At 60.9% G+C, this 451032-nt stretch carries 429 protein-coding genes, 9 tRNA genes, 1 other RNA gene, 5 pseudogenes and 1 riboswitch (1 of these 445 only partly in view); of the genes and pseudogenes, 269 read left to right on the forward strand and 175 right to left on the reverse strand.

The features are described 5' to 3' along the window. The first annotated feature begins 246 nt into the window (after positions 1-246). The 49 genes from birA (at position 247) to bfr (ending at position 35655) form a co-directional block, all read left to right on the forward strand. Positions 247-1206, forward strand: coding sequence for a bifunctional biotin--[acetyl-CoA-carboxylase] ligase/biotin operon repressor BirA (birA, locus tag HBO12_RS04660; protein ID WP_170041631.1), 960 nt, complete (start codon positions 247-249; stop codon positions 1204-1206). Continuing rightward, on the forward strand, positions 1196-1945 hold the full coding sequence (locus HBO12_RS04665; protein WP_170041632.1) for a pantothenate kinase: 750 nt from the start codon (positions 1196-1198) through the stop codon (positions 1943-1945). Before birA ends, HBO12_RS04665 begins: the two co-directional genes overlap by 11 nt. Positions 1946-1952: 7 nt before the next feature. Then, positions 1953-2399 carry a hypothetical protein gene (locus HBO12_RS04670; RefSeq protein ID WP_170041633.1) on the forward strand — a complete coding sequence of 149 codons (447 nt, stop codon included), beginning with the start codon at positions 1953-1955 and terminating at the stop codon, positions 2397-2399. 142 nt (positions 2400-2541) lie between these two features. After that, positions 2542-2626 (forward strand) — tRNA-Tyr (locus HBO12_RS04675). Between the two features lie 24 nt (positions 2627-2650). Then, positions 2651-2724 (forward strand) — tRNA-Gly (locus tag HBO12_RS04680). A gap of 26 nt (positions 2725-2750) precedes the next feature. Next, positions 2751-2826 (forward strand) — tRNA-Thr (locus tag HBO12_RS04685). 158 nt (positions 2827-2984) lie between these two features. Then, positions 2985-3060: transfer RNA gene (locus tag HBO12_RS04690), tRNA-Trp, on the forward strand. A 45-nt stretch (positions 3061-3105) separates the two neighbouring features. Then, entirely contained in the window at positions 3106-3474 is a 369-nt protein-coding gene (gene secE, locus HBO12_RS04695; RefSeq protein ID WP_076964128.1) for a preprotein translocase subunit SecE, read from the forward strand. Between the two features lie 9 nt (positions 3475-3483). After that, positions 3484-4017 (forward strand): transcription termination/antitermination protein NusG, encoded by a 534-nt coding sequence (gene nusG / locus HBO12_RS04700; protein WP_003176436.1) that lies wholly within the window; start codon positions 3484-3486, stop codon positions 4015-4017. Positions 4018-4134: 117 nt separating this feature from the next. After that, on the forward strand, positions 4135-4566 hold the full coding sequence (gene rplK, locus HBO12_RS04705) for a 50S ribosomal protein L11 (protein ID WP_003210097.1): 432 nt from the start codon (positions 4135-4137) through the stop codon (positions 4564-4566). Beyond that, positions 4566-5261 carry a 50S ribosomal protein L1 gene (gene rplA, locus HBO12_RS04710; RefSeq protein WP_003176434.1) on the forward strand — a complete coding sequence of 232 codons (696 nt, stop codon included), beginning with the start codon at positions 4566-4568 and terminating at the stop codon, positions 5259-5261. Before rplK ends, rplA begins: the two co-directional genes overlap by 1 nt. 200 nt (positions 5262-5461) lie before the next feature. Further along, positions 5462-5962 carry a 50S ribosomal protein L10 gene (gene rplJ / locus HBO12_RS04715; protein ID WP_003176433.1) on the forward strand — a complete coding sequence of 167 codons (501 nt, stop codon included), beginning with the start codon at positions 5462-5464 and terminating at the stop codon, positions 5960-5962. Between the two features lie 78 nt (positions 5963-6040). Next, entirely contained in the window at positions 6041-6406 is a 366-nt protein-coding gene (rplL, locus tag HBO12_RS04720; RefSeq protein WP_003210093.1) for a 50S ribosomal protein L7/L12, read from the forward strand. 219 nt (positions 6407-6625) lie between these two features. Further along, positions 6626-10699, forward strand: coding sequence for a DNA-directed RNA polymerase subunit beta (rpoB, locus tag HBO12_RS04725; RefSeq protein WP_029299252.1), 4074 nt, complete (start codon positions 6626-6628; stop codon positions 10697-10699). A gap of 64 nt (positions 10700-10763) precedes the next feature. Next, entirely contained in the window at positions 10764-14963 is a 4200-nt protein-coding gene (gene rpoC, locus HBO12_RS04730; protein WP_169951377.1) for a DNA-directed RNA polymerase subunit beta', read from the forward strand. 216 nt (positions 14964-15179) lie between these two features. Further along, on the forward strand, positions 15180-15551 hold the full coding sequence (gene rpsL / locus HBO12_RS04735) for a 30S ribosomal protein S12 (RefSeq protein WP_002555494.1): 372 nt from the start codon (positions 15180-15182) through the stop codon (positions 15549-15551). 117 nt (positions 15552-15668) lie between these two features. Next, positions 15669-16139: a 30S ribosomal protein S7 gene (rpsG, locus tag HBO12_RS04740; RefSeq protein WP_002555493.1), complete on the forward strand. Its 471-nt coding sequence runs from the start codon at positions 15669-15671 to the stop codon at positions 16137-16139. A 30-nt stretch (positions 16140-16169) separates the two neighbouring features. Beyond that, on the forward strand, positions 16170-18275 hold the full coding sequence (gene fusA, locus HBO12_RS04745; RefSeq protein ID WP_029299268.1) for an elongation factor G: 2106 nt from the start codon (positions 16170-16172) through the stop codon (positions 18273-18275). A 30-nt stretch (positions 18276-18305) separates the two neighbouring features. Continuing rightward, entirely contained in the window at positions 18306-19499 is a 1194-nt protein-coding gene (tuf, locus tag HBO12_RS04750; protein ID WP_003176426.1) for an elongation factor Tu, read from the forward strand. A gap of 157 nt (positions 19500-19656) precedes the next feature. Continuing rightward, the gene (rpsJ, locus tag HBO12_RS04755; protein ID WP_003186070.1) at positions 19657-19968 is read left to right on the forward strand and encodes a 30S ribosomal protein S10; all 312 of its coding nucleotides are present in this window, start codon (positions 19657-19659) and stop codon (positions 19966-19968) included. A gap of 81 nt (positions 19969-20049) precedes the next feature. Continuing rightward, complete coding sequence (rplC, locus tag HBO12_RS04760; protein ID WP_003194649.1) at positions 20050-20685, forward strand: 50S ribosomal protein L3; 636 nt, start codon at positions 20050-20052, stop codon at positions 20683-20685. 12 nt (positions 20686-20697) lie between these two features. Beyond that, on the forward strand, positions 20698-21300 hold the full coding sequence (gene rplD, locus HBO12_RS04765; protein WP_057438746.1) for a 50S ribosomal protein L4: 603 nt from the start codon (positions 20698-20700) through the stop codon (positions 21298-21300). Beyond that, entirely contained in the window at positions 21297-21596 is a 300-nt protein-coding gene (gene rplW / locus HBO12_RS04770) for a 50S ribosomal protein L23 (protein WP_002555488.1), read from the forward strand. The genes rplD and rplW overlap by 4 nt, the downstream gene beginning before the upstream one ends. Before the next feature lie 14 nt (positions 21597-21610). Then, positions 21611-22435 carry a 50S ribosomal protein L2 gene (rplB, locus tag HBO12_RS04775; RefSeq protein ID WP_003176423.1) on the forward strand — a complete coding sequence of 275 codons (825 nt, stop codon included), beginning with the start codon at positions 21611-21613 and terminating at the stop codon, positions 22433-22435. Between the two features lie 16 nt (positions 22436-22451). Further along, positions 22452-22727 (forward strand): 30S ribosomal protein S19, encoded by a 276-nt coding sequence (gene rpsS / locus HBO12_RS04780; protein ID WP_002555486.1) that lies wholly within the window; start codon positions 22452-22454, stop codon positions 22725-22727. An 11-nt stretch (positions 22728-22738) separates the two neighbouring features. Next, positions 22739-23071 carry a 50S ribosomal protein L22 gene (gene rplV / locus HBO12_RS04785; protein ID WP_003103908.1) on the forward strand — a complete coding sequence of 111 codons (333 nt, stop codon included), beginning with the start codon at positions 22739-22741 and terminating at the stop codon, positions 23069-23071. A 13-nt stretch (positions 23072-23084) separates the two neighbouring features. Continuing rightward, positions 23085-23771 carry a 30S ribosomal protein S3 gene (rpsC, locus tag HBO12_RS04790; protein ID WP_003176422.1) on the forward strand — a complete coding sequence of 229 codons (687 nt, stop codon included), beginning with the start codon at positions 23085-23087 and terminating at the stop codon, positions 23769-23771. Between the two features lie 12 nt (positions 23772-23783). After that, positions 23784-24197: a 50S ribosomal protein L16 gene (gene rplP / locus HBO12_RS04795; protein ID WP_003232424.1), complete on the forward strand. Its 414-nt coding sequence runs from the start codon at positions 23784-23786 to the stop codon at positions 24195-24197. Then, positions 24197-24388 carry a 50S ribosomal protein L29 gene (gene rpmC / locus HBO12_RS04800; RefSeq protein WP_002555481.1) on the forward strand — a complete coding sequence of 64 codons (192 nt, stop codon included), beginning with the start codon at positions 24197-24199 and terminating at the stop codon, positions 24386-24388. The genes rplP and rpmC overlap by 1 nt, the downstream gene beginning before the upstream one ends. Before the next feature lie 2 nt (positions 24389-24390). Beyond that, a complete protein-coding gene (gene rpsQ, locus HBO12_RS04805) occupies positions 24391-24657 on the forward strand; it encodes a 30S ribosomal protein S17 (RefSeq protein WP_003176419.1) in 267 nt (88 codons plus the stop codon). Positions 24658-24680: 23 nt separating this feature from the next. Continuing rightward, on the forward strand, positions 24681-25049 hold the full coding sequence (rplN, locus tag HBO12_RS04810; protein ID WP_002555479.1) for a 50S ribosomal protein L14: 369 nt from the start codon (positions 24681-24683) through the stop codon (positions 25047-25049). A gap of 11 nt (positions 25050-25060) precedes the next feature. Further along, entirely contained in the window at positions 25061-25375 is a 315-nt protein-coding gene (rplX, locus tag HBO12_RS04815; protein WP_029299388.1) for a 50S ribosomal protein L24, read from the forward strand. 22 nt (positions 25376-25397) lie between these two features. Next, positions 25398-25937 (forward strand): 50S ribosomal protein L5, encoded by a 540-nt coding sequence (gene rplE / locus HBO12_RS04820; RefSeq protein ID WP_003210069.1) that lies wholly within the window; start codon positions 25398-25400, stop codon positions 25935-25937. Positions 25938-25950: 13 nt separating this feature from the next. Next, a complete protein-coding gene (gene rpsN, locus HBO12_RS04825; RefSeq protein ID WP_003176414.1) occupies positions 25951-26256 on the forward strand; it encodes a 30S ribosomal protein S14 in 306 nt (101 codons plus the stop codon). A 208-nt stretch (positions 26257-26464) separates the two neighbouring features. Beyond that, the gene (rpsH, locus tag HBO12_RS04830; protein WP_017848802.1) at positions 26465-26857 is read left to right on the forward strand and encodes a 30S ribosomal protein S8; all 393 of its coding nucleotides are present in this window, start codon (positions 26465-26467) and stop codon (positions 26855-26857) included. Positions 26858-26869: 12 nt separating this feature from the next. Next, entirely contained in the window at positions 26870-27403 is a 534-nt protein-coding gene (gene rplF, locus HBO12_RS04835; protein WP_003176412.1) for a 50S ribosomal protein L6, read from the forward strand. Positions 27404-27413: 10 nt separating this feature from the next. Beyond that, positions 27414-27764, forward strand: coding sequence for a 50S ribosomal protein L18 (gene rplR / locus HBO12_RS04840; protein ID WP_003186037.1), 351 nt, complete (start codon positions 27414-27416; stop codon positions 27762-27764). Between the two features lie 3 nt (positions 27765-27767). Continuing rightward, the gene (gene rpsE, locus HBO12_RS04845) at positions 27768-28268 is read left to right on the forward strand and encodes a 30S ribosomal protein S5 (RefSeq protein WP_003186035.1); all 501 of its coding nucleotides are present in this window, start codon (positions 27768-27770) and stop codon (positions 28266-28268) included. 2 nt (positions 28269-28270) lie between these two features. After that, positions 28271-28447 (forward strand): 50S ribosomal protein L30, encoded by a 177-nt coding sequence (gene rpmD / locus HBO12_RS04850; RefSeq protein ID WP_003176408.1) that lies wholly within the window; start codon positions 28271-28273, stop codon positions 28445-28447. Positions 28448-28450: 3 nt separating this feature from the next. Continuing rightward, on the forward strand, positions 28451-28888 hold the full coding sequence (gene rplO, locus HBO12_RS04855) for a 50S ribosomal protein L15 (protein ID WP_003176407.1): 438 nt from the start codon (positions 28451-28453) through the stop codon (positions 28886-28888). After that, positions 28889-30217 carry a preprotein translocase subunit SecY gene (secY, locus tag HBO12_RS04860; protein WP_053125863.1) on the forward strand — a complete coding sequence of 443 codons (1329 nt, stop codon included), beginning with the start codon at positions 28889-28891 and terminating at the stop codon, positions 30215-30217. A gap of 28 nt (positions 30218-30245) precedes the next feature. After that, a complete protein-coding gene (gene rpmJ, locus HBO12_RS04865) occupies positions 30246-30362 on the forward strand; it encodes a 50S ribosomal protein L36 (protein WP_002555468.1) in 117 nt (38 codons plus the stop codon). A 129-nt stretch (positions 30363-30491) separates the two neighbouring features. Then, positions 30492-30848, forward strand: coding sequence for a 30S ribosomal protein S13 (gene rpsM, locus HBO12_RS04870; protein ID WP_024077676.1), 357 nt, complete (start codon positions 30492-30494; stop codon positions 30846-30848). A 30-nt stretch (positions 30849-30878) separates the two neighbouring features. Beyond that, complete coding sequence (rpsK, locus tag HBO12_RS04875; RefSeq protein ID WP_002555466.1) at positions 30879-31268, forward strand: 30S ribosomal protein S11; 390 nt, start codon at positions 30879-30881, stop codon at positions 31266-31268. Between the two features lie 18 nt (positions 31269-31286). After that, positions 31287-31907 carry a 30S ribosomal protein S4 gene (gene rpsD / locus HBO12_RS04880; RefSeq protein WP_003210056.1) on the forward strand — a complete coding sequence of 207 codons (621 nt, stop codon included), beginning with the start codon at positions 31287-31289 and terminating at the stop codon, positions 31905-31907. 22 nt (positions 31908-31929) lie between these two features. Further along, complete coding sequence (locus HBO12_RS04885) at positions 31930-32931, forward strand: DNA-directed RNA polymerase subunit alpha (protein ID WP_003176403.1); 1002 nt, start codon at positions 31930-31932, stop codon at positions 32929-32931. 41 nt (positions 32932-32972) lie between these two features. Beyond that, complete coding sequence (gene rplQ / locus HBO12_RS04890) at positions 32973-33359, forward strand: 50S ribosomal protein L17 (RefSeq protein ID WP_007918448.1); 387 nt, start codon at positions 32973-32975, stop codon at positions 33357-33359. A 227-nt stretch (positions 33360-33586) separates the two neighbouring features. Further along, positions 33587-35035, forward strand: a complete 1449-nt coding sequence (locus HBO12_RS04895; RefSeq protein WP_169951374.1) for a catalase — start codon at positions 33587-33589, stop codon at positions 35033-35035. A 155-nt stretch (positions 35036-35190) separates the two neighbouring features. Next, complete coding sequence (gene bfr, locus HBO12_RS04900) at positions 35191-35655, forward strand: bacterioferritin (protein ID WP_029299402.1); 465 nt, start codon at positions 35191-35193, stop codon at positions 35653-35655. Between the two features lie 68 nt (positions 35656-35723). Here the strand turns inward: bfr and uvrA are convergent, their stop codons facing one another. Next, complete coding sequence (gene uvrA, locus HBO12_RS04905) at positions 35724-38558, reverse strand: excinuclease ABC subunit UvrA (protein ID WP_169951372.1); 2835 nt, start codon at positions 38556-38558, stop codon at positions 35724-35726. Positions 38559-38738: 180 nt separating this feature from the next. On the opposite strand from uvrA, the gene HBO12_RS04910 reads away from it, so the two are divergent. The 3 genes from HBO12_RS04910 to tam all read left to right on the forward strand — a co-directional run bounded on the left by HBO12_RS04910 (position 38739) and on the right by tam (position 41585). Beyond that, on the forward strand, positions 38739-40133 hold the full coding sequence (locus HBO12_RS04910) for an MFS transporter (RefSeq protein ID WP_169951370.1): 1395 nt from the start codon (positions 38739-38741) through the stop codon (positions 40131-40133). 9 nt (positions 40134-40142) lie between these two features. After that, positions 40143-40658 (forward strand): single-stranded DNA-binding protein, encoded by a 516-nt coding sequence (locus tag HBO12_RS04915; RefSeq protein ID WP_017849542.1) that lies wholly within the window; start codon positions 40143-40145, stop codon positions 40656-40658. A 165-nt stretch (positions 40659-40823) separates the two neighbouring features. After that, the gene (gene tam, locus HBO12_RS04920) at positions 40824-41585 is read left to right on the forward strand and encodes a trans-aconitate 2-methyltransferase (protein WP_170041634.1); all 762 of its coding nucleotides are present in this window, start codon (positions 40824-40826) and stop codon (positions 41583-41585) included. Here tam and HBO12_RS04925 read toward each other — a convergent pair. Further along, the gene (locus HBO12_RS04925; RefSeq protein WP_170041635.1) at positions 41575-42132 is read right to left on the reverse strand and encodes a cysteine hydrolase family protein; all 558 of its coding nucleotides are present in this window, start codon (positions 42130-42132) and stop codon (positions 41575-41577) included. The genes tam and HBO12_RS04925 overlap by 11 nt on opposite strands. 96 nt (positions 42133-42228) lie before the next feature. Here HBO12_RS04925 and HBO12_RS04930 point away from each other — a divergent pair, with 96 nt between their 5' ends. The 3 genes from HBO12_RS04930 (at position 42229) to HBO12_RS04940 (ending at position 45315) form a co-directional block, all read left to right on the forward strand. Next, on the forward strand, positions 42229-43212 hold the full coding sequence (locus HBO12_RS04930; RefSeq protein WP_170041636.1) for a GlxA family transcriptional regulator: 984 nt from the start codon (positions 42229-42231) through the stop codon (positions 43210-43212). Positions 43213-43460: 248 nt separating this feature from the next. Continuing rightward, the gene (locus HBO12_RS04935) at positions 43461-44570 is read left to right on the forward strand and encodes a DUF3182 family protein (protein WP_170041637.1); all 1110 of its coding nucleotides are present in this window, start codon (positions 43461-43463) and stop codon (positions 44568-44570) included. Further along, positions 44560-45315, forward strand: a complete 756-nt coding sequence (locus HBO12_RS04940; protein ID WP_169951359.1) for an alpha/beta hydrolase family protein — start codon at positions 44560-44562, stop codon at positions 45313-45315. The genes HBO12_RS04935 and HBO12_RS04940 overlap by 11 nt, the downstream gene beginning before the upstream one ends. Positions 45316-45321: 6 nt before the next feature. On the opposite strand, the gene HBO12_RS04945 is transcribed toward HBO12_RS04940, so the two are convergent. Genes HBO12_RS04945 through HBO12_RS04955 form a run of 3 tightly spaced genes read right to left on the reverse strand, consistent with a single transcriptional unit; the run spans position 45322 to position 48307 of the window. Further along, the gene (locus tag HBO12_RS04945; protein ID WP_170041638.1) at positions 45322-46290 is read right to left on the reverse strand and encodes a lysylphosphatidylglycerol synthase domain-containing protein; all 969 of its coding nucleotides are present in this window, start codon (positions 46288-46290) and stop codon (positions 45322-45324) included. Continuing rightward, positions 46287-47531, reverse strand: a complete 1245-nt coding sequence (gene clsB, locus HBO12_RS04950; protein ID WP_170041639.1) for a cardiolipin synthase ClsB — start codon at positions 47529-47531, stop codon at positions 46287-46289. The genes HBO12_RS04945 and clsB overlap by 4 nt, the downstream gene beginning before the upstream one ends. Beyond that, a complete protein-coding gene (locus tag HBO12_RS04955; protein ID WP_170041640.1) occupies positions 47528-48307 on the reverse strand; it encodes an endonuclease/exonuclease/phosphatase family protein in 780 nt (259 codons plus the stop codon). The genes clsB and HBO12_RS04955 overlap by 4 nt, the downstream gene beginning before the upstream one ends. A 304-nt stretch (positions 48308-48611) precedes the next feature. Between HBO12_RS04955 and HBO12_RS04960 the strand changes: the two genes are divergently transcribed. Next, the gene (locus tag HBO12_RS04960) at positions 48612-49496 is read left to right on the forward strand and encodes a sugar nucleotide-binding protein (RefSeq protein WP_169951349.1); all 885 of its coding nucleotides are present in this window, start codon (positions 48612-48614) and stop codon (positions 49494-49496) included. Positions 49497-49579: 83 nt separating this feature from the next. On the opposite strand, the gene HBO12_RS04965 is transcribed toward HBO12_RS04960, so the two are convergent. The 5 genes from HBO12_RS04965 to HBO12_RS04985 all read right to left on the reverse strand — a co-directional run bounded on the left by HBO12_RS04965 (position 49580) and on the right by HBO12_RS04985 (position 53761). Further along, positions 49580-50278: an OmpW/AlkL family protein gene (locus tag HBO12_RS04965; RefSeq protein WP_029299417.1), complete on the reverse strand. Its 699-nt coding sequence runs from the start codon at positions 50276-50278 to the stop codon at positions 49580-49582. Between the two features lie 246 nt (positions 50279-50524). After that, positions 50525-51043 carry a DUF3299 domain-containing protein gene (locus tag HBO12_RS04970; RefSeq protein ID WP_169951347.1) on the reverse strand — a complete coding sequence of 173 codons (519 nt, stop codon included), beginning with the start codon at positions 51041-51043 and terminating at the stop codon, positions 50525-50527. A gap of 11 nt (positions 51044-51054) precedes the next feature. Then, entirely contained in the window at positions 51055-52320 is a 1266-nt protein-coding gene (locus HBO12_RS04975) for an ABC transporter permease (protein WP_170041641.1), read from the reverse strand. Between the two features lies 1 nt (position 52321). Continuing rightward, complete coding sequence (locus HBO12_RS04980) at positions 52322-53032, reverse strand: ABC transporter ATP-binding protein (protein WP_169951343.1); 711 nt, start codon at positions 53030-53032, stop codon at positions 52322-52324. A 135-nt stretch (positions 53033-53167) separates the two neighbouring features. Then, positions 53168-53761: a DUF2796 domain-containing protein gene (locus tag HBO12_RS04985; RefSeq protein ID WP_170041642.1), complete on the reverse strand. Its 594-nt coding sequence runs from the start codon at positions 53759-53761 to the stop codon at positions 53168-53170. Between the two features lie 135 nt (positions 53762-53896). Here HBO12_RS04985 and HBO12_RS04990 point away from each other — a divergent pair, with 135 nt between their 5' ends. After that, positions 53897-54244 carry a hypothetical protein gene (locus tag HBO12_RS04990; protein ID WP_170041643.1) on the forward strand — a complete coding sequence of 116 codons (348 nt, stop codon included), beginning with the start codon at positions 53897-53899 and terminating at the stop codon, positions 54242-54244. Here HBO12_RS04990 and trxA read toward each other — a convergent pair. The 3 genes from trxA to HBO12_RS05005 form a co-directional block, all read right to left on the reverse strand. Next, on the reverse strand, positions 54241-55113 hold the full coding sequence (trxA, locus tag HBO12_RS04995; RefSeq protein WP_170041644.1) for a thioredoxin: 873 nt from the start codon (positions 55111-55113) through the stop codon (positions 54241-54243). The two genes, HBO12_RS04990 and trxA, sit on opposite strands and share 4 nt — an antisense overlap. A 111-nt stretch (positions 55114-55224) precedes the next feature. After that, entirely contained in the window at positions 55225-55881 is a 657-nt protein-coding gene (locus tag HBO12_RS05000; RefSeq protein ID WP_170041645.1) for a class I SAM-dependent methyltransferase, read from the reverse strand. Then, positions 55878-56333 carry a YbaY family lipoprotein gene (locus HBO12_RS05005; protein WP_169951333.1) on the reverse strand — a complete coding sequence of 152 codons (456 nt, stop codon included), beginning with the start codon at positions 56331-56333 and terminating at the stop codon, positions 55878-55880. The genes HBO12_RS05000 and HBO12_RS05005 overlap by 4 nt, the downstream gene beginning before the upstream one ends. A gap of 139 nt (positions 56334-56472) precedes the next feature. On the opposite strand from HBO12_RS05005, the gene nrdR reads away from it, so the two are divergent. From nrdR to HBO12_RS05060, 11 genes are all read left to right on the forward strand, one after another. Continuing rightward, on the forward strand, positions 56473-56937 hold the full coding sequence (nrdR, locus tag HBO12_RS05010; RefSeq protein WP_057439031.1) for a transcriptional regulator NrdR: 465 nt from the start codon (positions 56473-56475) through the stop codon (positions 56935-56937). Continuing rightward, on the forward strand, positions 56934-58070 hold the full coding sequence (gene ribD / locus HBO12_RS05015) for a bifunctional diaminohydroxyphosphoribosylaminopyrimidine deaminase/5-amino-6-(5-phosphoribosylamino)uracil reductase RibD (protein WP_170041646.1): 1137 nt from the start codon (positions 56934-56936) through the stop codon (positions 58068-58070). Before nrdR ends, ribD begins: the two co-directional genes overlap by 4 nt. Before the next feature lie 47 nt (positions 58071-58117). Then, positions 58118-58792, forward strand: a complete 675-nt coding sequence (locus tag HBO12_RS05020; RefSeq protein ID WP_170041647.1) for a riboflavin synthase — start codon at positions 58118-58120, stop codon at positions 58790-58792. Between the two features lie 15 nt (positions 58793-58807). Then, entirely contained in the window at positions 58808-59899 is a 1092-nt protein-coding gene (ribBA, locus tag HBO12_RS05025; protein WP_169951326.1) for a bifunctional 3,4-dihydroxy-2-butanone-4-phosphate synthase/GTP cyclohydrolase II, read from the forward strand. A gap of 90 nt (positions 59900-59989) precedes the next feature. Further along, complete coding sequence (ribH, locus tag HBO12_RS05030; RefSeq protein WP_094470424.1) at positions 59990-60466, forward strand: 6,7-dimethyl-8-ribityllumazine synthase; 477 nt, start codon at positions 59990-59992, stop codon at positions 60464-60466. After that, the gene (gene nusB, locus HBO12_RS05035) at positions 60463-60963 is read left to right on the forward strand and encodes a transcription antitermination factor NusB (protein ID WP_029299437.1); all 501 of its coding nucleotides are present in this window, start codon (positions 60463-60465) and stop codon (positions 60961-60963) included. The genes ribH and nusB overlap by 4 nt, the downstream gene beginning before the upstream one ends. An 18-nt stretch (positions 60964-60981) precedes the next feature. Further along, on the forward strand, positions 60982-61947 hold the full coding sequence (gene thiL / locus HBO12_RS05040) for a thiamine-phosphate kinase (protein WP_169951324.1): 966 nt from the start codon (positions 60982-60984) through the stop codon (positions 61945-61947). Positions 61948-62013: 66 nt separating this feature from the next. Continuing rightward, positions 62014-62742, forward strand: a complete 729-nt coding sequence (locus HBO12_RS05045) for a substrate-binding periplasmic protein (protein ID WP_170041648.1) — start codon at positions 62014-62016, stop codon at positions 62740-62742. Positions 62743-62871: 129 nt separating this feature from the next. Next, positions 62872-63489 (forward strand): GTP cyclohydrolase II, encoded by a 618-nt coding sequence (gene ribA, locus HBO12_RS05050; RefSeq protein WP_170041649.1) that lies wholly within the window; start codon positions 62872-62874, stop codon positions 63487-63489. Next, complete coding sequence (locus HBO12_RS05055) at positions 63486-63905, forward strand: nuclear FMR1 interacting 1 family protein (protein ID WP_169951318.1); 420 nt, start codon at positions 63486-63488, stop codon at positions 63903-63905. The genes ribA and HBO12_RS05055 overlap by 4 nt, the downstream gene beginning before the upstream one ends. After that, the gene (locus HBO12_RS05060; protein ID WP_170041650.1) at positions 63905-64702 is read left to right on the forward strand and encodes a cobalamin-binding protein; all 798 of its coding nucleotides are present in this window, start codon (positions 63905-63907) and stop codon (positions 64700-64702) included. Before HBO12_RS05055 ends, HBO12_RS05060 begins: the two co-directional genes overlap by 1 nt. A 146-nt stretch (positions 64703-64848) precedes the next feature. Here HBO12_RS05060 and HBO12_RS05065 read toward each other — a convergent pair whose 3' ends face one another. The 4 genes from HBO12_RS05065 to HBO12_RS05080 all read right to left on the reverse strand — a co-directional run bounded on the left by HBO12_RS05065 (position 64849) and on the right by HBO12_RS05080 (position 70015). Next, the gene (locus HBO12_RS05065) at positions 64849-66744 is read right to left on the reverse strand and encodes a TonB-dependent receptor domain-containing protein (protein ID WP_170041651.1); all 1896 of its coding nucleotides are present in this window, start codon (positions 66742-66744) and stop codon (positions 64849-64851) included. Positions 66745-66879: 135 nt separating this feature from the next. Further along, on the reverse strand, positions 66880-68778 hold the full coding sequence (dxs, locus tag HBO12_RS05070; protein ID WP_170041652.1) for a 1-deoxy-D-xylulose-5-phosphate synthase: 1899 nt from the start codon (positions 68776-68778) through the stop codon (positions 66880-66882). Positions 68779-68888: 110 nt separating this feature from the next. Then, a complete protein-coding gene (ispA, locus tag HBO12_RS05075; RefSeq protein ID WP_169951308.1) occupies positions 68889-69776 on the reverse strand; it encodes a (2E,6E)-farnesyl diphosphate synthase in 888 nt (295 codons plus the stop codon). Next, positions 69773-70015 carry an exodeoxyribonuclease VII small subunit gene (locus HBO12_RS05080; RefSeq protein WP_029299452.1) on the reverse strand — a complete coding sequence of 81 codons (243 nt, stop codon included), beginning with the start codon at positions 70013-70015 and terminating at the stop codon, positions 69773-69775. The genes ispA and HBO12_RS05080 overlap by 4 nt, the downstream gene beginning before the upstream one ends. A gap of 151 nt (positions 70016-70166) precedes the next feature. Here HBO12_RS05080 and HBO12_RS05085 point away from each other — a divergent pair, with 151 nt between their 5' ends. Further along, positions 70167-70337 carry a hypothetical protein gene (locus HBO12_RS05085; protein ID WP_170041653.1) on the forward strand — a complete coding sequence of 57 codons (171 nt, stop codon included), beginning with the start codon at positions 70167-70169 and terminating at the stop codon, positions 70335-70337. Here HBO12_RS05085 and HBO12_RS05090 read toward each other — a convergent pair. The 6 genes and pseudogenes from HBO12_RS05090 to HBO12_RS05115 form a co-directional block, all read right to left on the reverse strand. After that, complete coding sequence (locus HBO12_RS05090) at positions 70334-70732, reverse strand: MerR family transcriptional regulator (protein WP_170041654.1); 399 nt, start codon at positions 70730-70732, stop codon at positions 70334-70336. The genes HBO12_RS05085 and HBO12_RS05090 overlap by 4 nt on opposite strands. Further along, a pseudogene (locus HBO12_RS05095) lies at positions 70719-71314 on the reverse strand (NAD(P)H-dependent oxidoreductase). Before HBO12_RS05095 ends, HBO12_RS05090 begins: the two are co-directional and overlap by 14 nt. Before the next feature lie 112 nt (positions 71315-71426). Then, complete coding sequence (locus tag HBO12_RS05100) at positions 71427-73067, reverse strand: CapA family protein (RefSeq protein ID WP_170041656.1); 1641 nt, start codon at positions 73065-73067, stop codon at positions 71427-71429. 54 nt (positions 73068-73121) lie between these two features. Beyond that, the gene (locus tag HBO12_RS05105; RefSeq protein WP_170041657.1) at positions 73122-74210 is read right to left on the reverse strand and encodes a M14 family metallopeptidase; all 1089 of its coding nucleotides are present in this window, start codon (positions 74208-74210) and stop codon (positions 73122-73124) included. 73 nt (positions 74211-74283) lie between these two features. Continuing rightward, positions 74284-75576 carry an MFS transporter gene (locus tag HBO12_RS05110; protein ID WP_169951294.1) on the reverse strand — a complete coding sequence of 431 codons (1293 nt, stop codon included), beginning with the start codon at positions 75574-75576 and terminating at the stop codon, positions 74284-74286. Positions 75577-75604: 28 nt separating this feature from the next. Continuing rightward, on the reverse strand, positions 75605-77452 hold the full coding sequence (locus tag HBO12_RS05115) for a DUF1302 domain-containing protein (protein ID WP_346343181.1): 1848 nt from the start codon (positions 77450-77452) through the stop codon (positions 75605-75607). A 271-nt stretch (positions 77453-77723) separates the two neighbouring features. Here HBO12_RS05115 and HBO12_RS05120 point away from each other — a divergent pair, with 271 nt between their 5' ends. Next, entirely contained in the window at positions 77724-78797 is a 1074-nt protein-coding gene (locus tag HBO12_RS05120; protein WP_170041658.1) for a GlxA family transcriptional regulator, read from the forward strand. Positions 78798-78806: 9 nt separating this feature from the next. Here the strand turns inward: HBO12_RS05120 and gliR are convergent, their stop codons facing one another. Then, the gene (gene gliR / locus HBO12_RS05125; protein ID WP_170041659.1) at positions 78807-79826 is read right to left on the reverse strand and encodes an AraC family transcriptional regulator GliR; all 1020 of its coding nucleotides are present in this window, start codon (positions 79824-79826) and stop codon (positions 78807-78809) included. A gap of 228 nt (positions 79827-80054) precedes the next feature. On the opposite strand from gliR, the gene HBO12_RS05130 reads away from it, so the two are divergent. The 6 genes from HBO12_RS05130 to HBO12_RS05155 all read left to right on the forward strand — a co-directional run bounded on the left by HBO12_RS05130 (position 80055) and on the right by HBO12_RS05155 (position 89729). Further along, positions 80055-81650: an FAD-binding oxidoreductase gene (locus HBO12_RS05130; RefSeq protein ID WP_170041660.1), complete on the forward strand. Its 1596-nt coding sequence runs from the start codon at positions 80055-80057 to the stop codon at positions 81648-81650. Between the two features lie 4 nt (positions 81651-81654). Next, complete coding sequence (locus HBO12_RS05135; RefSeq protein WP_170041661.1) at positions 81655-83244, forward strand: glycerol-3-phosphate dehydrogenase/oxidase; 1590 nt, start codon at positions 81655-81657, stop codon at positions 83242-83244. Positions 83245-83254: 10 nt separating this feature from the next. Beyond that, positions 83255-84844, forward strand: a complete 1590-nt coding sequence (locus HBO12_RS05140) for an FGGY-family carbohydrate kinase (protein ID WP_170041662.1) — start codon at positions 83255-83257, stop codon at positions 84842-84844. 107 nt (positions 84845-84951) lie between these two features. Continuing rightward, on the forward strand, positions 84952-86256 hold the full coding sequence (locus HBO12_RS05145; RefSeq protein ID WP_170041663.1) for a phospholipase: 1305 nt from the start codon (positions 84952-84954) through the stop codon (positions 86254-86256). Between the two features lie 53 nt (positions 86257-86309). Continuing rightward, on the forward strand, positions 86310-88295 hold the full coding sequence (locus tag HBO12_RS05150; protein ID WP_170041664.1) for a DUF1302 domain-containing protein: 1986 nt from the start codon (positions 86310-86312) through the stop codon (positions 88293-88295). 60 nt (positions 88296-88355) lie between these two features. Then, positions 88356-89729 (forward strand): DUF1329 domain-containing protein, encoded by a 1374-nt coding sequence (locus HBO12_RS05155; RefSeq protein WP_169951279.1) that lies wholly within the window; start codon positions 88356-88358, stop codon positions 89727-89729. Positions 89730-90059: 330 nt separating this feature from the next. On the opposite strand, the gene HBO12_RS05160 is transcribed toward HBO12_RS05155, so the two are convergent. The 9 genes from HBO12_RS05160 to exaC form a co-directional block, all read right to left on the reverse strand. Next, on the reverse strand, positions 90060-90833 hold the full coding sequence (locus HBO12_RS05160) for a LexA family transcriptional regulator (protein WP_169951277.1): 774 nt from the start codon (positions 90831-90833) through the stop codon (positions 90060-90062). A gap of 224 nt (positions 90834-91057) precedes the next feature. After that, positions 91058-91585: an inorganic diphosphatase gene (ppa, locus tag HBO12_RS05165; RefSeq protein WP_003176323.1), complete on the reverse strand. Its 528-nt coding sequence runs from the start codon at positions 91583-91585 to the stop codon at positions 91058-91060. Positions 91586-91696: 111 nt separating this feature from the next. Continuing rightward, entirely contained in the window at positions 91697-92509 is an 813-nt protein-coding gene (locus HBO12_RS05170) for a M90 family metallopeptidase (protein WP_170041665.1), read from the reverse strand. Positions 92510-92515: 6 nt separating this feature from the next. Next, on the reverse strand, positions 92516-93172 hold the full coding sequence (locus HBO12_RS05175) for a DedA family protein (RefSeq protein ID WP_169865984.1): 657 nt from the start codon (positions 93170-93172) through the stop codon (positions 92516-92518). 242 nt (positions 93173-93414) lie between these two features. After that, positions 93415-93873 carry a GNAT family N-acetyltransferase gene (locus HBO12_RS05180; protein WP_169951273.1) on the reverse strand — a complete coding sequence of 153 codons (459 nt, stop codon included), beginning with the start codon at positions 93871-93873 and terminating at the stop codon, positions 93415-93417. A gap of 105 nt (positions 93874-93978) precedes the next feature. Further along, positions 93979-94818, reverse strand: a complete 840-nt coding sequence (gene eutC / locus HBO12_RS05185) for an ethanolamine ammonia-lyase subunit EutC (protein WP_169951271.1) — start codon at positions 94816-94818, stop codon at positions 93979-93981. After that, complete coding sequence (locus HBO12_RS05190) at positions 94815-96209, reverse strand: ethanolamine ammonia-lyase subunit EutB (protein ID WP_169951269.1); 1395 nt, start codon at positions 96207-96209, stop codon at positions 94815-94817. The genes eutC and HBO12_RS05190 overlap by 4 nt, the downstream gene beginning before the upstream one ends. Positions 96210-96261: 52 nt before the next feature. Beyond that, positions 96262-97695 carry an ethanolamine permease gene (gene eat, locus HBO12_RS05195; protein WP_169951267.1) on the reverse strand — a complete coding sequence of 478 codons (1434 nt, stop codon included), beginning with the start codon at positions 97693-97695 and terminating at the stop codon, positions 96262-96264. Positions 97696-97909: 214 nt separating this feature from the next. Then, a complete protein-coding gene (gene exaC / locus HBO12_RS05200; protein ID WP_169951264.1) occupies positions 97910-99430 on the reverse strand; it encodes an acetaldehyde dehydrogenase ExaC in 1521 nt (506 codons plus the stop codon). A gap of 291 nt (positions 99431-99721) precedes the next feature. Here exaC and HBO12_RS05205 point away from each other — a divergent pair, with 291 nt between their 5' ends. From HBO12_RS05205 to HBO12_RS05225, 5 genes are all read left to right on the forward strand, one after another. Then, on the forward strand, positions 99722-101644 hold the full coding sequence (locus HBO12_RS05205; protein ID WP_170041666.1) for a sigma-54-dependent Fis family transcriptional regulator: 1923 nt from the start codon (positions 99722-99724) through the stop codon (positions 101642-101644). Positions 101645-102029: 385 nt separating this feature from the next. Beyond that, complete coding sequence (locus HBO12_RS28310; protein ID WP_262376925.1) at positions 102030-103127, forward strand: hypothetical protein; 1098 nt, start codon at positions 102030-102032, stop codon at positions 103125-103127. A 256-nt stretch (positions 103128-103383) separates the two neighbouring features. After that, entirely contained in the window at positions 103384-104733 is a 1350-nt protein-coding gene (mpl, locus tag HBO12_RS05215) for a UDP-N-acetylmuramate:L-alanyl-gamma-D-glutamyl-meso-diaminopimelate ligase (protein ID WP_170041667.1), read from the forward strand. Further along, the gene (ubiX, locus tag HBO12_RS05220; RefSeq protein ID WP_169951254.1) at positions 104730-105359 is read left to right on the forward strand and encodes a flavin prenyltransferase UbiX; all 630 of its coding nucleotides are present in this window, start codon (positions 104730-104732) and stop codon (positions 105357-105359) included. The genes mpl and ubiX overlap by 4 nt, the downstream gene beginning before the upstream one ends. Next, complete coding sequence (locus HBO12_RS05225) at positions 105352-105636, forward strand: YceK/YidQ family lipoprotein (protein ID WP_169951252.1); 285 nt, start codon at positions 105352-105354, stop codon at positions 105634-105636. The genes ubiX and HBO12_RS05225 overlap by 8 nt, the downstream gene beginning before the upstream one ends. 127 nt (positions 105637-105763) lie before the next feature. Here HBO12_RS05225 and HBO12_RS05230 read toward each other — a convergent pair whose 3' ends face one another. From HBO12_RS05230 to HBO12_RS05240, 3 genes are all read right to left on the reverse strand, one after another. Continuing rightward, positions 105764-106405, reverse strand: a complete 642-nt coding sequence (locus tag HBO12_RS05230; RefSeq protein WP_170041668.1) for an oxidoreductase — start codon at positions 106403-106405, stop codon at positions 105764-105766. 29 nt (positions 106406-106434) lie between these two features. Further along, on the reverse strand, positions 106435-108153 hold the full coding sequence (locus tag HBO12_RS05235; RefSeq protein WP_169951246.1) for a C13 family peptidase: 1719 nt from the start codon (positions 108151-108153) through the stop codon (positions 106435-106437). 138 nt (positions 108154-108291) lie between these two features. Continuing rightward, positions 108292-108747 carry a MaoC family dehydratase gene (locus HBO12_RS05240; RefSeq protein WP_169951243.1) on the reverse strand — a complete coding sequence of 152 codons (456 nt, stop codon included), beginning with the start codon at positions 108745-108747 and terminating at the stop codon, positions 108292-108294. A gap of 206 nt (positions 108748-108953) precedes the next feature. Here HBO12_RS05240 and HBO12_RS05245 point away from each other — a divergent pair, with 206 nt between their 5' ends. The 4 genes from HBO12_RS05245 (at position 108954) to HBO12_RS05260 (ending at position 110955) form a co-directional block, all read left to right on the forward strand. After that, on the forward strand, positions 108954-109316 hold the full coding sequence (locus HBO12_RS05245; protein ID WP_057438999.1) for a CidA/LrgA family protein: 363 nt from the start codon (positions 108954-108956) through the stop codon (positions 109314-109316). Beyond that, positions 109313-110029, forward strand: a complete 717-nt coding sequence (locus tag HBO12_RS05250; protein ID WP_076964939.1) for an LrgB family protein — start codon at positions 109313-109315, stop codon at positions 110027-110029. The genes HBO12_RS05245 and HBO12_RS05250 overlap by 4 nt, the downstream gene beginning before the upstream one ends. Before the next feature lie 21 nt (positions 110030-110050). Beyond that, positions 110051-110641: an LON peptidase substrate-binding domain-containing protein gene (locus HBO12_RS05255; protein ID WP_170041669.1), complete on the forward strand. Its 591-nt coding sequence runs from the start codon at positions 110051-110053 to the stop codon at positions 110639-110641. 107 nt (positions 110642-110748) lie between these two features. Further along, entirely contained in the window at positions 110749-110955 is a 207-nt protein-coding gene (locus tag HBO12_RS05260) for a hypothetical protein (protein WP_170041670.1), read from the forward strand. A gap of 1 nt (position 110956) precedes the next feature. On the opposite strand, the gene HBO12_RS05265 is transcribed toward HBO12_RS05260, so the two are convergent. Both HBO12_RS05265 and HBO12_RS05270 read right to left on the reverse strand, forming a co-directional pair. Next, positions 110957-112273 (reverse strand): bifunctional DedA family/phosphatase PAP2 family protein, encoded by a 1317-nt coding sequence (locus HBO12_RS05265; RefSeq protein WP_169951229.1) that lies wholly within the window; start codon positions 112271-112273, stop codon positions 110957-110959. A gap of 210 nt (positions 112274-112483) precedes the next feature. Then, positions 112484-113167: a DNA-3-methyladenine glycosylase gene (locus tag HBO12_RS05270; protein ID WP_170041671.1), complete on the reverse strand. Its 684-nt coding sequence runs from the start codon at positions 113165-113167 to the stop codon at positions 112484-112486. A 177-nt stretch (positions 113168-113344) separates the two neighbouring features. On the opposite strand from HBO12_RS05270, the gene HBO12_RS05275 reads away from it, so the two are divergent. The 13 genes from HBO12_RS05275 (at position 113345) to HBO12_RS05335 (ending at position 125842) form a co-directional block, all read left to right on the forward strand. Further along, positions 113345-114610, forward strand: a complete 1266-nt coding sequence (locus HBO12_RS05275) for a glutamate-5-semialdehyde dehydrogenase (RefSeq protein WP_170041672.1) — start codon at positions 113345-113347, stop codon at positions 114608-114610. Further along, entirely contained in the window at positions 114610-115254 is a 645-nt protein-coding gene (gene nadD / locus HBO12_RS05280) for a nicotinate-nucleotide adenylyltransferase (protein ID WP_169866005.1), read from the forward strand. The genes HBO12_RS05275 and nadD overlap by 1 nt, the downstream gene beginning before the upstream one ends. 70 nt (positions 115255-115324) lie before the next feature. Beyond that, positions 115325-115819, forward strand: a complete 495-nt coding sequence (rsfS, locus tag HBO12_RS05285) for a ribosome silencing factor (RefSeq protein WP_032861691.1) — start codon at positions 115325-115327, stop codon at positions 115817-115819. Between the two features lie 9 nt (positions 115820-115828). After that, a complete protein-coding gene (gene rlmH, locus HBO12_RS05290; RefSeq protein WP_029292262.1) occupies positions 115829-116296 on the forward strand; it encodes a 23S rRNA (pseudouridine(1915)-N(3))-methyltransferase RlmH in 468 nt (155 codons plus the stop codon). Positions 116297-116311: 15 nt separating this feature from the next. Further along, on the forward strand, positions 116312-118207 hold the full coding sequence (mrdA, locus tag HBO12_RS05295; protein WP_169951222.1) for a penicillin-binding protein 2: 1896 nt from the start codon (positions 116312-116314) through the stop codon (positions 118205-118207). 31 nt (positions 118208-118238) lie between these two features. Then, positions 118239-119342 (forward strand): rod shape-determining protein RodA, encoded by a 1104-nt coding sequence (gene rodA / locus HBO12_RS05300; RefSeq protein WP_169951409.1) that lies wholly within the window; start codon positions 118239-118241, stop codon positions 119340-119342. Positions 119343-119359: 17 nt separating this feature from the next. Continuing rightward, positions 119360-120370: a lytic murein transglycosylase B gene (mltB, locus tag HBO12_RS05305; protein WP_169951220.1), complete on the forward strand. Its 1011-nt coding sequence runs from the start codon at positions 119360-119362 to the stop codon at positions 120368-120370. Then, positions 120370-121365 (forward strand): septal ring lytic transglycosylase RlpA family protein, encoded by a 996-nt coding sequence (locus tag HBO12_RS05310; RefSeq protein WP_169951218.1) that lies wholly within the window; start codon positions 120370-120372, stop codon positions 121363-121365. The genes mltB and HBO12_RS05310 overlap by 1 nt, the downstream gene beginning before the upstream one ends. Before the next feature lie 183 nt (positions 121366-121548). Beyond that, positions 121549-122706 carry a D-alanyl-D-alanine carboxypeptidase family protein gene (locus tag HBO12_RS05315; RefSeq protein WP_029292257.1) on the forward strand — a complete coding sequence of 386 codons (1158 nt, stop codon included), beginning with the start codon at positions 121549-121551 and terminating at the stop codon, positions 122704-122706. A gap of 85 nt (positions 122707-122791) precedes the next feature. Beyond that, positions 122792-123067, forward strand: a complete 276-nt coding sequence (locus HBO12_RS05320) for a DUF493 domain-containing protein (protein WP_029292256.1) — start codon at positions 122792-122794, stop codon at positions 123065-123067. Then, complete coding sequence (gene lipB / locus HBO12_RS05325) at positions 123067-123714, forward strand: lipoyl(octanoyl) transferase LipB (protein ID WP_169951215.1); 648 nt, start codon at positions 123067-123069, stop codon at positions 123712-123714. The genes HBO12_RS05320 and lipB overlap by 1 nt, the downstream gene beginning before the upstream one ends. 25 nt (positions 123715-123739) lie before the next feature. Further along, positions 123740-124741, forward strand: coding sequence for a lipoyl synthase (gene lipA, locus HBO12_RS05330; RefSeq protein ID WP_162237654.1), 1002 nt, complete (start codon positions 123740-123742; stop codon positions 124739-124741). 168 nt (positions 124742-124909) lie between these two features. Continuing rightward, a complete protein-coding gene (locus HBO12_RS05335) occupies positions 124910-125842 on the forward strand; it encodes a S66 peptidase family protein (RefSeq protein WP_170041673.1) in 933 nt (310 codons plus the stop codon). Between the two features lie 95 nt (positions 125843-125937). Here HBO12_RS05335 and HBO12_RS05340 read toward each other — a convergent pair whose 3' ends face one another. The 5 genes from HBO12_RS05340 to leuS form a co-directional block, all read right to left on the reverse strand. Then, a complete protein-coding gene (locus HBO12_RS05340; RefSeq protein ID WP_169951202.1) occupies positions 125938-127263 on the reverse strand; it encodes a lytic murein transglycosylase in 1326 nt (441 codons plus the stop codon). Between the two features lie 61 nt (positions 127264-127324). Further along, the gene (gene arfA / locus HBO12_RS05345) at positions 127325-127489 is read right to left on the reverse strand and encodes an alternative ribosome rescue factor ArfA (protein WP_056744572.1); all 165 of its coding nucleotides are present in this window, start codon (positions 127487-127489) and stop codon (positions 127325-127327) included. A gap of 235 nt (positions 127490-127724) precedes the next feature. After that, positions 127725-128762: a DNA polymerase III subunit delta gene (gene holA / locus HBO12_RS05350; RefSeq protein WP_169951200.1), complete on the reverse strand. Its 1038-nt coding sequence runs from the start codon at positions 128760-128762 to the stop codon at positions 127725-127727. A 39-nt stretch (positions 128763-128801) separates the two neighbouring features. Further along, positions 128802-129407, reverse strand: coding sequence for an LPS-assembly lipoprotein LptE (locus HBO12_RS05355; protein ID WP_057960695.1), 606 nt, complete (start codon positions 129405-129407; stop codon positions 128802-128804). Positions 129408-129497: 90 nt separating this feature from the next. Next, positions 129498-132104: a leucine--tRNA ligase gene (leuS, locus tag HBO12_RS05360; protein WP_169951198.1), complete on the reverse strand. Its 2607-nt coding sequence runs from the start codon at positions 132102-132104 to the stop codon at positions 129498-129500. Between the two features lie 262 nt (positions 132105-132366). Here leuS and HBO12_RS05365 point away from each other — a divergent pair, with 262 nt between their 5' ends. Further along, the gene (locus tag HBO12_RS05365; protein ID WP_169951196.1) at positions 132367-132684 is read left to right on the forward strand and encodes a hypothetical protein; all 318 of its coding nucleotides are present in this window, start codon (positions 132367-132369) and stop codon (positions 132682-132684) included. Positions 132685-132768: 84 nt separating this feature from the next. Beyond that, the gene (locus tag HBO12_RS05370; protein WP_170041674.1) at positions 132769-133530 is read left to right on the forward strand and encodes a YdcF family protein; all 762 of its coding nucleotides are present in this window, start codon (positions 132769-132771) and stop codon (positions 133528-133530) included. Positions 133531-133564: 34 nt separating this feature from the next. Here HBO12_RS05370 and lnt read toward each other — a convergent pair whose 3' ends face one another. The 5 genes from lnt to miaB form a co-directional block, all read right to left on the reverse strand. Beyond that, complete coding sequence (gene lnt, locus HBO12_RS05375) at positions 133565-135088, reverse strand: apolipoprotein N-acyltransferase (RefSeq protein WP_169951191.1); 1524 nt, start codon at positions 135086-135088, stop codon at positions 133565-133567. 8 nt (positions 135089-135096) lie between these two features. Continuing rightward, the gene (locus HBO12_RS05380) at positions 135097-135936 is read right to left on the reverse strand and encodes an HlyC/CorC family transporter (RefSeq protein ID WP_169951188.1); all 840 of its coding nucleotides are present in this window, start codon (positions 135934-135936) and stop codon (positions 135097-135099) included. Positions 135937-135978: 42 nt separating this feature from the next. Beyond that, positions 135979-136437, reverse strand: coding sequence for an rRNA maturation RNase YbeY (ybeY, locus tag HBO12_RS05385; RefSeq protein ID WP_169951186.1), 459 nt, complete (start codon positions 136435-136437; stop codon positions 135979-135981). Continuing rightward, on the reverse strand, positions 136430-137434 hold the full coding sequence (locus HBO12_RS05390; protein WP_169951184.1) for a PhoH family protein: 1005 nt from the start codon (positions 137432-137434) through the stop codon (positions 136430-136432). Before HBO12_RS05390 ends, ybeY begins: the two co-directional genes overlap by 8 nt. 237 nt (positions 137435-137671) lie before the next feature. Beyond that, positions 137672-139000, reverse strand: a complete 1329-nt coding sequence (miaB, locus tag HBO12_RS05395; RefSeq protein ID WP_170041675.1) for a tRNA (N6-isopentenyl adenosine(37)-C2)-methylthiotransferase MiaB — start codon at positions 138998-139000, stop codon at positions 137672-137674. A 132-nt stretch (positions 139001-139132) separates the two neighbouring features. On the opposite strand from miaB, the gene HBO12_RS05400 reads away from it, so the two are divergent. Further along, positions 139133-139459, forward strand: coding sequence for a DUF1820 family protein (locus tag HBO12_RS05400; protein WP_003215457.1), 327 nt, complete (start codon positions 139133-139135; stop codon positions 139457-139459). Positions 139460-139577: 118 nt separating this feature from the next. Here HBO12_RS05400 and HBO12_RS05405 read toward each other — a convergent pair whose 3' ends face one another. The 4 genes from HBO12_RS05405 to HBO12_RS05420 form a co-directional block, all read right to left on the reverse strand. Continuing rightward, a complete protein-coding gene (locus HBO12_RS05405; RefSeq protein WP_169951182.1) occupies positions 139578-140132 on the reverse strand; it encodes a tetratricopeptide repeat protein in 555 nt (184 codons plus the stop codon). Between the two features lie 225 nt (positions 140133-140357). Then, positions 140358-141641 carry a glutamate-1-semialdehyde 2,1-aminomutase gene (hemL, locus tag HBO12_RS05410; RefSeq protein ID WP_170041676.1) on the reverse strand — a complete coding sequence of 428 codons (1284 nt, stop codon included), beginning with the start codon at positions 141639-141641 and terminating at the stop codon, positions 140358-140360. A gap of 17 nt (positions 141642-141658) precedes the next feature. Next, positions 141659-142282: a thiamine phosphate synthase gene (thiE, locus tag HBO12_RS05415; protein WP_170041677.1), complete on the reverse strand. Its 624-nt coding sequence runs from the start codon at positions 142280-142282 to the stop codon at positions 141659-141661. 18 nt (positions 142283-142300) lie between these two features. Continuing rightward, on the reverse strand, positions 142301-143098 hold the full coding sequence (locus HBO12_RS05420; RefSeq protein WP_169951175.1) for a hydroxymethylpyrimidine/phosphomethylpyrimidine kinase: 798 nt from the start codon (positions 143096-143098) through the stop codon (positions 142301-142303). A gap of 287 nt (positions 143099-143385) precedes the next feature. Between HBO12_RS05420 and HBO12_RS05425 the strand changes: the two genes are divergently transcribed. From HBO12_RS05425 to HBO12_RS05440, 4 genes are all read left to right on the forward strand, one after another. Beyond that, the gene (locus HBO12_RS05425; protein WP_170041678.1) at positions 143386-145755 is read left to right on the forward strand and encodes a hybrid sensor histidine kinase/response regulator; all 2370 of its coding nucleotides are present in this window, start codon (positions 143386-143388) and stop codon (positions 145753-145755) included. 88 nt (positions 145756-145843) lie between these two features. After that, complete coding sequence (locus tag HBO12_RS05430; RefSeq protein ID WP_169951171.1) at positions 145844-147493, forward strand: acyl-CoA dehydrogenase family protein; 1650 nt, start codon at positions 145844-145846, stop codon at positions 147491-147493. Positions 147494-147703: 210 nt separating this feature from the next. Further along, positions 147704-149167: an AMP nucleosidase gene (gene amn, locus HBO12_RS05435; protein ID WP_170041679.1), complete on the forward strand. Its 1464-nt coding sequence runs from the start codon at positions 147704-147706 to the stop codon at positions 149165-149167. Positions 149168-149237: 70 nt separating this feature from the next. Further along, the gene (locus HBO12_RS05440; protein WP_262376926.1) at positions 149238-149873 is read left to right on the forward strand and encodes a pseudouridine synthase; all 636 of its coding nucleotides are present in this window, start codon (positions 149238-149240) and stop codon (positions 149871-149873) included. Here HBO12_RS05440 and HBO12_RS05445 read toward each other — a convergent pair. After that, the gene (locus tag HBO12_RS05445; RefSeq protein WP_038448064.1) at positions 149868-150077 is read right to left on the reverse strand and encodes a DUF2788 domain-containing protein; all 210 of its coding nucleotides are present in this window, start codon (positions 150075-150077) and stop codon (positions 149868-149870) included. The two genes, HBO12_RS05440 and HBO12_RS05445, sit on opposite strands and share 6 nt — an antisense overlap. 227 nt (positions 150078-150304) lie before the next feature. Further along, complete coding sequence (locus tag HBO12_RS05450) at positions 150305-150784, reverse strand: Lrp/AsnC family transcriptional regulator (RefSeq protein ID WP_003176264.1); 480 nt, start codon at positions 150782-150784, stop codon at positions 150305-150307. Between the two features lie 417 nt (positions 150785-151201). Between HBO12_RS05450 and HBO12_RS05455 the strand changes: the two genes are divergently transcribed. After that, entirely contained in the window at positions 151202-152209 is a 1008-nt protein-coding gene (locus tag HBO12_RS05455) for a DUF6515 family protein (protein ID WP_170041680.1), read from the forward strand. Here the strand turns inward: HBO12_RS05455 and HBO12_RS05460 are convergent. Together HBO12_RS05460 and HBO12_RS05465 are read right to left on the reverse strand one after the other, a co-directional pair. Further along, entirely contained in the window at positions 152206-153099 is an 894-nt protein-coding gene (locus HBO12_RS05460; protein ID WP_169951167.1) for a cation diffusion facilitator family transporter, read from the reverse strand. The two genes, HBO12_RS05455 and HBO12_RS05460, sit on opposite strands and share 4 nt — an antisense overlap. Before the next feature lie 15 nt (positions 153100-153114). Then, positions 153115-153534, reverse strand: a complete 420-nt coding sequence (locus HBO12_RS05465; protein WP_169951165.1) for a polyribonucleotide nucleotidyltransferase — start codon at positions 153532-153534, stop codon at positions 153115-153117. Positions 153535-153769: 235 nt separating this feature from the next. Here HBO12_RS05465 and hrpB point away from each other — a divergent pair, with 235 nt between their 5' ends. Continuing rightward, complete coding sequence (gene hrpB, locus HBO12_RS05470; RefSeq protein WP_169951163.1) at positions 153770-156277, forward strand: ATP-dependent helicase HrpB; 2508 nt, start codon at positions 153770-153772, stop codon at positions 156275-156277. Between the two features lie 142 nt (positions 156278-156419). Here the strand turns inward: hrpB and HBO12_RS05475 are convergent, their stop codons facing one another. Further along, a complete protein-coding gene (locus HBO12_RS05475) occupies positions 156420-157508 on the reverse strand; it encodes an endonuclease/exonuclease/phosphatase family protein (RefSeq protein WP_169951161.1) in 1089 nt (362 codons plus the stop codon). Positions 157509-157580: 72 nt separating this feature from the next. Beyond that, a complete protein-coding gene (locus HBO12_RS05480) occupies positions 157581-158243 on the reverse strand; it encodes a YciC family protein (protein ID WP_170041681.1) in 663 nt (220 codons plus the stop codon). Positions 158244-158412: 169 nt separating this feature from the next. On the opposite strand from HBO12_RS05480, the gene HBO12_RS05485 reads away from it, so the two are divergent. The 3 genes from HBO12_RS05485 (at position 158413) to HBO12_RS05495 (ending at position 160337) form a co-directional block, all read left to right on the forward strand. Further along, positions 158413-159105, forward strand: coding sequence for a DUF2076 domain-containing protein (locus HBO12_RS05485; protein ID WP_170041682.1), 693 nt, complete (start codon positions 158413-158415; stop codon positions 159103-159105). A 118-nt stretch (positions 159106-159223) separates the two neighbouring features. After that, positions 159224-159700 (forward strand): NYN domain-containing protein, encoded by a 477-nt coding sequence (locus HBO12_RS05490; protein WP_032861784.1) that lies wholly within the window; start codon positions 159224-159226, stop codon positions 159698-159700. Positions 159701-159725: 25 nt separating this feature from the next. Then, positions 159726-160337, forward strand: coding sequence for a 3'-5' exonuclease (locus HBO12_RS05495; protein WP_169951154.1), 612 nt, complete (start codon positions 159726-159728; stop codon positions 160335-160337). A gap of 64 nt (positions 160338-160401) precedes the next feature. On the opposite strand, the gene HBO12_RS05500 is transcribed toward HBO12_RS05495, so the two are convergent. After that, entirely contained in the window at positions 160402-160860 is a 459-nt protein-coding gene (locus tag HBO12_RS05500; RefSeq protein WP_169951152.1) for an Lrp/AsnC family transcriptional regulator, read from the reverse strand. A gap of 159 nt (positions 160861-161019) precedes the next feature. Here HBO12_RS05500 and yedA point away from each other — a divergent pair, with 159 nt between their 5' ends. Then, entirely contained in the window at positions 161020-161916 is an 897-nt protein-coding gene (gene yedA / locus HBO12_RS05505; RefSeq protein ID WP_170041683.1) for a drug/metabolite exporter YedA, read from the forward strand. 48 nt (positions 161917-161964) lie between these two features. Continuing rightward, complete coding sequence (locus HBO12_RS05510; protein WP_169951146.1) at positions 161965-163296, forward strand: DEAD/DEAH box helicase; 1332 nt, start codon at positions 161965-161967, stop codon at positions 163294-163296. Between the two features lie 119 nt (positions 163297-163415). Here HBO12_RS05510 and HBO12_RS05515 read toward each other — a convergent pair whose 3' ends face one another. Both HBO12_RS05515 and HBO12_RS05520 read right to left on the reverse strand, forming a co-directional pair. Then, a complete protein-coding gene (locus HBO12_RS05515; protein ID WP_170041684.1) occupies positions 163416-164651 on the reverse strand; it encodes a TIGR03862 family flavoprotein in 1236 nt (411 codons plus the stop codon). A 172-nt stretch (positions 164652-164823) separates the two neighbouring features. Continuing rightward, positions 164824-165744 carry a histone deacetylase family protein gene (locus HBO12_RS05520; RefSeq protein WP_169951142.1) on the reverse strand — a complete coding sequence of 307 codons (921 nt, stop codon included), beginning with the start codon at positions 165742-165744 and terminating at the stop codon, positions 164824-164826. 75 nt (positions 165745-165819) lie between these two features. On the opposite strand from HBO12_RS05520, the gene HBO12_RS05525 reads away from it, so the two are divergent. The 3 genes from HBO12_RS05525 to HBO12_RS05535 all read left to right on the forward strand — a co-directional run bounded on the left by HBO12_RS05525 (position 165820) and on the right by HBO12_RS05535 (position 167914). After that, positions 165820-166389, forward strand: coding sequence for a GNAT family N-acetyltransferase (locus HBO12_RS05525; protein ID WP_170041685.1), 570 nt, complete (start codon positions 165820-165822; stop codon positions 166387-166389). Positions 166390-166460: 71 nt separating this feature from the next. Beyond that, the gene (gene tesB, locus HBO12_RS05530; protein ID WP_169951138.1) at positions 166461-167330 is read left to right on the forward strand and encodes an acyl-CoA thioesterase II; all 870 of its coding nucleotides are present in this window, start codon (positions 166461-166463) and stop codon (positions 167328-167330) included. Further along, positions 167327-167914 (forward strand): HAD family hydrolase, encoded by a 588-nt coding sequence (locus HBO12_RS05535; protein ID WP_170041686.1) that lies wholly within the window; start codon positions 167327-167329, stop codon positions 167912-167914. The genes tesB and HBO12_RS05535 overlap by 4 nt, the downstream gene beginning before the upstream one ends. A 126-nt stretch (positions 167915-168040) precedes the next feature. On the opposite strand, the gene HBO12_RS05540 is transcribed toward HBO12_RS05535, so the two are convergent. From HBO12_RS05540 to HBO12_RS05550, 3 genes are all read right to left on the reverse strand, one after another. Continuing rightward, positions 168041-169018: an alpha/beta hydrolase gene (locus tag HBO12_RS05540; RefSeq protein WP_170041687.1), complete on the reverse strand. Its 978-nt coding sequence runs from the start codon at positions 169016-169018 to the stop codon at positions 168041-168043. Then, complete coding sequence (ypfJ, locus tag HBO12_RS05545) at positions 169019-169906, reverse strand: KPN_02809 family neutral zinc metallopeptidase (RefSeq protein ID WP_170041688.1); 888 nt, start codon at positions 169904-169906, stop codon at positions 169019-169021. Between the two features lie 167 nt (positions 169907-170073). After that, positions 170074-170487 carry a hypothetical protein gene (locus tag HBO12_RS05550; RefSeq protein WP_169951132.1) on the reverse strand — a complete coding sequence of 138 codons (414 nt, stop codon included), beginning with the start codon at positions 170485-170487 and terminating at the stop codon, positions 170074-170076. Between the two features lie 195 nt (positions 170488-170682). On the opposite strand from HBO12_RS05550, the gene HBO12_RS05555 reads away from it, so the two are divergent. Continuing rightward, positions 170683-171561, forward strand: coding sequence for a DMT family transporter (locus HBO12_RS05555; RefSeq protein ID WP_170041689.1), 879 nt, complete (start codon positions 170683-170685; stop codon positions 171559-171561). Position 171562: 1 nt separating this feature from the next. Here the strand turns inward: HBO12_RS05555 and HBO12_RS05560 are convergent, their stop codons facing one another. After that, positions 171563-172897: an MFS transporter gene (locus HBO12_RS05560; protein WP_170041690.1), complete on the reverse strand. Its 1335-nt coding sequence runs from the start codon at positions 172895-172897 to the stop codon at positions 171563-171565. A gap of 254 nt (positions 172898-173151) precedes the next feature. Between HBO12_RS05560 and quiC the strand changes: the two genes are divergently transcribed. Continuing rightward, entirely contained in the window at positions 173152-175047 is a 1896-nt protein-coding gene (gene quiC, locus HBO12_RS05565; RefSeq protein WP_170041691.1) for a 3-dehydroshikimate dehydratase QuiC, read from the forward strand. Between the two features lie 71 nt (positions 175048-175118). Continuing rightward, entirely contained in the window at positions 175119-175784 is a 666-nt protein-coding gene (locus tag HBO12_RS05570; protein WP_057958369.1) for a TetR/AcrR family transcriptional regulator, read from the forward strand. Positions 175785-175858: 74 nt separating this feature from the next. On the opposite strand, the gene HBO12_RS05575 is transcribed toward HBO12_RS05570, so the two are convergent. Both HBO12_RS05575 and aroQ read right to left on the reverse strand, forming a co-directional pair. Further along, positions 175859-176713 (reverse strand): shikimate dehydrogenase, encoded by an 855-nt coding sequence (locus tag HBO12_RS05575; RefSeq protein WP_170041692.1) that lies wholly within the window; start codon positions 176711-176713, stop codon positions 175859-175861. Continuing rightward, the gene (aroQ, locus tag HBO12_RS05580; protein WP_032861827.1) at positions 176710-177147 is read right to left on the reverse strand and encodes a type II 3-dehydroquinate dehydratase; all 438 of its coding nucleotides are present in this window, start codon (positions 177145-177147) and stop codon (positions 176710-176712) included. Before aroQ ends, HBO12_RS05575 begins: the two co-directional genes overlap by 4 nt. Before the next feature lie 216 nt (positions 177148-177363). On the opposite strand from aroQ, the gene HBO12_RS05585 reads away from it, so the two are divergent. From HBO12_RS05585 to HBO12_RS05595, 3 genes are all read left to right on the forward strand, one after another. Continuing rightward, positions 177364-177885 (forward strand): RNA polymerase sigma factor, encoded by a 522-nt coding sequence (locus HBO12_RS05585; protein ID WP_032861829.1) that lies wholly within the window; start codon positions 177364-177366, stop codon positions 177883-177885. Between the two features lie 62 nt (positions 177886-177947). Further along, the gene (locus tag HBO12_RS05590) at positions 177948-178934 is read left to right on the forward strand and encodes a FecR domain-containing protein (RefSeq protein WP_170041693.1); all 987 of its coding nucleotides are present in this window, start codon (positions 177948-177950) and stop codon (positions 178932-178934) included. A gap of 251 nt (positions 178935-179185) precedes the next feature. Then, positions 179186-181936: a TonB-dependent receptor gene (locus tag HBO12_RS05595; protein WP_170041694.1), complete on the forward strand. Its 2751-nt coding sequence runs from the start codon at positions 179186-179188 to the stop codon at positions 181934-181936. A gap of 247 nt (positions 181937-182183) precedes the next feature. Here the strand turns inward: HBO12_RS05595 and trmA are convergent, their stop codons facing one another. Together trmA and HBO12_RS05605 are read right to left on the reverse strand one after the other, a co-directional pair. Continuing rightward, on the reverse strand, positions 182184-183263 hold the full coding sequence (trmA, locus tag HBO12_RS05600) for a tRNA (uridine(54)-C5)-methyltransferase TrmA (protein ID WP_169951114.1): 1080 nt from the start codon (positions 183261-183263) through the stop codon (positions 182184-182186). Beyond that, positions 183260-184555 carry an NCS2 family permease gene (locus HBO12_RS05605; RefSeq protein WP_169951112.1) on the reverse strand — a complete coding sequence of 432 codons (1296 nt, stop codon included), beginning with the start codon at positions 184553-184555 and terminating at the stop codon, positions 183260-183262. The genes trmA and HBO12_RS05605 overlap by 4 nt, the downstream gene beginning before the upstream one ends. 211 nt (positions 184556-184766) lie before the next feature. Between HBO12_RS05605 and HBO12_RS05610 the strand changes: the two genes are divergently transcribed. Continuing rightward, positions 184767-185213, forward strand: a complete 447-nt coding sequence (locus HBO12_RS05610) for a DUF4879 domain-containing protein (RefSeq protein ID WP_170041695.1) — start codon at positions 184767-184769, stop codon at positions 185211-185213. A gap of 111 nt (positions 185214-185324) precedes the next feature. On the opposite strand, the gene HBO12_RS05615 is transcribed toward HBO12_RS05610, so the two are convergent. Beyond that, the gene (locus HBO12_RS05615; RefSeq protein ID WP_169951108.1) at positions 185325-186557 is read right to left on the reverse strand and encodes an MFS transporter; all 1233 of its coding nucleotides are present in this window, start codon (positions 186555-186557) and stop codon (positions 185325-185327) included. 344 nt (positions 186558-186901) lie between these two features. Here HBO12_RS05615 and HBO12_RS05620 point away from each other — a divergent pair, with 344 nt between their 5' ends. From HBO12_RS05620 to HBO12_RS05630, 3 genes are read left to right on the forward strand one after another with little or no spacing between them, the layout of a single operon-like run. Next, positions 186902-188341, forward strand: coding sequence for a cytochrome ubiquinol oxidase subunit I (locus tag HBO12_RS05620; RefSeq protein ID WP_170041696.1), 1440 nt, complete (start codon positions 186902-186904; stop codon positions 188339-188341). A 3-nt stretch (positions 188342-188344) separates the two neighbouring features. After that, complete coding sequence (gene cydB / locus HBO12_RS05625) at positions 188345-189352, forward strand: cytochrome d ubiquinol oxidase subunit II (protein WP_029292140.1); 1008 nt, start codon at positions 188345-188347, stop codon at positions 189350-189352. 12 nt (positions 189353-189364) lie between these two features. Then, positions 189365-189532, forward strand: coding sequence for a DUF2474 domain-containing protein (locus HBO12_RS05630; protein ID WP_169951104.1), 168 nt, complete (start codon positions 189365-189367; stop codon positions 189530-189532). Between the two features lie 51 nt (positions 189533-189583). Here HBO12_RS05630 and HBO12_RS05635 read toward each other — a convergent pair whose 3' ends face one another. Both HBO12_RS05635 and HBO12_RS05640 read right to left on the reverse strand, forming a co-directional pair. Beyond that, positions 189584-190708 (reverse strand): methyltransferase, encoded by a 1125-nt coding sequence (locus HBO12_RS05635; RefSeq protein WP_170041697.1) that lies wholly within the window; start codon positions 190706-190708, stop codon positions 189584-189586. Positions 190709-190886: 178 nt separating this feature from the next. Beyond that, complete coding sequence (locus HBO12_RS05640) at positions 190887-191597, reverse strand: helix-turn-helix transcriptional regulator (RefSeq protein ID WP_169951099.1); 711 nt, start codon at positions 191595-191597, stop codon at positions 190887-190889. Between the two features lie 413 nt (positions 191598-192010). On the opposite strand from HBO12_RS05640, the gene HBO12_RS05645 reads away from it, so the two are divergent. Then, complete coding sequence (locus tag HBO12_RS05645) at positions 192011-192787, forward strand: ferredoxin--NADP reductase (protein ID WP_169951097.1); 777 nt, start codon at positions 192011-192013, stop codon at positions 192785-192787. A gap of 58 nt (positions 192788-192845) precedes the next feature. Here HBO12_RS05645 and mscL read toward each other — a convergent pair whose 3' ends face one another. Then, positions 192846-193262, reverse strand: coding sequence for a large-conductance mechanosensitive channel protein MscL (gene mscL, locus HBO12_RS05650; RefSeq protein WP_169951095.1), 417 nt, complete (start codon positions 193260-193262; stop codon positions 192846-192848). A gap of 263 nt (positions 193263-193525) precedes the next feature. Here mscL and HBO12_RS05655 point away from each other — a divergent pair. Next, positions 193526-193738: pseudogene (locus HBO12_RS05655) on the forward strand (IS3 family transposase); the annotation flags it as partial. 196 nt (positions 193739-193934) lie between these two features. Here HBO12_RS05655 and HBO12_RS05660 read toward each other — a convergent pair. Then, positions 193935-194339, reverse strand: a complete 405-nt coding sequence (locus HBO12_RS05660) for a lysozyme inhibitor LprI family protein (protein WP_169951093.1) — start codon at positions 194337-194339, stop codon at positions 193935-193937. Positions 194340-194352: 13 nt separating this feature from the next. Further along, a complete protein-coding gene (locus HBO12_RS28320) occupies positions 194353-196953 on the reverse strand; it encodes a hypothetical protein (protein ID WP_262376927.1) in 2601 nt (866 codons plus the stop codon). A gap of 660 nt (positions 196954-197613) precedes the next feature. Between HBO12_RS28320 and katB the strand changes: the two genes are divergently transcribed. The 3 genes from katB (at position 197614) to radA (ending at position 201210) form a co-directional block, all read left to right on the forward strand. Next, complete coding sequence (gene katB, locus HBO12_RS05670) at positions 197614-199155, forward strand: catalase KatB (RefSeq protein ID WP_170041698.1); 1542 nt, start codon at positions 197614-197616, stop codon at positions 199153-199155. A 121-nt stretch (positions 199156-199276) separates the two neighbouring features. Further along, the gene (locus HBO12_RS05675) at positions 199277-199807 is read left to right on the forward strand and encodes an ankyrin repeat domain-containing protein (protein ID WP_170041699.1); all 531 of its coding nucleotides are present in this window, start codon (positions 199277-199279) and stop codon (positions 199805-199807) included. A 35-nt stretch (positions 199808-199842) separates the two neighbouring features. Then, positions 199843-201210, forward strand: coding sequence for a DNA repair protein RadA (gene radA / locus HBO12_RS05680; RefSeq protein WP_169951087.1), 1368 nt, complete (start codon positions 199843-199845; stop codon positions 201208-201210). 65 nt (positions 201211-201275) lie between these two features. On the opposite strand, the gene HBO12_RS05685 is transcribed toward radA, so the two are convergent. Continuing rightward, positions 201276-201644: a PilZ domain-containing protein gene (locus HBO12_RS05685; protein WP_169951085.1), complete on the reverse strand. Its 369-nt coding sequence runs from the start codon at positions 201642-201644 to the stop codon at positions 201276-201278. 174 nt (positions 201645-201818) lie between these two features. Between HBO12_RS05685 and HBO12_RS05690 the strand changes: the two genes are divergently transcribed. The 3 genes from HBO12_RS05690 (at position 201819) to yjiA (ending at position 205236) form a co-directional block, all read left to right on the forward strand. Further along, on the forward strand, positions 201819-203885 hold the full coding sequence (locus tag HBO12_RS05690; protein WP_169951082.1) for a carbon starvation CstA family protein: 2067 nt from the start codon (positions 201819-201821) through the stop codon (positions 203883-203885). A 15-nt stretch (positions 203886-203900) separates the two neighbouring features. Continuing rightward, a complete protein-coding gene (locus tag HBO12_RS05695) occupies positions 203901-204098 on the forward strand; it encodes a YbdD/YjiX family protein (RefSeq protein WP_029292120.1) in 198 nt (65 codons plus the stop codon). A 178-nt stretch (positions 204099-204276) separates the two neighbouring features. Next, positions 204277-205236 carry a GTPase gene (gene yjiA / locus HBO12_RS05700; protein WP_170041700.1) on the forward strand — a complete coding sequence of 320 codons (960 nt, stop codon included), beginning with the start codon at positions 204277-204279 and terminating at the stop codon, positions 205234-205236. A 176-nt stretch (positions 205237-205412) separates the two neighbouring features. Here yjiA and glyA read toward each other — a convergent pair whose 3' ends face one another. The 3 genes from glyA to HBO12_RS05715 form a co-directional block, all read right to left on the reverse strand. Next, a complete protein-coding gene (gene glyA, locus HBO12_RS05705; RefSeq protein WP_038443507.1) occupies positions 205413-206666 on the reverse strand; it encodes a serine hydroxymethyltransferase in 1254 nt (417 codons plus the stop codon). 242 nt (positions 206667-206908) lie between these two features. Next, positions 206909-210760 (reverse strand): bifunctional diguanylate cyclase/phosphodiesterase, encoded by a 3852-nt coding sequence (locus HBO12_RS05710; protein WP_170041701.1) that lies wholly within the window; start codon positions 210758-210760, stop codon positions 206909-206911. Between the two features lie 118 nt (positions 210761-210878). Further along, complete coding sequence (locus HBO12_RS05715) at positions 210879-211487, reverse strand: LysE family translocator (protein WP_170041702.1); 609 nt, start codon at positions 211485-211487, stop codon at positions 210879-210881. A gap of 251 nt (positions 211488-211738) precedes the next feature. On the opposite strand from HBO12_RS05715, the gene ettA reads away from it, so the two are divergent. After that, positions 211739-213403, forward strand: coding sequence for an energy-dependent translational throttle protein EttA (ettA, locus tag HBO12_RS05720; RefSeq protein ID WP_029292090.1), 1665 nt, complete (start codon positions 211739-211741; stop codon positions 213401-213403). A gap of 347 nt (positions 213404-213750) precedes the next feature. Beyond that, complete coding sequence (gene gdhA, locus HBO12_RS05725) at positions 213751-215088, forward strand: NADP-specific glutamate dehydrogenase (RefSeq protein WP_170041703.1); 1338 nt, start codon at positions 213751-213753, stop codon at positions 215086-215088. A gap of 150 nt (positions 215089-215238) precedes the next feature. Here the strand turns inward: gdhA and HBO12_RS05730 are convergent, their stop codons facing one another. The 4 genes from HBO12_RS05730 to HBO12_RS05745 all read right to left on the reverse strand — a co-directional run bounded on the left by HBO12_RS05730 (position 215239) and on the right by HBO12_RS05745 (position 218608). Beyond that, on the reverse strand, positions 215239-215595 hold the full coding sequence (locus HBO12_RS05730) for a hypothetical protein (RefSeq protein WP_170041704.1): 357 nt from the start codon (positions 215593-215595) through the stop codon (positions 215239-215241). Between the two features lie 114 nt (positions 215596-215709). Continuing rightward, positions 215710-216012: a chorismate mutase gene (locus HBO12_RS05735; RefSeq protein WP_169951070.1), complete on the reverse strand. Its 303-nt coding sequence runs from the start codon at positions 216010-216012 to the stop codon at positions 215710-215712. A 159-nt stretch (positions 216013-216171) separates the two neighbouring features. Further along, positions 216172-218025, reverse strand: a complete 1854-nt coding sequence (locus tag HBO12_RS05740) for an Lnb N-terminal periplasmic domain-containing protein (RefSeq protein ID WP_170041705.1) — start codon at positions 218023-218025, stop codon at positions 216172-216174. Between the two features lie 94 nt (positions 218026-218119). After that, positions 218120-218608, reverse strand: a complete 489-nt coding sequence (locus HBO12_RS05745; protein ID WP_029292080.1) for a DUF3015 domain-containing protein — start codon at positions 218606-218608, stop codon at positions 218120-218122. A 265-nt stretch (positions 218609-218873) separates the two neighbouring features. Here HBO12_RS05745 and HBO12_RS05750 point away from each other — a divergent pair, with 265 nt between their 5' ends. Continuing rightward, positions 218874-221312, forward strand: a complete 2439-nt coding sequence (locus HBO12_RS05750; RefSeq protein WP_169951066.1) for a Lon protease family protein — start codon at positions 218874-218876, stop codon at positions 221310-221312. Between the two features lie 258 nt (positions 221313-221570). Further along, positions 221571-221891: a PA4575 family protein gene (locus HBO12_RS05755; RefSeq protein WP_169951064.1), complete on the forward strand. Its 321-nt coding sequence runs from the start codon at positions 221571-221573 to the stop codon at positions 221889-221891. A 26-nt stretch (positions 221892-221917) separates the two neighbouring features. Here the strand turns inward: HBO12_RS05755 and HBO12_RS05760 are convergent, their stop codons facing one another. Further along, the gene (locus HBO12_RS05760; protein WP_170041706.1) at positions 221918-223741 is read right to left on the reverse strand and encodes a hypothetical protein; all 1824 of its coding nucleotides are present in this window, start codon (positions 223739-223741) and stop codon (positions 221918-221920) included. A gap of 164 nt (positions 223742-223905) precedes the next feature. On the opposite strand from HBO12_RS05760, the gene HBO12_RS05765 reads away from it, so the two are divergent. Continuing rightward, entirely contained in the window at positions 223906-224394 is a 489-nt protein-coding gene (locus HBO12_RS05765; protein ID WP_057441112.1) for a TIGR00645 family protein, read from the forward strand. A 147-nt stretch (positions 224395-224541) separates the two neighbouring features. Beyond that, complete coding sequence (locus HBO12_RS05770) at positions 224542-225159, forward strand: FKBP-type peptidyl-prolyl cis-trans isomerase (protein ID WP_038443496.1); 618 nt, start codon at positions 224542-224544, stop codon at positions 225157-225159. 142 nt (positions 225160-225301) lie between these two features. Here the strand turns inward: HBO12_RS05770 and HBO12_RS05775 are convergent, their stop codons facing one another. The 3 genes from HBO12_RS05775 to HBO12_RS05785 all read right to left on the reverse strand — a co-directional run bounded on the left by HBO12_RS05775 (position 225302) and on the right by HBO12_RS05785 (position 227235). Beyond that, positions 225302-225559 (reverse strand): PA4570 family protein, encoded by a 258-nt coding sequence (locus HBO12_RS05775; RefSeq protein WP_029292069.1) that lies wholly within the window; start codon positions 225557-225559, stop codon positions 225302-225304. Positions 225560-225752: 193 nt separating this feature from the next. Then, positions 225753-226094: a zinc ribbon domain-containing protein YjdM gene (locus tag HBO12_RS05780; protein WP_032861873.1), complete on the reverse strand. Its 342-nt coding sequence runs from the start codon at positions 226092-226094 to the stop codon at positions 225753-225755. Positions 226095-226266: 172 nt separating this feature from the next. Further along, the gene (locus HBO12_RS05785; RefSeq protein WP_038443490.1) at positions 226267-227235 is read right to left on the reverse strand and encodes a polyprenyl synthetase family protein; all 969 of its coding nucleotides are present in this window, start codon (positions 227233-227235) and stop codon (positions 226267-226269) included. A 239-nt stretch (positions 227236-227474) separates the two neighbouring features. Between HBO12_RS05785 and rplU the strand changes: the two genes are divergently transcribed. The 5 genes from rplU (at position 227475) to HBO12_RS05810 (ending at position 231217) form a co-directional block, all read left to right on the forward strand. Further along, positions 227475-227789 carry a 50S ribosomal protein L21 gene (gene rplU, locus HBO12_RS05790; RefSeq protein ID WP_003176051.1) on the forward strand — a complete coding sequence of 105 codons (315 nt, stop codon included), beginning with the start codon at positions 227475-227477 and terminating at the stop codon, positions 227787-227789. Between the two features lie 34 nt (positions 227790-227823). Beyond that, entirely contained in the window at positions 227824-228081 is a 258-nt protein-coding gene (rpmA, locus tag HBO12_RS05795) for a 50S ribosomal protein L27 (RefSeq protein ID WP_029292052.1), read from the forward strand. A gap of 193 nt (positions 228082-228274) precedes the next feature. Then, positions 228275-229498: an Obg family GTPase CgtA gene (gene cgtA, locus HBO12_RS05800; protein WP_154906582.1), complete on the forward strand. Its 1224-nt coding sequence runs from the start codon at positions 228275-228277 to the stop codon at positions 229496-229498. Positions 229499-229621: 123 nt separating this feature from the next. Continuing rightward, a complete protein-coding gene (gene proB / locus HBO12_RS05805; protein WP_169951401.1) occupies positions 229622-230740 on the forward strand; it encodes a glutamate 5-kinase in 1119 nt (372 codons plus the stop codon). Positions 230741-230752: 12 nt separating this feature from the next. Beyond that, positions 230753-231217: a CreA family protein gene (locus tag HBO12_RS05810; protein ID WP_169951059.1), complete on the forward strand. Its 465-nt coding sequence runs from the start codon at positions 230753-230755 to the stop codon at positions 231215-231217. Between the two features lie 189 nt (positions 231218-231406). Here the strand turns inward: HBO12_RS05810 and rpsT are convergent, their stop codons facing one another. Next, complete coding sequence (gene rpsT, locus HBO12_RS05815; protein ID WP_029292043.1) at positions 231407-231685, reverse strand: 30S ribosomal protein S20; 279 nt, start codon at positions 231683-231685, stop codon at positions 231407-231409. 253 nt (positions 231686-231938) lie between these two features. On the opposite strand from rpsT, the gene murJ reads away from it, so the two are divergent. From murJ to ispH, 6 genes are all read left to right on the forward strand, one after another. Then, positions 231939-233477 (forward strand): murein biosynthesis integral membrane protein MurJ, encoded by a 1539-nt coding sequence (murJ, locus tag HBO12_RS05820; protein WP_170041707.1) that lies wholly within the window; start codon positions 231939-231941, stop codon positions 233475-233477. A 118-nt stretch (positions 233478-233595) separates the two neighbouring features. After that, positions 233596-234534: a bifunctional riboflavin kinase/FAD synthetase gene (gene ribF / locus HBO12_RS05825; RefSeq protein WP_057441100.1), complete on the forward strand. Its 939-nt coding sequence runs from the start codon at positions 233596-233598 to the stop codon at positions 234532-234534. A gap of 13 nt (positions 234535-234547) precedes the next feature. Continuing rightward, positions 234548-237379 carry an isoleucine--tRNA ligase gene (ileS, locus tag HBO12_RS05830; protein WP_170041708.1) on the forward strand — a complete coding sequence of 944 codons (2832 nt, stop codon included), beginning with the start codon at positions 234548-234550 and terminating at the stop codon, positions 237377-237379. After that, the gene (gene lspA / locus HBO12_RS05835; protein WP_057958393.1) at positions 237372-237881 is read left to right on the forward strand and encodes a signal peptidase II; all 510 of its coding nucleotides are present in this window, start codon (positions 237372-237374) and stop codon (positions 237879-237881) included. The genes ileS and lspA overlap by 8 nt, the downstream gene beginning before the upstream one ends. Before the next feature lie 7 nt (positions 237882-237888). Next, positions 237889-238326 (forward strand): FKBP-type peptidyl-prolyl cis-trans isomerase, encoded by a 438-nt coding sequence (gene fkpB, locus HBO12_RS05840; RefSeq protein WP_169951398.1) that lies wholly within the window; start codon positions 237889-237891, stop codon positions 238324-238326. A 121-nt stretch (positions 238327-238447) separates the two neighbouring features. After that, on the forward strand, positions 238448-239395 hold the full coding sequence (gene ispH, locus HBO12_RS05845) for a 4-hydroxy-3-methylbut-2-enyl diphosphate reductase (protein ID WP_032861885.1): 948 nt from the start codon (positions 238448-238450) through the stop codon (positions 239393-239395). Here ispH and HBO12_RS05850 read toward each other — a convergent pair. Beyond that, positions 239349-239927, reverse strand: coding sequence for a GspH/FimT family pseudopilin (locus HBO12_RS05850; protein ID WP_170041709.1), 579 nt, complete (start codon positions 239925-239927; stop codon positions 239349-239351). The genes ispH and HBO12_RS05850 overlap by 47 nt on opposite strands. 192 nt (positions 239928-240119) lie before the next feature. Between HBO12_RS05850 and pilV the strand changes: the two genes are divergently transcribed. Genes pilV through thiO form a run of 5 tightly spaced genes read left to right on the forward strand, consistent with a single transcriptional unit; the run spans position 240120 to position 243403 of the window. Next, entirely contained in the window at positions 240120-240605 is a 486-nt protein-coding gene (gene pilV / locus HBO12_RS05855) for a type IV pilus modification protein PilV (protein ID WP_170041949.1), read from the forward strand. After that, complete coding sequence (locus HBO12_RS05860; RefSeq protein ID WP_170041710.1) at positions 240602-241309, forward strand: pilus assembly protein PilW; 708 nt, start codon at positions 240602-240604, stop codon at positions 241307-241309. Before pilV ends, HBO12_RS05860 begins: the two co-directional genes overlap by 4 nt. Positions 241310-241343: 34 nt before the next feature. Further along, the gene (locus HBO12_RS05865; protein ID WP_169951047.1) at positions 241344-241835 is read left to right on the forward strand and encodes a PilX N-terminal domain-containing pilus assembly protein; all 492 of its coding nucleotides are present in this window, start codon (positions 241344-241346) and stop codon (positions 241833-241835) included. A 12-nt stretch (positions 241836-241847) separates the two neighbouring features. Beyond that, complete coding sequence (locus tag HBO12_RS05870) at positions 241848-242246, forward strand: type IV pilin protein (RefSeq protein ID WP_169951045.1); 399 nt, start codon at positions 241848-241850, stop codon at positions 242244-242246. Positions 242247-242305: 59 nt separating this feature from the next. Continuing rightward, complete coding sequence (gene thiO / locus HBO12_RS05875) at positions 242306-243403, forward strand: glycine oxidase ThiO (RefSeq protein WP_170041711.1); 1098 nt, start codon at positions 242306-242308, stop codon at positions 243401-243403. A gap of 27 nt (positions 243404-243430) precedes the next feature. Here the strand turns inward: thiO and HBO12_RS05880 are convergent, their stop codons facing one another. Then, a complete protein-coding gene (locus HBO12_RS05880) occupies positions 243431-243664 on the reverse strand; it encodes a PP0621 family protein (protein ID WP_169951040.1) in 234 nt (77 codons plus the stop codon). 127 nt (positions 243665-243791) lie between these two features. Next, positions 243792-244817: an outer membrane protein assembly factor BamD gene (locus HBO12_RS05885; protein ID WP_169951038.1), complete on the reverse strand. Its 1026-nt coding sequence runs from the start codon at positions 244815-244817 to the stop codon at positions 243792-243794. A gap of 149 nt (positions 244818-244966) precedes the next feature. Here HBO12_RS05885 and rluD point away from each other — a divergent pair, with 149 nt between their 5' ends. The 7 genes from rluD (at position 244967) to HBO12_RS05920 (ending at position 250086) form a co-directional block, all read left to right on the forward strand. Continuing rightward, positions 244967-245929, forward strand: coding sequence for a 23S rRNA pseudouridine(1911/1915/1917) synthase RluD (gene rluD, locus HBO12_RS05890; RefSeq protein ID WP_029292014.1), 963 nt, complete (start codon positions 244967-244969; stop codon positions 245927-245929). Then, positions 245926-246651 carry a peptidoglycan editing factor PgeF gene (gene pgeF / locus HBO12_RS05895; RefSeq protein ID WP_170041712.1) on the forward strand — a complete coding sequence of 242 codons (726 nt, stop codon included), beginning with the start codon at positions 245926-245928 and terminating at the stop codon, positions 246649-246651. Before rluD ends, pgeF begins: the two co-directional genes overlap by 4 nt. A 154-nt stretch (positions 246652-246805) precedes the next feature. After that, a complete protein-coding gene (gene clpB, locus HBO12_RS05900; RefSeq protein ID WP_092230488.1) occupies positions 246806-249370 on the forward strand; it encodes an ATP-dependent chaperone ClpB in 2565 nt (854 codons plus the stop codon). A 300-nt stretch (positions 249371-249670) separates the two neighbouring features. After that, positions 249671-249746 (forward strand) — tRNA-Asn (locus tag HBO12_RS05905). Between the two features lie 9 nt (positions 249747-249755). Then, positions 249756-249832, forward strand: a tRNA-Pro gene (locus tag HBO12_RS05910). 5 nt (positions 249833-249837) lie between these two features. After that, positions 249838-249913 (forward strand) — tRNA-Lys (locus tag HBO12_RS05915). A gap of 96 nt (positions 249914-250009) precedes the next feature. Beyond that, a tRNA-Pro gene (locus HBO12_RS05920) sits at positions 250010-250086 on the forward strand. 129 nt (positions 250087-250215) lie between these two features. On the opposite strand, the gene HBO12_RS05925 is transcribed toward HBO12_RS05920, so the two are convergent. The 3 genes from HBO12_RS05925 to HBO12_RS05935 are packed head-to-tail and all read right to left on the reverse strand — an operon-like array spanning position 250216 to position 252417. Next, positions 250216-251514, reverse strand: a complete 1299-nt coding sequence (locus HBO12_RS05925; protein WP_170041713.1) for an NAD(P)/FAD-dependent oxidoreductase — start codon at positions 251512-251514, stop codon at positions 250216-250218. A 60-nt stretch (positions 251515-251574) separates the two neighbouring features. Then, entirely contained in the window at positions 251575-251748 is a 174-nt protein-coding gene (locus tag HBO12_RS05930; protein WP_169951032.1) for a DUF3094 family protein, read from the reverse strand. A gap of 39 nt (positions 251749-251787) precedes the next feature. Next, positions 251788-252417 carry a DUF1780 domain-containing protein gene (locus HBO12_RS05935; RefSeq protein WP_029292005.1) on the reverse strand — a complete coding sequence of 210 codons (630 nt, stop codon included), beginning with the start codon at positions 252415-252417 and terminating at the stop codon, positions 251788-251790. A 102-nt stretch (positions 252418-252519) separates the two neighbouring features. On the opposite strand from HBO12_RS05935, the gene HBO12_RS05940 reads away from it, so the two are divergent. The 3 genes from HBO12_RS05940 to HBO12_RS05950 all read left to right on the forward strand — a co-directional run bounded on the left by HBO12_RS05940 (position 252520) and on the right by HBO12_RS05950 (position 253952). Next, positions 252520-252987: an FAD/FMN-containing dehydrogenase gene (locus HBO12_RS05940; protein WP_170041714.1), complete on the forward strand. Its 468-nt coding sequence runs from the start codon at positions 252520-252522 to the stop codon at positions 252985-252987. Further along, on the forward strand, positions 252984-253673 hold the full coding sequence (locus HBO12_RS05945; protein WP_170041715.1) for an energy-coupling factor ABC transporter permease: 690 nt from the start codon (positions 252984-252986) through the stop codon (positions 253671-253673). The genes HBO12_RS05940 and HBO12_RS05945 overlap by 4 nt, the downstream gene beginning before the upstream one ends. Before the next feature lie 63 nt (positions 253674-253736). Then, entirely contained in the window at positions 253737-253952 is a 216-nt protein-coding gene (locus tag HBO12_RS05950; RefSeq protein WP_057441062.1) for a hypothetical protein, read from the forward strand. Here the strand turns inward: HBO12_RS05950 and yacG are convergent. Genes yacG through HBO12_RS05970 form a run of 4 tightly spaced genes read right to left on the reverse strand, consistent with a single transcriptional unit; the run spans position 253949 to position 256864 of the window. Next, positions 253949-254152, reverse strand: a complete 204-nt coding sequence (yacG, locus tag HBO12_RS05955; RefSeq protein WP_092238375.1) for a DNA gyrase inhibitor YacG — start codon at positions 254150-254152, stop codon at positions 253949-253951. The two genes, HBO12_RS05950 and yacG, sit on opposite strands and share 4 nt — an antisense overlap. Then, positions 254149-254772, reverse strand: a complete 624-nt coding sequence (coaE, locus tag HBO12_RS05960) for a dephospho-CoA kinase (RefSeq protein WP_170041716.1) — start codon at positions 254770-254772, stop codon at positions 254149-254151. Before coaE ends, yacG begins: the two co-directional genes overlap by 4 nt. Then, complete coding sequence (locus tag HBO12_RS05965; protein ID WP_170041717.1) at positions 254769-255641, reverse strand: prepilin peptidase; 873 nt, start codon at positions 255639-255641, stop codon at positions 254769-254771. Before HBO12_RS05965 ends, coaE begins: the two co-directional genes overlap by 4 nt. Before the next feature lie 2 nt (positions 255642-255643). Further along, a complete protein-coding gene (locus tag HBO12_RS05970; protein ID WP_170041718.1) occupies positions 255644-256864 on the reverse strand; it encodes a type II secretion system F family protein in 1221 nt (406 codons plus the stop codon). A 203-nt stretch (positions 256865-257067) separates the two neighbouring features. Between HBO12_RS05970 and HBO12_RS05975 the strand changes: the two genes are divergently transcribed. The 4 genes from HBO12_RS05975 (at position 257068) to HBO12_RS05990 (ending at position 259502) form a co-directional block, all read left to right on the forward strand. Continuing rightward, positions 257068-257478: a pilin gene (locus tag HBO12_RS05975; protein WP_170041950.1), complete on the forward strand. Its 411-nt coding sequence runs from the start codon at positions 257068-257070 to the stop codon at positions 257476-257478. A gap of 63 nt (positions 257479-257541) precedes the next feature. Next, complete coding sequence (locus tag HBO12_RS05980; protein ID WP_170041719.1) at positions 257542-258948, forward strand: O-antigen ligase family protein; 1407 nt, start codon at positions 257542-257544, stop codon at positions 258946-258948. 39 nt (positions 258949-258987) lie between these two features. Further along, a tRNA-Thr gene (locus HBO12_RS05985) sits at positions 258988-259060 on the forward strand. Between the two features lie 136 nt (positions 259061-259196). Beyond that, entirely contained in the window at positions 259197-259502 is a 306-nt protein-coding gene (locus tag HBO12_RS05990) for a DUF6388 family protein (protein WP_169951014.1), read from the forward strand. 78 nt (positions 259503-259580) lie between these two features. Here the strand turns inward: HBO12_RS05990 and nadC are convergent, their stop codons facing one another. Then, positions 259581-260429, reverse strand: coding sequence for a carboxylating nicotinate-nucleotide diphosphorylase (gene nadC / locus HBO12_RS05995; RefSeq protein WP_170041720.1), 849 nt, complete (start codon positions 260427-260429; stop codon positions 259581-259583). 269 nt (positions 260430-260698) lie between these two features. Here nadC and HBO12_RS06000 point away from each other — a divergent pair, with 269 nt between their 5' ends. From HBO12_RS06000 to HBO12_RS06020, 5 genes are all read left to right on the forward strand, one after another. Then, a complete protein-coding gene (locus HBO12_RS06000; protein ID WP_169951008.1) occupies positions 260699-262858 on the forward strand; it encodes a DUF1631 domain-containing protein in 2160 nt (719 codons plus the stop codon). Positions 262859-262920: 62 nt separating this feature from the next. Continuing rightward, positions 262921-263484, forward strand: coding sequence for a 1,6-anhydro-N-acetylmuramyl-L-alanine amidase AmpD (ampD, locus tag HBO12_RS06005; protein ID WP_169951005.1), 564 nt, complete (start codon positions 262921-262923; stop codon positions 263482-263484). Continuing rightward, positions 263481-264317, forward strand: a complete 837-nt coding sequence (gene ampE, locus HBO12_RS06010; RefSeq protein ID WP_169951001.1) for a regulatory signaling modulator protein AmpE — start codon at positions 263481-263483, stop codon at positions 264315-264317. Before ampD ends, ampE begins: the two co-directional genes overlap by 4 nt. Positions 264318-265942: 1625 nt before the next feature. Beyond that, a complete protein-coding gene (locus HBO12_RS28675; RefSeq protein WP_463671605.1) occupies positions 265943-266647 on the forward strand; it encodes a methyl-accepting chemotaxis protein in 705 nt (234 codons plus the stop codon). Between the two features lie 128 nt (positions 266648-266775). Next, complete coding sequence (locus tag HBO12_RS06020) at positions 266776-267216, forward strand: hypothetical protein (RefSeq protein WP_169950995.1); 441 nt, start codon at positions 266776-266778, stop codon at positions 267214-267216. Here HBO12_RS06020 and HBO12_RS06025 read toward each other — a convergent pair. After that, the gene (locus HBO12_RS06025; protein ID WP_169950994.1) at positions 267136-267939 is read right to left on the reverse strand and encodes a TatD family hydrolase; all 804 of its coding nucleotides are present in this window, start codon (positions 267937-267939) and stop codon (positions 267136-267138) included. The genes HBO12_RS06020 and HBO12_RS06025 overlap by 81 nt on opposite strands. 2 nt (positions 267940-267941) lie before the next feature. Beyond that, the gene (cra, locus tag HBO12_RS06030; protein WP_169950992.1) at positions 267942-268937 is read right to left on the reverse strand and encodes a catabolite repressor/activator; all 996 of its coding nucleotides are present in this window, start codon (positions 268935-268937) and stop codon (positions 267942-267944) included. Between the two features lie 283 nt (positions 268938-269220). Here cra and ptsP point away from each other — a divergent pair, with 283 nt between their 5' ends. The 4 genes from ptsP (at position 269221) to HBO12_RS06050 (ending at position 276359) form a co-directional block, all read left to right on the forward strand. After that, on the forward strand, positions 269221-272079 hold the full coding sequence (gene ptsP / locus HBO12_RS06035) for a phosphoenolpyruvate--protein phosphotransferase (RefSeq protein ID WP_170041721.1): 2859 nt from the start codon (positions 269221-269223) through the stop codon (positions 272077-272079). Further along, a complete protein-coding gene (gene pfkB, locus HBO12_RS06040) occupies positions 272080-273021 on the forward strand; it encodes a 1-phosphofructokinase (protein WP_170041722.1) in 942 nt (313 codons plus the stop codon). An 11-nt stretch (positions 273022-273032) separates the two neighbouring features. Then, positions 273033-274739: a PTS fructose-like transporter subunit IIB gene (locus tag HBO12_RS06045; protein WP_170041723.1), complete on the forward strand. Its 1707-nt coding sequence runs from the start codon at positions 273033-273035 to the stop codon at positions 274737-274739. A 78-nt stretch (positions 274740-274817) separates the two neighbouring features. Beyond that, positions 274818-276359: an alkaline phosphatase D family protein gene (locus HBO12_RS06050; RefSeq protein WP_170041724.1), complete on the forward strand. Its 1542-nt coding sequence runs from the start codon at positions 274818-274820 to the stop codon at positions 276357-276359. A gap of 164 nt (positions 276360-276523) precedes the next feature. Here HBO12_RS06050 and HBO12_RS06055 read toward each other — a convergent pair whose 3' ends face one another. Then, complete coding sequence (locus HBO12_RS06055; protein WP_170041725.1) at positions 276524-279046, reverse strand: PepSY domain-containing protein; 2523 nt, start codon at positions 279044-279046, stop codon at positions 276524-276526. 136 nt (positions 279047-279182) lie between these two features. Then, entirely contained in the window at positions 279183-281486 is a 2304-nt protein-coding gene (locus HBO12_RS06060) for a TonB-dependent receptor (RefSeq protein WP_170041726.1), read from the reverse strand. 216 nt (positions 281487-281702) lie between these two features. Here HBO12_RS06060 and HBO12_RS06065 point away from each other — a divergent pair, with 216 nt between their 5' ends. Both HBO12_RS06065 and HBO12_RS06070 read left to right on the forward strand, forming a co-directional pair. Then, positions 281703-282383, forward strand: a complete 681-nt coding sequence (locus tag HBO12_RS06065) for a Fe2+-dependent dioxygenase (protein ID WP_169950977.1) — start codon at positions 281703-281705, stop codon at positions 282381-282383. 2 nt (positions 282384-282385) lie between these two features. Continuing rightward, positions 282386-283132 carry a tetratricopeptide repeat protein gene (locus HBO12_RS06070; RefSeq protein WP_170041727.1) on the forward strand — a complete coding sequence of 249 codons (747 nt, stop codon included), beginning with the start codon at positions 282386-282388 and terminating at the stop codon, positions 283130-283132. 26 nt (positions 283133-283158) lie between these two features. Here the strand turns inward: HBO12_RS06070 and HBO12_RS06075 are convergent, their stop codons facing one another. The 5 genes from HBO12_RS06075 to HBO12_RS06095 all read right to left on the reverse strand — a co-directional run bounded on the left by HBO12_RS06075 (position 283159) and on the right by HBO12_RS06095 (position 288199). Further along, complete coding sequence (locus HBO12_RS06075; RefSeq protein WP_032861941.1) at positions 283159-284322, reverse strand: type III PLP-dependent enzyme; 1164 nt, start codon at positions 284320-284322, stop codon at positions 283159-283161. Between the two features lie 425 nt (positions 284323-284747). After that, positions 284748-285905, reverse strand: a complete 1158-nt coding sequence (locus tag HBO12_RS06080) for an osmoprotectant ABC transporter ATP-binding protein OsmV (RefSeq protein ID WP_029291958.1) — start codon at positions 285903-285905, stop codon at positions 284748-284750. After that, positions 285902-286555 (reverse strand): ABC transporter permease, encoded by a 654-nt coding sequence (locus tag HBO12_RS06085; RefSeq protein ID WP_027604864.1) that lies wholly within the window; start codon positions 286553-286555, stop codon positions 285902-285904. Before HBO12_RS06085 ends, HBO12_RS06080 begins: the two co-directional genes overlap by 4 nt. Before the next feature lie 13 nt (positions 286556-286568). Beyond that, entirely contained in the window at positions 286569-287462 is an 894-nt protein-coding gene (locus HBO12_RS06090; protein WP_170041728.1) for a glycine betaine ABC transporter substrate-binding protein, read from the reverse strand. 20 nt (positions 287463-287482) lie between these two features. Continuing rightward, positions 287483-288199, reverse strand: coding sequence for an ABC transporter permease subunit (locus tag HBO12_RS06095; protein ID WP_169950971.1), 717 nt, complete (start codon positions 288197-288199; stop codon positions 287483-287485). Between the two features lie 331 nt (positions 288200-288530). Between HBO12_RS06095 and HBO12_RS06100 the strand changes: the two genes are divergently transcribed. Next, on the forward strand, positions 288531-290114 hold the full coding sequence (locus HBO12_RS06100; RefSeq protein WP_169950969.1) for a peptide chain release factor 3: 1584 nt from the start codon (positions 288531-288533) through the stop codon (positions 290112-290114). Between the two features lie 64 nt (positions 290115-290178). Here the strand turns inward: HBO12_RS06100 and HBO12_RS06105 are convergent, their stop codons facing one another. From HBO12_RS06105 to HBO12_RS06160, 12 genes are all read right to left on the reverse strand, one after another. Next, positions 290179-290517 carry a hypothetical protein gene (locus HBO12_RS06105; RefSeq protein ID WP_169950967.1) on the reverse strand — a complete coding sequence of 113 codons (339 nt, stop codon included), beginning with the start codon at positions 290515-290517 and terminating at the stop codon, positions 290179-290181. A 260-nt stretch (positions 290518-290777) separates the two neighbouring features. Next, entirely contained in the window at positions 290778-293036 is a 2259-nt protein-coding gene (locus tag HBO12_RS06110) for a TonB-dependent siderophore receptor (RefSeq protein WP_169950965.1), read from the reverse strand. 341 nt (positions 293037-293377) lie between these two features. Beyond that, complete coding sequence (locus HBO12_RS06115; RefSeq protein ID WP_057958423.1) at positions 293378-294349, reverse strand: peptide ABC transporter ATP-binding protein; 972 nt, start codon at positions 294347-294349, stop codon at positions 293378-293380. Further along, positions 294349-295317 carry an ABC transporter ATP-binding protein gene (locus HBO12_RS06120; RefSeq protein WP_169950963.1) on the reverse strand — a complete coding sequence of 323 codons (969 nt, stop codon included), beginning with the start codon at positions 295315-295317 and terminating at the stop codon, positions 294349-294351. Before HBO12_RS06120 ends, HBO12_RS06115 begins: the two co-directional genes overlap by 1 nt. 10 nt (positions 295318-295327) lie before the next feature. After that, positions 295328-296239 carry an ABC transporter permease subunit gene (locus tag HBO12_RS06125; RefSeq protein WP_169950961.1) on the reverse strand — a complete coding sequence of 304 codons (912 nt, stop codon included), beginning with the start codon at positions 296237-296239 and terminating at the stop codon, positions 295328-295330. 10 nt (positions 296240-296249) lie between these two features. Continuing rightward, positions 296250-297260 carry an ABC transporter permease subunit gene (locus HBO12_RS06130; RefSeq protein ID WP_032860135.1) on the reverse strand — a complete coding sequence of 337 codons (1011 nt, stop codon included), beginning with the start codon at positions 297258-297260 and terminating at the stop codon, positions 296250-296252. 73 nt (positions 297261-297333) lie between these two features. Next, complete coding sequence (locus tag HBO12_RS06135; protein WP_169950960.1) at positions 297334-298929, reverse strand: ABC transporter substrate-binding protein; 1596 nt, start codon at positions 298927-298929, stop codon at positions 297334-297336. Positions 298930-299009: 80 nt separating this feature from the next. Next, complete coding sequence (locus tag HBO12_RS06140) at positions 299010-300413, reverse strand: OprD family outer membrane porin (protein WP_169950959.1); 1404 nt, start codon at positions 300411-300413, stop codon at positions 299010-299012. Positions 300414-300583: 170 nt separating this feature from the next. Then, complete coding sequence (locus tag HBO12_RS06145; protein ID WP_169950958.1) at positions 300584-302188, reverse strand: ABC transporter substrate-binding protein; 1605 nt, start codon at positions 302186-302188, stop codon at positions 300584-300586. Positions 302189-302494: 306 nt separating this feature from the next. Further along, positions 302495-304120 (reverse strand): ABC transporter substrate-binding protein, encoded by a 1626-nt coding sequence (locus HBO12_RS06150; RefSeq protein ID WP_169950957.1) that lies wholly within the window; start codon positions 304118-304120, stop codon positions 302495-302497. Between the two features lie 258 nt (positions 304121-304378). Beyond that, positions 304379-305980, reverse strand: a complete 1602-nt coding sequence (locus tag HBO12_RS06155; RefSeq protein WP_170041729.1) for an ABC transporter substrate-binding protein — start codon at positions 305978-305980, stop codon at positions 304379-304381. 86 nt (positions 305981-306066) lie between these two features. Then, positions 306067-306783, reverse strand: coding sequence for an SIMPL domain-containing protein (locus HBO12_RS06160; protein ID WP_099167563.1), 717 nt, complete (start codon positions 306781-306783; stop codon positions 306067-306069). 227 nt (positions 306784-307010) lie between these two features. On the opposite strand from HBO12_RS06160, the gene HBO12_RS06165 reads away from it, so the two are divergent. After that, the gene (locus HBO12_RS06165) at positions 307011-308273 is read left to right on the forward strand and encodes an ATP-binding protein (RefSeq protein WP_169950955.1); all 1263 of its coding nucleotides are present in this window, start codon (positions 307011-307013) and stop codon (positions 308271-308273) included. Further along, positions 308266-308826, forward strand: coding sequence for a response regulator transcription factor (locus tag HBO12_RS06170; RefSeq protein WP_029291924.1), 561 nt, complete (start codon positions 308266-308268; stop codon positions 308824-308826). The genes HBO12_RS06165 and HBO12_RS06170 overlap by 8 nt, the downstream gene beginning before the upstream one ends. 198 nt (positions 308827-309024) lie before the next feature. Here HBO12_RS06170 and HBO12_RS06175 read toward each other — a convergent pair whose 3' ends face one another. Next, complete coding sequence (locus tag HBO12_RS06175) at positions 309025-309462, reverse strand: Z-ring associated ZapG family protein (protein ID WP_029291922.1); 438 nt, start codon at positions 309460-309462, stop codon at positions 309025-309027. Positions 309463-309609: 147 nt separating this feature from the next. Here HBO12_RS06175 and HBO12_RS06180 point away from each other — a divergent pair, with 147 nt between their 5' ends. The 3 genes from HBO12_RS06180 to zapE all read left to right on the forward strand — a co-directional run bounded on the left by HBO12_RS06180 (position 309610) and on the right by zapE (position 312793). Further along, entirely contained in the window at positions 309610-310239 is a 630-nt protein-coding gene (locus HBO12_RS06180) for an alpha/beta hydrolase (RefSeq protein ID WP_169950952.1), read from the forward strand. A 24-nt stretch (positions 310240-310263) separates the two neighbouring features. Next, a complete protein-coding gene (locus HBO12_RS06185) occupies positions 310264-311619 on the forward strand; it encodes a tryptophan--tRNA ligase (protein WP_170041730.1) in 1356 nt (451 codons plus the stop codon). Between the two features lie 79 nt (positions 311620-311698). Then, on the forward strand, positions 311699-312793 hold the full coding sequence (zapE, locus tag HBO12_RS06190; protein WP_115129004.1) for a cell division protein ZapE: 1095 nt from the start codon (positions 311699-311701) through the stop codon (positions 312791-312793). A gap of 129 nt (positions 312794-312922) precedes the next feature. Here the strand turns inward: zapE and HBO12_RS06195 are convergent, their stop codons facing one another. After that, entirely contained in the window at positions 312923-313843 is a 921-nt protein-coding gene (locus HBO12_RS06195) for a GlxA family transcriptional regulator (protein WP_169951391.1), read from the reverse strand. Positions 313844-314063: 220 nt separating this feature from the next. Here HBO12_RS06195 and HBO12_RS06200 point away from each other — a divergent pair, with 220 nt between their 5' ends. Next, positions 314064-315200: an acyl-CoA dehydrogenase family protein gene (locus HBO12_RS06200; RefSeq protein WP_170041731.1), complete on the forward strand. Its 1137-nt coding sequence runs from the start codon at positions 314064-314066 to the stop codon at positions 315198-315200. A 97-nt stretch (positions 315201-315297) separates the two neighbouring features. On the opposite strand, the gene HBO12_RS06205 is transcribed toward HBO12_RS06200, so the two are convergent. Further along, positions 315298-316338: an NADP(H)-dependent aldo-keto reductase gene (locus HBO12_RS06205; RefSeq protein ID WP_170041732.1), complete on the reverse strand. Its 1041-nt coding sequence runs from the start codon at positions 316336-316338 to the stop codon at positions 315298-315300. Between the two features lie 248 nt (positions 316339-316586). On the opposite strand from HBO12_RS06205, the gene rplM reads away from it, so the two are divergent. The 8 genes from rplM (at position 316587) to HBO12_RS06245 (ending at position 322380) form a co-directional block, all read left to right on the forward strand. Further along, positions 316587-317015, forward strand: coding sequence for a 50S ribosomal protein L13 (rplM, locus tag HBO12_RS06210; RefSeq protein ID WP_029291908.1), 429 nt, complete (start codon positions 316587-316589; stop codon positions 317013-317015). 14 nt (positions 317016-317029) lie between these two features. Continuing rightward, a complete protein-coding gene (gene rpsI / locus HBO12_RS06215) occupies positions 317030-317422 on the forward strand; it encodes a 30S ribosomal protein S9 (RefSeq protein WP_003171743.1) in 393 nt (130 codons plus the stop codon). A gap of 267 nt (positions 317423-317689) precedes the next feature. Next, entirely contained in the window at positions 317690-318283 is a 594-nt protein-coding gene (petA, locus tag HBO12_RS06220) for a ubiquinol-cytochrome c reductase iron-sulfur subunit (RefSeq protein ID WP_038443372.1), read from the forward strand. Continuing rightward, entirely contained in the window at positions 318283-319494 is a 1212-nt protein-coding gene (locus tag HBO12_RS06225; protein ID WP_003188526.1) for a cytochrome b, read from the forward strand. Before petA ends, HBO12_RS06225 begins: the two co-directional genes overlap by 1 nt. Continuing rightward, on the forward strand, positions 319494-320273 hold the full coding sequence (locus HBO12_RS06230; RefSeq protein ID WP_169950943.1) for a cytochrome c1: 780 nt from the start codon (positions 319494-319496) through the stop codon (positions 320271-320273). The genes HBO12_RS06225 and HBO12_RS06230 overlap by 1 nt, the downstream gene beginning before the upstream one ends. 150 nt (positions 320274-320423) lie before the next feature. Continuing rightward, positions 320424-321041 carry a glutathione S-transferase N-terminal domain-containing protein gene (locus HBO12_RS06235; RefSeq protein ID WP_027604841.1) on the forward strand — a complete coding sequence of 206 codons (618 nt, stop codon included), beginning with the start codon at positions 320424-320426 and terminating at the stop codon, positions 321039-321041. Between the two features lie 17 nt (positions 321042-321058). Then, positions 321059-321472, forward strand: coding sequence for a ClpXP protease specificity-enhancing factor (locus tag HBO12_RS06240; RefSeq protein ID WP_057438071.1), 414 nt, complete (start codon positions 321059-321061; stop codon positions 321470-321472). Between the two features lie 158 nt (positions 321473-321630). After that, complete coding sequence (locus HBO12_RS06245) at positions 321631-322380, forward strand: FadR/GntR family transcriptional regulator (RefSeq protein WP_169950939.1); 750 nt, start codon at positions 321631-321633, stop codon at positions 322378-322380. Between the two features lie 24 nt (positions 322381-322404). Here HBO12_RS06245 and HBO12_RS06250 read toward each other — a convergent pair whose 3' ends face one another. Together HBO12_RS06250 and HBO12_RS06255 are read right to left on the reverse strand one after the other, a co-directional pair. Further along, positions 322405-322602 (reverse strand): hypothetical protein, encoded by a 198-nt coding sequence (locus HBO12_RS06250; RefSeq protein WP_169950937.1) that lies wholly within the window; start codon positions 322600-322602, stop codon positions 322405-322407. A 192-nt stretch (positions 322603-322794) separates the two neighbouring features. Next, positions 322795-323952: a phospholipase gene (locus HBO12_RS06255; RefSeq protein ID WP_170041733.1), complete on the reverse strand. Its 1158-nt coding sequence runs from the start codon at positions 323950-323952 to the stop codon at positions 322795-322797. 227 nt (positions 323953-324179) lie between these two features. Here HBO12_RS06255 and kdgD point away from each other — a divergent pair, with 227 nt between their 5' ends. The 4 genes from kdgD to garD all read left to right on the forward strand — a co-directional run bounded on the left by kdgD (position 324180) and on the right by garD (position 329628). Beyond that, positions 324180-325091, forward strand: coding sequence for a 5-dehydro-4-deoxyglucarate dehydratase (kdgD, locus tag HBO12_RS06260; RefSeq protein WP_029291893.1), 912 nt, complete (start codon positions 324180-324182; stop codon positions 325089-325091). A 54-nt stretch (positions 325092-325145) separates the two neighbouring features. Further along, entirely contained in the window at positions 325146-326591 is a 1446-nt protein-coding gene (locus HBO12_RS06265; protein ID WP_170041734.1) for an aldehyde dehydrogenase family protein, read from the forward strand. A 106-nt stretch (positions 326592-326697) separates the two neighbouring features. Further along, positions 326698-328062 (forward strand): MFS transporter, encoded by a 1365-nt coding sequence (locus HBO12_RS06270; protein ID WP_169950930.1) that lies wholly within the window; start codon positions 326698-326700, stop codon positions 328060-328062. 12 nt (positions 328063-328074) lie between these two features. Further along, on the forward strand, positions 328075-329628 hold the full coding sequence (garD, locus tag HBO12_RS06275) for a galactarate dehydratase (protein ID WP_170041735.1): 1554 nt from the start codon (positions 328075-328077) through the stop codon (positions 329626-329628). Positions 329629-329634: 6 nt separating this feature from the next. Here garD and HBO12_RS06280 read toward each other — a convergent pair whose 3' ends face one another. From HBO12_RS06280 to HBO12_RS06290, 3 genes are read right to left on the reverse strand one after another with little or no spacing between them, the layout of a single operon-like run. Continuing rightward, positions 329635-330339: an HAD-IB family phosphatase gene (locus HBO12_RS06280; protein WP_170041736.1), complete on the reverse strand. Its 705-nt coding sequence runs from the start codon at positions 330337-330339 to the stop codon at positions 329635-329637. Then, entirely contained in the window at positions 330336-331199 is an 864-nt protein-coding gene (locus HBO12_RS06285) for a 1-acyl-sn-glycerol-3-phosphate acyltransferase (RefSeq protein WP_169950924.1), read from the reverse strand. The genes HBO12_RS06280 and HBO12_RS06285 overlap by 4 nt, the downstream gene beginning before the upstream one ends. Before the next feature lie 27 nt (positions 331200-331226). Then, positions 331227-331826, reverse strand: coding sequence for a GNAT family N-acetyltransferase (locus tag HBO12_RS06290; RefSeq protein WP_170041737.1), 600 nt, complete (start codon positions 331824-331826; stop codon positions 331227-331229). 274 nt (positions 331827-332100) lie between these two features. Between HBO12_RS06290 and HBO12_RS06295 the strand changes: the two genes are divergently transcribed. Beyond that, the gene (locus tag HBO12_RS06295; protein WP_169950919.1) at positions 332101-333042 is read left to right on the forward strand and encodes an AEC family transporter; all 942 of its coding nucleotides are present in this window, start codon (positions 332101-332103) and stop codon (positions 333040-333042) included. Positions 333043-333085: 43 nt separating this feature from the next. Here HBO12_RS06295 and HBO12_RS06300 read toward each other — a convergent pair whose 3' ends face one another. The 6 genes from HBO12_RS06300 to gatC form a co-directional block, all read right to left on the reverse strand. After that, positions 333086-333493, reverse strand: coding sequence for a carboxymuconolactone decarboxylase family protein (locus HBO12_RS06300; protein WP_170041738.1), 408 nt, complete (start codon positions 333491-333493; stop codon positions 333086-333088). Continuing rightward, entirely contained in the window at positions 333490-334500 is a 1011-nt protein-coding gene (locus HBO12_RS06305; RefSeq protein WP_463671606.1) for a calcium/sodium antiporter, read from the reverse strand. Before HBO12_RS06305 ends, HBO12_RS06300 begins: the two co-directional genes overlap by 4 nt. Positions 334501-334598: 98 nt before the next feature. After that, positions 334599-334970, reverse strand: coding sequence for a septal ring lytic transglycosylase RlpA family protein (locus tag HBO12_RS06310; protein WP_169950915.1), 372 nt, complete (start codon positions 334968-334970; stop codon positions 334599-334601). 157 nt (positions 334971-335127) lie between these two features. Beyond that, a complete protein-coding gene (gatB, locus tag HBO12_RS06315; RefSeq protein ID WP_169950913.1) occupies positions 335128-336573 on the reverse strand; it encodes an Asp-tRNA(Asn)/Glu-tRNA(Gln) amidotransferase subunit GatB in 1446 nt (481 codons plus the stop codon). A 10-nt stretch (positions 336574-336583) separates the two neighbouring features. Next, a complete protein-coding gene (gatA, locus tag HBO12_RS06320) occupies positions 336584-338035 on the reverse strand; it encodes an Asp-tRNA(Asn)/Glu-tRNA(Gln) amidotransferase subunit GatA (RefSeq protein ID WP_169950911.1) in 1452 nt (483 codons plus the stop codon). 16 nt (positions 338036-338051) lie between these two features. Next, on the reverse strand, positions 338052-338339 hold the full coding sequence (gatC, locus tag HBO12_RS06325; protein ID WP_003216077.1) for an Asp-tRNA(Asn)/Glu-tRNA(Gln) amidotransferase subunit GatC: 288 nt from the start codon (positions 338337-338339) through the stop codon (positions 338052-338054). 210 nt (positions 338340-338549) lie between these two features. Here gatC and mreB point away from each other — a divergent pair, with 210 nt between their 5' ends. The 8 genes from mreB to tldD all read left to right on the forward strand — a co-directional run bounded on the left by mreB (position 338550) and on the right by tldD (position 349711). Then, the gene (gene mreB / locus HBO12_RS06330; RefSeq protein ID WP_002555108.1) at positions 338550-339587 is read left to right on the forward strand and encodes a rod shape-determining protein MreB; all 1038 of its coding nucleotides are present in this window, start codon (positions 338550-338552) and stop codon (positions 339585-339587) included. 138 nt (positions 339588-339725) lie between these two features. Further along, on the forward strand, positions 339726-340802 hold the full coding sequence (gene mreC / locus HBO12_RS06335; RefSeq protein WP_170041951.1) for a rod shape-determining protein MreC: 1077 nt from the start codon (positions 339726-339728) through the stop codon (positions 340800-340802). Next, positions 340802-341290: a rod shape-determining protein MreD gene (gene mreD, locus HBO12_RS06340; RefSeq protein WP_169950909.1), complete on the forward strand. Its 489-nt coding sequence runs from the start codon at positions 340802-340804 to the stop codon at positions 341288-341290. The genes mreC and mreD overlap by 1 nt, the downstream gene beginning before the upstream one ends. 50 nt (positions 341291-341340) lie before the next feature. Further along, complete coding sequence (locus HBO12_RS06345) at positions 341341-341937, forward strand: Maf family protein (RefSeq protein WP_169950906.1); 597 nt, start codon at positions 341341-341343, stop codon at positions 341935-341937. A gap of 69 nt (positions 341938-342006) precedes the next feature. Further along, positions 342007-343464, forward strand: coding sequence for a ribonuclease G (rng, locus tag HBO12_RS06350; RefSeq protein ID WP_169950904.1), 1458 nt, complete (start codon positions 342007-342009; stop codon positions 343462-343464). A 75-nt stretch (positions 343465-343539) separates the two neighbouring features. Continuing rightward, the gene (locus tag HBO12_RS06355) at positions 343540-347355 is read left to right on the forward strand and encodes a YhdP family protein (RefSeq protein ID WP_170041739.1); all 3816 of its coding nucleotides are present in this window, start codon (positions 343540-343542) and stop codon (positions 347353-347355) included. Between the two features lie 48 nt (positions 347356-347403). Continuing rightward, complete coding sequence (locus tag HBO12_RS06360) at positions 347404-348252, forward strand: carbon-nitrogen hydrolase family protein (RefSeq protein WP_170041740.1); 849 nt, start codon at positions 347404-347406, stop codon at positions 348250-348252. Between the two features lie 16 nt (positions 348253-348268). After that, positions 348269-349711, forward strand: a complete 1443-nt coding sequence (gene tldD, locus HBO12_RS06365; RefSeq protein ID WP_169950898.1) for a metalloprotease TldD — start codon at positions 348269-348271, stop codon at positions 349709-349711. Between the two features lie 45 nt (positions 349712-349756). On the opposite strand, the gene yjgA is transcribed toward tldD, so the two are convergent. Beyond that, entirely contained in the window at positions 349757-350278 is a 522-nt protein-coding gene (gene yjgA, locus HBO12_RS06370) for a ribosome biogenesis factor YjgA (RefSeq protein ID WP_029291815.1), read from the reverse strand. A gap of 108 nt (positions 350279-350386) precedes the next feature. Between yjgA and pmbA the strand changes: the two genes are divergently transcribed. The 6 genes from pmbA (at position 350387) to HBO12_RS06400 (ending at position 355670) form a co-directional block, all read left to right on the forward strand. Next, complete coding sequence (gene pmbA / locus HBO12_RS06375; RefSeq protein WP_170041741.1) at positions 350387-351745, forward strand: metalloprotease PmbA; 1359 nt, start codon at positions 350387-350389, stop codon at positions 351743-351745. Between the two features lie 151 nt (positions 351746-351896). After that, positions 351897-352292, forward strand: coding sequence for a FagA protein (locus HBO12_RS06380; RefSeq protein ID WP_169950894.1), 396 nt, complete (start codon positions 351897-351899; stop codon positions 352290-352292). Beyond that, positions 352285-353661 (forward strand): class II fumarate hydratase, encoded by a 1377-nt coding sequence (locus tag HBO12_RS06385; protein ID WP_169950891.1) that lies wholly within the window; start codon positions 352285-352287, stop codon positions 353659-353661. Before HBO12_RS06380 ends, HBO12_RS06385 begins: the two co-directional genes overlap by 8 nt. 27 nt (positions 353662-353688) lie before the next feature. Continuing rightward, a complete protein-coding gene (locus tag HBO12_RS06390; RefSeq protein WP_169950889.1) occupies positions 353689-354132 on the forward strand; it encodes a hypothetical protein in 444 nt (147 codons plus the stop codon). 1 nt (position 354133) lies between these two features. Continuing rightward, on the forward strand, positions 354134-354745 hold the full coding sequence (locus HBO12_RS06395) for a superoxide dismutase (RefSeq protein ID WP_169950887.1): 612 nt from the start codon (positions 354134-354136) through the stop codon (positions 354743-354745). 31 nt (positions 354746-354776) lie between these two features. Beyond that, positions 354777-355670 carry a ZIP family metal transporter gene (locus HBO12_RS06400; protein WP_169950885.1) on the forward strand — a complete coding sequence of 298 codons (894 nt, stop codon included), beginning with the start codon at positions 354777-354779 and terminating at the stop codon, positions 355668-355670. Between the two features lie 121 nt (positions 355671-355791). Here HBO12_RS06400 and HBO12_RS06405 read toward each other — a convergent pair whose 3' ends face one another. The 10 genes from HBO12_RS06405 to HBO12_RS06450 all read right to left on the reverse strand — a co-directional run bounded on the left by HBO12_RS06405 (position 355792) and on the right by HBO12_RS06450 (position 362802). Beyond that, positions 355792-356064 carry an HPr family phosphocarrier protein gene (locus tag HBO12_RS06405; protein WP_170041742.1) on the reverse strand — a complete coding sequence of 91 codons (273 nt, stop codon included), beginning with the start codon at positions 356062-356064 and terminating at the stop codon, positions 355792-355794. Positions 356065-356080: 16 nt separating this feature from the next. After that, positions 356081-356938, reverse strand: a complete 858-nt coding sequence (rapZ, locus tag HBO12_RS06410) for an RNase adapter RapZ (protein ID WP_169950881.1) — start codon at positions 356936-356938, stop codon at positions 356081-356083. A gap of 2 nt (positions 356939-356940) precedes the next feature. Next, positions 356941-357405: a PTS IIA-like nitrogen regulatory protein PtsN gene (gene ptsN, locus HBO12_RS06415; protein ID WP_170041743.1), complete on the reverse strand. Its 465-nt coding sequence runs from the start codon at positions 357403-357405 to the stop codon at positions 356941-356943. A gap of 12 nt (positions 357406-357417) precedes the next feature. Further along, positions 357418-357723, reverse strand: coding sequence for a ribosome hibernation-promoting factor, HPF/YfiA family (gene hpf, locus HBO12_RS06420; protein WP_032860085.1), 306 nt, complete (start codon positions 357721-357723; stop codon positions 357418-357420). Between the two features lie 75 nt (positions 357724-357798). Continuing rightward, positions 357799-359292 carry an RNA polymerase factor sigma-54 gene (locus HBO12_RS06425; protein WP_169950879.1) on the reverse strand — a complete coding sequence of 498 codons (1494 nt, stop codon included), beginning with the start codon at positions 359290-359292 and terminating at the stop codon, positions 357799-357801. 184 nt (positions 359293-359476) lie between these two features. After that, positions 359477-360202 (reverse strand): LPS export ABC transporter ATP-binding protein, encoded by a 726-nt coding sequence (gene lptB, locus HBO12_RS06430; protein ID WP_029291791.1) that lies wholly within the window; start codon positions 360200-360202, stop codon positions 359477-359479. Next, entirely contained in the window at positions 360202-360735 is a 534-nt protein-coding gene (gene lptA / locus HBO12_RS06435) for a lipopolysaccharide transport periplasmic protein LptA (protein ID WP_169950877.1), read from the reverse strand. The genes lptB and lptA overlap by 1 nt, the downstream gene beginning before the upstream one ends. After that, positions 360722-361294: an LPS export ABC transporter periplasmic protein LptC gene (gene lptC / locus HBO12_RS06440; RefSeq protein WP_169950875.1), complete on the reverse strand. Its 573-nt coding sequence runs from the start codon at positions 361292-361294 to the stop codon at positions 360722-360724. Before lptC ends, lptA begins: the two co-directional genes overlap by 14 nt. An 8-nt stretch (positions 361295-361302) precedes the next feature. Then, positions 361303-361827 carry a KdsC family phosphatase gene (locus HBO12_RS06445; protein WP_032860082.1) on the reverse strand — a complete coding sequence of 175 codons (525 nt, stop codon included), beginning with the start codon at positions 361825-361827 and terminating at the stop codon, positions 361303-361305. After that, a complete protein-coding gene (locus HBO12_RS06450) occupies positions 361828-362802 on the reverse strand; it encodes a KpsF/GutQ family sugar-phosphate isomerase (RefSeq protein ID WP_169950873.1) in 975 nt (324 codons plus the stop codon). It lies immediately after the preceding gene. Positions 362803-363090: 288 nt separating this feature from the next. Between HBO12_RS06450 and HBO12_RS06455 the strand changes: the two genes are divergently transcribed. The 10 genes from HBO12_RS06455 to hisC all read left to right on the forward strand — a co-directional run bounded on the left by HBO12_RS06455 (position 363091) and on the right by hisC (position 371066). Beyond that, on the forward strand, positions 363091-363900 hold the full coding sequence (locus HBO12_RS06455) for an ATP-binding cassette domain-containing protein (RefSeq protein WP_038443322.1): 810 nt from the start codon (positions 363091-363093) through the stop codon (positions 363898-363900). Further along, positions 363900-364697: a lipid asymmetry maintenance ABC transporter permease subunit MlaE gene (mlaE, locus tag HBO12_RS06460; protein WP_170041744.1), complete on the forward strand. Its 798-nt coding sequence runs from the start codon at positions 363900-363902 to the stop codon at positions 364695-364697. The genes HBO12_RS06455 and mlaE overlap by 1 nt, the downstream gene beginning before the upstream one ends. Next, positions 364697-365164, forward strand: a complete 468-nt coding sequence (gene mlaD, locus HBO12_RS06465) for an outer membrane lipid asymmetry maintenance protein MlaD (RefSeq protein ID WP_076963541.1) — start codon at positions 364697-364699, stop codon at positions 365162-365164. Before mlaE ends, mlaD begins: the two co-directional genes overlap by 1 nt. Before the next feature lie 11 nt (positions 365165-365175). Next, positions 365176-365829: an MlaC/ttg2D family ABC transporter substrate-binding protein gene (locus HBO12_RS06470; protein ID WP_169950869.1), complete on the forward strand. Its 654-nt coding sequence runs from the start codon at positions 365176-365178 to the stop codon at positions 365827-365829. Continuing rightward, complete coding sequence (locus HBO12_RS06475) at positions 365826-366131, forward strand: STAS domain-containing protein (RefSeq protein WP_169950867.1); 306 nt, start codon at positions 365826-365828, stop codon at positions 366129-366131. Before HBO12_RS06470 ends, HBO12_RS06475 begins: the two co-directional genes overlap by 4 nt. Positions 366132-366245: 114 nt before the next feature. After that, positions 366246-366485, forward strand: coding sequence for a BolA family protein (locus tag HBO12_RS06480; RefSeq protein ID WP_010567702.1), 240 nt, complete (start codon positions 366246-366248; stop codon positions 366483-366485). 23 nt (positions 366486-366508) lie between these two features. Further along, positions 366509-367774, forward strand: coding sequence for a UDP-N-acetylglucosamine 1-carboxyvinyltransferase (gene murA / locus HBO12_RS06485; protein ID WP_029291769.1), 1266 nt, complete (start codon positions 366509-366511; stop codon positions 367772-367774). A 156-nt stretch (positions 367775-367930) separates the two neighbouring features. Continuing rightward, the gene (hisG, locus tag HBO12_RS06490) at positions 367931-368566 is read left to right on the forward strand and encodes an ATP phosphoribosyltransferase (RefSeq protein WP_003188599.1); all 636 of its coding nucleotides are present in this window, start codon (positions 367931-367933) and stop codon (positions 368564-368566) included. Between the two features lie 127 nt (positions 368567-368693). Further along, complete coding sequence (hisD, locus tag HBO12_RS06495; protein ID WP_169950862.1) at positions 368694-370010, forward strand: histidinol dehydrogenase; 1317 nt, start codon at positions 368694-368696, stop codon at positions 370008-370010. Positions 370011-370013: 3 nt separating this feature from the next. Continuing rightward, entirely contained in the window at positions 370014-371066 is a 1053-nt protein-coding gene (gene hisC / locus HBO12_RS06500; RefSeq protein ID WP_170041745.1) for a histidinol-phosphate transaminase, read from the forward strand. A 130-nt stretch (positions 371067-371196) separates the two neighbouring features. Here the strand turns inward: hisC and HBO12_RS06505 are convergent, their stop codons facing one another. Both HBO12_RS06505 and upp read right to left on the reverse strand, forming a co-directional pair. Further along, on the reverse strand, positions 371197-372471 hold the full coding sequence (locus HBO12_RS06505; protein ID WP_169950858.1) for a uracil-xanthine permease family protein: 1275 nt from the start codon (positions 372469-372471) through the stop codon (positions 371197-371199). A gap of 2 nt (positions 372472-372473) precedes the next feature. Next, positions 372474-373112, reverse strand: a complete 639-nt coding sequence (gene upp, locus HBO12_RS06510) for a uracil phosphoribosyltransferase (RefSeq protein ID WP_029291751.1) — start codon at positions 373110-373112, stop codon at positions 372474-372476. A 163-nt stretch (positions 373113-373275) separates the two neighbouring features. Here upp and HBO12_RS06515 point away from each other — a divergent pair, with 163 nt between their 5' ends. The 3 genes from HBO12_RS06515 (at position 373276) to HBO12_RS06525 (ending at position 374821) form a co-directional block, all read left to right on the forward strand. After that, positions 373276-373833 (forward strand): hypoxanthine-guanine phosphoribosyltransferase, encoded by a 558-nt coding sequence (locus tag HBO12_RS06515; RefSeq protein ID WP_078046900.1) that lies wholly within the window; start codon positions 373276-373278, stop codon positions 373831-373833. Between the two features lie 3 nt (positions 373834-373836). Further along, positions 373837-374304, forward strand: a complete 468-nt coding sequence (locus HBO12_RS06520; RefSeq protein WP_169950856.1) for a WbuC family cupin fold metalloprotein — start codon at positions 373837-373839, stop codon at positions 374302-374304. A 229-nt stretch (positions 374305-374533) separates the two neighbouring features. Beyond that, positions 374534-374821, forward strand: coding sequence for a PA4642 family protein (locus HBO12_RS06525; RefSeq protein WP_169956401.1), 288 nt, complete (start codon positions 374534-374536; stop codon positions 374819-374821). Positions 374822-374890: 69 nt separating this feature from the next. Here HBO12_RS06525 and mqo read toward each other — a convergent pair whose 3' ends face one another. Together mqo and HBO12_RS06535 are read right to left on the reverse strand one after the other, a co-directional pair. Then, positions 374891-376399, reverse strand: coding sequence for a malate dehydrogenase (quinone) (gene mqo / locus HBO12_RS06530; protein ID WP_169956399.1), 1509 nt, complete (start codon positions 376397-376399; stop codon positions 374891-374893). Positions 376400-377132: 733 nt separating this feature from the next. Beyond that, on the reverse strand, positions 377133-377369 hold the full coding sequence (locus HBO12_RS06535) for a hypothetical protein (RefSeq protein WP_169956397.1): 237 nt from the start codon (positions 377367-377369) through the stop codon (positions 377133-377135). 170 nt (positions 377370-377539) lie between these two features. Here HBO12_RS06535 and HBO12_RS06540 point away from each other — a divergent pair, with 170 nt between their 5' ends. Beyond that, positions 377540-378127 carry a YajG family lipoprotein gene (locus tag HBO12_RS06540; protein WP_032860068.1) on the forward strand — a complete coding sequence of 196 codons (588 nt, stop codon included), beginning with the start codon at positions 377540-377542 and terminating at the stop codon, positions 378125-378127. Between the two features lie 57 nt (positions 378128-378184). Here HBO12_RS06540 and HBO12_RS06545 read toward each other — a convergent pair whose 3' ends face one another. Then, positions 378185-378394 (reverse strand): hypothetical protein, encoded by a 210-nt coding sequence (locus tag HBO12_RS06545; protein ID WP_032860067.1) that lies wholly within the window; start codon positions 378392-378394, stop codon positions 378185-378187. 183 nt (positions 378395-378577) lie between these two features. Here HBO12_RS06545 and HBO12_RS06550 point away from each other — a divergent pair, with 183 nt between their 5' ends. After that, positions 378578-378835: a hypothetical protein gene (locus HBO12_RS06550; RefSeq protein ID WP_169956395.1), complete on the forward strand. Its 258-nt coding sequence runs from the start codon at positions 378578-378580 to the stop codon at positions 378833-378835. Between the two features lie 134 nt (positions 378836-378969). Here HBO12_RS06550 and HBO12_RS06555 read toward each other — a convergent pair whose 3' ends face one another. Next, complete coding sequence (locus HBO12_RS06555) at positions 378970-380133, reverse strand: 1-acyl-sn-glycerol-3-phosphate acyltransferase (protein ID WP_170041746.1); 1164 nt, start codon at positions 380131-380133, stop codon at positions 378970-378972. Positions 380134-380276: 143 nt separating this feature from the next. Here HBO12_RS06555 and HBO12_RS06560 point away from each other — a divergent pair, with 143 nt between their 5' ends. Genes HBO12_RS06560 through HBO12_RS06570 form a run of 3 tightly spaced genes read left to right on the forward strand, consistent with a single transcriptional unit; the run spans position 380277 to position 381389 of the window. Further along, positions 380277-380459, forward strand: a complete 183-nt coding sequence (locus tag HBO12_RS06560) for a CPXCG motif-containing cysteine-rich protein (protein ID WP_170041952.1) — start codon at positions 380277-380279, stop codon at positions 380457-380459. A 12-nt stretch (positions 380460-380471) separates the two neighbouring features. Beyond that, positions 380472-380732, forward strand: coding sequence for a putative signal transducing protein (locus HBO12_RS06565; protein ID WP_029297781.1), 261 nt, complete (start codon positions 380472-380474; stop codon positions 380730-380732). A 36-nt stretch (positions 380733-380768) separates the two neighbouring features. After that, positions 380769-381389: an SOS response-associated peptidase gene (locus HBO12_RS06570; RefSeq protein ID WP_169956388.1), complete on the forward strand. Its 621-nt coding sequence runs from the start codon at positions 380769-380771 to the stop codon at positions 381387-381389. Positions 381390-381519: 130 nt separating this feature from the next. On the opposite strand, the gene HBO12_RS28680 is transcribed toward HBO12_RS06570, so the two are convergent. Further along, the gene (locus HBO12_RS28680; RefSeq protein WP_463671607.1) at positions 381520-382362 is read right to left on the reverse strand and encodes a methyl-accepting chemotaxis protein; all 843 of its coding nucleotides are present in this window, start codon (positions 382360-382362) and stop codon (positions 381520-381522) included. 15 nt (positions 382363-382377) lie between these two features. Next, positions 382378-383757: pseudogene (locus HBO12_RS28685) on the reverse strand (methyl-accepting chemotaxis protein); the annotation flags it as partial. A gap of 123 nt (positions 383758-383880) precedes the next feature. Here HBO12_RS28685 and HBO12_RS06580 point away from each other — a divergent pair. Next, positions 383881-384699 (forward strand): M48 family metallopeptidase, encoded by an 819-nt coding sequence (locus tag HBO12_RS06580; RefSeq protein ID WP_169956384.1) that lies wholly within the window; start codon positions 383881-383883, stop codon positions 384697-384699. A gap of 126 nt (positions 384700-384825) precedes the next feature. Here the strand turns inward: HBO12_RS06580 and HBO12_RS06585 are convergent, their stop codons facing one another. The 3 genes from HBO12_RS06585 to HBO12_RS06595 all read right to left on the reverse strand — a co-directional run bounded on the left by HBO12_RS06585 (position 384826) and on the right by HBO12_RS06595 (position 387666). After that, a complete protein-coding gene (locus HBO12_RS06585; protein WP_057438151.1) occupies positions 384826-385410 on the reverse strand; it encodes a TMEM165/GDT1 family protein in 585 nt (194 codons plus the stop codon). 88 nt (positions 385411-385498) lie between these two features. Next, positions 385499-385620: riboswitch (yybP-ykoY riboswitch) on the reverse strand. A gap of 50 nt (positions 385621-385670) precedes the next feature. Further along, entirely contained in the window at positions 385671-386669 is a 999-nt protein-coding gene (locus tag HBO12_RS06590; protein WP_169956382.1) for a class I SAM-dependent methyltransferase, read from the reverse strand. Between the two features lie 31 nt (positions 386670-386700). Further along, on the reverse strand, positions 386701-387666 hold the full coding sequence (locus tag HBO12_RS06595) for a 2-hydroxyacid dehydrogenase (protein WP_170041748.1): 966 nt from the start codon (positions 387664-387666) through the stop codon (positions 386701-386703). 84 nt (positions 387667-387750) lie between these two features. Here HBO12_RS06595 and HBO12_RS06600 point away from each other — a divergent pair, with 84 nt between their 5' ends. The 8 genes from HBO12_RS06600 to HBO12_RS06635 all read left to right on the forward strand — a co-directional run bounded on the left by HBO12_RS06600 (position 387751) and on the right by HBO12_RS06635 (position 400667). Beyond that, complete coding sequence (locus HBO12_RS06600) at positions 387751-388380, forward strand: LysE family translocator (RefSeq protein WP_169956378.1); 630 nt, start codon at positions 387751-387753, stop codon at positions 388378-388380. 146 nt (positions 388381-388526) lie between these two features. Next, on the forward strand, positions 388527-390209 hold the full coding sequence (locus tag HBO12_RS06605; RefSeq protein WP_170041749.1) for a fatty acid--CoA ligase: 1683 nt from the start codon (positions 388527-388529) through the stop codon (positions 390207-390209). A gap of 334 nt (positions 390210-390543) precedes the next feature. Then, positions 390544-392415, forward strand: coding sequence for a DUF1302 domain-containing protein (locus HBO12_RS06610; protein ID WP_170041750.1), 1872 nt, complete (start codon positions 390544-390546; stop codon positions 392413-392415). Positions 392416-392457: 42 nt separating this feature from the next. Next, positions 392458-393822: a DUF1329 domain-containing protein gene (locus HBO12_RS06615; protein ID WP_169956372.1), complete on the forward strand. Its 1365-nt coding sequence runs from the start codon at positions 392458-392460 to the stop codon at positions 393820-393822. A 259-nt stretch (positions 393823-394081) separates the two neighbouring features. After that, positions 394082-396820, forward strand: a complete 2739-nt coding sequence (locus HBO12_RS06620; RefSeq protein WP_170041751.1) for a LuxR C-terminal-related transcriptional regulator — start codon at positions 394082-394084, stop codon at positions 396818-396820. Between the two features lie 72 nt (positions 396821-396892). Then, positions 396893-399082: an OsmC domain/YcaO domain-containing protein gene (locus tag HBO12_RS06625; protein ID WP_169956368.1), complete on the forward strand. Its 2190-nt coding sequence runs from the start codon at positions 396893-396895 to the stop codon at positions 399080-399082. Positions 399083-399094: 12 nt separating this feature from the next. Beyond that, positions 399095-399739: an MBL fold metallo-hydrolase gene (locus tag HBO12_RS06630; RefSeq protein WP_169956366.1), complete on the forward strand. Its 645-nt coding sequence runs from the start codon at positions 399095-399097 to the stop codon at positions 399737-399739. Positions 399740-399905: 166 nt separating this feature from the next. Further along, complete coding sequence (locus HBO12_RS06635; RefSeq protein WP_029297808.1) at positions 399906-400667, forward strand: YiaD family glycine zipper/OmpA-like lipoprotein; 762 nt, start codon at positions 399906-399908, stop codon at positions 400665-400667. A 68-nt stretch (positions 400668-400735) separates the two neighbouring features. On the opposite strand, the gene HBO12_RS06640 is transcribed toward HBO12_RS06635, so the two are convergent. From HBO12_RS06640 to HBO12_RS06655, 4 genes are all read right to left on the reverse strand, one after another. After that, complete coding sequence (locus HBO12_RS06640) at positions 400736-401317, reverse strand: BON domain-containing protein (protein ID WP_169956365.1); 582 nt, start codon at positions 401315-401317, stop codon at positions 400736-400738. After that, on the reverse strand, positions 401314-401907 hold the full coding sequence (locus tag HBO12_RS06645) for a phosphoheptose isomerase (protein WP_003171862.1): 594 nt from the start codon (positions 401905-401907) through the stop codon (positions 401314-401316). The genes HBO12_RS06640 and HBO12_RS06645 overlap by 4 nt, the downstream gene beginning before the upstream one ends. 104 nt (positions 401908-402011) lie before the next feature. Continuing rightward, complete coding sequence (locus HBO12_RS06650) at positions 402012-402383, reverse strand: YraN family protein (protein ID WP_170041752.1); 372 nt, start codon at positions 402381-402383, stop codon at positions 402012-402014. Then, positions 402383-404194 carry a penicillin-binding protein activator gene (locus tag HBO12_RS06655; RefSeq protein ID WP_170041753.1) on the reverse strand — a complete coding sequence of 604 codons (1812 nt, stop codon included), beginning with the start codon at positions 404192-404194 and terminating at the stop codon, positions 402383-402385. The genes HBO12_RS06650 and HBO12_RS06655 overlap by 1 nt, the downstream gene beginning before the upstream one ends. A 219-nt stretch (positions 404195-404413) precedes the next feature. On the opposite strand from HBO12_RS06655, the gene rsmI reads away from it, so the two are divergent. The 18 genes from rsmI to lpxC all read left to right on the forward strand — a co-directional run bounded on the left by rsmI (position 404414) and on the right by lpxC (position 423900). After that, positions 404414-405286, forward strand: coding sequence for a 16S rRNA (cytidine(1402)-2'-O)-methyltransferase (rsmI, locus tag HBO12_RS06660; RefSeq protein WP_169956359.1), 873 nt, complete (start codon positions 404414-404416; stop codon positions 405284-405286). 95 nt (positions 405287-405381) lie between these two features. Beyond that, positions 405382-405735: RNase P RNA component class A (gene rnpB / locus HBO12_RS06665), an RNA gene on the forward strand. Between the two features lie 355 nt (positions 405736-406090). Continuing rightward, positions 406091-406546, forward strand: a complete 456-nt coding sequence (gene mraZ / locus HBO12_RS06670; RefSeq protein ID WP_003171868.1) for a division/cell wall cluster transcriptional repressor MraZ — start codon at positions 406091-406093, stop codon at positions 406544-406546. After that, the gene (gene rsmH / locus HBO12_RS06675; RefSeq protein WP_463671602.1) at positions 406543-407490 is read left to right on the forward strand and encodes a 16S rRNA (cytosine(1402)-N(4))-methyltransferase RsmH; all 948 of its coding nucleotides are present in this window, start codon (positions 406543-406545) and stop codon (positions 407488-407490) included. The genes mraZ and rsmH overlap by 4 nt, the downstream gene beginning before the upstream one ends. After that, the gene (gene ftsL, locus HBO12_RS06680; protein WP_169956357.1) at positions 407487-407780 is read left to right on the forward strand and encodes a cell division protein FtsL; all 294 of its coding nucleotides are present in this window, start codon (positions 407487-407489) and stop codon (positions 407778-407780) included. The genes rsmH and ftsL overlap by 4 nt, the downstream gene beginning before the upstream one ends. Further along, a complete protein-coding gene (locus HBO12_RS06685) occupies positions 407780-409522 on the forward strand; it encodes a peptidoglycan D,D-transpeptidase FtsI family protein (RefSeq protein ID WP_170041954.1) in 1743 nt (580 codons plus the stop codon). The genes ftsL and HBO12_RS06685 overlap by 1 nt, the downstream gene beginning before the upstream one ends. Then, positions 409522-410985 carry a UDP-N-acetylmuramoyl-L-alanyl-D-glutamate--2,6-diaminopimelate ligase gene (locus HBO12_RS06690; RefSeq protein WP_170041754.1) on the forward strand — a complete coding sequence of 488 codons (1464 nt, stop codon included), beginning with the start codon at positions 409522-409524 and terminating at the stop codon, positions 410983-410985. Before HBO12_RS06685 ends, HBO12_RS06690 begins: the two co-directional genes overlap by 1 nt. Then, entirely contained in the window at positions 410978-412348 is a 1371-nt protein-coding gene (locus tag HBO12_RS06695) for a UDP-N-acetylmuramoyl-tripeptide--D-alanyl-D-alanine ligase (RefSeq protein WP_170041755.1), read from the forward strand. Before HBO12_RS06690 ends, HBO12_RS06695 begins: the two co-directional genes overlap by 8 nt. Beyond that, positions 412348-413430 carry a phospho-N-acetylmuramoyl-pentapeptide-transferase gene (gene mraY, locus HBO12_RS06700; RefSeq protein ID WP_029297824.1) on the forward strand — a complete coding sequence of 361 codons (1083 nt, stop codon included), beginning with the start codon at positions 412348-412350 and terminating at the stop codon, positions 413428-413430. The genes HBO12_RS06695 and mraY overlap by 1 nt, the downstream gene beginning before the upstream one ends. A 6-nt stretch (positions 413431-413436) precedes the next feature. Next, a complete protein-coding gene (gene murD, locus HBO12_RS06705) occupies positions 413437-414783 on the forward strand; it encodes a UDP-N-acetylmuramoyl-L-alanine--D-glutamate ligase (RefSeq protein ID WP_170041756.1) in 1347 nt (448 codons plus the stop codon). Then, complete coding sequence (gene ftsW / locus HBO12_RS06710) at positions 414780-416003, forward strand: putative lipid II flippase FtsW (RefSeq protein WP_154842205.1); 1224 nt, start codon at positions 414780-414782, stop codon at positions 416001-416003. The genes murD and ftsW overlap by 4 nt, the downstream gene beginning before the upstream one ends. Continuing rightward, positions 415993-417063, forward strand: coding sequence for an undecaprenyldiphospho-muramoylpentapeptide beta-N-acetylglucosaminyltransferase (gene murG, locus HBO12_RS06715; RefSeq protein WP_169956351.1), 1071 nt, complete (start codon positions 415993-415995; stop codon positions 417061-417063). Before ftsW ends, murG begins: the two co-directional genes overlap by 11 nt. Beyond that, on the forward strand, positions 417056-418507 hold the full coding sequence (gene murC, locus HBO12_RS06720; RefSeq protein WP_170041757.1) for a UDP-N-acetylmuramate--L-alanine ligase: 1452 nt from the start codon (positions 417056-417058) through the stop codon (positions 418505-418507). Before murG ends, murC begins: the two co-directional genes overlap by 8 nt. After that, the gene (locus HBO12_RS06725; protein WP_170041758.1) at positions 418504-419475 is read left to right on the forward strand and encodes a D-alanine--D-alanine ligase; all 972 of its coding nucleotides are present in this window, start codon (positions 418504-418506) and stop codon (positions 419473-419475) included. The genes murC and HBO12_RS06725 overlap by 4 nt, the downstream gene beginning before the upstream one ends. Before the next feature lie 4 nt (positions 419476-419479). After that, positions 419480-420346, forward strand: coding sequence for a cell division protein FtsQ/DivIB (locus tag HBO12_RS06730; protein WP_169956346.1), 867 nt, complete (start codon positions 419480-419482; stop codon positions 420344-420346). Between the two features lie 15 nt (positions 420347-420361). After that, a complete protein-coding gene (gene ftsA / locus HBO12_RS06735; protein ID WP_029297837.1) occupies positions 420362-421621 on the forward strand; it encodes a cell division protein FtsA in 1260 nt (419 codons plus the stop codon). A gap of 64 nt (positions 421622-421685) precedes the next feature. Beyond that, entirely contained in the window at positions 421686-422876 is a 1191-nt protein-coding gene (gene ftsZ, locus HBO12_RS06740; protein WP_057444456.1) for a cell division protein FtsZ, read from the forward strand. Between the two features lie 112 nt (positions 422877-422988). After that, positions 422989-423900, forward strand: coding sequence for a UDP-3-O-acyl-N-acetylglucosamine deacetylase (gene lpxC / locus HBO12_RS06745; RefSeq protein ID WP_029297841.1), 912 nt, complete (start codon positions 422989-422991; stop codon positions 423898-423900). A gap of 156 nt (positions 423901-424056) precedes the next feature. Here lpxC and HBO12_RS06750 read toward each other — a convergent pair whose 3' ends face one another. The 6 genes from HBO12_RS06750 to HBO12_RS06775 form a co-directional block, all read right to left on the reverse strand. Further along, complete coding sequence (locus HBO12_RS06750; RefSeq protein WP_170041759.1) at positions 424057-425556, reverse strand: sensor domain-containing diguanylate cyclase; 1500 nt, start codon at positions 425554-425556, stop codon at positions 424057-424059. Positions 425557-425640: 84 nt separating this feature from the next. Then, positions 425641-426963, reverse strand: a complete 1323-nt coding sequence (locus HBO12_RS06755) for an OprD family outer membrane porin (RefSeq protein ID WP_169956342.1) — start codon at positions 426961-426963, stop codon at positions 425641-425643. Between the two features lie 380 nt (positions 426964-427343). Beyond that, the gene (locus tag HBO12_RS06760) at positions 427344-428708 is read right to left on the reverse strand and encodes a heavy metal sensor histidine kinase (protein WP_170041760.1); all 1365 of its coding nucleotides are present in this window, start codon (positions 428706-428708) and stop codon (positions 427344-427346) included. Beyond that, the gene (locus HBO12_RS06765; protein ID WP_169956339.1) at positions 428698-429375 is read right to left on the reverse strand and encodes a heavy metal response regulator transcription factor; all 678 of its coding nucleotides are present in this window, start codon (positions 429373-429375) and stop codon (positions 428698-428700) included. The genes HBO12_RS06760 and HBO12_RS06765 overlap by 11 nt, the downstream gene beginning before the upstream one ends. Positions 429376-429384: 9 nt before the next feature. Further along, entirely contained in the window at positions 429385-432480 is a 3096-nt protein-coding gene (locus HBO12_RS06770; RefSeq protein ID WP_169956337.1) for a multidrug efflux RND transporter permease subunit, read from the reverse strand. Further along, positions 432477-433643, reverse strand: coding sequence for an efflux RND transporter periplasmic adaptor subunit (locus HBO12_RS06775; RefSeq protein ID WP_170041761.1), 1167 nt, complete (start codon positions 433641-433643; stop codon positions 432477-432479). Before HBO12_RS06775 ends, HBO12_RS06770 begins: the two co-directional genes overlap by 4 nt. Positions 433644-433858: 215 nt before the next feature. On the opposite strand from HBO12_RS06775, the gene HBO12_RS06780 reads away from it, so the two are divergent. The 4 genes and pseudogenes from HBO12_RS06780 to HBO12_RS28695 form a co-directional block, all read left to right on the forward strand. Continuing rightward, the gene (locus tag HBO12_RS06780; RefSeq protein ID WP_057438192.1) at positions 433859-434092 is read left to right on the forward strand and encodes a hypothetical protein; all 234 of its coding nucleotides are present in this window, start codon (positions 433859-433861) and stop codon (positions 434090-434092) included. Positions 434093-434230: 138 nt separating this feature from the next. Beyond that, positions 434231-435439, forward strand: a complete 1209-nt coding sequence (locus tag HBO12_RS06785; RefSeq protein ID WP_170041762.1) for a transporter substrate-binding domain-containing protein — start codon at positions 434231-434233, stop codon at positions 435437-435439. A gap of 97 nt (positions 435440-435536) precedes the next feature. Further along, a pseudogene (locus tag HBO12_RS28690) lies at positions 435537-435818 on the forward strand (PAS domain-containing protein); the annotation flags it as partial. A 300-nt stretch (positions 435819-436118) separates the two neighbouring features. Continuing rightward, positions 436119-437111 (forward strand): annotated as a pseudogene (locus HBO12_RS28695) (methyl-accepting chemotaxis protein); the annotation flags it as partial. A gap of 71 nt (positions 437112-437182) precedes the next feature. Here the strand turns inward: HBO12_RS28695 and HBO12_RS06795 are convergent. From HBO12_RS06795 to HBO12_RS06815, 5 genes are all read right to left on the reverse strand, one after another. Continuing rightward, the gene (locus HBO12_RS06795; protein WP_170041764.1) at positions 437183-437926 is read right to left on the reverse strand and encodes a YkgJ family cysteine cluster protein; all 744 of its coding nucleotides are present in this window, start codon (positions 437924-437926) and stop codon (positions 437183-437185) included. A gap of 108 nt (positions 437927-438034) precedes the next feature. Next, the gene (locus HBO12_RS06800) at positions 438035-438517 is read right to left on the reverse strand and encodes a GNAT family N-acetyltransferase (protein WP_170041765.1); all 483 of its coding nucleotides are present in this window, start codon (positions 438515-438517) and stop codon (positions 438035-438037) included. Between the two features lie 3 nt (positions 438518-438520). Next, entirely contained in the window at positions 438521-439423 is a 903-nt protein-coding gene (locus HBO12_RS06805) for a chemotaxis protein CheV (RefSeq protein ID WP_057438202.1), read from the reverse strand. Positions 439424-439521: 98 nt separating this feature from the next. After that, positions 439522-440496, reverse strand: coding sequence for a 2-hydroxyacid dehydrogenase (locus tag HBO12_RS06810; protein ID WP_170041766.1), 975 nt, complete (start codon positions 440494-440496; stop codon positions 439522-439524). 236 nt (positions 440497-440732) lie between these two features. After that, the gene (locus HBO12_RS06815; protein ID WP_169954563.1) at positions 440733-441701 is read right to left on the reverse strand and encodes a LysR family transcriptional regulator; all 969 of its coding nucleotides are present in this window, start codon (positions 441699-441701) and stop codon (positions 440733-440735) included. 181 nt (positions 441702-441882) lie between these two features. Between HBO12_RS06815 and HBO12_RS06820 the strand changes: the two genes are divergently transcribed. Genes HBO12_RS06820 through HBO12_RS06835 form a run of 4 tightly spaced genes read left to right on the forward strand, consistent with a single transcriptional unit; the run spans position 441883 to position 446650 of the window. Further along, on the forward strand, positions 441883-443394 hold the full coding sequence (locus HBO12_RS06820; protein WP_170041767.1) for an efflux transporter outer membrane subunit: 1512 nt from the start codon (positions 441883-441885) through the stop codon (positions 443392-443394). 11 nt (positions 443395-443405) lie between these two features. Continuing rightward, entirely contained in the window at positions 443406-445589 is a 2184-nt protein-coding gene (locus tag HBO12_RS06825; protein ID WP_169954561.1) for an FUSC family protein, read from the forward strand. Next, entirely contained in the window at positions 445579-445779 is a 201-nt protein-coding gene (locus HBO12_RS06830) for a DUF1656 domain-containing protein (protein WP_029297878.1), read from the forward strand. Before HBO12_RS06825 ends, HBO12_RS06830 begins: the two co-directional genes overlap by 11 nt. 10 nt (positions 445780-445789) lie before the next feature. Continuing rightward, positions 445790-446650, forward strand: a complete 861-nt coding sequence (locus tag HBO12_RS06835; protein WP_170041768.1) for an efflux RND transporter periplasmic adaptor subunit — start codon at positions 445790-445792, stop codon at positions 446648-446650. Positions 446651-446750: 100 nt separating this feature from the next. On the opposite strand, the gene HBO12_RS06840 is transcribed toward HBO12_RS06835, so the two are convergent. Both HBO12_RS06840 and HBO12_RS06845 read right to left on the reverse strand, forming a co-directional pair. After that, positions 446751-447155, reverse strand: a complete 405-nt coding sequence (locus HBO12_RS06840) for a DUF4440 domain-containing protein (RefSeq protein WP_169954570.1) — start codon at positions 447153-447155, stop codon at positions 446751-446753. Continuing rightward, complete coding sequence (locus tag HBO12_RS06845; protein ID WP_170041769.1) at positions 447155-448342, reverse strand: MFS transporter; 1188 nt, start codon at positions 448340-448342, stop codon at positions 447155-447157. The genes HBO12_RS06840 and HBO12_RS06845 overlap by 1 nt, the downstream gene beginning before the upstream one ends. A gap of 110 nt (positions 448343-448452) precedes the next feature. Between HBO12_RS06845 and HBO12_RS06850 the strand changes: the two genes are divergently transcribed. Beyond that, positions 448453-449307: a LysR family transcriptional regulator gene (locus HBO12_RS06850; protein WP_170041770.1), complete on the forward strand. Its 855-nt coding sequence runs from the start codon at positions 448453-448455 to the stop codon at positions 449305-449307. A 41-nt stretch (positions 449308-449348) separates the two neighbouring features. Here the strand turns inward: HBO12_RS06850 and HBO12_RS06855 are convergent, their stop codons facing one another. Both HBO12_RS06855 and HBO12_RS06860 read right to left on the reverse strand, forming a co-directional pair. Continuing rightward, on the reverse strand, positions 449349-450161 hold the full coding sequence (locus HBO12_RS06855) for an SDR family oxidoreductase (RefSeq protein ID WP_169954557.1): 813 nt from the start codon (positions 450159-450161) through the stop codon (positions 449349-449351). Between the two features lie 20 nt (positions 450162-450181). Then, positions 450182-450646: a multidrug transporter gene (locus tag HBO12_RS06860; RefSeq protein WP_169954556.1), complete on the reverse strand. Its 465-nt coding sequence runs from the start codon at positions 450644-450646 to the stop codon at positions 450182-450184. A 203-nt stretch (positions 450647-450849) separates the two neighbouring features. Here HBO12_RS06860 and HBO12_RS06865 point away from each other — a divergent pair, with 203 nt between their 5' ends. Next, on the forward strand, positions 450850-451032 hold the 5' portion of the coding sequence (locus HBO12_RS06865; protein WP_170041771.1) for a dermonecrotic toxin domain-containing protein. It continues 2556 nt past the right edge of the window; 183 of the gene's 2739 nt are visible here — the first part of the coding sequence; it begins with the start codon at positions 450850-450852; its stop codon lies beyond the right edge, outside the window.

Consider the following 451032-nt stretch of genomic DNA (forward strand, 5'->3'; position numbering starts at 1 on the left):
GCAGTGAAACGATGCATCGCCGATGGTAGTGTGGGGTTTCCCCATGTGAGAGTAGGTCATCGTCAAGATTAAATTCCGAAACCCCAATTGCGAAAGCAGTTGGGGTTTTGTTTTGGGCGGTCGAAAAACTCGAAAATGCTTGGTCGGTTGTCTAGTTGAGGTTGCTCTATCGCCTGTTATGTTGCTTTCTATGCAATGGCTCTACGCATGGCTATCATGCGTGCCTCATTGTGAGGCGAGACCTGCATGCTGACGTTGTTAAAACTTCTGAAAGATGGCCGATTCCACTCGGGTGAAGCGCTAGGTGCGGTCCTGGGTGTCAGTCGTAGTGCTGTGTGGAAACAGCTCCAGCATCTGGAGGTTGAGCTGGGCCTGACGATTCATAAGGTCAGGGGGAAAGGCTATCAATTGGCATCCCCGCTGGTTCTATTGAGTGCTGACGAGATCGCCTTGAAGTCGCCGGTCTGTGCGGGTTCGGTTTTCATCTCGGATACCATCGATTCCACGAATGCCGAAGCTTTGCGTCTAATCGATGCGGGGCAGGCGGCGCCGTTCCTGGTTCTGTCGGAGCAGCAGACTGCAGGCAGGGGGCGTCGAGGGCGTAAGTGGGTCAGTCCGTTTGCACAGAATGTTTACTACAGCCTTGTACTTCGTATCGATGGTGGTTTGCGACAGCTCGAGGGTTTGAGTCTTGTGGTGGGCTTGGCGGTAATGCAAACCCTGCGCGACTTGGGTGTTCAGGGTTCGGGTTTGAAATGGCCGAATGATGTTCTTGTTGGGTCAAAAAAGATTGCGGGCATCCTTCTTGAGTTGGTAGGCGATCCTGCTGATGTGTGCCATGTAGTGCTCGGTATTGGTATCAATGCCAACATGCAAAGCGCCGCAGAAGTTGATCAGCAGTGGACATCGATACAGCTCGAAGCGGGTCGCAGGGTAGATCGAAATCATCTGGTCGCTCACCTGGGTCAGGCATTGCAGGCTTATCTCGAGCGTCATAGAGATTCCGGCTTCTCGGTGATCCGCGAGGAGTGGGAGCGGAGTCATCTATGGCAGGGCAGGGCGGTGTCATTGATCGCCGGTGTTAACCAAGTAGACGGGGTTGTGCTAGGTATTGACGGTCAGGGCGCGCTGCGTCTCGAAGTGGATGGTGTTGAGAAAATATACAGTGGCGGTGAGTTAAGCCTGAGGTTGCGTGATGATTCTTGAGCTCGACTGTGGGAATAGCTTCATCAAATGGCGAGTTCTGGAGGCGAACCAGGCGGTCGTTTTCGCTGAAGGCGTTGTGGATTCCGATGTGGCGTTGTTGGGTGGCCTCCATTCATTGGCTGGTCTTTCACTGCAACACTGTAGGTTGGTGAGCGTGCGCGCCCAGGAGGAGACGAATCGTCTGGTCGGCGTGTTGGTTGCCGCTTTTGGTGTCTCTATAAGCTGTGCTGCGCCGTCGCGTGAGATGGCGGGTGTGCGCAATGGATATGAGGAATATGCCCGTCTGGGGCTGGATCGTTGGTTAGCAATGCTGGGAGGCTTCCGCCTGGCCTCTGGAGCATGTTTGGTGCTGGATTTTGGTACGGCGGCCACTGCTGATTTCATTACGGCGGATGGCGAGCATCTTGGGGGATTTATCTGCCCTGGCATGCCGCTGATGCGCAATCAGCTGCGAACCCACACCCGTAAAATACGTTATGACGATGTTGCAGCTGAGCGTGCGCTGGAAAGCCTGGTGCCTGGACGTACGACTGCACAAGCCGTAGAGCGTGGTTGTACGCTCATGCTTCGCGGCTTCGCTGAGTCGCAACTGGAGCTGGCCCAGAGTTACTGGGGCGAAGACTTCTCAGTATTCCTTACGGGTGGTGATGCTGAGTTAGTCGCCGATGCTCTGCCAGGCGCTCGGTTCGTTCCGGACCTGGTATTTGTTGGTCTGGCGATGGCATGCCCTTTGTCTTGAGGTTTCTATGCGTTGGTTGTTTCTGTTGTTGCTGGTTCTCAATGTCTTTTATTACATCTGGCACCAGCAAGAGGCCCCGTTGCGTGCGAAGGATGTAACGCCCCTGGCGCTATATCGGGGCTCTCAGCAGGATATTCAATTGCTGAGTGAGTCAGCCGACGCAATGACCCGTCGTGATCGGCCCAGGGCGTCAGAAGCGCCGGCCGATTGCTTGTATATTGGCGGCTTTGCCAGTCAGGAGCAGGCGCAGTTCCTCGAGCAGCGCCTGACCAGTCTGGATATCAAGGTCAGGATCCAGTCATTGGCTGGTGCAGGTATGCCCGCTTTTTGGTTGCGTGTGGCACCTGAAAGTCGCCGCTTGGCTGACGATCTGCCGTTTGAAAGCCTTGCTAATGAATTCAATGAGTTAAAACATAAAATAATGCCGTGCGAAGGCATTGCAAGTGTCGAATAGTTTGCATAGAATGGCGCCCGCTCCACAGCGATGACCTACTTGGGAAATTGGTGTGAAGCGATCGTCACGCAGCTAACCTCATATTTTTAATGAGAAAATGCTTGACAGAAGGTCGGCTTAATGTAAAATGCCGGCTCGCTTAGGAGGGGTTCCCGAGCGGCCAAAGGGATCAGACTGTAAATCTGACGTCTACGACTTCGAAGGTTCGAATCCTTCCCCCTCCACCATTTTTAGCGTGAGCTGCAAGCTCCGCGGGTATAGTTTAGTGGTAGAACCTCAGCCTTCCAAGCTGATGATGCGGGTTCGATTCCCGCTACCCGCTCCAAGTTTGCAGGTTGTGCAAGGTGTTTTGCTCTTGTAGCTCAGTTGGTAGAGCACACCCTTGGTAAGGGTGAGGTCAGCGGTTCAAATCCGCTCAAGAGCTCCATATAACAAGGCAGATATGAAAATATCTGCCTTTGTTTTAACAGCTGTCTCGGCTTGATTCTTTTTTACCTGGTGTTATCGGGTTGTTTCAAGTCTCTTGGGGTTGGTTGTTGTAAAGTCTTTTTCAGGCCTGCATAATGGTCGGCCTGATTTTGTTTTAGGTCAGTAGCTCAATTGGCAGAGCGACGGTCTCCAAAACCGTAGGTTGGGGGTTCGATTCCCTCCTGACCTGCCAGATTCACGTGGTGTATCTGGCTTTCTTTTCACAGGATCTTCATAGATGACTCCTAAGGCTGAAGCTCAAAGCTCTCGTTTCGATCTGGTTAAGTGGCTCGCTGTCGTCGCTTTGGTGGTCGTAGGCGTTGTTGGCAATCAGTATTATTCTGCTTCGCCGATCCTGTACCGCGTACTCGTATTGCTCGCTCTCGCTGCTGCGGCTGTCTTCATCGGTCTGCAGACTGTAAAGGGTAAGTCTTTCGCCGTACTGGTTAAGGAAGCTCGCACCGAAATACGTAAAGTCGTTTGGCCGACTCGCCAAGAAACCACGCAGACCACGCTGATTGTTGTGGCTGTTGTTTTGGTTATGGCGTTGCTGTTGTGGGGGCTTGATTCCCTGCTCGGCTGGCTTGTTTCCTTGATTGTTGGCTAAGGGTGTCCCGTGGCTAAGCGTTGGTACGTTGTGCATGCTTACTCGGGTTACGAGAAGCATGTCATGCGCTCTTTGCTAGAGCGCGTAAAGCTGGCAGGCATGGAAGATGGCTTCGGCGAAATTCTGGTTCCCACTGAAGAAGTGGTTGAAATGCGTAATGGCCAGAAGCGCAAAAGCGAACGCAAGTTCTTCCCTGGCTACGTGCTGGTACAGATGGACATGAATGAGGGTACTTGGCACTTGGTCAAGGATACCCCTCGCGTCATGGGCTTCATTGGCGGTACCGCCGATAAGCCTGCGCCGATCACTGACAAGGAAGCGGAAGCGATTCTGCGTCGTGTTGCTGACGGTAGCGACAAGCCGAAGCCGAAGACGTTGTTCGAACCGGGCGAGGTTGTTCGTGTCACTGATGGTCCGTTTGCTGATTTCAACGGCACTGTCGAAGAAGTTAACTACGAAAAGAGCCGGATCCAAGTGGCGGTGCTCATTTTCGGTCGCTCTACCCCGGTAGAGTTGGAGTTCAGTCAGGTCGAAAAGGTCTAGCTGACAAAGCATCCCAACCCCGCAGCCTTAGGCTGTGGGGTTTTGTCGTCACTGGGATAAACGCGCAAGTAACCGGGGAGCCTTTCGAGGCGCTTGAACCCGTAATTGGAGTGCCTCATGGCCAAGAAGATTACCGCTTACATCAAGCTGCAAGTGAAGGCCGCACAGGCCAACCCTAGCCCACCCGTCGGTCCAGCTCTGGGTCAGCACGGCGTGAACATCATGGAATTCTGCAAGGCCTTCAACGCCCGTACTCAGGGTATTGAGCCAGGTCTGCCGACTCCAGTGATCATCACTGTATACAGCGACCGTAGCTTCACCTTCGAAACCAAGTCGACCCCGGCTTCGGTTTTGTTGAAGAAAGCTGCAGGTCTGACTAGCGGTTCCGCTCGTCCGAACACCGTTAAGGTTGGCACCGTAACTCGTGCTCAGCTGGAAGAAATCGCGAAAACCAAAAACGCGGATCTGACTGCAGCTGATATGGATGCAGCCGTGCGTACCATCGCCGGTTCTGCTCGTAGCATGGGCCTTAACGTGGAGGGTGTGTAATGGCTAAGCTGACCAAGCGCCAAAAGGCTATCGCCGGCAAAATCGAAGCGGGCAAGTCCTACAATTTTGTAGACGCTGCTGCTCTGCTGACCGAGCTGTCGACTGTCAAGTTCAGCGAGTCCGTTGACGTTGCTGTAAACCTGGGTGTTGACCCACGTAAATCCGACCAGGTCGTTCGTAGCGCTACTGTGCTGCCACACGGTACTGGCAAGACTGTACGTGTTGCTGTCTTCACCCAAGGCCCGGCAGCTGAAGCTGCTCTGGCCGCTGGCGCCGATCGCGTTGGCATGGACGACCTGGCTGCCGAAATGAAAGGCGGCGACCTGAACTATGACGTAGTTATTGCCTCCCCGGATGCAATGCGCGTTGTAGGTCAGTTGGGTCAGATCCTGGGTCCACGTGGTCTGATGCCTAACCCGAAAGTCGGTACCGTAACTCCAGACGTAGCTACCGCGGTTAAAAACGCCAAGGCTGGTCAGGTTCGTTATCGCACTGACAAAAACGGCATCATTCACACCTCCGTTGGCAAGGTCGGCTTCGACGCCGTCAAGCTGAAGGAAAACGTTGAAGCCCTGATCGCTGATCTGAAGCGTATCAAGCCAGCTTCCTCGAAAGGTATCTACGTCAAGCGCGTTACCCTGAGCACCACTATGGGCCCAGGTCTGGTCATCGACCAAGGCTCGCTGGACGTATAAGACACAAACTGGCGCGAGAGATCGCGCCAGTTGAAAAAATTGGGGTCCCTGCCTGGCGGGGGCTATCCAAGACCGTAGGCGACGCAAGTCTTAAACCATCAAGCCTACGCAGATGGTGCTCCCGGTTCCTTACCGAATCAGACACCAAAACGACATCCGGCCTAGGCCAGATGAAACGGTAACAAGCAGGAGTTAAACCCGTGGCAATTAATCTCGAAGACAAGAAGGCCATCGTCGCTGAAGTCAACGAGGCTGCCAAAGCTGCTCTGTCCGCTGTCGTGGCTGATGCCCGTGGTGTGACAGTAGGCGCTATGACCGGACTCCGTAAAGAGGCTCGTGAAGCTGGCGTATACGTACGTGTTGTACGTAACACCCTGCTCAAGCGCGCTGTTGCTGACACTGAATACAGTGTCCTCAACGACGTGTTCACCGGCCCGACTCTGATCGCGTTCTCCAAGGATCATCCAGGCGCTGCTGCCCGTTTGTTCAAGGAATTCGCCAAGAGTCAGGATAAGTTCGAGATCAAGGCAGCTGCGTTCGAGGGCAAGTTCCTCGCAGCTAACCAAATCGACGTACTGGCAACACTGCCGACCCGTAACGAAGCTATTTCGCAGCTGATGAGCGTGATTCAAGGCGCTACCAGCAAGCTGGCTCGTACTCTGGCCGCAGTTCGCGAGCAAAAAGAAGCTGCAGCAGCCTAAGGCTGAGCAACTTCTCTCGCGTTTTTTTGTTTATTTCGATGGCCGCGTAGGCCGTCCCCCAATTCAGGAAATACAGCAATGTCTATCTCCCAAGACGATATCCTCAACGCCGTAGCTGAAATGTCGGTTCTGCAGGTTGTTGAGCTGATCAAAGCTTTCGAAGAAAAATTCGGCGTTTCCGCTGCCGCTGCTTCCGCTGGCCCAGCTGTTGCTGCTGTTGCTGCTGAAGAGCAAACCGAATTCAACGTCATGCTGCTGGAAGCTGGCGAGAAGAAAGTAAACGTGATCAAGGCAGTACGTGAACTGACCGGTCTGGGCCTGAAAGAAGCCAAGGCTGTAGTTGACGGCGCTCCTGCCCAGGTTCTGGAAGCAGTGTCGAAAGACGCCGCTGACAAAGCCAAAGCAGTACTGGAAGAAGCAGGCGCTAAAGTCGAGCTGAAGTAAGCATCGACCTTGCGTTTCCAGCCCAAGCGTTAAGCTGAAGGCTGATGGCTGGTGGCTCTTGCCACCGGCCTTTTTCCGTTCTTGGCTGTCGACTCGGTCGCCGCCACTAACGCGCTGTAGCCACCCGATGCGGTGGTGCAAACCATGGGGTTTGCAAGATTTTCTGGCTGCTCCCGTCGGGAGGGCCAAACAAGCAGGTGACCAAGCTGGGGAACGCTGATGGCTTACTCATATACTGAGAAAAAACGTATCCGCAAGGACTTTAGCAAGTTGCCGGACGTCATGGATGTCCCGTACCTTCTGGCTATCCAGCTGGATTCGTATCGTGAATTCTTGCAGGCGGGAGCGACCAAAGATCAGTTCCGCGACGTGGGCCTGCATGCGGCCTTCAAATCCGTTTTCCCGATCATCAGCTACTCCGGCAATGCTGCGCTGGAGTACGTCGGTTATCGCCTGGGCGAACCGGCATTTGATGTCAAAGAATGCGTGTTGCGCGGTGTTACGTACGCCGTACCTTTGCGGGTAAAAGTTCGTCTGATCATTTTCGACAAAGAATCGTCGAACAAAGCGATCAAGGACATCAAAGAGCAAGAAGTCTACATGGGCGAAATCCCATTGATGACTGAGAACGGTACCTTCGTTATCAACGGTACCGAGCGTGTAATCGTTTCCCAGCTGCACCGTTCCCCGGGCGTGTTCTTCGACCACGATCGCGGCAAGACGCACAGCTCCGGCAAGCTCCTGTACTCCGCGCGGATCATTCCGTACCGTGGTTCGTGGTTGGACTTCGAGTTCGACCCTAAAGACTGCGTGTTCGTGCGTATCGACCGTCGTCGCAAGCTGCCGGCCTCGGTACTGCTGCGCGCGCTCGGCTACACCACCGAGCAGGTGCTGGACGCTTTCTACACCACCAACGTATTCAGCCTGAAGGATGAAACCCTCAGCCTGGAGCTGATTGCTTCGCGTCTGCGTGGTGAAATTGCCGTCCTGGATATCCAGGATGAGAAGGGCAAGGTCATTGTTGAGGCTGGCCGTCGTATTACTGCGCGCCACATCAACCAGATCGAAAAAGCCGGTATCAAGTCGCTGGACGTGCCTCTGGACTACGTCCTGGGTCGCACTACCGCCAAGGTTATCGTTCACCCGGCGACAGGCGAGATCCTGGCTGAGTGCAACACCGAGCTGAACACCGAGATCCTGGCAAAAATCGCCAAGGCCCAGGTTGTTCGCATCGAGACCCTGTACACCAACGATATCGACTGCGGTCCGTTCGTCTCCGACACCCTGAAGATCGACTCCACCAGCAACCAATTGGAAGCGCTGGTCGAGATCTATCGCATGATGCGTCCTGGCGAGCCACCAACCAAAGACGCTGCCGAAACCCTGTTCAACAACCTGTTCTTCAGCCCTGAGCGCTATGACCTGTCTGCGGTCGGCCGGATGAAGTTCAACCGTCGTATCGGTCGTACCGAGATCGAAGGTTCGGGCGTGCTGTGCAAGGAAGACATCGTTGCGGTCCTGAAGACTCTGGTCGACATCCGTAACGGCAAAGGCATCGTCGATGACATCGACCACCTGGGTAACCGTCGTGTTCGCTGCGTAGGCGAAATGGCCGAGAACCAGTTCCGCGTTGGCCTGGTGCGTGTTGAGCGTGCGGTCAAAGAGCGTCTGTCGATGGCCGAAAGCGAAGGCCTGATGCCGCAAGACCTGATCAACGCCAAGCCAGTGGCTGCGGCGGTGAAAGAGTTCTTCGGTTCCAGCCAGCTCTCGCAGTTCATGGACCAGAACAACCCGCTCTCCGAGATCACCCACAAGCGCCGTGTTTCTGCACTGGGCCCGGGCGGTCTGACCCGTGAGCGTGCAGGCTTTGAAGTTCGTGACGTTCACCCGACGCACTACGGTCGTGTTTGCCCGATCGAAACGCCGGAAGGTCCGAACATCGGTCTGATCAACTCCCTGGCTGCCTATGCGCGCACCAACCAGTACGGCTTCCTCGAAAGCCCGTACCGTGTGGTGAAAGACGCCCTGGTCACCGACGAGATCGTTTTCCTGTCCGCCATCGAAGAAGCTGATCACGTGATCGCTCAGGCTTCGGCCACGATGAACGACAAGAAAGTCCTGATCGACGAGCTGGTAGCTGTTCGTCACTTGAACGAGTTCACCGTCAAGGCGCCGGAAGACGTCACCTTGATGGACGTATCGCCCAAGCAGGTAGTTTCTGTTGCGGCGTCGCTGATCCCGTTCCTGGAACACGATGACGCCAACCGTGCGTTGATGGGTTCCAACATGCAGCGTCAAGCTGTACCGACCCTGCGCGCTGACAAGCCGCTGGTAGGTACGGGCATGGAGCGCAACGTAGCCCGTGACTCCGGCGTTTGCGTCGTGGCTCGTCGTGGCGGTGTGATCGACTCTGTTGATGCCAGCCGTATCGTGGTTCGTGTTGCCGATGACGAAGTTGAAACTGGCGAAGCCGGTGTCGACATCTACAACCTGACCAAATACACCCGCTCGAACCAGAACACCTGCATCAACCAGCGCCCGCTGGTGAGCAAGGGTGATCGCGTTCAGCGTAGCGACATCATGGCCGACGGTCCTTCCACCGATATGGGTGAGTTGGCTCTGGGTCAGAACATGCGCATCGCGTTCATGGCGTGGAACGGCTTCAACTTCGAAGACTCCATCTGCCTGTCCGAGCGTGTGGTTCAAGAAGATCGCTTCACCACGATCCACATCCAGGAACTGACCTGCGTGGCGCGTGACACCAAGCTTGGGCCTGAGGAAATCACTGCAGACATCCCGAACGTGGGTGAAGCTGCTCTGAACAAGCTGGACGAAGCCGGTATCGTTTACGTAGGTGCTGAAGTTGGCGCTGGCGACATCCTGGTCGGTAAGGTCACTCCGAAAGGCGAGACTCAACTGACTCCGGAAGAGAAGCTGCTGCGTGCCATCTTCGGTGAAAAAGCCAGCGACGTTAAAGACACCTCCCTGCGCGTACCTACCGGTACCAAGGGTACTGTCATCGACGTACAGGTCTTCACCCGTGACGGCGTTGAGCGTGATGCTCGTGCACTGTCCATCGAGAAGACCCAGCTCGACGAGATCCGCAAGGACCTGAACGAAGAGTTCCGTATCGTCGAAGGCGCGACCTTCGAGCGTCTGCGTTCCGCCCTGGTAGGCCACAAGGCCGAAGGCGGCGCAGGTCTGAAGAAAGGTCAGGACATCACCGACGAAATCCTCGACGGTCTTGAGCACGGCCAGTGGTTCAAACTGCGCATGGCTGAAGATGCTCTGAACGAGCAGCTCGAGAAGGCCCAGGCCTACATCGTTGATCGCCGCCGTCTGCTGGACGACAAGTTCGAAGACAAGAAGCGCAAACTGCAGCAGGGCGATGACCTGGCTCCAGGCGTGCTGAAAATCGTCAAGGTTTACCTGGCAATCCGTCGTCGCATCCAGCCGGGCGACAAGATGGCCGGTCGTCACGGTAACAAAGGTGTGGTCTCGGTGATCATGCCGGTTGAAGACATGCCGCACGATGCCAATGGCACCCCGGTCGACGTTGTCCTCAACCCGTTGGGCGTACCTTCGCGTATGAACGTTGGTCAGATCCTTGAAACCCACCTGGGCCTCGCGGCCAAAGGTCTGGGCGAGAAGATCAACCGTATGATCGAAGAGCAGCGCAAGGTCGCAGACCTGCGTAAGTTCCTGCACGAGATCTACAACGAGATCGGCGGCCGCAAAGAAGAGCTGGACACTTTCTCCGACCAGGAAATCCTGGATCTGGCGAAGAACCTGCGCGGCGGCGTTCCAATGGCTACCCCGGTGTTCGACGGTGCCAAGGAAAGCGAAATCAAGGCCATGCTGAAACTGGCAGACCTGCCAGAAAGCGGCCAGATGCAGCTGTTCGACGGCCGTACCGGCAACAAGTTCGAGCGCCCGGTTACTGTTGGCTACATGTACATGCTGAAGCTGAACCACTTGGTAGACGACAAGATGCACGCTCGTTCTACCGGTTCTTACAGCCTGGTTACCCAGCAGCCGCTGGGTGGTAAGGCTCAGTTCGGTGGTCAGCGTTTCGGGGAGATGGAGGTCTGGGCACTGGAAGCATACGGTGCTGCATACACTCTGCAAGAAATGCTCACAGTGAAGTCGGACGATGTGAACGGTCGTACCAAGATGTACAAAAACATCGTGGACGGCGATCACCGTATGGAGCCGGGCATGCCCGAGTCCTTCAACGTGTTGATCAAAGAAATTCGTTCCCTCGGCATCGATATCGATCTGGAAACCGAATAACACGTGACGCGAATCGAGAGCGGGGCTGTTTAGCCCGCTCTCTGCTCCGCCAGGAGGAAAGGCCTTGAAAGACCTACTGAATTTGCTGAAAAACCAGGGTCAAGTCGAAGAGTTCGACGCCATCCGTATTGGATTGGCATCGCCTGAGATGATCCGTTCGTGGTCGTTCGGTGAAGTTAAAAAGCCGGAAACCATCAACTACCGTACGTTCAAACCTGAGCGTGACGGCCTGTTCTGCGCCAAGATCTTTGGCCCGGTAAAGGATTACGAGTGCCTGTGCGGTAAGTACAAGCGCTTGAAGCACCGTGGTGTGATCTGCGAGAAGTGCGGCGTTGAAGTTGCGCTGGCCAAGGTTCGTCGTGAGCGCATGGCGCACATCGAGCTGGCTTCGCCGGTTGCCCACATCTGGTTCCTGAAATCGCTGCCGTCCCGTATTGGCTTGCTGATGGACATGACCCTGCGTGATATCGAACGCGTTCTCTACTTCGAGAGCTATGTCGTTATTGATCCAGGCATGACCACCCTTGAAAAGGGTCAGCTGCTCAACGACGAGCAGTACTTCGAGGCGCTGGAAGAGTTCGGCGACGATTTCGATGCCCGCATGGGTGCTGAAGCTGTCCGCGAACTGCTGCACGCTATCGACCTGGAACACGAGATTGGCCGCCTGCGTGAAGAAATTCCGCAAACCAACTCCGAAACCAAGATCAAGAAACTGTCCAAGCGTCTGAAGTTGATGGAAGCCTTCCAGGGTTCCGGCAACCTGCCAGAGTGGATGGTGCTGACCGTTCTGCCGGTTCTGCCGCCAGACCTGCGTCCGCTGGTACCGCTGGACGGTGGTCGTTTCGCGACGTCCGACCTCAACGACCTGTACCGCCGCGTGATCAACCGTAACAACCGCTTGAAGCGCCTGCTTGATCTGTCCGCTCCGGACATCATCGTGCGCAACGAAAAGCGTATGTTGCAAGAAGCGGTCGATGCCCTGCTCGACAACGGCCGTCGTGGCCGCGCTATTACCGGTTCCAACAAGCGTCCTCTGAAATCCTTGGCTGACATGATCAAGGGTAAGCAAGGTCGTTTCCGTCAGAACTTGCTCGGTAAGCGTGTTGACTACTCCGGTCGTTCGGTAATTACCGTAGGCCCGACCCTGCGTCTGCACCAGTGCGGTCTGCCTAAGAAGATGGCTCTTGAGCTGTTCAAGCCGTTCATCTTCGGCAAGCTGGAAATGCGCGGTCTCGCGACCACCATCAAAGCGGCCAAGAAAATGGTCGAGCGCGAACTGCCAGAGGTTTGGGACGTTCTTGCTGAAGTGATTCGCGAACACCCGGTCCTCCTCAACCGTGCACCGACCCTTCACCGTCTGGGTATCCAGGCGTTTGAACCGGTACTGATCGAAGGTAAGGCTATCCAGCTGCACCCTCTGGTCTGTGCTGCGTACAACGCCGACTTCGACGGCGACCAAATGGCCGTGCACGTACCGCTGACACTGGAAGCCCAGTTGGAAGCGCGTGCGTTGATGATGTCGACCAACAACATCCTGTCGCCAGCCAACGGTGAGCCAATCATCGTTCCGTCGCAGGACGTTGTATTGGGTCTGTACTACATGACCCGTGAAGCGATCAACGCCAAGGGCGAAGGTCGTGTGTTCGCTGACCTGCAAGAAGTTGACCGTGTGTTCCGTGCTGGCGAAGCCGCACTGCACGCCAAGGTCAAGGTGCGCATCCACGAAACGGTCAACGACCGTGACGGCGGCAGCGTGAGCAACACCCGGATCGTCGACACCACTGTCGGCCGTGCGCTGTTGTACCAGGTTGTGCCAAAAGGTCTGTCGTACGACGTCGTCAACCTGCCGATGAAGAAAAAGGCGATCTCCAAGCTGATCAACCAATGCTACCGCGTGGTTGGTCTGAAAGAGACCGTGATCTTCGCTGACCAGTTGATGTACACCGGTTTTGCTTATTCGACCATTTCCGGCGTTTCCATCGGTGTTAACGACTTCGTTATCCCGGATGAAAAAGCCCGCATCATCAGTGCTGCCACTGATGAAGTGAAAGAGATCGAGAGCCAGTACGCCTCCGGCCTGGTAACCCAGGGCGAGAAGTACAACAAAGTGATCGACCTTTGGTCCAAGGCCAACGACGAAGTTTCCAAGGCGATGATGGCCAACCTCTCGAAAGAGAAAGTCATCGACCGTCATGGCGTCGAAGTCGATCAAGAGTCTTTCAACTCGATGTACATGATGGCCGACTCGGGCGCACGGGGTTCTGCTGCGCAGATCCGTCAGCTCGCCGGTATGCGTGGCCTGATGGCCAAGCCGGACGGCTCCATCATTGAAACGCCGATTACTGCGAACTTCCGTGAAGGTTTGAGCGTACTTCAGTACTTCATCTCTACTCACGGTGCTCGTAAAGGTCTGGCGGATACCGCGTTGAAAACCGCTAACTCCGGTTACCTGACTCGTCGTCTGGTAGACGTTGCACAAGATCTGGTTGTAACCGAGATCGATTGCGGCACCGAGCACGGCCTGCTGATGACTCCGCACATTGAAGGCGGTGACGTTGTAGAGCCGCTGGGTGAGCGCGTATTGGGTCGTGTTATCGCCCGTGACGTGTTCAAGCCAGGTACCGAGGAAATCATCGTTCCTGCCGGCACCCTGGTGGATGAGAAGTGGGTCGAGTTCATCGAACTCAACAGCATCGACGAAGTGATTGTTCGCTCGCCGATCAGCTGCGAAACCCGCTACGGTATCTGCGCCAAGTGCTACGGCCGTGACTTGGCTCGTGGTCACCAGGTGAACATCGGTGAAGCGGTCGGCGTTATCGCTGCCCAGTCCATCGGTGAGCCGGGTACCCAGCTGACCATGCGTACGTTCCACATCGGTGGTGCGGCAAGCCGGACCTCCGCAGCTGACAGCGTTCAGGTGAAGAATGGCGGTACTGTCCGTCTGCACAACCTCAAACACGTTGAGCGAGTGGATGGCCACCTGGTTGCTGTGTCCCGTTCCGGTGAGCTGGCGATCGCTGATGACTTCGGTCGTGAGCGTGAGCGTTACAAGCTGCCGTACGGTGCTGTGATTTCGGTTAAAGAAGGTGACAAGGTCGACGCTGGCGCAATCGTGGCCAAGTGGGATCCGCACACTCACCCAATCGTTACCGAAATGAAAGGTACCGTGACCTACGTGGGCATGGAAGAAGGCATCACGATCAAGCGTCAGACTGACGAATTGACCGGTATGACCAACATTGAAGTCCTCGACGCCAAAGATCGTCCAGCTGCCGGTAAGGACATCCGTCCTGCCGTGAAGATGGTCGATGACAACGGCAAGGATCTGTTGCTGCCAGGCACTGACGTTATCGCTCAGTACTTCCTGCCAGCCAACGCCCTGGTCGGTGTGGCGGATGGTGCGAAGATCGCGATCGGTGATGTTATCGCGCGTATCCCGCAAGAAACTTCGAAGACCCGTGACATCACCGGTGGTCTGCCGCGTGTTGCCGACTTGTTCGAAGCTCGTCGTCCGAAAGAGGCGTCGATCCTGGCTGAAGTCAGCGGCACCATCGCGTTCGGTAAAGAGACCAAGGGCAAGCGCCGTCTGGTCATTACCCCGAACGACGGTAGCGATCCGTATGAAGAGCTGATTCCGAAGTGGCGTCACCTGAACGTCTTCGAAGGCGAACAGGTAAACCGCGGCGAAGTTATCTCCGACGGCCCGAGCGATCCACACGACATCCTGCGTCTGCTGGGTGTGAGTGCGCTGGCCAAGTACATCGTTAACGAGATCCAGGACGTTTACCGTCTGCAAGGCGTGAAGATCAACGATAAGCACATCGAGACCATCCTGCGTCAGATGCTGCGTAAAGTTGAAATCGCTGAATCCGGCGATTCGAGTTTCATCAAGGGCGACCAGATGGAACTGACTCACGTACTGGTAGAAAACGAGCGTCTGGCAACCGAAGAGAAATTTGTTTCCAAGTTCACTCGCGTGTTGCTGGGTATCACCAAGGCGTCGTTGTCCACCGAATCGTTCATCTCGGCGGCCTCCTTCCAGGAGACCACTCGCGTACTGACCGAAGCGGCGGTAACCGGCAAGCGCGATTACCTGCGCGGCCTGAAAGAAAACGTGGTTGTGGGTCGTCTGATCCCGGCCGGTACCGGCTTGGCCTACCACAGCGAGCGCAAGCGTCGCCGTGAACTCGACAAGCCGCTGCGCGTAAGCGCCAGTGAAGTGGAAGCTGCACTGACCGAAGCGCTGAACTCTAGCGGTAACTGAGTTCTGCGATAAATAAGTCCTGGCCCTGGCAGCCCCGTTCGTCGGAACAAGACAGTTTTGTCGGGTTTCGATGGAGGGGGAGGTCGGGGCCTCGCCTTGACTGGGGGCAAGATCCTCTTTAGACTCTTGTACCCCTAAATTTGGCGGGAATTCGTTCCTGCCATTTTGCTTTTCTTGCAAGACAATAGCGTCGCAAGACAACAGTGGAGCTAGTAGATGGCAACTATCAACCAGCTGGTACGTCAGCCGCGTAAGCGTATCGTCGAGAAATCCGACGTACCTGCGCTGCAGAACTGCCCGCAACGTCGTGGCGTATGCACTCGCGTGTATACCACTACGCCGAAAAAACCTAACTCGGCACTGCGTAAAGTATGCCGTGTGCGCCTGACCAACGGTTTCGAGGTTTCCTCGTACATCGGCGGTGAAGGCCACAACCTGCAAGAGCACAGCGTGGTACTGATCCGCGGCGGTCGTGTAAAAGACTTGCCAGGTGTTCGTTACCACACCGTACGCGGCTCCTTGGATACTTCCGGCGTTAAAGGTCGTAACCAGGGTCGTTCGAAGTACGGTACCAAGAAGCCTAAGTAGTAGCGGCTTTTTGTAAACTGAATCATCTTATTTTCTGAGTCGATAAGAGTAAGGTCGGAGGCGTCCCGCAAGGGCACCGATTCCGAACGAACCTGAAGACCGTTTGAGGGCTTATCCATGCCAAGAAGACGCGTAGCAGCCAAGCGCGAAGTGCTTGACGATCCAAAATACGGAAGCCAAATCCTGGCCAAGTTCATGAACCACGTGATGGAAAGCGGCAAGAAAGCCGTTGCCGAGCGTATCGTTTATGGCGCGCTGGAAAAGGTTAAAGAACGCAAGAACAGCGACCCCCTGGAAATCTTCGAGAAAGCTCTCGACGCCATCGCTCCGCTGGTCGAAGTGAAGTCGCGCCGTGTAGGCGGTGCTACTTACCAGGTTCCGGTCGAAGTTCGCCCGTCCCGTCGTAACGCCCTGGCAATGCGCTGGTTGGTAGACTTCGCCCGTAAGCGCGGCGAGAAGTCTATGGCTCTGCGTTTGGCCGGCGAGCTGTTGGACGCTGCTGAAGGTAAAGGTGCTGCTGTTAAGAAGCGTGAAGACGTGCACCGTATGGCTGAAGCTAACAAAGCTTTCTCGCACTACCGCTTCTAATCTTAGCTTCACTAATTTTGCGAGGGCTTTATGGCTCGTACTACTCCGATTAGCCGCTACCGTAACATCGGTATCGTTGCTCACGTGGATGCTGGTAAAACCACCACCACCGAGCGCGTACTGTTTTACACCGGCAAAAGTCACAAAATGGGCGAGGTGCATGATGGCGCCGCGACCACAGACTGGATGGTTCAGGAGCAGGAGCGTGGTATTACCATTACTTCTGCTGCTATTACCGCCTTCTGGAAAGGTTCTGCCAAGCAGTACAAGGACGAGCACCGCTTCAACGTAATCGATACCCCGGGCCACGTTGACTTCACTATTGAAGTTGAACGTTCCCTGCGTGTACTCGACGGCGCCGTCGTTGTGTTCTGCGGTACTTCGGGTGTTGAGCCTCAGTCGGAAACCGTATGGCGTCAAGCCAACAAGTACGGTGTTCCACGTCTTGTTTACGTAAACAAGATGGACCGTGCTGGTGCCAACTTCCTGCGCGTGATCGGTCAGATCAAGCAGCGTCTGGGTCACACTCCGGTGCCAATCCAATTGGCTATCGGTTCCGAAGACAACTTCCAGGGTCAGATCGATCTGATCACCATGGAAGCGGTCTACTGGAATGACGCCGACAAAGGCATGGTTCCTGTTCGCAAGCCTATCCCTGCAGAACTGCAGGAACTGGCTGACGAGTGGCGCAACAACCTGGTTGAGGCTGCTGCCGAAGCCAGCGAAGAGCTGATGAACAAGTACCTCGAAGGTGAAGAACTCACCAATGTGGAAATCAAGGCTGCTCTGCGTCAGCGTACTATCGCTGGTGAGATCGTCTTGGCTGTTTGCGGTTCTTCCTTCAAGAACAAGGGTGTTCCCCTGGTTCTCGACGCCGTTATCGACTACCTGCCTGCTCCAACCGACATTCCTGCTATCAAGGGTACTAACCCTGATAACGAGGAAGAAGAGATGGAGCGTCATGCTGACGACAGCGAACCGTTCTCGGCTCTGGCGTTCAAGATCGCTACCGACCCATTCGTGGGTACCCTGACTTTCGTCCGCGTTTACTCGGGCGTGTTGGCCTCCGGCGACGGCGTGATCAACTCGGTCAAGGGCAAGAAAGAGCGTGTGGGTCGTATGGTGCAAATGCACGCAAACGCCCGCGAAGAGATCAAGGAAGTGCGCGCTGGTGACATCGCGGCCCTGATCGGCATGAAGGACGTCACCACTGGTGAGACTTTGTGCGACGCTGCTAAGCCAATCATCCTGGTTCGCATGGACTTCCCGGAGCCGGTTATCTCGGTTGCCGTAGAGCCTAAGACCAAGGATGACCAGGAAAAAATGGGTATCGCTCTGGGCAAGCTTGCTCAGGAAGATCCATCTTTCCGCGTCAAGACTGATGAAGAGACTGGTCAAACGATCATCTCCGGCATGGGCGAGCTGCACCTGGACATCCTGGTTGACCGGATGCGCCGTGAGTTCAACGTCGAAGCCAACATCGGTAAGCCTCAGGTTTCCTATCGTGAGCGCATCACGAAGAACTGTGAAATCGAAGGCAAGTTCGTTCGTCAGTCCGGCGGTCGTGGTCAGTTCGGTCACTGCTGGATCCGTTTTGCTCCTGCTGACGAAGGTCAGGAAGGTCTGCAATTCGTGAACGAAGTAGTAGGTGGTGTGGTTCCTAAGGAATACATCCCTGCTATCCAGAAGGGCATCGAAGAGCAGATGAAGAACGGTGTTGTTGCCGGCTATCCGCTGATCGGCCTGAAAGCAACCGTTTTTGACGGTTCTTACCACGACGTCGACTCCAACGAGATGGCGTTTAAGGTGGCTGCTTCCATGGCAACCAAGCAACTGGCCCAGAAGGGCGGTGGTGAGTTGCTTGAGCCAATCATGGCGGTAGAAGTTGTTACACCTGAAGACTATATGGGTGATGTCATGGGCGACCTTAACCGTCGTCGCGGCATGATCTTGGGTATGGAAGACACGGTTTCCGGCAAAGTGATTCGCGCCGAGGTTCCGTTGGGTGAGATGTTCGGTTATGCGACCGACGTTCGCTCCATGTCCCAGGGTCGCGCAAGCTACTCTATGGAATTCAAAAAATACAACACAGCTCCGGCGCACATCGCTGAAACTGTATCCAAAAAACAAGGCTGATTCAGTCCTTTAGGCAAGGAGTTAATTGTCGTGGCTAAAGAAAAATTTGATCGTTCCCTACCGCACGTCAACGTTGGCACTATCGGTCACGTTGACCATGGTAAAACCACTCTGACTGCTGCTCTGACTCGCGTTTGCTCCGAAGTATTCGGTTCCGCAATCGTTGATTTCGATAAAATCGACAGCGCACCAGAAGAAAAAGCTCGTGGTATCACCATCAACACCGCGCACGTTGAATACAACTCGCTGATCCGTCACTACGCTCACGTTGACTGCCCAGGTCACGCCGACTATGTGAAGAACATGATCACCGGTGCTGCCCAGATGGACGGCGCAATCCTGGTTTGCTCGGCCGCTGATGGTCCGATGCCACAAACCCGTGAGCACATCCTGCTGTCCCGTCAGGTAGGCGTTCCGTACATCGTGGTTTACCTGAACAAGGCAGACCTGGTAGACGACGCTGAGCTGCTGGAACTGGTTGAGATGGAAGTGCGCGATCTGCTGAGCACTTACGACTTCCCAGGCGACGACACTCCGATCATCATCGGTTCTGCTCGTATGGCTCTGGAAGGTAAAGACGATAACGAAATGGGCACCACGTCCGTTCGTAAACTGGTTGAGACTCTGGACAGCTACATCCCAGATCCAGTTCGTGTTATCGACAAGCCGTTCCTGATGCCAATCGAAGACGTATTCTCGATCTCCGGTCGCGGTACTGTTGTAACTGGTCGTATCGAGCGCGGTATCGTCAAGGTTCAAGATCCACTGGAAATCGTTGGTCTGCGTGACACTACCGTCACCACCTGCACCGGTGTTGAAATGTTCCGTAAGCTGCTCGACGAAGGTCGTGCTGGCGAGAACTGCGGCGTTCTGCTGCGTGGTACCAAGCGTGACGACGTTGAGCGTGGCCAGGTTCTGGTCAAGCCAGGTTCGGTTAAGCCGCACACCAAGTTCGAAGCTGAAGTGTACGTGCTGAGCAAAGAAGAAGGCGGTCGTCACACTCCGTTCTTCAAAGGCTACCGTCCACAGTTCTACTTCCGTACTACTGACGTGACTGGTAACTGCGAACTGCCGGAAGGCGTTGAAATGGTAATGCCAGGCGACAACATCAAAATGGTTGTCACCCTGATCAAAACCATCGCAATGGAAGACGGTCTGCGTTTCGCAATCCGTGAAGGCGGCCGTACCGTTGGTGCTGGCGTTGTAGCTAAAATCATCGAGTAAGCATCTCTTCTGAGATAGCTTCGATGCTTTGAAAAGCCCCCGCTCAGCGGGGGCTTTTTTATTGGGTTGACACCTATCTGGGGCGTCTATAGAATTGCGCCTCCTTTTAACGGGCGCAGTGCGCTCGGTGGGAATAGCAGCCGGAGTCTGAAATCCAATGCAAAATCAGCAAATCCGTATCAGGTTGAAGGCTTTTGACCATCGCCTGATCGACCAATCCACCCAGGAAATCGTGGAAACCGCGAAACGTACTGGGGCACAAGTGCGTGGTCCTATTCCACTGCCTACCCGCAAAGAGCGGTTCACCGTTCTGGTCTCCCCGCACGTCAACAAAGACGCGCGTGACCAGTACGAGATCCGTACTCATAAGCGCGTTCTGGACATCGTCCAGCCAACGGATAAAACCGTTGATGCACTTATGAAGCTTGATCTGGCGGCCGGTGTGGAAGTACAGATCAGCCTCGGCTAAGACTCGGGTCTTAGTCGTGTAACGCTCTGAAATGGGCGGCCATAGCGGGTGAAAGCCCCGTACACTCATGAGGTTTACAACATGACTATTGGTGTAGTCGGTCGTAAATGCGGTATGACCCGTATTTTCACCGAAGAAGGTGTCTCCATTCCGGTCACGGTCATTGAGATCGAGCCGAATCGCGTCACCCAGTTCAAAACTGAAGAAACCGATGGCTATCGTGCAGTGCAAGTCACTGTCGGCGAGCGTCGTGCTTCGCGTGTGACTGCTGCTCAAGCAGGTCACTTCGCTAAAGCAAACGTTGCAGCTGGTCGTACTGTCATGGAGTTCCGTCTTGAAGATGGCGACTACCAGGCTGGCGATCTGATCAACGCTGAAATCTTCGCCGCTGGTCAACTGGTTGATGTAACCGGTCAGTCCAAGGGTAAAGGCTTCCAGGGTACGATCAAGCGTTGGAATTTCCGTGGCCAAGACAACACTCACGGTAACTCCGTTTCCCACCGCGTCCCGGGCTCTATTGGCCAGTGCCAGACTCCTGGTCGTGTATTCAAGGGCAAAAAAATGTCCGGTCATATGGGCGCTGAGCGCGTGACCGTGCAGTCCCTCGAAGTAGTGCGCGTCGACGCTGAACGCAATCTGTTGTTGGTCAAGGGTGCTGTTCCTGGCGCTACTGGCGGCAACCTGGTTGTACGTCCAGCGGCCAAGGCTCGCGGTTAAGGGGAAGCTGACATGCAATTAAATGTAAATGACGCTCAAGCGATCGAAGTTTCCGAACTGACATTTGGCGGCGAATTCAACGAGACGCTCGTTCACCAAGCAGTCGTGGCCTACATGGCCGGCGGCCGTCAAGGTAGCAAGCAGCAAAAGACCCGTTCCGACGTTCGTGGTGGCGGTAAGCGCCCTTGGCGTCAGAAAGGTACTGGCCGTGCTCGTGCCGGTACTATCCGTAGCCCAATCTGGCGTGGCGGCGGTACCACTTTCGCAGCTCGTCCGCAGGATCACTCTCAGAAGCTCAACAAGAAGATGTATCGCGCAGCACTGCGCTCCATCCTTGCTGAACTCGTGCGTACTGATCGTCTGGTCGTGGTTCAGGACTTCGCTGTTGAAGCGCCGAAAACCAAAGATCTGCTGAACAAGCTGAATGGCATGGGTCTGACTGATGTCCTGATCGTGTCCGAAGCTGTTGATCAGAACCTGTACCTGGCTGCTCGCAACCTGCCACACGTTGATGTACGTGACGTGCAAGGTTCCGATCCAGTTAGTCTGATCGCATACGACAAGGTGTTGATCACCGTGTCGGCCGTGAAGAAATTCGAGGAGCTGCTGGGATGAACCAGGAACGCGTATTTAAAGTTCTGCTTGGCCCGCACGTTTCCGAAAAGGCTACGGTTCTGGCTGACAAGAAAGGCCAGTTCGTTTTCAAGGTTGCAACTGACGCAACCAAGCTGGAAATCAAGAAGGCCGTCGAAAGCCTGTTCAGCGTGAAAGTAGAGCGTGTTACTACCCTGAATGTTCTGGGTAAGAGCAAGCGCACTGCTCGCGGTCTGGGCAAGCGTAATGACTGGAAGAAGGCAGTTATCTCCCTTCAGCCAGGCCAAGATCTCGATTTCAGCAGCAGTGCTGAGTAAGGAAGGGGTGCATCATGGCAATCGTTAAATGCAAACCGACTTCCCCTGGCCGCCGTTTTGTGGTCAAGGTGGTCAACCAGGAGCTGCATAAAGGCGCTCCTCACGCACCGCTGCTCGAGAAGAAATCGAAGACTGGTGGTCGTAACAACAATGGTCGTATTACCACTCGTCACATCGGTGGTGGCCATAAGCAGCATTATCGTCTGGTCGATTTCCGTCGCAACGACAAAGATGGCATCTCTGCCACTGTCGAGCGTATCGAATACGATCCAAACCGTACTGCTCACATCGCTCTGCTGCTGTACGCAGATGGCGAGCGTCGCTACATCATCGCGCCTAAAGGCGTGAGTGCTGGCGACCAGCTGATCGCAGGTGCCCTGGCACCGATCAAGCCGGGCAACGCTCTGCAACTGCGTAACATTCCAGTTGGTAGCACCGTACACGGCATCGAATTGAAGCCAGGTAAAGGCGCACAGATCGCTCGTTCCGCTGGTGCTTCGGCTCAGCTGATCGCTCGTGAAGGTGTCTACGTGACCCTGCGTCTGCGTTCTGGTGAGATGCGTAAAGTATTGGCTGAATGCCGTGCGACCCTGGGCGAAGTCTCGAACTCCGAGCACAGCCTGCGTTCGCTGGGTAAAGCTGGTGCCAAACGCTGGCGTGGCGTTCGCCCAACCGTTCGTGGTGTTGCCATGAACCCGGTTGACCACCCACACGGTGGTGGTGAAGGTCGTACCTCTGGTGGTCGTCATCCGGTATCGCCATGGGGCTTCCCGACTAAGGGCGCGAAGACTCGTGGTAATAAGCGTACCGACAAAATGATCGTCCGTCGTCGCAAGTAAATAGAGGGATACGACAGTGCCACGTTCTCTGAAAAAAGGTCCTTTTATTGATCTTCACCTACTGAAGAAGATCGAAGTGGCGGCGGAAAAGAACGATCGCAAACCAGTTAAGACCTGGTCGCGCCGTTCTATGATCCTGCCACAAATGGTCGGTTTGACCATCGCAGTACACAACGGTCGTCAGCACGTCCCAGTTCTCGTTAACGAAGACATGGTCGGCCACAAACTGGGCGAGTTTGCCGGTACCCGCACTTATCGTGGGCACGTGGCAGACAAGAAAGCCAAGCGTTAAGGGGTTAGGAAATGGAAGTAGCCGCTAAGTTGTCGGGCGCTCGAATCTCCGCCCAGAAAGCCCGCTTGGTCGCCGACCAGATCCGCGGGAAGAAGGTGGGCGAAGCGCTCAACTTGTTGGCTTTCAGCAGTAAGAAAGCCGCCGAGATCATGAAGAAAGTGCTGGAGTCGGCCGTAGCCAACGCCGAGCATAACGAAGGCGCAGACGTTGATGACCTGAAGGTCAGCACCGTTTTCGTCAACGAAGGGCGTTCGCTGAAGCGTATCATGCCGCGTGCCAAAGGCCGTGCTGATCGCATCGTCAAGCGGTCTTGCCATATCACTGTCAAGGTTGCTGACAAGTAACGGAGTCGAAGAGATGGGTCAGAAAGTACATCCCATTGGCATTCGCCTGGGAATCGTCAAGGAGCACACCTCCGTCTGGTACGCAGACGGTCGGACTTATGCGGACTATTTGTTCGCTGATCTGAAGGTGCGTGAGTATCTCCAAGACAAACTAAAAAGCGCGTCCGTAAGCCGTATCGATATCCATCGTCCGGCCCAAACTGCACGTATCACTATCCACACCGCTCGTCCAGGTATCGTTATCGGGAAGAAAGGTGAAGATGTTGAGAAACTGCGTCAGGACCTGACCAAGCAAATGGGTGTGCCTGTGCACATCAATATCGAAGAGATCCGCAAGCCGGAGCTCGACGGTATGCTGGTTGCGCAGAGCGTAGCTCAGCAGCTGGAGCGCCGCGTAATGTTCCGTCGTGCTATGAAGCGCGCTGTACAGAACGCCATGCGCATTGGTGCCAAGGGCATCAAAATCCAAGTGAGCGGTCGTCTCGGCGGTGCTGAAATCGCACGTACTGAATGGTATCGCGAAGGTCGTGTGCCGTTGCACACCCTGCGTGCCGACATCGACTATGCCAACTACGAAGCTCACACCACTTACGGTGTGATCGGTGTAAAGGTTTGGATCTTCAAGGGCGAAGTAATTGGTGGTCGCCAAGAAGAACTGAAACCACAAGCACCAGCGCCTCGTAAAAAAGCTGCTAAGTAAGGGGTACGCCAAATGTTGCAACCTAAGCGTACGAAGTTCCGCAAGCAGATGACAGGCCACAACCGTGGTCTGGCTCAGCGCGGTAGCAAAGTCAGCTTCGGCGAGTTCGCGCTGAAGTCTGTAGCTCGTGGTCGTCTCACCGCTCGTCAGATCGAGTCAGCGCGTCGTGCACTGACCCGTCACGTAAAACGTGGTGGCAAGATCTGGATCCGTGTATTCCCGGACAAGCCGATCTCCAAAAAACCTCTCGAGGTTCGGATGGGTAAAGGTAAGGGTAACGTGGAATACTGGGTAGCCCAGATTCAGCCAGGCAAAGTCCTGTATGAAATCGAGGGTGTAACTGAAGAGCTGGCGCGTGAGGCTTTTGCCCTGGCTGCTGCAAAGCTGCCGCTCGCCACCGCCTTTGTTAAACGGACGGTGATGTGATGAAAGCGAATGAACTTCGTGAAAAATCCGCACAGCAGCTGAACGAGCAACTGCTCGGCCTGCTGCGCGACCAGTTCAATCTGCGTATGCAGAAAGCAACTGGCCAGTTGGGGCAGTCTCATCTGCTCTCGCAAGTTAAGCGTGACATCGCTCGCGTGAAGACTGTGCTCAACCAGCAGGCAGGTAAGTGATCATGGCTGAAGCCGAAAAGACTGTCCGTACGCTGACTGGCCGTGTTGTCAGCGACAAGATGGACAAAACCATCACCGTTTTGATCGAGCGTCGCGTTAAGCACCCGATCTACGGTAAATATGTTAAGCGTTCGACTAAGCTGCACGCGCACGACGAAACCAATCAGTGCCACATCGGCGACAAAGTCACTATTCGTGAAACTCGTCCGCTGGCCAAGACCAAGTCTTGGGCACTGGTTGATGTTCTCGAACGCGCTGTGGAAGTCTAAGGACTAGGGGTCGGAGAAATTATATGATTCAGACTCAATCCATGCTCGATGTGGCCGATAACAGCGGCGCTCGCCGTGTTATGTGCATCAAGGTGCTGGGTGGCTCCCATCGTCGTTACGCTGGTATCGGTGACATCATCAAAGTTACCGTGAAGGAAGCAATTCCTCGCGGTAAAGTGAAAAAAGGCCAAGTGATGACTGCTGTTGTAGTCCGCACTCGTCACGGCGTACGTCGTGCTGATGGCTCCATTATCCGCTTTGATGGCAACGCTGCTGTTCTTCTGAACAACAAGCAAGAGCCGATCGGCACCCGTATCTTTGGGCCAGTGACCCGTGAACTTCGTACTGAGAAGTTCATGAAGATCGTCTCGCTCGCCCCAGAAGTGCTGTAAGGAGATCCGACATGCAAAAGATTCGTCGTGACGACGAGATCATCGTGATCGCCGGCAAAGACAAAGGTAAGCGCGGTAAGGTGCTGAAGGTTCTTGCTGATGACCGTCTGGTCATTGGTGGTCTGAACCTGGTCAAGCGTCATACCAAGCCAAACCCCGCGTCGGGCGTACAGGGCGGTATCGTCGAGAAAGAAGCGCCATTGCACGCTTCTAACGTCGCCATCTTCAACGGCGAAACCAACAAGGCTGATCGCGTTGGTTTCAAAGTAGAAGACGGTAAGAAAATTCGTGTCTTCAAGTCGACCCAAAAAGCGGTTGATGCTTGAACACTGCTAGGTAGATAAGACCATGGCACGACTAAAAGAGATTTACCGGAAGGAAATCGCTCCGAAGCTTAAGGAAGAACTTAAGCTTTCGAACGTGATGGAAGTTCCGCGCGTTACCAAAATCACCCTGAACATGGGTCTGGGCGAAGCGATCGGTGACAAAAAAGTCATCGAGCACGCTGTTGCTGACCTGGAAAAGATCACCGGTCAAAAAGTCGTTGTGACTTACGCTCGGAAATCCATCGCTGGCTTTAAAGTCCGTGAAGGTTGGCCGATCGGTGTCAAAGTGACTCTGCGCCGTGAGCGTATGTACGAGTTCCTGGATCGTCTGCTGTCGATCTCCCTGCCTCGGGTTCGCGACTTCCGCGGCCTGAATGCCAAGTCCTTCGATGGTCGTGGTAACTACAGCATGGGCGTGAAAGAGCAGATCATCTTCCCGGAAATCGACTACGACAAGATCGATGCTCTCCGCGGTCTGGACATCACCCTGACCACCACTGCCAAGAACGATGATGAAGGCCGCGCTCTGCTGCGTGCGTTCAAATTCCCGTTCCGCAACTGATTGGAGTAGGACCATGGCCAAGATGAGCATGAAAAACCGCGAGCTGAAGCGTCAGCTCACGGTTGCCAAGTACGCCAAGAAGCGTGCAGCACTGAAAGCTATCATCGTTGATCTGAACGCAAGTCCAGAAGCGCGTTGGGAAGCTACAGTAGCGCTGCAGAAGCAGCCACGTGACGCAAGCGCTTCGCGCATGCGTAACCGCTGCCGCCTGACCGGTCGTCCACACGGTGTTTACCGCAAGTTCGGCCTCGGCCGTAACAAACTGCGTGAAGCTGCAATGCGTGGTGACGTACCAGGTCTGGTTAAAGCCAGCTGGTAAGTACTTTCGAAGTCTCGGTGGCCAGGATCGCAAGATACTGACCGCCGGTGGCCTAGAATCTGGAACAAGCCCCTTTTGGGGCTTGTTTCATTTCCGGAGTGTGTCTAAAATACGCGGCTCGCCTGAGCCCGTGTGTTTTATGCCCGGAGATTCTCGGTGACATATGTAGCCGCAAGGCTAATTTTTTTGTATTAGGAGCGTCTAGCCCATGAGTATGCAGGACCCGTTAGCGGACATGCTAACTCGTATCCGTAATGCCCAGATGGCTGAAAAGTCCGTCGTAAGCATGCCATCTTCCACGTTGAAGGTAGCTGTTGCCAAAGTCCTGAAAGACGAAGGCTACATTGCGGGTTATCAGATCAGCAGCGAAATCAAGCCACTGCTGTCCATCGAGCTGAAGTACTTCGAAGGCCGTCCGGTCATCGAGGAAGTGAAGCGCGTTAGCCGTCCAGGCCTGCGTCAGTACAAGTCCGTTGAAGATCTGCCGAAAGTTCGTGGCGGTCTTGGCGTGTCTATCGTCTCCACCAACAAAGGTGTGATGACGGATCGTGCTGCGCGCGCTGCCGGTGTCGGCGGCGAAGTTCTTTGCACTGTGTTCTAAGGGGGGATAAGCATGTCTCGCGTCGCTAAGAACCCCGTTAAGCTGCCAGCCGGTGTCGAAGTAAAATTCGCAGGCCAACAGCTTTCGGTGAAGGGTGCCAAGGGTACTCTTGAACTGAACATCCATTCGTCCGTTGAGATCGTTGAAGAAGCTGGTGAGCTGCGTTTCGCTGCTCGCAATGGCGATCAACAAACTCGCGCAATGGCCGGTACCACGCGTGCGTTGGTAAACAACATGGTCCAAGGCGTAAGCCAAGGCTTCGAGCGTAAGCTCCAGCTGGTCGGTGTTGGTTACAAAGCGCAAGCAAAAGGCACGGTTTTGAACCTGGCCCTTGGCTTCTCGCACCCAGTGGATTACGAACTGCCGGAAGGCATCACCGCTGAAACTCCTAGCCAGACCGATATCCTGATCAAGGGCATCGATAAGCAGCTGGTAGGTCAAGTGGCTGCCGAGATCCGCGACTTCCGTCCACCAGAGCCGTACAAAGGCAAAGGTGTGCGCTACGCGGACGAAGTCGTCCGTCGTAAAGAAGCCAAGAAGAAGTAGGGCATAGCAAATGACCGACAAAAAAGTTACTCGACTGCGTCGCGCTCGCAAAGCACGCCTGAAAATGCACGAACTCGAAGTCGTGCGTCTCTGCGTGTTCCGCTCGTCGCAGCACATCTACGCCCAGGTCATCTCGGCCGACGGCAACAAAGTCCTGGCAAGCGCCTCGACTTTGGATAAAGAACTGCGTGATGGTGCCACTGGCAACATCGACGCGGCCACTAAGGTTGGCCAGCTGGTCGCTACGCGTGCTAAGGCCGCTGGCGTCTCGCAAGTGGCTTTCGACCGCTCTGGCTTCAAGTACCACGGCCGCGTTAAAGCGCTGGCTGATGCTGCTCGTGAAGCTGGGCTGGAGTTCTAAGTTATGTCAAATAACGACCAAAAGCGCGACGAAGGCTACATTGAGAAGCTGGTTCAAGTTAACCGCGTAGCCAAAACCGTTAAAGGCGGCCGTATCTTCACCTTCACCGCGTTGACCGTGGTTGGTGATGGTAAGGGCCGTGTTGGCTTCGGCCGTGGCAAGTCGCGTGAAGTGCCTGCTGCGATCCAGAAGGCAATGGAAGCTGCTCGTCGCAACATGATCCAAGTTGACCTGAACGGCACCACCCTGCAGTACGCAATGAAGTCCGCTCACGGCGCTTCGAAGGTGTACATGCAGCCTGCCTCTGAAGGTACCGGTATCATCGCTGGCGGCGCTATGCGTGCTGTCCTCGAGGTTGCTGGCGTTCAGAACGTTCTGGCCAAGTGCTACGGCTCGACTAACCCGGTAAACGTGGTTCATGCCACTTTCAAAGGTTTGAAAGCTATGCAATCTCCTGAATCCATTGCCGCCAAGCGTGGCAAAAGCGTCAAGGAGATCTTCTGATCATGGCTACCGTTAAAGTAACGCTGATCAAAAGCATGACCGGCCGCATCCCTAACCACAAATTGTGCGTTAAGGGTTTGGGTCTGCGTCGCATCGGTCACACTGTAGAAGTCCAGGATACTCCCGAGAATCGCGGGATGATCAACAAGGCTTACTACATGCTGCGTGTCGAGGGTTAATCGATGAAACTCAATGATCTGAGTCCAGCGCCGGGTTCCCGTCGCGAAAAGCATCGTCCGGGCCGTGGTATCGGTAGCGGTTTGGGTAAGACTGGTGGCCGTGGCCACAAAGGTCAAACCTCCCGCTCCGGTGGCACCATCGCTCCAGGCTTTGAAGGCGGTCAACAGCCGCTGCATCGTCGCCTGCCGAAGTTCGGTTTCGTTTCCCTGAAGGCCATGGACCGCGCAGAAGTGCGTCTGTCCGAGCTGGCTAAAGTGGAAGGCGACATCGTTACCGTGCAGACCCTGAAAGATGCCAACGTGATCAACGTCAACGTACAGCGTGTGAAAATCATGCTGTCCGGTGAAGTGACTCGCGCTGTCACTATCGGCAAGGGAATCGGCGCCACCAAAGGTGCGCGTTCGGCTATCGAAGCAGCTGGCGGCAAGTTCGAGGAATAAATGGCTAAGCAAGGTGCTCTCTCAGCGCTCGGCAAAGGCGGTATGTCTGAACTTTGGGCTCGTCTGCGTTTTCTGTTCCTGGCGATTATCGTCTACCGAATAGGCGCACACATCCCGGTTCCAGGTATCAACCCGGACCGACTCGCAGACCTGTTTCGACAGAATGAGGGGACCATTCTTAGCTTGTTCAACATGTTTTCCGGCGGCGCGCTGGAGCGGATGAGCATCTTTGCACTGGGGATCATGCCGTACATTTCGGCATCGATCATCATGCAGTTGATGAGCGCCGTCAGCCCGCAGCTGGAGCAGTTGAAGAAGGAAGGTGAAGCTGGTCGTCGCAAGATTAGCCAGTACACCCGCTACCTCACTGTCGTTCTTGCTCTTGTCCAGGCTATTGGCATGTCCATTGGTCTGGCGGGGCAGGGCGTAGCGTTCACTGGTGACTTTGGCTTCCATTTCGTTGCAGTAACCACATTTGTGGCTGGTGCGATGTTCATGATGTGGCTGGGTGAGCAGATTACTGAACGTGGTGTTGGCAACGGTATCTCGATGTTGATTTTCGCAGGTATCGTCGCCGGTCTTCCGAGGGCAATCGGGCAGTCTTTCGAGTCTGCACGTCAGGGTGATATCAATATCTTCGCCTTGGTTGCCATCGGTTTGCTGGCAGTAGCGATTATCGGTTTTGTGGTGTTCATTGAGCGTGGTCAGCGTCGTATCGCTGTTCACTACGCCAAGCGTCAGCAGGGCCGCAAGGTCTTCGCTGCGCAGACCAGCCACTTGCCGCTGAAAGTGAATATGGCCGGTGTTATTCCTGCTATCTTCGCGAGCAGCATTTTGCTGTTTCCGGCTTCGTTGGGTGCCTGGTTCGGTCAGTCTGAAGGTATGGGCTGGTTGCAGGACATCTCGCAGTCGATCGCTCCTGGTCAGCCGTTGAATATTCTGCTGTTTAGTGCAGGGATTATTTTCTTCTGCTTCTTCTATACGGCGTTGATGTTCAATCCGAAAGACGTAGCGGAAAACCTGAAGAAGTCCGGTGCCTTTATTCCGGGTATTCGTCCAGGCGAGCAGTCGGCGCGCTACATTGATGGCGTTCTGACCCGCTTGACCCTGTTCGGTGCTCTATATATGACGGCCGTGTGCTTGTTGCCCCAGTTCCTGGTGGTTGCAGCAAACGTTCCGTTCTACCTTGGCGGGACCTCGTTGCTGATCGTGGTCGTGGTTGTGATGGACTTCATGTCCCAAGTACAATCGCACCTCGTTTCGCACCAGTACGAATCCCTGATGAAGAAAGCCAACCTGAAGGGCTACGGCAGCGGCATGTTGCGCTGAGTACCCCATAAGGTTCGAGGAGTTGGTGATGAAAGTTCGTGCATCGGTGAAAAAGCTGTGCCGTAACTGCAAGATTATTCGCCGCGAAGGTGTTGTTCGAGTAATTTGCAGCGCGGAACCGCGTCACAAACAGCGCCAAGGCTGAGTGTGATCCGCTTGAAGCCCGGCAGCTAGTGCGCTGCCGGGTTGATTATTTGTTATTACAGCGATATTATCTCGCGCCCTATTTCTTGGCTTCCGGGGCGTAGGTAGCTGTCAATTGGAGTCCCACTGAATGGCCCGTATTGCAGGCGTTAACATTCCAGATAACAAGCACACTGTTATCTCGCTGACCTACATCTATGGTGTTGGTCGCACTACTGCGCAGAAAATTTGCGCAGTTGCTGGGGTAAACCCAGCCGCTAAGATCAAGGATCTGAGCGACGAGCAGATTGAATTGCTGCGTGGCGAAGTGGCGAAGTTCACCACTGAAGGTGACCTGCGTCGCGAAATCAACATGAAAATCAAGCGTTTGATGGACCTCGGTTGCTATCGCGGTCTGCGTCATCGTCGTGGTCTTCCAGTACGCGGTCAGCGTACCAAGACTAACGCGCGTACCCGTAAAGGTCCGCGTAAGCCGATCCGCAAGTAATCGCCCCAGCGAATCGACAGGAAAATTATCATGGCAAAACCTGCTGCTCGTCCTCGTAAAAAAGTTAAAAAGACAGTGGTTGATGGCATCGCCCACATCCATGCATCTTTTAACAACACCATCGTGACCATCACCGACCGTCAAGGTAACGCGCTTTCTTGGGCTACCTCTGGTGGTTCGGGTTTCCGCGGTTCCCGCAAGTCCACCCCGTTTGCTGCTCAAGTAGCTGCTGAACGTGCTGGTCAAGCTGCGCTGGAATATGGCCTGAAAAACCTCGACGTTAACGTTAAGGGTCCAGGTCCAGGTCGTGAGTCTGCTGTCCGTGCTTTGAACGGCTGTGGCTATAAGATCGCCAGCATCACCGACGTGACGCCAATCCCGCACAACGGGTGCCGTCCGCCGAAGAAGCGCCGCGTGTAATCCAGGAGATTGTAAAGAATGGCTCGTTACATTGGTCCAAAATGCAAACTCGCTCGTCGCGAAGGCACCGATCTCTTTCTGAAGAGCGGCGTGCGCGCGATCGAATCGAAGTGCAACATTGAAGCAGCACCTGGTATCCACGGCCAACGCCGCGGTCGCCAGTCCGACTACGGCACCCAACTGCGTGAAAAGCAGAAGGTCCGTCGTATCTACGGCGTTCTCGAGCGTCAGTTCAGCGGCTACTACAAAGAAGCTGCTGGCAAGAAAGGTGCAACCGGTGAAAACCTGCTGCAACTGCTCGAATGCCGTCTGGACAACGTTGTATACCGTATGGGCTTTGGTTCGACTCGTGCCGAATCCCGTCAGCTGGTATCGCATAAATCCGTTAGCGTAAACGGCCAAACCGTTAACGTCCCGTCCTACCAGGTTCGTGCTGGTGACGTGGTCGCGATTCGCGAGAAAGCAAAAAACCAACTTCGCATTGTCCAAGCTCTCGATCTGTGTGCCCAACGTGGCCGCGTAGAATGGGTAGAAGTAGACACTGAGAAGAAGTCGGGCGTTTTCAAGAACGTTCCTGCTCGCAGTGATCTGTCCGCCGACATCAACGAAAGCCTGATTGTCGAGCTCTACTCCAAGTAAGGGCTAGAAAATAGGTGCATCCATGCAGATTTCGGTAAATGAGTTCCTGACACCCCGCCACATTGATGTGCAGGTTGTCAGTCCAACCCGCGCCAAGATCACTCTCGAGCCTCTCGAGCGTGGTTTTGGCCACACCCTGGGCAACGCGCTGCGCCGCATCCTGTTGTCCTCAATGCCCGGCTGTGCAGTAGTCGAGGCCGAGATTGACGGTGTGCTCCACGAGTACAGCGCCATCGAAGGTGTACAGGAAGACGTAATTGAAATCCTGTTGAACCTTAAAGGTCTGGCTATCAAGCTGCACGGCCGTGACGAAGTTACGCTGACCTTGTCGAAGAAGGGTTCGGGGGTGGTTACCGCTGCCGATATTCAGCTGGATCATGATGTCGAGATCGTTAATCCCGATCACGTAATCGCTAACCTGGCGTCTAACGGCGCCCTGAACATGAAGCTCACCGTAGCTCGTGGTCGTGGTTATGAACCGGCCGACTCGCGTCAGAGCGATGAAGACGAAAGCCGCAGCATTGGTCGCTTGCAGCTTGACTCTTCGTTCAGCCCGGTTCGCCGTATCGCATACGTGGTGGAAAACGCCCGTGTCGAGCAGCGTACTAACCTGGACAAGCTGGTTATTGATCTGGAAACCAACGGTACTCTGGATCCTGAAGAGGCTATTCGCCGCGCTGCAACCATCCTGCAACAGCAGTTGGCTGCGTTCGTCGACCTCAAGGGTGACAGCGAACCAGTGGTAATCGAGCAGGAAGACGAGATCGATCCGATCCTGCTTCGCCCGGTTGACGATCTGGAACTGACTGTACGTTCGGCTAACTGCCTTAAGGCGGAAAACATTTACTACATCGGTGACCTGATTCAGCGTACCGAAGTAGAACTGTTGAAGACTCCGAACCTGGGCAAGAAATCCTTGACTGAAATCAAGGACGTTCTGGCCTCCCGCGGTCTGTCCCTCGGCATGCGCCTCGACAACTGGCCGCCTGCAAGTCTTAAGAAGGACGACAAGGCGACTGCCTGATCGTCGTAATCACCGAACGTGAGTTTGGTAAGGAATGAACCATGCGTCATCGTAAAAGTGGTCGTCACCTGAGCCGTACCAGCTCGCACCGCAAGGCCATGTTTCAAAACATGGCGGTGTCGCTGTTCGAGCACGAGCTGATTAAAACTACACTGCCGAAAGCCAAAGAACTGCGTCGCGTTGCTGAGCCGCTAATCACTTTGGCCAAGACAGACAGCCTGGCTAACCGCCGTTTGGCTTTCGACCGTACTCGCTCGAAAGCTATCGTTGGTAAGCTCTTCAACGACCTGGGCAAGCGCTACGCTACCCGTGAGGGTGGCTACCTGCGCATCCTCAAGTGCGGTTTCCGCACTGGCGACAACGCGCCTATGGCGTACGTCGAGTTGGTTGATCGTGCTACTGCTGGCGAAGCTGTATCCGCCGAGTAAGACGACAGTCTGCTACGAAAAACCGGGCCTAGTGCCCGGTTTTTTGTGGGCGATAGAAAAGTTCATGGCGGGTATTGATTGAGTTGTGGCTATGCGAGCCAAGTCACCGTTAGTAATTAACTATCGATAAGCATGATTTAATAAATTTGATGGTGTCATCTTCCTGGTCAATACTCCCTCCAAGCCGATTAGCCGGCAGTTCCAAGACTGACCTGAGGAGATTGAGCATGAGCCAGAATAAAACCCTTACAACCGCCAGCGGTGCTCCCGTTGCCGATAACCAGAATTCCCGTTCCGCAGGTCCGCGTGGCCCGCTGCTGCTCGACGACTTTCATCTGATCGAGAAGCTTGCCCATTTCAACCGCGAAAACATCCCAGAGCGTCGTGTACACGCCAAAGGCTCGGGAGCCTATGGCACGTTCACGGTCACCAAGGACATCACCCAGTACACTAGCGCCAAGCTGTTTGACGCTGTTGGCAAGCAGACGCCAACCTTCCTGCGTTTCTCGACAGTGGGTGGCGAGCGCGGCTCCGCAGACACCGAGCGCGACCCACGTGGCTTCGCATTGAAGTTCTACACCGAAGAAGGCAACTGGGACATCGTTGGCAACAATACCCCGGTATTCTTTATCCGTGACCCGCTGAAATTCCCCGATTTCATCCACACCCAAAAGCGCCTGCCGCAAAGCAACCTGAAAAGTGCGCAGATGATGTGGGACTTCTGGTCGCATTCGCCTGAGGCGCTGCACCAGGTCACCATCCTGTTCTCGGACCGGGGTATCCCGGACGGCTACCGCCACATGCATGGCTTTGGTAGTCACACTTACAGCTTGATCAACGCCAATGGCGAGCGTCACTGGGTGAAATGGCACTACAAGACCAAGCAAGGCATCAAGAACCTGGCGCCTGCCGATGCTGCGCGCCTGGCCGGTACCGATCCGGATTATGCTCAGCGCGATCTGTTTGGGGCCATCGAGCGCGGCGACTTCCCGAAATGGCGCGTGTGTATCCAGATCATGACTGAGGCCCAGGCCAACGCGCACTACGAGAATCCCTTCGACGTGACCAAAACCTGGTCTCAGAAAGAATTCCCGTTGATTGAGGTGGGCGAGCTGGAGTTGAACCGCAATCCGCAGAACTACTTCGCCGAAGTGGAGCAAGCCGCGTTCGGTCCAAGCAACATGGTACCAGGTGTCGGTTTGTCGCCAGATCGCATGCTGCAGGGGCGTGTCTTTGCTTACGCCGATGCGCATCGCTACCGTATCGGGACCAACCATCAGCACCTGCCGGTGAATGCTCCACGCAGTCCCGTCAATACTTACCAGCGTGACGGTTCCATGGCGTTCGGCAGCAACGGTGGCGCGGCCCCGAACTACGAGCCAAACAGCTACGCCGATGCCCCCAAACAGGCGCCGCAGTACGCAGAACCTGCCCTGGCTCTGAGTGGTGCAGCTGATCGCTACGATCACCGCGAAGACACGGATTACTACAGCCACGCCGGTGCGCTGTTCCGCCTGATGAATGCTGAGCAAAAGGCGCTGTTGATCAACAACATCGCGGGCGCGATGGCGGGTGTTTCCAGCGATGTGGTTCAGCGTCAGTTGCAGCACTTTTTCAAGGCCGATCCGGCGTATGGAGAAGGGATCGCAACTGCACTGGGTGTATCGCTTAACTAACTCTAAGTGATAAGCAGAACCGCCCTCATTTGGGCGGTTTTTGCGTTATTTCAGCTACTTTTCTCCGAAAAACATCACTTTTATGCCGTTCATCCCGTGACCTGCGGGTCCGCTTGGTTCAAACTACAGTCTTTCAAGTAGGGAGATGTAGGGCGATGCAAGGTCACCCCGACGTAATCGATTACCTCAACACGTTGCTGACGGGCGAACTGGCAGCTCGTGACCAATATTTCATTCACTCGCGTATGTACGAAGACTGGGGCTTTACCGAGCTCTACGAGCGTATCAATCACGAAATGGAAGAAGAGGCACAGCACGCCGACGCGCTGATGCGCCGTATCCTGATGCTCGAAGGCACGCCGCGTATGCGTCCTGACGACCTGGATACCGGTACCACTGTGCCTGAGATGCTCGCCAGCGACTTGCGCCTGGAATACAAGGTTCGTGCAGCACTGTGCAAAGGCATTGAGCTTTGCGAGAAGCACAATGACTACGTGACCCGGGAAATCCTGCGCGTACAGTTGAACGATACTGAAGAAGATCACACCTACTGGCTGGAAAAGCAGCTGGGTCTGATCAAATTGATCGGCCTGGAAAATTACCTGCAATCGCAGTTCTGATTCCGTCGGCAATAAAAAAGCCCCTGTCACCGCTACGGTGACAGGGGCTTTTTGTTGGGCCTGAAGAGTCAGGCCCGGTCGCGCGCCAGCAACGGCTTCAGATAGTAGCCCGTGTGGGATTGCGGCATCTCGGAGACCTGCTCCGGCGTGCCCACCGCAATAATCTGCCCACCCTTGGAACCGCCTTCCGGCCCCAGGTCCACCAGCCAGTCGGCCGTCTTGATCACATCCAGGTTGTGTTCGATCACCACCACGGTGTTGCCGTGGTCGCGCAGGCGATGCAGCACGTCGAGCAATTGCTGGATATCCGCGAAGTGCAGGCCGGTGGTCGGTTCATCGAGGATATACAGGGTCTTGCCGGTATCGCGCTTGGACAGCTCGCGAGACAGCTTCACCCGCTGCGCCTCGCCACCGGACAGCGTGGTCGCCGACTGCCCCAGCTTGATATACGACAAGCCCACGTCCATCAGGGTCTGGAGCTTACGCGCCAAGGCCGGTACCGCGTCAAAGAACACCCGCGCTTCCTCGATGGTCATCTCGAGGGTTTCGTGGATGTTCTTGCCCTTGTACTTGATCTCCAGGGTTTCGCGGTTGTAGCGCTTGCTCTTGCACACATCGCACGGAACGTAGATGTCAGGCAAAAAGTGCATCTCGACCTTGATCAGGCCGTCGCCCTGGCAAGCTTCGCAGCGCCCACCCTTGACGTTGAAGGAAAACCGCCCAGGCCCATAACCACGGGAGCGGGACTCCGGCACACCGGCGAACAGTTCGCGTATCGGCGTGAACAGCCCGGTATAGGTCGCCGGGTTGGAGCGGGGAGTGCGACCAATCGGGCTCTGGTCGATATCCACTACTTTATCCAGCAGCTCCAGGCCCTTGATGCTGTCATGGGCGGCTGCTTCCAGGGTGGTGGCACCGTTCAATGCCGTGGCGCTGAGGGGGAAGAGGGTGTTGTTGATCAAGGTCGACTTGCCTGAACCGGATACACCGGTCACGCATGTCAGCAGGCCCAGGGGGATTTCCAGGTCGACATTGCGCAGGTTGTTGCCGCGCGCGCCCTTGAGGTGCAGTGCCTGTTTTTTATTCCGTGGGGTACGTTTGGCCGGCACCTCGATTTTTACCCGGCCAGACAGGTACTTGCCGGTCAGCGAGTCCGGGTGGGCCATGACTTCGGCCGGGGTGCCCTGGGCAACAATATGCCCGCCATGCACGCCCGCACCGGGACCGATATCGACCACGTAGTCCGCGAGGCGAATGGCGTCCTCATCGTGTTCGACCACAATCACCGTGTTGCCGATGTCGCGCAGGTGCTTGAGCGTGCCCAGCAAGCGATCATTGTCGCGCTGGTGCAGGCCGATGGACGGCTCGTCGAGGATGTACAGCACGCCCACCAGGCCGGCGCCGATCTGGCTGGCCAGGCGAATGCGCTGGGCCTCGCCGCCGGACAGGGTGTCGGCACTGCGATCCAGGGACAGATAGTCCAGGCCCACGTTGACCAGAAACTGCAGGCGCTCGCGGATTTCCTTGAGGATCTTGTCGGCAATCTCGCCACGTCGCCCGGTCAGCTTCAGTACGGCGAAGTATTCGCAGGCATCACCGATCGGCAGGTTGGTCACCGCCGGCAGGGTCTTCTCGCCGACCCACACGTGGCGGGCCTCGCGACGCAAGCGGGTGCCGCGGCAATCCGGGCAGGGCTGGGTGCTGAGGAACTTGGCCAGTTCCTCGCGCACGCTGGCCGACTCGGTTTCCCGATAGCGGCGCTCCAGGTTGGGCACGATCCCTTCGAACGGGTGGGAGCGCTTGACGATGTCGCCACGGTCGTTCAGGTACTTGAAGTCGACGTTCTGCGAGCCGCTGCCATGGAGGATGACTTTCTGTTGCTCGGCCGGCAGTTCGTTGAATGGCACTTCCAGGCTGAATTTATAGTGGGCAGCCAATGACCCGAGCATCTGGAAGTAATACACATTGCGCCGGTCCCAGCCACGTATCGCGCCTTCCGCCAGTGTCAGGTCACCATTGACCAGGCGCTTGATGTCGAAGAACTGCTTGACCCCCAACCCATCACAGGTCGGGCAGGCGCCGGCCGGGTTGTTGAAGGAGAACAGCTTGGGCTCCAGCTCGCTGATGGCATGGCCGCAGATCGGGCAGGCGAAGCGCGCGGAGAAGATGATTTCTTCGCCGGGCTCGTCGTCCATCGGCGCCACCAGGGCGATACCGTCCGCCAGTTTCAGCGCGGTCTCGAACGACTCCGCCAGACGTTGCTGCAGATCGGCGCGCACCTTGAAACGGTCGACCACCACATCGATGGTGTGCTTCTTCTGTTTATCCAGCTTTGGTGCTTCATCCAGCTCATAGAGCTTGCCGTTGATCCGGGCGCGGACAAAACCCTGGGCGCGCAGCTCTTCGAACACCGACAGGTGCTCGCCCTTGCGCTCGCGAATTACCGGGGCCAACAGCATCAGCTTGGCGCCTTCCGGCTGGGCCAGCACCAGGTCGACCATCTGGCTGACGGTCTGCGCTTCCAGAGGGATGTCGTGGTCCGGGCAGCGCGGAATACCGACGCGTGCGTACAGCAGGCGCAGGTAATCGTAGATTTCGGTGATGGTGCCCACGGTGGAACGCGGGTTGTGGGAGGTCGATTTCTGTTCGATGGAAATGGCTGGCGACAAGCCTTCAATGGTGTCGACATCAGGCTTTTCCATCATCGACAGGAATTGCCGGGCGTAGGCCGACAGCGACTCCACATAGCGACGCTGGCCTTCGGCATACAGCGTATCGAACGCCAGCGACGACTTGCCGGACCCGGACAAGCCGGTGATGACAATCAGTTTGTCCCGGGGCAGGGTCAGGTCGATGTTCTTCAGGTTGTGGGTTCTAGCCCCACGAATCAGGATCTTGTCCAAGATGGCCTCGCACGGCGGGCGTATAAATAATGCAGGAGTATACGGCTAAAGACTGGATGAATATACACTGTCAATTTGCCCATTTCAGCCTTACATGAAAGCTGCGCGGCAAAGCGCCGCATATACCCTCTCAATCGATGGGACTGGTAGAATCGCCGCCGGTTCACACGAGGTTTTTCCATGCACGATCCCCACAGCGAACGCATGAGTAGCGGCGAGACCCGAGCAGCAAGCGGTCTAGCCCTGGTGTTCGCCTTCCGTATGCTGGGCATGTTCATGGTGTTGCCGGTACTGGCGACCTATGGCATGGACCTCGCTGGCGCGACCCCGGCCCTGATCGGCCTGGCGATTGGCGCCTATGGCCTGACCCAGGCGATTTTCCAGATTCCGTTCGGGATCATTTCCGACCGCATTGGCCGCCGGCCGGTGATCTACCTGGGGTTGATCGTCTTCGCCCTGGGCAGCGTGCTGGCGGCCAATGCCGATTCGATCTGGGGCGTGATCGCCGGACGCATCCTGCAAGGCGCCGGGGCGATTTCCGCGGCGGTGATGGCGCTGCTGTCGGACCTGACCCGCGAACAGCATCGCACCAAGGCCATGGCCATGATCGGCATGACCATCGGTCTTTCGTTTGCCGTTGCGATGGTGGTTGGCCCGCTGTTGACTCGTGCGTTCGGTTTGCACGGCCTGTTCCTGGCCACCGGTGGCATGGCGCTGTTCGGCATCCTGATCGTGGCCTTTATGGTGCCGCGCTCCACCGGGCCGCTGCAGCACCGTGAGTCGGGCGTGGCCAAACAGGCGCTGCTGCCGACGCTCAAGCACCCCGACCTGTTGCGCCTGGATTTAGGTATCTTCGTATTGCACGCCATGCTGATGTGCAGCTTCGTCGCCTTACCCCTGGCGCTGGTGGAAAAGGCCGGGTTGCCCAAGGAGCAGCACTGGTGGGTCTACCTGACCGCGTTGCTGATTTCGTTCTTCGCCATGATCCCGTTCATCATCTACGGCGAGAAGAAACGCAAAATGAAACGAGTTTTGCTCGGCGCCGTCGCGACATTGATGCTCACTGAACTATTCTTCTGGCAGTTCGGCGACAGCCTACGGGCGCTGGTAATCGGCACGGTGGTGTTTTTCACCGCGTTCAACCTGCTGGAGGCGTCACTGCCTTCGCTGATCAGTAAAGTTTCACCGGCGGGCGGCAAGGGCACGGCGATGGGGGTGTATTCCACCAGCCAATTCCTCGGTTCGGCGCTGGGCGGCATCATGGGCGGCTGGATGTTCCAGCATGGCGGTTTGTCGGTTGTGTTCCTCGGATGCGCCGGGCTGGCTGCACTTTGGCTGGTCTTTGCTGTTACCATGCGCGAACCTCCCTACGTCACAAGCCTGCGTTTGCCGCTATCGCCCGAGGCGATCCGTGAAAGCGGTCTGGTAGAGCGCCTGAAGGCCGTCGTAGGGGTAACAGATGCAGTCGTGGTCGCTGAAGAGGCGGCCATTTACATCAAATTGGACACCGAACTATTGGATCGCGCGACGCTCGAGCAACTGGTAAATCCAGTGCCGACAGCGCGCCCAGCCTAGGAGAACGTTATGGCCCGTGGGGTTAACAAAGTCATATTGGTCGGTACATGCGGCCAGGATCCCGAAGTTCGCTACTTGCCTAACGGTAACGCCGTGACCAACCTGAGTCTGGCGACCAGCGAACAGTGGACTGACAAGCAGACTGGCCAGAAGGTCGAGAAAACCGAATGGCACCGTGTGTCGATGTTCGGCAAGGTCGCAGAGATCGCCGGTGAATACCTGCGCAAGGGTTCGCAGGTCTACATCGAAGGCAAACTGCAGACCCGCGAGTGGGAAAAAGACGGCATCAAGCGTTACACCACTGAAATCGTGGTCGACATGCAAGGCACCATGCAACTGCTGGGCGGCCGTCCACAGGGCGACCAACAGGGCCAGGGTGGCATGTCCAACTCGGCGCCGCGTCCACAGCAGTCCCGTCCGCAGCCAAGCCAGCAGCCACAGCGTGAGTCGCGTCCAGCGCCACAGCAGGCGGCACCGCAGCCAGCGGCTGACTTCGATAGCTTTGATGATGATATTCCGTTCTAAGGCCACCTCGGCACGGACTATCCAGTAACACCAGGAACCCCCGCTGGCATTTGCCTCGGGGGTTTCTTGTTTTTGAGTGGGAAAAGTCCCGAGCCCTGGCATTTGTCCCTGGGCGCCACAAGACTTAGGCTGTAGCGCATTCCCTTACCCAAGAAGGAAGCCCCGATGACCTGGTCTGCCAAGCAGTATTCGATGTTTGAACAACAGCGCACCCGTCCCGTCCAGGACCTGGTCGCCGCCATCCCCGCGGGCGATGTGCGAACGGCGGTCGACCTGGGTTGTGGCCCGGGCAATTCCACCGAGGTGTTGGCCGGGCGTTTCCCCCAGGCGACGATTACCGGCTTGGACAGCTCGCAGGACATGCTGGTTAGTGCCCGCGAGCGGTTGCCGGCACTTAACTTTGAATTGGCCGATATCGGCGCCTGGAAGCCTGCGCAACAGTTCGATGTGATCCTCGCCAACGCTTCACTGCAATGGGTGCCGGACCACGCCAGCCTTTATCCGCACCTGGTGGCGCAATTGACAGCGGGCGGGACGCTGGCGGTGCAAACCCCGGATAACCTCAACGAGCCGGCTCACCGCCTGGCCCGTGAGGTGGCAGCGCAAGGCCCTTGGGCGGGCAAGATCGGCGCGGTCAAACATGAAGCGCGTCACCCGGCGAGTTACTACTACGAGTTGTTGAGCAAACATTGCAGCACCGTGGATGTATGGCACACCACCTATTACCACCCGCTCACCGGTCATGAGGCGGTGGTGGAGTGGTTCAAGGGCACGGGCTTGCGGCCATTCCTGGCGCCGCTGGATGAGGCCGCGAAAGGCGCCTTCCTCGACGCCTACCTGGCGCGCATCCGCGAGGCTTACCCGGCCCTGGCCGATGGCACAGTGTTGCTACCGTTTCCACGGCTGTTCATTATCGCTACGCGCTGACAGTCTTCAGGAACTCATCCGCCGACACCACGCTGGCATAGGCAAATGCCAGCGATGCCATGTAGGCATCATGTACCTGGGCGGCGGCAATGGTCTTGCCATTGAATTCCAGGTCGCGCGTGGCACAGGCGTCATGGATCACCGTCACGTTGTAGCCGTAGTCCGCTGCTGCCCGAACCACTGCGTCAATGCACATGTGGCTCATGCTGCCGACCACCACCAGGTCGGTGATGCTGCGTTGTTCCAGCACCTCGCGCAGATTGGTTTGGCGAAACGCATTTACAAAATGCTTGAGCACCACCGGCTCGTCGTTTTCGTTCTGCACCTTGGCATGTATATGTGCGCCTTCGGAGCCTGGGGTGAAGAAGGGCGCATCCTCGGAGGTGAACTCATGGCGCACGTGGATCACCGCGTCGCCGGCCTGGCGAAATGCCTGGAGCACCTGTTGCGCCTTGTCGGCCGCCGCTTCCACGCCGGTCAATGGCCACTTGCCCTGGGGGAAGTAGTCGTTCTGGATATCGATTAGGATAAGTGCTTGCTTGGCCATGTGTATGTTCTCGTGATGGGTTGATGCGCCCAGTATCGTGACTGACGCGTGGCACGGGGATTGGCCGTACCGACAATAACAGGGGGAAAACTGACAATGGCTCTGGAACGCTCGATCGTCGAGCTCGGTGTGCTGATTTATCGCGGTGCGCAGATGGCCGCAGTACATGGCTTGACCGACTTGTTTGGCGTCGCCAATCGCATTGCCGCCGAGCATCAGAGCCAGCAGTTGCCCTTGTTACGTGTCAGCCACTGGCAGGTCAATGACGATGGTACCCCTGTTCGAGGTTTCGACAGCCAGCCCGGCCCCGATCAACCCCTGATGGCCGTGCTGGTGCCGCCGTCGATTGGCGAGTTTTGCGAAGAGCAGGCGCCGCCCGCGCTGCTGCACTGGCTGCGCGAGCAGCATGCGGCCGGCACCGTGCTGGGAGGCGTGTGCATCGGTTCGATCATGCTGGCGCGCAGTGGTTTGCTCGATGGGCGCAGCGCCACTACCCACTGGTCTTCGGCCAACACCTTCGCCAGTCGGTTTCCTGCGGTGCGCCTGGAGGCCGACAAACCCATAGTGGACGACGGCGACTTGATCACCACCGCCGGGCTGATGGCCTGGTCCGAACTGGGCCTGCGCCTGGTCGACCGTCTCATGGGCCCCAGCATCGCCGCCGACACCGCGCGCTTTCTGGTGATTGAACACAGCGACAGCGCCAGCCAGTGTGGCAGCAATTTTGCACCGATTCTCAGCCATGGTGACGGAGCGATCCTCAAGGTCCAGCACGCGTTGCAGGCCAGTGGTGCGGTGGATGTCTCGCTTGCGGCGATGGCCCAGGCGGCCGGCCTGGAAGAGCGCACCTTCCTGCGCCGTTTTCGCAATGCCACCGGCTTGAAACCCACCCAATACTGCCAGCACCTGCGGGTCGGCAAGGCGCGGCAGATGCTGGAGTTCACCAATACCACCATTGATCAGATTGCCTGGACCGTGGGTTATCAAGACCCGAGCGCCTTTCGCGCGATCTTCAAGAAAATCACCGGCCTTGCGCCCAGCGATTACCGCAACCGATTTGGCGTGAAGGCCCTTGCTTGATTGCCGGACACGCCACCCCACCAGTGTGGGCGCGAGCAAGCCCGCCGCCACATTTTTGATCGCCTGCGCGCCCTGGATCGTGCAGAACGCCGGCCGCTCCATCGCCCTTCGTGCAAAATGAAGCAGGCCAAATGCCACTGCTCCTCCCCTAACCGCTTGATCCACCTACCCTTTGCCTGAGTCGCGCCTTGGCCTGATCCCTGCAACCTTTGCGCTACACATCCGCAAGCCTTGCCCAAGGGGGACGCATGACCCCGACCAACCGCAAAAAGATCGTGGTGGCGCACTCGGTCCGGCCCGATGCCCCACTCCATGAAGTGGAAAGCAACCGCGCCCTCGCTCGCTGGCTGGCGCAGATCCTCGGGCTCGACTACGGCGGCAGCTACAGCGCCGAGCTGCATGCCCATACCGATCTGTACTTGCTGCCTACCCAGACCCTGGTCGGGCCGGCCCAGGCACTCAGCCTGGGGGTGAAGGGACCGGAGGATTTGTGGGGCGGTTATGTGGACCACGATTTCATCTGCACCAAGGCCATCACCCATGGCTTGCATGACACGGCTGCCCTGGCGCCCGAGGGTTGGTCGCCGCTGTTTGCCGAGCGGGTGCGCGCCGTGGTGCTCGACGGCTGGAGTGTGTTTGGCGTGGAAGATGCCCGCGCTGCCGCCATCCAGTTGCTGGCGCTCGGGCCGATTCGCCTGAAGCCGGTACATGCTTGCGCCGGTCGTGGTCAAGAGGTGGTCGACAACCTCGAGCAATTGCATGCAATCCTCGCCCGTGCCGATGCAGCGCAGCTGTTCGACCAAGGCGTGGTGCTGGAGCAAGACCTGCAGGACGTAGTGACCCACAGTGTCGGCCAGAGCTTTATCGGCGGGCATGTATTCAGTTACTGCGGCGAGCAATACCTGACCCAGGACGGGCAGGGCGAGGCGGTCTACGGCGGCTCCGACCTGCTGGTGGTGCCGGGTTATTACGAAGCATTGCTGGCCCTGGCGCTCAACGAGGACGTGCGCCTGGCCATTGAGCAGGCACAAGTCTTCGATAACGCCGCCGATGAGGCCTATCCTGGTTTCTATGCCTCGCGGCGCAATTACGACATCGCCCAGGGCCTGGACAGCCAAGGCCAGCGCCGCAGCGGGGTGCTCGAGCAATCCTGGCGCATGGGCGGTGCCAGCAGCGCGGAGGTGGCGGCATTGCAGAGTTTTATCAACGACCCCGGCCTGCGTGCGATTCGCGTCTCGTCCGTAGAGACCTATATCGAGCAGTCCTTGCCCGCCAATGCCATCGAGATTTATCGCGGCCCGGCAGAAAACAGCGACTTTCTTCTCAAGTACGTAACGGTCAAATCCTATGACGGCTAGAAGCGAAACCATCACCATTGATATCGACGACGAACAGATGAGCGCCACCTTCCTCAGTCCCAAGTCAAAAGTGCCAGGGGTGTTGTTTGTGCATGGCTGGGGCGGTAGCCAGGAGCGTGACCTGGAACGGGCCAAGGGCATCGCCGGCCTTGGCTGTGTGTGCCTGACCTTTGACCTGCGCGGGCATGCTGGCAACGGCATTCCCTTGTCGCGGGTCACCCGGGACGACAACCTGCGGGACTTGCTGGCGGCCTATGATCGACTGCTGGCGCACCCGGCCATCGATACCTCGGCGGTGGCGGTGGTGGGCACCAGTTATGGTGGCTACCTGGCGGCGATCCTCACCTCATTGCGCCCGGTGCGCTGGCTCGCACTGCGGGTGCCGGCGCTGTATCGCGACCAGCAATGGCACACCCCCAAGCGCGACCTGGATAAAGCCGACCTGATGGATTACCGCAGTACCCTGGTGCAGGCCGAGACCAATCGCGCGCTGCACGCCTGCGCCGCATTTACCGGGGATGTGCTGATTGTCGAATCACAAACGGATGACCATGTACCCCACGCCACCATCATGAGCTACCGGGCTGCGTGCCAGCAGACCCATTCGCTGACGCACCGGATCATCGACGGTGGCGATCATTCATTGAGCGACCCGGTATCCCAGCAGGCCTACACCTCGATCCTGGTGGACTGGATCACCGAGATGGTGGTGGGCGAGCGGTTGAGCATCATCCAATCCCAATGATGCGTTTCACGCCGGTGTTTTTTTCACCCGCAAGGCCTTGGCCTTCGCCTCCACCGCGAGGTACATCACCAGGGCGATCAGCAGCGGCAAGATAAAATAGATCGCCCGGTAGGCAATCAAACCGGCGAGCAAGCTGCCCCGTGAGGCCTCATGTTGCAGCAGCGCGATAAACACCGCCTCCAGCACGCCAAGGCCGGCCGGAATGTGCGTGACCACGCCGGCAATCGCACTGATCAGCAACACCCCCAGCACCAGCGGGTAGTCCAGCTTCGCCGGCAACAAGGTGAAAATCACCGCTGCCATCAGCGACCAGTTCAGCGCGCCGAGCGCCAGTTGCAGGCACGCCATGCGTAGCGACGGCAGGTTGATCTCGATCCCGCGAATCGACCAGGCGCGCTTCTTCGAGAACTGACAGGCAGCCAGATAGCCGAGGCTTGCCAATACCAGCAACACCCCAACCCCTTGCAGCGCGCCACTACTGAGCTTCCAGCCCGGCGGCATGGTCACCAGGCCGCTGCTGAACACCACGCCGGCCAGGGTCATATAGCCAAACCAATTGGTGGCCAGGCTCAAGCCAAGGATTTTCGCGATGTTGCCGTTGCTCACCCCCAGCCGTGAATACAGCCGATAGCGCATGGCAATCCCGCCGACCCAGGCGCTGAGGTTGAGGTTGAACGCATAGCTGATGATGCCCACCGGCAGGATCTGTTTCCAGCGCAAGGGTTGGCGGATGTAGGTTCGGCCAATCAGGTCAAAGCACGCATACACGAGGAAACTGCACAGGGTCAGCCCGGCTGCGATCCCCAGGGTGCGCAGCTTGAAGTCGCCGAGGGTGTCGAACACTTCGCTCCAGTCGATACGCCGCGCGAGTAGGGTAAACAGCACGATCAGCAGCACAAAGAACGCGACGGTCAGCGGCTTCTTCCAGCGTTTGAACGCATGGGGGCGGGCATCATCCGCGCGGGCTTGGCTCATGGATGCACAAAGGGTTTCAAACGCGGTTTATGCGCGGGCAGCCAGCCGGTCCAGGCCGGGAAATGGCGCAGCACATGGAACACCACAAACCCCACGGTCACGCGCCACAACCAGCCGCGGGGGCTGCGGTTTTCCGGCATGGTCTTGCAGTGGTTGCGGCTCAGGTCTTGCAGGCGCTCGAACAACAGTTGATTGAACCCTCGGTCACGAATCAGCACGTTGGCTTCCAGGTTCAGCGACAGGCTCAACGGGTCGAGGTTGCTCGAGCCCACGGTGCTCCATTGCTCATCCACCAGGGCCACCTTGCCGTGCAGTGGGCGCTGGCAATACTCGTGGATCACCACGCCTTCCTTGAGCAGATAGTCGTAGAGCATGCGCGCCGCCAGCTTGGCCAGCAGCACGTCCGGCTGGCCCTGCATGATCAACTGCACCTGCACGCCGCGCCGCGCGGCATTGCGCAATTCGCGCAGCAGGCGATAACCGGGAAAGAAGTAGGCATTGGCGATCACCACGCGCTGGCGGGCGTGGCGCAGGGCGTGCAGGTAGGCTTCTTCGATATCCGAGCGGTGTTGCAGGTTATCGCGGTAGATCAGGCGCACCAGGCCGTCACCTTCCTCCGCAGCCCAGGCAGGTTGTTGCCGGCGCCGCCAACCGCGCCGCATGCGCACCGGGCGGCCGCTTTGCGCGAGGGCAAAGTGATGCAGGTCCGCCACCGCCGGCCCGATCACCTGCACCGCATAATCCTGCTTGGCCTCGGGGCCGAAGTCCGCCAGATGGTCGGCGGAAAAATTGATCCCGCCGATAAACCCCACCGCCGCGTCTACCACCACGATCTTGCGATGCAGGCGGCGAAACCAGTTGGTACGAACCCCCAGGGTCTTGGGCGCCGGGTCGAACATCTGCACCGTGACCCCGGCCTGGGCCAACTCGCCGAGAAACCCGGGGCTCAGTTCGCCGCAGCCAAAGCCATCGAGGCTGACCACCACCTTCACCCCACGCTGCGCGGCTTCGATCAGAATCCCGTGCAGTTCATGGCCGACCTTGTCTTCGAACAGAATAAAGGTCTCCAGGAGGATTTCCTGGCGGGCCTGGCGCAGGGCCTCGAACACCTTGGGGAAGTACGCCTCGCCGTTTTCCAGCAATTGCACCTGGTTACCGGCCTGCCAGCCGTAGTCCAGGTCCCTGGCCCTGGCGTCACCCGGTGGCTGGTCGGTGGCGATGTGTTCCACGGCGCTGTTCATAACTCAATCTCCACCGACAGCGGCGCGTGATCCGACAGGTGCGACCAGGGGCGCGCCGTCAGCACTTGCGGCTGATGGGCCTTGAGGTTGCGCACATAAATGCGGTCCAGCGCCAGCAGTGGCAGGCGCGCCGGGAACGTACGCGCCGGCTTGCCGTGGGCCTGCACGAACACTTCCTTAAGGCCGCTGCGGCTCAGGTCGGCCCGCTGGCGCCAGTCATTGAAGTCACCGGCGACGATCAGCGGCGCTTCGCCGGGAATCTCGGCAACCCGCTGGGCCAGTAATTTCAGCTGTTGTTGGCGGTGCACCTCGCGCAAACCCAGGTGCACGCAAATGGCATGTACCTCCTGGCCGGTGCCGGGCAGGCGCAGGATGCAATGCAACAGCCCGCGGCTTTCGTGGCCGCTCTGGGAGATGTCGAGGTTGTCATAGCGAATGATCTGGAATTTCGACAGCAGCGCATTGCCATGGTCACCATGGGGATACACCGCGTTGCGCCCGTAGGCGAACTGCGGCCAGATGCTGTCGGCGAGAAACTCATACTGGGGCATGCTCGGCCAGTTGCTGTAGCGCCGGGGATGGTGCTCATGGGTGCCATGCACCTCCTGCAGGAACACCACGTCGGCCGCCACACCGCGCACCGCCTCGCGCAACTCCGGCAGGATGAAGCGTCGATTGAGGGCAGTGAAGCCCTTGTGGGTATTGACCGTCAGCACCTTGAAGCGGGTGATGGCAGCGCTGGGCGTGACAGGCACCCATTCTGGAATCACAGCCATGGTGGCTCCCGTGGGTTGGCGGGGCAGTGGCCTCCGTTCGTTAACGGCTGACTGTGGTGCTGGCGCGAAAGTTTCGACGATCCTACCAACGGCACTCCCTCTGAAGGCGCCTGAGCCTTGTGCCGTCAATCGCGCAGCGCGTGCCACAGATTGAAGAGGAAGCAGCGCCACTCAACGCCACTTAGTAAGTGACGGTTGCGCTACAAACCCGCAAAATGCAACGATTCTGGCAAATACTAACGGCACGGCATCAACGCCTGTCGATAATAGCCATCGTTCCAAACAGACCGGGCCTGCTCAATCTATGCGAATGCGCCTTATGTTACTGGGCGGCGGGAATGCCCTCGGGCAGGCGCTGATTCGCCTCGGTGCAGAGGAAGATATCGGTTTCCTCGCCCCGCGCCCGCCACAAGACGGCTGGGATGCCGCCAGCCTTACCCAATTGCTCGACGACACCCGTCCCGATGCCTTGATCAATCTCGCCTACTATTTCGACTGGTTCCAGGCCGAAAGCGTGAACGAGGCGCGCCTGGCCGGGCAGGAATCTGCTGTCGAGCGCCTGGCGGAACTGTGCCAGCACCACAACATCACCCTGCTGCAACCGTCCAGCTATCGGGTGTTCGATGGCTCGCGCGCCACCGCCTACAGCGAAAAAGACGAACCCGTGCCCCTGGGCCTGCGCGGCCAGGCGCTATGGCGCATTGAGCAAAGCGTACGCGCGACCTGCCCGCAACATGTGCTGCTGCGCTTTGGCTGGTTGCTCGATGACAGTGTTGACGGCGCGCTCGGGCGTTTCCTGGCGCGTGCCGAGAAACCCGAGGAGTTGTTGTTGGCCGATGATCGACGGGGCAACCCGACGCCGGTAGACGATGCGGCACGGGTGATTATCTCGGTGCTCAAGCAACTCGATTGTGCGGCGCCGTTGTGGGGCACCTACCATTACGCGGGGCAAGAGGCGACCACCCCTGTGGCGCTGGGCCAGGCGATCCTCACCGAAGCGCGTAACTTCCATGCGCTGGCGGTCGAAGCACCGACAGCCCAGGCCCACGCCGCGCGGCCAGATGCCGCCGACGAACCGCAACACGCAGTGCTGGCCTGCAAGAAGATCCTGCATACATTCGGCATCAAGCCACGGGCGTGGCGTGCGGGGCTGCCGGCGTTGCTGGACCGCTTCTACCGGCATCACTAGCTGACAGAACGCAAAAAAAATGTGGAAGCTGGCTTGTGTAGGAGCTGGCTCCCACATTTTTTGTGGCGTTTATTAAGCCGGGTTTAGAACTTGTAGCCGATACCGACCATGTAGACCATTGGATCCACGTCCACATTGACCTTGGCACGAGTACCCGCCGCCAGGGCGTTGTTGTCCACGGTGGCTTTGGTGCTGATGTCGATGTAGCGCACCTGGCCGTTGATCATCCACTTGTCGTTGATCATGTAGTCCGCACCGATCTGCGCGGCCCAGCCCCAGGAGTTCTCGGCCTTGAAGTTGCTGAAGCCTTCGCCCTGGGCGCGGCTGCCGACGTGTTCGTCATAGATCCAGGTGTAGTTGATACCGGCACCGACGTAGGGCTGGAACGCCGACTTGCTGTCCAGTGGGTAGTACACGACGCTCAGGGTTGGCGGCAGGTGCTTGAGGGTACCAAGCTTGCCGTTGGCGGCGCCGAGGGCGGTGTTCTTGATCTTCACATCATGCTCGAACGGCGTGGCCGCCAGCAGCTCGATACCGACGTGGTTGGTCAGCATGTAGGCGAAGTTGAGGCCCAGTTGCGTGTCGCTGCTCATGGTCGCCTTGCCGCCCAGGTTGGTGCCGGCCAATGGACCCTGGTCAACCTTGACGCTGCCGCTGTCGGCCTTTGGGTTAACGGTGATGGCACCGGCGCGAACGAGGATGTCGCCAGCTTCGTGGGCATGGGCGAGAGGGGCGGCGAGTGCAAGCGCGAAGAGGGAAGCGCTGAGCAGTGACTTGTGCATGGGTGGCTCCAAAGGACGTTTTTAGTTGGCTGTGTCCAATGGTAAAGATCGCTGCGGCGGGGCTTTTGACTCAGCTCAATGAAACGGTGATCAGCCAAGTCCGCCGCCAATCAACAGTGTGGGAGCGGGCTTGCCCGCGATTGCAGACTGTCAGTCGCTGCATTTGTCGCTGACCCGCCGCCATCGCGGCGATGCGGCGACCCGACAAGCCCGCTCCCACACAAGCCCCACATTTGATTGGTGGTGCTATTCCGGCAACTCATAGATGTAGATCTTCTCGGCCTCCATCTGATAGCCAGCATCTGCCAATTCGCTGGTGGACGGCTTGACCTGCATCTGGCCTTCGATCCAGTACGGCTGGTACAGCTCTTCCAGCTTCACGCCGATCTCGCTGCGCACATGCACGATCTGGTTCGACGGCGGTGGCGGCACATGGATGCAGGCGCCGAAGTACGGCACCAGCAGGAACTCGGTGGTGCGGCCTGCCTCGCTGACCTCCAGCGGCACGATATAACCCGGCAGGCGGATATGCTGGCCGTTGAGGGTCGCCACCACCGGCGCGTTGGGCAAGTCCTGCCTGGCCGCTGGCGCGGCTTCCGCCGACAGGGCGTCGGCCATGTTCGACAGGTCGTGCAGCGGCGTCATATTCGGCACTTCCACCGGCGCATCCGGCGGAATCATTTCTTGCCACGACAAGTCCCGGGGCGCCTCGGCCCAGGCGGGCAGGGCCGCCATCAATAACAGCGCAAGCAGGGCACGGCGCATCAAAGCCTTCCTCATAAACGGATCGACAGACCATCGGCCAACGATTGGCGATAGGCGCGCCAGGCCGGCACGCTGCCCATCAGCAGGGCAGCGGCCAGGATACCGGCGAGCAGCGTCCATTCATACGGGCTGGGCAGCGCCAGCGGCAGGTCCAGGCCGTAATTGGCCTGCAAATAGCCACGGGACGCGGCGATGCACACATACAGCAGGCCGACCCCCGCGACCACTCCGGCCAGTGCCAGGGCGAACGCCTCGAAAACCAGCAGGCTCGCAATGTGCCACGGCCGTGCGCCAACCGAGCGCAGGATCGCCATTTCCCGGCGGCGCTCGTTGAGGCTGGTGAGGATTGCGGTGAGCATGCCGATCAACCCGGTCAGCACGACAAACAGCGAGATCACGAACAGCGCTTTTTCGGCGGTGCCCATCATGCTCCACAGCTCTTGCAGGGCCACGCCGGGGAGGATCGCCAGCATCGGCTCGCCACGGAATTCGTTGATCTGCCGTTGCAGGGCAAAGGTCGAAATCTTGTTGTTCAGCCCCAGCATAAACGCGGTGATGGCTTGCGGCGTGAGGTCCATGTTACGCGCCTGGTCGGCACTGATCCGGCCCTTGCCCTGGGCCGGCACGCCGTTGTGCCAGTCGATGTGGATCGCCTCCATGCCGCCGAGGCTGATGTGCAGCGTGCGGTCCACCGGGGTGCCGGTGCGTTGCAGGATACCGACCACGGTGAACGGCTTGTCATCGTGCTTGACCAGGCTGACCACCGCCACGCCGTGGGCCAGCACCAGCTTGTCTCCGAGCGTGTAGTGCAGGGCGTCGGCCACTTCGGCGCCGAGCACCACTTCAAACGGGTCGGTATCAAACGCGCGGCCACTGGCCAATTGCAGGTTTTGCTTGCGGCCGTACTGGTAATGCTCGAAGTAGGCCTGAGTGGTGCCCATCACCCGGTAGCCGCGATGGGAGTCGCCGAGGGACATGGGGATCGCCCATTTCACCTGCGGGCTGGCGGCAAAGTGCTCGAAGCTGTCCCAGCGGATGTTGTTGGTGGCGTTGCCAATGCGAAATACCGAGTACAACAGCAGGTTGACCGAGCCGGAACGGGCGCCGACGATCAGGTCGGTGCCGCTGATGGTGCTGGCAAAGCTGGCGCGGGCCTCGGTACGCACGCGCTCTACCGCCAACAACAGGCACACCGACAGGGCGATGGCGAAGGCGGTGAGGATCGCGGTAAAGCGGCGGTTTGCCAGGCTGGCCATGGCTAGACGGAACAAATACATCTCAAACCTCGAGCGGCGTGGCGGCGCGATTGAGCTCGGCCAGCGACAGGTTGCGGTCGAACAGCGAAGCCAGGCTCTGGTCATGGCTGACGAACAACAGGCTGGCGCCCGCCTCGCGGCATTCGGCGAACAACAGTTGAAGGAAGGCTTCCCGGGCGTCGTGGTCCAGGGCCGAGGTCGGTTCGTCGGCGATCACCAGTTCCGGCTGGCCGATCAATGCCCGGGCGGCGGCCACCCGTTGTTGCTGGCCGATCGACAGCGCATCGGCGCGGCGCCCGAGCAAGTCCGGGTCCTTGAGACCCAGGTGCGCGAGCAGGGTCGCGGCGGCCTGGTCGACACTGCCATGGCGCTGGATCGCCCGCTGCGCGCGCAGCTTGGAGAAGTGGCAAGGCAGTTCGACGTTCTCGCGGACCGAGAGAAACGGCAGCAGGTTGAACTGCTGGAAGATATAGCCGGTATGGTCGACCCGAAACCGATCACGGGCGCCGGCCGACAAGTCGGTCAACTCCTGGCCCAGCAGGCGGATGCTGCCACGGCTGGGTGTCTGCACCCCGCCCAGCAGGCCGAGCAAGGTGGTTTTGCCGCTGCCGCTGGGGCCCTTGAGGAACAGGGTTTCCCCCGGCTCCAGGCGAAACGCCGGGATGTCCAGCAACTGCGGGTGACCGGGCCAGTTAAAGCCCAGGTCGGACAGTTCGATCAGTGCTTGGGTCATGGGAACTCAATATCACCTGCAGAGCGCGGTCACCTGTGGGAGCTGGCTTGCCTGCGATGCAGACGACGCGGTGTATCAGTGACACCGCGTCGATGCCATCGCAGGCAAGCCAGCTCCTACATCAACCGTGTGGGGTCAGAATTTCAGGGTCGCGGCAGCCGCCGTTGCTTCAACACCCTGCTGGCCGCTTGGGCCGATCAGTTGTACCTGAATTTTCTGGGTGGCGGGGAAGGTCTTGAAGATGTTCGCCAGGTCGAGATTTTTCAGCGCAGTGGGGTTGGCGCAGGTGAACTGGTAGTGAGCGTGGATTTCACTGTGATCGTGGTCATGGGCGGCCGCGCCTTTGCCATCGGTGGCGTGGTCATGATCATCGTCTGGCTTGTCGCCAAACAGCGGGCTTTCCAGCTCCTGGGTGCTGACCACGCAACCGGCAGCCTTGGGCAGGCTGAACAGCACCAGCGGTTGTTCCAACTGCTTGCGGGCGGCGGCGACCTTGGCTTTGTCGGCGTCGGTGGTGGCCAGGTGTTCGAAACCCACCAGGTTCATCGCCGGGCTTTCCAGCTCCAGCTCCAGGGCCTTGTCATCGAGCACCGCATTCAGGCGGCCAACGCCATGCTCATGGGCGCCAAGGCTGCCGTGTTGATGGTCATGAGCGTGGTCGTGCTCATCGGCGGCCTGGGCGGCCAGTGGCAACAGGGCAAACGGCAAAGCGAGCAACAGGCGGCGCATAGGGAGACTCCAGGGCGTGAATGAAGATTTTGTTATGTGATCTTATAACAAAAGTGCCGAGAGTTTGACCCTCTGCTTGGCGTTGCGCAAGACGCGTGGGAGCATGCTCGTCAGAAAAGTGCTGGAGGACGAGCAATGATGCGAATTCGTGGAACCATCGGCGAGCTGCCCGTGGACTTGACCCTGGAGCTGGACGACAGCGATTGGGCGCGGTTGGGCGTGCACCTGCAGACGGCCACGCCGGCGTCGGATGCAGTGCCCGCTGCTGTGCCGGTCAATCAGGATGAAAACCTGTGGCAGGCCGCCCAGGACCTGCTGCGCGAGGCCGGGCAACTCAGCGGGTTGGATTTGTCGGATCGCCTCGAAGCGCTGGCCGGCAGCGCCCAGGCCGGCAAGCGCCTGCTAGTGCGCTTGCGCCATAGCGCCAAGGTGAAGGTGTCCAGCGGCGGGGATACGCCGCAGTACAGTTGGATCGCGGATTAGTACAGCGCGGCGAACAACTTGCGGCGATACACCGTGACCAGCGGGTGGTCGTTGCCTAGCAACTCGAACACTTGCAGCAGCGTCTTGTGCGGCAGGCCTTCGTTGTAGCTGCGGTTGCGGATAAACAACTTCAGCAAGCCTTCCAGCGCCGCGTCGTATTGCTGGCGGGCCAATTGCTGCACGGCCAGTTGATACGCCGCTTCATCGTCTTGCGGGTTCTGCGCCAGGCGCGCCTTGAGGTCAGCGGTGTCCGGCAGGTCGGCCGCCTGGCGCAGGAAAGTGATCTGTGCCTTGGCGCCGGCGAGGGCCGCCTTGTGTGCGTCGCTCTTGACCGCATCGAGCACGGCCTGCGCTTCGCCCAGTTCGCCGCGCTCGGCCAGGCAGCGGGCGTAGAGGATCAACGCGGCGGCGTTGGTGTTGTCTTCACCGAGCAAGGTCACCAGCACCGCCTCGGCCTCACTGATCCGGCCTTCGGCAAACAGCGCCTGGGCCTGTTCCAGCGGGTCCGCCTCAGCCGGTGGCGGCATCTGCACATGGGGTTCCAGCAGCGCGCGAATCTCAGACTCAGGCTTGGCCCCGGCAAACCCATCCACCGGCTGGCCGTCCTTGAACAGCACCACGGTCGGCAGGCTACGAATGCCAAAGCGCGCGACAATATCCTGCTCGGCTTCGCAATCGACCTTGGCCAGCAGCAACTCGCCCTGATAACTCTCGGCAATCTGCGCCAGCAACGGCATCAACGCCTTGCACGGCGCACACCATTCGGCCCAGAAATCCACCAGCACGGGTTTGTGGAACGAGTTTTCGATGACCGCCTGGTCGAAGGTGGCGGTGGTGACATCGAAAATGTAGGGCGTGGGCTCACTCATGGGGTATCTCGAAGAAAGCGGGAATGGGGCAACTATAAGGCTTGGTGGGGTTGGCTGAAAGCGTGGGCAGGTCAAACAGGCTTTGTAGGCGCCGGCTTGCCGGCGATGGCCTCAAGACCTGCGCGAATGGTACAGACTCACTTTACGAAACTCCCAAGGCTCCGCCAGGTCCGGCAGCGTCAGCGCCTCGAGGATCCCCAGCCGTTGGTAATCGGGATGTTGGAAATCGCGTACCCGCGAATCGGCGACCAATGCTTGCCGTCCGCGTGTGAGAAATTGATCCAGCAGCGGCAGGTTCGCCCGGTCGTACAGCACGTCGGCCACCAGGATCAGGTCGAAACGATCGGCTTCGGCAAAAAAATCCGCCGAATAACCCAGCGTTACGCCATTGAGTTGCGCATTCGCACGGCAGGCGCCGAGTGCCAGTGGGTCGAGGTCGCAAGCCACCACTTCCAGGGCGCCGGCTTTCACGGCGGCAATCCCTGCCACCCCGGAGCCGGCGCCAAAATCCAGGACGCGCTTGCCCGCCACCCACTCTGGGTTGGCGGCCAGGTAGCGGGCCAGTGCCAGGCCACTGGCCCAGCAGAAGCTCCAGTAGGGCGGCTCATGCAGGATGCGCCGGGTTTCTTCGGGGCTGAAGGCGCGGTCCATGTTGTCGGCGTCCAGCAGCCACAACGACAGGTCGGTGCCCGGTAACGGGCAGGGCACCAGTTGCGCGTCGCCGATCAGTTCGCTCAAGGCCCGTTGCAGGTGCAGCGGTGGCGTCATGGTGCGCGAACGAGTTGCAGCGGCCCGGTGGTCTGGGTGATCGGCTGTTGGATGCGCACCGCCGGCAGGTGCAGGATCAACTGCCCGGACTGGCTGGCACGCCCTCGCAGCTCAACGCGGGCACCGGCGGGGAACGCTTGCGGGTTGAAGCGCAGGCGAAAGGCCAGCGGTTTGTTGTTGCCGATCAGCACGCTGCTGGCCAGCAGTTGTTGCGGGCGGCTGCGGTCGTCGATCACCAGCAGTGCCAGTTCCACTTCGGCGCCGGCCGGTACGCCGTTGAGGGTGCCGCTCACTTCACGCTGGTAGGCCGGCAATGGCCCGAGCGGTTCCTGGCCGGGGATTTTTTTCTCTTGTTGCGGCGTGGGTTGCGGGGCCGCTGGTTTTGGCGCTTCGCTGCTGCACGCGACCAGGAAACTGAACATTGTGAGTAAAACCAGCGGTCGTAACGGCATGTACGGCTCCAAAAAGGGCAAAAATCCGTGAACTAAACATAAGAAACATAATAGTCAGCCTATATACCGTAAAGGCTATGGCTTGTCTTGCCACGGGGATGCGCTACCATGGCCCTCCCTTTTTTTGTTGCCTGCCACCATGCACTGTCCCTTCTGCGGTGCCAACGACACCAAGGTCATTGACTCGCGTCTGGTCGCCGAGGGCGATCAAGTACGTCGCCGGCGCGAATGCCTGGCCTGCGGTGAACGTTTCACCACCTTCGAAACCGCCGAACTGGTACTGCCACGCCTGATCAAGTCCGACGGCAGCCGCCAGCCCTTTGACGAAGACAAATTGCGCGCCGGTATGCAGCGCGCCCTGGAAAAACGCCCGGTGAGTGTCGAGCGGCTGGAGGCGGCGCTGGCGCATATCAAGCACAAGCTGCGCGCGACCGGCGAGCGCGAGGTCAAGAGCCTGGTGGTGGGAGAACTGGTGATGGGCGAGTTGCAAAAGCTCGACGAAGTTGCCTACATTCGTTTCGCCTCGGTGTATCGACGCTTCCAGGACCTCAACGAGTTCCGCGAAGAGATCGACCGCCTGGCCCGTGAGCCGGTCAAAGAATGAACCCTCCTTCTGTAGAACAGGCTGTGCTCGACGCCCATTACATGGCCCGCGCCCTCGAATTGGCGCGCAAGGGCCTGTACACCACCCATCCCAACCCTCGGGTCGGCTGCGTGATTGTGCGCGATGGGCAGATTGTCGGCGAAGGCTGGCACGAGCGCACCGGCGAGCCCCATGCCGAGCCCAACGCCTTGCGCGCCGCTGGCGACAAAGCCCGCGGTGCCACGGTGTACGTGACGCTTGAACCGTGCAGCCATTATGGTCATACGCCGCCCTGCGCCGATGCGCTGGTGAGCGCTGGCGTGGCACGGGTGGTCGTGGGTATGCAGGACCCGAACCCGGAAGTGGCCGGGCGTGGCATGCAGCGCCTGGCCCAGGCCGGTATCGAGGTGCTCAGCGGCGTGCTGGAAAGCCAGGCGCGTGCCCTGAACCCAGGGTTCCTCAAACGTATGGAACATGGCCTGCCGTTTGTGCGGGTCAAGCTGGCGATGAGCCTGGACGGCCGCACCGCGATGGCCAGTGGCGAGAGCCAATGGATCACCGGCCCCGCCGCCCGCGCCGCCGTGCAGCGCCTGCGTGCCCAGGCCAGTGTGGTGCTGACCGGTGCCGATACCGTGCTGGCCGATGGTGCGCGCCTGACCGTGCGTGCCGCCGAACTGGGCCTGGATGCCGAAACGACCGCCCTGGCCATGTCGCGTCCACCGCTGCGCGTGCTGATCGACGGTCGCCTGCGGGTGCCGCTCAATGCGCCGTTCTTCAAGGCCGGGCCGGCCCTGGTCATCACCTGCGTGACCCCGGAGAACCAGTTCCCCCGTGGCCCGGAATGCCTGGTGGTGCCGGGTGTCGACGGCCAGGTCGACCTGCGCTCGGCGCTGGTGGCGCTGGCGGCCCGTGGCGTCAACGAGGTGCTGGTGGAAGCCGGCCCAAGCCTGGCAGGCGCGTTTGCCCAGCAGGGCCTGGTGGACGAGTATGTGATTTTCATCGCCGGCAAGTTCCTGGGCTCCGCCGCCCGGCCTTTGCTGGACTGGCCGCTTGAGAAACTGGCCGACGCCCCCCAACTCAAGATCACTGAAATGCGCGCTGTAGGCGACGACTGGCGAGTCACTGCCATACCTGTGCCAGCAGCGAGCGTATAATTCCGACCGGGCGCCCAGGCGCCCGTACCGTTTTCCAGGAGAAGGCCATGTTCACCGGCATTATCGAATCCATCGGCAGCATCCGCGCCATGACCCCCAAAGGCGGCGACGTGCGCCTGCTGGTTGAAACCGGCAAACTGGACCTTGGCGACGTCAAACTGGGCGACAGCATCGCCGTCAGCGGCGTGTGCCTGACCGTCATCGAACTGCCGGGCAATGGCTTTGCCGCCGACGTCAGCCGGGAAACCCTGGACTGCACCGCGATGAATGACCTCAAGGCCTGCAGCCCGGTCAACCTGGAAAAAGCCCTGACCCCGACCACCCGCCTGGGCGGCCACCTGGTCAGCGGCCATGTCGACGGCGTCGGCGAAGTAGTGGCACGCAGCGAAAACGCGCGGGCCGTGGAATTTCGCATCCGTGCGCCGAAAGAATTGGCCAAGTACATCGCCCACAAAGGCTCGATCACCGTCGACGGCACCAGCCTGACCGTGAACGCCGTGAATGGCGCCGAATTCGAGCTGACCATCATTCCCCACACCCTCAGCGAAACCATCATGGCGTCTTACCAGCCAGGTCGCCGGGTGAACCTGGAAGTCGATTTGCTTGCCCGTTACCTGGAGCGCCTTCTGCTTGGCGATAAGGCCGCAGAGCCAAGCCTTTCTCAAGGGCCGAGTAACATCACCGAAAGTTTTCTGGCCGCTAACGGCTACCTGAAATCCTGACCAAGGGGGTGCCGCGTGGCGCTCAATAGCATCGAAGAACTGGTTGAAGATATCCGCCAAGGCAAGATGGTCATCCTGATGGATGACGAAGACCGCGAGAACGAAGGCGACCTGATCATGGCCGCCGAGTTGTGCCAGCCTGAACACATCAACTTCATGGCCAAGCACGCCCGTGGCCTGATCTGCATGCCCATGAGCCGCGAGCGCTGCGAACTGCTCAAGCTGCCGCTGATGGCACCGCGCAATGGTTCTGGGTTTGGCACCAAGTTCACCGTCTCGATTGAAGCGACCACCGGCGTGACCACCGGCATCTCTGCCGCTGACCGCGCCCGCACCGTGCAAGCCGCGGCTGCCAAAGACGCCAAGGCCGAAGACATTGTCAGCCCTGGCCACATTTTCCCGCTGATGGCCCAGCCCGGTGGCACCCTGGCCCGTGCCGGCCATACCGAAGCTGCCTGCGACCTGGCGCGCATGGCCGGTTTCGAGCCGAGCGGGGTGATCTGCGAAGTGATGAATGACGACGGCACCATGGCCCGTCGCCCGGAGCTGGAAGCCTTTGCCGCCGAGCACAACATCAAGATCGGCACCATCGCCGACCTGATTCACTACCGGATGATCCACGAACGTACCGTTCAGCGGATTGCCGAGCAGCCGCTGGACAGCGAACTGGGGCATTTCAACCTGGTGACCTACCGTGATTCGGTGGAAGGCGACGTGCACATGGCGCTGACCCTGGGCAACATCTGCGCCGAAGAGCCGACCCTGGTGCGCGTGCACAACATGGACCCGTTGCGCGACCTGTTGATGGTCAAGCAGCCGGGCCGTTGGAGCCTGCGAGCCGCCATGGCTGCGGTTTCCGAGGCGGGTAGCGGGGTCGTGCTGCTGTTGGGCAACCCGGTGGATGGCGACGTGCTGCTGGCGCATATCCGCGAAAGCGCTGACCAGGTGCCGGTGAAAAAACCGACCACCTACAGCATCGTCGGCGCCGGTTCGCAGATCCTGCGTGACCTGGGCGTGCGCAAAATGCGCTTGATGAGTGCGCCAATGAAATTTAATGCGATATCCGGTTTCGACCTGGAAGTAGTAGAATACGTGCCCTCCGAATAAAGGCCGGCGATTGTCGCACCTTGTTCGCGGTTCAAATATCACTAAGGGGCGCGTCAGATACGCGTCCCGGCTCTTTAAGAGATTTGTCGAATGACCCTGAAGACCATCGAAGGTACCTTCATCGCCCCCAAAGGCCGCTACGCCCTGGTGGTTGGCCGCTTCAACAGCTTCGTGGTTGAAAGCCTGGTAAGCGGTGCCGTGGACGCCCTGGTTCGCCACGGTGTGAGCGAAAGCGATATCACGATTATCCGTGCCCCTGGCGCCTTCGAAATTCCACTGGTTGCGCAAAAAGTCGCGCAAAAAGGCGAATACGCAGCAATCATCGCCCTGGGCGCGGTCATTCGTGGCGGCACCCCGCATTTCGAATACGTGGCTGGCGAGTGCACCAAGGGCCTGGCCCAGGTGTCCATGGAGTTCGGCGTGCCAGTGGCCTTCGGCGTCCTGACCGTGGATTCCATCGAGCAAGCCATCGAGCGTTCCGGCACCAAGGCCGGTAACAAAGGCGCTGAAGCTGCCCTGTCCGCGCTGGAAATGGTCAGCCTGCTGTCGCAGTTGGAGGCCAAGTGATTTCCGACGAGAGCGATCGTTTCAACCCGCGCGAGCCACGTCCTGCGGACGCCGGCAAACCATCGAAGAACGAAAAGCGCCGGGCTGCCCGTCAGTTGGCGACCCAGGCGCTGTATCAGCGTCAGATGGCGGGTACTTCGCTGAACGAAATCGAAGCGCAGTTTCGCGTCGACAACGATTTTACCTTCGCCGACCTGCCGTACTTCCACGACATCCTGCACGGTGTGCATGCCAACCTGAGCGAGATCGACACAGCCCTGGCACCCTGCCTGGACCTGACCCTCGAAGAGCTGGACCCGGTTGAACTGTGCGTGATGCGCCTGTCCACCTGGGAGCTGCTCAAGCGCGTTGACGTGCCTTACCGCGTAGTGATCAACGAAGGTATCGAACTGGCGAAAGTCTACGGTTCGACCGACGGTCACAAGTTCGTCAACGGCGTGCTCGACAAGCTGGCCCCGCGCCTGCGTGAAGCCGAAGTGAAGGCGTACAAGCGCTAACCTGCGCTTGGCTCCCTGATGGGCGAGTTCGAGCTGATCCGCACCTACTTCGCCGCCGCGCCCTGTGCGCAAGGCGGCGAGGGCATTGCCCTGGGGATCGGCGACGACTGCGCCTTGCTGGCGGTTCCCCCCGGGGAACAGCTGGCAATCTCCACCGATACCCTGGTGGCCGGCGTGCACTTTGCCGACCCCTGCGACCCGTTCCTGCTCGGCCAGCGCTCGCTGGCGGTGGCAGTCAGCGATCTGGCGGCCATGGGCGCCAATCCCCTGGCCTTTACCCTTGCACTCACCCTACCGACGGTCGCGGCCGATTGGTTGCAGCGCTATGCCCAGGGTTTGAACGCCATGGCCCAGCGCTGCGGCGTGGGCCTGGTGGGCGGCGATACCACTCGTGGGCCGCTGAGCCTGACCGTCACTGTGTTTGGCCGTGTCCCGGCGGGCCTGGCGTTGACCCGCAGTGGGGCGCAGCCGGGCGACCTGCTGTGTGTCGGCGGTGACCTGGGCAATGCCGCCGCAGCCTTGCCGTTGGTGTTGGGCCAGCGTAGTGCCGCGGCGGATGTCGCCGAACCGTTGCTGGGCCATTACTGGTCGCCGCAACCGCAGTTGGCCCTGGGCATAGCGTTGCGTGGCAAGGCGACGTCTGCGTTGGATATTTCCGACGGCCTTCTAGCCGATTGCGGGCATATCGCCAAGGCGTCAGGCGTAAGCCTGGTGATCGAGCGGCAACGGCTGCCGCTGTCGGCGGCGCTGCTGGCCTTTCTCGGCGATGACGGTGCGCGGGCTGCCGCCTTGAGCGGTGGCGACGATTATGTCCTCGCGTTCACCCTGCCGCCCGCTGAGCTGGCGCCGTTGCTGGCCGACGGTTGGCCGGTGCAGGTTGTCGGGCGTGTGGAAGCGGGGGCGGGCGTCAGGCTGCTGGATGCCCGCGGCCACGACATCACCCCGGCCGTGCGCGGCTATCAGCATTTTCGCCAGGCGCCGTGACACGGCGGGCTGCGCTACCCTTTACAGCGTTGTAGAACAGATCGCTTTTCCCAGGAGGACGTCATCATGGGGCTACGTCGCTGGTTGCTGATCCTGCTGTGTGTTGTCGCGCCTGGCGTATGGGCCGATGACAGCTCTGAAGTGCCCAGCCAGATCCGTCTGGCCAGTGAAACCTGGAATGACTACACCAACGCCGACGGCAGCGGCCTGGCCTGGGATGTGTTGCGGGAAATCTTCGAGCCGGCCGGGGTCAAGGTCAAGATTCGCAGCGTGCCCTACACCCGCTCAGTCGGCCTGGCACGGCGGGGCGAAGTGGATGCCTGGGTCGGCTCCTATCATGATGAAACCGAAGGCGTGCTGTACGCCCGCTGGAACTATGACGCCGACCACATCTACGCCCTGGGCCTGGCGGGCAGCCCCGTACCGACCCTGGTGACCCTGGGTACTTACCGCCTGGCCTGGGTGCGCGGCTACAAGTACGAGGAGTACCTGCCCAATATTCATCGTTTCAACCAGATCGAGCGTCGTGGCGGGATTTTGCCGATGCTCCAGCACGGGCGGGCCGACTTCTACATCGATGCCCTGGCCGAATTGAAATACATCCTGAGCCAAGCCGACGACCCGTCCGCGTTCAAGCTCACGCACATTGCCGAACTGCCGTTGTTCCTGGGGTTTACCGACAATGAGCGGGGGCGGGCGCTGATGGCGTTGTTTGACCAGCGCATGGAGGCGCTGGTGAAAAGTGGCGAGTTGAAACCGATTTTCCAGCGCTGGAATCAGCCGTATCCGTTTTGACGCCCATAGAACCAAGGCAAAGGCCAATCGAACCGATTGATCTTTATCAGCGATAATTCAGCTTAAGCGTCTGTAGGAACGTGCTGTTACAATGCCTGCCTCTGTGAAATCTGAAATCAGGAGCACACGGTGCCCGTCGTTTTCGTCGCTGCTTCCAAGCTGCCTACCCCTTTTGCCACGTTTACCATGCATGGCTTTCTTGAAAAAGCCTCCGGGCGCGAGCATGTCGTGCTTAGCCTGGGCGATGTGGCCGATGGCGCCCCGGTCCTGGGCCGCGTGCACTCCGAGTGCCTGACCGGTGACGCACTGTTCAGCCAGCGCTGCGACTGCGGTTCGCAACTGGAAGCCGCCTTGCAAGCCATCGCCCGTGAAGGCCGTGGCGTGCTGCTGTATCTGCGTCAGGAAGGCCGGGGCATTGGTTTGCTGAACAAGATCCGCGCCTACGAACTGCAAGACGGCGGCGCCGACACCGTAGAAGCCAATGAGCGCCTGGGCTTTGCCGCCGATCAGCGCGACTACGGCATCTGCCTGCCGATGCTCGAACACCTGGGCATCCAGTCCCTGCGCCTGATGACCAACAACCCGCGCAAGGTCAAGGCCTTGACCGAGATGGGCATCACCGTTGCCGAGCGCGTGCCGCTGCACACCGGGCATAACCCGCACAACAAACTCTACCTGGCGACCAAAGCCAGCAAGCTCGACCATATGATGGGCAACGAGCATCAGGGCGAGGTCGACCGGGCGTGACGCGCGGCCAGGTCAAGCGGCGGCTGTCCTTCAGTTGGTGGCAGTACCTGGCGCTGGCGTTGCTGCCGTTGTTCGTGATCAACCTGGTGTTTGGTCAGGGCGAGCCGCTGTTGCCAGTGTTGGCGATGCCGTTCTTTATCGCCGGCGTTGCCTCGATGTTTGCCAGCCTGCGTTACTTCCATGGCTATAAACATGCGCTGATTGCCACCTCCAAGGCCCTGGATACACCTGAAGAGCCCGCCGCCTGGATCACCCTCGCGGCTCGTCGACGCACGGCGCTGCTGGTCGCGGCGTTCCCGGCCTGGATCGGTGCGCTGGCCGTGTTCGTCGGCCTGGAGGCAGTGCCGCTGTTTCTCCTGGCCTTGTCGACCCTGGTGCTGTTCTACCTCTATCGCATCCCGCGTCAGCTCGGTTGATGCGCTTGTGGCTGGCGGTTCTGCTGCTGGCCGCCAGCGCGTCGGCGGCGGCGGTCGAGCGGGTGGTCAGCCTCGCACCGTCCCTATCTGAAATCGTCGTTGAGCTGGGTGCGAGCGATCTGCTGGTGGGCGTGCTCGACGGCGGCGAACGGCCTGACGCGCTGCGCAATGTGCCCTCGGTGGGCCGTTATGGGCAGTTGGATCTGGAGCGGCTGCTCAGCCTGCAGCCTGACTTGTTGCTGCTCTGGCCCGGCAGCGTCGGCCCCGCCCAGCGCGAGCAGCTCAAGCGCTTGAACATCCCGATCTACGTCGCCGAACCCCATAGCCTTGAACAACTGAGCAGCCAGGTCGAAGCCATCGCCCAACAGTTGGGCCGCGCCGAAGCCGGTCGCCAACTGGCCGACCGCTTGCGTCAACGCTTGGCCGAGTTGCGCCAGCGTTATCAGCGTAGCGAGCCGTTGCGCGTGTTCTACCAGGTCTGGAACCAACCGCTGTACACCGTGGGCGGTGGGCAGATCATCAGCGATGCGCTCAGCGTATGTGGTGCGCGCAATGTGTTTGACGACCTCAAGTTGCCAGCCCCGCAGGTCAGTATCGAGTCGGTGTTGCAGCGTGATCCCGAGGTGATCCTGGCGGCGGATCAAGCGCAACTGGACGACTGGAAGGCCTGGCCCCAGGTGGCGGCGGTGGCCCAGGGGCGCTTGCTGATCGTGCCGGATAAAGGGCTGGAGCGGCCCAGTGGGCAGATGGTGGAGGCGGTGGCGAGGTTGTGTCAGGTGATTGCGCCGAACCGCTAAGACCGCTATCGCAGGCAAGCCAGCTCCCACATTTGACTGTATTCACACATCAAAAGGTGGGAGCTCCGCAGTGCAGAATATTTTGGCCACACCACAGAACAAATGTGGGAGCTGGCTTGCCTGCGATGGCGTCGGCCCGGATAACCTCAGAGCTGCGGCGTCCACGTCACCCCAAGCATCCACGTCCGGCCTTCTTCGCGGTACGGCTGGTTGTTCGCGAAGTTCGGATCGTCATAGCTGTACCACGCCCGTGTATAGCGGCGATCCAGCAGATTATCGACCTTCAGCGACAGCGCCACTTCCCGATTCAGCGCCCAACCGCTGCGCAATCCCACCAGGTAATAGCCCGCTAGCCGGTTCTGGTTGTCTTCGGCGTCGTAGCTGCTGCTGATGGCCTGCCAACTGGCGCCCAGGCTCAATTGGTCGAACTGCCGATCCAGGTCCAGGTTCAGGGTGCGCCGGGCACGACGGGCCAGGGTGTGGCCGCTGTTGCGGTCGCGCGGGTCGATGATCGACAGGCCGAGGTTGCCTTGCCAGCCGAAGAACTCCTGCTTGAGGGCGGCTTCGAAGCCGTTGATGCGGGCGGTGGCGACGTTGTACGGAATGTATTTATTCTGCTGCTGCGCGATGATGGCGTCCTTGAGATCAGTGCGATACAGAGAGGTTTCCAGGCGTGTGGTGTCGGTCAGTTGGCTGCGCCATTGCAACTCATAGCTTTTCGAGTGCTCGGGCTTGAGGTTGGGGTTGCTGCCGCCGGGGTAGTACAGATCGTTGAAGCTCGGCGCACGAAAGCCTTCGCTGTAACTCAGTAGTAAGTCGTTATCGCTATTGACCGGCAAGGTCAGCGTGCCGCTCCAACTGTTCTGCCCGCCGAATTGCTGGTTGTCGTCGCGGCGTAGCCCCAGTTCGGTGGAAAACCACTCCCCCTTGAAACGATGCTGGATAAACGCGGCACGGTTCCACCGGCTGTTTTCGTTGTACGGTTTGTCGCTGTGAATGCGGTCCTCGTACCAATCACCGCCCAGAATCAGGCTATTCTGCTGGTCGAGCGTCAGGTCGTTCTGCCAGTTGATCGAGTCGCGATAGGTGTTGAACACACTGAAGTCAGTGCTGAGCTTGTCGCGCTTGGTGTCGCGGTTTTCGCTGTGGCCCAGCTCTACACGGGTCTGCCAGGCCTCGTTGAGTTGGGCGTCGATGTAAGCGCTGGCGCTGCTGACGGTGTAGTCGGTATAGGGCTTTTGGCCGACACTTTGCCCCGTGGCGAAATCATAACGTCCAAAGCTGTTGTCATATTCCGACTTGCCCCGGCTATCCAGCAGGTTAAAACCCACCTCCAGCTCATCGCTGAACTCATGGCTGAGGTTCAAACTCAGCGACTTATTGCGATAGGCATCATGGTCGCGGTCGCTGGGGAAGGAGGCGTGGCTCCAGTCGATACCGGCCGTGTCATCCAGGCTCGCGCCCAGGTTGAAGCGCGTGCGTTGATCACCGCCCGACAGGCCCAGGCTGCGCTCCCAGGTATTGTTGCTGCCAAAGCCCAACTTCAGGCGCGGTTGCAGGCCTGGTCCGGCATTGCGTCGGGTAAATATCTGGATCACCCCGCCAATCGCGTCACTGCCGTAAATCACCGAGCGCGATCCGCGCAGCACTTCCACCCGTTCAATCTGGTCGACATTCAAGTATTGCAGGCCACTGTCGCCAGAGGTGGCATTGGCGATCCGCTGGCCATCCACCAGCACCAGGCTTTGCGCCGACTTGGTGCCGCGTATGAAGATCCCCGGCAAGCTGCCCCGGCCACCGGTCCGCGCCACTTGTACACCGGGCACGCGGCTGAGCAGGTCGGTCACGCTGGAGGGTTGCAGGCGGTCGATATCGTCGCGAGTGAATACGGTGTTGGCGGCGCTGCTGTCATTGCGCGCCTGCACCTGGCGGTTGGCGCTGATGACCACATCGGGGAGCTTCAGGGCGGCGTCGCGGGTGTCGGCGAGCAGCTCTGGAGTGGGTAGGAGCAGGAGTGGCAGGGCAAGTCGAAGGTGTTTCATGGGCCGTCCATGGGTTCCAAGGCAATACAAAACAAATGTGGGAGCTGGCTTGCCTGCGATGCAGACACCTCGGTCTTTCAGATAGACCGGGGTGATGCTATCGCAGGCCAGCCAGCTCCCACAATTTGATCCGGTTTACAGGCCGAGCAAGGCCATGCGCTGGCGAACCGCAGCCTCGATCCCCGCTTCATCCAGCCCGCACTCAGCCAGCATCTGCGCCGGCTTGGCGTGCTCCACATAAATGTCCGGCAAACCCAGGTGCAGCACCGACTTGAGGATATTCTCCCGCGCCAGGAACTCACTGACTGCCGCACCGGCGCCGCCCATGATGGCGTTTTCTTCAACCGTTACCAGCAATTGATGGCTGCCGGCGATCTCGCGCACCAGGGCTTCATCCAGGGGTTTGACGAAGCGCATGTCGATCACGGTGGCGTCGATTTTTTCCGCCACTTTCAGGGCTTCGGCCAGTTGCACGCCGAATACCAGGAACGCAGTCTGGCTGCCCTGGCGCCGCACGATGCCCTTGCCGATCTCGATCGGCTCCAGGTCTTTCTCGATCAGCGCATTCGGGCCGTTGCCACGGGGGTAGCGTACCGCTGCGGGGCCGTTGTACAGGTGGCCGGTGCTGAGCATCTTGCGCAGCTCGTTCTCGTCGCTTGGGGTCATCACCAGCATGCCGGGGATGCAGCGCAAGTACGACAGATCAAAGCTGCCGGCGTGGGTCGGGCCGTCTTCGCCCACCAAGCCGGCGCGGTCGATGGCGAACAGCACGTCGAGGTTCTGCACCGCCACATCGTGGACAAGCTGGTCATAACCGCGTTGCAGGAACGTGGAGTAGATCGCCACCACGGGCTTGGCGCCTTCGCAGGCCATGCCAGCGGCAAAGGTCACTGCGTGTTGCTCGGCAATCGCCACGTCGAAGTAGCGCAGCGGGAAACGCTCGCTGAACGCCACCAGGTCGGAGCCTTCCTTCATCGCCGGGGTAATGCCCACCAGGCGCGGATCGGCGGCGGCCATGTCGCACAGCCATTCGCCAAACACACCGGAGTACTTCGGCCCACTGGCCTTTTTCGGCGCCGCCACGGGCGCGTCCAGCGGTTCGAGCTTGGTGATGGCGTGGTAGCCAATCGGGTCGACTTCCGCCGGGGCGAAGCCTTTGCCTTTCTTGGTGACGATATGCAGGAACTGCGGGCCCTTGAGGTCGCGCATATTGCGCAGGGTAGCGATCAGGGTCGGCAGGTCGTGGCCGTCGATAGGGCCGATATAGTTCCAGCCCAGCTCTTCGAACAGGGTGCCGGGGACCAGCATGCCCTTGGCGTATTCTTCGGTACGGCGGGCAATTTCCCAGGCGCCGGGCAGGCGGGACAGCACTTTTTTGCTGCCCTCGCGCATGCTGGCGTAGGTGCGGCTGGACAGGATCTTCGCCAGGTAATTGGACAAACCACCGACATTGCGCGAGATCGACATGTCGTTGTCGTTGAGGATCACCAGCATGTTGGCGTCCACTTCCGGCGCATGGTTCAGCGCTTCAAACGCCATGCCGGCTGTCAGTGCGCCATCACCGATCACGGCAATCGCCTTGCGATCGCTGTTTTGCAGACGGGCGGCAATCGCCATGCCCAGGGCTGCGCTGATCGAGGTGCTGGAGTGGCCGACGCCAAAGGTGTCGTATTCGCTCTCGGAGCGGCGCGGGAAGGCGGCGATGCCGTCCTTCTGGCGCAAGGTGGCCATGCGCTCGCGGCGTCCGGTGAGGATTTTGTGCGGATACGCCTGGTGGCCCACGTCCCACACCAGCCGGTCGTCCGGGGTGTCGAATACGTAATGCAACGCGATGGTCAGCTCGATGACGCCAAGGCCAGCACCAAAATGCCCACCGGTCTGGCCGACCGTGTAGAGCAATTCCAGGCGCAACTCATCGGCCAGGGTTTCCAGCTCGGCTTCACCCAGGCGGCGCAGGCCGGCCGGCGTGTTAGCACGGTCCAGCAGAGGCGTGGTCGGGCGCTTGCGGGGAATCTCTTGAAACGTCGTGGGCATCAGGCGAATCGTTATAGGTATAGAAGAGGCGGCAGTTTACCTCAAGCATCGCAAACTGCCCACGCAGAGCACCGAACTTGGCCGATATGCGGCGGTAAAGGCCGCTGTAATCAGTGGCGGCGTTCGACGATATACCGCGCCAGGTCACGCAGCGGCTCGGCTGCCGCGTCGAATGGTCGCAGGGCGGCCAGGGCCTGGTCGCACAGCTCCAGGGCATAGGCCTTGGCGGCTTCGAGACCCAGCAGTGACGGATAGGTCGGCTTGTCACGGGCAATATCGGCGCCCTGGCGCTTGCCGAGGGTCGCGGTATCGCTTTCTACGTCGAGAATATCGTCCTGCACCTGGAACGCCAGGCCGATGGCCCGGGCATAGGTCTGCAAGGCGGCCAACTGCGCCGCTTCGGCGCGGCCACTGGCCAGGGCGCCGAGGTGCACGGCAGCCTCGATCAGCGCACCGGTCTTGTGCCGGTGCATATATTCCAGGGCTTGCTGGTCCAACTTGAGGCCCACCGACCCCAGGTCAATCGCCTGGCCCCCGACCATACCGGCCGGGCCCGCAGCGCTGGCCAACGCGGTGACCATACGCAGGCGGATCTCGGCATTCACGCCGCTCAGGCGCGGATCAAGCAAGGCGCTGAACGCCAGGCTTTGCAGGCCGTCACCCGCGAGGATCGCACAGGCTTCGTCAAAGGCTTTATGGGTAGTGGGCTGGCCGCGACGCAGATCGTCATCGTCCATCGCCGGCAAATCGTCATGCACCAATGAATAGGCATGAATCAACTCCACCGCACACGCCGCGCCATTGGCTTGCGCGGCGTCCACGCCCAGCGCCTCGCAGGCCGCATAGGCGAGCAATGGCCGTACGCGCTTGCCGCCGTTCATCACGCTGTAGCGCATGGCCTCATACAACCTGGCCAGCTCCGGGCTGGGTGCCACAAACAGCGGTTCGAGCGCAGCATTGACCCGAGCCTGACTGCTGGCCTGATAAACGTCGATCATTGCGCTTGTTCCGCGTCGAAAGGTTCTTCGGCCAACTCCCCATCCCGTTCCAGCAATACCTGGACCTTCTGCTCCGCCTGCGCCAGGGCGCTCTGGCAGTCGCGGGTCAGGCCGATACCTTGCTCGAACGCCGTCAACGAGTCTTCCAGCGACAACTCGCCGTTCTCCAGACGCTCGACCAGGGTTTGCAGGTCGGCGAGGGATTGTTCGAAATCGAGTGCAACTTTTTTGCGGGCCATGGCGGCTATTCCGGTTGACGGTAAACGGGCGCGACACTAGCAGATAGGGGGTGGAGGGGCAAATGAGGGGCGTTTTGGCACGCCGGGTTTTTTCAGTCATACAGCCAAGGCGTCAGCTCCTAAGCAGCAGCTCAATGAAATGGTCAGGAAGATGCTGGATGAGCATCAGGACGTGGCCAAACCCGGCGACTTCGAGCTCGATGACATCGTACTGCTGCGTGAAGCTAATGGTTTTGCCCAGCAATGGGTTGGCAGCATGACGCGGGAAATCCTGGCAGATGAGCGCGCCCTGCAAAACAAATGGGGCGACCTGCTGAACTAGCCGTTGCGCGCCGTGCCGGTTTCCACCAGACGTGCAAACTGGCACTGACCCTGGGCCTGTTCCAGGCTGCCCTCAAACGCCACCAGCCCTGCATGCACTTGCTGCAGGGCTTGGATCTGCGTCATCAACTCGAGTTTCTTTTGTGCTATCGCCTGGTTGGCGCGCTGCCAAGGCAGTTCATTGCCACGGTACCCGTGAAGAATCCCCTGCAACTCCTTGAGCTTGAAGCCCAACTGCTGCGCGCACTTGATAAACGTCAGCAGCTCAACGCTCTGTGCCGAATACACCCGATACCGCCCCTCGCGTTGCGGCGGTGGTAGCAAGCCGATGTCCTCGTAGTGACGAATCGCCTTGATCGTCGTGCCTGACAACTGCGCGGCTTTACCGATGTACATGCAGGTCCTTTCCTAAAAGAGTGTGCGGGCCTTCTTCAGCCACTTGTCGCGCTGCGCTGCAGTAGAGCCCAGCAGTGGGCCGAACATCGACGTCTTGATCGGCTTGATGCCACAAAACTCAAGGGTGGTCTTGCGCATTTCGTGCACGCCGGGCATGCGGTAGAACCAGCGGTAATACCACGGTGGCGTATCCATGGTCACCAGCAGGTGGGCGGTGCGGCCCTTCAAGAGCTTGTCGGGGAACGCCTTGCCCTTGCGGTATTTGAAGGCGAAGCCGGCAAGGAAGATCCGATCGATAAACCCCTTCAACAACGCCGGAACACCGCCCCACCAGATGGGGAACACGAACGTCAGATGAGTAGCCCAGAGGATGTCGGATTGGGCGCCGAGCAAGTCGGGCTCCAGGGGTTGGGCCTGGTGATAGGCATGGTGCAGGATCGGGTCGAACGTCAGCTCGCCCAGGCGCAGGAGACGTACCTCATGCCCGGCGTTTCTGGCCGATTGCAGGTAGGTCTCGGCGAGGGCCGAGCAGAAGCTGGTGCTGGAGGAGTGGCCGAGGATGACCAGGATGCGCTGAACCACGGGAAAGCCCTTGGGGAAATGATCTTCAGCGTAGGGTCTGCCGTATAGGGGAGAGTCAAGGGCCCTACAAAAAAGCCTGCCGTGTAAGGCAGGCTTGGCGCTGTTGCTCACATCAGTCCGGGAGGCTGGAAAGTGGCGACAGAATATCGCTCCACACCTTGTCCCGCAGATGGGGCAGTTGGCTCTTCTCCAACTCGGTCAGCCCGTAGCCATCCGGGTTCTCCAGCACATCGAAGAATTTGACGATGCGGCAGTTGAAACGCGTGTCATCCAATCTTTCGTTAACGATGTAGATAGGCAGTGCCTTGACGTTGAACAGGCGAGTAACACCCAGGAATTTCCCGATGCTGAATTTGAGGGTGTAGGCCAGTTTTGAGTTACGGCTTTCGGGGTGATAACTGACGAAGTCGCCGAACGCGTAGATCACCAGCGCATCCTGCTTGCCAGGGCGCGGGATAAGTTCTGCGGGCTGGCTGACATGCGCATGGTTGCCAAGGATCGTGTCTACACCGCAGGCAATCACCTTGCGTGCGGCTTCCACGATATTGAGGTGGGGGTACATCTCGAACTCCCAGCCCCAGTGGCAGTAGGCGATGATCCAGTCCGCCCCCTTGGCTTTGGCGCGGGCGACCTGTTTTTCGATCAGTGAGTAGTCGGGCGCCGGGTTTACATCGTTGAAGCGCACCACGTTGGCCAGGTACGCCTTGTCAGGCGATGGGTCGCGGCCATTGAGGTCAAAGGTGTAGGCCAGCAAGGCAACCTTGATGCCGTTTTTTTCCACCACCACCACGTCATCCTGCTCGGCCTGGCTGGCGGCAGTGCCGGCATAGTAGGCGCCGGATTTTTTCAGTACATCGAGGGTGGCGAGTACGCCTTGTTCATCCCAGTCCATGGCGTGGTTGGTCGCGGTACTGAAGAAGTTGATTTTCGCCTCGTCACGGAACTTGCGGAACATCGCCTCGGATGTATTCATCTGGGCCGGTTGCCCTTTGGCCTGATGGCGTCCCGGTTTTCTGTGGCAGTCAACGGTCGATTCCAGGTTGGCGCTGACGATGTCTGCGCTGCTGTAGAAATCCGTGATGTCGTCGAACAGGTGCGGGGTGTTTTCCGGGGTCAGGACATCGACCGCCAGCAGGTCTCCGGCACATGAAACCGAGACCGAACGCAAAGGCGGGTTGCCGAAGCCTGGGTCTATCGGTGATTGATTCAGGTTGAAGAAGTTGAACGCCTGGGACTCAAACAGCTCCTCCAGCCCGGAGCCTTTCTCGGCCACTTCAAGTTGATTGAACCAGTAGCGGTAAAGCCATTTGAGTTTTTGGAAGGGCTTGCCCGAGATGTCGTACACCCCGGTTTCTGGCTGTGGGTAGTGGAATTGCTCATAAAAGATGTAGCTGGCCAGAAGTACCGCGAGTCGGGTCAGGGCGCGCAGGTCAATGTGCTTGAGAGCCGGCGGGATGATCCCGAACGGCGGGCGTTCGATGATTTCATCGAAGGTGATGCCGGCGCTCAACTTGGCAGGATCGGCCAACACGGGCTGGATCGCGGCAAACACCTTTTGCGGGCCCTCCTGCGCCACCCAGCCGAACAGCAGTCGGGCGCACTCCTGCTCATCGGGGCTGAGCGTCTCGGTCATCTTCAGCTCGCCCGTGGCTACGCGGCTGAGTGTGGTGACGACCTCATCCTGATGCTGGTCGAGACGGGTCTGGACCTTTTGCATGACCTCTTTTAACGCTTGCACCAAATATGCACTCATCATGAACATCCTCTGTGGTTTGAGTGGGTACCCCACCGATAGTGGGCATTTTTGTCATTCAAGGCGCGTGGCAAGACCGCGCAGGGTCAGCGCAGTCACTTCTCGGGCTTGTTCCAGGACCCGGCGCTTCCAGAGTTCGGTGTCGATGTAGAAGGCATCGCGCAACTGGCGCTTGATCTGCACCCGTCGGGCTTGTGCCGTATCCGGATGGGCGTGCAGCCAGTGATCGGCACGTAGCGCTTCAAGTACCCGTGGCCCTGGCTGGGTGCCGTATTCCAGGGTCAAGCCGTTGTATTGCGCGTGCGGGCATTCCTCCATCACGGCCAGATCCAGGGTGCCATTGAGCATGGCCGACGAGGAGGTTCCGTCTGCGCTGGCCGTGACCTGCGCGCCCCACCAGCTTCGTGCCCGCGCAATATCGTTGGGGTGGTTGAGCCCTTTATAGATCCGCTCACCCACGCCACACGGGCCTAGCCCGGTGTGCACATCGATCCAGCCGATGCGCCGGCAGTGGTTGCCCAGGCGACGGATAATCTGGCGTAGTTGCAGGTTGCTCCAGGCGGGGGCCGCGCCTGCGTAAAACAGGCCTTCAGGGTGGCTGTGTTGGCCCCGGGTAATGGCTGACTGTAGGGCTTTGGTGCCATGTCGCAGCGCATATCCGGCCAGGCCCAACGTGCTGAGCAGGGTGCGTGGTTGCCGGCGGGGAAGCAGCAGCGGGGCGAGGGCGCGGTAGTCTGGGTTGTCGGGCAGCGGTTGGTTGAAGTCAATGAAGTTACGATTGAGGTCGATATTGTCTTCGTTGACCCGGCGCAGCCAGGAGAAGCCGTAGGGGTTGATCGCATGCAGGTACAGCACCGCCAGGTCCTGGCGCTGGCAGTGCTCCCCCCACTCGCGGTTGCGCAGGTGATCAACCTGTACGGCCGAGCCGCAGAAGCCTTCCACACCATGTACGCCGCTGCTCAGGACCAGCAGGTTGGTGGCCTTTGGTGAGCCGGCAAATACCACATCCAGGGCCAGTTCCTCGCCATCAATACCCGGTAGTGGGTGAGGATGAGATTGAGCCTCCAGACCCGCATTGGCACAGGCCTGGAGGAATTTTTGCCGAGCTTCGGCGTAGCTTTGTGAAAAGCAGGATAAGTCCATCGGGTGTTCCCTATTGGCAGTCGTGCTGGGCGCCGCGCGCAGCGCTCAAAGTGGTGGGCAATCACTGCGCGGTTTAGGCCGGGCTGGTGGCCTCAAAAGCTGCGCTGGGAGTGCTGGCAAGGAGTTCACGACGACTGCGCTCCGGGTCGATCAGTACCAGGCCCAGCAGGCTGAACACCAGCAGGGCAATGCCGAACAGGCCGATAGCCAGCTCGAAGCCGGTCACCAGGTCGCCGTTCTGCCAGCCAATGGCCTGGCCGACCAGCACTGGCGCGAGCATGCCGGCAGTGGTCAGCAGCGCAATATGGATCGCCAGCATGCTCCCGCGCTGGCGGGCCGGGGCGATGTGGGCAACGATGCTGAAACCGAAGGCCGACAGCAGGTTGAGGAGGATGCTGCCGAGCAGGAAAAACCCCAGGGTCACCGTCAGGCTGGTGCTGGTAAAACCCATCAGGATGTAGGTGACGGCGGCGACCAGGCACGCCAGCAGCGGCGGCACAACCATCGCCTTGCGCAGGCTGGCGCCGCGTTTCATCGCGCGTTGCGCCAGGCTGGAAACCAGCAAGTTGATAAAGATCACCCCCAGGGTGGTGGCCAGCACCAGGTACCCCGATTGCATCGGGGTCATGCCCAGGCCCCTTTGCAGGTAGGTGGGCAGCCAGCTGTAGAGCAAGGCATTGGGCAGGTAGCTGCAGAACGCGACCAGGGTAATGCAGACAAACGTGCGGTTGAGCAACAGGCGCTTGTAGGGCAGCGTGGGCAGCAGGTCGCCCTGGGTGTCCCGTGTATCGTCATGCTGGCCTTCACGGCCATAACGTTGCCACAGCAGCAGCCACACCAGGCCGACACCGGCCAGCAGCACATAGCCCGTGCGCCAGCCGTACTGCTCGATCAGCTTGGGCAGGGCGACCGCTCCGGCAATCGCGCCGAGCATGATTGCGACCTGGATCAGCGCTGCTGGCAGCACCCGCTCTCGGCTGGTGTACCACTTGAAGCAGGCGTGCTGGGTCACCGCCGTGCCCGGGCCGCAACCGGCACCGAGCAGGATGCGGCTGGCCAGCAGGGTGAAGAAACTGGTGGACAGGGCCGCGAGCAATTGGGCGGTCATCCATACCAGGGCCATGCCGGAGAGAATCCAGCGACTCGGCATACGGTTGGCGAGAAAACCCACCAGTACCCCAGAGATCGAATAAAGAAAAAAGAACGCGCTGCTGATAAAACCGAACTGTGCTGGCGTGAGCTTTAACTCATCAATGATCTGCGGGCCGGCGAAGGCAAAAATGGTCTTGTCCAGCACGCTGATGATCACCACTGTCATCAGCAGGGCAACGACGAGCGGGCGTCGGCTATCGGTAAATGAACTCATGGTTATGGCCTTGTTTTAAGGGGGGCTGCTAGAAGCGAATACCGACACTGGCCTCTAACAGGCTGCGATCTGCCACCAGGTTGTAATCGCCGCCACCGGTGTTCAGGTAGCTGAGATCGAAGGTGTAAGTGCTTTTGTAATCACCCTTCACACCGAGTATTTGCGCGTAGCGGCCTTCGGAAAATACCCCGTCATAGGCATGCCCCTCGATGTCATAGACGAGTGTCAGCGAAGGCGTCAGGTCCAGCCCGGGCAACACATTCCTGTAGATGATTTCCCCTTTGATACGGGTACCCCAGGCAAACGGCGTGATAAATCCGTCATCCGCACATCTGGCCGCAGGGCCTGTGCACTTCGCCGCTTTGCCGTAGGGCGCACTGCCAAAACCGGGGCGTCCGTAACGGATCTGGTCGGTGTCGGGCAGGTCATGTACATATTTCAACCCGGCTTCTGCCGATAGCTTCATCGCACCGCCCAGCACTTGGCCAAAAGGGTGGCTGGCGCCGAGATTCAATTGGCTGACGTGGAAGCGGTCGTAGCCGCTTGCCAGGTAGCCCGTCGGGGTTTTGGACAGGTAGCCCATCGGCCCGCTGCCGGCGAGCAGCCCGGCAATAAAGTCAGCGCCGTTCCAGGCGATCGGTTGATTGGGGCGGTAGCTGTATTCGGCATAAATCCCGGTGCCGCCCGGTAGCCGTGTCTTGAAGTTGAGGGCGTACAGGCGAATGCGGGTTGGGTAGGCGCGTTGATAATAGGCCGCCACTCCAGTGGGTGTTGCCACCCCCACGTTCGCGGCCGGTGGTGTCAGTACGCCGGGGCCGGTACGCATGACTTGTGTCAGCGCTTCCCGGCTGCTGTAGTCGGCGAAATACAAGCCGAACAACCCGACGTCCTTCCATAAATACTGCAGGCTGGCGCCGTATTGATTGTTGCCTGGGCGATGGTCCGGGCCGCGGGCCACGTGATCCAAGGGGTTGTTGAGGGCCTGGCCGTCAGTGGTCGAGATCGGTCGGCCTGCTATCGCGCTCATCACGCTGCCGTTAAGGATAAATTGGTTGCAGCCGGGTTGGGCGTAGTCGCTGGTCGACAGAAATGTGCCACAGCCAGAGTAGGCACTGGGGCGCAATTCAAACTGATTGAACGCATCCACCGACAGGTTCTCGGTCAGGGCCAGCTTGGCGTACAGGGTCGGCATCGGCACGGTGCGGGCTTCGGCAATCGAGGTGGCGCGGCGTGCGGCGGCCCAGTCAAACGCGTTCACTGCCTGCAAGCCACCGCTGATGGTGGTGGGCGTGACCCAAGGGATCGCCTGGTCGCCCAGGCGCACCAGCAGATCATGCCCGGCGGGCTGGAAATTGCCGTAGACATAGGCGTCGTTGAACACCGCATTGGAGAAGCGCGCCAGGGAATCGAACCCCGAATCACTGAGTGGTTCTCCCGAGCGATAGCCGTTGGGGACGCTGCCATGCCCGACGTCCTGGTGTTTCTGGGTGTAGTCGTACCAACCCTTTGCACTGACGAAAACCCCGAGGTTACGGTGGCTGAGGTCCGCTTGCAGGTAGGCTTCGGCTGACGTTGAAACCGCATCGCCGCGCTTGTAGTTGAGGTTGCCGTCGTTGAACAGGTTCATACCGTATTCGGCACTGGTCAGGCGGTGGCTCGGGTCGTCCATGCGTCGCACTGTGCCCAGGGCCAAGGCGCCTTTTACCTGCAGGCGGGTGTCTTCATGTTGCCATTGCATGCCATTCCCCAGCCCTGACTTGAGGTCACTGAACACCAGTTCTCCTGCGGTGACTGGAGTGCCGATGCCAGCACTGAGCAAGGCCGTGGCCAACCCTGCCATCACAGGCTTGCCGGTGTTTCTTATTGTTGTTTTCACTGACTGATACCCTTGTTTTTTTCTTTGCGCAGCTCAGGTGTTTTTCAGTCTATCGTCGAAGCGGTCTCGGTAATAAGGCGAGTACCGACAGCGATAAAGCCAATATCGCCAGTAAAAATCCCGGGCAATTGACTGTTAAAAGCCAGGTGAAAAGGCGGTTCGACCCTGTTTTTAAAGGAGCATCACGCAGGCTGGGCGAGCGGTCGGGAGACAGCGTGAAAAGGCAGGGCTAATATCGCCAACAATAAATCCAATATCGCCAGGTAAGCCCATGAATGTCCGCGTCGATTTATTGCATGGCCCGCACAGTCTTACTGGCACGCTGTTTAGCGTGATCGACATGCTGCGCACCTTTAACAGCCTCTGGCAGTTGCGCAACCCGGATAAGCGCGGCGCGTTTTTTCACTGGCGCCTGATCGATGCGGCGGGCAATGAGCTGCCGCTTCCCGACTGGCTGGCGCCAATGCGTCCGCCCAACGCAGGCCGCAAAACCCTGCGACCCTCGCAGACAGCCCTGTTTGTTCCCGGCGTGCAGATGAAAAGCGTGCCGGACCTGAACCATGTTCTCGATCAATGCACCGCCGAGCTGAACTGCATCGCGCGTTACCACGCCCAAGGGCGCGTGATTGCTGCCAGCTTCAATGGCGCGGTGATGCTCGCGCGTGCAGGCGTCCTGGATGGCCGGCGGGCGACGGTCACCTGGATGATTGCCAATTGGTTCGCGTGCGCCTTTACGAAGGTGCAATTGGCGATGGAAGGCCCGGTGGTGGTCGACGGCCCGGTGTTCACCGCTGGAGCCCCGGCGGCGGTCTGCGATTTGATGGTGGAGTTGATCCGGCACTTCGCCGGCGAAGAAATGGCCCAGGTCGCGACCAATGGCCTGCTTTATCACCCGATGCGCTTTGAACACTCAAGCCTGAATTTCCCCGGCATCTCGGTAAAAACCCGCGACAGTGTGGTGTTCCGCGCCAAGCAGTGGCTGCAACAGCATATTCAGACGCCCTACAGCCTGGACGAGGTCGCCCAGGCCGCGACCGCCAGCCCGCGGACCTTGCTGCGTCACTTCAAAGAGGTGGAGGGCATGACCCCCCTGGATTACCTGCATCGCCTGCGGGTTGAGCGCGCCAAGCAGTTACTGGAAGTGACCCTGATCGACCTGACGGAAGTCATGGAGTACTGCGGTTATCAAGACGCCAGTGCATTTCGGCGCCTGTTTTTGCGCAGTACGGGGCTGACGCCTTCGGAGTATCGGCGGCGCTACACCATGCGCATCTCCAGTCGGCGCTGGCGGGCGGATGAAGCAGGGGAGGATTTGATTGAGGGGTTGGGGCTGGAGCGCCTGTGATGTTCGGCCTCAACTGCCCCGATGGGTCTGCCGATACTCGCCCGGCGGCATGCCGGTGCGGCTCTTGAAGGTGCGGTGGAACGAGCGCGGCTCGGTGAAACCCAGGTATTGGGCGATGTCCTGGATCGGCAGGTCGCTGTGCAGCAGGTAGTGCTCGGCCAGTTCCTGGCGCAGGTCGTCGAGGATCTGCTGGTAGGACGTGCCGGCCTGCTGCAACTGGCGTTGTAGGGTGCGCACCGACATGGCGAACTGCTCGGCCACCTGTTCCTTGCGCGGCAGGCCTTCCTTGAGCAACTGGCGCAGGGCGTTTTTCACCCGCAGCGCCAGGGTTGAATCGTCCAGTGAGGCCATCAGGGCCAGGGCATGTTCTTCCAGGGTGCGCAGCAATTGCGCATCGGCCTGGCGCAGGGGCGTTTGCAGGTAGCTCAAGGGCGCCACCAGGGCCGAGCAGGGCTGTTCGAACAACACCGGGCAGCCGAAGAAGTCCTCGTACTGGCTTAGTTGTGCGCCGTCCGGCAGCGGGTGTTCGAGCAACACCTGGCTTGGTGACAGTTCAGTGTCGGCGATCCAGCGGGCATACACCAGCCAGGACGCCAGGACGTTTTCCACCATGTGCCGGCGGATCTGCGGCTGCTGGTGGCGGCAGTTCCAGATCAGTCGCACCTGGTCATGGACCATTTCCGCGCGGCTGGTGCCCATGTCGCCCACCAGTTTTTCGAACGGCATGATGCGGTTCATCGCCTCGCCCAGGGTCGCGCAGTTCATGGTGATGTAGCCGAGCACGCTCCACGAGTTGGGCAACACGAAGCGCGCCGAATTGAGCCCGAACAGCAAGTCCCCGGAATGTTCGCAGAAGTACCCCAGCAGGCGTTCGTGGGCTTCCACGGGCAGGCGCAGGCTGTTGTCGTCCAGTTGGCCGACAGTGATCCCGGCCGCCTCCAGTGCGGGGGCGGTTGCCACGCCAAGCTGTTCGGCATGGCGCAGGTACTTCAGCAGAGGGGGGACGGAGGTAGAGCCGAGTGTCTGCATGATCGGGTTCCTTGCGGGGTGTTGCTGGCGGCAGTGCCTTGCGCGCGTCGATGGCAGGCAAGGTAATTTGAAATCGTGACTAAAGTAAATGCTCCCGTGGATACATCCGGTAATACAGCGATTGACCCAATTGGCTACTCCATCTGTCCCGATGCGACCGTGACAGCGCGCACCGGCTGTTTAGTATGGGGGCACTGAAAATCATAAGATCTGCTGGGAGAAACAGGCATGCGACGCTGGAACGGCTGGGGCGAAGAAACTACGCAGATGGAGATGCCCGCCCATGGGGCCGCGTTTCTGCGCGAGCGATTGGGCGACGGGCACACCCTGCCGGACGCCAGCCTGGACCGCGCCCTGGCCGCGGTGCCCGCGTCGCGCCTGGCGCCCCATCCGCTTTACAGTATCGAGCCCCGGGATCGCCTGATGCATGCCCGCGGCCAGAGCCTGCCGGACTGGCTGGCCCTGCGTGAAGGTGCGCTGGGCCGGTACCCGGATGCTGTGGCCCTGCCGGAAACGGTCGAGCAGATCCGCCAGCTGCTGGCCCTGGCCGACAGTGCCGACCTGTGCCTGATTCCCTACGGCGGCGGCACCTCGGTGGCCGGGCATATCAACCCGCCGGCATCCACGCGCCCGGTGCTGACGGTGTCCCTGGCCCACATGAACCGCCTGCTCGACCTCGACGAACAAAGCCTGATCGCTACCTTTGGCCCCGGTGCCAGTGGGCCCCAGGTGGAGAGCCAGCTGCGTGCCAAAGGCTACACCCTGGGGCACTTCCCGCAGTCCTGGGAGCTGTCGACCCTGGGCGGCTGGGTGGCCAGCCGATCGAGTGGCCAGCAATCGCTGCGCTATGGGCGGATCGAGCAACTGTTTGCCGGCGGCACCCTGGAGACTTTCGCCGGGCCCCTGGAAATCCCGAGCTTCCCGGCCTCGGCCGCGGGCCCCGACCTGCGGGAAGTGGTGCTGGGCAGTGAAGGGCGGTTCGGCATCATCTCCCAGGTCAAGGTCCGGGTCAGCGCGTTGCCCGAGGACGAGCGCTTCTACGGCGTATTCCTGCCAGATTGGCCCAAGGCCCTGCAGGCGATCCGCCAACTGGTGCAGGCCCGGGTGCCGCTGTCGATGCTGCGCCTGTCCAATGCCATGGAAACCCAGACCCAACTGGCGCTGGCCGGCCATCCCAATCAAATCGCCTGGTTGGAACGCTACCTGGCACTGCGCGGAGCGGGCGAAGGCAAATGCCTGCTGACCTTTGGGGTCACCGGCAATCGTCGGCAGAATGCCTTGTCGTTGCGCCAGGCGCGCCAGCACCTCAAGGCTTTTGGCGGGGTGTTTACCGGCACCCTGCTGGGCAAGAAGTGGCAACAGAACCGCTTTCGCTTCCCCTACCTGCGGGAGAACCTCTGGCATGCCGGCTACGTGGTCGACACCCTGGAGACCGCGACCGACTGGTGCCATGTCGACGCCCTGCTGCACGCGATCGAGGCCAGCCTGCGCGACTGCCTGGCGGCCGAGGGCGAGCGTGTCCATGTGTTCACCCACCTGTCCCATGTCTATGGCGAAGGTTCGAGCATCTACACCAGCTATGTGTTCCGCCCGGCGGCGGACTACCCGGCCACCCTGGAGCGCTGGAAAGCCCTCAAACAGGTGGCCAGCCGCACCATCGTCGAAAACCACGGCACCATCAGCCATCAGCATGGTGTGGGCAAGGACCACGCGCCTTACCTGCCGAGGGAGAAGGGCGAATTGGCGATGGCTGCGCTGCACAGCCTGAGCCGGCATTTCGATCCGGCCGGGCGTCTGAACCCCGGCACCCTGCTGGAAGACTAGGCCCATGAGCGATGACTGGAATGCCCAATGGCGCGAGGCCGTGTTGCCGCAACTGGCGCGTGAACCCTGGGACTTGATTGTGATTGGCGGCGGCATCAGCGGCGCCGGGATCCTGCGCGAGGCGGCCCGGCGCGGCTGGCGCTGCCTGCTGCTGGAGCAACGGGATTTTGCCTGGGGCACCTCCAGCCGTTCTTCAAAAATGGTCCATGGCGGCCTGCGCTATATCGCCAAGGGCCAGTGGCGCCTGGCGCGCGATTCGGTACGCGAGCGTCAGCGCCTGATGGGCGAAGCACCGGGGTTGGTGGAGCCCCTGAGTTTTTTGATGCCGCACTATCGTGGCGGGTTTCCCGGGCCGCGGGTGTTCGGCGGCTTGCTGCGGGTGTATGACGCCCTGGCCGGTTGCCGCAGCCGGCAGTTCCACCGGCCTGCACAACTGCGCTACCTGGCGCCGGGGCTGATGGAGCCGGGGCTGCTGGGGGCGTCGCAGTTTCGCGATGCGCTGACCGACGATGCCCGCCTGGTCATGCGCGTGTTGGCCGAGGCCCGCGCCGATGGCGCCTGGGCGCTCAATGGCCTGCGGGTGCGCCAGTTGCTGCGCGAGGACGGGCGGGTGTGTGGGGTCGAGGTCGAAGACGCGCAAGGCGGCGCCGTTATGCGAGTGCGTTGCGCGGTGCTGGCGGTCGCCACCGGCGCCTGGGCTGAACGCTTGCAACCGGGCGGCGGGCAGCGGCAGTTGCGGCCCTTGCGTGGCAGTCATTTGTTGTTGCCTGGCTGGCGCTTGCCGGTGGCCCATGCCTTCAGTTTTATGCATCGGCGCGACGGTCGCCCGGTGTTCGTGTTTCCCTGGGAAGGGGCCACCGTGGTGGGCACCACCGACCTGGATCATCGCGAGGACCTGGACCTCGAGGCGAGCATTACCCGTGAAGAACTCGACTACCTGTTGGAGGCTTGCGCCCAGCCATTTCCCCAGGCCGAGGTGACGGCGGCGGACGTGCTGTGCACCTGGTCCGGGGTGCGCCCGGTGGTGGGCGCCGCCGATTCCCAGGCCAAACCCTCCAATGAAACCCGCGAACATGTGCTGTGGCAGGAACCGGGCTGCGTGACCCTGGCGGGGGGCAAGCTGACCACCTTCAGGCCCCAGGCCATCGAGGTGCTGCGGGCCTGTGCCGGGATGCTCGGGAAGCCCCTGGAGGATGACGGCGCGCCAGTGTTCCAGGCTGTGTCGCGGCAGGCGATCCCCGGGCTGAGCGATGCCGGCAGGCGGCGCCTGGCCGGGCGCCATGGCCGCGACCTGCCCCGCCTGGCCAGCCTGATACATAGTCTGGGCAGCGAGTGTGTCGGCGCCAGCGATACCCTGTGGGCAGAGCTGGCCTTTGCCGCCGAGGCCGAGATGGTCCTGCACCTGGACGACCTGTTATTGCGGCGCACCCGTCTGGGGTTGCTACTGCCCGACGGCGCCGCCCACTACCTGCCAGACATCCGTCGGCTATGTCAGCCGCGCCTGGGCTGGGACGACGCGCGCTGGGAACAGGAACAGCAGCGCTACCTGCAACTCTGGCAACGCCATCACAGCGTCCCGTCCGCCTCGATCTGAAGAGCGCGTCATGAATAAAGAGAGCTTCGTGGATAACAATTCCCCCGACAAACACTATGTGCTGGCGATCGACAACGGCACCCAGAGTGTCCGCGCGCTGTTGTTCGACCTGCAGGGCAACCTGCTGGGCAAAGGCAAGGTCGAGTTGCAGGCCTACTACTCCACTCAGCCCGGCTGGGCCGAGCAGGACCCGGATTACTACTGGAGCAAGCTGGGGGAGGCCTGCCAGCAGTTGTGGGCGCAGACCGGCATCGACCGCAGCCTGATCCGTGGCGTGTCCCTGACCACCCAGCGCGGCACCTTGATCAATGTCGATGCCCAGGGTCGGGCGCTGCGCCCGGCCATCCTTTGGCTCGACCAGCGCCAGTGCGAGCCGGAGGGCGGGATCAAGGGGCCCTGGGGCTGGCTGTTCAAGTTGATCGGCGCCGAGGCCACGGTGGACTACTTCCGCGCCCAGGCCGAGGCCAACTGGATCGCCCAGCATCAGCCGGATATCTGGGCCGCCACGGACAAGTTCCTGCTGCTCTCGGGCTTTCTCAGCCATCGCCTGACCGGGCGTTTTGTCGACTCGGTGGGGTGCTGCGTGGGCTACTTGCCCTTCGACTTCAAGCACCTGCGCTGGGCCGCGCCCCGGGACTGGAAATGGCAGGCCCTGGCGGTGCGTGCGCAGCAACTGCCGCGCCTGTACAAGCCGGGAGAAGAGTTGGGCCGCATCACCGCCGAGGCCAGCCGCCATACCGGGATCCCCGAGGGCCTGCCACTGATTGCCGCCGGCTCCGACAAGGCCTGCGAAGTGCTCGGTTCCGGCGTGGTGGAGGCGACGACTGCGTGCCTGTCCTACGGCACCACGGCGACCATCACCACCACGCGCTCGCGCTACCTGGAGATAGTCCCGCTGATCCCGCCGTATCCGGCGGCAATCCCCGATCACTACAACTGCGAGGTGATGATCTATCGCGGCTACTGGATGGTCAGTTGGTTCAAGAACGAGTTCGGCCTGCGGGAAATGCAGCAGGCCCGGGAGCAGGGCCTGGAGCCGGAGCAGTTGTTCGATGCGCTGGTCAACGCGGTGCCGCCCGGCTCCATGGGCCTGACCCTGCAACCCTACTGGTCGCCGGGCATCCGCGAGCCGGGTGTAGAGGCCAAGGGGGCGATGATCGGCTTTGGCGACGTGCACACCCGGGCCCATATCTACCGGGCGATCCTCGAGGGCCTGGCCTATGCCCTGCGCCAGGGCAAGGAGCGTATCGAGCGCCGTTCGAAACTGTCGATCAAGCGTTTGCGCGTGGCCGGGGGCGGTTCCCAGAGCGATGCGGCGATGCAACTGACCGCCGATATCTTCGGCCTGCCCGCCGAGCGCCCGCATGTCTACGAGGCCTCTGGACTGGGGGCGGCGATTGCCTGTGCGGTGGGGCTTGGGCTGTACGCGGACTTCGATACCGCCATCGCGGCCATGACCCGTACCGCCGAGGTGTTCATGCCCCAGCCCGAGGCGCAACAGATGTACGACCGCTTGTACCGTGAGGTCTACCTGCACATGTATCGCCAGCTCAAGCCGCTGTACCAGAGTATTCGCGAGATTACCGGCTACCCGGCGTAGACCCAGGCTGTATGGCGCTATTGGAGAGTCTTTTTGGCAAGATCGGACAGTGTCGGGGGGTACCCGGATTGTTAGGCTGAACGCATCTACAACAAGAGCGTAAAGCCATGAAGTTGCCGTCGTTGCTGCTGTGCCTGGGGCTGTGCAGTCTGTCGCCCTTGGCCGGTGCATGGTCCAATCACAGCGTGGGCAGCTACCTGGCCTTGCGGGATTTGCCCGCCTTGCGCGAGGCGCCCGAGGTGGCGGTCGAGTCCCTCGAGCAGTTTGTGTCCGAGCAGTATCCAGGCCTGGTGGCTTTGCTGGACGAGCAGGAGAACTTCGCCCGCAGCCACTTCCCCGACTATCCGCCGCGCCCCGACAACCTGCGCCTGGCGCCGCAACCTGGGGCCGATCTGCGCCGGGACTTGCTCATGGCCCTGCGGGTCAACCCGCAGATCCACCTGGCCCAGGTGATCCAGCCCATGCCCGGCGAGGACCTGGCGGGGCGCCCGCAGCTCAAGGCCGCCGAAGTGATGGTCGAGCAAACGCTTTCGCCGTGGAATCGCCAGCGCTTCATTCAACTGCAGCCGGGGCAGCAGGTCGCGCCACTGGCCGTGCTGGCGACCGCTGCGGACGAGCCGGACTACGGTCACGATATCAATCTGTTCAGCGATAACCCGGGGGCCGTCGGCGCGTTGTATGGCTTCGGCGTGCAGTCGTTTGGCGATGCGCGTTTCCAGTACAGCTCCCAGGCGCCGTTCCATATGGGCTTCTTCCACGAGAGCGCGGTGGTCTACGTCGCGGCGCCGTTCCTGCTGCGCAATTGGCCGGACTGGCGGGCCTACCAGTACTTCGGCCTGGCGCGTTTTGCCTTCGCCAATGGCCATCCCTACTGGGGCTATCGCTTCCTGGGCTGGGGCATGCACTACCTGCAGGACCTGACCCAGCCGTATCACGCCACCACGCTGCCGGGCGATGACCTGACCAGCATGCTGCTGATGGAGGGCAAGGCCCTGGCTGGCTATGACAGTGACAAGCGGGCGGCGATCGAGCGTGTCGCCACGCGCCACAACGAGGTGGAGCGCTACCAGTTCGCCTGGCTGCGCCACCTGCTGCTGACGGGGGCGAGCAACCCGATGCTGACGGCCTATGCCGACGCCTCCCGGGACGCCGATTACCCGGCTTATTCGACCGATTACCTGCGCCAGGTAGTCAGCGCCGAGGCGGATGCCCAGGCGGTGGCGTTCGACGAGGCCATCGGCCAGTGGCTGGCGACGCCCGGGGCGACCCAGAGCTTCAGTGCGGGCAACCAATTGCCCGCCGAACGCTACGACCATGCCCAGCTCAACGAACAGTTGGTGCAGTTGCTGCGCCACTTTGGCGCCCACAGTCGCAACTACGTCAGGGCCGGCCTCGACCGCCCGGCGCCGTGACAACAGACATCGCAGTGCAATAACAACAAAAAAGTTGCAGGGGAGAGACGGCAATGAGCACCACAGTGCGCGCGCAAGGCTCGGGATCCGAGGGTAAATGGTCCATTAAATCCACGGGGGCGGGCGTCGGCCTGGTGGGCCTGCTGCAACTGTGCAGCGGCGGGGACGTGCAGGCCATGGAGTTCAGTGTGCTGGACAACCAGGTCACCGGCTCGTTCGACAGCACCCTGTCGTATGGGCGTCTGTGGCGGGTCCAGGGGCGTGACAAGGGCAACGATGACGTCAACACCAACGACGGCAATCGCAACTTCGATACCGGGCTGGTTTCCGAGGTGTACAAGATCACTTCGGAGCTGGAGGCCAACTATCAGAACTACGGGCTGTTCGTGCGTGGCACGGGGTTCTATGACACCCAGATCATGGACAAGCGCAACGACTACTACCGCAACAACAACCCGTCGCAACCCAGCCAGAGCCATCCCCAGGATGACGACTTCACCGACCAGACCCGCGACATCGCCGGTAGCCGCGTGGAGATCCTCGACTCCTACATCTATGGCAACTGGGACGTGGGCCAGATGCCCCTGACCGCGCGTCTGGGGCGCCAGGTGTTCAACTGGGGCGAGGGCATTTTCTATCGCGGCGGGGTCAACACCACCAACCCGGTGGACGCGGCCAAGTACCGGCTGCCGGGCGCCGAGGTCAAGGAAGTGCTGATGCCGGTGGAAGCCATCAGCTTCAATATCGGCTTGAGCGACAACCTGTCGATGGAGAGTTTCTACCAGTGGAACTGGAAGGAGACCCGCATCGATCCGGTCGGCACCTTCTATTCCCAGAGCGACCTGTTCGCCGATGGCGGCCGCACGGGCTACAACAACTTCACCGGCAGCGCCCTCGACACCCCGACGCCCATCGGCGGCAACGTCATCGGGTTATACGACGCCCTGGGCAACAACCCGATGCTCGGCGGCATGCTGCGCAGTACCGGGCTGTATGCCAACGGCATGACCCCGGCCTACGGCAACACCCTCAAGGTGGCGTCCATCGGCAAGGACTACAACGCGCGCAACGATGGCCAGTACGGCTTTGCCTTCCGCTACATCGCCGAGGAACTCAACAGCACCGAGTTCGGCCTGTACCTGGTCAACTACCACGCCAAGGAGCCGACCATTGCCGCTGACCTGGCGGGCTACAAAGGCATCGACATGGCAGCGCTGACCAGCATGCTGTCGTCGGTGGCCGGCAGCCAGGCGGCGGCCTTGGCCAATGGCCTGGCGACGGTGGACGTGATGGGCAATATCCAGGCGCACCGACGCTATGCCGAAGATATCCGCATGTACGGCTTCAGCTTCAACACCACCCTGGGCAAGGCTTCGGTGTTTGGCGAGCTGGCCTACCGGCCGAACCTGCCCATCGGCGTCGCCGCTACCAACGACCTGATCGGCGACCTGGCCAATGGTGCCGGCGCGGCGGCGGGCGGGCAGTACATCAATGTCGGCGGGCAGATGGTCAACCTCAACAGCCAGATCGACAACTCCGAGCGCGTCGAGGCCTTCAACACCTCCCTGGGCAGCATCTACAACTTCGGTCCGGGCCTGAGCTTCGACTCGCTGTTTGGCGTGTTCGAACTGGCCTCCGAGCACCTGCGTGGCAGCAGCCTGAAGTACCAGGCCTACGATGGCAGCACCCGCTACTACGCGGGCAGCGGCAACACCTCCTATGTGTCTGGTGGCGAGCGCGATGACCAGGTCAGCCGTGATTCCTACAGCTATACGGTGATGTTCAACGGTACCTGGAACGACGTGTACGCCGGGGTCAACCTGTCGCCCTACGTGGTTTACAAGGACGACTTCAAGGGCAACTCCTATCAGGCCGGCAACTACATCGAGGGACGCAAGGCCTACACCCTGGGGCTCAAGGCCAACTACCAGAACAAGCTGGAAGCCGAGCTGCAATACACCGAGTTCTTTGGTGGCGGCCAGAACAACGTGATCCGCGACCGCGACAACATCGGTTTCAACCTCAAGTACTTCCTGTAAGCCGCTGCCGTGCTGCGGCGCGAGGGCGGCTGCCCGCCCTCGTTTTTTTGGAGATTTGCCATGTTCCACACACCTCGAATGCTCACCGCCAGCCTGGCCCTGGCCCTCGGCCTGGCCGCTGGCAACGCGCTTGCTGCGCTCTCGCCTCAAGACGCACAACAGCTCAAGACCCAGCTCACCCCGTTCGGCGCCGAGCGCGCGGGCAATGCCGCCGGCACCATCCCGACCTGGGAAGGCGGGATCACCCAGGCACCCAAGGGCTATGAAAAGGGCAAGCACCATGTCGATCCCTTTGCCGGCGACAAGCCGCTGTTCACCATCACCAAGGCCAACCTGGAACAGTACAAGGCCAACCTGACGGCGGGCGAGATCGCCTTGTTCAACAGCTACCCCGACACCTTCCAGATGCCCATCTACCCAAGCCGGCGTTCCGGCTCGGCACCCCAGTGGGTGTATGACAACACCTTCAAGAACGCCACCAGCGCCAAGTTGCTGGACGGTGGCACCGGCTTCGCCGACGCCTTTGGCGGCGTGCCGTTCCCCATTCCACAAAGCGGTGTCGAGGCACTGTGGAACCACATCACCCGCTACCGCGGCACCTACGTGGTCCGCCGCGCCTCGGAAGCGCCCGTGCAACGCAATGGCAGCTTTGCCCTGGTGACGGCGCAGCAGGAAGGGCTGTTCAACTACTACCGCCAGGGCGGGCAGTACGCCGACCTGAAGAACATCCTGTTCTACTACCTGACCTTCGTAAAAAGCCCGGCCCGCCTGGCCGGTGGCGCGACCCTGGTACACGAGACCCTCGACCAGATCAAAGACGCGCGCCAAGCCTGGATCTACGACGCCGGCCAACGCCGCGTACGCCGCGCGCCGAACCTGGCCTACGACACACCGATCTCATCCTCCGATGGCCTGCGCACGGCGGACGACACCGACATGTTCAACGGCTCGCCGGATCGCTACGACTGGAAACTGCTGGGCAAGAAGGAAATCTACATCCCCTACAACAACTACAAAGTCGCCAGCGCCGACGTGAAATACGCCGACCTGCTCAAGGTCGGCCACCTCAACCCGCAATACACCCGCTACGAACTGCACCGCGTGTGGGTCGTCGAAGGCACCCTGAAACCGACGGCGCGTCACCTGTACTCCAAACGCGTGCTGTACCTCGACGAAGACAGCTGGGGCGCAGCGGTGGTTGACCAGTACGACGGCCGCGGTGAACTGTGGCGGGTGTCGATGGCTTACTTGAAGAACTTCTACGACTTGCCGACTACCTGGAGTGCACTGGATGTATTCCACGACCTGCAGGCGCGACGGTACTACGTGCAGAACCTGGATAACGAAGAACCGCAGACGGTGGATTTTGGCCAGGCGATTCCTGAGGATTCGTACTTTATGCCGTCGGCGTTGCGGTTGCGGGGTACTCGGTAGGGCTGTTGCTGCTTAGTTAGCGAGAGCTGCACGTTAGGGTGCGGCTCTTGGCTTTTGGTCGCAAGCCTTGCGTGAGTAGTTGGGCTGATGGGGGGCTTTTAGATGGGATTAGATTGTTTGGGGTAATTAAAAAGCCGGCTTGTGGCCGGCTTCTCGGGGACTGGTTAAGTCTATTTTTGGTAAACCTCACCAGCCTTCAATCGTTCACTCAAGCGCTCGCCCAAGTGATAAAGGGGGCATCAGCGGGAACTCCTCCGCATCGCCGGGCAGGGTGTGTCGACGCTACGCCAACCCCTGCCAAATGTGCCGCGCATGATACTGACACTCCTCTCAGTTTTCCAGCGTCTGGTCTGATTTAGAGCTGTCGTAGCCGATCAAGTGCTCGTCCAGCGGGACCGGTGGGCGGCGGTTGTTGAGGGTGGACCACCAGAAGACCCAGCCCAGGATCTGTAGGTTTTGCTCGAAGCGTTGGTCGTAGGTCAGGAGTTCGTCGGGGTGTTCGTTGCTGTTGTGGCTGCGCATGCGCAGGCCGCCGCCGGGGCGGTTGTAGAGGTATTTGATACGGAGCATGCCGTCGTGTTCGAGGGCGTAGATTTCGCCGTCGATGATTTGGGTGCGGCCGCGGTCAATGGCCAGGGTGGCGCCGTCCTGGATGATGTCGATCATGCTGTTGCCGACCATGTAGGCCCCCAAGGCGCGGTCGGCGGTGACGTTGAGTTGTTCCAGGGTGCGCAGGGAGAGGCGTAGGCTTTCCTGGGTGTTGAAGGAGGCGTGGAGGGGGATTTCCACGTCGATTTTTTCCGGGCCGCTGCTGGGGCCGCAGCGGTAGTGGCCGCAGTCTTCGCGGGCGGTGGCGCTGTTTGCGTGGTTGGGGCCTTCCAGTTGGAGGTTGGTCGGCGGGTATTTGGGGCCTTCGCCGGTGCGCAGCCAGCGGCTGGTGACAGACAGCAGTTCTGCTATTTCGTCGAGCCGGGCCATGGGCACGCCGCGCTTGAACCAGTTGTTCACGTGCTGGGGCGTGACGTCGCGATTCTTGGCGAAGTCGGATGCGGAAAGATGAACTTCCCGAAGTAACGTTCTTAAGCGATCACCTGATGTATTCATAAACGCAGAGTTTACTGGCCGGAAAATAAGATCAAATAAACTATGTGTTGAGTTGGTGTATGTAGGTATTTCCTTAATGGAAGTAAAGTCGCACTCCAAATTGATCAAGTTAAACGGTAGTTGTGTTTTTGTTTATCTAATTGAACTTGTCGTTTAAATTTTCCCACAAAAAAAGCCCCGAATGATCGGGGCTTTTTTGACTGCCTGGGCAATGAGTCGTGGTATCAGCCTTTGTAGGCGGCTACCGACTTCATGATCTCGGCACGGGCGGCGTCTGCGTTGCCCCAGCCGTCGATCTTCACCCATTTGCCTTTTTCGAGGTCTTTGTAGTTCTCGAAGAAGTGCTTGATCTGTTCCAGCAGCAGTGGCGGCAGGTCGGTGTATTCCTTCACGTCGACATACAGCTGGGACAGCTTGTCGTGTGGCACTGCGATAACTTTGGCATCGCCGCCGCCGTCGTCGGTCATGTTCAGGATGCCTACCGGGCGGGCGCGGATGACCGAGCCTGGGGTGACCGGGTAAGGGGTCACGACCAGCACGTCGAGGGGGTCGCCGTCGTCAGCCAGGGTGTTGGGGATAAAACCGTAGTTGGCCGGGTAGAACATCGGGGTGGCCATGAAACGGTCAACGAACAGGCAGTCGCTGTCTTTGTCGATTTCGTATTTGATCGGCGCGTGGTTGGCCGGAATCTCGATGGCGACGTAGATGTCGTTCGGCAGGTCTTTGCCAGCCGGAATCTTGCTGTAGCTCATTGGGCGTTGCCCCCGTAGTTGGCCAAGTAAATTGGCCGGATTGGCCTAAAAGTGGCGGCGATTATAGGCATATTCCTGCGCCGATGCCACGCGCCAGACGTCGTACGGTACTTAGCCTTCAGTCTGATAGCGTGGGTCGCTGGCTTGCAGATGTTTGAGGCGGGCCAGTGGATCCTGGCGGTAAAAGTGGCTCAGTTGCTCGTAGACCTGTGGATAACTGTCGGCGAGCAAATCCGGGGCACTGAAAAAATATTCGCTGGTGACCGCAAAAAATTCCGCGGGGTTTTCCGCAGCATACGGATCGATGGCGGTTTCGGCGTCGGGGTTGTGGTCGAGCTGGCGGTTGAGGTCATCAAACGCGCTCTGCATCACGCTGGCCCACTCTTGTACACGCATGTCGTGGTGCAGCGGCGGCAGGCCGTTGGCGTCGCCATTGAGCATGTCGAGCTTGTGCGCCAGCTCGTGGATCACCAGGTTGTAGCCTTCCCAATTGCCGCTGGCCAGTACGCCCGGCCAGGCGAGGATCACCGGGCCTTGCTGCCAGGCTTCGCCGCTGTGTTCACCATCCCATTCATGTTCCACGCCGCTGGCGTCGCGATGGCGCTGGGGGCTGCGAAAGTCATCGGGGTAAAGAATGATTTCATGGAAGCCCTGGTACCACTCCAGGTCGCCCAGGTTCATCAGCGGCAGTTGCGCCTGGGCGGCGAGCAGCAGGCGTTGTTCCTGGTGCAGTTCGACCCCGGGCAGGGCAGTGAGGTGTTTTTCGGCGAGGAACAGCACGCTGGCCTCACGTAACCATTGGTCCTGTTCGGCGCTGATGCCGTCGAGGAAGGTCAGGTGATGGCGCACCCGTTGCCAGGTTTCATCGGCAACCGGGTGCTTGGCCAGGACGCGCCGGCGACGCCAGGCGCTGAGGGACCACATGGCCGATCAGTGCGGCTTGGCTTCGGAGGAGGTGCGGCCAAAACGGCTACGGACCACGCCAATGATCATCGGCACCAGCGACAGCAGGATGATGAACACCACCAGCAGCGACAGGTTTTTCTTGATGAACGGTACGTTACCGAAGAAGTAACCGAGGGTGACCAGGCCACCGACCCACAGAATGGTGCCCAGCACGCTGAAGCCGAAGAAGCGCGGATACGGCATTTTGGCGACACCGGCGACGAATGGCGCGAAGGTGCGCAGGATCGGCAGGAAGCGCGCCAGGGTCACGGTCTTGCCGCCGTGCTTGTCGTAGAAGTCGTGGGTTTTTTGCAGGTAGTCGCGGCGGAAGATTTTCGAGTTGGGGTTGCTGAACAAGCGTTCCCCGGCGGTGCGGCCGATCACGTAGTTGGTGCTGTCACCAAGGATCGCCGCGAGCATCAGCAGGCCGCCCAGCAGGACCGGGTCCATGCCGCCACCCGCAGCTACCGCACCGGCAATAAACAGCAGGGAATCGCCGGGCAAAAATGGCATGACCACCAGGCCGGTTTCGCAAAAAATCACCAGGAACAGAATGGCGTAGATCCACGGACCGTAATTGGTTACCAGCAAGTCGAGGTAAACGTCGAGATGCAGGATAAGGTCGAGCGGGTTGAAATCCATGGATGGCACCTGTGTGAATGGCCCGACTCAGCGGGCCTGTGCGGAGGCAGCGGGTAATAAGGCTACGCGTGTATGCCGTTTTTCTTACAACCCTAAAAGGTCGGCATTATACGGATTGAATGATGAAAAGCGTGTTGGTTTTGTAGCGGGGGATGTCGCAGCTATTCTGACTAGCACTGATCCAAATGTGGGAGCGGGCAAGCCCGCTCCCACATTTTTTTTGGTGTTTGGGTGAATGGCTTTTAGTCTTCGCTGATCGGCAATGTGTAGTTCTTGAACTCGGTGTCTTCACGAAAGCCCATGGACTCATAGGTCTTCTGCGCCACGGCGTTATCACTGCTGGTCGACACGCGCAAACGCACGGCATTGGTTTCCTTGGCCATTTTTTTTGCGGTGCGCATCAGGTTGTCGGCCACCAGTTGGCGGCGGGCATCTTCGGCGACGTAGATGTCATTGAGGATCCACACCCGTTTCAACGACAGCGAAGAAAAGCTCGGATACAGCTGGCAAAAGCCCAGCAGTTTGTTGTCGTCGTCATCCGCCAGGGCCAGGTAAATCACCGATTCCTTGCGCCGCAGGCGCTTTTCCAGAAAGGCCCGGGATGAGTCAGGAAAGGGCAGCGCGCCATAGAATTCGCGGTATTTGACGAATAATGGGGTCAACAGGTCCAGGTGTTCCAGAGTCGCTTGAGTAATCCGCATGCTAGGCCTCAACTTCTATAGGAATACGACGGCAAACGGTCCATTACTCGGGCGCCCGCTGCTTGATGCTGCCTAAAGCGGCGAAAAATCGCAATCGTGCCGGCATCACTCCTTGGGTGGGCTGAGCAGGAAGTTACCTTTCATCAGGTCAGGATCGTCCGACTCCAGGGTCTGAACCTGGGCCTCATCCTTGAGGTTGACTCCCGACAACTGCCGCCGACAGGCCTCGCGCATCAAGTACAGCAGGCGGTGCGCGGCCATCCCGTAACTCAGGCCCTCCAGGCGCACATTGGAAATACAGTTGCGGTAGGCATCGGTCAGGCCAACCTTGGGGTTGTAGGTGAAATACAGCCCCAGGCTGTCCGGCGAACTGAGCCCCGGCCGTTCGCCGATCAGGATCACCACCATTTTGGCCCCAAGTAACTGGCCGATCTCATCGGCGACCGCCACCCGGCCTTGTTCCACCAGGATCACCGGCGACAATGACCAGCCTTCGGCGTGGGTCTGTTCTTCCATGCGTGTCAGAAACGGCGCGGTATGTTTATGCACCGCCAGCGCCGATAAACCATCGGCCACCACCACCGCCAGGTCCACCCCGCCCGGGTTGGCCAGGGCGTAGTCGCGCAGTATCTGTGCCGACTCATCGCTCAGGCGCCGCCCCAGGTCCGGGCGTTGCAGGTAGCTGTGGCGGTCGGGCGCGGCGCTGTGCAGCAACAGGCTGTCGCGGCCGCGCTCGGCCATTTGGTTGCTCAGGCCGGCATGGTCAAACGGTAGGTGTACCGCGTCGCGGGCCTGGGCGTGGGCGAACTGGAAGTCCAGTTGCGCGCCCGTGGGAATGCTGGTGCCGGTACGGCCCAGGGCGATCCGCGCCGGGGTCAGGCGCCGCAGTTCCAGCCATGGATTATCGCTTTCAGGTGTGTCGATTTGCACTGGAGGCTCCTTCATCCCAATTGCGCCAAGGCGTGGCGGAAGGCCGGTGGCAGATTGTTGCCAAACCGCACCTTGCCATCGGCTTGGGTGAAGATGCCCATTTTCGCCAGCCACTGTTCAAATTCCGGCGCGGGCTTTAAGCCCAGGGTTTGCCTGGCATAGAGCGCGTCGTGGAAGGAAGTGGTCTGGTAATTGAGCATGATGTCGTCGGAGCCCGGGATGCCCATGATGAAGTTGATCCCGGCTACGCCCAGCAGGGTCAGCAGGGTGTCCATATCGTCCTGGTCGGCTTCGGCATGGTTGGTGTAGCAGATGTCGCAGCCCATGGGCACGCCCAGCAGCTTGCCGCAGAAATGGTCCTCGAGGCCGGCGCGGATGATCTGCTTGCCGTTGTACAGGTACTCGGGGCCGATAAAACCGACCACGGTGTTGACCAAAAACGGCTTGAAGTGCCGCGCTACCGCATAGGCGCGGGTTTCGCAGGTTTGTTGATCAATCCCAAAGTGGGCGTTGGCCGACAGGGCGCTGCCCTGGCCGGTCTCGAAATACATCAGGTTTTGCCCCAGGGTCCCGCGATTCAGGCTCAAGCCCGCGTCGTAGCCCTCCTGCAGCACACTCAGGCTGATCCCGAAACTGGCGTTGGCCGCCTCGGTGCCGGCAATCGACTGGAACACCAGGTCCAGCGGCACGCCACGGTTGATGGCTTCGATGGAGGTGGTGACGTGGGTCAGCACACAGGCCTGGGTCGGGATTTCGTAGCGCTGGATGATCGCATCGAGCATTTCCAGCATGGCGCAGATCGAGGCGATGCTGTCGGTGGCCGGGTTGATGCCGATCATGGCGTCGCCGTTGCCGTACAGCAGGCCGTCGAGGATGCTCGCGGCGATGCCCGCCGGCTCATCGGTCGGATGATTGGGTTGCAGGCGCGTCGACAATCGCCCGCGCAGGCCCAGGGTGCCGCGAAACTGGGTGACGACGCGGATCTTCTGCGCCACCAGCACCAGGTCCTGCACGCGCATGATCTTCGACACGGCAGCGGCCATTTCCGGGGTCAGCCCTGGCGCCAGGGCGCGCAGGCTGTGTTCGTCGGCCGCGTCGCTGAGCAGCCAGTCCCGCAGGCCGCCGACGGTCAGGTGGCTGACCACGGCAAAGGCCTGCTGGTCGTGGGTGTCGATGATCAGGCGGGTGACTTCATCGCTTTCGTACGGGATCAGCGCCTCCTCAAGGAAGTGCTTCAACGGGATATTGGCCAGGGCCATCTGCGCCGCCACCCGTTCGCCGTCGTTCTGCGCGGCGACGCCGGCCAGAAAGTCCCCGGAGCGGGCGGGACTGGCCTTGGCCATCACGTCCTTGAGGCTATCGAAACGGTAGGTCAATGCACCGACCGAGTGGGAAAAACTTGCCATACAGACTCTCCATGACGGCGCGGGCGTTGGCCCGCGCCGTGGTTTACGGCGTTTAGTGCAAGGCGGCCTCTGCGGCCTGGATCGCCGCGAATTCCTCTTCCGGCGTGCCTGCTACCAAGTGATGCCGACTGTAGAAAGCAAAGTAAGCAATTAATACTCCATAGATGATCGCGGCGCCAATCACCACGCGCGGATCCACCAGGAAGCCCGCCACTACAGCGATGCAGGCCAGTACCAACGCCAGGCCCGAGGTGAAGATGCCGCCCGGTGTGCGGTATGGCCGCTCCATTTTGGGGCGACGGATGCGCAGGGTGATATGCGCGGCCATCATCAGCACGTAGGAAATCGTCGCGCCAAATACCGCCACCAAGATCAGCAGGTCGCCCTGGCCGGTCAGCGACAGGCCAAAACCGATAATCCCGGGAATGACCAGGGCCAGCACCGGCGCCTTGCTTTTATTGGTTTGCGACAGTTTGCGCGGCAGGTAGCCCGCGCGGGACAGGGCGAAAATCTGCCGGGAGTAGGCGTAGATGATCGAGAAGAAACTGGCGATCAGCCCGGCCAGGCCCACCAGGTTGACGAAGCTGCCCATCCAGGTCGAGCCGCCATAGGCCAGGGCCAGGGATTCCACCAGCGGGTTGCCGGACTTGACCAATGCCAGGGTGCCGGCGCCGCCCGGAGCGATCACCAGGATCAGCAGGGCGAAACTGGTGAGCACCACAATCGCGCCGATCAGGCCACGGGGCAGGTCGCGCTTGGGGTTCTTGGTTTCTTCGGCGGCCAGGGGCACGCCTTCGACGGCGAGGAAAAACCAGATCGCATAAGGGATCGCGGCCCACACGCCCACGTAGCCGAACGGCAGGAAACTGCTGGCGCCCTTGGCCTCGGTCACGGGAATGTCCAGCAGGTTGGCGACGTTGAAGTGCGGCACCATCGATACCAGGAACACGCCCAGGGCAATGGCGGCGACGGCGGTGATCACGAACATCAGCTTCAGCGCTTCACCGACGCCAAAGATATGGATGCCGATAAAGATGATGTAGAACGCCAGGTAGATCATCCAGCCGCCAATGCCGAAGAGCGACTCGCAATAGGCGCCGATAAACACCGCGATCGCGGCGGGGGCGATGGCGTATTCGATCAGGATCGCCGTGCCGGTAAGGAACCCGCCCCAAGGGCCGAAGGCGCTGCGGGCAAAACCATAGCCGCCGCCTGCCGTAGGAATCATGGAGGACAGTTCGGCCAGGGAGAAGCACATGCACAAGTACATGGTGGCCATCAGCAATGTGGCGAGAAACATCCCGCCCCAGCCGCCCTGGGCGAGGCCGAAGTTCCAACCGGCGTAGTCGCCGGAAATCACATAGGCCACGCCGAGGCCGACCAGGAGCACCCAGCCGGCGGCGCCTTTTTTCAGTTCTCGTTGCTGGAAGTATTCGGAGCCGACTTTTTCGAAGTCGACGGAGGATCCTGTCGGTTCGCTAGGCATGGGGAAGTACCTTTCATTGTTATTGTTTTAGCTCGACATCTTTGTGCCGGATGAGGAAGCAAGCACTTGGCGACGTTCATTGTAGGAGCTGGCTTGCCAGCGATGGGGCCGGTCAAGTCAGCATCTTTGCTGAATGTGGAATTGCTATCGCTGGCAAGCCAGCTCCTACAGTTGGTTGCATTTCAAATGTAGGAGCGGCGTACCATTTAGAGGCTTAGAAGAAGCCCAGTGGGTTGATGTCGTAGCTCACCAGCAGGTTCTTGGTCTGCTGATAGTGATCCAACATCATCTTGTGCGTCTCACGGCCCACACCGGATTTCTTGTAGCCACCAAACGCCGCATGCGCGGGGTACAGGTGATAGCAGTTGGTCCACACACGCCCGGCCTTGATCGCCCGGCCCATGCGGTACGCGCGGTTGATGTCGCGGGTCCACAAGCCGGCACCCAGGCCAAACTCGGTGTCGTTGGCAATCGCCAGGGCTTCGGCTTCATCCTTGAAGGTGGTGATGCTTACCACCGGGCCAAAGATTTCTTCCTGGAACACGCGCATCTTGTTGGTGCCCTTGAGCAGGGTCGGTTGGATGTAATAGCCGGTTGCCAGGTCGCCGGTCAGTTTCTCCACTTTGCCGCCGGTCAGCAGCTCGGCGCCTTCGCCTTTGGCGATTTCCAGGTACGACAGGATCTTGTCGAACTGCTGCTCGGACGCCTGGGCGCCCACCATGGTGTCGGTGTCCAGCGGGTCGCCACGTTTGATCGACTCGACCTTCTTCATCACCACTTTCATGAAGTCGTCGTAGATCGACTCTTCCACCAGCGCGCGGGATGGGCAGGTGCACACTTCGCCCTGGTTGAAGAACGCCAGCACCAGGCCTTCGGCGGCCTTTTCGATAAATTGCGGTTCGGCTTTCATGATGTCGGCGAAGAAGATGTTCGGCGACTTGCCGCCTAGCTCAACGGTGGACGGAATAATGTTCTCGGCCGCGCAATGCATGATGTGCGAGCCCACCGGGGTGGAGCCGGTGAAGGCGATCTTGGCGATACGCTTGCTGGTCGCCAGGGCTTCGCCTGCTTCCTTGCCGAAACCGTGTACCACGTTCAGTACGCCCGGTGGCAGCAGGTCGCCGATCACTTCCATCAGCACGTTGATGCCCAGCGGGGTCTGCTCGGCGGGCTTGAGTACCACGCAGTTACCGGCGGCCAGGGCCGGCGCGAGTTTCCAGGCGGCCATCAGCAGCGGGAAGTTCCACGGGATGATCTGCCCGACCACGCCCAGGGGTTCGTGGAAGTGATAGGCGGCGGTGTGTTCATTGATCTCGGCGCTGCTGCCTTCCTGGGCGCGGATGCAGCCGGCGAAGTAACGGAAGTGGTCAGCCGCCAGGGGGATATCGGCGTTGAGGGTTTCGCGCACTGCCTTGCCGTTGTCCCAGGTTTCGGTGACGGCCAGCAGTTCGAGGTTCTGTTCGATGCGGTCGGCAATCTTGAGCAGCACCAGCGAGCGGTCCTGGGCCGAGGTCTTGCCCCAGGCGTCAGCGGCGGCGTGGGCGGCGTCCAGTGCCTTGTCGATGTCCTTGGCTGTGGAGCGTGGGAATTCGGCGATGGGCTTGCCGTTAACCGGCGAAGTATTGGTGAAGTAGTTGCCATCGACCGGGGCCACAAATTCGCCACCGATGTAGTTGCCGTACTTGGCCTTGAACGAAACGATAGCGCCTTCAGTACCGGGGTGTGCGTAACGCATGGTGGGTATCTCCTGACTTCTTATGTTTATTGGAGTGCAGCGTGGCTGCGCTTGATAAAGCGTAGAGCAAAGGTCGGGCCAGTGCCTTGCAGGCCAGGTAAATCAAGGGTTCTGGGTTTGTTGCAAGGCGTTGTTGTGACAGGTCTGGTACAGCCTGTGTGACACTTTGTGCCATGCAAGGTACAGCCTGTGACCCATGGGTCGCCCCGGGATTGCAATGCGCCAAGGCCTGGAGGATGCTGGGTGCCCCGGTCCGCGGTGTGTCCCACGCAACAGGAGAACAATAAGAATATGCACAACGATCATTTCAGCCGCCATGCCCGGCAAGTCCTGACGGTCACCCGTGGGCAAGACCCGCTGCACGGTCCCGGCAGCGACCCCTCGATTGCCCGCTCCTGGCTGCGCTGCCTGGAGGATTACCACCTTGACCCGGCCCTGACCGTCGCTCCCACGGTGCTGGAGCATGATCGCCTGCTGGAAAGCCGCGAGCGCCTGCAACAGGTGCTGCACATCGCCGGCACTGAAATGAACAATTTGCATCAACAGCTTTCCGGCGCCGGGCACGCAGTGCTGCTGACCGATGCGCGAGGGGTGATCCTCAATTGCGTCACTGCGCCCAGCGAACGCAAGGTGTTCGAGCATGCCGGCCTGTGGCTCGGCGCCGACTGGAGCGAGGCCTGCGAAGGCACGAACGGTATCGGCACCTGCCTGGTGGAGCGCCAGGCCCTGACCATTCATCGCGACGAACACTTTCGCGGGCGCCATACCGGGCTGACCTGCTCGGCCAGCCCGGTGTTCGACCCCCATGGCGACCTGCTGGCGGTGCTCGACGTGTCCTCGGCCCGCGAAGCGGTGTCGCGCCAGAGCCAGTTCCACACCATGGCGCTGGTCAATCTTTCGGCGAAGATGATCGAGAGCTGCTATTTCCTGCGCCACTTTGAAAACCACTGGCTGCTGCGTTTCCACCTGCAGGCCGAATCCGTGGGCCTGTTCAGCGAAGGACTGTTGGCGTTCGACGGTGAAGGGCGGATCTGTGCGCTCAACCAAAGCGCGCAGAACCTGCTGGGCCAGCCACGCGGACGCCTGTTGGGCCTGCCGGTGGAGATGTTTTTCGACTGCACCCTGGATGACTTGCTTGGGCGCGCCAGTTCCAACGCCAGCGCCAGTTGGCCCTTGCGTACCCGTGATGGGCGCGGCCTGTTTGCGGTGCTGCGTGGCGAAGCCCGGCGCGCGCCCAGCCCGGTAGTAGCGCCGCCGCCCAAGGTCGAGCGGCCGCACTTGCCGGGCATCTGCCTGGGCGATGAGGCGCTGCAGAATGATTTTCGCAAGGCCCTGCGGGTTTTTGAGCGCGACGTGCCACTGCTGATCAATGGCGAAACCGGCTCCGGCAAGGAGGCCTTCGCCAAAGCTGTACACCACGCCAGCCAACGCGCCGACAAAGCCTTCGTGGCCCTGAACTGCGCGGCCATCCCGGAAAGCCTGATTGAGAGCGAGCTATTTGGCTACCGCGGCGGCAGCTTCACCGGCGCCCGCAAGGAAGGCATGCGCGGCAAGCTGCAACAGGCCGATGGCGGCACCTTGTTCCTCGACGAGATCGGCGACATGCCCCTGGCCTTGCAGACCCGGCTATTAAGGGTGCTGGAAGACCGCTTGGTGGTGCCCATTGGTGGCGAGCCGCAGGCGGTGAACGTGCGCATCATCAGCGCCACCCACCGGGACTTGCTGGCGCGGGTCGCCAACGGCACCTTCCGTGAAGACTTGTACTATCGCCTCAACGGCCTGGAAGTGGCGTTGCCGCCGCTGCGCGAACGCAGTGACAAGTCCCAGCTACTGGACTTTCTACTGGCGCAAGAAGCAGACGGACAGGCGATAGCACTGGCTGTCGAGGCTCGTCAGGCGCTGCTGGATTATTCCTGGCCGGGAAACGTGCGCCAACTGCGTACGGTGCTGCGCACACTGGCCGCCCTGTGTGACGGTGGGCGCGTTGGGCTGGACGACTTGCCGGCGGTCATCCGCCAGGTTCCTTCTCAGGCACATATCTCCGTACAGCGGGGCAAGCAACCTTTGGAGGACGCCGAACGCTTGGCATTGCTGACCACGCTGGAGCAGCAGCGCTGGCATATGACCCTGGTCGCGGAGCAGTTGGGCGTTAGCCGCAATACGCTGTATCGCAAGCTACGCAAGCATGGCATCGCTCTGCGCTCAGCGGGCTGAATTGAGACGAGGGCAGCGCCAGCCCTCTTGCGCCTTTCTTGGCGCATTCAGTCGCGCGTCGGCGCCGTACGGGTTAAATCTGTAGTCAACCGGCTTTTAGATAAGTGTGTTTTAACTTGGGGGTGTGAGGTTTTTTGTTGGAAGTGAATGTGAAGTAATTATTTAATGCGGGCGTTCTGCTTTTTTAAGCTTGAATCTATTGCCGCTAATGTGGAATGTTGCGAGTTGTAATGACTGCTTTAATTTCCCTGCTCAGTGGAACTGAACGCTAGTTTATTCGTACTCAAGGTGAAAGGACGGTTCATTATTTTAGAGCGATTGGCTCTAGGCGTAGGCAAGTTTTGTTCAGGCGTCATGAACGTATTTTTACTATTGAGGTGATGATATGAATGTTACAGGTTTGCCTGTTTCGGTTCCGTTGCAAGTGAAAGATTTAATGCCTGGTATTTCCAATCAACAGGCGTCAGCCAGTACCCAAGGTGCTCCGAATTTAAATGAAGTAGCGGATGAGTTACAGGCCCAGGGCTCCAGCGCGGCCAATAGCACGGGTGAGCATTCGGGTGATGGTTCTATGCGTGTTAAAAGAGGGTTTAAAGTCCGTGGTTTTCCCAGGGGAATGACCTCGGTCAGTCTTAATTCGCCCAAAATCCCAACTATTGGGCTCGAAGGCAAGTTTGTACCTACATCAAGTTTGGGCCCCCGTGTGCCTGTCGGCCCTCGCAACAGCAAGGCAATCAGTGACTTCAGGGAGATTGCGTTCAAGACGCAGCACCCCGGCTCATCGCTCTCTGGGCCGGCAAAGCCCGTGGTCGCACAACCCAAGACATTTGGTGATGTGGCAGCCAACCTGATTGCGGCAGATCGTCTAGTCAAGGCGGGTGTGTTTAAGACCGATACTTCCCTGAAGACTGTTACCCGTGATGCTTTTGTGAATGCTTCTATAAATGGGCTTGTCAGCACGCCGTTGAGTGTTGGCACTTACGCGGGGTCTGTCTGGAGTGGTGAAAGTATCAAGGGCAGTTTTACCGCTTCTACCCCATTACTACCTCCTGCTCACCTGCCAGCCCCGAGTAAACTCCCTAATGGCGTGGCGGCAGCAGGTAGTACTGGGTCGCAAGACGCCTCAATGGTGAGTTTGCGCCTGGAAAACGCCGAGATAAAATATTTGTATGCGGCTAATACGATCCAGACGTTAGCTGAAGGTGGCGAAGCCGCGGCTCTTGGAAAAAGCCCGAACTGGCCAACCGAGACCGATGCTCGCCTTGACACTCTCGAGAAACTGTACGGTGCAGCAGAGAAAAACCTGGAGGCGGTCGCCACGCAAAACGATTTTGTTTTCAGGCCCTACAAAGCAGAAGCGACGCCCGGGACCCAAGATGCTGCTGGACGATTAGACGCGCTTGATAAAAGGAATGAAGCGATCAATAAAGGGATTGGCAGGTTAGTGGCCATTCGAGAGTTGGAGACGCAGCGCAAAGAATGAGGGTTTTTAAGTAAGGCTTTCTTGTTTTCGATTCGTTAGTTTGAGTGTGATTGTATATTTCCTTGAGTCGCTTTCCAGGCCCCGGTGTTGTAGGGAAGTCCCGAACTCCGGGCCTGATTTCAGCTTATAAACACCCAATGGCGGTGGGTCCCGGCTAGCCACGATCAATGACTGAAAAGATCGCACGTCAATCGCTAAAAGAGTGCGATTTTTCCCACCCTACGCTAACCTGCCTCGATGTTTTACGAGGTCGACTATGCACATTCATATTCTCGGTATTTGCGGCACCTTCATGGGTTCGATGGCGGTCCTGGCCAAAGAGCTGGGTCATCATGTCACCGGCTCCGATGCCAACGTCTATCCGCCCATGAGCACGCAATTGCAGGCCCAGGGCATTGAGCTGACCCAAGGTTACGACCCGGCGCAGTTTGATCCGGTGCCGGACCTGGTGGTGATCGGCAACGCGATGTCCCGTGGCAACCCCGCCGTGGAATACGTGCTGAACAAAGGCCTGCCTTATGTTTCCGGACCGCAGTGGCTGGCTGACCATGTGCTGCAAGGCCGTTGGGTGTTGGCGGTGGCCGGTACCCATGGCAAGACCACCACCAGCAGCATGCTGGCCTGGGTGCTGGAACACGCGGGCATGAGCCCCGGCTTCCTGATTGGCGGCGTACCGCAGAACTTCTCGGTGTCGGCGCGCCTGGGCGATACCCCGTTTTTTGTTATCGAAGCCGATGAATACGACAGTGCGTTCTTCGACAAACGCTCCAAATTCGTTCACTACCGCCCGCGCACGGCGATCCTGAACAACCTGGAGTTCGATCATGCGGATATCTTCCCCGATCTGCCGGCCATCGAGCGGCAATTCCACCACCTGGTGCGCACCATTCCCAGCGAAGGCCTGGTGATTCATCCCACCACCGAGCCGGCCCTGCAGCGCGTGATCGAGATGGGCTGCTGGACCCCGGTGCAAACCACCGGCGCGGGCGGGCAATGGCAGGTCAAGCTGTTGAGCGAGGATGGCTCCAAATTCGAAGTACTGTTTGAGGGCGAGGCCCAGGGCATTGTCGATTGGGACATGACCGGCCAGCACAACGTTGCCAACGCCTTGGTGACTCTGGCGGCAGCCCGGCATGTCGGCGTGGTGCCGGCCATGGGCATTGCCGCGCTGAGCGCGTTCAAGAGCGTCAAGCGGCGTATGGAAAAGGTCGCTGAAGTGAATGGGATTACCATCTACGACGACTTTGCCCACCACCCCACGGCGATTGCCACCACCCTCGACGGCTTGCGCAAGCGTGTCGGCGATGCGCCGGTGATCGCGATTATCGAGCCACGCTCCAATTCCATGAAACTGGGCGCGCACCGTGATGGCCTGCCGGAAAGCGTCAACGATGCCGACCAGGTGGTGTGGTACGCGCCGGCCAACCTGGGTTGGGACCTGGCAGCCGTGGCCAGGCTTTGCACCGTGCCCTCGATTGTCAGCGACTCCCTGGAAGGCATCATCGAACGGGTCAAGAGCCAGGCCAAGCCCGGTACCCACGTGGTGATCATGAGCAATGGCGGCTTTGGCGGCCTGCACGGCAAACTCGCCGAGGCGCTGCGATGAACGGGCCGGAGCGCATCACCCTGGCGATGACCGGCGCGTCCGGCGCACCTTATGGGCTGCGCTTGCTCGATTGCCTGGTGCGCGAAGACCGCGAAGTGCATTTCCTGATTTCCAAGGCGGCGCAATTGGTGATGGCCACCGAGACTGATGTCTCGCTGCCGCCCAAGGTGCAGATGATGCAAGCCTTCCTCACTGAATACACCGGTGCGGCGGCGGGGCAGATCAAGGTCTATGGCAAGGAAGACTGGATGTCACCGGTCGCATCCGGTTCCGGTGCGCCAGCGGCGATGGTAGTGGTGCCATGTTCCACGGGCACCTTGTCGGCGATTGCCACCGGGGCGTGCAACAACCTGATCGAGCGCGCGGCGGATGTGACCTTGAAGGAGCGCCGCCAGTTGATTCTGGTGCCGCGCGAGGCGCCGTATTCGAGCATTCATCTGGAGCACATGCTCAAGTTGTCGAACATGGGCGTGACCATCTTGCCGGCGTCGCCAGGCTTTTATCACCAGCCGCAGACCATTGATGACCTGGTGGATTTTGTGGTGGCGCGGATTCTCAACCTGCTGAACATCCCTCAGGACATGCTGCCGCGCTGGGGCGAGCATCATTTGAGCAGCGATGAATAAAACCCTGCTGATCGTGCTGGCGCTGCACCTGACGGGCTGCGCCACCGCACGCACCCTGGATGCGGCGAAACCCGGTGCGCCGGTGGTGTATGCGGGCACGCGCCTGGATCTGTATGCGATGCAGGGTGGTTGCTGTGCGATGGATCGCTTTGGTGCCGAAGCGCCGAGCTATCCGGGCCTCGACCTGCCGGCCAGCGCGCTGCTCGACACGCTGCTGTTGCCGCTGTCGGCGTTGACGGTATTGGGGGTTGGGTTTAATGCGACGGGTGGGTTGTAGCCTGTAGCGGTGGATGTTGTGTGGGCGGGCCCCATCGCAGGCAAGCCAGCTCCTACAGGTGATCGGTGAATACATTCATGTGGGAGCCGGGCTTGCCCGCGATGAGGCCCGCCCGGTCAGCGCAGATTCACTTGCCGAGCTTACGCAACTCATCCGACTCGACAATCCGCACCCCATCCTGCTCTTCCAGCGCCAGGCGCCACATGGCCCGGGCCAGTTCGCACACTTCGATGCCGCGATACTTGCCGGGAATCAACCGCGACAACGGCCCCGCAAGTTTCTCCGCCAGGCGTGTCTCCAGGCGTTCGCCCAGTAGCAGCGAAGGCCTCACGATGGTCAGTTGTGGCCAGCCCTGGGCCTGCAGGGCCTGCTCCATCTCGCCCTTGACCCGGTTATAGAACACCGAGGATTTGGGGTCGGCGCCTATGGCGCTGATTACGATCAGGTGCCGTGCGCCCATGTCCCGGGCGCGCTTGCCGAATGCCACGACCAGGTCCAGGTCAACCGCGCGAAAGGCCTGTTCGGAGCCAGCCTGCTTGAGGGTGGTGCCCAGGCAGCAGAAGGCCAGGTCGACCCGGCCGCTCAGTTGTGGCAGCAATACGCTGGGGTCGCCGACCGGGTTTTCCAGGTGCGGGTGTTCTGCCAGCGGGCGGCGGCTGGGCGCCAGTACGCGGGTGACGGTGGGCTCGTTGAGCAGGCGGTCCAGCAGATGTTCCCCGGTCAAGCCCGAGGCTCCGGCAAGCAATATATGCTGAGGCGTCAAGTACATGGTGTTTCCCCCCTTGATACAGTTTCAGCTTAGTTGCTCTTTGCTTCCTTGCTATTGATAGAGACGCTTTCCAGCGCCTTTCGTGCCTGCTGTTTACGCAATAATTGCCAACGCGCGATCACGCCCTTGGGCGCCCAGATCTGTGGTTCGGAGGCTTCGAAGTTGTCAGCCATTTCGCGCTCGGTCACATGCCGTTGCGCCAGCTTGAAGGCGTGCTGCAAGTCGTCGGTCTGGGTCAGGGCCTGGGCAAACAAGGCGTCGCCGAAGTAGGTGAAATTGGCCTCTTCGGAGCAACCGAACGACACGCGATCGGCGCGGGAGGCGGTCATGATCAGGGTGTGCTCATCCTTGAGCGCCGGGATGAAACCACCGGAGTAACACGCGGAAATCACGATGACCTTGTCGCGGTTTTTCAGTGGTGCCATCACCGCAGCCAGTTCGTCGCTTGGCAGGTCGGCCAGCTCCATGCGGGGTTGGTCGAGCACCAGTTGGTGTTCATGGGTGCCGTGGCTGGTCAGGTAGATAAACACCAGGTCTTCGGGGCCGGTGCGCTCGGCCAGGGTCTGCACGGCGCGGCGCAGGCTTTCGCGGGTCGCCATCGGGCGGTCGGCGATATGGTCGCGGTGGTTGACCAGGCGGATCTGCCCGCGCGCGCCGAAGCGGCTGGCCAGCAGGTTGCTGACATAATCTGCCTCACGCAGGAATACGCTTTGCTTGCCGTCACCGGCCACCACCAGGCTGTAGAGCTCGACGGCCGGGGTGGACGCTGGCACGGCCGCGAGGGCGTCGTCGAGCAAGTGGCCCTGGGCCAGGACTCCGACTTCCAGGGCATCGGGCAACAGCTTGCCGTCGGCATCGCGTACGCGCAGGCCGTTGGCCCAGGTCCCGGCCTGCACCGTGCCATCGGTGAGCACCAGGGTGCCCTGGCCGTGATAGCTGTCGTTGTCGAAACCGCCGATATAGAAGCTGCCATCACTGAGGTTCAAGCGCCCTTGACCGGTAAAGCGCCAGTCACTGAAGTGCCCGATGTAATGGCTGCCATCCACGCCAGTCAGTTCGCCTTTGCCACTCAGGGCGCCTTCGCGGAATTCGCCGGTCCACACGTCGCCGTCGGCGTTTTCGTAGCGGCCCTTGCCGTTGAGCTGGTTCTGTTTGAAGTGGCCGATGTACATGTCGCCTTCGGCGCTATTGAAGGTGCCGTTGCCTTCCAACTGGCCGTCGACGAAGCGCCCGCTGAACTGGTTGCCGCTGTCGTCGTTGCGCTGGCCTTCGCCGTTGGGTTTGCCGTGGGCGAACAGGCCCTGGTATTGGCTGCCGTCTGCCAGCTCCAGGCGGCCGAGGCCGGAATACTGGTCGTCCTTGAATTCGCCGCGATAGGTCATCTGCCCCTCTTTGAGGGTGCCTTCGCCGTTGCGCCGGCCTTGCTTGAAACCGCCGACGTAGGTGTTGGCCGCTGTGGTCAAGGTGCCTTGGCCATCGAACAGGCCTTGCTGGAACTGGCCTTTATAGACCTCGCCATTGCTGCCATGCCATTCGCCCTGGCCGTGCCACTGGCCCTTGTCGAATTGCCCGGCGTACCAACTGCCATTGGGGTAATCCACCCGGCCCTGGCCTTGCAGCAGCCCATCGACCACATCTCCGCGATAACGCCCGCCGTCCGGCAGCCGGGCATCGGGCGGCAACAGGGATTCGCCGTCGCCGCAAGCGGTGAGCAACAAGGCGAGAGCAAGGGGGACGATTGGGCGCATAGCGGGATCCGGATAATTGAGCGCCGAGTATGCCGCAGCGGGCGAAGCTATACCTAGTGGTCTATGTGTGAATTAGGACTTGTCGGCGATGGCGCGCCTGCTGGCGCTATCGCCGGCAAGCCGGCTCCTACGGGTGTATCAGACGAAGCACAGTGACAACGACTCGGCGATGTAGGCCGGTTTTTCCTGGCCGTCGATTTCCAGGGTGCAGGTGGCCTTGAGCAGCCACTGGCCGGGCTTTTTCTCGGTGGCGTCGGTGAGGGTCACCGCCAGGCGCACCTTGGAGTTGACCTTGACCGGCTGGATAAAACGCACGCTGTCCAGGCCGTAGTTGACCGCCATCTTCAAGCCCTCGGGCATGATCAGGATGTCTTCGATCAATTTGGGGATCAGCGACAGCGACAGGAAACCATGGGCGATGGTGCTGCCGAACGGGGTCTGGGCGGCTTTTACCGGGTCGACGTGGATGAACTGAAAATCGCCGGTCGCCTCCGCGAACAGGTTGATACGCTCCTGGTCGATGGTGAGCCATGCGGAACGTCCCAGTTCCTTGCCGACATAATCATTGAGTTGCGCTACAGGTACGAAGGGCATTGCGACTCTCCTTGGTTCATCGATCTCTCCCTGGCGGCGCGGGCACGCGTGTACCGGCAGGGGTGTTGTTGTTTTAGGTAGATTGCAGAGAACCAATGTAGATCATCATGGGCAAATGGCCCGGTCAACCCACCATGCTTTTGGCGAATGCCAGTTCATAGGGGCGGCATGCTTATAATGCCCGGGGGCTTTTGGGGAGAAGGCGGATGTTGTTACGCGGTCTTACATGGTTGGTGTTGTTTCAATTGCTCGGCACGGCGATCAATCACTTGTTCCTGCCGGTCTTGCCGGGGCCGATTGTCGGCTTGCTGTTGCTGCTGGCGTACCTGGTGTGGCGCGGCGAGGTCGGTGAACCGCTGAGCCTCGCGGCCGGCAGCCTGTTGCGTTACCTGCCATTGCTGCTGGTGCCGCCGGCGGTGGGGGTGATGGTGTATGCCAAGGACATTGCAGCCGACTTCTGGGCCATCGTCGGTGCGCTGGTGTTGTCGCTGGTGATCGCCATGGCGTTTGTCGGCGTGCTCATGCAAAAACTGGTCAAGCGCCAGGCACAGCGGGAGGAGGGGCAATGACCTTCGATTGGCAGGGCGCGTGGGCGGCGGTCATCCACCATCCGTTATTTGGCATCGGAATCACCCTGGGCGCCTATCAACTGGTGTTGGCGGGGTTCGAGAAAACCCGCTGGATTTTCCTGCAGCCGGTGCTGGTCTCGATGTTGCTGGTGATCGGCGTGCTGCTGGGGTGTGGCCTGACCTATGTCGAGTACCGCAAAAGCACCGAAATCATGAGCATCCTGCTGGGCCCGGCCACCGTGGCGCTGGCGGTGCCGTTGTATCTGAACCTGCGACGGATTCGCCAGTTGTTCTGGCCGATTTTTACTACGCTGGTGGTGGGGGGCGTGTTTGCCACTGGCCTGTGTGTATGGCTGGGTTGGTGGTTTGGTGCCGAACACATGGTGCTGATGACCATGGCGCCCAAGTCGGTGACCTCGCCGATCGCCATGCTGGTGGCCGAGCAGATCGGCGGCGTCGCGGCACTGGCGGCGGTGTTCGTGCTGATCACCGGGGTGATCGGTGCGATGATCGGCCCGGCCTTTTTGTCGCGCCTGGGGGTGCATAGCCCGGAGGCACGGGGCATGGCCCTGGGCATGACCGCCCACGCGGTCGGCACTTCGGTGGCGTTGCAGGAGAGCGAGGAGTGCGGTGCCTTTGCGGCATTGGCGATGAGTCTGATGGGCGTGGCCACGGCGGTGTTCCTGCCATTGGCCGTGTCTTTAGTGATCTAAGTCGGGTTTAAGGAACGCTTTATGAGTCTGGCACTGTTCCCTCTCAATACCGTGCTGTTCCCGGGCTGCACCCTCGACCTGCAGCTGTTCGAGGCGCGCTACCTGGATATGATCAGCCGCTGCATGAAAAAGGACGAAGGCTTTGGCGTGGTGTGCATCCTCGATGGCCAGGAAGTCGGCCTGGCCCCGGACGGCTATGCGGTGATTGGCTGCGAAGCCCTGATTCGTGATTTCAAGCAGCAGGACAACGGTTTGCTGGGGATTCGGGTCGAGGGTGGGCGCAGGTTTCGCGTGCGCGAGGCCCAGGTGCAGCGCGATCAGTTGTTGGTGGCCGATGTCGAGTGGCTGCAAGAGCAGCCTGAACGAGCGCTGGACGAAGAAGATGCCGATCTGTTGGCCCTGCTTGAGGCCCTGGCGCAACACCCGATGGTCGCTTCGCTGGACATGGGCGCCGATGCGCAAGGCCAACAGGAGTTGAGCCACCGCCTGGCCTACCTGTTGCCGTTTACCGATCCCGACAAGATCGAGTTGCTGCAACTCGACGACCCCCAGCAACGCTTGGACGCCATTCAATTGCTGCTGGATGAGTTGCAGGGCGAGCTGTTCCCGTGAGCCTGGCAGGCTCGGATTTATCCGCGCCAGCTTGGGATTTTTCAGCGGTGCCGCGAGCCCATCGCCTGAAATAGTGGAGCCTCAGCCACCACTATCAGGGAATGAACATGATTCGATTGTCGCCATCGGAGCAATTGGTCTGGGACGCTTTTTTCGTCAGTGTGACCGCACAAGTGATTCAGCAGGCAGGCGAGCGTGGCCCGGAGTACATTGCCGAGCGCGCTGCGCAAATTGTCGATGAAATGTTGCTGGAGCGCCGGGAGCGCTGCGCCGAGCGGCGTTACGCTCCCGTGGATTGGATGACCCCGGCGTAGCTCAATAAGCGTAGCGCAGCAAGGCGTGGGAGGTGCCGGTCAGGGCAAAGAACCCCAGGACCGCCACGCATCCCGGAACGATCAACCACCACACCTTTGGCGCCATGGCCGGTAGCAGGCTGTGGCGCTGGCTCAAGGTCAGGCTGAAGGCGCAGACCGTCATGGCCAGCAAGGTGCCGGCGAGAATATCGCTCGGCCAGTGGGCCCCCAGGTACACCCGCGACAGGGCAATGGCAGCGGCCGGAATGGCGCCCAGCAGCAGCCAGGCCAGGCGCATGCGGGTCGGTTGGCCGCGACCGGCCAGCACCGCCAACGCGAGGAAGAAGGCAAACGAGCCCGAGGCGTGGCCGCTGGGCATGCTGAAGCTGGTCAGCGGGTCGACGAGGATTTCTGGCCGGCCGCGGGCAAAGAACAGCTTGCTCCCGGTATTGATCAGTGCGGCCCCGAGCAGGGTGGCGCCGACGAAAATCCCCTGGCGCCATTGGCGTGCCAGCAACAGCAGGCCGGTCAGCACCGCGCTGGCGACGAACATCTTCTTGAACTCACCCAACTGGGTGATCATCACCATGGCCCGGTCCATGGCCGGGCTGCGGTGTTCCTGGACCAGGGCCATCAAGCCTTGGTCAAAATGGTTCAGGTACGGGTAGCCGATAAACATCGCGATCAACAATGCCAGGCTGGCGCAGCCCATCCACAGCGTGGCCCGGCGGTGGCCGCGCAGGGTGCTGTTGAGGGCGATGCCGAACAATACGGCCAGGCAGGCGGCGACCACCCCGGCTTCGGGCCAGAACCCTTCGGGCAGCGGCAACCGAAACGCCGCACCGGCGGCCCAGCCAGGCAGCAGATAGGCTATTGACCAACCGGTGGCGGCCAGCACGCTGACGGCGGCAAAGCGCGGGAAGGGCATGTCGCACATCCCGGCGACCATGGGCAGCATCGGCCGCAATGGCCCAATGAAACGTCCTACCAGCAAGCTGACGATGCCGTACTTCTGAAAGTAAGCCTCGGCCCCGTCCATCCACTCGGGATGATGGCGCAGGCCGGGCAGGCGCCGGATATTCTGGTGGAAATGCCGGCCCAGGTAGTAGGAAATCCCGTCGCCCAAGAGCCCACCAAGCAGGCCCAGCAGCAGGGTTTCACCCAGGGACAGCGCGCCGCTGCCGGCCAGTGCGGCAATGGCGAACAGCAACACCGTGCCTGGCACGATAATCCCGGCGATGGCCAGGCATTCCACAAAGGCGACGATAAACACCGCCGCGGCCAGCCATTGCGGGTTAAGGGTCAGCCAGCCAGTAATGCCATCGAGCCATGGGCCCATACAATCTTCTCCATCAATGAACCGCTCCCGAATGGTTTATGCATCGTTCAAAACACTGGCGATCCCCTGTGGGAGCTGGCTTGCCTGCGATTGCGGTGAGTCAGGCGATATCACTGCCGCTGTCACGACGCTATCGCAGGCAAGCCAGCTCCCACTGGACTCGGTGGTGTTGCAGATGCCATTTCCAGCAGGATCGGTTGTTTCAGATATTCAAATCAAAACGTAATCGCGGCCTTCGACCTGACCGCGTCGCAACGGGTTCCGTGTGCAATAGGGCGCGAAGCCAGCATCGACGAAGCGATACATCAAGTGTTCATCCCGCCCACCGGGAATGCCCAGGCGGGTGGTCTGGATAATTTGCGCGGGCGCCACGCCCACATCTTCGACGTACAGCTGCTCCTGGTCGAAGCGCTTGGCGTCCCACATCGGCACCTTCAACCCCAGGGCCTTACACAGCAGGGTTTGTCCGGCGCAGAGCTTGTGGGCCGGGCGCGGGCGGCCGTTGGCGTCGGGGTTGTTGAGGAGCATTTGCGCCAGGCTGGCAGGTCCCGAAACGTCATCTACCCAGGGGTAAGCCGACTTGATCAGCACAGCGTTGCCCGGCCCCTGCGCGCTGAAGTTCAGGGAGTCGCCGCCGCGGGCGTAGTACATATAGATGTGGCCGCCATCCAGAAACAAAGCCTTACGCTTTTCTGTGTAGCCTAAGGACGCATGACTGCCTTTTTCGGCCAGGTAATAGGCTTCGGTTTCAATAATTCGCGCCGACAGCCACAAATCGCCGACCCGATGGCGGATGACTTTGCCCAGCAAATCTTTCGCGAGCGTTTGTGCGTCACGGTCGAAAAAGCCATCAGGCAGGGGGTTGGCGGGGATCTTGGGGGGGGAATTGGACATGACGATGGACGGTTGCACAGGCCAAATGTGACAGGATGATATCAACTTCAGCCTTAATCACCGCTGAACGTCGGGTTTTTACAGTTCATTTCGACCATCCGCCCCTCACCGCTGTCCGTAGGACGGCGCGACAGCTATAATCTGCCGCTTTCCTCTTTGCCAAGACCCCACCAGACCATGACTGAGTCCGTTCTTGACTACATGACCCGCCTGGGTCGCGCTGCCCGTCAGGCCTCGCGGTTGATCGCCCGTGCGAGCACCGCGCAGAAGAACCGTGCCCTGCTGGCCGCCGCCGACGCTCTGGATGCCGCGCGCTCCGAGCTGACCGCCGCCAACGAGGTGGACCTGGCCAACGGCCGGGCCAATGGTCTGGAGCCGGCATTGCTGGATCGCCTGGCGCTGACGCCGGCACGTATCGACGACATGATCGAAGGCCTGCGCCAGGTAGCCAAGCTGCCTGACCCCATCGGTGAAATCCGCGATATGCGCTACCTGCCCTCAGGTATCCAGGTCGGCAAGATGCGCGTGCCCCTGGGCGTGATCGGCATCATCTATGAGTCGCGTCCCAACGTGACCATCGACGCCGCGAGCCTGTGCCTGAAGTCCGGCAACGCCACCATCCTGCGTGGCGGCTCCGAGGCCATCCATTCCAACCGCGCCATCGCCGCCTGCATCCAGCAAGGCCTGGCCGTGGCCGAGTTGCCGGCTGAAGTGGTGCAAGTGGTGGAAACCACCGACCGCGCCGCCGTCGGGGCGTTGATCACCATGCCGGAATATGTCGACGTGATCGTGCCGCGCGGCGGCAAGAGCCTGATCGAACGTGTCAGCCGTGATGCCAAGGTGCCAGTTATCAAGCACCTTGATGGCGTCTGCCATGTATTTATCGACGTGGCGGCCGATCTCGACAAGGCGATCCGCATTGCCGATAACGCCAAGACCCACCGCTACGCACCGTGCAACACCATGGAAACCCTGTTGGTCCACGCCGGCATTGCCGAGCGCGTGTTGCCGCCGCTGGCTGCAATCTACCGTGACAAGGGCGTGGAACTGCGGGGTTGCGAGCGTACCCGGGCATTGCTGGGCAGCGACGTGATCGAAGCCACCGAGCAGGACTGGTACACCGAATACACGGCACCGATCCTGTCGATTCGTATCGTCGATGACCTGGACCAGGCCATCGAGCACATCAATACCTACGGCTCCAAGCATACCGACGCCATTGTTTCCGAGCATTTCAGCGATGCCCGGCGTTTTCTCACCGAAGTGGACTCCGCTTCGGTGATGATCAACGCCTCGACGCGTTTTGCCGACGGCTTCGAGTACGGCCTGGGGGCGGAGATTGGGATTTCCACTGATAAGCTGCATGCCCGTGGCCCGGTTGGCCTGGAAGGCCTGACGAGTGAGAAGTACGTGGTCTTTGGCGACGGTCATGTGCGCACTTGATGGGTAAACGCATCGGGCTGCTCGGCGGTACCTTCGACCCCGTGCACATCGGCCATCTGCGCAGTGCCCTGGAAGTGGCGGATACCCTCGGGCTGCAAGAGCTGCGGCTGATCCCCAATGCCCGGCCGCCGCACCGGGACACGCCGCAGGTCAGCGCGCAGGAGCGCCTGGCGATGGTGCAGTGCGCGGTGGCCGGGATTGCCCCGCTGGTGGTGGACGACCGCGAGCTCAAGCGCGATAAACCGTCCTACACTATCGACACCCTGGAACAGACGCGGGCCGAGTTGGCCGCCGATGACCAGTTGTTTCTGCTTTTGGGCTGGGACGCATTTTGCGCACTGCCCACTTGGCATCGCTGGGAAGAGTTGCTCCAGCATTGCCACATCCTGGTTTTGCAACGCCCGGATGCCGACAGCGAACCGCCGGATGCCTTGCGCAACCTGCTGGCAGCGCGGTCGGTAAGTGACCCACAGGCCCTGACCGGGCCGAGCGGGAATATTGCATTCGTCTGGCAGACCCCGCTTGCGGTGTCCGCCACCCAGATCCGTCAACTGCTGGCCAGCGGTAAGTCGGTACGTTTCCTGGTGCCTGACGCGGTCCTGGCCTACATCGATGCGCACGGGCTTTACCGTGCGTCGAACTGAAAAGGCGCGCTTGAAGGCACGAATAGTCGTGTATTGAAGCGCCCGAACTAATGAGCAAAACGAGTTTTATATGACGAACAAAGACGTAAGCAAAGTTAAGCGCAAAGGCACGTTCAAGAGCGCACCGTTGCCGGTAGAAGCCCTGCTGGTCCCGGCTCCTGAAGGTGAAGCGCTGGTAGCGCTGGCTGTAGCCGCCCTGGAAGACGTGAAGGCCCAGGACATCCAGGTCCTGGACGTGCGCGACAAGCAAAGCATCACCGACTTCATGATCATCGCCACCGGTACCTCCAACCGCCAGATCGGCGCGATGCTGGACAAGGTGCGCGAAGCCGTCAAAGCCCAGGGCGTCAAGCCACTGGGTGAAGAAGGCAAGGGCGACAGCGACTGGGTGCTGGCTGACCTGGACACCGTGATCGTCCACATGATGACCAGCAACGCTCGCCAGTTCTACGACCTGGAGCGCCTGTGGAAAGGCGCCGAGCAGAGCCGTGCCGCCGATGGCAAGCACCACAGCCCTGAAGTCGGTCACGCGCACTTCGACAAGCTCAACAAAGACCAGGAATAAGGAACGGCTGTGCGCCTGCGTCTGATTGCTGTCGGTTCACGCATGCCCAAGTGGGTGGAAGAAGGCTGGCATGAATATGCCAAGCGTCTGCCATCCGAACTGGCGCTGGAGCTGGTGGAAATACCCCTCAACACCCGGGGCAAGAACGCCGATGTGGCGCGCTTTATCCGTCAGGAGGGCGAGGCGATGCTGGCCAAGGTCGGTGCCAACGAGCGCATCGTCACCCTTGAGGTGCACGGCAAACCCTGGAGCACCGAGCAGTTGGCGGTGGAACTGGATCGCTGGCGCCTGGATTCGCGCACGGTCAACTTCATGGTCGGCGGCCCCGAGGGGCTGGCGCCGGAAGTCTGCGCGCGGGCCGATCAGCGCTGGTCGCTGTCGCCCCTGACGTTGCCCCATCCGCTGGTGCGGATTCTGATTGGTGAACAGCTGTATCGCGCCTGGACAGTCCTGTCCGGGCACCCTTACCACAAATAGTCTGCGCCCTGCCTGATGACCCAGCCGATCCGCATCAAGGACCACGAGAAAGACGCACGTCTTGTACGCGCGCGCGTGATCTTTGGCGCGATCGCGGTGGTGGCGTTGATGTGTGTGTTGATCGCCCGCCTGTATTACCTACAGGTGATCCAGTACGAGTATCACTCCACGTTGTCGGAAAACAACCGGGTGCATGTGCAGCCGATTCCGCCGACCCGTGGCCTGATTTTCGACCGCAATGGCGTGGTGATCGCCGATAACCGGCCCAGTTTCAGCCTGAGCATGACCCGCGAACGTTCCGGTGACTGGCAGCAGGTCCTCGATGTGATTGTCGAGGTGCTGCAACTGACGCCGGAAGACCGGGTGATCTTCGAGAAACGCATGAAGCAGGGGCGGCGCCCGTTTGAACCGGTGCCGATCCTGTTTGAGCTGACCGAAGAGCAGATCGCCAGGATCGCGGTGAACCAGTTCCGTTTGCCGGGGGTGGAAGTGGTGGCGCAGCTGGTGCGCCATTACCCGCAAGGGGCGCACTTTGCCCACTCGGTCGGTTATATGGGGCGGATCAACGAAAAAGAGCTGAAAACCCTCGATCCGGTCAATTACAGCGGCACCCACCATATCGGCAAGACCGGCATCGAGCGTTTCTACGAGCCGGAACTGCACGGCCAGGTGGGTTACGAGGAGGTCGAGACCAACGCCCGTGGCCGTGTGCTGCGGGTGCTCAAGCGCACCGACCCGATTCCCGGCAAAGACATTGTCCTGAGCCTGGATATCAAGCTGCAGGAGGCCGCGGAAATGGCCCTCGGTGGCCGTCGTGGCGCGGTGGTGGCGCTGGATCCGAACACCGGCGAGGTGCTGGCGATGGTCAGCCAGCCGAGTTTCGACCCCAACCTGTTTGTCACCGGGATCAGCTTCAAGGCTTATGCCGAGCTGCGTGATTCCATCGACCGGCCGTTGTTCAACCGGGTGCTGCGCGGCCTGTATCCGCCAGGCTCGACCATCAAGCCGGCGGTGGCGATTGCCGGCCTGGATGCGGGGGTTGTCACTGCTTCCAGCCGGGTTTTCGACCCGGGTTACTACATGTTGCCCAACTACGATCACAAGTACCGTAACTGGAACCGCACCGGTGACGGCTATGTGGACCTGGATACGGCGATCATGCGATCCAACGACACCTACTTCTATGACCTGGCCCACAAGCTGGGGATCGATCGTTTATCGACCTACATGGGCAAGTTCGGCCTCGGTCAGAAAGTGTCCCTGGACATGTTTGAAGAATCCCCAGGCTTGATGCCTTCCCGCGAGTGGAAGCGCGCTACCCGGCGCCAGGCCTGGTTCCCGGGGGAAACCCTGATCCTGGGGATCGGCCAGGGCTATATGCAGGCCACGCCCTTGCAGCTGGCCCAGGCTACGGCGCTGGTCGCCAGCAAGGGCAAGTGGATCCGCCCGCACCTGGCCAAGACCATCGAGGGTGAGAAACCGGTGGATGAAAACCCGATCCCGGACATCGTCCTGCGTGATTCTTCCGACTGGACCAAGGTCAACCATGGTATGCAGCAAGTGATGCACGGCGCGCGCGGTACTGCGCGCAAGGCCGCTGCTGGCGCGCAATACCGGATCGCCGGCAAGAGCGGTACCGCCCAGGTAGTGGCGATCAAGCAGGGCGAGAAATACGACCGCTCCAAGGTTCAGGAACGCCATCGCGACCACGCCTTGTTTGTCGGTTTTGCCCCGGCCGACAACCCGAAAATCACCGTGGCGGTGATGGTCGAGAACGGCGAGTCCGGTTCCGGCGTGGCCGCCCCGGTGGTGCGCCAGATCATGGACGCCTGGTTGCTGGACCAGGACGGCAAGCTCAGGCCTGAGTTTGCCAACCCTTCAAGCGCGGAGGCTACGGCCCGTGAAGAGTAATTTCGACCGCATTCTCTCCAGTGAGGATGTGATGCGTCGCCGCGCCACCTTGTTGCAGCGCATGCACATTGATGGCCCGTTGCTGATCCTGCTGCTGACCCTGGCGGCCGGCAGCCTGTTCGTACTGTATTCGGCCAGTGGCAAGAACTGGGACCTGCTGATCAAGCAAGCGTCGTCGTTCGGCCTGGGCCTGTTGTCGATGGTGGTCATTGCCCAGCTGGAGCCGCGTTTCATGGCGCGCTGGGTGCCGCTGGGATACGTCGCAGGCGTGCTGCTGCTGGTGGTGGTGGACGTCATGGGGCATAACGCCATGGGCGCCACCCGCTGGATCAATATCCCGGGGGTGATTCGCTTCCAGCCGTCGGAATTCATGAAGATCCTGATGCCGGCGACCATCGCCTGGTACCTGGCCAAGCGCACCTTGCCGCCCCAGCTCAAGCACGTAGGCATCAGCCTGATCCTGATCGGCATTCCGTTCATCCTGATCGTGCGCCAGCCCGACCTCGGCACCGGCCTGCTGATTCTCGCCGGCGGTGCGTTCGTGCTGTTCATGGGCGGCCTGCGCTGGCGCTGGATCATCAGCGTGCTGGTGGCAGCCGTGCCGGTGGCCGTCGCCATGTGGTTCTTCTTCATGCACGATTATCAGAAGCAGCGGGTCTTGACCTTCCTCGATCCCGAGAGCGATCCGTTGGGCACCGGTTGGAACATCATCCAGTCCAAGGCGGCCATCGGTTCCGGCGGCGTGTTTGGCAAGGGCTGGTTGCTGGGCACCCAGTCGCACCTGGACTTCCTGCCGGAAAGCCACACTGACTTTATCATCGCGGTGATGGGCGAGGAGTTCGGCCTGGTGGGCATTTGCGCACTGCTGCTGATCTACTTGCTGTTGATCGGGCGTGGCCTGGTGATTACCGCGCAAGCGCAGACGTTGTTCGGCAAATTGCTCGCCGGTGCGCTGACAATGACTTTTTTTGTTTACGTTTTCGTCAACATCGGTATGGTCAGTGGCCTGCTGCCGGTGGTTGGGGTGCCGTTGCCGTTCATTAGCTACGGCGGAACTTCGCTGGTGACATTACTGTCAGCGTTTGGGGTTTTGATGTCGATCCATACCCATCGCAAGTGGATCGCACAGGTTTGAATAAGGTGAAGATGTCAATGCAAGCAATGCGCGGCTGGGCTGCTCGATATGCGTCCTGCCTGGGCTTGTTGGGCGCCTTTGGCGCTGCACAGCCAGCCCTGGCCGGCGATTACGACGGCTCGCCCCAGGTCGCCGAATTTGTCGGTGAGATGACGCGTGACTATGGTTTCGCCGGCGAACAACTGATGGGCGTGTTCCGCGAGGCGCAGCGCAAGCAGGCGATACTCGACGCCATTTCCCGCCCCGCCGAACGCGTCAAGCAGTGGAAGGACTATCGCCCGATGTTCCTCACCGACGCCCGGGTGGCGCGGGGTGTGGATTTCTGGCGGCAGCACGAGGCCGTGCTGGCCCGTGCCGAGCAGGAATATGGCGTACCGGCCCAGGTGATCGTCTCGATCATCGGCGTTGAAACCTTTTACGGGCGCAATACCGGCAGTTACCGGGTGATCGACGCCTTGTCGACCCTGGGCTTCGATTACCCGCCCCGCGCCGAATTCTTCCGCAAGGAACTGCGTGAGTTCCTGCTGCTGGCCCGTGAAGAGCAGGTCGACCCGCTGACCCTCAAAGGCTCCTACGCCGGGGCCATGGGCCTGCCGCAGTTCATGCCCAGCAGCTTTCGTGCCTACGCCGTGGATTTTGACGGTGATGGCCATATCAACATCTGGAGCAACCCCGATGATGCCATCGGCAGCGTTGCCAGCTACTTCAAGCGTCATGGCTGGGTGGCTGGCGAGCCGGTGGTGATCCGCGCCGATGTCACGGGCGATCGCGCCGATGAAGGCCTGACCCAGGGCATCGAGCCGGTGAAAACCGTCGGGGAGTTGCGGGCGCTGGGCTGGTCAAGTCATGATGCGCTGCGCGATGATATGCCGGTTACTGCCTTCCGCCTGGAAGGTGCAGACGGCCCGGAATACTGGATGGGCCTGAAGAATTTTTACGCAATCACGCGTTATAACCGCAGTGTGATGTACGCCATGGCCGTGCATCAGCTGTCAGACATGCTGGTTCAAGCACGGGGCGTCAAGTAATGCGGGTATCGCCGATCAATAAACCGCTCAAGCTGGTGGCGCTGGCCGCATTGTCCTTGCTGGTTGTCAGTTGCTCCACCAGCCGCGCGCCGGCGCAGAAGGCCAGTGGCCCGGTAGTCCGCGCGCAGCCGGGGCTGGATATCAACCGGGCCCACAAGGACGGCGCGCCGTGGTGGGACGTCGATGTCTCGCGCATCCCGGATGCCACGCCGACCCTGCATACCGGCAACTATAAAGCCAACCCCTACACGGTGCTGGGCAAGACCTACTTCCCGCTGCAAGAGTCCAAGAACTACGTGCAGTCGGGCACCGCATCCTGGTACGGCACCAAGTTCCACGGCCAGAACACCGCCAACGGCGAAGTGTATGACCTGTATGGCATGAGCGCGGCGCACAAGACCCTGCCGCTGCCGGCCTACGTACGGGTGACCAACCTGGACAACAACCGCGTGGTAATCCTGCGGGTCAACGACCGCGGGCCGTTCTACTCCGACCGAATTATCGACTTGTCCTACGCTGCCGCGAAAAAACTCGGCTATGCCGAAACCGGCACGGCGCGGGTCAAGGTCGAAGGCATCGATCCGGCCCAGTACTGGGCCCAGCGCGGCAAGCCAGCGCCGTTGATGCTCAACGAGCCACAAAGCGCACAACCGCAGATCACCGCTTCGGCGGGCAAGGTCGAGCAGTGGACGCCGCCGCCCCAGCAGCACGCCGCGCCAGTCGTGGCGGTGCCACAGGCGGCGCCGGGCAATGCAGCGGGCGGGCAGTACCTGCAAGTCGGCGCTTTCGCCAACCCGGATGCGGCAGAACTGTTAAGGTCCAAGCTCAGCGGGATGGTCAGCGCGCCAGTGTTTATCAGCTCCATCGTGCGTAACCAGCAGACCCTGCACCGGGTACGCCTGGGCCCCATCGGCTCGGCGGGCGAGATTGCCCAGGTGCAGAACAGCGTGCGACTGGCCAACCTGGGTCAGCCCAGCGTGGTCAGCGCCGAATAAGCAGTAGCGGATCTGGGGTGCTGGCGCGTTTGCGTGCCGGGGCCCTGGTTGCAGGCTCGTCGAATAATAAAAACCCGAAGGCAAGGGTTGAGCTGGCAACTGAATACGCGACAGCCTGGCAACGGGCTGTCTGAATAGTTTTGCCCGCGAGGGCAAGTTTCCATAAGCAATTTCGAGAGACGGATGAACATCACCACCTTAGCCAAACGCCTGTGCCTGCTTGTCCCGCTGATCATCGCGCCCGCTGCCTGGGCCGTCGAAATGATGCCAGCGCCACCGCAACTGGCTGCCAAGTCCTACGTGCTCATGGATGCCGCAAGCGGCAACGTGCTGGTCGAAAACAACGGTGACCAGCGCCTGCCGCCGGCCAGCCTGACCAAGCTGATGACCGCCTACATCGCGACCCTGGAAATCCGTCGCGGCCAGATCGGTGAAAACGATCCGGTGACCGTCAGCGAAAACGCCTGGCGTACCGGCGGTTCGCGGATGTTCATCAAGGTCGGCTCCCAGGTGACTGTCAGCGACCTGCTGCACGGCATCATCATCCAGTCCGGTAACGACGCCAGCGTCGCCCTGGCCGAGCATATTGCCGGCAGCGAAGATGCATTCGCCGACATGATGAACAAAACCGTGACTGACCTGGGCATGACCAACAGCCACTTCATGAACCCGACCGGCCTGCCAAACCCAGACCACTACTCGTCGGCCCATGACATGGCGATCCTGGCCCGCGCGATCATTCGCGTCGACCCGGTGCACTACGCCATCTACTCCCAGAAAGAATTCTTCTGGAACAACATCAAGCAGCCTAACCGCAACCTGTTGCTGTGGCGCGACAAGACCGTCGATGGCCTGAAAACCGGCCACACCGACGAGGCCGGCTACTGCATGGTGTCTTCGGCTGTGCGTGATGGCCAACGCTTGATCGCCGTGGTGTTCGGCACCAACAGCGAGCAGGCCCGTGCGGCTGAAACCCAGAAGCTGCTGACCTACGGTTTCCGCTTCTTCGAAACCCAGACCTTCTACCAGAAGGGCGCTGAGCTGGCCCAGGCTCCTGTGTGGAAAGGCACCGAGCGTCAAGTCAAGGCCGGCCTGGCTGACGACCTGACCCTGACCATGCCTAAAGGCCAGCTGAAGAAACTGGCTGCCAGCATGACCATGAACCCGCAACTGACCGCGCCTATCGCCAAGGGCGATGTGATCGGTAAAGTCGAAGTGAAGCTGGACGACAAAGTCGTACACAGCGCCGATCTGATCGCACTCGACGCCGTTGAGGAAGGTGGTATCTTCCGCCGCGTGTGGGATAGCATCCGTCTATTCTTCTACGGCTTGTTCAACTGATTGTGTGCACCCGCAAAGCCCTGCGTTGATCCGACGCGGGGCTTTGCTCGTCGCCACGGCTTACCGCTTACGAGGCCGTTACGCCATGACCGATAAAGAAGTAAAGGCGCCAAAGATCGAATTCCCGGTGACGGACTATCCCGTCAAGGTGATCAGCGATACCGGTGTGGGCAACAAAGACAAGATCCTCGAGATCATGCGTAAACACGCAACGATCAACGACAACCGTGTGGATGAGCGCTTGAGCACCAACGGTAAGTACACCACGATCCAGTTGCACATCGTAGCGACCGGTCAAGACCAGCTTTACGACATCAACAGCGAACTGCGAGCCACCGGTTTCGTACATATGGTGTTGTGATGTCACAGGTCCTGGGCTTTCGCGAGCTCGGCCAGATGGCGTACGAGCCTGTCTGGCACGCCATGCAGCGCTTTACCAATGAGCGCGGCAGCTCGGCTCCCGACGAAATCTGGCTGGTGGAGCACCCGCCGGTATTCACCCAGGGCCAGGCTGGCAAGGCCGAGCATCTACTACTTCCGGGTGATATTGCGGTGGTGCAGGTCGACCGGGGTGGTCAAGTGACTTACCATGGGCCCGGACAACTGGTGGCTTACTTGCTGCTGGATGTGCGCAAGCTGGGTTATGGCGTGCGTGAGCTGGTCAGTCGCATGGAGAACTGCCTGATCGAGCTGCTGGCCAGTTACGGTGTGACTGCCGCGGCCAAGCCCGATGCTCCAGGTGTGTATGTCAACGGCGCGAAAATCGCCTCCCTGGGCCTGCGTATTCGTCATGGCTGTTCCTTTCATGGCCTGGCCCTGAACGTGGACATGGACCTGGCGCCGTTTCTCCGGATCAATCCCTGTGGTTACGCCGGTTTGGCCATGACCCAGTTGAGCGATCACGCAACACCCATAGAATTTGCCGAGGTAAGTGCCCGGCTGCGCGCGCAGCTCGTCAAACACCTCGACTATGCTGAGCAGACGACCCTGACGGGCGGAATCGACTGATATGACTACTGATGTTGTGCAAACCATGATCCCGACGCTGGACATTACCGACCGTCCGGCCCCGGCTCCGCGTGCCAAGGTGGAAGCCGGCGTCAAGCTGCGCGGCGCCGAGAAGGTTGCACGCATCCCGGTGAAGATCATTCCGACCACCGAACTGCCGAAAAAGCCCGACTGGATTCGCGTGCGCATCCCGGTCTCGCCGGAAGTCGACCGTATCAAGGCGCTGCTGCGCAAACACAAACTGCACAGCGTGTGCGAAGAAGCCTCCTGCCCGAACCTGGGCGAGTGCTTCTCTGGCGGCACCGCGACCTTCATGATCATGGGTGACATCTGCACCCGTCGCTGCCCGTTCTGCGACGTTGGCCATGGCCGGCCCAAGCCACTGGACGTCAACGAGCCAGAAAGCCTGGCCATCGCCATTGCCGACCTGAAACTCAAGTACGTGGTGATCACCTCGGTTGACCGCGATGACCTGCGCGACGGCGGTGCCCAGCACTTTGCCGACTGCATCCGTGAAATCCGCAAATTGTCGCCGAATGTGATGCTCGAGACCCTGGTCCCGGACTACCGTGGCCGCATGGACGTCGCCCTGGAAATCACCGCCGCCGAGCCGCCAGATGTGTTCAACCACAACCTGGAAACCGTGCCACGCCTGTACAAGGCCGCGCGCCCGGGTTCGGACTACCAGTGGTCGCTGACCCTGCTGCAGAAATTCAAGCAGATGATGCCGCACATCCCCACCAAGTCCGGCCTGATGCTGGGCCTGGGCGAAACCGACGAAGAAGTCATCGAAGTCATGAAGCGCATGCGCGAACACGACATCGACATGCTGACCCTCGGTCAGTACCTGCAACCGTCGCGCAGCCACTTGCCGGTGCAGCGTTTCGTGCACCCGGACACCTTTGCCTGGTTTGCCGAAGAAGGTTACAAGATGGGCTTCAAGAACGTCGCCTCGGGCCCGCTGGTGCGTTCGTCGTACCACGCCGACGAGCAGGCCAAGCTGGTCAAGGCTAGCCTGGTTTCCTGAGCCTTGGCGCCCATCTGTCTGGATGGGTGTGTATGGAGCTGGCTTGTGTGGGAGCGGGCTTGCCCGCGATAGCATCGCCTCGGTGCAACTGATACACCGAGGCGTCTGCATCGCGGGCAAGCCCGCTCCCACAGTTCGTTGCGCTGTACAGAATAGGGAGAACCAAGGATGACTGACCCGCTTGCCACCGCCGTACCCGCCCTGCGCGCCGAAGGCGTGATCGGCCTCATCGCTCCCGCCGGTCCCGCCGCGCTGGATGTTGAAAAGGCCGGGCAATGGATGCGCGCCCGTGGCTACGAGCTGCGGATCTTCTCGGGGGTGTATGAGCGCGATGGCTACCTGGCCGGCAGCGATAAAGTCCGCCTGCGTGACCTGCATGCGGCCTTTGCCGACCCCGAGATCGACGCCATCTTCTGCCTGCGCGGCGGCTACGGCACCCCACGCTTGCTCGACAGCGTGGATTTCGCGCTGCTGGCGGCCAATCCCAAGCCCTTCGTCGGCTACAGCGATATCACCGCGCTGCACTTGGCGATCAGTCGCTACGCCGGCTTCGTGACTTTCCACGGCCCGATGCTGAATGCCGACCTGCTCGGTGACAAGCAACAACCCACCGAATCATCACTGTTCAGCCTGCTGCGTGGGCGGCTGGGCGCTGGCAGTGTGCTGGCGCACCCAGTGGCGTACCCGTTGACCACCGTTGAGCCTGGCATCGCCTGTGGGCGCCTGTTGGGGGGCAACCTGTCGATGATCGCGGCCGTGATGGGCACGCCCTTTGAGCTTGATGCCGACGGCATCATTCTGTTTATCGAGGACGTCAACGAGCCGATCTACCGCATCGACCGCCTGCTGACGCACTTGCGCCTGGCGGGCAAGCTGGCGCAGGTGCGCGGTGTGCTGGTGGGGGATGTGGCTGGAGTTGATAGCGTGGCGCTGGAGCGGTTGTTGAAGCAGACCTTCGAGCCGTTGTGCATCCCGGTCCTGTCCGGCTGGCGCAGTGGTCATTGCGACCCGAACCTGACCTTGCCGATGGGTGCGGTGGTGCGCCTGGATGCGGGGGAACAGCGGCTGGTGCTGGAGCAGGATGTGGTGTGTAGGCTCTGAGTGTTTTGCCGCCTGTCAGCACGCTATCGCGAGCAAGCTGGCTCCCACAGGGAATTGCATTCCAAATGTGGGAGCGGCAGTCGCCCTACGCCGATCTAGCGGCTACGCAACGACTCCAACAACTTCACTGTCGGATACCCATCCGCCGGCCAGCCCAACGACTGCTGCGCCGCCCGAATCGCCTTGCGCGTATTGGCGCCGATAATCCCGTCCGGGTTGCCAGCCTCATAGCCCTTGGCACTCAACACCGTCTGCAATTCGATACGCTGGGAGCGGGTCAGCGGCAGTTCGTCCGTTGGCCAATCCCCGCGAATCACCCCGCCACCGCCAAAGCGCTCGGACAACAGGCCGACCGCCAGGGCGTAGGACGACGAGTTGTTGTACTTGAGGATTGCGCGGAAGTTATCCAGCACCAGGAACGCCGGGCCGCGATGGCCGGCCGGCAGCAGCAGGGCGGCCGATAGCGTTTCTACGTTGGGTGGCACGCTGGCCCCGGCCGGCACCTGCAGCCCGAGTTTCATCCACTCGCCGACCGGCTTGCGCACTGCACCATCCGCCAGGGCATAGTCGAAGTTCGCCGGCAATTGCCGCACCTCAAAGCCCCACGGTTGGCCTTTCTGCCAGCCCGAGCTTTGCAGGTAGTGCGCGGTGGAGGCGAGGGCGTCGGCCGAGCTGTTCCAGATGTCGCGGCGACCGTCGCCATCGAAGTCCACCGCGTGGGTGTTGTAGGTGGTCGGTATGAATTGGGTCTGGCCCATGGCGCCGGCCCAGGAACCGCGCATCTGTTCGGCCGGGATATCACCGTGCTGGATGATTTGCAGCGCAGCCAGCAACTGCGCCTGGGCGAATGCCGGGCGACGGCCTTCGTAGGCCAGGGTCGCCAGGGAGCGGATCACCGAGTTATTGCCCTGGAACGAACCGAAGTTGCTTTCCATGCCCCACACCGAGACCAGTACCTGGCGATCGACACCGTAGCGCTGCTCGATGCTTTGCAGGATATCGGCGTGCTTGACCAGCAGGGCCTGGCCGTTGCGCACACGCAGCGGCGACAGGGCGCCGTTGAGGTATTCCCATACCGGGCGGGAAAACTCCGGTTGGCTGCGGTCGGCACGGATGACCGCCATGTCAGGAGTGACGTTGGCGAATGCCGTGTCGAATACTGCAGGGGTGATACCGGCTTTCAGCGCTTCGACGCGAAAACCTGCCTGCCATTGGGCAAAGGTCTGGGTCGGCTGGATATCGAGATTGCTCACGGCCAGGGGCGCAACTACGGCGGGTGCGGCAACCGGTGCGGTCTGGAGCGTGGGCAGGGGCTGAGCGTCGGCGGCGGTGGGTTTTTCGGCGCAGGCGACTAACAGGATCAGGCTGGAGGCAGCAATCAATTGGCGAAGGTGCCAACGACGGGAAAGACTAGAGGGCATGCACAGGTCCAGGAAATACGAATCAGGTGCAGACCTTATCATGCCAGAGGGGCGCTTGCCTTCAGGCAGCCAGAAAGTAAGAAGCCTCCCAGCTATTAGACTGGAAGGCTTCGCGGCGGTAGCTGCCTTTGCCTTTGCCGGCGGGTTCCTGGCGACTGCGGAACAACGGCTGGGCGATGATGGATTTGGCCTTGTTGGGGCCATGCTTGGATGGCTTTTTGCTCATGATCGGGACTCTCCGATGGGGTGGGTGATGCGGTGCGAATCATCTGCCGAAGTTTGGCTGCTGTCCAGCCCGGCGCGATGTAGGAAATATCAAAGACCTGAATACGGCGACGATCAAACCTGTAGGAGCTGGCTTGCCAGCGATGCAAGCACCTCGGTATGTCAGTCACACCGTGATGATGCCATCGCTGGCAAGCCAGCTCCTACATTGGATTTGTGGTGTTTGGGCGAGCGTGCTATTCGGCTGGCAGTGCCAGGCGCTGGCCGGACATCAGCAGCGACAAACGGCTCAAGCTCATCCACGGCGACCCAGCCGCCTGGCCCTTGATCTGCGCATCGATGCGCTGGGCTTCGAGCAACAGTTGCGCCCAGCGTTGCGCCGAGTGCCGTTGCAGGGCCTTGCTCATCAGGGGCTTGCGCTTGTCCCATACCGGCGGGCGGGCTTGGCTGAAAGCCTTGTCCAGCGGCGTACCCTGGCTGTATTGCAGGGCGATATTGGCCAGCAAGCGCAACTCCCGCGCCAGGGCCCAGAGAATCACCGGCGGCTCGACCCCTTCACCGCGCAGCCCTTCGAGCATGCGCAAGGCATGGGCCGCGTCGCCATTGAGGATCGCATCCACCAGCCCGAACACGTCAAAACGCGCGCTGTCGGCCACCGCGCCTTGCACTGTCTCGACGGTGATCTGGCCACCTTCGGCCATCAGCTTGAGCTTTTCGATTTCCTGGGCGGCGGCCAGCAAGTTGCCTTCAACCCGGGCGGCGATCAACTCGACCGCGTCCTGGCTGGCAGACAACCCGGCTTGGGACAGGCGTTGGCGAATCCATTGTGGCAACTGATTGCTGTCGACTGGCCAGATCTGGATGAACTGGGTTTGCGCCCCTTCCACCAGGGCCTTACCCCATTTGGTCTTCTGCGCACTGCCATCGAGCTTGGGCAGGCTGATCAGCAACAGCGTGTCCTCGGCGGGGCGGGCGCAATATTCCATCAGGGCCGCCGCGCCTTTGTCGCCGGGCTTGCCCGAGGGCAGGCGCAGCTCCAGCAGGCGTTTTTCGGCAAACAGCGACATGCTCGCCCCGGCCTGGAGCAGGGTGCCCCAGTCGAAGCTGGCATCGGCGCTGAACACCTGGCGTTCATCAAAGCCTTGCTGGCGCGCAGCCTGGCGGATGGTGTCGGCAGCTTCCTGGCACAACAGCGGATCATCGCCACTGACGATGTACACAGGCGCGAGGTTGCCTTGCAGGTGTTTGGCGAGTTGGGCGGGGGCGAGTTTCATAGGCTGGATGGACGGGGCGCATGACGCGCCCCGCCTGGTTTACTCGGCAGGGACTTCAACAGGCGATTGCTTGGGAATGCTGTTTTCGTAGTCCTGCGCGGCTTTCAGCGCCTCGGCATCTGCCTTGGCCTTGGCGTCGGCAGTCTGTTGCAAAGCGTCGAGCTGGGCCGGGCTGATCATTTGCAGGCGCAGGACCATACGCTGGACCAGGTCACGGCGCATTTCATTGCGCACCTGATTGACCTCAGTGTCGGAACCCACCAGGTTGTTGCCGTCATGCGTCACGACTTTCTGCACTTGCAGCTTGTCGCTGATCAGCGGCAATTGGTCGTGGCCCTGGATCTGGAACATGAGCACGCTACTCAACTCGATATCCGAAGACCGGCCGGCACTGGCGTAGCTGAGGTTACGCTGGGTCTCTTTCTCGTCGATCAGTACCAGCTTGTAAGCCGCACCGTTATAGACTTTGACGCCGCTGTTTTCCAGGGTTTGGCGCAGCTGGGTCACGGTTTCGCCATAGGCGTTGCGCGCGCTGACATCCAGTTCCTTGATCGCCAGTTCCGTGGTGCCAGTGCCGCGCAGCTGGAAGCCGCAAGCGCTCAGCAGTACGGCAAGGCCCATAACCAGCAGGTTGCGTTTGATCATTTTGTTGCTCCCCTTGAAACCATGTGGGCCTTATCGAGGCCCTGGAGGTTTTGTTCGGCGCCGGGGCTCTTGCCCTGGCGCCCGATCCGATTAGCTAGCGACGATATTGACCAGTTTGCCGGGCACCACGATCACTTTGCGGATCGTCAGGCCTTCGGTGAAGCGCAGCACGTTCTCGTTGCTACGCGCGGCGGCTTCGACTTCTTCGCGGCTGGCGCTGGCAGGCATGTCGATCTGGCCGCGCAGCTTGCCGTTGACCTGAATCACCAGTTGAAGCGTGTCCTGGACCAGGGCGCTGTCATCCGCGACCGGCCATGCAGCATCGATCACCGCGCCGCTGTGGCCCAACTGGCTCCACAGGTCGTGGCTGATGTGCGGGGTAATCGGTGCCAGCAGCAACACGACAGTTTCCAGGCCTTCCTGCACCAGTGCGCGGTCTTGTTCGGTAGCCTGTGGGGCCTTTTCCAGCACGTTCATCAGCGTCATCACCTGGGCGATGGCAGTGTTGAACTTGTGGTGCTGGCCCACGTCCTGGCTGGCTTGCTTGATGGCCAGGTGGGTGCTGCGGCGAATGAGCTTCTGCTCGTCGCTCAACGACGCCACGTCCAGCTTGCCCGGCAAGCCCTGGCTGATATGGGCATGCGCCAGGCGCCAGACACGCTTGAGGAAACGGTGCGAACCTTCGACACCGGAGTCCGACCATTCGGCGCTCATGTCGGGCGGCGAGGCGAACATCATGAACAGGCGGCAGGTGTCGGCGCCGAACTGGTCGATCATCGACTGTGGGTCGACGCCGTTGTTCTTCGACTTGGCCATCTTCTCGGTGCCGCCGATTTCCACCGGCAGGCCGTCGGATTTCAGCTTGGCACTGATCACCTTGGCCTTGCTGTCACGCTCAAGCTCCACGTCCGCCGGGTTGAACCAGGTGTAGGCGCCATTGGCTTCGCGGCGATAGTAAGTCTCGGCGATCACCATGCCCTGGGTCAGCAGGTTCTTGAACGGCTCGTCGGAGCTGACCAGGCCTTCGTCACGCATCAGCTTGTGGAAGAAGCGTGCGTACAGCAGGTGCAGGATCGCGTGTTCGATGCCACCGATGTACTGGTCCACCGGCAACCAGTGGTCGGCCGCGGATTTTTCCACCAGGCCGCCTTCATAGTGCGGCGAGGCGTAGCGGGCGTAGTACCACGAGGACTCGACGAAGGTGTCCATGGTGTCGGTTTCACGCTTGGCAGGCTGGCCGCATTTCGGGCAACTGCACTCGTAGAACTCGGGCATGCGCGCCAATGGCGAACCGGCGCCGTCCGGCACCACGTCTTCGGGCAGCACCACCGGCAATTGGTCTTCCGGTACCGGTACGTCGCCACAGCTTTCGCAGTGGATGATCGGGATCGGGCAGCCCCAGTAGCGCTGGCGGCTGATGCCCCAGTCGCGCAGGCGGAACTGGGTGCGCGAGGCACCGAGGTTTTTCTTGATCAGGGCGACTTCCATGGCGTCGAAGGCGCCAGCGAAGTCCAGGCCGTCGAACTCGCCGGAGTTGATCAGGGTGCCGTGTTCGTTATAAGCGTCCTGCCACGGGGCCGGGTTGGTTTCACCGGAGCTGGTGCGCACCACGGACTTGATCGGCAGGTTGTACTTGGTGGCGAATTCGAAATCGCGCTCGTCGTGGGCGGGCACTGCCATTACTGCGCCATCGCCGTAGTGCATCAGCACATAGTTGGCGACCCATACCGGCAGTTTTTCGCCGGTCAGCGGGTGCTCGACAAACAGCGAGGTCGGCAGGCCCTTTTTCTCCTGGGTGGCGACGTCGGCTTCGGCCACGCTGCCGCCTTTGCATTCGGCGATAAAGGCCTGCAGCTCAGGGTTGTTTTTTGCGGCCAGGGTGGCCAGCGGGTGTTCGGCGGCCACGGCGACGTAGGTCGCGCCCATCAGGGTGTCTGGACGGGTGGTGAAGACTTTCAGTGCGCCAGCAACGCCTATGGAATCGACGTTGTACGGGAACTGCACTTCCATGCCCTTGGACTTGCCGATCCAGTTGCGCTGCATGGTCTTGACCTGTTCAGGCCAGCCCGGCAGGTCGTCAAGGCTCGACAAGAGCTCATCGGCATAGGCGGTGATCTTGAAGTAGTACATCGGGATTTCGCGCTTCTCGATCAGCGCGCCGGAACGCCAGCCGCGACCGTCGATCACCTGCTCGTTGGCCAAGACGGTCTGATCGACCGGATCCCAGTTCACGGTGCCGCTTTTTTTGTAGATCACGCCTTTTTCGAACAGGCGAGTGAACAGCCATTGTTCCCAGCGGTAGTAGTCCGGCTTGCAGGTGGTCACTTCGCGCGACCAGTCCACGGCCAGGCCCAGGCTGCGCAGCTGGGTCTTCATGTAGGCGATGTTTTCGTAGGTCCACTTGGCGGGCGCTACGTTGTTTTTCATCGCGGCGTTTTCCGCAGGCATGCCGAAGGCGTCCCAACCCATAGGTTGCAGGACGTTTTTGCCGAGCATGCGCTGGTAGCGGGAAATCACGTCGCCGATGGTGTAGTTACGCACGTGCCCCATGTGTAGTTTGCCGCTGGGGTAAGGGAACATCGATAGGCAGTAGTAAGTCTCCTTGCCTGGCTGTTCACTGACTTCAAAGGACTTTTGCTCATCCCAGAAAGTTTGGGCGGCATTTTCTATTTCACGGGGCTGATATTGTTCGTGCATGGCTACTTTTGAACTGAATAGGGGTGGCCTAATCCTCTTCGGTGCATTGTCCGGGTTGATCGACACCAAAAAGCGGCGCGTCCGTGCCCAAACCCTGCGGGAAGTGGAGTTACAGGAAGCGCCGTAGCATACATGACCCCACTCTATCGAGGGAAACCCTGATTGCGCAGCGCAGGCCGTTGGTCGCGGCGTGCGGTTGGTTGCGTCAGCGCAGCTACGCTGTTTATTGGGGAGTGAGACTTATCTTTAATGAGGTGAGGGGATGGTTGATTCGCAGCGAATGAGAACGAAACCGGAAGTGTATGAGGGACTGATCGACCGCTTGGGTCGAGCACTGGACGCAGCAAGAACCGCGGGCCGATTGCGTGACGAACGGCCCGATGAGCTGGAACTGCGAGGCTTGAGCCCTGCAGAGTTTGAAGTGATCAAGGCCTACCTGGACTTGAACGCGCGCCCAATCCCGCAGTGGGTGGCTCCTGTGCCAGCCAGGGAGGCGGTGCGATCGTCCAAGGTGGTATGGCTCAAGGACTTGTCGGCCGGCCGCGGCCCGGAAAAGCTGCGGTCTGTACGATTCAAGTAACCTGCTCAGCGTTATCCGCCGCTGGTAAAGATTGTCGCTAAACCCCGTTACACCTTAGGCTTCGGGCATCTTTGGAGATGCTCGATGCCTATTCGTTATTTCATCAAACAATTATTGCTGCCGCCCGGCATTCTCTTGCTGCTGCTGGCCCTTGCCTGGTGGTTTCGCCGCACCCGCCCACGCTTGGCTGGCGTGTGCTTTGCCCTGGGGTTTGGCGGGATGTGGCTCATCAGCCTGCCGGTGATGGTGGAGTGGGGCGCGCGTGCCCTGGAAACCGAGCCGCCATTGGCCCTGGACGACTGGGCCAGCCTGGCACAAGGGGCCGATGCCATTGTGGTGCTGGGCTCGGGCCGCGAGCGCGGTGACCCGGCCTGGGGCGCTGATCAGCCGACTGGCGTGGGCCTGGAGCGTCAGCGCTACGCGGCGCGATTGGCCAAGGCCTCGGGCTTGCCGGTGCTGACCACCGGCGGCCTGCACTATGGCACGCCGCCCAGCGAGGCAGAGTTGATGGCGGTGTCGATGCAGCAAGACTTTGGTGTGGCCGTACGCTGGAAGGAAGAGCGCAGCCGCACCACCTGGGAAAATGCGCAGATGAGCGCCGAGATCCTGTTGCCCCAGGGCGTCAAGCGCGTGGTAGTCGTGACCCAGGCCTGGCATATGCCGCGCTCAGTGTGGAGCTTCGAGAAGGCCGGCTTTACCGTGGTGCCGGCGCCGGTCGGCTTCCTGGGAGTGGACAATGCCCGGCCGCTGGGCGGCTGGATGCCGGAGTTCAAGTCGATCTGGCAGAGCGGGCAGTTAATCAATGAGGCGGTGGGGCAGGTAGGTTACCGCCTGTTCTATCGTTGATGGCGCAAATCAAAATGTGGGGCTTGTGTGTCTGTCAGACGGTCTTGGCCATGCGCCCGGCCAGTAGCGCCCAGCCAAACAGCCCCAGGCACAGGATGATCAGCGGCCACGAACGCCATTGCAGGTACGGCGTCAGGTTGTGCATTGGTACGACCTCGCCGTAGAGAATGCCGCGTTCGAACTGCGGGATCTGCTCGGTGATCTGCCCGAATGGGTTGATCAGGCCGGTCACGCCGTTGTTGGTCGCGCGAATCATCCAGCGGCCGGCTTCCAGGGCGCGCATCTGGGCCATTTGCAGGTGTTGCAAGGGGCCGATGGAGGTGCCGAACCAGGTGTCATTGCTGATGGTCAGCAACAAGTCGCTGCGGGCGGCGAGGCCGGCGGCAAACTCCGGGTAGACCACTTCGTAGCAGATATACGGCGCGATCTGATAACCCTTGGCTTGCAGCATGGCCTGGTCCTCAGGCCCGCGGGCAAAGTCCGACATCGGCAGGTCGAAGAACGCAATCAGGCCGCGCAGCACATCCTGCAGCGGCACGTACTCGCCAAAGGGCACCAGTTTCTGCTTCAAATAGGTGCCATCACCCTGGCCAACCACGGTGATGCCATTGAAGTAGCGCTTTTCGTGGCGTACTTCCTGGCGGATTGGCACGCCGGTGATCATCGCCGCATCCCGGTCGGCGGCGAACTTGCCCATCATTGCCAGGTAGCCCTCGACGGACTCCTTGAGCACCGGCACGGCGGTTTCCGGCCAGATCAGCAGGTCCACACGCTTGGAGGCAAAACTCATGTCGCGGTACAGCGCCAGTTGCTCATTGAGCTGCGCCGGGTCCCACTTCATGCTCTGCTCGACATTGCCCTGGATCGCCGCGACGGTCAGCGGTTCACCGGCAGGGCTGGTCCAGGCGTGGTGCTTGAGCGCCAGGCCAATCGCCCAGGGCGCAACCAGCAGCACCAGGCCCGTGGCGATGAACGCGTTGCGCCTGGCCGCCAGCAAACGCGGCAGGTTGACGATCAGCGCCGCGCTCAAGGCCAGCGCAAACGAAATCAGCCACACCCCGCCCAGCGGCGCGAGCCCGGCCAGCGGGCCGTCGAGCTGGCTATAACCGGAGTACAGCCAGGGAAAGCCGGTGAGGAACCAGCCGCGAAATGCTTCCTGGCCCACCCACAGCGCGGCAAACGCCAGGGCATCGGCCAGCGGCGCTTCGTTACGGCGCAGCCAGCGGGCCCAGAGCCAGGCAGGCAGGGCAAAGAACAGCGCGATCGCGGCGGTAAAGGCGAGCATCAACAGCCCGGCCAGCAACACCGAAGCGCCACCAAAGTGGTGGATGCTGTAATAAATCCAGCTGGTGCCCGCGCCAAACAGGCCAAAACCGAAGCACCAGCCACGCCCGAAGGCCTGGCGTGGTGTCAGTTGGCGCATTCCGGCATAGAACACCCCGACCGCCACCAGTGCCAGCGGCCAGATATCGAACGGCGCCAGCGCCAGGGTGGTGATAGCACCGGCCACCACGGCCAGCAGGTTACCGGGCCAGCCGGGTGCGGTGAGACGGCGCATATCAGTCCTTAGCGGGCAATAGGTGTCAGGCGGATCAGGTGGATGCGACGGCTATCGGCATTGAGGATGCGGAAGCGATAGGCGCCGATCTCGGTGGTTTCGTTACGCTTGGGCAGATGGCCAAACGCACTCATCACCAGGCCGCCGACGGTGTCGAATTCATCGTCGGAGAACCCGCTGTCGAAGAACTCGTTGAAGTTCTCGATCGGCGTCAGCGCCTTGACCAGGAAATCACCGCTGGGCAGCGGCTTGATGTAGCTGTCTTCTTCGACGTCGTGTTCGTCTTCGATATCGCCGACGATCTGTTCCAGCACGTCTTCGATGGTCACCAGGCCCGCGACGCCGCCGTATTCGTCAATGACGATGGCCATGTGATTGTGGTTGGCGCGAAACTCGCGCAGCAGCACATTCAGGCGCTTGGATTCAGGCACGAAGGTCGCAGGACGCAGCAGGTCCTTGATGTTGAAGCTGTCGCCGTTCTCCTTGAGGATCAACGGCAGCAGGTCCTTGGCCAGCAGGACACCCATGACGTCGTCATGGCTTTCGCCGATCACCGGGTAGCGCGAGTGCGCCGAGTCGATCACGGCCGGGAGGAATTCCCGTGGGGTCTGGGTCGCCTTGATGCTGATCATCTGCGAACGCGGGACCATGATGTCCCTAACTTGCAGGTCAGCCACCTGGATGGCGCCTTCGACGATGGCCAGCGCTTCGCTGTCCAGCAACTTGTTCTGATGGGCCTCGCGCAGCAGCTCCAGCAGCTCCTGGCGGTTTTTCGGCTCGTGGGCAAAAGCCTGGGTCAGTTTACCCAGCCATGACTTTTGCCCGTTGCTCGATCGGTCTTCGCTCATAGCGATTACTCTAAATCCTTGATTGTTTCAGTTGAGTGTCGATTAGTGTTCGTCGTCTGCATAGGGGTCAGGATGACCCAACTCTGCAAGCAACGTTCGTTCCAGTGCTTCCATTTCTTCGGCTTCTTCATCATCTATATGGTCGTAGCCCAACAGATGCAAGCAGCCGTGCATGACCAAATGGGCCCAGTGGGCCTCAAGGGCCTTGCCTTGTTCTTGCGCCTCGCGCTCCACCACGGCGACGCAGATCACCAGGTCACCCAGCAGCGGGATATCCAGCAGTTCGTCCGGTACATCGGCGGGGAACGACAGCACATTGGTTGCGTAGTCTTTCTGGCGCCAGGTGTGATTCAGCTCGCGGCCTTCAGGTTCGTCCACCAGACGGATGGTCAGTTCCGAGTCAGCGCTGCGCTGGCGCAGGGCCAGTGCGCACCATTGGCGGAACTGCGCTTCGCTGGGGGCTGGCGCTTCGGTGGCCAGTTGCAGGTCAAGCTCAAGCATCGCGGCGGTTGTCCTTCGACAGGCCGTCGTCGCGGTGTTCGAAACGCTCGTAGGCCTCGACAATGCGCTGTACCAACGGATGACGCACCACGTCCTTGGGCATGAAGTGGGTAAAGCTGATTCCCGGCACGTCCTTGAGCACCTCGATTACCTGGCCCAGGCCCGACTTGGTGCCCTTGGGCAGGTCGACCTGGGTGATATCGCCGGTGATCACGGCCGTGGAGCCGAAACCGATGCGCGTCAGGAACATCTTCATCTGTTCGACCGTGGTGTTCTGGCTTTCGTCGAGGATGATGAAGCTGTTGTTCAACGTGCGGCCGCGCATATAGGCCAGCGGGGCGATCTCGATCACCTGGCGCTCGATCAGCTTGGCCACGTATTCGAAGCCGAGCATTTCATACAGTGCGTCGTACAGCGGGCGCAGGTACGGGTCGATCTTCTGGGCCAGGTCGCCGGGCAGAAAGCCCAGTTTCTCGCCCGCTTCCACCGCCGGGCGCACCAACAGGATGCGTCGCACCTGTTCGCGCTCCAGGGCGTCTACCGCACAGGCCACGGCCAGGTAGGTCTTGCCGGTACCGGCCGGGCCGATGCCGAAGTTGATGTCGTTGCCGAGGATTTCCTTGACGTACTTCTGCTGATTCAAGCCCCGTGGGCGAATCATGCCTTTTTTGGTACGCAGCGCCACGCTGGCTTCGGCCACCGGGTTGTTGGCCAGGTCTTCCACGGCCGATTCCTGCAGGTACAGGTGCACCGTTTCCGGCGACAGCTCGCTACCCTTGGTCTCGCGGTAGAGGCGACGCAGCAGGTTTTCTGCAGACGTGGTGTGCTGGGGTTCACCAATAAGCTCGAACTGGTTGCCGCGGTTGCGGATCTCGATGCTCAGGCGTTGTTCGATCAGGCGCAGGTGCTCGTCGAACTGTCCGCACAGATTGGCGAAACGACGAGCCTCAAACGGCTCGAGGAGGAAACGATGGGGTTCTGCTATGGGTGCGTTCAAGGTTGCTTTTAGCCGCCCTTTGGCTGTTTAGGTGAAATAGAGGATAACGCCAGCTGCCGGTGTGCGAAAGCACTTAAATGGACGGGCTTGGCTCTCAGGAACAACGAAGATCCACTGTGGGAGCTGGCTTGCCTGCGATAGGGCCGCCCCGTTCGAAAGAGATACTGCCTGTTACATCGCTATCGCAGGCAAGCCAGCTCCCACATTTGATCTGCATTTGCCTTCGGATCTGCTCCGTCAGTTGATCAACGAGCCGCGCAGCGAGTGCGGTTGCGCCGCGTCGATGTGCACGTCGGCGAACTGGCCGATCAGCGTCGGGTTATCACAGCGGAAGTTGACGATCCGGTTGTTCTCGGTGCGCCCCTGCAACTCGCCCGGGTCTTTCTTCGAGTAATCGGTGACCAGGATACGCTGGGTCGAACCGACCATCTGTCGGCTGATCTCGAAGCCTTGCTGGTTGAGGCGATGCTGCAGCGCGTTCAGGCGCTCCTTTTTCAGCTCCTCCGGGGTTTCGTCGACCAGGTCGGCAGCCGGAGTGCCGGGGCGCTGGCTGTAGACGAAGGAGTAGGAGAAGTCGAAACCGACGTCTTCAATCAGCTTCATGGTCTGCTGGAAGTCTTTCTCGGTCTCGCCGGGGAACCCAACGATAAAGTCCGAGCTGATGCAGATGCCCGGCACGGCGGCGCGCAGTTTGCGCAACTTGGACTTGTACTCCAGCGCCGTGTGGTTGCGCTTCATCGCCGAAAGGATACGGTCCGAACCCGATTGCACCGGCAAGTGCAGGTGCTTGACCAGCTCCGGCACTTCGGCGTGGGCCTGGATCAGGCTGTCGGAGAACTCCAGCGGGTGCGAGGTGGTGTAGCGAATCCGCTCGATGCCATCTACCGCCGCAACCACGCGAATCAGCTCGGCCAGGTCCGCCAGGCGCCCATCGTGGGTCTGGCCGCGGTAGCCGTTGACGTTCTGCCCCAGCAGGGTCACTTCACGCACGCCGTTTTCGGCCAGGTGGATGATTTCTGCAAGTACATCGTCGAACGGCCGGCTGACTTCTTCGCCACGGGTATAAGGCACCACGCAGAAGGTGCAGTACTTGCTGCAACCTTCCATGACCGACACATAGGCGCTGGGGCCGTCGATGCGTGGCTCGGGCAAATGGTCGAATTTTTCGATTTCCGGGAACGAGACGTCCACCTGCGGCAGCTTGGTGATACGCGCAGCGTCGATCATTTCCGGCAGGCGGTGCAGGGTCTGCGGGCCGAAGACCACGTCGACGTAGGGCGCGCGGTCGCGAATGGCGGCGCCTTCCTGGCTGGCCACGCAACCGCCGACGGCGATTACCATGTCCGGGTTGGCCAGTTTCAGTTCGCGCCAGCGGCCCAGCTGCGAGTAGACCCGGTCCTGGGCCCGTTCGCGGATCGAGCAGGTATTGAGCAGGATCACGTCGGCATCTTCGGCGCGAGCCGTGACTTCCAGGGCCTGATGTTCACCCAGCAGATCGACCATGCGCGAGCTGTCGTACTCGTTCATCTGGCAACCGTGGGTTTCGATGTAAAGCTTCTTGGCCATGGGAATCGTCAACTGGTGGTAAAGAACCGCGCATTATAGGGGGCATGCCCATTGGTTCCTAGCACTGTGCATCGGGTGCCATGCTATAGTTCGCGCCCTCATTTATATCCGCCGATGTGCTGCCCGCCCCCCATGACCAAACGTGAAGCTCCAATCTACAAGGTGATTTTCCTTAACCAGGGCCAGGTGTTCGAAATGTACGCCAAGCAGATCTATCAAAGTGATCTGTGGGGCTTCCTGGAAGTGGAAGAGTTCGTCTTTGGCGAGCGCACGCAACTGGTCGTCGATCCGGGCGAGGAAAAGCTCAAGGCCCAGTTCGAAGGCGTGGTGCGCAGTTTTGTGCCGATGCATTCGATTGTGCGTATCGATGAAGTCGAACGCTTGGGTACGCCGAAGATCAGCGAAGCGCGGGGCATGAGCAATGTCATGCCGTTTCCGATGCCGATGCCTGAGAAGTAGGCTTTTAGACCGCGTCGCGCCTATCGCAGGCAAGCCAGCTCGCACATTTTGATTTGTGAACACATTCAAATGTAGGAGCTGGCTTGCCTGCGATGACGTCAGAAGGGTTTAGACAACCTCAAGGCAGCGGCGAAAAGGGCGAACGCCCATCCGCACTCTGCAATTCCTGCAAGTAATTGCGGAAAATCTGACCCAGTACCTGGGTCGCCACTTCCAGCTCATCACGCTGCATGTGCTCGGCCACTTCGTCAGCGGTGTCGAGGGCATCTTCGGCGCCGTTGACCGCCGCCATCTTCAGCACGATATACGCCTGCACGTTATTGGCCGGCACGCCTTCGCCGTGGAAGAACATGCTGCCCAGCTTGAACTGCGCCTGGGCATGGCCCTGCAACGAGGCTTTCTCGAAGAAACTCAGGGCTTTGTTCAGGTCGCGGGCAGGGTTTTTGTCGTCGTAGAAGAATTCGCCCAACTCGTATTGCGCCTGCGCATCCCCGCTATCGGCCAGGGCCTGGCAGGCGTTCAGCGCCTCGGCCTGGCTGTCGGGCTGAGTATTGAGGGTGCAACGACCCATCGCTGGGATCAACAACGAGTTGCCGCCCGCTTGTGCATGTGCAAGCAGCGGTTGAAGGAGCAACAGGCAGCCCAGAACCAGGGTGCGGCCGGTGCGTTTCATGGGAATCGACTTACCTCTGACGGGGCGCGTGGAGCCACGTGGGGATCCAATAAGCGCGCATTATGAAATAAGCAGGCCTCTGCTTACAAAGTCTTTACTCGTTTTTCTGCTGCGTGGGCAAGTTATCTGCCGGATTGCAGGTGATTTCTCGAGAAAACGAGGAAATTTCTGTAAGCAAGGTAGCAAATCTGACGCCACCAGGGGCGGCGTCAGGTTGTGGCTGTCTTACTTCAAAGCGGCGAAGGCACGCTCGGCAGCATCCAGGGTCAGTTTCAGCTCGGCTTCGCCATGGGCGATGGAGGTGAAACCGGCCTCGAAGGCACTCGGTGCCAGGTACACACCGCCTTCGAGCATCAGGTGGAAGAAGCGCTTGAACAGGTTGGCATCGCTGCCCATCACATCGTCAAAGGTGACGATATCGTCGGCGCCGCTGAAATACAGGCCGAACATGCCGCCGGCCTGGGTGGTGACGAACGGGATGCCCGCCGCATCGGCGCGTTGTTGCAGGCCGTCCAACAGGCGGGTGGTGTAGTCGCTCAGTTCGGCATGGAAGCCCGGGCGGCTGATCAGGCGCAGGGTGGTCAGGCCGGCGGCCATGGCCAGCGGGTTACCGGACAGGGTGCCAGCCTGGTAGACCTGGCCCAGTGGCGCGATGTGCTGCATGATCTCGCGCTTGCCGCCGAAGCAGCCTACCGGCATGCCGCCGCCGATGATTTTGCCGAAGGTGCTCAGGTCCGGCGTTACACCGTAGTGAGCCTGGGCGCCGCCGAGGGCGACGCGAAAACCGGTCATCACTTCGTCGAAGATCAACACCACGCCGTGCTTGTCGCACTGCTCACGCAGACCTTCGAGGAATCCCGGGGCCGGTGGCACGCAGTTCATGTTGCCGGCCACCGGCTCGACGATGATGCACGCCACCTCCTGACCGACTTCGCTGAGCATCTGCTCGACGGCGCCGATGTCATTGAACGGCAGGGTCAGGGTGTGCTTGGCAAACGCTGCTGGCACGCCCGCCGAACTCGGTACGCCCTGGGTCAGCAGGCCGGAGCCGGCCTTGACCAGCAGGCTGTCGGAGTGGCCGTGGTAGCAGCCTTCGAACTTGATGATGCTGTCGCGGCCGGTGAACCCACGGGCCAGGCGAATCGCGCTCATGGTCGCTTCAGTACCGGAGCTGACCATGCGCACCATCTCCATCGACGGCACGATCGAACACACCAGGTCCGCCATCTCGGTTTCCATGGCGGTGGGTGCGCCATACGACAAACCATGCTCCAACTGCTTGCGCACCGCGTCCAGCACGTCGGGATGGCTGTGGCCGAGGATCATCGGGCCCCATGAACCGACGTAGTCCACGTAGCGCTTGTCATCTTCGTCGGTGACGTAGGCGCCTTCGGCGTGCTTGAAGAACAGCGGCGTGCCGCCGACGCTCTTGAACGCACGCACGGGGGAGTTCACACCACCGGGGATGTGTTTCTGGGCATTGGCAAACAACGTTTCGGAACGAGACATGGGCAGGCTCTCTGAATTCAGGATTTGAGGAGTTCGTTGAAGGCGCGGGCGCGGCGCGTCACTTCCTGGGTGCTATCGGCACCGAACAGGCCGTGGACCACCGCCAGCAGATCGGCGCCGTGCTCCACCAGGGGCGCGGCGTTTTCCAGGGTGATGCCGCCGATCACGCAGATCGGCAGCTGCAAGCGGGCGCGGGCCTGGGCGAGCATTTCAACGGTGGCCGCGGGCGCGCCGGGCTTGGTCGTGGAGTTGAAGAAACGGCCAAAGGCAACATAGCTGGCGCCTTCGCGCGCGGCTTGTTCGGCCAGTTCGATCTGGCTGTGGCAGGTGGAACCGATGATGGCATTGCGCCCGAGCAGCGCCCGGGCCGGGGTCAGCGGGCCGTCGGTCTGGCCCAGGTGGACGCCGACGCCAAGGCGCGCGGCCAGTTCGGCATCGTCATTGATGATCAACTGGGTCTTGTAGCGCGCGCACAGTTCACGCAGCGCCTCGGCTTCGCGCAGGCGACGGGCCTCGTCGCTGCTCTTGTCGCGGTATTGCAGCAAGGTCACGCCGCCTTCCAGCGCGGCCTCGACGTAGGACAGGAACTTACCGGCCAATAGTTGGCTGTCGGTAATGGCATACAGGCCACGTAATTTCATCGAGCAGGCCCCTTGGTGTTACGAACAGAAATCCAGTGGCAGGCGCCGCGGCACAAATTGCCCTTGGCCCAATTGTTCGGCGTCCCGCAGGGTGCGCCAGGTGTAGTTGAGTGCCGACTCCACGGCGCTGGCCAGGCCTTCGCCCTGGGCCAGGCGGCCGGCCAGGGCGCTTGCCAGGGTGCAGCCGGAGCCATGATAGCTACCGGGCAGGCGCTGGCAGGTGAAGGTGCGGCGCGTGCCGTCGCGGCTGTACAGGCGATTGTGCACCTCATGCTCGTCGCCATGACCGCCGGTGATCAACAGGTGCTTGATAAACGGCAGCAGCTTTTCGGCGCATTCGTCTGCCGTGCCTTCGGGCAGTTCGGCGAGGATGCGTGCTTCAGGCAGGTTGGGCGTGGCGATCAGCGACAACGGCAACAGCCGCTCGCGCATCGCATAACCGACCTCATCCTTGCCCAGGCTGCCGCCGCCCCCGGCGCGCAGCACCGGGTCGCAAACCACCGGCAGGTGCGGCTGCTGCTGGAGCAGTTCGACCACCGTATCGACCATCACGGTGGAGCCGAGCATGCCCAGCTTGACCGCCGCCACTTGCGAGTCGCCGAGCACGGCATTGGCCTGGGCCAATACCCACTCGCGATCGAGCACGCGAAAATCACTGACATTGACGGTGTTCTGCACGGTCAGCGCGGTCACGGCCGGGGCCGCATGACAGCCTTGGGCGAGCAGGGCTTCGATATCTGCCTGCAAGCCGGCGCCACCACTGGGATCATGGCCGGAGAGACAGAGGACAACGGGGCGGGAGCTGTAGATATTCATGGTGCGCGAGCTTACCACCAAACGCTTTTTGCGTGGCTGTCGGGCAGTGCTTGTATTTTACGCCGGAGCACGCGCAAAAATGGCTATAAGCCATCATTTATTTGTGGGCGATTGAACGCTGAAAGCCCCGTCCTAGAGCCTTTCAAAAAATTATTTCAATGGTGTCTTTTGGCCTTTACCGGCTATGCTAGAGTGGATCTAAACAACTTAAATGTATCGCCGGTGTACGTCATCTCAAAAGGAATGGGGGGCTTTTGACATAACCGGACAGGCCACGCTGGGGCTCTATGCGCTATTTGCTGATGTTTCTCTTGTGCGGGCTGCCGATGCTGGCCGGCGCCGTCGAGTTCAATGAAACCACCCGCAGCCTTCCCCTCGGCCGGATCATGCAAGTCCTCGAAGATCCCAGTGGCAGCGTCACTATCGCCGATGCCCGTTCCGCGGCACTGGCCAACCGCTACACCCGCCATGATAAAGACACCCTCAATGCCGGCTATTCACGCTCGGCGTTCTGGCTCAAGGTCGACCTGCATTACCTGCCCAAGGATCCCCACGCCCAGCGCACCTGGCTGCTGGAACTGGCCTATCCGCCCCTGGATCATCTTGAGTTGTACGTGCCCGATGGCGCCGGTGGCTACCGCCTGGCCGGGCGCACCGGGGATGCATTGCCGTTTGCCAGCCGGGAAATCCGCCAGAACAACTACCTGTTCAATGTCGATTTCAAGGCGGGCGAGGAGAAGACCCTCTATCTGCGCCTGCAAAGCGAAGGCTCGATCCAGGCCCCGTTGACCCTATGGTCGAGCACCGCCTACCTGGAAGACCAGCCGCTGCGCCTGTATGTGCTGGGCCTGATCTACGGTGTGCTGCTGGGGATGCTGGTATACAACCTGTTCATCTACCTCAGCGTGCGCGATACCAGCTACCTCTATTACATCCTCTATATCGCCTCGTTCGGCATGTACCAGCTTTCGGTGAATGGCGCGGCGGTGGAGTATTTCTGGCCGGACAACCCCTGGTGGGCGAATGCGGCGACGCCGTTCCTGATCGGCGCGTCGGCATTGTTTGGCAGCCTGTTTGCCCGCAGCTTCCTGCATACCGCCCTCTATAGTCGCTGGGTGGACCGGCTGCTGCTGGTGCTGGTGGGCACGGGGGCGGTGGTGATGGTGTTGTCGCTGATGACCAGCTATGCCCTGGCCCTGCGCCTGGCGACCGCGCTGGCGCTGATTTTCACCGTGACCATCTTTGTCGCCGGGATCAGGGCCTGGTGCTGTGGCCAGCGCGTGGCGCGGTATTTCATCATCGCCTGGTCGGCGTTCCTGATCGGCGGGGTGGTCAACACGATGATGGTGTTGGGCTACCTGCCCAATGTGTTTCTCACCATGTACTCCAGCCAGATCGGCTCGGCCATCGAAGTCGCCCTGTTGTCCCTGGCCCTGGCCGACCGGATCAACGCGATGCGCGAACAGCAGGCGCAAATCCTGTTTGATGCCAGCCAGAAACTGGAAGTGCTCAACCAGCAACTGGCCCACAGCAACCAGTTGAAAGACGAATTCCTCGCGACCCTGACCCATGAACTGCGCACGCCGATGAACGGGGTGATTGGTTCACTGGAACTGATGCAGACCGAGCCCCTGGCCGGCGACCTCGCCCAGTACCAGCAAACCGCCGCCGGCTCGGCGCGGGACATGATGCGCATGGTCAACGGCATCCTCACCCTCACCGAGCTGCAGGCCGGCCGCCTTAGCGCGCAGCCGCAGGTGTTCAGCCTGCGCGGGGTGCTCGATACCTTGCGCCAGCAGTTCCTGGGTAATGCCCAGGGCAAGGGCCTGGAGTTTTCCATTGATGTGGCGGGCGAGTTGCCGGATCGCCTGGAGGGAGATGCTGGCAAACTGATGCAGTGCCTGGAATGCCTGCTGGATAACGCGTTCAAGTTCACCCACGAAGGTGCCGTGCGCGTGCGTGTGGTGGGGGTGCCCCGGGCTGATGGCCATCTGCATCTGACCTTTATCGTCACTGACTCCGGGATTGGCTTTGCGCAGTTGGATGAGGCGACCCTGTATCAGCGTTTCTTCCAGGTGGATGGCTCGACCACCCGCGAATACGGCGGCCTGGGTATTGGCCTGGCAATCTGCCGGCAGTTGATCGAATTGCTCGGTGGGCGCCTGACCCATCATTCCGAACCGCGCAAAGGCAGCCGTTTCCAGCTGGAGGTGGCGGTTATCGCGGTGCCGCCGGAGCCGTCCCGGGCCGTGGACCTGCACCGCGCGCCACAGGACTGCACGGTACTGCTGGTGGACGACAACAGCGTCTCGCAATTGGTCTTGCGCGGCATGTTGCTCAAGTTGGGCTACCGGGTAAAAGTGGCCGACAGCGGCCCCGTAGCCCTGGCGATGCTGCAGGAAGGGGCGTTTGATGCGGTGCTGCTGGATGTGCCCGAGGACGGCTTTTCCCTGTGCTGCCAGGTCCGCGCCTTGCCAGGCTGCGCTGAGCTGCCGGTGATCGCCTTGAGCGACTCTCTGCAGGGCAGCGCGCGCCAGCATTGTCATGGCATCGGCTTGACGGAGCAGTTACTCAAGCCGGTGCGTTTCGAGCTGTTGCAGGCGGTCTTGCAGCGGCGCCTGCTGTGCCCGCTAGAGGGTGAAAGCGCCGGCAGTTAGGCGCATATGCCACTTTTTTAAGGGGGGTGACGATGCTTAACTGAATTCAAGGCCCCAATGAACGTGGCCTTTTATCAGGAGGCCCGTCATGAATCTGCACCAGTTCGCCGAAACCCACGACGTTACCAACCAGCCGCCGTCCCTGGACGGCGCCAATCTGTATCGCCTCGACCTGCCCTTGCAAGAGTGGTCGCGGCGCTTCGGGGCGGGCTGGGCCGAAGCGCGTATCGATACCTACGGCGCCTTGGCAGGCGGGCCGCTGATGGAGGCGGGGTTCCTGGCGAATCAGAACAAGCCAGTGTTCAGCAGCCATGATCGCTATGGTCACCGCATTGACCTGGTGGAGTTTCATCCGGCCTATCACGAGCTGATGCGCACCGCCGTTGAACATGGCCTGCCGTCGTTGCCCTGGGCCCATCCGCAGCCTGGCGCGCATGTTGCCCGTGCGGCCATGACCTACCTGCACAGCCAGGCCGAAGCCGGCACCGGTTGCCCGCTGACCATGACCTTCGCCTGCGTGCCGGCCCTGCGCCTACAGCCAGACCTGGCTGATAGCTGGCTGCCAAAAATCCTCAACACCGAATATGACCCGCGCAATGTCGGCATCGCCCACAAGGCCGGCGCAACCATCGGCATGGCCATGACCGAGAAGCAGGGCGGCACCGATGTGCGCGCCAACACCACCCGCGCTTATCCCGTGGGCGCCGGCGGCCCTGGCCAGCCCTATGAGCTGGTAGGCCACAAGTGGTTCTGCTCGGCACCGATGTGCGATGCCTTCCTCACCCTGGCCCAGACTGACAAGGGCCTGACCTGCTTCCTACTGCCAAGACAGCGTCCGGATGACACGCGCAATCAGTTCTATATCCAGCGCCTGAAAAACAAGCTCGGCAATTGCTCCAACGCCTCCAGCGAAGTCGAATTCCGCGGGGCCCTGGCGTGGATGGTCGGCGAAGAAGGCCGTGGGGTGCCGACCATTATCGAGATGGTGGCCATGACCCGGTTCGATTGCATGGTCGGTTCCAGCTCCTTGATGCGCCAGGCGCTGACCCAGGCCAGCCATCATTGCGCTCATCGGTTGGTCGGTGGCCGGGTGCTCAGTGAGCAACCGTTGATGCAAAACGTGCTGGCCGACCTGGCCCTGGAAAGCGAAGCGGCCCTGGCCTTGAGCCTGCGCATGGGGCGGGCGCTGGATCATCTGGATGATGAGCAGGAGGCCAAGTTCGCGCGGCTGGTGACGGCGGTGGGCAAGTATTGGATCTGCAAACGTGCCCCGGCGATGATCAACGAAGCCGCCGAATGCATGGGCGGCGCCGGGTATGTCGAGGACAGCATCCTGCCGCGCCTGTACCGTGAGGCGCCGGTCAATTCGACGTGGGAAGGTTCTGGCAACGTGCAATGCCTGGACGTGCTGCGGGCCTTGTCGAAAGAGCCGGGCGTGCTGGAAACATTGTTTGTCGAGTTGGGCGACGGGCATGGTGATAAACGCCTGGCTCGGCATATCGAGCAGTTGAAATCGGCGTTTATGGACACCCAGGACATCCAGTACCGGGCGCGACAGCTGACCGAGGACATTGCCGTGGCGTTGCAGGCCAAGCTGTTGCTGGAGGCGGGCAATGCCAGTGTCAGCGATGGATTTATAGCCAGCCGCCTGGGTGAGTCGTCGGGGCGGGTATATGGCACCTTGCCACGGGGTGTGGATGTGCAGGCCATCGTCGCCCGCTCAACCCCGTCTCTCTGAATAAACCCGGTAAAAAATGTGGGAGCTGTGGCTTGCCTGCGATAGCGCTGGGTCAGCTACCTATGTATTGGCTGACCCGCCGCCATCGCAGGCAAGCCAGCTCCCACAGAGATTGCATTGATCTTGAGTGGGCGTGCCAATTCAGAGTTTGCGTCTGGCGGCGATGCAGGCAAGATGACCTCCTGCATGTAAGAAAACAGGAAGCCTACCGTGACCGAAGCTTTTGTTGTCGTTCAAACCGCCGAAGAGGCCGTGGACCGGCTGGCGGCTCTGCATGAGCGTGCCACCGGCGCGCTCAACCAGGCTCTCAAGCAATACCTCAAGGATCGCGTCGAGCCCGACGCCGCACAACGTGCGCTGTTTCGTTACCCGGAACTGCGCCTGACCTACCACTGCCACGGCGAAGTCCCACAGACCACTCGCGCTTACGCCAAGGTGCAGTTGCCGGGTACCTACAGCGTCACCGTCACCCATCCGGCGGCGTTCCGTAAATACCTGCTGGAACAACTGGTGCCGCTGATGCACGACTTCACCGTGACGGTGGAAGTGGGCGTCAGCCAGCAGAACATCCCTTATCCATACGTGGTGGAGCAGGGTGACGAACTGGCTGGCTCCGGCGTGACCGCCGCGACCCTGGCGCGGGTATTCCCCAGCACTGACCTGTCCGCCGCCACCGATGGCATCGCCGATGGCCTGTATGACTGGGAAAACACCGACCCACTGCCCCTGGCGCTGTTCGATGCGGCCCGCGTGGATTTCTCCCTGCGCCGCCTGGTGCACTACACCGGCAGCGATTGGCGCCATGTGCAGCCGTGGATTCTGCTGACCAACTACCACCGCTATGTCGACCAGTTCATCGTCCATGGCCTGGAGCAGTTGCGCAGCGACCCACGCTTTATCCGCATGGTGCTGCCGGGCAACGTGATCATCGAAAAAGGCATGGACCATGGCGAAGCGTCTGCCATTGCCGCAGGCGTGGTCTGGCACCGTTATCAGATGCCGGCCTACCACTTGCAGGCCAGCGATGGCCACGGCGTGACCCTGGTCAACATCGGTGTCGGTCCGTCCAATGCCAAGAACATCACCGACCACCTGGCGGTGCTGCGTCCCCATTGCTGGTTGATGATTGGCCACTGTGGCGGCCTGCGCCAATCCCAGACCATCGGCGACTATGTGCTGGCCCACGCTTATATGCGGCGTGATGGCATTCTCGACCGCGTGGTGCCGCCGAACATCCCGATCCCGGCCCTGGCCGAAGTGCAGATGGCGTTGCAACAAGCGGCGGCCAACGTCACTGGCGAGAGGGGCGAAGAGCTGAAAAAACGCCTGCGCACCGGCACCGTATTGACCTACGACGACCGCAACTGGGAACTGCGCTGGGCCCAGGAACGGCCGCTGATCAACCTGTCCCGCGCGGTGGCCGTGGATATGGAAAGCGGCACCATCGCCGCGCAAGGCTACCGTTTGCGGGTGCCTTACGGCACGTTGCTGTGTGTGTCGGACAAGCCGTTGCACAGTGAAATCAAGTTGCCTGGTTCGGCCAACGCGTTCTATGAGCGGGCCGTGAGCCAGCACCTGAAGATCGGCATCGAGGCGGTGGACTTGTTGCGCACCGAGCTTAACTCGTTGCATTCGCGCAAGCTGCGCAGCTTTGACGAGCCGCCGTTCCGCTAAGTAGCGGGGTGGTTATTTAACGGTCAGGCCACTAGCATGGTCGGCCCTGACCGTTAGATATTCCGTTGCCATGTCCCGTCCGCCCCGTCCCGACTCGCGCCGTCCTGGCGTGAAACCTCCCCATGTCGCTGCTCGCCGTGTCGCCAAGGCGCCGCCGGCCGAGCCGAAGTTGATCCTGTTCAACAAACCTTTCGACGTGCTGACCCAGTTCAGTGACGAAGGCGGGCGCGCGACCCTCAAGGACTTCATCGATATCCCGGGCATCTATCCGGCCGGGCGCCTGGATCGGGACAGCGAAGGCCTGTTGCTGCTGACCAATGATGGCCAGTTGCAGGCGCGGATTGCCGATCCCAAGCACAAACTGGCGAAAACTTATTGGGTGCAAGTAGAGGGCGAGCCCACCGAGGAGCATCTGCAACGCTTGCGCGCGGGGGTGGAGTTGAATGACGGCATGACCTTGCCGGCTGAAGCCCGTCGACTGGACGAGCCGGCGCTATGGCCACGCAACCCGCCGGTACGCTTTCGTAAAAACCTGCCGACCTATTGGTTGGAACTGGTGATCCGCGAGGGGCGCAACCGTCAGGTGCGGCGCATGACCGCCGCCGTGGGTTTGCCGACGTTGCGCCTGGTGCGGGTGAAAATCGGCGACTGGTCGATTGAAGGCCTGGGCCAAGGCCAGTACCGCGAAGTGCCGGCGCGCTTATAAAGCCCCGGACTCGATCAGGCCGATGACCACGCTCTTGATGATAAACGCGGCCACGCCCAGGCCCAGCACGAAGAACAGAATCAGCGAGCCAAAGCGCCCGGCCTTGGACTTCTTCGCCAGGTCCCAGACGATAAAGCCCATGAAAATGATCAGGAGGGTGACCAGGCCGGTCATCATCCACTCTTCAAACAGCACGGGGTCAATCGAATTCATTGGGCAGTTTCCGACAAAGGCAGGCGCGAAGTATAAGGCAAGGCGGCAGGTGCAACGTTGACCTGCGTCGGTGCGTCGCACCCAGGTGTCACTGCCTGAGCGCGCTCAAAATGTGGGAGCTGGCTTGCCTGCGGTAGCGGACTGTCAGCTGGCATATCAGCGACTGAAATTTCGCTATCGCAGGCAAGCCAGCTCCTACATGGGGTTAGTGGTGAGTCTTAGGTGCGCAGGTGCGTCAACGGCAACTCGGTGCTGTTGAGCACCTGGTTCAGCACAAAGCTGGAGCGCACGCTGGTCACGCCTTCGATCCGGGTCAGGTGGCCCAGCAGCAGTTTTTGATAGTGATCCATGTCTGGCACCACCACCTTCAGCTGGTAGTCGGCATCCATCCCGGTGACCAGGCTGCACTCCAGCACCTGCGGCAAGGTGCGGATCGCCGCTTCAAAGTTCTCGAAACGCTCGGGTGTGTGTCGGTCCATGCCGATCAATACGTAGGCCGTCAGGCTCAGGCCGAGCATCTTGCGGTCGAGCAGGGCGACCTGGCGTGAGATGTAGCCGTCGTCCTCCAATTGCTTGACCCGGCGCGAGCAGGGTGACGGCGACAGGCCAATCCGCTCGGCCAGCTCCTGGTTGGAGATCCTCGCGTCGCGCTGTAATTCCGCCAAAATACTCAGGTCGTATCGGTCAAGTTTGCTCATGGGGCTGGCCTTTGTCGTAACTATTGCTGCGAATTATCTATCCAGGGTTAAAAATTGCGCAAGCACTGTTTATTGACGCAATCTTCGCAATCATCTGCCGGCGCCTCACGCCTATGATTACCAACAGAATCACTGCCCGGACATAGAGTCCACTGCAGCCCGCCCAATCAGGCCGGCTGCGGCCCGCCAACCCCACCGGGTTGCGCCGGCCCCCGGGCTGCACACTGTCCACAAGACGGCGTGAGGTGAGCCAACGTCATAAGCGTTGAGCCAGGACGAAGTTCTCAAGGGGCGACCGACGGGTCGCCCCTTTTCTTTTGCCGGCGAAAATTGTGCGGGTGACTGATAACCTGTTGCAGAACCGGGCCCGGCTTTTCCAGTCTCATGCATAGGCCCTAATCCGCAGTGAGGAATAGCATGAAGCCCATCTGGCGTTTGGCAGGTGTAGGTGTGTTGATGGTCACCATGGGTTTTCAGGTGATGGCCGACGAACGAGACAATGCACCCCGCCAGGGCCAAGGCCCGCAGGGTGGTGGTGGGCAGCATGAGCGAGGGCCGGGGAACAACCAGCCGCGCCCGGAACACAACCAGCCCCGCCCGCAAAACCAGCAGGGCGAGCGCGGCGGCCAGAATGGCCAGTGGCAGGCTCGTCCGCAAGGCAATCAAGCCCCGCACCCAGCACCCCAGGCGGGAAGCAATCTGCCGATCCAGGCCCGGCCCGATTCTGTCGGCCAGACCCAGGAGCCGCGCCAGGGCAACTACCGTGACATTCCCCGGCGCAATGATGGCAACCCGCATTGGCAAGCTGGCGGCCCCGGCTCGCGTCCTGGCTACGACGGCCACCCCAATGACAACCGCTGGCCAGGCCGCCCCGACGGGCACGGCAATGGCTGGGGCCCGGGCCCGCAGTATCGGCCCGGCTATACGGTGGACCGCTTCCCCGACCGCAATTACCGCGTGCCCTATCGCGGCCAGGATTATTTCTTTTCGGGCGGCTATTGGTACCGGCCCCAGGGCCCGCGCTACGTCGTGGTCACGCCTCCCTATGGGATTCGTGTGCATTACCTGCCGGACTATGCGCGGGAAGTGTGGGTCGGCAGCGCGCTGTTTTTCCTCGCCGCTGGCGCCTATTACAGCTACGAGAGCAGCACCCAGCAGTACGTGGTGGTGCAACCGCCGGTCGCCAGCCTGCCGCCGCAGCCGGCGCCCCAAGGCAACGGCTATGACGTGGTGGCCTATCCCGCCAACGGCCAATCGCCCGCCCAGGTGCAGCAGGACGGTTACGATTGCTATCGCTGGGCGGTGCAGCAGAGTGGCTTCGATCCCCAGACAGTCACCTACGCGCCTGCGCCGGCGGTGGTGCAAACCTACCGCCAGGCCCAGGGCAACTGCCTGAGCAGCCGCGGGTATCAGGTGACCTACTAGGCCTTGTTCCCCGTGACCACTTCCTGCGGGTCGGCGTGCACCAGCACTTCGGCCCGTGGGTAGGCCTGGTGGATGGCATCGGCGGCCTGGTCGCTGATGCCGTGGGCCACCGACAGGCTCAACTCTCCCGGTAACTCCAGGTGCAACTGCACAAACCAGTGGTTGCCGGAGATCCGCGTGCGCAAATCGTGGGCGCCCAGCACGCCAGGCACGCCCTGGGCCAGTTCGAGCATGTGCTGGCTGACTTCGGCCGGTAGCTCTTCATCCATCAGCACCGCAAAGCTTTCCCGGGCGATCTGGATCGCGCTCCAGATGATGTAGACGGCGATCCCCAGGCCAAACCAGGCATCGACTTGATGCAAGCCGAAGGCTGCCAGCACCAGCGCCAATAGAATGCTGCCATTGAGCAGCAGATCAGAACGGTAGTGCAGCGAGTCGGCGCGCACCGCATTCGAGCCGGTTTCGCGGATGACCCGGTGTTGCAGGATCAGCAGCGCCACGGTCAGCGCCAGCGACAGCACAATCACCGCAATACTCAGCCAGGGCGCACCCACCGGTTCCGGGTGCTGCAAACGCTGGTACGCCTGGAAGGCGATCAACACCGCACTGCCGGCGATAAACAGCGCCTGGGCCATGCCCGCCAGGGATTCCGCCTTGCCATGCCCATAACGGTGATCGTCATCCGCCGGGCGCAGCGCGTAGTGCACCGCCAGCAGGTTGACCAGCGAGGTCACGCCATCGAGCAGCGAGTCGGTCAACCCGGCGAGCATGCTCACCGAACCACTGAGCCACCAGGCGATGGCTTTGCCGACAATCAAGACACAGGCCACGCCGACCGAGGCGCGGGTAGCCAGGCGCAAGAGCCGGGCGTGTTCGGTGCTGGTGCTCATGGGGCGCTCAAATCCTTATGCCGCAGGTTGCAGGCCCAGGGCGGCGAGTTGTTGCACGCTGCCCTTGAACTGGATCAGGCGCGGGTCGTCCAGCGGCAGGCTGCGGCCGGTTTCGTGCTCGATGATGGTTTGCAGCTTGGTGTTATCCACCTTGCCGTCGGCGCCGATGGCTTCTTGCAGTTTTTCGGGGGCCACTTGTGCGGTTTTGCCGGGCTCGAAGTAAATCGCGCCGGTGGCGAAGTCCACGCCAAAGGCGATCAGGCCGGGGATCACATAAAACAGCAAGCCGACCGCATCGAGCACGGCAATTGCCGGGTCGATCTTGCCGTCGATCTGGCCACGGCGATCAGGATAGAAAATCGAACCGCAAGCCGTCAGTTGGCTCAGCAGGGTGACGGCCAGAACACCGCCGATGACACGGGAAGCAATACGCATGGGACTCTCCTGAACACTTGTAGGGTGTGACTATAAAGCAGATCTGCCTGGTGCCATCGCTCAAATGTGGGAGCTGGCTTGCCTGCGATAGCGGTGGGTCAATGAACAAATCCGCTACTGGCCCAGCGCTATCGCAGGCAAGCCAACTCCCACATGTGGCCGTATTTGAGCACCTGAGAGACCATCGATATCCAGCCGTTCGCCGTTATACTCGCCGTTCTGCCTTGGAGCCAGTATGAATTCGTTGCCAATCGATGATGTTTTACCCGCCTTGCGTGAAGCCTTGGCGACGCGCCATGAAGCGGTGCTTGAAGCACCGCCCGGCGCCGGTAAAACCACACGGGTGCCGTTGGCGTTGTTGCAGGAAACCTGGCTGGCCGGGCAAACCATCCTGATGCTTGAACCGCGTCGGCTCGCCGCTCGCGCCGCCGCCGAACGCCTGGCCAGTGAGTTGGGGGAGAAGGTCGGCGAAACCGTCGGCTACCGCATCCGCCTGGACAGCAAGGTCGGCCCCAACACGCGGATCGAGGTGGTCACCGAAGGCATCCTCACCCGCCGCCTGCAGGATGATCCTGCGCTGGACGGCGTGGGTCTGCTGATCTTCGACGAATTCCACGAACGCAGCCTCGACGCCGACCTGGCGCTGGCCCTGAGCCTGAACGGCCGCGAGCTGTTTCGTGACGAGCAGCCGCTGAAAATCCTCCTGATGTCCGCCACCCTCGAAGGCGAACGCCTGTCGGGTCTGCTGGGCGACGCGCCGATCCTGCGCAGTGAAGGGCGCATGTACCCGGTGCAGATGCGCTGGGGCCGGCCATTCCAGCCCGGTGAATTTATCGAGCCGCGGCTGGTGCAGACCATCCTTGAAGCCCTGCACGACGAAACCGGCAGCGTGCTGGTGTTCCTGCCAGGGCAGGCGGAGATTCGCCGGGTCAATCAGCAGTTGGCGGACGCCCTCGGTGAGCGCAGCGACGTGCTGCTGTGCCCGCTGCACGGCGAACTCGACCTGACAGCCCAGCGGGCAGCCATCGACCCGGCGCCGGCGGGCAAACGCAAAGTGGTGCTGGCCACCAACATTGCCGAGACCAGCCTGACCATCAATGGCGTGCGGGTGGTGATAGACGCCGGGTTGGCACGGGTCCCGCGTTTCGACCCAGGCAGTGGCATGACCCGCCTCGACACCCAGCGCATCTCCCGTGCCAGTGCCACTCAGCGCGCCGGCCGGGCCGGGCGATTGGAGCCTGGCGTATGTTACCGCCTGTGGTCCGAGGACCAGCATGAAGGGCTGGCGGCCTATGGCAGCGCAGAGATCCTCTCGGCGGACCTGGCCGGCCTGGCCCTGCAACTGACGCGTTGGGGCGTGACGCCGACGCAACTGGTGTGGCTCGATGTGCCGCCCACCGCCGCCTATGCCCAGGCCCAGGATCTGCTTGAGCGTCTGGGCGCGTTGAAGGACGCGAGCTTGACCACCCACGGGCAGAAAATGGCCAGCCTGCCGGCGCACCCACGTATCGCGCATTTGTTGTTGCGCGGTCAGGACCTGGGGTTGGCGAATATGGCCTGTGATGTCGCCGCGTTACTGGGCGAGCGCGACATCCTGCGCGGCGCGGGCGCGGATTTGCACAGTCGCCTGGCATTGCTGTCCGGCGAGGAGCGGGCCCGTGGCACTCAAGGTGGCGTGCAGCGGGCCAGGCAGTTGGCGCGGCAATATCGCGGCTACCTCAGAGGCAAGGCCGAGCAACCGGTGGCCGATCCCGATCATCCGCGCTGGCTGGGTGCCTTGCTGGCGTTGGCCTACCCGGACCGGGTGGCCCAGCAACGCCGCGCCGGCGGCGCTGAGTATCGCCTGGCCAATGGCCGCGCGGCGCTGTTTGCCGAAGCCGACAGCCTGATGAAACAGCCGTGGCTGGTCATCGCCGACCTGGGCAGCCGCCAGGGGCAGCGTGAGGAGCGGATCTACCTGGCCGCCGACTTCGATCCGGCATTGTTCGATTCGGTATTGGCCGAGCAAGTGCGCAGCTTCGATCAGCTGGATTGGGACGAACGCGAAGGTGTATTGCGTGCCGAGCGCCAGCGCAAGGTCGGTGAATTGGTGCTCAGCCGCGAGCCACTGACTGGCCTGGACGAGTCCGCCCGCAGTCAGGCGCTGGTTAACCTGGTGCGACGCAAAGGCCTAGAACTGCTGCCCTGGACCCCGGAACTGCGCCAGTGGCAGGCCCGTGTCACGTTGTTGCGCCAACTGGACGCCGGCAAACCCAGCGAATGGCCCGACGTCAGTGACAGCGCCTTGCTCGCCAGCCTGGAGCGCTGGTTGATGCCGTACCTGGGCAAGGTCTCGCGCTTGAGCCATTTCGCCAACCTGGACATCTCCAGCTTCCTGCACAACCTGTTGCCCTGGCCGCTGCCCCAGCGCCTGGACGAATTGGCGCCCCAGCATTTGAAAGTGCCGTCGGGCTCATTGGTACGCCTGGATTACAGTGAGCAGCCGCCGATTCTCGCGGTGCGCCTGCAGGAGCTGTTCGGCCTGGCCGACACTCCGCGCATTGCCGGTGGGCGGCAGGTGGTGAAGTTGCACCTGCTGTCGCCAGCGCGGCGGCCGGTGCAGGTGACCCAGGATCTGGCGAACTTCTGGCGCAGTACCTACGCCGAGGTAAGGAAGGATCTAAAAGGGCGGTACCCCAAGCATTACTGGCCGGATGACCCGCTGGTGGCGGAGGCGACTGCGCGGATCAAGCCGCGCAAATAATCATGCTTAATATCCAAATGTAGGAGCTGGCTTGCCTGCGATAGCGGTGGGTCAGTTGGTCAGGTTCTGGCTGACAGACCGCTATCGCAGGCAAGCCAGCTCCTACACAAACCCTATTCCACATCCGGTTGTGTGCTGTGGGCTATTGCGCAGCGGGCAGCAGGAACCGCGCAATCACCGGCAGGTGATTGGAAATACGCAACGTATCGTCCTGCCTCACCCGCGCTTCAACCTTCTTCAGCCTAGGGCTATAGAACAGGTAATCCACCGTGCGATCCGGCCCATCGAGGCCCGGGTCGTTGGGGAAGTGGGTCAGCCACTGCGCCCGGTCAATCCCGCTGGATTGGCTGTTGCTGGGGACCATCGGATATTTGTCCCACAGCAGATGCAGTTCACTGTCCGGCGAATACTGCCCGCGTCTGCCGGCGTCCAGGCGTAGGAATTGCCCCAGCGGCAGCAGGTTGAAATCCCCGCCAATCAGCCACGGCGTGCCCCGGCTTTCGAATTTATCCAGCAGCTTGATGGTCGCCTGCACCTGCTCGCGCACCGCGCTGTGGCCGGGTGCGGCGTTGTCCAGGCGAGTGTTGAGCACCGCCAGTTGGCCGCCGTCGCTCAACGGCAGGTAGCTGAGCAGCAACGCAGGCTTGGGCTGGAACTGACGGCTGATCAGGTTGGCCGGGGCCACCGGCAGTTGCAGGCGCTCGGCATGTTCGATCTGGTAGCGGCTGAGGGTCACCAGCTTGCGGCCAACACTGCCGAATATATGCCAGTCGGGCACAAAGTCGGCTTTCCAGTCGAAGGCCTGGACGCTGCACGGATAGAGGTCCACCAGGCGCTCCTGGAGCAGCGCCAGTTGATCCTGGTAATGGGACGGCTTGGCGCCTTCGTCCAGTTCCTGCAGCAACAGCACGTCTGGCTGTTCGTCGCGGATCACCCGCGCCACTTCGTCCAGGCTGGAGGCCATGTCTTCGATAGTGGGGCGCTCGTCCGGGCCGCTGCCGTCGGGGGTGTCGTACCAGAACACGTAGTTTTTGCCGGCCAGGTATTGCACGTTCCAGGTCATCACCTTGAGCGCCTGGCCGGGCAGCAGCGTCGGCGCACGCGGGGCGACACAGCTTACGGGCAAGGTCTCTTTTTCGGCGGGGCGCCAGGTCAGGCTGTAGACTAGGGCGGTCAGCAAGCCTGCGAGGATCAGCAGGCCCACCAGGGTGGTACGCAGTAAACGGGTCATCGGCTCGCCTTATGGCGCTGCTGAACAGGCCCCGAGCATACCCGACCGGTGGCCGGGAGCCCAAGGACCATGTTAGCGGGCGTCGGCATCACCGGCGATCAGCATGAACAGGCGGAACAGCACCACGCTGGTAAACAGCTGCAGGAAGCTGTGGGCACTGTCGATCAGCACCGCCAGCAACGGGTTCTGCGGGTCGGGCCAGGCCGCGACGCTGGCGCCCTTGAGCAGCCACAGCGGGGTCATCACGCACAACAGGCAGACCAGGATGCGCAGGAAATGCCCTCGGGTCAGGCGAAAACTTTCCTTCATCGCCGCCAGCGCCGTCATACCACGCAGTACCAGCAGGTATTCGGCGAAGGCCAGGGTGACCATCAGCCACAGCCCCGGCAGGAAATACAGCGACAGCCCGAGCAGGATCAGCAGGGTGCTCATGGCGGTCAGCAGCGCATAGCGGGGCCACAGGGTCAGCGCCATGGCCAGCACGTCGGCGGTGCGCGGCGACTCGCCACGGCTGCGGGCGTCGAGGAACAGGATCAGGGCGGCGGTGTACAGCGGGTACACCAGCAGGCCGACGATCATGCTGTAGCCGGTAAACGCCTGCGGGCCCAGGGTGCGATCGAGCACTTGTTGCAGCACGGCTTCCAGGATCACCAAGGGCAGGCACAACTGTACGATGGCGCCCAGGTTGCGCTGGAAAAAGTAGAAAGAGTCGCGCAGAACGGTCAACGGATTCATCAAAGTCATCACAGGCCAAAAAAGCAGCGGACACTTTAACCGATCACCGACAAACGTAAACCTTGGGTAAAGATCATTGAAACGCCGCAGGCCAGCCCCATTACTGGTGGCGTACCTTGCCCAATGCGGGCGGGACGCAGATTTTTACCGGCAATCTAACGAGGTCGCCATGAACAGCGAAGAGCAAACCCTGATCGATGGACTGTTTTCACGGTTGCAGCAAGCCGAAACGGACTCAGCCCCCCGCGACGCCCAGGCAGAAGCGCGGATCAAGGAGCACATCACTCGCCAACCGGCCGCCGGGTATTTCATGACCCAGGCGATTCTGGTGCAGGAAGCCGCGATCAAGAGCCTGGATGCGCAGAACAAGCAGCAGGCGCAGCAGATCCAGCAATTGCAGGATGAACTACAACGGGCCAGGACAACGCCGCCGGCCACCAGCGGTGGTGGGTTCCTGTCGAGCATCTTTGGCACCAGCTCCCGCGAGCCGCAGCCTGTGCCCAGCGCGCCGGCATCGAACGCGGGTGGTTGGCGCGAGCCGACCCGGCCGGGTTTCAACAGCGCGCCTGCGCCGCAACAGAACTACCAGCAACCCCAGCAGGCGGCCACCGCAGGTGGTGGCTTTCTTGGCGGCGCCCTGAAAACCGCAGCCGGCGTGGCCGGTGGTGTGATGCTGGCCCAAGGCATCAGCAGCCTGTTCAGCCACAACCAGCAACCGCAGGTAGTGGAAGAGATCATCCGCGAAGAGCCGGCGCCTGCCAGTGACAACAGCGGCTGGGGCAATGACAGCGCGGACACCTACGCCGACAGTGGTTATGCCGACGATTCCTCCTTCCTTGGCGACGACGACTCCTTCGTCTGACACACACTGAACCGGGGCGTGCTGTCGCCCCGGTCTGATTTTTCTCGGAAACCTCCTCTTGACTGGCATACTGACGGCCTGTGCGGGCCATCACGTCCCCGTGCCATGAGGATATGCGGTGAAAAAAATAGCAGTGTTCGCCGATGTCCAGAACCTCTACTACACCGTGCGCCAGGCCTACGGCTGCCACTTCAACTACGCCGCCCTGTGGGCTGATATCAGCCAGCGCGGGCAGATCGTCGAGGCGTATGCCTATGCCATCGACCGTGGCGACAGCAAGCAGCAGCAATTCCAGCAGATCCTGCGCAACCTGGGCTTTACCGTGAAGCTCAAGCCGTACATCCAGCGCAGCGACGGCTCGGCCAAGGGCGACTGGGACGTGGGCATCACCATCGACATCATGGACGCCGCCGCCCATGTCGACGAAGTGGTGCTGGCCTCGGGGGATGGCGACTTCGACATGTTGCTCGATCGCATCATCCACAAGCATGGCGTCGAAGCCGTGGCCTACGGCGTGCCGGGGCTGACGGCCAACTCGTTGATTCGCGCGGCCAGCCGCTACGTGCCTATCGAAGGCGCGTTGTTGCTCAAATAGATTTTCAGATGGGGTTGGAACAGGTTTGGAACGTATAGCGGTCATCGACTTTGAAACCACCGGCATCTCGCCGAGCAGCAGTTGCCGGGCCACGGAAATCGCCGTGGTCATCCTGGAGCAGGGCCAGATCGTGGACCGCTACCAAAGCCTGATGAACGCCGGTGTACGCGTGCCGGGGTTTATCGAGCAACTGACCGGCATCAGCAACGCCATGCTGCGCAGCGCACCGCCGGCCGAGCGGGTGATGAACGAGGTCAATGAATTCGTCGGCACTACACCGCTGTTGGCGCACAACGCCGCGTTCGACCAGAAGTTCTGGGACTTCGAACTGGGCCTGATCCGCCGCACCCGCCTGCAAAAATTCGCCTGCTCGTTGCTCCTGGCCCGCCGGCTGATGCCCACGGCGCCCAACCACAAACTCGGCACCCTGACGTCCTACGCGCAACTGCCCCACACCGGCAAGGCTCACCGGGCGATGGCGGATGCGGAAATGGCGGCCAACCTCACCGCCCACCTGGCCCAGGAACTGCGCCGCACCCACGGCTTGCGCGAGCTGTCCCATGATCTGCTGTGCAGCTTGCAGAAAGTACCGGCGGCGAAGATCACTGATCATCTGAAGAAACATCGCGGGTTCTGATCCCAATCCTGAGAACAACCAAGATCACGCTGTGGGAGCCGGGCTTGCCCGCGATGGCGCCCGCTCAGGCACCGCCATTCTTCCCCTCCAAATGCCCCAGCGGCACCCGCCGCGCTATGGCGCTCGACAAGATGATCGAGGTCTTGCTGAAGCCGAACTTCGCCACCCGGTTGATCAGGTTTTCCAGTTCCGGCATCGAGCCCACCGCCGCCTGCATGATCACGCATGGGTCCCCGGTGACTCGGTGGCATTCGGTCAGCTCGGGGATTTCTGCCAGTGCGTCGTACACCTTCTGGCTGCCGTTGTTGGTCAAGCGCAGTTCGATCGTGCACTGGATCGGCAAGCCGATCTTGGACAGGTCCACTTTGGCCTGGTAGCCGGTGATCACGCCGCTGGCTTCCAGCTTGGCCACGCGCTCGGCCACGGCGGGGGCGGAGAGGTTTACGGTGCGGGCCAATTGCGCGTAGGTAGCGCGGCCATCCTCCAGCAGGGCGCTGAGGAGCATGCGGTCGTATTTGTCCATGATAAGGCTCTGGCAATAGGGGGCTTTCGAATACAAGGCTTATAGCCCTGATAACCATGATTTGAAAAGTGTATGGGCGCTTTAAACAGGTTTTGTAACTTATGTTTACGGGCGTGGATTCCTAAAATAGCGATCCCTTGTCCTGCCGCAGAGCTGCCCATGCCTGGCCCACGTCGTTTTCCCTTACCGTTGATCGCCGCTTTTTTTGCGTTGTACGTGATCTGGGGTTCCACCTACCTGGTGATCCGCATTGGCGTGGAGTACTGGCCGCCGCTGATGCTGGCGGGGATTCGTTTTTGTACGGCGGGGGCGCTGATGTATGGCTACTTGCGCTGGCGCGGGGTGCCGGCGCCGACCTGGGCGCAGTGGAAAGCCGCGGGCATGATCGGCATCTTGCTGCTGACCTTCGGTAACGGCGCGGTGAGTGTGGCTGAACACACCGGCGTGACCTCCGGTGTCGCCGCGCTGGCGGTGGCGACGGTGCCGTTGTTTACCTTGCTCTGTGGATATTTCTGGGGCGCGCGTAATACCCGTCTGGAGTGGGCCGGGGTGATTCTGGGGATGATCGGCATCGCCATGCTCAATATGGGCTCCAACCTGCAATCGAGCCCGCTGGGCGCTGGTTTGCTGTTGTTCGCCGCCGCTTCCTGGGCTTTTGGTTCGGTATGGAGCCGGCACTTGCCGTTGCCGCAGGGCGCCATGGCCAGCGCCGCAGAAATGCTGATCGCGGGCGTGGTGCTGTTGATCGGCAGCGCGCTCAAGGGTGAGCACCTTGACGCGATGCCCCCGGTGGAAGGCTGGCTGGCCCTGGCTTACCTGACCGTATTTGGCTCGATCATCGCCTTCAACGCTTATATGTACTTGCTCAAGCACGTGCGTCCGGCAGCGGCCACCAGCTATGCCTACGTCAACCCGGCGGTGGCGGTGTTGCTGGGGATTGTGTTCGTGGGCGAGACCATCGGCCTGGAAGAAGCCCTGGCGATGCTGGTGATTATCAGCGCCGTGTTGCTGATCAGCCTACCCCAGTGGCGCAAGCCGAAGCCGGAAATAAGGTAAACTGCCGCGCATTACGCCCTTGCGCTGAATTTTTCCTACGGTAAACACATGACTTTCGCCACACTTGGCCTGATCGAACCCTTGCTGCGCGCCCTCGAGGCGCTTGGCTACCAGACCCCGACGCCGGTGCAGGCGCAAGCCATTCCGGCGGTGCTGGCCGGTCGCGACCTGATGGCTGCGGCCCAGACCGGCACCGGCAAGACCGCCGGTTTCGCCGTGCCGCTCCTGCAACTGCTGACCCTGGAAGGGCCAAAAGTCACCGCCAACTCGGTGCGCGCGCTGATCCTGTGCCCAACCCGCGAGCTGGCCGAGCAGGTTCACGCCAGTGTTGCCCAGTACGCTGAACACCTGCCCCTGACCACTTACGCGGTGTATGGCGGTGTCAGCATCAACCCGCAGATGATGAAGCTGCGCAAGGGTGTCGACGTGCTGGTGGCCACCCCTGGCCGGCTGATCGACCTGTTCCGCCAGAACGCGCTGAAACTCAATCAGCTGCAAACCCTGGTGCTGGATGAAGCCGACCGCATGCTCGACCTGGGCTTCTCCGAAGAGCTGGCAAATATTTACCGCATGCTGCCGAAAAAGCGTCAGACCCTGCTGTTTTCCGCGACCTTTTCCGATGATATCCGCCTGCTGGCCGGGCAGATGCTCAATGACCCGTTGAGCATCGAGGTCAGCCCGCGCAACGTCGCCGCCAACACTGTCAAGCAGTGGGTGGTGCCGGTGGACAAGAAGCGCAAGGCCGAGTTGTTTGTGCACCTGATGCGCAAAGGCAAGTGGAAGCAGGTGCTGGTGTTTGCCAAGACCCGCAATGGCGTGGATGCGCTGGTAGATAAGCTACAAGGCTTGGGGATCAATGCCGACGGCATTCACGGCGACAAGCCACAAGCCACGCGCCAACGTGCGCTGGATCGCTTCAAGGCCAGCGATGTGCAGATCCTGGTGGCCACCGATGTGGCAGCCCGTGGCCTGGATATCGAAGATTTGCCGATGGTGGTCAACTTTGACCTGCCGATCGTTGCCGAGGATTACATCCACCGTATCGGCCGCACTGGCCGGGCCGGCAACACCGGCGAGGCGATTTCCCTGGTATGTGCCGATGAAGTGAACATGCTCTCGGCCATCGAGATGCTGACCCGCCAGACCCTGACCCGCAAAATGGAGCAGGACTTCGAACCGGAACACCGAGTGCCGGACACCGACGCCAGCGGCCAGGTGGTGAAGAAGCCGAAAAAACCGAAGAAGCCCAAGACCTCCGGTGGTGGCGGCAAGCGCAACCTGGGCAAGTGGGTGGAGAGCGGTGACGTTGCGGCAGAGCCATCGATCAAGCCGGTGCGCAAGGTGCCTGTGTTTAATACCGGGCCGCGTAAGAAGAAGTAACTTCTTTGGCGCCTGTCAGGGCCTCATCGCAGGCAAGCCAGCTCCTACATTTTGATCTGTGAATACGTTCAAATGTGGGAGTTGGCTTGCCTGCGATGGCGGACTGGAACTCACCGCAACTATCGGCGCTGGAGCCACTCCAGCATGCCCCGCCCCGCCGCCCGCCCGCTGGCAAAACACCCCGTCAGCAGATACCCGCCCGTCGGCGCCTCCCAGTCCAGCATCTCGCCGGCACAAAACACCCCCGGCAATTGCTTGAGCATCAAACGCTCATCCAAAGCTTCAAACGGCACGCCGCCTGCGGTGCTGATGGCTTCGTCCATTGGCCGGGTTTTCACCAGGGTCAACGGCAGAGCCTTGATATCGACGGCCAATTGCTGCGGGTCGTTGAAGTGTTCGGCGGGCGCCAACTCGCGCAACAGCGCGGCCTTTACCCCATCCAGGCCCAACTGGCTGTGCAAATGCTTGCTCATCGAACGTGAGCCGCGAGGCTTGGCCAGTGCCGCCTGCACCTTATCCAGCGGCTTGCCCGGCAGCAGGTCGATATGCACGGTGGCTGAGCCTTCGCGGTTGATCCCTTCGCGAATCGGTGCCGACAGGGCGTAGATCAAACTGCCTTCGATACCCGCGGCGGTGATCACGCATTCACCCAAGCGAGGCTTGTCATCCGCGAGGCCAATGGCGACGTTTTTCAACGGCGCGCCGGCGAATTTGCTCACCATCAATTCGCTCCAGGCTGACACCTCGAAGCCACAATTACTCGGCTGCAGCGGGGCGTAGGGCACGCCTTGGTCTTCCAGCAACTTGAGCCAGGCACCGTCCGAACCCAGACGCGACCAGCTGCCGCCGCCGAGGGCCAGTAGCACGGCATCGCTGTGGACAGTTTTTTCGCCCTCCGGGCTGTGGATAATTAAGCCGCCGTCGGCACTCCAGCCCAGCCAGCGATGGCGGGTGTGGATAACTACCCCCTGGTCGCGCAGGCGCTTGAGCCAGGCCCGTAGCAGCGGTGCGGCTTTCATATCGGTAGGGAATACCCGGCCAGAGCTGCCGACAAAGGTTTCAATGCCCAAGCCATGGATCCATTCGCACAACGCCTCGGCACCGAATTGGCGCAGCAAGGGGGCAATGTCCGACGCACGTTCAGCGTAGCGTGAGAGAAATGCCGGGTAGGCTTCAGAGTGGGTGATGTTCATGCCACCCACGCCTGCCAGCAGGAACTTGCGCCCCACTGATGGCATGCCGTCATACAGCTGCACCCCAACCCCGGCCTGGCTCAGGACTTCGGCGGCCATCAGCCCGGCGGGGCCGCCGCCGATGATCGTGACGTGAAAAGGCTGGGCTGGGATCTGGGGCATGGGGGTGACTGCGGTTCGGCGAAGTAGGGCGAGCATTCTACCCGAGGACCGTCAAACTGCCTGATCAAAAAACGTACACCTTCCTACAAGCTATGCGACGCCTGGCTTACAGGCGGTTACGCTCAAGTTATCCACAGGCCGTTCCACAGGCATTGTGGGTAACGCCCACGTTTCAATGACAACCTGATGACGTCCACACCCGCTGGGCACTGTGGTGCAGGATGCCGTGGCGGCGGGCCAGGGCGTGGCGGTCCTTGCTGTAGCCGCCACCGATCACGCCCACCACTGGGATGTCGCGGCCCAGGCAATGGCGCATCACGCTTTCGTCACGGGCGGCGACGCCGGCGTCTGTCAGCTTGAGGTAGCCGAGGGCGTCGTCCTTGTGCACATCCACGCCCGCGTCATACAGCACCAGGTCGGGCTGATACAAAGGCAGCAGGTAGTTGAGGGCATCGTCCACCACCGTGAGGTAGTCGGCGTCGCCCATGCCCATGGGCAGTGGGATGTCCCAGTCGCTGGTGGCCTTGCGCGCCGGGAAGTTCTTTTCGCAGTGCAGGGACACGGTAATGGCATCCGGCGTGTCGTGGAGGATGCGCGCGGTGCCATCACCCTGATGCACGTCGCAGTCGAAGATCAGTACCCGGTTGACTCGGCCGCTGGCCAGTAGGAAATGGCTGATCACGGCCAAGTCATTGAAGATACAAAAGCCCGCCGGGTAATCGTAATGGGCGTGGTGGGTGCCCCCTGCCAAGTGGCAGGCCAAGCCGTGTTCCAGGGCCTGTTCGGCCGCCAGTAGCGAACCGCCGACCGCGCGCACGGTGCGCCGGGCCAGGGCTTCGCTCCAGGGCAGGCCCAGGCGCCGTTGGTCTTCGCGGGACAACTCACCGCTCATATAGCGTTCGATATAGCCGGGGTCATGGGCCAGGGCGAGTACTTCGGCCGGGCACAACTGGGGGCGCAGCAGTTGGCTGTCCTGGGTCAGGCCGCTGTCGACCAGGTGATCGCGCAGCAGTCGGAACTTGTCCATGGGGAAGCGATGATCCGCCGGGAACTCGGGGCTGTAGTCGTCGTGGTAGATCAGTGGCAAAGGCATGGCAATTTCTGACAGGAACCAGCGAAGGATCTTAACAGCGCTGTACACTCACGCACATGGCAAGGGAGGGGAACGATGGAGCCGATACTGGAGTTGGAAAGCGCGCGCCTGGTGCTGCGCCAATGGCGCGACAGCGATTTGCCGGCGTTTGCCCGGATGTGCGCCGACCCGCAGGTGATGCGCTATTTCCCGGCCCCCCTGGACCGCCTGGAAAGCGCGGCATTGATCGGGCGAATACGTGGTCATTTTGCCGAGTATGGGTTTGGCCTGTGGGCCCTGGAGCGCAAGGACAGCGGCGAGTTTATCGGCCTGACGGGCTTGATGAATGTCGGCTTTGAAGCCGGTTTTACCCCGGCGGTCGAGATTGGCTGGCGCCTGGCCAGCGAGCACTGGGGCCTGGGTTTTGCCAGTGAGGCGGCCTGGACTGCACTGCGTTGTGGGTTTGACCGTTTGCAGTTGGAGGAGATCGTGGCGTTCACCACCGAGGCCAACCTGGCGTCGCAGAAAGTCATGCAGGCCATCGGCATGCATTACGATCCGGCGGCAGATTTTCAGCACCCAAGGCTCGCGGCGGATGATCCGCTGCGCCATCATGTGCTGTACCGCATCACCCGCGCCCAATGGTTGGATACGCTGCACGGATAGGCAGGCCGCCCGATGTTATTACCCGCCGCAGCCAAGACTGCGCGGTTTTGCCCTGTGTGAGGAGAATTTGAATGAGCCAAGTGTTGGAAGATCTGGTCGACTTGCTGACCCTGGAACCGATTGAAGAAAACCTCTTTCGCGGCCGCAGCCAGGACTTGGGCTTTCGCCAACTGTTCGGCGGCCAGGTATTGGGCCAGTCGCTGTCGGCAGCCAGCCAGACCGTCGAAGAAGCGCGGCATGTGCATTCGTTGCACGGCTATTTCCTGCGCCCTGGGGATGCCGGGCTGCCGGTGGTCTATCAAGTGGACCGGGTACGCGACGGTGGCAGCTTCAGCACGCGCCGGGTGACGGCGATCCAGAAGGGCAACCCGATCTTCACCTGCAGCGCCTCGTTCCAGTACGACGAAGAAGGCTTTGAGCACCAGACCACCATGCCGGTGGTGGTGGGCCCCGAGAACCTGCCATCGGAGCTGGAGCTGACCCAGCAGCGGGCGCACCTGATCCCCGAGGCCATGCGCGAAAAACTGCTGTGCCCCAAGCCGATCGAAGTGCGCCCGGTGACCGAAAAAGACCCGTACAACCCGCAGCCGTCCGATCCGGTCAAGTATGTGTGGTTCCGCGCCGATGGCGCCCTGGCCGATGCGCCCGCGCTGCATAAATACCTGCTGGCCTACGCCTCGGACTTCGGCCTGCTGACCACCTCGCTGCTGCCCCATGGCAAGACCGTGTGGCAGAAGGACATGCAAGTGGCCAGCCTTGACCACGCCTTGTGGTTCCACGCCGACCTGCGGGCCGATGACTGGTTGCTGTACGCCATGGACAGCCCGTGGGCCGGCAATTCCCGTGGGTTCTCCCGTGGCAGCGTGTACAACCGCGCCGGCCAACTGGTGGCCTCGGTGACCCAGGAGGGCTTGATCCGCCATCGCAAGGATTGGGCATGAGCCTGGCGCACGTTAAGCACTGGGTGTTTGATATGGACGGCACCCTGACCGTGGCCGTGCATGACTTTGCGGCGATCCGCGTGGCCCTGGATATTGCGCCTGCCGATGACATCCTCACCCACCTGGCAGCATTGCCGGCGGCTGAGGCGGCGGCCAAACATGCCTGGTTGCTGGAGCATGAGCGCGAGCTGGCGCTGGGCTCGGTAGCGGCCAAAGGCGCGGTGGAGTTGGTGCGCGACCTGGCGGCACGGGGCTGTCGCCTGGGGATCCTGACGCGCAACGCCCAGGAACTGGCGCACATCACCTTGAAAGCCATCGGCCTGGCGGACTGTTTTGCCGTGGAAGATGTGTTGGGCCGCGACGACGCACCGCCCAAGCCGGATCCCGGTGGCCTGTTGAAGCTGGCCCAGGCCTGGGAGGTGGCGCCCGCCGAGATGGTGATGGTGGGGGACTATCGCTTTGACCTGGATTGCGGGCGGGCGGCGGGGGCGCAGACGGTGTTGGTCAACGTTCCCGAAAACCCATGGCCGGAATTGGCCGATTGGCATGCCAAGGACTGCGCGGCATTGCGCCAGATGATCTAGCCAACCCCCCACAAATCGCCGGTAGGAGCTGGCTTGCCAGCGATAACGGTGGGTCAGCCAATACAGATGTTGACTGATCCGTCGCTATCGCAGGCAAGCCTGCTCTTACATTTTTGATTAGAGGGATCAGTGGAACACGGCCTTCTGCCCCTCGGGCGAGGTGAACATCTTGTCGCCGTCATGCCCAACCCCTGGCACTTCAACCAACCTCTGGCTCAATTGCGGATGCCGCAGCTTGAGGTAGTCAAAATAGTTGTGCCCACGAATCAGCCGATAAGCCCCCTGGGTCTCGGCCGCGCAGCTCTTGTCCAGGGCCGGGTGGTCGGGGTCGGTATCCTGCTGGCCCAGCAGGTAAGTGATATCGCGCGCGACGTAGGCTTTTTCCAGTTGCTGGGGGCTTTGGCCATTGGCGTAGGCCGGCAGCTTTTGCATGCCGTACTTCCAGTCATTGAAGTCCGGGCAACTGGCCGGGGCAAACTGCACCGGGCGTTGCGGGCTGAAGTAGGCGTAGGACGACGGGTTGGCGATCACATAGCGCAGGCTGATCCCCGCCGCTTGCAGCGCCGGGTGGTCATGGCCGGTCAGGGCAAAGCGCTGCACCACCTGCCCGCCACCGGAATGCCCGGCGACCACTATTTCCTTGAGGGCCGGGAACAGCTTGCGGTTGCCCAAGTGCTTGATGATCTGGTCCAGGGCGCCGTAGGAACTGATCTGGCCATGGCCGATTGACGCCTCGCCAGCCATCCACCCATTGCCATGCCAGCGCAGCACGCTATCGCCCAGGTGATGGCGCTGGATATCGGCCGCGTTGAGAAACTGCGGCGCGATCACCAGGGTATTGGCACTTTGCCCGGCATGGGCCGCTGCGTCTTCGGCGCTTTTGAGGTAGGTCTGGGCGTTGCGCAGCCGGCCATGCACGATGATCAGCGCGCGGGTCACCTGCGGCAGTGGCTGGCGCCAGTCCTGGCTCAGGCCCAGGCTCAGGTCGCCGGCTTGCAGGGTGAAACGTTCGGGGCTGACCACCTTGACCGCCTGCCCGGCGGCGAAGGTGGTGGCAGAGCAGGTGACCATCAAGCCCAGCAGCCATGCGGATCGTCTGTTCATTTAAAGACTCTTGGCCGAAAACGTATCGCATTGGCTGATCTGGCCCTGGGCAAAGCCAGTCTTGAACCAGCGGACCCGCTGCTGCGAGGTGCCATGGGTGAACGAGTCGGGTACCACGCGGCCCTGGCCCTGTTGCTGCAGGCGGTCATCGCCGATGGCGTTGGCGGCGTTCAGTGCTTCTTCGATGTCGCCCGGTTCCAGCCAGTTCAGGCGCTTTTGCGCGCGGTTGGCCCAGACTCCGGCGAAGCAGTCGGCCTGTAGTTCCTGGCGCACCAGCAGGCCGCCATCGCCTTGCATCTGCCGGCCTTGCTGGCGCGCGACCTGGATCTTCGACGAAATCCCCAGCAGGGTCTGCACGTGGTGGCCGACTTCGTGGGCAATCACATAGGCCTGGGCAAAGTCGCCAGCCGCCTGGAAGCGTTGGGACATTTCCCGGAAGAAATCCAGGTCCAGGTAGACCTGCTGGTCGCCCGGGCAGTAGAACGGGCCGCTGGCGGAGGTCGCGCCACCGCAGGCGGAATTCACCCGGCCACGGAACAGGATCAACTTGGGGTTCTTGTAGGCCAGGCCGTTTTCCTGGAACACCTGGCCCCAGGTGTCTTCGGTGTCGCCCAGTACGGCGCGTACGAAGTCTGCCTGCTCATCATTGGCGGGCGTTGCCTGGCGTGTTTGCGGGCTGACCGAAGGGGCCTGCTCGGTCATCTGGCCGCTCAGTTGCCCGAGGATCTGCATCGGGTCCTGGCCGGTGAGTAGGCCGATGCCGACGATCAGCACAATGGCGGTCAGGCTCAGGCCCTTACCGCCGCCAAAGCGCATGCCGCCGCCACCGCCGCCGTCATTGCGCGCGTCGACCACGTTGTCGCTGCGTCGACCCTTTTTCCATAGCATGGGGCAATCCTCTTGATGTACCTGTTTGCACCGCGTTTTTGTAGGAGCCGGCTTGCCGGCGATGGTCGTCAACGATGATGTTGGCTACCTGACGCCCCGCGCGCTAAATCGGCTGCTATCGCCGGCAAGCCGGCTCCTACAGTGGGGGTTGTGATTGAGTATGGCCGTTATTCGCGGCAATACCCTTCGCCCGTATTGACCACCAGGCAATCTTTTTTATCTGCCAGCCATTTCAAGCCAGTGGCTGCGCCGTCGCCGGCACGCAGCATCTGCGGGCCGTCCGGGCGGTTGAAGGTGATGCCGTCTTCGCTGGCCTCACCTTTAAACGTGCCGGAGGCGTCGGCATCCAGGCCGTATTGCATGCTCAGCAGGTAATGCCCGCGGCCGATGCTGTCGTCCTTGCTGACGGTCAGGTGCAGGCCTTCGACGCCGATCCACTTGCCGACCCATTTGTCGGTGGGCGGGGTTTGCGGCACCAGGGTCGCCTGGACCGATGGCGGTGCGGGCTTCGGGGCCTCGGGGGCTTTATCGCAGGCGCTGAGCAGGGCGAGGGTCGAAAGGAGCAACAGGGTTTTTTTCATCGGGGATTGGCCTTGGTTAAAAAGCCTGCAATGGCAGGCTGGCGTGCAGCGTTGGACTGGGTTTGGGCGAATTAGTGCGCTGATCGCCCGCTGTTTGGTTATGCTCTTGAGACCGATGCACCACCCGCTCTAGATTAGCGCGTTGAGTGCCACTGCTTGCGGCGGTCATTTCAGCCTGTCACGCACGAGAATTCAATGACCCTCAGCACCCCTCTTTCCGGCGTCAACCATCCCTTCAAGGGCATCGTGCTGATTGTGCTGGCGACGTTTTTGTTTTCCAGCCACGACGCCTTGTCCAAATACCTCGCCGGCTTCTATCCGATCGTGATGGTGGTGTGGGCCCGCTACATGGTGCATACGCTGCTGATGGCGGGGATTTTCCTGCCGCAATCGGGCCTGCGTGTGCTGCGCAGCAAGCGCCCGTTGTTGCAGGTGGCCAGGGCCTTGTGCCTGTTGGGTACCAGCCTGTTTTTTACCGCAGCCCTGCATTACATCCCGCTGGCGGAGGCCACGGCGGTGAACTTCCTCGCGCCGATCCTGGTGACGTCCCTGTCGGTGCCGCTGCTGGGCGAGCATGTAACGCGTGGCCAGTGGCTGGCGGTGATCTGCGGGTTTGTCGGGGTGATCATCATCGTGCACCCGGGCGGTGAGTTGTTCACCCCGGCGGTGTTGTTGCCATTGGTCTCGGCGTTGTTCTTCTGCTTCTACCAACTGCTGACCCGCATCCTCAGCCAGTACGACAGCCCGACCACCAGCAACTTCTTCGCCGGCCTGTGCAACACCCTGGTGATGAGCGCGCTGGTGCCGTTTTTCTGGGAGGTGCCGAGCCTGGGCCACGGCCTGTTGATGCTGGCGCTGGGCACCTGCGGGATGACCGCGCACTTGATGCTGACCCAGGCCTTCCGCTTTGCCGCGCCGGCCTTGCTGGCACCGTTTGGCTATTGCCAGATCGTGTTTGCGGGGTTGTTGGGCTGGCTGGTGTTCAATCACACCCCGGACCTGACCACGGTGGTCGGGATCGGGGTGATCTGCCTGAGTGGCTTGGCCGCTGCCTGGCAGCAGCGGCGGCGTTGAGTCACACCGCGACGGTGGGGATCTTGCGCGGCGCCATGAAGTACATCCAGGTCAGGGCGATGAAGTACATCGCCGGGATCAGGGTGAACAGCACGGTGTAGTTGTTATGGGTCACGGTCAGGATATGGCCGACGATCTGCGTCATGAACATCCCGCCGATAGCCGCGCACATCCCGCCAAAGCCAAACACCGTGCTCATCATGTGCTTGGGCGTGTAGTCCATCACCAGGCTCCAGATGTTGGCAGTCCAGGCCTGGTGCGCGCCGATGGCCAGGGAGATGGCAAACACCGCGACCCAAAGCTGGCTGGAACCTGCGGCCATGATCACGCCGACGATGCAGCAGGCAAACAGCAGCATCGACAGCAAGCGCGCCTTGATCGGCTGCATGCCGCGCCCGATCAGGAACGAGGACAGAATCCCGCCGCCCACGCTGCCGAAGTCTGCCGTCAGGTAAATGATGATCAGCGGGATACCCATCTGCGTCACGTTGATCCCCAGGTTGTATTGCTGGTTGAGGAACGGCGGCAGCCAGTACAGGTAGAACCAGAACACCGGGGCGGTCAGGGCATAGGCAATGGCGAAGGCCCAGGTGCCGCGCATGCGCAGGATGCGGCTGAAAGGCACGCGGGGCTGTTCCGGCTCGACTTCCTGTTGCACGTAGTCCAGTTCTGACTGTTTTACGCTCGGATGGTCTTCCGGGTTGTAGTACTTCAGGCCCCAGAACACCAGCCAGATCCCACCCAGTGCCGCCATGCACAAAAAGGCGGCCTGCCAGCCCCACACATGCAGCACCAGCGGCAGCAGCATTGGCGTGAGCATGGCGCCGACGTTGGTGCCGGCGTTGAAAATCCCGGTAGCCACTGCTCGCTCGCCGGCGGGGAACCACAGGCGGGTGGTCTTGACGCAAGCGGGGTAGTTGGCCGCTTCGGTCAGGCCGAGGATAAAGCGGCAGACCATAAAGCCTACCGCCGAGGTCGCCAGGCCGTGGGCGCCGGTGGCGATGCTCCACAACAGCACTGCGCAGAAGAACACGCGCTTGACGCCGACCCGGTCGATCAACCGGCCTTGCAACACAAAACCAATGGCGTAGCCGACCTGGAACCAGAAGTTGATGTTGGCGTAGTCCATCGCCGTCCAGCTCATCTCCTTGGCCAGGATCGGTTGCATCACGCCCAGGGCGGCGCGGTCGATGTAGTTCAGGGTGGTGGCGAAAAACACCAGGGCCAGCATGCCCCAGCGGGTTTTGCCAACGGCGAGGGCGCCGCGAATCTTGTCGCCAATGGCCGCTTGCGGGTTGCCGGGGCGCGGGGCCACGGCGGAATTTTGCGAAGGCATGAGAGGTACCCGTTTTTTGAAATTTTTATGGTGTGTTCTGGGTCTTGATCACAGGTAGGCGCCTTGAGAAAACGGCCCTGGATGCGCAATCGATGGTGCGCAGTGGCTAAAAAATCGTCAATTCGCCAATCGCCATTGTGTTCGATAATCGCCCATAAAACTAACCGGTTGGTACATTTTAAATTGCTGCTTTATCGCGCGCGGCCAATAATTTGCCGCAAACAAGACCAGCCTTCATTGCCGGGAGTCACCCCATGCAACGTTCCATCGCCACTGTTTCCTTGAGCGGCACCCTGCCGGAAAAGCTCGAAGCCATTGCTGCGGCCGGGTTTGATGGGGTGGAAATCTTCGAGAACGACTTGCTGTATTACGACGGCAGCCCCCGTGAAGTGCGGCAGATGTGTGCCGACCTGGGCATTGCCATCACCTTGTTCCAGCCGTTTCGCGACTTTGAAGGATGCCGCCGTGAACGCCTGGCGCGCAACCTGGAGCGGGCCGAGCGCAAGTTCGACCTGATGCAGGAGCTGGGCACTGACCTGGTGCTGGTGTGCAGCAATGCCTCGGCGGATTCCACGGGCGAGCATTCGATCCTGCGTGATGACCTCAGCCTGCTGGCCGAACACGCCGGGCGTCGTGGCTTGCGCATTGGCTATGAAGCCCTGGCCTGGGGCCGGCACGTCAATACCTGGCAACAGGTGTGGCAACTGGTGCGGGAGATCGATCACCCGAGCCTCGGGGTGCTGCTGGACAGTTTTCATACCTTGTCGCTCAAGGGCGATCCGGCGGCTATCGCCCAGATCCCTGGTGACAAAATCTTCTTCGTGCAAATGGCCGACGCGCCGATCCTGGCCATGGACGTGCTGGAGTGGAGCCGGCACTTTCGCTGCTTCCCTGGCCAGGGCGAGTTCGACCTGCCGGGTTTTCTTGCGCCGATCATCCAGAGTGGCTACACCGGGCCGCTGTCCCTGGAGATTTTCAACGATGGCTTTCGCGCCGCGCCCACTCGGGCCAACGCGGCGGATGGCTTGCGCTCGCTGCTGTACCTGGAAGAGAAGACCCGCCAACGCCTGGAGCAGCAGGCCACGCCGTTGGATATCCTGTTTGAGACCCCGGCCGCCAGCGAGTACGACGGTATCGAGTTCCTGGAGTTTGCAGTGGATGAAAACCTCGGCGCCCGGCTGACCCAATGGCTGCAACGCCTGGGCTTCGTCAAGGCCGGGCAGCACCGTTCCAAGAGTGTGAGCCTGCTGCGCCAGGGTGATATCAACCTGATCCTCAACTGCGAGCCGTACTCCTTTGCCCACAACTTTTTCGAGGCCCATGGCCCGTCGTTGTGCGCCACGGCGATTCGCGTCAAGGACAGCGCCAAGGCCCTGGAGCGGGCGGTGGCCTACAAGGGCCAGCCTTATCGCGGCCTGGTCGGGCCCAACGAGTTGGAGCTGGCGGCGGTGCGTGCGCCGGATGGCAGCCTGATCTACCTGGTGGACCAGCATGCCGGCGGGATCTACGACACCGATTTCAACCTGCAAGCGTCCAGCACCAGCGGCGGCGGCTTGCTGCGCATCGACCATATGGCCATGGCTTTGCCGGCCGACAGCCTCGACAGTTGGGTGCTGTTCTACAAGAGCCTGCTGGATTTCGAGGCCGACGATGAAGTGGTGCTGCCGGACCCTTATGGCCTGGTCAAGAGTCGGGCGCTGCGCAGCCGCTGCAGTTCGATCCGCCTGCCGCTGAATATTTCCGAGAACCGCAATACGGCAATTTCCCACGCGCTATCGAGCTACCGTGGCTCCGGCGTGCACCACATTGCCTTCGATTGCGCGGATATTTTCGCCGAAGTCAGCCGGGCCAAGGAGGCGGGCGTGCCACTGCTGGATATCCCGCTCAACTACTACGATGACCTGGCAGCGCGTTTTGATTTCGACGATCAGTTCCTCAGCGAACTGGCGTACTACAACGTGCTGTACGACCGTGACGCCCAGGGCGGTGAGCTGTTTCATGTGTATACCGAACCGTTCGAAGGGCGGTTTTTCTTCGAGATCATCCAGCGCAAGAACGGCTACGCCGGCTATGGCGCGGCCAATGTGGCGGTACGCCTGGCGGCCATGGCGAAGTCACGCAGCGGCGCGGTGCGCCAGGCCAAGTTGTAGGGCGTTGGCGCTTCCTTCGTGAGACGCGGCGGCCCATAATCACGGCCTGCATAAATGGCCGTGAGCGCACCATGACCCCGACGTCCGAACTGCCCGACGCCCCCCTGGCGCCGCGCAAGAGTCGCAAGAACAACCCGGAAAAAACCCGCGAGAACATTCTGCAAGAGGCCATTGTCGAGTTCGTGCAGCAGGGGCTTTCCGGGGCGCGGGTGGACGCCATCGCCGAGCGCATCCACACCTCCAAGCGCATGATCTATTACTACTTCGGCAGCAAGGAGCAGCTGTACGTCGAGGTCCTGGAAAAGCTCTACGGTGATATCCGCAACACCGAAACAAGGATGAACCTCACCGAGCTGGAACCCCGGGAAGCGATCCGGCGCCTGGTGGAGTTCACCTTCGACCACCATGACCAGAACGTGGATTTTGTGCGGATTGTCAGCATCGAGAACATTCACAACGCCGAGTATGTGAAACAGTCGGATGCGATCAAGGCGATGAACAGCAATATCCTGGAGGCGTTGGGCGCGACCTTGCGCCGGGGCGCGGAGCTGGGGGTATTTCGCGCGGGGCTGGAGCCGCTGGATGTGCATTTGCTGATCAACTCGTTCAGCTTTTACCGGGTCTCCAACCGGCATACCTTCAGTGAGATTTTTCAGATCGAATTGTCGGATGAAGCGATCAAGCAACGGCATCGCGCGATGATCTGCGAGTCGGTGCTGCGTTACCTGCAGGCCTGATCCACCGCCGAATTCAATGTCGTGCGGGCTTGTGTGGGAGCTGGCAAGCCAGCTCCCACATTAGGATCCGGTTTCTACAGTGAGGTATTCATGTGTTGGAAATGATCGAGCATCCTTTGTGCATCTGCTTTCTCACCACTGAACAACTCAAAGGCCTTCACCGCCTGGAACACCGCCATATTCCCTCCATCCAGCGTGCGGCAGCCCAAGGCCCGGGCGCTGCGCAGCAGCTCGGTTTCCAGCGGGAAGTAGACGATTTCCGCGACCCACAAATCTGCGCGTAGCAACACGGCTGGCACTGGCATGCCCGGTAGCTTGGCCATGCCCATGGGCGTGGTATTGACCAGCCCGTCAGCCGCCGCCATCGCGCTGTCCAGATCACTGGCGGCATGCGCGCGGCCGGGGCCGAAATGCTGGTTGAGGTTATCCGCCAGGCTTTGCGCGCGCCCATGGTCCATATCGAAAATACTCAACTGCCCGACACCTTCGGCCAGCAGCGCATGGGCCACTGCCGCGCCCGCGCCACCAGCGCCCATCTGCACCACGCGCTGGCGGGCAGCCTCATGCAGGCCACGGCGAAACCCTTCGGCGAAACCCAGGCAGTCGGTGTTGTGACCGATGCGCTTGCCATCGCGCCAGACCACGGTGTTGACCGCGCCGATGCCCCGGGCTTCGGGCGACAGCTCATCGAGCAACGGCAGGATCGCCTGCTTGCACGGGTAGGTGATGTTCAACCCGGTGAAGTTCATCTGCTCGGCGGCCTTGAGCAGCTCGGGCAGGGCGCTGCTGTCCAGTTGCAGCGGGTCCAGGTCGATCAGTCGATACAAGTAGCGCAGACCCTGGGCATCGCCTTCCTGCTCATGCAGGGCCGGCGTGCGGGACGCCTGGATGCCCGCGCCGATCAGGCCGGCAAGAATGCGCGGTTTCATTTGAGCTCCCGACTGAAATGTTCGAGGGCCAGGTGATAACCGTGGCTGCCAAACCCGGCGAGCACGGCCTTGGCGATAGGGGAAACAAAGGAGTGATGACGGAAGGGTTCACGGGCATGCACGTTGGACAGATGCACTTCGATCACTGGCAGTTCACTGGCCACCAGGGCGTCGCGGATGGCCACCGAGGTGTGGGTCCAGGCCGCCGGGTTGATCACAATCCCGGCGCACCGGGCGCGGGCGCCATGAATCCAGTCCAGCAACTCGCCTTCGTGGTTGGTCTGGCGAAATTCCAGTTTCAGCCCGAACTGTTCGGCACTGCGCCCACATAGCGCGGCGACGTCAGCCAGGGTCTCGTGGCCATAGGTGGCCGGTTCGCGGGTGCCGAGCAGGTTCAGGTTGGGGCCGTTGAGGACCAGTACGATAGGCGGCATGGGGATGTCTCCACTGTTGTTTTTATTGATGGAGACAAAATGTACTGAATGGTTAATTTGGTCAATTGGCCAGGCGTCATGCCGTGGATAACCGTTCGATTATCGAACGCTGAATACGGCCTGCCGGTACTGCCCAAGAGTTGATATCAATTGAAAATCATTCTCGACAACGCTTAAGATGCCCGCCTGTTTCCTTTACATCCCCAGGGAGTCGGTTTGTCGGACGTGGATCTCAAGGGCCTGTTTCTCAAGCATGCCGATACCCTGCGCCGGTATTTGCTGCGCAAGGTACGGGACCCTCAGTTGGCTGCGGACCTGGTGCAGGAGAGCTTCCTGCGCCTGGCGCAAAAGCCGTCCAGCGAGCGGATCGACAACTCCCAGGGTTATCTCTACCGCACGGCGAGCAATCTTTTGATCGACCATATCCGCCAGGAGGCCCGGCGCAAGACCGACTCCGTGCCCCATGAGGCGTTGGCCGAGATTGAAGATGAAGTGGCCGGGTTGGAGGCTCAGGCAATGGCGCAGCAACAGCGACAGGCATTGAAGCAGGCGTTGGCGGAACTGCCGGAGCGCACCCAGCAGATTTTCCGCCTCAACCGCGTCGAGGGCATGACCCACGCCCAGGTTGCGCGGCATCTTGAAATTTCCGACAGTTCAGTGCAAAAGCATCTGGCCAAGGCACTGGCGCATGTCATGCAGCGTTTGCGGGAGGGCGATGTGACGCCGTCCGACGAATGATTTACTGAAAAAACGCTGCTCAAACGTCACTGTTTCATACAACGAGAATTCGAGACTCACACGTGAATAGCCAGGAGTCGCAACAGCCCAGCATTACCGAGGTCGCCGCCGATTGGGCGGTGCGCCTGCATGCGGGCGGGCTGGGTGTGCAGGAACACGCCGAACTGCAACGCTGGATTGCCAGCGACAGCCGCCACGCCGCGGAACTGGATTTTGCCCGGCAGACCTGGGCGGCGCTGGGTGATTTGCCAACAGATACGCCCGTGCATCGCCAGCGCCCGCCGTCGGCAGGCATGCCACTGCGCCGCGCCCAGCGTCGGCGGCCATGGCGCGTGGCCGCAAGTGTCGCGCTGTTGCTGGTGGTCGCCGGAATTGGCTGGTTGCAGGCGCCGCAAGCCTTGTTGCAGATGCAGGCCGACTACCTGACCGCCAAGGGCGAAGTGCGCATGGTGCGCCTGGCGGACGGCAGTACCGTGGAGCTGGATTCCTCCAGCGCCATCCGCCTGGATTTCGACGGCGAGCAGCGGCGGATCAGCCTGCTGGCCGGCTCGGCGATTTTTGACGTGGCGCCCATGGTCGGGCAGGAAACCCGGCCGTTCGTGGTGCAAAGTGCCGGCGGGCAAACCCGGGCCCTGGGCACGCGTTTTGTGGTCGGCCGCGAGGCAGACGACCAGGCGTGGGTGGGCGTGCTGCAACACAGCGTGGCCGTGACCCAGCAAGACCAGCCGCAAACCACGGTCCTCGAGGAGGGGCAGGCCGCCCGCTACAGTGCGCAGGACGGTGTGAAAGGCCTGCCCGGCTTCGACCTGGCGCGGGCCACCAGTTGGCGGCGCGGGGTGCTGGTGTTCGACCGCCAGCCGCTGGCCAAGGTGGTTGCAGAGCTCAATCGCTACCGCCCCGGGCGGGTGGTGCTGCGCAATGCCGAGCTGGGCAAGCGTGAAGTCAGTGCGGTGGTGCGCCTCGACATGCTGGACAAGGCGCTGGGCACGTTGACCGAAGAGCTGCAGGTGCACCGCTTTGATCTGGCGGGTGTCAGCCTGATCTACTGACATACCGCAAACCTCCCTGTGAACGGGCGCTTTTGTGTGGGCGCTGGCTAGCCTGCGATAGCATCACCTCGGTCTACCTGGTAGACCGAGTTGCCTGCATCGCCGGCAAGCCAGCTCCTACACAAGCCCGCATTCCTGGCCGATCTTCAAACAATTTTCAAAAAGCCTTACTGACTCCCTGTACCTGACGCGTCTTGCTAATCGAGAAGTATTCGCATAAACAAAAAACGCTCAGCGAAGGGATCACAACGATGTCTGCAATCACCAAAGGGCGCGTCACCGGCAGCCGGTTGGCCCTGGCCATTCACTTGGGTCTGTTTGCCAGCGCCGGGCAGGCCTACGCCGCCGCCCCGGTGGCCGGCGCTTCGCAGCCTGCGACGCTGATGTTCGATATTCCCGCCCAACCCCTGGGCGGCGCGGTCCTGGCGTTTGCCGACCAGGCTGGTTTGCAGGTGCTGTTCGATAGCCCGCGCCTGCAAGGCCTCAGCAGCACCGCGCTGAAGGGCCAATACAGTGTCCAGGAAGGCCTGGGGCGTTTGTTGGGCAGTGCGCCGGTGGAGTATCGCTTCACCGGCGAGCGCCAGGTCACCCTCAATCGCGTCAATGTCGAACAGGACAACGCGTTGACCGTTGGCACCACCACCATCAACGCCAACACCAACGGCAAGCCCAGTGACTGGGTGTATGAAACCCCGCGCTCGGTGGCGGTGATCACCCGCGAGCAGATCGACAAGCGCCCACCCCGGCACGCCGCCGACATGCTCGAGGAAACCGCCGGTGTCTACACCGCCGTCAACCAGCGTGACCCTGGCTTGTCGGTGAATATCCGTGGGGTGCAGGACTATGGCCGGGTCAATATGAACATTGACGGCATGCGCCAGAACTTCAACGTCAACGGCCACCAGCAGCGCAACGGCACGATGGTGATCGACCCTGAATTTATCTCCAGCATCGAGATCGACAAAGGCAGCCAGTCGGGCATGGGCGGTGCGGCGGTGCTCGGTGGCATTGCGTCATTCAAGACCCTGGACGCCAGCGAGTTCCTGGCCGATGGCAAGGAGTACGGCGGGCGTCTGCGCGCGGGTAATGGCATCGGCAAACTGGGCAATGGCACCCACTTCAATGGCAGCGGTGTATTTGCCTTTGGCGATGAGCGTGGCGATGTGCTGCTGGGTTACAGCGAGCGGCATTTCGGCGATTACCACGCCGGCACCCACAACGACCAGAAGCTGGGCACCAACCTGCGCGCGCGCAAGTATCAGCCCGAGGCGTTTGACGATTGGTTGAACAGCGAGGTCGGCGATATGGGCAGCGTGACTCGCTCGCAGATCGTCAAACTGGGCTTGAACCTGCCCAATGACCAGCGTGTGCAACTGAGCTACCTGCAAAGCGACAGTGACAGCAACGACGCCTGGGCCTATACCGCCGACGATGCACAAAGCGTTTACTACCGGCGCGTGAGCAAGAACAACCTTGCGGCCAAGAACGTCGCGCTGGACTACAGCTACACGCCAGACAACCCGCTGATCGATTTCAAGGCCAAGGCGTATTACGTCAGCACCCAGTTGGAGCGCACCAATGCGCCAAACCTGTCGTCACCTGGTACGGGCAACGAGGTTGGCGGCTACACCGATCACTTCCAGACCGATACCTGGGGCCTGCAAGCGGACAACACCTCGCGCTTCGATTTCGAGGCGCTGGGCCGGGTCAAATGGAACTACGGCCTGGAGATGTACCAGGACCAATTCAAGCCGCGCACCAACAAGGTCGAGGCGGTCAACCTCCAGGGGCTGCTGCCGTATGTCGAAGGCGACACCCCGGGCGGTAAACGCACCATCGCCAGCTTGTTCAACAACCTGCAATACGAATATGGCAACTGGCTGACCCTGGATGCCGGCCTGCGTTACGACCGCTACCGGCTTGAAGGCAAAACCGGGATGACCCTGTACAAGCGCGACCGTTTCTACAACAGCCTGGTGGGCGCCAAGCGTGTGGCCGAGGTGTTTGATATCGATAATGAAGAGGGGCACTTCTCGCCCACCTTCGGCATCGGCGTCAAGCCGGGGCTTGAGTGGATGCAGCTCTATGCGCGTTGGGGCGAGGGCTGGCGCCCGCCGGCGGTCACGGAAACCTTCATGACCGGTCGCCCCCATGGTGGCAGCTCGGCAGAGCGGGTGTTCCCCAACCCGTACCTTAAGGCTGAAGAGTCGCGGGATTGGGAAATGGGCGTCAACGTGTTCAAGGAAGGGCTGTTTTTCAACGACGACCGCCTGGGCATGAAGGTCGCCTACTTCGATACCAAGATCGACAATTTCTCGTTCCTCAACCACAGCGTCAGCTTGCCAGATACCAGTGTCGGCGGTTTTCTCGGAACCATGGCCTACGTCAACAACACCGGCCCGACGCGCTTTCGCGGTATGGAGTACCAGCTCAACTACGACATGGGCCGGGCCTACGCCAACCTGAGCTACACCCATATGATCGGCAGTAACGACTTCTGCTCGAAGAACTACTACATGGGCGGAGCCAAGACCAGCGGGCCGCGGACTACGCGGATCGAGTCCTACATCCGCCCGGACGGGCGCCCCGGCATCCGGCCGGTCACTACTTATGAAGTGCTGGATGATGACGTTGCCAACAACAAGGAAAGTTGCGGGCGGATCATGGGCAACGCCACCTATATGCCGGCGGATCGCGGCTCGGTGACGTTGGGCGCGCGGTTCCTGGAAAAACGCCTGGATACCGGCGTGCGGGTGCGCTACAGCTCGGGCAACGGTGCCAACCTCAACCAGCAGGGTTATGACTTTATCGACCAGGCACTGTGGCCGCAGTACACCCTCTACGACCTGTATGCCAGTTACTGGATGACCGACCACTTGAACCTTGGCCTGGCCCTGGAAAACGCCACCGATGAAGCCTATTTCGTGGCCATGGGCGACGCCAACAACCTCAGCCTGGCGCGGGGCCGTACGTTGAGCGGGATGCTTGAGTACAAGTTCTGAGCAAGGTGCTCCAGCCTTCCGGCCCTGGCACTTAGAAGGCGCCGCCAAGTCGGCCGCCGCCCGCGCCAATGGCAAGCAGGGCGGCCGGCCACGCAAGGAGCAATGATGCACAGCCGGGGTAGCGGGCTTATGTGGGAACGGGCTTGCCCGCGATTACGGTGGGTCAGCCAGATAGATTTTGACTGATACACCGCAATCGCGGGCAAGCCCGCTCCTACATTTTTCCAGATCTGCAGGGACCGAGGGTTTAGCGCCGGGTCAGCAGCACGCCCGATTCCATATGGTGGGTCCACGGGAACTGGTCGAACATCGCACACCGGGTGATGCGGTGCGTGTCGTGCAGTTGCGCAATGTTCGCCGCCAGCGTTTCCGGGTTGCAGGAGATGTACAGGATGTTCTCGAAGCGCCGGGTCAACTCGCAGGTGTCCGGGTCCATGCCTGCGCGGGGCGGGTCGACGAAGATGCTGGCGAACTCATAGCTCTTGAGATCGATACCGTGCAGGCGTCGGAATGGCCGCACTTCGTTCAGGGCTTGGGTCAGTTCTTCGGCGGACAGGCGCACCAGGGTGACGTTATCCACTGCGTTTTCGTCGAGGTTGCTCAGGGCGGCGTTGACCGAGGTCTTGCTGATCTCGGTGGCCAGCACTTTGCGCACGCGGGTAGCCAGGGGCAGGGTGAAGTTGCCGTTGCCGCAATACAGCTCCAGCAGGTCATCACTGCGATCGCCCAGGGCGTCATAGGCCCAGTTGAGCATCTTCTGGTTCACCGTGCCGTTGGGCTGGGTGAAGGCGCCTTCGGGCTGGCGATAGCTGAAGGTGCGACCGCCGACATCGAGTTTCTCCACCACATAGTCGTGGCCGATCACATCGCGCTTGCCCTTGGAACGGCCGATGATGCTGACGTTCAGGTCGGCCGCCAGCTTGTTGGCAGCGGTGTGCCAATGCTCATCCAGCGGGCGGTGATAGCACAGCGTGATCATCGCATCGCCGGCCAGGGTGGTGAGGAACTCCACCTGGAACAGCTTGTGGCTCAGGGCGGCGCTGGCTTGCCAGGCGGCCTTGAGTTGCGGCATCAGCTGGTTGATGCGCAGGCTGGCGATGGGAAACTCTTCGATCAGGATCGGCGTGCGCTTGTCGTCCTGGGAGAACATCGCGTAGTGGCGCTGACCGCCTTCGCGCCACAGGCGGAACTCGGCGCGCAGGCGGAAGTTCTGCAGGGGCGAATCGAATACCTGTGGCTCGGGCGCATCGAACGGCGCGAGCAGGTCACGCAAGCGCGTGACCTTTTCTTGCAGTTGCAGGGCGTAACTTGCTGCGTCAAAAGTCATGCGGGGAACCAGCCTAGCTTGATCACGAACAGGATCGACAGGATCACCAGCGCTGGGTTGAGTTCACGGTAGCGGCCTGTCAGCAGCTTGATACCGGTCCAGGCGATGAAGCCGAAGGCGATGCCGTTGGCGATGGAGTAAGTGAAGGGCATCGCCAGGGCGGTGATCACCACCGGCGCGGCAACAGTAATATCGTCCCAGTCGATTTCCGCCAGGCCCGAGGTCATCAACACTGCGACAAACAGCAGCGCGGGTGCGGTGGCAAATGCCGGGACGCTGGCCGCCAGCGGCGAGAAGAACAGCGCCAGCAGGAACATGATCGCGACCACGATGGCGGTCAGGCCAGTGCGGCCACCCGCACTCACGCCAGCCGCCGACTCGATGTAGCTGGTGGTGGTCGAGGTACCCAGCAACGAACCGGCCATGGCCGCAGTGCTGTCGGCAATCAGGGCGCGGCCCATTTTCGGCATGTGGCCGTCCTTGCCCATCAGGCCGGCGCGCTTGGCGACGCCGATCAGGGTGCCGGAGTTGTCGAACAGGTCAACGAACAGGAAAGCGAAGATCACGCTGATCAAGCCCACGTCCAGGGCGCCGGCGATGTCCAGTTGCAGGAAGGTCGGGGCCAGGGACGGAGGCATCGATACCACGCCGCCGAATGGGGTGACGCCGAGCGCGATGGCGGCGATGGTCACCGCGAGGATGCCGATCAACACCGCGCCGCGCACTTTCAAGGCTTCCAGGGCCACGATCAGGAAGAACCCCAGGGTGGCGAGGATGGGGGCGGGTTTGGCCAGGTCGCCCATGCCCAGCATGGTCGCCGGGTTGCTGACCACGATGCCGGCGTTATGCAGGGCGATCAGCGCTAGGAACAGGCCGATACCGGCGGCAATCGCCGAGCGCAGGGGCAGGGGGATGGCATTGATGATCCATTCGCGGATGCGGAAGATCGACAGCAGGAAAAACAGCACGGCGGAGATAAACACCGCACCCAGCGCCACTTGCCAGGTATGGCCCAGGTGCAGGACCACGGTGTAGGTAAAGAAGGCGTTCAGGCCCATGCCCGGTGCCAGGGCAATCGGGTAGTTGGCGATCAGGCCCATGATCGTCGAGCCGATGGCCGCCGCCAGGCAAGTGGCGACAAACAGCGCGCCCTTGTCCATGCCGGTCTCGCCGAGAATGCTCGGGTTGACGAACAGGATGTAGGCCATGGCCAGGAATGTGGTGATACCGGCGAGAATCTCGGTACGCACGTTAGTATTGTGTGCCTTGAGTTGAAACAGCTTTTCCAGCATGCCTGCTCCCTGTGGCGCGCTCGGCGCCGTGATTTGTTGACCTCAAAGTCAAAGCACAAACTGCGCCAAGCGCCGCGTGTTTTCTACAGAGGATCGGAAAAAGCGGCGCATCATACCAGCAGGTCGACGGCCTGTGGCGCCCAGCCTCGGTTTTGTTGAGTGTGGCCTTGAGGCATACTCCGTCGACGTTCAGTCCAGGGTCATCCAAAGCATGAAAAAAGCCATCGCGTGGAGTCTAGCTCCGTTCGCCTGTATCGGCCTGTGGCTGGCGGCGGCACCGGCGTGGGGCGCGCCTGCACCGGCCTTGAGCGAGGTGCGGGTATTCCAGGTGCAGTCCCAGGCGTGCAAAGAGTCCATCGCCGAGGGCGTCGACAGCACCCGGCAGTGCCAGCACCGTGGGCCGACACAGGTCTCGGTGATGGAAGTGGGGCTGGGCAATAATTCCATCGCCACCTTTGATGGGGCGCGGCTTGCGGGGCAAAAGACCGCGATCTGCCAGGTCGGCTCCGTCAGCCAGGCCTGCAATGGCGCTGGCACATTGATGGGCTACATCTATGTATTTGACGTGGATATCCGCGCCGCCGGTTGGTTCGAGTACAGCAACACATCGATCAATGCGCCGCGCAATACCCTGAAGACTCAGCTGCGCATCCAATGATGGCCCCCTGTAGGAGCCGGCTTGCCGGCGAAAATCGTCAACGATAACGCTGGGTGCCTGGTGGCCCGTGTTGCTCTCTGGTTTTTCGCCGGCAAGCCGGCTCCGACAGGTTCAGGGCGTTTCGGCCGGGGTATGCATGCGGTCCCGCTTGGCCAGCGTCGGGAACAGCTTGATCCATACCCCCGTCACCACCAACGTCCCGACCCCGCCCAATACCACGGCTGGCACTGTGCCCAGCCAGTGGGCGGTGACGCCGGATTCAAATTCGCCCAACTGATTGGACGCCCCGATAAACAGCCCATTGACCGCACTGACCCGCCCGCGCATTTCATCGGGGGTTTCCAGTTGCACGAATGAGGCGCGGATCACCATGCTGATCATGTCTGCCGCCCCCAGCACCACCAGCACCGCCAGCGAAAACCAGAACGAGGTGGACAGGCCGAACGCGATGGTCGCTACGCCAAATACCCCGACAGCGGTAAACATCACGCGGCCCACGTGCCGGTCCACGGCAAACCGCGCTAGCCACAATGACATCAACAGCGCCCCAACCGCCGGCGCCGAGCGCAGCAGCCCAAGGCCCCAGGGGCCGGTCAGCAGGATGTCCTTGGCAAACACCGGCAGCAACGCCGTGGCGCCGCCCAACAGCACGGCGAACAGGTCCAGGGAGATCGCCCCGAGGATGTCCGGCCGGCTGCGGATAAAACGAATCCCCGCGAGCAGCGAGTCGAGGGTGGCCTTGCCCTTGTTAAGTGGGGTCTGCCGCGCGGGCAGGTTGAGGGTGAGCATGCAGGCAATCAGGTACAGCAGCACCGTCGGGCCATACACCCAGGCGCTGCCGAAGGCATAGAGCAAGCCGCCCAGGGCCGGCGCGACGATGGTTGCCGATTGCTGGGCCGACTGCGCCGCCGCCACTGCCCGTGGAAACAGGGCGCTGGGCACGATGCTCGGCAACAGCGCCTGGGTGGTGGGCAGTTCGAAGGAGCGGGCTGCGCCCAGCAGGAAGGCGAGGATAAAAATCATCTCGCGGGTGACATTGTCCGTCAGGCTGCCGATGACCAGGGCCAGGGCGATCAACGCCTGCAACGTCTGGCAAATGGCGGCGACCCTGCGCCGTTCGTAACGGTCGGCCACATGCCCGGTGTGCAGCATGAACAGCACCCGTGGGACAAATTCCACCAGGCCCACCAAGCCCAGGTCCAGCACGTTGCCGGTCAGTTGGTAGAGGTTCCAGCCGATGGCCACGGTGAGCATCTGGAAGCCGCTGGCGGTAAAAATCCGGGCCAGCCAGAACGCGATAAAAGGGCGGTGATGACGTAACAGCAGCGGGGTTTCACTGGGCATCGGCAAGGACTGGACTGAACCTGGGAAGTGCCGAGGTTAGCATCAAGCTGTAACAAATAGTTGCTGCCAGGCAAATATCCTTAGCAAGGCATCTATTTGGCTGAGTCAACCTGTCACGCGGCAAAAGACCACACAGTCCAACCTGGAAAATGGGACTACTCTTTCAACGATGCTTGATCCAGATCAATGCCGATTGCAGCGTTGGTGTGGGGGTCAAGAAGCCAGAATCCCTACGTGGTTGGTAAAAAAAGAACGAATTGCAATTCGCCACACTCCATATCCGTGGGAGCAGTGGGTGCAGGCCTCCCTGCCTGTAGCCGGTATTACCTGACAGAGGAAGACTTATGTTCGGTTTGGAGGCGCTAGATCTCGCCCGAATTCAATTCGCATTCACCATCTCGTTCCATATCCTGTTCCCGGCCATCACCATCGGCCTGGCCAGTTACCTCGCGGTACTGGAGGGCCTGTGGCTCAAGACCCACAACGATACCTACCGTGACCTCTACCATTTCTGGTCGAAGATCTTTGCCGTCAACTTCGGCATGGGGGTGGTCTCGGGCCTGGTCATGGCCTATCAGTTCGGTACCAACTGGAGCCGCTTCTCGGACTTCGCCGGCTCTGTCACGGGGCCATTGCTGACCTATGAAGTGCTCACCGCGTTCTTCCTCGAAGCGGGCTTCCTTGGGGTGATGCTGTTTGGCTGGAACAAGGTCGGGCGCAAGCTGCACTTCTTTGCCACGGTGATGGTGGCCGTCGGTACGCTGATCTCGACCTTCTGGATCCTCGCCTCCAACAGCTGGATGCAGACGCCACAAGGCTTTGAAATCATCGACGGCCGGGTGATCCCCACCGATTGGCTGGCCGTGATCTTCAACCCTTCGTTCCCCTATCGCCTGGCGCACATGGCCACGGCGGCGTTTGTCGCCACCGCGTTTTTTGTCGGATCGTCGGCGGCCTGGCATCTGCTGCGGGGCAAGGACAACCCGGCGATCCGCACCATGCTGTCGATGGCAATGTGGATGGCCCTGATCGTCGCGCCGATCCAGGCGGTGATCGGTGACTTCCATGGCCTCAACACCCTCAAGCACCAGCCGGCGAAAATTGCGGCGATTGAAGGCCACTGGGAAAACATCGGCGATGAGCCGACCCCGCTGATCCTGTTCGGCTGGCCGGACATGAAGGAAGAGCGCACCAAGTACAAGGTAGAAATCCCCTACCTGGGCAGCCTGATCCTCACCCACTCCCTGGACAAGCAAGTGCCGGCCCTCAAGGAGTTCCCGCCTGAGGATCGTGCCAACTCGACCATCGTGTTCTGGTCGTTCCGGGTCATGGTCGGCCTGGGCATGCTGATGATCTTCACCGGCCTGTTCAGCCTCTGGCTGCGCAAGGGCGACAGGCTGTACACCAACAAACCGTTCCTGTACCTGGCGCTATGGATGGGCCCGTCGGGGTTGATTGCGATCCTGGCCGGCTGGTTCACCACCGAAATCGGGCGCCAGCCCTGGGTGGTCTACGGCTTGATGCGCACGGCGGACGCCTCTTCCAACCACAGCGTGGTGCAGATGAGCATCACCCTGGCGCTGTTTGTGGTGGTGTACTTCGCCCTGTTCGGCGCAGGCCTTGGCTACATGATGCGCCTGGTGCGCAAAGGCCCGGTCACCCACGACAGCACCGAACCGGCCCACGGCGGCCCCGGGCAGCAACGTACCCCGGCGCGTCCATTGTCGGCAGCCGATGACAGCGGCGACGCCGATCACGGCGACACTCTGAACAAGGGGAATTGAGTCATGGGTATTGATCTTCCGCTGATCTGGGCCGTGATCATCATCTTCGGCATCATGATGTACGTGGTCATGGATGGCTTTGACCTGGGGATCGGCATTCTCTTCCCGTTTATCCCGGGCAAGACTGACCGCGACGTGATGATGAATACCGTCGCCCCGGTGTGGGACGGCAACGAAACCTGGCTGGTGCTGGGGGGCGCGGCATTGTTTGGCGCCTTCCCATTGGCCTACTCGGTGGTGCTCTCGGCGCTGTACCTGCCGCTGATCCTGATGCTGATCGGCCTGATCTTCCGTGGCGTGGCCTTTGAGTTCCGCTTCAAGGCCAAGGATGACAAGCGCCACCTGTGGGACAAGGCGTTTATCGGCGGCTCGCTGGCGGCGACCTTCTTCCAGGGCGTGGCGCTGGGGGCATTCATTGAAGGCATTCCGGTGGTTGACCGCCAGTTCGCCGGCGGCTCATTGGACTGGTTCTCGCCGTTTGCCCTGTTTTGCGGCGTGGCCTTGATCGTGGCCTATGCCCTGCTGGGCTGCACTTGGCTGATCATGAAGACCGAAGGCAAGCTGCAAGAGCAGATGCACAACCTGGCGCGGCCCCTGGCGTTCGTCGTGTTGGCGGTGATTGGCATCGTCAGCATCTGGACGCCCCTGGCCCACCCGGACATCGCCTCGCGCTGGTTCACCCTGCCGAACCTGTTCTGGTTCCTGCCGGTGCCGATCCTGGTGCTGGTGACCATGTATGCGCTGGTGCGTGCCGTGGCACGCAATGCCCATTACGCGCCGTTCCTGCTGACGCTGGTGTTGATCTTCCTCGGCTACAGCGGCCTGGGCATCAGCCTGTGGCCGAACATCATCCCGCCGTCGGTGTCGATCTGGGATGCCGCCGCGCCGCCGCAAAGCCAAGGCTTCATGCTGGTGGGTACGCTGTTCATCATCCCGTTCATCCTGGGCTACACCTTCTGGAGCTACTACGTGTTCCGCGGCAAGGTGACCCATGAAGACGGCTATCACTAGGAGGCTTGGACCATGACCGGTAAACCTTCACTGGACGATATCGAACAGGCCGAGAAAAAGCCGCTGTGGCAACGCCTGGGCTGGTTGGCAATGATCTGGACCGGCAGCGTCCTGGCCCTGTTCGTGGTGGCCAGCCTGATGCGCATGTTCATGAACGCCGCGGGCCTGAGCACTCACTGACATCCCATGCAGTCTTGACCCTCCTTTAATGGAGGGTTTTTTTTGCCTGTGTTATTTGCGGGCCTTGAGAATCACGAACTTTGGTGTCGCCGCCACCTGCTCCACACCACGGAACAGGCGCGCCAGCTTGCTGTGATAACCCAGGTGGCGGTTGCCGACGATGTACAACGCGCCGCCGACTACCAGCGCTTCGCGGGCCTGCTGGAACATGCGCCATGCAAGGAAATCCCCCACCACCTGCTGCTGGTGGAACGGCGGGTTGCATAGCACCACGTCCAACGATTGCGGCTCCTGGTCCGCCAGGCCGTCGCCGGGGCGAATCATCACGGGCCGCTCACCCAGGGCCGCGCGCCAGTTTTCGGCGGCCGACTGTACGGCCATATAGGACTCGTCCACCAAGGTGTACTGCGCCTCGGGGTTGTGCAGGGCGCTGGCAATCGCCAGCACGCCGTTGCCGCAACCCAGGTCAGCCACGCGGGCGTTCCCCAGGTTGTGCGGCAGATGAGGCAGGAAGGCACGGGTGCCGATATCCAGGCCTTCGCGGCAGAACACATTGGCGTGGTTGAGTAGCTCGATGGCCGGCGCGTCCAGGCGATAACGCGTGGGGTAGGGCGATACGACGCGAGGGCGATCAGCCAGGGTGGCGATCAGCAACCTGGCCTTTTTCACCGCCAGCGACGCGTGCATCGGCCCGATGTAACGCTCCAGCAGTTCACCGGCGGCGCGGGGCAGGTGCTTGACCATGGCCCCCGCGATCACTTCGGCACCTGGCGCCAATTGGTCCTGCAGGCGGATCAATTGTTCTTCGAGCAGCGCCAGGGTTTTTGGTACCCGGATCAGTACCCGATCGAAGGGCCCGCTGGGCACCTGGCTGGCAGGCACGAACGAAAGGGCATCGAAGGCCTTGCCATTGCGCATCAGGTTTTTTTGCAGGGCCTGGGCGCCGAGGAATGAATCGCCGCTGCTGGTGACATGCACATGCCCCTCAAGGCTGGCCGCCAATGCCCCAAAACTGTCATTGAGCACCAGTACGCGGGTGCTGCTGGCCGGTTGCTGCTCGGCCAGGTAGGCAAGCAGATACTCGTCGGCCGCATCGAAGGCTTGCAGCGGTTCGTTTTGCTGCTCGGGCTGGCGGATCAGGTCGAGTTGGGCGAAGGGGCTATCGAGCAGGGGCATGGCGGGGGGAACTCTGGATAATCGACGGGTGTTCCGGGCCTGGCGCGGAACCTTCTGAGTGGACTGCGACGCGGGCGTTGACGAGCGGCGTCATCACTCAGAACTGGCCGTAAATGTTACGTTTTTTTCCGGCGGATTACATTCGGTGTTTTCAACATGGGGGGCGCGCGGGCTGTACTCAAAAAAGGCCGTGTTTGACTGCCGTGATCACCGCGGCAATCTTATTGCTCACCCCCAGCTTGCGCATCGCACTGCTGATATGAAAACCGACAGTGCGCTCGGACAGGCAGAGAATTGTCGCGATATCGGCAGCTGTCTTGCCCAGTGCCGACCATTGCAGGATTTCGGTCTCGCGACTGGTGAGCTTGGTGGGGCACTGGCAGGCCGGCTCCTTGGCATAGGCCTGGGCCGCGACGGTATGCAAGGCATGGCAGATCCACAAGACCTGGCCGGCTTTCTCATACAGTTCCTGGGCTTGCACCGGTTCCTGGCGTCGTCCCAGGTTGATCATGCTGAAAAAGCCACGGAAGTCATGCACCGACTGCGCCCAGCCAAAATTGAGACCCTGGGCTTGCAAGTGAACCCACATGTCCGGCACTGCAGAGTAGGTTTTTTCTTCCCAGACGATGGGCAGCACATCGCGTTTGCAGTGGCTGACCAGCGGGTCCATATCGAAGTAATGTTCTGTTTTGTAGAGAGTGTTCCATTCACTTGGATAATTATTGAGGTGGATGTTCTTGAATGGCTGATAAACCGCATTGGAGCCCATCATAAAACCGCAATATTCAAAGCCCAGCTCATAGGTAATGTTCAGAGCAGCCTCGAACATAGTCGTCACCTCATCCTCACCTTCTAGTTTGGGTAGACGTGTGTTGCGCCAGTTGACCATTGGTAAATCTCCATGAGTCGCACATCTATTGTTCGCAACGCGGTCCCCTTAGCGTTACCGAATCGAGTGTAGGACAGCATGTAAAACCCAGATGGGAATTTTCGCACTTAGCGTTGCGTTTTTTAGCAGAACTGATCGATACCCATGGCCCTGGGCGCGCGGGCGGGGGGGCTGATGATGTGAGTGAATTTCTTTGTCATTCATTTGCTTAGGGCAGGGTTGCGACACAGTTTATGAATTTTCATGTAGGGGTTATGAGTAGGACTTAATAGCCAAATGGTTTGAATTGAAGGCAGATGGCCATCTTTTCTGTATTGGTCAGTGGAGGCACGCAGGATGTCACTACAAACCAACGGTGTTTCCAGGCGTCGCTTTGGGGGACACTAGGGGTTACCTGTAGACCGGAGCCCCCCATGACGGCCAGTGCGGAAAAATTCACACGCCAGACCCTGATCGATGTGCAGTCGTTGACCCCCAGCCTGTTTACCCTGCGTACTACCCGGGACCCGGGGTTCCGTTTCACCGCCGGGCAGTTTGTTCGCCTGGGCGTGACCAAACCCGATGGCAGCCTGGTGTGGCGTGCCTATTCGGTGGTGTCGTCGCCCTTTGATGAGTTCCTGGAGTTTTTCTCTATTGTGGTGCCCGGTGGTGAGTTCACCAGTGAGCTGAGTCGCCTGCGGGTGGGCGACGAGTTGCTGGTGGAGCGCCAGGCCACCGGTTTCTTGACCCTGAATCGTTTTGTCGATGGTCGTGACCTTTGGCTGCTGGGCACCGGCACGGGGATCGCACCATTTCTGTCGATCCTGCAGGACTTTGAAGCCTGGGAAAAATTCGAGCGGATCATCCTGGTCTACAGCGCCAGGGAAGCTCGGGAGCTGGCCTACCAGACCCTGATCAAGGAATTGGGCGAGCGCGAGTACTTGAGCGAACACGCCCATAAACTCACCTACCTGCCTATCGTGACCCGTGAGCAGCGGCCGGGTGCATTGAATGGGCGGATCACGACCCTGATCGAAAATGGCGAGCTGGAGCGTGCGGCGGGCGTAGCGCTGACGCCTTTGCATTCGCGGGTGATGATTTGCGGCAATCCGCAGATGATCGATGACACCCGGCAACTGCTCAAGCAGCGTGATATGCAACTGAGCCTGGCGCGTCGGCCAGGGCAGGTGGCGGTAGAAAACTACTGGTAGAAAAAAGGCGCCCGGTCAGGGGCGCCTTTTTCTGTGGCCGACAGGTATTGCGGGTCGGCTACAGGGGCTTGTTGTTCTGGGCCTTGAGCAGATCGCGGATCTCCCCCAGCAGTTCCTCTTCCTTGGTGGGGACCGGTGGCAGGCTTGGCGCCACGGCTTCTTCACGCTTGAGACGGTTGATGGCCTTGACACCCATGAAGATCGCGAACGCGACGATCACAAAGTCAATGACGCTCTGGATGAATTTACCGTAGGCCAGGACCACCGCAGGTGCATCGCCCTGGGCTGCCTTGAGCGTTACCGCCAGGTCACCGAAGTCTACACCGCCGATCAGCAGGCCGATGGGCGGCATCACCACGTCGCCTACGAAGGACGAAACAATTTTGCCGAAGGCGGCGCCGATGATAATACCGACCGCCATGTCGACCACATTACCTTTGACCGCGAAGGCCTTGAACTCACTGATCACGCCCATAGGTTATTCCTTGTTACAGTTGAGAGGAGAGGAACTCAGTGTAAGTCAGTCTGCAGTGACTTGCTCGACACAACTGTTAACACTGTTCGTTGCAATCGACACATTAAAACGCAAATAGTTTATGGGCGCTGGTGGTTGTGACATTTGTTTCCAGTGGTTGTGAGCCACTCAAGTTGCAACGCGGCGCATGTCGAGCACTGACCCAGCGGCCCCCAAGAATGGACTGCCCTCAGCATCGTAGACATCTCCAGCCTATGCTTGGACTGAGCCGCCGAGGAAACTGCTGGGACAATGCCGTGGCTGAGTCTTTTTTCAGTAGCCTGAAAAAAGAACGCATCCGCAAGAGGATCTACAAAACCCGGGACATGGCCCGTGCCGACGTATTCGATTACATTGAGGCGTTTTACAACCGAACGCGTCGTCACAGTCACCTGGGCGGCGTCAGTCCTGAGGCCTTTGAAAGTGCCTCACTTTGAGGCTGGAAAATGTCTACGGGAGCGGGGGTAGTCCAGCATAGGCTGGAGATGTCTACGATGCCGGGGGCAGTCCAGTCCAGCCTTCGGCTCACATTAATTGCAAATGAGCTTGCATTCGACGGCGTGGGCTCGCGTTTCATCGCGACGGGCTCACGCTACCTGCAAATGAAAATCTGGGGATTCCGGCTCCCACCATTTATAGCTTTAAATCATTCAAATAGTGGATTCTTTCAATACTTTGTCTAGCCATACAAAAATTTTTTGTCGTTTCGAATGCTTGTGTTCCAGGGTCAACCATAAAGCTTTCAATGGCGCAATTTTCATTCCTTAGAATAATCCAGGCTCTCTGTGATTTTTTTATGTGTTCTTTAAGTGAAGCACCTAACATTGGATCGATTTTATACTCAGTATCTATTTTATTGTTTAGCGCTTTGTAGGTGCTATTTAATTGAATGTCTGCATCTGTATTTTTACGTTTAGAGCATTCGTATATTCCTTGGCTATCTGTACCTATATCAGAGCAAAAAACTGGCTGTGGAGATTCTGCATAACAAGCGTATGAAACAAAAAATGATAAAGTCAAAACAAATCTTATAGTCATAATGTATCCTCTACTAATATTTTCTTAAGTAATCGGCTCGTTTCCGACCTTGCTCGTACTGGTTAATGGCGGGCGTACTTTCAATGTATGAAATCATTTCCGACCTGCTATTGCGCATGCCTGATTTCATTGGGTTAGGCCCAGTAGTAAACCCCTGGTACACAAAATCAACTAGCACATCGCGAATGGCCTGATCCAGGCTCACCCACTCAAGTCTTCCAACCTCAGAGGCAGTCCATTTATTATAAATAAAAACTGCTCTATCTATGTAGTCAGGGTAAACAATGTTAAACAGGCGTATTTGTTGGTCGCCTGTTATTTCGCCAATCAATGCTTGGTTGTTTCTTACAAAGTTTCTTGCGTCCAATCCTTTTAATCCATGCGCTAACGAAATTTTTCTGGCTTGCTCATTTTCTATGCCTGCTTGAGTCATATGAGCGTATATTTCGCTCTGTGTTCGACTCCCCATATCATAACCCCGACCTAAAGTTACTCCAGACAGATCATTTCCAGGCCAGTGAATGACTTTGCTATAGTACATTGAGCTTGATATATCATTCCCCTCAGCATTAAAGGTGATTTCACCAGCAAGTATCTTCGACCCAGGACCAATATAGGCGAATAGCCCCACCAACCCCACCGGATGAAAGTGATACACACCCCCCAACACTGGCAACCCAACCTTGGGCGCTACCTCATCCCACCAATTGATTTGCTTGATCCGCTCTTTCTCCGCGACCCAGTTCAGAAGTGGGGTTGAGCCGCTATGGCCCAGCACTTCGTCCAGTGCGTCCCACTTACTGGGGGTGTACTGCCACTCGCTGACGTAATAGATAATTAATTGCGCAAGTGCCTGCGCTTGCGCGGGCAAACCAATCGCTGCTTGAAGCTCGTCAGCGGTCATCTTTCCATCATGGTTACGGTCGATAATGTCGTACAGACGACGCATCATCGTGCCGTTATCCGCCTTATCAGCCAGAGCCCCATGGCGCTCAACTTCCCCTTCACTGAAGCGGCTAACCGCTCGGAAGAACGAGGCCAGGTATTGCCGGGGAGCGTCGTAGTTGTGAATGATTCCATACTCCTCCCACGACCAAGGATTAACCCAAGGAGTAACCCCCACTTCTTCGCGCACCCAACCGTCGAGCAACTCGTTGTTAGCGTCATGCAGCAGCCCATCGAGGTGGTACCAGTTATAAGCTTTGCGATCAGCCGTCGCCGGGATCACGATTTTATCCATGGCGCGCAGGCTATTGAGAAGGCTTTTAGGGACCAATAAATCGGCATCGCTGGGTGTATTGGCGGCGTTCAAGGTTGGGGGCTGCGTGGCGTTGAAACTCGCCTGATGCGTCACCACCGTGGTGCCCTTGGCCAGTTTCAGCCAGGTCTTGCCAGTGGCGGGCAGTCGATCTGCCCAAGCCCGGCTAGCTTCGATGAACAGACCCACGTCATCGGCGCTGAACACTTCCAGGTGCAGTTTTTTTTCCGGGTGCTGCGCACCGCCGTCTTGATACAACCCAAGGTGACCAATTAGCTCGCCGGCCTTGATGGCTATGGGGTGGTCGAGGACCACGATGCGGTCCGCCATCGGCGCACGCGCATCCTCCAGCGAATTGAAATGAATGTACTGGTTCACCCGCTCCAACTTGCGGAATTCGCCCTCACCACGGACCGTCACTTCCGTACCCTGTGGTAGCGTCGTAATAACGGTGCTACTGCCGTTCGCTTCAGCCCGGACGTTGAGCGACGGATTGCCCTTGGCCCCATACTCGTCCCCGGCGATGGGTTCCAAAAAATTCATGGAAAGGTAGCCGCATAACGAACCATCGGCGCTTTTCAGGCCGTCCGGTCCATTGGTGTTCTCCAGCTTGCGGTAATCCCCCTCTCCGGTAACGGTCACCTCCGCACCCCGCGGTAGGATGGCGAGCACTTTGCCCTGCTGCGCCTGGTTAAACACCTTCAGACCTCGTTGCTCTGGATGGCCTGGGAGTATGTCTGTCACCGTTGCCTTGATCCGACGGTTCTGCCCCTCGGGCCAGAACGCTGGGCGGGCTATGCCCAAGTCACGTTGGTAATCCGCCCAGCCCTGTAGGTGCATGTACAGGCTGTAGACGGTCAAGCTGGGCGGCGCATCCTGGCTGCCTTCGATTTTAGGCGGCTGGAGGTGGTGGCGCACTAGCACAAAATTACGTGAGAACGGCTTTGCTACGCACAGTTCATCGACGAAGTAGGTCGTGGTCGGTGAGTGCTCATCGATGCGATAAGCCACCACTTCGCCGTCCCCCAGGCAATGCACGCTGGACTGATCCAGGGTGTCAGCGGTGCCACCGTCAAAATGCACACCGCCGTGCCAGAGGCCATTGCGCCCCAACGGGTAGTAACCCGCCGTCGCCTTGGCCAATTGAGTTAACTGAAGCAGCGGATTGCGTCCGTCCTTGAAAGGATGGCTCCAGTTCCTCAGTGGTTGCAGGGCAGCGGTACTTGTTGGTGTCAGCACATGAGGCGGGACCTGATCTGCTTCTGACGGCACTAAATCCGGCGCACTTGACGCATAACTCGGGGCCACACGGTCACTGCTGAAGAAGTTAAAAACCTGAGATAGCACGTTAGCCATGCTGTATTTCACTCCTGCTTGTGCAATGGGGTGGGACCAAGGCACCCTGGAGCGGTGGTTATCGGAAGTAAATAGGACCTTTCCCAAAGTCACTCACTCCCAAAGGATTTGGTTGATCAGCAGGGCATTATCAGCTCGCGATTGGTTCGCAATCGCCGGAATGCACACGCTGGAAGGGCTTATGTTGGTTTTTGGCTCCATTGCTCCCCCTCCAAAACGAACGCTTGATGGGCTGTCAGTTGCAAACAATGTGAGCGCAAAGAGTCCGTCAGGCAGAATTAACCTGAGCAGAAAAAGCATTGATTGAGAACATGGCTAATTTCGATTACAAGCAGCTACAGCTAGCTAACTAAACTGATGACTCAAGTTGCAAATTAACCGTCTATTGGGTGAACCCCGTAAGCAGGATTTCGCCTGGCTCAGAATCACCAGCACAGGTGGCTCACATTCTCTGGAATGAGTGGTCACTATCACTGGAGTACACAAATAGTTTGCAAAGTGCCACCAATCGCGCGCGAAATACCCGGCATTTCAGTGTCTTACCACACTATTTTTTTAATCGGGTTGGTGTGGCTTTTCTATTTATCTTCTGGCGCCAGGATCACTAGCCTCTGGCAAGCACCCGTAAAAGTGCATTTAAAAAAACCAGAGGATTGCTTGATGAAAAACCTTATTAGCCGCAGGTCTATTGCTGCGCGCAATCTGCTATTGATTGCCAGTACCAGTTTGTTGTCGTTGTCGGTCAGTGCCGCCAACCTCACTCGCGATAATGGCGCGGCCGTGGGTGACAACCAGAACTCGCAGACCGCCGGCGCCAACGGCCCGGTCCTGCTGCAAGATGTACAACTGATCCAGAAGCTGCAACGCTTTGACCGTGAACGCATCCCGGAGCGTGTGGTGCACGCCCGTGGCACCGGCGCCCACGGTACCTTCACCGTCACCGACAGCCTCAGCGACCTGACCAAGGCCAAAGTGTTTGCCGCCGGTGAAGCCACGCCGGTATTTGTGCGGTTCTCTGCCGTAGTGCACGGCAACCACTCCCCGGAAACCCTGCGCGACCCGCGCGGCTTCGCCACCAAGTTCTATACCGCCGAAGGTAACTGGGACTTGGTCGGCAATAACTTCCCGACCTTCTTTATCCGCGACGCGATCAAGTTCCCGGACATGGTCCATGCCTTCAAGCCGGACCCGCGCACTAACCTGGATGATGACTCCCGGCGTTTTGACTTCTTCTCCCATGTTCCCGAGTCCACCCGCACACTCACTGAGTTGTATTCGGACTCCGGCACCCCCGCCAGTTATCGGGAGATGGACGGTAATGGCGTACATGCCTACAAGTTGATCAATGCCAAGGGTGAAGTGCACTACGTCAAGTTTCACTGGAAGAGCCTGCAGGGCATCAAGAACCTGGACCCCAAACAAGTTGTCGAGGTCCAGGGCCGTGATTACAGCCATATGACTAACGACCTGGTTACTCATATCAACAAGGGCGACTTCCCCAAGTGGGACTTGTATGTGCAAGTGCTCAAGCCTGAAGAGCTGGCCAAGTTTGATTTCGACCCACTGGACGCCACCAAGATCTGGCCCGATGTTCCCGAGCGCAAAGTCGGGCAAATGGTGCTGAACCGCAACCCCGGCAACGTGTTCCAGGAAACCGAGCAAGTGGCCATGGCCCCGGCGAACCTGGTACCGGGTATCGAGCCGTCGGAAGACCGCATGCTGCAAGGTCGGGTGTTCTCCTACGCCGATACGCAGATGTATCGCCTGGGCGCCAATGCCCTGCAACTGCCGATCAACGCTCCACGGGTCACCGTCAACAACGGTAACCAGGATGGCGCGATGAACGTCGGCAAGACCAGCACTGGCGTGAACTATCAGCCAAGCCGCCTGGTACCCCGGGAAGAGCCGCAAAGCGCGCGTTACAGCCAGATGCCCCTGGCCGGCAGCACCCAGCAAGCGAAGATCCAGCGTGAGCAGAACTTCAAGCAGGCGGGCGATTTGTATCGGTCCTACAGCAAGAAGGAACGCCAGGACTTGATCGACAACTTTGGCGGCTCCCTGGCGACCTCGGATGACGTCAGCAAACACATCATCCTGTCGTTCCTCTACAAAGCTGACCCGGAGTACGGCACGGGCGTGGCCAAAGTAGCCAAGGGCGACCTGGCGCGAGTCAGGGCGCTGGCTGAAAAGCTGACGGACTAACGGCACATCTCCCTGTAGGAGCTGGCTTGCCGGCGATGAGGTCGCTGAAGACGATGGTGATCTTTGGGGGGCCATCGCCGGCAAGCCGGCGCCTACAAGGGACCTGCAGAGGATGTTGATTATGCGTAGCTTTATAGGGGCCCTACTGGCCTGCTGGTCCTTGAGCGTGCTCGCCGACCCACAGGCCCTCAAGGCGCAGTTGCAGGACTACTACTTCGACGCCGCCCGGCGTGGCGACGTGGAAATGCTCAAGACTTTTATCGAATCCGGTTATTCCCTCAATACCGTCGATGGCAAGGGCTACACCGCACTGATCCTCGCCGCCTACCACGGCCAGGCCCCTGCTGTGGAACAACTGTTGGCGGCCGGTGCCGATGCCTGTGTCCAGGACAATCGCGGCAATACAGCGCTGATGGGCGCGATCTTCAAGGGCGAGTTGAGCATTGCCCGGCGTTTGCTGGGTACCGCCTGCAACCCCGACCAACGCAACGGCGCCGGACAGACGGCGGCGATGTACGCCGGGCTGTTCAAGCGCGTCGAACTGCTCGATGCACTCAAGGCCCAGGGCGCCGACCTGAATGCCGAAGACCCGCTGGGCAACAGTGCTACACGATTGGCCAACGGTGAAATCCGTACCGCAGCGCCGCGCTGAGCTATCATCGCGGTTTTTCGGTTGGAGGTTCTCAGATGGCAAAGGCCAAGCGCATGTACGGCTGCACGGAGTGCGGCGCGACCTTTCCCAAATGGGCGGGCCAGTGTGGCGAATGCGGGGCGTGGAACACCCTCACTGAAACCATGATTGAAAGCGGCGGGGCTGCGGCGCCCAGCGGGCGCTCCGGCTGGACCGGGCAGCAAGCCCAGATCAAGACCCTGGCAGAAGTCAGCGTCGAGGAAATCCCGCGTTTCTCCACCGCGTCCGGCGAGCTCGACCGGGTGCTCGGCGGCGGCCTGGTGGACGGCTCGGTGGTGTTGATTGGCGGCGACCCGGGTATCGGCAAGTCGACCATCCTCCTGCAGACCCTGTGCAGCATCGCCAGCCGCATGCCGGCCCTGTACGTCACCGGCGAAGAATCCCAGCAACAAGTGGCCATGCGCGCCCGCCGCCTGGGCTTGCCCCAGGACCAACTGCGGGTCATGACCGAAACCTGCATTGAAAGCATCATCGCCACCGCCCGCGTGGAAAAACCCAAGGTGATGGTGATCGACTCGATCCAGACAATCTTCACCGAGCAACTGCAATCGGCGCCGGGTGGGGTGTCCCAGGTGCGGGAAAGTGCGGCGTTGCTGGTGCGCTACGCGAAGCAGAGCGGCACGGCGATTTTCCTGGTGGGCCATGTCACCAAGGAAGGCGCGTTGGCCGGCCCGCGGGTGCTGGAGCATATGGTGGATACGGTGCTGTATTTCGAGGGTGAGTCCGATGGACGCCTGCGCCTGTTGCGGGCGGTGAAAAACCGTTTCGGCGCGGTCAACGAGCTGGGTGTGTTCGCCATGACTGACCGGGGGCTGAAAGAAGTCTCCAACCCTTCGGCGATCTTTCTTACTCGCGCCCAGGAAGAAGTACCGGGCAGCGTGGTGATGGCGACGTGGGAAGGCACCCGGCCGATGCTGGTGGAAGTCCAGGCCCTGGTGGACGACAGCCACCTGGCCAACCCGCGCCGCGTGACCCTGGGCCTGGATCAGAACCGCCTGGCGATGTTGCTGGCGGTGTTGCATCGCCATGGCGGGATTCCGACCCATGACCAGGACGTGTTCCTCAACGTGGTGGGCGGCGTCAAGGTGCTGGAAACCGCATCGGACCTGGCATTGATGGCGGCGGTGATGTCCAGCCTGCGCAATCGACCGTTGCCCCATGACCTGCTGGTATTTGGCGAAGTGGGCCTGTCGGGCGAAGTGCGCCCGGTGCCCAGCGGCCAAGAACGGCTCAAGGAAGCTGCCAAGCATGGCTTCAAGCGCGCCATCGTGCCCAAGGGCAACGCGCCGAAGGAGGCGCCGCCGGGGTTGCAGATTATTGGTGTGACCCGACTGGAACAGGCACTGGATGCTTTGTTCGAATAACCCGCAACACCACAACGCCCTGTGGGAGCGGGCAAGCCTGCTCCCACATTGATGTGTGCACATCGTCAGATGTTGAGCAGCTCGCCCAGCTCCCGATGCAGCTCCTCCTCATCCCCCAGATTGAGCTCGATCAACCTGCGCAAATGGCTGATCGAGTCCAGATCGATATGCTCGCAGACAAACCCCAGTTGCCCCTGGTCGTCATGGCTCAGCCGCACTTGCATGCGCACGTCCGTGTCGGCGTCCAGGTGAATGTCCACATCAAAGGGCTCGTCACCCTTGCCCAGCCACGGCGCAGGCTTTTGCACCAGCAAGCCCTTGAGCGATAAATCCACCAGTTGCACCGGCCATTGCTGGCCGTTCTGCTTGAGTTCGGTCTTGGCATCGAAGGCAATCCGCCGAAAACGGCGGCGATCTGACGGCTGGTCGCTCATGGTGAAACCCTCTGTAGATACAGGGATTGTAGCCTTGCGCCATTATTGGGCGTTTATTTCGCTTTTTTTTCGCCCCGGCAAGGCTCTAGACCAACGTAGGGGGCTGGTCTTTAGGGCACAGCGCGCTAAACTCGGACTGGCTGTCTTTCTGTCCAACCTGGCTGGAATATAAAAATGAAAAATAATAATAGCCTGCTACGCCATCTACCCTGGCTGTTGCTGGCAATCGTAGGAGCGTGCGCCCTGGGCGTAGTGGCTTTGCGTCGCGGCGAGGCGATCAACGCCTTGTGGATTGTAGTCGCGGCAGTCGCCATTTATCTGGTGGCTTATCGTTACTACAGCCTGTTCATCGCAAATAATGTGATGCAACTCGATCCACGGCGGGCCACCCCCGCGGTGATCAACAACGACGGTCTGGACTATGTGCCGACCAACAAACACATTCTGTTCGGTCACCACTTCGCGGCCATCGCGGGTGCGGGACCTCTGGTCGGCCCGGTATTGGCGGCGCAGATGGGCTACCTGCCGGGTACGCTATGGCTGATTGCCGGCGTGGTGCTGGCGGGGGCCGTGCAGGATTTCATGATCCTGTTCCTGTCCACCCGTCGCAACGGCCGTTCCCTGGGGGACATGGTCCGCGAAGAGATGGGCCGCATTCCCGGGACCATCGCGCTGTTTGGCTGCTTTTTGATCATGATCATCATCCTCGCGGTGTTGTCGCTGATCGTAGTCAAGGCCCTGGCCGAAAGCCCGTGGGGCATCTTCACGGTGATGGCGACCATCCCGATCGCGATGTTCATGGGCGTCTACATGCGTTACATCCGCCCGGGCCGCATCGGCGAGATCTCGATCATTGGCGTGCTGTTGCTGCTGGGCTCGATCTGGCTGGGCGGGCAGATTGCTGCTGATCCGGTATGGGCCAAGGCCTTCACCTTCACCGGGATCCAGATCACCTGGATGCTGGTCGGCTACGGATTCGTGGCTGCGGTATTGCCGGTGTGGCTGATCCTGGCCCCGCGTGACTACCTGTCTACATTCCTGAAAATCGGCACCATCATTGCCCTGGCAATCGGCATCCTGGTCACCATGCCCGACCTGAAAATGCCGGCACTGACCCAGTTTGTCGATGGCACCGGTCCGGTCTGGAAGGGCGGCCTGTTCCCGTTCCTGTTCATCACCATCGCCTGTGGCGCGGTATCGGGTTTCCACGCACTGATTTCCTCGGGCACCACGCCCAAGCTGTTGGCCAATGAAGCCCACTCGCGCTACATCGGTTATGGCGGCATGTTGATGGAGTCGTTCGTCGCCATCATGGCCATGGTTGCCGCGTCGGTGATCGAGCCAGGCGTGTACTTCGCCATGAACAGCCCTGCGGCGATTGTCGGCACCGATGTGGTGACTGTTGCGCAAACCGTCAGCAGTTGGGGGTTCGCGATTACCCCGGAAGCGCTGCAAGCGGTGGCCAATGACATCGGTGAAACCACCATCCTGGCCCGTGCCGGCGGTGCGCCGACCCTGGCGGTCGGCATCGCGCAGATCCTGCACAGCGTGCTGCCGGGTGAAAACACCATGGCGTTCTGGTACCACTTTGCGATCTTGTTCGAAGCGCTGTTCATCCTGACCGCCGTTGACGCCGGGACCCGTGCCGGGCGCTTCATGCTCCAGGATCTGCTCGGCTCCTTCGTCCCGGCGCTCAAGCGTACCGAGTCGTGGACTGCCAACCTGATCGCCACCGCCGGCTGCGTGGCGATGTGGGGCTACTTGCTGTACCAGGGCGTGATCGACCCGCTGGGTGGCATCAATACCTTGTGGCCACTGTTCGGCATCTCCAACCAGATGCTGGCCGGTATCGCGCTGATGCTCGCCACGGTTGTGCTGATCAAAATGAAGCGCCAGCGCTACATTTGGGTGACCATGCTGCCGGCTGTCTGGCTGCTGATCTGCACCGTGACCGCCGGCCTGATCAAGCTGTTCGACGCTAACCCGGCGATCGGCTTCCTGTCGTTGGCGAAAAAATACAGCGATGCGTTGGCCAACGGGCAGATCCTGGCCCCGGCGAAGAGCATCGACCAGATGCAGCACGTGATCTGGAATGCCTACACCAACGCCACGCTGACGGTATTGTTCCTGTTCGTGGTCTTCAGCATCCTGTTCTATGCGATCAAAGTCGGCGTGGCCGCCTGGGGTACCAAGGAACGTACGGATAAAGAAGCACCATTCCAAGCCATGCCGGACGCGTGATAGAGGGTTGCAAACATGTTCAATGACATTGGTCGCCTCGGTAAATACCTCGGTCAGGCAGCCCGCCTGATGGTCGGCATGCCCGACTACGACACCTACGTCGAGCATATGCAAACCAAGCACCCGGACAAGCCGATGATGGACTACAAGGCGTTCTTCCGGGAACGCCAGGAAGCCCGTTACGGCGGCAAGGGCGGGCCCAAGTGCTGTTGAACCCATAGGCTTGGGCCTATGTGATCCCCTGTGGGAGCGGGCTTGTGTGGGAGCGGGCTTGCTCGCGATAGCATCACCTCGGTATACCAGGTAGACCGAGTTGCCTGCATCGCGAGCAAGCCCACTCCCACACAGGCCCGCTCCCACATTTGTTTTGTGTTTCCTCAAGGAGAATATTTTGTCCTCTCCCATCCCCGTCACCGTCCTCAGCGGCTTCCTCGGCGCTGGCAAGACCACCTTGCTGCGCCACCTGCTCAAGGCCGAGCACGGCTTGAAAATCGCCGTGATCGAAAACGAATTCAGTGACGCCGGCATCGACACCCAGCTGCTGGGTGATGAACCGGTCCAAGTCATGACCCTGTCCAACGGTTGCGTGTGCTGCACCATCCACACCGACCTGACCAAGGCCCTGTACCTGCTGCTCGAACGCCTGGACAGCGGCGAAATCGCCTTCGACCGCCTGGTGATCGAATGCACCGGCCTGGCCGACCCGGCGCCGGTGGCCCAGACCTTTTTTATCGATGAAGAACTGCGCGAGCGCTATCTTCTCGACGGCATCATCACCCTGGTGGACGCGGCCCACGCCGAGCACCATCTGACCCAGACCATCGCCCAGGCGCAGATCGGCTTTGCCGACCGCCTGCTGGTGAGCAAGCGCGACCTGGTCGACGACGCCAGCTTCGAGGCCCTCAGCCAGCGCCTGAGCCGAATCAACCGTCGCGCGCCGATCCGTGTGGTGGAACATGGCAAGATCGACTTGGCTGAACTGCTGGATGTGCGCGGCTTCAACCTCAACGCAGGCATGACCTTGCGCCCGATCAGCCAGGCGCCGTCCATCGACCGCATTTCCAGCCTGGTACTGCGCACCGACCAGCCGCTGGATATCGACCGCCTCAGCGAGTTCATGAACGAGTTGCTGGAAGAGCACGGCAAACAACTGCTGCGCTACAAGGGCGTGCTGAACATCGCCGGTGAAGATCGACGCATGGTGTTCCAGGGCGTGCTCAAGCTCTACGGGTTCGATTGGGACACCGAATGGGCCGAAGGCGAGCCGCGGGAAAGCGTGATTGTGTTTATTGCCGATGAGTTACCGCAAGAGAAGATTCGCGCGGGCTTTGCGCGGGTCTACCAACCCTGACTTGAAACGCGACCAGTGTAGGAGCTGGCTTGCCTGCGATAGCGGTAGACCAGTCAATGATGAGTTGGCAGACCCACTGCTATCGCAGGCAAGCCCGCTCCCACATGTTGACCGCGTTCCAACAGGCATAAAAAAGCCCGGCTCAAGAGCCGGGCTTTTTATTCAAGCGCCTGCAATCAAGCGCCGTATACCGGCAGCTTCTTGCAGATGGCCTTGACCTTCTCACGGACCGCGTCAATCACGGCTTCGTTGGAAAGATCGGCCAGGATGTCGCAGATCCAGCCAGCCAGTTCCTTGCACTCTGCTTCCTTGAAGCCACGAGTGGTCACGGCCGGGGTGCCGAAGCGCAGGCCCGAGGTGACAAACGGCGAACGTGGATCGTTCGGTACCGAGTTCTTGTTCACGGTGATGAAGGCTTTGCCCAGGGCAGCGTCAGCATCTTTACCGGAGATGTCCTGCTTGATCAGCGACAGCAGGAACAGGTGGTTCTCAGTACCGCCGGACACCACGTCAAAACCGCGCTCGATGAACACACTGGCCATGGCCTGGGCATTCTTCACCACTTGTTGCTGGTAAGTCTTGAACTCAGGCTGCAATGCTTCCTTGAAGCAGATCGCTTTAGCGGCGATCACGTGCTCCAGCGGGCCACCTTGGGCGCCCGGGAAGACGGCGGAGTTGAGCTTCTTCTCGATATCGGCGTTGGCACGAGCCAGGATCAGGCCGCCACGTGGACCGCGCAGGGTCTTGTGGGTGGTGGTGGTCACCACGTCAGCGTAAGGCACCGGGTTCGGGTAGACGCCAGCGGCGACCAGACCGGCCACGTGGGCCATGTCGACGAACAGGTAGGCGCCAACTTTGTCAGCGATCTCACGGAAGCGTGGGAAGTCGAGGATCTGCGAGTAGGCAGAGAACCCGGCCACGATCATTTTTGGCTTGTGCTCGACCGCCAGGCGCTCGACTTCGTCGTAGTCGATCAGGCCGTTGCCGTCGATGCCGTACTGCACAGCGTTGTACAGCTTGCCGGAGGAGGAAACGCTGGCACCGTGGGTCAGGTGACCGCCGTGGGCCAGGCTCATGCCCAGGATGGTGTCGCCGCCTTGCAGCAGGGCCAGGTAAACGGCCGCGTTGGCTTGGGAGCCGGCGTGTGGCTGGACGTTGGCGTAATCGGCGCCGAACAGTTCCTTGGCACGGTCGATGGCCAGTTGCTCGACGATATCGACGAATTCGCAACCGCCGTAGTAACGCTTGCCCGGATAACCTTCGGCGTACTTGTTGGTCAGAACCGAACCTTGAGCCTCCATCACCGCAGGGCTGGTGTAGTTTTCCGAAGCGATCAGCTCAATGTGCTCTTCCTGGCGCACAGCTTCTTGCTCCATGGCGGCAAAGAGATCGGCGTCGTACTTGGCAATAGTCAAATCACGGCTGAACATGGCGGTCCTCAAGGATCGGGGGCAGAAAAGAGGGGCATTCTAACCCAATGGGTTTTAGATGGCATATGAAAGGACATCATGTCGCGGACAAGTGGCGTTCATCCAGAGATGGATGGCGTATTTGAGGGCCCCTTCGCGAGCAAGCCCGCTCCCACATTCAATCGGGTTCCTTCAGGTGGACTACGGTCGAATGTGGGAGCGGGCTTGCTCGCGAAGGGGCCATCAGCATCATCTGATGATTTTCAGTCAAACATGAACAGGGCGTCGTTACAGAACTGCGCCTCAAACCGATTGGCCGGCATCGGTCGCCCAAACAGATAACCCTGCACCTCGTCACAGCCATGCTCGCGCAGGAAGTCCAGTTGCTCATGGGTTTCCACGCCCTCGGCGATCACCGCCAGGTTCAGGCTGTGGGCCATGGCAATGATTGCCCGGGCGATTTGCGCGTCCTGCTCGCCGGAGGGCAGGCCGTCGACGAACGTGCGGTCGATCTTCAGCACGTCGATGGGGAATTGCTTGAGGTAGTTGAGCGATGAGTAGCCGGTGCCGAAGTCGTCCACGGCGATGCTCAGGCCGAGGTTTTTCAGGCTGGCAAGGATCTGCAGGGCCTCGTTGACCTCGCGCATCAGGATACTTTCGGTCAGCTCCAGCTCCAGGCACGCCGGCGGCAGGCCGGTTTCCTTGAGGATGGTGGCGATCCGCGTGCCCAACTGCCCGTCGGAGAACTGCCGCGCCGAGATGTTCACCGAGACTTTGGGCACCCGCACCTTGTTCTGGTGCCAGGTCTTGAGTTGGCGGCATGCCTCGTCGATCACCCAGTCGCCCACGTCCACCACCAGGCCCAACTCTTCCAGGACCGGGATGAAATCCCCCGGCGGCACCAGGCCACGGCGCGGGTGACGCCAGCGCAGTAGGGCTTCGGCGCCGGTCAAACGTTTGCCATCGCCACTGAACTGCGGCTGGTAATAGAGCACGAATTCGTTCTGGTCCAGGGCATGACGCAGGTCGCTCTCCAGCTCCAGGCGCTCCAGGGCGCTGGCGTTCATGTCGGCCTGGTAGAACTGGAAGTTGTTCTTGCCGCGCTCCTTGGCGTGGTACATCGCGGTGTCGGCGTTTTTCATCAGTTGGCTCAGTTCGTTGCCGTCCTGAGGGCTCAGGGCGATGCCGATACTGGCGGTGACAAAAAACTCGCGGCCCTCCAGCACAAACGGCTTCACCAGGCTGGCGAGGATCTGCTCGGCCACGTGGATCGCGCGGTTCAACGCCATCTCGCGACTGACCCGGGGTTGCAGGAGCAAGGTGAACTCGTCACCGCCCATGCGCGCCACGGTATCGTCCTCGGCCACACAGCCGAGCAGGCGGGTCGCCATTTCCTTGAGCATGCGATCGCCCGCGGCATGACCCAGGGAGTCGTTGATCGGTTTGAAGCGGTCGAGGTCGAGGAACATCAGCACCACCCACGACTTCTGCCGCTCCGCCGATTGCAACGCGGTGTGCAGGCGGTCCTGGAACAGCGTGCGGTTGGGCAGGTGGGTCAGGGCGTCGTAGTAGGCCAGGCGGTGGATGCGTTGTTCGCTGGCCTTGCGCTCGCTGATGTCGCTGAAAAAACACACGTAGCTGGCCAGGTCGCCCTCGTCATCGAGCACGGCGGTAATGCCGACCCAGGCCGGGTAATGCTCGCCGCTGCGGCGCTTGAGCCACACTTCACCTTCCCAGGTGCTGTGCTGGTGCAACTGCTTGAGCACATAGCGCAGGTGGGCTTCCTGCTGTTCGTCGACGGTGAGCATGTTCGGCAATTGGTCGAGCACATCGGCCACGGCATAGCCGCTGACCCGGCTGAAGGCTTCGTTGGCCTGCACGATATAGCCGGCGGGGTCGGTGATCAGGATCGCCGAGGTGGAGTGTTCGAATACCGTGGCCGCCATGCGCAGGTCTTTCTCGGCGCGGCGTTGCTGGCTGATATCGCGGCCCACGCCGAGGATGCCTTCGAACGCGCCGTGCTCGTCCCACACCAGCACCAGGCGCAGTTCGATCGGCACCTTGCGCCCATCGGCCCGCAGGCAATCGAACAGGAACAGTTGGGTCTGCACGTCATCGCGCAACAAGGCCAGGGCTTCGGGCTGGTCCAGGGCGCGGCTGACCCGTTCCACAAGGGTGTAGATGCCGGTCAGTTGCTGTGGGTTGGCGATGGTCGATTGCCAGCCGTTCTTGAAGATCCAGTCGACTTCATAGCCCAGCACCGCATTCACCGACGGGCTGACGTAGTTGAGGGCCAGTTTGCTGTCGGTGGAGAAAATCACGTCGCTGATGCTTTCGGCCAGCATGCGGTAGCGCTGTTCGCTGTCGCGCAGGGATTCGCTGGCTTCGATCTGGTCGGTAATGTCCTTGGCCACCCCAATGATCCGCGTGACCTGGTCGGTCTTGTCCCGGGCCAGGGCCTGTTCGCGGATCTCGAAGCGCCGCCACTGATTGTTGCGGTGCCGAAAGCGCAACTGGCATTGCAACTGCGCCAGGTACCCGGCGGCGCGTTGCTGCTGGCGCAGGTCGTGGTAGTGCTCGGCGTCTTCGGGGTGCAGCAGGATCTCCCAGAAATACTCGCCCATCTGCTGCAGTTCGTGTTTGTTGTAGCCCAGGGTGTGGCCCAGGTGGTGGTTGCTGAAGATCATGCGCTGGCTGATCACATCCTGCACATACAGGTGATCCGGCACGGTGCGCACCACGTCCGACCAGAACGCCTCGCGCTCCACCAGCGACAGCTCCACCAGTTTGCGGCTGGTGATATCGCTGATGCTGAGGATCACCGCCTTATAGTCGTGCTGTTCTTCCGGCAGGCGCATCACCAGCCACAGGTACTGGTCGTTGCCTTCGATGTCGCTGAGTTGAATCTCCAACTCCAGCTGTTTCTGCTGGGTCAGCACTGCCTCAAGCACTGCGTAGCCAATGGCGCTGGTGTCCAGTGGGCAACCGTCGATCAAACGTTCCCACGCCTGTTCGCAGGACGCCACATTCAGTAGGCGCACCGCGACCTGGTTGACCTCGGTGATGCGCAGCTCCTTGAGCAGTTGCTGGCGTTGCTCGGGGCTGTTTTGCAGCCAGTCCTGCAGTTGTTCGCGGGTGTGCAACTGGGCCTTGTCGAAGAAACCGCGCAGGCCCGACAGGTCGAGCACGCACAAGGCCACGCCGGTACCTTCGAAAATATCCTGGTAGCGGCGCCGGCCTTCATTGACCTGGCGCTGGCGGCGCCGCATGTTCAGCAGCACCAGCACCGGGATCAGCGAAAAGGCCAGGCCCAGCAGGCACTTGCCGATAAACGCCGGCAGCAGTTGCTCCAGCACGGCGGCGCGATCAAACAGCCCGCGCAGTTGCCAGTCGCTTTTGCTCAAGGGCGTGACCAGTACGGTCTTGTTCAGCTCTTCCGGGGTCAGCCCGGCCGACCACTGGCTGGGCATGCCGCTGTCACGACTGACCACCCGGTGGTTCAACTGGTTTTCAATCGCCCACATCGGCCGTGGCCCCTGGCCGTCCTGGCGCGTCAGGTTGGCCAGGTAATTGGGGGCCAGGCGCAACGCCCAGTACATTTTGGCGCCGCCGCTGGGTTGGTGCAGCAGCAGGTAGATGATGGAGCCGTCGCTGTTATTGCTCAGGTAATAGGACTGGGCGTGGCTGCGCTTGACCAGCTCTTCAAGCCAGGCGCTATCCTGGCTGTTGTCGGCGGTATCACTGATGATCGCGCCGCTGGGGGCGAGCAGGGCGACGCTGCGCAGTTCCGGCAACGAGCGCTGCAGGCTGCGCATCAGGGCCTGGTGCTGTTCTTCATTGCGTGGAGGTTCGACGATCGGCAGCAGGTTGAGGGCGATTTGCGCGCTCAGGGCCATGTTCAGGCTGATCTGTTCGGCCAGGTCGGCGCTGTAGTCGATGGTGTATTGCTGCTGGTTCTTCTGGTTCTGCTGCAATTGGTCCAGCAACTGCCAGAACAATAACGCGAGCAGCAACAGGACCAGCGTCGCCAGCGCGCCCTTGAGGGTTCCGTGCAGGGGGGCGCCGGGCGCAATATGCGCTGCGCGCAAGGGGCTTGGCTTTGTTACGTTGGTCAAGCTGTGATCCTGCGGTTTGGCTGTACTGGCGCGCGACGTGCACTATAAGCCGGACGCCCGGAGGGCGGCTAGCATGCCTTGAGTTGTGGCAAAGTGCCAGCCCCGCCTGGCGGGACTATCAGGCCGGGCCGGTACTGATCAGGGCATCCGCCAGTCTGAATAGAATCGCCAGTGCAAAGCAACTGATAACCACAGAAGATGTGCGGTTTATGTTCTGCGGGGTCAGCCAGGCATGTCCGCTGCGTTTGAGGCGTGCGCCGAACAGCACCCAGGCGCACCCTACGGGGATCACCACCGCCGTGAATTGCATGGCGAACTGCCCGTACAAGGCCATGTCGGCAAAGGTCTGCACCGGCACGATGAACGAAACCACCAGCAAACCCTTCGGGTTGATCAGCGTCAGTAAAAAGAAATGCCACCTCGACACCCGCTCTCCGGGCAATGGGGGCAGATCGGCGGCGGGCTCGCGCCACAGGCTGTACGAGGTCTTGACCAGGTAACAGATCGAGACGAACTGCATCACCTTCAAACACCACGTTGCATTGGCCCCCATATGGCTGAGGACGTAGCCCCAAAAAGCAATCTGCAGCAGGTAAGCCAGGCACTCCAACAGGCTCAGGGTCCAGGCCCGCCTGAAACCCGAGAGCACGCCTGCGCGCAGTAACAGGGTATTGGTCGGTCCCGGCATCAATAGCAACAACCCCAGCGCAGACATGACACTAAGCATGGAAGCTGTCTTGCGCGACTGTCAGGGGGTAAGGCGTGATCCTGCATGTATGTGCCATGTGTCTTCTTCTAGGGAGGGGTTGCCGGGTATTGTGTTACATCTGGCCCGCTGCAGGAAAAAGCGCGGCTCAAAAGCGCCTGTCAATCTGCCCGCCGCCGCCGACTTAGGTTAACCTTGATCATTCGATGTGCTACGTACAGCGCCATGACGCTACGCAGGCCCTGTTCTCATCTTTTTACGAGGTCCACATTTTGGCTCAATACGTTTTCACCATGCATCGGTTGGGCAAAGTTGTTCCACCGAAGCGGGAAATCCTGAAAAACATTTCGCTGTCCTTCTTCCCGGGCGCCAAGATCGGCGTACTCGGCCTCAACGGTTCGGGTAAGTCCACGCTGCTGAAAATCATGGCTGGCGTCGATACCGAGTTCGAAGGCGAAGCCCGCCCGATGCCTGAACTGAACATCGGCTACCTGCCGCAAGAGCCGATCCTGGACCCGTCCAAGACCGTGCGTGAAGTGGTCGAGGAAGCCGTCAGCGTGATCAAGGACGCCCAGGCCCGCCTGGACGAGGTCTACGCCGCCTACGCCGAGCCGGATGCCGACTTCGACAAACTGGCTGCCGAACAGGCCAAGCTCGAAGCCATCCTGCAGGCTGGCGACGGTCACAACCTGGAGCGCCAGCTGGAAGTCGCCGCCGATGCGCTGCGCCTGCCGGCCTGGGACGCCAAGGTCGAGCACCTGTCTGGTGGTGAAAAACGCCGCGTGGCCCTGTGCCGCCTGCTGCTGTCCGCCCCTGACATGCTACTGCTCGACGAACCGACCAACCACTTGGACGCCGATTCCGTGGCTTGGCTGGAGCACTTCCTCCATGATTTCCCGGGCACCGTGGTTGCGATCACGCACGACCGGTACTTCCTGGACAACGTCGCCGGCTGGATCCTGGAGCTCGACCGTGGCGCCGGTATCCCTTACGAGGGCAACTACTCCGGTTGGCTGGAAGCCAAGTCCGACCGTCTGGCCGCTGAATCCAAGCAGCAGTCGGCCCATGAAAAGGCCATGAAGGACGAACTGGAGTGGGTGCGCAAAGGCGCCAAGGCCCGTCAGTCGAAATCCAAGGCCCGTCTGCAACGCTTCGAGGAAATGCAGTCCCAGGAATTCCAGAAGCGCAGCGAGACCAACGAAATCTACATCCCGGCCGGCCCGCGCCTGGGTGACAAGGTCATCGAATTCAAGAACGTCTGCAAAGGCTATGGCGATCGCGTGCTGATCGACAACCTGTCCTTCTCCATGCCTAAAGGCGCCATCGTCGGCGTGATCGGCGGTAACGGTGCGGGTAAATCCACGCTGTTCCGTATGCTGATGGGCAAGGAACAACCGGATTCGGGCACCATCGAAGTCGGCGAAACCGTGCAGTTGGCTTGCGTGGACCAGAGCCGCGAAGACCTCGACGGCAGCAAGACCGTGTTCCAGCAGATCTCCGACGGTTCCGACCAGATCCGTATCGGCAACTATGAAATCCCGTCGCGCACCTACGTTGGCCGCTTCAACTTCAAGGGCGGCGACCAGCAGAAGTTCGTCAAGGACCTGTCCGGTGGTGAGCGCGGTCGCTTGCACCTGGCCCTGACCCTCAAAGAAGGCGGCAACGTGTTGCTGCTCGACGAACCGTCCAACGACCTCGACGTGGAAACCCTGCGTTCCCTGGAAGAAGCCCTGCTGGACTTCCCGGGCGCCGCGATTGTGATCTCTCACGATCGGTGGTTCCTTGACCGTGTGGCGACGCACATCCTGGCGTACGAAGACGATTCGCAAGCGGTGTTCTTTGAAGGCAACTACACCGAATACGAAGCCGATCGCAAGAAGCGCCTGGGCGAAGCGGCTGCCCAGCCGCATCGTGTACGGCACAAAAAACTCGCCTGATTCGGGTTGGTTTGAACAAAACGGAGCCTTCGGGCTCCGTTTTTTTTGGCGCAATTGAGAGGGACCGAGGTGACTTCATCGCAGGCAAGCCAGCTCCCACATTTGACCGTGTCGTAGCAGAGGTACTCGATCTAATGTGGGAGCTGGCTTGCCTGCGATCGCGGTCTATCTATTGGTGCGTCCCTTGAGCTGAAATCCCTGTTTTGGGGCAAAAAAGCGCGTGTATTTATATTTATCGCACCATTTAAATTCACAAAAGCGACATTTTGCCCTGTCGCGGTGCGACATGAATTGATAAAGTCCTGGGCAAATCGCCATTAACGACAATAAATCTGCCGAGACTTTTCATGATCGAATCCGTCGAATCCTTCCTTGCCCGCCTCAAAAAACGCGACCCGGATCAGCCGGAATTCCACCAGGCTGTGGAAGAAGTCCTACGCAGTCTGTGGCCCTTTCTTGAAGCCAATCCCCACTACCTGACCTCGGGCATCCTGGAGCGCATCTGCGAGCCGGAACGCGCCATTACCTTCCGGGTATCGTGGGTCGATGACCAGGGCAAGGTCCAGGTCAACCGCGGCTTCCGTATCCAGATGAACAGCGCCATCGGCCCTTACAAAGGCGGCCTGCGCTTCCACCCGTCGGTCAACCTGGGGGTGCTGAAATTCCTCGCCTTCGAGCAGACCTTCAAGAACTCCCTGACCTCGCTGCCCATGGGCGGCGGCAAGGGCGGCTCGGACTTTGATCCCAAGGGCAAGAGCGACGCTGAAGTCATGCGTTTCTGCCAGTCGTTCATGAGTGAGTTGTACCGCCATATCGGCGCGGAGGTGGACGTACCGGCTGGCGATATCGGCGTGGGCGCCCGGGAAATCGGCTTCCTGTTTGGCCAGTACAAGCGCCTGAGCAACCAATTTACCTCGGTGCTTACCGGCAAGGGCATGAGCTACGGCGGCAGCCTGATCCGCCCGGAAGCCACCGGCTTTGGTTGCGTGTACTTTGCCGAGGAGATGCTCAAGCGCCAGGGCCAGCGCGTCGAAGGCAAGCGCGTGGCGGTTTCCGGTTCCGGCAACGTCGCGCAATACGCAGCGCGCAAGGTCATGGACCTGGGCGGCAAGGTGATTTCCCTGTCCGACTCCGAAGGCACCTTGTACTGCGAAAGCGGTTTGACCGACGAGCAATGGTCGGCGCTGCTGGAGCTGAAAAACGTACGGCGCGGGCGCATCAGCGAACTGGCCGCGCGTTTTGGCCTGGAGTTTTGCGCCGGCAAGACCCCATGGGAGCTGGCGTGCGACATCGCCCTGCCATGCGCGACCCAGAACGAACTGGACGCCGAAGCCGCCCGCACCCTGCTGCGCAACGGCTGCATCTGCGTGGCCGAAGGCGCCAACATGCCGACCACCCTCGAGGCTGTGGATATCTTTATCGAAGCGGGCATTCTGTTTGCCCCGGGCAAAGCCTCCAATGCTGGCGGCGTGGCGGTGAGTGGCCTGGAAATGTCGCAAAACGCCATGCGCCTGCTGTGGACCGCCGGTGAAGTGGACAGCAAACTGCACAACATCATGCAGTCGATCCACCATGCCTGCGTGCACTACGGTGAGGAGAATGGCCGGGTCAACTACGTGAAGGGCGCGAACATCGCAGGCTTTGTGAAAGTGGCGGATGCGATGCTGGCGCAGGGCATCGTCTAAACCGCGAGCTGAGCGACACCGATGATCAATTGTGGGAGCTGTCGAGCCCCAACGAGGCTGCGATAGCGGTAGGTCAGCACAGGTTTACTGCCTGGCCCAGCGCAATCGCAGCCTCGTTGGGGCTCGACAGCTCTCACATTCGCTCTGGTGTTACTGGCTGCGATAAGCCCGTGCGGCGTCGCGGTCCTTCTCCTGCTGCCAGGCGCGTTCGCGCTCGTCCCAATGGCGCTCGCGGTAGTCATTCTGGTCCTCGCTCTCGCGCATGGCCTTGCACTGGCGAAAGCCGTCCTCCCAGCCTTCGGCGTACGCCTGGTCTTTCAAGTAGCGCGGGACGTTCTTGCGAAACTCCCCAGTAATCACCCCGGCCGCCTGGCGCCCGCTGCTGCAGCCATCGTCAAAACCGTCGGCGAAGGGCGGTGGATAACCCTTGGCCAGTAACTCATCGTGGGTGGATTGGCAGCCTGAAAGCGCCATCACTACACCCAGCATCACAGCGAACCGCCACATCTCATACTCCCAGGCCGTTGAGCGGCTGATAAGGGAAGTCTAGAAGGGGATTCGTCGGGGCGATGTGAAAACGGGGTGAGCAATTTGTTTGGGCGGCTCACTCGCCAAAGGGGCTTAGGCGGTGGGTTGCGCGAGCGCAGCGTGTTCGGCCAGTTCTTGCTGGATGAATGCGCCAATCATCGCGCGATATACCTGTTCAGTGACGTCGGGGTTTGCGCCCAGGGTTTGCGCTAAATCGCGAACCTTGTGGATCACTTGTTCGACCCTCTGGGGAGCCTTGACCCCATCGCTGTCTTTTTTGAAGCGGGCGGCCTGGGACACGAAGCTGCCGCGTTCGGCCAGCAGGGCGACGATCTGGCGGTCAAGGCGGTCGATGTTTTCCCGGACGTGTTCAAGGCTGGTGCAGGTAACGGCCATGTCGTAAGAGCTCCTTAGGGTGTGGGATAAACGCGGGCCAAATGTGGGAGCGGGCTTGCTCGCGATGGCGGTGGATCAGTCATATCCACAGCGACTGACATACCCCTATCGCGGGTATGCCCGCTCCCACACTGGATCTTCAATAGGCGTTGGGGCCGGTCAGTAGTGATACCACTTCACTTCAAGCATCACCTCGTTGACCGGCGTCGCCAGGTGGCTGAACTCCCGTTGCGCACTTAGGCGCACGCCGAGGTTGCGTGATACTTCCCACTGCTGATTCAGGCTGATACTACGTCGTACCTCGCCATTGGTGAAGAAGTCGCCCTTGGCCTCCAGGCTCAGGTTGCCTAGCGGGTTTTTCCACAGCAGCCCGGTGTTGAAGCCGGCAGCGGGGGAGATGAATTCGCTGAAGTCGTTGTTGTGTTCCACGCGCACGGTGCCCAGGGCAAAGCCGAGCATGTCGTCGTGCAGTTGCCAGGTGCCGCCGGCGCCGCCGTTGACGTGGCTGACGAGGGTTTCGTCGTCATGTTTGCCCGGTACCCGCTCCAGGCCGCCGGTGACTTGCCAGGACAGCGGTTGCAGCAGCTCATTGCGCGGAGTCAGGGAGCGGATGGTCGCCAGGTCCAGTTGTTGCAGTTGCCAGTTGTTGCCTTCGTACTGGCGCAGTTTCATCTGCAGGATTTCGATCTGCGCGCCCAGGGGGAAGCCTTCGGCGTTGTCGTTGAGGTCGTGGTAGGCCATGCGCAGGCCGTATTCGCCGAAGGCTTTGTCGCCACGGGTGCCGATACCTGCTTGCCAGGTGCGCGATTCATGGCCGTTTTCCGGCAGGCCGGGGCGCTCGATCTGTAGGTCCGGCGCCGGGTTCTGGTTGATTGCCCGCAGCAACTCGAAACTGCGCTGGGAGCGTTCGCTGTCGCGCTCAAGGCCGTTGGCGCGGTAGCGGCCCAGGCGGTAGGCGGCGTCGATGATCAGGGCCTGGCGGTCTTTGCCAAGGGCCTTGAACGTTGGATCTTGCAATTGTTTCTGGTCATCGCTGATCTTCAGCACCCATTGCTGCTCGTCACTGTCCAGGGGCTTGGCGCGCTCCAGCAACTCACGTTCGCGGGACGGGCGATAATCGATTTTCTCCACCAGGCCCACGTCCTTCACCGCTTTTACGGTGTCGGTGGGAATGGCGGTGAGCGGGAACTGTTCGGTCAGGCGCAGGCCGGGGCGGGCCACTTGCAGCAATTCCAGCAGGCGGTACGAGCAGTTTTCATCGAAGAAGAAGTAGTCGAACTGGATTTGCTTGAGCTCCCACACGTGCTCGACCATGCGCTCGGTTTCGACCTGGGTCAGGTTCAGGCGGTATTCCCACAGGTCGCGGTTCTCCAGGCTGCGGTATTCCGAGAGTTTTTCCTGGTAGGGCACCAGGGCGAACAGGCCGGGATAGCCGCCCATCAGGCCTTTCCAGGCGTAGAGGATGCTGTTGTCCGAGCCTTCAATGTAGGCGCCAAAGTTGATCGCGTAGCTGAGCAAGGCGGTCTTGTTGCTTTGCACATCAGCCTGGTCGATGCGCAGCAAGGTATGGCCGAACATCGACGATGGGCTGTTGAGATAGGCCGCCGGGAAGATCATCACCGCGCTGTGGGGCGCGACGTCCTTGAACCATTGCTTGAACTCGACGCAGTCCACGGCGGGCAGGTCAGTCAGGTGCAACTGGTCCTTGAGCCAGCGGGTGCGGGCCGGGTACACGCATTGGGCATGTTTTTCGCCGAGGCTGGCCGGGGCGTACAGTGCGTCTACGGTGGCCTTGAGTTCGGCGTCCGGGTGGTGGGCGCCGTCTTTTGCGAGGAAGAATTTCTGGTCGCTGACATAGCTGCGCCAGCCTTTGAGCTTGCCGGCTTCGTAGTGCCCCAATGAAAGCCAGAATGGATCATTGGCCAATTGCTGCAAACGTTGATCATCAAGGTGCGGCGCCGCAGATAGCGGGGCGCAGGCGAAGAGTGCCAGGCAGGCAAGGCGTTTGAGCATAGGGGCAACTTAAGTCGGAATAAATAAAGACCCGGGAAAGGGGCAGGTCCAAAAAATAAAACCCGCGCCGGGTAAGGGCGCGGGCAGGTCGAGCTTAAGCCTGGGTGGCGTATTTCGCCAGGCGGGCGTCGCCCTTGAGAACAGCGATGGTGTTGGAGTGCACGTCTTCTGCGGTCACGTCAGCCTTGCTGAAGATCTGCTGGAAGTGTTCGTGAGTCACAGCGGCGAAGTGATCACGATCTTCTGGAGCAACGCCCAGGACCACGGCATAGGTGGTCAGTGCTTCGCCATTGCCTTTGGCCATGTCTTCGGACAGCTCGTTCATCATGCCATTCATGGCAATCCACGATTTGCCGCCGTAAGTCAGCGCGCTGTTGGTGCTGCAACCGTTGGTGCCCGAGGTCATGCCGAAGGTGGCGTTACCGGAGGTGCCGTTGGTGGTGGAAGCGAGGAAGTGAGCCGGCGTGCCGCGCTGGCCTTCGAACAGCATGTTGCCCCAACCGCAGTTAGGGCCACCTGGCGCTTCGGCCATTGCATTGAGGGAGACAACGGTGAAGAGAGTACCGAGAAGGATCCGTTTCATAGCTTTGTTCTCTTAGTGTGCAAACCAATGGACAAGGGTTCAGGCGCCGCAAAGCACCCTAGGGGCCAGTTATTAGTCCAACCCGCGCAGTTTGGAGTTTAGGCATGTTCCAAGGGTTCCGTGCTTTTTTGTAAAACAATCAATGCAGACTGGTTTTTTTGCAGGCCGCATCCCGTGTCTATGCTTTACCTCAGTCGTGCCTTGCCAGCCAGCTACGCACGGCGCCAGAATGCCGCCATTGCCCCGCCTGATGTAAGGAAGCCCGATGCCTGATCCTGTTGCTGCCAGCTTGCGTCTAGCGCCCGAAGCGCTGACCCGTCCTTTCTCCGCTGAACAGTTCAGCTTCTCGACCACCAATGACTTGGAGCCCTTTCGCGGTGTGCTTGGCCAGGAACGCGCGGTTGAAGCGTTGCAGTTCGGTGTGGCCATGCCACGCCCCGGTTACAACGTATTTGTCATGGGCGAGCCCGGTACCGGCCGCTTTTCGTTCGTCAAACGCTACCTCAAGGCCGAAGGCAAGCGCCTGCAGACCCCGGCAGACTGGGTCTACGTCAATAACTTCGACGAGCCCCGCGAGCCCCGCGCCCTGGAATTGCCAGCGGGCGGCGCGGCCCCGTTCATCGCAGACATCAGTGGCCTGATCGACAACCTGGTCGCCACCTTCCCGGCAGTGTTCGAGCACCCTACGTATCAACAGCGCAAAAGCGCGATCGACCGCGCCTTCAACCAGCGCTACGACCGCGCCCTGGATGTGATCGAGCGCCTGGCCCTGGAAAAGGACGTGGCGCTGTACCGTGACAGCAGCAATATCGCCTTTACCCCGATGCTCGATGGCAAGGCCCTGGACGAGGCCGAGTTCTCGCAACTGCCGGAAGCCGACCGTGAGCGTTTCCACACGGATATTTCCGAGCTCGAAGAGCGCCTCAACGAAGAACTCGCCAGCCTGCCGCAGTGGAAGCGCGAGTCCAACAACCAGATGCGCCAGTTCAACGAAGAGACCATCACCCTGGCCTTGCAGCCATTGCTGGCACCGTTGTCCGAGAAGTACGCCGAGAACGCCGGCGTCTGCGGCTACCTGCAGGCGATGCAGGTCTATCTGCTCAAGACCGTGGTCGAACTGCTGGTAGATGACGCCAAAACCGACGCCCAGGCGCGCAAGTTGCTGGAAGAGCAGTACTGCCCGAGCCTGGTGGTGGGCCATCCGCTCAATGGCGGCGCGCCGGTGGTGTTCGAACCGCACCCGACCTACGACAACCTGTTTGGCCGGATCGAGTACAGCACCGACCAGGGCGCGCTCTACACCACCTACCGGCAACTGCGTCCGGGGGCGTTGCATCGTGCCAACGGCGGTTTCCTGATCCTCGAAGCCGAGAAAATGCTCAGCGAGCCGTTTGTCTGGGACGCGCTCAAGCGCGCGCTGCAGTCGCGCAAGTTGAAGATGGAGTCGCCTCTGGGCGAGTTGGGCCGCCTGGCCACCGTGACCCTCAACCCGCAAGTGATCCCGTTGCAGGTCAAGGTCATCATCATCGGCGCCCGCTCGCTGTACTACACCCTGCAAGACCTGGATCCGGACTTCCAGGAGATGTTCCGGGTGCTGGTGGATTTCGATGAAGACATCCCGATGGTCGATGAAAGCCTGGAGCAGTTCGCCCAGTTGCTGAAAACCCGCACCTCGGAAGAAGGCATGGCGCCGCTGACCTCGGATGCGGTGGCACGCCTGGCGACCTATAGCGCACGGCTGGCGGAGCACCAGGGACGTTTGTCGGCGCGCATCGGCGACCTGTTCCAGCTGGTCAGCGAGGCGGACTTCATCCGCCACCTGGCGGGTGATGAACGCACCGACGCCGGGCACATCGAGCGCGCGTTGAAGGCCAAGGCCACGCGCACCGGCCGGGTCTCGGCGCGGATCCTCGACGACATGCTCGCCGGGGTGATCCTGATCGACACCGCCGGCGCGGCAGTGGGCAAATGCAACGGGCTGACGGTGCTGGAGGTCGGTGATTCGGCGTTCGGTGTGCCGGCGCGCATTTCTGCCACGGTGTACCCGGGCGGCAGTGGCATTGTCGATATCGAGCGTGAGGTCAACCTCGGCCAGCCGATCCACTCCAAGGGCGTGATGATCCTCACCGGTTACCTGGGCAGCCGTTATGCCCAGGAATTCCCCCTGGCGATCTCTGCGAGCATTGCCCTGGAGCAATCCTACGGTTATGTCGACGGCGACAGCGCCTCGTTGGGCGAGGCCTGTACGTTGATTTCGGCGCTGTCGAAGACCCCGCTCAAGCAGTGTTTCGCCATTACAGGCTCAATCAACCAGTTCGGTGAAGTGCAGGCGGTGGGCGGGGTCAACGAGAAGATCGAAGGCTTTTTCCGCCTGTGCGAGGCCCGTGGCTTGACGGGCGAGCAGGGCGCGATCATTCCCCAGGCCAACGTTGCGACGCTGATGCTCGACGAGAAGGTCTTGCAGGCGGTAAGGCAAGGGCAGTTCCACGTGTATGCCGTGCGCCAGGCCGACGAGGCGTTGAGCCTGTTGGTGGGCGAGCCTGCCGGCGAGCCGGATGCCGAAGGGCAATTCCCCGAGGGTAGCGTCAACGCGCGCGTGGTTGAACGTCTGCGGGCGATTGCCGAGATGATCAGCGAGGAAGACCTCAAGGAGGCGGAAAAGGAGCTGGCGCAGCAGGCGTTGGTCGAAGCCAAGCCCAGCTGATGCGGGATCACCCATTGTAGGAGCCGACTTGCCGGCGATGGCGCTCGATGTATCGCTATCGCCGGCAAGTCGGGTCCGAGCGGGGAAAGCGCCATATTTTTGGCTGGGTTGTGGGGAGCTGATGGCCGTTGGTCCCTACAATCTTGGTTTGTACCGGTTTTCTTCTATTCTCAGCTCAAGGGATATCTACAGGAGTCATGGGATAGAGACGGCCTTGTGTCTGGAGGCTGAACACCGGATCTACCGAGGGTCGCCGCCATGCCGCGCAGCCTTTGCCTCACCCGCCAGTGCCTGGGCCTGGTCACCCGAATTGAATGTTCCATTCGTCCTCTTGCGGGGGATGCCGGGATGTGGACGTTGCTGTTTGCCGCCGGAATGACAGGTGAGCAGCCCTCGACCATCAAGTCCCAAGGGCCGTTCCATGGCCCGTTCGTCGCGGAAAACATTCTTGAATCCATCGTGCAAAGCCTGACCCTGCACGGCTACGAACTGGCCGACGACCCGCAGATCTGGTGCCTGCACTTGCAGGCCCACCTGCGCCAGCTCAATGGCGGACGGCCCCAGGCCCTGCACCTGTAAACCGCAACCACTGTAGGAGCCGGCTCCTACAATTTGCTCTCGGGCTTGTCCAGCTTGACCTCAAAACCGTATTGCACGGTGTTCAACGCCGTGCGCTGGTAGGTTTCAAGCGCGGTCGGCTGGCCATAAAAGTAATGCACATCAAACAGCGCGGTGCCATATTCCGCAGCGCGGTGGCTGACGCCGAGGATTTCCTTCAAGTACTTGCCACTGGCGTCCTTGGCAAAGAAGCGCCAGCTATCGGAAGGGAACAACGCCTGGTCGACAATCAGCGCGTTGTCCTGGATCGACAGGCCCTTGGGCAGTTGGGCGGTGTTGACGGTGTTCTTTTCGATGGTGGCCAGGAACAGCGGGATCGATCCCACGGCAAATGCCGGGGTTTCCGGGAATAAATTAAGGTCGTAGGTGATGGTGGCGCGCCATGGGTCGACCTCAAAGGCCTCGGTGGGCAGCTCGATGGGCTCGCCGCGCTTGCCTTGATCATTTGCGGTGAAGAACGTCAGCGGGGCGTCGTTGCTGGTGCGAGTCGAGCCGATCAGGTCGTCATTGAAGGTGAAGGGATGGTCAAAGGCGATGTGGGCGGCGCTGGCGTCGTCCACCGACTGGCTGATGGTGACGCTGCTTTTCAACTGGTCTTCGGAGAGGCTGGCACTTTGGAGCCAGCCTGCGGCCTCATCGTCATACACCGTGACGGGCATAGGCAGGCCCTGCACGGTTTTCTCCAGACTGTTCTTGTCGAAGCGCCGTATCGGCAGTTCCAGGTCCTTGCGGGTGACTGTAGCGTCGGAGAAATCCAGCACGCTGACTTGCAGGCTATCGATCGCCCCGTTGAAGTAGACCTTGGCGTAGTGGCTGGCCTGCTTTTGTTCGAAGGTTTTCTGCTCGTCTTGCAACTGCTTTTCAAAGGCCTCGGACCAGGTTGTCTGCTTGCGCATCTGCGCCAGTTGCTGCTCGTAGAACGCCACCTGGGCGGCGCTTTCATTGATCGAACCGGCACGGGAAAGAAATTGCCCGGTGGTGTCCCGGGCCTGGACCAGCAGCGGGTTGGGCGACTCATCCGCCACTTGTGGCGCCAGGGGGCTGGTGTTGGTCAGTTCGATCTCGGCGTAGTTGTTCTCCAGGGCCAGCAGGGTCAGCGTGATGTTTGCCTCGGTGCGCTTGTGGCCCACGTCTTTGCGGGTCAGGTCGAAGGTCAGCACTTTGCTGGGTGCAATCACCTCGACCCGGCCCTTGAGGGTGACGGGTTGGGGCTGGCTCTTGTTGTCCGTCTCGATGCCTTCGATGAAGGGATAGGTGACGGTCAGGTCGTCCGGGTTGGTCAGGTTAGAGCTGCTGGGGCTCAACTGAATGCCGGGGTCGGTTTCCGACCATTCCGGCTGGAACGGGATGATCTTGTTGTTGCTCAAGGTCACCGATTGCCATTCCAGGCCATGGGGAAATGGGAATTGGTCCGGCATATTGAAACTGAACGGGAACACCGGTTGCAGATCGGTCAGGTAGTCCGAGTGCGAGTTCTTGCGTAGGACGAACAGCCCGTTGATGTAGGTATCCACCAGAGCTTGCGGGGTAGGGTAGTGCGCAAGCACGGCCAGGCTGTTTTCCCCGTACTCGGTCTCCACTGGCTTGGTGTCGAGCTTGATGCGCGCCCGCTCCAGCAATAGCAGCGAGCCGCCCAGCTCGCCCACGGCCTCCTTGAGGCGCGGATCCTGGATCGTATCCAGGGATTGTTCGAACTGGGTGGTTTTTTCTTCCAGAGAGGCTTGCTTGTGCTCGTCGCTGGGGGAGCAGCCGCTGGCCGCCAGTAATGCCACACATAGGCCAAGACTGGCCAAGGGAGATCGCACATCCATTATTTGAGATTCCTGTCCGGCAGCATCGAGCCACGTTGATGAGGCCGACACTAGCAGAAAAATTGTCTTACAGAAGCGCTACAGGTCAGTTTCCGGGTGGTTATGGCGCAATGTACGCGGCTGATATACTCGCCGCCATTTCTAGCCAAGCTGTGTGAGATTCCATGGAACGCTTTATCGAAAATGCAATGTACGCCTCCCGCTGGCTGCTGGCGCCGATCTATTTCGGCTTGTCCCTCGGGCTGCTGGCGTTGGCGCTGAAATTCTTCCAGGAAGTGATCCATTTGCTGCCCAATGTCTTTGCGATGGCCGAGTCGGAGCTGATCCTGGTGCTGCTGTCGTTGATCGACATGGCCCTGGTGGGTGGCTTGTTGGTGATGGTGATGATTTCCGGCTATGAGAACTTTGTCTCGCAACTGGATATCGACGACAACAAGGAGAAGCTCAACTGGCTGGGCACCATGGACTCTTCGTCGCTGAAGATGAAGGTGGCGGCGTCCATCGTGGCAATTTCCTCGATCCACCTGCTGCGGATCTTCATGGATGCCAAGAATGTCGATCCACAGCACCTGATGTGGTACGTGATCATTCACATGACCTTCGTGATCTCGGCGTTTGCCATGGGCTACCTGGATAAACTGACCAAGCATTGATCCATGACCGGCGCCTGCCGGCCCGGGATTTTGGGCTCATCAAGCCTGGGGCGAGTGTGCTAGTCTGCTCGCCCTTTTAGTTTGGATGACACGCCAGACCCCGCGTTTTTGCGGATTTTTGCAGTTGTCCTACAGCGGAGCCTTTCCATGTCCGAAGTCAATCTGTCCACCGACGAAACCCGCGTCAGCTACGGCATTGGCCGTCAGTTGGGCGACCAACTGCGCGACAACCCGCCACCGGGCGTCAGCCTGGACGCGATCCTGGCTGGCCTGACCGACGCGTTCGGCGGCAAGCCAAGCCGTGTTGACCAGGAGCAAATGGCTGCCAGCTTCAAAGTGATTCGCGACATCATGCAAGCCGAAGCAGCGGCCAAGGCTGAAGCAGCCGCGGGCGCGGGCCTGGCATTCCTGGCTGAGAACGCCAAGCGTGACGGCATCACCACCCTGGCTTCCGGCCTGCAATTTGAAGTGCTGACCGCCGGCGACGGCGCCAAGCCGACCCGTGAAGACCAGGTGCGTACCCACTACCATGGCACCCTGATCGACGGCACTGTGTTCGACAGCTCCTACGAGCGTGGCCAGCCGGCAGAATTCCCGGTCGGTGGTGTGATCGCTGGCTGGACCGAAGCCCTGCAACTGATGAATGCCGGCAGCAAATGGCGCCTGTACGTGCCGAGCGAACTGGCTTACGGCGCACAAGGTGTTGGCAGCATCCCGCCGCACAGCGTTCTGGTATTCGACGTCGAGCTGCTCGACGTTCTGTAAGACCTGCTGATGGCTCTATGTAGGAGCTGGCTTGGCGGGTCGCGGCGATACAGACGACTCGGTATGGGTTACACCGAGGTGATGTTATCGCCGGCAAGCCAGCTCCTGCAGAGGGCCATGCAATCAGGTTCTGCGCGGTTGCTCATGGATGAAACTTGCCATGCAGCTCCGTCACCGGGCGCAACGCTCGGGCATAGCAGAACAGAAACAGATTCCTCACCACCTCTTTAAGCACCCCGGGTTCACTGGAGCTCAGGCCGTTGACGTCCAGGTCGCCCTGGTCCTGCAGTTCATTGAGCGCTTCTTCTTCCAGCACCGCACAGACTTCGCCGGTTTCCCGATGAAGGATCCGCAGGTAAGGGTGCGGACGGTCCAGCCAGGCATCAATCAAATAAGTCATGGGTCGCATCTCCTTGAAGGGTTTCAATGAGAATAATTCTTATTCAAAGAATAGCAAGTCCCTATTGGCAATTTCCTGGTTTTTCTGTGTGGGCATTGTTCAAGGTCAAAAGGGCTGGCCTTTTGCTACTGGGGAGGGGGTGGTACGGGGAGGGTGAAGCGCCATCCCGCGCGGGGCGCGGGATGGAGGTAGGTCAGACCTTGCGGACGAACTCGGACTTGAGCTTCATCGGGCCGATACCGTCGATCTTGCAGTCGATATCGTGGTCGCCATCGCACAGGCGGATGTTCTTGACCTTGGTGCCGACCTTGACCACCAGCGAGGTGCCCTTGACCTTGAGGTCCTTGATCACGGTGATGGTGTCGCCGTCTTGCAGGACGTTACCAACGGAGTCTTTCTTCACGGTTTCATCGCTGGCTGCTTCGGCTTCACCACCGACGGACCACTCATGGGCGCATTCCGGGCAGATCAGCTGGGCGCCGTCTTCGTAGGTGTATTCGGAATTGCATTTTGGGCAGGGTGGCAACGTGCTCACTAAAGCTCCTTGAAAGTCAGGATGGCTAAAAGTCGCACATTATATAGGGTTTTGCCGGGGGCGGGGCGATGCGGTCTCAATGTGGGAGCCGGCTTGCCTTCGATGCAGGCACCTCGGTCTATCAGCTGTAGCGAGGTGATGCTGTCGCAGGCAAGCCGGCTCCCACAGAGTGTTAGTGAGTACGGGCTACCGCAAACTCACTCAGCTCCACCAGGGCGTCCCGGTATTCGCTGGCTGGAAGGGCTTCCAGGCATTTGATGGCGCGGGCCACATAGTCGCGGGCCAGTTGTGCGGTGTAGTCCAGCGAACCCGAGGCTTCCACGGCGGCGCGGATGCTTTCCAGGTCTTCGATGCCGCCTTTCTGGATCGCCTTGCGCACCAATGCCGCCTGTTCCGGGGTGCCTTCGCGCATGGTGTAGATCAGCGGTAGGGTCGGCTTGCCTTCGGCCAGGTCGTCACCGACGTTCTTGCCCAGGGTTTCGGCATCACCGCGATAATCGAGCAGATCATCCACCAACTGGAAGGCCACGCCCAGGTGATCGCCAAAGGTGCGCAGGGCTTCGGCCTGTTCGGCGCTCGCTTCGCACAGGGCGGCGGCGCTGTGGGTCGAGGCTTCGAAGAGCATCGCGGTCTTGCCGCGAATCACTTCCATATAGGTTTCTTCGGTGGTGCTCGCGTCACGCACCTTGGACAGCTGCAGCACTTCGCCTTCGGCGATGATGCGCGTGGCCTGGGACAGGATCTTCATCACCGGCATCGAGCCCAGCTCGACCATCATTTCGAACGAGCGCGAATACAGGAAGTCGCCCACCAACACGCTGGGCGCGTTGCCCCACATGGCGTTGGCGGTCTCACGGCCACGGCGCATGCCGGACATGTCGACCACATCGTCGTGCAGCAGGGTGGCGGTATGCAGGAACTCGATAGTGGCGGCCAGCAGGCGCAGGTCATCGCCTTCGCGGCCCAGGGCCTTGCCACACAGCAACACTAATAATGGCCGCAGGCGTTTACCGCCGGCCGAAGTAATATAGTCGCCAATTTTGGAGACCAGTGGCACTTTAGAAGTCAGCTGCTTCTTGATGATGCCGTCGACGGCGCTAAAATCGTCCGCCACCGCGCGGTAGAAAGCTTGGGGTTGCATCAGCGACAGTCGCTCCAGAAGGGTTGCGCGGCATGCTAGGACCCGCGCCCCTGGGTGTCAAGGCGCGATAGACGGCTACTTGCAAGCCTCTCGCAGCTTGCGTACAATCGCGCACCCTGAACTTCCTGGGCAGCACCTGCCTTACGCAATTGCATTCGGGACGTCCATCCCATGCAGCCATGCCAGCCAATACCTCTTCTTATAAAGCGCTGGGTGAGCAGGATTATCGGAGAAATACCATGTCGTACGCAGTAATTGTTACTGGTGGCAAGCAATACAAGGTCGCCCCAGGTGAATACCTGAAGATCGAAAAACTGGAAATCGCTACCGGCGAATCCGTTACTTTTGATCGCGTTCTGTTGGTCGCCAATGGCGATGACGTGAACATCGGCGCTCCAGTTGTTGCTGGCGCTACCGTTGTGGCTGAAGTGATATCCCAAGGTCGTCACGATAAAGTCCGCATCATCAAGTTCCGTCGTCGTAAGCACCACATGAAGCGTATGGGCCACCGCCAGTGGTACACCGAGATCAAAATCACCGGTATTCAGGCTTAATTTCAGCCTAATTCCTCACTAGGAGAATTGACTCATGGCACACAAAAAAGCTGGTGGTAGTACCCGTAACGGTCGCGACTCAGAAGCCAAACGCCTTGGCGTTAAGATGTATGGCGGCCAGAAAATCATTCCGGGCAACATCATCGTGCGTCAGCGCGGCACCCAATTCCACGCCGGTTACGGTGTAGGCATGGGTAAAGATCACACTCTCTTCGCGAAAATCGAAGGCGTGATCAAGTTTGAAGTAAAAGGCGCGTTCAACCGCCGTTACGTGAGCGTTGTCTCGGCTTAATTGCGAGCTCGCTGGAAAAGCCCTGTCTTGCGACGGGGCTTTTTCGTTTGTGGGGTGAGTCTCTTGCAAAGCTGTTTGTAATGGCGAAGGCAGCGGGATTTGCGGTCGCTGATTGAGGTCGCTGCGCTCATTTTTGCAAGAGTCTTATGTCTTGGTTTCTTAAGCTCGTCCGTGCGGCGAGAGGCGTTTTGTTATGAAGTTCGTTGATGAAGTTTCCATCCGAGTAAAAGCAGGCGACGGCGGTAACGGTTGCATGAGTTTCCGTCGCGAAAAGTTCATCGAAAACGGTGGCCCGAACGGCGGCGACGGTGGTGATGGCGGTTCTATCTACATGATGGCCGACGAAAACCTCAATACCCTGGTCGACTACCGCTACACCCGGCACTTCGATGCCGAGCGTGGCTCCAATGGTGGCAGCACCGACTGCACCGGTAAAAAAGGTGAGGATCTGGTGCTGCGTGTGCCGGTCGGCACCACTATCATCGACTCTGCGACCCAGGAAGTGATTGGCGACCTGACCAAGGCCGGCCAGAAGCTGATGGTTGTGCAGGGCGGCTGGCACGGTCTGGGTAACACCCGATTCAAGTCCAGTACCAACCGTGCGCCGCGCCAGACTACGCCAGGCAAGCCGGGCGAGCAGCGTGACCTGAAGCTGGAAATGAAAGTGTTGGCGGATGTGGGTCTGCTGGGCCTGCCAAACGCTGGCAAAAGTACCTTCATTCGCTCGGTGTCTGCGGCCAAGCCAAAAGTGGCGGATTATCCGTTCACCACCCTGGTGCCGAACCTGGGCGTGGTCAGTGTCGATCGCTGGAAAAGCTTCGTGGTTGCGGACATTCCGGGCCTGATCGAAGGTGCTTCCGATGGCGCCGGCCTGGGCATTCGCTTCCTCAAGCACTTGTCCCGTACCCGTTTGCTGCTGCACCTCGTCGATATGGCGCCGCTGGATGAAACCAGTGCCCCGGATGCGGCTGAAGTGATTGTCAACGAACTGGCCAAGTTCAGCCCGTCCCTGGCTGAGCGTGACCGTTGGCTGGTGCTGAACAAGTGCGATCAGATCCTCGAAGAAGAGCATGAAGAACGGGTCAAGGAGATCGTTGATCGCCTGCAGTGGGAAGGTCCGGTCTACGTGATCTCCGCCATTGCCAAAGAAGGCACTGAGCGTCTGACTCGCGACATCATGCGCTACCTGGAAGATCGTGCTGATCGCCTGGCTGCCGATCCGGTCTACAAGGCCGAGCTGGCGGATCTTGACCAGCGCATCGAAGACGAGGCGCGCGCGCAATTGCAGGCGCTGGATGACCAGCGTGCCCTGCGCCGCAGTGGCGTCAAGTCGGTCCATGATATCGGTGACGATGATTGGGACGAGGAAGACGTGGATGATGAAGATGGTCCAGAAATCATTTACGTGCGTGACTGATCTGTTGCGATAAACTTAAGCGCCGCTCAATCGAGCGGCGTTTTAGTATCTGGAAATCGGTAGTCACGAATAACGTTATGGGCGGCGCTGGGTCGCGTGGCCCTCAATCTAAGGTTGAAGATGATGCGGAGCAAAGTGACGGGTGCGCAACGCTGGGTCGTAAAGATCGGGAGTGCGCTGCTGACGGCGGATGGCAAGGGGCTGGATCGCGCAGCCATGAGCGTCTGGGTTGAACAGATGGTGGCCTTGCATGAGGCAGGTGTCGAGTTGGTGCTGGTGTCGTCCGGGGCGGTTGCCGCCGGGATGAGCCGCCTCGGCTGGACCGCGCGACCCAGCGCGATGCATGAGTTGCAGGCCGCTGCTGCGATTGGCCAGATGGGGCTGGTGCAGGCCTGGGAATCCAGCTTTGCCGAGCACGGCCGCCATACCGCGCAGATTCTGCTGACCCATGACGATCTGTCCGACCGTAAGCGCTACCTCAATGCCCGCAGCACCTTGCGTGCACTGGTCGAGCTCAAGGTGATCCCGGTGATCAACGAGAACGACACCGTGGTGACCGACGAAATCCGCTTTGGTGACAATGACACCCTGGCTGCGCTGGTGGCCAATCTGGTGGAGGCCGACCTGCTGGTGATCCTCACGGATCGTGATGGCATGTTCGACGCCGATCCGCGCAACAATCCGCACGCCCAGCTGATTTACGAAGCGCGGGCCGATGATCCGGCGCTTGACGCGGTGGCGGGCAGTGTCGGTGGTGCGCTGGGTCGAGGTGGCATGCAGACCAAGCTGCGCGCGGCGCGCCTGGCGGCTCGTTCCGGTGCCCATACGATCATCGTGGGTGGGCGCCTGGAGCGCGTGCTGGATCGCCTCAAGGCCGGTGAACGCATCGGCACGCTGCTGTCGCCGGAGCGCGGCATGCTGGCGGCGCGTAAGCAGTGGCTGGCTGGTCACTTGCAGACGCGCGGTACCTTGGTGCTGGATGCGGGGGCTGTTTCTGCGTTGTCCCAAGGCAATAAGAGCTTGTTGCCGGTAGGCGTCAAGCTGGTCCAGGGCAGCTTTCGTCGTGGTGAAATGGTGGTGTGCGTGGCGCCCGACGGTCGTGAAATCGCCCGCGGCCTGGCCAACTACAGTGCCCTCGAGGCGCAGAAAATCATTGGGCAGTCGTCTGAGTCGATTGTCGGTCTGTTGGGTTACATGGCTGAGCCGGAGCTGGTTCACCGCGACAACCTGATTCTGGTCTAAAGGAAAACTGCGATGCGCGTGATGAAGGGGTTGCTCGGTCTGCTGGTGGCGATGCCGCTGCTGGCTTCGGCTGAAGAGATTGGCCAGGTATCGACGGTGTTCAAGTTTGTCGGACCCAACGATCGGATCGTGGTCGAGGCTTTTGATGATCCCAAGGTGGATGGCGTGACCTGCTACCTGTCCCGCGCCAAGACGGGCGGAGTGAAGGGTGGCCTGGGCTTGGCTGAGGATCGTGCCGAGGCGTCGATTGCTTGTCGCCAGGTGGGGCCGATTCGCTTCAAGGGTGAGCTGAAAGATGGTGACGAGGTGTTCAAGGAGCGCACTTCGCTGGTGTTCAAGACCATGCAGGTGGTGCGGTTCCTCGACAAGAAGCGCAATACCCTGGTGTACCTGGTCTACAGCGATCGCTTGATCGAAGGCAGTCCGCAGAATGCGGTGACGGCGATTCCGATCTTGCCGTGGCCTAGCGCGCAATAAACCTGGCAACTCTGCTCTGCATTATGTGGGAGCTGGCTTGCCTGCGATAACGGTTCAGCAGTCGACATCAATGTTGAATGTTAATACCCATCGCAGGCAAGCCAGCTCCTACTTTTGTTTTGGGGTGTGGCATAAATCGTGGGCAATAAAAAACCGACCCTGGGGTCGGTTTTTTAACAAGCTTATCGCTTAGGCTGCAACAGCAAGGTTCAGAGCCTTGATGTGGCCATTCAGACGACCTTTATGGCGAGCAGCTTTGTTCTTGTGGATGATGCCTTTATCGGCCATACGGTCGATAACTGGCACGGCCAGAACGTAAGCAGCTTGAGCTTTTTCAGCGTCTTTTGCGTCAATGGCCTTAACTACATTCTTGATGTAGGTACGAACCATGGAACGCAGGCTGGCGTTGTGGCTGCGACGCTTCTCAGCCTGTTTTGCACGTTTTTTGGCGGAAGGTGTGTTGGCCACCGTCGAGCTCCTCGAAAGACTTTTTAGGAAATAGCAAACAAAATAGGCCGCGAATCATGCCGATGAGTTGACGTCTTGTCAAGGGCGGCTGATGCGAACTGCTGAGTGGTCGATCTGAAGAGGCGGGTGATTTATTTCCGGCGCTTGACCTGTAAACTCGCGAGCTTTGGCTCTGTGCTGTTGCAGGCGCGCAGTATCGCATAAGTAGGCGCTTTGTTCGCCTGCTCTTTATCTATAGGCAAAAACTCTTTCAATGAATCTGCTCAAATCGTTGGTCGCCGTCAGCTCTATCACGATGATTTCCCGGGTTCTGGGGTTTGTGCGTGACACCCTCATCGCGCGTATTTTTGGCGCGAGCATGGCCACGGACGCCTTCTTTATCGCGTTCAAACTGCCCAACCTGTTGCGGCGGATCTTCGCCGAGGGTGCGTTTTCCCAGGCATTCGTGCCGATCCTGGCCGAGTACAAGACCCAGCAGGGTGAGGAAGCCACTCGCACATTCATTGCCTATGTCTCGGGGCTTCTGACCCTGGTACTGATGTTGGTGACCATCGCCGGCATGCTCGCCGCACCCTGGATTATCTGGGCCACGGCGCCCGGGTTTGCCAACACTCCAGAAAAATTCGCCCTGACCAGTGACCTGTTGCGGGTGACCTTTCCTTATATATTGCTGATTTCCCTGTCGTCCCTGGCGGGTGCGATCCTCAATACCTGGAACCGCTTCTCGGTACCGGCGTTTGTGCCGACCCTGCTTAACGTCAGCATGATCATCTTTGCCCTGTTCCTCACGCCGTACTTCGATCCACCCGTAATGGCACTTGGCTGGGCAGTGCTGGCCGGTGGCTTGGCGCAACTGTTGTATCAACTGCCGCACCTGAAAAAGATCGGCATGCTCGTGTTGCCGCGCCTGAACCTCAAGGATACGGGCGTGTGGCGGGTCATGAAAAACATGCTGCCGGCGATTCTCGGGGTGTCGGTGAGCCAGATTTCGTTGATCATCAACACTGCGTTCGCTTCGTTGCTGGTCTCAGGTTCTGTGTCGTGGATGTATTACGCCGACCGTCTGATGGAATTACCCTCCGGAGTGCTCGGCGTGGCGCTGGGCACCATCTTGCTGCCGACCCTGGCCCGCACCTATGCCAGCAAGGACCGCCACGAATACTCGCGTATTCTCGATTGGGGCTTGCGCCTGTGCTTTGTGTTGGTGCTGCCGTGCTCCCTGGCCCTGGGGATCCTGGCCAAGCCGCTGACGGTTTCGCTGTTCCAGTACGGCCAGTTCAGCGCGTTCGACGCCTTGATGACCCAGCGCGCGCTGGTCGCCTATTCGGTAGGGTTGCTGGGGATTATCGTGATCAAGGTCCTGGCGCCGGGCTTTTATGCCCAGCAAAACATCCGGACCCCGGTGAAGATCGCAATTTTCACCCTGGTGGTTACCCAGCTGTTCAACCTGATCTTCATCGGGCCTCTGGCGCACGCGGGCCTGGCCTTGGCGATCAGCGCCGGGGCGTGCATTAATGCCGGCCTGCTGTTTTATCAACTGCGTAAACAGAAAATGTACCAGCCGCAGCCGGGTTGGGGCGTGTTCGCCCTTAAATTGCTGGTGGCGGTGGCGGTGATGTCGGCGGTATTGCTGGGCTTGATGCACTGCATGCCCGCGTGGGACGAAGGGCAGATGCTCGAGCGATTCCTGCGCCTGGGCCTGCTGGTCGTGGCCGGGGTGGTCGCCTACTTTGGCATGTTGCTGGTGCTGGGCTTTCGCCTGCGGGATTTCAATCGCAAGGCGCTGAATTGATCACAATCAACAATAAGCCGGCTGTTTTTTCGATTCGAATCATTTGGCCTGCGCTGTTGCCTGTCGCCCAGGGCTGGGTGTGGTTATAATCGACCACTTTATGAGCAAGAAGCGCGTTATGCAGCTGGTTCGAGGTCTCCACAACCTGCGCCCCGAGCATCGGGGGTGCGTCGCCACTATTGGCAACTTTGACGGTGTTCACCGTGGCCACCAGGCTATCCTGGCGCGGCTGCGCGAGCGCGCAGTCGAGTTGGGCGTGCCCAGCTGCGTGGTGATTTTCGAGCCGCAGCCCCGTGAATTCTTCACCCCCGAGACGGCCCCGGCCCGTTTGGCTCGCCTGCGGGACAAACTGCAGCTGTTGGCTGAAGAGGGTGTGGACCGGGTGCTGTGCCTGGCGTTCAACCAGCGTTTGCGCAGCCTCAGCGCCACCGAGTTCGTCGACCGCATCCTCGTCGATGGCCTGGGCGTGCAGCACCTGGAGGTCGGCGACGACTTCCGCTTCGGTTGCGACCGGGTAGGGGATTTCGATTTCCTGCAACAGGCCGGCGTGACCCAGGGTTTTACTGTCGAAGCCGCGCAAACCGTCGAACTGGACGGCCTGCGCGTGAGCAGTACCCAGGTGCGAAATGCCCTGGCCGCTGCCGACTTCGCCTTGGCCGAGCGTTTGCTCGGTCGCCCGTTCCGGATTGCCGGGCGGGTCCTGCACGGCCAGAAGCTGGCGCGCCAACTGGGCACGCCAACCGCCAACGTGCAGCTCAAGCGCCGTCGCGTGCCACTGACCGGGGTGTACCTGGTGAGTGTCGATATCGACGGCCAACCGTGGCCCGGAGTCGCCAATATAGGCGTCAGGCCAACGGTTGCAGGTGATGGCAAGGCCCACCTGGAAGTTCACCTTTTGGATTTTGCCGGGGATTTATATGACCGGCGTTTGACGGTGGTTTTCCACCAAAAGCTGCGTGAAGAGCAGCGATTCGCCTCCCTGGAGGCGCTGAAAACGGCGATCAATGCGGATGTCGCCGCCGCCCGTGCACTAGCCGCACCTAGCGCCCATCGCTAATGAAGAGCCTTAAATGACCGACTATAAAGCCACGCTAAACCTTCCGGACACCGCCTTCCCAATGAAGGCCGGCCTGCCACAGCGCGAACCGCAGATCCTGCAGCGCTGGGACAGTATTGGCCTGTACGGAAAGTTGCGCGAGATTGGCAAGGATCGTCCGAAGTTCGTCCTGCACGACGGCCCTCCTTATGCCAACGGCACGATTCACATCGGTCATGCGCTGAACAAGATTCTCAAGGACATGATCATCCGCTCGAAAACCCTGGCGGGCTTCGACGCACCTTATGTCCCGGGTTGGGACTGCCACGGCCTGCCGATCGAACACAAGGTCGAAGTGACCTACGGCAAGAACCTGGGCGCCGACAAGACCCGCGAACTCTGCCGTGCCTACGCCACCGAGCAGATCGAAGGGCAGAAGTCCGAATTCATTCGCCTGGGTGTGCTGGGCGACTGGGACAACCCGTACAAGACCATGAACTTCAAGAACGAGGCCGGGGAAATCCGTGCCTTGGCCGAGATCGTCAAGGGCGGCTTCGTGTTCAAGGGCCTCAAGCCCGTGAACTGGTGCTTTGACTGTGGCTCGGCCCTGGCCGAAGCGGAAGTCGAATACGAAGACAAGAAGTCCTCGACCATCGACGTCGCGTTCCCGATTGCCGACGATACCAAGCTGGCCGAGGCCTTTGGCCTGGCAAGCCTGGCCAAGCCTGCCGCCATCGTGATCTGGACCACCACCCCGTGGACCATCCCGGCCAACCAGGCGCTGAACGTGCATCCGGAATTCACCTACGCCCTGGTGGACGTTGGTGATCGCCTGCTGGTACTGGCTGAGGAAATGGTCGAGGCCTGCCTGGCCCGCTACGAGCTGCAAGGTGCGGTGATCGCCACCACCACCGGCTCCGCGCTGGAACTGATCAATTTCCGTCACCCGTTCTACGACCGCCTGTCGCCGGTATACCTGGCTGACTACGTCGAGCTGGGCTCGGGTACTGGCGTGGTTCACTCCGCACCGGCCTACGGCGTGGACGACTTCGTGACCTGCAAGGCCTATGGCATGGTCAACGATGAGATCCTCAACCCGGTGCAGAGCAATGGCGTGTACGCGCCGTCGCTGGAGTTCTTCGGCGGCCAGTTCATCTTCAAGGCCAACCAGCCGATCATCGACAAACTGTCAGAAGTCGGGGCGCTGCTGCACACCGAAACCATCAAGCACAGCTACATGCACTGCTGGCGCCACAAGACCCCGTTGATCTACCGCGCCACCGCGCAGTGGTTCATCGGCATGGACAAAGAGCCTGTGGCTGGCGAAACCCTGCGCAAGCGTGCGATCAAAGCCATCGAAGACACCAAGTTCGTCCCGGCCTGGGGCCAGGCGCGCCTGCACTCGATGATCGCCAATCGTCCGGACTGGTGCATCTCCCGCCAGCGCAACTGGGGCGTGCCGATTCCGTTCTTCCTGAACAAGGAAAGCGGCGAGCTGCACCCACGTACCGTCGAACTGATGGAGGTGGTGGCCCAGCGCGTTGAACAGGAAGGCATCGAGGCCTGGTTCAAGTTGGACGCTGCCGAGTTGCTCGGTGACGAAGCGCCGCTGTACGACAAGATCAGCGACACCCTCGACGTGTGGTTCGACTCGGGCACTACCCACTGGCACGTGCTGCGCGGCTCGCACCTGATGGGTCACGAGACCGGCCCGCGCGCCGACCTGTACCTGGAAGGCTCGGACCAACACCGTGGCTGGTTCCACTCGTCCCTGCTGACTGGTTGCGCCATCGACGATCACGCTCCGTACCGTGAACTGCTGACCCACGGCTTCACCGTCGACGAGAACGGTCGCAAGATGTCCAAGTCCCTGGGCAACGTGATCGCGCCGCAGAAGGTCAACGACACCCTGGGCGCCGATATCATGCGCCTGTGGGTGGCTTCGACCGACTATTCGGGTGAGATGGCCGTTTCGGAGCAGATCCTGCAGCGCAGCGCCGATGCCTACCGTCGAATCCGTAATACTGCACGCTTCATGCTGTCGAACCTGACCGGCTTCAACCCGGCTACCGACATCCTGCCGGCCGACGAAATGCTCGCCCTGGACCGTTGGGCCGTGGACCGTACCCTGTTGCTGCAGCGCGAGTTGCAGGAACACTACGGCGAATACCGTTTCTGGAATGTCTACTCGAAGATCCACAACTTCTGCGTGCAGGAACTGGGGGGCTTCTACCTCGACATCATCAAGGACCGCCAGTACACCACTGGCGCCAACAGCAAGGCCCGCCGTTCGGCACAGACCGCGCTGTACCACATCTCTGAAGCGCTGGTGCGCTGGATCGCGCCGATCCTGGCCTTCACCGCCGACGAACTGTGGGAATACCTGCCGGGCGAGCGTAACGAGTCCGTGATGCTCAACACCTGGTACGAAGGCCTGACCGAATTGCCGGCCGACTTCGAACTGGGCCGCGAGTACTGGGAAGGCGTGATGGCCGTCAAGGTCGCGGTGAACAAGGAACTGGAAGTCCAGCGCGCGGCCAAGGCCGTCGGTGGCAACCTGCAGGCCGAAGTCACCCTGTTTGCCGAGGAAGGCCTGACCGCCGACCTGGGCAAGTTGAGCAACGAGCTGCGCTTCGTGCTGATTACCTCCACAGCCAGCCTGGCGCCATTCGCCCAGGCCCCGGCTGATGCGGTCGCAACCGAAGTGCCGGGCCTCAAGCTCAAGGTGGTCAAGTCGGCCTTCGCCAAGTGCGCCCGTTGCTGGCACTGCCGTGAAGACGTCGGCGTGAACCCGGAGCATCCGGAAATCTGCGGTCGTTGCGTCGACAACATTAGCGGTGCTGGCGAGGTTCGCCACTATGCCTAAATCCAGCCGGTTCGGACGTCTGGGTTGGCTCGTACTGAGCTTGCTGGTCCTGGTCATCGACCAGGTCAGCAAGGCTCACTTCGAGGGCACCCTGGAAATGTTCCAGCAGATCGTGGTGATTCCTGACTACTTCAGCTGGACCCTGGCCTACAACACCGGCGCCGCCTTCAGCTTCCTCGCTGACGGTGGTGGCTGGCAGCGCTGGTTGTTCGCCCTGATCGCCGTGGTGGTCAGTGCGGTGCTGGTGGTCTGGCTCAAGCGCCTGGGCCGCAACGATACTTGGCTGGCTATCGCATTGGCACTGGTGTTGGGCGGTGCGCTGGGCAATCTGTACGACCGCATTGCCCTGGGCCATGTGATCGACTTCATTCTGGTGCACTGGCAGAACCGCCATTACTTCCCGGCGTTCAACTTTGCCGACAGCGCCATCTGCGTTGGCGCAATCATGCTGGCGCTGGATATGTTCAAGGGCAACAAACCCGGAGAAGCTGTAAATGACTGAACAAGTATTGGCCGAACAACGCATTGGCCAGAACACGGAAGTCACCTTGCATTTTGCATTGCGCCTGGAGAACGGCGACACGGTCGACAGCACCTTCGACAAGGCTCCGGCGACCTTCAAGGTCGGCGACGGCAACCTGCTGCCGGGTTTCGAGGCGGCATTGTTCGGCTTCAAGGCCGGCGACAAGCGCAACCTGCAGATCCCGCCGGAAAACGCCTTTGGCCAGCCCAACCCGCAAAACGTACAGGTTATCCCGCGGTCGCAGTTTCAGGACATGGAGCTGTCGGAAGGCTTGCTGGTGATCTTCAACGATGCGGCGAATACCGAACTGCCCGGCGTGGTCAAAACCTTCGATGACACTCAGGTGACCATCGACTTCAACCACCCGTTGGCCGGCAAGACCTTGACCTTTGATGTTGAAATCATCGACGTTAAAGCGCTCTAACTGACGAAACCGGTTCCTGTAGGAGCCGGCTTGCCGGCGATGGCATCACCTCGGTGTACCCGTTACTCCGAGGCGCTGCCATCGCCGGCAAGCCAGCTCCCACAAAGACACGAGGCACAGCATGCAAATCAAACTCGCCAACCCCCGTGGCTTCTGCGCCGGGGTGGACCGGGCGATCGAAATCGTCAATCGCGCCCTGGAAGTCTTCGGGCCGCCGATCTACGTGCGCCATGAAGTGGTGCACAACAAGTTCGTGGTCGAAGACCTGCGGGCCCGTGGCGCGATTTTTGTCGAAGAACTGGATCAGGTGCCGGATGACGTTATCGTCATCTTCAGCGCCCATGGCGTTTCCCAGGCCGTGCGCACCGAAGCAGCAGGCCGCGGCCTGAAAGTCTTCGACGCAACCTGCCCGCTGGTAACCAAGGTGCATATCGAAGTGGCGCGCTACAGCCGCGACGGCCGTGAGTGCATCCTGATCGGCCATGCCGGCCACCCCGAAGTCGAAGGCACCATGGGCCAGTACGACGCCAGTAACGGCGGCGCGATCTACCTGGTGGAAGACGAAAAAGACGTCGCCGAGTTGCAAGTGCATAACCCTGAGAAGTTGGCATTCGTGACCCAGACTACCTTGTCGATGGATGACACCAGTCGTGTCATCGACGCCCTGCGTACCCGTTTCCCCGCCATTGGTGGGCCACGCAAGGACGATATCTGCTACGCCACGCAAAACCGCCAGGATGCCGTCAAGCAACTGGCCGACGAGTGCGACGTGGTGCTGGTTGTGGGGAGCCCCAACAGTTCCAACTCCAACCGCCTGCGCGAGTTGGCCGAGCGCATGGCCACCCCGGCGTACCTGATCGATGGCGCCGAAGACCTGCAGCGCAGTTGGTTCGACGGTGTCGAGCGCATCGGTATCACGGCGGGCGCCTCGGCGCCGGAAGTCCTGGTGCGCGGCGTGATCCAGCAGTTGCAGGCGTGGGGTGCGACAGGCGCCGACGAGCTGGCAGGACGTGAAGAAAACATCACTTTTTCCATGCCCAAGGAGCTGCGGGTTCGTTCGCTGCTCTGAGCCCCAACTCGTCGTACCCGCGGCACAAGGCCTGCTCGGCCTTGTCGCTGCGCAGGCTGATCCGGCCGGTGGGCGCCAGCACCACTTGATGCAGGCTCAGCGGCTGGTCCGTTGAACACACATGTACGGTGCCGGCGCGAAACCCGCCCGCAGACAGCAGGGGTTCGCCCAACCCGCTGAAACGAATCTGCGTGCGCACCGGGGTATTGCCCACGATCGGGATCCGCCCATTGTCCTGGCGCTCCAGCAGGACCGGATTGTCGTCGTCCAGATGACCGCGCCCATTCATGTCCACCACCACTCTCCAGCCTCGGCTCCAGTCATCATCCAGCGCATGGATGATCACTGTTCGATTACGTGCAATGGCTTGGGCGCGCGCGTAGCGCAGGCCGGACGCTAGCGTTTGTGCGGCGCTCAGTCGCGTTTGTGAGTCCAGCAGGCTCTTGAAGCCGGGTACCGCCAATTGCGCCAGGATGCCGCTGACGATCAAGCCGAGCAGCAGTTCGATCAATGTAAAACCTCGTTGTTTCATACCTCGTCCCTCCATGGACCGTGTGGCTGAACTAGTTATAGCGGCACTGCGGGCAGGGCGGTGATGGCCTTTCTGTCCAAAGTATTTCCCTTTATTCCGAGAGGCAGCGCGGTCACGGGAGCGGCGCTAGTCTTGGGCAACACACGGCTCTCTCGGTCGTTTTGATGACCTTCGACAAGGATGACGATGGCTATGCGAACCTGCCCGGCAACCTCTTGTGCCTCCCCTGCTACCGCCCGACAGGCCGGCATGAGCCTGATCGAAGTGCTCGTCTCGCTGCTGATTCTCGGTGTTGGCCTGCTGGGGGCCGGGCTGATCCAGCTGAATGCGCTCAAATACACCGACAGTTCCAGGATGATCAGCCAGGTGAGTTTCATCGCCTACGACATGCTCGACCGGATCCGCGCCAACGCTGGTGCCGACTATTCCTGGGGAAGCGACGATATCTCGCCCCCCAGCACCTTGGCCGTGAGTGTCCGCGACCAGGACTTGCATGACTTCGAGGCCAATATCAGCCACCTTGCCGGCGATTCCGCCAAAGGTTCGATTGCGATCAATCAGCGTGAGGTGACCATCAGCATCAGTTGGGATGACTCCCGTGCGGCCAAGGCCAGCAATACCCGTGAAACATTTACCCTGACCAGTCGCGTCGCTGTCGATCCGAGGCCTGTGCGATGAGGCGCTCCAGCCTGGGTTTGGGCCTGGTCGAAGCATTGCTGGCGGCGGCCCTGGGGTTGCTCGTCGTCCTGGCGGCCGTCCAGGTAACCCTGGCCGCCCGAAGCAGTGCCGCCAGCCAGCACGCGTCAGCGTTGTTGCAGGATGACGGGCGATTCATCCTGGGCAAGATGATCCAGGAGATTCGCCTGGCGGGGATGTTCGGGTGCCTGTCCCTGCCTCTGATAGCTCAGGCGCCTGCTGATTTTTCCAGGCCGGTCAGCGTGGTGGTCAATGGTGCCTCGACCAGCCTGACACTGGTCACCGGCGATGTTGGTGGCCAAGGCAGTCGGCCTGACTGGACTGTGCTCAGCAATTGTGTCGACAACGCCCAGGCTTATTCGGATGTGCCGCCCAAGCCGGGGCCCGGGCAGATCGCCTTTCCCGTGCGCAAACTGACCTACACCTTTGAGTCGGGGCAGCTAAAACTCAGCACGCCAGCAACGCCGGCCAAGGCGGTGCTGGTGGATAACGTAGGGGCGTTCGAGTTGAGTTTCGGGATGGCCAGCCAGCCTGGCTCCAGTGTTGTAAACCGGTATGACAGCCATCCTGGCGACGAATCGCTGATCCGCAGTGTGCGTGTGCTATTGACGCTTCGCGACCCGGCAGGCCGTGTGCGGGACCAGGTCTACAGCGCCGTCGCCGCCGTGCGTAATCGCCTTGAATAGCGGGTGGCGGATCACGGCTCCCAGGCAGCGCGGCGTGGTGCTGTTGATCAGCCTGGTATTGCTGCTGTTGTTGACGGTTCTCGGTCTGTCATCGATGCAGGGCTCTACGTCGCAGGAACAGCTCGCCGGCAGCCTCAGGCATCGCAACCAATCGTTTCAAACCGCCGAAAGTGGGCTCCGGCTCGGTGAGTCGGCAGTGCAGGCGCACGGGTTTGGTTTGCCGCCCTGCCAGTCCCAAGTTACCTGCGCACCGCCTAACGAGGCCTATGCCATCAGCCAGCCGGGCGTCGATCCAATTTCGGCTATCACCTGGGTCGGCATACAGGGAGGCGTCTATGGCATTCAAAACCTGGGGCCCGCTGTCGGGTTGGCACATTTGCCGCCCGATACCCCGGCGACCTTGTACCGGGTCACTGCAGTGGGGATCAGCGGCCAGTTGCGCACGGTTCTGGAGAGCGTCTATGCGCGGGTAGACCCGGAGGCCGCTGGGCGATTTCGACGAATTCTCTGGCGACAACTTCAGTAGGTGAGCATCACGATGAGCGGCAACTGCAAAGGATTCACCTTGTTAGAGTTACTGATTGCACTGGCGATCATCGGCACATTGGTCGCGGTGACTTATCCGGTGTATACCGCCCAGGTGAAAAAGGCCTATCGCACCGAAATCGTCGGGCTGCTCACGGAGCAAGCTCAGCACCTTGAGCGCTATCACGTGAGAAATGGCACTTTTATTGATGCAAGCGGCGTCAGTACCGGCAATGATCGCTATAGAATCACCGTGATACTGGACCCGCAGGACTTCACCTTGATCGCGACGCCTTTTGCCGGCGCGATGCTGGGTGATCCTTGTGGTGTGTTCAGTTTGACCAGCACGGGCGCGCGGACCAATCCCGGCGCAGTGCCCGGCACTACGCGTCAAGAGTGCTGGGGGCGATAAGGCGGGTGGGCGACGGGGCGCCAGCGGCGCTCCTTTCTTTTTATGGGCTGGATCGAACAATGACTAAGCAGCAAGTCGTGGTTGTGGGTGGTGGTGTTATCGGGTTGTTGACGGCGTTCAACCTGGCAACTCAGGGGGTGGCGGTTGCCGTGCTTGACCGTTCGTCGGTCGGTCAGGAGTCCTCCTGGGCCGGAGGCGGGATTGTTTCGCCGTTATACCCATGGCGCTACAGCCCGGCCGTCACGGCGCTGGCCCATTGGTCCCAGGATTTTTACCCGCAATTGGCCCAGCGTCTGTTTGCCGCCACTGGCGTGGATCCTGAGGTTCATACCACCGGCCTTTATTGGCTGGACCTCGACGACGAGGCCGCTGCCCTGGCCTGGGCTGAGCGGGAAGGCCGGCCGTTGAGCAAGGTGGATGTGTCGGCCGCCCGTGACGCGGTTCCAGTGTTGGGACCGGGGTTTGCACAGGCTATTTATATGGCAGATGTGGCCAACGTGCGTAATCCACGCCTGGTCAAATCCCTCAAGGCTGCACTGTTGGCGTTGCCTGGCGTGACCCTCCATGAACATTGCGCGGTACAGGGGTTTATCCAGGAGGGCGGCAGCATCGTTGGGGTCAATACGGCGCACGGTGAGGTGCGGGGTGATCAGGTCGTGCTTGCCGCCGGTGCCTGGAGTGGTGAATTGCTGGGTAGCCTAGGGCTGACGCTGCCGGTGGAGCCGGTCAAGGGCCAGATGATTTTGTACAAGTGTGCTTCGGACTTTCTGTCCTGCATGGTCCTGGCGAAGGGGCGCTATGCGATTCCCCGCCGGGACGGACATATCCTGATTGGCAGTACGCTGGAGCATGAAGGCTTCGACAAGACACCGACCAAATCGGCTCTGGACAGCCTCAAAGCCTCGGCTGTGGAACTGATTCCTGCCCTGGTGGATGCCGAGGTGGTGGGGCATTGGGCCGGTTTGCGGCCTGGTTCGCCCGAGGGCATCCCCTATATCGGCAAGGTGCCAGGGTTTGAAGGGCTGTGGCTCAACTGTGGGCATTACCGCAATGGCCTGGTATTGGCGCCTGCATCTTGCCAGTTGTTTGCTGACTTGCTGCTGGGGCATGAGCCGGTGATCGACCCGGCCCCTTATGCGCCCGCTGGTCGAATATAAACCGGGGCTCCTACCGTTCCAGAGTACTCAGCGCTCGATAGATTTCGGTCCCTGCTCCAGATGCGCCTGGGTGCAGTACCAGTCCTGGCGTTGGCTCAATGCCCGGTCTTGAGGCAGATGCACGCCGCAGTGCGCACAGCGAACCATGGGCGCGGCACTTTGTTCGCCGGGCTGTTGCTGGGTCGAAGCGGGGCGCTTGAATTTGCGCCAGAACCATACCGCAGCAGCAATCAGGGCAATCCAGAACAGTAAACGAACCATGGCAGGCAGCTTCTCGACAGGGAATCCGGCAGTTTAGCCAAGGATGTTAGCGGCGCACAGGGTAATAAAGTCGCGCCATAAAAAAAGGAGCCCCGAGGGGCTCCTTCTTGCGCTGCTAAGACGGGTTTCAGTCAAAGACACCGAACGTCATGTAGCTGAACCACGAGCGATCCTGGTTGTTGCCCAGGGCCTCTGGTGCTTCTTCCTCGATCACGTCGCCGTTCTCGTCGTGCGGCTTGAGCTCGGACGGAATGGCGTCCTTGGCGTCCTGGTACTGCTTGAGGATGTCCTGGTTGGCGCGGGTTTCGCCCGGCGGCAACGGTGGACGGGACTCGATCAGGCCCAGGGTGTACTTGCTCAACCACGAGCGGTTGTCCGCTTCGGCAACCTGCGGCACAAACTGGCCGTCTTGCAGGCTAGGGTGGTCCGGGTAGTTGAGTTTCAGGGTTTCCAGGCTGGTAGCCGCCAGGGTGTCGAGGTGCAGGCGCTGGTAAGCCTCGGTCATCACTGCCAGGCCATCACCCACGGAAGGGGTTTCCTGGAAGTTTTCCACTACATAGCGACCGCGGTTGGCGGCAGCAACATAAGCCTGGCGCGTCAGGTAGTAGTGGGCTACGTGGATTTCGTAGGAAGCCAGCAGGTTGCGCAGGTAGATCATGCGCTGCTTGGCGTCCGGCGCGTAGCGGCTGTTGGGGAAGCGGCTGGTCAGTTGGGCGAACTCGTTATAGGAGTCGCGCGCAGCACCTGGGTCACGCTTGGTCATGTCCAGCGGCAGGAAGCGCGCCAGCAGGCCAACGTCCTGGTCAAACGAGGTCAGGCCCTTGAGGTAGTAGGCGTAGTCCACGTTCGGATGCTGCGGGTGCAGGCGGATAAAACGCTCGGCAGCGGACTTGGCAGCTTCCGGCTCGGCGTTCTTGTAGTTCGCATAGATCAGTTCGAGCTGGGCCTGGTCGGCATAGCGGCCAAACGGATAGCGCGACTCCAAGGCCTTGAGCTTGGCCGTGGCGCTTGTGTAGCTATTGTTGTCCAGGTCGGCCTGAGCCTGCTGGTACAGCTCGACTTCACTGAGGTTTTCGTCGACGACGTCCTTTGTTGACGAGCAAGCAGCAGTCATGGCGAGGATGGCGATCAGCAGCAGGTGTTTCACTTGCATGGCGGCTTGCGTCCCTATGACGGCCGCTGTCTTGGGCGGGGCCGTCCTGTTATGATGAGCGCCCCGATGAAAGCCTCGGGGCAAAAGACGCCGTATTTAACCACAAGCGCGCAGCCGAAACCAAAGGCTGTGCCTCGCCTAGTCTGAGCATGTCCGATAAAATTGAACTTCGCGCAGAGGTGCCGTCCGAATTGGGCGGCCAACGCCTCGATCAAGTCGCCGCACAACTATTCGCTGAGCACTCGCGCTCGCGCCTTTCCGCCTGGATCAAAGACGGCCGCCTGACTGTGGATGGAGCGGTTATCCGCCCGCGAGACATAGTTCATGGCGGTTCGGTTCTTGAGCTGACTGCCGAGCAGGAAGCCCAGGGAGAATGGATCGCCCAGGACATCGAGCTGGATATCGTCTATGAAGACGACGACATCCTCGTGATCAACAAACCCGCAGGCCTGGTGGTTCACCCGGCGGCCGGGCACGCTGATGGCACCTTGCTCAATGCCTTGTTGCACCACGTGCCGGACATCATCAATGTCCCGCGCTGCGGCATCGTCCACCGCCTGGACAAGGACACCACCGGTCTGATGGTAGTGGCCAAGACCATCCAGGCGCAGACGCAGTTGGTCACACAATTGCAGAGTCGCAGTGTCAGCCGCATCTATGAGTGCATCGTGATTGGTGTGGTCGTGGCCGGTGGCAAGATCAACGCGCCTATCGGTCGTCACGGCCAGCAGCGCCAGCGCATGGCGGTGATGGAGGGCGGCAAGCAGGCCGTCAGCCACTATCGCGTGCTGGAGCGCTTCCGTTCCCACACCCATGTGCGGGTCAAGCTGGAAACCGGCCGTACCCACCAGATCCGGGTACATATGGCGCATATCAACTTCCCGTTGGTCGGCGATCCGGCCTACGGTGGTCGCTTCCGTATTCCGCCGGCCGCCAGCGTGACCATGGTTGAGTCATTGAAGTCGTTCCCGCGCCAGGCGCTGCATGCACGCTTCCTGGAACTGGATCATCCGACGAGCGGTGAGCGGATGAGCTGGGAATCGCCACTGCCCGACGACTTTGTCTGGTTGCTGTCGTTGCTCAAGCAGGACCGCGAGGCCTTTGTCGGATGAATGACTGGCTGATTCCTGACTGGCCTGCGCCGGCCGGGGTGAAAGCCTGCGTCACCACTCGTGCGGGCGGCGTCAGTCTGGCGCCGTTCGACAGCCTCAACCTAGGTGATCACGTCGAGGACAGCCCTGCAGCTGTGCTTGAAAATCGTCGTCGCCTCACTGCCGCGTTCGATATCCAGCCCGCCTGGCTGCGCCAGGTGCATGGCGTGGTCGTGGTTAAGGCCGACCCGGGACAGATTGCCGAGGCTGATGGCAGTTGGACCGAGACGCCGGGCGTCGCCTGCACGGCGATGACCGCCGATTGCCTGCCGGCCCTGTTTTGCAACAAGGCCGGTACCCGGGTTGCTGCGGCCCATGCCGGCTGGCGTGGCCTGGCGGCGGGTGTACTGGAAGCTGCCGCCGACAGCCTGGGGGCTGTGCCGACCGACGTACTGGTGTGGTTGGGTCCGGCGATTGGCCCCAAGGCCTTTGAAGTCGGCCCTGAAGTGCGTGAAGCGTTTATGCAGCAACACCCGCAAACCGCGCAGGCCTTCGTTCCCAGCCACAACCCCGGCAAGTTCCTGGCCGACATCTACCAGTTGGCGCGCCTGCGCCTGGCTGCGCGTGGAATCACCGCCGTCTACGGTGGCGGCTTGTGCACCGTGACCGATCCGCGCTTCTTTTCTTACCGGCGCAGCCCGCGCACCGGTCGATTTGCCTCCCTGATCTGGCTCGAACGCTAGACTCTGCTGATCCATATCAAGCAGTGCCGGCTTGAATCTTCCAGAATCCACCCCATCTATAGGGGTATCTGGCAGGTTTCTTCATTCAGGATGCGTTAATCGCGGGCAAGCTCGCTCGCACATAGCTCCGGCCTGCTCAAAAGGAAGGTGACTAATGCGTATTGATCGTTTAACCAGCAAATTACAATTGGCGTTATCGGATTCCCAATCCCTGGCGGTTGGCCTCGACCATCCGGCCATCGAGCCCGCGCACTTGATGCAGGCACTCCTCGAACAGCAGGGTGGTTCTATCAAGCCCCTGTTGATGCAGGTGGGCTTCGACGTCAACAGCCTGCGCAAAGAGTTGAGCAAAGAGCTCGACCAACTGCCGAAAATCCAGAATCCGACGGGCGACGTGAATATGTCCCAGGATTTGGCGCGCCTGCTCAACCAGGCAGATCGCCTGGCCCAGCAGAAGGGTGACCAGTTCATCTCCAGCGAACTGGTGTTGCTCGCCGCCATGGATGACAACAGCAAGCTCGGCAAGTTGTTGCTGGGCCAGGGCGTGAGCAAAAAGGCCCTGGAAAATGCCATCAACAACCTGCGCGGCGGCGAGGCGGTGAATGACCCCAATCATGAGGAGTCACGCCAGGCCCTGGACAAATACACCGTCGACCTGACCAAGCGCGCCGAAGACGGCAAGCTGGATCCGGTGATCGGGCGTGATGACGAGATTCGTCGCACCATCCAGGTCCTGCAGCGTCGTACCAAGAACAACCCGGTGCTGATCGGTGAACCTGGGGTGGGTAAAACTGCCATCGCCGAAGGCCTGGCCCAGCGCATCATTAATGGTGAGGTGCCGGACGGCCTCAAGGGCAAGCGCTTGCTGTCCCTGGACATGGGGGCGTTGATCGCCGGTGCCAAGTTCCGTGGCGAGTTCGAAGAACGCCTCAAATCCCTGCTTAACGAGCTGTCGAAGCAGGAAGGGCAGATCATTCTGTTTATCGACGAACTGCACACCATGGTCGGCGCTGGTAAAGGCGAAGGCTCGATGGACGCAGGCAACATGCTCAAGCCAGCACTGGCCCGGGGTGAGTTGCATTGTGTGGGGGCGACCACGCTCAACGAATACCGCCAGTACATTGAAAAGGACGCGGCCCTTGAGCGTCGCTTCCAGAAAGTCCTGGTGGAAGAACCGAGCGAAGAAGACACCATCGCGATCCTGCGTGGCCTGAAAGAGCGTTATGAGGTCCACCACCGCGTGGCAATCACTGACGGTGCGATCATCGCGGCGGCCAAGTTGAGCCATCGCTATATCACTGATCGTCAGCTGCCGGACAAGGCCATTGACCTGATCGACGAAGCGGCCAGCCGGATTCGCATGGAGATCGACTCCAAGCCTGAGGTGCTGGACCGCTTGGAGCGCCGCCTGATTCAACTGAAAGTGGAATCCCAGGCGCTGAAAAAAGAGGACGATGACGCGGCGAAGAAACGCCTGGAAAAACTCCAGGAAGAAATCGTCCGCCTGGAGCGTGAGTATTCGGACCTGGAAGAAATCTGGACCTCGGAAAAAGCCGAAGTACAGGGTTCCGCACAGATCCAGCAAAAAATAGAGCAGTCGCGCCAGGAACTGGAAGCTGCCCGCCGTAAAGGCGACCTGAACCGCATGGCCGAGTTGCAGTACGGGGTGATCCCGGATCTGGAACGCAGCCTGCAAATGGTCGACCAGCATGGCCACAGCGAAAACCAGTTGCTGCGCAGCAAGGTGACCGAGGAAGAAATTGCCGAGGTTGTGTCCAAGTGGACCGGCATTCCGGTGTCGAAGATGCTGGAAGGCGAGCGTGACAAACTGTTGCGTATGGAAAGCCTGTTGCACCAGCGCGTGATTGGCCAGGAAGAGGCCGTGGTGGCAGTGTCCAATGCGGTGCGGCGTTCACGGGCCGGTTTGTCCGACCCGAATCGCCCGAGTGGCTCGTTCATGTTCCTCGGCCCGACCGGTGTGGGCAAGACCGAGCTGTGCAAGGCCCTGGCCGAGTTCCTCTTTGATACTGAAGAGGCGATGGTGCGCATTGATATGTCCGAGTTCATGGAGAAACACTCCGTGGCTCGTTTGATCGGAGCGCCACCAGGCTATGTGGGCTACGAGGAAGGCGGCTACCTGACCGAAGCGGTACGGCGCAAGCCTTACTCGGTGATCCTTCTGGATGAGGTCGAGAAGGCCCACCCGGATGTGTTCAACGTGTTGCTGCAAGTGCTGGAAGATGGCCGGCTGACAGACAGCCACGGGCGTACCGTGGACTTCCGTAATACGGTGATCGTGATGACCTCCAACCTGGGCTCGGTACAGATCCAGGAGATGGTCGGGGATCGTGAAGGCCAGCGTGCTGCGGTAATGGACGCGCTGACCAGCCACTTCCGCCCGGAATTTATCAACCGGGTCGACGAAGTGGTGATCTTCGAGCCTTTGGCGCGGGATCAGATCGCTGGCATTACCGAGATCCAACTGGGTCGCCTGCGCAGCCGTCTGGCAGAGCGCGAGCTGATGCTGGAACTGAGCAGCGAGGCCTTGGACAAGTTGATCGCGGTTGGCTACGACCCGGTGTATGGCGCACGGCCTTTGAAACGTGCGATCCAGCGCTGGATCGAGAACCCGCTGGCGCAACTGATCCTCTCGGGCAGCTTTATGCCGGGGACCAGCGTCAAGGCCACCGTGGAAAACGACGAAATCGTCTTCCACTAAGCCTGCAACTGGTGGTTATAAGCAGAGGCCCCGCATTGCGGGGCCTTTTTTTTCGATAGGGCGTTGAACTGTAAGGCAAAGGCTTGTAAAGTGCGCCCCGCAGCAACGTCAGCCCACGGGTTTCTTCTCCCCAAGGAGAAATCAGAAAGAAGCGCAAATCATTGTCTTAAAAGCAATTTAAAGGGTTGACAGGGGTTTTTAAGATTGTAGAATAGCGCGCCTCAGACACACGAACGTAGCGATACGGACGGGTTGAAGAGAAGGTAGTAAGCAGTATCGTAGTACTTTGAAATATGTAGTTCCGTGATAGCTCAGTCGGTAGAGCAAATGACTGTTAATCATTGGGTCCCAGGTTCGAGTCCTGGTCACGGAGCCAATTTCAAACCGGGGTATAGCGCAGTCCGGTAGCGCGCCTGCTTTGGGAGCAGGATGTCAGGAGTTCGAATCCCCTTACCCCGACCATTTTTGGGTCGTTAGCTCAGTTGGTAGAGCAGTTGGCTTTTAACCAATTGGTCGTAGGTTCGAATCCCACACGACCCACCATTTTTGAGACCAGTTAACGCTGGAATCGAATCTTAAGATCAGAGGCCAAAAGTCCTGATCGAAGAAGGCGACTTGAAAAGGTCGCCTTTTTTTTACCGGGGTATAGCGCAGTCCGGTAGCGCGCCTGCTTTGGGAGCAGGATGTCAGGAGTTCGAATCCCCTTACCCCGACCATATTAAAAATCCTCGTATCGAAAGATACGGGGATTTTTTTTGCCTGTGCAAAAGCTGAAGTTACCTCGATCAAATGTGGGAAGGGGCAAGCCCCCTCCCACATTGAGCAGCCCCACACTGGGCGCGTTGTTAGTGGAGCTTGAGCCGCGGCTCGGTGCCTCGGCCAATCTTGCTGCCCAGCATCAACATCATCGTGCGGAAGAACCCGTACAACGCCATCTGGTGCATGCGGTACAGCGACACATAAAACATCCGCGCCAGCCAGCCTTCGAGCATCACACTGCCGGTCAGGTTGCCCATCAAGTTACCCACAGCCGAAAAACGCGACAGCGAGATCAGGGAGCCATAGTCGGTGTACTTGTAGCTGGGCAGTGTCTTGCCTTCGATGCGTAATTTCAGGGACTTGGCCAGCAGTGACGCCTGCTGGTGGGCTGCTTGCGCCCGTGGTGGAACGTTGCGGTCGGTGCCTGGCTGCGGGCAGGCGGCGCAGTCACCGAAGGCGAAGATATTCTCGTCACGGGTAGTCTGCATGGTTGGCAGCACCTGCAATTGGTTGATGCGGTTGGTCTCCAGGCCGTCGATGTCCTTGAGGAAACCTGGCGCGCGAATCCCGGCGGCCCACACCTTGAGGCTGGCGGGGATCACCTGGCCGCTGCTGGTAATCAGGCTGTCGGCAGTGACTTCGCTCACGGCCGAGTTGGTCATGACCGTCACGCCAAGCTTTTCCAGGGTTTTATGCACAGGCCCGCTGATCCGCTCTGGCAGGGCTGGCAATACCCGAGGGCCGGCTTCGATCAGGGTGATGTGCATGTTTTCCGGCTTGATCCGGTCCAGGCCATAGGCCGCCAGTTCATGGGCGGCGTTGTGCAGTTCGGCGGCCAACTCGACACCGGTAGCGCCAGCGCCAACGATTGCCACGCTGATTTGTTCCACCACATCGGTTTGCCCGGCATGGGCGCGCAGGTAGTGGTTGAGCAATTGCTGATGGAAACGTTCGGCCTGCTTGCGGGTGTCGAGGAACAGGCAGTGCTGTGCCGCGCCTTCGGTGCCGAAGTCATTGGTGGTGCTGCCGACGGCAATCACCAGGGTGTCATACCCCAGCACGCGTGCAGGCACCAGCTCGCGGCCTTCTTCATCAAGGGTTGCGGCCAGTTGGATTTTCTTCTGTTCACGATCGAGCCCGCTCATGCGCCCTAGCTGGAACTCGAAGTGGTTCCATTTTGCCTGGGCAACATAATTGAGTTCGTCTTCAGAAGAGTTCAGCGAGCCGGCCGCCACCTCGTGCAGCAGGGGCTTCCAGATATGGGTCAGGTTGGTATCGACCAGCGTAATGCTGGCGGTACCGCGCTTGCCCAGAGTCTTACCCAGGCGGGTAGCCAACTCCAGGCCGCCGGCGCCGCCGCCGACGATAATAATACGATGGGTCATGGGGGTATCTCGCAAGGCTAAAAGAAATCGGTGCAGTTACCCGAGCGAGCGCCAGGCAGCTCATAGCGTCAGGTAACTCAAAAGACGGCTCAGAATGCCCAGGCCAATCACCACAACCAGTACCACCCCAAGGAGCAGCCACGGCCGGAAAGGCTTGCGCTCAACCTGGTGCTGGGACAGTTGCAGGTACTCTTCGACATGTTGTTGGTCGTCAGGGTTCAGGCGGCTGGTCATAAAGGCCTCGTCAGGTAGACGTTGCAGAAGGGCACCACGTTACAGGCTGATACCCACATCGAACACTATGCTGCGCCCCAGGTTGTTGCGCAAGAAATCCGGCGCGTCCGGATGGGCGAACAGCACCCGCGCAAAGGTCGGACCGACCAATGACAGCGAGCGCCAGCCCTGGCGCAGGTACTCGGTGGGCGGCGGGAAATGGCTGTTGAGGTCCAGCACTTCGCGCTTGAGGCTGGCGAAGGCGATGATATCCAGCTCACCCAAGTCCATGCCGCGTTCTTTGTAGTTATGGGCTTTCTTGCGCAGGGTCGGCGCCAGGCGCAGGAGGAATTCATGGGCGGGAATGCGCCTGGGCTTGGCCTCGCGCCGCACCAATTGGCTCAGGGAAAAGGCACTGCGCCGGCGCAGCAGTTCGTCGCGCCATTCGTCATTCAGGCGGCGGCCTTCGTCGAGGACAAAAAACACCTCGAAACTGGCATCGCGAAACAGCACATCGGGCGGTTCTTGACCCGCGGCATGAAACTCTTCGGCGCGGTAGGGCACATTCAGGCCTTGCAGCAGGCGCTGGCAGACCCAACGCTCACGCTCCCATTTGCGGGCATTGGACAGGAACGCGTTGGCTTGTTCGGCTGCTATGGTGAGCAGGCGCAAATAATCTGAGTCATCCATGGTTCCAGCTTAGCGTTCAAATGATGACCGCAGGAAGTCCCGTGTGAAAAGGCTCGGTGTAGACTGGCGGTTCGGTTGACGGTTTTGCACAAGGAGTTTGCGGTGAGGTTTTTGCTTGCGGTATTTCTGAGCTTTCTGCCCCTGTGGGCCCAGGCGGTTGAACTCGGGGAGCGGTTGGCGCCGTGGACCCTGCTCGATCAATTCGACCAGGCCTACACCCTGGATAGCCAGGCGCAGGTCCTGCTGGTGGCGCGCAGCATGGACGCGGCCAAACTGGTGGATACGGCATTGCAGGGCCAGCCCAAGGGGTATCTGGAGGCGCGCCATGGGGTGTTTGTCGCCGATATCCAGCGCATGCCGAGGCTGATCGCCAAGCTCTTCGCGGTCCCTGCGATGCGGGCCTACAACTACCGGGTGATGCTTGACCGTGATGCGCGGATTGCTCCGCGTTATTCGGCGCCTGTGGATAAAGTGCTGTGGCTGCAACTGGAAGACGGCAAGCTGGTGGCGCGCCATGAGTACGCCTCTGCCGCCGAACTGCGCCAGGCCCTGGAGCAGGTGCAGCCGTGATCAGCGCCGCCGTGCTGGCACCGCACACCCTGTGGCTGGGCTGGCTGCTGTATGCGCCGGTGATTGTATGGGCGATCCTGCGCTCGTCCTGGGTCGAACTGTTTGCCGACCGGCGGCGCCAGCATCTGTTATTTGGCACGGTGTTCGCGCTGTTCATGCTGTGGTTGGTGCGCCGGGACTTCGACACCGGGGTGTCCTACCACTTTATCGGCATGACCGCCGTGACCCTGCTGCTCGACTGGCCATTGGCAATCGTCGGCGGGCTCGCGGCGCAACTGGGCCTAGTGGTGCTCGGGCGCCAGGACTTGGCGGCAGTCGGGGTCAACGGCGCGCTGCTGGTCTTCTTGCCTGTATTGGTGACTGAGACGTGCGCGTTGCTGGTGGAACGGGCGCAGCCGCGCAATCCCTTCGTGTATATCTTCTGTTCCGGCTTTTTTGCCGCCGCATTGTCGGCGTTGCTGTGTCTGTTGGCCGGCCTGGGCCTGCTGTGGCTGGACGGGCGCTTTGCCATGCCCGAGTGGATCGAGGACTTCATCGGTTACCTGTGGCTGATCATCTTTCCCGAAGCGTTTATCAACGGCATGGTGATCAGTGCGCTGGTGGTGTTTTGCCCGGAATGGCTTGAGACTTTCAACCGCACGCGCTACCTCTCGGCGCCCTGGAAAGATGACAATTCACGCCCTTGATCCAAATCAAAGGCGTGACGCAAAAGTGGTCGCATGCTCTGCGAAACTTCCAGGAGCACGATCATGAGTGTGTACGAGTGGGCACGGCAGGAGTTGCGCAGAAGCCAGGATGCGGCACAGGAAATCGGTTTTGACCCGGGCTTGAGCCTGCGCGCCTTGCTCAGTGCAGTGGTGCAGCAGAGCAAGGGTGTACGTAGTGCCGAAGACCTGGCCGACGAGTTGCAGTTTTTAGCGGAAAACCTCGACGACCAACAGGACTACGGCTTTATGCGGCCTTAGTGGGCGCGCGGTGGCAGGTCTTCGGAGAACAGTTCGTCTTCGGCGTCCGGGCTGACCGGAATCTTGTGTTCCTCTGAGGCCCAGGCACCCAGGTCGATCAGTTTGCAGCGATCCGAGCAGAATGGCCGGTTGAGGTTGGTCGCTTTCCATTCCACGGGGGCGCCGCAGGTTGGGCATTCGACGGTCAAGGGTTGGCTCATGTTCGGCCTCCACGCAAAGTAAGGTAAAAGTGGTGCAGTCGCTCGACCTCGGCCTGTAGCCAGGCCAGGTCCTGGTCATTGACCAGTACATCGTCGGCATGGCGCAGGCGATCTTCCCGTGAGGCCTGGGCCTTGAGAATTGCCTGCACCTGTCCTTCGCTGATGCCATCGCGCAGCAGGGTACGCTGAATCTGTGTTGATTGCGGCACATCGATCACCAGGATGCGCTGGGTCATGGTGTGCTGGCCCGACTCGATCAACAACGGCGACACCAGGATCGCATAGGGCGAGCGGGCGCGGGCCAGATGGCTGCGGATCTCGTCGGCAATCAGTGGGTGCAGCAGGGCCTCAAGCCACAGGCGTTCTTGCGGCGCCTCGAAAATACGCTTGCGCAAGGCAGCGCGATCCAACTGGCCATTGGGCAGCAGGATCGCGCTGCCAAAGTGCTCGGCAATCTTTGCCAACGCCGGCCGACCGGGCTCCACCACCCAGCGCGAGGCATGGTCGGCGTCGATAAGGTCTACGCCAAGGTCGATAAAGTGCTGGGCGGCAGCGCTTTTGCCGCTGCCGATGCCGCCCGTCAAGCCAAGAATCCAGGGTGTTGCGACAGAAGTGGTCATCTGAAACCGACAGACTGCAAATAGAAGTCGGTTATTTGACCACCCCAGAGCAATGCAATCCAGCCGGCAATCGCCAGATAGGGACCAAACGGCAGGGGCACCGATGTCTGCGCGTTACGCATGCGCAACAGAATCACCCCTGCTATCGCGCCCACCAGCGATGCCAGCAGCAGCGTCAGCGGCAGGATCTGCCAGCCACCCCAGGCGCCGAGCAGGGCCAGTAGCTTGAAGTCGCCATAGCCCATGCCGTCCTTGCCAGTGCACAGCTTGAACAGCCAGAACACCGACCACAGGCTCAAGTAACCGGCAACCGCGCCCAACAGGGCATCGGGCAGGGGCGTGTACAACTCGAAATAATTGAGGATCAACCCCAGCCACAGCAGTGGCAGCACCAGCACATCCGGCAGCAGTTGGTGATCGGCGTCGATCAGGCTCATAGCCAGCAGGCCCCAACTCAAGAACAGCACTCCAGCGGCCGGCCAGCCGAAGCCGTAGTGCCAGGCAATAAATGCCGAGAGCAGCCCGCAGGCCAGTTCGGTCAGCGGGTAGCGTGGGCTGATGGAGGCGTGGCACTGCGCGCAGCGCCCCCGCAGCAGCAAGTAGCTGAGCACCGGGATGTTTTGCCACGGGCGAATCGGCTGTGAGCAGTGCGGGCAGCAGGAGTTGGGGTGCAGCAGGTTATAGGTCGGGCCGCTGGGCTCCGGGGGCAGGCCGAGTATTTCATGGGCCTGGGCGCGCCAGTCCCGCTCGAGCATTTTCGGCAGGCGCCAGACCAGCACGTTGAGGAAGCTGCCAACGATCAGTCCCAGCACCAGTGCAGCCCAGACGAACAGCCAGGGGTGGAGGATCAGGAGTTGCTCCAGGGTCATGTTCAAAACGCCGTGCCAAGCTGGAAGATCGGTAGGTACATGGCGATCACCAGCGCCCCGACAATGCTGCCGAGCACCACCATGATCAGCGGCTCCATCAGGCTGGTCAGGTTGTCCACCAGGTTGTCGACGTCCGTTTCATAATGCTCGGCGACCTTCTCCAGCATGCTGTCCAGCGTGCCCGACTCTTCGCCGATGGCTGTCATCTGGATCGCCATGCCAGGGAACAGGCCGCTGGCGCTCATGGATTGATTCAATTGCATTCCTATTGCCACGTCCTGGCGCATGCGCGTGATTGCCTGGGTGAACCGCTCGTTGCCGGTGGCTGCGGCCACTGAATCCAACGCCTGTGCCAGCGGCACGCCGGCGGCGAAGGTAGTGGCGAGTGTGCGAGCGTAGCGGGCGACAGCGGTTTTTTTCAGCAGTGTGCCTGCCAACGGCAGTTTCAACAAACCAGTGTCCAGCCACAGGCGCAAGCCGTTGTGTCGACGGTAGCCACGGCGTATCCCCCAGGCAGTCGCGGCCACGGCCAACAACAGCATCCACCATGCGCTCTGCATGAATTCGGACAGCAGGATAACCAGTTGGGTAAAGCGCGGCAGCGGTGTGTCGATGCCGGCAAACAGGCTTTCGAATTGGGGTACGACGTGGATCAGCAAGATGCTGCTGACCAGCGCCGCCACGAGCAGGACCACCAGCGGATAGGTCATGGCCTTCCTGATCCGGGCCTTGAGGCGTTGGCTCTTTTCCAGGTGGGTGGCTACTCGTTCCAGAAGGGTTTCCAGGGTGCCAGCCTGTTCGCCGGCCGCGATCAGGCTGCAATACAGTGGGGTGAAACACTGCGGCTGTTTCAATAATGCGCCGGTCAGGCTGTTGCCTGCGGCAATCTCCTGCTTCAATCCCTGGACCATCGTGCGCATGGCGCGGCTGTCAAAGCCTTCGCCAATCATGTCGAAGGCTTGCAGCAGGGGGATTCCCGCCCTCAGCAGAGTGGCCAGTTGGCGAGTGAACAGCGCAATATCGGCCGGGGTGATGGGGGTGCCCAGGCCCGAAAGGAGGCTGGAGCGCATCTGTACCCGAAGCGGGTTGATACCTTGCCGGCGTAATTGGGCCTTGATCATGGCGGGGCTATGGCCACGGGTTTCGCCAGAGACCTTGCGGCCATTGCGCAACGTGCCTTCCCAGGCGTAGGTGGTGGCGGGGTTCGCGGTGACATCATTCATTGGCGGCGACAGCTCATCGGCAGGTGACGATCTACAGCTTAGTCAGGCCTCTGTGTCCGTCAGGCTATTGGACAAGGGGAAAATGTCAGATTGTGCGTCTTGTGAGGGCCTAGCCCGGCGCGGATGAGTACACTGGCGCGGTTGTTGAGGGCAGGGCGCAGGACGTGCCTTGCGATGGGGTTTTATTCTGGAGAGTGAGTGTGATGCGTCAGAACGGCTTTACTTTGATCGAGTTGTTGATCGTCGTGGCGATCATCGGCATCTTGGCCACCATTGGCCTGCCCATGTACACCAAGCACCAGGCCAAGGCCAAGTTCACGGCTGGGCTGGCGGAAATCTCGGCGTTGAAGGCGGGTTTCGAAGACACGTTCAACCAGGGCACGGTGCCCACGCTGGCGCTGATCGGTGGCACCAGCCCGACCGCCAACTGCGTGATCAGCGTGGTGGGTGATGTGGCTGCGGGGACGGGCTCGATTGCCTGCGAAATCCTCGATGCGCCTGCGCCGATCCAGGGCAAGCTCATTACCCTGGCGCGCAGTGCCAGTGAGGGTTGGAAGTGCACCACCAGCGCTGACGAGCAGTACGTTGCAAAGGGGTGTGCGGCTGGCAACTGAGGCCGGGCTGCCTTAATCAGTGATAGGAGCCCGGCGTGACGGGCTCCCAAGTAAAGGTTGCCCATGACGTTATCCGTGCAACAGCGAGGAAGCGTGTTCCTGGTGCTGGCGCTTAGCCTTTTGCTACTGGGTATTACCCTGTCCTTCAGTGGCCATGACTGGCAGCGTGTCATGCAGGTCGGCGTGGGTGTCTGTGCGTTGCTCTATTGCCTGGTGACTCCCGCCATGCGCCTGGTCGACAAGCCCACCGCTATCGGCCTGGCGCTGGTATTCGGCCTGGGCCTGATCTCTTCGTCGTTGGCCCACCAGCCACTCTGGGCGCTGACCGAGTGGGCGCTGATGATCACCTGCGGGGTGATTGCCGCAGCTTTTGCCCGGTTGCGGCGCAATGGCGATCCAACCCTGGATCAGGTGCTGATCCTGTTTGTGTTGCTGCTGTGCCTGATCAAGGTTGTGCAATACGGGTACGCGGGCGTGCTGGCGTTTACCAGTGGCGCACCGACACTGGACACTGACCTCCTGCTTTCCGGGTTCTCCAACAAGCGCTTCTACGGCCAGTTCCAGACCTTTACCTTGCCGTTGCTGGCATTGCCGCTGTTGCTCGCGAGCACCTCGCGGTTGGCGCGTGGGTTGGTATTTGCCCTGTTGTGTACCTGGTGGTTGATTGCAATCAGTGGCGGCACCCGTGGCACCTGGCTGGGCATCGGCGTGGCTGCAATCGTCGTGGCTTTCCTGGGGGCTGCGGGGCGCCGCTGGTTGACCTGGCAGTTGGCTGCACTGTGTGGCGGGCTGGTTTTGTACTGGTTGTTGTTCACGGTCCTGGCGCGTTACCTGGGGCTGGAAATTGCCAGTCTTTCCAATGACCGGCTCACCACCAGCCTTTCGGGCCGTGAAGTGATCTGGTGGCAAGCCTGGGACATGATCCGCGAACGGCCGTGGCTGGGTTTCGGGCCGATGCACTTTGCCGATATCCCTAACCCGATTGCCGCCCACCCGCACCAGGCGATCCTGCAATGGGCCAGTGAGTGGGGCGTGCCATCGGCCTTGTCTGTGGCGCTGCTGGCGTTGCGCGGCGGCTGGGCCACGTTGGTGGTCATTCATCGGCAAGGGGCGGCAGGGTCCGCGCAAGACCTGCTGCGCCTGTGCCTATTTGCCGCGCTGCTGGGCGCGACGGTGCAGGCCATGGTCGATGGGGTGATTGTGATGCCCTATTCGCAACTCTGGTTGGCGCTGGTGGTGGGTTGGCTGATGGCCTTGCATCCGTGGCGCACGCCGGTTGTCGCGCCGATGCCGCTGTTGTACTGGGCCTGGCAAGCGTCGGCAGTGCTCGCGGTGGTGTGGCTGGTATTTGTCGTGTATCGCGACTTGCCTGGTGCCACTGAGCGCAGCCAACACTACATTGACGTTGCCAAAAGCCATCTGCAGCCACGGTTCTGGGTCCAGGGAGTCATTGCGCCGCACATTCGGTAAGTTGCCGGGCGCCCAATGCAGTGCTAGCTTTAGCCCACCGCCCGTGTAGCTCAGTTGGTAGAGCAGCGCACTCGTAACGCGAAGGTCGCAGGTTCGACTCCTGTCTCGGGCAAAAAGGCACCACAGTTTTCAGATGATCCCAGAATGGTTCTGAAGGCCAGATGAACCGGTATTCGTGCCCGTTCTTTTGTATCTGCGCAACCTTGATGACCCAGATGCATCCCCATTCCTCGATCTAAGAGAACGACATGACCACGACAGCAATGACCCAGGAAGTGCGGCACGCAGAAGCCCTCAAGAAATATCTCGAGGAATCGCCGCAGCTTAAGGAAGAGATCAAGGAACTGAACGCTGATGACCAGCGCGACCAGATCCAGTGGGCATTCGAGGACGAGGCCGAGAGCCAGGGCTTCCAGCCTTGGGAACTGACCCTTAAGTACACGACCACAGCGGAAGAATTCGAAGCGGCGCGCCTGGCCTTGCACAAAGAGGCGGCCGAGGTGCTGGGTGTCGAGTGGGAAGAGTACTGCGAGATGAACAATCTGGTGGTTTAAACGCGATTATCGCCGGCAAGCTGGTTCCTACAGGTGTCGCACAATTGTGTAGGAGCCGGCTTGCTGGCGATGACGGTGTCAGATACTGAGCCGCATCGACAAATCCACTGCCTTCACATCCTTGGTCATCGCCCCGATGGAGATGTAGTCCACGCCGGTCTCGGCAATGGGCAGCAAGGTGCTTTCATTGATCCCGCCGCTGGCTTCCAGCTTGGCCTTGCCGCCGTTCAAGCGTACGGCTTCGCGCATGTCGTCCAGGCTCAACTCATCCAGCATGATGATATCGGCGCCCGCCGCCAGGGCTTCGCGTAACTCTTCCAGGCTTTCCACTTCGACTTCCACCGGCTTGCCCGGGGCGATCTTGTGGGCGGCAGCTATGGCCTGGGCAATGCCACCGCAGGCGGCGATATGGTTTTCCTTGATCAGGAACGCGTCATACAGGCCGATGCGATGATTGTGGCAACCGCCGCAGGTCACTGCGTATTTTTGCGCCAGACGCAGGCCCGGCAGGGTCTTGCGGGTGTCCAGCAGCTTGACCTGGGTGCTGGCGACAAAGTCCGCCAGGTACTGCGCGCGCGTGGCCACGCCCGACAACAGTTGCAGGAAATTCAGCGCACTGCGCTCACCGGTCAGCAATGAGCGGGCGGGGCCTTCGAGGTGGAACAGCGCCTGATTGGGGCTGACGCGTTCACCGTCGCGCACCTGCCAATGCACGGCAACTCGCGGGTCCAACTGGCGGAATACGGCATCGACCCAGGCGGTGCCACTGATCACGGCAGTATCCCGGGTGATGATCGTGGCCTTGGCCAGCCGTTCGGCCGGGATCAATTGCGCAGTGATATCGCCGCTGCCGATGTCTTCCAGCAGTGCGCGGCGCACGTTGGCTTCGATTTCGGCGGTGAGGTCGGCGAGGCGTAGATTCGGCATAGCGGGCTCCACATACAAAGTGCCCCGATTATAGGGGCATGGCAGCGCCGAACCCAAGGTATGCCGGCATAACCTGCCTGATTACAAAGCACCTACAGAGTTTGCTGGCGCTACAGGGGCTATTTGCAAGATAATCTCGCGCCTTGCAATTGGCGTCATAGCTTTGACGTCTCGGTGATCTACAGATAATCGCGCTCCCGCCGGTATTCCATTGGCGGTTGCCGCGCGAGCGCTCACAAAACCGAACCCCGTCGTTCCAGGAGGCCAGCATGCACAATGACGCAAAGGTGGTGCCGATCAACAAGATCGCCGCACAAGCGATGCCGTCGCCGCTCGCCCGCCTGCCTGTGATCGTGCTCCAGGTGCGTGACAAGGCCACCCAGCAACTCGACCGGGGTTTGCAGGAACTGTTCGATAACGCCGACGACACCCTGTTCGAAATGGCCGACAAGGCCCGCAACAACGCCGACCACAATATTTTCTTTGAAGCCATGCGCGACCTGCGCCTCAAGCGTAAGAACTTCGAGCGCGTGTTCATGGAGCAATTCTTCGACGCATTCGCCAACCTGGGGCAGGCCGGGCAAGGCGAGTTGCTGTTGCCGACGGTCTCCTACGAAGCAGTACCCGGCGCGTGCGCCGATGACCTGGAAAAAGCCGTGGCCCTGGAGGCCATGCTCGACAAGGTCATGCACCGTGATGGCCTGGCCCTGGGGCAACTGACCGCCCGCCTCGGTGCGCTGCTGGGCAAGCGCCTCGACGATCGGGAAAACCCCCTGGGCCCGGCGATGCTCTGCGAGTACTTCCTGCGGGCCGGGCGCAGCCTGGGGGTGGAGATCCGGGTCAAGCTGATCATTTTGAAACTGTTTGAAAAGTACGTGCTCAGCGATGCCGACCTGCTCTACGGCGAGGCCAATCAGTTGCTGGTCGCCACCGGCGTGCTGCCCGAACTCAAGGCCGTCCCTTCGCGGCGTGCCGGCGAGCGCGCCAGCAGGGCCCGCCCGCCGGTCGAAGCGGCCCCTGCTGCCGACCCGCAGGCCGATGAGGCCGAGCAACAAGTCTTCGCGGCTCTGCAAGAACTGCTGCTGACCGTGCGCGGCAGTGTGGCCCCGACCCTGGAGGCCAGCGCCCAGGCCCAGCCGATTTCTACCCGTGACCTGCTGCGCCTGCTGTCTCACCTGCAGCAGTATGTGCCGGAACCTGCGGTCGAGGACGATTTCGACCTGCGCCGCCAATTGGAAGAACTGCTCACCCGGGTCAGCGTCAAGAGTGGCAAGTCGCGGGTAGTGGAAGATGCCGACGAGGATGTGATCAACCTGATCGCCATGTTGTTCGAATTCATCCTCGACGACCGCACCCTGCCCGATTCCCTCAAGGCGTTGATCGCGCGCCTACAGATTCCGATGTTGAAAGTGGCCGTGCTGGACAAGAGTTTTTTCAGCCGTGGCAGCCACCCGGCGCGGCGCTTGCTCAATGAAATCGGGACCGCCGCCATGGGCTGGGGCAAGCGTGACGACTATCAGCGTGACAGCCTGTACGTGCGCATCGAGCAGGTGGTGCAGTGCCTGTTGAATGATTTTGTCGACGACCCGGCGATTTTCTCGGTGCTGCTGCAGGAATTCACCGCTTACACCCAGGACGAGCGCCGCCGCAGTGAGTTGCTCGAACAGCGCACCCGCGACGCCGAAGAAGGGCGCGCCCGCACCGAGCAGGCCCGGCAACGGGTCGCCGATGCGGTTAGCCAACGCTTGCTGGGCAAGGTCTTGCCGCAGTTCGTGGTGCAGTTCCTGCAACAGGCGTGGAGCCAGGTCTTGTTGCTCGAATGCCTCAAGCACGGGCAACACTCGCCGCAATGGCAGGCGCGGTTGCGGGCCATGGACGAATTGATCTGGAGTGTCGGCCTGAGTGAAGACACCGAGGCTGGCCACCGCCTGCTGGAACAGTTGCCCGCGTTGCTCAAGGCCCTGCGTGAAGGGTTGAGCGAGGCGGCGTTTGATTCGTTTGTCACCCGGGAGTTTTTTGTCCAGTTGCAGGCCCTGCATACCCAGGCGTTCCAGGGGGCGGCGCTGCCCGGCGTGACACTGGTCCAAGTGCGCGAGGACGCGGCGGCTGGGGCGCCAGGGCAGACGGTCAGCCTGGCGGAGGACGATCCCGATCTGCTCAAGGTCCGACAACTGCGCATCGGCAGTTGGGTCGAATTCCGCGAAGATGAGGAAAACACCCTGCGCTGCAAGCTGACAGCGATTATCGCGCCCGCCAACAGCTATATATTTGTCAATCGCACAGGCCTCAAGGTGCTGGAGAAAACCTGCACTGAACTGGCCCTGGAGTTCAAGCGTGGCGGGGTGCGTACCCTCGATGATGCACTGCTGTTCGACCGCGCGCTGGCGTCGGTGATTGGCAATCTGCGGCAACTCAATCGCGCCAAGTGATCGCAACCACCCGGCGGATCACGGCATACTGGACGCTCTCACGTCTTGCGCAAGGAACCTGTATGCAGTTGGACCCCACCAGCGGTTGGTGCCAGGGCATTGCCCATTGCCCGTCGCCCAACTTCAATGAACGCCCGGGCGGCGAGATTTCCCTGTTGGTGGTGCATAACATCAGCTTGCCACCGGCCCAGTTCGCCACGGGCAAAGTGCAGGAGTTCTTCCAGAATCGCCTGGATGTCACGGAACATCCCTACTTTGCAGGTATTGCCGACCTACGGGTTTCTGCGCACTTTCTGATTGAGCGCGACGGCGCCGTGACGCAGTTTGTCTCCTGCCAGGACCGTGCCTGGCATGCCGGCGTCTCCTGTTTCGAGGGGCGCGAGACCTGCAACGACTTTTCCCTGGGGATCGAGCTTGAAGGGACCGACGACCAGCCCTTTACCGACGCTCAGTACCAATCCTTGATCGAACTGAGTCGCCAATTGCTGGCCGCCTACCCGGGCATCACGCTCCAGCGCATTTGCGGTCATAGTGACATCGCCCCAGGACGCAAGACCGATCCTGGACCGGCTTTTGATTGGGCGCGTTTTCGCGGCGCCTTGCAGGAAGGAGGACATGCACAATGAGTTTCCTGGTGTTGGTGCTGGCGGTATGGATCGAGAAGTTCTCGGCCTTGCGTTCGCGGGTACAACGCGATGGCCTTTGGCTGCGCGAACTGGCCCGGCTTGAGTCGAGCGCGCGGCTGGGCAAGCAACCCTGGCTGATCCTGGTGTTGCTGGTATTGCTGCCAGTCGCGCTGCTGGGGCTGTTGCTGCTGGTCCTGGAGCCGGTGGCCTATGGTTTGCTGGCACTGCCGGTGCACCTGCTGGTGGTGATCTACAGCCTGGGCCGTGGTGACCTGCTGGGCCAGTTGGGGCCGTTTCGTGATGCCTGGCGCCGGGGTGACCTGCAAGCGGCTGAACACGTTGCCGAGCGCGACCTGGCCATTGGCGCCGACAGCGGCGAGCAACTGCTGGAGCGGGTCCAGGGCCATTTGCTGTGGCAGGCCTACCAGAGCTTTTTCGCGGTGATTTTCTGGTACTTCCTCCTTGGCCCGGTGGTCGTCCTGGCCTACCGCTTGCTGGCACTGGCTACCGAACACGGGCAAAACCCGCTGGTGGTCGAGCGCGCCGGGCAATTGCGCCATGCCTTCGACTGGTTGCCGGTGCGGTTGCTGGCGGCAAGTTTTGCCCTGGTCGGCAACTTTGTCGCGGTCAGCCGGGTGATGCTGCATGAGCTGCTGAGCTGGGATATCAGCGCAGCGCAACTGGTGGAAAAGGTCGGCCTGGTGGCCGGCGAAATTCCTGCGCCGGTGGTCGGTGCCGAAGGTATCAACAGCCTGGACCGGTTGTGGGAACTGCTGCTGCGCGCTGCCGTGTTGTGGTACGCCGGGTTTGCGATCTGGACCGTCTTGCCCTGAAAAATACCTTGTGGGAGCGGGCTTGTGTGGGAGCGGGCTTGCCCGCGATGCGGTGTAGCCGTCAAAAAATCCGGTACTGACACACCGCTATCGCGGGCAAGCCCGCTCCCACACGAGCCCTCCCACATAGAGTCTGTTGTGGCTTCAAAAATCGGCCCGCCGCCAAGCCCCACTGATCGCGTTAACCTTAAGTTACAAAACTCCCCGCCGATTTAAGCTATACAGACAGCGCGCCCAATAGTGGCTTTCTGCCGCTGCCCTGCGCCTTCAATAAAAATAAAAGAAAAGGGAGTTCATCTGTGAAGAGCTTGCTCTATCCCGCCATTGCGTTGATGAATCGCCTGAGCTTCGGCATGAAGTTCAGCCTGATCAGCGTGCTGTTTTTCCTGCCGATGCTGGTAACCAACTATTACCTGGTGCGCGACTCCTGGCGTGAGTTCCAGGGCACGCAGGTGGAGTTGCAGAGCCTGGACCTGCTGGGCAGCAGCCTGATCCTGCGCCGCGACCTGGAAACCCTGAACAATCAGGTACAGATCAACGCCACCCTCGGCCAGGCAGGCAAGGCGGGGGATATCGAAAGCCGCATCACGGCATTGGAGCAGCGCGTACTTGAACGCCTGCAAGGCTTCCAGGCGATGACGGCCGATCCGGAGCAGGTCGCAGTGTTCGAAAGCAAGCGCGATGAAATGATTGCGGCGTTCAAGGGCCAGCAAACCGAGTCTTCACTGTTGAGCAAAAGTGCGTTGATCGGCAAGTTGCTCAACAAGGCACAGATGTTCAGCCAGATCATTGCCAGCCAGTCGGGGTTGAGCCGTGATGTGCAGAGCGATGTGCGCCAACTCAGCGACCTGGTGACCAGCGTCACCCCGCAAGTCACCCAGGCCCTGGGCGAGGGCCGGGCCATGGGCGCGTACTCCCTGGGCCAGGGTTTTCTCAACTCGTCGTCCAGTACGCGCTTTGACGAACTGCTGCAGCAATTGGAAAAGCTCCAGGCTGAATACGGCTTGAAAGTGCAGGACGCCCTCGGCTCCAGCAAGGCCGCCCATGGCTCCCTGGATGCCTTGGCCCAAGCCAGCCAGGCCAGCCTCAAGCAGGGCAGCGAACTGTTTGAAGAGCAGGTGGTGATGGCCGAAACCCTGGAGGCGCCATGGCAGACCTTCTATGACGACGTGACGGCCTTGATGGCCAAGACCTATCAATTGGACGACGCGACCCTGTCCTTCCTCGACCAGCAGCTGCAACAGCGCCTGGCCCAGAACCGCACGCACATGGTGCTGCTGGTCGCGGCGCTGGCGGCGGTGTTCCTGTTGATTTTCTATCTGTACGGCGGCTTCTACGCCTCGACGCGCACCACCCTGCGCCGCCTGGGCGCGATGATGGATAAGGTCGCTGCCGGGGACATGACCGTCAGCTTCAAGTCCCAGAGCCGCGATGAACTGGGGGAGTTGGGCGAAGTGTTCAACGGCACCGTGGCGAAAATCCACGACCTGATCGAACGGGTAGGGCAGACCGTCCATGAAGTCGAGCATCAGGCCGGGCAAGTGGAATCGGTGTCGGCGCGCAGCAACCAGGCGGTGTCGGGCCAGCGCAGCCAGATCGAGCAGGTGGCGACGGCCATGAACCAGATGTCGGCAACCGCCCACGAAGTGGCGCGCAGTGCGGCAGCGGCTGTCAGCAGTGCCCACAGCGTCAACGATGAAACCCTCAGCGGGCGTGGCCTGGTGCAATCCCAGCAAGGCAGCATCGCGCTGCTGGCATCGGAGATCGACCAGTCAGTGCTGGTGATCAATCAACTGGCCATCGACAGTCAATCCATCAGCAGCGTGCTGGAAGTGATCAAGAGCATTGCCGAGCAAACCAACCTGCTGGCCTTGAACGCGGCCATCGAGGCGGCACGGGCCGGTGAGCAGGGGCGCGGGTTTGCGGTGGTGGCCGACGAGGTCCGCACCCTGGCCCGACGCACCCAGCACTCCACCGAAGAAATCGAGCAGATGATCGCCAAGCTGCACCAGGGCGTCAGCGCAGCGGTGAAGGCCATGGGCAGCAGCCATAAAATGGCCAGTGGTACGGTTGGTCAGTCGGAAAAAGTCCAGCTGGCCCTGGAAAACATCCTCGGTGCGGTAGGCATGATCGTCGATCAGAACCAGCAAATCGCGGCGGCGGTGGAGCAGCAGACGGCGGTGGCCCACGACATCGACCAGAACATCGTCGAGATCAATCGGGCTGGCGAGCACGCAGCCCAAGGCGCGCACCAGACCGAAGAGGCCAGCCGGCAATTGTCCCTGCAGGTGATTGAGCTGAAAAAGCTGATCGGCGCATTTCGCGTGTGAGTTATGTCTGTAGGTATTGTTTGTTGGTGATGTAGTGCATGTCCTGTTTTCCCGTGTGAGCTTTTTTGTAGTGCGATTGGGTGAGAATTTGTTTCACACCCCATCCAGCGCTTCCGGGAGGCAGGGCCATGACCGCGACAACCCCAGGCGTGAAAGGGCATTGCGCCCATTGCGACATCACCTTCGGCCTCAAGCCCTGGCAGCTCAATGCCATTGCTCTCAACGAGCCCTTTGATTGTCCGTATTGTCACAAAGTCCTACAGCTCAATTGCCCCAGGCAACTGCGCCAGTTGAAGTCTCTGGACAACCTGGCCTTGCTGCGCCCGAGCATGCTTGTGCTGACCAGCGTGGCCTTGTTGGTGGCCCTGGTGGTGGAGTGGGTCGGCTTGATCAGCAAGGTCGGGCAATTGAACGTGTCGCTGGTGGCGATCCTGATTCACTTCTTGACCCTGCGTCATGCTCGCCACCGGCATCGCATGACCCTGACGCTACAGGCGGTCAACCCCGCCATCGAGCGGCCAGTTGAACAGTTCGCAAGCGTTGCGGGTGCTCGCTTCGGCCAACGCTGAAGGGCTGATGCCCATCAGTTCGGCCAGGGCGCCGCAGATTGCCGGCAGGTGCTGCGGGCTATTGCGTTGGCCGGGGTACATGGCGGGGGCCATGTCTGGCGAGTCGGTTTCCAGCACCACCGAATCCAGCGGCAGTTGGGCGATGACCTTGTGCATGCGCAAGGCCTGGGGCCAGGTCGGCGCGCCGCCCAGGCCCAGCTTGAACCCCAGCTTGATGTATTCGCGGGCTTCTTCGCGGCTGCCGGCGAAGGCATGGATGATCCCGCCCCGGGCCAGGCGGATGCGCTTGAGGGTGGCGATCACGGCCGCGTGGCTGCGGCGCACATGCAGCAGCGCCGGCAGTTGGAAGTCCACGGCCAACTGCAATTGCGTTTCAAACAATATTTGCTGACGCTCGCGGTCCAGGTGCTCGAGAAAGTAATCGAGACCGATTTCCCCCACGGCGCACACCTGGCGATGGCCCTTGAGGCGGCTCAGCCAGTCGCCCAATTCGATCAGGTCTGCGGGACGATGTTCATCCAGATACACCGGGTGCAGGCCGAAGGCCCCATGCAGGTCCGGGTCCTGTTGCACCAGGTCCCACAACCGCTGCCAATTGCGCTGGTACACCCCCAGCACCACCATGCGCCGCACGCCGAGCTGGCGGCTGTGCCTGAGCACCTCGTCGCGATCAGCGTCGAAGTCCTCGAAGTCGAGGTGGGTGTGGCTGTCGATCAGCTCCACGCCTACGCCTCGTGAATCCGCTGCTTGAAGGTCCGGCCAATGGCATGCACGCCCGGCTGGTAGTGCTGTTCTTCAATCGCCGCCAGCGCCAGGCGCAGGGCCGTCTGCGCGATCAGCGCGTGCTGCTGGGCCATGGCGTTGACCGGCAGCGGCAGGAAGTCCAGCAACTGAGTGTCACCAAAGGTGCCCAGGCGCAGTGGCCGGGACTTGAGCGGGAAGTCATGCAGCGCGTCAAACACCCCTTGTAGCAATACGTAGGAAGTGGTCACCAGCGCGTCGGGTAAATGCCCCAGGCGTTGCAGGAGTTCTTCCATCAACTTGCGGCCACAATCACGGCTGAAGGCTTCGCCGTGCTCGATCAGCACTTCGCCCTTGAAGCCGTGCAACGCTTGCTGGAAACCCGCCGCGCGTTCCTGGCTGATGCTCAGCTCGGGGCGCGCGCCGATCAACACGATCTGCCGGGGCAGCGGTTGCAGCAGGCTGCTGGTCAACTGCTGGCAGGCCTGGCGGTCATCGCTGACCACCGAGCAGAACTGCTCGGCCTCCATCACTCGGTCGATGGCGATCACCGGCAGGCCCTTGGCTTGCAGCTCGCGATAACTGTCATCGCTGGCAGGCAGGCAACTGGCGACGAACAGCGCATCACAACGCCGCGCACGGAACAGTTGCAGTAACTGGCGCTCGCTGTTGGCATCGTCGTCGGAACTGGCGATCAGCAATTGATAGCCACGGGCCCGCGCGCCTTGTTCCAACAGCTTGGCGATCCGTGCGTAACTGGGGTTTTCCAGGTCCGGCAGGATAAAGCCCAAGGTGCGGGTATGTCGGCTGCGCAGCCCTGCGGCCTGGGGGTTGGGAGTGAAGCCATGCTCCTCGACCACCGCCCGCACCCGTTCCACGGTGGCGGTGCTGATCCGTTGCTGTTGGGCCTTGCCATTGATGACGTAGCTGGCGGTGGTCACGGACACACCGGCTAGACGTGCAATATCACTGAGTTTCAAACCGGGATTTCCTTGTTTTTTAGAGCTTGCCCCGACATTTTGTCCAATCGTAACCGATTCCTGCACGCGACCATTGTCGCAACTCAAGCGCCGAGTGGTGCTTCAACGATGCAAAATTACCCAGTAATCTGCCATAAATTCTAGATTAAACGTTTCAGCAAGCGTATTTTTACGATGTTCGCCGCTGAGTGCCTACTGCCAATTGACCGCTCAGTCAGTTATTTTTGCACGGTTTAATCAAAACAATACCTAGTGCGCACCCCGCACTAACTAGGAGAAAGGCATGCTTGAGCTCACCGTAGAGCAGATATCCATGGGCCAGTTGGCTGTGGATAAGTCTGCTGCCTTGCAACTGCTCGCCGAAAAACTGGTAGCCGATGGCCTGGTCGCCGAGGGTTACCTGAGCGGCCTGCAAGCCCGTGAAGCGCAAGGCTCGACCTTCCTCGGCCAGGGTATTGCGATCCCCCATGGCACCCCCGAAACCCGCGACCAGGTGTTCGCCACCGGCGTGCGCCTGCTGCAATTTCCCCACGGTGTGGATTGGGGCGATGGCCAGATCGTCTACCTGGCGATTGGCATTGCCGCCAAGTCCGATGAGCACCTGCGCCTGCTGCAACTGCTGACCCGCGCCCTTGGTGAAACCGACCTGGGCCAGGCGCTGTGCCGCGCCACCTCGGCCGACGCCTTGCTCAAGCTGCTGCAAGGCGCGCCTCAGGAGCTGGCGCTGGATGCCCAAATGATCGGCCTGGGCGTGTCTGCCGACGATTTCGAAGAACTGGTGTGGCGCGGCGCCCGCCTGTTGCGCCAGGCCGATTGCGTGAGCAATGGCTTTGCCGCGGTGTTGCAGCAAGTCGATGCATTGCCCCTGGGCGATGGCCTGTGGTGGCTGCACAGCGAACAAACGGTCAAGCGCCCGGGCCTGGCCTTTGTCACACCGGACAAACCCATGCGCTACCTGGGCCAGCCATTGAGCGGCCTGTTTTGCCTGGCCAGCCTCGGCGAGGCCCACCAGGCATTGCTTGAGCGCCTGTGCGCCTTGCTGATTGAAGGGCGTGGCCAGGAACTGGGGCGCGCCACCAGCAGCCGAGCGGTCCTCGAAGTGTTGGGTGGCGAACTGCCCGCCGATTGGCCCAGCGCCCGTATCGCCCTGGCCAATGCCCACGGCCTGCATGCGCGGCCGGCCAAGGCCCTGGCCCAACTGGCGAAAGGCTTCGACGGCGAGATCCGCGTGCGGATCGTCGACGGGCAGGGCGGTGCGGTGTCGGTCAAGAGCTTGAGCAAACTGCTCAGCCTCGGCGCCCGGCGTGGCCAGGTGCTGGAATTTGTCGCCGAACCCGGCATTGCCGACGATGCGCTGCCGGCGCTGCTGGCGGCTGTGCAAGAGGGGCTGGGTGAAGACGTCGAGCCGCTGCCGGCCGTCAGTGCACGGGTTGAGACCCTTGAGGTCGAACCACTGATCAGCGCGCCGCGCTCCGGCAGCCTGATTCAGGCAATCCCTGCGGCACCGGGGATCGCCATCGGCCCGGCCCATATCCAGGTGTTGCAGCCGTTCGACTATCCGTTGCGCGGCGAGTCGGCCAACGTCGAACGCGAGCGGTTATCCGCAGCATTGCGCGATGTGCGCCACGATATCCAGGGCTTGATCGAGCGCAGCACGTCCAAGGCGATCCGCGAGATTTTCATCACCCACCAGGAAATGCTCGACGACCCGGAGCTGACCGACGAAGTCGACACCCGCCTCAAACAAGGCGAAAGCGCCGAAGCCGCGTGGATGAGCGTGATCGAAGCGGCGGCCAAACAGCAGGAGTCCTTGCAGGACGCACTGCTCGCCGAACGCGCCGCCGACCTGCGGGACATCGGCCGGCGGGTGCTGGCGCAACTGTGTGGCATCGATACCCCGCAGGAACCCGACGAGCCCTACATTCTGGTGATGGATGAGGTCGGCCCGTCGGATGTGGCGCGCCTCGACCCGACGCGCGTGGCCGGGATTCTCACCGCACGCGGTGGTGCCACCGCCCACAGCGCCATCGTCGCCCGCGCCCTGGGGATTCCCGCGCTGGTCGGCGCCGGGCCGGCGGTCTTGCTGCTGGCCTCGGGCACGCCATTGTTGCTCGATGGCCAGCGCGGGCGCCTGCATGTGGATGCCGATGCCGACACCTTGCAGCGTGCTACCCAGGAGCGCGACACCCGCGAGCAACGCTTGCAGGCCGCCGCCGCGCAACGCCATGAACCGGCCTTGACCCGCGATGGGCATGCGGTGGAAGTGTTCGCCAATATCGGCGAAAGCGCCGGTGTGGCCGCTGCGGTCGAGCAGGGCGCCGAAGGCATTGGCCTGCTGCGCACCGAACTGATTTTCATGGCCCATTCCCAGGCCCCGGACGAAGCCACCCAGGAAGCCGAGTACCGTCGTGTGCTCGACGGCCTGGCTGGGCGGCCGCTGGTGGTGCGTACCCTGGATGTGGGTGGTGACAAGCCGCTGCCGTACTGGCCGATTGCCAAGGAAGAAAACCCGTTCCTTGGCGTGCGCGGCATCCGCCTGACCCTGCAACGCCCGCAGATCATGGAAACCCAACTGCGTGCGCTGTTGCGCTCGGCGGATGGCCGCCCACTGCGCATCATGTTCCCCATGGTCGGTAGCGTTGATGAGTGGCGCCAGGCCCGGGACATGACCGAGCGCCTGCGCGCGCAGATCCCAGTGGCGGACCTGCAACTGGGGATCATGATCGAAGTCCCCTCGGCGGCCCTGCTGGCGCCGGTTTTGGCCCAGGAAGTGGACTTTTTCAGTATCGGCACCAATGACCTGACCCAGTACACCCTGGCCATCGACCGTGGTCATCCAACCTTGTCGGCCCAGGCTGACGGCCTGCACCCGGCCGTGCTGCAACTGATCGACATCACCGTGCGCGCCGCCCATGCCCATGGCAAGTGGGTCGGGGTGTGCGGTGAGCTGGCGGCCGACCCGCTGGCAGTGCCGGTGCTGGTGGGCCTGGGGGTCGATGAGTTGAGCGTCTCGGCGCGCAGCATTCCCGAGGTCAAGGCCCGGGTACGTGAATTCACCCTGGGCGAGGCCCAGGCCCTCGCACAAAACGCCTTGGCCGTGGGCTCTCCCGCGCAAGTGCGTGCCCTTGTGGAGGCTGTGTAAATGGCAAGGATTCTAAGCCTGACGCTGAACCCGGCGTTGGACCTGACCGTACAACTGACACGCCTGGAGCCGGGAGCGGTCAATCGCAGCCTGGCCATGCTGACCCATGCGGCGGGCAAAGGGGTGAACGTCGCCCAGGTGTTGGCAGACCTTGGCCATCACGTGACGGTTGGCGGTTTTCTGGGGGCAGACAATCCCCAGGCATTTGAAGCGTTGATTGCCCGTCGGGGTTTTGTCGATGCGTTTATTCGTGTGCCGGGGGAAACCCGCAGCAATATCAAGGTGGCCGAGCTGGACGGCCGGGTGACTGATATCAACGCGCCGGGGCCGGTGGTCAGCGCGCAGGCGCAACAGGCCCTGCTCGACCAGTTGACGCAGATTGCCCCGGGCCATGATGTGGTGGTGGTCGCCGGCAGCCTGCCCCAAGGTGTCAGCCCGCAGTGGTTGCAGGGCCTGTTGTTGCACCTGAAAAACCTCGGGTTGAAAGTCGCCCTGGACACCAGCGGCGAAGCCCTGCGCGCCGGGTTGCAGGCCGGCCCCTGGCTGGTCAAACCCAACACCGAAGAGCTGGCCGACGCCCTCGATTGCCCGACCGCTACCGTCGCGCAACAGGCCCAGGCCGCCCAGCGCCTGCACCTGCAAGGTGTCGAGCATGTGGTGGTGTCCCACGGCGCCGATGGGGTCAATTGGTTCGGTCCCGACGCTGCCCTGCAGGCCACGCCGCCCCGCGTCACCGTCGCCAGTACCGTAGGCGCGGGCGACTCGTTGTTGGCCGGCATGCTGCACGGTTTGCTGGCGATCGAGGCACCGCGGCAAACCCTGGCGCGGGCCACGGCCATCGCCGCGATGGCCGTCACGCAGATCGGTTTTGGCATCAGCGACGACGCGCAGCTGGCGCGCCTCGAAAGCGGCGTGCACGTACGCCCGCTGACAGAACAATAAGAGGGATTGTCATGAAATTAGCCATTGTTACTGCCTGCCCCAACGGCATGGTCACCAGTGTGCTGTGCGCCCGCTTGCTGGACGCCGCCGCCCAGCGCCAGGGCTGGAGCACCAGCGTGGAGGTGGTGGACGTGAACCACCCCGAGCGCGCACTTTCCCAGGCCACCCTCGACGCGGCCGAATGGGTGTTGCTGGTCGCCAGCACGCCGGTGGACATGCAGCGCTTTGTCGGCAAGCGCGTGTACCAGAGCACCCCGGCCCAGGCGTTGCAGGACGTTGAAGCGGTGCTGCAACGGGGCGCGCAAGAGGCCCAGTTGTACGTGGCAACCGCCGCGGTGCCGGCGGCGAAAGCCGCCCCGCGTATCGTCGCCATCACCGCCTGCCCCACCGGCGTGGCCCACACCTTTATGGCCGCCGAAGCCTTGCAGCAAGCCGCCAAGGCCAAGGGTTATGAGCTGCAGGTGGAAACCCAGGGCTCGGTGGGCGCACGCACGCCCCTGAGCGAGCAAGCCATTCGCGACGCGGATGTGGTGCTGCTGGCCGCCGACATCGAAGTGGCCACCGAGCGCTTTGCCGGCAAGAAAATCTACCGTTGCGGCACCGGCATTGCGCTCAAGCAGTCCGCCGCAATCCTCGACAAAGCACTGGCCGAAGGCCAACAGGAAAGCGCGGCCAGTGGCGCGGTGGCCAAGGCGGAGAAAACCGGGGTCTACAAGCACCTGCTGACCGGCGTGTCGTTCATGTTGCCGATGGTGGTGGCGGGGGGCTTGTTGATTGCCCTGTCCTACGTCTTCGGGATCCACGCCTACGAAGAACCTGGCACCCTGGCCGCAGCCCTCAGAGCGGTCGGCGACCATGCCTTCACCCTGATGGTGCCGCTGCTCGCCGGCTACATCGCCTACTCGATTGCCGACCGTCCGGGCCTCGCGCCGGGGATGATCGGCGGCCTGCTGGCCAGTACCCTGGGCGCAGGTTTTATCGGCGGGATCTTCGCCGGTTTCCTCGCCGGCTACAGCGTCAAGCTGATCACCCGCGCGGTGCCATTGCCGCAAAGCCTGGAGTCGCTCAAGCCGATCCTGATCATCCCGTTGCTGGCGAGCCTGGTCACGGGCCTGGCGATGATCTACCTGATCGGCCCGCCCGTGGCGCAGATGCTGGCGGGCCTTACGGACTTTCTCAGCACCATGGGCACCACCAATGCGGTGCTGCTGGGCATCCTGTTGGGGGGGATGATGTGCGCCGACCTCGGCGGGCCGATCAACAAGGCAGCCTACGCCTTCTCCGTCGGCCTGCTGGCCTCCCAGAGCGGCGCGCCGATGGCCGCCACCATGGCCGCGGGCATGGTGCCGCCGATTGGCATGGCTATCGCTACGTTCCTGGCCCGGCGCAAGTTCGCCCAGACCGAGCGCGAAGCCGGCAAGGCCGCGTTGATCCTGGGCATGTGCTTTATCTCCGAAGGCGCCATCCCGTTCGCCGCCAAGGACCCGCTGCGCGTGATCCCCGCCAGCATCGCCGGCGGCGCGTTGACCGGCGCCTTGTCGATGTACTTCGGCTGCAAGTTGATGGCACCCCATGGCGGGCTGTTTGTGATGCTGATCCCGAACACCATCAACCATGCGCTGCTGTACCTGTTGGCGATCGTTGCCGGCAGCGTACTCACAGGGCTGGTGTACGCCGTGATCAAGCGTCCGGAGGCCGTCGAACTGGCCGTTGCCTGAGTGTAGGTAGCGACACCTGTCATCTGTGCTTCATCCGGCCATGCTTTAGTTTTCCTTTTGCTGTGCAGAGGCAAACCCATGAGCCACTTCAATCCCGGCCGTCGTCGGGTGATCCAGGGCGTCGGCGCCGGCCTGTTGCTGCCGGGGCTGGCGCCGGCGGTAATTGCTTCAGTCAAGGACCGGCCGCAGTTGACCGATGGCGTGCAGTCTGGCGACTTGCTGGGCGACCGCGCCATGATCTGGAGCCGCTGCGACCGCCCGGCACGGATGGTGGTCGAGTGGGATACCCGCAGCCTGTTCGGCAACCCGCGCCGTTTCATCTCGCCTTTGGCCGACAGCCGCAGCGACTTCACCGCCCGCGTCGAGCTGACCGGGCTGCCCGCCGACCAGGCGATTTTCTACCGTGTGCAATTTGAGGATGCGCAGACCGGCGTGGCCAGCGAGCCCTGGTTCGGCCACCTGCGCAGCGTGCCGCAACAACGGCGCGATATCCGCTTTGTGTGGAGCGGCGACACCGTCGGCCAGGGCTTTGGGATTAACCCGGATATTGGCGGCATGCGCATCTACGAAGCCATGCGCCTGCGCCTGCCGGACTTTTTTATCCACAGCGGCGACACCATCTACGCCGACGGCCCGGTACCGGCGCAATTGACCACCGAAGGCGGGCGCATCTGGCGCAACCTTACTACCGAGGCCAAGAGCAAAGTCGCGCAAACCCTGGATGAGTACCGTGGCAACTACCGCTACAACCTGATGGACGAAAACGTGCGCCGCTTCAATGCCCAGGTGCCGCAGATCTGGCAATGGGACGATCACGAAGTGGTCAACAATTGGTCGCCCGGCAAGCAACTGGACGAGCGTTACCAGACCAAGGACATCACCACCCTGGTGGGCCGCGCACGCCAGGCCTGGCTGGAATATGCGCCGATGCGCTTGCAGGGCGCCGACCAGGGTGGGCGCATCTACCGCAAGCTCAGCTACGGGCCGTTGCTCGATGTGTTTGTGCTGGATATGCGCAGCTATCGCGGGGCCAACGATGACAACCTGGGCGGGACCAAACCGTTTCTGGGGCGGGCGCAACTGGACTGGCTCAAGGGCGGACTCAAGGCGTCGAAGGCGCAGTGGAAGGTGATCGCCGCCGACATGCCCATCGGCCTCGGCGTGCCCGACGGCGAAGTCAGCCCCGGCGTGCCGCGCTGGGAGGCGGTGGCCAACGGCGACCCGGGCGCGGCCCAGGGCCGTGAGCTGGAAATTGCCGAATTGCTGGGCTTCCTGCGCGCGCAACAGGTGCGTAACCATGTGTGGCTGACCGCTGATGTGCACTACTGCGCGGCGCACCACTACCACCCGGACCGGGCGGCGTTCCAGGATTTCGAGCCGTTCTGGGAATTCGTCGCGGGGCCGCTGAACGCCGGGAGCTTCGGGCCCAATCCTTTGGATAAGACCTTTGGCCCGCAGGTGGTATTTGAAAAGGCCCCGGCCGTGCAAAACACATCGCCGTTTGCCGGGTTCCAGTTTTTTGGCGAGGTGCAGATTGATGGGCAGACGGCGGAGTTGACGGTCACACTACGCGACCTCGATGGCGTGTCGGTATTCGAACAAAAACTCCAACCCGCCTGACCTGAAATGCGCCCAAACCTGTGGGAGCGGGCTTGCCCGCGATTGCGGTGGATCAGCCAGCCAATGGGTTACTGACAGACCGCCATCGCGGGCAAGCCCGCTCCCACATTTGGATGTGTGCATGTCCAGAGATCGTAGACATCCCACATTTTGATGGGTGTACGTCAGTACACATCCCGGCGGTAGCGGCCCTGTTCGATAAGGCGTTCCACCGCCTCGCTTCCCAGGACGTCCACCAACACCTGGTCCACCCCGCCCGCCATGCCCTGCAAACTGCCACAGACATAAATCGCCGCGCCCTCGGCCAGCCATTTACGCAATACATCGGCGGATTCGCGCAGGCGGTCCTGGACGTAGATCTTCTCTTCTTGATCCCGCGAAAACGCCAGGTCCAGCAACGCCAGGTCGCCACTGGCCAGCCAGCCTTGCAGCTCGTCCTGGCAGTGGTAGTCGTGGGCGATGTTGCGTTCGCCGAACAGCAACCAGTTGCGCTGCTGGCCGTCGGCGATGCGCGCCTTGAGCAAGCTGCGCAAGCCGGCAAGGCCGGTGCCGTTGCCCAGCAGGATCAGCGGTACCGGGTCAGTCGGCAGGTGGAAGCCGCTGTTGCGCCGCAACCGCAGGCTGATTGCCGCGCCCAGCGGCGCGTGTTCGGTCAGCCAGCCTGAACCCAGGCCCAGGCTGCCGTCGGCGTGGCGTTCCTGGCGCACGATCAGTTCCAGTACGCCATCGCTGGCAATCGAGGCGATCGAGTATTCGCGCATGCCCACCGGCACCAGCGCCTCTACCAGGGCCTGGGCGTGCAGGCCGACCAGGTGGGAGCGGTTGTCCGGCAACTGGCGGCTGGCAAGCACCTGTTCCAGGGGCCGCACCAGGCCATCGATCAGCACTTCGTCCGTGCCGGCGATGCCCAGGCCGTCGAGGAAATGTTCGACGGCCCACGGGCAATTGCGTGGCAGGATTTCCACCAGGTCGCCGGCCAGCCAGTTCCGTGGGGCGGGCGGGGTGAGCCCCAGCAGGTAGACGCCCGAGCCGCTGCTGTCTGGGTTGAGCAGGGTGCGCCGGCCCAGGGTCCAGCTTTCGTAGCTGGCGCTGGCCCAGGCGGCCGATGCGTGGCCGGTGATCTGCCCCAGTTGCTGTTGCCAGTGCAACAGGGCCTCCTGGTCGCCGCTGTCGACTTCCACCGGGGCGAACAACGGGTTGCCGCCCTGGTTGGTCAGCCAGAAGTGCAGGCGCCGGGCAAAGCCGCAAAAGTGCTGGTATTGACGATCGCCCAGAGCCAGCACCGAGTAGTTCAGGCCCTGGAGGGCAAGGTCTTGGCCCAGCACGCTGCGTTCGAAGCCGCGCGCGCTGTCCGGGGCTTCGCCGTCGCCGAAGGTGCTGACCACAAACAGCGCATGTTCCGACTGGCGCAAGTCGTCTTCACTGACACTGCCCAGGGGCTGCACCTTCACCGGCAACCCGGCCGCCTGCAACTGGCCGGCGGTCTGCCAGGCCAGTTGCTCGGCAAAGCCGCTCTGGCTGGCGAAACCGATCAGCCAGGCCGGTGCATTGCCAGGGTTTTCGCCCAGACCTTTGCGTGCATCGCGCACCTGGCGCTTTTTGCGGCGGCGGTCCAGGTACAGCAACCAGCCGGTAATAAAGAACAGCGGCATGCACAGCGAAGTGACGGTAAGGATGATCCGCCCCACCAGGCCGAAGTAACTGCCCACATGCAGCGCATAGATGCTGGTCAGCAATTGCGCCTTGAGGCTTTTATCGCTATAGCGTTGAACACTTTTGACCACGCCAGTGGCCGGGTCCAGGTTGATCTGGTTCAGCGCGCGGTCATGGGGAGAGTTCTGCAACAGGTAGTAGATCGTGGCCGGTTGCCCGGCGACGGCAGGCATACGGATGTTGTAGGCACTCAGGCCCGGGCCGGCGGTGCTGTAGATGCTGCTCCAGATCGCCTCGTAGTTGGCCACGGGTGCCGGGCCCGCCGGCGCCGGGCCGCGATTGCGCACCCGCTCGTTTTGCGGGGCATCGGACAGCAGCTTGGTCAGGCCCTTGTTGTACCACTCGTAGGACCACGACAAACCGGTGAGCGCGGCCAACAGGTAGAACAGCAGGCACCAGGTGCCGAACACCGAGTGCAGGTCCCAGTTGAAACTGCGGCCTTTCTTGCGCCAGTCCAGGGTCAGCCAGGCACGCCAACTCGCCACCTGGCGCGGCCAGCGCAGGTACAGGCCGGAGAGGCAGAAGAAAATCAAGATCAGCGTACAGGCGCCGGTGATTTGCCGGCCGGTATCGCCCATGGCGAGGAAGCGGTGCAGTTGCAGCATCAGACCGAAAAAGTCCTGGCCGACGGCATCGCCCAGGTAGTCGCCGGTGTACGGGTCGAAGTAGCGCATCTGCCCCCGGCGTTCGCCCGGTGGCGGCGTGAAGAAGACCCGGGCGGCGTTGCCACTTTCGCTTTCCACCCACAGCATGGACACGGCCTTGCCTTCGGTGGCTTCGAGTTTGCGCACCAGTTCAGCGGGTGGCAGCACCCCGGCGGGTTGCTGGTGCACGGTCAGTACCGTGGGGTTGAGCGCCCGCAGGATTTCATCCTGGAACGAGTACGCGGCCCCGGTAATCCCCATCAATGCCAACACCAGCCCGGCGGTAATGCCGAAAAACCAGTGCAACTGGAATAGGGTCTTCTTCAACACGTCGGACGGCCTCGCTGAGCTGGATAGGAATTTTACGGCGCGCATTATGCCGTGAGTTGTCGAGAAAGATTCTTTTTTACATACGAAAGCCCCGGGCATCCGATGCGCGGGGCTTTTGCATGAAACCTACAGCGTCTTAGAAGTGGAAGCTGGTGGTCAACAGGGCCGTACGACCGGCTGCCTGGTTGGCGAAGTGTGCGCCGTAGGCCTTGTCGTAGTAGGTCTTGTCGGTCAGGTTCTGCACGTTCAATTGCAGGTCGACGTTCTTGGTCAGCTTGTAGCTGGCCATGGCGTCGTAGCGGGTGTAGGACGGTACGTAGACGGTGTTGGCCGGGTCGCCGTAGACGTTGTCGACATAGAACGCGCCGCCACCGACGGTCAGTTTCGAGGTGATGTCATAGGTGGTCCACAGGCTGAAGGAGTGCTTCGGCGTGTTGGGCATTTCGTTGCCTTTGTTGGAGCCGGCGGTGACGACACCCAAACGGTTGCCGTTTTTGCCTGGGTCCACCAACTCGCTTTTCAGGTAGCTGTAGCCGGCGAATACCTGCCACTGCTCGGTGAGTTTGCCGCTGGCGGAAAGCTCCAGGCCATCGACCCGGGACTCACCGGCGTTTTCATAGGTGTTGGAGTTGACCAGAACCCGCGCGTTTTTCTTCTCGGTGCGGAACACGGCAGCGGTCAGGGACAGACGGTCGTGGAACAAATCCCACTTGGTGCCCAGCTCGTAGTTGACGGTTTCTTCCGGTTTCATGTCGCTGGTGTTGATGCCGGTTGGGATGGCGTTGGAGTCGACACCTTCACCCACCAGGCCGCCAGCAGGCGAGGCCGAAGTGGCATAGGAGGTGTAGATGCTGCCGTTTTCCATCGGCTTCCAGACCAGGCCGGCCTGCCAGTTGAAGAACTGGCTGTCGTCCTTGAGCTTGGTGCGGGCTTTTACCGTGGCGGAGGGTACCGCGTTGGTGTTGGCCTCGGTGTCGAACGTGTCGTAGCGCAGGCCGACGTTCAGCAGCCACTGCGGGTCGAGTTCGATGGTGTCGAACACGTACGCGGCGCGGCTGGTGGCCTTGGTGTTGGTGCCCATGTAGTTGCGGGCGACGCTGCCGGTCCAGGCATCGTTGGGGTTCGGGTCGCTCAACGAAGTGCACTGGCCGCCCTTGCCGCCGCCGGCCACGGTGCAGCTCGGGTTGCTGTTGGGGCTGACGGTGTAACCGCTGACACGGGTTTCTTCACCGGTAAATTCCAGCCCCGTGGAGTAGCTGTGCTTGAAGCCCAGGGCCTGGAAGCTGCCGAACAGATCGGTCTGGTTGGTGGTAGTCGTGGTGGTGGACACGCGGCTGTTGGCCCGGCGCCAGACGGTACCGAACTGGTTGACGTTGTGCTGGCTGTCGTCCGGTTGGGTGAGCACGTAGTCCTGGCCGGTGCTGCCGTGACGCAGGGTGTTTTTGATCGTCATGTTGTCGTTCAGGTCGTGCTCGATGGAGAACGTACTGATATCGGCGCGGGTCTTGCGGAAGTCGCGATCCTTCAAACCATAGAAGTTGCTGCTGTCGCCACCGTCGGTGGGTTTGTCATGCACATGCACAGCCGTCGCGGAACTGTTGCTGTAGCCGTAGGGAATGCCCGAATCCGGCAGGTCGTTGCTTTCCATGTGGTAGTAGCTGAGGTTGACGCGGGTCGGGGTGCCCAGGCCAAAGGTCAGCGATGGTGCCACGCCCCAACGGTCGTAGTTGACTGCGTCGCGGCCGGCCACGTTCTGTTCGTGGCTCATCAGGTTCAGGCGGAACGCGGCGTTGTCGAGGAACTGGCGGTTGACGTCGAGGGCATAGCGCCGGGTCTGGTCGGAGCCGTAGGTAAAGCCGCCGTTGAGGAAGTCCCGTGCTTGTGGGGTCTTGCTCACCAGGTTGAGGCTGCCACCGGCCGAGCCACGGCCACCGAACGAGGAGTTGGGGCCCTTGCTGACTTCGATGGACTCGATATCGAAAATTTCCCGGCTCTGGCCGCCGGTATCACGCACGCCGTCCAGGTAGGTGTCGCCCTGGGCATCGAAGCCACGGATAAACGGACGGTCGCCCTGGGGGTTGCCGCCTTCACCGGCACCAAAGGTAATCCCCGGCACGGTACGCAGAGCGTCCTGCAGCGAGGTGGCGGCGGTGTCCTTGAGCACCTGCGCTGGCACCACGGTGACGGAGCGCGGGGTGTCGACCAGCGGCGCGGTGTATTTCTGCGAAGAGGCTTTTTCGGTCTGGTAGGAGGTTGCGTCCTGTTCCTGGCCGGTGATGCTGGTGGCCCCGAGGGAAATGCTGTTGCGCTCGCCTTTTTGTTCGGTCTCTTGGGCCGCTTGCGCCATATGGGCGACAGAGCTGGCGCTGATGGCCACGCCAATGGCCGAGGCCAGCAAGCGCGGTGAACTGTTTGGTGTTTTTGTAATGTGGCGCGACATGAAATTCCCTACCCCAAGGATGTTAGGGCGCGAAATATATTGTAAACAATTATGCATAGCAATTGAGAGGCATTGCTATTTGCACTCTATTTACAAAATTTACACTTCGGGAGTTACGGTTTTTGCGGGCTCATACGTCTGCCCGTCGGATCAGGGTTTTACAGCGTCAATAGTAATCAATACCATTGGCGCCCCTCTGCCCTCAGGTAACGTCTCATGCTGCTGCATATTCCCGGCCTGTTCTCCCGCGAAGAAGTCCTGCGCATCCGCGAAGCCCTGGAGCAGGCGGACTGGGCAGACGGCAAGATCACCGCCGGGCACCAGTCGGCCAAGGCCAAGCACAACCTGCAATTGCCCGAAGGCCACCCACTGGCCAAGGAAATCGGCGCGGCCATGCTCGAGCGCCTATGGCAAAACCCGCAATTCATGTCGGCGGCGCTGCCACACAAAGTCTTCCCGCCATTGCTCAATTGCTACACCGCGGGGGGCAGCTTCGACTTTCATATCGATAACGCCGTGCGCCAGCCCAAGGGCAGCCCCGAGCGGGTGCGCACCGACCTGTCTGCCACGCTGTTTTTCAGCGACCCGGATGAGTACGACGGCGGCGAACTGCAGATCCAGGACACTTTCGGCCAGCAGCAGGTCAAGTTGCCGGCCGGCGACATGGTGCTGTACCCCGGCTCCAGCCTGCACAAAGTCAACGCCGTGACCCGTGGTGCGCGCTATGCCGCGTTTTTCTGGACCCAAAGCCTGGTGCGTGAAGACAGCCAGCGCACGTTGCTGTTCGAAATGGACGGTGCGATCCAGCAACTGAGCCGTGACGTACCGGACCACCCGGCCCTGATCCAGCTCACCGGCACCTATCACAACCTGTTGCGTCGCTGGGTCGAGGTCTGAGCATGGCTTTTCACTTGCGCCGCGAAGAACGCCTCGACGGCGAACAACTGCGCGCCATGCTCGACGAATCACCGGCCCGCGCGGCCCAGGCGATCCTGATGGCGGCGAAGGAGGGCGTGCTCGATGCCCAGGCGCTACTGGGGCAAATTCTCCTGGAAGGGCGCGGGATCAAGCGCGATGAGGCACTGGCCCTGCGCTGGTTCCGGATTGCGGCACAGGGCGGGCACCTGATGGCACGCAATATGGCGGGGCGCTGCCTGGAGCACGGCTGGGGTTGCGCCGCCGATGAGCGGGCGGCGGCCGTCGAGTATCGCCAGGCAGCAGAGGCGGGGCTGGATTGGGGGTTGTACAACTACGCCAACTTGCTGGCCACCGGGCGCGGTGTGACGCCAGACCAGCAACAGGCGCTGGCCTGTTATCGCCAGGCTGCCGAACGGGGGCATGCCAAGTCGATGAACCTGTTGGGGCGATACCTGGAAGAAGGGCAATTTTGCGCGCAAGACCTGCCCGCAGCGCGCGATTGGTATCGTCGCTCGGCCGAAGGTGGGGATTTTCGCGGGCAGTTCAGTTATGCGGCGGTGCTGGCGGATCAAGGCCAGGTCGAGGCGGCGCTGGAGTGGCTGCACCGGGCGCTGGAAGGCGGGAATCTGAAGTTTTTGCAGGTGGCGCACAAAGCGCTGGCGGCGGCGAATGATCCGCAGATTCGCGCCATGGCTGCTGCCTACCAGCAACGCGCAGAAGAGTTGTAGGAGCCGGCAAGCCGGCTCCTACGGGGTCAGACGTAGAAGGATTTCAGCGGTGGGAAACCGTTGAATTCAACGGCGCTGTAGCTGGTGGTGTACGCACCGGTGGACAGCCAGTACAGGCGGTCACCAATGGCCAGGTTCAGCGGCAGGCCGTACTTGTAGTTTTCGTACATGATATCGGCGCTGTCGCAGGTAGGACCGGCGATCACCACTTCTTCCATCTCGCCTTTTTTCTCGGTCCAGATCGGGAACTTGATGGCTTCATCCATGGTTTCGATCAGGCCGGAGAACTTGCCCACATCCGTGTACACCCAGCGCTCGACGGCGGTGCGGGATTTACGTGCAACCAATACCACTTCGCTGACCAGGATCCCGGCGTTGGCGATCAACGAACGGCCCGGCTCCAGGATGATTTCCGGCAGCTCGTCACCGAAGTCTTCCTTGAGGAAGCGGATGATTTCCTCGGCGTAGGTTTCCAGGCTGTTGGTGCGGGTGATGTAGTTGGCCGGGAAGCCGCCGCCCATGTTGATCAGCTTGAGGTGGATGCCGTCTTCTTCTTTCAAGCGCTCGAAGATCACCTTGACCTTGGCGATGGCTGCGTCCCACACGCTGATATCACGCTGCTGCGAACCCACGTGGAACGAGATGCCGTAGGGCACCAGGCCCAGGTCGCGGGCGAGGATCAGCAGGTCCATGGCCATGTCGGTCTGGCAGCCGAATTTGCGCGACAAAGGCCAGTCAGCCGTAGTCGAGCCTTCGGTAAGGATACGCACATAGACTTTGGAGCCCGGCGCGGCCTTGGCGATGTTGCGCAGGTCGGCTTCGGAGTCGGTGGAGAACAGGCGCACGCCTTTCTCGTAGAAGTAGCGGATGTCCTTGGATTTCTTGATGGTGTTGCCGTAGCTGATACGGTCGGCGCTGACGCCGCGGTCCATGACCTTGTCCAGCTCGTAGATCGAGGCGATGTCGAAGCTCGAACCCTTGTCTTTCAACAGGTCGATGATCTCGACGGCAGGGTTGGCCTTGACGGCGTAGTACACCTTGGCGAATTCGAAACCGGCGCGCAGGTCATCGTAGGCCTGGCTAATCATCGCGGTGTCGATCACCACGAACGGGGTTTCTTGCTTGTCGGCGAACGCCTTCATTTTGTCAAAGGTGGCGCGCGCGAAATAGTCTTCGACGTTGATCGACATGCTGGGAACTCCTAAGGGCAAACTAAATTGATCAATGGGTGCAAATGAACGTCCTCCGTATCCCCACTTTGGTTCGCCTACTTCCCAAGGCATGTCGCCGAAAGCAAAAAGGCCACGGGATAAGCTTCCCTTGGCCTTGCTGTCTCGTCGTCAGTACTTGAGCCGGATGGATCGTTTCCAGCATGGACGTTCGGCGCGAACTTTAGGGCGTGAGGAGCTTGAGATCAACTAAAAATGTCGCGTTTTTGCACGCGTTCGTCGCGCGATCCCGTGCAGCTACTTATGTAACCGACCGGTGTGACGGATTGATGTTCCCCGGATGGGGCTGATCAGATGGATTTGCGGTGTATTCATCGCAGGCAAGCCAGCTCCTACAGGGATTGCATTCCAACTGTGGGAGCTGGCTTGCCTGCGATAGCGGTCTATCAGGCCAAGGCAGTCTCGGCAGGCGACACGATACTGGTCTTGCCCCCACGGGACTTACCGGAGCTCAGGTACTCGGCAATCGACTCTTGGGTCACTTCACCCAAAAACACCCGCTCGGCATCCATCACCGGCAGCCACGAGCGGTTGAACTCGTACATGCGCGACAACAGGATGCGCAAGTGCTCGTCAAACGCCGCCGTGGCGTTGAACTCGCGCAGGTATTGGGCGCAGGTACCCGTCTGACGATGCAGGTCGCGACGTCGTACATAACCCAGGGCCTTGTTCTCGGCGCAGGTGACCACCACATAGCGCCGGTCATGCTCGTCCATCAGCTCCAGGGCATCGGCCACCGGCGTTTCCGGGCTGACCGACGGGGCGTTGTCCGCCGCGTCTTCGGCCTTGACCAGCAGCAGGCGCTTGAGGGTGCTGTCCTGGCCGACAAAGTTGCTGACAAACTCGTCGGCAGGATGGGCCAGCAGGGTGTCCGGGTGGTCGATCTGCAACAGCTTGCCGGCGCGGAAGATGGCGATTTTGTCGCCCAGCTTGATCGCCTCGTCGATGTCATGGCTGACCATGATCACTGTCTTGTTCAATGCGCGCTGCATCTCGAAGAACTCGTTCTGGATCATCTCGCGGTTGATCGGGTCGACCGCGCCGAATGGCTCATCCATCAGCAGCAATGGCGCGTCGGCCGCCAGGGCGCGGATCACGCCGATCCGCTGTTGCTGGCCACCGGACAATTCACGGGGGTAGCGGTGCAGATACTGCTTGGGTTCGAGCTTGATCATGCTCATCAACTCACGGGCGCGGTCGTGGCACTTCTGCTTGTCCCAGCCCAGCAGCTTGGGCACCACCACGATGTTTTCCTCGATGGTCATGTTGGGGAACAGGCCGATCTGCTGGATCACGTAGCCGATGTTGCGGCGCAGGGTCACTTCGTCGAGGTCGGTGGTGTCCTCGCCGTTGATCAGGATCTTGCCCGAGGTGGGCTTGATCAGGCGGTTGATCATCTTCAGCGTGGTGCTCTTGCCGCAACCCGAGGGGCCGAGGAATACGCAAATCTCGCCTTCATTGACAGTCAGGCTCACGTCGTTAACGGCGGTGACAGTCTTGCCGTTGCTTTGGAAGGTCTTGGACAGGTTTTGAAGTTCGATCATTTGAGCAATCCTTTTGGAGTCAGCGAGCGTTGCAGCCATTGCAGAAGCAGGTCGGCGAAGATGGCCAGGAGACTGACCAGCACGGCGCCAACGATCAGCATCGACATGTCGCTGCGGCTGATGGAAGCCAGAATAAGTACACCCAGGCCACCGGCGCCGATGGTGGCGGCAATGGTCATTACACCGATGTTCATCACCACGGCGGTGCGCACGCCGGCGAGGATCACCGGCACGGCGATGGGCAGCTCGACCATGCGCAGGCGCTGGCCGAAGGTCATGCCGATGCCTTTGGCGGCTTCGCGGATGCCCGGCTCGACACCGGTCAGGGCCAGGTAGGTGTTACGCATGATCGGCAGCAGGGAGTAGAGGAACACGGCGGTGATCGCCGGCATCGGCCCCAGGCCCTGGCCGAACTTGGAGTAGAACGGCAGCAGCAGGCCGAACAGGGCAATCGACGGGACGGTCAGCAGCACCGTGGCGCTGGCCTGCAACGGGCCGGCCAGGGTCGGGAAGCGGGTCATCAGCACGCCCAGGGGCACGCCGACGACAATCGCGAGGATCACGGCGATCCCGACCAGGGTGATGTGCTGCCAGGTCAGGTGTAGGACTTGGGCCCAATCAAGATGGGAAAAGGCGTTCAGAAATTCCATGTCTTCTCCTCTTTTAGTTGAGTGGGTGCTGGCGCAGGAAGTCAGCGGCAACGGCCGATGGGCTTTCATGGTCGACGTCGACCCGCGCGTTCAGCTGGCGCATGGTTTCATCGTCGAACAGCGCCGCCAGTGGCTTGAGGTCGGCGGCCAATTGCGGGTGGGCATCCAGATAAACCTGGCGTACCACCGGGGCTGCGGTGTAGTCCGGGAAGTAGTGCAGGTCATCTTCCAGCAGCTTCAACTTGAAGGCGTTGAGGCGGCCATCGGTGGTGTACACCAGGCCGGCAAACACCTGGCTATTACGCAGGGCGGTGTAGACCAGGCCTGCGTCCATCTGCCGGGTGTTCTTGCGGGTGAGGTTCATGCCGTACAGCTTGACCATGCCGGCCATGCCGTCGGAACGGTTGGCGAACTCGGTATCCAGGGCCACCAGGCGGTTTTCACGGGTTGGCTCGGCCAGCGCCTTGGTCAGGTCGCTGATGGTGTTGATCTGCGGATACTCCTTGGCCACGTTTTCCGGCAGGGACAGGGCGTAGGTGTTGCTGAACTTCGACGGCGACAGCCAGACCAGGCCTTTTTTTGCGTCGAGTTCTTTCACCCGTGCGTAGGACTGTTCGCTGTCGAGCTTCTCGTCCACATGGTTGTAGGCCACCAGGGACACGCCGGTGTACTCCCAGATCAGGTCCAGTTGCCCGCTCTCCTGGGCACTGCGCGCCAGGTTGCTGCCCAGGCCGCCGGTCACGCGGGTGTCGTAGCCCTTGGTGCGCAGGTACTGGGAGGTAATTTCGGCGAGCAGGGTCTGCTCGGTGAAGACCCGGGCGCCGATACGGATCACCGGTTTTTCAGCGGCTTGCGCAATGCCTGCAAACAGCAGGACGCAGCTCAATATCAAAGTCAGTTTTTTCATGTCGATTCCTTTACCCAGCCTTAAGACGGACGCAACCCGCGTTCCAGCCAGAGGCGGCTGGCCATGGTCACCAGACCGTCAAGCAGCAACGCCAGCAACGCGGTACACGCGGCGCCGAGTAGCAATTGCGGCTGATTGTTCAGGGCAATGCCGGGGAAGATCAGGCTGCCCAGGCTGTTGGCGCCAATCAGGAACGCCAGCGGTGCGGTGCCGACGTTGATCGCCAGGGCCACACGTACGCCACCGATGATGATCGGCACGGCGTTGGGCAGTTCGACGCGAAACAGCACCTGGCGAGGGGTCATGCCGATGCCGACGGCGGCTTCCTTCAAGGAACCCTGCACGTTTTTCAGGCCTTCGTAGGTATTGCGCACGATGGGCAGCAAGGAGGCGAGGAACAGGGCGAAGATGGCTGGGCCACTGCCTATGCCGAGGACGCCGAGGGCGATGGCCAGTACGGCCAGGGGAGGGACGGTGTTGCCGATGTTGAAGATCTGCATGAAGCGTTCTGCGCGCCCGACCATATTCGGTCGGCTGAGCAGGATACCGGCGGGGATCCCTACAATCAGGGCAGCCAGCATGGAGACAAGTACAAGAATCAGGTGAGCTTGCAGGTAAAACAACAAATCGTCGCGGTACATCTCGATCGTGTTGATGCCGATCCAGTGGACCAGCAGGGCCAGGAGAGCGACGACAACCGCTCCTCCTATCAGCCCTTTGCCATAGCGAATAGCCACAGGCGGACTCCTTTTTTCTTTTGTCGGCGAACACATTTCCGAGCGGCAATGCCATTCCTGGCTGTCGGCGAATATGTTCGCGAAAAGCAGCTCGCCGATACCGGCAATGCGGTATGCGATCAAGCCATGAGCGCAGCCTCGTCAGGCTAACTTGCTGATTTTTCAGCCCCTGTTACGAGTGCGGTAGCAGGGGAGTGGACGTCTCTACCTTTTAAAAGGTTCCATACTTGGCAGCATTTAGCCACCCCCAATCGGGTGAACGGTGGTCCGGCTCCCTGGGTTTGCGCTATACTCGCCGCCCTTTTTTGACTCACCTGCCAGGCGATTTCCCATGACCCACCAGGCCGCCGAAGTCGCGAAACGCCGCACTTTCGCCATTATTTCCCACCCCGATGCCGGTAAAACCACCATCACCGAAAAGCTCCTGCTGATGGGCAAGGCGATCGCAGTGGCCGGCACGGTGAAATCCCGCAAGTCTGATCGCCATGCCACCTCAGACTGGATGGAGATGGAGAAGCAACGGGGTATTTCCATTACCACGTCGGTCATGCAGTTCCCCTATCGCGACCACATGATCAACCTGCTCGACACCCCGGGCCACGAAGACTTCTCCGAAGACACCTACCGCACCCTGACCGCGGTGGACTCGGCCTTGATGGTCCTCGACGGTGGTAAGGGTGTCGAGCCCCGCACCATCGCCCTGATGGACGTGTGCCGCCTGCGTGACACGCCGATCGTCAGCTTTATCAACAAACTCGACCGTGACATCCGCGACCCGATCGAACTGCTGGATGAAATCGAAGCCGTCCTGAAGATCAAGGCCGCGCCGATCACCTGGCCGATTGGTTGCTACCGCGACTTCAAGGGCGTGTACCACCTGGCCGACGACTACATCATTGTCTACACCGCCGGCCACGGTCATGAACGCACCGATGTGAAGATCATCGAGAAACTCGACTCCGATGAGGCCCGCGCCCACCTGGGTGACGAGTACGACCGCTTCGTCGACCAACTAGAGCTGGTGCAGGGCGCCTGCCACGAGTTCAACCAGCAGGAATTCCTCGACGGGCAACTGACCCCGGTGTTCTTCGGTACCGCTCTGGGCAACTTCGGCGTCGACCACGTACTGGATGCGGTGGTCAACTGGGCACCGAAACCACTGGCGCGGGTTGCCAACGAACGGACCGTGGAGCCGGTTGAAGAGAAATTCAGCGGTTTCGTGTTCAAGATCCAGGCGAACATGGACCCCAAGCACCGCGACCGTATCGCCTTTATGCGTATCTGCTCCGGCAAATACGAAAAAGGCATGAAGATGCGCCACGTACGCACCGGCAAGGACGTGCGTATCGGCGACGCCCTGACGTTCTTCTCCTCGGAGCGTGAGCAGTTGGAAGAGGCGTTTGCCGGCGACATCATCGGCCTGCACAACCACGGCACCATCCAGATCGGCGACACCTTCACCGAAGGCGAAGCGCTGGGCTTCACCGGCATCCCGCACTTCGCCCCGGAACTGTTCCGCCGCGTACGCCTGCGCGACCCGCTCAAGTCCAAGCAACTGCGCCAGGGCTTGCAGCAGTTGGCGGAAGAGGGCGCCACCCAGGTGTTCTTCCCCGAGCGCAGCAACGACATCATCCTCGGCGCCGTGGGTGTGCTGCAGTTCGATGTGGTGGCCAGCCGCTTGAAAGAGGAATACAAGGTCGAATGCTCCTACGAGCCGATCACCGTGTACTCCGCGCGCTGGATTGATTGCAGCGACAAGAAGAAGCTCGAAGAGTTTTCCAACAAGGCCGTGGAAAACCTCGCCATCGATGGCGGCGGCCACCTGACCTACCTGGCGCCGACGCGGGTCAACCTGGCGCTGATGGAAGAGCGCTGGCCGGATGTGAAATTCCGGGCGACGCGCGAGCATCACTAAGGGTTAGCGGTACGAAAAAAGGCGAAGCTGTGATGGCTTCGCCTTTTTATTCGGCGGTAGATTATTAGGTATTGGGCCCAACTTTAAGTTGTTTAAGACTTAGATCAGCCCCCGCCCTTAGGGTTTCAACTTGTGCGGCTATTGCATCTTTGACAATTGCTTCGCCCACGTCAGTGATTTCCTGATTTTTTATATAGTTCACACTCAAGAACAATAGGTGCATGGCAACATCCATCGCACTTTGAAAAGACAGCAGTGTATTGTTATTCCCCAGTTCATCGACCACTCTTTCCCAGCGCCGGTCAGACTCGACCTGCAAGGCCTTGAACTCCGCCAGCGACACGTCGCCGTCCTCGTAGATATCAGACAGCAGCTTTTCCAGGGATTTTGAAATGTCTCGCATGACAGCCCTCGCAAAGAATATAAGAAGTTGCAGCGGGCGGACTTTATTCTTTGCGCGTGGCGTTGCGCAATTGCGGAAACATAGAGGTTACAAGTTACAGAAAGTTAGTCTGTGAGGCGGGGATTGGTGCTGTTTTTAATGTCGGACTTGTCGTTGGTTTTATCGCGAATAGGCGGTAATTACGTGCGTCAGAATGACCATTAAAAAAGCTCCGCCAGGCATGCCGGGCGGAGCAGAGATACAGGCGCAGGTAACTGGCCTTAGAACGAAGCCGTCACCGACGCAAAATACGCCCGACCCGGTTCGTTGTACGTCTGGGCGCCCGCATCATCAGCATTGCCTTTGCGATACAGGCGCTTGTCCAGCAGGTTTTCGATGCCCACGCGTACGCTCAGGTTCTTGTTGAACTCGTAGCCGCTGCTCAAGCCCATCAAGCCGTACGGGTCCACGTCCTGCTGGGCGCTGCGATCATAGTTGCTGGCGCTGCGCGAGTTGAGGGTTGGCGACTCCTGCTTGCCGTAGTAGGTGCCGCTGACCTGGAACGACAGCTTGTCGGTGGCCTGCCAGTCCAGCGTGGTGTTGACCGTGTACTTGGGAATGACGCTCAGCGGCTCGCCGGTGTCCTTGTCCTTGGAGTCGATCATGTAGGTCAGGTTGGTGTTCCAGTCCAGGTCGTCGCGCAAGCTCATGAACAGGTTGCCTTCGACCCCCTGCACCAGCGCGGCGCCGCTGTTTTCCCATTCCAGCACACGGCGCCCGCCGTCCAGGCGGTAGGCGGCGGTGTTGCTGGCGTTGATTTTGTTCTTGTAGTCATTACGGAAGTAAGTCGCGCTGGTGCGCCAGGTGCCTTTGTCATAGGCCAGGCCAATTTCCTTGTTGACGCTGATTTCCGGTTTCAGGTCCGGGTTGCCCACCAGGTAGCAGCCACCGGAGTTGGTTTCGCCGGCGTTGCAGCCGTTGCCACGGCTGTACAGCAAGTAGTTGGGGTTGGACTGGTACAGGTTGGGCGTCTTGTAGGCCCGGGCAATCCCGCCCTTGAGGCTCAGTTCATCGGTCAACTGGTGCGAGGCGTTGAGGCTCGGGCTCCAGTTGCCGCCGTATTCTTCATGATCGTCGTAGCGCAGGCCGGGAGTGATGATGGTCTTGCTGCCGACTTCGATGTTGTCCTCGGCGAACAGCGCGTAGCTCGAGGCCGTGGTCTTGGTGCTGCTGCGGCTCATCCCCGGAATGCTCGGCACGCCGCCGGTGCCTGGGTCGTAGCTTTGTGGGCGCAGCGAGCCTGGGTCGTTCATCGACTCGTAGAGGTATTCGCTGCCCAGGGTCAGCACCTGCTCGGTGCCGAAACTCAGGGGCAGGTTGACCTCGGCGGTGGCCCGGGTGTTGCGCAGGCGCGATTCGAAACGGCCAGCGGTGGCGGAGGGTGCGCCCTCGCCGGAGCCGGCCAGGCCTTCGTTGAGGCGTGCGTTGCGGGTCAGGTCGTGGCTCAGGGAGGCCAGGGTCGAGCCCCAGTCGAACTCGCCACGGTGGGTGGCGGAGAAACTGCTGCGCTGGATCACGCTGGTTTCTTTGCCGACCAGGCTGTTAACGAACACGCCGCCGCCGTTAAGCATGGTGTCGCCGGCGAAGATATTGCCCTGGCGGCTGTAGCTGGCTTCCAGGTCCAGGGTTTGCTCAGGGGTGAATTGCCAACTGAGCAAGCCGTTGACGTCTTTGTTGCGCACACCCTCGCGGCCGGCAACCAGCGAGTCGGCGGTGGCCTGTTCAGCCTGGTTGATGGTGGAATCGTCGGCATCGGTCTTGTTCAAGCCGCCATACACCCGGAACGCCAGGGTATCGCTCAGCGGCCCGCTGAGGTTGAAGTTGGTGCGCTTGCTCATGCCTTCGGCATCGTCTTCGGGCAGCGACACGTAAGTGGTCAGCGAGCCGTGCAACTGATCGGTGGGGCGCTTGGTGATGATGTTGATCACCCCGCCCATGGCCCCGGAGCCGTAACGCGCGGCGGCCGGGCCGCGCAGGATTTCAATGCGTTCGACTTCCTCGGCCGGTACCCAGTTGGTTTCGCCACGGGTATCACGGTCGCCGCTCCAGCCGTAGCGCACGGCATTGCGTGAGGTCGACGGCTTGCCATCGATCAGGATCAGGGTGTTTTCCGGGCCCATGCCGCGCAGGTCGATCTGGCGGTTGTTGCCACGGCTGCCGCTGGAACTGTTGCCGCTCAGGTTGACGCCGGGTTCACGGCGGATGATGTCCGACAGATCGTTGGTGGGTGGGCGTTTCTTGATGTCTTCGGCGGTGATGATCGACACGCCGGGTGCCTGCTTGAGCTCTTCGGCGGCGGTGCCCAGGATGCGCGTTTCGCTCAGCTCCAGGGCCTGGGAGGTGCCATCGACGGGCAGGTCGCTAGCTTCTACCGGCACTTTGTCGCGCTCTCTTTCCAGGGTGTCCGCCAGCAGCGCAGGGGATGAAAGGGCGGCGATAAACGCCAGGGAGAAGTGGCTGAGCCTGAATCGAGGTGACATGTCCGCAAAATCCTTTATGAAAGGTGGCAACTGAGCGAGATGCACCAGAATTGCCTTCCAGCAGGATTCGGCGCGCTCTACGCGCCGGAATGCTAGTCATTATCAAATACAAGTAAATATCATTTACAATTTTTACACTTAGCTAAAAACAAAAAAGCCCCTCCCGCCAGACTGATGCGCAATCTGGCGGGAGAGGCTGTACAACGCTGTATTGCCCTGTGGCAGCGGGCTTGTGTGGGAGCGGGCTTGCCCGCGATGCAGGCACCTTGCACTGTCAGTTAAACCGCGCTGATGCTATCGCGGGCAAGCCCGCTCCCACACAAGCCCACCCCTCCAGGGGGTTAGGCGACGAACTGCTCCGCGTGATGGCAAGCCACCTGGCGGTTGTCCAGTTCGCGCAGCAGCGGTTCTTCACTGCTGCAGCGCTCGGTCGCATACGGGCAGCGCTTGTGGAAGGCGCAGCCGGAAGGCGGGTTCAGCGGGTTGGGCAACTCGCCGACGATCTTGATCTTCGGCTTGTTCGGGTCCGGGTGAATGGTCGGAGTGGCCGACAGCAACGCCTGGGTATAAGGGTGCAGCGGGCGCTCGTAGATGTCGTTCTTCGCGCCCATTTCCACCGGGCGGCCGAGGTACATCACCATCACGTGGTCGGCAACGTGTTGCACCACCGCCAGGTTGTGGGAGATGAACACATACGCCGTGTTGTACTGCTGCTGCAGGTCCATGAACAGGTTGAGCACCTGGGCCTGGATCGACACGTCCAGCGCCGAGGTTGGTTCATCCGCCACCAGCACCTTGGGTTGCAGCATCATCGCGCGGGCCAGGGCGATCCGCTGGCGCTGGCCCCCGGAGAACATGTGCGGGTAGCGCTGATAATGCTCAGGGCGCAGGCCCACCTGCTTCATCATCGCCTGGACCTTTTCACGGCGCTCGGCGGCGGACAGATTGGTGTTGATCAGCAGCGGCTCGCCCAGTTGATCGCCGACTTTCTGCCGTGGGTTCAACGAGGCGTAGGGGCTCTGGAACACCATCTGCACGTCTTTGCGCAGTTGCTTGCGCTGGGCCTTGTCGGCGCCGGCGACTTCCTGGCCGGCGATTTTCAAGGAGCCGGACGACGGCTCTTCAATCAGCGTCAGCGCGCGGGCCAGGGTGGATTTGCCGCACCCGGACTCACCCACCACGGCGAGGGTCTTGCCGGCTTCCAGTTCGAACGACACGCCATTGAGGGCGCGCACGGTGGCGTGGCCCTTGAACAGGCCACGGGACACTTCGTAGTGACGGGTCAGGTCGCGGGCGGTAAGAACGACGGCCATTACGCCACCTCCTGGTTCAAGGGGTAGAAGCAGCGCACAAGGCTGTGGGCTTGCGGGTCCAGGGTCGGACGGGTCTGGCGGCAGCTGTCTTGCACATACGGGCAGCGTGGCGACAGCAGGCAGCCTTGCGGGCGGTCATAACGGCCGGGGACGATGCCCGGCAGCGTCGACAGACGCGCAGCGCCCATGCTGTGTTCCGGGATCGCGGCCAGCAATGCCTCGCTGTACGGGTGCGCCGGTACGTCGAACAGGCCGGGCACCTGGCCGACTTCCACCGCTTGGCCGGCGTACATCACGCACACGCGCTGGGCTGTTTCGGCCACTACCGCGAGGTCGTGGGTGATCAGCACCAGGCCCATGTTCTGCTCTTTTTGCAGGGCCAGCAGCAGCTCCATGATCTGCGCCTGGATGGTCACGTCCAGGGCCGTGGTCGGCTCGTCGGCGATCAGCAGTTTTGGCTCGCCGGCAATCGCCATGGCAATTGCCACACGCTGGCTCATGCCGCCGGACAGCTGGTGCGGGTAGGCATCCATGCGGCTGGAAGCGCCTGGGATCTCGACCTTTTCCAGCAGTTCGATGGCACGTTTGCGCGCTTGCTTGCCGGACATTTTCAGGTGCAGGCGCAGTACTTCTTCAATCTGGAAACCCACGGTGTAGCTGGGGTTCAGCGCGGTCATCGGGTCCTGGAACACCATCGCCAGGTCTTTGCCGACGATCTGCCGGCGCTGGCGGTTGCTCAGCTTGAGCATGTCCTTGCCGTCGAAGGTCAGGGAGTCGGCGGTGACGATGCCGGGATGCTCGATCAGGCCCATCAGCGCCATCATGGTCACGGATTTACCCGAACCCGACTCGCCAACGATGGCCAGTACTTCGCCTTTGTCCACGGCCAGATCGAGGCCATCGACCACCGGCACAGCGGTTTTGTCGCCGAAGCGCACATTGAGATTCTTGATTTCTAGCAGTGACATGGGAATCTCCTCACGCGGCATTCTTGAGTTTCGGGTCCAGCGCATCGCGCAGTCCGTCGCCCATCAGGTTGATTGCCAGCACGCTGAGCAAAATGGTCAAGCCAGGTAGGCTTACAACCCACCAGGCGCGTTCGATGTAGTCACGGGCCGAAGCCAGCATGGTGCCCCACTCAGGCGTCGGCGGTTGTACGCCAAGGCCGAGGAAGCCCAGGGCGGCGGCATCGAGAATCGCCGAGGAGAAGCTCAAGGTGGCCTGCACGATCAATGGCGCCATGCAGTTGGGCAGCACGGTGACGAACATCAGGCGCGGCAGGCCGGCACCGGCCAGGCGCGCGGCGGTCACGTAGTCACGGTTGAGCTCGCCCATCACCGCCGCGCGGGTCAGGCGCACGTAGGACGGCAACGACACAATGGCAATCGCGATCACGGTGTTGATCAGGCCAGGGCCGAGGATGGCGACAATCGCCACGGCCAGCAGCAGCGAGGGCAGGGCCAGCATGATGTCCATCAGACGCATGATGGTCGGGCCGAGCAAGCGCGGGAAGAACCCGGCGAACAGGCCCAGCAGGATCCCCGGGATCAGCGACATCACCACCGACGACAAACCGATCAGCAATGACAGGCGCGAGCCCTGGATCAGGCGCGACAGCAAGTCACGGCCCAGTTCGTCGGTGCCCAGCAAAAACTGCATCTGCCCGCCTTCCAGCCACGACGGCGGGGTCAGCAGGAAGTCGCGGTATTGCTCGCTGGGGTTATGGGGCGCGACCCAGGGGGCGAAAATCGCGCAGAACACGATCAGCAACATAAACAGCAGGCCGGCAACCGCGCCCTTGTTCTTGGAGAAGGCTTGCCAGAATTCTTTGTACGGCGACGGGTACAGCAGGCTCTGATCGACTGCTGACACTTGAGTTGGTGTGGTCATGGTCATGGTCTCAGCGCTGGTGACGGATGCGTGGGTTGGCGAAGCCGTAGAGAATATCCACCACGAAATTCACCAGGATCACCAGGCAGGCGATCAGCAGGATGCCGTTTTGCACCACCGGGTAGTCCCGCGCGCCAATGGCTTCGATCAGCCATTTGCCGATGCCGGGCCAGGAGAAGATGGTCTCGGTCAAGACCGCGCCGGCCAGCAGCGTGCCGACTTGCAGGCCGACCACGGTCAGCACCGGGATCAGCGCGTTACGCAGGCCGTGCACGAACACCACGCGCGCCGGCGACAGGCCTTTGGCCTTGGCGGTGCGGATGTAGTCTTCGCGCAGCACTTCAAGCATCGAGGAGCGGGTCATCCGCGCAATCACTGCCAGCGGGATGGTGCCGAGCACGATGGCCGGCAGGATCAGGTGGTGCAGTGCATCCCAGAACGCGTCCGGTTCGTCGGCCAGCAGGGTGTCGATCAGCATGAAACCGGTGCGTGGCTCGATGTCGTAGAGCAGGTCGATACGCCCGGAAACCGGGGTCCAGCCCAGGCTTACCGAGAAGAACATGATCAGGATCAGGCCCCACCAGAAGATCGGCATCGAATATCCCGCCAGGGAGATGCCCATCACCCCATGGTCGAACAGGGATCCTCGCTTGAGTGCCGCGATCACCCCGGCCAATAGCCCGAGGATGCCGGCGAACAACAGGGCGGCCATGGACAGTTCCAGGGTCGCGGGGAACAGGGCGCTGAACTCGGTCCACACGCTGGTGCGGGTACGCAGGGATTCGCCGAGGTCGCCTTGGGCGAGCTTGCCGACGTAGTCCAGGTATTGCGCATACAAGGGTTTGTTCAAGCCAAGGCGTTCCATTGCCTGGGCGTGCATCTCGGGGTCAACCCGCCTTTCGCCCATCATGACTTCTACGGGGTCGCCAGGGATCATGCGAATCAACGCAAAGGTCAGCAGCGTGATGCCGAAGAATGTGGGGATCAATAACCCCAATCGGCGGGCAATAAAACTAAACATCGTGTTGTGTACCTCAATCAGCCGGTTAGGCAGGTCCGGCCCCGTCAACGTCGACGGGGCCGGGCGTCTCTTATTACTTCACCTGGGTGGTGGCGAAGTTATTGTTGGTCAGGGGGCTTTGGGTATAACCCTCGACGTTCTTGCGCATGGCAGTGAACATTTTCGGGTAAGCCATGGGGATCCACGGTTGGTCCTTGTCGAAAACGTCCAGTGCTTGTTCATAGAGTGTGGCGCGCGCGGCGGGTTCAGCCACGGCGCGGGCCTTGTCGATCAGGCCCTGAAACTCTTCGTTACACCAGCGGGCGTAGTTTTCGCCGTTTTTCGCTGCATCGCAACTCAGGTTCGGCGTGAGGAAGTTGTCTGGGTCGCCGTTGTCCCCGGCCCAGCCGGCCGAAACCATGTCGTGCTCGCCGGCTTTGGCGCGCTTGAGCATCTCGCCCCATTCCATGACCTTGATATTGACCTTGAGGCCAATCTGCGCCAGATCCGCCTGCATGCGCTGGGCGCCGAGCATCGGGTTGGGGTTGGTCGGGCCGCCGCCGTTGCGGGTGAACAGGCTGAACTCGGTGCCTTCCGGCACGCCGGCTTCCTTGAGCAGGGCGCGGGCCTTGTCCAGGTCGCGGGCCGGGTTTTTCAGCTTGTCGTTGAAACCTAGCAGGGTCGGCGGGTACGGGCCGGTGGCGTCGATGGCATTGCCTTTGCCGTACAGGGATTCGTTATAGCCATGTTTGTCGAACGCGATGTTGATTGCGTGGCGTACCCGCGCGTCGCTCATGTACTTGTGGGTGGTGTTCATGGCGGTGTAGGCGGTGGTCATCGCCGCCAGTTCCGCGACCTTCAGGTTTGGATCGGCCTTGATGCTGGGCAGGTCGTCAGGCTTGGGATACAAGGCGATCTGGCACTCATTGGCCTTGAGCTTTTGCAGGCGCACGTTGTTATCCACCGCGATGGCCAGGATCAGTGGGTCGGCGGGCGGCTTGCCACGGAAGTATTCCGGGTTGGCCTTGAAGCGCACCTGGGCGTCCTTCTGGTAGCGGGTAAAGATGAACGGGCCGGTGCCGATCGGCTTGCTGTTGAGCTCGCCGGTCTTGTTGGCGGCCAGCAGCTTGTCGGCGTACTCGGCAGAGTGGATGGCGGTGAAGGGCATCGCGACATCGGCCAGGAACGGAGCTTCAGGGCGGGTCAGGGTGAAGACCACGGTGTGGTCATCGGTCTTCTCGACGCTTTTGAGCAGCTCCTTGAAACCCATGCTTTCGAAATAGGGGAAGCCGGTGGTGGACTTGTTGTGCCACGGGTGTTTGGGGTCCAGTTGGCGCTGGAAGCTCCAGAGCACGTCGTCGGCATTCAGGTTGCGCGTGGGCTTGAAGTAGTCGGTGGTGTGGAACTTGACGTCATCTCGCAGGTGGAAGGTATAGGTCAGGCCGTCCTCGCTGATGTCCCACGATTTGGCGAGTGCGGGTTGGATTTCAGTGGTGCCGGGCTTGAAGTCCACCAGGCGGTTGAACATGGTTTCGGCGGCGGCATCGGCGGTGACGGCCGTGGTGTACAGGACCGGGTCGAAGCCTTCCGGACTGGCTTCGGTGCAGACCACCAGGGGTTTGGCCGATACGCCGATAGCGACGCTTAATAGCGCAGCGGCAACGGCAGCTTGTAGCGGGAGCATTTTCATTCAGAGCCCTCTGCAATCGATGGGACCAGGCAAGCGTAGACGGCGGGCTCGTCCTGAGCCCGCCGTCTACCTGGTGCGATTTAAAGAATGTTGAACGGGACGGTGGTAACCAGACGGAATTCTTTGACGCTGCCGTCAAACTGGTTGGCGCTGCCACGGTGTTCGACGTAGGTGGCACGAATCGCGGTGGCCTTGAGCGGGCCGCTCTGGACCGCGTATGCCGCGCCCACGCCGTATTCCTGGTGTTTTTCGCCGTCCTGAGTCTCGATGCCGGTGTAGGCGTAGGCGCCGTTGCTGTTCCCCGTGTAGTGGGTACCGTCGATGCCCCAGCCGCGTGCGGAGTAGATGTTGAACTTCAGGCCCGGCACGCCGTATTCGGCCATGTTGATGGCGTAGGCGACCTGGAAGGATTTCTCGTTCGGGCCGTTGAAGTCCGACGTCAGGGAGTTGGCCAGGTAGATGCCGTTGGTTTCGTGCAGGTAGTCGAAGTACTCGTTACCGTTCACTTGCTGGTAGGAGAAGGTCAGGCTGTGAGCCTGGTGAGCCAATCCAAGGGACAGGGAGTAGGTATCGTTGTCGATCTCCCCCATCAGTTTTTTGCCTTCATCGACGGTCTTGTAGTAGTTCAGGCCGGTGGTCAAGGCCAGGACTTGGCTGTCACCCAACTGGTGGGTTGCACCGAAGTAGTACTGGTTCCAGAAGTCCTTGACGTTGGCGCCGAAGAAGCTGGTTTTCAGGCTCTCGAACGGCTGGTAGTTGGCGCCCAGGGTGTAGACCTTGTCGGTTGTCGCACTGTTGGCGCCTTGTTGGCTGTACTCGCTGCGGAACTTCGACAGGCTCTGTTCGGAACGTGGGGAGACGCGGTCAAACACGCCGCCCTGGAACGACAGGTTGCTGAACTCTTCGCTGTTGAAGCTCACACCCTGGAAGCTCGATGGCAGGGGACGGTTGCCGATGGTATCGACGATGCCGCTGCTGAAGTTCTGGCGACCGGCCGTCAAGGTGGTGTTGGAGACACGGAACTGCACGTTGGCCAGGCCCAGTTTGCTCCATTGGTCTACGGCATTGCCGTCAGAGTCAGCCAAGGTACGGTTAGAGCCGCCCTTGATATCGCGTTTGCTGCGGTCCAGAACCAGAGCGTTGTACACCGCTACTTCGGTCTTTACGCCAACAGTGCCCTGGGTGAACCCCGAGCTGGCGTTGAGGATGGTGCCCTGGATCCAGTTGGTACGGTTGCGGTCGGTCTTCGCCACACCGTGCTCTTTGTATTTGAACTTGCCACCACGGTACAGGCTCTCGTGGGAGTACCAGTTACGCGTGGTGCCGCCCAGGCTGAAATCTTCGATAAAGCCCTTGGCCTCGCTTTGGGCGCTGGCACTGGCCAGCGTGGTCGGCACGAATTGCTGGCTTGCAGGTTCGGCGTAAGCGGTGGCGGTGATGCTGCTGATGGCCATGGCCAGTAGCACTTTGCTGCTCAATTTCATGGGTGGAGCTCCTTTGGTTCTCTTTTTTTTATGCCGGCCTTATTGGGTGAACCGGCTATTGGGTGTGTAACTCTTCAAGCATTTGCAAACGTTTGCTGTAGGAGATTTCGCGAATTACAGCTACACGTTTGCGACAGGGCCAACGTAGCCCTGCGCATCCGGTTATTTTTTTATGGGGTGATACTGACGCCCGAGAACACGTTGCGGCCGAAGGGGCTCACTTTGAAACCTTCGACCTTGGTGCTTAACGGCTGGTTGACCGTCGAGTGGGCGACAGGCGTGATCGGCACCTGCTGTTTGAGCAGTTGCTGCGCCTGTTTGTACAGAACAGTCCTTTGTTCACGGTCGGTGACGACCTTGGCTTGCTTGATCAGCTTGTCGTACGCCGGGTCACACCACATCGAGTAGTTGTTCCCGCCGATGGCGTCGCAGCTGTAGAGGGTGCCCAGCCAGTTGTCCGGGTCGCCGTTGTCGCCGGTCCAGCCGATCAGGCTGATATCGTGCTCGCCGTTCTTGATGCGCTTGATGTACTCGCCCCACTCATAGCTGACGATCTTGACCTTGAGGCCGATCTTGGCCCAGTCGCTTTGCAGCATCTCGGCCATCAGCTTGGCGTTGGGGTTGTACGGGCGTTGGACGGGCATGGCCCACAGGGTGATCTCGGTGCCTTCCTTGACGCCGGCAGCCTTGAGCAATTCCTTGGCTTTTTCCGGGTTGTAGGCGCTGTCCTTGATGGTGTCGTCATAGGACCACTGGGTTGGCGGCATACCGTTGACCGCCAGTTGCCCCGCGCCCTGGTACACGGCATTGAGAATGCTCTGCTTGTTCACCGCCATGTCCAGGGCCTGGCGCACCTCGAGCTGGTCGAAGGGCTTGTGTCGCACGTTGTAGGCGATGTAGCCGAGGTTGAAGCCGGGCTTGGTCAGCAGTTGCAGGTTCGGGTCGGCCTTGAGGGCGTCGACGTCGGCGGGGCGTGGATGCAGGGTGACCTGGCATTCGTTGGCCTTGAGCTTCTGCACGCGCACCGAGGCGTCGGTGTTGATGGCGAAAATCAGCTGGTCGAGCTTGACCTTGCTCGGGTCCCAGTAGTGTTTGTTGCCGGCGAAACGGATCTGCGAATCCTTCTGGTAACGCTGGAACACGAACGGCCCGGTGCCGATCGGCTTCTGGTTGATATCGCTGGGTTTGCCGGCCTTGAGCAGTTGCTCGGCATATTCGGCCGAGAGGATCGCGGCGAAGCTCATGGCGATGTTCTGGATAAACGCGGCGTCGACCGTGTTCAGGGTCATCACCACGGTGTGCGGGTCGGTTTTCTCGACCTTGGCGATGTTCTTGTTCAGGCTCATCCCGTTGAAGTACGGGAACTCGGTGGGGTAGGCCTTGCGAAACGGGTGGTCGGGGTCAAGCATGCGATTGAAGGTGAATAGCACGTCATCGGCGTTGAAATCCCGTGTCGGCTTGAATTCCTTGTTGCTGTGGAACTTCACCCCTTCGCGCAAGTGGAAGGTGTAGGTCAGGCCGTCTGGCGAAATATCCCACTTAGTAGCCAGCCCTGGTACGACGCCGGTTTCACCCTTTTCGAACTCAACCAGGCGGTTGTAGATCGGTTCGGCCGCATCGTTGTCGGTGGCGGTGGTGTATTGCGCGGTGTCGAACCCGGCCGGGCTGCCTTCGGAGCAGAACACCAGGCTTTTCTTCTCGGCAGCCTGGCCTATCGAGGCGACGGCCAACAGGCCGGTGCCAAATATCGCGGATAGAACGGTGGTATGGCGCATGACTGTCCCCCAATCCATGTTTATCGTTTTCGTCAGTGAACAGTCGCCACGCCTTACCTGGCTTGGCGAAAGCACTGCTCCCATCCACAGCAAATGCCGTATCGGAACTACGCGTTTGCCTACCTCGACGTTAGGGAACGAGGGCAGGGCAGTAAATGCGCAGAACCGGACAGACCGTGTAGGTATCGGACGGAACCTGCGCAGTTAGCTGCTGTAGGACGGCAGCCTCTGCGAAAGTAGTTCGATTCCTAGGATCTTGGCGGATGCAATAACGGCGACGTTATGAAACGTCGCCGTCAAAGATCACTACTTGCTGACGCTCACCCCGTAGAAGGAATTCAAGCCAAATGGGCTGATCTTGAAGTCCTGCACGTTGGAACGCATGGGTTGATACACCGTCGAGTGCGCGATAGGTGTCATGGGGACTGCATCTTTGAGGACGTGTTGCGCCTGTTTATACAGTTCGGTGCGCTTGGCGACGTCCGAGGTGGCCTTGGCTTCTTTTACGATGCCGTCGAATTTCTTGTCACACCATTTGGAGAAGTTGTTGCCGGACAGGGAGTCGCAGCCGAACAGCACGTTCAGCCAGTTGTCCGGGTCACCGTTATCACCGCTCCAGCCGATGATCATGGCCTGGTTCTCGCCGCCCTTGGAGCGCTTGATGTACTCACCCCACTCGTAGCTGACGATGTTGACCTTCAAGCCGATCTGCTTCCAGTCGTTTTGCAGCATCTCGGCCATCAGCTTGGCGTTGGGGTTGTACGGACGCTGGACGGGCATGGCCCACAAGGTGATCTCGGTGCCTTCCTTGACGCCGGCTTGCTTGAGCAGTTCCTTGGCCTTGGCCACGTCGTGCGGGACGTCCTTGATGGTCTCGTCATAGGACCACTGGGTCGGCGGCATGGCGTTGACCGCCAGTTGGCCTGCGCCCTGGTATACCGAGTCGATGATCTGCTGCTTGTTGACCGACATGTCCAGGGCCTGGCGCACGCGCAGGTCGGCCAATGGGTTGGCGGCAGTCTGGCCCTTGAGCACAGGCATGACGTTGTAGGCGATATAGCCCAGGTTGAAACCGGCCTGGTGCGGCAGTTTCAAAGTCTTGTCCTCGCCCAGTGCCTTGAGGTCGGCCGGACGTGGGAACAAGGTCACCTGGCATTCGTTCTTCTTGAGCTTCTGGATACGCACCGATGGGTCGGTGGTGATGGCGAAGATCAGGTTATCGATCTTCACGTCTTCAGGCTTCCAGTAGTCCTTGTTGCCGGTGTAGCGGATGTTGGAGTCTTTCTGGTAGCTCTTGAACACGAACGGACCAGTGCCGACCGGCTTCTGGTTGATGTCCTGGGGCTTGCCTTCCTTCAACAGTTGGGCGGCGTACTCAGCCGACTGTAGCGAGGCGAAGCTCATGGCCAGGTTTTGGATAAACGCGGCGTCCACGGTGCCAAGGGTGAACTTGACGGTGTGGTCGTCGATTTTCTCGATGTTCTTGATGTTGGTGTCCATCCCCATGTCCGTGAAGTACGGGAACTCGGTGGGGTAGGCCTTACGGAATGGATCGTCTTTATTGATCATCCGGTTGAAGGTGAAGAGGACGTCGTCGGCGTTGAATTCACGAGTTGGCTTGAAGTACGGCGTGGTGTGGAACTTGACCCCTTCGCGCAGGTGGAAGGTGTAGGTCAGGCCGTCTTCGGAAACGTCCCAACTGGTGGCCAGGCCAGGAATCACGGCGGTGCCGCCGCGTTCGAACTGGCTGAGCCGGTTGAACATGGTTTCGGCCGAAGCATCGAAGTCTGTTCCGGTGGTGTACTGGCCTGGGTCGAAACCCGCCGGGCTCCCTTCGGAGCAGAACACCAGATTAGTCGCCGCCTGGGCGAAAGGTGCAGCGGCCATTAAACCGGCGCTGACTAAAAACGGAATGACTGCGTGTTTAAGCATGTTGGCCTCATGATTTGTTGTCATTTTTGGAATTGAGGGCGACCTCGTGAGTCGGCCTGCGGATACTTATGCAGGCCCCATACCCATTGCAAGACGTTGAGAGGCTACAACTGCCAAAGAGTGGTACGAACGTACAGGAATGTCGCATTCATGTAATTTTCGACACGAAACTGTATTTTCGAGGGCTTTTTTCGGTGCGTGGAGTGCACCGAATAAGCCCAACCGAGGTGTCTGGCGCACCCGGTTGGGGCATGGTTGTTACTTATTCAGACTTACGCCGTAGAACGGTGTCAGGCCAAACGGGCTGATCTTGAAGTCCTGGACTTCCTTGCGCAGCGGCTGGAAAACCGTCGAGTTCGCAATAGGCGTTATAGGTACTTGATCCTTAAGTATTTTTTGCGCCTGTTGATACCACTTGATGCGTTCGTCACGGTCACTGCTGAGCTTGGCCTTCTGCACCAGTTGGTCGTACTGCGGGTTACACCATTTTGCATAGTTGCTGCCCTTGACCGCGGCACAACTGTAGAGCACGCCCAGCCAGTTATCCGGGTCGCCGTTGTCGCCGGTCCAGCCGTAGATCATCACATCGTGCTCGCCGTTTTTTGCGCGCTTGATGTATTCGCCCCACTCATAGCTGACGATATTGGCAGTGATCCCGACTTTGGCCCAATCCTGCTGGATCATCTGCGCCGACATTCGCGCGTTGGGATTGGAGGCGCGCTGCACAGTCATCGCCCACAGATTGATGGTGGTACCTGGTGCAACCCCTGCTTCTTTTAGTAGCGCCCGGGCCTTGGCAGGGTCGTGCGGTGCGTCCTTGATGCTGGGGTCATAAGACCACTGGGCCGGCGGCAGTGCGTTCTGCGCCAATTGCCCGGCACTTTGGTACACCGCCTGGATAATCGCCGGCTTATCGATGGCCATGTCCAGGGCCTGGCGCACCTTGAGCTGGTCCAGCGGCGGATGGGTCACGTTGTAGGCCAGAAAGCCCAGGTTGAAGCCCGCCTGCTGCAGCACACGCAGGTTTGGATCCTGCTTCATCACCTCGATATCGGAGGGGCGCGGATAGCCGCTGACCTGGCATTCGCCGGCCTTGAGCTTTTGCAGGCGCGACGCGGCGTCCGGGGTGATCGCAAATACCAGGCTGTCGAGTTTCACATCCTCAGGCTTCCAATAGTCTTTATTGGCGACGTAGCGAATCTGCGAGTCCTTCTGGTAGCGCTTGAACACAAACGGCCCGCTGCCGATCGGTTTCTGGTTGATATCGGCGGCCTTGCCGTCTTTAAGCAACTGCGCCGCGTACTCGGCCGATTGCACGGACGCAAAGCTCATGGCCAGGTTCTGTACGAAAGCGGCATCGACGTTATTGAGGTTGAAGCGCACGCTGTGCTCGTCGAGCTTTTCCACGCTTTTGATCGTGGTGTTCAGGCCCATATCGGTGAAGTACGGCGACTCGGACGGGTAGGCCTGGCGGAATGGATGGTTGGCGTCCAGCAGGCGCTGGAAAGTGAACAGCACATCGTCGGCATTGAAGTCGCGGGTCGGGGTGAAGTACTCGGTGCTGTGGAACTTGACCCCGTCGCGCAGGTGAAAGGTGTAGGCCAGGCCGTCCTTGGACACCTCCCAACGGGTCGCCAGGCCCGGCTCGACTTCGGTCCCGCCGCGCTTGAACTGGGTCAGGCGGTTGAACACGGTTTCGGCCGAGGCATCAAAATCGGTGCCGCTGGTGTACTGGCTCGGATCGAACCCGGCGGGGCTGGCTTCGGAGCAGTAGACCAGGGTGCTTGCCGCTTGGGCCGTGGGCATGCACGCCAGCAGGCTGGCAGCGAGAAGGAGCGGCTTAAAGACAGTTCTATCCATGGTGACCCCTGAGATGGCAGGTAAACAACGGCCAAAAAAAACGGCGGTCACCGAGGTTACCGCCGTTGTGGGTCATCAGGTAAGGCTTATGGCATCTGTACTTCAATCACGCCATCGGCGCTCATGCTGACCTGGCTGGTGCCGGCTTCGACTTCAGGTGTCGGCGCCGAATCCATTGCCGCCGCCTTCATCATCATGCCGCCATTTCGCGCGTACGGCATTGGGTAGCCGTTGGTGTTGAAGTTCAGGTTAACGATCTTGTAGCCCTTGCCGCCGAGTGCATCGGTGGCCAGTTGGGCACGGGCCTTGAACGCGGCGACCGCATCCTTGAGCAGGGCATCTTCGCTGGCCTTGCGGGTTGGGTCGGCAATGGCGAAGTCCATATTGTCCATTTTCAGGGTGTTGAGCAGCTCGCCGGTGAGCTTGGACAGCGCCGGAAAGTCCGCGCTTTCCAGGCGCAGTTCGGCGCGCTCGCGCCAGCCGGTGATCTTCTGGTTCTTGTTGTCGTAGATCGGATAGCTGTTGCGGCTGCCCTGGCGCAGGGTCACGCCTTTTACTTCGCGAGCCTCGCCCAACGCCTTGTTCATGATGGTCGTGACTTCGGCGGCGAGCTTGGCCGGGTCGGTGTTTTGCGACTCGGTGTAGAGAGTGACGATCATCTTGTCACGGGCCACTTCCTGGCTGACTTCGGCCCGCAGGGAAATCTGGTTGTAGTGCAGTTGATCGGCGGCCAGCGCAGGCAGGCTGGCAACGCTGCCAACGCTGAGGGCAATAAGGGCGGCACTGCGAGTGAAACGTGACATGGAAGCTCCTCGAGGGTGATCGTGTTCGGTAAGACTGTAGACGGGCGATTGGGGTTCGGCGGGTTACAAATTCTCTACATCTGGGTACGATGCCGACGAACGGTAAAATTCGCCTTGACCCTTCATATAAACCATGACCTGCGTCAAAGGGCCACACGCGCGCTGCCTGTACTGTCGCTTCGTTTATACTTGCTGCGATCCGCCTGGAGCGCTCATCAGGAGAGCTCATGCTCGCCCCCGTAAAACTGACTTCCGCCACTCGCCAGAACCTCTGGCGCCTGACGTTTATCCGCACCCTGGTGCTGGCCGCACAGGCCGGTTCCGTCGGGCTCGCCTATTGGTTTGAACTGCTGCCGCTGCCTTGGCTGCAACTGTGGGTGACCCTGGCCTTTTCCACGGTGCTGTGTGTGTTCACGGCCATTCGGCTGCGCACCACCTGGCCAGTGACCGAGCTTGAGTACGCCCTGCAACTGGCCTGCGACCTGTTTATCCACAGTGTGTTGCTGTATTTCTCCGGTGGTTCCACCAACCCCTTCGTTTCCTATTACCTGGTACCGCTGACCATCGCCGCCGTGACCTTGCCGTGGCGCTATTCGGTGATCCTGTCGGGGATTGCCCTGGCGCTGTACACCTTGTTGCTGGCGCAGTTCTATCCCCTGGAAACCTTCCCGATCGCCCGGGAAAACCTGCAGATCTACGGCATGTGGCTGAGCTTCGCGCTGTCGGCGGCGGTGATCACGTTTTTTGCCGCGCGCATGGCCGAAGAACTGCGGCGCCAGGAAGAACTGCGCGCTATCCGCCGTGAAGAAGGCCTGCGCGACCAGCAACTGCTGGCAGTGGCGACCCAGGCCGCTGGCGCGGCCCATGAACTGGGCACGCCGCTGGCAACCATGAGCGTGCTGATCAAGGAAATGCGTCAGGACCATCACGACCCGGCCTTGCAGGACGACCTCAGCGTGCTGCAGGAACAGGTCAAGCAGTGCAAGCAAACCCTGCAGCAACTGGTGCGCGCCGCTGAAGCCAACCGGCGCCTGGCGGTGGATATGCAAGACGTCACCCAGTGGCTGGACGAAGCCCTGAACCGCTGGCACTTGATGCGTCCCGAAGCCAGTTACCGTTTCCACCTGCTGGGGCAGGGCGCAGTGCCGCGCATGGCGCCACCACCGGATTTGACCCAGGCGTTGTTGAACCTGTTGAACAATGCAGCCGACGCCTGCCCGGAAGGGCTGGAAGTGCAGCTGGACTGGGATTGGGAAAACCTCACCATCAGCATTCGCGACCACGGTGCCGGTGTGCCGTTGGCCATTGCCGAGCAGATCGGCAAGCCATTCTTTACCACCAAGGGCAAAGGCTTCGGCCTGGGCCTGTTCTTGAGCAAGGCCAGCGTGACCCGTGCTGGCGGCTCGGTGAAACTTTACCCCCATGAGGAAGGCGGCACGCTCACCGAGCTGCGCCTGCCCCGTGCTGCACGAGGAGACATCGATGAGTGACGAGATCCAAGTCGAAGGCGAAGAACTGCCGCACCTGTTGCTGGTAGATGACGATGCCACCTTTACCCGCGTGATGGCGCGAGCCATGAGCCGTCGCGGGTTTCGCGTCAGCACCGCAGGTTCCGCCGAAGAAGGCCTGACCATCGCCCAGGCCGACCTGCCGGACTACGCGGCACTGGACCTGAAAATGGACGGGGACTCGGGCCTGGTGCTGTTGCCCAAGTTGCTGGAGCTGGACCCGGAAATGCGCGTGCTGATCCTCACCGGGTACTCGAGCATTGCCACTGCGGTCGAGGCGATCAAGCGCGGCGCCTGCAACTACCTGTGCAAGCCGGCGGACGCCGATGATGTGCTGGCCGCCTTGCTCTCCGAGCATGCCGACCTCGACACCCTGGTGCCGGAGAACCCGATGTCGGTGGACCGCCTGCAGTGGGAGCACATCCAGCGCGTGCTGACCGAGCATGAAGGCAACATTTCGGCCACTGCCCGCGCCCTGGGCATGCATCGCCGGACCTTGCAGCGCAAGTTGCAGAAGCGTCCGGTACGGCGCTGAACTACGGTGAGTGGGCTTGTGTGGGAGCGGGCTTGCTCGCGAAGGCGGAATGTCAGTCAAGTCTTTAATAACTGACACTGCGCCTTCGCGAGCAAGCCCGCTCCCACATGGGATCTCCATTGTTCTGCCGATCCAGTTCCAACAAAAAGCCCGGCTGATCATCGATCAGCCGGGCTTTTTGTGTGGTTTGAAAACGCCTTACTTTTTCAAGCCGTAATGCTCATCCAGCATGCCGGGGGCGTTCGGCGTTTTTGGCGCGTAGTCCCGCGGCGGTTCCTGGTTTTCCCGCGGCGGGGTCAGGCGTTCCCGTGGGGCTTGCGTGGCATCGGAATGCAGCGCGGCCAGCAGGCGCTGACGGGTGATGTCGTCGAGGGCCAGGCGGTTGGCGCCATCGGCGAGGTGATCCTGTACTTCCTGGTAGCTCTGGGTGAGCTTCTTGACCAGGGTCGCGGTGCTGTTGAAGTGGGTAACAACCTCGTTCTGATAACTGTCAAAACGTTCCTGAATGTCATCCAGCTGACGCTGCGTGCGGTTAGGCGCGGCATTCGGCAGCAGGCGAGCAACCAGGAATCCAATGGCGACACCGGCAACCAGGGCAAGAGTCGGCAACAACCAAACTAAGAGCGAGTGTTCCACGAGTCCTTCCTCTATAAACGGCTTTGCTTTACGTTAACGGCTCGGACCTGCGCTGTATACCGCGATTAAGCTCGCAATGATGCCATGCACAGACTTTTAGCTAGACGAGTCGACCCCTTGAGAGGTCACGGAGTTCATTCCTTGCTCATGCGTGAAACCCCCGTTTTGATCGATGGCCCGCTAGGCCAATTGGAAGCCTTGTACCTGGATCACCCCGAGCCGCGTGGCCTGGCGCTGATCTGCCACCCCAACCCGGTGCAGGGTGGGACCATGCTCAATAAAGTCGTATCGACCCTGCAACGCACCGCCCGCGACGCCGGTTTGATTACTTTGCGTTTCAATTACCGTGGCGTGGGTGCCAGTGCTGGTACCCATGACATGGCCACCGGTGAAGTGGACGATGCCGAAGCTGCCGTCAGTTGGCTGCGTGAAAAACACCCGGACCTGCCCATCACCTTGCTGGGTTTCTCGTTCGGTGGATTTGTGGCCGCAAGCCTGGGCGGGCGCCTGGAAGCCAAGGGCGAAAAACTCGCGCACCTGTTCATGGTCGCTCCGGCCGTCATGCGTTTGCGTGATGAGGACCAGCTTCCACAGGGCTGCCCGCTGACCGTGATCCAGCCGCAAACCGACGAAGTGGTCGACCCGCAACTGGTCTACGACTGGTCCGCGGCCCTCAAACGCCCCCATGAGCTGCTGAAAGTGGCAGAATGCGGGCACTTTTTTCATGGCAAGCTCACCGATCTCAAGGATCTGGTGCTGCCGCGCCTTTCGAATTGATAGCAGTCTGATAAGCGATTACCCATGACGACTCGTACCCGTATCCTCACCGGCATCACCACCACCGGCACCCCGCACCTGGGCAACTACGCCGGTGCCATCCGCCCGGCGATCCTCGCCAGCCAGGATGCCAATGCCGATTCGTTCTACTTCCTGGCCGACTACCACGCCCTGATCAAGTGCGATGACCCGCAGCGCATCCAGCGCTCGCGCATGGAAATCGCCGCGACCTGGCTGGCTGGTGGCCTGGATGTGAACCGGGTGACGTTCTACCGCCAGTCCGACATCCCGCAAATTCCCGAGCTGACCTGGCTGCTCACCTGCGTCGCGGCCAAGGGCCTGCTCAACCGCGCTCACGCCTACAAGGCCTCGGTGGACAAGAACCTGGAAAACGGCGAAGACCCGGACGCCGGGATCAGCATGGGCCTGTACAGCTATCCGGTACTGATGGCGGCGGACATCCTGATGTTCAACGCGCACAAGGTGCCGGTCGGCCGCGACCAGATCCAGCACGTGGAAATGGCCCGTGATATCGGCCAGCGTTTCAACCACCTGTTTGGCAAGGGCAGGGAGTTTTTCACCATGCCCGAGGCGTTGATCGAAGAAAGCGTCGCCACCTTGCCGGGCCTGGATGGGCGCAAGATGTCGAAAAGCTATGACAACACCATCCCGTTGTTCACCAGCGCCAAGGATATGAAGGACGCGATCTCGCGGATCGTCACCGACTCCCGCGCGCCGGGTGAAGCCAAGGATCCGGACAACTCGCACCTGTTCACTCTGTACCAGGCGTTCGCCACGCATGAACAGGAGCTGCAACTGCGCAGCGAACTGCTCGATGGCCTGGGCTGGGGGGAGGCGAAGAACCGCCTGTTCCAACTGCTGGACGGCCAGTTGGGCGAAGCCCGCGAGCGTTACCATCAATTGATGGCGCGTCCTTCGGACATGGAAGACCTGCTGCTGATCGGCGCCACGAAGGCCCGCGCCGTTGCCGGTCCATTCCTGCAAGAACTGCGTGAGGCGGTAGGCCTGCGCTCGTTCGTCAACCAGGCCCCCGAGGCTGCCAGCACCAAGAAGAAGGCCGTCAAGGCCGCGCGTTTTGTCAGCTTTCGTGAAGACGACGGCAGCTTCCGTTTCCGCCTGCTGGCGGCTGACGGCGAACAACTGTTGTTGTCGCGCAACTTCGCAGATGGCAAGGCGGCGGGCGCTGTCACCAAGCAGTTGCAATCCGGCCAGGCGCTGGATGTGCGCAGCGAGGCCCTGGGCTTTACGGTGTGGCTCGACGGCGCGTGTATCGCCGACAGCCCGGCCTTTGCCGATAGCGCTGCGCGGGATGCCGCCATCGAAGCTGTGCGCGTGGCGTTGACCCCAATCGAGGACTGACCCGACCAAGGGTTGATTGCCATTATCCGGGGCCGTCGTTACAGTGACGGCCCGTTTTTGTTGCCTTGCTAACGAAATTATGACGCCCCTAGAACGATATCAAGCTGATCTGAAGCGCCCCGACTTCTTCCATGATGCTGCCCAGGAAACGGCGGTGCGCCACTTGCAGCGCCTGTACGAAGACCTGGTCGCCTCTTCCCAGAGCAAGCCGGGGATGCTCAGCAAGCTGTTTGGCAAGAAAGACCAGACGCCGGTCAAGGGCTTGTACTTCTGGGGCGGCGTGGGTCGCGGCAAGACTTACCTGGTCGACACCTTCTTCGAGGCGCTGCCGTTCAAGGAAAAGTCACGCACTCACTTCCACCGCTTCATGAAGCGCGTGCACGAAGAGATGAAGACCCTGCACGGCGAGAAGAACCCGCTGACCATCATTGCCAAGCGCTTTTCCCAAGAGGCGCGGGTGATCTGTTTCGATGAGTTCTTCGTGTCCGATATCACCGACGCGATGATTCTCGGCACCCTGATGGAGGAGTTGTTCAAGAACGGCGTGACCCTGGTCGCCACCTCGAACATCGTGCCGGACGGCCTGTACAAGGACGGCCTGCAGCGCGCGCGCTTCCTGCCGGCCATCGCCCTGATCAAGCAGCACACCGATATCGTCAACGTCGACAGCGGCGTCGACTACCGCCTGCGTCACCTTGAGCAAGCCGAGCTGTTCCACTTCCCCCTGGACGACGCGGCCCACGAAAGCCTGCGCAAGAGCTTCCGCGCGCTGACCCCGGAATGCACCCAGGCGGTGGAAAACGATAAGTTGATGATCGAAAATCGCCAGATCATTGCCCTGCGTACTTGCGATGACGTGGCCTGGTTCGACTTCCGCGAACTGTGCGACGGCCCGCGCAGCCAGAACGACTACATCGAACTGGGCAAGATCTTTCACGCCGTGATCTTGAGTGGCGTCGAGCAAATGAGCGTCACCACCGACGACATCGCCCGGCGCTTTATCAACATGGTCGATGAATTCTATGACCGGAACGTTAAGCTGATCATTTCGGCTGAAGTCGAACTCAAGGACCTCTACACCGGTGGGCGCTTGAACTTCGAGTTCCAACGGACCTTGAGCCGCTTGCTGGAGATGCAGTCCCACGAATTCCTGGCGCGGGCGCACAAGCCTTAGGCAAACACCGAACCAAAATGTGGGAGCGGGCTTGCTCGCGAATGCGGTGTATCAGTCGGCTTATTCGTTAACTGACACACCGCATTCGCGAGCAAGCCCGCTCCCACATTTGATTGTGCCCGGCTTTAGTTAGGCAGCCTGCTGGAATTGTTGGCGATACTGGTTCGGCGACAACTCCGTGTGCTGCCTGAACAGCCGCGCAAAGAAGCTCGCATCGTCATACCCCACCTCATAGCTGATGGTCTTGATGCTCTTGCGGCTGCCCGACAGCAAGCCCTTGGCCGTCTCGATCCGCAGCCGTTGCAGGTAATGCAACGGCTTGTCGCCGGTAGCCGTCTGGAACCTTCGCATAAAGTTGCGGATGCTCATGCCGTGTTCGCGGGCCACGTCCTCAAAGCGGAATTTGTCGGCGAAGTGCTCCTCGAGCCAATGCTGGATCTGCAGGATGATTACGTCCTGGTGCAGCTTCTGCCCGCCAAAACCGATGCGCCCCGGCGCGTAGTTGCGCTGCACTTCGTAGAGAATGTCGCGGGCCACGGCCTGGGCGATGTTGGCGCCGCAAAAACGCTCGATCAGATAGATATACAGATCGCAGGCCGACGTGGTGCCGCCGGCGCAGTACAGGTTGTCGGCGTCGGTCAGATGCTTGTCCTGATTGAGCTGGACCTTGGGGAAGCGTTCGCTGAAGGCGTTGAAGAAGCGCCAGTAGGTGGTCGCCTCCTTGCCATCGAGCAGGCCGGCTTCGGCGAGCCAGAACACCCCGGTGGCCTCACCGCATAGCACCGCCCCCCGGGCATGCTGCTCGCGCAGCCACGGCAGGATCTGCGGGTAACGTCTGCTCAGGGCGTCGAAGTCGTCCCAGAACGCCGGCAGCACAATGATGTCGGCGTTTTCCAGGCCACCGTCCACCGGCATGATCACATCGCTGAAGCTGCATACCGATTGCCCGTCGGGGCTTACCAGGCGGGTTTCAAAGGCCGGCGTGAGGCCCAGGCCCTGTTGTTTGCCGTAACGCAGGCTGGCGAGGTGGAAGAAATCCTTGGCTTGCATGAGGGTAGAAGCAAACACCCGATCAATGGCCAAAATGCTGACGCGCCGCAAGGGCGTGGAGACGAGGCTAGACATAATTTCGATTATTCTTATAGGGGAAAGTGGTCAACTAACGGCTGGATCGTCTTATTTTTTGTCGCATGTGTCCAGTGTCCCGTGACGTCCGTGCAGCTTAGGCTCTGTGATCTTGTTTTTGTCTGACAATCGACGCAGGTGACTCATGATTCCCAGAACCTTGTTCAGCTCCGAGCACGAACTCTTCCGCCAGAGCGTGCGCACCTTCCTCGAAAAAGACGCGGTGCCGTTCCATGCGCAATGGGAGAAGCAGGGCCATATTGACCGCGCCCTGTGGAGCAAGGCGGGGGAGGCGGGGATGCTCTGCTCCCACCTGCCGGAAGAATACGGAGGCCTGGGCGCGGACTTTCTCTACAGCACCGTGGTGATCGAAGAGATCGGCCGCCTGGGCCTGACCGGGATTGGCTTCTCCCTGCATTCGGACATTGTTGCGCCGTACATCCTGCATTACGGCAGTGAGGCGCTGAAGCACAAGTACCTGCCCAAGCTCGTTTCCGGGGAGATGGTCACGGCCATTGCCATGACTGAGCCGGGCGCCGGGTCGGACCTGCAAGGGGTCAAGACCACCGCCGTGCTGGATGGCGATGAGTATGTGATCAACGGCTCCAAAACTTTTATTACCAATGGTTTCCTGGCGGACCTGGTGATCGTGGTCGCCAAGACCGACCCCAAGGCCGGCGCCAAGGGCACCAGCCTGTTTCTGGTGGAGGCCGATACGCCGGGCTTTGACAAGGGCAAGCGTCTGGAGAAGGTGGGGATGAAGGCCCAGGACACCTCCGAGCTGTTCTTCCAGGACGTGCGGGTGCCCAAGGAGAACCTGTTGGGCCAGGCGGGGATGGGTTTTGCCTACCTGATGCAGGAACTGCCCCAGGAGCGCCTGACCGTGGCGATTGGCGCCCTGGCCTCGGCCGAAGCGGCGTTGCAATGGACCCTGGACTACACCCGCGAGCGCAAGGCGTTTGGCAAGGCGATTGCTGACTTCCAGAACACCCGCTTCAAGCTGGCGGAGATCGCCACCGAGGTGCAGATCGGCCGGGTATTCGTCGACAAGTGCCTGGAACAGCATCTGCAAGGCAAGCTGGATGTGCCGACGGCGGCGATGGCCAAATACTGGACTACTGACTTGCAATGCAAGGTGCTCGACGAGTGCGTGCAGTTACACGGCGGCTACGGTTACATGTGGGAATACCCGATTGCCCGGGCCTGGGCGGATGCGCGGGTGCAGCGTATTTATGCGGGGACCAATGAAATCATGAAGGAGATCATTGCGCGGGCGCTTTGAATCGTTGGTGATGCTATCGCCGGCAAGCCGGCTCCTACAGGGGAATGGGTTCCAAATGTAGGAGCCGGCTTGCCGGCGATGGCGTTCTAGAGATCAATCAAGGCGCAGGATTGGGATGATCCTTCTGAATCGCCTCGATCCCCTCCAGCACCTCTTTCGACAGCTTCAGGTCAGCACTGGCGATGTTGCTGTCCAACTGCGCAAGCGTCGTCGCCCCAATGATATTGCTGGTCACAAACGGCTGTTGCGTCACAAACGCCAGGGCCATCTGCGCCGGGTCCAGGCCGTGCTCGCGGGCCAGGGCCACATAGCGGCTGCACGCAGCTTCCGATTGCGGGTTGAAGTAGCGGCTGAAGCGGCTGTACAGGCTCAAGCGGCCCTTGGCCGGCCGTGCGCCGCCTTCGTACTTGCCGCTGAGCATGCCGAACGCCAACGGCGAGTACGCCAGCAAGCCACATTGTTCACGGATGGCAATCTCCGCCAGGCCCACCTCAAAGCTGCGGTTGAGCAGGTTGTAGGGGTTCTGGATCGACACCGCGCGGGTCCAGCCACGGGCCTCGGCCAGGGCCAGGAACTTCATGGTGCCCCACGGCGTTTCATTGGACAGGCCGATATGGCGGATCTTGCCGGCCTTGACCTGCTCGTCGAGGGCTTCGAGGGTTTCTTCAAGTGGCGTCAGGTCGGGTTCTTCCTGGTGCTTGTAGCTCAGTTGGCCGAAGAAGTTGGTGCTGCGTTCCGGCCAGTGCAACTGGTACAGGTCGATCCAGTCGGTCTGCAGGCGCTTGAGGCTCGCGTCCAGGGCGTCGATGATGTGTTTGCGGTTGTGCTTGAGCTGGCCGTCGCGGATGTAGTCGATGGTGTTGCCGGGCCCGGCGATCTTGCTGGCGAGGATCCAGTCGGCGCGGTCGCCACGGCTCTTGAAGTAATTGCCGATGTAGCGCTCGGTGGTGGCGTAGGTGTCGGCCTTGGGCGGCACCGGGTACATTTCTGCGGTATCGAGGAAGTTGATCCCTGCGCCTTTGGCCCGCTCAATCTGGGCGAAGGCCTCTGCCTCGGTGTTCTGCTCGCCCCAGGTCATGGTCCCGAGGCAGATCGCGCTTACGTTCAGATCGGTCCGGCCCAGCTTTCGATAATCCATCGGGTACTCCTTTGGGGAAAACAATCATAAAAGCAGGTTGAATTTTTTTTCGCAATCTGCATAATTGCCCACCTCTTTCTGCAGTGGAAGTGATGCGCCGCCTGCCGAAGAATCTTGCCGTTGAACGGACGCGCTGACCCGAGCCCCCGATAGCGTCTGTATCCGGCTGCCTTTGACTTGTCAAAGTACGCACTATTCAGTAAGATCCGCCGTCTAATTTACAGTGCGGCCCCTGAGGCTATTAAAGAATGACAACTTTTACTGCAAAACCGGAAACAGTTCAGCGCGACTGGTTTGTCGTCGACGCCGCTGGTCAGACCCTGGGTCGTCTGGCCACTGAAGTCGCCAGCCGTCTGCGTGGCAAGCACAAGCCTGAGTACACCCCTCACGTCGATACCGGTGACTACATCGTGATCATCAACGCTGAGCAGGTTCGTGTAACCGGCAACAAAGCAAGCGACAAAATGTACTACCGTCACTCCGGTTTCCCAGGCGGTATCAAGTCTTCGAACTTCGAAGGCCTGATTGCCAAGAAGCCTGAAGCCCCGATCGAGATCGCGGTTAAAGGTATGCTGCCGAAGGGCCCACTGGGTCGCGACATGTATCGCAAGCTGAAAGTCTATGCGGGCGCTGCTCACCCTCATGCTGCTCAGCAGCCCCAAGAACTGAAGTTTTAACGGAATAGTTCATTATGTCGGCGACTCAAAATTACGGCACTGGCCGTCGCAAAACCGCAACCGCACGCGTTTTCCTGCGTCCGGGCACTGGTAACATCTCGATCAACAACCGCACTCTGGACAACTTCTTCGGCCGCGAAACTGCCCGCATGGTAGTTCGTCAGCCGCTGGAACTGACCGAGACCGTTGAAAAGTTCGACATCTACGTCACCGTTATCGGTGGCGGTGTAAGTGGTCAAGCTGGCGCAATCCGCCACGGTATCACTCGCGCTCTGATGCAGTACGACGAAACCCTGCGCGGCGCTCTGCGCAAAGCTGGCTTCGTGACTCGCGATGCCCGTGAAGTTGAACGTAAGAAAGTCGGTCTGCGTAAAGCGCGTAAGCGTCCGCAGTACTCGAAGCGTTAATTCGCTTTACGTTCCACAAAAACGCCCAGCCTCCTCACGGAGCTGGGCGTTTTTTATTGCCCGCGTTTTATGCGGGTTTTTTCTGTGTGACAACTTGCCACATCCGTAGACCCCCTATACTACAAGGCTTGGAAGCTAGGCTGCGGGTAATTACCTTGTCAGAGGTGGGGCTTTTCATTACCATTCGGCAAAATTTTTATAAGTTCAGATTTAATACTTAGTAGACGCCTGATTTAACAGGCCAAAAAGCTGATGGGAGAGGACTGAATGAGCAATGACGGCGTGAATGCAGGCCGGCGTCGCTTCTTGGTAGCAGCCACATCCGTGGTGGGTGCTGCAGGAGCGGTGGGGGCTGCGGTCCCGTTCGTGGGGTCATGGTTTCCCAGTGCCAAGGCGAAAGCCGCAGGTGCACCGGTGAAGGTGAATGTCAGCAAGATCGAGCCAGGCCAGCAGATGATTGCTGAATGGCGCGGCCAGCCAGTATTCATCGTTCGTCGTACCGAGGAAATCCTGGGGAATCTGAAGAAGATCGAGGGCCAGTTGTCTGACCCCGAGTCCAAGAATTCCGACCAACCCGCCTACGCCCAAAACGAAGTGCGTTCGATCAAGCCAGAGATTCTGTTGCTGGTCGGTCTTTGCACACACCTGGGTTGCTCGCCGACCTTCCGCCCGGAAGTCGCGCCAGTGGACCTGGGCAAGGACTGGGTCGGTGGCTATTTCTGCCCTTGCCACGGTTCCCACTACGACCTGGCCGGTCGCGTCTACAAGTCCCAGCCTGCTCCGTTGAACCTGCCGGTTCCGCCGCACAACTACGAATCTGACGACGTTATTGTCATTGGTGTCGATAAGGAGAGCGCGTAATGAGCAAGTTCATGGATTGGGTGGATGCGCGCTTCCCCGCTACCAAAATGTGGGAAGACCATCTCAGCAAGTATTACGCGCCGAAGAACTTCAACTTCTTCTACTTCTTTGGTTCCCTGGCATTGCTGGTACTGGTCAACCAGATCGTTACCGGTGTCTGGCTGACCATGAGCTACACCCCGTCGGCGGAAGAAGCGTTTGCCTCCGTCGAATACATCATGCGCGACGTCGAGTACGGCTCGATCCTGCGCCTGCTGCACTCCACCGGCGCTTCGGCGTTCTTTATCGTGGTCTATCTGCACATGTTCCGTGGCTTGCTCTACGGCTCGTACCAGAAGCCGCGTGAGCTGGTATGGGTGTTCGGCATGCTGATCTACCTGGCGCTGATGGCAGAGGCCTTCATGGGCTACCTGCTGCCGTGGGGCCAGATGTCCTACTGGGGCGCCCAGGTGATCATCTCGCTGTTTGGTGCGATTCCGGTCATCGGTAACGACCTGACCCAGTGGATCCGTGGTGACTACCTGATCTCCGGGATTACCCTGAACCGCTTCTTTGCCCTGCATGTGGTGGCCTTGCCGATCGTGATTCTCGGCCTGGTGGTGCTGCACATCCTGGCGCTGCACGAAGTGGGTTCGAACAACCCGGACGGCGTGGATATCAAGAAGCACAAGGACGAGAACGGCATTCCGCTGGACGGCATTCCATTCCACCCTTACTACACCGTGAAAGATATCGTCGGCGTAGTGGTGTTCCTGTTCGTGTTCTGCTCGATTGTGTTCTTCTTCCCGGAAATGGGCGGCTATTTCCTCGAAAAGCCGAACTTCGAACAGGCCAACGCATTCAAGACCCCGGAACACATTGCCCCGGTCTGGTACTTCACGCCGTTCTACGCCATTTTGCGGGCAATCCCCGACAAGCTCATGGGCGTGATCGCCATGGGTGCGGCCATCGCCGTGCTGTTCGTGTTGCCATGGCTCGACCGTAGCCCGGTCAAGTCCATGCGCTACAAGGGTTGGCTGAGCAAGATCTGGCTGTGGGTGTTCTGCATTTCGTTCGTGATCCTGGGTGTGTTGGGCGTACTGGCGCCGACCCCAGAGCGCACGTTGCTGTCGCAGGTCTGCACCTTCCTGTACTTCGCCTACTTCATTCTGATGCCGTTCTACACCCGGCTCGAGAAGACAAAACCGGTTCCGGAAAGGGTGACTGGCTGATGAAAAAATTATTCGCTGCATTGATTCTTGCTGCCCTGCCGGTATTGGCCTTCGCGGCCGAGCACGGCGCAGAGCTGGAAAAAGTCGACATCGACGTTTCTGACAAGGCCGCCATGCAAGACGGCGCCCGTACGTTCGCCAACTACTGCATGGGCTGCCACAGTGCCAAGTTCCAGCGTTACGAGCGGGTTGCCGATGACCTGGGTATCCCCCATGAGCTGATGCTCAAGAACCTGGTGTTCACCGGTGCCAAGATTGGCGACCACATGAACATCGGCATGCAACCGGCCGACGCCAAGGCCTGGTTCGGGGCTGCGCCGCCCGACCTGACCCTGGTAGCGCGCGTACGTGGCACCGACTGGCTGTACGGCTACCTGAAATCGTTCTACGAAGACCCTACACGTCCCTGGGGCGTGAACAACAAGGTCTTCCCGAACGTCGGTATGCCTAACGTGCTGGTCGGCCTGCAAGGGCGCCAGGTGGTAGGATGCAAGCAGGTTCAAGTCGTGGAAAACGGCAAGAAGCAATATGACCCGCTGACCGGCACGCCGTTGACCCATGAGGCCTGTGATCAACTGACCATCGTGCCCAAGAGCGGTGCGCTGAACGAGGAGCAGTTCGACGAGAAGGTCAAGAACCTGGTGACCTTCCTGGCGTACTCCGCCAACCCGGTCAAACTGGAGCATCAACGCATCGGTACCTATGTGTTGCTGTACCTGGCTTTCTTCTTCGTATTCGCTTATTTGCTCAAGCGTGAATACTGGAAGGATGTGCATTGATCCAACCTTAGGCAATTGCTGTTAATCTTGCGCGCCCAGCGACGTCTCTGAACGGGTAACGCTCTGGTTGATCCAGGTGTTACGAGAGATGCTTTCTGGGCGCGCTCGTTTTTGAGCTTTCGATAATTTCAACAAGCGAGGAGGACCGCCATGGGCGTGACCAACCGGTTGGCCTGTTACTCCGACCCCGCCGACCACTATTCCCACCGAGTACGCATCGTACTCGCAGAGAAGGGTGTCAGCGCCGAGATCATCAGTGTGGAGGTGGGTCGTCATCCGCCGAAACTGATCGAAGTGAACCCTTACGGCAGCTTGCCCACCCTAGTCGATCGTGACCTGGCGTTGTGGGAGTCAACCGTGGTGATGGAATATCTGGATGAGCGTTACCCCCATCCACCTTTGCTGCCGGTGTATCCGGTGGCGCGTGCCAACAGCCGCCTGCTGATCCATCGGATCCAGCGTGACTGGTGCGGGCTGGTGGATCTGATTCTGGATACACGCAGCAAAGAAGCTGCCCGTGTGCAGGCGCGCAAGGAATTGCGCGAGAGCCTGACCGGGGTTTCGCCGCTGTTCGCCGACAAACCTTTTTTCCTCAGTGAGGAACAAAGCCTGGTGGATTGCTGCCTATTACCCATACTCTGGCGTTTGCCGATTCTGGGCATTGAACTGCCGCGGCCTGCCAAGCCGCTGCTTGATTACATGGAGCGCCAGTTTGCGCGTGAGGCTTTCCAGGCAAGTCTGTCTGGCGTCGAACGTGATATGCGCTAAGGCTTAAGGAGCCGTTGATGAACTCCAGTCGACCTTACCTGGTCCGCGCGCTCTACGAGTGGATTGTGGACAACGATTGCACCCCGCACATGCTGGTCAATTCCGAGTTTCCTGCGGTGCAGGTACCACAAGGTTTTGCCAGTGACGGACAGATTGTCCTGAACGTTTCGCCCAGTGCCGTACGCCAACTGCACATGGACAATGAAGCGGTCAGCTTTGAAGGGCGTTTTGGTGGGGTACCCCATACGCTCTATGTGCCCATCGGCGCGATCTTGGGGATTTATGCCCGGGAAAATGGCCAGGGCATGGTGTTTGATCTGGAGTCGTCCCTTGAAGACGACGAAGCGATTGAAATTGAAGATGATCTGCCGCCACCTGATTCCGAGCCACCGCGCCCTAGCGGCCGGCCGAGCTTGAAAGTGGTGAAGTGACACAACATGCGCCTGCGGGCATGTGTTGAAAGTGCCCCGGCTTAGGCTGGGGCATTTTTTTGCGCGCGATAAGCTTTGGGCAAATCATCCAGAGCGGTGATCGTACAACCCGCTTGGGCTATGATGCCCCTTTGAATCATCGAGATAGTTGCCTGCCCATGGAAAACCCCAGCACAGCCCCGCGTCTTCCCCGCAAGCGCCGTAGCCTTGCCCAGGAACTGGTCACGGTGTTGTCCGAGCAGATCCGCGATGGTCAGCTCAAGCGTGGCGACAAGCTGCCCACCGAGTCAGCGATCATGGAAGCCCATGGGGTCAGCCGCACGGTGGTGCGCGAGGCAATCTCGCGGCTGCAGGCAGCTGGGCAGGTGGAAACCCGGCATGGCATCGGCACCTTTGTGCTGGATACGCCGAGCCCCAGCGGGTTTCGCATTGATCCGGCGACCGTGGTCACGCTGCGTGATGTACTGGCGATCCTCGAGTTGCGCATCAGCCTGGAAGTAGAGTCCGCCGGCCTCGCGGCCCAGCGTCGCAATGACGAACAGCTGGCAGCAATGCGCGCAGCCCTCGATGCGTTGAATGAAAGTGCGGCGCACGCCAGTGATGCAGTGGCCTCGGACTTCCAGTTCCATCTGCAGATTGCCTTGTCCACCGGCAACCGCTACTTCACCGACATCATGACCCACCTGGGCACCAGCATTATCCCGCGCACCCGCCTGAACTCAGCGCGCCTGGCCCATGACGACCAGCAGCACTACATGAGCCGCCTGAGCCGTGAGCACGAAGAGATTTATGAGGCGATTGCCCGCCAGGATTCGGATGCGGCGCGGGCGGCGATGAGATTGCATTTGACTAATAGTCGAGAGCGGCTGCGCCAGGCTCATGAAGAGGCGCAGGCGCAGCGCGGATAATTCGATGCCTGCCAGGAAGGCATGTCACGCCAAGAAAAAGTCGATTTGGGTAACTTCACCATTGTTGATATGGAAGTTCTTGCCCAGGACCAGGGCCGGCGGGTCACCGTCAAGTTGAATGGTGTCACCAATATTGGGTAGGTCCACAGGATCGATGTTCTGCGTCGATGCCTTGGAATTATTGGATTTGGATTTAAATGTGCATTTTTTTTCGGTAGCCATGGTGTGCCTCACTGGTTGTGGATGAGTAAAGGGCCTCCAAGGTGACTGCACCTGCTGCATGTGCTGAGGTAACCCGGCGGTCGCACCCAATCTAGGGGCAGCGAGCCCGTCGCCGATACTGTCAGAATTCACAGTGACGACGAACGGTCCCCTGTGTACGAGTCATCCGCCCACAGGGGAACTATGGCTACCTCAAGGCTGCGGCTTGTTCGGCTTGTAATCCTTAAGCAACAAATACGTACTCCACCCCCACCAATCATTGGTCCATTGCTTGTCGTTCAGGTTGTTGACGTCCTTGCGTCGCAACACCTTGTCGCCCTCAGCCTTGAACAGTGGCGAAAAGTTGTTCGCCGGGTTGTTCGCCGCATTCAGGTCCGGCACGTGCAGCGGTGCCTTGAACGTGGCCGGGGAGGGCGCGATACCGCTGATGTACGCGTCGAAGATCTCATCGGCCGAAGACTGCACCGCACGCTTGACCTGGGTGCGGTTGGCGGCGTCATTGCTATCGAAATAGCGTTTGTCGCCATAGGCATGCCACTCATCGCCCAGGGCATTGCGTACATTGAGCCCGAACTTGCTGTCTTCATCGTGCATAAAGCGGCTGATCAACGACCCCAGTTCACCCGGTGTCACCACGGCCGCCAGTTGTTTGCGTGGGACGCGCAGGTGCCCTGCGGAAAACAGGTCGGTCAAGAAGTGATCAGCAAAGCTGTTCATGGCGTAAGCCAGTTCCAATTGCTGGCCACTGCCGCTTTGGTGGGCCACGACCGCTTGTTGCAGGGCGGCGGTATGCCCAGCTAGGTAGGCAGACAGCGCCCATTCGCCGAAATGGTCGGCATTATCGGCCGCCAGCTTCAGGTAGCGCCCCAGGGGAACCATGGCTGAAACCACGCTGCCACCGCCAGTGATGCGGTTCCACTCTTCGGACAACGTATCTCCTAGCGCGTCGTAGGCCTCATGGGGTTGCTTGCCATCCTGTATGGCCTGCTTCACTGCGTTGATCTCTTTTTGCATGACTGCGAGGATTTTGCCCGCTTCCTCCCGTGACGCCGGCAAAGTTGCCAGCGAGTTAAACGCGGCGATGAAACGCTGCACACGCTCGGTGGGTGACGCACCGTCACTGATGGGCTGGCCGGGAATCCCGTAGAAATCGCCGCCCAGGGCAATGATCTGGCCATAGGTCAGGGCCAGGCCGTTGGGCAGGTGCAGTTGGACTTTTGCCCCAGCAATTGCTGGCTTGCCCGGGACAAAACGCAGCAGGGTCTCGTCGCCAATGGCGGTGTGCTCGCCGCCTTCGAAGCGTAGGGCGGGGATAGGGTTTTCGGTGTTGATCGATTTTAGTTCTGACATGTTAGCTCCTTGCTATGTCGTATGAATCTTCCTTGATAGCTGTATGTATATACAGCTGTCGCAAGCATAGAGGAATAATTTCCTACGTCAAGGCGCTCTCAATAACCGACCGCAAAACCCTGGCAAGCCGACGAAATAACATTGACGGATGATTTTATAGTTGTACGATGACGTACAACATTAACAACAACTGTTCATCGATAGTCTTTACCCAGGGTGTTCGAATAATGAATCCACAAGAACTGAAGTCCATCCTCTCCCACGGTCTGCTGTCTTTTCCGGTGACCGATTTCAATGCCCAGGGCGATTTCAACCAGGCAGGCTATATCAAACGCCTGGAGTGGCTGGCCCCTTACGGCGCCACAGCCTTGTTCGCAGCGGGCGGCACCGGTGAGTTTTTCTCCCTGGCGGCCAGTGAATATTCCCAAGTGGTGAAAACCGCAGTGGATACCTGCGCCACCAGCGTGCCGATCCTCGCCGGTGTTGGCGGCTCTACTCGCCAGGCCATCGAGTACGCCCAGGAAGCCGAGCGCTTGGGGGCCAAGGGTCTGCTGCTGTTACCGCACTACCTGACCGAAGCCAGCCAGGACGGGGTTGCCGCCCACGTCGAAGCCGTGTGCAAGTCGGTAAAAATCGGCGTGGTGGTCTACAACCGCAACGTCTGCCGCCTGACCGCGCCGCTGCTTGAGCGCCTGGCCGAACGTTGCCCGAACCTGATTGGCTATAAGGATGGCCTGGGCGATATCGAGCTGATGGTGTCGATCCGCCGTCGCCTCGGTGATCGTTTCAGCTACCTGGGCGGGTTGCCGACCGCAGAGGTTTACGCCGCTGCCTACAAGGCCCTCGGCGTGCCGGTGTACTCCTCGGCGGTCTTCAACTTCATTCCTAAGACCGCAATGGACTTCTACCACGCGATTGCCCGGGAGGATCACGCCACCGTCGACAAGATCATCGACGACTTCTTCCTGCCTTACCTGGACATCCGTAACCGCAAGGCCGGCTACGCCGTAAGCATCGTCAAGGCGGGCGCAAAAATCGCCGGCTATGACGCAGGCCCGGTGCGCACCCCGCTCACCGATCTGTTGCCAGAAGAATACGAAGCCCTGGCCGCGCTGATCGACAAGCAAGGCGCGCAGTAACCCATTAATAAAGCCGCTGAGTGATCAGCGGCTTTTTGCGTAAGGAGAAGATGCGTGTCCCAAGCCAAGCGTTTTGACAACTACATCGGTGGCCAGTGGGTGGCCGGTGCTGACTACTCAAGCAATATCAACCCGTCGGATCTGTCGGATGTCATCGGCGATTTCGCCAAAGCCGACGTGGCTCAGGTCCACGCCGCTATCGACGCCGCCCGCGCGGCGTTCCCGGCATGGTCGACCTCCGGTATCCAGGCCCGGCATGACGCCCTGGATAAAGTCGGCAGCGAGATCCTCGCGCGCCGCGAAGAGCTCGGTACGCTGCTGGCCCGCGAAGAGGGCAAGACCCTGCCGGAAGCCATCGGCGAAGTGACCCGTGCCGGTAATATCTTTAAATTCTTTGCCGGCGAGTGCTTGCGCCTGTCCGGTGACTACCTGCCGTCTGTACGCCCGGGGGTCAACGTCGAGGTCACGCGCGAAGCCCTGGGCGTGGTGGGCCTGATCACCCCGTGGAACTTTCCGATTGCGATCCCCGCCTGGAAAATCGCCCCGGCCCTGGCCTACGGCAACTGCGTGGTGCTCAAGCCGGCAGACCTGGTGCCCGGCTGTGCCTGGGCCCTGGCCGAAATCATCTCCCGTGCAGGCTTTCCCAGTGGTGTGTTCAACCTGGTGATGGGCAGCGGCCGGGTAGTGGGCGATGCGCTGGTCCATAGCCCGAAGGTCGACGGCATCAGCTTCACCGGTTCCGTGGGCGTGGGCCGGCAGATCGCGGTCAGTTGCGTTTCGCGTCAGGCCAAGGTGCAGTTGGAAATGGGCGGCAAGAACCCGCAGATCATTCTCGACGATGCCGACCTCAAGCAGGCTGTCGAGTTGTCGGTACAGAGCGCGTTCTACTCCACCGGCCAGCGCTGCACGGCATCCAGTCGCTTTATCGTGACCGCCGGGATTCATGACCAATTCGTCGCCGCCGTGGCCGAGCGCATGCAGTCGATCAAGGTTGGCCATGCCCTGCATGCCGGGACCGACATTGGCCCGGTGGTGTCCCAGGCCCAGTTGGACCAGGACCTGAAGTACATCGACATCGGCCAGAGCGAAGGCGCGCGGCTGGTCAGCGGTGGTGGCCTGGTGACGTGTGACACCCAAGGCTACTTCCTCGCGCCGACTCTGTTTGCCGACAGCGAAGCCGCCATGCGCATCAGCCGTGAAGAAATCTTCGGCCCGGTGGCCAATGTGGTGCGCGTGGCGGACTACGAGGCAGCACTGGCCATGGCCAACGACACCGAGTTCGGGCTGTCGGCGGGCATTGCCACCACCTCGCTCAAGTACGCCAACCACTTCAAGCGCCACTCCCAGGCCGGGATGGTGATGGTCAACCTGCCGACGGCGGGCGTGGATTATCACGTTCCCTTCGGGGGTCGCAAGGGTTCATCCTACGGGTCGCGTGAGCAAGGTCGCTATGCGCAGGAGTTCTACACCGTGGTGAAAACCAGCTACATCGGTTCGTAAACGCAATAAATGTGGGAGCAGGCTTGCCTGCTCCCACAAAAAAGCAGTGCGCAGCACCAACACGACAATTACCCGCAAAAAAAATAATTAGTGGGAGTACATCTACATGCAAGCGACCAAGCCGACGCACGTCCGTTATTTGATCTTGCTCATGCTGTTCCTGGTGACCACGATCAACTACGCCGACCGTGCCACCATCGCCATCGCAGGTTCCAGCCTGCAAAAAGACCTCGGCATCGACGCCGTCACCCTCGGTTACATCTTCTCTGCTTTCGGTTGGGCCTACGTGGCCGGGCAAATTCCCGGCGGCTGGCTGCTCGATCGTTTCGGCTCGAAAAAAGTCTATGCCCTGAGCATCTTCACCTGGTCGCTGTTCACCGTGCTGCAAGGCTATGTCGGTGAGTTCGGCGTCTCCACCGCGGTGGTTGCGCTGTTTATGCTGCGCTTTCTGGTCGGCCTGGCCGAAGCGCCATCCTTTCCCGGCAATGCGCGCATAGTCGCGGCCTGGTTCCCAACCGCCGAGCGCGGCACGGCTTCGGCGATCTTCAACTCGGCGCAGTACTTCGCCACTGTGTTATTTGCCCCGTTGATGGGGTGGATCGTCTACAGCTTCGGCTGGCAGCACGTATTTATCGTGATGGGCGTGATTGGCATCGTGTTCTCGCTGATCTGGCTGAAAGTGATCTACAGCCCGCGCGAGCACCCGCTGATCAATGAGGCTGAGTTCAAGCACATTGCCGCCAATGGGGCGATGGTCGATATGGACCAGGACAAGGCCAAGGGTAAGAAAACCGACGGGCCGAAGTGGGATTACATCCGCCAGTTGCTGACCAACCGCATGATGCTCGGCGTGTACCTGGGCCAGTATTGCATCAACGGCATTACCTACTTCTTCCTTACCTGGTTCCCGGTGTACCTGGTGCAGGACCGCGGCATGACCATCCTCAAGGCCGGCTTCATCGCTTCGCTACCGGCGATCTGCGGTTTTATCGGCGGCGTGCTGGGCGGGGTTATTTCCGACTACCTGCTGCGCAAGGGCCACTCCCTGACCTTCGCGCGCAAGGCGCCGATCATTGCTGGCTTGCTGGTCTCCAGCAGCATCATTGCCTGCAACTATGTGGATGTGGAGTGGATGATCGTGGGCTTCATGGCCCTGGCCTTCTTCGGTAAAGGCGTTGGCGCACTGGGTTGGGCGGTGGTGTCTGACACCTCGCCCAAACAAATCGCTGGCCTCAGCGGCGGCTTGTTCAATACCTTCGGCAACCTGGCTTCCATCACCACGCCTATCGTGATCGGCTACATCATCAGCACCACCGGTTCGTTCAAGTGGGCCCTGGTGTTCGTCGGCGCCAATGCGCTGGTGGCGGTATTCAGCTACCTGGTGATCGTCGGCCCGATCAAGCGCGTGGTGCTCAACGAGCCACCGAGCAAAGGCCCTGAATTGACTAACCTTTCCCAAGCGCAATCCTGAAGGGGCCGTGTGATGCAGTTGATTGAACATGCCGACTCGCCGCGCTCCATTCGGTTGCACGAGCGCGACAACGTAGTAATCGTGGTCAATGACCAGGGTGTGCCAGCCGGCACCGAGTTCCCGGATGGCCTGGTGACCGTGGAGTTCATCCCCCAGAGCCATAAGGTGACCCTGGAAGATATCCCACAAGGTGGTCAGATCATTCGCTATGGCCAGACCATCGGTTACGCCTTGCAACCGATACCACGCGGCAGTTGGGTCCAGGAGGATCAACTGCGCATGCCCACTGCACCGCCGCTGGACAGCCTGCCGCTGTCCACCGAAGTGCCCGAGGCCCAGGCGCCATTGGAAGGTTTCACCTTCGAGGGCTATCGCAATGCCGATGGCACCGTGGGCACGCGCAACATCCTCGGCATCACCACGACCGTGCAGTGCGTGACCGGCGTGCTGGACCATGCGGTCAAGCGCATCAAGGACGAGTTGCTGCCCAAATACCCGAATGTCGATGACGTGGTGGCACTGACCCACAGCTATGGTTGCGGCGTGGCCATTACCGCCACCGACGCCTATATCCCGATCCGCACCGTGCGCAACCTGGCGCGCAACCCGAACCTGGGGGGCGAAGCCCTGGTGATCAGCCTGGGCTGCGAAAAGCTGCAAGCCGGGCAGGTGATGCACGACAACGACAGCTCGGTGGACCTCAGCGAGCCGTGGCTGTACCGCTTGCAGGACGCAAGCCACGGGTTCAGCGAAATGATCGAGCAAATCATGGAACTGGCCGAAACCCGTTTGAAGAAACTCGACTTGCGCCGGCGGGAAACCGTACCGGCCTCGGAGCTGATCCTGGGCATGCAATGCGGCGGCAGCGACGCGTTTTCCGGGATCACCGCCAACCCGGCGCTGGGCTACGCGTCGGACCTGTTGCTGCGGGCCGGGGCGACGGTGATGTTTTCCGAAGTGACTGAAGTGCGCGATGCCATTTACCTGCTGACCTCCCGCGCCGAAACCCAGGAGGTCGCGCGGGAACTGGTGCGGGAAATGGACTGGTACGACCGCTACCTGGCCAAGGGCGAGGCCGACCGCAGCGCCAACACCACGCCGGGCAACAAGAAGGGCGGCCTGTCGAACATTGTCGAGAAGTCCCTGGGGTCTATCGTCAAGTCCGGCAGCAGCGCGATCAATGGCGTGCTTGGGCCGGGCGAGCGCTTCAAGGGCAAAGGCCTGATCTTTTGTGCGACACCGGCCAGTGATTTTGTCTGCGGCACCTTGCAACTGGCGGCGGGGATGAACCTGCATGTATTCACCACCGGTCGCGGTACGCCCTACGGGTTGGCGATGGCGCCGGTGGTGAAGGTTTCGACCCGTACGGAATTGGCCCAGCGCTGGCCGGACCTGATCGATATCGATGCCGGACGGATCGCCACCGGGCGTGCGACCATCGAGGAACTGGGCTGGGAGTTGTTCCATTTCTACCTGGATGTGGCCAGCGGCAAAAAGCAGACCTGGGCCGAGCAACATAAGCTGCACAATGACATCACCTTGTTCAATCCGGCGCCGATCACCTAGCCCAGGTCAGGACAGGGCGCCGATCAAGGCCTGCAGATGGGGGTAGACCTGCTGCGGGCTGGCCGCGCGAAGGATGTGCCCGCTCATCTCGGGCATGGGGTGGCGGGTGTAGTAGTCCGCACACACAAAACCGTCGACCCAGCCATCGACATACACCTGGTGGTCTGAGCGGGCATCGCCGACGATCAGCGCCCGGCCCTGGAGCCTGCCGCTCTCGCGCCACCGTCGCACGATCCGGCTTTTGCCGGTACCGGGGTTGATCAGCGGCGAAGGCCGGGGGCACAGGGCCCGCGAACCGGCCCAGAACAGGCGGTTGGCGAGCACGTTGCGGGTGTCGATATCCAGCGAGCGGGCAATCGGGGCGATCCACTCGGTGTAGCCGCCAGACAGGATATGCACCTGCACGCCCTCGCGCTGTAGGTTGTGCAGGGTCAGCATCAGGGCCGGGTCGAGGCTGCCAATGACCGTGTCGACATAGCGCTGGATATGCTGGCGGCGGATGCGCGGGATCACCTTGACCAAGGACAGCAGTTCCCAGGCACTGGCGCGACCGGCCAACGCCTTGGGCGCGATCAGTTGCAGTTGCTCCAGCATGGCTTGCCCAGCGGGGCTGTCGCCAATCGCCGACTGGATGATCGCAAGGGTGCTTTCGTGGTTCACCAGGGTCTGGTCAAAGTCGAAAATCACATGGGTAGTGCCGGTTGCGGTCATGGGCGTGCCTGCGCATCGAGCTGGCGATAGCGGTGTTTGTCTTCGCGGGTCCACGGGGTGGCCGCAATGCCCAGGTGTTGGGCGATGCGGGCCTGGATTTGGTCTGCAAAGGCCTGGCCGCTTTGCTGCTCCTGGCGTTCGCAGCGTTCCAGGTAGCTCATTTCACAGATCATCCAGGGCATCGTCAGCAAGCGCAGGAAACTTGCCAGGCCAGAGGCATGCAGTGGGCTGGCGACCAGGCCGAAGGGCAGAATCAGGCGCCCGGCCAGGGGCACGACGGGCAAGCCGCGGCTCAGCAGCCCCGCGCGAAAGCGATACAAACCCCGGCCGTTGTTAATGGTCGCTTCGGGGGTGGTGTAGAGGGCGGTGCCTTGCGGGTTGATGCGCAGTTTATGCAGGTTACGGGAGAATGCCTTCTTATCGGCACCGTTCCAGAACTGTCCGCCCGAGCATTTGAGCAACAGGAAGGCGGTGAAGGCGATAAAGCGGTTGTAGCCACTGGCCGCCACCAGTGTCGCGCCTGGCATCGCGAGGATGGCGAATGGATCAATCACGCTGACGTGATTGGCGGCCACTACGCAGCCGTCGGTGATCAGGGCGATTTGCCGCGATGAATGGCTGCAACGGATGCGAATGCCCATTATCCACAGGAGCCCTCGATACATCACGGGCCTGGCAGCCAACGGAAGCGGCCAGGCGAGCAGGCTCACCACGACCATCGACAGCAGGCGCAGGCCCGCCAATACGCAACCAAACGGCAGGTAGACCTGGCGTCGCAAGCAGCGGTAGGCCCAGGTTTCCCGGGTGCACAGGCCCGCTACTGAGTGAAGGGGGTCGGGTGGAGGCAGAATGTTTTTCACGGGGATGTTGCTCAGTGATGGTTTTGGTCAGGCCAGCTTGGTGTATTCGGCGGTTTTCATCCGACGCGAAAACCGGTCGATGCGCGCCAGGTTGGCAGGGCTGATTTCCCTGAACCGTTCGCGGGTAAGATCAATCTTCACGTGGGGGCCGTAAGGGGTTTCAATCACTTGCCCGGCCAGTTGTGGCGCGTGCAAAAACGCCCGGTTCATTTCCAGTGCGCGGTGGTGCCGGATATTGGTCAGGGTGTAGATCTGCTCGAACCCCAGGTGCTCAAAGCCGTATTCAAGCGCCAGGTGGATGGCAATAAAGGGGTAGGGCGTTCCCCAGTATTTCTTGAGGAAACGGTTGCCGAAGTTGATGCCGTATTCTTTTTGCGCGAACCCGGCATAACCGATAAAAGGGCCTTGCAGGCCAATGCTCACCGCCCAGCGTGACCAGTTTTGGTCGGTCATTTCTTTTTTGAAGGTGGCGATTTCGTTGGCGGCGGCGGTCATGTCCCGGGTGGTGCCGGCGGAAATGAATTTCATCGCCTCGGGGTCACTGAGTAGTTCGGTGTAACCCGCAATGTCCTCATCGTCCCAGCTTCTGATATGCACATTGTGTAAATGGTTGACGGATCTACGCATGGGGCCCCCCTGGAGTTATTCAGTTGTTACAGGAGGGGGATTTTCAGGGGCGGCGTTACTGAAGCGGAGGTGTGGATTCTCGTTAGTGCGTGGGAGCTTGTGCAGTGCTTTGTGGGACGGGTGAACCCCGGCCGGGATAGTGGGATTACCTCCTACGAAGTAGCCACAGTTCCCAATTCTGGACTTTTTTAGTTCGTGTTTATGTTTCGAAATCCAATATCAACAGTGCAGCCCACTGCTTTATCATGACGATTCCCTGAAAACAGGACTTAGCATGCTCGCCATTTTCCTTGCGACGCTCACCATCACTGCGCCGGTGTTTGCCATGCTGTTCCTGGGGGTGCTGCTCAAGCGCATCAACTGGATCAACGACAATTTTATCCACACCGCGTCAGCCCTGGTGTTCAACGTCACCATGCCAGCGTTGCTGTTTCTGGGGATATTGCACGCCGACCTGCATTCGGCGCTCAAGCCAGAACTGCTGATCTATTTTGCCGTGGCCACGGTCGCCAGCTTCGCCCTGGCCTGGGGCTGGGCGATTTTCCGTTGCCCGCGGGAAGACCGGGGCATTTATGCCCAGGGCGCGTTTCGCGGGAACAACGGGGTGATCGGCCTGGCACTGGCGGCCAGCATGTACGGCGACTACGGGATTTCCCTGGGGGCGATCCTCGCGGGGCTGGTGATCCTGTTCTACAACACCCTGTCGACCATTGTGCTGGCGGTGTACAGCCCGGTGATCAAGTCGGACCCGTGGAGCATCTGCAAGAGCGTATTGGCCAACCCGCTGATCCTCAGTGTGATTGCCGCCACGCCATTCGCCTATTTCCAGATCGGCCTGCCCAGTTGGCTGGAAACCTCCGGGAGGTACCTGGCCGACATGACCCTGCCCCTGGCATTGATCTGCATTGGGGGCACTCTGTCCCTGGCGGCCTTGCGCCAAAGTGGCAACATGGCGTTGAGTGCCAGCCTGGTGAAAATGATCGGTTTGCCGCTCGTGGCCACCGTCGGGGCCTGGCTGTATGGCTTCCGGGGACCGGAGCTGGGGATTCTGTTTTTGTATTTTGGCGCGCCGACGGCCGCCGCCAGCTTTGTCATGGCCCGTGCGGCCCAGGGCAACCATGAGTTGGCGGCGGCGATCATTGTGATCACTACCCTGATGGCGGCAGTGACCACCAATATCGGGATCTTTGTGTTGCAGGCCGGTGGCTGGATCTGAAATGAGTGGTGTTTTTTAGGGCCTATCGCGGGCAAGCCCGCTCCTACACTTGGGGGTGTTCACCACTAATTGTGGGAGCTGGCTGATACGTCTCAATCACTTCCTGCGCCGCGCGAAACGCATCAATCGCCGCCGGCACACCGGCATACACCGCGCAATGCAGCAACGCCTCGCGAATTTCTTCGACAGTACAGCCATTGTTCAGCGCGCCGCGCACATGGCCCTTGAGCTCCTGCGGGCACTTCAAGGCGGTCAATGCCGCGAGGGTGATCAGGCTGCGGGTCTTCAGCGGCAGGCCTTCACGGTTCCACACCCCGCCCCAGGCATGTTCGTTGACGAAGTCCTGCAACGGCTGGGTGAACTCGGTGGCATTGCCCAAGGCGCGGTCGACAAATACGTCGCCCATGACCTGGCGACGCATTTGCTCGCCGGATTTCGGTTGATCGGTCATTGCGACTCCCTCTTGTGGTGTTGGCGGCGCCAGGCCCGCAGCGAAGTGAACAACAGGAAAGCCACCAGCGCTGGCAGGACGTAGTACAGCATCAGTTGTTCGAGTTTATTGGCCAGCGGCATGCCGGTGGTGAACGACACCACGTGCAGCCCATACGCCAGGTACAGCCCCAGCAACAGCAAGCCTTCGGCGCGGGTAATGCGGTAGCCGGTGTAAAACACTGGCAAGCACAACACCACCACGCCGAGCATCACCGGCAGGTCGAAATCCAGGGCATTGGGCGATACCGACAAAGGCAATGGCGCCACCAGCGCCGTAAACCCCAGCACCCCCAACAGGTTGAACAGGTTGCTGCCGATCACGTTGCCCACCGCAATCTCCCGTTCGCCGCGCAGGGCGGCGATCAGGGACGTGGCGAGACACGGCAGAGAGGTGCTGACGGCAACGATGGTCAGGCCGATCACCCGTTCGGACAGGCCCAGGTCGCTGGCCACTTCCACGGCAGCCCCCAGCAGCAGATGCCCGGCGAATACCAGCAGCGCGAGCCCGCCGATCATCCACAGCAAACTGCTCAGCCACGGCGCCTGCACTACCGTGTCGCGGGTCCGCGGGCGGCGCGAATGGCGGGTCTGGTACAGCAACAGCGCGAGGTAGGCGAGCAGGGCTGCCAGTAGGGTCAGGCCGTCAAGCGGCGTCAGGGCCTCATCGCTGGCGAGGATGAACAGCAGCAGGCTGGCGCCGATCATCACCGGGATATCCAGGCGCACCAGTTGCCGCGACACGCGCAGGGGAATGATCAGCGCTGAAAGGCCCAGGGTCACGAGGATATTGAAGATGCTGCTGCCAATCACGCTGCCCACGGCAATATCGGTATTGCCGGCCAGGGTGGCCTGCAGGCTGACGGCGATTTGCGGCGCGCTGCTGCCAAAGGCCACGATGCTCAAGCCAATGATCAGCGGCCTGACCTTGAGGCTGGCGGCCAGGCGCACGGCGGCGCGTACCAGCATCTCGGCGCCGGCAATCAGCAGCAATAGGCCGCTGATCAGTTCAATCAGGCTCAGGGGCGAGAGGGCGCTTAATCCGAAAATGGCCAGGGCTCCGTCAGTCAGTTGTTCAGGGCTTGCACGCGCACGCGCGCGGTTCCGCTGCGCAGCATACCCAACTGCTCGGCGGCCTGGCGTGAAAGATCGATCAGCCGGCCACGGGTGTGTGGGCCGCGATCATTGATGCGCACCACCACGGATTTGTCGTTGGCCAGGTTGGTGACCTGCACCCGCGTGCCGAATGGCAGGCGCCGGTGGGCGGCGGTCATGGCGTGTTGGTTGAAGGGTTCACCGCTGGCGGTTTTTTTGCCGTGGTGCTTGGCGCCGTAGTAGGACGCTGTGCCGGTTTCGTCATAACCGTTGGGATCGATCAGGCCACTGGCGCAGCCGGTGAGCAGTGAAAACAGGGCGCAGAGGCCGAGTAGACGCTTCATTTTCAAGGTGTCCCCAAAATTGATATGGGAACCGACCTTTGTAGAAGCTGGCTTGCCTGCGATGCGGGCGCCTCGGTTTTTCAGATGCACCGAGGTGATGCTATCGCAGGCAAGCCAGTTCCTTCACAAGCCGGCTCCCACAGGGCGGCAACCGTTATCAGCCTTCGAGCTTGCTCTTGAGCAATTCGTTCACCTGTTGCGGGTTGGCCTTGCCTTTGGAGGCCTTCATCGCCTGGCCCACAAAGAAGCCGAACATCTTGCCGCGTTTGGCTTCGTCCGCTGCACGGTACTGCTCGACCTGCTCGGCGTTGGCCGCCAGCATTTCATCTAGCACGGCCGAGATCGCGCCGCTGTCGGTGACTTGCTTGAGGCCGCGTTTCTCGATGATCTCGTCGGCGCTGCCTTCACCGCTGGCCATGGCTTCAAACACGGTCTTGGCGATCTTGCCGGAGATGGTGTTGTCCTTGATGCGCAGCAACATGCCGCCCAACTGTTCGGCCGTTACCGGGGCTTCGTCGATTTCCAGGCCCTGTTTGTTCAACAGGCTGCCCAGTTCAACCATGACCCAGTTGGCGGCCAGCTTGGCGTCACCGGCAATGCTCACGACTTTTTCAAAGTAGTCGGCTTGCTCGCGGCTCGACGCCAGGACGCTGGCGTCATACACCGAAAGACCGAACTGCGCCTGGAAGCGCTCGCGTTTTTGCGGTGGCAGTTCCGGCAGGGTGGCGCGCACGTCATTGAGGAACGAATCCTCGATCACCACCGGCAACAGGTCCGGATCGGGGAAGTAACGGTAGTCGTTGGCTTCCTCTTTGCTGCGCATGGCGCGGGTTTCGTCTTTGTTCGGGTCGTACAGGCGCGTCTGCTGGATCACCTTGCCGCCGTCTTCGATCAGCTCGATCTGGCGACGGACTTCGGTGTTGATCGCCTTCTCGATGAAACGGAACGAGTTGACGTTCTTGATCTCGCAGCGAGTGCCGTACTCGACCTGGCCTTTTGGCCGTACCGACACGTTGCAGTCGCAACGCAGGGAGCCTTCGGCCATGTTGCCGTCGCAGATGCCCAGATAGCGCACCAGCGCGTGGATGGTCTTGACGTAGGCCACGGCTTCCTTGGCGCTGCGCATGTCCGGCTCGGACACGATTTCCAGCAGTGGCGTGCCGGCGCGGTTCAGGTCGATGCCGGTGGCGCCATTGAATTCTTCATGCAGGCTCTTGCCAGCATCTTCTTCCAGGTGCGCACGGGTCACGCCGACACGTTTGATGGTGCCGTCTTCCAGGGGGATATCCAGGTAGCCCTTGCCGACGATCGGCAGCTCCATCTGGCTGATCTGGTAGCCCTTGGGCAGGTCCGGGTAGAAGTAGTTCTTGCGCGCGAACACGTTGTGCTGGCCGATCTGGGCGTCAATCGCCAGGCCGAACATCACCGCCATGCGTACCGCTTCCTGGTTCAGTACCGGCAATACGCCAGGCATGCCCAGGTCTACCAGGCTGGCCTGGGTGTTGGGTTCTGCACCGAACGTGGTGGCGCTACCGGAGAAAATCTTCGATTGGGTGGCGAGCTGGGTATGAATCTCCAGCCCGATCACAACTTCCCATTGCATAGTGTTCTCCTCAGAAGCCGGTTGGGGTGCGAGTGTGCCAGTCAGTGTTCAACTGGTACTGGTGCGCCACATTGAGCAAGCGGCCTTCCTGGAAATACGGGGCGAGCAACTGCACGCCCACCGGCAGGCCATCGACGAAACCTGCAGGCATGGACAAGCCCGGCAAGCCCGCGAGGTTGGCGGTGATGGTGTAGAGGTCTTCAAGATACTCGGCGATCGGGTCACCGGTCTTGGCGCCGATCTTCCAGGCCGGGTTCGGTGTAGTCGGACCGATGATCACGTCGACTTCATTAAAGGCCGCCATGAAGTCATTTTTGATCAGGCGTCGGATTTTTTGCGCCTTGAGGTAGTACGCGTCGTAGTAGCCGGCCGACAGGGCGTAGGCACCGACCATGATCCGGCGCTGCACTTCCACGCCGAAGCCTTCGCCACGGGAGCGTTTGTACAGGTCGGTGAGGTCTTTCGGGGCTTCACAGCGGTAGCCGAAACGCACGCCGTCGAAGCGCGACAGGTTCGACGAGGCCTCTGCCGGGGCGATCACGTAGTACGCCGCAATCGCGTGCTGGTTGTTCGGCAGGCTGATTTCCTTGATCACCGCGCCGAGCTTTTCCAGCTCCTTGATGCTGTTGTGCACCAGTTCGGCGATACGTGGGTCGAGGCCGGCGCTGAAATACTCTTTCGGCACGCCGATACGCAGGCCTTTGAGCGAGGTATTGAGGCTGGCGCTGTAGTCCGGCACGGGTTCATCGATGCTGGTGGAGTCCTTCCCATCGAAGCCAGCCATGCCTTGTAACAATATTGCGCAGTCTTCGGCGCTGCGGGCCAGGGGGCCGCCCTGGTCGAGACTGGAGGCGTAGGCAATCATGCCCCAGCGGGAAACACGCCCGTAGGTCGGTTTCAGGCCGGTGAGGTTGGTGAATGCGGCTGGCTGGCGGATCGAACCGCCGGTATCGGTGGCTGTAGCGGCCGGCAGCAGGCGCGCGGCCACGGCTGCTGCCGAGCCACCGGAAGAGCCGCCGGGCACGTGTTCGAGGTTCCACGGGTTTTTCACTGCGCCGTAGTAGCTCGATTCGTTGGCCGAGCCCATGGCGAATTCGTCCATGTTGGTCTTGCCCAGGGTCACGGCCCCGGCTTCGGCCAGCTTGGCGACCACGGTCGCGTCGTAGGGCGCCTTGAAGTTGTCGAGCATCTTCGAGCCGCAGCTGGTGCGGATACCCTGGGTGCAGAACAGGTCCTTGTGACCGATTGGCGCACCCAGCAGCGCGCCGCTTTCACCGTTGGCGCGACGGGCGTCGGCGGCCTTGGCCTGGCCTAGTGCCAGCTCCTCGGTGAGGCTGATAAAGCTGTTGACCTTCGGATCCAGCGCGGCGATGCGCGCCAGCAGGGTCTTGGTCAGCTCTTCGGAAGAAAACTTTTTGTCGGCGAGACCGCGGGCGATCTCGGCCAGAGTCAATTGATGCATTGCAGGCTCTTTCCCTTTAGTCGATGACTTTCGGAACCAGGTACAGGCCGTTTTCGACCGCTGGTGCGATGGACTGGTAGGCCTCGCGATTATTGCGTTCGGTCACGACGTCTGCGCGCAGGCGCTGGCTGGCTTCCAGTGGGTGGGCCAGGGGTTCGATGCCGTCGGTATTCACCGCCTGCATCTGGTCGACCAGCCCGAGAATGCTGTTCAGGGCTGCGGTGGTCTGTGGAAGATCGGCTTCATTGAGGCCCAGGCAGGCCAAATGAGCGATTTTTTCCACGTCGGAGCGTTCAAGCGCCATGGGATTCTCCAGTGGAAAACAGAACGGAAGCTATCCGTGTGTTAGATTGTCGGAACACTACCGCATTTCTACGGTCATAAGGCCGCGATTGTGGGGTTAGGTGCGCAGAAAGTCGGCCAATTTAGCACATTGGCGCCTTGCCCAAAATCCCTGTCGTTGTTAGAGTTTGCCGCACTTTTTTACCCACGCGTTGCCTAGGGTCCCTTTCCCATGTTCAAGAAACTGCGTGGCATGTTTTCCAGCGATCTTTCCATCGACCTGGGCACTGCCAACACCCTTATTTACGTGCGCGAGCGCGGTATCGTCCTGAATGAGCCATCGGTTGTGGCCATTCGGACCCATGGTAATCAGAAAAGTGTCGTTGCCGTGGGCACCGAGGCCAAGCGCATGCTCGGCCGCACACCTGGCAACATTGCCGCCATTCGTCCGATGAAAGACGGCGTGATCGCCGACTTCAGCGTCTGCGAGAAGATGCTGCAGTACTTCATCAACAAGGTTCACGAAAACAGTTTCCTGCAGCCCAGCCCTCGTGTGCTGATCTGCGTACCGTGCAAATCCACCCAGGTGGAGCGTCGGGCCATCCGTGAATCGGCCCTTGGTGCCGGTGCCCGCGAAGTGTTCCTGATCGAAGAGCCAATGGCTGCTGCCATCGGTGCCGGCCTGCCGGTTGAAGAGGCGCGCGGTTCGATGGTGGTGGATATCGGTGGCGGTACCACAGAAATCGCCCTGATTTCCCTCAATGGCGTGGTGTATGCCGAATCCGTGCGGGTTGGCGGCGACCGCTTCGACGAAGCGATCATCACTTATGTGCGTCGTAACTACGGCAGCCTGATCGGCGAATCCACCGCCGAGCGCATCAAGCAGGAAATCGGTACCGCTTACCCGGGCGGCGAAGTGCGCGAAGTCGATGTTCGCGGTCGCAACCTGGCCGAAGGCGTACCACGTGCCTTTACCCTGAACTCCAATGAAGTGCTGGAAGCTCTGCAAGAGTCCCTGGCCACCATCGTTCAGGCAGTAAAAAGCGCGCTGGAGCAATCGCCGCCGGAGCTGGCTTCCGATATCGCCGAGCGTGGCCTGGTGCTGACCGGTGGTGGCGCCTTGCTGCGCGACCTCGACAAGCTGCTGGCCCAGGAAACCGGTCTGCCGGTGATCGTCGCCGAAGACCCGCTGACCTGCGTTGCCCGTGGCGGTGGTCGTGCACTGGAAATGATGGATAAACACACCATGGACCTGCTCTCCAGCGAATAAGATCGTTGGTTGCACCATGTTTCGCCAACAGGCAGCACTTTGCAGTGCTGCCTGTTGGCGTTTATCTTCTTCAATCTGCATCCAGGCCGGTTTGATGCCGTATGAATAAAGAGAATATCTGCCCGGGAGGAGCGGCCTATTAAACCGCTCTTCACTAAAGGCCCCTCATTGGGCGTGCGCTTGTTGGTGCTGGTCGTGCTATCGGTCGCGCTGATGGTGGTCGATGCCCGCTTCACACTGCTCAAGCCAGTGCGTAGCCAAATGTCGCTGGTATTGATGCAGTCCTACTGGATCACCGACCTGCCGCAACGGCTATGGCAAGGCGTGGCCAGCCAGTTTGGCAGCCGTACCGAGCTTGTGGCCGAAAACGAAAAACTCAAGACCGAAAACCTGCTGTTGCAGGGGCGCATGCAAAAGCTGGCGGCCCTGACCGAGCAGAACGTTCGGCTGCGCGAGTTGCTCAACTCTTCCGCGCTGGTCAATGAAAAGGTCGAAGTGGCCGAGTTGATCGGCATGGACCCCAACCCCTTCACCCATCGCATCATCATCAACAAGGGCGAGCGCGATGGTGTGGTCCTTGGCCAGCCGGTGCTCGATGCCCGTGGCCTGATGGGCCAGGTGGTGGAGTTGATGCCCTATACCTCCCGCGTGCTGCTGCTGACCGACACCACCCACAGCATTCCGGTGCAGGTCAACCGCAATGGCCTGCGGGCGATTGCCAGCGGCACCGGTAACCCGGAACGCCTGGAGTTGCGGCATGTGGCGGACACCGCCGACATCAAGGAAGGCGACCTGCTGGTCAGCTCCGGCCTTGGCCAGCGCTTCCCGGCAGGCTATCCGGTGGCGACGGTCAAGGAAGTGATCCACGATTCCGGCCAGCCGTTTGCGATTGTCCGCGCCGTGCCGACGGCCGCGCTGAACCGTAGCCGCTACCTGTTGCTGGTGTTCAGCGACACGCGTACGCCGGAAGAGCGCGCCAACGAAGCCGCCCAGGCCCAGGAAGCGCAGGACAAGCAAGACGGCACCACGACGCCGGTTATTCCGGCAACCGTACCCAAACCGGCGGCACCCGTGGCGACACCGGTTGCACCTGCCGCGCCTGCTGTGGCGACACCTGCCAAACCGGTGGCCCAACCGGCTCGGCCGGTCAAACCAGCGGCGACTGCGCCAGCGGCGGCACCTGCACCGGCAACCACTCGACAAGGGGCGCAATAATGGCCGGCACTCATTCGCGCAATGGCTGGATGGTCTGGTTGACCTTTGCCATCGGCATGCTGCTCAGCGTTTCGCCGATGCCGCAATTCATGGAAATCCTGCGCCCGCTGTGGCTGGCGTTGCTCCTGGCCTTCTGGGCGCTGGCCCTGCCGCACAAGGTCGGCATGGTCACGGCCATGTGCCTGGGGCTGGCTGAAGATGTGATGTATGGCACGTTGCTCGGCCAGAACGCCTTGATTCTTACGCTGATTACCTTCCTGGTGCTGTCGTTGCAGCAACGCCTGCGGATGTTCCCGATGTGGCAGCAGTGCCTGGTGATCCTGGTGATCTTCGGCCTGGCCCAATTGGTGCAGCTGTGGCTTAGTGCCCTGACCGGCAACCGCCAACCGACCCTGGCGCTGGTCTTGCCGGCCCTGGTCAGTGCGCTGTTGTGGCCATGGGTCAGCTTCGGCCTGCGTGGGTTGCGTCGCCGCTATAAAATCAATTGAGTGGGTCGCGAGGCTCTGCCTGGTTATCGAACCCACAGGGAGAGTCTGCAATGCATGCACTTTATCTGGCCTCCGGCTCTCCTCGGCGGCGTGAATTGCTGACCCAGATCGGCGTGCCGTTCACTGTGGTCAGCGCGGCTATCGATGAAACACCCCTGGGCGACGAGTCGCCGGCGTCCTACGTCGAACGCCTGGCCCGTGGCAAAGCCGCCGCAGGCCTGGCGACACTGGCCGATACCGCCAATGCCTGCGTGCTGGGCGCCGATACCGCCGTCATCCTGGATGGCCGGATCCTGGGCAAGCCCCTGGACCAGGCCGATGCCCTGGCCATGTTGCTGGCCCTTTCTGATCGTGAACACGAAGTCCTCACCGCCATTGCCGTGCTCAGTGACCTGCGCTGCGAAACGCGCCTGGTCAGCAGCCGCGTGCGCTTTCGCCAGGTTTGCACACACGAGGCAACGACTTACTGGCACAGCGGGGAGCCTCAGGACAAGGCGGGCGGCTATGCTATCCAAGGCTTGGCGGCGGTATTTGTCGCCGGGCTAAATGGCAGTTACTCCGCGGTCGTTGGCTTGCCGGTCTGCGAAACAGCAGAACTGCTGGGCCATTTCGGCATACCCTGTTGGCAACACCTTTCCGTGCGCTGAACGCCTAACTCCAGCGCCATATTTAAGCGATCGGCCACTATTGTGAAAACGCCTGAACGAGACCCAGCCATGAGTGAAGAGATTCTGATCAATATCACGCCGATGGAATCGCGCGTGGCGGTGGTAGAAAACGGTGTTTTGCAAGAAGTGCACGTCGAGCGCACCCAGAAGCGCGGGATTGTCGGCAATATCTATAAAGGCAAGGTTGTAAGGGTGTTGCCGGGCATGCAGGCGGCCTTTGTCGATATCGGCCTGGACCGCGCGGCGTTTATCCATGCCTCGGAAATTTCCCTGCGCGAAGGCCCGGCGGTCGAAAGCATCAGCGCCCTGGTGCATGAAGGGCAGAGCCTGGTGGTGCAAGTCACCAAGGACCCGATCGGCTCCAAGGGCGCGCGCCTGACCACACAGTTGTCGATTCCTTCGCGTTACCTGGTGTACATGCCGCGCACTGCCCATGTCGGTATTTCCCTGAAAATCGAAGACGAAGGTGAGCGTGAGCGCCTGAAAAAGGTCGTCAGCGATTGCGTGGCGGCCGAAGGCATCAAGGAGGCCGGCGGCTTTATCCTGCGTACCGCCGCCGAAGGTGCCGGTGCCGATGAAATCCTCATGGACATCCGCTACCTGCGGCGGCTGTGGGACCAGATCGGTGCCCAGATCAAGACCGTCGGCGCGCCGAGCGTCATCTATGAAGACCTGGGCCTGGCCCTGCGGACCTTGCGCGACCTGGTCAGCCCCAAGATCGAGAAAATTCGCATCGATTCGCGGGAAACCTTCCAGCGCACCACGCAATTTGTTGCCGAACTGATGCCGGAAATCGCCGACCGCCTGGAGCACTACCCCGGTGAACGGCCGATTTTCGACCTATATGGCGTCGAGGACGAAATCCAGAAGGCCCTGGAGCGCAAGGTGCCACTCAAGTCTGGTGGCTACCTGGTGGTCGACCCGGCAGAAGCCATGAGCACCATTGATGTGAACACCGGTGCTTTCGTCGGCCATCGCAACCTTGAAGAAACCATCTTCAAGACCAACCTCGAGGCCGCCACCGCCATTGCCCGCCAACTGCGCCTGCGCAACCTGGGCGGGATCATCATCATCGACTTCATCGACATGGAAGATGAAGAGCATCAGCGCCAGGTATTGCGCACCCTTGAAAAGCAACTGGAGCGCGATCACGCCAAGACCAACATTATCGGGATCACCGAGTTGGGCCTGGTGCAGATGACCCGCAAACGCACCCGCGAAAGCCTTGAGCAGGTGCTGTGCGAGCCGTGCAGCAGTTGCCAGGGGCGCGGCAAGTTGAAGACCCCGGAAACGGTTTGCTACGAGATTTTCCGGGAAATCCTGCGGGAGGCACGCGCTTACCAGGCCGAGGGTTATAGAGTCCTGGCCAACCAGAAGGTGGTGGACCGGTTGCTGGACGAAGAGTCGGGCAACGTCGCGGAATTGGAGGGCTTTATTGGCCGCACCATCCGTTTCCAGGTCGAAACCATGTATTCCCAGGAACAATACGACGTGGTGCTGCTCTGATCCGCATCAGTCTTTTTCAACGAGACCGCCAGACCTTGATCTGCCGTCCGACTATTACCTTGAGGGTCGCCTGACATGGAGCGTCTGCAACGCTTTTTTGCCGCACTGACCCGTTGGGGCCTTGGCCTGTGTGCATTGCTGTTGGTACTGGCTGCGGTCTACGTCAGCCTGGGCCGTGAATTGACGCCATTGGTGGCGGAGTACCGTGCCGAAGTCGAAGCCAAGGCGCAGGCGGCGGTCGACATGCCCCTGAGCATTGGCAGCCTGGAAGGGCGCTGGAGCGGTTTTTCCCCGGTTTTGCTGGCCCATGACGTGATGGTCGGTGAAGGCAGCAGTGCCTTGCGCCTGGACCAGGTGCAAGTGGTGCCCGACCTGTGGGCCAGCCTGCTGGCGTGGGATGTGCGCATTGCCCATCTGGAAGTCAGCGGCTTGCAACTCAGCGTCAAGGAAGACCAGGACGGCCGCTGGGCGTTGCAAGGCCTGCCGGTGCAGGGCGACCAGCCCCTGGACCCGGAGCAACTGTTCAAGCGCATGCAGGCGGTGGCCAAGGTCTCGCTGCTGGACAGCCAGGTCACCTTGCAGCCGTTCGAGCAAGCGCCTCTGACCTTGACCTATGTGGGGCTGAGCCTGCAAACCGGCAGCACCCGCCAGCGCCTGGATGCGCGCCTGACCTTGCCCGATGGGCAACCGCTGGCCCTCAGCCTGCGCACGCGGATCCGTGCCAGCCAGTGGCGCGACGGTGAAGTGCAGGCCTACCTGAGCCTGCCCCGGAGCAATTGGGCGCAGTGGATTCCGGCGAAGTTGACTCGGGACTGGAAACTCAGCGAGTTGAAAGCCGGCGGTGAATTCTGGCTGACCTGGGCCAATGGCACGCTGCAAAGCGCCGCCGCCCGGCTCAATGCGCCGCAGGTGAAGGTCCGTTATGCCCAGCGCAAGCCCACGAGCATCCAGAACCTGGGCCTGACGGCTTACCTGCAGCGCAGCGACAGCGGCCTGAAGGTGATCTTCGATTCGTTGGCCATGAACCTGGGCGACACCCGTTGGGAGTCGCACCTGCAATTGCAGCAAACCCTGGCCACTGATAAGGCGCAGGAAACCTGGAGGCTGCAGGCCGACCGCCTGGACCTGACACCGATTACCCCTCTGCTCAACGCCCTCGCGCCATTGCCGGAAGGTTTTGCCAAGACTGTCGAAGCGTTGAAGGCCACGGGCGTGCTGCGCAATGTGCTGGTGGACTATCGTCCCCAGGACGCGGGCGATCAGCGCGTGAGCTTTGCTGCCAACCTCGAGCGCGTGGGCTTTGACGCCTATTTCGGCGCGCCGGCAGCCCGCAACGTCTCCGGCAGCATCAGCGGTGACCTGGGCCAGGGCGAACTGCGCATGGACAGCAAGGATTTCGTCCTGCACCTGGACCCGATTTTCGCCAAGCCCTGGCAGTACCTCCAGGCCAACGCGCGCCTGACGTGGAAGCTGGATAAGCAAGGTTTCACGCTGATCGCGCCGTATATCAAGGTGCTGGGGGAAGAGGGCAAGATCGCAGCGGATTTCCTGATTCGCCTGCATTTCGATCATAGCCAGGAAGACTACATGGACCTGCGGGTCGGCATGGTCGATGGCGATGGGCGCTTTACCCCCAAATACTTGCCGGCGGTCCTGAGCCCGGCCCTGGATGAATGGCTGCGTACGGCAATTCTCAAGGGCGCGGTCGATGAAGGCTTCTTCCAGTATCAAGGGTCGCTGAACCACGATGCGGTGACGGCGGCGCGCAATATCAGCCTGTTCTTCAAGGTGCATGATGCCGAGTTGGCGTTCCAGCCGGGCTGGCCTCATGTGAGGAAGGTGGCCGGTGAAGTGTTTGTCGAAGAGACCGGCGTGCGCATCCTGGCCAGCAAGGGGCAATTGCTCGATACCAAGGTCAAGGGGATCTACGTCAACATTCCCCATGCGTTGCCCGGCCATGACAGCCATCTGCTGCTGACGGGCGGGTTTGCCGGTGGGCTGGGGGACGGCCTGAAGATCCTCCAGGACGCGCCCATCGGTACGGCATCGACGTTTGCCGGCTGGAAGGGCGAGGGCGACCTGCAAGGTTCCCTGGACCTGGATATTCCCCTGGCCAAGGGCACCGAGCCGAAGATCGTGGTGGACTTCAAGACCGACAAGGCGCGCCTGCAACTGGCCGAGCCGACTCTGGACCTGAACCAGCTCAAGGGTGAGTTCCGCTTCGACAGTGCCAAGGGCCTGAGTGGGCAGAACATCAGCGCCCAAGCCTTCGACCGGCCGATCACGGCGCAGATTGCGGCCGGTGGCAGACCGGGCAATCTCAGCACGCGGGTCACGGCCAAGGGCCAGGTGACGGTCAAGCGGCTCACCGACTGGCTGAAAGTCAGCCAGCCGCTGCCCGTATCCGGAGATATCCCTTATCAACTGCAACTGGACCTGGACGGTGCCGACAGCCAGTTGCGGGTCAGCTCCAACCTCAAGGGCGTGGCGGTGGATTTGCCTGCGCCATTTGGCATGCCCGCCAGCCAGGGCCGTGACAGTGTGTTGCGCATGACGTTGCAGGGCGCGGAGCGGCGCTACTGGTTTGATTACGGCGAGTTGGCAAACTTTACCTTTGCCGCTCCGGCGAACAATTTTACCCAGGGCCGTGGCGAGCTGTTCCTCGGGGATGGCGATGCCTTGCTGCCCGGTGGCAAGGGCCTGCGGATTCGCGGGGTATTGTCGGAGCTGGATATCGATCCCTGGAAGAAGTTGGTCGACCGTTACGCCGGCAATGACCCAGGCGGCAATGCCAAGCAACTGTTGAGCAGTGCCGACTTCAAGATCGGCAAGCTGACAGGGTTTGGTACCCAACTCGACCAGGTCGCCCTGAAACTGGACCGCAAGCCTGCCGCCTGGGGCTTGCAGCTCGACAGCCAGCAGGTCAAGGGTACTGTGGGCTTGCCGGATGCCAAGGGCGCACCCATTGCCATCAACCTGCAGTACGTGAAGTTGCCGGCGGTCGATCCTACGGTGCAGGCCGATGAAAACGCGCCTGATCCCCTGGCGAGCATCGATCCCAAGGACATTCCCGCGCTGGATATCGCCATTGCCCAGTTGTTCCAGGGGCCTGACTTGATCGGCGCCTGGTCGTTGAAGGTGCGCCCGACAGCCAAGGGCATGGCGTTCAACAACCTCGACCTGGGCCTCAAGGGCATGCAGCTCAAGGGGGCCGGTGGCTGGGAGGGTGCGCCGGGCGCCAGCAGCAGTTGGTACAAGGGGCGCCTGGACGGCAAGAACATCGCCGATGTGCTCAAGGGCTGGGGTTTTGCGCCCACGGTCACCAGCCAGGACTTCCATCTGGATGTTGACGGGCGCTGGCCGGGTTCGCCCGCGTGGGTTGGGCCCAAGCGTTTTTCCGGCAGCCTGGATGCTTCGTTCCGCAAGGGCCAGTTCGTCGAGGTCGAGGGCGGTGCCCAGGCGTTGCGGGTATTTGGCCTGCTGAACTTCAACTCGATTGGCCGGCGTTTGCGCCTGGACTTCTCGGATTTGCTTGGCAAGGGCCTGAGCTACGACCGGGTCAAGGGCCTGCTGGCCGCCAGCAATGGTGTGTTTGTGACCCGCGAGCCGATCATCCTCACCGGGCCGTCGAGCAACCTGGAGCTTAACGGCACCCTGGACCTGGTTGCCGATCGTGTGGATGCCAAGTTGCTGGTGACTTTGCCGGTGACCAACAACCTGCCGATTGCCGCGTTGATTGTGGGCGCGCCGGCCATTGGTGGCGCGTTGTTCCTGATCGACAAGCTGATCGGTGATCGGGTGTCGCGTTTCGCCAGCGTCCAGTACAAGGTGGAAGGGCCCTGGAAAGATCCCAAAATCACCTTTGACAAGCCATTTGAAAAACCACAGTAAGCGCCTGTGGAGTAGCATGGCCCCATGCTTTTTTTGGAGTGTCGGCCCATGTGCTTTGCGGTAATCCAGATGGTCAGCCAGAGCGACGTCCTGGCCAACCTAGCCCAGGCCCGGAGCTTGCTGGAGCGGGCGGCGGCAGGGGGCGCGCAACTGGCGGTCCTGCCGGAAAACTTCGCCGCCATAGGTCGCCGCGACGTGGCGGCTATCGGCCGCGCCGAAGCGGTGGGCGAGGGGCCGATCCTGCCCTGGTTGAAACTGGCCGCCCGCGACCTCAACTTATGGATAGTGGCCGGTACCTTGCCATTGCCTCCCCTCGGGCAGCCCGACGCCAAGTCCAACGCCTGCTCGCTGTTGATCGACGCGCAGGGGCAGATCGCGGCCCGTTACGACAAGCTGCACCTGTTTGACGTGGATGTGGCTGACACGCGCGGTCGTTATCGTGAATCCGACGACTATGCTTACGGCAACCAAGTGGTGGTGGCCGATACGCCGGTAGGGCGTCTGGGGCTCACGGTCTGTTACGACTTGCGCTTCCCGGAGCTGTACAGCGAATTGCGCGCGGCGGGCGCCGAATTGATTACCGCGCCTTCGGCCTTTACGGCGGTAACCGGCGCGGCGCACTGGGATGTGCTGATCCGTGCGCGGGCAATCGAAACCCAGTGTTACCTGCTGGCGGCCGCCCAGGGCGGAGTACATCCGGGGCCGCGGGAAACCTATGGCCATGGGGCGATTGTCGACCCATGGGGGCGAGTGCTGGCACAACAGAATCAAGGCGAAGCGGTGTTGTTGGCCGAACGCGATAGCAGCGAACAAGCGTCGATACGGGCGCGCATGCCGGTGGCAGGCCACCGGCGCTTTTTCTCGCAGGGCGCGCAGCGACCTGCTTCAGAACGATGAATTTAAGGCCGAACCTATGAGCGAGTTGTTGTCCTCAGTCAGTGAACACCTCCTGGCGCCCGGTGGCGTGACCATCGAAAATCTGCAAACCGTACTGGGCGACCTGGCCGGGCCGGGCATCGATGCCGCAGACCTGTATTTCCAGGGCCAGATCTCCGAGTCATGGTCCCTGGAAGACGGGATCGTCAAGGATGGCAGCTTCAACATGGACCAAGGGGTTGGCGTGCGTGCGCAATCCGGTGAAAAGACCGGCTTCGCCTACAGCAATGCCATCACCCTGGAAGCCCTGGGCCTGGCCGCCCGCGCGGCGCGCTCGATTTCCCGCGCTGGGCAGAATGGCACCGTGCAAGCGTTCAGCACCCAGGACGTGACCCAGTTGTACGGCCCGGATAACCCGTTGGAAGTCATGACCCGAGCCGAAAAGGTCGAGCTGCTCAAACGCGTGGATGCTGCAACCCGTGCCCTTGACCCGCGCATCCAGCAGGTGAGCGTGAGCATGGCCGGGGTCTGGGAGCGGATCCTGGTGGCATCCACCGATGGTAGCCTGGCGGCGGATGTGCGGCCGCTGGTGCGTTTCAATGTCAGTGTGATCGTCGAGCAGAACGGGCGTCGCGAGCGCGGCGGCCATGGCGGCGGTGGGCGTACGGATTATCGCTATTTCCTCGCCGAAGACCGCGCCATGGGCTATGCCCGCGAGGCGTTGCGCCAGGCGCTGGTCAATCTGGAAGCCATCCCCGCACCGGCCGGTACGTTGCCGGTGGTGCTGGGCTCGGGCTGGTCGGGTGTATTGCTCCACGAAGCGGTAGGGCATGGCCTGGAAGGCGACTTCAACCGCAAGGGCAGTTCCGCCTACAGCGGGCGCATGGGCGAAATGGTCGCCTCCAAACTCTGCACCATCGTCGATGACGGCACGTTGGCTGGCCGCCGTGGTTCCCTGAGCGTCGACGACGAAGGGACGCCGACCGAGTGCACCACGCTGATCGAAAACGGTGTGCTCAAGGGCTACATGCAAGACAAGCTCAACGCGCGCCTGATGGGTGTGGCGCGCACCGGCAACGGTCGTCGCGAGTCCTACGCGCATTTGCCGATGCCCCGCATGACCAATACCTACATGCTCGCAGGCGAAAGCGATCCGGCAGAGATCATTGCCTCGGTGAAGCGCGGGATCTATTGCGCCAACCTTGGTGGCGGTCAGGTGGACATCACCAGCGGCAAGTTCGTGTTCTCCACCAGCGAAGCCTATTTGATCGAGGACGGCAAGATTACCGCGCCGGTCAAGGGGGCAACCCTGATTGGCAACGGCCCGGAAGCCATGAGCAAGGTGTCGATGGTCGGTAACGACCTGGCGCTGGACAGCGGTGTGGGGATGTGTGGCAAGGATGGGCAGTCGGTGCCGGTCGGTGTCGGCCAGCCAACCCTGAAAATTGATGCGATCACCGTGGGTGGCACGGGGTCGTAAGGCGTGGAGCTTCGGGTGGCGAAGACCGCCACCCGGGGAAGAGGATCAGCGCAGGCCGCGTTGAGTCTCGTCCAGCTCACGGATGTACTTGAAGATTTTACGGCTGGTGGCCGGCGCCTTGTTCTGTGCCAGTTCGTGCTGGGCCTGACGGATCAGGGAGCGCAGTTGCTGGCGGTCGGCATCCGGATAGTCCAGGACGAACTTCTCCAGTACAGCGTCGTCACCGCCGATCAGGCGGTCGCGCCAACGCTCGAGGTTATGGAAACGTTCGTTGTACTGGCGTGTGGAAGCATCGAGTTGGTCGAGCAAAGTCAGAATGGCGTCAGTGTCCTGGTCGCGCATCAGCTTGCCGATAAACATGATGTGCCGTTTACGCGCGATATTCGCGGTGTGCTTGGGTGCATCTGCCAGGGCCCGGCGCATTTCGTCGGTCAGAGGCAGTTTGGCAATCAAGTCCGGCTTGAGTGTTGTAAGGCGCTCGCCGAGATCAACCAGAGCATGCAGCTCGCGTTTGACCTGGGTTTTGCTTTTCTCCCCATCGAGGGAGTCGTCGTAAGAATCAACCATGGTGGCAGTCCGCAAAGAAACGCCGCCATGATAACCAGTCGGGGGCCGCTTGTCCGGCCCGGTCGCTCGATGGCCTTAACCGAAAGCAGAATTTGAGTGGAGAACACCATGAGTGCAGCCCAAAGCGTCGGTCCACAAGCGTTACCGGCACTGCAGGAACAAGTTGAACAGATCATCGCGGAGGCCAAGCGCCAGGGTGCCAGTGCCTGTGAAGTGGCGGTATCCCTGGAGCAGGGCCTATCGACTTCGGTACGCCAGCGGGAGGTGGAAACCGTTGAGTTCAACCGCGACCAGGGTTTTGGCATCACCTTGTATGTGGGGCAGCGCAAAGGCTCGGCCAGCACCTCGGCCAGCACCTCGGCCAGTGGCCCGGAAGCCATTCGCGAAACCGTCGCCGCCGCCCTGGCGATTGCCAAGCACACTTCCGAAGACGAGGCCTCGGGCTTGGCGGATGCGGCCCTGATGGCGCGGGACCTGAAAGATTTCGATCTGTATCATGCCTGGGATATCACCCCCGAGCAGGCCATCGAAAAGGCCCTGGCCTGCGAAGCCGCGGCGTTCGACACCGACAGCCGGATCAAGAATGCCGATGGCACTACCCTGAGTACCCATCAAGGTTGCCGTGTGTATGGCAACAGCCACGGGTTTATCGGCGGCTACGCGTCGACACGCCATAGCTTGAGCTGCGTGATGATTGCCGAGGCCGATGGCCAGATGCAGCGTGACTACTGGTATGACGTAAGTCGCCAGGGTGAGCTGTTGGCGGACCCGGTGAGCATTGGCCAGCGCGCCGCGCAACGGGCCGCGAGCCGACTGGGCGCACGCCCGGTGCCGACGTGCGAAGTGCCGGTGCTGTTTTCGGCGGAGTTGGCGGGTGGCCTGTTCGGCAGTTTCCTGGGGGCGATTTCCGGGGGCAACCTGTACCGCAAGTCGTCGTTCCTTGAGGGCGCGCTGGGGCAGAAGTTGTTTCCCGAGTGGCTGACCCTGGATGAGCGCCCGCACCTGATGTGCGCCATGGGCAGCTCGGCCTTTGATGGCGATGGCCTGGCAACCTACGCCAAGCCGTTTGTCGAGAACGGTGAGCTGGTGTCCTACGTGCTCGGCACCTACGCCGGGCGTAAGCTCGGTTTGCCCAGCACCGCCAACTCCGGTGGCGTGCACAACCTGTTCGTGACCCATGGCGACGAAGACCAGGCGGCGCTGCTGCGGCGCATGGGCCGTGGCTTGTTGGTGACCGAATTGATGGGCCATGGCTTGAACATGGTGACAGGGGATTATTCCCGAGGTGCGGCAGGGTTCTGGGTGGAGAATGGCGAAATTCAGTTCGCCGTCCAGGAAGTGACCATCGCCGGCAACATGCGCGATATGTTCAAACAGATCGTCGCCGTGGGTAACGATCTGGAACTGCGCAGCAATATCCGCACTGGCTCGGTGCTGATCGAACGCATGACCGTCGCCGGCAGCTAAGTACCAACCGGTTACACAACAGCGCCACCCCAAGGGTGGCGCTTTTTTTTGCCTGGAATATCCCAAGGCCGACAAAGGTATAGGTTCAAGAGCTTGTTTTGATTCTCAATATCATTTAATAATAAATATCATTATCGAGTGAGCGTGGATCATGAGTTCTGTCCTGCACGAGGATCCCTACCTGGAAAGCTGGCGCTGGATGAGTCGCCAGATTCGCTGTGGGCTCAACCCTGACGAGCCGCGCCTGATCGAGCATTATCTGAACGAGGGGCGCTACCTGGCCTGCTGCACGGCTACGCACCCGTGGACCATCGCCGAGACCTCGTTCCGCCTGCTGATCGATACCGCCACCGATATCGCCTTGCCCTGGCATTGGCGCTCCACGTGCCTGGACCAGGCCTGGCGCCCGCTGCGCGACCTGGAAAACCTCTCTCACTGCGCCTGTCGCCTCAAGCGCTGGCAGACCTTTGCCTGGCAATTGGCGACTTGCGAACTGCAACCTTCGATTTCTCACTCCGACTTGGTGCAAGGATCTTCCGATGAGTAATACCCGTATCGAACGCGACAGCATGGGCGAACTGCGAGTGCCGGCCGACGCGTTGTATGGCGCACAAACCCAGCGTGCGGTGGATAACTTTCCGATCAGCCACCAGCGCATGCCGACCCAGTTCATCCGTGCCCTGATCCTGGCCAAGGCCGCGGCTGCCAAGGCCAACGTCGATCTCAAGCAGATCAGTGCAAGCCAGGGCAAAGCCATCGTCGACGCCGCCCAGGGTTTGCTGGAAGGTGACTTCATGCAGCACTTCCCTGTGGATATCTTCCAGACCGGCTCCGGCACCAGCTCCAACATGAATGCCAACGAAGTGCTTGCGACCCTGGCCAGCCGCCTGTTGGGCGAACCGGTCAACCCCAATGACCACGTCAATTGTGGGCAAAGCAGCAACGACATCATCCCGACCACGATTCACGTCAGCGCCGCGCTGGTGCTGCATGAACAGACGTTGCCGGCATTGCTGCACCTGGTTGAGGTGATCGAGCGAAAGGCGGTAGAGGTTCATCCGTTCATCAAGACCGGGCGCACTCACCTGATGGACGCCATGCCTGTACGCATGAGTCAGGTGCTCGAAGGGTGGGCGCAGCAACTCAAGGCCAATATCGCTCACTTGCAGGGCTTGTTGCCAAGCCTGCAGGCCCTGGCCCAGGGCGGTACTGCGGTAGGTACCGGGATCAATGCGCATCCTGAGTTTGCTGCGCGTTTCAGCCAGCAGTTGAGCAGCCTGACCCAGGTGCAGTTCACGCCGGGTACGAACCTGTTTGCTCTGATTGGCTCCCAGGACACCGCCGTCGCCGTCTCCGGCCAACTGAAAGCCATTGCCGTGTCGCTGATGAAAATCGCCAACGACCTGCGCTGGATGAACTCCGGCCCACTCGCCGGCCTCGGTGAAATCGAGCTCGAAGGCCTGCAACCAGGCTCGTCGATCATGCCGGGCAAGGTCAATCCGGTGATTCCAGAGGCCACCGCAATGGTTGCGGCACAGGTGATCGGCAATGACAGCGTAATCACCATCGCCGGTCAGTCCGGCAACTTCGAACTCAACGTGATGCTGCCGATCATCGCCCAGAACCTGCTCAGCAGCCTGGAGCTGTTGGCCAACTCCAGTCGTCTGCTGGCAGACAAGGCCATCGCCAGCTTCAAGGTCAACGAACCCAAGCTCAAGGAAGCGCTGTCGCGCAACCCGATCCTGGTCACCGCACTCAACCCGATCATTGGGTACCAAAAGGCCGCTGAAATCGCCAAGAAAGCCTATCAACAAGGCCGGCCGGTGATTGATGTGGCGCTCGAGCACACCGACCTGCCCCGCAGCCAACTGGAAGTCCTCCTGGATCCGGAAAAGCTCACGGCGGGTGGCGTGTAATTACCGACCCTGCTTTGGAGGCTCACCATGGAGCACTGGAAACGCACGATCGAACGGGCCAATCGCTGCTTTATGCAAGGCGAACTGGTTGATGCCCGCGAGCATTACCTGCAAGCCCTGGCCCTGGCCCAAGTGTTGTTCGAGCGCTGGGGTGATGCCGACGAGGCGGTGGCGGCTTGCGTCATTTCCCATCACAACCTGGCGGACCTGCATCTGCGCCTGAACCAGCCTGAAGAAAGCGCCGAATACCTCTGCGCCATTCACCAGCGCTTGCTGCAGACCATGCAGGACACCCGGCTGCCTCAAGCATTGCGCGAGGCAGCCTTGCGCCAGAGCAGCAAGACCTACGTCGAACTGTTGAATTTCATCAGCGATCACGGCGAGTACCCCCGTACCCATCGCTTGCTGGGCAGCAATACGGCGCAGACGGATGCGCCGACCCGCAACAGCCCTTTCTATGGAGCACATTGATATGTCCTACACCTTGCCTGCCTTGCCTTACGCCTACGACGCCCTGGAACCGCATATCGATGCGCAAACCATGGAAATCCACTACACCAAGCACCACCAGACCTACATCAACAACCTCAATGCCGCCGTCGAAGGCACCGAGTTCGCCGGCTGGCCCATCGAGAAACTGGTCTCCAGCGTCCAGCAACTGCCGGAAAAACTGCGCGCAGCGGTGATCAACCAGGGGGGCGGGCATGCCAACCACTCGTTGTTCTGGGCGGTCATGTCGCCCAAAGGCGGCGGCAAGCCCGAAGGCGCCCTGGGCCAGGCGATTGATGCGCAGTTGGGTGGCTTTGATGCCTTCAAGGAGGCCTTCACCAAAGCTGCGCTGACCCGCTTCGGCAGTGGTTGGGCCTGGCTGAGCGTGACCCCGCAAAAGACCCTGGTGGTCGAGAGCAGTGGTAACCAGGACAGCCCGTTGATGAACGGCAATACGCCGATCCTCGGTCTGGACGTTTGGGAGCACGCCTACTACCTGCTGTATCAGAACCGCCGTCCTGAATACATCAACGCTTTCTACAGTGTTATCAACTGGCCGGAAGTCGCTGAGCGCTACCAGGCTGCACTGGCTTAATGCCCTCTCATAACAAGACCTAAGGCCGACTATGGGCACTGAAACACTGGCGATCAGCAGCGTGCGAATGTTCCGTTATGCGTTTGGCTCGCTGCTGCTATTGGCGGGAACTGCATTGCTGGTGGCCCACGGGCTGGCCTGGCTGAACCTCGAGCCGCGGATCCTGCGTGCCCTGCAAGGTGGCGCAATCTGTGCCCTGGGCACTGCATTGGGCGCGGTGCCGGTACTGGTGATCCGGCGGATGCCGTTGGCGGTCAGCGACACACTGCTGGGGTTTGGCGCTGGCGTGATGTTGGCGGCGACCGCGTTTTCGCTGGTCGTGCCGGGGATCGCCGCCGCTGAAAACCTGGGGCTCAGCCCCTGGGCGTCCAGCGGCCTGATCAGCTTCGGCATCATGCTGGGCGCCTTCGGCCTGTTCCTGGTGGACCGCAAGGTCTCCGGTGCCAGTCCGGAGCTGCTGGTTGGCACCCCTGACAAACCGGTAATTCCGCCGCGCATCTGGCTGTTTGTATTTGCCATTATTGCCCACAACATCCCCGAAGGCATGGCGGTGGGCGTCTCGGCGGGGGGCGGCATGCCCGATGCCGACAGCCTGGCCATGGGCATCGCCTTGCAGGATGTACCGGAAGGATTGGTGATCGCGTTGGTGTTGGCTGGGGCGGGGATGTCGCGGGTCAAGGCCTTCTTGATCGGCGCGGCATCTGGGCTGGTGGAGCCGGTGTTTGCCGTGCTGTGTGCCTGGTTGGTCAGCCTGGCCGAGATGCTGCTGCCTTTGGGGCTGGCGCTGGCGGCGGGGGCGATGCTATTGGTGGTGACTCATGAAGTGATCCCCGAGTCGCGCCGCAATGGCCATGACAAGCTCGCCAGCCTGGGGTTGTGCATTGGGTTTTGCTTGATGATGGCAATGGATACAGCGCTGGGCTGATGCCTAGCGCAAACCCAATGTAGGAGCTGGCTTGCCTGCGATGCAGGCACCTCGGCTTTTCGTCTAGACCGAGGTGATGCTATCGCAGGCAAGCCAGCTCCCACGCAAGCCCGTACAGGGGCTATTCGCCTTCATCGAAGTAATTGTTGATCAACTTCACCAGCGCATCCAGCGCTTCCTGCTCCTGCTCACCTTCGGTCTTCAGATGAATCTTGGTGCCCTTGCCTGCGGCGAGCATCATCATGGCCATGATGCTTTTACCATCGACCATGGACTCCGGTGTACGCCCGGCACGCACCTGGCAAGGAAACTGGCCCGCTACCCCGACAAATTTAGCCGACGCGCGGGCATGCAGGCCCAGTTTGTTGATGATTTCAATTTCCAGAGCGGGCATCGCGAAGGTGTTCCTTTCAGCTGAGGTCGCGGTGGCGAACCTGGACATTCTTGAGGGTTTTCTGCAAGACCTGGCCAAGCCGCTCGGTTAGGTAGACGGAGCGGTGATGCCCGCCGGTACAGCCGATAGCGATGGTGACGTAGGCCCGGTTGCTGGCGGCAAAGCGCGGTAGCCACTTGAGCAGGTAGCTGGAGATGTCCTGGAACATCTCTTCCACATCCGGTTGCGCCGCCAGGTACTCGGCAACCGGTAGGTCCAGCCCAGACTGATCGCGCAGTTCCGGCTTCCAATAAGGGTTGGGCAGGCAACGCACGTCAAATACCAGGTCGGCGTCTACCGGCATGCCCCGCTTGAAACCAAAGGATTCAACCAGGAAGGCCGTGCCCGGTTCCGGTTGGTTCAGCAGGCGCAGCTTGATGGCGTCACGCAGCTGGTAAAGGTTCAGGCTAGTGGTATTGATCTTGAGGTCGGCCAAATCGATGATCGGCCCCAACAGCTTGGTCTCGTCTTCGATGGCTTCGGCCAGCGAGCGGTGTGGGCTGCTCAGCGGGTGGCGGCGACGGGTCTCCGAGAAGCGCTTGAGCAGCGTTTCTTCGTCGGCGTCCAAGTACAGCACGTCGCAATGAATATGCTTGGCACGTACCTCTTCAAGCAATTCCGGGAATCGCGTGAGGTGGCTGGGTAGGTTGCGTGCGTCGATCGAAACGGCCACCAACGGTTGCGCCAGTTCGGTATGGATCAGCGCGCGCTCAGCCAGCTCGGGCAGGAGGCCAGCCGGCAAGTTGTCGATGCAATAGAAGCCGTTGTCCTCTAGCACATTGAGGGCCGTACTTTTACCTGAGCCGGAACGCCCGCTGACGATGATCAAACGCATGATTACTGCCCGCTTTGCTCATCCAGGACAACCTGATACAGCGCTTCATTGGTGCTGGCGCTACGCAGTTTCTTACGTACTTCTTCACGGTCGAGCATGCTGGCGATCTGCCGGAGCAGCTCCAGGTGTGCATCGGTGGCCGCTTCCGGGACCAGCAGGACGAACAGCAGGTCAACCGGAGCGCCATCGATGGCGTCGAAATCAGTGGGGGAGTCCAGGTGCAGCAGGGCGCTTACCGGTGTTTCACAGCCTTTGAGGCGGCAATGAGGAATAGCGATGCCGTTGCCAAAACCGGTCGAGCCAAGTTTTTCACGGGCGATCAGGGCCTCATACACGTCTTGCATCACCAGTTCAGGCACTTCGCGGCTGATCAGGTTGGCAATCTGTTCGAGGGCTTTCTTTTTACTGCCGCCCGGCGCGTTCACGAGGGAACGGCCGGGGGTCAGGATGGTTTCAAGTCGAATCATGGGTGGGGAGTGTTAGCGGCCTGTGCCTTGAAGAAGGCTCTGCTGCTTTTCCTTATGCTTTTTGATTTGGCGATCCAGCTTGTCGGTCAGGTCGTCAATGGCGGCATACATGTCTGAATGCTCTGCATTGGCGACTACTTCCCCGCCGGGTATACGCAAGGTGGCTTCGATTTTCTGCTTCAGCTTTTCGACAGACATGATGACTTGCACATTGGTGATCTTGTCGAAATGCCCCTCAATTCGTTTGAGTTTTTCGCTGATGTAGGCGCGCAGCGGTTCGGTCACTTCCAGTTGGTGTCCACTGATGTTGACTTGCATACAGCTTCTCCTTCGTTGCCAGTGCATAAAGCGGCGGGTAGGGATACCCGCCACTGGAACGCTGTGGCCTGCCCGTCACATCAACCGCTTACGCTCGCTGGAAGGCGCGATCCCAAGGGACTCGCGGTACTTGGCGACGGTGCGACGGGCGACCTGAATGCCTTGTGCTTCCAGTAAACCAGCGATCTTGCTGTCACTCAACGGCTTTTTCTGATTTTCCGCCGCAACCAGTTTTTTGATGATCGCGCGGATCGCCGTGGACGAGCATTCGCCGCCCTCGGAGGTGCTGACGTGGCTGGAGAAAAAGTATTTCAGCTCATATATACCCCGTGGGGTATGCATGAATTTCTGCGTAGTGACCCGGGAGATAGTCGATTCATGCATGCCGACAGCCTCGGCAATGTCATGCAGCACCAAAGGCTTCATCGCTTCGTCGCCGTACTCCAGGAAGCCGCGCTGATGCTCGACGATCTGGGTGGCCACTTTCATCAGGGTCTCGTTGCGGCTTTGCAGGCTCTTGATGAACCAGCGCGCTTCCTGCAACTGGTTGCGCATGAACGTGTTGTCGGCACTGGTATCGGCCCGGCGCACGAAGCCTGCGTACTGCGGGTTGACCCGCAGGCGTGGCACCGATTCCTGGTTCAGTTCCACCAGCCAGCGCTCGTTGTCCTTGCGCACAATTACGTCAGGTACGACATATTCGGCTTCGCTGGACTCGATCTGCGAGCCTGGGCGCGGGTTGAGGCTCTGTACCAGTTCGATGATCTGGCGCAGGTCATCTTCCTTGAGCTTCATCCGGCGCATCAGCTGGCTGTAGTCGCGGCTGCCCAACAGGTCGATGTAATCGGTGACCAGGCGTTGGGCCTCGGTCAGCCACGGTGTCTTGGCGGGCAGTTGGCGCAATTGCAGCAACAGGCACTCGCTGAGGTTGCGCGCGCCAATGCCGGCAGGCTCGAACTGCTGGATGCGGTGCAGGACGGCTTCGATTTCGTCCAGCTCGATATCCAGCTCCGGGTCGAAGGCCTCGAGGATTTCTTCAAGGGTTTCGTCCAGGTAGCCCTGATTGTTGATGCAGTCGATCAGGGTCACGGCGATCAGGCGATCGGTGTCGGACATCGGGGCAAGGTTCAGTTGCCACAGCAAGTGGCTCTGCAGGCTTTCGCCGACGGAGGTGCGGGTGGTGAAGTCCCACTCGTCATCGTCGTTGCTGGGCAGGCTGCTGGCGCTGGTCTGGTAGACATCTTCCCAGGCCGTATCCACCGGCAGTTCATTGGGGATGCGTTCGTTCCATTCGCCTTCTTCCAGGTTATCCACCGTGGGTGCGGTTTCCTGGTAGGACGGTTCCTGGACGTCGGTGTTGGGTTTTTGCTCTATGTTGTCGGCCAGCGGGTCGGCATTATCGAAGTCGTCGCCTTCTTCCTGGCGTTCGAGCATCGGGTTGGACTCCAGGGCCTCCTGGATTTCCTGTTGCAGGTCCAGGGTCGACAATTGGAGCAGGCGGATGGCCTGTTGCAGCTGCGGTGTCATCGTCAGCTGCTGGCCCATTCTCAGGACTAGCGATGGTTTCATGGCAGGGGCTTAACACCTTATTCGCCGGCGCAATGCGCCATCCACGACAGGGCGCGTGAGCGCCAAACATAAGCAAATTATATGCCTGATATCGGGGGCTTTGCCTAGAGCGCGGTAACAATAAAAATAATGAGGTTTTTATTGACTCCCGCGCCTGATGGCGAATGTCCTGACACCCCAGCGCTTACAGGCGGAACTCGTGCCCCAGGTACACTTCCTTGACCAGTTCGTTGGCCAGGATGGTGGCGGAGTCGCCTTCGGCAATCAGTTGGCCGTCGTTGACGATGTAGGCGGTTTCGCAGATATCCAGGGTCTCACGCACGTTGTGGTCGGTGATCAGTACGCCGATCCCCTTGGCCTTGAGGTGATGGATGATCTGCTTGATGTCGCCTACCGAAATCGGGTCGACACCGGCGAAGGGTTCATCCAGCAGGATGAACTTCGGTGCAGTGGCCAGGGCGCGGGCGATTTCCACGCGACGGCGCTCGCCGCCGGACAGGCTCATGCCGAGGTTGTCGCGAATGTGGTTGATGTGGAACTCCTGCAGCAGGCTTTCCAGCTCCTGGCGGCGTCCGTCGCGATCCAGTTCCTTGCGGGTTTCAAGGATCGCCATGATGTTGTCGGACACCGACAGTTTGCGGAAGATCGACGCCTCCTGGGGGAGATAGCCGATCCCGGCCCGTGCACGACCGTGCATGGGCTGGTGGCTGACGTCCAGGTCGTCGATCAATACGCGACCCTGGTCCGCCTGGACCAGGCCGACAATCATGTAGAAGCAGGTGGTCTTGCCGGCACCGTTGGGGCCAAGCAGGCCGACGATCTGGCCGCTGTCGATCGACAGGCTGACGTCGCGCACGACCTGACGGCTTTTATAGGCCTTGGCCAGATGCTGGGCTTTCAGGGTTGCCATTACTGGGCCTTCTTCTTCGGCTGGATAACCATGTCGATTCGCGGACGTGGCGCAGTGACCTTGGTGCCATTGGCGCGGCCGGCAGTGGCGACCTGCTTGACGGTGTCGTAGACGATTTTCTCGCCTTCGGTCGAGTTGCCGTCACTGCTGATCACTTTGGCGCGGTCGGTCAGTACGATGCGATTCTGCGGGGCATGGTACTGGATGGTCACGCCGTAGCCCTTGATCGGAGCTGGGTCGGTCGCCGCCTGTTGCTGCTCGAAATAGGCAAGGTTGCCCACCGAGGTCACGACGTCGATGTCGCCAGCCGGGGTGCGGGTCAGGGTTACGGTATTGCCGGTAATCTTCATCGAGCCTTGAGTGATGATTACGTCGCCCTTGTAGGTCGCGATACCTTGTTTGTCATCCAACTGCGCATCGTCAGCCTGAATGTGGATCGGTTGCTGGCTATCGTTCGGCAGAGCCCAGGCGCTCACGCTTCCCAGTGCTGCGCCCAGACCGAGCAAAATAGGGAGGGTTTTAACGAGCCTCATACTGTCCTCTTACGTTCGATAGCAGGTGTATCCTGCTTTCTTTCAAATACGCTTTCATTCCCTTGCCAGTCGATACACCGCCAGCGCCGTCGATTCTAACGTCTTGCTCGGTCTGCGCATATTGCTTCTGTGGGAATACGGTCATGCGACTGCTGGTAATAATGGTGTCGCGGTTCTGGGCGTCAGTGCGGGCAACACGCACCGAGTCGATCAGCTCCACTTCGGTACCGTCCGGGTTGACCTCGCCACGCTTGCTGGTGACGTGCCACGGAAATTCGGTGCCGCGATACAGGTTCAGGTCCGGATTGGTCAGCAGTGTGACCTCCGAAGCCTTCAGGTGTTCGACCTTGTCCGACGTCATTTCGTACTGCACCTTGCCGTCTGGCAGGAACTGCACGCTGTAGGCGTTGGTGGCGTAATAGTCGATGGCGCCCTGGTCGACCTGCGCGACAGGCTGGTCGAGGAAGCGCTCCGGGCTGATATTCCAGTAGCCCACCGCGAGGAACAGCGCGGCGATGGCTCCGAATATCAGGAAGTTGCGAATCTTTTTGCTCAGCATAGAAGGCTCTATAGGTAGGCGGCGTGGGCCGCTTCAAGGCTGCCCTGGGCGCGCAGGATCAGCTCGCAGAACTCGCGCGCGGCACCTTCGCCGCCACGGGCCTGGGTAATGCCGTGGGCGTGTTCGCGAACAAATGACGCGGCATTGGCCACCGCCATGCCCAGGCCGACGCGGCGAATCACCGGCAAGTCAGGTAAGTCGTCACCCAGATAGGCGACCTGCTCATAGCTTAGGTTGAGTTTCCCAAGAAGCTCATCCAGGACCACCAGTTTATCCTCGCGGCCCTGATACAGGTAAGGAATCCCCAGGTTTTGTGCGCGGCGTTCCACGACCGGGGTCTTGCGACCACTGATAATCGCGGTTTGCACGCCAGAGGCCATCAGCATCTTGATGCCCTGGCCGTCCAGCGTGTTGAACGTCTTGAATTCACTGCCGTCTTCGAGGAAGTACAGGCGGCCATCGGTCAGCACGCCGTCCACATCGAAAATTGCCAGTTTGATGGCCTTGCCCCGTTGCAACAGGTCGTTGCTCATTTACATCACTCCTGCGCGCAGCAAATCGTGCATGTTCAGGGCGCCAATCGGATGGTCGGCATCATCGACCACCACCAGGGCGCCGATTTTATGATCTTCCATGATCTTCAGGGCTTCCGCCGCGAGCATTTCGGCGCGGGCGGTCTTGCCGTGGGGGGTCATGACTTGATCGATAGTCGCGGTATGGATATCGATGGTGCGGTCCAGGGTGCGACGCAGGTCGCCGTCGGTGAACACCCCGGCCAGGCGCCCGTCGGCCTCGAGGATCACGGTCATGCCCAGGCCCTTGCGGGTCATTTCCATCAGCGCGTCCTTGAGCAGCGTGCCACGCTGTACCTGTGGCAGCTCATCGCCAGCATGCATGACGTTTTCCACTTTCAGCAGCAGGCGACGGCCAAGGGCGCCACCCGGGTGGGAAAAGGCGAAGTCTTCGGCGGTAAAACCACGGGCTTCCAGCAGTGCTACGGCCAGCGCGTCGCCCATGACCAGGGCGGCGGTGGTGGAGGAGGTCGGCGCCAGGTTCAGTGGGCAGGCTTCATGGGTCACATGCACGTTCAGGTTCACTTCGGCGGCCTTGGCCAGCGTCGAGTCCGGGTTACCGGTCATGCTGATCAGCTTGATGCCCAGGCGCTTGATCAGGGGCAGCAGGGTCACGATTTCGTTGGTGGTGCCGGAGTTAGACAGGGCGACGATCACGTCGTCGCGGGTAATCATGCCCATGTCACCGTGGCTGGCTTCGGCCGGGTGCACGAAAAAAGCCGTGGTGCCGGTGCTCGCCAGGGTGGCGGCAATCTTGTTGCCGACATGGCCTGACTTGCCCATGCCGACCACGACAACCCGGCCTTTACTGGCCAGGATCATCTCGCAGGCGCGTACGAAATCTGCGTCGATATGGGCCAGCAAGCCTTCTACGGCTTCAAGCTCGAGGCGGATGGTGCGTTGTGCGGATTGAATAAGGTCGTTGGATTGGCTCATGTCTGAAATCGTATAGCCTGACGAAAAGTCGGCGATTATAGCGGGATTGAGCAATTCCCTCACGCAAGTTCGTCAGCTGTTGTTCTTCTAGAGAGTGAGATCAGTCCCAAATGCGCTTTTTACCTGTCCTGTTTCTGAACAAGCGCTGCTGCGGCCTTGGGCGCTCTACGTCAGCAGTGATATAGTTCGCCGCCAGTTCGGTCCGCGCAGCGCACATGTGTCTAACTGTCGCAAGCAGTTGTCCCAAGCATGGTGTCTGAGTGAGAAGCTGCATCCCAAGGAGTTTAGATGAGTGCCGATAACGCCTACGCGGTCGAGCTGAAGGGCCTTTCCTTCAAGCGCGGTACGCGCAGCATCTTCAATAATGTCGATATTCGCATTCCCCGCGGCAAGGTGACGGGTATCATGGGCCCTTCCGGTTGCGGCAAGACGACTCTGCTGCGCCTGATGGGCATGCAGTTGCGTCCGACTGCCGGGGAGGTCTGGGTCAATGGCCAGAACCTGCCGACCCTGTCGCGCAGCGACTTGTTCGATGCGCGCAAGCACATGGGGGTGCTGTTCCAGAGCGGCGCTCTGTTCACCGACCTCGATGTTTTCGAAAACGTCGCGTTCCCGCTGCGAGTGCACACCCAGCTGTCCGAAGAAATGATTCGTGACATTGTTTTGTTGAAGCTGCAGGCCGTCGGCCTTCGCGGTGCCATCGACCTGATGCCAGATGAACTCTCCGGCGGTATGAAGCGGCGTGTCGCCCTGGCGCGGGCGATTGCGCTCGATCCGCAGATCCTCATGTATGACGAGCCGTTCGTCGGCCAGGACCCTATCGCCATGGGCGTCCTGGTGCGCCTGATCCGCCTGCTCAACGATGCGCTGGGCATCACCAGTATCGTGGTTTCCCACGACCTGGCCGAAACCGCGAGCATTGCCGACTACCTCTATGTGGTCGGCGATGGCCAGGTATTGGGCCAGGGCACGCCTGAAGAGCTGATGAACGCTGATAACCCGCGCATTCGCCAATTCATGACCGGCGATCCTGATGGCCCGGTGCCTTTTCATTTTCCGGCAGCGGATTACCGCGCAGATCTCCTGGGGAAGCGCTGATGCGCAAGACATCTTTAATCGAGAGGGTTCGCCTTTTCGGTCGTTCCGGCATCGACATTGTCGAAGTGCTCGGGCGTTCGACGATTTTCCTGTTTCACGCCTTGCTGGGCCGCGGCAGTATCGGCGGCGGTTTTGGCTTGCTGCTCAAGCAGTTGCACTCGGTGGGCGTGATGTCCCTGGTGATCATCGTGGTCTCCGGGGTTTTCATCGGCATGGTGCTGGCGTTGCAGGGCTTCAATATCCTGTCCAGCTACGGTTCCGAGCAGGCGGTGGGGCAGATGGTTGCGCTGACGCTGCTGCGTGAACTGGGGCCGGTGGTCACCGCGTTGCTGTTTGCCGGGCGCGCCGGTTCTGCGTTGACTGCCGAGATCGGCAACATGAAGGCCACCGAGCAGTTGTCCAGCCTGGAAATGATCGGCGTGGACCCGCTCAAGTACATCGTTGCCCCGCGCCTGTGGGCCGGCTTCATTTCCCTGCCTCTGCTGGCGATGATTTTCAGCGTGGTCGGGATCTGGGGCGGCTCATGGGTGGCAGTGGACTGGCTGGGGGTCTACGACGGCTCCTACTGGGCCAACATGCAAAACAGCGTGACGTTCAGCGGTGACGTGCTCAATGGCATTATCAAGAGCATCGTCTTCGCCTTCGTCGTGACTTGGATCGCCGTATTCCAAGGCTATGACTGTGAGCCCACTTCAGAAGGGATCAGTCGTGCCACCACCAAGACCGTTGTGTACGCCTCGCTGGCGGTACTGGGTCTTGACTTCATTTTGACCGCCTTGATGTTTGGAGATTTCTGATGCAAAACCGCACTGTGGAAATCGGTGTCGGCCTTTTCTTGCTGGCTGGCATCCTGGCTTTACTGTTGCTTGCCCTGCGAGTCAGCGGCTTGTCGGCCAGCTCCAGCGCCGACACCTATAAACTTTACGCCTACTTCGACAATATCGCCGGTTTGACGGTCAGATCCAAAGTGACCATGGCCGGTGTGACCATCGGCAAGGTCACGGCAATCGATCTGGACCGCGACAGCTTCACCGGCCGAGTGACCCTGCAACTGGACAAGAAGGTAGATAACCTGCCGACTGACTCCACGGCGTCTATCCTCACGGCGGGTCTGCTGGGCGAGAAGTACATCGGTATCAGCGTGGGCGGGGAAGAAGCCTTGCTCAAGGATGGTTCGACCATTCATGACACACAGTCGTCGTTGGTGCTGGAGGACCTGATCGGTAAATTCCTGCTTAATACGGTTAGTAAAGACGCCAAATGAGGAGTTTGTTCATGATCTCAACCTTGCGACGTGGCCTGTTGGTGCTGTTGGCAGCCTTGCCATTGATGGCTAACGCCGTGGCAGCGCCTTCGGCGCACGACATAATTGATAGAACCACCAAAGAGCTGCTGGCTGACCTTGCCGCAAACAAAGAGCAGTACAAGCAGAGCCCAAGCGCGTTCTACGATGCCCTCAACGGTATCGTGGGCCCGGTGGTCGATGCTGATGGCATCTCCCGCAGCATCATGACTGTCAAGTACTCGCGCAAGGCCACGCCTGCGCAGATGCAGCGTTTCCAGGAAAACTTCAAGCGCAGCCTGATGCAGTTCTACGGCAACGCCCTGCTGGAATACAACAACCAGGGTATCGTCGTATCTCCGGCCAAGGATGAGTCCGGCAACCGTACCAGCGTGGATATGCAGGTCAAGGGCAACAATGGCTCGATCTACCCGGTTTCCTACACCCTCGAGAAAATCAACGGTGAATGGAAAGTGCGCAACGTGATCATCAACGGCATCAACATCGGCAAGCTGTTCCGTGACCAGTTCGCCGATGCCATGCAGCGCAATGGCAACGACCTGGACAAGACCATCGATGGTTGGGCCGGCGAAGTGGCCAAGGCCAAGGAAGTGACCGAAGAAGCTGCAGAGAAGCAGGCCCCATGACTGAGTCGGCTGTTCGTCAAGGCCAGGCCGGCGAGCTGCTCTTAAGTGGCGTGCTCGACTACAGCACCGGGCCGGCCCTGCGCAAGCAGGGCCAGGCGCTGATCAATGCCAGCACTGCGTCGGCAGTGGTTATCGACTGCTCGGCGGTGGTGAAGTCCAGCAGTGTTGGCTTGTCATTGCTCCTGTGTTTCCTACGCGACGCCGCGGCGGTCAACAAACCTGCCAGTATTCGTGCATTACCCGAGGATATGCGGGAAATTGCCCAGGTTTGCGGTCTGGCCGAGCTGTTGGCGCATCCTTAATACACATTATTGAAGAAGCCCCCCGTCAGAGTCCTGCTATGCGGGGTTCGCAGGCGCGGGGCTTTTTTGTATGATGTGCGACCCGCGCGCACTGGGCGCCGATAGAGGTTGAGCATGCAGGCCCTAGAAGTTAAAAGCTTCCTTGAAGGAAAGCTGCCGAATACTGAGGTTGCAGTTGAAGGCGAAGGCTGCAATTTCCAGCTGAACGTGATTAGCGATGAACTGGCGGCATTGAGCCCGGTCAAGCGTCAGCAGCAGATCTATGCCCATTTGAACCCGTGGATCACCGATGGCAGCATCCATGCGGTCACTATGAAATTTTTCAGCCGCGCGGCCTGGGCCGAGCGCACCTGAGCCCCCAAGGCGTCGAGATTCTTATGGATAAATTGATTATTACCGGCGGTGCCCGTCTTGATGGCGAAATCCGTATCTCCGGGGCTAAAAACTCGGCCTTGCCGATCCTGGCCGCTACCTTGCTGTGTGATGGCCCGGTTACCGTAGCCAACCTGCCGCACCTGCACGACATCACCACCATGATCGAGCTGTTCGGTCGCATGGGCATTGAGCCGGTGATCGACGAGAAGCTGTCGGTCGAAATCGACCCGCGCACCATCAAGACCCTGATCGCCCCGTACGAACTGGTGAAAACCATGCGTGCCTCGATCCTGGTACTGGGCCCGATGGTTGCCCGTTTCGGCGAAGCCGAAGTGGCACTGCCTGGCGGTTGCGCCATTGGCTCGCGGCCGGTAGACCTGCACATCCGTGGCCTTGAAGCCATGGGTGCAACCATCGACGTCGAAGGCGGCTACATCAAGGCCAAGGCGCCGGAAGGCGGCCTGCGTGGCGCGAACTTCTTCTTTGATACCGTCAGCGTGACCGGTACCGAGAACATCATGATGGCCGCTGCCCTGGCCAACGGCCGCAGCGTCCTGCAAAACGCCGCGCGCGAGCCGGAAGTGGTCGACCTGGCCAACTTCCTGATCGCCATGGGTGCCAACATTACTGGCGCCGGCACCGACACCATCACCATCGACGGTGTGAAGCGCCTGCACTCGGCTACCTATAAGGTCATGCCGGACCGTATCGAGACCGGTACCTACCTGGTTGCTGCTGCCGTCACCGGTGGTCGCGTCAAGGTCAAGGATACCGATCCGACCATCCTGGAAGCGGTCCTGGAAAAACTGCGCGAAGCGGGTGCCGAAATCACCACCGGCGAAGACTGGATCGAGCTGAACATGCACGGCAAGCGGCCAAAAGCCGTCAACGTGCGTACCGCTCCGTACCCGGCGTTCCCGACCGACATGCAGGCGCAGTTCATCTCCCTGAACGCGATTGCCGAAGGCACCGGTGCTGTGATCGAGACCATCTTCGAGAACCGTTTCATGCACGTGTACGAACTGCACCGCATGGGCGCCAAGATCCAGGTCGAAGGCAACACAGCCATCGTCACCGGTATCGAGCAGCTCAAGGGCGCGCCAGTAATGGCCACCGACCTGCGGGCTTCGGCCAGCCTGGTGATCTCGGCGCTGTGCGCTGACGGCGACACCCTGATCGATCGCATCTACCACATAGACCGTGGCTACGAGTGCATCGAAGAAAAACTGCAGATGCTCGGCGCAAAAATTCGCCGCGTACCGGGCTAGTCCCCACTGCTCGGGCGCAGGGAAGCGCCCGCCCGAGGTGTGCACAGGCACGCCTTGGCTGAATTTGTTTCAAATCGAGGCTGTAATGGCCTCGATCTGTGTCTGGCGCCGTTTGCGACCGGACAGCAATAGCCTGATGAAGGACTGACGTTTCCCATGTTGACCATCGCACTGTCCAAGGGCCGCATCCTTGACGATACTTTGCCGCTTCTGGCTGAAGCGGGCATCGTGCCGACCGAGAATCCGGACAAGAGCCGCAAGCTGATCATCCCCACGACCCAGGACGACGTTCGCCTGTTGATCGTGCGGGCTACCGACGTGCCGACCTACGTGGAACATGGCGCCGCCGACCTTGGTGTCGCCGGTAAAGACGTGTTGATGGAATACGGCGGCCAGGGCCTGTACGAGCCGCTGGACCTGCGTATCGCCCTGTGCAAGCTGATGACTGCCGGTCGTGTCGGTGACGTCGAGCCAAAAGGCCGCCTGCGGGTGGCCACCAAGTTCGTCAACGTCGCCAAGCGTTATTACGCCGAGCAAGGCCGCCAGGTCGATATCATCAAGCTCTATGGCTCGATGGAGCTGGCACCGCTGATCGGCCTGGCCGACAAGATCATCGACGTGGTCGACACCGGCAACACCCTGCGCGCCAACGGCCTGGAACCCCAGGACTTTATCGCTGACATCAGCTCCCGCCTGATCGTCAACAAAGCTTCGATGAAAATGCAGCACGCCCGGATCCAGGCGTTGATCGACACCCTGCGCAAGGCAGTGGAGTCTCGACACCGCGGTTGACTCACCTGCGCGGCCCTAGGTCGCGCCCGTCTATCCGCCTCATAGCCAGAATTCTCAGGTGCCCAAGCGGAAACGACTGCTAGTTTAGGGCGCCTGAGTTTTTGCCAATACTATTGAGGCCCTCGCTATGACCACGTCCACTGCAATTGCCCGACTCAACGCTGCCGACCCGGATTTCGCCCATCATCTGGATCATCTGCTGAGCTGGGAAAGTGTGTCCGACGACTCGGTCAACCAGCGGGTGCTCGACATCATCAAGGCCGTGCGTGAGCGCGGCGATGCGGCGCTGGTGGACTTTACCCGCCAGTTCGACGGCCTGGACGTCAAGTCCATGGCCGACCTGATCCTGCCCCGCGAACGCCTGGAGTTGGCCCTGACGCGCATCACCGCGCCCCAGCGTGAAGCCCTGGAAGTCGCGGCCGCGCGGGTGCGCAGCTACCACGAAAAACAGAAGCAGGATTCCTGGAGCTACACCGAGGCTGATGGCACGGTGCTGGGGCAGAAAGTCACGCCCCTGGACCGCGCCGGCCTGTACGTGCCAGGCGGCAAGGCTTCATACCCTTCGTCGGTGCTGATGAATGCCATTCCCGCCAAAGTGGCGGGTGTGACCGAAGTGGTCATGGTGGTCCCGACCCCGCGCGGTGAAATCAACGAACTGGTGCTGGCTGCCGCTTGCATCGCAGGCGTTGACCGCGTGTTTACCATCGGTGGCGCCCAGGCCGTCGCTGCGTTGGCCTATGGCACCGAAAGCGTGCCGAAAGTAGACAAGGTGGTCGGCCCCGGCAACATCTATGTCGCCACCGCCAAGCGCCATGTGTTTGGCCAAGTCGGGATCGACATGATCGCCGGCCCTTCGGAAATCCTCGTGGTGTGCGACGGCCAGACCGATCCGGACTGGATCGCCATGGACCTGTTCTCCCAGGCCGAGCACGACGAAGACGCCCAGGCGATCCTGGTCAGCCCCGACGCCGAGTTCCTCGACAAGGTGGCGGCGAGCATCAACAAGTTGCTGCCGACCATGGACCGCGCCGAGATTATCGAGAAGTCGATCAATGGCCGGGGGGCGCTGATCCAGGTGCGGGACATGGAACAGGCTATCGAAGTGGCCAACCGCATTGCCCCTGAGCACTTGGAGCTGTCGGTGGCCGACCCACAGGCCTGGCTGCCATCGATTCGCCACGCCGGTGCGATCTTCATGGGTCGCCACACCAGCGAAGCCCTGGGTGACTACTGCGCCGGCCCCAACCATGTGTTGCCGACCTCGGGCACTGCGCGATTTTCGTCGCCGCTGGGGGTGTATGACTTCCAGAAGCGCTCGTCGATCATCTTTTGCTCGCCACAAGGTGCTTCCGAGCTAGGCAAGACCGCCTCGGTGCTGGCCCGTGGTGAATCGTTGAGCGCGCACGCCCGCAGCGCCGAATACCGCATCGTCAAGGGGGAGTAAGACATGAGCAAATTCTGGAGCCCTTTCGTCAAGGACCTCGTGCCTTACGTGCCCGGCGAGCAGCCGAAGCTGACCAAGCTGGTCAAGCTCAACACCAACGAAAATCCCTATGGCCCGTCGCCCAAGGCCCTGGCGGCGATGCAGGCCGAGTTGAACGACAACCTGCGTTTGTACCCGGACCCCAACAGCGACCTGCTCAAGCAGGCCGTGGCCAAGTACTACGGGGTGGATGGAAGCAAGGTCTTCCTCGGTAACGGTTCCGACGAAGTCCTGGCGCATATCTTCCACGGTCTGTTCCAGCACGACCTGCCACTGTTGTTCCCGGATATCAGCTACAGCTTCTACCCGGTGTACTGCGGCCTGTATGGCATCACCTCGGCCCCGGTGCCGCTGGACGAGCAGTTCCAGATCCGCGTGGCGGACTACGCCAAGCCCAACGGCGGGATCATCTTCCCCAACCCGAACGCGCCGACCGGCTGCGTGCTGGCGCTGGACGCGGTGGAGCAGGTGCTCAAGGCCAGCCCGGATTCGGTGGTGGTGGTCGATGAAGCCTATATCGACTTCGGCGGCGAAACCGCCATCAGCCTGGTGGATCGCTACCCCAACCTGCTGGTCACCCAGACCCTCTCCAAATCGCGCTCACTGGCCGGTTTGCGGGTAGGCCTGGCGGTGGGGCATCCGGACCTGATCGAGGCGCTGGAGCGGGTCAAGAACAGCTTCAACTCCTATCCACTGGATCGCCTGGCGATTGTCGGCGCGGCGGCGGCCTTTGAAGATCGTGAATACTTCGAGAAGACCTGCCAATTGGTGATCGACAGCCGCGAGAAGGTGGTTGCGCAGTTGCAGGACAAAGGCTTTGAAGTGCTACCGTCGGCTGCCAACTTCATCTTCGCTCGCCACCCACGGCACGACGCGGCCAGCCTGGCGGCCAAGCTGCGTGAGCAAGGGGTGATCGTGCGGCACTTCAAGCAGGAGCGGATTGCCCAGTTCCTGCGGATCAGCATCGGTACGCCTGAGCAGAACCAGGCGTTGATCGATGGCTTGGGCGATCTTTAAGGCTTAGATCTATATTGGCTGGACTGGCCTCATCGCGGGCAAGCCCGGCTCCCACATTGGAATGCGTTCCCATGTGGGAGCCGGGCTTGCCCGCGATGAGGCCATCAGCAACACCGACAGTCCCTAACCTTCAGAGCAACGGCTCGTCCGGCTTCTTGTGCTTCCAGCCATCATTGCCCGGCAGCAGCAGGTTCAGGCCAATCGCTACCACCGCGCACAGGGCGATGCCCTTGAGGCCGAAATCGTCCGGGCCAGTGCCGGTGCCGATCAGCACACCACCTATCCCGAACACCAGGGTCACCGACACAATCACCAGATTGCGCGCCTCCCCCAGGTCGATCTTGTGACGGATCAAGGTGTTCATCCCCACCGCCGCAATCGAACCGAACAGCAGGCACAGAATCCCGCCCATCACCGGCACCGGAATGCTCTGCAGCAGCGCGCCGAACTTGCCGACAAAGGCCAGGGTGATGGCAAATACCGCCGCCCAGGTCATGATTTTCGGGTTGTAGTTCTTGGTCAGCATTACCGCGCCGGTCACTTCGGCGTAGGTAGTGTTGGGCGGGCCGCCGAACAGGCCAGCCGTGGTGGTGGCGATGCCGTCGCCCAATAGCGTGCGATGCAGGCCGGGCTTTTTCAGGTAATCGCGACCGGTCACGCTACCCACGGCAATCACGCCGCCGATGTGTTCAATGGCTGGTGCCAGGGCTACCGGGACGATGAACAGAATCGCCTGCCAGTTGAATTCCGGCGCGGTGAAGTGGGGCAGGGCGAACCACGGGGCGGCGGCGATCTTCGCGGTGTCGACCACGCCAAAGTAGAACGACATGCCAAAACCCACCAGCACCCCGGCAATGATCGGCACCAGGCGGAAAATGCCCTTGCCGAATACGGCCACGATCAGCGTGGTCAGCAGCGCCGGCATCGAGATCAGCATTGCCGTCTGGTAGTGGATCAGCTCGGCACCGTCGCCCGACTTGCCCATTGCCATGTTCGCGGCAATCGGCGCCATGGCCAGGCCGATGGAGATGATCACCGGTCCGATCACCACGGGCGGCAGCAGCCGGTCGATAAAACCGGTGCCTTTGATCTTCACGGCCAGGCCGAGGAAGGTGTAGACGAAACCCGCCGCCATCACCCCGCCCATGGTCGCCGCAAGGCCGAACTGGCCCTTGGCGAGAATGATCGGGGTGATAAAGGCAAAGCTCGAGGCCAGGAACACCGGCACTTGGCGCCCCGTGACGACCTGGAACAGCAATGTGCCCAGGCCTGCGGTAAACAGCGCAACGTTTGGATCAAGACCTGTGATCAGTGGCATCAACACCAGCGCGCCAAATGCTACGAAGAGCATTTGTGCGCCAGACAGGATCTGGCGCCAAAGCGGGTCGTTGAATTCATCCTGCATGCTCACGCGTCCTTCTGCTTGGTGCCGAAGATCTTGTCGCCAGCATCGCCCAGGCCCGGAATGATGTAGCCGTGCTCGTTCAGGCGCTCATCGATGGACGCGGTATAGATCACTACATCCGGGTGCGCTTTTTCGACGGCGGCAATACCTTCGGGAGCAGCGACCAGCACCATGGCGCGGATGTCCTTGCAGCCGGCTTTCTTCAGCAGATCGATGGTGGCAACCATGGAGCTACCGGTGGCCAGCATCGGGTCGATGATCATCGCCAGGCGCTCGTCGATTTCCGGGACGAGTTTTTCCAGGTAGGTGTGGGCCTGCAGGGTCTCTTCGTTGCGGGCGACGCCCACAGCGCTGACCTTGGCGCCCGGGATCAGGCTCAGCACGCCTTCAAGCATGCCGATACCGGCGCGCAGGATCGGCACCACGGTAATTTTCTTGCCGGCGATTTTCTCGACCTGGACGGGACCGCACCAACCGGGGATCTCGTAGTTTTCCAGGGGCAAATCTTTGGTGGCTTCGTAGGTGAGCAACGCTCCGACTTCCTGAGCAAGCTCACGGAAGTTCTTCGTGCTAATGTCGGCGCGGCGCATAAGGCCGAGCTTGTGTCGGATCAGCGGGTGGCGGATCTCACGGATGGGCATGGGGAAAGGCTCCGGCGGCGGGCAAAAAAACCGGCCTAGATTAATCTATCCGAGGGTGTTGTCCTATAGACAACAAGTACGTTAGTCCATAAAGGCTTGAACGTTGCGTCCCAGAGGCGTACCTTCGCCCGCTTTTCTTGCCACAGTACCCCTGGAGAGCGCCATGTCCGCTGATCTCGAGCATATCCGTCAAATCATGCACGAGGCTGACTGCCTATACACCGAAGCGCAAGTCGAAGAGGCTATCGCCAAGGTCGGCGCGCACATCACCCGTGAAATGGCCGATACCAACCCGGTGGTGTTCTGTGTGATGAACGGCGGTCTGATTTTCGCCGGCAAATTGCTGACTCATCTGCAATTCCCGCTGGAAGCGTCCTACTTGCACGCCACGCGCTATCGCAACGAAACCAGCGGCGGCGACCTGTTCTGGAAGGCCAAGCCGGAAGTGTCGTTCATCGACCGTGACGTGCTGATCATCGATGACATCCTCGACGAAGGTCATACCCTGGGCGCGATCATCGACTTCTGCAAACACGCCGGCGCGCGCAAAGTGCACACCGCCGTGCTGATCGACAAGGACCACGACCGCAAGGCCCGCCCAGACCTGAAGGCTGATTATGTTGGCCTGCCGTGCATCGACCGTTACATTTTCGGTTATGGCATGGACTACAAGGGCTACTGGCGCAACGCCAATGGCATCTTTGCCGTGAAGGGGATGTAAGCCATGGCGCGTTTTCTTGATCAGTCGCTGTTTGCCGAATTGGCCGAGAAAGCCGCCCTCAACCCCCGTGGCCGGCAGAACGTCAACTTCCACCAGATGGAAGAACCTTGCCATCGCATGGCTGTTGGGTTGCAGCCACACACTTATGTGCAGCCCCATCGTCATCTCACCGCTGACAAAGCCGAGACCCTGCTGGTACTCAAGGGGCGCCTGGGCATTCTGATCTTCAGCGAGTCAGGCGAGGTCCTGGAGCGGCGCGTCTTGCAGGCGGGTGGAGATTGCCTGGGTGTCGACCTATCGCCCGGTGTTTTCCATGGCCTGGTGGTGCTTGAGCCCGACACGATGATGTTCGAGTGCAAGGCTGGCCCCTATCGCCCGGTGGGCGAGGGCGAACTGGCCACCTGGGCGCCCCGGGAAGGCGAGGCTGGCATGGCTGAGTATCATCGCTGGATGCTGGCCCAGTTCGATTGAACCTGGCAGCAAAAAAACAGGTGGGTTTGTGTGGGAGCGGGCTTGTCGGGTCGCCGCATCGCCGCGATAGCGGAGTGTCAGGTTAGATATATTCGACTGACCCACCGCCATCGCGGCGATGCGGCGACCCGACAAGCCCGCTCTCACATAGAGCCTCGTGGCTTCCGAACCTTGTGTCCCGCAGGTAGACTTCCACTCCCGTGTAAATGTCTGCAGGCTGGAGTCGGCAATGCGTAAAGATAAGAAACAAGTGATTGGTGACGAGATCGGCGACGATCAGATCAAGCTGTTCCTGGATTTTGAACCGGTCGACGCCACTTCACCGTCCCTGCACAAACTGATCAAAGCCTATCGCGGCCTGCGCATCGATGACTTCGGACGTTTCCTGACCTTTTTCAAAGAGGCCGGGCTGGACCTCGACGGCAAGGATGAGCATGGCCAGACCTTCGTCGATCTGATCAAGGACCAGCGCAACGCGGATGAGTACCTCGAGCTGATCGAACAAGCCCGCGGCTGATTTCCAAGACATACAAAAACGCCCCGTTCTCATCACGAGAGCGGGGCGTTTTTTGTCTTTTTGTAGGCGTCAGGCGTAGCTTGCGGCCTCGCTACCTTGCTCAACCAGCTCCAGGCTGATGTTGTTCTGCACGCTGATCTTGCGATACAGCTCGGCATCGGTTTCCAGGACTTTTTCCCGGGCCGGGAAGATCTCCTGCAGCTTGGCCGCCCACTCGCCGGCCGCCTGGGTCGGGAAGCAGCGTTCGATCAGATCCAGCATGATCGAAACAGTCACCGAAGCCCCTGGAGAGGCGCCCAGCAGTGCCGCCAGCGAACCGTCCTTGGCCGCGACCAGCTCGGTGCCGAATTGCAGCACGCCGCCTTTCTTCGGGTCTTTCTTGATGATCTGCACCCGTTGGCCGGCCACTTCCAGGCGCCAGTCCTCGGCTTTGGCTTCGGGGTAGAAGCGGCGCAGGGATTCCAGGCGCTGCTCCATGGACTGCATCACTTCGCTGACCAGGTACTTGGTCAGGTCCATGTTGTCCCGGGCCACGGCCAGCATCGGGCCGATGTTGCCCAGGCGAATCGACATCGGCAGGTCAAGGAACGAACCGAACTTGAGGAACTTGGTGGTGAAGCCGGCATATGGCCCGAACAGCAGGGATTTCTTGCCATCCACCACGCGGGTGTCCAGGTGCGGCACCGACATCGGCGGCGAACCCACGGCGGCCTGGCTGTAGACCTTGGCCTGGTGCTGCTTGACCACTTGCGGGTTGTCGCAACGCAGCCACTGGCCGCTGACCGGGAAACCGCCAAAGCCCTTGCTCTCTTCGATGCCTGAGGCTTGCAGCAGCGGCAGGGCCGCGCCGCCGGCGCCGAGGAACACGAACTTGGCGTCGACATGGCGCGTGTTGCCGCTGTTGACGTCCTTGATGCTCACGGTCCAGCCAGCACCATTGCGCTTGAGGCCGGTGACGCGCTTGCTGTACTTGACCTGGGCATCGGCCGAGCTGCTCAGGTGCGCGAGCAATTGGTTGGTCAGAGCGCCGAAGTTGACGTCGGTGCCGTTCATCACGCGGGTCGCGGCGATTTTTTCGTCAGCCGGGCGGCCCGGCATCATCAGCGGCATCCACTCGGCCATTTCGGCACGGTCTTCGGTGTAGTGCATATCCGAGAACGCGTGGTGCTGGCTGAGGGTTTCAAAGCGCTTCTTGAGGAACGACACGCCTTTTTCGCCCTGCACGAAGCTCAGGTGCGGCACTGGGCTGATAAAGGACTTGGACGAGCCAAAGGTGCCTTTTTTGGTCAGGTACGCCCAGAACTGCTTCGACACCTCGAACTGGGTGTTGATGTGCACGGCTTTTTTGATGTCGATGGAGCCATCACCCGCCTGCGGGGTGTAGTTCAGCTCGCACAGGCCGGCGTGGCCGGTACCGGCGTTGTTCCACGGGTTGGAACTCTCCGCGGCACCCGAATCCATCAGCTCAACGACTTCCAGCTTGAGGCCGGGGTCGAGCTCCTTGAGCAGCACGGCAAGGGTGGCACTCATGATGCCCGCACCTACCAGTACTACGTCGACTGCTTCGTTATGCGCCATTTAACGCGTCTCCAAAATCTGCAGCACCAAATTGACGGCATGGCTGCCAGGAGTGACGGGGCGGTTCACGTGATGCCCCAGGTTACCCATGGCCAGGATCGCCATGTCCGATTCTTCGCAATTTTTTTGCAACTTCAGCGGACGCTGCCGACCAGGCCTTATCTGCATATGAACGCATTTAAGGGGCCCTGTGGCAATTCGACTTATGGTCAAGTACGTCCGATCGTGCAACCAAATCCGTAGCGGACAGGCTTCAAGCTCCGGTTTTTGAGGAGTACTCGGTCCTGTGTGGTTGGGCAGTGCCAGACGTTGATGGTGCTTGTACAAACGCAAAACTATTCATTTGCTCGCCACACTCTTGTGAAGTTGTGAAAACCCGTTTTTTTCACGCTCTTTTGAAGACGTGAACCTCAAAAAAGGGCTGCCCCAGCCTGGCACCTGGCCCGAAATCACTGCCGACACGCGGCATAACGGGCAAACAACTCAAGTGGCCGAGCGCAATGGCAGCTCTGGCAGATTCGGTAAAGGCGCAGGTTTGCAGACAAAACAGCCAGCTCGCCAGCTTCACTCGATCTGTGTGGGCGGCTCTCTGTGGGCGGTGCGGGGGAGCTAATACCAGGGCATTAGCGATGCTGCGAGGCCCGATCAGGAGACGTCCTTATAATCGGGGGGAGATTGTAGCGAAGAACTGTCGGGAAATGGACGTGTTTTATGACTTTTATTAGCGCTTCGGTCAGGCGGTCAACGGCAGGCGGTGTGATGACCGTGCGCGGCGCGGGCTGACACGGGCGCGGGCGGGCAGAGGATGGTGCATCCAGCTCAGGCGGATCTCCTGGACTTCGACCCAGCCTTCGCCCACGGGCGGCTGGCTGCATTGCTTGAAGGCCTGGCAGCGACCTTGCGAGTCGAGCAGGGCAAAGTTGCGATGGGCGGGCGTGCGCGCGAAAAAGCGCCAGAGAAGATTGAGCATGGCGGGCCTCCTGAGAATGACGCCAAGCATATCTGTCAAGAATGACATCTGGGTGACACTGAGTCGCTGCACGCAGGCCTGGACCTGAGGTTGTAACTGGCGCTAGTTCCAGGCGGTGACGCGCCGCTATACTGGCGCACTGTCGGTACCTGAATTCTGGAGAGAAAAGCATGTTGCAACGCCTGTTGTTCGGTTTGATCACTGTGACCAGCTTGACCCTGGTTGGCTGCGCCCACAGCCCGCAGCAACTCAGCCCGCAACCCAAGCTCACCACCCAGTTGGCGCCTGTGGGCCATGGCCAGCCGGTCTCGGTGCGTGTGGTTGATGGCCGTCCGTCGCCAACCCTGGGTACCCGTGGTGGCCTGTACCCGGAAACCAGCGCCATCACGGTGACCGGTGCCGACGTGCTGCCCAAGCTGCAAGCCCAGGCCGAAGCGGCTGTGCGCCTGCTGGGCTTTACCCCGACCAGCAACTCGCCAGGCGCACCGCAACTGACGGTGACCCTGGCCGAGCTGAAGTATCAGTCGCCCAAGGAAGGCCTGTACGTGACCGAAGCCACCATCGGCGCGACCTTCCGCTCTGATGTGTCGGCCGGCAACCGCCGCTACAACGGCCGTTACGCTGCGTCCCTGGACCAGCGCTTTGGTATGGCGCCGAACCAGGAAACCAACACCAAGCTGGTCAGCGACGTGTTGAGTGATGCCCTGACGCGTCTGTTCAAGGATCCAAGCATCGGCCAGATCCTCAGCTCGCAGTAATCGGTTGTAAAAAAGCCGGGCCCCGCCAAGGGCCCGGCTTTTTTGTGTCTGCTGCGGTCATGCCGCCGTTTCGACATAAAAGTCCAGCACACTCACTCCCGTCAGCAGATCCAGCTCCGGCAGGTCGGCATGCTGATGCCCGCCGAGGGCGCAATACACCAGCCAGTGCCGGTCCTGGACATTGAACGCCAGGCCGCCGACCAGCGCCTCTTGCTCATCGGTAGGGGCGATCAGGTACAGCCGATCCTGGTTCTGCGCGTGCAACATGACAAGCTCCCGGGTGTGCGAAGGGCAACAGAGTGGCTTGTTAAGGTGACGTTCAGGTGACGCTGTAAATTACTCGATACATTAGTCGTCAATGGGGGAGGGAGCTGTGAGGCGCAGGAGGGCGCAATTCGTTCAGGTTTGTATCTGAATGGATACCTGGTCACTGTTACACCGAGGTTTTTGATGTCGCTGCCGGCATTATTGCTAAATACCGCTGCCTTGTTGATCGCCTGCCCAGGCGCCGGGCTGTTGTTTGTGACCCGCCTGCGCGAGCAGCGGGCGATGGCTCGACTCACCGCGCAAAGTGAAGATCGAGCGATTGATCAACCGATGTTGTTCCTGGATGTGCGTACCGAGCGCAGTCATCGCCTTGGCTACCGCCTAGGGTTTGCCTGTATCGGGCTGGCGCTTGTCGTCTCTTGGCTCAGCACTCAATTGTAAAAATACCCAAAACCAATGTGGGGGCGGGCTTGCCCGCGATAGCAGTGGGTCAGTCAAATAGTTATCAACTGACCCACCGCTATCGCGGGCAAGCCCGCTCCCACGTTGTGTTGTGTGTTATTCAAGCTGTTGGGTTACAGGGGGATCCCGGCCTTTACCCGATACTGATTACGCACCGGCGTCGCATATTGCAGCATCAGGTACGGTCGGTGCTCCGCCGGGCAGGCATTCAGTCGTCGCTCCCACTCCGCTTTCGCCTTGGCCAACTCATCCGCCGGGAACACCTCGGCAGCCGTCGGCACCTGCAATTGCGGGTCGGCGTCGCTCCACTGTGCGTATGCCAGGTAATGCACCGGGAACAACCGATACCCGCCGAGAATCTGCCGGTCCATCTCGGTGGCCAACAGCTTGGTGTCTTCAAAGCGTTCGGTAATCGGTGGCGCAAAGTTGATATGGACCCGGCCCTTGTAACCGGTGATGCCCAGGGCAATGCTCACGTCATCTTCACCGGGCGCCTTGGTGTAGGTGCCGGTGGTGGCGCGGATATACAGCTCGCGAGCCTTGGCCGCATCGCACGGGTCGTATTCGTAGCTGATGGACACCGGCGTCAGGTTCAGCGACAGGATGACGTCGGCGAACGGCTCTTCCTTGCGGCTCATATGGAACATCTTGAGGATCGCCGACTCGGTGCGATCATCCCCATCCTTGGCGCGGCCTTCGGCCTGGGCGATCCAGATCGACTGGCAGTCATTGCGGATCGAATGGTTGATGTAGGCCGACAGCAGCTGATACGCCGCCATCTTCTCGCGTCGCCCGGTGATGGAGCGATGCACGATAAAACTCTTGTTCAGGCGCATCAGGTCGCTGACAAACGGCTTCTGCAGCAGGTTGTCACCGATGGCTATCCGCGGTGTTGGCAGGCCGGCGTGGTACACCGCGTAGTTGACGAAGGCCGGGTCCATCACGATATCGCGGTGGTTGGCCAAAAAAACATAGGCCGTGCCGGACTTGAGCTGCTCGACCCCGGTATAGGTGACGCCGTCGGTCGCCCGATCAATGGTGTGGTCGACGTAAAACTCGACTTTGTCCTGCAAGGTGGCGACGGTGGTGACACCGGCGAACTCACGGCGCAGCTTCTGGGCGATCAGCGGCTTGAGCAGCCAGCCAAAGGCGCCGGCAAAGCGCGGGAAGCGAAAGTGGGTCAGGATGTCCAGAAAGGCCTTGTCACTGAACAGCCGGGCCAGCACTGCCGGGACTTCGCTGTCGTTGTAAGGTCGGATGGTATCGAATTCGCCCATCATGCTCTCTTGTTAGAAACGGCTAGGGTAAGTAAAGGTTTGGATCGATAAGTGACAGGGCGAGGTCTGAACAAATGGCATCAAACGAAAAAGCCCTGCAAATAGACCGGCGATTATACGCACAAGTCACCTGGGAGACCGCGATGCTCGAAAGTGCGCTGTACGATTGTCCTTATTGTGGTGAACGGATCGAGACAAGCGTCGATTTGTCCGGTGGCGACCAGAACTATATAGAAGACTGCCAGGTGTGCTGTCGGCCGATCATTTTCGACCTGCAGGTCCACGGCGATGAATGGATGCTCGAAGTGCACAGCGAGAATGAATAGGGGGGGGCGGCCATGCAACGAATCTACGAGCCGGAAAACCTGATGGAAGGCGAGTTGCTGCAACAAATGCTCGCCAGCGAAGGCATCGACGCCCATCTGGTGGGGCGCCATCTGCTCGGTGGCACGGGTGAACTGCCGATCTTCGGCCTGTTGGGCCTGGAGGTGGAGAACGACCAGGCCACCTACGCCCGCGAGTTGATCACCGCCTATATCGGTGCGCAACCGCTGCCCGGCGATGAACCCGACAGCTACCCCGACGTGCTGGTCTGTTAGGCTGTCGGCCGGTTTACCCAAGAGTCGTGTTGCCCCATGTGTGGACGTTATGCCCTGTTTCGCTGGAATCCCGCCTTTGCTGCCTTGCCGGGGTTCCCGGCGGATCAACAGGCCCAGTGGAATATCTCCCCCAATGATTCAGTGCTGATCCAGCGCGCCACCGATGGCCAGCGCACCCTGGCGCGGGCACGTTGGGGGCTGACGCCGCCGTGGCTGACCGATCTGTCCCGCACGCCGGCCCACGCCCGCGCCGAAACCCTGGCCGAACAGCCGATGTTTCGCGAGGCCTTTCGCCTGCGCCGGTGCCTGCTGCCAGCCAATGGCTTTTATGAATGGCGCGGCACCCAGCGCAAGCGGCCGTACTGGCTCACGCCGGGGGAGGGCTCGACGCTGTTTTTCGCAGCGATCTGGGAGGCCTACCCGGTGCAGGAGCAAGTGTGGCTGAGCGCGGCGGTGGTGACCCAGGCGGCGCAGAGCCAGCGCCGGCCGTTGATTCTGGACGCGGCGGGGCAAGCGGCCTGGCTGGATCCCGAGACGCCGTTGCATGTGTTGCAGGGCTTGCTGGCCAGCGAGCCGGCGGCGTTGCGTGAGCGGGTGCTGGCTAACATGGTCAATGATCCGAAGCTCAATGGGCCGGAGTGTTTGACCCCGGGTTGAGACTGGGAGTTGTGTGGGGGATTCGCTGGCGCCATCGCAGGCAAGCCAGCCCCCACATTTTGATTTGTGAATACCTTCAAATGTGGGAGCTGGCTTGCCTGCGATACGGCCCCAAACGCCACTGAAACCTTCAGACCTTGAACTGATTGATCAGCCGCCGCTGCTGCTCCGCCAACTGGGTCAGCCCCGCACTGGCGGCACTGGACTCATCCGCCCCGCCCGCCACCTCATTGGCCACCTGGCCAATATTGATCACATTGCGGTTGATGTCCTCGGCCACCGCGCTCTGTTCCTCCGCCGCACTGGCAATCTGCGTATTCATGTCATTGATCACCGACACGGCCTGGGTGATGGTCTCCAGGGCCTGCGCGGCCTTGGCGGCGTGTTGCACGCTTTCATCGGTGCGCTGCTGGCTGTCTTCCATGACCTGCACCACATCCCGCGTGCCTTGCTGCAATTGCTGGATCATGGCCTGGATTTCTTCGGTGGCCTTCTGGGTTTTCTGCGCCAGGTTGCGTACTTCGTCGGCCACCACCGCAAAACCTCGGCCCTGTTCGCCGGCCCGGGCGGCTTCGATGGCGGCGTTCAGGGCCAGTAGGTTGGTTTGCTCGGCAATGCCGCGAATGGCAATCAGGATCGCGTTGATGTTCTCGCTGTCCTTGGCCAGGGCCTGGACTACCGTCACCGCCTTGCCGATCTCCAGGGCCAGGGCGCCGATGGAGGTGGAGGTGTCGCGCACGATCTGCATGCCCTGGCTTGCAGCCTGGTCGGCATGGGTGGCGGCCTGGGCTGCCTGGGTGGCATTACGCGCCACGTCCTGGGCGGTGGCGGTCATTTCGTGCACGGCCGTGGCGACCTGGTCGATCTCGACCATTTGCTTGTGCACGCCCTGGTTGGTGCGGATGGCAATGTCGGCGGTGTGTTCCGACGAGTCGCTGACCTTCTGTACCGAGTTCACCACCTGGCTAATCATGCCCTGCAGCTTGATCAGGAAGGTATTGAAGCCGGCGGCAATCGCGCCCAGTTCATCGGCGCGGTCACTGGTCAGGCGACGCGTCAGGTCGCCTTCGCCCTGGGCGATGTCATTGAGCATCGCCACCATTTGCTTGAGTGGGCGGGCAATGCCGTGGCCCACCAGCCAGATCACCAGCAGGCCGATGCCGGCAATCAGCAGGCCGACCATGGTCATGCCGAAGATATCGGTCTTGCGCTGGGCATCCAGGTCGCCTTGCAGGGTGTGCAGGTCGGCCATTACCGCGCCCAGGGGCAGTTGCAGCATCAGGGTCCAGCGCGCATCGGTCTGGCCGATATTGAAGGGCAGGAACAACTCGATATGCCCGTTTGCCTGGTCGATGTCGTAACGCACGTCACCGACCTTCAACTGGCCGAGGTTCTCCAGTTCATTCTGGTCGAGCAGGTCGCTGGCCTTTTCCCCCAGTTTGCTCGGGTCCTTGGTGTAGGCCACCAGGCGGCCGTTGCTGGAAATCAGTGCCATTTCGCCAGCGCCGTTGTAAAGCTTCTGGTCGGCGGCGGTGAGCATTTCCTGGATGAAATTGACCGACAGGTCGGCGCCGACAATGCCCTGGAACGCGCCGTCGATCATGATCGGTTCGATAAACGAGGCCAGCATCACCGTGGTGTTGCCCACGCGATAGGGCGCCGGGTCGATGGCGCAGGGCTTCTGGGTTTCCTTGGAGCAGAGGTAGTACTCGCTGGCGCGAATGCCGGTGGCGAGGATTTTCTGGTCGGTCAGGTCGGCGAGTTTTTCTAGGCCCAGGCTGCCATCCTGGTTGCGGAACCACCAGGGCATGAAGCGCCCGTTGGCAGGTTCTACGCCGACGACGGCGGTGTTCAGGTAGTTGGCGTCATTGTGGTCGATGGCATTGGGTTCCCAGGCGATATAGGAACCGAGGATTTTCGGGTTGCGTACCACCGTTTCGTGCAGCAGGTTGATCAGTTGTTCACGGCTGACCTGCAGCGGGGTCGCGCCGTTTGCGTCCTTCATGCCCATCAGCGCATTGGTGGTGGCCAGGCCTTTGGCGGTCACCAGCGGCGCTTCCAGCTCGCGCTGGATCAGCGTGGCCTGGGTTTGCGCCAACGCCGTAAGGCGTTGCTCGATGATTTGCTCGAATTGCGCCTGGGTGCGGTCCTGCACCATCTCTTGGGTCCGTGCGCCGGCGAACAGCGCGTACAGCACCAGGGCCGCCACGACACTCAGGACAATGGCCCCGGCCAACGCCGCGACAGAAAACTGAATCGACTTGAATTTCATGAAGGCTCCGGGCGCTTGGGGGGGCATGATCTGCCTTTGTGTATCGGCCACAGGCCACGCAGACATGAGGCGCTGCCCTGCAAAAGAACCAGGCATGTCGTTTATAGAATGGTCGTGGGCGTCGGTGGCCTCTGAAATTAGCGGTTAAGCGTCAGGTGTATCTGGCGCCGATACATGAGAGGGCCTACGATACGCGCCATGTTTTCAGGGAGAATGTGCATGAAAAAATCATTGGCGGTAACGGCATTGAGCGCAGCCTTGCTGCTCGCCGGTTGCCAGTCGGTCAACACCACCAGCGGCGGTGCCGTGGGTGTGGAACGCAAGCAGTACATGTTCAGCATGCTGTCGAGCCAGGAAGTCGACCAGATGTACGCGCAGTCGTACCAGCAGACCCTGGGCGAAGCCAGTGGCAAGGGCCTGGTAGACAAGACCAGTGCCAACGCCAAGCGTGTGCAGGCCATTGCCAAGCGCCTGATCGCCCAGGCCCCCACCTTCCGTCCGGATGCGGCGCAGTGGAAGTGGGAAGTGAACCTGATCAAGAGCGACGAGATGAACGCCAACTGTGGGCCTGGCGGCAAGATCTTTGTCTACAGTGGCTTGATCGACACGCTCAAGTTGACCGATGACGAGCTGGCGGCGGTCATGGGCCATGAAATTGCCCACGCCCTGCGTGAACATGGCCGCGAAGCCATGTCCAAGGCTTACGGCATCGAAATGGCCAAGCAGGGCGCTGGCGCATTGTTGGGCCTGGGCCAGGACAGCATGGCGCTGGCCGACACCGTGGCCAACTACGGCATGACCTTGCCTAACAGCCGCAGCAATGAGAACGAAGCCGACCTGATCGGCCTGGAGCTCTCGGCCCGCGCCGGTTACGACCCGAACGCGGCGATCACGCTGTGGAACAAAATGGCCAAGGCTTCCGAAGGCGCACCGCCTGAATTCATGAGCACCCACCCGGCCTCCAGCAGCCGGATCGCCTCGTTGCAGGCGGCGATTCCCAAGGTGATGCCGCTGTACCAGCAGGCCAAGAAGTCCTGATAATCCAGACCTTGTGAAGGTCCAAAAGTGGGAGCGGGCTTGCTCGCGATAGCGGTGGTTCAGTTAATTAATACGTGACTGATACAGCGCTATCGCAGGCAAGCCAGCTCCCACATTTGTAAAGGGTTACAACCAGCCGCTGCTTTGCATGGCCTTGTACACCGCCACCAACGCCAGGATGAAGAACGCCGAAGCCGCCAGGCGCCGAATCAAGGTCAACGGCAGTTTCTCCGCCGCGAAATTCCCCGCCAGAACCACCGGTACGTTGGCAATCAACATGCCCAGGGTGGTGCCGATAATCACCAGCCACAACTCGGGGTATTGCGCCGCCAGCATCACCGTGGCGATCTGCGTCTTGTCACCGATTTCAGCGATAAAGAACGCAATCAGGGTGGTCAGGAACGGCCCGAACTTGCGCGAGGTGCTGGCTTCATCATCGTCGAGCTTGTCTGGCACCAGGGTCCACAGGGCCGTGGCGCAGAAGCTCGCGGCGAGGATCCAGTGCAGCACCGCATCCGAGAAGAAACTGCCAAACCAGGCACCCACGGCACCGGCAGCGGCGTGGTTGGCCAGGGTCGCGGCGATGATGCCGGCGATGATTGGCCAGGGTTTGCGAAAGCGTGCGGCGAGGATGAGCGCGAGCAATTGCGTCTTGTCGCCGATTTCGGCCAAGGCAACGATTGCGGTAGGAACGAGAAGTGAATCCAGCATCAGGTAGGTTTCCAGGGGCGGGTCGACACGGCTATGACACGTACAGCCTTCCCGCCCCGGGTAAGGTGTGCGTGTCATAGGTCTTGTCAAACCCCGGTCCGTCTGTGCGGACTCCTGGGTCGCATACGCCATGGTCTGCTGACCAAGTATGTTGACGTATGCCGGACGAGCATGTTGCTCGTGGGAGACTACTCCCCTAGGACGGAGCGGATTCTGCCTTGGCAAAATCCATTCGGCAAGCCTTCTTTTTCAAACGCCCGTCAGCCGCGCTTGGCCCGATAGATGCGAAAACCCTGGCCCTCGGCCTTGACTGCGCACACGCCCAGGTGCTCTTCGATCAGCGGTTGATACTTCAGGAAGCTATTGGCGACTAGCCGAAGTTCGCCGCCGTTTTTCAGATGTTGGCGTGCTTTTCGCAACAGGTTTTCCGTAGCGAAATAATCCGTGTGTACCCCGACATGGAACGGCGGGTTACTCAGAATCGCATCCAGGCCCATGGGCGCGGCGTCGATGCCATCACCGGTCAGCACTTCGCCTTCCAGGCCATTGGCCTCCAGGGTCAGGCGACTGCTAGCGGTAGCAAAGGCGTCCACATCAAGCAGGGTCACGGTGTTGTGCGGGTAGCGCCGCTTGACCGCCGCGCCCAACACGCCGGCGCCACAGCCGAAGTCCAGCAGATGACCGCTGGGCAGTTTGTCCAGGTGTTCGAGCAACAGCGCGGTACCGCGATCCAGGCGGCCATGGCTGAACACGCCCGGCAGACTGACGACCTTGAGCGGTCCGTCGGCCAGTGGCACTTCAAACACCTGGGCCAGGCTCGCCAGTTCCGGCGCCGCCGGAGCATCGGCCACGGTGGCCAGCCACAGCTGGCAGTGCCGTGCGTTGTCGAGCTTGCGTGGTTTGCCGAAGGCGTTCAGTTGCTTGGCGGCGCTTTCGATGCCGCCGCGTTTTTCACCCACCAGGTACAGCTCGGCGCCTGGCAGCCGTGCCGCGACGGCCTTGAGGATGTAGTCGGCCAGATCCTTGGACTTGGGCAGGAACACCACCGCCGTGTCGAATGCGCGTTGCGGCACATCGACCCCGAAATGGCTGCGCTCGGCAAACCGCGCATCCAGCGCTGCCTGGTCGCCCGCATGCCAGCACCAGCCATGGGCATTGGGCAGGCGGCCCAGCAGGTCATCGGCGGGCAGGCCGGCCAGCAACACGTTGCCTTGAAAAAGTTCGGCCTGACGAAGCAGTACTTCACTGCGCGGATCCATGGTCTGCTCCCTGAAAAAGGAGCGCAGTTTATCAACTGACGACGCGCTGCGGTGCTCCGCTGAAAAAGCCCCGGGCGTTTTCAGTCAATTGGCCGACGATCCGTTGCCGTGCTTCGCGGCTGCCCCAGGCACTGTGTGGCGTGATGATCAGCCGTGGGATGTCGCTGGCCAGCAGCGGGTTGCCGGTGGTCGGCGGTTCGACGCTCAGCACATCGCTGGCCGCCCCGCCCAGATGACCGCCGCGCAAGGCGTCTGCCAGGGCCTGTTCATCGATCAGGCCGCCGCGCGCAGTGTTGACCACGAACGCGCCCGGCTTGAGCAGCGCCAACTCACGGGCCCCGATAAAGTGGCGCGTGTGTTCGTTGAGTGGGCAATGCAGGGTCAGCGCATCGATCTGCGGCAGCAGTTCGTCCAGCGGCACCCGGTCTGCACGGGCCGGGCGGCCGGGGATAGCGCCCAGTAGCACGCGCATGCCAAACGCTTGGGCCAGGCGCGCGACGGCGCCGCCCAACTCGCCATGGCCCAGCAAGCCCAGGGTTTTGCCTTCCAGCTCGACAATCGGGTAATCCAGCAGGCAGAACTGCTTGGCTTGCTGCCACAGGCCGGCGTCGACGTCTTTTTGATAGTCCTTCAGGCGTGTGGCGAGGTTGAGCAGCAGCATGATCGTGTGTTGCGCCACCGATGGCGTGCCGTAACCCTGGCAGTTACTAACGGTAATGCCCTGGGCGCGGGCAGCGGCCAGGTCGACGTTGTTGGTGCCGGTAGCAGCGATCAGGATCAGCTTCAGCTCGGGGCAGGCGGCCAGAGTCTGGGCGTTGAGCAGGATCTTGTTACTGATCGCTACCTGGGCACCTTGCAGGTGTTCGACCACCTGATCGGCCGAGGTCTGCTCACACAGCTGCAAGTCGCTGAACGTCTCGCGCAATTCGCTGAGGTCGAGGTCTCCCTGGTCCAGGGAAGGATGATCAAGGAAGACGGCGCGGCGATTGTTCGTCATCAACTGTACCTTTTGCGACAGAGTTCGAAGGCGTAATCTGCCGAGCCTACCAGATGAAATAATCAGTTACTTCTTGGAGTGTGCATGTACCTCACCGAGTTTTTGACCGTGGCGTTGATTCACCTGCTGGCCGTGGCCAGTCCCGGGCCGGACTTTGCCGTGGTGGTACGCGAGAGCGTGACCCATGGCCGGCGCGCCGGTACCTGGACGGCGCTGGGCGTCGGCTCGGCGATTTTTCTTCACGTTGGCTACTCGCTGCTTGGTATCGGCTTGATCGTGTCCCAGTCCATCGTGCTGTTCAACGCCTTGAAATGGGCGGCGGCGGCCTACCTGTTGTACATCGGCTTCAAAGCCCTGCGGGCGCAGCCGGCCAAGCCTGCCGGTGCAGAAGAGCTGCACCGTGAAGTGGGCGAGCGCAGCGCTCGCGGCGCCTTTACCTCGGGCTTTGTGACCAATGGCCTGAACCCCAAGGCCACGCTGTTTTTCCTGTCGCTGTTCACCGTGGTGATCAACCCCCACACGCCGCTGGCGATCCAGGCCGGTTATGGCCTGTACCTGGCGGTAGCCACCGCCCTGTGGTTCTGCATGGTGGCCATGTTGTTCAGCCAGCAGCGCGTGCGCGCAGGCTTTGCGCGCATGGGCCACTGGTTTGATCGGAGCATGGGCGTGGTGCTGATTGCCATCGGTGTGAAAGTGGCTTTCACCGACCGCTGAGTGCGTCATTCGTGAATGAATGCTGGCGCAAAGCTAGCATTCATCCGATTCTGCAAATCATTCCTTCGGCTGATTTGGCCGGCGTGCAAGGTCTCTACAGTGCAAATCCTTTAGCCAAGACCGTGCAGTCATAAAAAGGGATTCGTATGTTGCAGACTCGTGTTATCCCGCCCGCCGAAGGCGCGTACCAATACCCGCTGTTGATCAAACGCCTGTTGATGTCGGGCGCCCGCTACGAGAAAACCCGGGAAATCGTCTACCGCGACAAACTGCGCTACACCTACCCAACCCTGACCGAACGCGTCGCCCGCCTGGCCAATGTGCTGACCGCAGCGGGAGTCAAGGCCGGTGATACCGTGGCCGTGATGGACTGGGACAGCCACCGTTACCTGGAGTGCATGTTCGCCATCCCGATGATTGGCGCGGTGATTCACACCATCAACGTGCGCCTGTCGCCAGAGCAGATCCTGTACACGATGAACCACGCCGAAGACCGCTTTGTGCTGGTCAACAGCGAGTTCGTCGGCCTGTACCAGGCCATTGCCGGGCAGTTGACCACCGTCGACAAGACCCTGTTGCTGACCGATGGCGACGAAAAAACTGCTGACCTGCCCAATCTGGTAGGCGAGTACGAAACCCTGCTGGCCGCTGCCAGTACCCAGTACACCTTCGAGGACTTCGACGAGCACTCGGTGGCCACCACTTTCTATACCACTGGCACCACCGGTAACCCCAAGGGTGTGTATTTCACCCACCGCCAACTGGTGCTGCACACCATCGGCGTGGCGACCATCATGGGCAGCGTCGACAGTGTGCGCCTGCTCGGCACCAACGATGTGTACATGCCGATCACGCCGATGTTCCACGTGCATGCCTGGGGCTTGCCGTATGTGGCGACCATGCTCGGGCTGAAGCAGGTTTATCCCGGCCGCTACGATCCGGAATACCTGGTGGAGTTGTGGCGCAAGGAAAAGGTCACGTTTTCCCACTGCGTGCCGACCATCCTGCAGATGCTGCTCAACGCCAAGGCCGCCCAGGGTGTGGATTTTGGCGGCTGGAAGATCGTCATCGGCGGCAGTGCCCTCAACCGTTCGCTGTACGAAGCGGCCAAGGCCCGTGGCATCCAGCTGACGGCGGCCTACGGCATGTCCGAGACCGGACCGCTGGTGTCCTGTGCCCACCTCAATGAAGAACTGATGGCCGGCAGCGAAGACGAACGCACCACCTACCGGATCAAGGCCGGTGTGCCGGGGCCGTTGGTGGAAGCCGCGATCATCGACGGCAACGGTAACTTTCTGCCGGCCGATGGCGAGTCCCAGGGCGAACTAGTGCTGCGCGCGCCATGGCTCAGCGAAGGCTATTTCAACGAGCCGCACAAAGGCGCCGAGCTTTGGGAGGGCGGCTGGATGCACACCGGCGACGTGGCCACCCTCGATGCCTTTGGCGTGATCGATATTCGCGACCGTATCAAGGACGTGATCAAGACCGGCGGCGAGTGGATCTCCTCCCTGGCGCTGGAAGACCTGGTCAGCCGTCACCCGGCGGTACGCGAAGTAGCGGTGGTCGGGATTGCCGACCCGCAGTGGGGCGAGCGCCCGTTTGCCCTGCTGGTGGTGCGCGAAGGCCACGGGATTGGCGCGCGCGAACTCAAGGAGCACCTCAAGCCGTATGTCGAGCAGGGCCACCTGAGCAAGTGGGCGATTCCAAGTCAGATTGCCATTGTTACGGAAATTCCCAAGACCAGCGTCGGCAAGCTGGACAAGAAGCGTATCCGGATCGACATCATCGAATGGCAGGCCAATAACAGCACCTTCCTCTCCACGCTCTGACCCCTCCTGCCGTGCCCGCCCGGGCACGGCAATGCTCTATTACAGGCCTTCGCCTTGTTATTTGCGTAATTTGAGCCATTCTCTTTCGCGTCAGCCCTCGCTGACATGGCGAAAGGGCTGTCGCAGACGGGTTGGTGATGCAAATCACACTTTAGAGGGATCAAGCGCTACCCCCTGCTGGCTATAGTCCCTCCCAGAGTTTTTCAAGGATGCGGCGCTGCGGTCCGGGTGGTCCGGCGGCAGTCTGGCATTGGAATCGTTGTATTCCGGCCGTTACAAGCGTGTTTGAAAAGGCTCACTGCCATAACAATAAAATGCACATGGAGTAGCGTCGATGACCTCAGTAAATCAGTTCTGGCGCCGGGCGAGATTGCCCCTGGCGGTCAGTCTTGCCTCGACCCTCGCCGGGCCCGCATTCGGCGTCAGTTTCAACATTGGTGAGGTCGAAGGCAGCTTCGACTCGTCCCTGTCGGTGGGGGCCAGTTGGGGCACGTCCAAGCCCAACAAGGACCTGATCGGTGCCAACAACGGCGGCAGGGGGCTGTCGCAGACCTCCGATGACGGCCACTTGAACTTCAAGCGTGGGGAGACGTTCTCGAAGATCTTCAAGGGTATCCATGACCTGGAACTGAAGTACGGCGATACCGGTGTGTTTGTGCGTGGCAAGTATTGGTATGACTTTGAACTCAAGGACGAAAGCCGCGAGTTCAAGGACATCAGCGACCACAATCGCAAAGAGGGCGCCAAGTCTTCTGGCGGGCAGATCCTCGATGCGTTCATCTACCACAACTATTCCATTGCCGATGCCCCGGGTTCGGTGCGTTTTGGCAAGCAAGTCGTGAGCTGGGGTGAAAGTACCTTCATCGGTGGCGGTATCAACTCCATCAACCCGATCGACGTGTCTGCGTTCCGTCGTCCGGGTGCCGAGATCAAGGAAGGCCTGATTCCGGTCAACATGTTCTACGTGTCGCAATCGTTGACCGATAACCTGTCGGCGGAAGCGTTCTATCAGTTGGAGTGGGACCAGACGGTTACCGACAACTGTGGGACTTTTTTCTCGCAGCCGGATGTTATTTCCGATGGTTGCAACGACAACCTGCGGGTGCTGAACAAGCGTTCGCAATTCCCGGCAACAGCGATCCCGTTCCTGACGTCCCAAGGGGTCGACATGAACGAAGAGGGTGTGAAAGTCGCCCGTGGACCTGACCGCGATGCACGTGACAGTGGGCAGTTCGGTTTTGCGTTTCACTACAACTTTGAACCGCTGGATACCGAGTTCGGTGCGTACTTCATGAACTATCACAGCCGTGCGCCGATTTTCAGTGGCCAGGGCGCCTCCCAGCGCGTGTTCAACCTTGCCAATAACCTTCCAGCCCCGTTGGCCGGCCTGGCGCCGGTTATTGTCGCGGGTAATTCCAACTATTTTGTTGAATACCCGGAAGACATTCGCCTCTACGGTTTGAGTTTCTCCACCACCTTGCCTACGGGCACGGCGTGGAGTGGTGAGTTGAGCTACCGTCCGAATGCGCCTGTACAACTCAACACCACGGATATCCTGTTTGCAGGTGTTACTGGGGTTAATGGGTATAACAACGCCTCGGTACTCAAGGGGCAGCCTGGGCAGGACTTGCATGGCTATCGCCGCAAAGAAGTCAGCCAATTCCAAACTACCTTTACGCACTTCTTCGATCAGGTCATGGGGGCAAGCCGCCTGACGACCGTGGGTGAGATTGGTGTGACGCATGTCGGGGGGCTTGAGAGTAAGTCTGACGCGCGTTATGGGCGTGACCCGGTGTTTGGGCCAGGCAGCTTGCCCGGCGGTTTCTGTAACCGTCTCAATGCTTCGACCTCCGCTGGTGCCGGGTTGGGTGGCAGTACTGCCGGCTTGAACACCAATTGCAACCAGGACGGCTACACCACCGCCACTTCCTGGGGTTACCGCGCCCGTGCGATCTGGGAATACCCGGACGTCTTCGCCGGTGTCAACCTCAAGCCAAGCGTGGCCTGGTCCCATGACGTCAAAGGTTACTCGCCAGGCCCTGGCGGCAACTTTGAAGAGGGCCGCAAGGCCGTCAGCCTGGGTGTGGATGCTGAATACCAGAACACCTACACCGTCAGCCTGAACTACACCAACTTCTTTGGTGGCGACTTCAGCACGGTGGATGACCGCGATTTTGTCGCCTTGAGCGCCGGCGTGAACTTCTAAGCACACTCTTTAAGCAGTCAGTATTTTCAGGAAGACCAGAACATGAAAATAACCAAAAGTCTGTTGCACGTGGGTGTGCTGGGACTGTCGATCATGGCCAGCAGCGTCATGGCGGCGGTCTCGGCGGATGAAGCCGCCAAGCTGGGCACCACATTGACCCCGATGGGCGCGGAAATGGCCGGCAACGCTGCCGGCACCATCCCGGCCTGGAAAGCCCTGCCGACCAACGCCGGCGCCGTGGATGCCAAGGGCTTCCTGGCCAACCCGTATGCCAGCGAGCAGCCGCAGTTCACCATCACCGCGCAAAACGTCGAGCAGTACAAAGACAAGCTGGCCCCTGGGCAGTACGCGATGTTCAAGCGCTACCCCGAAACCTTCAAGATGCCGGTGTACACCACCCATCGCGGCGCCACCGTGCCGCCGGAAGTGTTCGCCGCCATCAAGAAAAACGCCACCAGCACCAACCTGGTAGGTGGCGGTAACGGCCTGGAAAACTTCGAGACCGCGATTCCGTTCCCGATCCCGAAAAGCGGGGTCGAGGTGATCTGGAACCACATCACCCGTTATCGCGGCGGCAGCGTCACGCGCCTGGTGACCCAGGCCACGCCACAGGCCAACGGCTCGTACAGCCTGGTGTACTTCCAGGATCAGTTCGTGTTCCGCGACAAGATGAAGGACTACGACCCGAAAAACCCGGGCAACATCCTGTTCTACTTCAAGCAGCAAGTGACCGCCCCGGCGCGCCTGGCCGGTGGTGTATTGCTGGTGCACGAGACCCTGGACCAGGTGAAGGAACCGCGCGCGGCGTGGGTCTACAACGCCGGCCAGCGCCGTGTACGCCGGGCGCCGCAAGTGTCCTATGACGGGCCGGGTACCGCTGCCGATGGCCTGCGTACCTCCGACAACCTCGACATGTACAACGGTGCGCCGGATCGCTACGACTGGAAGCTGGAAGGCAAGAAGGAAATCTACATCGCGTCCAACAGCTACAAGCTCGACGATCCGAAGCTCAAGTACTCCGACATCATCAAGGCCGGGCACATCAACCAGGACCTGGCACGCTATGAACTGCGCCGCGTCTGGCACGTGGTCGCAACCCTGAAGGAGGGCCAGCGCCATATCTACGCCAAACGTGACTTCTACATCGATGAAGACACCTGGCAAGCGGCTGTGATCGACCACTACGACGGTCGTGGCCAGCTGTGGCGCGTGGCTGAAGCCCATGGCGAGAACTACTACGACAAGCAAGTGCCGTGGTACGCCCTGGAAACCCTCTACGACCTGCAGTCCGGCCGCTACCTGGCACTGGGCATGAAGAACGAAGAGAAAAAGGCCTATGACTTCGGCTTCACCGCCACCACCAAAGACTTCACCCCGGCGGCCCTGCGCCAGGACGGTGTTCGCTAACGTGCAGTAAACACGTTGGCCTCTGTAGGAGCTGGCTTGCCAGCGATGGCATCACCTCGGTCTATCTGACATACCGAGGCGATGCCATCGCAGGCAAGCCAGCTCCTACATTTGTTTGGGGGGGGGCTGAACATCGCTGGTTATTTCTTGTTGTAGTCTTTTTCAGACAAATGTTGCAAAGATCTACAAAGCGACGGGTTTTAACGCTAGTCTGCGGACATCTGCAATGCCGACCACAGCCTACTACAAGAGCCCGGCGATGACTGATCTGTCCCCAATCCAAGGGCCTGCCAGTGCGGTAATCCCCACGCTGGAAGGGCGCTTCTATCGACCCCCACTGCCTGATGGCTATGTGCTGCGCCCACGCCTTTGCGAGCGCCTGAGCGCGGGCCTGGAGGGCCGTTTACTGCTGGTTAGCGCGCCAGCCGGGTTCGGCAAGAGCTCGCTGGCGGTGGAATTCTGCCAAAGCCTGCCGGATCACTGGCAAAGCCTGTGGCTGGGCCTCAGTGCGCGGGACAGTGATCCGGGGCGTTTCCTTGAGCGCCTGCTGGAGGGGCTGCAACAGTATTTCCCGCAAGTAGGCAGCCAGGCCCTGGGCCTGCTGAAAATGCGTCAGCGCCACCAGCCGTTTGCCTTTGAAGAATGGCTCGATGGCTTGCTCGACGAATTGACCGTCCATCTATCCACACGCACGCCGTTATTACTGGTGCTGGATGACTACCACCTGGCCCAGGGGCCGGTGCTGGATCGCTGCCTGCAATTTTTCCTCAATCATTTGCCTGATGGCTTGTTGGTGCTGGTTACCAGCCGCCAGCGTCCCGACTGGCATTTGGCGCGGTTGCGTTTGTCCCGGCATCTGCTGGAGTTGCATGAGCAAGACCTGCGCCTGACCAACGACGAATCCCTGGCCTTGCTTGACCGCCACAGCAGTTCGTTGCGCGGTGAGGCACTGGACAACCTGATCCGCCGCAGCGAAGGCTGGGTGGCCGGCCTGCGCTTCTGGTTGCTGGCGGCCGCCGAAGCCGGCAGCGAGGCCAACCTGCCCCAAGGCCTGCATGGTGGCGAAGGGCTGATCCGTGACTATCTGCTGGAAGAGGTGATCGATTGCCTGCCGCCGGAAGTCCAGGCGTTCTTATACGACACCGCCTCCCAGGAGCGTTTTTGCAGCGAGCTTTGCGATGCGGTGCGCGAGGCACATGACAGCGCGGAAATCCTGCGTTACCTGCAAGCTCATCAGGTATTCCTGGTGCCGCTGGACGAACAGGGTCACTGGTACCGCTATCACCACTTGTTTTCCGACTTGCTGCGCACCCGGCGCTCGCCGAATGCGATGCTACCGGCCGCCAGCCTGCACTTGCGCGCCTGTCGCTGGTTTAATGCCCAGGGCTTGCTCGATGAGGCCGTGGAACAGGCCCTGCGCGCCGGACATCTGGATGTAGCGGCGAACCTGGTGCAGAACCTGTCTGAAGAGCAACTGCTGGCTGAACAGAATGTCGGCATGCTCCTACGCTGGAAGATGGACTTGCCCGACAGCCTATTGATCAGCACGCCCCGCTTGATCGTGCTCTACAGCTGGGCGCTGGGGCTGGCCTGTCAGTTGGACGCCGCAGAAGAACTGTCCAGCCATCTAAGCCGCTTCCTGCCGGCACCGTCGGCCACGGCGCAGAAGTCGATGCTCGCCCAGTGGCTGGCCCTCAGTGGCATCATTGCCCGTGGGCGCGGCAATCGCGAGCTGACCCAGCTGTATTGCAGCGAAGCCCTGGAAAGCCTGCCGCTCAAGCGTTACGGCCAGCGCTTGATGTGCCTTTCGACCCTGTCGAACCTGGCCATCGTCGACGCCGACCTGTGGCGCGCACGCGGCTTGAATCGCGACTCCCTGGAGCTGGCGCAACGTGTCGGCAACCCGCTGTTCGAGGCCCTGGCCCATTACGATCGGGCGCGGGTGTTGCAGGCGCGCGGGGAAATCCTGCGCTCCCTGGACGAGGTGCGCGAGGGCCTGCAACGCTTGCAGGGCCTGGCGCCCCAGCGCCTGTATGCGGTGCGTGCGCGCCTGTCGCTGTACGAAGGGTTCCTGCTGCTGATGCGTTGCCAGCCCGAAGCCGGGCTGTTGCGCCTGCGTGCCGGGTTAGCCGAGGCTCGCGCCTGCCGGGATATCAGCGTGTTGATCGGCCACTGTGTCATCGCCAACCTCGAGGGGCGCCGTGGTGATTTCCCCAAGGCCTTTGCCGAGCTGGCCGAAGCCGAGCGGCTGATGCATATCTGGGATGTGCCGCCGATTTACTACCTGGCCATGATCACATTGATCAAATGCGAGTTGTGGCTGGCCCAGGGCCGTACGGACCTGGCCGATGCCTGGCTGGCGCGGCTGGGGCAAACCTACAACGGCGACCAGGCTGCCGCCGCCCCGGAGTTTCATCCACATCTGCCGCAACATATCGAATTGCAGCAGGCGGCCCTGGATGCCATTCGTGGCCACGCCGAAAACGCCCTGCGCCGGCTCGATGCACTCGCCCGGCAAGCTGAAGGCAAAGGCCAGCAGATGATCGCAGTGATGGCCCTGAACCAGTACGTGCTGTTGTTGCTGGATGACGGTCAGGCTGCATCGGCCCGCCCGGTTTTTGCCCGCGCCCTGCAAGTGGCGAGCGGCGGTGCGTTGCAACCCTTCCAACGTTTGCTGGAACGTTATCCGGACTGGATGCGCGAGCAGCTGGGCCAGGCGCCGAATGACCTGCTGCGGCAAAGCCTGTGGGCCCTGCTGCCGGTAGTTGCCCCGCGCGAACCGATCGAAATCACCCACACCGGCGAAACCTTGAGCGCCCGTGAGCTGGCGGTGCTGCAGTTGATCGCCCAAGGGTGTTCCAACCAGGAAATCAGCAACCAGCTGTTTATCTCGCTGCACACCGTCAAGACCCACGCCAGCCATATCAACAGCAAACTGGGAGTGGAGCGCCGTACCCAAGCCGTCGCGCGGGCGCAGGAGATGGGGTTGTTGGGGTAAGGGGGAGACTTGCGCCGCAAAAGCCGGATAATGGCGGCCAATTCGTTTGCTCCGCTATTCTGGTAATCCCGCATGGAAATCAAGGTCAATTTTCTCGACAACCTCCGGCTTGAAGCCAAGTTCGACGACTTCACCGTGGTGGCCGACCAGCCGATTCGCTACAAGGGCGATGGCTCGGCCCCCGGTCCGTTCGACTACTTCCTGGCTTCGTCGGCGTTGTGTGCGGCTTACTTTGTGAAGTTGTACTGCAGCACGCGCAATATCCCCACGGACAATATCCGCCTGTCGCAGAACAATATTGTCGACCCGGAAAACCGCTACAACCAGATCTTCAAGATTCAAGTCGAGTTGCCTGCCGATATTTCCGATAAGGATCGCCAGGGCATCCTGCGCTCCATCGACCGCTGTACGGTAAAGAAAGTGGTACAGGCCGGGCCTGAGTTTGTCATCGAAGAGGTAGAAAACCTCGACGCCGACGCCCAGGCGTTGCTGATGCCGGCTTCTGCGTCAGACGCGGGTACCTATATTGCGGGCAAGGACCTGCCGCTGGAGCAGACCATCGCCAACATGTCGGCCATTCTGGCGGGCCTGGGCATGAAGATTGAAATCGCTTCGTGGCGCAATATCGTGCCCAATGTCTGGTCGCTGCATATCCGCGATGCCCATTCGCCGATGTGCTTTACCAACGGCAAGGGCGCGACCAAGGAAGGCGCACTGGCGTCGGCGTTGGGCGAGTTTATCGAGCGCCTGAACTGCAACTTCTTCTACAACGATCAATTCTGGGGCGAAGACATCGCCAACGCGGCGTTTGTGCACTACCCGGACGAGCGCTGGTTCAAGCCGGGCCGCAAAGACGCGCTGCCGACTGAAATTCTCGATGAGTACTGCCTGAAGATCTACAACCGCGATGGCGAGTTGCGCGGTTCGCACCTGATCGACACCAACTCCGGCAATGAAGAGCGTGGTATCGTCTCACTGCCGTTTGTGCGCCAGTCTGACGGCGAGGTGGTGTATTTCCCCTCCAACCTGATCGAAAACCTGTACCTGAGCAACGGCATGAGTGCCGGTAATACCCTGGCCGAGGCGCAGGTGCAGTGCCTGTCGGAGATCTTCGAGCGCGCGGTAAAGCGCGAAATCATCGAAGGTGAATTTGCCCTGCCGGATGTGCCGGCCGACGTGCTGGCCAAATACCCAAGCATCCTCGCCGGTATCCAGGCCCTCGAAGAGCAGGGCTTCCCGGTGCTGGTCAAGGATGCGTCCCTGGGCGGCGAGTTCCCGGTGATGTGCGTGACCCTGATGAACCCGCGCACCGGCGGCGTATTTGCCTCGTTTGGCGCCCACCCAAGCCTGGAAGTGGCGCTGGAGCGCAGCCTGACCGAGTTGCTCCAGGGCCGTAGTTTCGAAGGTTTGAACGACTTGCCGCAGCCGACCTTTGAGGGGCATGCGGTGACCGAGCCGAACAACTTTGTCGAACACTTCATCGACTCCAGCGGCGTGGTGTCGTGGCGTTTCTTCAGTGCCAAGTCCGATTACGCGTTCGTGGAGTGGGATTTCTCCGGCCAGGGCGAAGACTCCAACGCCGAGGAGGCTGCCACCCTGTTCGGCATTCTCGAAGGCATGGGCAAGCAGGTCTACATGGCGGTGTACGAGCATATCGGCGCCAAGGCTTGCCGGATCCTGGTACCGGACTATTCGGAAATCTATCCGGTGGACGACCTGATCTGGGATAACACCAACAAGGCGCTGTTCTTCCGCGCCGATATCTTGAACCTGCACAGCCTGGATGAAGAGGGCCTCCAAGCGCTGGTCGAGCGCCTGGTGGAAAGCGAACTGGATGACTACACCGATATCACCACCCTGATCGGCATCGAGTTCGACGACAACACCGCCTGGGGCCAGTTGACGATCCTGGAGCTGAAGCTGCTGATCTATCTCGCCTTGCAGCAGTTTGAAGAGGCGAAGGAAGCGGTGGAGATGTTCCTGCAATACAACGACAACACCGTCGAACGCGGCCTGTTCTACCAGGCGGTGAATGCAGTGCTGGAGATGCAGTTGGACGAGGATTTGGAACTGGAAGACTACGAGGCCAATTTCCGCCGGATGTTTGGCAACGAGCGCATGGACGCCGCCATTGGTTCGGTGGATGGCAGCGTGCGCTTTTATGGCCTGACCCCAACCAGTATGAAGCTGGAAGGGCTGGACCGGCACCTGCGGTTGATCGACAGCTACAAAAAACTGCACGCGGCACGGGCCAACAGCTAGAAGGGATTCCTTATGCAAATCGCAACCCCTGGACTGATCCGCGAAACCTTCCCCGTCGGCCCGTTGCAGTGCAACTGCACGATCATCGGCGACCCGATCAGCAAGAAGGCCATCGTGGTCGATCCGGGCGGCAACCATGAGCTGATCCTGGCACGCCTCGACGCACTGGGCTTGAAGGTGGTGAGCATCATCCACACCCATGCGCACCTGGATCATTTCCTGGCCTCCGGCCAGTTGAAAGAAAAGACCGGCGCCACGCTGCACCTGCACAAAGAGGATCAGTTCCTGTGGGATAACCTCGAAATGCAGTGCCAGATGTTCGGTGTGCCCTACACCCCGGTGCCGTCGCCGGATCGCTGGCTGGCCGATGATGAAGAGCTGGCCTGTGGCTGCGGCGTCGCCTTGCACACGCCTGGGCATACGCCGGGCTCGATGAGTTTCTGGTTTGCCGATGCCAAGCTGCTGATCGCCGGCGATACCTTGTTCCGGCGCGGGGTAGGGCGCACGGATTTGTGGGGCGGCGACCAGGCGACCATCGTGCGGTCGATCAAGCAGCGGCTTTATACCCTGGACGAAGGGGCGACCGTGGTGACCGGGCATGGCCCGGATACGCGCCTGGGGGATGAAATGCGCGAAAATCCGTTTGTCAGGGCCTGACAGCGCGAGGCTCTGCTAGGGTTTAGGTGAGCGTGCCGGCGTTTATCTTTTGTCACAGGTGCGCGGCGGAGTACGGAATTTTTACCGTTTGTCGCGTTCCAAACTCGGCACAGGTCCATTGCCAATGTCCTCTGCATCACAGAATGCAAAAGTAGGAGCTTCCTTCATGTTCACTTCGCGTCGTCTGCTTGTTGTTGCTACCGCGGTAGCCCTATTGTCGGGCTGTGCTTCCCCTAACCCTTACGATGGCAGCCAGGGACAGGCGGACAACGGTTCGCAAGGCATGAGCAAAACCGCCAAATACGGCGGCCTCGGCGCGCTGGCGGGTGCGTTGGCCGGTGCAGCCATTGACCATAACAACCGTGGCAAAGGCGCGCTGATCGGCGCAGCGGTAGCCGGTATCGGCGCTGCGGGTTATGGCTATTACGCTGACCAGCAGGAAAAGAAACTGCGTGAAAGCATGGCCAACACCGGCGTTGAGGTGCAGCGCCAGGGTGACCAGATCAAGTTGATCATGCCGGGCAACATCACGTTTGCGACCAACTCCGATGCTATCGCCAGCAGCTTCTACACCCCGCTGAACAACCTGGCTGGGTCACTCAAGCAGTTCAACCAGAACACCATCCAGATCGTCGGCTACACCGACAGCACCGGCAGCCGCCAACTGAACATGGACCTGTCCCAGCGTCGTGCGCAAAGCGTGGCCAATTACCTGACGTCCCAAGGTGTCAGCCCGACCAACCTGACCACCCGTGGTGCCGGCCCGGATAACCCGATTGCCAGCAACGCCGACGTCAACGGTCGTGCGCAGAACCGTCGCGTGGAGGTCAACCTCGGCCCGATCCCCGGCCAGCAGTATGGCCAGCCTGCGCAGCAACAGCAGCAGAACAACCAGTTCCAAGGCAATCCGTACCAGCAGTACCAGTAACCGTCAGCCAATAAAAAGGGCGCCGTGCAGTCAATGCACGGCGCCCTTTTTTGTGGCTGGCGTTTACGTCAGTCGATGTATTCGAACAGTTTCACAATTTTCTGTACCCCGGACACACCCTGTACCAGGTTGGTGGCGCGGGTTGCTTCCTGCTGGGTCAGCAGGCCCATGAGGTAGACGATGCCGTTGTCCGTCACAACCTTGATCCGCGAGCCGGGAATTGCGCTGTCGGTGAGCATCTGGGCCTTGATCTTGGTGGTCAGCACGGCGTCATTGCTGATTGCCAGCAGGGTGATGGGCTGCGCGACCTGCAGTTCGTTGTGGACCTTTTTCACCCGTTGCACGGTTGAGGCTGCCTGTTCGGCTTGGGTCTTGAGGTCGGCGCGCGGGGTTTGCCCGGCGAGCAGCACGATGCCGTTGAAGCTGGTCACGACGATACGCGATGCGCCGTTGCCCAGGTCGGGGGCGGCCTTGGCAACGTTGACGCCGACCTTGGTCTCGATCAGCGAGTCATCGATCTTGCTGCCAAAAGTGCGTGTGCCACGGTCGTCCTGGATAGGGGTGTCGCGGGTCGCAGTGATGGCCGAGGTGCAGCCGCTGATAGCGAGGCACAGCGTGATGGCTATAAGGCTGAGGCGGTTAACGGTCATTCTTCACTCCCGAACAGTTGGCTGTCGATCAGATCGCACAGGCAGTGGATCGTCAGCAGATGGACTTCCTGAATACGTGCAGTGACATTGGCCGGGACGCGGATCTCCACATCCTCGGGTAGCAGCAGCGAGGCCATACCGCCGCCGTCGCGCCCGGTCAATGCTACGACAATCATTTCGCGATCATGTGCGGCCTGGATCGCCTGAATAATGTTCGCCGAGTTGCCGCTGGTGGAAATGGCCAGCAACACATCGCCCGGTTGGCCGAGGGCGCGGATTTGTTTGGAAAAAATTTCGTTGTAGCTGTAGTCGTTGGCGATCGAGGTGATCGTCGACGAATCGGTGGTCAAGGCGATAGCCGGCAGGCTCGGCCGCTCGCGCTCAAAGCGGTTGAGCAGTTCGGAGGAAAAGTGCTGGGCGTCGCCGGCCGAACCACCGTTGCCGCACGAAAGCATTTTGCCTTCGTTGAGCAGGGCGTTGACCATGACCTGGCTGGCTTGCTCGATGTGCGGTGCAAGTACGTCCATCGCCTGTTGCTTGGTATCGATACTGGCCTGGAAAAGCTGGCGAATTCGGGATTGCATGTCCATCTGTGTGACCTTAAGTAGCGCGGCTGTATGGCACACGAATGTGCAGCCCGCAAAGCAAAGAGCAAAAGTGTGCGGTGAAGATGTCTGATCGGTACCGGTAACACTCAGCCGTCGAAGGCGTTGCGCAGCCAGTGCAGATCAGCGGTTCCGTGGGGGGTGCTTTGTATGGCAACCACATCGAAACGGCAGGGGGAGTCAGCCCAGCGACACTCACTGAGCAGGAAAAACTGCGCGGCGAGTATCAGCTTTTGACGTTTGCGCTCGTCGATACTGGCGAGCGCACCACCCCATTGTGCGTATTTTCTGTAGCGGACTTCGACAAATACTACTGTATCGCCGTCAAGCATGACCAGATCAAGCTCGCCGCGTTTACACAACCAGTTCTGCGCCAGCAGGCGCAGACCCTGTTGCTGCAAGTGTTCAAGAGCTTGTTGTTCGGCATCCTTGCCGCTTTGTGCGCTGGAGCGTAAGGGCATCAGCGCGGGGTATCGGGCAGGCGTTCGACCTGGCCACTGACAAACTTGGCCCACGGCATCTGGCGTTCGATCCGCTGGCTCGGGCTCATGCCCAGGTTGCCGGAAAGACCATCGATACGGGTATCAGGCAGTGCCTTGAGCTGACCCAGGCGCGGCGCCAGGCGGTAGGCATCCACGCCCATGGCGTACAGGCGGCCCAGGCTGCCATTGGCTTGTGGCCATTGGGCGGTGACCTGGTTGCGCAGTGGATCGGTGGTGTTGAGCAGCCACGGCGTTTCACAGAACATGATGCCGTTCATGTCGTTGTACTGGTTCTTGTCGCCGCTGGCACTGAACACGTGGGAAGTGGCATACACCGGCACATCGCCTGCGTATTGGAAGTTCAGCGTTGGCTTGATCTGCTGGGCCTGTTGCGGCGTCACGGCGAGGAAGATGAACTCGATGTCCTGGCGACGCGATGGCTGTGCCGCGACATCCGCGCCAACCGTGCTTTGCAGGCTCTTGGCGCGACCTTCGCTCTGGCGCAGCTTGAACAGGTCGGCGATTTGCTGGGCCAAGGCCACAGGCTGGTCGACATGTTCGACCCCAATCAGGGTGCCGCCATTGGCTTCCCAGTCCTGGCGGAAGGCCTTGAGCACGCGGTCGCCCCATTCGCCTTTCGGCACCATGGCCGCCGCGCGGTGCAGGCCGTCGGCGCGGGCGCGACGCGACACTTCGCGGGCTTCGTCCTCGGCAGCCAGGCCGAACTGGAACAGTTGCGCGGGGGCTTGGTCGCCTTCGCTGTAGTTCAGGGCCAGGGTGGTGATGGGCAGTTGCGGGCGGGCGCTGAGTTGTTTGACCAGCGGCTTCTCCAACGGGCCGATGACCAATTGCACGCCGTCAGCCTGGGCCTTTTTGTAGAACTCATCGATGGAGCTGACGCGCGAGCTGTCATAGAACTCGATGACCGGCGGCTTCTGCCCGGCCTGTTGCGCCTGGTAGTGCGCGGCCATGAAGCCTTCACGCAGGGCCTTGGCCACGCTGGCCAGCGGGCCTTGTTGCGGCAACAGCAGGGCGATCTTGTTCAATGGCTGGCTGGCCAGTTCCTTGAGCCGGGACAGCGGCATTGGCAGTTGCACTGCCGCCGGGTGCGCAGGGTTCTGCGCACGCCAGGTGTCGATGGCGGCTTGCTGCTGCTCCAGGGTGCCGGCGTTCTTCACGGCCTGGGCCAGGCTGATCCAGCCGTCGAGGACCGGGTTGCCGCTGGCCTGCAACTGCTCGCCAGGCACGGCGGCAATCAGGCTCCAGATGGCTTCATGGTTGCTGGTGGCGGCATCGCCCGTCAGCAACGGGGCCATGGCCACGCGTTCGCGGGCGGCGGCCAGGGTCTGGCCGTCGGCTTCATAGGCGCGGGCATGCACGGTGCCGGTGCGGACCTGCTGCTCCGGCGGCAACTCCTTGAGGCTTTGCAGGCTCGGATGGCTCAACGCCGTCAACGCAGCCTTGGGCTGGTTGCGGGTCATGGCCAGTTCTGCCGACAGGGTGCTGGCAAAAACCTGGGCGGCAGGCTTGAGGCTGTCCAGTGGCACTTGCGCGAGGATCTGCGCGGAGCGTCCTGGATTGTTCTGATGGAAGGCCATGTCTGCCGCGCTCAGGCGCAGCAGTGCAGCTTTTTCCGGGGTCTTGGCCGAGGTCGCCTGTTCGAGCAGTTGCTCGATGGTGGCATCCGGGGTCCGTGGGAGTTCGCCAAGGCTTGACGAGGGCGAGCTTGCGCAAGCCGCCAACAGGGCAGCCAGGCAAAGGGCAGAGAACAGCCGCAGGCAAGCGATCATGTAAGTGTTCCTGATACCGATCAAATTAGCGTGGAATTGTACCCAAGCACTGGCCGGGGCGCGATGTTACTGGCGTGAAACCGTCTATTTAGATCGTTTAAATGTTGCAGGGCGTCAGTAACCGCCGCAAACAGACCGTCTGGACGCGACCCCGTCGGCGCATTTTCTTGACGTCTACGCGCTACAATATGGCTTTTGCCAATCATCGAGGTGTGCGCTTTGACTGCTCCAGGTCCTTTGAATTCCACTGCTGGCTCGCTTTTTGTGGTGGCGACGCCCATTGGCAACCTGGACGACATCAGTGCGCGGGCGCTGAAAGTGTTGCGTGAAGCCAAGTTGATTGCGGCCGAAGACACCCGGCACTCGCTGCGCCTGATGCAGCACTTCGGTATCGCCACGCCCCTGGCGGCCTGCCATGAGCACAACGAACGTGACGAAGGCAGCCGCTTTATTACCCGCCTGCTCGCGGGCGATGACGTGGCGTTGATCTCCGATGCCGGTACCCCGCTGATCTCCGATCCTGGTTATCACCTGGTCCGCCAGGCGCGGGCCGCAGGTATCAATGTAGTCCCGGTTCCCGGGGCGTGCGCGTTGATTGCAGCCCTTTCGGCGGCGGGCTTACCGTCGGATCGTTTTATCTTCGAAGGTTTCCTGCCGGCCAAGGCCGTAGGGCGCCGGGCGCGCCTGGAGTTGTTAAAGGAAGAGCCGCGCACCCTGATCTTCTATGAGGCGCCGCACCGTATCCTTGAGTGCCTGCAAGACATGGAGCTGGTCTTCGGTGGCGAACGCCTGGCCTTGCTGGCGCGGGAGCTGACCAAGACCTTTGAAACCCTCAAGGGCCTGCCGCTGGAAGAGCTGCGTGGGTTTGTCGAGGGCGACAGCAATCAGCAGCGTGGCGAGTGCGTGGTGCTGGTTGCGGGCTGGACGGCGCCGGAAAGTGAAGATGCCGTGGGTAGCGAGGCCATGCGCGTGCTGGACCTGTTGCTCAAGGAAATGCCGCTCAAGCGTGCCGCAGCCCTGGCCGCAGAAATCACCGGTGTGCGCAAGAACGTGTTGTATCAGGCCGCACTTGATAAACAAAAGAGCGAATAGTTCCTGGGTTTGACGTGCACGACGTCGGAACATGATGGCAATGCTGTCTTTTAATACTTGTTCTAAGACGTCCGTGCCGTTAACCTTCGCGGCGGAGAGTCGATTGGACAGTCGCTGCCCTCTATGAAAATTAGGGGGGGGAGGAAAGTCCGGGCTCCATAGGGCGAAGTGCCAGGTAATGCCTGGGGGGCGTGAGCCTACGGAAAGTGCCACAGAAAATAACCGCCTAAGCACTTCGGTGCCGGTAAGGGTGAAAAGGTGCGGTAAGAGCGCACCGCGCGACTGGCAACAGTTCGTGGCTAGGTAAACCCCACTTGGAGCAAGACCAAATAGGGTTCCAAGGCGTGGCCCGCGCTGGAACCGGGTAGGTTGCTAAAGATGTCCAGTGATGGCCATCGTAGACGAATGACTGTTCAAGACAGAACCCGGCTTATAGATCGACTCTCCACCTTTTTTCCTTCTGCACGAGTCTCGGGCAGAAACCAGGTAGTAACGCAAGAATCCCTCCCTGCCAAATCATTGGCAGATGCGTCTTCGTAATACCGAAAAAATCTTACTCTTAATAAATTACTTTAAGTTCAAGCTCTAGCTCTTTGAGCTATTTGGGGTTGTTGAGTCAAAAACATCGCCGAACTCTCGTTTCTCCTCCTTTTGCGCTCCTAAATCTCCGTTCTGTAAGGCTTTTCCTTTAATCCGCGCCTTGACGGTGTGGTGGGCGCATTCCTATAGTGTGCGCAAGTGGCGGAAAGTGGCACAAAGTGGGTTTTTTGAACGTAAAACGCTAAAATTTGGAGAAACGCATCTGTGTTTCGCGGAGCTAACGCTATAAGTCTCGATGCAAAAGGCCGTCTCGCCATGCCGAGCCGGTATCGTGACGAGCTCATTTCGCGAAGTTCCGGGCAATTAATCATCACGATTGATGCCGTTGATCCCTGTTTGTGTGTTTACCCCCTCGATGAGTGGGAGTTGATTGAAACCAAGTTGCGCGCTCTGCCTTCGTTGCGTGAAGAAAACCGTCGCCTGCAACGTTTGCTGATTGGTAATGCCGTCGATCTCGAACTCGATGGCAGTGGTCGTTTCCTGGTTCCACCGCGTCTGCGCGAATACGCCAAGCTCGATAAGCGCGCGATGCTGGTAGGCCAACTGAACAAGTTCCAATTGTGGGACGAAGATGCCTGGGATGCTGTGTCTGCAGCTGACCTGGCTGCTATTCAACAACCGGGCGCCATGCCTGATGAACTGCGTGATTTGATCCTGTGACTATTGATAGCGGCTTTAACCACATCACCGTGCTGCTTGACGAAGCCGTCGAGGCTCTCGCCGTGCGCCCTGATGGCTGCTATCTGGATGGCACGTTCGGGCGCGGCGGGCACAGTCGGTTGATCCTCAGCCAGCTCGGCCCGCAGGGCAAGCTCCTCGGGTTCGACAAGGATCCCCAGGCGATTGCCACCGGGCAAGCGCTAGCGGCCGAAGACGGCCGCTTTGTCGTTGTGCAGCGCAGCTTTGCCGAGCTGGGCGCTGAAGTCGCCGAGCGGGGCATGGCGGGCAAGGTGGCCGGGGTCTTGCTGGACCTGGGCGTGTCGTCGCCGCAGTTGGACGACCCTGAGCGCGGCTTCAGTTTCATGAATGATGGCCCGCTGGACATGCGCATGGACCCGAGCCGTGGCATCAGCGCCGCGCAGTTCATCGCCACCGCACCTCACGAAGAAATCACCCGTGTGTTCAAGGAATACGGCGAAGAGCGATTCGCCGGCCGCATGGCGCGTGCCGTGGTCGAGCGCCGGGAAATCCAGCCGTTCGAACGCACTGCCGACCTGGCCGAAGTGCTGAAAGTCGCCAACCCGGCGTGGGAAAAGGGCAAGAACCCGGCAACCCGTGCGTTCCAGGGCCTGCGCATTCACGTCAACAACGAATTGGGTGACCTTGAGGCCGGCCTCGAGGCTGCCCTGGAATCCCTGGAAGTGGGCGGTCGCCTGGTGGTGATCAGCTTCCACTCCCTGGAAGACCGCATCGTCAAATTGTTCATGCGTCGCCTGGTCAAGGGCGAGACCGATAACCTGCCGCGCAACCTGCCGGTACGTTTCGAAGCCTTTGTGCCGAAAATCAAAATCCATGGCAAAGCGCAGTTCGCCTCCGAAGCCGAACTCAAGGCCAACCCACGTGCTCGCAGCGCCGTCATGCGCGTTGCGGAGAAGCTGCGGTGAGCAAGCTTTTCGCCAAGCCCCTGCCGGGCGGCAGCTTCTTTATGTTGCTGCTGTTTGTCGGCGTGCTGGTGTCCGCGATTGCGGTGTCCTACAGCGCCCACTGGAATCGCCAGTTGCTCAATAGCCTGTACGGCGAGTTGAGCGTGCGCGACAAGGCGCAGGCGGAGTGGGGCCGGTTGATCCTGGAACAAAGCACCTGGACGGCCCACAGCCGCATCGAAGTGCTGGCCGCCGAACAGCTGAAGATGCACATTCCTGGCGCGGCTGAAGTCCGCATGGTGGCGCCATGATGAAACTCGAAGGCGCACTCTACCCGTGGCGCTTCCGCGTCGTGCTGGGCTTGCTCGCACTGATGGTGGGCGCGATTGCCTGGCGCATCGTCGACCTGCAGGTGGTGGACCGCGACTTCCTGATCGGCCAGGGCGATGCCCGTAGCCTGCGTCATATCCCGATTCCTGCGCACCGCGGCCTGATCACCGACCGTAACGGCGAGCCCCTGGCTGTCAGTACCCCGGTGACCACCCTGTGGGCCAACGCCAAGGAACTGCAAGTGGCCAAGGACAAGTGGACCGAGCTGGCCCACGCCCTCGGCCAGGATCCCAGGGCCCTTAAAGAGCGCCTTGAAGCCCAGGCCAATAAAGAATTCATCTATCTGGTTCGCGGCCTCACCCCTGAACAGGGGCAAGGCGTGCTCGACCTGAAAATCCCCGGTGTCTACGGCATCGAGGAATTCCGGCGTTTCTACCCGGCCGGCGAGACCACTGCCCATATGGTCGGCTTCACCGACATTGATGACCATGGCCGCGAAGGGGTGGAACTTGCCTACGACGAATGGCTGGCCGGGGTTCCCGGCAAACGGCAGGTCATCAAGGATCGACGCGGCAGACTGATCAAGGATGTCCAGGTCACCAAAAACGCCAAGGCCGGTAAGCCCTTGGCGTTGTCGATTGACCTGCGCCTGCAATACCTGGCCAACCGTGAGCTGCGTAACGCCATCATTGAGAACGGCGCCAAGGCCGGCAGCCTGGTGATCATGGACGTGAAGACCGGTGAGATCCTCGCCATGGTCAACCAGCCGACCTACAACCCGAATAACCGTCGCAACCTGCAACCGGCGATGATGCGCAACCGCGCGATGATCGACGTGTTCGAGCCGGGTTCGACCATGAAAGCCATCTCCATGAGTGCGGCCCTGGAGTCCGGGCGCTGGAAACCGACCGACAAGGTCGAGGTCTATCCCGGCACCCTGCAACTGGGCAAATACACCATCCGCGACGTATCCCGTAGCGAAGGCCCGGTGCTGGACCTGACCGGCATCCTGATCAACTCCAGTAACGTGGGCATGAGTAAAGTCGCCTTTGATATCGGCGGCGAGACCATCTACCACCTGGCGCAGAAGATCGGCCTCGGCCAGCCCACGGGCCTGGACTTCCCGGGCGAGCGCGTCGGCAACCTGCCCAACTACCGTGAGTGGCGCAAGGCCGAGACCGCGACCCTGTCCTACGGCTATGGCCTGTCGGTGACCGCGATCCAGCTGGCCCATGCCTTTTCCGTGCTGGCCAACAATGGCCGCATGACGCCATTGAGCCTGATCCACGTTGACGAAGCGCCGAAATCCGAACAGGTCATCCCGGAAAACGTCGCCAAGACCATGCAGACCATGCTGCAGCAAGTGATCGAGGCACCGCGCGGCGTGTTCCGTGCCCAGGTGCCGGCCTATCACGTGGCCGGCAAGTCCGGTACGGCGCGTAAGACTTCGGTGGGCACCAAGGGCTATGCCGAAAACTCCTACCGTTCGCTGTTCGCCGGCTTCGGCCCGATGAGCGATCCGCGCTACGCCATCGTGGTGGTCATCGACGAACCGAGCAAGGCCGGTTACTTCGGTGGCCTGGTCTCGGCTCCCGTATTCAGCAAAGTCATGTCCGGCACCCTGCGCTTGATGAACATCACGCCGGACAACCTGCCGCCGACCCAACAAGCCAACGCCGGACCACCGGCCGCTGCTGTAAAAGCCAATGGAGGGCGCGGCTGATGTCTCTTAGCCTGAACAAGATTTTCGCCCACGCTGGTCGCGACCTATTGATTCGTGAACTGAGCCTGGACAGCCGTAACGTACGCGCCGGCGACCTGTTCCTGGCTGTGCCGGGCGGCAAGTTCGATGGCCGTGCGCATATCGCCGACGCCTTGCAGCGCGGCGCGGCGGCCGTGGCCTATGAAGTAGAAGGCGCCACCGTATTGCCGATTACCGATGTGCCGTTGATTCCGGTCAAGGGCCTGGCGGCGCAGTTGTCGGATATCGCCGGGCGTTTTTATGGCGACCCGAGCCGTCAACTCAACCTGATCGGCGTCACCGGCACCAACGGCAAGACCAGCGTCACCCAACTGGTGGCCCAGGCGCTGGACCTGCTAGGCCAGCACTGCGGCATCGTCGGCACCCTGGGCACCGGTTTCTACGGCGCGCTGCAAAGCGGCCTGCATACCACGCCGAACCCGATCGCCGTGCAGGCGACCCTGGCCGACCTGAAAAAGGCCGGGGCCAAGGCCGTCGCCATGGAAGTGTCGTCCCACGGCCTGGACCAGGGCCGGGTGACTGCGCTGGCGTTCGACGTGGCGGTGATGACCAACCTGTCCCGCGACCACCTGGACTACCACGGCAGCATGGAGGCGTACGCCGCCGCCAAGGCCAAGCTGTTCGGCTGGACTGACCTGAAGTGCCGCGTCGTGAACCTCGATGACGCATTCGGTCGCCAACTGGCCGCCGAAAAAAGCGAAGCGCGCCTGATCAGCTACAGCCTGGAAGATTCCAGCGCCTACCTGTATTGCCGCGAAGCCCAGTTCAACGATGAAGGCGTACTCGCAACGCTGGTTACGCCCCAGGGCGAACACCATCTGCGCAGCACCTTGCTCGGTCGCTTCAACCTGAGCAACGTGCTCGCAGCCATCGGCGCCTTGCTGGGTCTGGATTATGCCCTGGATGAAATCCTGCGCGTATTGCCCAAGCTCGAAGGCCCGGCCGGGCGCATGCAGCGCCTGGGCGGCGGGACGCAACCGCTGGTGGTGGTCGATTACGCCCACACCCCGGATGCCCTGGAAAAAGTCCTCGAAGCCCTGCGTCCTCATGCCAAGGGCAAGTTGTTGTGCCTGTTCGGCTGCGGCGGCGACCGCGATCGCGGCAAACGCCCGCTGATGGCCGAGATCGTCGAGCGCCTGGCCGACGGCGTGCTGGTCACCGATGACAACCCGCGCAGCGAAGCGCCGAGCCAGATTTTCGACGATATCCGCGCAGGCTTCAAAGACGCCTCCCAAGTGACTTTTGTTGCCGGCCGCGCCGCCGCCATTGCCCAGTTGATTGCCAGCGCCAGCGCTGACGACGTGGTGGTCCTGGCCGGTAAAGGCCATGAGGACTACCAGGAAATCAACGGCGAGCGCCATGCTTTCTCCGATCTGGTCGAGGCCGATCGCGCCTTGACCGCATGGGAGGTGGCCCATGCTTAAGGCCATGCAGTTCAGCGAACTGACCCAGGCTTTGTCGGCCCGTGTGTTGTCGAGTGATTGCAGCTTCGACGGCGTCAGTATCGACAGTCGCAACATCAAGCCGGGGCAACTGTTCGTCGCCCTGGCCGGCCCGCGCTTCGACGGGCATGACTATTTGAATGAGGTGGCCGCCAAAGGCGCGGTCGGCGCCCTGGTGCAGCGTGAAGTCACTGACTCGACACTGCCGCAGTTGCTGGTGGCCGACACCCGCCTGGCCCTTGGCCAGCTGGGTGCACTGAACCGCGCAGCGTTCACCAACCCGGTGGCGGCGATCACCGGTTCCAGCGGCAAGACCACGGTCAAGGAACTGCTCGCCGGTATCCTGCGCACGCGCGGGCCGGTGCTGGCGACCCGTGGCAACCTCAACAATGATTTTGGCGCACCGCTGACCCTGCTGGAACTGGCCCCGGAACATACCGCCGCCGTGATCGAGCTGGGCGCGTCGCGCATTGGCGAAATTGCCTACACGGTGGCCATGACCCGGCCACACGTTGCGATTATCAACAACGCCGGTACCGCCCACGTTGGCGAGTTTGGCGGCCCCGAGAAGATCGTCCAGGCCAAGGGTGAAATCCTTGAGGGGCTGGACGCTTCCGGCATCGCCGTATTGAACCTCGATGACAAGGCCTTCGAAACCTGGCGTGTACGTGCCGCCGGGCGCAAGGTCCTGAGCTTCGCCGTGCACAACGCCGCGGCCGATTTCCATGCATCGAACATCACGCTCGACGCCCGTGGCTGCCCGGCCTTCACCCTGCACAGCCCGCAAGGTGACGAACACGTGCAACTGAACCTGCTGGGCAACCATAACGTTGCCAACGCCCTGGCCGCCGCCGCCGCGGCTTACGCCCTGGGCGTGTCGCTGTTCGGCATTGCCACCGGCCTTGGCGCAGTGCAACCGGTCAAGGGCCGTACCGTGGCGCAATTGGCGACCAACGGCATGCGCGTGATTGACGACACTTACAACGCCAACCAGTCCTCGATCTGCGCGGCCATTGACCTGCTCAAAGGCTTCGACGGTCGCAAGGTACTGGTGCTGGGGGATATCGCCGAGCTGGGCGAATGGGCCGAACAGTCCCACCGTGAAGTCGGTGCCTACGCCAGTGGCAAAGTCGACGCCCTCTACGCCGTCGGCCCGAACATGGCCCATGCCGTCGCCGCTTTCGGTTTGGGCGCGCGGCACTTCGCGACCCAGGCCGAGTTGATCCAGGCGCTGGGCGTGGTCGAACAAGACAAACACACAACTATTTTGATCAAGGGATCGCGCAGCGCGGTGATGGAAAACGTCGTCGCGGCCTTGTGTGGCTCAAGTACGGAGAAACATTAATGCTGCTGCTGCTGGCTGAGTATCTGCAACAGTTCCACAAAGGCTTCGCGGTCTTTCAGTACCTGACCCTGCGCGGGATCCTGGGTGTGCTGACCGCGCTGTGTTTGTCGCTGTTTCTCGGGCCATGGATGATCCGTACCCTGCAAAACCTGCAGATCGGCCAGTCCGTGCGTAATGACGGCCCGCAGTCGCACCTGTCCAAGTCCGGCACACCGACCATGGGCGGTGCGTTGATCCTGTCGTCCATCGGCATCAGCACCTTGCTCTGGGCCGACCTGGCCAACCGCTACGTCTGGGTGGTGTTGCTGGTGACCCTGCTGTTCGGCGCCATCGGCTGGGTCGATGACTACCGCAAGGTGATCGAGAAGAACTCCAAGGGCCTGCCAAGCCGCTGGAAGTATTTCTGGCAATCGGTGTTCGGCCTGGGCGCGGCGATCTTCCTTTATATGACTGCGCCAAGCGCGGTGGAAACCACCCTGATTTTCCCGATGCTCAAGGACGCCAGTATCCCGCTGGGTATTGGCTTCGTGGTGCTGACCTACTTTGTGATCGTCGGCTCCAGCAACGCGGTCAACCTGACCGATGGCCTTGATGGCCTGGCGATCATGCCGACCGTCATGGTGGGCGGCGCCCTGGGCATCTTCTGCTACCTGTCGGGTAACGTGAAATTCGCTGAATACCTGCTGATCCCGTATGTACCGGGCGCGGGTGAATTGATTGTGTTCTGCGGCGCGCTGATCGGTGCCGGGCTGGGCTTCCTGTGGTTCAACACCTATCCGGCCCAGGTGTTCATGGGCGACGTCGGCGCCCTGGCGCTGGGTGCGGCCCTGGGCACCATTGCCGTGATCGTGCGCCAGGAAATCGTCCTGTTCATCATGGGCGGCGTGTTCGTGATGGAGACCCTGTCGGTGGTGATCCAGGTTGCGTCCTTCAAGTTGACCGGCCGCCGCGTGTTTCGCATGGCGCCGATTCATCACCACTTTGAACTCAAGGGCTGGCCGGAGCCACGGGTGATCGTCCGTTTCTGGATCATCACCGTGATTCTTGTGCTGGTTGGCCTTGCCACCCTGAAACTGAGGTAGAAACGAGTGTCCCTGATCGCTTCAGACCACTTCCGCATCGTTGTCGGCCTCGGCAAGAGCGGCATGTCCCTGGTTCGCTTCCTGGCGAACCGGGGCACGTCGTTTGCCGTGGCCGATACGCGGGAAAATCCACCGGAGCTGGTCACGCTGCGCCGTGACTACCCGCACGTGGAAGTGCGTTGTGGCGAGTTGGATATCGAGTTTCTGTGCCGTGCCGACGAGCTCTACGTGAGCCCCGGCCTGGCCCTGGCGACCCCGGCCCTGCAAGCGGCAGCGGCGCGCGGCGTGAAGTTGTCCGGCGATATCGAGCTGTTTGCGCGTAACGCCAAGGCGCCCATCGTGGCGATCAGCGGTTCCAACGCCAAGAGCACCGTCACCACCCTGGTTGGCGAAATGGCGGCTGCGGCCGGCAAGCGCGTGGCCGTGGGCGGTAACCTGGGTACGCCGGCGCTGGATTTGCTCAGCGACGATATCGAGCTGTACGTCATGGAGTTGTCGAGCTTCCAACTGGAGACCACCGATCAACTCGGCGCCGAAGTGGCCACCGTGTTGAACGTCAGCGAAGACCATATGGACCGCTACAGTGGCCTGCCGGCTTATCACCTGGCCAAGCACCGGATCTTCCGTGGTGCGCGCCAGGTAGTGGTCAACCGCCAGGATGCCCTGAGCCGTCCGTTGATGGGCGAGGGCCTGCCATGCTGGACCTTCGGCCTGAGCAAACCCGATTTCAAGGCCTTTGGTATCCGTGAAGAGAATGGCGAGAAATACCTGGCCTTCGAATTCCAGAACCTGATGCCGGTGCGTGAACTGAAAATCCGTGGCGCCCACAACCAGTCCAATGCCCTCGCGGCGTTGGCGTTGGGGCATGCGGTCGGCTTGCCGTTCGACGCGATGCTGTCGAGCCTGCGCACCTTCGCCGGCCTCGAACACCGCTGCCAGTGGGTGCGCGACCTGGATGGCGTGAGCTACTACAACGATTCCAAGGCCACCAATGTCGGCGCCGCGCTGGCCGCCATCGAAGGCCTGGGGGCCGATATCGACGGCAAACTGCTGCTAATCGCCGGTGGCGATGGCAAGGGTGCCGACTTCAAGGACCTCAAGGGCCCGGTGGCTGCTCATTGCCGTGCCGTGGTGCTGATGGGTCGTGACAGCGACTTGATCGCCGCCGCCCTGGGTGACGCGGTGCCGCAAGTGCGCGCCACTTCCCTGGACGATGCCATCGCTCAGTGCCGCGCCCTGGCCCAGCCCGGCGATGCCGTGCTGCTGTCGCCGGCGTGCGCCAGTTTCGACATGTTCAAGAACTACGAAGAGCGCGGCCAGTTGTTCGCTCGCGCCGTGGAGGGCTTGGCATGAGTCTGGACCTGAAGAACATTATCAAGCCGTACCCATCGCCGATCATCACTGGGCGCGGGATCGACCTCGACTTCCCAATGCTCGCCGGGTGCCTGGCGCTGCTGGGCCTGGGCCTGGTGATGATCACCTCGGCGTCCTCGGAAGTGGCCGCCGTACAGTCGGGCAACACCCTGTACCACATGATCCGCCACCTGATTTACCTGGTGATCGGCCTCGGTGCGTGCATCGTCACCATGATGATTCCCATCGCCACCTGGCAGCGCCTGGGTTGGCTGATGCTGATTGGCGCCTTCGGCCTGCTGGTGATGGTGATCGTCCCCGGCATCGGTCGCGAGGTGAATGGGTCGATGCGCTGGATCGGCTTCGGCGCGTTCAACGTGCAGCCGTCGGAAATCGCCAAGGTCTTCGTGGTGATTTACCTGGCGGGCTACCTGGTGCGCCGCCAGAAAGAAGTGCGGGAAAGCTGGATGGGCTTCTTCAAGCCCTTCATCGTGCTGCTGCCCATGGCTGGCCTGTTGCTGATGGAACCGGACTTCGGCGCCACCGTGGTGATGATGGGCGCCGCCGCCGCGATGCTGTTCCTCGGTGGGGTGGGCTTGTTCCGCTTTGCCCTGATGGTTGGGCTCGCCGTGGCGGCCGTAACGATCCTGGTGCAGGCGCAACCCTATCGGATGGCGCGTCTGATCACCTTTACCGACCCCTGGTCCGACCAGTTCGGTTCCGGCTACCAGTTGACCCAGGCGCTGATTGCCTTCGGTCGCGGCGAGTGGCTGGGCGTGGGCCTGGGCAACAGTGTGCAGAAGCAGTTCTACCTGCCGGAAGCCCATACCGACTTCGTGTTCTCGGTACTGGCCGAAGAGCTGGGCGTGGTTGGCTCCCTGGTCACCGTCGGGCTGTTCGTGTTCGTCTGTGTGCGGGCCATGTACATCGGCCTGTGGGCCGAGAAAGCCAAACAATTCTTTGCCGCCTATGTGGCGTACGGCCTGGCCTTCCTGTGGATCGGCCAGTTCTTGATCAACATTGGCGTGAACGTTGGCTTGCTGCCGACCAAGGGCCTGACCTTGCCGTTCCTCAGCTACGGTGGCAGCTCGTTGGTGATCTGCTGTGCCTGTCTCGGCTTGTTACTGCGTATCGAGTGGGAGAGTCGAACCCATTTGGGCAGCGAAGAGATGGAATTCAGCGAGAGCGATTTTGCCGAGGAGCCGACCCATGGGCGCTAACGTGCTGATCATGGCCGGCGGCACCGGCGGCCACGTGTTCCCGGCGCTGGCCTGTGCCCGTGAGTTCCAGGCCCGTGGCTACACCGTGCATTGGCTGGGCACGCCCCGTGGCATTGAAAATGAACTGGTCCCGGCGGCCGGTTTGCGCCTGCATCTGATCAACGTCAGCGGCCTGCGCGGCAAGAGCAAATTGTCCCTGCTCAAGGCGCCGTTCGTGTTGCTCAAGGCTGTGTGGCAGGCGCGCAAGGTCATTCGCGAATTGAAGCCGGTCTGCGTGCTGGGCTTTGGTGGCTATGTCACCGGTCCCGGGGGTGTGGCCGCGCGCTTGGCCGGTGTGCCGGTGATCGTTCACGAGCAAAACGCTGTGGCCGGTACTGCCAACAGGCTGTTGGCGCCGTTGGCGGCACGGGTCTGCGAGGCGTTCCCGAATACGTTTGCGGCCATGGACAAGCGCCGCACCACCGGCAACCCGGTGCGTACCGAACTGTTCATGGACATTGCCCGCCAGGCCTTGGCCGGGCGCAAGGCGCATCTGCTGATCCTCGGTGGAAGCCTGGGCGCCGAGCCGCTGAACAAACTGCTGCCGCAGGCATTGGCGCAGTTGCCTGTGGAGCTGCGTCCCGAGATCTTCCATCAGGCAGGCAAGAACCACGATGAAGTGACCGCCGCCCGCTATCGCGAGGCCGGTGTCGAGGCGACCGTAGAGCCCTTCATCAAAGACATGGCCCATGCCTATGGCTGGGCCGACCTGGTGGTCTGTCGCGCAGGTGCGTTGACCGTCAGTGAACTGGCCGCCGCCGGTCTGCCGTCCTTGCTGGTGCCCTTGCCCCATGCGATCGACGATCACCAGACCCGCAACGCCGAATATTTGGCCGGGGAGGGCGCTGCCTTCCTGCTGCCGCAAAGAACGACTGGCGCCGCCGATCTGGCCGCACGCCTGACTGAGGTTTTGATGCAACCCGAACGACTGAACAGCATGGCGAGCACCGCAAGCCGCCTGGCCAAACCCGACGCCACCCGCAGCGTGGTCGATATCTGCCTGGAGGTGGCCCATGGTTGAGAATCAAAAAGCCATGCCGCAACCGGAAATGCGCCGCATCCGTCGCATCCACTTCGTCGGTATCGGCGGCGTGGGCATGTGCGGGATTGCCGAGGTGTTGCTGAACCTGGGTTACCAGGTCTCCGGCTCCGACCTCAAGACCTCGTCGGTCACCGAGCGCCTGGAATCGTTTGGCGCGCAGATCTTTATCGGCCACCGTGCCGAGAACGCGGCGCAGGCTGATGTTTTGGTGGTCTCCAGCGCCGTGAACACCTCCAACCCGGAAGTGGCCACCGCCCTTGAGCGGCGCATTCCCGTGGTGCCCCGCGCCGAGATGCTGGCCGAGCTGATGCGTTATCGCCACGGCATCGCCGTCGCCGGTACCCACGGCAAGACCACCACCACCAGCCTGATCGCCTCGGTGTTCGCCGCCGGCGGCCTGGACCCGACCTTCGTGATCGGTGGCCGGCTGAATGCAGCAGGTACCAATGCACAACTGGGTACCAGCCGTTATCTGATTGCCGAAGCCGATGAAAGCGATGCCAGCTTCCTGCATCTGCAGCCGCTGGTGGCCGTGGTCACCAACATCGACGCCGACCATATGGCGACCTACGACGGCGACTTCAACAAGTTGAAGAAAACCTTCGTCGAGTTCCTGCATAACCTGCCGTTCTACGGTCTGGCCGTGGTGTGCCTGGACGATCCGGTAGTGCGCGAAATCCTGCCGCTGGTCAAGCGCCCGACCGTGACCTACGGCTTCAGCGAAGACGCTGACGTGCGCGCGATCAATGTTCGCCAGCAAGGCATGCAGACGTTCTTCACCGTGCTGCGCCCGGATCGCGAGCCCTTGGATGTGTCGGTGAACATGCCGGGCAACCACAATGTGCTCAATTCCCTGGCGACCATCTGCATCGCCACCGACGAAGGCGTCAGCGATGAAGCCATTGTCGAAGGCCTGTCGGGCTTTGCCGGCGTGGGCCGACGCTTCCAGGTCTACGGCCAGTTGCCGGTAGACGGCGGCGACGTGATGCTGGTGGACGACTACGGTCACCACCCGACCGAAGTCGCGGCCGTGATCAAGGCTGTGCGTGGTGGCTGGCCAGAGCGTCGCCTGGTGATGGTCTACCAGCCGCACCGCTACAGCCGTACCCGCGACCTGTACGACGACTTCGTAAATGTATTGGCCGATGCCAACGTATTGCTGCTGATGGAAGTCTACCCGGCCGGTGAAGAACCGATCCCCGGTGCCGATAGCCGCAAGCTGTGCAACAGCATCCGCCAGCGTGGGCAACTGGACCCGATCTATATCGAGCGAGGCGTGGACCTGGCTCCGATCGTCAAGCCGCTGCTGCGCGCCGGCGACATCCTGCTGTGCCAGGGTGCCGGTGATATCGGCGGCCTTGCCCCTAAATTGCTGGCGAGCCCGCTGTTTGCCGCCGCCTCTGTACAGGGGAAGTCGAAATGACTACGAATTACGCCTCCCTGTTCTCCACCATCGCACCTGCCGACTTCGGTCGCGTGGCCGTGTTGTTCGGCGGCAAGAGTGCTGAGCGTGAAGTCTCGCTCAAGTCCGGCAATGCCGTGCTCCAGGCGCTGCAAAGCGCCGGTGTGAACGCCTTTGGTATCGACGTGGGCGATGACTTCCTCGCCCGCCTGCAGGCCGAGAAGATCGACCGCGCCTTCATCATCCTGCACGGCCGAGGCGGTGAAGACGGCAGCATGCAGGGCCTGCTGGAGTGCGCCGGCATTCCCTACACAGGCAGTGGCATCCTCGCTTCGGCCCTGGCCATGGACAAGTTGCGCACCAAGCAGGTGTGGCACAGCCTGGGCATTCCGACGCCGCGTCACAGCGTTCTGTGCAGTGAAGACGATTGTATTTCTGCAGCCAAGGAACTGGGCCTGCCTTTGATCGTCAAACCAGCCCATGAAGGCTCCAGTATCGGCATGGCTAAAGTGAACTCGGCCGCCGAATTGATCGACGCATGGAAAGCGGCAAGTACCTACGATTCGCAAGTGTTGGTGGAACAGTGGATCCAGGGTCCCGAGTACACCATCGCCACCCTGCGTGGCCAGGTATTGCCGCCCATCGCATTGGGCACGCCCCACACCTTTTACGACTACGACGCCAAGTACCTGGCCTCCGATACCCAGTACCGGATCCCGTGCGGGCTCGATGCAACCAAAGAGCAGGAATTGATGGACCTCACGGCGAAAGCCTGTGAGGCGTTGGGTATCGCGGGTTGGGCGCGGGCAGACGTGATGCAGGATGACCAGGGGAACTTCTGGTTCCTGGAAGTCAACACCGCGCCGGGTATGACCGACCACAGCCTGGTGCCCATGGCTGCACGCGCGGCCGGCTTGGACTTCCAGCAATTGGTGCTGGCGATCCTGGCGGCCAGTTATGTGGCCAGTAATGAAGAGGCACGAGGTTAAGACCATGCAAGGCGCATCGCTTCGTCATCAGCAACCCGCTCCCGGCCGCAAGCCGGTGCCGCGTGGTGCCAGTCGAATGGTGGCTAAAGAGCCGATGTCGGCGCGCCTGCCGAAAGCCAACTTTGGTTTTCTCAAGGCCCTGTTCTGGCCGGTGCTGTTGGTGGCGTTGGGCTTTGGCACCTATGAAGGTGCACAGCGCCTGTTGCCGTATGCCGACCGCCCGATCACCAAGATCAGCGTGCAGGGCGACTTGAGCTACATCAGCCAGCAAGCGGTGCAGCAGCGGATCGCGCCTTTTGTTGCGGCGAGCTTCTTCACCATCGACCTGGCCGGCATGCGTGCCGAACTGGAACAGATGCCGTGGATTGCCCACGCCGAAGTACGGCGCGTGTGGCCGGATCAAGTGACGATCCGCCTGGAAGAACAACTGCCCGTGGCCCGTTGGGGCGACGAAGCGCTGTTGAACAACCAGGGCCAGGCGTTCAACCCGCGTGAGCTGGCCAACTACGAGCATTTGCCGCAGTTGTTCGGACCACAACGGGCACAGCAGCAAGTGATGCAGCAGTACCAGGCGTTGAGCCAGATGCTGCGGCCACTGGGCTTCTCCATTGCGCGCCTGGAATTGCGCGAACGGGGCAGCTGGTTTTTGACCACCGGGGCAGGCAGTTCCGGCCCGGGCATCGAGTTGTTGCTGGGACGCGACCACTTAGTGGAGAAGATGCGCCGCTTTATCGCCATCTACGACAAAACCTTGAAAGAACAGATTACGAACATTGCGAGCATCGACCTGCGTTACGCCAACGGCCTTGCCGTTAGCTGGCGCGAACCGGCTGCGCCCACGACAGCGCAGCCCGCTGTCGCGAAGAATTAAGAAGAGGCAGGACCCATGGCAAACGTGCAAAGCGGCAAAATGATCGTCGGTCTCGATATCGGCACCTCCAAGGTGGTGGCGCTGGTAGGCGAGGTCGCGGACGACGGCACGCTGGAAATCGTCGGAATCGGCACGCATCCGTCCCGGGGCCTGAAGAAGGGCGTGGTGGTCAACATTGAATCCACCGTGCAATCGATCCAGCGTGCCATCGAAGAAGCGCAACTGATGGCCGGCTGCCGGATTCACTCGGCGTTCGTCGGTGTGGCGGGCAATCACATCCGCAGCCTGAACTCCCACGGCATCGTGGCGATTCGCGACCGTGAAGTCAGCTCGGCCGACCTTGAGCGCGTCCTCGACGCCGCCCAGGCTGTGGCGATCCCGGCTGACCAGCGTGTGCTGCACACCTTGCCGCAGGACTACGTGATCGATAACCAGGAAGGCGTGCGTGAGCCCCTGGGCATGTCGGGCGTACGCCTGGAAGCCAAGGTCCACGTCGTGACTTGCGCGGTGAATGCGGCACAGAACATTGAAAAATGCGTGCGCCGCTGCGGCCTGGAAATCGACGACATCATTCTCGAGCAACTGGCTTCGGCCTACTCGGTCCTGACCGACGACGAAAAAGAGCTGGGCGTGTGCCTGGTGGACATCGGCGGTGGCACCACCGATATCGCGATCTTCACCGAGGGTGCGATCCGTCACACCGCCGTGATCCCGATTGCCGGTGACCAGGTGACCAACGACATCGCCATGGCGCTGCGTACACCGACCCAGTACGCCGAAGAAATCAAGATCCGCTACGCCTGCGCCCTGGCCAAGCTGGCCGGTGCCGGTGAAACCATCAAGGTGCCGAGCGTGGGCGACCGCCCACCGCGCGAACTGTCGCGCCAGGCCCTGGCCGAAGTGGTCGAGCCGCGCTATGACGAACTGTTCACCCTGATCCAGGCTGAACTGCGCCGCAGTGGCTACGAAGATTTAATCCCGGCCGGCATCGTGCTGACCGGTGGCACCTCGAAGATGGAAGGCGCGGTCGAACTGGCCGAGGAAATCTTCCACATGCCGGTCCGCCTGGGCGTGCCCCATGGCGTCAAGGGCCTGGGCGACGTGGTGCGCAACCCGATTTATTCCACCGGTGTGGGCTTGCTGTTGTATGGCCTGCAAAAGCAGACCGACGGCATTTCCCTGTCGGGCATTGGCAGCCGCGAAAGCTATAGCAGTGACGAGCCCAAAGCGCCGTTGCTGGAGCGTCTGCAGGCTTGGGTGAAGGGCAATTTCTAAAGATTTACCGCAACACCGTTTCAAGTAGTAGGCGAAAAAACTAGAGAAATGAAGGAGAGGGAAAATGTTCGAACTCGTAGACAACATCCCCGCAAGCCCGGTTATTAAAGTAATCGGTGTCGGCGGTGGCGGCGGCAACGCTGTCAACCATATGGTCAAGAGCAACATTGAAGGCGTTGAATTCATCTGCGCCAACACTGATGCCCAGGCGCTCAAAAGCATCGGCGCGCGGACCATCCTGCAATTGGGCACAGCCGTGACCAAGGGCCTGGGCGCTGGCGCCAATCCGGAAGTCGGCCGTCAAGCCGCCCTGGAAGACCGCGAGCGTATTGCCGAAGTGCTGCAAGGCACCAACATGGTGTTCATCACCACCGGCATGGGCGGCGGTACCGGTACCGGTGCGGCGCCAATCATTGCCGAAGTGGCCAAGGAAATGGGGATCCTGACCGTCGCAGTCGTGACCCGTCCGTTCCCGTTCGAAGGCCGCAAGCGCATGCAGATCGCCGACGAAGGTATCCGTCTGCTGTCTGAAAGCGTTGACTCGTTGATCACCATCCCCAACGAAAAACTGCTGACCATCCTCGGTAAAGACGCAAGCCTGCTGTCGGCTTTCGCCAAGGCTGACGACGTCCTGGCCGGTGCCGTTCGCGGTATCTCCGACATCATCAAGCGTCCGGGCATGATCAACGTCGACTTTGCCGACGTACGTACGGTCATGAGCGAAATGGGCATGGCGATGATGGGCACTGGCTGCGCCAGCGGTCCTAACCGTGCACGTGAAGCGACCGAAGCGGCCATCCGCAACCCGTTGCTGGAAGACGTGAACCTGCAAGGTGCACGCGGCATCCTGGTGAACATCACCGCCGGTCCCGACCTGTCCCTGGGCGAGTACTCCGACGTGGGTAGCATTATCGAAGCCTTCGCTTCCGAGCACGCGATGGTCAAGGTCGGTACCGTTATCGATCCGGACATGCGCGACGAACTGCATGTGACCGTGGTTGCCACAGGTCTGGGCGCAAAAATCGAGAAACCTGTGAAGGTTATCGACAATACCGTGCACACCAGCCAGGCCTCGGCCGCCGCTCCAGCACCTGCTCGCCAGGAACTGCCGTCGGTGAACTACCGTGATCTGGATCGTCCGACCGTGATGCGCAACCAGGCCCAGGCCGGTGCTGCGGCGTCCCGTAGCCCGAATCCGCAAGATGATCTGGACTACCTGGACATCCCGGCTTTCCTGCGTCGTCAGGCCGATTAATGGAATGTATCAGGGCTATGAAGGTGATTGGTGTTCAGCAAAGGTCTGGTCTGCTATTATCGCCAGCCTTTGTTGATACCAGTTCGCAATTTGCGCTGAAGCGGTCCAAGCCATGATTAAACAACGCACCCTGAAGAATATTATCCGTGCCACAGGTGTAGGTCTGCACTCCGGGGAGAAGGTATATCTGACTCTCAAGCCCGCACCTGTCGACACCGGCATCGTGTTTGTTCGTGCCGACCTGGACCCTGTGGTGCAGATTCCTGCTCGCGCGGAAAACGTTGGCGAAACCACCATGTCGACCACATTGGTCAACGGTGACGTCAAAGTGGACACGGTGGAGCACTTGCTCTCGGCCATGGCTGGCCTGGGCATCGATAACGCCTACGTCGAGCTCTCCGCGTCTGAAGTCCCGATCATGGATGGTAGCGCTGGACCTTTCGTATTCCTGATTCAATCTGCCGGCCTGGAAGAACAGGACGCAGCCAAGAAGTTCATTCGCATTCTGCGGGAAGTGACAGTAGAAGACGGCGACAAGCGCGCCACCTTCGTCCCGTTCGAAGGCTTTAAAGTGAGCTTTGAGATCGATTTCGATCACCCGGTATTCCGTGACCGCACCCAAAGTGCAAGCGTGGATTTTTCCAGCACTTCGTTTGTAAAAGAAGTCAGCCGCGCCCGTACCTTTGGTTTCATGAGTGACATCGAGTACCTGCGCAAGCACAACCTCGCACTCGGCGGCAGCGTGGAAAACGCCATCGTGGTCGACGCGGATGGTGTACTGAACGAAGACGGCCTTCGCTATGAAGACGAATTCGTGAAGCACAAGATCCTCGATGCAATTGGTGACCTCTACCTGTTGGGCAATAGCCTGATAGGCGAGTTCAAAGGCTTCAAGTCGGGCCATGCACTGAACAACCAGCTCCTGCGCAAGTTGATTGAGCAGAAAGACGCTTGGGAAGTCGTGACCTTCGAAGATGCCAGCACCGCACCGATCTCTTACATGCGTCCCGTTGCGGCGGTGTAAGTAACAACTCTCTTTCTTTAGTTTTTAAAGGCTGCCTTCGGGTGGCCTTTTTTTATTGGCAAACATCCCCCTGTAGGAGCCGGCTTGCCGGCGATGAGGCCCCTGAACCTTGCACTGACCATCCGGCCGCCATCGCCGGCCAGCCGGCTCCTACATTCAAGGCGCCAGCAGTGTGGCCGCATCGACCACGCGGTTGCGCCCACTATTTTTCGCCTCATACAACGCCCGGTCAGCACTGAGCAGCAACTGCTCCAATGACGCGCTGCTGCGTTTGTCCCAGGTGCTCAAGCCGATACTCACCGTAACTGGCTCACTATCACCCGCAACCGGCGGCAAGTGCTGGATCCCCTGGCGGATACGCTCAGCAATCGCCCAGGCACCGCTGGCGTCGGTATGCGGCAGGATCACCGCAAACTCTTCACCGCCATAGCGCGCCGCGAGGTCGGCCGGGCGGCGGATGTGGCTGCCGATCACCTGTGCCACGCTGCGCAACGCTTCGTCGCCGCCCTGGTGGCCGTGGCGGTCGTTGAAGGCCTTGAAGTGGTCGACGTCGATCATCAACAGGGCCAAGGGCTCGGTCGAGCGGCGCGCGCGCTCCCATTCCAGGGCCAGGCGCTGGTCGAGGATGCGGCGGTTGGCCAGGCCGGTCAGGCCGTCGGTGGCTGCCAGTTCTGACAGTACTTTCTCGGCACGGTAGCGACGCCGCAGTTCCAGGCGCAACATCCAGCTCAGCCACAGCAGGCCCACACACAACACCCCGGTGGCCCCCGCCGTCAGCCACGCGGCGCGTTGCCAGGCGGCGAATACATCGTCGCTGGCCAAGGCCACTACCACGATCAATGGCAACCGGCCCACATTGGTAAAGGTGTAGAGCCGTGGGGTGCCACTGATCGCAGAGATGGCCCGGAAGCTGCCGCTGCCTTCTTGCAGCATGCGCTTGAAGTTGGGGCGTGAGCTCAGATCCTTGTCGATCATGTCCCTCTCGAGCAGGGGTTGCTGGGCCAGCAGGATGCCCTGGTTGTTCAGCAGATTGATGGTGTTACCGCTGCCGATGGTCAGGCTGCTGAACAATTGGTCGAAATATGCCAGGCGCATGGTCGCCACGGCCACCCCGGCAAACTCACCGTCGGGCCCGGTCACGCGGCGGCTGAAGGCGATGCGCCAGATCTGCTCGCAATCACAGCGGATCTTGAACGGGCGGCTGATAAACAGCCCGGCGTCGGGGTTCTGTTGATGGACCTGGAAATAGTCGCGGTTGGCGAAGTTGCGCCGCGTAGGTGCCAGTGTGGATGAGTCGGCAAGCACCGCGCCCTGGGCGTCCAGCAGCAAGACTTCGCCTTTGTACGGCGCCGCAGTGGACTGGTCGAATTGGAGTTGGTGCCGCACATCGCCCGGCAGCCCTGACATGTCCTTGCCGGCTGCCGCAATCAGGCCTTGCAACGCCAGGTCATAGAGCTCGACGTTGCGCAGCACATCGGCATTGATCAACTGGGTGATATTGCTGGTGGAACGCTGGGCGGTCTGCAGTGTGCTGGCATGTTCGCGGATCAGCAGCACGGCAACGATGATCAGGATCAGGGTAACTGTGAGACCACTGCCCAGAATCAGCAAAAGCTCCGGGCGTGCAGGCAGGTTAAGGGCGCGGCGTTGACTCATCGGACTGACTTCGGCGGTGACGATGATGGCAGTTTAGTTCCGCGCGCCTTAAATTAAGTCATTGGCGAAAAAGATAATTGGCCGTCAGAACACATTGATCGGGTAGTCGATGATCACCCGATACTCATCCACATCACGGTCCACCGCCGAGTAGCCATTGCTGCCGCGGTTGGTAGCCCATTGCAGGCGTACCGCCAGGTCCTTGGCCTTGCCGCCCTGCACCACGTACTTGAGGTCGATATCGCGCTCCCAGTGCTTGGCGTTCTTGCCATCGGCGCTGTACCAGGCCGAGTAGCCGCGGCTGTTGGGGTCGACTTTGGTCAGGTCGGTCTTGCCGCTGATGTAGGACACCGCCGAGGTCAGGCCGGGTACGCCAAGACCAGCGAAGTCATAGGCGTACTTGAGTTTCCACGAGCGCTCGTTGGGGCCGTTGAAGTCCGAGTATTGCTGGGAGTTGTCCAGGTACACGCTGTCGCCCTGGGCGATGTAGTCGAACGGCGTGTTGCCATTGACCCGCTGGTACGCGGCCGTGACGCTGTGATTGCCCACGCCCACGGTGAAATGCAGGCTGTAGGTGTTGTTGTCGATATCTCCCAGCAGGGCATTGCCGGTGTCTTGGGTGTGGTAGAAGTGCAGGCCCGGGTTGAGGCTGACCAGGTCATTGAGCGCGTAGGTGTAGTCCAGGTCGTAGTAGTACTGGTTCCACACGTCCTTGAGTTCGGAGGCGTACAGGTTGCTGGTCAGCCCTGGCAGACCGCTCCACGCCACGCCGGCCCAGTTCATGTGCTGGCTGTCCTGGCCCTTGGGCAGTGCGCCATAGCTGGTGCCGATGCGCCCATGGCCACTCTGGTTGTAGAGCTTGGCAAAACTGGCCTGGCCGCCTTCGAACATCCAGCCGTCAAGGCTGTGGTTGGTCAGGCTGACGCCACGAAAGGTCTCGGGCAGCATGCGCGTCATGCCGCCAGCAATCACCGGGTTGTTGAGGAACAGGTCGCCGGCCTTCAGCTCGGTATCCAAGGCGCGGATTTTCAGGGTGCCGCCACCGGTAGAAAACGAGCCCGGCGCTTTGCCGCTGCCGCTGCCGTACGGCAGGATGCTGGAGCCGTCGGTACCGCCACCGCCGTCCAGCTTCAGGCCGAGCATGCCATGCACATCCAGGCCCAAACCCACGGTGCCCTGGGTGTAGCCGGATTCGAAGATGCCGAGGAAGCCTTGGCCCCACTCTTTGCTGTCGTTGATGTGAATGTCGCGGCGGTCGCGATTCATGTAGTAGTTGCGGGTGTTGATAGTGAGGCTTGAACCTTCGACGAATCCGTCGGCGGGAGGGGCATCTGCTGCAAGGGCGAGCGGGGAGATAGTTGCTGCAATCGCGAGGAATAACGGGGTGAATGTCAGCGCGGGTTTCACCGGGGGAGCTCCTTTGGGTAAGTCTGAACGGCCAATGTCGTGGGGTGTTCCTGGCCTTTTTTACGGCAAAAAAAAGCCGCTGAAGTCAGCGGCTTTAAGACAGATTCCCAGTGTAGAGCCCTGGAAATAAGTCGAGGGAAATGGCAGGGCGGGTCGGCTGTCTTTGCCGTCTCGCTCGTCGATGCGACATATTGGCGCAGGCGAGCGGTACGGTACAGAGTGTAACAAGATAATGACTGTTGCCCAAACCGCAACAGTCAAGACAGCGAAGATCAACTGTAGGAGCCGGCTTGCCGGCGATAGCAGTGGATTAGTGATGAATAAGTCGACTGACTGGCCGCCATCGCCGGCAAGCCGGCTCCTACAGTAGGCCGAGGTGTTTATACGGGCAGGCTGATGCCAAACGTAATGCCCCCGTGCTCACTGCGCACAAACACATCCCCGCCATGCATCAACGCAATTGCCTTGACGATCGCCAGTCCCAACCCATGATTGGCCCCGCTGTTGCTGCGCGAGGCGTCGACGCGGTAGAAGCGCTCGAACAAGCGGGGCAGATGCTCGCTGGCAATCAGCTCACCTGGATTGGTCACGCCAATCAGCACCTGTTGTTCCTGCGCTTCAATCCGCACCTCGATCACCTGCCCCGGCGAGGTGTGCTGCACGGCATTGTTCAGCAGGTTGATCAGGGCCCGGCGCAAATGGGCTTTTTCGATCCGGACCAAGGCATCGCCGTCCACCGTGACCTGCACCTGGGCGTCTTCGAGGATGAAATCCAGGTAGTCGAGGGTGGTCGCCACCTCATCGGCCAGGGAGCTTTCGATCAGCTTGGTGGCCTTGCTGCCCTGGTCGGCGCTGGCCAGGAACAGCATGTCATTGATGATCGAGCGCAGGCGCTCCAACTCTTCCAGGTTCGATTGCAGCACTTCGAAGTAATGTTCGGCCGAGCGGCCACGGGTCAGCGCAACCTGGGTCTGGCCGATCAGGTTGGTCAGCGGCGAGCGCAGTTCGTGGGCTACGTCGGCATTGAAGGATTCCAGGCGCGAGTACGCGGTTTCCACGCGCTCCAGGGTCGAGTTGAAGGAGTTGACGAACTGCTTGAGCTCCGGCGGCAATGGTGACAACTGCAAGCGCCCGGACAGTTTTGGCGGTGCCAGTTTTTGCGCTTCGTCCGAGAGTTTGATCAAAGGCTTGAGACCGATGCGCGCGACCCAAAAGCCCAGCAGCGAAGCCAGCACTACGCCGACAAACGCCAGGCTGATCAACGCCATCAGCAGATGGTGCTGGGTGGCGCGGAAGTTGGCGGTGTCGATGGCGATCATAAAGCGCAGCGGCGGGCGCTGGTCTTTGGCCGGGAACTGGCTGACCAGCACCTTGAACGGATACGCATGCCCCGGCAGGTACAAATCACGCTTGCCCGTGGGGCCGGCGGCGAATTCGCGGATGCGTGCGTCCGGGTTGCCGTATTCGTAGGTCGGGTCACTGCTCACCACCCAGAAACGAATCCGTGTGTCCTCTTCCCCCAGCAGCTTGAGTTTGCTGGTCATCTTCACCCAGTGATCCGGCGTGCCGAAACGCGTGATCGACGACTCCAGCACACTGTAGCGCGCATCCAGCTCGGCCCCCGGCAACAAGCCCAGGCCACGGTCCACCTGCTGGTACAGCGCGCCGCCGATCAGCAGGAAAATCACCAGCGCGACCAGGGTGAACATGCCGCTCAGGCGCAGGGCAATCGAGTTACTCGACACTGCGGTTCTCCAGCACATAGCCCATGCCACGAATAGTGTGCAGTAGCTTGTGTTCGAAGGGCCCATCGAGCTTGGCCCGCAGGCGCTTGATCGCCACTTCGACCACATTGGCATCGCTGTCGAAATTGATGTCCCAGACCATTTCTGCAATCGCCGTCTTGGACAGGATCTCGCCCTGGCGCCGGGCCAGGACGCTGAGCAGCGAGAACTCCTTGGCGGTCAGGTCCAGGCGCAGGCCGGCGCGGCTGGCCTTGCGGCTGATCAGGTCGATCCACAGGTCGGCGATGGTCACCTGCACCGGTTCATGCCCGCCGCTGCGGCGGGTCAGGGCTTGCAGGCGTGCCACCAGTTCGAGGAAGGAAAACGGCTTGCCCAGGTAATCGTCGGCCCCTTCGCGCAGGCCACGAATGCGGTCTTCCACACGCTCGCGGGCGGTGAGCATGATCACCGGGGTCTGCTTGCGTGCCCGCAGTGCGCGCAGCACGCCAAAACCGTCGAGGCCGGGCAGCATCACATCGAGCACGATCACCGCGTAGTCGCTCTCCAGGGCCAGGTGCAGGCCCTCGATGCCGTCGCGGGCCACGTCCACGGTGTAGCCTTGTTCCGTCAGCCCGCGATGCAGGTAGTCGGCGGTTTTTTCTTCGTCTTCAATAATCAGGACGCGCATGACCCCGCCTCAATGTGTGGTCGCCAGCCCAGGGGCCGGTGTGGGTCTATGGAAAAGTTTCTCAAGGTACAAGTATATGACCGGCGTGGTGAACAGGGTCAGCGCCTGGCTCACCAGCAACCCGCCGACCACCGCGATGCCCAACGGCTGGCGCAATTCCGCGCCGGGACCTGCGCCGAGCATCAGCGGCACCGCGCCCAGCAGGGCGGCGAGGGTGGTCATGATGATCGGTCGAAAGCGAGTGATACAGGCCTCGTAAATCGCATCGCCAGGCGCCAGCCCGCGAACGCGCTGGGCCTCCAGGGCAAAGTCGATCATCAGGATGCCGTTTTTCTTGACGATGCCGATCAACAGCACCAGCCCGATCAAGGCCATGATGGAAAAGTCCTGGCCCAGCAGCCACAGCATGATCAACGCACCCAGGCCGGCAGAGGGCAGGGTCGAGATGATGGTCAGCGGGTGTACGAAACTCTCATACAGCACGCCGAGGATGATATAGACCGCCACCAGCGCCGCGAGGATCAGCCACGGCTGGCTGGCCAATGAACTCTGGAACGCCTGGGCCGCGCCCTGGAAATTGCCGATGATGGTGCTCGGCATGCCGATCTCGTTCTTCGCCTGGTCGAGCATGATCACCGCGTCACCCAGGGCCACGCCCGGCGCCAGGTTGAACGACAGGTTGGCCGCCGGGAACATGCCGTCATGGCTGATGGACAACGGCCCGACCGTCGGCGGATCGACCTTGGCCAGCGCCGACAGCGGCACCATTTCGCCGCTCAGGGGCGAGCGCAGGTAGAAGTAGTTCAGGCTCTCGGCCTTGCCCCGTTGCTGGCTGTCCAGTTCCAGCACCACCTGGTACTGGTTGGTCTCGGTCTGGAACTCATTGACCTGGCGTTGGCCGAACGCATCGTACAGCGCCTGGTCGACATCGGTGGCGGTCAGGCCGAAACGCGCGGCGGCTTGGCGGTCGATGCTGATGTGGGTGATGCTGCCGCCCAGTTGCAGGTCGTTGGACAGGTCGCGAAAGGCCGGGTTGGCGCGCAGTTTTTCGGTGAGGCGCTGGGTCCAGGTGTTCAGGGTCGCACCATCGTTGCTCTTGAGCACGTACTGGTACTGGCTGCGGCTGGGTCCGGAGCTGAGGTTGATGTCCTGGCCGGCGCGCAGGTACAGCACGATCCCCGGGACCTGGGCCAGCTTGGCGCGGATCCGGTCGATAAACTGGCTGGCGGACACGTCGCGATCACCGCGATCTTTCAAGGCAATCCAGAAGCGGCCGTTGGCGATGGTCTGGTTGCTGCCGGTCACGCCCACCGAGTGAGAAAAGTTTTCCACCGCCGGGTCAGCCTTGATGATCTCGGCCAACGCCTGGTGCTTGGCCACCATATCCGGGTAGGACACATCGGCCGCCGCCTCGCTGGTGCCAAGAATGAAACCGGTGTCTTGTACCGGGAAAAACCCCTTGGGGATAAACACGTAGCCGGCCACGGCCAGGCCCAGGGTCACGACGAAGATACCGAGCATCGTGCGTGGATGGGCCAGCGCCCGGCGCAGGTTCCTCGCGTACCCGGCCAGCAGGCGTTCGCCAAACCCTGGCTTGTCATGGGGGTGGTGGGTCGGGGCGCGCATAAACTGCCCGGCCAGCATCGGCGCCAGGGTCAGGGACACCACCACCGAAATCAGGATGGTCGAGGTCGCGGTCAAGGCAAATTCCTTGAACAGGCGCCCGACCACGCCCCCCATGAACAGCAACGGGATAAACGCCGCCACCAGCGAGAAGCTGATGGACACCACGGTAAAACCGATCTCGCCGGCGCCCTTGATCGCTGCTTCACGCTTGTCCAGGCCGGCCTCAAGGTGACGGTGGATGTTCTCCACCACCACAATCGCATCGTCCACCACAAACCCCACGGCAATCACGATGGCCACCAGGGTCAGGTTGTTCAAGCTGAAACCCATCACGTACATCAAGGCAAAACTGGCGACCAGCGAGACCCCGAGCACGCTGGATACAATCAGGGTCGCCGACCACTGGCGCAGGAACAGCGCCATCACCGCCACCACCAGCAACACCGCGATCAACAAGGTGATTTCCACTTCATGCAGCGAGGCACGAATGGTCTTGGTGCGATCCGACAACGAGCTGACGTCCACCGACGCCGGCAGCATCGCCTGCAAGCGCGGCAGCTCGGCCTGGATGCGGTCCACGGTGTCGACGATATTGGCCCCCGGCTGACGGAAAATCACCAGGTTGACCCCCGGCGTATCACCGGACCAGGCCTGCACGTAGGCGTTTTCCGAACCGTTGATCACCCGTGCCACGTCGCGCAACTGCACCGGCGCGCCGTCCTTGTAGGAAACAATCAGGTCGCCGTATTCCTCGGGGTGGAACAGTTGGTCGTTGGTCGACAGCGTCGACACGCTGTCGCGCCCATACAGCGCGCCCTTGGCCAGGTTCAGGCTCGATTGCTGGAGGACCAGGCGGATGTCGGCCAGGGTCAGGCCGATGGCGGCGAGTTTGTCCGGCGAAGCCTGCACGCGAATCGCCGGGCGTTGCTGGCCGGTGATGCTGATCTGGCCGACCCCGTCGATCTGGCTGATCTGCCGGGCCAGCAGGGTTTCCACGTAGTCGCTCAGTTCGGTGCCGGGCATATTGTTGGAGCTGATACTGAGGATCAGCACCGGGCTGTCCGCCGGGTTGACCTTGCGCCACGTCGGCAGGTTGGGCATATCGCTGGGCAACTTGCCGGCTGCGGTGTTGATCGCCGCCTGTACTTCCTGGGCGGCGGTATCGATGCTTTTGTCGAGAGTAAATTGCAGGGTCAGGAGGCTGGAGCCCAGGGCGCTGCTTGAGGTCATCTGGGTCATGCCGGGGATGGCGCTGAATTGCACTTCCAGGGGCGTTGCCACCGAGGACGCCATGGTATCGGGGCTGGCGCCGGGCAGTTGGGCGGTGACCTGGATTGTCGGGAACTCCGCCTCCGGCAAGGGCGCGACGGGCAGGCGCGGAAAGGCGATCAAGCCCAGCAGCACCAGGGCAAAGGTCAGCAGCAGGGTCGCGACCGGATGGTCGACGCACCACGCCGATACCGAGCCACGGCCCTTCATGGCTGGGCCTGCGCTTGGGCGGTCTGGATCACTTGCGGCGGCTCCTTGAGCACCTCCACCTGGGCGCCGGCCTTGAGGCGTGACTGGCCGTCGCTGACCAGCACATCACCGGCCTGCACGCCGGTGACAATCGTCAATGCGCTGTTCTGATAGGCCACGTGCACCGGCACCACGTCCACCTTGTCGCCATTGAGGCGGTACACGAAGTGCGAGTCCATGCCGCGCTGGACCACGGTCGGCGGCACCACCAGGGCGGCCTTGTCGAGGGCGGTCTGAATCTTCACCGTGACCAGTTGCCCCGGCCACAGCGTTTGCGTGGCATTGCTGAACTCGGCCTTGGCGCGGATGGTGCCGGTGGTGGCGCTGATCTGGTTATCGATCAGGCTCAGGCGGCCTTCACCGAGCAGCACCGCCGCCGGGCTATCGGTGTCGGCGCCGAGGAAGGCATCGACACTGGCCGGGTGCTGCGCGGCGATCAGGCCTTGCAGGGTCGGCAGCATCTGTTGCGGCAGGGAAAACTCCACGGCGATCGGGTCGATCTGCGTCACCGAGAACAGGCCTTGGGCATCGCTGGTACGCAGGAAGTTGCCTTCATCCACATTGCGAATCCCCACCCGACCGCTGACGGGGGAGCGAATCTGCGTGTAGGAAAGCTGGACCTGAGCTGCATCAATCGCCGCCTGGTTGCCCAGGGCGGTGGCCTTGAGCTGGTTGACCAGGGCTTGCTGCTGGTCGTAAGTCTGCTTCGACACGCCGTCGTCGATGCTCAACTCCTTGTAGCGCTTGAGATTGACCTGCGCCACCTGCAGCTGCGCCTGGCTTTCGCCCAGTTGGGCCTTGGCCTGGTCGAGGCTGGCGCGGATCGCCCGGTCATCGATGCTTGCCAGCAGGTCACCGGTTTTTACCAATTGCCCTTCCTTGACCAGCAGTTTGGTGAGGATGCCGTCGACCTGCGGGCGAATTACCACACTGTGCAGCGACAGCACCGAGCCGATGCCGCTGACAAATCGCGGGATGTCCTGCTGCGTGACGCTGACCACCCGCACCGGGATCGCAGTCGAGGCAGACAGCTTGGTCTTGGCCGGCCGGGTCGAGACCCAGGCCACGACCGCCAGGGCCACGACGGCGAGCACAATCAAGGTGGTTTTGCGTTGAATGTGCATGGGCTCGCGGCGTCCGGACAGAGAATGGGAAGAGTGGAGGTTCTTTATAGCCTGCAAACCCGGTCAGCAAAGTGACCGTTAACTGACAGCGCTGTCAGCAAAGGTCGACCATTCGTACAGGCGGTGGTTAAAGATCCAGGGCGCGCAGGTATACTGCGCGCCAGTGTGGCCCGCAAGTCGGGCCCGCGTCATTTTTTGCACGCCCCGGAGCTTCCATGAATTCCCCGACACAACCGCCTGTTGAAAGCGCCGAACTCGCTGATCCAGACAGCCTCGACAGTGAAGCCAAACCGGTGATCCCGGCCTTCAAGTTCCCTTTCAAACCGGGTGAACTGGCCGGGGCGAAAGACAGCAATCAGCCGTGGTACAAAAACGGCGCGAAGAACGGCCACACCAAGACCCCCGGCATGGCGCCGCCGGGCACCCGTCGTTCGATGGGCAAACGCTGACTGCCTACAGCTCTTGCTGACTTTTCGCCTTGTCGGCCCATGACCTTTTCTTGAAAGCTTTCTCGATTCCCCTTCGCCGCGTCTGGTTGGCAGAAGTACCGGTTGAGGGAGCGGGTCTTTCAAGAAAGGGACTTCTTCATGGCTTTGGCAAAGATCTTCGTTTTATCCGTTGGGTCGCTGCTGTCGGGTGGTTTGTTTATAGGCGCAGCGACAGCTGCTGCAGCGCGCAGCGAAATCCGCTTCGCAATCTCCCCACTGTTTCCCCCCTATGAAAGCCGCGATGCCCAAGGCCAGTTGGTAGGCCTGAACATCGAGTTGGGCAATGCCCTGTGCGCCCAGCTCGACGCCCGTTGCACCTGGGTCGACCAGATTTTCACCCTTAGCATCGACGCCCTGGAAAGCCGGCGTTTCGATGCAATCATGGGCATGGCTTCAACCCCCCAGCGCCGGCAGTTGATCGACTTTACCGACGACCTGTACCCCCTCACCACACACCTGGTAGCCCGCAAGTATTCCGGCCTGCTGCCCACGGTGCGTGCCCTCAAGGGCAAGCGCGTGGGAGTACTTACCGGCAGCAATCGCGAAGCCTTTGCCCTGGCGCAATGGGCGCCGGCGGGCGTGATCATCAAGAGCTACTGGCTCAACGACCAGTTAATCCGCAGCCTGGTGGCCGGTGATATCGACGCGACGCTGCAAGGCACCACCGAAATCCGCCAGGAGCTGCTCGACACCGAGCAGGGGCAGCCATTTGATTTTGTCGGCCGGCCGGTCACCGGCCAACAGATGGGCACCGCCGTGGCCATCGGTGTGCGCAAGTCCGACCCGCAATTGCGCGGTGACCTCAACCGGGCGCTGGAGCAGCTCAAGCAGAGCGGCGAGCACCAGCGCATTCTCCAGCGCTATCTGCAGGAGGAGCCCGAGACGGCAGCGGCGCCGGAGGGCGACGGACCACACTTTTACCCCACTGAAATTGCGCTGCCTTTTTCCGAGGCAGTACGGGTTGGCAACACGCTGTACATTTCCAATATTGCGGGGCTGGATGTTCGCGGCAACCCGGTGAAGGGTGGCACTGGCGCGCAGATGAAGCAGGTGATGAAGACCCTGCACGACCTGTTGGAGCGTCATCATTCGTCGTTGGACCGGGTGGTCAAGTGCACCTTGATGCTGGCCGACCTGGATGACCTGGCCCTGGTCAACGAGGTGTACCTGGGCTACTTCGACCGTAGCCGGTTGCCCGCCCGCAGCGTACTGGCGGTGCGCCGCTTACCGCGCAGCGCGCGGGTGGCGCTGGAGTGCGTGGCCCTGACCGAGGAGTACCGCGAGCCGGAGGCAGCGGTAGCCAACTAAATGCGTGGAACATGAGCTGGATCAGTATTTGCTCAACCGGTGCGCTTAGAGTCGGTGCCCCTGCCGACTCCCTCAATAACCCCCGAGCGCGCTTTCCATGAAGATCAATCTCCCGGTCACGGGTCGAAGTGTTGACATTGCCTCAGACGCCAACATCCTTTCGACCACTGACTTAGGCAGTTCGATTACCTACGCCAACCAGGACTTTATCGACGTCAGCGGCTACAACCGCGAGGAATTGCTGGGCGCGCCACATAACCTGCTGCGTCACCCGGACATGCCGTCGGCGGCCTTTGCCCATATGTGGCAGACCCTCAAAAGCGGCCGCTCGTGGATGGGCATGGTGAAAAATCGCTGCAAGAACGGCGATCACTATTGGGTCAGCGCCTATGCCTCGCCGGTCACGCGCGACGGTGTCGCGGTGGAATACCAGTCGGTACGCACCAAGCCCGATGCGCGGCGGGTGATGGCGGCGGAGCGCGCTTACGCCCGCCTGCGCGCGGGTAGTCGGCGCTTGCGGCCAGTGCTGGAGATGCCCATGAAGTTGTCGCTGGTCACCGGTGCAACCTGCGCCCTGACCTGGGGAGTGGGGGCCGGGTTGGCGAGCTACTCGTGGGCCTTGCAGGTGCTGGGCCTGGCTGCGGTGGGCGCAGCGGGGGTATTGGGTATCAACCTGTTGTTGCGCCCTTTGAGGCAATTGAGCGAGCGGGCCCGGCAGATTGCCGATAACCCCGTCAGCCAGGCGATCTACACCGGGCGTGCCGATGAGCTGGGGCAAATCGAATTTGCCATGCAGATGCTCGAAGCCCAGGTGGGCGCGGTGGTCGGCCGGATTGGCGATGCATCGCAGCGTTTATCCGGGCATGCCGCCGCCCTGGTCCAGCAACTGGACAGCAGCCACGCCAGCACCCTGGGCCAGCAGACCCAGACCGACCAGGTGGCCACCGCGATCCAGGAGATGGCGGCCAGCGTGGCGCAAGTCGCCAACCATGCCCAGCAAGCCTCGAAAGCGGCCGACCAGGCCGGCAGCGAGACCCGCGAAGGCCATCAGCGGGTGGACGAAAGCCGTGATGCGGTGCTGCGCCTGTCCCAGGAGCTGGCCAGGGCCACCAGTGTGATCCATCAATTGGAAAGCCACAGCGGGGATATCTCCAGCGTACTGGAGGTGATCCGGGCGATTGCCGAGCAGACCAACCTGCTGGCCCTCAACGCGGCCATCGAGGCGGCGCGGGCGGGCGAGCAGGGCCGTGGCTTTGCGGTGGTGGCAGATGAAGTCCGCGGCCTGGCCCAGCGCACCCAGCAATCGACCAATGAAATCCAGCGCATGATCAGCACCCTGCAGGGCGGCGCCCGCGATGCGGTGATGGCGATGGAGCAAAGCAGCCAGCACGTCGAAGTCAGCGTCGAGCATGCCCAGCGCGCGGCGTCGGCCCTGGATGGCATCAGCCAGCGGGTCAACCAGATCACCGCCATGAGCGTGCAGATTGCCACGGCGGTGGAGGAACAGAGCGCGGTGAGCGAGGACATCAATCGCAATATTGTCGGCATTCGCGATGCCGGCGAGGCCACCGTCAGCGCCGGCCAACAGAGCCAGCTCAGCTCGGGCGACGTAGCGGCCCTGGCGGAGGACCTGCGGCGGCTGGCTGAAGAGTTCTGGGGCAAACGCCGCTAATCTTCGCAACCGGCTTGCCGGCAATGGCGATTTCGCGCACGCCATCGCCGGCAAGCCGGCTCCCAAAAGGTTCAGGCAGCGCGCAGCGAGATAAACGCATAGTTGGCCGGCACTTCGGTGGCGATCTGCGCCCCGGCATCCAGCAACTGTTCGGCAATGTCCATCCCGGACACATGAAACACCCACTCATTGGCCATGGCCGGTTGCTCCACCGCCAGCGCTATGGCCTGGGCAAAGGCGCCCATGTCCGGCAGGTACGCGGTAAAACCATCGCCCTTGAGCGCCGTGGTGCGAATACCCAGCAGGGCGCACACCGCCTCCTTGGTCTGTACATCGTCACGGTCAGCCTGGCGTGAGCGGTGGATCAGCTCGGCCAGTTCCCGGTCCATCAGCTCGCCGCCGACGATCAGTGCCGGGCCCTGTTCCCAGGATTGCGGCGGGCAATCCTTGGCGGCCGGGTTCAGCGGGATATGCGGATTGATCTCCATCGGGTAGATACGACAGACCAGCGGCCGCCGTTCATAGATGCCGCAGCGGTTGTCTTCGTCAAGATTCCGGCAGCGCCCGGCGTTGTAAGCGGCAAAGGTGATCGCCACGAACGCCTGGGTATTGCCGCTGGGCACCACCACCGAACGCCGTTCGGCATGCTCGCGTTGTTGCACAGGCAGGCCCAGGCCATTGCCCAGGAAACCTTCCACCAGCACGATGACATTGCCGCCGTCCGCCGCCCACTGGCGGGCTTCGTCGAGGGTCAGGGGTACATGATGGTCGGTGCAGCATTTACCGCAACCAACGCAGGAAAAATGGGTATTCATGGAGGATCTGCTACCAGGCCAGGTCAGAGGGCTCTCTTGAACGGTGACGGGTTTTTACCTCTATCCGCCGTTCAGAGACTCTGGAAGCAAGTTATGCGCCAGTGCCGCTCAGCCCTCGCTGACCACGTCGCGCAGCACAAACACCATGCCGGCACGTTCATACAACTGGCGTGCGCGCAGATTGCTCTCCAACACCTTGAGGTCCACATAAGGTTCGCCGCGCTGCTTGAACACCTGGAAGCTGTGCAGCAACAAGGCACGACCCAGCCCCTGGCCCTGGGCGCAGGGGTGGACGCTGAGGTGATGGATAAAGGCACTGGTCCAGCATTGGGCCACGCCAAGAATGCCCTCGGCGTTACTTGCTACCAGGCACAGCGTGGGGTCGAACTCTGCGTCGCTGAGAAATTGCTGCTGCCAGGCCTCCAGGTTGGCCACGCGGCCGCCGCCCTGTTCCTGGGTCATGCGCAATACCGCATGGATCGCCGGGGCCAGTGCAGGGCGGTAATGATCCAGGTGGGTGTCGGCTGGCCACTGCGGTGCAGGCAGGCTGCCGGTGAGGTCGCGGCGTAGCAGTTGGTAATACGCTGTCACTATTTACAGGCCTTTTTGCGCCACGGTCTGGGCGGCGACCACCAGGCATTTGGTCAGCTCGGGTGACGAAAACTTCGTCAGTACCGAGTCGGCACCCGCCAGGCGGGCTTTTTCGCTGTTCATCGCGCTGTCCAGGGAGGTGTGCAACAGCACGTAGAGGTCCTGGAAGTCCGGGGTTTCGCGCAAGGTGCGGGTGAGGGCGTAGCCGTCCATTTCCGACATTTCGATGTCAGACACCACCACATTGATCTGCCCGGCGCTGCCTTGCAGTTCCAGCAGCACGTCGATGGCCTCTTTGGCGCTGCGTGCGGTGTGGCAGGTCAGGCCGAGGTTGCGCAGGGTGTGCACCGATTGCTGCAGGGCTACCTGGCTGTCGTCCACCACCAGGATGCGTGCATGGCCGAGCACTTCGGCTTCTTCCATGGTCAGGTCAGTCGGCGCCACTTCAATCTGCGCGGGGGCAATGGCGTGGATGACTTTTTCGATGTCCAGCACCTGCACCAGCACCCCATCCACCTGGGTCACGCCGGTGATAAACGAGCGCGTGCCGCCAGAGCCAAAGGGCGGCGGACGGATATCGGTGGTCAGGCAATGCACGATCCGGCTCACCGCCTGCACATGCAGGCCCTGCTTGGAACGGCTGACATCGGTGACAATCAGGCAACCGCCGTCGGGGTCTTGCAGGGGCATCTCGCCCAGCGCGCGGCTGAGGTCGATCACCGACAAGGCCGCGCCACGCAGGGTGGCGATGCCTTTGACGTGCGGGTGGGACTCCGGCAGCTTGGTCAGCGGCGGGCAGGGAATGATTTCGCTGACTTTCAGCAGGTTGATGGCCATCAGCTTGCCGCTGCGCAAGGTAAAGAGCAGAAGCGAGAGTGAATCTGCGCGGGCTTTGGTGGTGGACATAAAAACCTTCTGTGGATCAGCGATAACAATCTATAGCGGGTTATCGACGTTCGCGCCAAAAACTGTAGGGGCTGGCTGGCCGGCCCCTACAATGCCGATCAGCCTTTCCACACCTGCGGGTTCACCAGGTCCTGCGGGCGCTGGCCCAGCAGTGCGCTGCGCAGGTTGTCCAGGGCACGGTTGGCCATGGCTTCACGGGTTTCATGGGTGGCCGAACCGATATGCGGCAAGGTCACCGCATTGCTCAGTTGGAACAGCGGCGACTCGGCCAGGGGCTCGCGCTCATACACATCCAGCCCGGCGCCGCGAATGCGCTGGGTTTGCAGGGCTTCGATCAGCGCGGGTTCGTCTACCACCGGGCCACGGGAGATGTTCACCAAGATTGCACTGGATTTCATCAGGGCCAATTCGCGATGGCTGATCAGGTGCTTGGTCTTTTCACTCAACGGCACCACCAGGCACACGAAATCTGCCTCGGCCAGCAACTGGTCCAGGCTGCGCAACTGCGCGCCCAGCTCTTGTTCCAGCGCGGTCTTGCGGCTGTTGCCGCTGTAGATAATCGGCATATTGAAGCCCAGGCGCCCACGGCGGGCGATGGCTGCGCCGATATTGCCCATGCCGACGATACCCAGGGTCTTGCCGTGTACATCACAGCCAAACAACGGCGCGCCGACGCTGGCTTTCCACTGCCCGGCCTTGGTCCAGGCGTCCAGCTCGGCCACACGGCGGGCGCTGCTCATCAGCAGGGCAAAGGCCAGGTCGGCGGTGCTTTCGGTCAACACATCGGGGGTGTTGGTGAGCATGATCCCGCGTTCGTTGAAGTAGTCCACGTCGTAGTTGTCGTAACCCACAGAGACGCTGGACACCACTTGCAGCTTGTTCGCCCCTTCGAGCTGCGCCCGGCCCAGCTTGCGGCCGACGCCGATCAGGCCGTGGGCGTGGGGCAGGGCTTCATTGAACTGCGCGTTGATATCGCCCTGCTTGGGGTTGGGGACGATGACCTCGAAGTCCTGTTGCAGGCGTTCGATCATCTGGGGGGTGACACGGCTGAAGGCGAGGACAGTCTTTTTCATCGCAAGTGAGGCTCATCGACGGGGAAGAATGCCAAGCACGCTAACATTCCTGCCCACACTTGTCAGGACACCGCATCACCAATGTGGGAGCGGGCTTGTCGGGTCGCCGCATCGCCGCGATAGCGGTGTGTCAGGCACTACATCTGGCACTGATATACCGCTATCGCGGCGATGCGGCGACCCGACAAGCCCGCTCCCACAGGGGATCTCCAATAGTTGGGAGTCCGTTTTCTAAATCAGCTACCCAGCCGCACCCCACCCAAACTGCCGCTCAACTCATACGCCGCGAGTTCCGCCTGGTGCGCCGCGAGGATCTCCGGCAGCGAGCCGCGCAGGTACTCCACCCAGGTCTTGATCTTCGCATCCAGGTACTGGCGCGACGGGTAGATGGCGTACAGGTTCAGCTCCTGGGAGCGATACGTCGGCATCATCCGCACCAGGGTGCCGTTGCGCAGGCCCTCGATGGCCGCGTACACCGGCAGCAGGCCGACGCCCATGCCGCTGATGATCGCGGTTTTCATCGCGTCGGCGGAGTTCACCAGGAACGGCGAGCTGTTGATGCTCACGCTTTCCTGGCCGTCCGGGCCGTTGAAGGCCCATTTGTCCAACTGGATCACCGGGCTGACCAGGCGCAGGCAGGCATGGTTGAGCAGGTCACTGGGCCGCTGCGCGCAACCATTGGCTTTAACGTAGGCCGGCGAGGCACAGACGATGCTGTAGGTGATCCCCAGGCGCTGGGAGACAAACCCCGAGTCCGGCAGCTCGCTGGCGAGCACGATGGACACGTCATAACCCTCGTCCAGCAGGTCTGGCACGCGGTTGGCCAGGGTCAGGTCGAAGGTCACGTCGGGGTGGGTGCGGCGATAGCGGGCAATCGCATCAATCACGAAATGCTGGCCGATGCCGGTCATGGTATGCACTTTGAGCTGCCCGGCGGGGCGCGCGTGGGCGTCGCTGGCCTCGGCCTCGGCTTCCTCGACATAGGCGAGGATTTGCTCGCAGCGTAATAAATAGCGCTTGCCGGCCTCGGTCAAGGCGATGCGGCGGGTGGTGCGGTTGAGCAAGCGGGTTTGCAGATGGGCCTCCAGATTGGAGACCGCGCGCGAGACGTTGGCCGTGGTGGTGTCCAGTTGTACGGCGGCGGCGGTGAAGCTGCCGGCCTCGGCGACACAACTGAAGGCGCGCATGTTTTGCAAAGTGTCCATGGGGTGCTCTCAAGGGAGATGACAAATTGTGACAGAAAGTTACGACTACCAGTGATCCCTACCAATGGATTATCGCCTGAACGGTAACAAAGATTCACAGGAATCCCACCTTATCGCCATTCCCCGCGCCCCCTAGAATTGCCGCACCGTCCCCGCACCACCACCTCAGGAATTCGCAGCAGTGCCGCGTCGCATCAGCAGAGAGCTGAAGACTCTCAGTGTTTGGGCTTTATCGTTAGCAATCAGCGGCTGCATCGGAACCGGAGGGATTGCCCCCCAAGGCAAGCACCTCGCCGCCAATACCCTGGCCACCGACGACGCGATCCAGAGCGCCGCCCGGGATGCCCACTGGCCGACCAGCCAGTGGTGGCAGGCCTATGGCGACCCGCAACTCGACCGTTGGATCGATCTTGCCGTACAAGGCAGCCCAAGCATCGCCGAAACCGCCGCCCGGGTGCGTGAAGCGCGGGCCATGGCTGGGTTGGCCGAGTCGGCCGAGGCCGTGCAGATCAACGGCGACGCCACCCTCAAGCGCCACAACTGGCCCAGCGATCAGTTCTACGGCCCCGGTAAACTGGACAATTCCACCACTTGGGACAACAACGCTGCCCTGGGCCTGAGCTACGCCCTCGACCTGTGGGGCCGCGAGCGCAATGCCAGCGAGCGCGCCCTCGACCTGGCGCATCGGAGTGTCGCCCAGGCGCGCCAGGCCCAGTTGGAGCTGCAGAACAACGTGGTGCGCGCCTATATCCAGCTGTCGCTGCATTACGCCCAGCGCGATATCGTCGCCGCCACCCTGGCCCAGCAACAGCAGATCCTCGACCTGGCGCAAAAGCGCCTGGAGGGTGGGATCGGCACGCACTTTGAAGTCAGCCAGGCCCAGACGCCGTTGCCCGAAACCCATCGGCAACTGGACGCCCTCGACGAAGAAATCGCCCTGACCCGCAACCAACTGGCCGCCCTGGCCGGCAAGGGCCCGGGGGAGGGTGCGAGATTGCAGCGGCCAACCCTGGCTCTCGGCGCACCATTGAAATTGCCCTCGGCACTGCCCGCGCAATTGCTCGGCCAGCGCCCGGACGTGGTTGCCAGCCGCTGGCAAGTCGCGGCCCAGGCCCGGGGCATCGACGTGGCCCACGCCGGCTTCTATCCCAATGTCGACCTGGTGGGCAGCCTCGGCTACGTCGCCACCGGCGGCGGCATGCTGGAGTTTCTCGCCGGCAAGAAGCTCAACTACAGCGTCGGCCCGGCGATCACCCTGCCGATCTTCGACGGTGGCCGCCTGCGCGCGCAATTGGGCGCGGCCAGCGCCGGCTACGATATTGCCGTGGCCCGCTACAACCAGACCCTGGTCAATGCGCTCAAGGGCATCAGCGACCAACTGATCCGCCGTGAATCCATGGCCAAGCAGCAAACCTTCGCCGTCGAGTCGGTGGCCTCGGCGCAGAAAACCTATGACATCGCCATGATCGCCTACCAGCGCGGGCTGACCGATTACCTCAATGTGCTCAATGCCCAGACCCTGCTGTTTCGCCAGCAACAGGTCGAGCAACAGGTCCAGGCCGCGCGCTTGAGCGCCCATGCCGAACTGGTGACCGCCCTGGGCGGCGGCCTTGGCGCGGGCAGCGATGGGCCGGCACCCGATAAGACACTCCCGAGCAAGACCCCGGCGGCCTTGGCCGTGTTCGATCACTGATCAGGTTGCCCATGACTCCCTTGCCTGCACCGCTGCGTTGGCTGCATTCCCTGGAATGGCGCCGTGGCTTTTTCGACTGGGCGCGCAGTGACGGCGTGACCTGGGTGTATATCTTCAAAGTACTGATCGCCGCGTTCCTCACCCTGTGGCTGGCCATGCGCCTGGAACTGCCGCAACCGCGTACCGCGATGATCACCGTGTTTATCGTGATGCAACCGCAAAGCGGCCAGGTGTTTGCCAAGAGTTTCTACCGCTTCCTCGGCACCCTGGCGGGGTCGGCGGTGATGGTGTTGCTGATCGCCCTGTTTGCGCAAAACACCGAGCTGTTCCTTGGCGCGCTGGCGATCTGGGTTGGCGTGTGTACGGCTGGCGCGACCCGCAACCGTAACTTTCGCGCCTATGGTTTTGTACTGGCCGGGTATACGGCGGCGATGGTCGGCCTGCCGGCGCTCGCCCACCCGGACGGCGCCTTTATGGCGGCGGTATGGCGGGTGCTGGAAATCTCCCTGGGGATTCTGTGTGCGACCTTGGTCAGTGCCGCGATCCTGCCGCAAACCAGCAGCGCGGCGATGCGCAACGCCTTGTACCAGCGCTTCGGCACCTTTGCGTTGTTTGTCACCGATGGCCTGCGCGGGCGCAGCCAGCGTGAAGGTTTTGAAAGCAGCAACGTGCGCTTTATCGCCGAAGCCGTGGGCCTGGAAGGGCTGCGCAGCGTCACCGTATTCGAAGACCCGCATATGCGTCGGCGCAATGGCCGGCTCAGTCGCTTGAACAGCGAATTCATGGGCATCACCACCCGGTTCAACGCCCTGCACCAGTTGCTTGAGCGCCTGCGCAGCGATGCCGCCGACCATGTGGTGGCCGCGATCAAGCCCGGCCTGCAGGACCTGGCCGAATTGCTCGATGGCTTCAGCGGGCGCGCCTTGACCAGCCCCGATGCTGCGCGCCTGGTGAGCCAACTGACGGCCTACAAGGAGAGCCTGCCGGCCAAGGTCCGCAGCCTGCGGGCGATGTTCCAGGAGAGCAGCCCCAGCGATGCCGAGCAGTTGGATTTCCACACCGCTTATGAGCTGCTGTACCGCTTTGTCGATGACCTGCACAACTACGCGCAGACCCACGCCTCCCTGGCCGAGCACAGCCACGAACGCGAGCATTGGGACGAGCCCTACACCCCGAAAACCAACTGGCTGGCCTGCGCTGCCTCGGGGATTCGCGCGTCATTCATTCTGCTGGTACTGGGCAGTTACTGGGTGGCCACGGCCTGGCCCAGTGGCGCGACCATGACCTTGATTGCCGCGGCCACCGTGGGCCTGTCGGCCGCCACGCCAAACCCCAAGCGCATGGCCTTCCAGATGGCCTGTGGGACCTTGATCGGCGCGCTGGTGGGGTTTGTCGAAATGTTCTTCGTGTTTCCCTGGATCGACGGCTTTCCCTTGCTCTGCGTGATGCTCGCCCCGGTAATTGTGCTCGGCGCGTTCCTCTCGTCGCGCCCGCAATACGCCGGGGTTGGCCTTGGCTTGCTGATTTTCTTCAGCACCGGTTCGGTGCCGGATAACCTGACGATCTACAACCCCTACACCTTTATCAACGACTACATCGCCATGATCATCGGCATGCTGGTGTGTGCAGCGGCCGGGGCGATCATCCTGCCGCCCAACAGCCCGTGGCTGTGGCGCCGCCTGGAGCGCGACCTGCGCGAGCAAGTGGTATATGCCATCAGCGGCAAGCTCAAGGGCCTGGCCTCGGGTTTTGAAAGCCGCACCCGCGACCTGCTGCACCAGGCCTACGGCCTGGCCGCCGGCCAGCCCCTGGTGCAACGCAACCTGTTGCGCTGGATGTTCGTGGTGCTGGAGGTCGGCCACGCGATCATCGAATTGCGCAAGGAACAGGCGATCCTGCCGGTGCACCCGGCCTATGCCCAATCCCAGCCCTGGCGCCAGGCAATCCGGGTGATGGGGCGCTCGCTGGTGCGGCTGTTTTTGCAACCGAGCCAGAGCAACCTGGAGCGCGCGCTGGTGGCGGTCGATCACGCCATCAGCCGCGTGCAGGCCACCGACGAACCCTTCGCCCCCCACTTCGATACCTCGGCCCTGCGCCGGGTGAAAAGCTACCTGCACTTTATCCGCACCTCCCTGCTGGACCCGCAATCGCCCCTGGCTGCCTTCAAGCCTTCCGGAGTCGCCCATGCCTCGTGAAATCGCGTTCCACGGCATCTACATGCCGACCATGACCCTGATGTTCTTCATCGCTGCGGGACTGGCCTGGGCCCTGGATCGGTTCCTCGCAGGCTTTGACCTGTACCGTTTTTTCTGGCACCCGGCGCTGCTGCGCCTGAGCCTGTTCACCTGTCTTTTCGGCGCCATGGCGCTGACCGTCTACCGTTGAGAATGCCCCGATGAAAAAGTTTTTCAGCCTGCTCGCAACCCTGCTGGTGTTGGCCCTGGCGATCTGGATTGGCCGTACCCTATGGGTCCATTACATGCAGACCCCATGGACCCGCGATGGCCGGGTGCGCGCCGACATCATCAACGTGGCCGCCGACGTCACCGGCGAAGTGGTGGACGTGCCGGTGCGTGACAACCAGTTGGTGAAAAAGGGCGACCTGCTGATGCAGATCGACCCCGAGCACTACCGCATCGCGGTCAAGCAGGCGCAATCTTTGGTTGCCTCACGCAAAGCCACCTGGGAGATGCGCAAGGTCAACGCCCACCGCCGCGCCGACCTCGACGCCCTGGTGATCTCCAAAGAGAACCGCGACGACGCCAGCAACATCGCCGACTCGGCCCTGGCCGACTACCAACATGCCCTGGCGCAACTGGAAGCGGCAGAGCTGAATTTGAAACGCACGCAAGTGCTGGCGGCCGTAGACGGCTATGTCACCAACCTCAACGTGCATCGCGGCGACTACGCGCGCATTGGCGAAGCCAAGATGGCCGTAGTCGATATGAACTCGTTCTGGGTCTACGGCTTCTTCGAAGAAACCAAGCTGCCCCATGTGAAGGTCGGTGATAAAGCCGACATGCAACTGATGAGCGGCGAGACCCTCAAGGGCCACGTAGAAAGCATCTCCCGTGGCATCTACGATCGCGACAACCCCGAGAGCCGCGAGCTGATCGCCGACGTGAACCCGACCTTCAACTGGGTACGCCTGGCCCAGCGAGTGCCGGTGCGCATTCATATTGATGAAGTGCCGCAGGGTGTGTTGTTGGCGGCGGGGATCACCTGCACGGTGATCGTCAACCAGGCACAACACTAAACTCGTAGGCGTTGGCTTGCCGGCGATAGCGGCCTGTCAGCCATCCACCAGTTGACTGACACACCGTTATCGCCGGCAAGCCGGCTCCTACAGGGGAGGGTTATTGGCCCTGGATATAGGTCTCGTGCAGGTGCCGCCACAGCAGCGCGCCGCTGGCCTGCTTCTCGAACACCACGGTGGCGCGGCGGTCCGTTTGCGTGCCGCTGGCATCGATCTGGTGTTCGCGGTAGGTCACCGTGGCCCCGCGTGCATGGCGGTCGATGCCCGCCAGTTCACTGAGGGTGATCTTCAAGCCGGGCCGCATACCACCCAGGCGCGTGAACAGGGCCTTGACCCCGGCGGTATTGACCCGTGCGCCGGTGGCGGGGGCGATCATGCTGAACTCGGGGGAGAAGCGCGCCAGCAGGTTCTGCAGGGTGCCTTCGGGGGCTGTGCCGGCAAACCATTGCTCGATCTCGATGTGGGTCTGGATCACTTCTTCAAAAAAGTCGCTGTAATCAATCATCATTGAGGCTCGCAGGCAGGGTGAAGCAGTGCGCGAACCCTGGAGGTATCCAGGCTTGGCACTGCCAAGAGCGGCAGCAGTGTCAGGGCTGCCGCAATCAAGAAGGTCATGGTGAAGGAATCCGAGGCCGATAGCACGGCGCTGAGTGCCGCTGCACCCAGGCAAAAGCTCACTTGCCGATTGATATTCCACAGCGCGCTGGCGTGGCCCATGCGTTCGGCAGGAATATCCAGAAAGGCCAGGGTCTGCGCGGTGCTGCTGCACAGGCTGCCACCCAGGCCCATCAGGGCATAGGCGCCCACCAGCAGGGCGGGTTGGGCCGCATTGAGCAGCAGGATGCCGGCGCATTGCAAGGCCATGCCGGCCAGCAGCAATGGCTTGGGCCCGCACCGACTGAACCACTGCTTGCTCAGGTAGATGGCCAGGGCCGAAGCCAGGGCCCACGGCAGCATCAAGGCCCCGGTGCGTGTCGCGTCGTATCCAAGGTCTCGCAGGTAGAGGATGGCGACCAGGCTGGTGCCGATAAATACGCCGGGGATGAACAGATACACCAGCATCGCCACTCGCAGCATCGGGTGGCAGATCTGGTTGAACAGACTCCCCAAAGCCAGGGCCGGTCGCGTGGTGGCGGGCACATCGGGTTTTATCCACAGCAGTGCCAGCAGCAGGGTCAGGAGGGCCAATGGCAGGTTGGCGTAGAAAATCCAGCGCCACGACACCGTGTCCACCAGCAAGCCGCCCAGCGCCGGGGAGAGCGCCGGCACCAGCAGCGCCACCGACATCACTCGGGCCGTCAGTTGGTGACGCTGCCCAGGGGCAAAGTGTCGGTACGCCAAGGCCTGGCCCACCGGTATCAGCAATCCGCCCCCCAAGCCTTGCAACAGCCGCCAGCCGATCAAGGCCTGGATCGATTCGGCCTGGCCCACCAGCACCGATGCCATGCCAAACAGCCCCAGGCTCGCGGCGATCAACCGCCGCTCGCCCAGCACTGCGGCGAGCCAGACGCTCAGCGGGATAATCAGGGTCAGGCCGAGCAGGTACGCGTTGCTGATCCACGCCAATTGCGTGACCGAGGCCTGCAGTTCGTGGGCGATATCCGGGTAGGCGACCGTGGCGACAAACATGTTCACCAGGTCCAGGGCGAACCCCAGTAAAAAGATCCAGGCGACTTTCGAGCGGTAGGTCATAGGGGTGATCCAGCGTTTGAGGCTGGCAGGGTAGGCCGGTCGCAGAGCTTGGGATACACGGGTTTGCCTGTTAGTTTGTCAAAAATATTTTGACAAAGGGAGCGGTGGCCATGGTTAGCCTGGACCGATTCGACACTTTCAAGGCCGTGGTCGAGGCCGGCTCGCTGACGGCCGCCGCCGATCTGCTGGGCCAGACCCGCGCGGTGGTCAGCTTCAATCTCAAACGTTTGGAAGCCGAACTGGGCGTCACCCTGCTCACCCGCAGTACCCGCCAACTGGCGCTCACCGATGCCGGTGAACGTTTCTACCTGCGTTGTACACGCATGCTCGAAGAAGCACGGCTGGCGGTGGAAGAGGCACGCTCTGAACACGCCCAGCTCAAGGGCACGTTGCGCATCACCACGACTGTTGAATATGCGCTGGCGGTGGTCGCGCCCGCAGTGGAAGGTTTTCGCCGCCTGCACCCGGACCTCAACATCCACTTATCCACATCCTCGACCCATGCCGACCTGATCTCCGAAAGGTTTGACGTGGCGATCCGGCTGGGGCGCCTGGTGGACTCCAATCATCGTGCGGTGCAGTTATCCACTTACCAGGTATTTGCCGTCGCGGCGCCTGGTTTGGGTACCGCCCAAACGCTGGATGAACTGGAACAACTGCCCAAGCTGGGGCATGGCCGCTTGACCGAGTTGAGCGTGACCGACCCGGCAGGTGGCGAGCATCAATATCGCTCGTGCCCCAGTGCGCTGGTGGTTGACAGTGCTGCCGTGCTGCAGGCATTTGCCGTGCGCGGCCATGGCGTGGCAGTCCTGCCGCAGTGGCTGGTGCAGGCGGATCTGGACGCGGGGCGGCTGGTACGCCTGTTGCCGGATCATCGCTTCGCGCCCCAGGGGGTGTATGCGCTGTATCCGGACACGCGGCATTTACCGCTGAAGGTGCGGGCGTTTATTGATTTCATGAAATAGCGAAGCCCCTGTGCAGAGGGCAAGCCCGCTCGCCACAATGATCAAAGCGCTCCACTGAGCCCGAAGCGCTTCTTCAACACCTTCTCCAACAACCCTTTGGGCAGCAGCGCCGCCATCAAGGGCAACGCCCGGCTGCCATTGCCCGAGCGCAGCAGGCGGGGTGGTTGACCCTGTTGCACGGCCTTGAGCACATCCGCTGCAAGCACGCTGGCCGGGGTCGGTTTGTCCTGGGAGGCCTGGGAGCGGGCGCGGATGTTTTCGCGCAGTGGCCACCATGGCGATTGTTCATTGATCAGCAGTTCGGCCTGGGTGCCGGCGTTCTTGGCAAAGTGGGTGTTGATCGCCCCCGGCTGCACTTCCATGACCCGCACGCCAAACGGTGCGAGCTCCATGCGCAACGCGTCGCTCAAGGCATGCACGGCGGCCTTGGAAGCGCAGTAGGCGCCGGCAAATGGCGTGACCAGCACCCCGGACACACTGCCGATATTCACCACCAGCCCTTTGCGTGCGCGCAGGGCGGGGAACAGCGCCTGGGTCACGCCGACGATGGCGAACACGTTGGTCTCGAACTGGCGCTGCATGGCCTCGGTGCCACCGTCGAGCAGCGGGCCCATGGCGCCGTAGCCGGCGTTGTTGATCAACACATCCAGCTCGCCTACCTGTCCAGCCAGTTGCGCCAGGGCCGCGCCATCGTTGACGTCCAGTTGCACGGCCTGCAAGCCGGCAGTTGTGAGTGCGGCGACGTCTTCGGGGCGGCGGGCGCTGGCCCATACGTTGTAGCCGGCGGTTTTGAAGGCATCGGCCAGGGCCCGGCCAATGCCGCTGGAGCAACCGGTGATAAGCACGTTGGGCATGGATCAATCCTGTGCGGTTGTTAGTCGGAGAAGCTGCCTTGCAGGTGTTCGGCGCGAAACTCCAGGGTTTGCGGGCGGTAGCCGGGGCGCAGTGGCGGCACCGGCAGGCAATCTTCCCAGGTGGCGCCGGCCTGCAGCTCGCCGGGGCCGCGATAGCGCGGGGCAGCATAGACGTTATCAGCCAGGTTCACCGTATCACCCGGCGCATAGGCGCCGACGCGCCAGCGCAGTTCGGTCAGGGGGACGTCGTTGCCGTTGTTCAGCTTGAGCTGCAAGGGGCGGTCGGCGGGGCACTGCTCGGGGGCGTAGCTGATGCGCAGCTCCAGGCGCGCCAGTTGCGCGGCTTCGCGATTGTCCAGCCAGACCACCCACATCGCCACGCAGCCCAGGCCCACAGCGGCGGCGAGGGATACCGGCAACGCCCTGGCCGGGTAGCGCAGCAGCAGGATCAGCCAGGTGATGATCAGTAGAACACCGAAGAACATGGGGGCAGCCTCGCGGATAGGTGAACCATCGTACCGTTGACAGCAGGCGGTTGCCTATCGGGTTGCGGTTGCCCGCACACGGACACGCCCCGATACCTTGGCGCTGGAATCATGGGCGGCGTTCGCCTCACTTAAATATATACAGCCACAGAGCGACAACCGTTGATCTGCGGTCTTCTATAGACGTGCGGAGCACACACCCCATGAGCTTTCCCATACGAAACTTCTCTCCTCCCGCTTACCACCTCGTCGATGCCACCCAAGAGAGCAGTCCAACAAAACCTGCATCCAATACCCAATCACCCTCCGGCAGCAGTGACCTGGACCACCGTAATTCGCTGATCCTGACACTGGCCGGCCTGGAGCAAGGCATTACCACGGGCCGT

It is taken from the genome of Pseudomonas sp. WS 5059 (assembly GCF_012985525.1).
Lineage (GTDB): Bacteria > Pseudomonadota > Gammaproteobacteria > Pseudomonadales > Pseudomonadaceae > Aquipseudomonas.

Excerpts from the sequence above, each read along its gene's own strand:
- HBO12_RS05455 (WP_170041680.1), top strand. The coding sequence starts at position 151,202 with ATGAAGCCCATCTGGCGTTTGGCAGGTGTAGGTGTGTTGATGGTCACC.
- lptC (WP_169950875.1), bottom strand. The coding sequence starts at position 361,294 with ATGCTGAGCAAAAAGATTCGCAACTTCCTGATATTCGGAGCCATCGCC.
- HBO12_RS06310 (WP_169950915.1), bottom strand. The coding sequence starts at position 334,970 with ATGAAGCGTCTACTCGGCCTCTGCGCCCTGTTTTCACTGCTCACCGGC.
- HBO12_RS05745 (WP_029292080.1), bottom strand. The coding sequence starts at position 218,608 with ATGAAACGGATCCTTCTCGGTACTCTCTTCACCGTTGTCTCCCTCAAT.
- HBO12_RS06480 (WP_010567702.1), top strand. The coding sequence starts at position 366,246 with ATGCAGGCCCTAGAAGTTAAAAGCTTCCTTGAAGGAAAGCTGCCGAAT.
- HBO12_RS05950 (WP_057441062.1), top strand. The coding sequence starts at position 253,737 with ATGAGTGTGTACGAGTGGGCACGGCAGGAGTTGCGCAGAAGCCAGGAT.
- nadC (WP_170041720.1), bottom strand. The coding sequence starts at position 260,429 with ATGCCGAATCTACGCCTCGCCGACCTCACCGCCGAAATCGAAGCCAAC.
- HBO12_RS06225 (WP_003188526.1), top strand. The coding sequence starts at position 318,283 with ATGAGCAAGTTCATGGATTGGGTGGATGCGCGCTTCCCCGCTACCAAA.
- HBO12_RS05685 (WP_169951085.1), bottom strand. The coding sequence starts at position 201,644 with ATGAGCGACCAGCCGTCAGATCGCCGCCGTTTTCGGCGGATTGCCTTC.
- eutC (WP_169951271.1), bottom strand. The coding sequence starts at position 94,818 with ATGAAGGAGCCTCCAGTGCAAATCGACACACCTGAAAGCGATAATCCA.
- HBO12_RS05420 (WP_169951175.1), bottom strand. The coding sequence starts at position 143,098 with ATGAATATCTACAGCTCCCGCCCCGTTGTCCTCTGTCTCTCCGGCCAT.
- lpxC (WP_029297841.1), top strand. The coding sequence starts at position 422,989 with ATGATTAAACAACGCACCCTGAAGAATATTATCCGTGCCACAGGTGTA.
- HBO12_RS06730 (WP_169956346.1), top strand. The coding sequence starts at position 419,480 with ATGCAAGGCGCATCGCTTCGTCATCAGCAACCCGCTCCCGGCCGCAAG.
- HBO12_RS06150 (WP_169950957.1), bottom strand. The coding sequence starts at position 304,120 with ATGCTTAAACACGCAGTCATTCCGTTTTTAGTCAGCGCCGGTTTAATG.
- HBO12_RS06580 (WP_169956384.1), top strand. The coding sequence starts at position 383,881 with ATGAAAAAATCATTGGCGGTAACGGCATTGAGCGCAGCCTTGCTGCTC.
- HBO12_RS06080 (WP_029291958.1), bottom strand. The coding sequence starts at position 285,905 with ATGATCGAACTTCAAAACCTGTCCAAGACCTTCCAAAGCAACGGCAAG.
- HBO12_RS06645 (WP_003171862.1), bottom strand. The coding sequence starts at position 401,907 with ATGGACATGCAATCCCGAATTCGCCAGCTTTTCCAGGCCAGTATCGAT.
- thiL (WP_169951324.1), top strand. The coding sequence starts at position 60,982 with ATGGGCGAGTTCGAGCTGATCCGCACCTACTTCGCCGCCGCGCCCTGT.
- katB (WP_170041698.1), top strand. The coding sequence starts at position 197,614 with ATGAAAAACCTTATTAGCCGCAGGTCTATTGCTGCGCGCAATCTGCTA.
- HBO12_RS05400 (WP_003215457.1), top strand. The coding sequence starts at position 139,133 with ATGACCAAACGTGAAGCTCCAATCTACAAGGTGATTTTCCTTAACCAG.
- HBO12_RS05380 (WP_169951188.1), bottom strand. The coding sequence starts at position 135,936 with ATGAGCGAAGACCGATCGAGCAACGGGCAAAAGTCATGGCTGGGTAAA.
- HBO12_RS06355 (WP_170041739.1), top strand. The coding sequence starts at position 343,540 with ATGGAGCGTCTGCAACGCTTTTTTGCCGCACTGACCCGTTGGGGCCTT.
- HBO12_RS05595 (WP_170041694.1), top strand. The coding sequence starts at position 179,186 with ATGTCTGCAATCACCAAAGGGCGCGTCACCGGCAGCCGGTTGGCCCTG.
- HBO12_RS05515 (WP_170041684.1), bottom strand. The coding sequence starts at position 164,651 with ATGCCCCAGATCCCAGCCCAGCCTTTTCACGTCACGATCATCGGCGGC.
- HBO12_RS06125 (WP_169950961.1), bottom strand. The coding sequence starts at position 296,239 with ATGACCACACCAACTCAAGTGTCAGCAGTCGATCAGAGCCTGCTGTAC.
- HBO12_RS06825 (WP_169954561.1), top strand. The coding sequence starts at position 443,406 with ATGACTCCCTTGCCTGCACCGCTGCGTTGGCTGCATTCCCTGGAATGG.
- HBO12_RS28320 (WP_262376927.1), bottom strand. The coding sequence starts at position 196,953 with ATGGCTAACGTGCTATCTCAGGTTTTTAACTTCTTCAGCAGTGACCGT.
- rplX (WP_029299388.1), top strand. The coding sequence starts at position 25,061 with ATGCAAAAGATTCGTCGTGACGACGAGATCATCGTGATCGCCGGCAAA.
- HBO12_RS06840 (WP_169954570.1), bottom strand. The coding sequence starts at position 447,155 with ATGATTGATTACAGCGACTTTTTTGAAGAAGTGATCCAGACCCACATC.
- HBO12_RS05770 (WP_038443496.1), top strand. The coding sequence starts at position 224,542 with ATGTCCGAAGTCAATCTGTCCACCGACGAAACCCGCGTCAGCTACGGC.
- HBO12_RS06395 (WP_169950887.1), top strand. The coding sequence starts at position 354,134 with ATGTCCTACACCTTGCCTGCCTTGCCTTACGCCTACGACGCCCTGGAA.
- HBO12_RS06045 (WP_170041723.1), top strand. The coding sequence starts at position 273,033 with ATGAAATTAGCCATTGTTACTGCCTGCCCCAACGGCATGGTCACCAGT.
- HBO12_RS05085 (WP_170041653.1), top strand. The coding sequence starts at position 70,167 with ATGCTGGATGAGCATCAGGACGTGGCCAAACCCGGCGACTTCGAGCTC.
- HBO12_RS05975 (WP_170041950.1), top strand. The coding sequence starts at position 257,068 with ATGCGTCAGAACGGCTTTACTTTGATCGAGTTGTTGATCGTCGTGGCG.
- HBO12_RS06630 (WP_169956366.1), top strand. The coding sequence starts at position 399,095 with ATGCAAATCGCAACCCCTGGACTGATCCGCGAAACCTTCCCCGTCGGC.
- HBO12_RS06450 (WP_169950873.1), bottom strand. The coding sequence starts at position 362,802 with ATGAGCCAATCCAACGACCTTATTCAATCCGCACAACGCACCATCCGC.
- HBO12_RS05760 (WP_170041706.1), bottom strand. The coding sequence starts at position 223,741 with ATGGATGTGCGATCTCCCTTGGCCAGTCTTGGCCTATGTGTGGCATTA.
- HBO12_RS05100 (WP_170041656.1), bottom strand. The coding sequence starts at position 73,067 with ATGAGTGCATATTTGGTGCAAGCGTTAAAAGAGGTCATGCAAAAGGTC.
- tldD (WP_169950898.1), top strand. The coding sequence starts at position 348,269 with ATGAGCGAGTTGTTGTCCTCAGTCAGTGAACACCTCCTGGCGCCCGGT.
- HBO12_RS05730 (WP_170041704.1), bottom strand. The coding sequence starts at position 215,595 with ATGTGGCGGTTCGCTGTGATGCTGGGTGTAGTGATGGCGCTTTCAGGC.
- ribF (WP_057441100.1), top strand. The coding sequence starts at position 233,596 with ATGCAGCTGGTTCGAGGTCTCCACAACCTGCGCCCCGAGCATCGGGGG.
- HBO12_RS06835 (WP_170041768.1), top strand. The coding sequence starts at position 445,790 with ATGAAAAAGTTTTTCAGCCTGCTCGCAACCCTGCTGGTGTTGGCCCTG.
- HBO12_RS06785 (WP_170041762.1), top strand. The coding sequence starts at position 434,231 with ATGGCTTTGGCAAAGATCTTCGTTTTATCCGTTGGGTCGCTGCTGTCG.
- HBO12_RS05520 (WP_169951142.1), bottom strand. The coding sequence starts at position 165,744 with ATGCCTTTGCCACTGATCTACCACGACGACTACAGCCCCGAGTTCCCG.
- HBO12_RS05715 (WP_170041702.1), bottom strand. The coding sequence starts at position 211,487 with ATGCTTAGTGTCATGTCTGCGCTGGGGTTGTTGCTATTGATGCCGGGA.
- HBO12_RS04910 (WP_169951370.1), top strand. The coding sequence starts at position 38,739 with ATGCACGATCCCCACAGCGAACGCATGAGTAGCGGCGAGACCCGAGCA.
- HBO12_RS06550 (WP_169956395.1), top strand. The coding sequence starts at position 378,578 with ATGTCGCTGCCGGCATTATTGCTAAATACCGCTGCCTTGTTGATCGCC.
- HBO12_RS04980 (WP_169951343.1), bottom strand. The coding sequence starts at position 53,032 with ATGACCCAAGCACTGATCGAACTGTCCGACCTGGGCTTTAACTGGCCC.
- HBO12_RS06380 (WP_169950894.1), top strand. The coding sequence starts at position 351,897 with ATGAGTTCTGTCCTGCACGAGGATCCCTACCTGGAAAGCTGGCGCTGG.
- rplL (WP_003210093.1), top strand. The coding sequence starts at position 6,041 with ATGTCTATCTCCCAAGACGATATCCTCAACGCCGTAGCTGAAATGTCG.
- HBO12_RS04990 (WP_170041643.1), top strand. The coding sequence starts at position 53,897 with ATGATGCGAATTCGTGGAACCATCGGCGAGCTGCCCGTGGACTTGACC.
- HBO12_RS05635 (WP_170041697.1), bottom strand. The coding sequence starts at position 190,708 with ATGCCCCTGCTCGATAGCCCCTTCGCCCAACTCGACCTGATCCGCCAG.
- HBO12_RS06600 (WP_169956378.1), top strand. The coding sequence starts at position 387,751 with ATGTACCTCACCGAGTTTTTGACCGTGGCGTTGATTCACCTGCTGGCC.
- HBO12_RS05740 (WP_170041705.1), bottom strand. The coding sequence starts at position 218,025 with ATGCTCAAACGCCTTGCCTGCCTGGCACTCTTCGCCTGCGCCCCGCTA.
- HBO12_RS06200 (WP_170041731.1), top strand. The coding sequence starts at position 314,064 with ATGATTCCCAGAACCTTGTTCAGCTCCGAGCACGAACTCTTCCGCCAG.
- HBO12_RS06845 (WP_170041769.1), bottom strand. The coding sequence starts at position 448,342 with ATGACCTACCGCTCGAAAGTCGCCTGGATCTTTTTACTGGGGTTCGCC.
- hisD (WP_169950862.1), top strand. The coding sequence starts at position 368,694 with ATGACCACGTCCACTGCAATTGCCCGACTCAACGCTGCCGACCCGGAT.
- lptB (WP_029291791.1), bottom strand. The coding sequence starts at position 360,202 with ATGGCAACCCTGAAAGCCCAGCATCTGGCCAAGGCCTATAAAAGCCGT.
- rplQ (WP_007918448.1), top strand. The coding sequence starts at position 32,973 with ATGCGTCATCGTAAAAGTGGTCGTCACCTGAGCCGTACCAGCTCGCAC.
- HBO12_RS06805 (WP_057438202.1), bottom strand. The coding sequence starts at position 439,423 with ATGTCCACCACCAAAGCCCGCGCAGATTCACTCTCGCTTCTGCTCTTT.
- HBO12_RS06135 (WP_169950960.1), bottom strand. The coding sequence starts at position 298,929 with ATGAAAATGCTCCCGCTACAAGCTGCCGTTGCCGCTGCGCTATTAAGC.
- HBO12_RS05885 (WP_169951038.1), bottom strand. The coding sequence starts at position 244,817 with ATGCAAGTGAAACACCTGCTGCTGATCGCCATCCTCGCCATGACTGCT.
- secY (WP_053125863.1), top strand. The coding sequence starts at position 28,889 with ATGGCTAAGCAAGGTGCTCTCTCAGCGCTCGGCAAAGGCGGTATGTCT.
- rplD (WP_057438746.1), top strand. The coding sequence starts at position 20,698 with ATGCAATTAAATGTAAATGACGCTCAAGCGATCGAAGTTTCCGAACTG.
- HBO12_RS05250 (WP_076964939.1), top strand. The coding sequence starts at position 109,313 with ATGACCTTCGATTGGCAGGGCGCGTGGGCGGCGGTCATCCACCATCCG.
- HBO12_RS05860 (WP_170041710.1), top strand. The coding sequence starts at position 240,602 with ATGAGGCGCTCCAGCCTGGGTTTGGGCCTGGTCGAAGCATTGCTGGCG.
- rplF (WP_003176412.1), top strand. The coding sequence starts at position 26,870 with ATGTCTCGCGTCGCTAAGAACCCCGTTAAGCTGCCAGCCGGTGTCGAA.
- HBO12_RS06240 (WP_057438071.1), top strand. The coding sequence starts at position 321,059 with ATGAACTCCAGTCGACCTTACCTGGTCCGCGCGCTCTACGAGTGGATT.
- fusA (WP_029299268.1), top strand. The coding sequence starts at position 16,170 with ATGGCTCGTACTACTCCGATTAGCCGCTACCGTAACATCGGTATCGTT.
- rpsC (WP_003176422.1), top strand. The coding sequence starts at position 23,085 with ATGGGTCAGAAAGTACATCCCATTGGCATTCGCCTGGGAATCGTCAAG.
- tam (WP_170041634.1), top strand. The coding sequence starts at position 40,824 with ATGACCTGGTCTGCCAAGCAGTATTCGATGTTTGAACAACAGCGCACC.
- HBO12_RS05450 (WP_003176264.1), bottom strand. The coding sequence starts at position 150,784 with ATGAGCAAACTTGACCGATACGACCTGAGTATTTTGGCGGAATTACAG.
- HBO12_RS05640 (WP_169951099.1), bottom strand. The coding sequence starts at position 191,597 with ATGGTCAACTGGCGCAACACACGTCTACCCAAACTAGAAGGTGAGGAT.
- rpoB (WP_029299252.1), top strand. The coding sequence starts at position 6,626 with ATGGCTTACTCATATACTGAGAAAAAACGTATCCGCAAGGACTTTAGC.
- HBO12_RS06070 (WP_170041727.1), top strand. The coding sequence starts at position 282,386 with ATGGCTTTTCACTTGCGCCGCGAAGAACGCCTCGACGGCGAACAACTG.
- rng (WP_169950904.1), top strand. The coding sequence starts at position 342,007 with ATGAGTGAAGAGATTCTGATCAATATCACGCCGATGGAATCGCGCGTG.
- pmbA (WP_170041741.1), top strand. The coding sequence starts at position 350,387 with ATGAGTGCAGCCCAAAGCGTCGGTCCACAAGCGTTACCGGCACTGCAG.
- mltB (WP_169951220.1), top strand. The coding sequence starts at position 119,360 with ATGCAAGCAATGCGCGGCTGGGCTGCTCGATATGCGTCCTGCCTGGGC.
- rpsK (WP_002555466.1), top strand. The coding sequence starts at position 30,879 with ATGGCAAAACCTGCTGCTCGTCCTCGTAAAAAAGTTAAAAAGACAGTG.
- rplR (WP_003186037.1), top strand. The coding sequence starts at position 27,414 with ATGACCGACAAAAAAGTTACTCGACTGCGTCGCGCTCGCAAAGCACGC.
- HBO12_RS06750 (WP_170041759.1), bottom strand. The coding sequence starts at position 425,556 with ATGAGTCAACGCCGCGCCCTTAACCTGCCTGCACGCCCGGAGCTTTTG.
- HBO12_RS06360 (WP_170041740.1), top strand. The coding sequence starts at position 347,404 with ATGTGCTTTGCGGTAATCCAGATGGTCAGCCAGAGCGACGTCCTGGCC.
- garD (WP_170041735.1), top strand. The coding sequence starts at position 328,075 with ATGCAGTTGATTGAACATGCCGACTCGCCGCGCTCCATTCGGTTGCAC.
- murG (WP_169956351.1), top strand. The coding sequence starts at position 415,993 with ATGGGCGCTAACGTGCTGATCATGGCCGGCGGCACCGGCGGCCACGTG.
- HBO12_RS05320 (WP_029292256.1), top strand. The coding sequence starts at position 122,792 with ATGACCGATAAAGAAGTAAAGGCGCCAAAGATCGAATTCCCGGTGACG.
- mscL (WP_169951095.1), bottom strand. The coding sequence starts at position 193,262 with ATGGGCGTGATCAGTGAGTTCAAGGCCTTCGCGGTCAAAGGTAATGTG.
- HBO12_RS05275 (WP_170041672.1), top strand. The coding sequence starts at position 113,345 with ATGACTGAGTCCGTTCTTGACTACATGACCCGCCTGGGTCGCGCTGCC.
- HBO12_RS06305 (WP_463671606.1), bottom strand. The coding sequence starts at position 334,500 with ATGCTGGTACGCGCCGCCGTGCGCCTGGCCGCCAGCCTCAAGGTCAGG.
- HBO12_RS06855 (WP_169954557.1), bottom strand. The coding sequence starts at position 450,161 with ATGCCCAACGTGCTTATCACCGGTTGCTCCAGCGGCATTGGCCGGGCC.
- HBO12_RS05090 (WP_170041654.1), bottom strand. The coding sequence starts at position 70,732 with ATGTACATCGGTAAAGCCGCGCAGTTGTCAGGCACGACGATCAAGGCG.
- secE (WP_076964128.1), top strand. The coding sequence starts at position 3,106 with ATGACTCCTAAGGCTGAAGCTCAAAGCTCTCGTTTCGATCTGGTTAAG.
- mrdA (WP_169951222.1), top strand. The coding sequence starts at position 116,312 with ATGACCCAGCCGATCCGCATCAAGGACCACGAGAAAGACGCACGTCTT.
- HBO12_RS05260 (WP_170041670.1), top strand. The coding sequence starts at position 110,749 with ATGATTCGATTGTCGCCATCGGAGCAATTGGTCTGGGACGCTTTTTTC.
- HBO12_RS06115 (WP_057958423.1), bottom strand. The coding sequence starts at position 294,349 with ATGGCCGTCGTTCTTACCGCCCGCGACCTGACCCGTCACTACGAAGTG.
- HBO12_RS06245 (WP_169950939.1), top strand. The coding sequence starts at position 321,631 with ATGGAAAACCCCAGCACAGCCCCGCGTCTTCCCCGCAAGCGCCGTAGC.
- ubiX (WP_169951254.1), top strand. The coding sequence starts at position 104,730 with ATGAACGGGCCGGAGCGCATCACCCTGGCGATGACCGGCGCGTCCGGC.
- HBO12_RS04960 (WP_169951349.1), top strand. The coding sequence starts at position 48,612 with ATGCGAATGCGCCTTATGTTACTGGGCGGCGGGAATGCCCTCGGGCAG.
- HBO12_RS06775 (WP_170041761.1), bottom strand. The coding sequence starts at position 433,643 with ATGCACATTCAACGCAAAACCACCTTGATTGTGCTCGCCGTCGTGGCC.
- pilV (WP_170041949.1), top strand. The coding sequence starts at position 240,120 with ATGCGAACCTGCCCGGCAACCTCTTGTGCCTCCCCTGCTACCGCCCGA.
- HBO12_RS06390 (WP_169950889.1), top strand. The coding sequence starts at position 353,689 with ATGGAGCACTGGAAACGCACGATCGAACGGGCCAATCGCTGCTTTATG.
- HBO12_RS06445 (WP_032860082.1), bottom strand. The coding sequence starts at position 361,827 with ATGAGCAACGACCTGTTGCAACGGGGCAAGGCCATCAAACTGGCAATT.
- mpl (WP_170041667.1), top strand. The coding sequence starts at position 103,384 with ATGCACATTCATATTCTCGGTATTTGCGGCACCTTCATGGGTTCGATG.
- clsB (WP_170041639.1), bottom strand. The coding sequence starts at position 47,531 with ATGAACAGCGCCGTGGAACACATCGCCACCGACCAGCCACCGGGTGAC.
- HBO12_RS06860 (WP_169954556.1), bottom strand. The coding sequence starts at position 450,646 with ATGTTCTTCGGTGTTCTACTGATCATCACCTGGCTGATCCTGCTGCTG.
- rplW (WP_002555488.1), top strand. The coding sequence starts at position 21,297 with ATGAACCAGGAACGCGTATTTAAAGTTCTGCTTGGCCCGCACGTTTCC.
- HBO12_RS06295 (WP_169950919.1), top strand. The coding sequence starts at position 332,101 with ATGCTCGCCATTTTCCTTGCGACGCTCACCATCACTGCGCCGGTGTTT.
- HBO12_RS04955 (WP_170041640.1), bottom strand. The coding sequence starts at position 48,307 with ATGGCTGTGATTCCAGAATGGGTGCCTGTCACGCCCAGCGCTGCCATC.
- HBO12_RS06765 (WP_169956339.1), bottom strand. The coding sequence starts at position 429,375 with ATGCGCGTCCTGATTATTGAAGACGAAGAAAAAACCGCCGACTACCTG.
- hpf (WP_032860085.1), bottom strand. The coding sequence starts at position 357,723 with ATGCAAGTCAACATCAGTGGACACCAACTGGAAGTGACCGAACCGCTG.
- HBO12_RS06535 (WP_169956397.1), bottom strand. The coding sequence starts at position 377,369 with ATGCTCAATCTTCTCTGGCGCTTTTTCGCGCGCACGCCCGCCCATCGC.
- HBO12_RS05675 (WP_170041699.1), top strand. The coding sequence starts at position 199,277 with ATGCGTAGCTTTATAGGGGCCCTACTGGCCTGCTGGTCCTTGAGCGTG.
- HBO12_RS06255 (WP_170041733.1), bottom strand. The coding sequence starts at position 323,952 with ATGTCAGAACTAAAATCGATCAACACCGAAAACCCTATCCCCGCCCTA.
- HBO12_RS06145 (WP_169950958.1), bottom strand. The coding sequence starts at position 302,188 with ATGCGCCATACCACCGTTCTATCCGCGATATTTGGCACCGGCCTGTTG.
- mqo (WP_169956399.1), bottom strand. The coding sequence starts at position 376,399 with ATGGCGCATAACGAAGCAGTCGACGTAGTACTGGTAGGTGCGGGCATC.
- gdhA (WP_170041703.1), top strand. The coding sequence starts at position 213,751 with ATGATCGAATCCGTCGAATCCTTCCTTGCCCGCCTCAAAAAACGCGAC.
- HBO12_RS05205 (WP_170041666.1), top strand. The coding sequence starts at position 99,722 with ATGCACAACGATCATTTCAGCCGCCATGCCCGGCAAGTCCTGACGGTC.
- HBO12_RS06400 (WP_169950885.1), top strand. The coding sequence starts at position 354,777 with ATGGGCACTGAAACACTGGCGATCAGCAGCGTGCGAATGTTCCGTTAT.
- HBO12_RS05135 (WP_170041661.1), top strand. The coding sequence starts at position 81,655 with ATGAGCGATGACTGGAATGCCCAATGGCGCGAGGCCGTGTTGCCGCAA.
- mraY (WP_029297824.1), top strand. The coding sequence starts at position 412,348 with ATGCTGCTGCTGCTGGCTGAGTATCTGCAACAGTTCCACAAAGGCTTC.
- lspA (WP_057958393.1), top strand. The coding sequence starts at position 237,372 with ATGCCTAAATCCAGCCGGTTCGGACGTCTGGGTTGGCTCGTACTGAGC.
- HBO12_RS06545 (WP_032860067.1), bottom strand. The coding sequence starts at position 378,394 with ATGTTGCACGCGCAGAACCAGGATCGGCTGTACCTGATCGCCCCTACC.
- HBO12_RS06405 (WP_170041742.1), bottom strand. The coding sequence starts at position 356,064 with ATGCCCGCTCTGGAAATTGAAATCATCAACAAACTGGGCCTGCATGCC.
- HBO12_RS05785 (WP_038443490.1), bottom strand. The coding sequence starts at position 227,235 with ATGCAACCCCAAGCTTTCTACCGCGCGGTGGCGGACGATTTTAGCGCC.
- HBO12_RS04945 (WP_170041638.1), bottom strand. The coding sequence starts at position 46,290 with ATGAGCCAAGCCCGCGCGGATGATGCCCGCCCCCATGCGTTCAAACGC.
- HBO12_RS05605 (WP_169951112.1), bottom strand. The coding sequence starts at position 184,555 with ATGCTGGAAAAGCTGTTTCAACTCAAGGCACACAATACTAACGTGCGT.
- HBO12_RS06270 (WP_169950930.1), top strand. The coding sequence starts at position 326,698 with ATGCAAGCGACCAAGCCGACGCACGTCCGTTATTTGATCTTGCTCATG.
- HBO12_RS05045 (WP_170041648.1), top strand. The coding sequence starts at position 62,014 with ATGGGGCTACGTCGCTGGTTGCTGATCCTGCTGTGTGTTGTCGCGCCT.
- HBO12_RS05020 (WP_170041647.1), top strand. The coding sequence starts at position 58,118 with ATGTTCACCGGCATTATCGAATCCATCGGCAGCATCCGCGCCATGACC.
- rplU (WP_003176051.1), top strand. The coding sequence starts at position 227,475 with ATGTCGTACGCAGTAATTGTTACTGGTGGCAAGCAATACAAGGTCGCC.
- rluD (WP_029292014.1), top strand. The coding sequence starts at position 244,967 with ATGTCCGATAAAATTGAACTTCGCGCAGAGGTGCCGTCCGAATTGGGC.
- cgtA (WP_154906582.1), top strand. The coding sequence starts at position 228,275 with ATGAAGTTCGTTGATGAAGTTTCCATCCGAGTAAAAGCAGGCGACGGC.
- HBO12_RS05170 (WP_170041665.1), bottom strand. The coding sequence starts at position 92,509 with ATGTGGTCCCTCAGCGCCTGGCGTCGCCGGCGCGTCCTGGCCAAGCAC.
- HBO12_RS06555 (WP_170041746.1), bottom strand. The coding sequence starts at position 380,133 with ATGGGCGAATTCGATACCATCCGACCTTACAACGACAGCGAAGTCCCG.
- glyA (WP_038443507.1), bottom strand. The coding sequence starts at position 206,666 with ATGTTCAGCCGTGATTTGACTATTGCCAAGTACGACGCCGATCTCTTT.
- HBO12_RS28310 (WP_262376925.1), top strand. The coding sequence starts at position 102,030 with ATGAATGTTACAGGTTTGCCTGTTTCGGTTCCGTTGCAAGTGAAAGAT.
- ftsA (WP_029297837.1), top strand. The coding sequence starts at position 420,362 with ATGGCAAACGTGCAAAGCGGCAAAATGATCGTCGGTCTCGATATCGGC.
- HBO12_RS06085 (WP_027604864.1), bottom strand. The coding sequence starts at position 286,555 with ATGGAATTTCTGAACGCCTTTTCCCATCTTGATTGGGCCCAAGTCCTA.
- thiE (WP_170041677.1), bottom strand. The coding sequence starts at position 142,282 with ATGAAATTACGTGGCCTGTATGCCATTACCGACAGCCAACTATTGGCC.
- murJ (WP_170041707.1), top strand. The coding sequence starts at position 231,939 with ATGAATCTGCTCAAATCGTTGGTCGCCGTCAGCTCTATCACGATGATT.
- HBO12_RS06650 (WP_170041752.1), bottom strand. The coding sequence starts at position 402,383 with ATGCCCTTACGCTCCAGCGCACAAAGCGGCAAGGATGCCGAACAACAA.
- HBO12_RS04670 (WP_170041633.1), top strand. The coding sequence starts at position 1,953 with ATGCGTTGGTTGTTTCTGTTGTTGCTGGTTCTCAATGTCTTTTATTAC.
- HBO12_RS05175 (WP_169865984.1), bottom strand. The coding sequence starts at position 93,172 with ATGGATTTCAACCCGCTCGACCTTATCCTGCATCTCGACGTTTACCTC.
- HBO12_RS06170 (WP_029291924.1), top strand. The coding sequence starts at position 308,266 with ATGAGTGACGAGATCCAAGTCGAAGGCGAAGAACTGCCGCACCTGTTG.
- HBO12_RS05265 (WP_169951229.1), bottom strand. The coding sequence starts at position 112,273 with ATGGGCCCATGGCTCGATGGCATTACTGGCTGGCTGACCCTTAACCCG.
- HBO12_RS05000 (WP_170041645.1), bottom strand. The coding sequence starts at position 55,881 with ATGACGCCACCGCTGCACCTGCAACGGGCCTTGAGCGAACTGATCGGC.
- HBO12_RS04965 (WP_029299417.1), bottom strand. The coding sequence starts at position 50,278 with ATGCACAAGTCACTGCTCAGCGCTTCCCTCTTCGCGCTTGCACTCGCC.
- HBO12_RS05880 (WP_169951040.1), bottom strand. The coding sequence starts at position 243,664 with ATGGTTCGTTTACTGTTCTGGATTGCCCTGATTGCTGCTGCGGTATGG.
- birA (WP_170041631.1), top strand. The coding sequence starts at position 247 with ATGCTGACGTTGTTAAAACTTCTGAAAGATGGCCGATTCCACTCGGGT.
- zapE (WP_115129004.1), top strand. The coding sequence starts at position 311,699 with ATGACGCCCCTAGAACGATATCAAGCTGATCTGAAGCGCCCCGACTTC.
- kdgD (WP_029291893.1), top strand. The coding sequence starts at position 324,180 with ATGAATCCACAAGAACTGAAGTCCATCCTCTCCCACGGTCTGCTGTCT.
- HBO12_RS05630 (WP_169951104.1), top strand. The coding sequence starts at position 189,365 with ATGACCGGTAAACCTTCACTGGACGATATCGAACAGGCCGAGAAAAAG.
- rapZ (WP_169950881.1), bottom strand. The coding sequence starts at position 356,938 with ATGCGTTTGATCATCGTCAGCGGGCGTTCCGGCTCAGGTAAAAGTACG.
- HBO12_RS04665 (WP_170041632.1), top strand. The coding sequence starts at position 1,196 with ATGATTCTTGAGCTCGACTGTGGGAATAGCTTCATCAAATGGCGAGTT.
- HBO12_RS06690 (WP_170041754.1), top strand. The coding sequence starts at position 409,522 with ATGTCTCTTAGCCTGAACAAGATTTTCGCCCACGCTGGTCGCGACCTA.
- rpsL (WP_002555494.1), top strand. The coding sequence starts at position 15,180 with ATGGCAACTATCAACCAGCTGGTACGTCAGCCGCGTAAGCGTATCGTC.
- hemL (WP_170041676.1), bottom strand. The coding sequence starts at position 141,641 with ATGTCTCGTTCCGAAACGTTGTTTGCCAATGCCCAGAAACACATCCCC.
- HBO12_RS04895 (WP_169951374.1), top strand. The coding sequence starts at position 33,587 with ATGAGCCAGAATAAAACCCTTACAACCGCCAGCGGTGCTCCCGTTGCC.
- HBO12_RS06695 (WP_170041755.1), top strand. The coding sequence starts at position 410,978 with ATGCTTAAGGCCATGCAGTTCAGCGAACTGACCCAGGCTTTGTCGGCC.
- arfA (WP_056744572.1), bottom strand. The coding sequence starts at position 127,489 with ATGAGCAAAAAGCCATCCAAGCATGGCCCCAACAAGGCCAAATCCATC.
- HBO12_RS05755 (WP_169951064.1), top strand. The coding sequence starts at position 221,571 with ATGCCGCGCAGCCTTTGCCTCACCCGCCAGTGCCTGGGCCTGGTCACC.
- HBO12_RS05405 (WP_169951182.1), bottom strand. The coding sequence starts at position 140,132 with ATGAAACGCACCGGCCGCACCCTGGTTCTGGGCTGCCTGTTGCTCCTT.
- HBO12_RS05645 (WP_169951097.1), top strand. The coding sequence starts at position 192,011 with ATGACGGCCAGTGCGGAAAAATTCACACGCCAGACCCTGATCGATGTG.
- ppa (WP_003176323.1), bottom strand. The coding sequence starts at position 91,585 with ATGAGCTACAGCAAGATTCCGGCTGGCAAAGACCTGCCGAACGACATC.
- HBO12_RS06160 (WP_099167563.1), bottom strand. The coding sequence starts at position 306,783 with ATGTCACGTTTCACTCGCAGTGCCGCCCTTATTGCCCTCAGCGTTGGC.
- HBO12_RS05225 (WP_169951252.1), top strand. The coding sequence starts at position 105,352 with ATGAATAAAACCCTGCTGATCGTGCTGGCGCTGCACCTGACGGGCTGC.
- rplE (WP_003210069.1), top strand. The coding sequence starts at position 25,398 with ATGGCACGACTAAAAGAGATTTACCGGAAGGAAATCGCTCCGAAGCTT.
- hisC (WP_170041745.1), top strand. The coding sequence starts at position 370,014 with ATGAGCAAATTCTGGAGCCCTTTCGTCAAGGACCTCGTGCCTTACGTG.
- HBO12_RS06100 (WP_169950969.1), top strand. The coding sequence starts at position 288,531 with ATGACCCACCAGGCCGCCGAAGTCGCGAAACGCCGCACTTTCGCCATT.
- HBO12_RS05005 (WP_169951333.1), bottom strand. The coding sequence starts at position 56,333 with ATGCCGTTACGACCGCTGGTTTTACTCACAATGTTCAGTTTCCTGGTC.
- HBO12_RS05980 (WP_170041719.1), top strand. The coding sequence starts at position 257,542 with ATGACGTTATCCGTGCAACAGCGAGGAAGCGTGTTCCTGGTGCTGGCG.
- HBO12_RS05315 (WP_029292257.1), top strand. The coding sequence starts at position 121,549 with ATGAACATCACCACCTTAGCCAAACGCCTGTGCCTGCTTGTCCCGCTG.
- trmA (WP_169951114.1), bottom strand. The coding sequence starts at position 183,263 with ATGACTTTTGACGCAGCAAGTTACGCCCTGCAACTGCAAGAAAAGGTC.
- HBO12_RS05610 (WP_170041695.1), top strand. The coding sequence starts at position 184,767 with ATGAAAAAAGCCATCGCGTGGAGTCTAGCTCCGTTCGCCTGTATCGGC.
- yjgA (WP_029291815.1), bottom strand. The coding sequence starts at position 350,278 with ATGGTTGATTCTTACGACGACTCCCTCGATGGGGAGAAAAGCAAAACC.
- HBO12_RS05180 (WP_169951273.1), bottom strand. The coding sequence starts at position 93,873 with ATGCGGATTACTCAAGCGACTCTGGAACACCTGGACCTGTTGACCCCA.
- HBO12_RS05620 (WP_170041696.1), top strand. The coding sequence starts at position 186,902 with ATGTTCGGTTTGGAGGCGCTAGATCTCGCCCGAATTCAATTCGCATTC.
- HBO12_RS05245 (WP_057438999.1), top strand. The coding sequence starts at position 108,954 with ATGTTGTTACGCGGTCTTACATGGTTGGTGTTGTTTCAATTGCTCGGC.
- murA (WP_029291769.1), top strand. The coding sequence starts at position 366,509 with ATGGATAAATTGATTATTACCGGCGGTGCCCGTCTTGATGGCGAAATC.
- ypfJ (WP_170041688.1), bottom strand. The coding sequence starts at position 169,906 with ATGCTATGGAAAAAGGGTCGACGCAGCGACAACGTGGTCGACGCGCGC.
- HBO12_RS05555 (WP_170041689.1), top strand. The coding sequence starts at position 170,683 with ATGACCCTCAGCACCCCTCTTTCCGGCGTCAACCATCCCTTCAAGGGC.
- HBO12_RS06540 (WP_032860068.1), top strand. The coding sequence starts at position 377,540 with ATGTTGCAACGCCTGTTGTTCGGTTTGATCACTGTGACCAGCTTGACC.
- HBO12_RS05765 (WP_057441112.1), top strand. The coding sequence starts at position 223,906 with ATGGAACGCTTTATCGAAAATGCAATGTACGCCTCCCGCTGGCTGCTG.
- HBO12_RS05120 (WP_170041658.1), top strand. The coding sequence starts at position 77,724 with ATGAATGTCCGCGTCGATTTATTGCATGGCCCGCACAGTCTTACTGGC.
- lnt (WP_169951191.1), bottom strand. The coding sequence starts at position 135,088 with ATGCGCCGTCTCACCGCACCCGGCTGGCCCGGTAACCTGCTGGCCGTG.
- HBO12_RS05560 (WP_170041690.1), bottom strand. The coding sequence starts at position 172,897 with ATGCCTTCGCAAAATTCCGCCGTGGCCCCGCGCCCCGGCAACCCGCAA.
- rplC (WP_003194649.1), top strand. The coding sequence starts at position 20,050 with ATGACTATTGGTGTAGTCGGTCGTAAATGCGGTATGACCCGTATTTTC.
- HBO12_RS05140 (WP_170041662.1), top strand. The coding sequence starts at position 83,255 with ATGAATAAAGAGAGCTTCGTGGATAACAATTCCCCCGACAAACACTAT.
- HBO12_RS06230 (WP_169950943.1), top strand. The coding sequence starts at position 319,494 with ATGAAAAAATTATTCGCTGCATTGATTCTTGCTGCCCTGCCGGTATTG.
- HBO12_RS06050 (WP_170041724.1), top strand. The coding sequence starts at position 274,818 with ATGAGCCACTTCAATCCCGGCCGTCGTCGGGTGATCCAGGGCGTCGGC.
- HBO12_RS05480 (WP_170041681.1), bottom strand. The coding sequence starts at position 158,243 with ATGAATCCGTTGACCGTTCTGCGCGACTCTTTCTACTTTTTCCAGCGC.
- clpB (WP_092230488.1), top strand. The coding sequence starts at position 246,806 with ATGCGTATTGATCGTTTAACCAGCAAATTACAATTGGCGTTATCGGAT.
- HBO12_RS06770 (WP_169956337.1), bottom strand. The coding sequence starts at position 432,480 with ATGAAGGGCCGTGGCTCGGTATCGGCGTGGTGCGTCGACCATCCGGTC.
- HBO12_RS06110 (WP_169950965.1), bottom strand. The coding sequence starts at position 293,036 with ATGTCACCTCGATTCAGGCTCAGCCACTTCTCCCTGGCGTTTATCGCC.
- HBO12_RS05370 (WP_170041674.1), top strand. The coding sequence starts at position 132,769 with ATGCCTATTCGTTATTTCATCAAACAATTATTGCTGCCGCCCGGCATT.
- HBO12_RS06570 (WP_169956388.1), top strand. The coding sequence starts at position 380,769 with ATGTGTGGACGTTATGCCCTGTTTCGCTGGAATCCCGCCTTTGCTGCC.
- HBO12_RS06585 (WP_057438151.1), bottom strand. The coding sequence starts at position 385,410 with ATGCTGGATTCACTTCTCGTTCCTACCGCAATCGTTGCCTTGGCCGAA.
- HBO12_RS05145 (WP_170041663.1), top strand. The coding sequence starts at position 84,952 with ATGAAGTTGCCGTCGTTGCTGCTGTGCCTGGGGCTGTGCAGTCTGTCG.
- HBO12_RS06795 (WP_170041764.1), bottom strand. The coding sequence starts at position 437,926 with ATGAATACCCATTTTTCCTGCGTTGGTTGCGGTAAATGCTGCACCGAC.
- HBO12_RS05500 (WP_169951152.1), bottom strand. The coding sequence starts at position 160,860 with ATGGACAAATACGACCGCATGCTCCTCAGCGCCCTGCTGGAGGATGGC.
- HBO12_RS05130 (WP_170041660.1), top strand. The coding sequence starts at position 80,055 with ATGCGACGCTGGAACGGCTGGGGCGAAGAAACTACGCAGATGGAGATG.
- HBO12_RS06470 (WP_169950869.1), top strand. The coding sequence starts at position 365,176 with ATGATCTCAACCTTGCGACGTGGCCTGTTGGTGCTGTTGGCAGCCTTG.
- HBO12_RS05240 (WP_169951243.1), bottom strand. The coding sequence starts at position 108,747 with ATGCCCTTCGTACCTGTAGCGCAACTCAATGATTATGTCGGCAAGGAA.
- rpmD (WP_003176408.1), top strand. The coding sequence starts at position 28,271 with ATGGCTACCGTTAAAGTAACGCTGATCAAAAGCATGACCGGCCGCATC.
- HBO12_RS06525 (WP_169956401.1), top strand. The coding sequence starts at position 374,534 with ATGCGTAAAGATAAGAAACAAGTGATTGGTGACGAGATCGGCGACGAT.
- ileS (WP_170041708.1), top strand. The coding sequence starts at position 234,548 with ATGACCGACTATAAAGCCACGCTAAACCTTCCGGACACCGCCTTCCCA.
- ampD (WP_169951005.1), top strand. The coding sequence starts at position 262,921 with ATGCAGTTGGACCCCACCAGCGGTTGGTGCCAGGGCATTGCCCATTGC.
- HBO12_RS05310 (WP_169951218.1), top strand. The coding sequence starts at position 120,370 with ATGCGGGTATCGCCGATCAATAAACCGCTCAAGCTGGTGGCGCTGGCC.
- yacG (WP_092238375.1), bottom strand. The coding sequence starts at position 254,152 with ATGAGCCAACCCTTGACCGTCGAATGCCCAACCTGCGGCGCCCCCGTG.
- HBO12_RS05690 (WP_169951082.1), top strand. The coding sequence starts at position 201,819 with ATGAAAAATAATAATAGCCTGCTACGCCATCTACCCTGGCTGTTGCTG.
- leuS (WP_169951198.1), bottom strand. The coding sequence starts at position 132,104 with ATGCACGAACAATATCAGCCCCGTGAAATAGAAAATGCCGCCCAAACT.
- mreD (WP_169950909.1), top strand. The coding sequence starts at position 340,802 with ATGGCCGGCACTCATTCGCGCAATGGCTGGATGGTCTGGTTGACCTTT.
- HBO12_RS05150 (WP_170041664.1), top strand. The coding sequence starts at position 86,310 with ATGAGCACCACAGTGCGCGCGCAAGGCTCGGGATCCGAGGGTAAATGG.
- HBO12_RS04935 (WP_170041637.1), top strand. The coding sequence starts at position 43,461 with ATGACCCCGACCAACCGCAAAAAGATCGTGGTGGCGCACTCGGTCCGG.
- HBO12_RS05335 (WP_170041673.1), top strand. The coding sequence starts at position 124,910 with ATGACTGACCCGCTTGCCACCGCCGTACCCGCCCTGCGCGCCGAAGGC.
- HBO12_RS05970 (WP_170041718.1), bottom strand. The coding sequence starts at position 256,864 with ATGAATGATGTCACCGCGAACCCCGCCACCACCTACGCCTGGGAAGGC.
- murC (WP_170041757.1), top strand. The coding sequence starts at position 417,056 with ATGGTTGAGAATCAAAAAGCCATGCCGCAACCGGAAATGCGCCGCATC.
- lptA (WP_169950877.1), bottom strand. The coding sequence starts at position 360,735 with ATGAGGCTCGTTAAAACCCTCCCTATTTTGCTCGGTCTGGGCGCAGCA.
- HBO12_RS05935 (WP_029292005.1), bottom strand. The coding sequence starts at position 252,417 with ATGGATGACTCAGATTATTTGCGCCTGCTCACCATAGCAGCCGAACAA.
- ftsW (WP_154842205.1), top strand. The coding sequence starts at position 414,780 with ATGAGTCTGGACCTGAAGAACATTATCAAGCCGTACCCATCGCCGATC.
- HBO12_RS06130 (WP_032860135.1), bottom strand. The coding sequence starts at position 297,260 with ATGTTTAGTTTTATTGCCCGCCGATTGGGGTTATTGATCCCCACATTC.
- gatC (WP_003216077.1), bottom strand. The coding sequence starts at position 338,339 with ATGGCGCTTGAACGCTCCGACGTGGAAAAAATCGCTCATTTGGCCTGC.
- HBO12_RS06000 (WP_169951008.1), top strand. The coding sequence starts at position 260,699 with ATGCACAATGACGCAAAGGTGGTGCCGATCAACAAGATCGCCGCACAA.
- HBO12_RS06075 (WP_032861941.1), bottom strand. The coding sequence starts at position 284,322 with ATGTCGATCAACGTCGAAGACTATTTCGCGCGCGCCACCTTTGACAAA.
- gatA (WP_169950911.1), bottom strand. The coding sequence starts at position 338,035 with ATGCATCAATTGACTCTGGCCGAGATCGCCCGCGGTCTCGCCGACAAA.
- HBO12_RS05190 (WP_169951269.1), bottom strand. The coding sequence starts at position 96,209 with ATGGCAAGTTTTTCCCACTCGGTCGGTGCATTGACCTACCGTTTCGAT.
- HBO12_RS04985 (WP_170041642.1), bottom strand. The coding sequence starts at position 53,761 with ATGCGCCGCCTGTTGCTCGCTTTGCCGTTTGCCCTGTTGCCACTGGCC.
- HBO12_RS05230 (WP_170041668.1), bottom strand. The coding sequence starts at position 106,405 with ATGTACTTGACGCCTCAGCATATATTGCTTGCCGGAGCCTCGGGCTTG.
- HBO12_RS05660 (WP_169951093.1), bottom strand. The coding sequence starts at position 194,339 with ATGACTATAAGATTTGTTTTGACTTTATCATTTTTTGTTTCATACGCT.
- HBO12_RS06615 (WP_169956372.1), top strand. The coding sequence starts at position 392,458 with ATGAAAATAACCAAAAGTCTGTTGCACGTGGGTGTGCTGGGACTGTCG.
- HBO12_RS05485 (WP_170041682.1), top strand. The coding sequence starts at position 158,413 with ATGAACAGCGAAGAGCAAACCCTGATCGATGGACTGTTTTCACGGTTG.
- ribH (WP_094470424.1), top strand. The coding sequence starts at position 59,990 with ATGACCCTGAAGACCATCGAAGGTACCTTCATCGCCCCCAAAGGCCGC.
- lipA (WP_162237654.1), top strand. The coding sequence starts at position 123,740 with ATGATCCCGACGCTGGACATTACCGACCGTCCGGCCCCGGCTCCGCGT.
- thiO (WP_170041711.1), top strand. The coding sequence starts at position 242,306 with ATGACTAAGCAGCAAGTCGTGGTTGTGGGTGGTGGTGTTATCGGGTTG.
- cydB (WP_029292140.1), top strand. The coding sequence starts at position 188,345 with ATGGGTATTGATCTTCCGCTGATCTGGGCCGTGATCATCATCTTCGGC.
- rpsN (WP_003176414.1), top strand. The coding sequence starts at position 25,951 with ATGGCCAAGATGAGCATGAAAAACCGCGAGCTGAAGCGTCAGCTCACG.
- HBO12_RS05570 (WP_057958369.1), top strand. The coding sequence starts at position 175,119 with ATGACCCCGACGTCCGAACTGCCCGACGCCCCCCTGGCGCCGCGCAAG.
- HBO12_RS06655 (WP_170041753.1), bottom strand. The coding sequence starts at position 404,194 with ATGATCGCTTGCCTGCGGCTGTTCTCTGCCCTTTGCCTGGCTGCCCTG.
- HBO12_RS04970 (WP_169951347.1), bottom strand. The coding sequence starts at position 51,043 with ATGCGCCGTGCCCTGCTTGCGCTGTTATTGATGGCGGCCCTGCCCGCC.
- HBO12_RS06425 (WP_169950879.1), bottom strand. The coding sequence starts at position 359,292 with ATGAAACCATCGCTAGTCCTGAGAATGGGCCAGCAGCTGACGATGACA.
- HBO12_RS05990 (WP_169951014.1), top strand. The coding sequence starts at position 259,197 with ATGACCACGACAGCAATGACCCAGGAAGTGCGGCACGCAGAAGCCCTC.
- HBO12_RS05365 (WP_169951196.1), top strand. The coding sequence starts at position 132,367 with ATGGTTGATTCGCAGCGAATGAGAACGAAACCGGAAGTGTATGAGGGA.
- rpsD (WP_003210056.1), top strand. The coding sequence starts at position 31,287 with ATGGCTCGTTACATTGGTCCAAAATGCAAACTCGCTCGTCGCGAAGGC.
- HBO12_RS05615 (WP_169951108.1), bottom strand. The coding sequence starts at position 186,557 with ATGCCCAGTGAAACCCCGCTGCTGTTACGTCATCACCGCCCTTTTATC.
- ispH (WP_032861885.1), top strand. The coding sequence starts at position 238,448 with ATGCAAATCAAACTCGCCAACCCCCGTGGCTTCTGCGCCGGGGTGGAC.
- HBO12_RS05460 (WP_169951167.1), bottom strand. The coding sequence starts at position 153,099 with ATGAGCACCAGCACCGAACACGCCCGGCTCTTGCGCCTGGCTACCCGC.
- aroQ (WP_032861827.1), bottom strand. The coding sequence starts at position 177,147 with ATGCCGCCTATCGTACTGGTCCTCAACGGCCCCAACCTGAACCTGCTC.
- coaE (WP_170041716.1), bottom strand. The coding sequence starts at position 254,772 with ATGACCACTTCTGTCGCAACACCCTGGATTCTTGGCTTGACGGGCGGC.
- HBO12_RS04940 (WP_169951359.1), top strand. The coding sequence starts at position 44,560 with ATGACGGCTAGAAGCGAAACCATCACCATTGATATCGACGACGAACAG.
- HBO12_RS05750 (WP_169951066.1), top strand. The coding sequence starts at position 218,874 with ATGCCTGATCCTGTTGCTGCCAGCTTGCGTCTAGCGCCCGAAGCGCTG.
- HBO12_RS05870 (WP_169951045.1), top strand. The coding sequence starts at position 241,848 with ATGAGCGGCAACTGCAAAGGATTCACCTTGTTAGAGTTACTGATTGCA.
- gliR (WP_170041659.1), bottom strand. The coding sequence starts at position 79,826 with ATGCAGACACTCGGCTCTACCTCCGTCCCCCCTCTGCTGAAGTACCTG.
- HBO12_RS05775 (WP_029292069.1), bottom strand. The coding sequence starts at position 225,559 with ATGACTTATTTGATTGATGCCTGGCTGGACCGTCCGCACCCTTACCTG.
- HBO12_RS04925 (WP_170041635.1), bottom strand. The coding sequence starts at position 42,132 with ATGGCCAAGCAAGCACTTATCCTAATCGATATCCAGAACGACTACTTC.
- quiC (WP_170041691.1), top strand. The coding sequence starts at position 173,152 with ATGCAACGTTCCATCGCCACTGTTTCCTTGAGCGGCACCCTGCCGGAA.
- hisG (WP_003188599.1), top strand. The coding sequence starts at position 367,931 with ATGTTGACCATCGCACTGTCCAAGGGCCGCATCCTTGACGATACTTTG.
- rplA (WP_003176434.1), top strand. The coding sequence starts at position 4,566 with ATGGCTAAGCTGACCAAGCGCCAAAAGGCTATCGCCGGCAAAATCGAA.
- rpmC (WP_002555481.1), top strand. The coding sequence starts at position 24,197 with ATGAAAGCGAATGAACTTCGTGAAAAATCCGCACAGCAGCTGAACGAG.
- HBO12_RS06300 (WP_170041738.1), bottom strand. The coding sequence starts at position 333,493 with ATGACCGATCAACCGAAATCCGGCGAGCAAATGCGTCGCCAGGTCATG.
- lipB (WP_169951215.1), top strand. The coding sequence starts at position 123,067 with ATGTCACAGGTCCTGGGCTTTCGCGAGCTCGGCCAGATGGCGTACGAG.
- HBO12_RS05850 (WP_170041709.1), bottom strand. The coding sequence starts at position 239,927 with ATGAAACAACGAGGTTTTACATTGATCGAACTGCTGCTCGGCTTGATC.
- rplO (WP_003176407.1), top strand. The coding sequence starts at position 28,451 with ATGAAACTCAATGATCTGAGTCCAGCGCCGGGTTCCCGTCGCGAAAAG.
- HBO12_RS06235 (WP_027604841.1), top strand. The coding sequence starts at position 320,424 with ATGGGCGTGACCAACCGGTTGGCCTGTTACTCCGACCCCGCCGACCAC.
- HBO12_RS05510 (WP_169951146.1), top strand. The coding sequence starts at position 161,965 with ATGACTTTCGCCACACTTGGCCTGATCGAACCCTTGCTGCGCGCCCTC.
- HBO12_RS06810 (WP_170041766.1), bottom strand. The coding sequence starts at position 440,496 with ATGAAAAAGACTGTCCTCGCCTTCAGCCGTGTCACCCCCCAGATGATC.
- HBO12_RS06280 (WP_170041736.1), bottom strand. The coding sequence starts at position 330,339 with ATGACCGCAACCGGCACTACCCATGTGATTTTCGACTTTGACCAGACC.
- HBO12_RS05105 (WP_170041657.1), bottom strand. The coding sequence starts at position 74,210 with ATGGACTTATCCTGCTTTTCACAAAGCTACGCCGAAGCTCGGCAAAAA.
- upp (WP_029291751.1), bottom strand. The coding sequence starts at position 373,112 with ATGCCCATCCGTGAGATCCGCCACCCGCTGATCCGACACAAGCTCGGC.
- HBO12_RS05160 (WP_169951277.1), bottom strand. The coding sequence starts at position 90,833 with ATGAATACATCAGGTGATCGCTTAAGAACGTTACTTCGGGAAGTTCAT.
- gatB (WP_169950913.1), bottom strand. The coding sequence starts at position 336,573 with ATGCAATGGGAAGTTGTGATCGGGCTGGAGATTCATACCCAGCTCGCC.
- dxs (WP_170041652.1), bottom strand. The coding sequence starts at position 68,778 with ATGCCCACGACGTTTCAAGAGATTCCCCGCAAGCGCCCGACCACGCCT.
- rplK (WP_003210097.1), top strand. The coding sequence starts at position 4,135 with ATGGCCAAGAAGATTACCGCTTACATCAAGCTGCAAGTGAAGGCCGCA.
- HBO12_RS06635 (WP_029297808.1), top strand. The coding sequence starts at position 399,906 with ATGTTCACTTCGCGTCGTCTGCTTGTTGTTGCTACCGCGGTAGCCCTA.
- rpsJ (WP_003186070.1), top strand. The coding sequence starts at position 19,657 with ATGCAAAATCAGCAAATCCGTATCAGGTTGAAGGCTTTTGACCATCGC.
- HBO12_RS06345 (WP_169950906.1), top strand. The coding sequence starts at position 341,341 with ATGCATGCACTTTATCTGGCCTCCGGCTCTCCTCGGCGGCGTGAATTG.
- HBO12_RS05535 (WP_170041686.1), top strand. The coding sequence starts at position 167,327 with ATGAGCCTGGCGCACGTTAAGCACTGGGTGTTTGATATGGACGGCACC.
- HBO12_RS05475 (WP_169951161.1), bottom strand. The coding sequence starts at position 157,508 with ATGACCCGTTTACTGCGTACCACCCTGGTGGGCCTGCTGATCCTCGCA.
- HBO12_RS06120 (WP_169950963.1), bottom strand. The coding sequence starts at position 295,317 with ATGTCACTGCTAGAAATCAAGAATCTCAATGTGCGCTTCGGCGACAAA.
- rpsM (WP_024077676.1), top strand. The coding sequence starts at position 30,492 with ATGGCCCGTATTGCAGGCGTTAACATTCCAGATAACAAGCACACTGTT.
- HBO12_RS06520 (WP_169950856.1), top strand. The coding sequence starts at position 373,837 with ATGGCGCGTTTTCTTGATCAGTCGCTGTTTGCCGAATTGGCCGAGAAA.
- holA (WP_169951200.1), bottom strand. The coding sequence starts at position 128,762 with ATGAAACTCGCCCCCGCCCAACTCGCCAAACACCTGCAAGGCAACCTC.
- HBO12_RS06105 (WP_169950967.1), bottom strand. The coding sequence starts at position 290,517 with ATGCGAGACATTTCAAAATCCCTGGAAAAGCTGCTGTCTGATATCTAC.
- yedA (WP_170041683.1), top strand. The coding sequence starts at position 161,020 with ATGCCTGGCCCACGTCGTTTTCCCTTACCGTTGATCGCCGCTTTTTTT.
- HBO12_RS06195 (WP_169951391.1), bottom strand. The coding sequence starts at position 313,843 with ATGCAAGCCAAGGATTTCTTCCACCTCGCCAGCCTGCGTTACGGCAAA.
- rplP (WP_003232424.1), top strand. The coding sequence starts at position 23,784 with ATGTTGCAACCTAAGCGTACGAAGTTCCGCAAGCAGATGACAGGCCAC.
- HBO12_RS05810 (WP_169951059.1), top strand. The coding sequence starts at position 230,753 with ATGCGCGTGATGAAGGGGTTGCTCGGTCTGCTGGTGGCGATGCCGCTG.
- HBO12_RS05525 (WP_170041685.1), top strand. The coding sequence starts at position 165,820 with ATGGAGCCGATACTGGAGTTGGAAAGCGCGCGCCTGGTGCTGCGCCAA.
- ribD (WP_170041646.1), top strand. The coding sequence starts at position 56,934 with ATGAACCCTCCTTCTGTAGAACAGGCTGTGCTCGACGCCCATTACATG.
- HBO12_RS06180 (WP_169950952.1), top strand. The coding sequence starts at position 309,610 with ATGCGTGAAACCCCCGTTTTGATCGATGGCCCGCTAGGCCAATTGGAA.
- HBO12_RS06290 (WP_170041737.1), bottom strand. The coding sequence starts at position 331,826 with ATGCGTAGATCCGTCAACCATTTACACAATGTGCATATCAGAAGCTGG.
- HBO12_RS05425 (WP_170041678.1), top strand. The coding sequence starts at position 143,386 with ATGCGCTATTTGCTGATGTTTCTCTTGTGCGGGCTGCCGATGCTGGCC.
- HBO12_RS06155 (WP_170041729.1), bottom strand. The coding sequence starts at position 305,980 with ATGGATAGAACTGTCTTTAAGCCGCTCCTTCTCGCTGCCAGCCTGCTG.
- HBO12_RS05735 (WP_169951070.1), bottom strand. The coding sequence starts at position 216,012 with ATGGCCGTTACCTGCACCAGCCTTGAACACGTCCGGGAAAACATCGAC.
- HBO12_RS05465 (WP_169951165.1), bottom strand. The coding sequence starts at position 153,534 with ATGCGTATTGCTTCCCGTGTCATCGGCGGTGTTCTGGCCGTCACCCTG.
- HBO12_RS06830 (WP_029297878.1), top strand. The coding sequence starts at position 445,579 with ATGCCTCGTGAAATCGCGTTCCACGGCATCTACATGCCGACCATGACC.
- HBO12_RS06590 (WP_169956382.1), bottom strand. The coding sequence starts at position 386,669 with ATGGATCCGCGCAGTGAAGTACTGCTTCGTCAGGCCGAACTTTTTCAA.
- eat (WP_169951267.1), bottom strand. The coding sequence starts at position 97,695 with ATGCCTAGCGAACCGACAGGATCCTCCGTCGACTTCGAAAAAGTCGGC.
- HBO12_RS05235 (WP_169951246.1), bottom strand. The coding sequence starts at position 108,153 with ATGCGCCCAATCGTCCCCCTTGCTCTCGCCTTGTTGCTCACCGCTTGC.
- HBO12_RS05575 (WP_170041692.1), bottom strand. The coding sequence starts at position 176,713 with ATGAAACCGCGCATTCTTGCCGGCCTGATCGGCGCGGGCATCCAGGCG.
- rodA (WP_169951409.1), top strand. The coding sequence starts at position 118,239 with ATGCGTCGCCGCGCCACCTTGTTGCAGCGCATGCACATTGATGGCCCG.
- HBO12_RS06065 (WP_169950977.1), top strand. The coding sequence starts at position 281,703 with ATGCTGCTGCATATTCCCGGCCTGTTCTCCCGCGAAGAAGTCCTGCGC.
- mlaE (WP_170041744.1), top strand. The coding sequence starts at position 363,900 with ATGCGCAAGACATCTTTAATCGAGAGGGTTCGCCTTTTCGGTCGTTCC.
- rpsE (WP_003186035.1), top strand. The coding sequence starts at position 27,768 with ATGTCAAATAACGACCAAAAGCGCGACGAAGGCTACATTGAGAAGCTG.
- HBO12_RS05925 (WP_170041713.1), bottom strand. The coding sequence starts at position 251,514 with ATGACCCATCGTATTATTATCGTCGGCGGCGGCGCCGGCGGCCTGGAG.
- HBO12_RS05550 (WP_169951132.1), bottom strand. The coding sequence starts at position 170,487 with ATGAAAAAAACCCTGTTGCTCCTTTCGACCCTCGCCCTGCTCAGCGCC.
- HBO12_RS06605 (WP_170041749.1), top strand. The coding sequence starts at position 388,527 with ATGTTGCAGACTCGTGTTATCCCGCCCGCCGAAGGCGCGTACCAATAC.
- HBO12_RS06185 (WP_170041730.1), top strand. The coding sequence starts at position 310,264 with ATGACGACTCGTACCCGTATCCTCACCGGCATCACCACCACCGGCACC.
- HBO12_RS06560 (WP_170041952.1), top strand. The coding sequence starts at position 380,277 with ATGCTCGAAAGTGCGCTGTACGATTGTCCTTATTGTGGTGAACGGATC.
- HBO12_RS06020 (WP_169950995.1), top strand. The coding sequence starts at position 266,776 with ATGACCGCGACAACCCCAGGCGTGAAAGGGCATTGCGCCCATTGCGAC.
- HBO12_RS06620 (WP_170041751.1), top strand. The coding sequence starts at position 394,082 with ATGACTGATCTGTCCCCAATCCAAGGGCCTGCCAGTGCGGTAATCCCC.
- HBO12_RS05695 (WP_029292120.1), top strand. The coding sequence starts at position 203,901 with ATGTTCAATGACATTGGTCGCCTCGGTAAATACCTCGGTCAGGCAGCC.
- HBO12_RS28675 (WP_463671605.1), top strand. The coding sequence starts at position 265,943 with ATGTCGGCAACCGCCCACGAAGTGGCGCGCAGTGCGGCAGCGGCTGTC.
- radA (WP_169951087.1), top strand. The coding sequence starts at position 199,843 with ATGGCAAAGGCCAAGCGCATGTACGGCTGCACGGAGTGCGGCGCGACC.
- HBO12_RS05270 (WP_170041671.1), bottom strand. The coding sequence starts at position 113,167 with ATGTCCAATTCCCCCCCCAAGATCCCCGCCAACCCCCTGCCTGATGGC.
- HBO12_RS06815 (WP_169954563.1), bottom strand. The coding sequence starts at position 441,701 with ATGGACACTTTGCAAAACATGCGCGCCTTCAGTTGTGTCGCCGAGGCC.
- ptsP (WP_170041721.1), top strand. The coding sequence starts at position 269,221 with ATGCTTGAGCTCACCGTAGAGCAGATATCCATGGGCCAGTTGGCTGTG.
- HBO12_RS06090 (WP_170041728.1), bottom strand. The coding sequence starts at position 287,462 with ATGAAAAAACTGACTTTGATATTGAGCTGCGTCCTGCTGTTTGCAGGC.
- HBO12_RS06205 (WP_170041732.1), bottom strand. The coding sequence starts at position 316,338 with ATGGATTATCGAAAGCTGGGCCGGACCGATCTGAACGTAAGCGCGATC.
- HBO12_RS05110 (WP_169951294.1), bottom strand. The coding sequence starts at position 75,576 with ATGAGTTCATTTACCGATAGCCGACGCCCGCTCGTCGTTGCCCTGCTG.
- ispA (WP_169951308.1), bottom strand. The coding sequence starts at position 69,776 with ATGATCGACGTTTATCAGGCCAGCAGTCAGGCTCGGGTCAATGCTGCG.
- HBO12_RS05340 (WP_169951202.1), bottom strand. The coding sequence starts at position 127,263 with ATGCCCTCTAGTCTTTCCCGTCGTTGGCACCTTCGCCAATTGATTGCT.
- mreB (WP_002555108.1), top strand. The coding sequence starts at position 338,550 with ATGTTCAAGAAACTGCGTGGCATGTTTTCCAGCGATCTTTCCATCGAC.
- pgeF (WP_170041712.1), top strand. The coding sequence starts at position 245,926 with ATGAATGACTGGCTGATTCCTGACTGGCCTGCGCCGGCCGGGGTGAAA.
- exaC (WP_169951264.1), bottom strand. The coding sequence starts at position 99,430 with ATGCGTTACGCACACCCCGGTACTGAAGGCGCTATCGTTTCGTTCAAG.
- HBO12_RS06505 (WP_169950858.1), bottom strand. The coding sequence starts at position 372,471 with ATGCAGGATGAATTCAACGACCCGCTTTGGCGCCAGATCCTGTCTGGC.
- rpmJ (WP_002555468.1), top strand. The coding sequence starts at position 30,246 with ATGAAAGTTCGTGCATCGGTGAAAAAGCTGTGCCGTAACTGCAAGATT.
- HBO12_RS06060 (WP_170041726.1), bottom strand. The coding sequence starts at position 281,486 with ATGTCGCGCCACATTACAAAAACACCAAACAGTTCACCGCGCTTGCTG.
- HBO12_RS04975 (WP_170041641.1), bottom strand. The coding sequence starts at position 52,320 with ATGTATTTGTTCCGTCTAGCCATGGCCAGCCTGGCAAACCGCCGCTTT.
- rplN (WP_002555479.1), top strand. The coding sequence starts at position 24,681 with ATGATTCAGACTCAATCCATGCTCGATGTGGCCGATAACAGCGGCGCT.
- HBO12_RS06685 (WP_170041954.1), top strand. The coding sequence starts at position 407,780 with ATGAAACTCGAAGGCGCACTCTACCCGTGGCGCTTCCGCGTCGTGCTG.
- HBO12_RS06625 (WP_169956368.1), top strand. The coding sequence starts at position 396,893 with ATGGAAATCAAGGTCAATTTTCTCGACAACCTCCGGCTTGAAGCCAAG.
- mlaD (WP_076963541.1), top strand. The coding sequence starts at position 364,697 with ATGCAAAACCGCACTGTGGAAATCGGTGTCGGCCTTTTCTTGCTGGCT.
- HBO12_RS04930 (WP_170041636.1), top strand. The coding sequence starts at position 42,229 with ATGGCTCTGGAACGCTCGATCGTCGAGCTCGGTGTGCTGATTTATCGC.
- HBO12_RS04915 (WP_017849542.1), top strand. The coding sequence starts at position 40,143 with ATGGCCCGTGGGGTTAACAAAGTCATATTGGTCGGTACATGCGGCCAG.
- HBO12_RS06725 (WP_170041758.1), top strand. The coding sequence starts at position 418,504 with ATGACTACGAATTACGCCTCCCTGTTCTCCACCATCGCACCTGCCGAC.
- ybeY (WP_169951186.1), bottom strand. The coding sequence starts at position 136,437 with ATGCTTGAGCTTGACCTGCAACTGGCCACCGAAGCGCCAGCCCCCAGC.
- rpsH (WP_017848802.1), top strand. The coding sequence starts at position 26,465 with ATGAGTATGCAGGACCCGTTAGCGGACATGCTAACTCGTATCCGTAAT.
- rsfS (WP_032861691.1), top strand. The coding sequence starts at position 115,325 with ATGACGAACAAAGACGTAAGCAAAGTTAAGCGCAAAGGCACGTTCAAG.
- pfkB (WP_170041722.1), top strand. The coding sequence starts at position 272,080 with ATGGCAAGGATTCTAAGCCTGACGCTGAACCCGGCGTTGGACCTGACC.
- HBO12_RS05065 (WP_170041651.1), bottom strand. The coding sequence starts at position 66,744 with ATGAAACACCTTCGACTTGCCCTGCCACTCCTGCTCCTACCCACTCCA.
- HBO12_RS06515 (WP_078046900.1), top strand. The coding sequence starts at position 373,276 with ATGTCCGCTGATCTCGAGCATATCCGTCAAATCATGCACGAGGCTGAC.
- hrpB (WP_169951163.1), top strand. The coding sequence starts at position 153,770 with ATGAATTCGTTGCCAATCGATGATGTTTTACCCGCCTTGCGTGAAGCC.
- HBO12_RS06565 (WP_029297781.1), top strand. The coding sequence starts at position 380,472 with ATGCAACGAATCTACGAGCCGGAAAACCTGATGGAAGGCGAGTTGCTG.
- petA (WP_038443372.1), top strand. The coding sequence starts at position 317,690 with ATGAGCAATGACGGCGTGAATGCAGGCCGGCGTCGCTTCTTGGTAGCA.
- ampE (WP_169951001.1), top strand. The coding sequence starts at position 263,481 with ATGAGTTTCCTGGTGTTGGTGCTGGCGGTATGGATCGAGAAGTTCTCG.
- rpmA (WP_029292052.1), top strand. The coding sequence starts at position 227,824 with ATGGCACACAAAAAAGCTGGTGGTAGTACCCGTAACGGTCGCGACTCA.
- bfr (WP_029299402.1), top strand. The coding sequence starts at position 35,191 with ATGCAAGGTCACCCCGACGTAATCGATTACCTCAACACGTTGCTGACG.
- HBO12_RS05930 (WP_169951032.1), bottom strand. The coding sequence starts at position 251,748 with ATGACCAGCCGCCTGAACCCTGACGACCAACAACATGTCGAAGAGTAC.
- HBO12_RS06595 (WP_170041748.1), bottom strand. The coding sequence starts at position 387,666 with ATGACGAACAATCGCCGCGCCGTCTTCCTTGATCATCCTTCCCTGGAC.
- rpsI (WP_003171743.1), top strand. The coding sequence starts at position 317,030 with ATGTCGGCGACTCAAAATTACGGCACTGGCCGTCGCAAAACCGCAACC.
- trxA (WP_170041644.1), bottom strand. The coding sequence starts at position 55,113 with ATGAGTGAGCCCACGCCCTACATTTTCGATGTCACCACCGCCACCTTC.
- HBO12_RS06610 (WP_170041750.1), top strand. The coding sequence starts at position 390,544 with ATGACCTCAGTAAATCAGTTCTGGCGCCGGGCGAGATTGCCCCTGGCG.
- miaB (WP_170041675.1), bottom strand. The coding sequence starts at position 139,000 with ATGGCCAAGAAGCTTTACATCGAAACCCACGGTTGCCAGATGAACGAG.
- HBO12_RS06250 (WP_169950937.1), bottom strand. The coding sequence starts at position 322,602 with ATGGCTACCGAAAAAAAATGCACATTTAAATCCAAATCCAATAATTCC.
- proB (WP_169951401.1), top strand. The coding sequence starts at position 229,622 with ATGCGGAGCAAAGTGACGGGTGCGCAACGCTGGGTCGTAAAGATCGGG.
- HBO12_RS06385 (WP_169950891.1), top strand. The coding sequence starts at position 352,285 with ATGAGTAATACCCGTATCGAACGCGACAGCATGGGCGAACTGCGAGTG.
- rplB (WP_003176423.1), top strand. The coding sequence starts at position 21,611 with ATGGCAATCGTTAAATGCAAACCGACTTCCCCTGGCCGCCGTTTTGTG.
- HBO12_RS06165 (WP_169950955.1), top strand. The coding sequence starts at position 307,011 with ATGCTCGCCCCCGTAAAACTGACTTCCGCCACTCGCCAGAACCTCTGG.
- HBO12_RS05430 (WP_169951171.1), top strand. The coding sequence starts at position 145,844 with ATGAATCTGCACCAGTTCGCCGAAACCCACGACGTTACCAACCAGCCG.
- HBO12_RS04885 (WP_003176403.1), top strand. The coding sequence starts at position 31,930 with ATGCAGATTTCGGTAAATGAGTTCCTGACACCCCGCCACATTGATGTG.
- HBO12_RS06455 (WP_038443322.1), top strand. The coding sequence starts at position 363,091 with ATGAGTGCCGATAACGCCTACGCGGTCGAGCTGAAGGGCCTTTCCTTC.
- HBO12_RS06640 (WP_169956365.1), bottom strand. The coding sequence starts at position 401,317 with ATGACCGTTAACCGCCTCAGCCTTATAGCCATCACGCTGTGCCTCGCT.
- HBO12_RS05965 (WP_170041717.1), bottom strand. The coding sequence starts at position 255,641 with ATGACCCTGGAGCAACTCCTGATCCTCCACCCCTGGCTGTTCGTCTGG.
- HBO12_RS05060 (WP_170041650.1), top strand. The coding sequence starts at position 63,905 with ATGCGCTTGTGGCTGGCGGTTCTGCTGCTGGCCGCCAGCGCGTCGGCG.
- tesB (WP_169951138.1), top strand. The coding sequence starts at position 166,461 with ATGAGCCAAGTGTTGGAAGATCTGGTCGACTTGCTGACCCTGGAACCG.
- nadD (WP_169866005.1), top strand. The coding sequence starts at position 114,610 with ATGGGTAAACGCATCGGGCTGCTCGGCGGTACCTTCGACCCCGTGCAC.
- HBO12_RS06850 (WP_170041770.1), top strand. The coding sequence starts at position 448,453 with ATGGTTAGCCTGGACCGATTCGACACTTTCAAGGCCGTGGTCGAGGCC.
- nrdR (WP_057439031.1), top strand. The coding sequence starts at position 56,473 with ATGCACTGTCCCTTCTGCGGTGCCAACGACACCAAGGTCATTGACTCG.
- HBO12_RS05080 (WP_029299452.1), bottom strand. The coding sequence starts at position 70,015 with ATGGCCCGCAAAAAAGTTGCACTCGATTTCGAACAATCCCTCGCCGAC.
- ptsN (WP_170041743.1), bottom strand. The coding sequence starts at position 357,405 with ATGATTCGACTTGAAACCATCCTGACCCCCGGCCGTTCCCTCGTGAAC.
- HBO12_RS05155 (WP_169951279.1), top strand. The coding sequence starts at position 88,356 with ATGTTCCACACACCTCGAATGCTCACCGCCAGCCTGGCCCTGGCCCTC.
- HBO12_RS06475 (WP_169950867.1), top strand. The coding sequence starts at position 365,826 with ATGACTGAGTCGGCTGTTCGTCAAGGCCAGGCCGGCGAGCTGCTCTTA.
- rpsG (WP_002555493.1), top strand. The coding sequence starts at position 15,669 with ATGCCAAGAAGACGCGTAGCAGCCAAGCGCGAAGTGCTTGACGATCCA.
- HBO12_RS06140 (WP_169950959.1), bottom strand. The coding sequence starts at position 300,413 with ATGAAATTGAGCAGCAAAGTGCTACTGGCCATGGCCATCAGCAGCATC.
- rplM (WP_029291908.1), top strand. The coding sequence starts at position 316,587 with ATGACAACTTTTACTGCAAAACCGGAAACAGTTCAGCGCGACTGGTTT.
- rpsQ (WP_003176419.1), top strand. The coding sequence starts at position 24,391 with ATGGCTGAAGCCGAAAAGACTGTCCGTACGCTGACTGGCCGTGTTGTC.
- HBO12_RS06780 (WP_057438192.1), top strand. The coding sequence starts at position 433,859 with ATGAATTCCCCGACACAACCGCCTGTTGAAAGCGCCGAACTCGCTGAT.
- HBO12_RS05355 (WP_057960695.1), bottom strand. The coding sequence starts at position 129,407 with ATGATCAAACGCAACCTGCTGGTTATGGGCCTTGCCGTACTGCTGAGC.
- HBO12_RS05540 (WP_170041687.1), bottom strand. The coding sequence starts at position 169,018 with ATGAACAGACGATCCGCATGGCTGCTGGGCTTGATGGTCACCTGCTCT.
- HBO12_RS05255 (WP_170041669.1), top strand. The coding sequence starts at position 110,051 with ATGAGTCTGGCACTGTTCCCTCTCAATACCGTGCTGTTCCCGGGCTGC.
- ftsZ (WP_057444456.1), top strand. The coding sequence starts at position 421,686 with ATGTTCGAACTCGTAGACAACATCCCCGCAAGCCCGGTTATTAAAGTA.
- rplV (WP_003103908.1), top strand. The coding sequence starts at position 22,739 with ATGGAAGTAGCCGCTAAGTTGTCGGGCGCTCGAATCTCCGCCCAGAAA.
- HBO12_RS05440 (WP_262376926.1), top strand. The coding sequence starts at position 149,238 with ATGTCCCGTCCGCCCCGTCCCGACTCGCGCCGTCCTGGCGTGAAACCT.
- HBO12_RS28680 (WP_463671607.1), bottom strand. The coding sequence starts at position 382,362 with ATGATTAGCCAGGTGGTGAACTCGGTACAGAAGGTCAGCGACTCGTCG.